Source organism: Klebsiella sp. CSG-1, from assembly GCF_056521145.1.
This window is the reverse complement of sequence record NZ_JBWNLD010000003.1, coordinates 1-461,373: the sequence shown is the minus strand read 5'-3', so window position 1 is coordinate 461,373 and position 461,373 is coordinate 1. Positions and strand designations below refer to the sequence as shown.

The following is a 461,373-nucleotide window of genomic DNA, read 5'->3' as shown; positions in this document are numbered from 1 at the left end:
CGCGGTCCGGCAGCGGAATGTCGGCGATCAAGGCCGAAAGATTGTCCATCATGTTCCTCGTAGCACTTTCAGGTGATTTGCCATAGCCCGTTGTGAACGCGGTCGCGCATGAAAACTGGCGTGACGCCGCGGTTCGCCGCCGGGAGAAGGAGATAAATCAGAGAGGGGATAATTCCCGACGGCGAGAGCCGCCGCCGGGCAGGTACGATGCGATTACTCTTCGACCTTCGCTTCGCCCATGACTTTCAGCTTTTTGGAAATGTCACGACGTTCTTTCGACAGTTCGGCATTTTTGATGATGTAGTCATCAACACGATCTTCGTAATCGCTTTTCATGCTGGCGATGATGCCCTGAATAGCTTCAACGCTCATGCCCGGTTTGATGTAGTCACTGAGGTTGTCCAGCAGCAGTACGCGCTTCTGGTTATCACGGATCTTTTTCTCAACGTCCTGAATTTCACGCTGCAATTTGTTCTTACGACGATACAGACGAACAAACTCCAGTACGTCCTGGAAAGAAGGCTTAGTTGTTTCCATTTTTACACCCCTAATATTTGAGATTCGGATTCGCTAAAGCGACTGCTATATAGGGCTAACATAACTGTTAGCAGCCGCGGATGACAATGTTTTTTCCTTTACGTTTATCATAACCCTAAATGCTGCTGAATCGAAGCAACCTGTGGGCAAATTGCGCGCATCTGGTTTTTATTTACGCAAAGCCCGGCAGATTAAATTCGACAACAGTTCAAGCTGGCGCGCCAGTTCTATCGTCAGCCAGACGTAGCCGTGGATCGGGGTTTCCGCCAGGCTATCTCCCTGGTGCTCTTTCATGAGTTCGCGCAGTTCGGCGACGATATCATTGAGTTTTTCCGTGTTGGCGCGAATCGGCTGTGGATTACCTTCATACAGCGCATGCGCAATCGTCAGCAGCGTTTGCTGGGTCATCTGCTGGGTCTCACGCAGCGTGTGGGCGTTCAGCATCACAAAATGACCGGGACGCGAGCTCCAGTATGCATTGATCTGCAGTTCCAGCATGCAGACCAGGTTACGACTCACGGTTTGAATGGCTTCAAAAATGGCTTTCTGGATATGGGTTTCTTTACTCGCCGGGGTAATCAGCCCGCGCATCTTCACCACATCGTTAAGCACTTTTTGCAGATGTTTTTCCAGCCGCGGTCTTTCCACCAGATTAGGGGAGAACCCGGCCTGATAAAGCCGGTTGAAGGCGGTGACGTAATTTGCCATCTGGATTCGCCAGTGCAAGAACGCCCGCTGCGGCCAGATGCCGGTGAACAGCATGGCCAGCAGAGAACCAAAGATAACATCGCCGCTTCGCCATAGCGCGGTGTGCATATCGCCAGGCGGCGCGCCCACCACCACCGCCAGCGTAATGCCGATGAGCAGCGCCTGGTACGGTTTTTTCCCTAACGCCAGCCAGCCGCAGAGGAACATCGCCACCGCGCACCACAGCACCATGACGGGTAAGGAGATAAGCTCAAGCTTTAACGCCACCAGCCCGAGTGCCGAGCCGAGGATAGTGCCGCCGATACGCTCGAAGGCGCGCGGCACCACGTTGCCCCAGAACGAAATCGGCCCCATCACCACCACCAGGGTGATCAGAGGCCACGTCCCTTCCGGTACATTCAACAAACGAACCAGTAAAAAAGTGAGGACAAAGGCCAAAGCAATTCGAATACCATGCACCACGCGATAGTGGCGATACAGACGGATTTCGAAAGGCTTAAGTGATTTATCAGCGCGCACAGACCTCTCCAGCAAGCAAACGGCGGCAGGAAGCAAAGGCCAATTGTAACTGCTTTTTCAATGTAAGCAGTACGCTAATGTAAAAAACCTTGTCCACTGCGGGGGTAAACGCTTATTTCACCACCCGTTCGACCGCGACATACATTTCGATGTCCCAGTAACCGTCCTGATTACCGTCGTTGAGATAGACCTCAAAACAGGGTTTTTCCGCCAGCTGATACTCTTTGCTCTGCATCAGGCTATTGAAGAACGCCAGCCACGGCGTCGAGAAGTCGTGATTCTCCACCCGCGCGCTGGCGACTGCATACTCTCCCCCGGCAATCTCAGTGAGAATGACCCCTTCGCTGTTGGGTGGAATGACGAAATCGTCTGCCACGGTGACCACCGTATCGCAGCGCAGCTTCTCCGCTGGAACCCGATCGGGATTGTCATAGTAAACGGCTACCCACTCCTGTGCCGGAATCTGACGGCCGCTGACCCATGCCATGAGCTGCTCAAACCCCTGTTTAACGGTCTGATCCCAGGGTCCCACCATATGAAAACCGGCAATGGTACGTTTGCCGACGGACTTCACGCTGTAGTTCATATTGCCTCCACCAGTGATAACAACTGTATAAATGTACATATACTGTAGCCAGGTGATGCACATCAGTATGTGCGCTGATTCACAGAGTGGCCAATGGAGGGGAGCGAAAAATGAGCCAAAAAAAACGCCCCGTGCGGGGCGTGGCGGTTAAAGCACGTGATGCAGATAATCGCTCATCCGCGAGAACACCCCGCCCTTGCCGACGCTTTCCAGCGTCACCAGCGGCCAGTGCGCGACCACTTTGTCGCCGTCATAGAGTGAGATTTCCCCGACCCGTTGATTTGCGGCAATGGGCGCCTCGAGATCTTTTTTGTCCAGCACGTACCTGGCTTTAATACGCGGCACTTCCGACTTCGGCAGCGCCAGCCAGAAATCCTGATCGGTGCCCAGCTGGATTTGTTCTTTATCACCGTACCAGATACGTTCGCTGCCGACCTTTTTGCCCTTTTGCAGCACCTGAACGGTGTCGAAATTTTGCTGACCCCAGTGCAGTAGTTTTGCCGCCTGCTGTTCGCGCCCTTTCGGGCTATCGGCGCCCATCACTACGGCAATCAGGCGCCGCTGGCCGTCCACCGCGGAGGCAATCAGGTTAAAGCCGGCGCCGGAGGTATGCCCGGTCTTTAATCCATCAACATTCATGGTCTTATCCCACAGCAGCCCGTTGCGGTTTTGCTGGGTAATCCCGTTCCACGTCAGACTTTTTTGGCTGTACATGTGATAAACGTCAGGCTCGCCGTGAATGATAGCCCGCGACAGCACCGCAAGATCGTACGCCGAGCTGTGTTGGCCCGGCGCATCCAGGCCATGCACGGTTTCAAAGTGGGTATCCTGCAGATGCAGTTTTTTTACGTACTCATTCATCATCGCCACGAACTGCGGCTGGCCGCCCGCGACATAATCAGCCAGCGCCACGCAGGCATCATTGCCGGAGTCGACGATGAGGCCGCGGCTTAAATCACGTACGCTGACCCGATCGCCGGCCTTAAGGAACATCAGCGACGAGCCGTCGAAGACAGGGTTGCCTTTCGCCCAGGCGTCGCGGCCGACGGTCACCATATCGTCAAAGGAGATGCGATGGCTGTCGATGGCGCGATCGACGACGTATCCGGTCATGAGTTTGGTCAGGCTGGCAGGGTTGCGCTGCTGGTGTTCATTACCCGCAGTCAGGATCTGCCCGGTCGTGTAATCCATCAGTACCCAGGAGCCCGCCTGAATGGACGGTGGCGGCACGGTGACGGGGAAATCATTGGCAGCAAATGCGCAAGAAACGCTCGAAGCGAGCAAAGTTACAGCAATAAAAAAACGGCCTTTCAACGGCATATCCTCTAAATTGACAGATTCGCCGTCCTTTTTACGGAAGTTCTCCTTTCAAATCAGGGTTTAATTGCAAGAAAATATGACACGGCGGAAGCGCCGCGCAGCCAACGCCCTTCTGATGCCCAGGTAAATCGTTTACCATAACGGGTGCCAGCCACCATGGAAAATGAACAGATTATGCAAGATAGCGCCAACCAGCCCGGATTTTTATTCCACGATTACGAAACCTTCGGCACCCACCCTGCGCTCGATCGACCGGCCCAGTTCGCCGCCATTCGTACCGATGCCGAACTGAATATCATCGGTGAGCCGGAGGTTTTCTACTGCAAACTGGCCGACGACTATCTGCCGCAGCCGCAGGCGGTAATGATAACCGGGATCACTCCGCAGGAAGCGAACGCCAAAGGCGACAATGAAGCCGCCTTTGCCCGCCGGATTCACGATCTGTTCACGGTGCCGAAAACCTGCATCGTCGGCTATAACAATGTGCGCTTCGATGATGAGGTCAGCCGTAATATTTTCTATCGTAACTTTTACGATCCCTACGCCTGGAGCTGGCAGCACGACAACTCGCGCTGGGATCTGCTGGATGTGATGCGCGCCTGCTATGCCCTGCGCCCGGAAGGGATCAACTGGCCGGAGAACGACGAGGGTCTGCCGAGTTTTCGCCTTGAGCATCTGACCGTCGCTAACGACATTGAACACAGCAACGCCCACGACGCGATGGCCGACGTTTATGCCACCATCGCCATGGCAAAACTGGTCAAAGCCCGGCAACCGCGTCTGTTTGACTATCTCTACAGTTATCGGAACAAGCGCAAGCTGGCGACGCTGATCGACGTTGCGCACATGAAGCCGCTGGTCCATGTCTCCGGCATGTTCGGCGCGGCGCGCGGCAACACCAGCCTGGTGGCACCGCTGGCCTGGCATCCGGATAACCGCAATGCGGTGATCATGGTCGATCTGGCTGGCGACATGACGCCGCTGCTGGAACTGGATGCCGATACCCTGCGCGAGCGGCTGTACACGCCAAAAGCCGATTTGGGCGAGCTGGCGGCGGTGCCGGTTAAGCTGGTTCATCTCAATAAATGCCCGGTACTGGCCCAGGATAATACGCTACGCCCGCAGGATGCCGACCGTCTGGGGATTAACCGCCAGCGCTGTCTGGATAACCTGCAGCTGTTGCGCAGTCATCCGCAGGTGCGGGAAAACGTGGTGGCTATTTTCGCTGAAGCGGAGCCGTTTGTTCCCTCCGACAACGTCGATACTCAGCTTTATAACGGCTTTTTCAGCGATGCCGACCGCGCGGCGATGAAAATTGTGCTGGAAACCGAGCCGCGTAACCTGCCGGCGCTGGATATTACTTTTGCCGACCAACGGATAGAGCGTCTGCTGTTTAACTACCGCGCCCGTAACTTCCCCGGCAGCCTTGACGAGGCCGAGCAGCAGCGCTGGTTAGAGCATCGTCGCGAGGTGTTTACGCCGGCGTTTTTGCAGGCCTATGCCGATGAGCTGCAGATGCTGTATCAACAGCATCAACAGGACAGTGAAAAGCTCGGGCAGTTGAAGGCGCTGTGGCAGTACGCGCAGGAGATTGTCTAAGTTGCGGGAGTGCCCGGAGGCGGCGCTTGCTGCGCCTTGTCCGGGCGATAAACCCCCATGCCGCACGGTCCCGTCGCCCGGATCAGGCGAGAGCCGCAACCCGGAAACGGTGATTTAGCCTTTGGCGCGGCTGGCGATAATCGTGTCTGCCACGTTGCGCGGGGCTTCCGCGTAGTGATGGAACTCCATACTGTATGTCGCTCGTCCCTGCGACATCGAGCGCAGCGTAGTGGAATAGCCAAACATTTCCGCCAGCGGAACGTCCGCGCGGATAATCTGGCTGCCGAATCGCTCTTCCATCCCCTGCACCATGCCACGACGAGAAGAGAGATCGCCCATAATATTCCCGGCGTACTCTTCCGGCGTTTCCACCTCCACATGCATCACCGGTTCGAGAATCACCGGATCGGCTCTGCGCGCCCCCTCCTTGAAGCCGAAAATCGCCGCCATGCGGAAGGCCATTTCCGATGAGTCGACATCATGATACGAACCAAATGTCAGGGTCGCTTTGACATCGACCACCGGATAACCCGCCAGCACGCCGGTGCCCATCGCTTCGCGCAAGCCTTTCTCCACCGAAGGAATGTACTCGCGCGGCACCACGCCGCCTTTCGTTGCGTCTTCAAACACAAAGCCGCTCCCCGGCGCCAGCGGTTCGAGGGTCAGCACAACATGACCATACTGCCCTTTCCCGCCGGACTGACGGACAAATTTCCCTTCCACCTCTTTCACCGTTTTACGCAGTGTCTCGCGGTAGGTCACCTGTGGACGGCCGATATTCGCCTCAACGCCGAACTCACGCTTCATCCGGTCGACGATAATTTCCAGATGCAGTTCGCCCATCCCGGAGATAATTGTCTGCCCGGACTCTTCATCAGTATGCAGGCGGAAAGAGGGATCCTCAGAGGCCAGGCGCTGGAGGGCAATCCCCATTTTTTCCTGATCCGCTTTGGTTTTCGGCTCAATCGCTAACGAAATCACCGGTTCCGGGAACTCCATCCGTTCCAGGGTAATGATCGCATTCGGATCGCACAGGGTGTCGCCGGTGGTGACATCTTTCAACCCGACGCAGGCGGCAATATCCCCGGCATGCAGCTCATCCACTTCGTGGCGATCGTTGGCATGCATCAGCACAATACGCCCGATGCGTTCTTTCTTACCTTTGACCGGGTTGTAAACCGCGTCGCCTTTTTTCAGGGTGCCGGAATAGACACGAATAAAGGTCAGCTGGCCGACATACGGGTCAGTCATCAGTTTAAACGCCAGCGCCGAGAACGGTTCGTCGTCGCCAGGATGGCGTTCCGCCGGCTGCCCTTTCTCATCAACGCCGTCAATCGCCGGCACATCCTGCGGCGAAGGCATCAGTTCGATAACCGCATCCAGCATCCGCTGTACGCCTTTATTTTTAAAGGCGCTGCCGCACAGCACCGGCTGAATTTCGCCGCCAACGGTACGTTTACGCAGCCCGGCCACAATATCGGCCTCGCTCAGTTCACCGCTCTCGAGATATTTATCCATCAGCTCATCGTTAGCTTCCGCCGCTGCGGAGACCATTTTCTCTCGCCACTGTCGGGCGGTTGCCAGCAGCTCGTCCGGTACCGGCGCATAGCTGAAGGTCATCCCCTGGGTCGCGTCATCCCATAAAATGGCGCGCATTTTGATGAGGTCCACCACGCCGGTGAAATGCTCCTCGGCGCCTACAGGGATCACGATCGGCACAGGATTTGCCTTCAGGCGGTCAATCATCATCTGCACGACGCGGAAGAAATCAGCGCCCGGACGGTCCATTTTATTGACGAAGGCCAGCCGCGGAACGTGATATTTATTCGCCTGTCGCCACACGGTTTCCGACTGCGGCTGCACGCCGCCGACGGAGTCATAGACCATCACCGCACCGTCCAGCACGCGCATCGAGCGCTCCACTTCGATGGTGAAATCCACGTGGCCCGGGGTGTCGATAATATTGATGCGATGCGGCTCGAAGCTACGGTCCATGCCGGGCCAGAAACAGCTCACCGCGGCGGAGGTAATGGTAATTCCGCGCTCTTGCTCCTGCGCCATCCAGTCAGTGGTTGCCGCGCCATCGTGTACTTCACCCAGTTTGTGGCTCATTCCGGTGTAAAACAGAATGCGCTCGGTGGTGGTGGTTTTACCGGCATCGATATGCGCGGAGATACCGATGTTGCGATAACGTTCGAGAGGGATGGGTCGGGGCATGATGCGTCCTTAGTCATTTTGACTGTCAGTAAGCGGCCAAATTGTGCCGCAGAGTGGTTAACTGCCGCCATCATAGTACAATTGTACGAGTATATTCGAACTATTTTTACTATCACTGTCATTGGTGAAGCGGCGGCTTGCACGCGTGGCGTTAGACCCTCAGTTTGGATATATTACCTGCCAGCCGCCGATACGGGCTGCGACTCCCGGGAGCCGCGCAACCGCCGACACAGGAATATTATGATCGCCAATCACCCCGAACGTGAACACATTCGCCTGGAAAATGTTCTTTTTGCCCTTGGTAACCCGATGCGCCTGGAGATCGTTCGCATCCTGGCCGACGGCAGCGAGCAGAGTTGTAACGCATTGCGTCATGAAGACATCGCCAAGTCGACGATGACCCACCACTGGCGCGTCCTGCGCGATAGCGGGGTCATCTGGCAGCGCCCTCAGGGACGGGAGAATATGATTTCCTTGCGCCGGGAGGATCTCGACGCGCGCTTTCCCGGGCTGCTGGATGCGCTTTTGAAGGTGATGTAGCAGGTGAAGTCAACCCTTCGGGATATGTGCCCGCACTTCTACCGGCTGGCGGCTGACGCCTTTCCCGGCCTACTGGCTCTGTACTAGCGACCCGGTCTGTCGCTTCTTTACGGCTACCGGACAGCTCTCCCCTGTAGCCCCGGTAAGCCGTCAGCCACCACGGGGAAATCCGCGAGCGACGGAAACAAAAAAGCCGGAGGTTTCCCTCCGGCTTTTTGAATCACTACGGGCGATGCTTACGCCACGTCTTCGTACTGCGGTACCGGGTTGCGGAAGCTTTTGGTCACGCAGGCCAGGTACACCAGACCAATACCGCCCCAGATCAGGCCCAGAATCATTGAGCTCTCTTCCAGGTTAATCCACAGCGCACCCACGGTCAGGGCGCCGCACACCGGCAGGAACAGGTAGTTAAAGTGGTCTTTCAGCGTCTTGTTACGCTTTTCACGGATCCAGAACTGGGAGATCACCGACAGGTTAACGAAGGTAAATGCCACCAGCGCCCCGAAGTTAATCAGCGCCGTCGCCGTCACCAGGTCGAATTTAATCGCCAGCAGAGCAATCGCGCCAACCAGCAGCACGTTCCACGCCGGAGTACGCCATTTCGGGTGGACGTAGCCGAAGAAACGGGTCGGGAACACGCCGTCGCGGCCCATGACGTACATCAGACGAGAAACGCCTGCATGCGCGGCCATACCGGAAGCCAGCACGGTCACGCTGGAGAAGATCAGCACGCCCCACTGGAAGGTTTTACCCGCGACGTACAGCATAATTTCAGGCTGTGATGCGTCCGGATCTTTAAAGCGCGAGATATCCGGGAAATAGAGCTGCAGGAAGTAAGAGGCACCGATGAAAATCAGGCCGCCAATCAGCGCAGTCAGGAAGATAGCCTTCGGAATCACGCGCTCAGCGTCTTTGGTCTCTTCAGACAGCGAAGAGATGCCATCAAAGCCGAGGAACGAGAAGCACAGAATGGTCGCACCGGTAATCATCGGCACCACGTGCGCCCCTTCAGACCAGAACGGACGAGTGCTGGTCAGTGTGCCTGCGCCTTCGCCGTGCATCACGCCGTAGATAATCAGGCCAACAATCACCGCCACGATCCCCATCTGCAGGATAACGATCAGGGTGTTGAAGTTCGCTACGGTCTTGATGCTGCGCAGGTTAGAGATGGTCATAAAGGCCACCAGCGCGACAACGAAGATCCACGAAGGAATTGAAGGCACCAGCGCTTCAAAGTAAATTTTGGCCAGCAGAATATTGATCATCGGCATGAACAGATAGTCCAGCAGCGATGACCAGCCCACCATAAAGCCCACGGCCGGGCTGATGGATTTCTGAGCGTAGGTGTAAGCGGAACCCGCTGACGGGAAACGACGAACCAGTTTACCGTAGCTCAGTGCCGTAAAGAGAATGGCGATCAGTGCGAAGGCGTAAGCCGTCGCGACGTGACCGTCGGTCAAACCAGAGACGATACCAAACGTATCGAACAGCGTCATCGGCTGCATATAGGCCAGGCCCATCATTACAACCGGAATCAACGTAAGCGTTTTACGTAATTCCACGCGAGAGGTTTTTGGAGTAGCGTTATGCGACATGGTGGTTATCCCCTTTTACGGCGAAGGCCAGCGCGTAAGCAAAAAATTGCCCCATTTTAGTGTATTCCTCAGCGACAACGACTGTCGGTTTTTAGTAAATATCTATCCGGTACGAAGCCCGGCCTCTTGGTATTGAATGATGTGTCTTTAAAGCAAAAAAATAACCGACACTTTAAAAAAGCGTCGGCTAGTTTCTATTTTTTCAGGCCGCGTATTTTGCAACACTTACTGGCCAAATGACAAGATGTTGGAGCGCCAAATCGTCGCCACAATTACTTAACAGATTAATATTTATACAATTTTAATATCATAGATCGTATGGATAGCATTATTTGCTAAAATCTCGCTGCGCCACCATGCGCAAGAGAGTCCGGCGGCGTCTTCATTCCAGCCCAGCCATGCCCGATGCGCGGGTAAATGAGCGGCCACCTCTTTCTCTATCAGCTCACCGCTTTCCAGCTGAGCCTGCACCAGATACCTTGGCACATACCCCCATCCCAGCCCCGCGCTAATCAACATCAGCTGGCCGGTAAAATCGTACGTCACCAGGCTTTCCTGATCGTCAACCGACGGCCACTCCCCGCCGCTCACGATAGCCCGATAGTGTTTCATCGCCCGCCAGCTTAGCGGCGCATCCATTTTTGCCAGCGGATGCTGCGGCGCGATAACGAAGATGTGCGCCAGCTCACCTAGCTGGCTAAAGCCATAGCCGACCCGCGCCGGCGGATCGCTTAATACCCCAATGACAATATCTGCCCGGCCTTCCACCAGCGCATTCCAGCCACTGGCCGGCGTATCGCGGACAAAACGCAGTCGGGCAGCGGTATGCTGCTGATAGAACCGGCTGACCAGAGGCGCCAGTAAAAAGAAGGGAAAAGTGTTATCCACCGCCAGCACCAGCGCATTTTCCCAGCCCTGATGCAGTTTAATCGCCTGTTTTTCCAGCTCGCGAACGGTATGCAGAACTTCGCGCCCCTTTTCCAGCAGCATCTGTCCGGTGGGGGTAAAGCGCGCCCGATGGCCGCTGCGGTCAAGCAGCTGAATATTGAGATCGCTTTCCAGCTTATGAATGGTATAGCTCAGCGCAGAAGGCGTTTTGTACAGCTTTGCCGACGCAGCGGCAAAGCTCCCCTCTTTTTCCAGCGCATCCAGAATGACGAGCACATCCAGCAGTGGTTTCATCGCCGCCCCCTCAGGTTCGCGATTCCCCGCTGGCGGATTACTCCATCGGCATCACCAGCGGATCGGGGTACTGATAGTCAAACCCCAGTTCATAGCAGATACGGTTACCATCAATAATTTTTCCGGCGCCGCCGTTTGGGCTATCGGCAAACACCGGGGCCGGTAAGCCAAGTTCACGGGCCATTTGCGGATAGAACACGCCGCGCGCCGGATGTTTGGGCGCACATATATTATAGATGTGTCCGCCCTTCGGAGCCTGCAGCAGCAGCTCGATTGCTGAAATGACATCCTGCAGGTGTACCAGGTTCACGCCGTGCTGACCGTCCGGCGCGGACTTCCCGGCAAAGAAACGCCCGGGATGACGAGAGGGCCCCACCAGTCCGGCCAGACGCAAAATATCCACCGAGGTACCCGGAAGGTTGTGCAGCCAGTCCTCCAGCTCCTTCAGCACCCTGCCGCTGGCGGTTTGCGGATCGCGCGGCGAATTTTCTTTTAACGTCCCGCTGGCATTGCCGTATACGGAAGTGGAACTGGTGAAGACGATCCGCGGGATATGGTAAGCCAGCGCCGTATCGACGAGCTCCTGTACCGCCTGCAGATAAAAATCCTCCCCAGGCCCGCTGCGGCGTGCCGGCAGCGTAATCACCAGCGCATCCACGTTCATCAATGCATCCAGATCTTCGGCATCGCAGACCAGCTGCGGCTCCAGGCGTAACGGATAGCTGTCGATACCGCACATCCTCGCCGCCTCCACGCCGTCCTGGGTGGTTTTGCTGCCGGTAACCTGCCATCCCCGCGCGCTCAATGACAAAGCGAGCGGCATGCCCAGCCATCCTAAACCGACAATTGCGACCTTTTTCATACCTGGCTCCTGACTCTTTCGCTGTGCTGACTTAAGGCTACGCCAGCCAGCGGCAACTGACAATTTCTTCAGTAAAGATGAAATGAATTAATGATGGTAAAAAGCCCTTGCTTTCTGCGCTTGAAGTGGTTTAGGTTAAAAGGCATCAAATGCATAGTCATTCAAAGAGAATTTTATGAACAGCGTTCAATTTAAACACCATCATCATCACCATCATCCTGACTAGTCTTTCAGGCGATGTGTGCTGGAAGACGTTTAGATCTTCCAGAGGTGCATGAGCGCGAATAGAGCCCCCGGAAGATTTACTTCCGGGGGCTTTTTTTTGAACCAAATTCGGACAGATTCAGACAGGAATTAAGAGGAAATAAGAATGTTAGACAACAGCCGTTTACGCATAGCTATTCAAAAATCAGGCCGCCTGAGCGAAGATTCACGCGAATTACTAAGCCGTTGTGGCATTAAAGTGAATTTGCACACCCAGCGTCTGATTGCGCTGGCGGAAAATATGCCGATCGACATTCTGCGTGTCCGCGATGACGATATCCCGGGGCTGATTATGGACGGCGTGGTGGATCTCGGCATCATTGGCGAGAACGTGCTGGAAGAAGAGTTGCTGAGCCGTCGCGCTCAGGGTGAGGACCCGCGCTATTTCACTCTGCGTCGCCTTGATTTTGGCGGCTGCCGCCTGTCGCTGGCCACTCCGGCGGATGAACGCTGGGAAGGCCCGTCGTCGCTGGACGGCAAACGTATTGCCACCTCCTATCCGCACCTGCTCAAGCGCTACCTCGATCAGAAAGGCATCTCCTTTAAATCCTGTCTGCTGAACGGTTCCGTTGAAGTCGCCCCGCGCGCTGGCCTGGCCGACGCGATTTGCGACCTGGTCTCCACCGGCGCCACCCTGGAAGCCAACGGTCTGCGCGAAGTGGAAGTGATGTTCCGCTCTAAAGCCTGTCTGATCCAGCGCGATGGCGAAATGGCCGATGCCAAACAGCAGCTCATCGACCGTCTGCTGACCCGTATTCAGGGGGTGATTCAGGCGCGCGAATCCAAATACATCATGATGCACGCCCCGACCGAACGTCTGGAGGAAGTGGTGGCCCTGCTGCCAGGCGCTGAACGCCCGACTATTCTGCCGCTGGCAGGTGACAAACAGCGTGTTGCCATGCATATGGTCAGCAGCGAAACCCTGTTCTGGGAAACCATGGAAAAACTGAAAGCGCTGGGTGCCAGCTCCATTCTGGTACTGCCCATCGAGAAAATGATGGAGTAATCCACGGGGAACAGGCCCGACGGGCCTGTCTCAGAGATTAGACAGGGGAAACGACCATGAGCTTCAATACCATCATCGACTGGAACAGCTGCAGCGCAGAACAACAGCAACAACTCTTAATGCGCCCGGCGATTTCTGCCTCCGACAGCATCACCCGTACGGTGGCGGACATTCTTGATAACGTCAAAACCAATGGCGACGCGGCGCTGCGCGAATACAGCGCAAAGTTTGATAAAACCGACGTCAAAACGCTGCAAGTCAGCGAAGAAGAAATTGCCGCTGCCGGCGCTCGCCTCAGCGATGAGCTGAAACAAGCCATGGCGGTCGCAGTCAGCAATATCGAGACCTTCCACAACGCGCAAAAACTGCCGGGCGTGGACGTGGAGACGCTGCCGGGCGTACGTTGCCAGCAGGTGACCCGTCCTATCGCCTCCGTCGGCCTCTATATTCCCGGCGGTTCTGCGCCGCTGTTCTCGACGGTACTGATGCTGGCGACGCCGGCGCGCATCGCGGGATGCCAACAGGTCGTTCTGTGCTCCCCGCCGCCGATTGCCGATGAGATTCTTTACGCGGCCCAGCTTTGCGGCGTGCGCACCATCTTCAACGTCGGCGGCGCTCAGGCGATTGCCGCGCTGGCTTTCAGCACCGAGTCGGTGGCCAAAGTCGATAAAATTTTTGGCCCGGGCAACGCCTTCGTCACCGAAGCCAAGCGCCAGGTCAGCCAGCGTCTGGACGGCGCGGCGATCGATATGCCGGCAGGACCGTCAGAAGTGCTGGTGATTGCCGACAGCGGCGCGACGCCGGACTTTGTCGCCTCCGACCTGCTGTCGCAGGCGGAACACGGCCCGGATTCTCAGGTGATCCTGCTGACTCCGGATGCGGCGATGGGACAACAGGTCGCCCGCGCCGTTGAGCGCCAGCTGGCGGAGCTGCCGCGCGCTGAGACCGCCCGGGAAGCGCTCTCGGCCAGCCGTATTATCGTGGCCCGCGATCTCGCCCAGTGCGTAGAAATCTCCAACCAGTACGGTCCGGAACACCTGATTATCCAGACCCGTAACGCCCGTGAACTGGTTGACAGCATTACCAGCGCCGGTTCGGTGTTCCTCGGCGACTGGTCGCCGGAATCCGCCGGTGATTATGCCTCCGGCACCAACCACGTGCTGCCGACCTATGGCTATACCGCCACCTGCTCAAGTCTGGGACTGGCGGACTTCCAGAAACGCATGACCGTGCAGGAGCTGTCGCGCGAAGGCTTTGCCGCCCTCGCCTCGACCATTGAGATCCTCGCCGCCGCAGAGCGCCTGACCGCCCACAAAAATGCCGTTACGCTGCGCGTTGCAGCCCTTAAGGAGCAAGCATGAGCATCGAAGATTTAGCCCGCGCTAACGTGCGCGATCTGACGCCTTATCAGTCTGCTCGTCGTCTGGGCGGCAAAGGCGATGTCTGGCTGAACGCCAATGAGTTCCCGACCGCCGTCGAATTTCAGCTGACCCAGCAGACGCTGAACCGCTACCCGGAATGTCAGCCGAAAGCGGTGATTGAGAATTATGCCCGCTATGCCGGCGTTAAGCCGGAGCAGGTTCTGGTCAGCCGCGGCGCCGATGAAGGTATCGAGCTGCTGATCCGCGCCTTCTGCGAACCGGGACAAGATGCGGTGCTCTATTGTCCGCCAACCTACGGCATGTACAGCGTCAGCGCTGAAACTATCGGCGTGGCCTGCCGGACGGTACCGAGCCTGAGCGACTGGCAGCTCGATCTGCCGGGCATCGCCGCGAATCTCGACGGCGTGAAGGTGGTGTTTGTCTGCAGCCCGAATAACCCGACCGGACAGATTATTAACCCCAACGATATGCGCACGCTGCTGGAGATGACCCGCGGGAAAGCGATTGTGGTGGCCGATGAAGCCTATATCGAGTTCTGTCCGCAGGCGACGCTGGCCGGCTGGCTGAGCGACTATCCGCACCTGGTGGTCCTGCGCACGCTGTCAAAAGCCTTTGCCCTCGCCGGACTGCGCTGTGGGTTTACCCTGGCGAATGCCGAGGTGATTAGTCTGTTAATGAAAGTCATCGCCCCCTACCCGCTGTCAACGCCGGTGGCCGACATTGCCGCCCAGGCGCTCAACGAGCAGGGTATCGCCGCGATGCGCGCGCGCGTGGCGCAGATTCTCGACGAGCGTGAGTATCTGATCGGCCAGCTGCGCGGTATCCCGTGCGTTGAACAGGTCTTTGACTCCGAGACTAACTATGTCCTCGTGCGCTTTAAAGCGTCCAGCGCAGTGTTTAAATCTTTGTGGGATCAGGGCATTATCTTACGAGACCAGAATAAACAACCCTCATTAAGCGGCTGTTTGCGTATCACTATCGGTACCCGTGCAGAGAGCCAGCGCGTGATTGACGCTTTGACTGCGGAGAATGTATGACCCAGAAGTTTCTCTTTATTGACCGTGACGGTACGCTGATTTCCGAGCCACCGGTTGATTTTCAGGTAGACCGCTTTGAAAAGCTGGCCTTTGAGCCGCAGGTGATCCCGGCCCTGCTGAAACTGCAGCAGGAAGGTTACAAGCTGGTGATGATCACCAATCAGGACGGTCTGGGGACCGACAGTCTGCCGCAGGCGGAGTTTGACGGCCCGCACAATCTGATGATGCAGGTGTTCTCTTCCCAGGGCGTCAGTTTCGACGAGGTGCTGATTTGTCCGCATCTGCCGGCCGACAACTGCGAATGCCGCAAGCCTAAAACCCAGCTGGTGCTGCCGTGGCTGGAAGAGGGCGTCATGGATAAAGCCCACAGCTACGTTATCGGCGATCGCGCCACCGACATCGAGCTGGCGGATAACATGGGCATTACAGGCCTGCGCTATGACCGCGAGACGCTGAACTGGCCGACTATCTGCGAACAGCTGACTCGCCGCGACCGCTATGCCCACGTTGAGCGCAACACCAAAGAGACCCAGGTGGATGTCAAAGTCTGGCTGGATCGCGAAGGCGGCAGCAAAATCCACACCGGCGTCGGCTTCTTCGATCATATGCTCGATCAAATCGCCACCCACGGCGGTTTCCGTCTGGAGATTAACGTCGGCGGCGACCTCTATATCGACGATCACCACACCGTGGAAGATACCGGTCTGGCGCTGGGCGAGGCATTAAGGCTGGCGCTGGGCGATAAGCGCGGGATCAACCGTTTTGGGTTTGTGCTGCCGATGGACGAATGTCTGGCCCGCTGCGCGCTGGATATTTCCGGTCGCCCGCACCTGGAATATAAAGCCGACTTCGCCTATCAGCGCGTCGGCGATCTGAGCACCGAGATGGTGGAGCACTTCTTCCGTTCGCTCTCCTACACCATGGCGGTCACGCTGCACCTGAAAACGAAGGGCAAGAATGACCATCATCGCGTCGAAAGCCTGTTTAAGGCCTTTGGCCGTACGCTGCGTCAGGCCATCCGCGTGCAGGGCGATACGCTCCCCTCGTCGAAAGGAGTCCTGTGATGAACGTGGTGATCCTCGACACCGGCTGTGCCAACCTCAATTCGGTAAAGTCGGCAATCGGCCGCCACGGCTACCAGCCGGCGGTCAGCCGCGATCCGGATGTGGTGCTGCGCGCCGATAAACTGTTTTTACCCGGCGTCGGTACCGCGCAGGCGGCCATGGATCAGATTCGCGAACGCGAGCTGATTGAGCTGGTGAAAGCCTGCACCCAGCCGGTGCTCGGCATCTGCCTCGGCATGCAGCTGCTGGGGCGGCGCAGCGAAGAGAGCAACGGCGTGGATTTGCTGGGCATTATCGAAGAAGACGTGCCGAAAATGACCGATCACGGGCTGCCGCTGCCGCATATGGGCTGGAACCGGGTCTACCCGAAAGCCGGGAACCGTCTGTTCCGCGGTATCGATGACGGCGCGTATTTTTATTTCGTTCACAGCTATGCCATGCCGGTGAATCCTTACACCATCGCCCAGTGTCATTACGGCGAGCCGTTCACCGCGGCGGTACAGAAAGATAACTTTTTTGGCGTCCAGTTTCACCCGGAACGCTCGGGCAGCGCCGGCGCGCAGCTGCTGAAAAACTTCCTGGAGATGTGATGATCATTCCTGCTTTAGATTTAATTGACGGCACGGTTGTCCGTCTCCATCAGGGCGATTACGGCCAGCAGCGCGACTACGGCAACGATCCGCTGCCGCGCCTGCAGTCCTACGCCGCGCAAGGGGCCGAAGTGCTGCACCTGGTCGACCTGACCGGCGCGAAAGACCCGGCGAAGCGCCAGATCCCGCTGCTGAAAACGCTGGTTGCCGGAGTGAACGTGCCGGTGCAGGTTGGCGGCGGCGTGCGGACGGAAGAAGATGTGGCAGCCCTGCTTGCCGCAGGCGTGGCGCGCGTGGTGGTGGGTTCAACGGCGGTGAAATCGCCGGAAGTGGTAAAAGGCTGGTTTACGCGTTTTGGCCCGCAGCATCTGGTGCTGGCGCTGGACGTGCGTATCGACGCGCAAGGCAACAAGCAGGTGGCAGTCAGCGGCTGGCAGGAAAACTCCGGCGTGACGCTGGAAGAGCTGGTGGAGAGCTATCAATCCGTCGGCCTGCAGCACGTCCTGTGCACCGATATCTCTCGCGATGGCACTCTGGCGGGGTCCAACGTCGCGCTGTATGAAGAAGTGTGCGCCCGCTATCCGCAGGTGGCCTTTCAGTCTTCTGGCGGTATCGGCGATCTTAATGATATTGCCGCGCTGCGTGGAACCGGTGTGCGCGGCGTGATTGTCGGTCGCGCGCTGCTGGAAGGTAAATTTAACGTAACGGAGGCTATTCAATGCTGGCAAAACGGATAATCCCCTGCCTCGACGTTCGCGACGGCCAGGTAGTGAAAGGCGTGCAGTTCCGTAATCACGAAATTATCGGCGATATCGTCCCGCTGGCGAAACGCTATGCCGACGAAGGCGCTGATGAGCTGGTGTTCTACGATATCACCGCCTCCAGCGACGGCCGCGTCGTCGATAAAAGCTGGGTGTCGCGGGTAGCGGAAGTGATCGATATTCCTTTCTGTGTCGCAGGCGGAATTAAATCCCTCGACGATGCGGCGCAGATTCTCTCCTTCGGCGCCGACAAGATTTCGATTAACTCCCCGGCGCTGGCCGATCCGACGCTGATTACCCGTCTGGCCGATCGTTTTGGCGTGCAGTGTATTGTGGTGGGCATCGACACCTGGTTTGATGCCGAGAGCGGTAAATATCACGTTAACCAGTACACCGGCGATGAGAGCCGCACGCGAGTGACTCAGTGGGAGACTCTCGACTGGGTGCAGGAAGTGCAGAAACGTGGCGCCGGCGAGATCGTGCTGAACATGATGAATCAGGATGGCGTGCGTAACGGCTACGATCTTGAACAGTTGCGTAAAGTCCGCGCCGTCTGCCACGTGCCGCTTATCGCTTCCGGCGGCGCCGGCACCATGGAGCACTTCCTTGAAGCCTTCCGCGACGCCAACGTCGACGGCGCGCTGGCGGCGTCGGTGTTCCACAAGCAGATTATTAATATTGGTGAACTAAAAACGTACCTGGCAGCACAGGGCGTGGAGATTAGGGTATGTTAACTGAACAGCTGGACTGGGAAAAAACCGACGGCATGATGCCGGCCATCGTACAGCACGCCATCTCCGGCGAAGTCCTGATGCTGGGCTACATGAATCAGGATGCGCTGGCGAAGACCGAAGAGAGCGGTAAAGTGACCTTTTATTCACGGACCAAACAGCGTCTGTGGACCAAAGGGGAAACCTCCGGCAACTTTCTCAACGTGGTGAGTATTACTCCGGATTGCGATAACGATACCCTGCTGGTGCTGGTTAACCCAATCGGCCCGACCTGCCATAAAGGCACTTCCAGCTGCTTCGGTGACGCCGGCCACCAGTGGCTGTTCCTGTATCAGCTGGAACAACTGCTGGCCGAGCGTAAGCATGCGGATCCGGAAAGCTCATATACCGCGAAGCTGTACGCCAGCGGTACCAAGCGTATTGCGCAAAAGGTCGGGGAAGAAGGCGTGGAAACCGCGCTGGCGGCAACGGTACACGACCAGTTTGAGCTGAAGAACGAAGCGTCGGATCTGATGTATCACCTGCTGGTACTGCTGCAGGATCAGGGGCTGGATTTGACGGCGGTGGTCGAGAACCTGCGTAGCAGGCATAAATAAATCGATGAAGGGAGGGTAGGCCCCTCCCCTTTTAGCCGTCGCAACGCTACTCCGGCTGCAGTGCACTAACCAGTTAAATACCGTTCAATAAAACCCAAACTATAATTAACTTATTTTGGCAATCTGACGCTTTAACGCCCGATAGAGAGGATAATCGATAAATCGCGTATAAATATAGGCAATGAATATTGATGCAAATGCCGCTATTGATATTGATACCCAGGCATTCTCAGAGTCAAAAATGAATCCGGATACGATAACCAGTTCATGCAATAAATACAAAGGGAAGCTAATATAACCGAGAAACAAGAATAAATTAGAGGTGAAAATTCTCTTTATCAATTGATTATCCGGAAGATGATCGATGAATAGCATCGGGATAAACGCAACAAATAAAAAATAGTCCAGTCGACTATGGTTCATTGCATATACGCCAACGATCGATACGATAGCCGCTGCGGTAATAAAGAAAGCCATGAACTTTTCTTTCATCAGACACTTAAAGTACTCTGTCTGTGATAAAGAAAAAAACAATGAACCAATCAGCATTGACAGCATTGCTGTTAGCATTGATGGCGGTATCCCTGATGGATGTTTATGCCACAGAAAAATAAATAATAAACCTGCAACTACCGCACGAGTCATATTTCCTAATCGCGTAAAGATTAGAGGAATTAAAAGTGACACCCAAAACTCAATACTGATACTCCATGATGGCTCATTGACTAACTTGAAGTCATGCCAGTAAAGACCATGAAGAAATAATATATTTTTTAATATCACGCTAATAGAAAAAACATCCGGACTGGAAACATAGCCGCCATGGTGTGCATTGTAGTAATAAATGGCTACCATCAGTATCGTTGACAGAAAATGAAGCGGCCATAATCTGGCAAAACGTGTAAGAACGTATTTGAAAAAGTTTCCTGAGGCGTGGGCATAGGTTAGAACAAAGCCACTCATGATGAAAAAATATACCACGCACAGATAGGCACCGCTAAATGGTCTGACTTGCGGCCAACCCATAAAGCTGCCAAACATATGGCTGAGCATGACCATACCCGCCAATATCCCACGAGTGCCATCAATGGCATCAAATCTGTTAACAGACAATCTACACCCCATATTCCAATGAGTAAAACTACATTCTTTTAGAAGAAAGAATTTATTAGTAATAAAAAGAATAGCTATCAATATTAAAAGGTGATCACTGCCCGATAGAAAAAATTCAAAAGGCAGGAAGTCACAAAAAAACACAAGTACACACATCGAGATATTACTGCCCCCAGTAAAACTCGACAAAAACCTATTACTCTCTAACTAATAAATTATTAATCTAACAGGAATAGAGACTCGCAAATCATATGACCAGGAGCTCTTTTATTTAACGAAAAATTTTTATTGAAAATAACAAGAACACTAACAAAGAAGTGAAACTTGCTTAACTTCTTTTTGAAATTATTTAAAAAAACGTCTTACCACTCGTAGTGGCTTAGTCAACTTCCAGGATAAAGAAGAGATTAAATTTTTGTGATGCTGATAAATTTCATTGAATTCTTGCTGTTTGATAGTTATTTCATGATGCATATTATTATTTTTGTCAGTTAACTGACGAATATTCTTTTCCTGTTCAGTAACCCGCTCTTCAATCTCATGCAATTGATTATGCAATATCGCATTTTCATCCTTTTGCTCAGCGAATGAGTCAGTCAGCGTCTCAACTTCTTGCTGTAATGCGGAGCTCTTTGCCTGGAAAAACTCAAGCTCCTTCAGAACACGATCTTTAAGGGAGAATAGGTACTCTTCAGCTGACAGCGTAGTGATTCTATGATGCGCGGCGGCGATAAATTCATCATAAAAATCATCATTCTTTGCATCTAACGCAACAATAAACTCTTTCACTTGCTGATAAAACGGATGAAATGCCGGACCAGATATCGTGTTTAAATGCCACTCAAGGAAAACGACAACATAGTTTTTGTAATCTCTGAGACGTTGATCCATCATCCCCTGCTGACAGATAAATGCTTTAAGAGCCACTAATGCTTCAACAGCACAGCGGTGCGATTCTGCTCTCGTGGCGGATAAGGATTCACTACGATTGATGGTATGAGAAATTAACGTTTCATTTAAGACCGAGATTCTGTTCGCCATCAGCATGAAGGCACAGACGAAGAAAAGATCGTTTGTTGTCCTGATTTCCTGAAAACGAAGCTGATGAGTAGCAATAAATTGACGCCTGAGAAGCTTGTCCCATGGCCACCAGACAAAGGCGCGGAAAAAGTCAGAGGGAATATCCTGGGAGGAAAAAACCATAAGATCAGGTAGCAGCTCCTGGCGAACTGACCACGGCATCGGAGCATAAACTTGTAAGGAGGGATCAAAAGACTGGCTGCGACAAATAACGACATCCGCTTGTGTATCGCTGGCCTGCGCGTACATGCGCTCCAACATCATGTTATCAGCGTAATCGTCGTCATCGAGAAAAATAACGTACTCACCGATAGCAGCATCCAACCCAACGTTTCTCGATCCTCCACCACCAAGATTTGTCGTGTTGTTAATAACTCTAATCCGTGAATCAGTTTCAGCCAGCGCAGAGACAATCTCTAAGGTATTATCGTCAGAACAATCATTGATAATAATGATTTCGATATCATTTAATGTTTGCGACAAAACGGTGCTTAATGTATCGGAAATATATCCAGCAGCATTGTGCACAGGGATAATAACAGAAACAGCAATACTCTTTTTTTCAGACATGTAATCACCTTGACGCTTAGCTTCTAAACGCAATTATATTTATTTATTGGTAGCGTTTAATTTGTAGGTTTCCAGTTCATTAAGGATAGGTAAGATGAAAGCGACTCAGCTTCATCAAAAATTACTCTTCAACAACATCGCGATATGTTTTTAATGTTTTATTAATGATCATCACGCTCGAGAATTTATCTTGAATACGCTTTCTGCCATTGATACCCATTGCGACTCGCGTTTCAGGATTATCTAACAGGAAACCGAGTTTCTCCGCTAATTCCTCGACAGATTTACTTTTTACAATTAACCCATTATCGTTGTTGATAATTAAGCTATCACAGCCACCAACATCATAAGCGATACAAGCACGCCCGACCGAGGAAGCTTCCAGCAAGATACGTGGTACGCCTTCGGCGTAGACCGACGGCAAAGCAACGATATTTGATTCTTCAATTAAATCAAATACATTAGAGCAATGACCGAGCCAGTTTATCACGCCTTCGCTTTGCCACTTCTGTATCGTCGCTAGCGGAATCGCGTCTTTATCATTCTCAACTAAGATACCGGCAACATTCAGCGTAAAGTGAATATTTTTATTACTCAGTATTTTTTTGGCTTCAATCAGATCACCAAGTCCTTTACTCCACAGCATACGGCTGGCAAAAAGGACGACCGGGACATCACGTTGCTGCTCCAGAGAATATTTGTAAATCTCTGGATTAATACCCGCACCATCAATAACAATAGTCTGTTTGTAATCGATACCAACCAGATCGGCGAGTTTGGCTCTGTCTTTATCATGTTCGAACATAAACAAGCTGCATTTGTTACTGGCGATATACTTATATGCCATAACAGTAAAACTACGCAGCAGCTTAAGACAGCCAGACTCTGCCGAAAATACTCGGCCTAAACCGACAAAACTCAGAATAACAGGACGATGGGTACTTTTAGCCAGAAATCCGCCGATCAAACACGGTTTGATGGTAATGCAGTGTAATAAATCAGGATTAATGCTTTGAATAATTTTCCGAGCCTTAAAAAAGGCCCGAAAGAAAATCAAAACGTTGAACGATTGAGCGACAAGAGGAATATTATGACAAATAAAACCTAGTGTCTTGAATTTTATCGCTATTTTATCATCGACAAAATGGCTAATAATGTGAATCTCATAACCGGCATCTCGGGCGGCAATTGCACGATCGGTCCAATGCAAATCAAAATACCAATCCGAATTTATGAAATAACACAGTTTTTTCATTGCTATGTCCACTTAGTGAAACTTACCGCTAATTCCTTTTACACCATGTACAATCCCACGGCATAAAAACTTTAGATACACCCATTTCCGGCGCTGTACAGGGAATATGGAGATATACTTGCATAGGCGCAAAAGGATTGATGAACTACTAAAAACTGCCACTTCCGTAAATATTCTCTTAGCCAAAATTAAGTTTCGACAAAGATAGTAAACCTTCCACTCTGGCGATATGACCTTTCCCTGGATACTCACATCATGAGTAAAAACAAGTTCCGGATTATAGATAATTTTCTCACCACTTAGAGTTAATTGATAACCAAAATAGAGGTCATCAAAATAAAGGAAAAGTTCATCATAAATATGATGAAGGTGCTCATTCAAGACTTCACGCTTAATGATCATGCCAACAAATGAAACTGTTTGCACCAGCATTTCCTTATTATCTGGTACATATCGTTGGGGATGTTTGATATATTGCAAAGTATCACTAAACGAGGTCGGGACTTTTGCAAATGGAACATTCATCGCGCATGTCCGGCCCTGCAAATCTTTAACTAAAGCCGTAAAAACACGACAACCTTCTTTATTTATCGTTGAGAACTTATCAAGAATATCACTTTGCGGATAAGCATCATCGTCATAAAAGAAGACCCAATCGCTATCAACAGAACTGCATATGTATTGACTACCGGCCTTAAACCCTCCGGCGCCACCGTTATTACAGGCCAGATTCAAGACAATTACACGGGGATCAGTGATTGTCTGAAGCCAATCAGAGGTCCCATCCGTGGACCCGTTGTTGACAATAACGATAGAGGTAAAGTGCAGCTTAACAGTTTCAGCAACCGTCTTTTTTAGCTTTTCAAGACGGTTAAAAGTGACTATTAATGCAGTATGTTTCATCGTACGTCGGCCACAAATACAGGCATCGCTTCGTCGTTGGACAATGAGGACAGATATTTATCGGCCGTTTTCAATGCTTCTGCAATCGTTACATCCATATCAAGGTAGCGATAAGTCCCCAGGCGTCCAACGAAAGTAATATTTTTCTCATTCTCCGCCAGTGATAAATATTTATCCAGCAGAGCCATCTCACCCATCTGGCGGATTGGATAGTAAGGAATATCATCTTCACCGCAAGCGCGACTATATTCCTTATAACATACGGAACCTTCATGGCTTTCCCACGGGGAAAAATATTTATGTTCCGTAATTCGCGTATACGGGACATCAACTGAGCAATAGTTCATGACCGCACAGCCCTGGTAATCACCTTGCCAGGTAAATCGCTCAAAGTCCAGAGTACGGTAGCCAAGACGCCCATGCTGGTATGAATAGAAGGCGTCTAACGGCCCGCTATAAAATACATGATCATAACTTTCGCGATTTTCAGCCGCAAACTCACGCTGTAATTGCAGAGTGATATTTTCATGATCGGCGATCGCTTCAATCATATGGGTATAGCCTAACTTCGGCATGCCCTGGAATTTATGATTGAAATAATTATCGTCATAATTGAAACGCACAGGCAAACGTTTGAGTATAGATGCCGGAAGCTCGGAAGGCTGCATCCCCCACTGTTTTATGGTGTAGCCTTTGAAGAACGCTTCGTATAATTCTTTACCAATGAAGCGCAAGGCCTGCTCTTCAAAAGTCGTCGGTTCCAGAATCGAGCTATCACCTTTTTCGCTAATGAGCGCGCGAGCTTCATCAGGAGAACAGGTTTTAGCAAAAAACTGGTTAATAGTATGCAAATTAATCGGCAGTGAAAAAACCTGACCATTAACAGTCGCTTTTACTCTATTCACATAGGGCATCATCTCAGCATACTGATTGACAAACTTCCAAACGGTTTCATTATCCGTATGGAAAATATGCGGACCATAGACATGAACCATGACATCAGTCTGAGGATCGCGAGTGTCATAAGAGTTTCCTCCAATGTGGTCCCGCTGATCGATGATTTTAACCTTGTGACCTTGTTCAGCAAGCTGGCGGGCAATGACCACACCTGAAAAACCAGCGCCGACGATGAGAATATTGTTACGCTTCATAATGTATCTCCAGTTGTATTAGCCAAGAATCGAACGGCGAACTTTATAATAATATTTGGTGAGCTTATTTCTTCTTGGCGAACCGACAGGAGCATATTTGTTAACATATGGCATTAAAGCTCTTTTAATCTTTGTCTGCAGTAACACGGTTTGCTGCAGTTCAGTATGTTGGTTAGGTACTACCGTGGCCACAGGTAACTGGCGATAGTAGATTTCTTTTTCCCATGGCGTATTTAAAACATTCTCAAGAAAATCATCATAGAAATCGACTTTCTCAGTATTCCATGGTTTGTTTTCACCCGCATAGTGAATCATTTTTGGATTTCTTCTGGCTTGTAAAAAGCGCATATAGGTTGAAAACTTAAGATTCGGGAAGAAATCATCGGTATTACCATTACCATGGTACACGTTCCATTCTAATGGTAAGAATTTGACTCGGCCAAAGAAGACTTTGTTCATGATATCCTGATCTAAGAACCAATACTTTTTGGCTTTCAATGCTGACATCAATTGAGAAAAGGTATTCTCTGTAACCATTTGTTCGACATTAAAAACAATAATCCCGGCCTGAAAATATTCGTCAGGATTAGTCATTCCTAATGTCTTTTTCAGGTATTGCTCTGCAGGCATAATGCCATCATCTGATTCTGACATGGTACCAAACTTCACAAACCCTTCCATGACGATGTCTTTAACAGCGGCAACCAGGTTAGTGCCGATCTCGACATCCAGAAGTGTCGCCAAATCAGCCTTCACCACGGTGTCAGAATCGATAAACACAACTTTTTTATACTCGCGGAAAAGTTGCGGGATGAACAAGCGCGCATAGGTCGACGCACTAAAATGTGCACGGGTATGAACATCACTCATCTCAGTGAATGAATTCACATCAAAAAAGCGCAATGATATGTTGTTATGACCAGCAACTAGCTTGATAAGGCGTTGTTTATTTAAATGACTGACCTTATTTTCCAGAACAACGATATCATAGTTTCTGTTCGCATCAGAATGGCGAACAATTGAATTGATTAATGCCCCGCCACTTAATGCATAGTTATTATCAAAACTAATAACAACCGGTACGCTTTCGTCAAAAACGGGCTTTAATTTACCATTAAATGTTTCAGCAGTAACAAACGTGCGCTGTAGTTCTTTTATTTTTAGCTGTTTATCTTGTTGACATTTGATGATATAGATATTGAATAAACGCTCAGCGATGTGCCCTATAACTCGTTTTTCTTGAGCGTTGTAGTTATTCATCGAAATCCGATCTTCAAGATTAGACAAAATAGCAAAAAGCCATTCAGAATAATCCAGGAACATGTCTTTGCGCATAACAAACATGTTCGTATAATAACCATCAGTTGCATTATTGAATTGTTGAATCGCAGCTTTATATTGTGGATACAGCTCTTCAACGACATCCAGGGCAGACTGATAGTCTTTAATGTGTAAAAACTCACCTTTTGCATAATGATCAAGGTTATTCTTACTTCCTGCCGATGTTACCGACCATTTTTTGGGTAACAGCAGATCATATCCATCGACGCAGGTGCTTATGGATTCATCACTTAATCCAAACTGGCTTTCGTATTCGGCATTGATGAGCGGGTAGTTGACCACCCCCCAGTTATCCTCAGGATGATTTTGTTGTTCTGCAAAGTTCAAGTGTCTGCGGTAATGCATGAACCCCACATAGTCAGCCAGAGATTCATTCTTCCACACCCAGTAGTGGGCCGTCAGCTCACAATAAAAGGGGTTTTTAAAGGAAATGTTGTCTCCGCTATCATCCCCTTCACAGCCAATATCATTATAAGTATTAGCCTTCCCGACATGCAGTGGTTTAATAATAGAGGCATTTAGAAAAGCACTGGGTTTGTGGTGACATGTATAAATTTTGATACTATTCATCTTATTACCAATTATTAAGCCATTGCTTGCTTGTAAAGTTCAATGATTCTCTCTGCTGAGCCAATTTCGCGGAGTTTATGGTTTTCGATCCAAACAACTCTGTCACAGATTTTTTCAACATCACTCATATTGTGGCTAACGAATAATATCGTTACACCCTTATTTTTGAAGTCTCGTATTGTTTGTATACATTTGGCCTGGAACGAAATGTCACCGACAGCAAGTACCTCATCGATAATAAGTATATCGGGTTCTACCTGGCTGATGACAGAGAATCCAAGCTTCGCAAGCATACCACTTGAGTACACGCGGATAGGTTCGTCAATGAAATCACCCAGCTCGGAGAACTCAATTATCCGATCCATCCGTTGCTGAACCTCTTTGCGGCGTAGCCCAAGCAGGGTCGCATTGAGATAAATATTTTCTCGCCCGGTTAATTCAGGGTGAAAACCGCCGCCTAGCTCAAGCATTGAGGCAACGCGCCCCTGGGTTGTAACGGTGCCTTTTGTTGGCTTAATGACGCCTGCCACCAGCCCAAGGGAGGTACTTTTCCCGGCCCCGTTACGGCCAATCAGCGCTACGGCCTCGCCTTTACCCACGGTGAAGGTAATGTCTTCGATCGCAAGATATTTACGCCCTTTTAACAGCTGAAAAGCTCTTTTAGGGTGAAATACGAGATCCTTAATTCCTGAGCCAATATGGTGGTAAAGAGGATACTCTTTCGTAACGTGACTAAAGTTTATTACTGGTTCCATTACAAAATCTCTGCAAATCGATATTTTAATTTATTAAAAATACTCAGGCCCACAATTGTCAGGACTAAACCTGTAATGTAAAGGATTGAAATATATTCATAATTTAAGACGCCATCCATGAACAGCTGCCGCCAGCTGAGGATCATGCTTGCCAGAGGATTATAGGTAATAATCCAGCTAAATTTTTCAGGAATCATATCTGACGCATATAATATCGGCGTGCAATAAAACATGAGCATGATACCAAGGCTGACAAATCGCTCTAAATCCCTGAAGAACAGATTGAGCGTAGAAAATATGATTGAAATACCAAATGTAAAAATCACCTGACCAAGCGCAATAATTGGTACGCCCCAGAGCCATGAGAGAGATGGACGCATACCATACACGAACAGGAATGCAATAATCACAGGAATTGTACACAAGAAATGTAACCCTTCCATCATGACATTACTCAATGGAATAACTGAGCGCGGAAAAACTGTTTTTTTGATTATTTGCGCATTGGCTATAAACGAAAACAAGGAATTTGTCGCCGAGCTGGCAAACCACTGCCACGGAAATAAACCGGTAATCAAGAAAAGGGTATAATTCGGGATCTGCACTCGCATAACGAGTTTAAAAATGAAATAATATATCATTGCAAAAAGCAGTGGATTCGCAATTGACCATAAGTAACCAAATACGCTGCTTTTATAACGTACCTTTAAATCTTTGTTTGTTATAACAACAAGAAGATCAAACAAATACCCTATATTATACTTCATTTTTATACTCATAAATTATTCTACAAAAAATTCCGTACGTAATATGTATCAAACAGAATTATCGATAAGATCTGCTGTGCTCGAGAGACGAACAGCTATTCCCATAAACAAAGACCAATTGTAACATTATTTTGCACAAGCAATATGTAAACAATCTTTCCTGCGCATTAGCACTCCGGAATCGGAGATGATCGCTAACCTCAGTAACCGCTGAATGAAAATGTGATTCTCGTGGAAGACACATAAACCATCCTTTAAGATTGTAAATAAAATGTTAAATCGAACAATGAGTTTATTCTAAAATTCAGACACGCTACCGCCATTGGCTATCGCAACCAAAATGCGGACTCCCCTCTCTAAAGTGTCTGTCTTACCCGGTCTTACCGTAACGAAGAGGATTCGCTCGTCGTTAGCTCCACAAGCATTACCGGCGCAGCATTCATGAAGCCACAAACAGCCTAGTCAGCGTTCGGCAAAAAAGCTAAAAACAAACGGATATCTGTACTCAGCGCCCCTCTCCGGACTCACATCCATCGCTACACCGCAACAAATGCACCGCTACTCTCCTCAGTTTATGGCATCCTATCCATCAGGACTTTCTCATTTCACCCTTGAAACCAACAAAAAGCGCCACTCTCAGCAGTGAGGCTTCAGCAGCCATGTAGCAAGGCGCTCCGCATCTCTACATGAGTCGGGCAGAGTATCAAATTCGCGAGCAGGCAGCGGTAGCACTATCAGGGTAACGTACTTCCTCAACCTCTTTTGCATAAAAGTGAGTTTGACTTTTCTTCAAAAGTGGCCACTCCGTACTTCGCAGAGTACGTTTGTTGCGCATTATCAATAATACATACGTAGGTTGTGAATTACGCGCGCATTATAGCTCTGGTCTGGAAGAATAAAAATGAAAAAGCATAACCAATCCATTCAGCCAAAAAACATACAGCTATCGCACATTATTCGAACACCGCGCCAGAACAACTTAACAACATGATAATAAAGAAAAAAAGTAGTTTTCATTACTATCATTACAATAGTAATACTGACTGATTATTCAGGAATTGTTCGGAAAATATATAAAAAGAAACAATATTGACCAGGCTCAGCCTTCCGCTGCTTTGCTTACGAGGCGAACAGAGTGCGGTAACTATCAAAGAACAGCAGGAACGATTATAACGCTAACTTATTTTTCATGTAATAATGATTATCATTTGCAAACTCACCCTAAATCTTCTGCACTCACTCAGACCCGGGAAGTGTGCAACCCTGTACTTCCCACGGTACCTGCTTATATCCTGCAACGGTAAAGCAGATGATCCCGAAGGCAAGCCAGTGTAAAATCGACAAATATATATAGCGGGGAACACCGATCCCGGAGGATGAATATGAAGTTTTTAGTCACTGGAGCCGCAGGATTTATCGGCTTTCATGCAAGTCAGCGCCTTCTGGAGGCGGGTCATGAGGTTGTTGGCATCGACAACATGAACGATTACTACGATGTCAATCTCAAGCAGTCTCGCCTGGATCTATTACAGTCCCCTCTGTTCAGTTTTTACAAAACCGATCTTGCCGATCGCGAAGGCATGGCCCAAATTTTTGCTACTGAGAAGTTTGATCGCGTGATCCATCTGGCAGCGCAGGCTGGCGTGCGTTATTCGCTGGAAAATCCGCATGCCTATGCCGATGCCAACCTGATTGGTTATCTGAACATTCTGGAAGGTTGCCGGCATACCAAGGTACAGCACCTGCTGTATGCCTCTTCCAGTTCAGTGTATGGGCTGAATCGCAAGATGCCGTTCTCCACGGATGATTCGGTCGATCACCCGGTGTCACTGTATGCGGCAACCAAAAAAGCCAATGAACTGATGGCGCATACCTACTCTCATCTCTATGGTATCCCTACCACCGGCTTACGTTTCTTCACCGTGTATGGTCCGTGGGGACGCCCGGATATGGCGCTGTTCAAATTTACCAAAGCCATGCTGGAAGGTAAGAGCATCGACGTCTACAACTACGGCAAGATGAAGCGTGATTTCACCTACATTGATGACATTGTAGAAGCGATTGTCCGCGTGCAGGATGTCATTCCGCAGGCAGATCCTGAATGGACCGTAGAAAACGGCTCACCGGCCACCAGCTCAGCCCCTTATCGAATCTATAATATCGGTAACAGCTCGCCGGTGGAGTTAATGGACTACATCACCGCTCTGGAAGAAGCGCTGGGGATGGAAGCGGAGAAAAATATGATGCCTATCCAGCCAGGCGATGTCCTGGAAACCAGCGCGGATACCAAGCCACTGTATGATCTGGTTGGCTTTAAACCACAGACATCCGTTAAGGATGGCGTGAAGAACTTTGTGGAGTGGTACAAGGCGTATTACAACGCCTGAGTGATTACCTGATTCTTTCTGAACCGCAATCGCAGGGTTGCGGTTTTTTTTGTTCCTGCGTTTTACAGAATCGTTGATGCGCATCCGCTTTGGTCGGAACTCCTGCTTGCTTAGTGGCCAATCCCTGAGTACAAAAACAAAAAAAGCCCGCATAGCAGGCTTCTTTTCCCTTCCGGCGCTTATCTCCGGCATCTACATCTCAGTGACGGTAGCTCTTCACAAGGTATGATTTAACATATCCGACCACCGTAAGCCGGGCAATGGATTTAGCGTAAAATTACAGAGTGCATCACACTACCGAGGTCGTCGTTATGGAAAATTTGTAAAAGCGGAGGCAAGGGAGAGATGAGACCAGCGGCAGCACCGCTGGAACTCTGCATCAGAAAAGACTAATCATTGCCAAAGAGATCGCGGGTATAAACCTTATCCGCAACATCAGCCAGCTCTTCCGCCATACGGTTAGAAATGATGACATCTGCTTCTTGCTTAAAGGCATCCAGATCGCGAACGACGCGGGAATTAAAGAATTCATCTTCTTGCATCACCGGTTCGTAAATAATAACCGGGATACCTTTGGCTTTAATACGCTTCATAATCCCTTGGATTGAAGAGGCGCGGAAGTTATCTGAACCGCTCTTCATGATCAGACGATAAACCCCAACCACTTTCGGTTTACGCGCAAGGATAGAGTCAGCAATAAAGTCTTTACGGGTACGGTTAGCATCCACAATAGCGCCAATGATATTGTTTGGCACCGATTCGTAGTTCGCCAGCAGCTGTTTAGTATCTTTCGGCAGGCAGTATCCACCGTAACCGAATGACGGGTTGTTATAGTGATTGCCGATCCGCGGGTCCAGGCACACGCCTTCAATAATCTGCTTGCTGTTGAGACCCTGGCTTTCTGCATAGCTATCCAGCTCATTAAAATAAGCGACACGCAGAGCAAGGTAGGTATTGGCAAACAGCTTGATCGCCTCCGCTTCGGTCGAGTCGGTAAACAGCGTCGGGATATCCTGCTTGATAGCCCCCTCTTTCAGCAGACTGGCAAAACGCTCTGCCCGCTCCGAACGTTCACCGATGACGATACGAGAAGGATGCAGATTGTCATACAGCGCACGACCTTCGCGCAGAAACTCCGGGGAGAAGATGACATTGTCGATGCCCAGACGCTCTTTGATATCACGGGTGAAACCGACCGGAATGGTCGATTTAATGATCATGACGGCGTTGGGGTTAATCTCAGTGACATCACGAATAACGGCTTCAACCGTTGAGGTATTGAAGTAGTTAGTTTTTGGATCGTAGTCAGTCGGTGTGGCGATAATGACATAGTCAGCATTGCGATATGCATCTTGTTTGTCAGTTGTCGCACGAAAATTCAGCGGTTTTTCGGCCAGATATTCCTGAATCTCTTTATCGACAATCGGCGACATCTTCTGGTTAAGCATATCGACTTTAGATTGTACGATATCCAGCGCAACCACTTCGTGGTTCTGCGCAATCAGGATGCCGTTCGATAAACCAACATAACCGGTACCGGAAATAGTAATTTTCATTCGTTCACACTTTAATCAGTTGACTGGACGGAGGCATAGTAGCCACCCTGTAATCAATACTTCTGGCGGTTGTACTCTTTGCGAAGATAAGTGTCAAGAAAGGCACAAAATAGGGCTCTTAAAAAGGCCCTGATCGGGCTTTTTCAGGAAGCACAAATAATCATCAATAGAATATTTATTTATATACTTCAGCGGTCGCCAGAGTATGGGCCTGCATATCTTTCTCTGACAAAGAAAGCGTGCAGCCGTCCAGTTCAGGCCAATTAATACCAATATCCGGGTCATTCCAGAGAATGCTACGCTCTGACTGTGGCGCGTAGTAGTTAGTCGCTTTATAGACAAACTGCACCGTCTCGCTCAGCGCCATAAATCCATGCGCAAACCCTTCCGGGATCCACAGCTGACGTTTGTTTTCCGCACTCAGCACCACCCCGACCCACTGGCCAAAGGTTGGCGATGAACGACGGATATCCACCGCCACATCGAACACTTCCCCTTCCGTACAACGCACCAGTTTGCCCTGCGAGTGCGGATCCAGCTGGTAGTGCAGACCGCGCAGCACGCCCTTCTGCGACTGCGAGTGGTTGTCCTGCACAAACTCAACATGACGGCCGACCGCCTCGTCAAACACCTTGCTGCTGAAGCTTTCGAAGAAAAAACCACGCGCATCACCGAACACACGGGGTTCGAAAATCAGTACGTCAGGAATGTCTGTTTTAATAATATTCACCTTGTATGCCCTTACTTGCCTGAAACTTCAACGACCACGCGCTCTACACCCTGACGCCAGTCCGGGAGCGTGACACCAAATACGCGCTGGAATTTCTCATTCGACAGGCGGGAATTCAGCGGACGTTTTGCCGGTGTTGGATAGGCCGTTGTCGGGATCCCGTTAACCTCATTGATAGCCAGCTGCACGCCGTTCGCTCTCGCCACATCAAACACAAAGCGGGCATAGTCATACCAGCTCGTTTCGCCGCTGGCGACCAGATGGTAGGTTCCGGCAACCGCTTTATTACGCAACTCTTCACGGATGGCGATGGCGGTGCAGTCCGCCAGCAGCTCAGCCCCGGTCGGCGCGCCGTGCTGGTCATTAATGATCGACAGCGTCTCTTTTTCACTCGCCAGACGCAGCATGGTTTTCGCAAAGTTCGCCCCACGGGTCGCGTAAACCCAGCTGGTGCGGAAAATCAGATGGCGGGGGTTTGCCTGCTCCAGCGCAATTTCTCCGGCGCGTTTGGTCTCACCATAGACGTTCAGCGGCCCGGTGGCCTCCTCTTCCTGACGATAGTGACTCCCCTCCCCGTCGAACACATAATCGGTGGAGTAATGCACCATCAGGGCGCCCAGCTTCGCCGACTCTTCCGCCAGCACCGCCACGCCCTTGTCGTTCAGCAGGTCAGACAGTTCACGCTCGCTTTCAGCTTTATCTACCGCGGTGTGGGCCGCCGCATTGACAATGACGTCCGGCTTTACCTGCCGAACAGTTTGCGCAATGCCTTCAAGATTCGTTAAATCACCGCATAATTCTTTATCGAAATAATCAACGGCGACCACCTCACCCAGCGTCGACAGCGAACGCTGCAGCTCCCAGCCAACCTGGCCATTTTTACCAATCAGTAAAATTTTCATTATTGAATACCCTGTATGAGATCGGCAGGCGATTAACGTTCGTTAAGCAGGCGTTTGAGATAAGCGCCATATTCGGTTTTCTTCAACCGTTCTGCCTGTGCCGCAACCCCTTCGGCGCTCAGCCAGTCATTGCGGTAGGCAATCTCTTCCAGACAGGCCACTTTCATGCCCTGGCGCTTCTCAATAGTGTGAATGAATTGCGAAGCCTCAATCAGGCTGTCATGAGTACCGGTATCGAGCCAGGCAAAACCACGGCCCAGCAGTTCAACCTGCAGGTCGCCACGATCCAGATACATCTGGTTCAGGGTGGTGATTTCCAGCTCGCCACGCTCAGACGGCTTCACCTCTTTCGCCATTTCCACAACATTGTTGTCGTAGAAATAGAGTCCGGTGACTGCCCAGTCTGATTTTGGTTTTAGCGGCTTTTCTTCAATCGACAAGGCGCGGAAGTCCTCATCAAATTCCACCACGCCAAAGCGCTCCGGATCGAGGACCTGATAGCCAAAGACAGTAGCACCCGACGTTTTGCTGGCTGCCGCTTCCAGTTTTTTACCAAAACTCTGACCGAAATAAATATTGTCGCCCAGCACTAACGCACAAGCATCATTACCGATAAATTTCTCACCGATAATAAAGGCCTGCGCCAGACCATCCGGAGACGGCTGAATAGCATAGCTGAAGTTAACCCCAAACTGCGAACCATCGCCCAGCAGACGCTGGAAGGCAGGCATATCTTCCGGCGTGGTGATGATCAGAATGTCGCGGATCCCTGCCAGCATCAGCACAGACACCGGATAATAAATCATCGGCTTATCGTAAATCGGCAGAAGCTGTTTAGAGACACCCTGGGTAATAGGGTACAAACGCGTACCGGAGCCACCGGCCAGAACAATACCTTTCATTTGTCAGTTTCCTTAATGAGTGAGTCAAGCCGGGACAATTAGTTATTCAGACCAAGACGTTCACCGGCATAGGAGCCGTCCAGCACACGCTGCCACCAGTTCTGATTGTTCAGATACCAGTGAACCGTTTTTTCAATTCCACTTTCAAAAGTTTCTTCCGGCACCCAGCCCAGGTCGCGCTGAATTTTTGCCGCATCGATCGCGTAGCGCAGATCATGGCCCGGGCGATCTTTCACAAAGGTGATGAGATCAGCAAACTGGCTGATGTTGCCCGGCTTCTGTTCCACCACTTTATCGAGAATGGAGCAGATAGTACGTACTACATCAATATTCTTACGCTCGTTATGGCCGCCAATGTTATAAGTTTCACCGCTCTCACCCTCGGTGGCGACTTTATAAAGTGCGCGAGCATGATCTTCCACATAGAGCCAGTCTCGAATCTGTTCGCCATTGCCATACACCGGCAGAGGCTTACCCGCGAGCGCATTGAGAATGGTCAGCGGGATCAGTTTTTCCGGGAAATGATACGGGCCATAGTTGTTTGAGCAGTTAGTCACCACTACCGGCAGACCGTAGGTACGGTTCCAGGCACGCACCAGATGGTCACTCCCGGCCTTAGAGGCAGAGTACGGGCTGCTTGGCGCATAAGGCGTTTCTTCCGTAAACAGGTCATCAGTGCCGTGCAGGTCACCATAAACTTCATCAGTAGAGATATGATGGAAGCGGAAGGCCTGCTTCGGGGCCGCATCCAGGGTTGACCAGTAGTGACGGGCTGCTTCCAGCAACGTGAAAGTGCCGATAAGGTTGGTCTGAATAAAGGCCGCTGGACCATCAATTGAGCGATCAACATGACTTTCTGCCGCCAGATGCATCACGATATCCGGACGGAAATCGCTGAACTGCTCCGAGACGGATTTAGCATCGGTGATATCAGTTTGGGTAAAGGAGTAACGTTCGCTATCGGCAACCTTCGCCAGAGATTCAAGATTCCCCGCATAAGTCAGGCAATCCATCACGCGTACTTCGTCCTGGGTATTTTCAATAATATGACGTACAACTGCAGAACCAATAAAACCCGCGCCGCCAGTGACAAGGATCTTCATATTTAATCTACCTTTAATGTTAAATACAGACTTCAAATTAATAGTTATAAAAGCTCAGTATATTAAATTTAATACTAGTCTCACTCAGACTTCTGCATCAAGAAATATATTCAGAATAGAGTATAGCCAAATTATAAAATTACTAACATTTAACGCTAAAATATAAGGGAACGCTTATGCTTATAGAATAATAATCGGAAAATCCTGGGGTATTCCCCCAGGATTAAAGCAGAATGGAATTACTCCATCCACTCAGTATGGAATACACCTTCTTTATCAGTGCGTTTATAGGTATGAGCACCGAAATAGTCGCGCTGAGCCTGGATCAGGTTAGCTGGCAGGACTGCAGAGCGATAGCTGTCGTAGTAGGCAATGGCAGCAGAGAATGTTGGAACCGGGATACCGTTCTGAACAGCATAAGCCACGACATCACGCAGCGCCTGCTGGTACTCATCAGCAATCTGTTTGAAGTACGGCGCCAGCAGCAGGTTAGCAATGTTTGCATTCTGCTCGTAAGCATCAGTGATCTTCTGCAGGAACTGCGCACGAATAATGCAACCGGCACGGAAGATTTTGGCAATCTCACCGTAGTTCAGATCCCAGTGGTATTCATCCGATGCAGCACGCAGTTGGGAGAAGCCTTGAGCATAAGAAACGATCTTGCCCAGATACAACGCGCGACGAACTTTCTCTACAAACTCTGCCTTGTCGCCAGCTGGTTGAGCTTCTGGCCCCGTCAGGACTTTAGAAGCCGCAACACGCTGATCTTTCAGCGAAGAGATGTAACGAGCGAAAACGGACTCGGTAATCAGGGACAGCGGTTCGCCCAGATCCAGTGAACTCTGGCTGGTCCATTTACCGGTACCTTTGTTGGCAGCTTCATCAAGGATCACATCAACCAGGTATTTACCTTCTTCATCTTTTTTAGTGAAGATGTCTTTGGTGATATCGATCAGGTAGCTGCTGAGCTCACCTGCGTTCCATTCGGTAAAGGTTGCCGCCAGTTCTTCATTAGAAAGCGCCAGACCACCTTTCAGTAACGCATAGGCTTCGGCAATCAGCTGCATGTCGCCATATTCGATACCGTTGTGGACCATTTTGACATAGTGACCCGCACCATCAGCACCGATATAGGCGACACATGGTTCACCATCTTCAGCACGAGCAGCAATCTGCTCGAGAATTGGCGCTACCAGCTCATAGGCTTCTTTCTGGCCACCAGGCATGATAGAAGGGCCTTTCAGTGCCCCCTCTTCCCCACCAGAAACACCGGTACCGATAAAGTTGAAACCTTCGGCAGACAGCTCACGGTTACGACGGATGGTGTCCTGGAAGAAGGTGTTGCCACCATCGATGATGATGTCGCCTTTATCCAGATACGGCTTAAGGGAATCGATAGCGCTGTCGGTACCTGCGCCCGCTTTCACCATTAACAGGATGCGGCGCGGAGTTTCGAGGGATTCAACAAACTCTTTAACGGTATAATGTGGGACCAGTTTCTTGCCTGGATTTTCGGCAATCACTTCTTCGGTCTTTTCACGGGAGCGGTTGAAAACAGAGACGGTATAACCACGGCTTTCGATGTTGAGCGCAAGGTTGCGCCCCATCACTGCCATACCGACAACCCCGATCTGTTGCTTGGACATTACATACTCCTCTCTGGTGTGGTCACTGCGACACGTTCGCAGTTTAAATGTGATGATTATGTTAGCTTAAAGTAGGGAAGGCGCATAGTATAAAAATTAAAATGCTGATTAATTACAAATAATATATCATCTCTTTCTATATTAGTACTGCACACCTAAAAAAATAAAATCACTCCCCACAAAAATATATAAAAACATACAAAGGCAAGTTTCAACTAATCAGTAGAGGAAATGAGTCAAGCAATCATTAACCACTTACAAATTTTGATTTAATGTATAAAAAAGGATACATTAATGTTCTAATGTGTAACTTAGCGACAACTCTTTTTTTGAAAAAATAGTTGAAAAGCGTAAGCGAGAGAATCTCGGTTATTAAAGTGGCAAAGGCAGCACCTACTATATCAAAGTGGGGGATAAATATTAAATTAAGTAATACTGAAGAAATCAATACAACAAGCATTTTTTTTGATAAAAAGGCATAGCCAGAATATCTAGCAATAAAACGAGCGGAAATAGTACCTAATGTTGAAGCTACTGTCGAGAAGCAGAGAATCATAAGTGGGTAAAAGGCTTTCTCGTACTCGTAGCCATAAAAATAACTCAAAAACCATCGACCCAATATATACACGGAAACAATAATAGGAATGCAAACTAAAATCATATATATCGTTAACTTGGCCGTTTTATTTTCAGCAACAAGATCATCTTTTTCAGAAAAAATACTTGGTAATGTAGATGTGATAAATGACATTGCGATGAAGGACCATGAGCCAGCCAAACTTATCGCAACAGAATAAACTCCAACATGTTCTTTGGTTGCAAATACTGCGAGTAAAAGAAGTGACAATCTTGTATATATAGCAATTGAGACATCAGAAATAACAAAACTACCTCCAGCATACAATAGATATCTTCTATATTTTCTCCTATGCCGATTTAAGAATGGAGTTACTTTAAAGTTTTCTCTGTATGAAAATGCTCTCATCACGTAAGGAATTAGGCTTGTTAATACCATTGGTATGGTAATATATATTGGATCCATCTCCATACGAACAATTAACCATCTTAGCGTCAGACTTACAATAAGACCAAACATGTTAACCATTGCGTTTGTTTTCGATTTTAAAGTCGCATCATAATATATTGAGTAGACATCAAGCGAAGAAAAAAAACATGCCAAAAAGGCAGCAAAAACAAACCAAAATGAATTATTAAAATCATAAAACAGAAAATAAAAAACAACAGGAAGGGAAAAAAACATATAAAAAATGATCCTTATAAAAACTGTTGCATTAATGAGGATCACACCCGAATTTTTTTTCTTACTAATTCGCTTAAAAATAATAACCGAACTACCTAATTGAGCAATTATTTGTGTGATTTGGAAAACAGACATAGAAAATGATATTTGTCCAAAAACACCAGGCCCAACATATTTTGCAACATAGGCTGTGACAAAAATAAGTCCGAATATTGAGATAACTTTTTCTGACATCATCCAGAAAGAGTTCTTAACTATTTTTTTATCCAATCAAATCACCTATTGCATTCACTATGCACGATTGTATTCACTAAGCACGAAATAAGAAATGTAGAGTATAGATTATAAACCGTGAACATAACCATTTAATTAAATAAATTTCAGTTGCTTGAAATGATTATTCAAACCTTCATATTTTTATTAAGCATGACATTTATAACATTCATAGCCTTATGGTACTCTTTCCTTCTAATTCTATTAACAAGTGCAATAAGAAGTGAAAGATATACTGGTACGTAGTAATAGGGGTAAAATTTCTTCGCAACTAATAATCGATTCCTAACCCAATAAAAATCAGAAACAATTCCTTTTGAGTTTTTTTTCGTTGAAGCACCTTCTTTGTGATAGACAATACTTTCAGTCGTGACGAATATTTTATACCCTGCATTCTTTGCTCTGAGACAAAAATCTATCTCTTCAAAGTAAAGAAAATAGTCTTCACAAAGCCCGCCGATATCATCCAAGACATTCTTACTAATTAACATAGAGGCTCCGATAATATAATCAATTTGATCAGAAACCAGATCATCATTGAATTGCATATCGGCTGGCTCATATGCCTTATAATGCTTAGCCATGCATAAAATGGGATAAAATACCCCTCCTAATCCTTGTATTGTATCCCTAGCGTCAAAATATACTAGTCTAGAGCCGCAGATACCAATATTTTCATTTCTAGAGAATGCGGATTTCATTATAGAGAGACTATTGCTATCAACAACAGTATCATTATTTAATAACCACACATAATCCATATCACCTTGTGATAAAGAGAATTTTATACCTACATTATTCCCTCCAGAGAAGCCAAGATTCTTACCAATATCAATAAAATATATATTAAGATTTTTATTTTTATCAAATTTCTTATCTAACTGCTTTTCACTCACTTTATGAAGGTTACATTTATTCCTTTGTTCATTTTCGAGTGAACAAAACCATTCTTGTATTTTTAAAGATGAGTTATCGGAAGAACCATTATCACAAACAACAATACTAAAATTATCACAATTAAGTTTTAATAGTGAATCCAAACAGGCCAAAGTATCATTAATTCCATTCCAGTTAACGAGAATTATATAAATCATTATTAAACCCCTGCTTTTTTAAAAACGGAACACCACTTTTGAGATATATTTTTTCGACTATATAAAAGAGCAGTATCAATTGCCAATTGCCTATCCGACAACATTAGACTAGGTTCCGATAAATACATATTAATCAAATTATTTGTCTTAACAACATACTCATCTTCTTTGATGATATTTTTCATCCATGATGAATTTTTTAAGATAGTGATAGGCCCATTGTGGTCAGTGCAAATAGGAATACACCCACAAGCCATTGCTTCAATAATCACCATGCCAAATAATTCTTCCCAACCCTCTGTTCTCTTTGAAGGCAAGAGAATAAAATCAGCCTCTTTGTAATAACTTGCTAATAATGTCCTATTACCTACATAACCGACAAACGATAGATTGGGAAGAAAAGAACATGCATCTTTAATTCTTAGTTCCTCATCACCCCTCCCAATAATATAAAAATTAATCTTTGGATTAGATTCAGCAATTTTAAGAAATTCTTCTACTCCTTTGCTTTTAACTAGTCGCCCCGCAAAAACAATATTAACCGGCTTGTCTTTTTGTGTACTATTATTATGAAATGAAAAAATGCTTTCGTCATATGAATGATACACTACGTCTATTTTGGATGGATCAACGCCCATATTAATTACTAACTGTTCTTTGACAGAATCAGTTACAACTGCGAAGGAATCTACAATCTTAGATAGGAAATAATGCCATTGTTTTTTAATGGTATTTTTTAAAAAATAATTGTTTTTAGGAAATTTATGTCCATCCCATATCATCCATGATGTATGATATGTTACTTTTGAATATTTAAGAATTCTATTAAAAAATAGAATTCGAAAATCAACAGGGGCAATTCCAATTATTATATACTTATCTCTTAATAAAGCAGGAAAGATATAACATGATATAAAAAAGAATAAATCTTTTATAGCTTTTTTGAACGCATTACTATCTTTCCTTATTAGCGATTTAATCATGATTTTAATACACGAAAATTCATGATATTCCACATGTGAATTTTTATATTTATTAGCTTCTATAGCACCTGCATAATGAGATGGCTCACCATATTCATGTATTACAATCATAATATTCCCTACATATACAATTGACTATAAAAAGTGCTCTATCAAAAAAAATAAATACAGCCGCGAACATAAATTAATGCATGCTTATATCAAAACATTTTTAAAGACAACAACTCGTGGAAAGGCTTGTATCGATTATCAAAAAATTTTAATAAAATAGAAAATCATCTCAAAGTAAAAAATACCAAAATGAAATATAAAATATTATATGTATAATAACCCACAACATTGCATCATAATTTCAATGATTTATTATCTTTAAAATCGGCCCATTTATTCGAGATGTACTGTTCAATGTTACTTTGAAAAACCTCAATTGAAAACCTCTTGGCATTATTACAACAATCTAGGGGACTAATCTTATCAGATATAGCTTCAAATTTATTAACGGCATTCATGATCTCCAATGTAGATTGTTTATTAAAAAATAATCCCGTTGGGTTATTTTTCCCAAATTCAATCACAGTTTCCAACGCTCCCCCCTTTCCAAAAGCTATTACAGGTGTTCCACATGCCTGAGCTTCTACAGGAGTAATACCAAAATCCTCTTCTGCCGCGAAAACAAAGGCTTTTGCTTTTTGCATATGTTCTTTCATTATAGTATCAGACTGGTAGCCAAGTATTTCTATATTGCTAGTCGCTTTTTCTTTAATCTTTTTCATTTCAGGCCCATCACCTATAACTACAAGTTTTTTGTCTGGCATCTGACTAAACGCGTCAACAATAAGATCCATTCGCTTGTAGGGAACCATACGCGAAGCTGTAAAATAGTAATTATCTTTATTACCATTCAGTTGAAAACGCTCAATATCTACGGGAGGATATATAACATCGGCATCTCGCCCATAAACTTTTTTAATTCGACGGGCTATAAATTGGGAATTAGCTATAAAATGGTCGACTCCATTTACTGTACGACAATCCCAAATTCTGATTTTATGTAGCAGCCATTTTGCTAAAAAACCTTTCATTCCTTTGTCAATGCCAGCCTCACGTAAATACTGATGCTGTAAATCCCAAGCATAGCGAATTGGTGAATGTACATAACTAATATGTAATTGATCAGGTCCAGTTAATACACCTTTAGCAACTGCATGGCTACTCGATAGAATAATATCATGTTTCGAAACGTCTAATTGCTCAACGGCTAATGGCATCAATGGTAGATAAGTTTTATACTTATTTTTAGCTTTGGGTAAGCTTTGAATAAATGTTGTAGTTGCTTTCTTACCTTTAAAAAGCTCTCGATGTTCATCAGACAAAAAATCAACAACAGAATATAAATCTGATGTAGGATATAAATTAATAAATTCAGCAATGACCTTTTCTGCACCAGCATAAGTAACTAGCCAGTCAGCAATAATACCAACACTCATCTCATTAGACATACATATACCTTTGGCACACTTAATAATAAAAAATAATCAATTGAAATTCCAATTGATTATTTTGAAATTCGATATGTGTAATTAATCTTATATAATTAGCTACGAAGTAGTGATAAAATTTCTGCAGTTTTCCTTTGCATTAGCAGCTTGTCTGAACGTGATTCAACATTTAGTCTAACAACTGGTTCGGTATTTGAACTACGCAGGTTAAAGCGCCATTCATCATATTCGATACTAATTCCATCTGTATAATCTACACATTTTGCATCACCTTCATATTTAGCAAGGACACGTTCGATAGCTTTCTTAGGTTCTGATAATAGGCTGTTAATTTCTCCTGACGCTGGATATGCCTCAACACGATCATTGACTAATTGTCCTAGAGTCTGATTTTTGACGCATAACAATTCAGCAACCAATAACCAAGGAATCATTCCACTATCACAGTATGAAAAATCCCGAAAGTAATGATGAGCACTCATTTCACCACCATAAATAGCGTCTTCTTTTCTCATCCTCTCTTTAATGAAAGCGTGACCAGTTTTAGACATTACAGGTACTCCACCTGCTTTGGTGATAATATCGATTGTATTCCAACTAAGTCTCGGATCATGAATTATTCTAGAGCCAGGGTGTTTCTCAAGAAAAGCAGCGGCCAGCAAACCAACAATGTAATAGCCTTCAATAAAATTTCCTTTTTCATCAAACATAAAACAACGATCAAAATCGCCGTCAAAGGCAATCCCTATATCTGCATTGTGTTTGACCACTGCATCAGTTGTATCTTGACGACATTCAGGTAATAATGGATTAGGAATTCCATTAGGAAAATTACCATCTGCCTGATGGTGTACTTTGATAAATTCGATGGGTACGTTGGCTAGGTTAAAACGGGATTCAATCGCATCGATGACATGACCCGCGGCACCATTTCCAGAATTAATAACCAACTTAATAGAACGATTGAAGTTTTTGAAATCAATATAACTTAATAGTTTATCTATATAAGCATCTAAAACAGAAATCCGCTCATAACTTCCACGATTACTTGATTCCACTGGCGAAAATTGATTTTCTTCAGCTAATTTTTGAATATCTCTCAGCCCTGTATCACCGCTGATTGGCATTGATTTTTCACGTACTAACTTCATCCCATTATAGTCCATAGGATTGTGACTAGCCGTAACTTCGATTCCCCCATCAATATTTAGATGAGATGTTGCGAAATAAATTTCTTCTGTCCCTGATAATCCAATATCTAATACATCGGTTCCAGCGTCCTGTAAACCTTTTGCCAGCGCTAATTTTAATGCTTCACTTGTAAGCCGAACATCCCCTCCAAGAACCATTTTTTTTGGTTTTAGATACTCACCATATGCACGTCCAATCCGATAAGCAATATCTTCATTAAGTTCAGAACCAAGTTTTCCACGAATATCGTAAGCTTTAAAACAAGCCAATGTACCAGTCATAATCAAAATCCTTAATTAGTAGATACCATAATGGTCTTCAAAACGAACAATATCATTCTCACCAAGATAAGAGCCAGACTGAATCTCTAATAACTCCAGTGGAATTCTCCCTGGATTTTCTAACATATGTGTAGACCCAATAGGAATAAATGTCGATTGGTTTTCGGTTAAAAGAAATGTTTCATCATTAAGCGTAACCTGTGCAGTTCCTGACAATATTACCCAATGCTCCACTCTGTGATGATGCATTTGCAAAGAAAATTTACCACCAGGCTTAACTGTAACACGATTAATGTTATATCGTGGTGTGCTAACGACCTTATCATTTCGTCCCCAAGGGCTATAGGATTCGCGATGCAAACGATATTCACGTCGTTTATTTTCTTTCAGATACTCGACTATTTTTTTAACATCTTGAACTTGGGATTTATCTATTACCAACACTGCATCTTTAGTGTTAACTATCACAAGGTTTTCAACGCCAATAGCGGCAACTAGTTTCTCATCAGTATTAATGTAACTATTTTTAGAGTTATGTACAAAAATATCACCGGTCAATACATTTCCATTATCATCTTTATTATTAACTTCCCATAATGCGGACCAAGAACCAACATCACTCCATCCAGCATCTAATGGTACGACTACTGCATCAGACGTTTTCTCCATTACTGCATAATCAATTGACTCTTCAGGACAAGCGATGAAGGCATCCTTATCGATACGAATAAATTCTTGTAAAAAGTCAGGACGGAGAGACACCATAGATTTTTTACATGCATCAAGTATATCTGGGCGAAAAGCTTCCAACTCTGTCAAAAACCGCTTTGCGCGGAATAAAAACATACCACTGTTCCAGTAGTATTCACCACTTTCAAGATACTGTAGTGCCGTCAACATATCAGGTTTTTCAACAAATCGCTTTACATGAAAGGCCTCATTACATTCTTCCCCTAATTCTTCACCACGTTGTATATATCCATAACCAGTTTCAGGCCCTGTTGCTACGATTCCAAATGTAACTAACTTGCCCTCTTCTGCAAATGGTATTGCATTCTTTATCGATTTATGGAATGCATTCGTATTTTCGATCACATGATCTGCAGCAAGCACTAAAAGTAGTGGGTCCTCACCATCGAGTGTTGCCTTAAGGGCTGCTAACGCGATGGCAGGAGCCGTATTACGTCCGACAGGCTCAAGAATAATATTCTTGGATAATTGGTTAATCTGGCGTAACTGCTCAGCAACAAGAAAACGATGTTGTTCATTGCAAATAATCAAGGGTTCATTTACATCCAATCCTTGCATTCGTAAAATTGTTTCCTGAAGCATAGATTTTTCTCCATGCAAACTTAAAAACTGTTTCGGATACAATTCCCGGGACATTGGCCATAAACGACTACCGGTTCCACCAGCCATAACTACGGGACTAATCATAATAACCTCACTTAAGGTATAACTAAAAATTATAGTTTGAAAAACTTTGATTTTATTGAGAATAGATAGAGTATTTTTATAAGAAGGAACAACCGAAAACTAGTTCTTTACTTACCAATTAAATCTATGTTAGAAAAAGCCGCTGCTTGATCTTTCTTTTTCCAATCATGAGTTAACAATCCAAAATTATGTTCTTTGTTTTTTATGTCTTTACCATCATCCATTAGGTCATACCACCATACACCTTTAATAAAATCTTTAGCCATCGCAAGATGGAAATATTCTTTTATATAATTTGAGATTTCCGCATCACTTAAACTTGAGTTTGGATATGAAGGAATACCAACTTCTGTTATATAAAAGTTAACTTTATGTTTACCGGTATCTTTTTTGACCATAAAGTTGTAAGCATTTGTCAACTTCATAATACTTTTTCCTGGTGACTCCGTATAGTATTTATTGAAATCGTATGGGTGCATTGAATACCCATCGATATAATCAAGTATTCCCTTATCCTGCAATTTAATACCCCAGTTTAAATCATTTGAATCTAATGGATTAAACCCACCAGCAATAAGTAGAGAGTCACTATTATATTCTTTGAGTATATTTCTGCATTCTTTTATCATTTTAATATACATTTCTGCAGACTCATCACTTTTACCTGATTCCTTTGGATACCCTTTATCCCATTCATTCCATACTTCAAATATTATTTTTTTACCTTTATAGTGTTGCACCACCCATCTAAAATAATTCAAATATCCGTTTAACTCACTTTGACTCATTATCCTTTTGTTATACACTGTGGAGTTTGAATACAATATATTATTATAATCAATAATTAATACAGGCGTTATTCCATTCGATATTGCTTTTTCTACTAGTTCATCTAAGTCTTTAGATGGTGTAACATATTCACCTTTTTTTATCTCGGATTTATTCCATGAGTAATCGCTTCTAAAAGAATTTGCTTGTACATTAGTAATAAATCCATAATAAGCATCACTGTTTCCAATGATAGGAGATAAATGAATACCTACTCCTTTATAAAAACCATAAGATGGAGTTATAAAAAAAATAGATGCAATCATAAAAATTAGTTTTCTCATACAGCTGTCCTCCACTACGAGATGAAATCTTCTTAGATTAATATCATTTTTTTCTGGGATTAAAATAGCCAGGATAGGTAATAGAATGGTTCTTCCCCTATCCAAGAATATGATTGCCATAACTCAAAACCAGGGTTTCCTCCACCAACTAAGCGTTGAGGAAAGAAAAAAGAACACATGATAAATACAAAGAACAAATACCTAAACATTACAGGATATCTTTTCATTATAGGGTATAAAACAAACACCATAAGAAAACCAGGAATAACAAGAAAGAATCGACCAGCATTAGGTAATAAAATCAATGTAAGATTACATAGGCAACCCCAAAAACAAAAATCATACATTGACTTATAAAAAGGATCGTTGAAACTAACGCGTTTTAAAAATGAGCGACAAAAAATGATAAATAACACAATTAAAAGATAAAACTTCCCTGCCCAAAATGCTTCAAACCCGCCTAAAAACTGAGCTCCTTCATAATATATGATTTTATTACCAATAAATGAGAGTTGGATTATAGAAAAAAAGCTTACAACAAGAGATGGATATAAAAAAACGCAGACTGAAAACAGTAGGAACATTAGTAATACGAAAATCTTTCCTTTGACACGTAATAAAGGAAATAATACAAAAAAGAAAAATATAATTAATGAACTACTATGTATTGAAGTTGCCAATATCAAGAACGCTAAACTTCCTATTTTATTTCCACGTCCCCAAGAAAAAATGGCCATTAGCAATATTGGCGTTGCCATTTCTTGCCTTAGTACTTGAGTTAACAATCCTAACTGAATAAAAGATAAAGATAAAGCGACAGCAATTCCTCTATCTTTACGTTCTATTGAAGGTAGCAGAAAAAAATACAACCATAGAAGATAGAAAAATAATGTGAGTATTGTTGTTAGAAATAATACAAATCGAGGATCATTTAATTGAAAAAAAGATAATAGTATATTTATATAAAACGGATAGGCTATCTCAATACCTAGTCCTGCAGAAAAAACGGAGTGATATAAAATTTGACTATTAACTATTGGCATGTATGTGCCAATTAAATCATCATTCAAAGCCATGCCAATAGTTCTAGATGCAGCTGTGAATAAAATCATTAATACAGCCACAAATACAATTGTATTCCGGAAAATAGAAGAATTTGACATTCTACTTACTAATAATATCATGCATGACCAAAATGCTATATGCGGACTATAAAAAACCCCAAATGAAAGGATAATAAAAAAAGTCAAAAAAAACAGCATATATATATTTCTGTGTAAAACACCTTCCCCAATTACATCTTTCATAAAGTCGGACTCAAAAAGTGAAATTTATACTTAATACAGTTCAATATCGTATCAAGAAATAAGAATTTATATTATATATGACATACTATAAGCATTTGCCTATACCTCTTTTCTTGATAAATCAGATAATACTTCTTTCACCTTATCAATTGTTTTATTCCAAGTATAACATCTTGCCTGTATAAGACCTTTGCTAATGAGTTCATTCTTATATGATTCGTCAAAAAAAACTTTTTCTATACCTTTTTGAATGGACAAAATACTTTCCGGGTTAATCAGACATGCTGCTCCCCCAGCAATTTCTGCTAATGATGAGGTTGAAGACGTAACGACGGGCGTACCACAAGACATAGCTTCCACAACAGGCAAACCAAATCCTTCATATAAAGAGGGAAATAATAACATTTCTGCTCCTGCATATACAGACGCCAATTCTTTATCTGTCAACCTTCCTAAAAAGGATACTCTATTTTCAGCGTTAAACTCAATAATAATATTTTGTAATACTGCAGATTTTTCTCCGACGAACAGTATTTTTATTTCTTTCGGGATTGATGATAAAAGAAATGCCTTCAACCCTGCATCTTCATTTTTATGAGCCTTCCGGTTTCCAACTACAAATACATATTTAAACCCAGGGTCAAACCTCTCTACATTAGTATTAAAATCATCAGAAACACCATTACCAACAACCACTACTTGATTTTCTCGAATATTAGCCCACTCAATAATTCTTTGCTTTGAAAAAGCAGAAACGGTTAATACTTTAGCACATTTTCTACATGCTCTTTTTAAAATAAAATTATAATATAACTTCTTGGTAAAAGATGAATTAGCCACTATATCAATATGATTTAGATCATGTACAGTTATGAGAGTTTTATTTAAACCAAAAAAAGGTGGGGTATATCCTGGAGTAAAGAAAAAGCCTTTGGTAAGCAGCACTTTAGCTGTCAATCTAAATATATCAAATTGACTAACTGGACTTCCCTTTAATTTTAATTCATTCATATCTATGGCATTTCTAATCTCACGGGCAAATCGCCCAATGCCATGTTCACCACACCATCTTTCATCGAAATTAATCTTGATCATAATAAACCCCCTCAGTATGCCCCATCTCTTTTCAAAACTACACCAATAGTTTTGAACAAAATCGCAATATCGTTCCACATTGACCAGTTTTTCACATACCAAGCATCTAAATAAACACGCGTTTCATAATCTACATCACTACGACCACTGACTTGCCATAATCCGGTCATACCTGGTTTGCTGAGCAAGTAATAATCAACTTCATCATTATATCGTGCTAATTCCGCAGTAATTATGGGCCTCGGACCTACCAAGCTCATTTCTCCACGCAAAACATTAAATAATTGAGGTAATTCATCAAGGCTTGTCCTACGTAGGAAATGACCAATCTTGGTAATGCGTGGGTCATTTTTTAGTTTAAAAGTTGCATCCCACTCCGCTCGGGCTTTCAAATCATTTGCCAGTACCTGTTCCAGCACTTCTTTTGAATTTACTACCATAGATCGAAATTTCAGGCATTTAAAAGACACCCCACCTTTGCCAATACGTTCATGACCATAAATAGCAGGGCCACCATCTTTTTTTACTTTGCGACAAATATAAATCAGTGCAGGTGAAAGAATGATAATAATAGCTAATGAACCTATAATATCAAAACAACGCTTAATTATTCGTGAAGACCATTTAGCCAGATTTTGTTGGACCCTAAATATCATAACCTCATGACTAAAAATAAAAGACATGTCCGTACTATCAAGTGGCATACCACGCAACGTTGGGATCACCGAGACATAGCGATAGCCTTTTATCATGAAATTCCTTAGCCACGTATTTCTTATTTCACCTTGGTATGACTCAACTGCAACGATAAACTGCGTTTGCTTGTCTCTCGTTGACAGCCAATCTGTATCATTAGAAATAATTGGGATGCCGTCGATTTTTTTATACTCCAGAACACCCTCAGAACTGTCAATAAAACCAACTATTTTTAACCCGAGATTATGTTCGCTGTTTATCGCTTTATAGGCTTCATGTGCATTAGGGCCACTACCAATAATCCAAGTATCTCTTTGCCAAAGCCCCCAAGAATCAAGAACATATTTTGTAAGCATCCGGAATACAGGTACAAGGATTAATACAAAAATCCAAGTAAGTATCCATAAAAAACGAGGAAATGACCAATTAGCAAAAGCAGTTACGGCTATTTCAATAATAGCAAAAATCACTAATGTACGAAGAATCTCCTTCAATTCGAACCAGAATGTTTTACGATAAAAATAATGGCGCAGCCTCATTGAATACCAAGCAACACAGCATAATGCAAGCAACCAATGTAGTGCAACCAAACCATCGATATTATTTGATAGTATAATTTCACCATTATCTTGAGTTGTTATTAATGTAAGTAGCCCCATAGCAAAATAAATAGAAGCTGTGAAACCAATAAAATCTGATAATGCCAGTAACGAACTGACTATAAAATTCCTGCCGAGAAGCGTCATAACTCCCTCGCAATATTTATAATACATTCTAAATAATTAAATTATGTTGATACGATGACGGAATTAAATAATCCGGGCCGTAATTGACCCGGCTATTTTATCATTTATTTATCTTTTTCATATGAATAACCATAATAGCTATATCCATACCCGTAGTAACTGCTTGCCTTCTTAACCACCCCATTCAATATACATCCTTTAACAGACACACCACTTTGCTCAAAGCGTTTAAAACTGACTTCTAGTTCTTTCACTGTATTCTGTTCAAAGCGAGCAACCAAAAGAGTTGTCCCTGCATAACGCCCAATGATCGCTGCATCAGTAACTGCAAGAATAGGTGGGGTATCTAATACTACAATATCATAATGCTGACTGGCCAAAACAATTAATTCATCGAATCGACGATGCATCAACAGCTCTGCTGGATTTGGAGGAGCCATCCCTCTAGAAATAAAATCAAATCCGATAGCAGGGACTTTTTTTATTGCTTTTTCAATATTAATCTTTCCAGACAATAAATCTGAAAGGCCATTATCATTAGATACATTAAATAGTTTATGGGTGTAACCTTTCCTCATATCCGTATCTATGAGTAAAACTTTCTTACCCGCTTGTGCAATGATAGTTGCCAAGTTAGTACTAACAAAGGTTTTCCCTGCATTTGGACTCGCACCTGAAATCATCAGGACATTGTTCCTTGCTTCCATCATTGCAAAATGCAAGCTCGTCCTTAGCCCTCTGATTGCCTCAATAGCAATATCAGCAGGGTTTTCAATCGCAAGGAACCCCTGTGCTTCATCATTTCCTTTCCGCTTCCTACCTGTCTTTTGCGTGATTTTCTGTGAGAATGTCTCGGCTACGGGGATGCTGGCATAAACGTTTATCCCAACTTCTTCAAGTTGCTCTGGACTTTCTATTCCACGCCTCAAAAAAATACGAAGTAATACTAATCCAACCGAGAACATTCCACCTAAGATCAGACCGATTAATACTACAATTACTTTTTTAGGTTTTACTGGTTTAGGTTGAGTTACTGCACTGTCAATAATGCGAACATTCCCTATTGCACTTGATTTTGAAATACTTAATTCTTGCTGTCTATTTAGCAATTGCATATAAACAGCACGACCAGACTCAACATCTCTGCTTAAACGCAATATTTCTTGCTGAGTTTCTGGCATTCCTGAAACTCGTTTGTTCAGTTTTGCTTTTTCATCCTGCAACGTTTTACGTTTTTCAAGCAATGCTTTATATGTTGGATGTTCCTTAGTATACAGCTGTGAAATTTCTGACTCTCGAAATGTTAATTCATTGAGCTGATTATCGACATTAACAATTTGATCAAGGACAGACTTCGCTTCTAATGATAAGTCAACAGAATCATTCTGTCTCCTATATGCATTAAGTTTATCCTCTGCAGTATCTAATTCACTCCTAACTTTAGGTAATTGCAAATTTAAAAACTCTAAACTTTTTTGATCTTGAGCAGCTTGTCGTGCAATATTTTGTGCTAAATAGTTCGCGCTAATACTATCAAGTATTTTCTTTATTAATAAAGGATCATCACCAGTAACTGTTAATGTTAATATCCCAGTATCTTTACCTTGATCGCTGACTGAAAGAGCCTTCTGTAAATCAGTTATTGCTTTTAATCGGGTTACTGAAGATATATCGAATATAGTGCCTGCTGGGGCATCAATAGAGTCAATTTTAATAGAAATACCATGACCATCGACTAGCTCACCTACAGTACCTTTGAGTTCAAAACCATCACCAGAAAGTATATAGTGTGATGGATCTACTACATTTATTTTAGCCTTAACCGTATCCTCATCTGACCCAATAGCTACATAAAATCTTGAAACGGAAATTGAACTTTGCTTTTGACCAATCAGTCTTGCCCATCCAGAACCAATAAGGGGAAAATATTCCTCTGTAACCATTGTTTGAAGATTTAGATCGTCTACTGTTTTTCCCAAAATCATCCGTGATTGGAGCAAAGCAATTTCAGGTGCTGATTGAGGTTGGGAATCTGGTAACATTTGACTCAAATTACTCAGAATAGCATTTGCTTGCTTCTCTTCAACCTGTATCATTGCATCTGCTTGATATACTGGTGTAGCAAATAATGCATAGATAAGAGCCAGAAGTGTAAATAATGCTGTAATAGATATTATCAATTTACGATGATCTATTAACTCACCAACCAAACGACCTAAGTCGATTTCATCAGAATCTTTCTCTACGGTTTTCTTAGTTACTAACATGCATTCATTCCTGATTATTGTGCACCAAGCTTCTCAGCCCAACATTTACCGGCCTGTTCAATTAACTCATAAACTGAAGCAAAGGCTTCGTCACTTTTTCGGTAAGGATCTGGGATGTCTCTCTTCCCTATCCATTGACCAAATAGCATTGTTTTCCCTCTTGCTTCAGGTGCAATAAGGCTGATCTGCTCTATATGAGATTTCTCCATTGCTAAGATCAAATCATATTGGCGTGCTAGTAATGGCGTAAATTGTTTTCCCTTATGTCCTTCCAATGACAGGTTATGCTTTAATGCGATGCTAGCAGCGCTCTCATCTGCAGCATGATCTTCTAATGCCCCTACACCTGCAGAGGCAATATTTTTACCCGGTAACATCTTTTGTAAATATCGTTCACCTATTGGGGAACGACATATATTTCCTGTACAAACTACCAGTATAGAATTAAACATAATCAATTCCACTGTTTAATATAACGAACAGTTTCAGTCATGTCATGCACTCCAGTGATAGTAGGCACCAACTGAGAAATTACGCGATTCCAGCGTACCAATGGCGCAGTAGTGACATAGACAATATCATATGGCTGCAACTGGAACTCAGTCCCCAGCACCATCGCTGAAGCATCCTGTGCGTTAAGCTGATAAATGTTCGCAATCTTACCTTGTTTATCCCCTTTCATCTGGCGGATAACAAAAACACCTGTCGCGTCACTAAATGCCTGCGACATACCTTCGGCATTTCCCAGCGCCTCAGCAAGCGTCATGCCGCTGCGGTCCATCTTCATCGTGCTCTGCTTGCCAACTTCCCCCATAACGAAGACTTTCAGATCATCATTACGTGGAACAAACAAAATATCGCCGGGATACAGCAGGTGGTTCTCTGTCAAGTCACCTTTTTGCATCAGGGCATACAGAGAGATTTTGGTATCTTTGCCATTATGCGTCAGGACAACATTGCGCCAGTCTGCATCTGGAGCCAACCCTTCAGCAGCATTAACAGCATCCATGACTGTTAAAGGAATATTAGTAATAGGTTGTTGTCCTGACTTTATAACTTCCCCGGTTACATATACCTTTTGTGACCGAAAAGCGGCGATGCTGACATCAACTTGAGGACTTTCGATGTATGTTGTCAGTCGACTTGCTATGTCCTGACGGACCTGGCTCAGAGTTTTCCCGGCAACCTGAACTTTCCCAATATAAGGGTAGAAAATTGTACCGTCAGCGTTTACCCAGTTACCTGTATCACTGGCGCTGCGATATTGCCCTGCAGGGGTCGTTAACTCTGGGTGATCCCATACGGTCACCATTAATACGTCACCCACTCCGATTCGATATTCATAGCTTTTAAGTAAATTATCCAGTTGTGGATTTGGCTGCGCCATCACCGCAGGACTGCGCAACTGATCGATCAGTCCTGGCGTCATCGGGTAAACATTGACCAGCTTATCCAGATCGTAATCACTATCTGGTAATTCAACAACATTCTTCCGTAGGCTATTTAACCCCTGTCCTGGTATAATAGTACAGCCCGCTAATAACCCTATAGCCAATGCTAAAGCCGAAAATCTAACCATTTTTTTCTTCATAATGTCACATCATCAGTAAACTAAAATTTGCTAATTCCTGAGCTGCCTTTTGTCCACCAGTTCGTTACCAACCGGCTTCACGTAGAGAATGCCGTATTTGATTCATTCTCCTAGCTATCTGCAGCATTCAGCCTATAAACTAAAGGGAATCTCGATCCCGGCACTTGCGCCTACATCATCGCTATCGCTGTGATCCGCATTGGTATACCACAGTGAGGTGTTCAGGCGGACTGTTTTATAAACATCCCCACTCCAGCCGAGTTGCACACCTTTCAACGTGTCTGCATGCGGGAATGCCTTATTTATTGCTTGATCCTCTGGGTTTACTTTGGCGAAGGCCAGACGCGCACTCCAGCGCTGATTATCTTCTGTCACCAGTTCTACTTTACCTGCGAGCAGTTGCCCATCCCCTCCCATGGCATCACCTAATGGATAACCCTGTTGATAATAGCCATCTTTGTAAATATGGTGTGTATAACTATAATTAGTCCGGCTCATATTGCTGCGAGTATCATGTGCTTCTACATACCAGTTAACCGCATCTTTACCCCAGCCATGATGCCCTTCCACACCACCAAGGTACATATTGGCAGAAGGCAAGAAACCTGATTCATCCTCACCAATCATCTGGCCATATAAGCTAACGGGTAAACCGAGAGTCGGTTCTAGTTTCAGCTTAAAGTCAAACCCTGCCAGCTGGTTGCCAGGCTCATTCGGATCGTTTGCCGTGGTATTATCTTTCCCGGTAAAACCATCCCAGAAATTACTCAGCGATTGCGGGCGCCCTTCCCCGCCCCACTGCATAATCCGTGAAGCGCCCAGTTCCAGAGACTGGAACGGGGTGAAGGTCAACCGACCACCGATAATCTTAGTATGGGGTACCGCGGTATACTGGTTCATCTGGCTGGCAGAGATCTGATACTGCCAGGGACCAATCCAGCGCAGCCACCAGGTTTCCGGAGCCGCCTGTTCAGCGCGTTGCATCAGAAATCCGGTCATTGGTCTCGCCGCATCCCCGCGGATCAGGCTTCCTTCATAGCCGGGCCCCCACCACTGCGGCATCTGGCCAAACGACAGCCATTGGTTCCAGAACTTCACCGCGCCGTACGCGCCGTTGGCATTGAAGCGGGAGCCGTTGCTGATACGCTCACCGCCTTCTACATTGCCCTGCAGATGAACATCCCAACAGTCACCGCTGTTATTAAAGGCCAGCGATAGCGAGTTATCCGCCGGTTGGCTTTGTGCAAAGCCCTGCGGGGTTCCCGGCTGGTCGGTAGAGGTGTAGCCGCTGACGCGGAAATCAGCCTTTAATGAGGAAAGCCGCTGATTAATACGCGCCAGCACCACCTGTTCAGAAGAATAGGAAGGTTTGGCTTTTTTTAACGCCCGGGTAATCTCTTCCTGACTCAAGGGCCAGGTAGAAAGGCTAAGCTGAATAACTCCCCGGTCAGACAGCCAGGAGAGATCGTTACGCAGTTCGTTATCATTGAGTACCAGACCAGAGGCATAAACCTGCGCACTCACCGATGTCAACAGCCCCAAAGCAAGTGCAAGACGCGCGATTTTCATCATTATGCAAGATCCATTTTTAGCCCCGTTTCCGCAAGCTGGCGAGTCATGGGGAATATGAGTTTAGAGAGCGCACGCTGACGCCAGTCGTAGTATGTTTGTTCAACAGTGATGATGCAATAAGCAGTCCCTTCGAACGTAATCAGCCACGCACTATTTGAAATGTCAGTGCCACAGTCAAAACGCCAGCGACGCCCCTCACACCGATCACCACTCACCATGGACATGGGCTATCTTAAGTCAGACAGAAGGATAAAACACCGTTGAGTCAGAAAGAGTGCCGATTATATACGGTGCTTGCGGATAATCATCCGTCGCAACCGGTTTTAGGAATTTAGAACATATAGAAGATGACTGCAGAATTAACGCTGACGGTTTCGATACGCTACCGCCCTTGGCTTAACAGCTACCAATGCACTGTACTTCATTTATACATTTTTGCTGGCGCAGCGCCCGCCGGATTATTAGTCACTGACAATATTTTAGCGGCATCAAGTTTACGAGATTCTGCCGGCAAATGGGAGTAAAAATGACAACTATTCGCTTATAAAAACAACCAAATCTTACTCCTCCGACAAGCGGACGACATCACAATAAGATTGTTTAATAATATCTCGCTGTTCCAGCCAGCGAAACTTACTCATGCACCATCGTAAAATTAACATCATGTTTTTTAAGGATTTTACTAACAAAATGAACTAACTCTTCAAATTGTCGTCACTTTCGTCAACTACAAAAATTAATACCTTCCATTCACTTTTTATACTTGACAAAGATAATTTAACTTCAGGTATCAGGCGCTGGCTGTCTATTTAGGATTGTTCTCAGCCACGTTATTTCCTGTGCCAGCAAAACATTGCTGCAGAATGTAGTATCAACTATTTATTTCATGAATATGAATGCGTGAGGCCGGGACTAATTCTATTATTTTCGCTGGTCTCATTCATTGTCAGCAGCACACTCAGTAAAAATGCTTATGCATATCCGCCCGGGTAAAGGGTTTTTCCAGCGGCCCAAGCTTGACGGCAATTTCGCCCAGCAGAGACTGAGTCGGCGCTTTAGCGCCGGTATTTAGCAACACGACGGGGATGATAATCAGACTGAGCACCCCGCCCCGGGAGAGCTGCGCATCGACGACACGTGATGAGTTCCGCTGCAGCAGCAGAAACAGCGCGCTACCGCAGGCGCCAAGCAGCAGCCCGGCAATCACTTCCGATGGGGAGTGGGCATGAATCGCCAGACGGGAATACCCCACGAGGCCAGCCAGCAGATACCCCATCACCATGGCAGTCCGGCGTAAAACAACGCTACCGCGAGCGCAGAGCAGCCATAAGAAGATAGGCCAGAAGGCGGTAGATAAAGCGGTGTGCCCGCTAAAACCGGTAAAATCTAACTCGCGGATGCCGATGCCCCAGCCCATAAAAGCCAGTTTTGATGCACTGACGATGGCGCCGGTAATACCAAACAGCAATCCCCATTGCCAGGCAATCTGTCTGGAAGGCCTGCGCAGAAATAAAACCATGAACACCGCTGCCGCGCTGGGTAACAGCACGGTACTATCGCCAAAAAAAGAGACCCACTGCCAGTTCATTTATTTTTCATCCTTTGACGATTTTCCAGTTCGCAGCGCCTTTGTCCATGACGTTGGTATGGGCATACACATCCGATAACTTCACATTTTTATGCATGCATCACTGTTGTTTAATGCGTAAGCATGATCTCAGTCAAGTTTTATTTTTTTATGACAGCCAGCGGCAGGCATATTTTTTTAAGAAGATTCCGACTAACTCATTATTAGCAAACATAAAATTATGCTACTCCGACCATTCCATCACAGGAGGGCCAGCACAGCAACCAGATGTCTCTGAAGTCGCTTTTTGTTTACATATTAAGCGTGTTTCAGCAAATCAGCATAACCATCTGATTTATATTGATTAATATTTATCTAAAATAGCCTTATTTAATCTGCAGGGCTGTCTACAGAAGCATGCAACATCGCGGACTTAAGCCACATACTTCTGTAAACCCTACATTTTCACACTTCTGAAATCCGGCAGAGCCTATTTACGCGAGTAACTTCTTAATGCTCTCGCGGAATTTCGTGCCTTCTTTATGGTTACGCAGCCCGTAGTTTACGAAGGCCTGCATATAGCCCATTTTTTTACCGCAGTCGTAGCTATCGCCGGTCATTAACATCGCGTCAACGGGCTGCTTCTTCGCCAGTTCAGCGATCGCATCGGTCAGCTGAATACGGCCCCATGCGCCAGGTTGAGTCCGCTCCAGCTCGGCCCACACATCGACGGAAAGCACATAGCGTCCTACGGCCATCAGATCGGAATCCAGGGTCTGCGGTTCGTCAGGTTTCTCGATAAACTCAACGATCCGACCAATCTGCCCTTCCACGTTCAGCGGGTCTTTGGTCTGGATCACGGAATACTCCGACAGGTCGCCGTCCATTCTCTTGGCCAGCACCTGGCTGCGCCCGGTTTCATTAAAACGGGCCACCATCGCGGCCAGGTTATAGCGCAGCGGGTCAGCGCTGGCATCGTCCAGTACGATGTCCGGCAGCACCACAACGAACGGGTTATCTCCGACGATCGGGCGCGCGCAGAGAATAGAGTGTCCCAGCCCCAGCGGCTGCGCCTGGCGTACGTTCATGATAGTAACGCCCGGCGGACAGATTGCCTGTACCTCAGCCAGCAGCTGACGTTTGACACGCTGCTCAAGCAGCGCTTCCAGTTCATAGGAGGTATCGAAATGGTTTTCCACGGCATTCTTAGACGAGTGGGTAACCAGTACAATCTCCTTGATGCCTGCAGCCACAATCTCGTCGACGATATACTGAACCATTGGCTTATCAACGATTGGCAGCATCTCCTTCGGAATCGCCTTGGTGGCCGGCAACATATGCATCCCCAATCCGGCTACCGGAATAACTGCTTTCAAACTTGCCATTCTCATATCCACCCATATAGTGATAAATCTTCGATACCCACCTGATTACAGGTTCTCCTGGTATCAATCTGTGATATTACCGTTTTGCTCTCAGTCCGACTTCCAGCAAAATTCCGAAACTACATGTTTCATCAGAGAATACACGCAAAGTATTAGGTCCGACAGAGCGGTTTAAGAAAATTCTGATGACGCAGATGCCATATAGCGCCCTGCCTCAGGATTTTCTTCTGTTCTCGTACCACCAGCAGGACTTATCGCTGCATTCCCGGTAGAGAATACTGTAGAGGATACACCTGGATAATTCGCAAAAAGTAGGGAAAAAGAGAATTTATTCTTATGAACGCCGGTCCATAATTCATAAAAATAATCTGCAGGCGCTATTTTCAATAGAAAATAGCGCAGAAAGCTCACCGCTGCGCTCATCATGCCCTCCCTCGCCTCTTGCCCGCTATCCATGTCATCCATCGGCACTGACTTTTACACCTGATTAAAAGCTACTGATATCGTCTGATTAAACAAGATATTTTGCAAGCCACGACATTCAGTAGTATCAAAAACTGGATCACTACGATTAAGTAATTGAATTGGGCGTTTACCCCCGGCGTCTGAATCCGTCTGATTTTCATACCGCTATGCGACCAGAGAGAGCAATAACCGGCATTATTGATCCAGTACACTTTTTGCAAGTTTATATTCAGTCGTCCACAGTCATGCCTTTTATTAATAAGCTTATTTGCATAAAAAATAAGCTCGCGCGTCTATAATTCATGCAGTCTAATATTGCGATCCGCAGCATTTCTCCCGCAGCTGTACCCGCCCGACGTCATAAGACGAGAATATATTGCAATTTATCTGTCGCTTATCCATGATCGTCGGATGGCACTCTCAGGTAGTATAGGTTTTAGCTAATGATGGAATGGATTGCCGACCCCTCAATTTGGGCCGGTCTCATAACGCTGGTGGTTATAGAGCTGGTCCTCGGTATTGATAACCTTGTTTTTATCGCGATCCTCGCGGAAAAACTCCCTCCGACTCAGCGTGACCGCGCGCGGGTGATTGGCCTGCTGCTGGCGATGCTGATGCGTCTGCTACTGCTCGCCTCGATATCCTGGCTGGTCACCCTGACCACACCGCTGTTCACCTACCACGACCTCAGCTTTAGCGCGCGAGATTTGATTATGTTGTCTGGTGGGTTATTCCTGCTGTTTAAAGCCACCGTTGAGCTGAATGAACGGCTGGAGGGCAAAGACAGCGATAATCCGGTTCAGCGCAAGGGCGCGAGGTTCTGGGGGGTGGTCGCTCAGATTGTGGTACTGGATGCCATTTTCTCCCTCGATTCGGTGATCACCGCCGTAGGCATGGTCGACCATCTGGCGGTGATGATGGCGGCAGTGGTTATTGCCATGAGTTTGATGCTGCTCGCCAGCAAAGCGCTGACGCGGTTTGTCAACAGCCACCCGACTATCGTTATTCTCTGTCTGAGTTTCCTGCTGATGATTGGTTTCAGCCTGATTGCCGAAGGGTTTGGGTTCCCCATCCCGAAAGGTTATCTGTATGCGGCCATCGGCTTCTCCGTCATCATTGAGTCGCTGAACCAGCTGGCGCTGTTCAACCGCCGTCGCTTCCTCTCCGCCAATCTCACGCTACGCCAGCGCACGACCGAAGCGGTGATGAATTTACTCAGTGGGCATAAAGAACATGCCGAGCTCAGTAGCGATACGGCCGCGCTGATCGACAGCCAGGCCGATAACCCGCTGTTCAACCCCCAGGAACGCCGGATGATTGGGCGGGTGCTTAATCTCAACCAGCGCACCGTCAGCAGTATTATGACCTCGCGCCATGATATCGAGCATATAGACCTTAGCGCACCGGAGGAGGAAATCCGCGCCTTGCTGGAGAAAAACCAGCACACCCGGCTGGTCGTCACCGGCGGAAATGATGATGAAGATCTGCTCGGCGTGGTTCACGTCATCGACCTGTTACAGCAATCGCTGCGCCATGAACCGCTCGACCTGCGCGTCCTGCTTCGTCAGCCGCTGGTGTTCCCTGAGACGTTGCCTCTGCTGCCGGCACTGGAGCAGTTCCGCCATGCCAGGACCCATTTCGCCTTTGTGGTGGACGAGTTTGGTTCCGTTGAGGGGGTGGTGACCCTGAGCGATGTCATGGAAACCATCGCCGGCAATTTACCCAACGAGGCTGAAGAGATTGATGCCCGCCACGATATCGCGAAAAATCCTGACGGCAGCTGGACCGCCAATGGGCATATGCCGCTGGAAGATTTAGTGCAGTACATTCCCCTGCCGCTCGATGATAAGCGCGAGTATCACACGATTGCCGGTCTGTTGATGGAAAATCTGCAGCATGTCCCTGAAGCGGGTGAAGAGGTGAAAATCGGCGACTACATCGTACGCACGCTGCAGGTCGAGAGTCACCGGGTACAGAAAGTGCAGATTATCCCGCCGCCGCCGCGGGAAGATGAGCTGAGCTACGAAGTGTAATCCCCGCAGTCGGCAGATACTCCCCGGTGGCGCTGCGCTTACCGGGGCGACAGAGAGAGTCCGCTCGGGTAGTCCGGATAAGGCATTCGCGCCGCTATCCGGGGAAACCACCGTGATAACTTTTCAACCTGCATCTGTCTGCTTCCCCGCTGGCGCTGCGCTTACCGGGGCTACAGGGAGAGTCCGCTCGGGTAGCCCGGATAAGGCGTTTGCGCCGCTATCCGGGAAAACCACCGTGATAACCTTTCAACCTGCATCAGTCTGCTTCCCCCGCTGGCGCTACGCTTACCGGGGCTACAGGGAGAGTCCGCTCGGGTAGCCCGGATAAGGCGTTTGCGCCGCTATCCGGGAAAACCACCGTGATAACCTTTAAACCTGTCTCTGTCTGCTTCCCCGGTGGCGCTGCGCTTACCGGGGCTACAGAGAGAGTCCACTCGGGTAGCCCGGATAAGGCATTCGCGCCGCTATCCGGGCCGGTAAAATCGCTCCGCCGGTCAATCCCGGTTAGTGTTTCTCAAGCAGCTTCTTCACTTCTTTCCCGTCCTGGGTGTTTTTATTGCGCTCAATCCAGTCATTAAGCCGCTGTTTAGCTTCATCCTGCAGCTGTTTACGCAGCACCTGGTCGACCTGCAGGCTATAGCTCAGCGCCTGCCATTTTCCGTAGATACGCAGCGGAATCGCGGTCTGTTTGAGCTTGTCGATAAGCTTGCTTTCGCCTTTCCAGCCGCCCAGCACGCGCACGTTAAAGCGCATATCGCACTCTTCTTTCAACAAATTCAGGTCGCCCTGCCCGGTCAGCGCCATCATCTCTGATTGCCCCTGCAGGCTTTGCAACGTGACCTGTCCCTGCGCCAGCTGCAGCTCGCTGCTCATGGAGTCGAGGCGGGTCGCGTTGTCGTAATTTTCCTGCGCCTGCACATTGGTGCTGCGCTCAACGGCTTGCTGCACGAGCTGCTGGAAGTTAAGCCCTTCGGTGCGGGTATTCGCCATCTGTATCTGCGCATCTCCTTGCCAGCGACGACGGAAATCGTCGGCATCAATTTTTTCACCGGAGAAATCCCCGGTTAACGAGAGCTTACCGGTCAGATTGAGCGAATAGTTAAATGCTTTCAGGATGGTGGCAATCTCAACGTTATCCAGTTTGGGCTGGAAAGAGGCCTGCGATGTCTCTCCCCGCGCGTCAAGGGTGCCGGGCAACGATATCAGGCCGCCATCCAGTTCGCCCTGAAGCTGGTTGATGGTCAGCAGTCCGAGCTGGTTACTGATGTCGCTTTTCACCTGAGTAAAGGTCATCCCACGCCACTGAAGCTGGTCGGCCGTCAGCGCCATATGGGCGGTAAATCCGCGCAGGCTGTTGTAATCTTCCTGAATATCGCTGTCGGCAATCACCGGGCGCAGCTGCCTCGGCTGGCTTTGTCCCTGCTGGCTGGCGCCAGAATCCGTTGCCGGAGAACCGTGCGTCAGCAGAGTGTCGAGGTCAAGAGTCGTGGCATGAAGATTGAGGTTCCAGTCGGCCCGGTCACCTAAAATCACGCTGGCGCTGCCGGCAATCGTGCTGCCGTTCGCCGTCAGATTGAGGTTATCAAAGCTCAGCTTTTTCTCGTCCTCCTGCCAGTTCGCCTGCATACTGCCCTGCCCGCTCACGCCGTCAGCCGGCAGCTCGGCGCCGCGCAGCTGCCAGTCGAGCCGGGAGATGTCAGCCTTCAAAGAGTGTGGATAGTCACCGCCCTGAACCTCGGCGGTGAAAGAGAGCGCCAGATCGCGCTGGTCGCGGTTGATTCGCCCGGCAAAGTCGAGCGTCGCGTGATGATGTTCATCTTGATCCATCTGCAGGCGAATATCGCGCACGGTCACCTGTTCGCCATCTTCATGCTGGAAAAAGAGGACGCTGTCCACCACCTGCAGCTGCCGCACGTCGTAGGACCAGCCGCTGTCTTCCGCCACCAGCGGCAGCGAATTGTCGTGAGGAACCACCGGCGCATCCTGGCCGCGTACGGCTTCGGTCTTCGGCGTCAGCTGAATGACCGCTCCCTTGAGCATCACCTGTTTGACCTGCAGCTGATGAGAAATCAGCGGCATGAGGGCGACATCAAGACGCATATTGTCCGCGCGCACCACCGGTTCAGCCGCCCCCGGTGCCGTCAGCGTCATGCGGCCGGAAAGAATACTCAGCTGCGGCCAGACGTGCCAGCGCAGCGGGCCATCGAGTTCGAGCTGATAACCGCTACGTTCCGCCACCTTATGCACCATATAGGCGCGAAAATCGTTGGGATTGACCAGCAATACCAACGCGGTCAGCCCGGCGACAACCACCGCCAGCAAGATCATCAGCGTCGTCAGAATTCGTCTCATGGCACCCTCAGTACACCGCTTACGTTATCAATCCTTGTCGATTCGACTCGCCACCGCGCCCTGCTGGTCGCGATATTTGGCGTCTTCACGGCGGTTATAGGGCCGTGCCGCAGGGCCTGACAGCGGTTCAAAGCTCAGTGCGCCGATCGGCATCCCCGGACGCAGCGCCAGCGGCAGCTTGCCGGAGTTGAAGAACTCGAGCACGATGCAGCCAGACCAGCCGGGATCGATACGGTGAGCGGTGACGTGCACCATCAGCCCCAGACGCGCCAGAGAGGAGCGTCCGTCCAGCCAGCCGACCAGATCGGCCGGTAGCGTCACCGACTCATAGGTCACCGCCAGCGCCAGCTCTCCCGGATGCAGATAGAAGGCTTCGCCTTCCGGCAGCACGATCTCTTCGCTCATCACCCGATCCAGCGCCGCGGTCACTTCTGCTTTTGGCCCGCTCAGATCGATAAAGGGCGCCGTGTGGCCGCGAAACGTGCGGAATTTATTCCCCAGCCGAACGTCTACGGTCGCGCCGTTAATACGTTCAATGGGCGGGCGCGGGCTGATAGATAGCCGCCCCTCATCCAACCAGGCTTCTATATCTCGGTCGCACAGACGCATGAGCTCTCTCCTTTATGGCATCGCGCCCCTACACCTTCCGGGGCTAAGGGCAATTTGGGTTCTCTTTGCACGTTACACAATTCGTCTGTGTTATTCAAAGAACTGACTGATTTTTGCCTTCAGAATATCAATCGCGATGCGGTTTTTACCGCCGCGCGGCACAATAATGTCGGCATACTGCTTGGAAGGGTCAATAAACTGCAGGAACATCGGACGAACCGTTTTCTGATATTGCGCCATCACTGAGTCCATCGAGCGCCCGCGTTCATTCACATCGCGCTTGATGCGGCGCATCAGGCAGATATCCAGCGGCGTATCAACGAAGATAGAGAAGCTCAGCTCATTGCGCAGGCGAACATCCGTCAGCAATAAAATTCCTTCGAGGATGATCACTTTTTTCGGTTCGATGTGGATCGTTTCCGGCATACGCGTATGTTCAACGTAGCTGTAAACCGGTAATTCAATCGGCTGGCCGCTTTTCAACATCTGCAAATGTTGAAACAGTAAACTGTGATCCATCGAGCTGGGATGGTCATAGTTCGTTTTAACACGCTCTTCCATCGACAAATGACTTTGATCTTTGTAGTAGCTGTCTTCCGGAATAACGCCAATATGTTCATCACCAACCTGTTCGCGCAATTCGCGATACAGCGTGCTGGCGATAAGACTTTTTCCCGAAGCCGATGCGCCGGCGATACCTATAATGACGCACTGATGAGACGTATCAGTCATAACTTTTTTGCGACCTGATTAACCTGGATGTATATACACATAACCCTTCGAGCTGCCGCCGCGTGACTCGGCTTGCAGCCTCGCCCCTGTGGGGTTTGTTCAAAACGCTAACGAGTTTTGAGGCGCATCTCGAATAATTTCATGTATTGGAAGGGTGACGTTTGACCGTCAAACGCGGCAATTATAGGGATTTCAGCGCGTCGATACCAGTGATATGCGCCCTGCATGGCTATTCCTCCGTCGGCGCCCATCCTTCGCTATACCAGATATGCAATAACGCATAGGAACGCCACGGCTGCCAGCGGCTGGCGTAACGGGCAATACGCGCCGGGGTCATGCCGCTAAACCGCTGCTTAATCAGGTAATCATCCGGCAGAAAAATGTCCTTCGCCTGCCAGCCGCGTAGGGCAAAATAGCTGGCGGTCCAGCGGCCGATACCGGGCAGCGTTTGCAGCTGTTTCATCCCGGCCTCAATGTCGTCCGGCGCCGTCAGCGGCAGCTGACCGTCAATCACCGCCTGCGCCAGATGGATCAGGGCCTCGGCGCGCCGCAGCGACATCCCCAGAGCTTTAAGCGCTAATGGATCCGCTCGCGCCAGGGTTTGTGGTTCAGGAAAGAGCCGGTATTCCGGCGCCTCCGCCAACGGTTCCCCGTAAGCCGCCGCCACTTTTGCCGTCAGCTTCGCCGCCATCGCCACGCTGACCAGCTGCCCCAGCACCGCGCGTACCCCTTGTTCAAAGGCATCAAGCGATCCCGGTAGCCGCAGCCCAGGACGCGCGCTGGCCAGCGTGCCCAGCGTCTGGGCCACCCGATGCGGGTCGCAGGCTAAATCAAACAAGCGCGCAACCCGATCGTGGCACGCATCGGCCACCGGCAGCAGGCCGGCAGATAAGGTCACGCGTAATCCCTGCGCCGCCATATCGGGCTCAACCGCGATCAGGCCACGATGGCCCGCCAGGGAAAAGCTGCGGGTGTAACGCCCCTCGCTGAACGTTTCAATACCCGCCACCGCACGGGCGCGTAGAAAACCGAATATCCATTGCGGGTCGTAGGGGGGGTGCCAGGGTAACAGCGTCATCATTTCTCCTTCTTTAATTGCCTCAATGATAGACGCTCCACGTCCGACATACCTTGCTTTTAAATTCCAGTTGTCGCCGTGGCGGCAATCCGCTAAAGTCGCCCCCCTTCTTCACTGGCATGGGGATTTTTCAGGTCATGTTTATTGGTTTTGACTACGGAACCGCCAACTGTTCGGTTGCCGTAATGCGCGATAATCTTCCGCAATTGTTAACGCTGGAAAACGGCAGCAAGCTGCTGCCGTCAATGCTGTCGGCACCAACCCGCGAAGCGGTCAGCGAATGGCTCTATCGCCATCATGACGTGCCGACCAACGGCGCTGAAAACCAGGCGCTGCTGCGTCGCGCCATCAACTATAACCGCGATGAAGACATCGATGTCCTCGGCAACAGCGTCCAGTTTGGTCTGGCCTCGCTGCATCAATATGTCGACGATCCGGAAGAAGTGTACTTCGTTAAATCCCCGAAATCGTTCCTCGGCGCCAGCGGCCTGAAGCCGCAGCAGGTTGCGCTGTTTGAAGATCTGGTGTGCGCCATGATGCTGCATATTAAACAGCAGGCGCAGACGCAGCTTCCGGAAACCATTGATCAGGCGGTAATTGGCCGGCCGATCAACTTTCAGGGTCTGGGTGGCGATGACGCCAATGCCCAGGCGCAGGGGATCCTCGAGCGCGCGGCGAAGCGCGCCGGTTTCCGCGACGTCGTTTTCCAGTTTGAACCGGTTGCCGCCGGGCTGGATTTCGAAGCGACGCTCAACGCAGAAAAACGGGTGCTGGTCGTCGATATCGGCGGCGGCACCACCGACTGTTCGCTGCTGCTGATGGGGCCGCAGTGGCGGCAGAAAGCCGATCGCCAGCAAAGTTTACTCGGCCACAGCGGCTGCCGCGTCGGCGGGAACGATCTCGACATCGCTCTGGCCTTTAAATGCCTGATGCCGCTGCTGGGGATGGGTGGCGAAACTGAAAAAGGGATCGCCTTACCGGTACTGCCGTGGTGGAACGCCGTCGCGATCAACGATGTGCCGGCGCAAACCGATTTCTACAGCAGCGCCAACGGTCGCTTGCTCAATGATTTACTGCGTGATGCCCGCGACGCCGATAAAGTCGCGCTGCTGCTGAAAGTCTGGCGCCAGCGTCTGAGCTATCGCCTGGTACGCAGTGCGGAGGAGAGTAAAATCGCCCTCTCCGCGCAAGAGCAGGTGACCGCCGGACTACCGTTTATCGGCAATGAACTGGCCACGGCTATCAGCCAACAGGGGCTGGAAGCCGCGTTGAATCAGCCGCTGACGCGTATTATGGAACAGGTTCAGCTGGCGCTCGACAACAGCCGCGAAACGCCGGATGTGATCTACCTGACCGGGGGGAGCGCCCGCTCACCGCTGATTAAGAAAGCGCTGGCAGCCCACCTGCCGGGTATACCGATCGCCGGCGGAGATGATTTTGGCTCCGTTACCGCCGGTCTGGCCCGCTGGGCGCAGGTCGTTTTCGCTTAACGTTCACGGGGCAGCCCTGCCCCGTTTTCTCCTGCGGCTCCCCCTCCCGGAACGCCACTGCCCAAAATCGCGTCATGGCATAAATCAGCTTCCCTGGAAGGGACTCTCGCCAGGCGAACATGCACTCCCCCGGTTTTATCATCGTCCTGGTTTCCCCGGCAGTAGCGTTTTATATCGCCGCATGGCCAAAGCGACATCATGTTACGCCGTTTTGAGCTCGTCATGCCGGATACCATCACGACGCATGCCTTGTCTGACGCGGCGTAGAGGACAGGTCTGGCCAGTATGACCTGTTACAAATAACGCTGGTACAATCTCCCCGCCCCCTGCAGAATGCTGTGCCGTCTGAAACTTCGCATTTATTTCCCGACATCCGGGGGGACCGCCTGTGCATGTCGCAGACATGATTGATTATTCCTGTCACCATTATTCATCCATTCCGCAGGGGGAGATTTGAATCATCTACGCGCCGTTCCTGGCCTCGCCGCTTCGCTCGCCTGGAGCTACAGAGTGCTCTTTTGGATCGGCTTTGGCATTGCGACCAGCCTGATGTTTTCTTCCCCCGCTGCGGCGCAAAGTCGTCAGGTTGGCATTGATATTCCCGTGCAGTGGGTTGCCGACATTGACGGTTCGATGACGCTGGAGACATTTCTCGCCCTGCCGGAGAGTGCGCTCACTACGGGGCAGCGCATCCCGTCATTTGGCTACTCAGCAAAAACGTACTGGTTTAAGAGCCACCTGCCGGCGGCCGATTTTGACGGTGAACCTCGCTGGCTGCAGCTCGGCCCCTCCTTTATCGATCACCTCAGCGTTTTCTACCGTCCTGCCGGCAGCAATCTCCCGTGGACGCATAAAGAGTTTGGCGACCATGCCTCGACCCGCGATAGCGACCTGGACTACCGCGAAAGCGTACTGATTTTAGCGCCGCCCCCTGACGACGCGGGATACGATATGGTCTTTCGCCTGCGCAGCAGCAGTACCCTGATCCTGCTGGCGACGCTCTCTTCCCCCCAGGAGTTTGTCCGCACTGCAACCCGGGATACCGCATTCTGGAGCTTTTATTTTGGCCTGGCGGCGATTGCCAGCGGAATTGCCCTGTGGCTTGCCTTATTGTTACGTCGCCGCCTGCTGTGGGGAATTTGCCTGTTTTCCCTCAACTATCCGCTGGTGGCGGCGCTACACGGCTACCCGGAGTGGTTTTTTGGCGATGCCGTTCTCCCCGTGCAGGATGCGATGATCAGCTACCTGTCATTGCTCAGCTACGCCACGGCGCTGTGGTTGCATAGCGAGGTTTTTGATCTTAAAACCAATATGCCGCGCTTGCACCGGCTGCTGCTCGTTGCTATTGGCGTCAATATTGTGCTTCTCGCCAGCGTTCCCCTCGGCTTTTACGGGCAGGCCATGCAGATCGAGGCGGCGATGTTCTTTATTGCCGCTCCGATTCTGCTGATCACCTCATGGCTGCTCTGGCGACGCAAAGCCATTGATTTGAATACGCTGCTGTTAGGACTGCTTCCGCCGGTCTACGTGGCCTCCGCCGCGCTGGTGCTGCTCTCCATTCACGGGGTGATCCCTTTTCATAACACCATCTATTCCGCCTGGCAGTACGCGCTGATTGTTCATATTGTCACCGTCCTCATCATTGCGGTCCGGCGAGTACGGGCCGAAAATCGCAGGCTGGTGCAAAAACAACAGCTGACGCGAGAACTGCAGATCGAACGCGAAGCAAGCTTTCATCAACGTCAGTTTATGGGGATGGTGGCGCACGAATTCAGAACGCCGCTCTCGGTTATTCAGGCCGCGCTGGAGAACCTGCGCTTATGCTCTCCGGATCCGGCGCAACGGCCGCGCCTGGACCGCATGCAGCGCGCCACCACACGTCTGGTCCAGTTAACCGATAACTGTCTGGCCGATGCCCGGCTCTCATCCAGCGCGCTGCATGTCGATAAACAAAATGCCGACCTGCTAGCGATCATTCGCATGGCGGCAACAGTGGTTGAACTCTCGTCAAATCATTATCTGACGATCACGCTGGCCGGGCACAGCGTCGACGCCACGACCCGCTCGCCTCCACTCTTTGCCGATAGCGCACTGCTGTGCATTGCGCTGGCCAACCTCCTGGACAATGCGGTGAAGTACACGCCGTCCGGCGAGATTGCAATTGCGATTCGCCCAAAGGCAAACCGCTGCGAGATTGGGATTCGTGACCAGGGGCCCGGTATTGCCGCTGATCATGTCGACCAGATCTTTGAGCGTTACCGGCGCGGCGCAGTCCGCACCGCGACGCCCGCCGGCACCGGTCTTGGGCTGTATGTCGCCCGGCAAATCATACAAGCTCACGGCGGTGAGCTTTGGCTGGCAATCAACGGTCCGACGGGATGCGAATTTGCGCTCACGCTGCCCCAGGATGACCTACCACAGCAGAAGGGTAAATCATGACATTACGCGTGGCCATCATTGAAGATAGCGCCGATCTCCTCGATGAACTGCTGGCCTTCCTGCGCTTTCGCGGCTTCGACGCATGGGGGGTGCACAGCGCGGAAGCCTTCTGGCGGCAGCTGCATCGCGACCCGGTGGATATTGTACTGGTTGATATTGGCTTACCTGGCGAAGACGGCTTCAGCGTTCTGGATTATCTGCATGAGATTGGCGAATACGGGCTGATTGTGATGACGGCCAGGGGGCATGAGCAGGATAAACTGCAGGCGTTCAATCTTGGCGCAGATTTCTATCTCATCAAGCCGGTCAATTTTTCCGTGCTGGCGGAGACCATCCATGCGCTGGGCGCCCGGCTGATGCAGCAAAACCCCCGCTCCCCGGCCGCGCCCCCCGTAGCCGAGAAATTAGCCTCTTCATCCTGGATTCTGCAGCCGGAAAGTCTGGTGGCGCCGTCCGGTACCGCGCTGCCGCTGACGCAGCAGGAGCACCGGCTGATGGCGCGCTTAATGCGCAATCCAAGTGAAGTCTGTCGCAAAGTTGATCTGCACGCGCATCTTTTCCCCGATGAAGTTGAGGCGGAGCTACACCGCATTGACGTCGTGATCAGCCGACTGCGCAACAAAGCGCGGCTGCACGGCATGACGTTGCCCATCCGGGCAATTTTTGGCAAAGGCCTGGCGTTTATTCCCTGAGGTTTCTCATCGCCGCCGTGCAAGCGACCTGATGCGCTCTCCACCCGTTTTATTATCCATAACTTATTCATTTATCTGTTGTTGTTAATTTTTCTTATTTTTTGAGAGAAATGAGAGAAATGAGACTGACAGAGAATTAAGAATTTTCTTACATTGACCTCATGCCGCAAATGTCGTGACCGAAATCAGCCATGCTGCGGGAGGGGAACGCGCCCCCCTTTCGCTCTAGCCAACCTGCGGACAGACCGGGTTTCACTCTGCCAGGGTTGCGTTCAAGGCGGCGACGTTACGCGAATATTCTATGCGGCAGACGCCGCGACGGTAGCAGCTTCACGCTGAATAACAGAATAATAATATTCGCATGCGCACTGTTGCGTATTTATCACAGCATAAAACTCAGTTAAGGATTATTCATTATGGCCTTACAAACGTGGCTGGCCTTATTGCTATGCCTGTTTTTCTTCGCGGTCTCCGTTTACAGCCTTATTTCTTATATAAAAGACAGGAGAAAAGAGCGTATTCCCTTTGCAGACAGAAAAATGCGCAGAAAATAATCCTGGCAGGCGCCTGTTACTGCCATCGTAGTTATGAAAGGTCATGCTTCCGTTCATAAATACGATATTCCCGAGACACGGCAATTGCCGTATACGCCCGTAAGGTTGCTCGCAGCCTGGCATGATGTCAGTGCCGCAGGATAGTCACGTCATGAGAAAAATAAGTATCGCGATTATCAGCCGCAACACCTTCCTTAGGGCGTCGCTAATGGCAATTGTCCACGATCTCACCCGGGTCAGCGACGCCCTGACGATTGAGTTCAGCGGCCACTCAAGCGAGTTGTCCGCTCAGGACATCATCATCGCTGAAATTCTCCCGGGTGAGATTCACCTCTGTAACACCAGCATTAAAAACCGTAAGAAAAACAGTTCGGTGATCATTTTGCATCGCTATGATGAGCTGCCGGAAAAGACGCGGATCGTCAACTGTCTGAAAGATGTCACCTTCGTTCCCGTCAGAACGGTCAATGTTGACAGCCTGCGCGAGATTATTGGCCGGGCGCTATCGAAGAGTGAACAGCCGGAGTCAAAACGGGCGCTCGACTCAGCATCCATATGCGCCAACTGCCCGCACAAAAGCCTGTCGCCTTCGCAGGTCGTCGTTGCCCATGGCCTGATGAATGGCTTTGATATTGGTAAAATCTCTGCACTTCATCAGCTCAGCCCGAAGACCGTGATTTATCATAAAAATCAGATCATGGAAAAATACGGACTGAATAATCATTATGACTTCTTTCAGTTCATTAGCGTGTTAAAAGAACGCGGATAAGATCAATCAGCGCGACTGAACACACCATTGAAACAGGGAAAATTAGGAATTCAACGGGTTGCTCAGGTTATCCATTCTGAAAAGAAGCGTGTCAGCGGGAAATAACTTCTCATCCACCGTAGCTAACCGATAAAATTATTCGCCACCCGGGTATAAAGATACTGCCGCGTATTTTTGTACCATGAAAATAATAGGTTAATCGGGGTGAGTTCATTTCGTCACATTGCCCCTTGCGTGCCTGTTGGGGGCCTCTTTTTCCACAACACTTTCCACAACATACGAGAAATACGCCCTCCGCGAAGAGGGCGTTGAGCGATCAGGCCTGTACCTGCTGAGGTTCCACTTCCGGCTCCTCTTCCTGCAGCAGCCCCTCGTTTTTCGACAGCATCGCCGTGGCAATCCCATTGCCCAGCACATTGATCGCCGAACGGCCCATATCAAGGAAATGGTCGATGCCCATCAACAGCAGAATCCCGGCAACGGGGATATTGAAACTCGGGATCGTGGCGGCCAGGACCACCAGCGCAGAACGCGGGACCCCGGCAATCCCTTTTGATGCCAGCATCAAGGTCAGCATCATGACGGTAATTTCGCTAAAACTCAGCTGGATGTTATAAGCCTGGGCAATAAACATCGAGGCAAACGAGCAGTAGACCATCGACCCCACCAGGTTAAAGGAGTAGCCAATCGGCAGCACGAAGGAGACGATGTTGCGCGAGCAGCCAAAACTGACCAGCCGCTCTAGGGTCTTCGGATACGCCGCCTCAGAGCTGCTGGTGGTAAACGCCACCAGCACCGGATCTTTGAGCATGTTGAGCAGGCGGAAGACCTCTTTTTTCAGCACCATATAGCCTACCGCCAGCAGCACCGCGCTGGTGAGCAGCACCGCAATGTAGTAGCCGCCGATAAAGGAGGCATAGTTAAGCAAAATGCCCATCCCCTGCGAGGCGATAACCGATGAAATCGCGGCAAAAATAGCCAACGGAGCCACGTACATCACATATCCGGTGACCTTCAGCATGATATGAGAGACGACGTTCAGCGCGGCGACCAGCGGCGCGTTGAATTTCTCCCCCAACGAGGCCCCGGCGATGCCAAAGAACATCGAGAACACCACGATTTGCAGAATTTCGTTATTCGCCATCGCCTCGGTAATACTGGTCGGGATGGTATGAGACAGGAATCCTTTTAAGCTCATTCCGCTGACCGCAAGGCCGGTATCCACCGACTCTTTTGGAATCGCCAGGTTTAAGCCTGCACCGGGATGTTCAAGAGTCACAATCACCAGCCCGACCAGAATAGAGAGGATTGACGAGGTGATGAACCACACCATCGCCTTGCCGCCCACTCGCCCGATAGTCGCGGTTTCTCCCAGACGCATAATGCCCACCGTCAGCGTACTGAAGACTAATGGCGCAATGACCATCTTAATCAGCCGCAAGAACATGTCGGTAAAGAGCGTAATATTTTCTGCCCATGACGTAATTGTGCCCGGAGAGGCATACGCATGAATCACCGCGCCGGAGAGGATCCCCAACAGCATGAAAATAACGATAAACAGCGTGAGTTTGTTTGCACTTGCCACAACAATGAACCCCTGATTTATTTAATGTATTGATTTTAATGCACATATGTTTTTTTTATCCGTATGCATTAAACATTCACCACATAAATTGAATAAAAGACGCAAGGGTTACAACTCTTTTTTAGTTATTTATCTCTGCAGTTGATAAAACTCTTGATGCATATCAATCCTCACCCGCTCCGCGGCGGCCGCGCATTCGGGCGCCCGACGGCTGAGGTCCCCCGGCCGCACGGATTACATCGCCAGCCCGCCGCCGCCGGCATAAGGCTGCTTGCCGACTATTTTCATCACCTCGGCGCCAAAGGTGACAAATGGCGCCCGACGGCTGGCGTAAATTAACCCGCCGGCCTGCGGACGGACCGATTGAATCATATCGGTGAGAGGATCGATAATCTCGGCGACCACCTCATCGGCGCTGACCCACTCGCCGGGCTGTTTCAACGGTACGAGGATCCCGCTGGCTGGCGCGGTGACGATCTCTCCCCCGGCAAACGGCAGCATCAGCGTCTCCTGCTGCGGGACAGACGGGCATGCGCCCGCCAGCACGCCGCGGTATTGCAGATAACGGTACAGACGTTCGGCATCCTCGCGGGCCAGCGCGTGATTCACATCCTGCTGACCGCGCAGCTCCACGGTCACCGCCATACAGCCAGGCTGGCCCTGCTGCCATTGCGGAAAGCGCGCTGCCAGGCGATGCCAGGGCAGTCCGCAGGCCTCATCAAACGAGTTACCGCCGCTCTCTTGCGCCAGCAGTACCGTTCCAATACCTAAAAAGGCGGCCACCACACCGGCCTCCGCCTGCCAGACCGGATCGGCATACAGGTGCAAAATGGCCCGATCGTCGCAGTGCAGATCCAGCACCACGTCGGCATCACAGGCCAGAGTCAGCAGATGGTGACGTAGCGCCTGAACTTCGCTGCGCAGCGGTTCGGCGGTCAGCGCCTCGCGCATCGCCCCGCGGACCTGCTGCAGGTACGCTTCACGGGTCAGCGGTACATCGGCGCAGAGATACTGCTGTGCAAGGTGGGCCAGATCGGGAAAATCGCGATTGAAGTTGCGACCGCTCGTCAGGTCAAATCGCCCGATACCGCCGTTGAGCACGACCTGAGCCAGGCCCGGCGGGTTAGCCACCGGGACGAGAATAATTTCACCGCGCAGCTCGGCGCGCCGTTCCGCCTGGTTGAGTAATCTTTTAAGATAATGCAGCACCAGCATGCCCGGGATTTCATCGGCGTGCAGTCCCGCCTGCAGATAAATTTTCTCTCCGCGGCCGGGTTCGCCAAAGTGAAAATGGGTTAATTGCCGCTGCCCACTCAACGCATGTTCGGGTAAGGTATAGTGTTTAATTTTCATTGGACATCCTATCTGTGGAAAAGAAAGCCCGGCTTGACCGTATCGATCATAAGATCCTTGAAATCCTGCGCCGGGATGGCCGCATTTCTTATCAAAAGCTCTCGGAGCAGGTAAACCTCACCGCCCGTCCCTGCCTGGAACGCGTACGTGGCCTTGAGCGTGACGGCATTATCCGTGGCTACAGCGCGGTGATTGAACTCCCCGAGCCGGAGCATGCTTTCGTGGTGCAGGCGCAAATTGCGCTGGCCGACCACGGCCGCTCACAGCCGGTATTTGAACAAGAGATGCGCCAGACGCCGGAGGTGCTCGACTGCTGGCTGGTCAGCGGCAGCTTTGACTTTCTGGTGCGTATCGGCTGTCGCAGCATGGCGCACTACTGCCAGCTGGCCGACAGCTGGCTGACCAGCAAAAAATTTCGCGTCGATAAAATCGTCACCCTGACGGAACTGCAGTCCATCAAACGCTCCTGATCAGGGGCGCTTGATAAACGCCAGCCAGCGTCGTTCCGCCCGCGAAAAGACGAAAATCAGCAAAAAGGTGCACACTAAATAGAGCGCGGCGGCCATCAGGAACGGGATAAACGGCGAGTAGGTAATGGCGTAGAAGGCGCGCGCCACGCCGGTGATATCCAGCAACGTCACGGTACTGGCCAGCGAAGTGGCGTGGAGTAAAAATACCATCTCATTGTTCAGCGCCGGGATCCCCCGCCGCAGCGTAGCGGGCAGGACCAGTCGGCGAATAATCTGCCACTTAGTCATGCCATAGGCTTCCCCGGCCACCCACTCCTGGCGCGGAAACGTCGCCATCATCCCCGCCAGCAATTCCGCGACGTACGCCGCGGTATTCAGCACCAGCGCCAGCGTGGCGCAGAAGGTTGCGTCGCGGAACAGCAGCCAGAACGGCCGATCGTTTTGCCAGCCCAGCTGGACGATGTCGAACTGAGACAGCCCGTAATAGATCAGCATCAGCTGCAGATAAAGCGGGGTGCTGCGGAAAAACCAGGTGAAGCCGCGGACGGGCCAGGCCAGCAGACGCGGACCGTAGGCCTGGCTAATCGCCAACAGCACCGCCAGCGCCATTCCGGGCACCAGGGAGAGCAAAAACAGCTCCGCCGTCATCGCCAGCCCGCTCGTGGAACCGTTGCCGTCACTCCACAGATAGCCCGGTACTGCCTCGATAAAGGTCTGCAGATTCATTGTGTCGCCCCCGCCGTTGATGAACGCAGCGCGTAGCGCTTCGCCAGGAGGCTAAACAGCCAGCTGGACAAGGCGGTGATGACCATATAAATCAGCGAGACCAGGAAGTAGAACAAAAAGGGTTTCTGCGTGGCGCGCCCGGCCTGTTCCGCCAGCCACACCATATCTTCTAAACCGAGAATGGAGACCAGCGCCGACGCTTTCATCAGCCCCAGCCAGTTATTATTGATGCCCGGAATGGCAAAGCTCAGCATCTGCGGCAGCATAATACGCCGGAAGACCAGCCACGGCCGCATACCGTAGGCTTCAGCCGCCTCGGTTTGTCCGCGATCGACGGTGAGAAACGCGCCGCGAAACGTCTCGGTGTAATAGGCGCCAAAAACGAAGCCAATCGCCAGCACGCCGGAAATAAAGGTATTAAAGCGCACCGGCCCAAGTCCCACCAGCGACAGCAGCGCGTTGACCAGCATCTCGCCGCCAAAAAACAGCAGCAGCATAATCACCAGCTCCGGGATGCCGCGCACCAGCGTGGTATAGCCGGTGGAAAACCAACGCAGCCAGCGCGGTCCGAACAGCTTAATCAGCGCATTCACCAACCCCAACAGCAGCGCCACCAGCAGTGAGACCAGCATCACGCACAACGACACCCCCGCGCCGCGTAACAGTAGCGGTAAATAATCTGCAACCATATTCTGTCTTCCACCCGTTGCGTAAAGGGGCGCCGGTCGCCGACCGCGCCCTCCCCTTTACGGCTTAATTGCCGTAGATATCGAAGCTAAAGTACTTTTTCTCAATCGCGGCGTAGGTGCCGTCGGCGCGGATTTGCTTGATGGCCCCGTTGAGGGCGTCGCGCAATGCCGGATTGTCTTTATTGACCGCAATGCCGACATCAGACGAGATGCTGCCGTCGCTGATGACCGGGCCGGCGAAGGCGAATTTTTGCCCGCGCGGCGTGTCGACAAAACTGGTCGCCGCCTGGATATTGTCCTGTAAGGAGGCATCGATACGCCCGGAGAGCAGATCCAGATAGACGTTGTCCTGGTTGGCGTAACCCACGATCTTCACGCCGTGACTGGCCCAGTGGGTTCTGGCGTAGGCTTCATGCGTTGAGCCGGTTTGTACGCCGACGGTCTTGCCCTTAAGACTGGCGGCCTCCGGCAGCAGCGGACTCCCCTTACGCGCCACCAGCTGCGCCGCGCTGCGATAGTAGCGGTCGGTGAAATCCACTTCCTTCTTACGTTCATCGGTAATATTCAGCGAAGCAATGATTGCATCAAATTTATGCGCATTCAGCGCGGCGATCATGCTCTCAAACGGCTGCTTCACGAAGACGCACTTCGCTTTCAGCTGCGTACAGAGCGCATTGGCAATATCGATATCAAAGCCGGTGATCTCGCCGCTGGGCGCCAATACGTCAAAGGGCGGATAGCCACCATCAACGCCAAAGCTGATGGTGTCAAACTGCTGGGCGGCCAGCGGCGCGCTCAGCGCCATACAGGCCAGTAAAGCGGCAATACGTGTTTTCATATTCTGTTACCCCTGATGTCAACGACGTGGCTAAAAACGCAGTGAAAGGCAGGTCAGGCCGCCATCCATTTTCTTAAATTCGCTGGTGTCGAGTTGCACAACCGGCATCCCCAGCTTGCTGATTTCGCCCAGGGTATAGGGGTACCCCTGAGGCGTAATTAATGTGTCGTTGATCCAGAGCGTATTCCCGGCGTACGACTCCTCTTGCGGGATCACAATGGTATTGAACCCGCTAAACGCCGGGTGATTGACGTACCCTTCCGTCAGCAGCAGCGTATTGCGTCCGACATAGTTGACGATGGACTTCAGGTGCAGCCCGGCACTCACTTCAATGGATGTCACCTGATAGCCATGCGGTTCAACGGCGGCGGCAAACTCGCGGATCCCCTGCTCATCCGTACGCGCCGTCTGGCCAACAAAGAACTGCTTACCGACCAGCAGCACGTCGCCGCCATCCATATGACCCCGCTCGCTCATGTGCGCCAGTGAACGAAAACCGGCCAGCACCGGCGCTATCGAGGCCACTTCCCCCTGGCGACTCGGCGCGCCGGGATGGGTGATGACCGCCAGTTCCGGCATGACCACGGCGGTATCTTCAACAAAATGGGCATCCGGATAGTCCGCAGCCGCAGGCAATACGGTCACTTTCAGGCCGAGTTGCAGCAAGGTTTCCACATAAGCGAGGAACTGACGTGTGGTGCCGGCAATATCCGGCGCGCCGAGCCGGGCGGTGGTTTGACCGGCGGCACAGGTTGCGGCCGGCAGGCGGGCGATAGCCTGGTTAAAATGCATAGAGAACCCTCAGGTGACTAGTGATCGTTATTGTTCCCGACATGCCGGTAAAGCAACGGGTTTTCTTGATTATCAAACAGATGTTGTCACCAGTCCGGCTGAATAGCCGGCCACAGCGGTCAATTTACGCTGTATATTGCCGGGGAAACGACGCATTCCGCTGTCGGATGACGGGCCCCTGGCAAAGGCTAGAGCGGCGCGTTTGCCGCCGGATGAGAGGGAGTGACGGGCAGGAGTAGCGCGGTGAGTTTTTCGATTGGCATCGACTTGTAAAAATACCATCCCTGAATTAAAGCATTTTCATCGAAGGATTTGACGAACTCAAAATCAATTTTACTTTCTACGCCTTCAAAAACGATTTGCTTATTCAACCTGCAGACGACATCCAGAAGTGAGGTCAAAATGGCTCGTTTATACTCATTCTTAAGTCCGTTAACGAAAAATTTATCCAGTTTTATCTCATCATAAAACACTTCGGTTAACCACTGCAGGTTTGAAGAGCCCGTGCCGAAATCATCGAGGGCGATGCGCAATCCGCGGTTCCTCGCCTGTAAGGAAAAGGCGGCGATTTTTTTATAGTATTCGCCGCTTCTTTCGGTAATCTCAATTTTAATCTGCTGAGGGCGAATCGCATTATGTTGCAAAACCCGCAGGAGGTTATCTAAAAAAAGCGGGTCATTAATTTCATATTTGCCGATATTAATCGCGAGGGTAAACTGCGCGTCGGCGAGCAGAAGCGGTTTCAACTCGCGGGTGGCCTTCTCCATTACCAGCTTAGAGATATCGGGATAAAGATTCAGCTGTTCGGCCATTGAAATAAACAGCTCCGGGGAGATGTGACCATAGAGCGGATCATGCCAGCGAACCAGCGCCTCGACGCCGACCACCCGTTCGTTTTTAGCGCACACCAACGGCTGATATTCCATGTAAAGACGCTGATTCATAATCGCTTTTTTTAAGCGAAACTCCAGCGATCGCCGTTCGCTGAGATAGCTCAGAATAGAATAGAAGATAGCGGCGCCGAGAATAAAAGCCGCGCTCACAATGAGGGCGATCAGGAGCGCAGAGAGTGAGAAAAAGCCCTGTTTTCGTTCCGTCAGATGGCTGCAAATATCATATTTACCGCTGCATAAGCTCACGCTTACCGACGCCCCTGTCCCGACTGCGGATTTCACATCATTAAGAAAAACGTGCTCGCCGTTTAAGCTGGTTAAAGAAAAATTAAAGCCGTGGTGCTGCCGGGAAAATGCGCTAAAAGCAAATGAGGACGTAAAAGAAACAATATTGCCTTGCTGGCTCATATCGAGAACCACTCCGTACGGGAGATAATTTTTAACTCCTTTGTAAATACTATAGCCATTTGGCACGACATATTTTTCGGCGGGAAGCGGCAGCGGTTTATCCAGCATCCCCCAGTTGGCGGTGCAGGCCAGCTTACCGTTCTCCACGATGCCAATGTCTTCCACCCTGGCATACTTCCAGATAACCTCCCGCAAGGCCGCGATCGCCTGCTTGTTACAGCCATCAAGCTGTCGCATCTGCGCGTGATGAATAGAAGAGATGATTTGCGTGGTCACCTCTTCGGCGTGGGCGAGAAGTTCATGGCTCAGCGTATCAAGCTGAGCGCGCTGATTATTTAACATGACAACGTTGGTCAGCAAAACGGAAAAGAGCACGGCAATACCACCGCCCGTCAACAGCCATTTTGTCTTCTGGAAAAATTTCATCGTCGCTGCACAACTCCTGATGGATGCCGGCATTCGCGTTACCAATCCGGACACCCGACGTACCCGTCCCTGCAGTACAGACCTATAATCTTGATAGTAATGGCGTCAGGGCGGTTATACCAGGCTTGATAAGTCGCCCCGTCCAGCCAGAACCGGGAGCAACCGCGCGGGCCACGGCGAAGACTGGCCAGTTACCCCGCTTTTTTTTAGCCTAACCGGCTCATCGAAAAGCGTTTTATCCAGACATATCTCAACAGTCTTTTCATAATTCCTCCATTTTTGCGGGGCGTTTGGTCACTAAACTAGTATCATTTCGCGAAACGTTTCAGGATGAGATAGCAAATTAATGAAAGGCAGTCATACACTCCGTTGGGGCATCGCGCTGGCGGTCATCGTCATTGCCGGTGCCGGGTACTGGTTCTGGCAGAGTCGTGAAGCGACAAATGCGGCGCCTGCTGCAGCGAATGGCTCACCGCCGCAGGCGCCAGGCGGCGCTCGTCACGGTCGCTTCGGCGCGGCCCTGGCGCCGGTTCAGGCGGCGACGGCCACCAGCGAATCGGTGCCTCGCTATCTCAGCGGCCTCGGTACGGTGACGGCAGCCAATACGGTGACCGTGCGCAGCCGGGTGGATGGCCAGCTGTTAGCTATCCACTTCCAGGAAGGTCAACAGGTCAAAGCGGGCGATCTGCTCGCCGAAATCGACCCCAGCCAGTTTAAAGTCGCGCTGGCGCAGGCCCAGGGCCAGTTGGCGAAAGATAAAGCCACGCTCGCTAACGCCCGACGCGATCTCACCCGCTATCAACAGCTGGTGAAGAGCAATCTTGTTTCCCGCCAGGAGCTGGATACCCAGCAGTCGCTGGTCAGCGAAACGGAAGGCACCATCAAAGCCGACGAGGCCGCCGTGGCCAGCGCCCAACTGCAGCTGAACTGGAGCCGCATCACCGCGCCGATTGACGGCCGCGTTGGCTTAAAACAGGTGGATATCGGCAATCAGATTTCAAGCAGCGATACCACTGGCATCGTGGTGTTAACCCAAACCCACCCGATCGATTTGGTCTTCACGCTGCCGGAAAATGACATCGCCACCGTTGTCCAGGCGCAGAAGGCCGGGAAAACGCTGCAGGTTGAGGCCTGGGACCGCACCAACAAACAAAAAATCAGCGAAGGGTCGCTACTGAGTCTGGATAACCAGATTGACGCCACCACCGGGACCATCAAACTGAAAGCGCGCTTTAACAACCAGGACGACGCCCTGTTCCCGAATCAGTTCGTGAACGCCCGTATGCTGGTAGACACGCAACAGAACGCCATCGTCATCCCGACTGCCGCACTGCAAATGGGCAATGAAGGCCACTTCGTCTGGGTGCTGAACGATGAGAATAAAGTCAGCAAGCACACCGTCACGCCGGGTATTCAGGACAGCCTGAAGGTGGTGATTACCGCCGGGTTGTCGGCAGGTGACCGGGTGGTCACTGACGGTATCGATCGTCTGACCGAAGGGGCGAAAGTGGAAGTGGTGGACCCGCACAGCGCGCCGGCCGCCGCAGCGGAGAAGGCCACCAACCGTGAATACGGCCACCAGGGAGCGCGCTCCTGATGCAGGTATTACCCCCAGGCAGTACGGGCGGCCCTTCCCGACTGTTTATTCTGCGCCCGGTCGCCACCACGCTGCTGATGGTGGCGATTATGCTGGCCGGGATCATCGGCTATCGATTCCTGCCGGTTTCCGCCCTGCCGGAAGTGGACTATCCGACCATTCAGGTGGTCACCCTCTATCCCGGCGCCAGCCCGGACGTCGTCACCTCGGCGATTACCGCCCCGCTGGAACGCCAGTTTGGCCAGATGTCCGGCCTGAAGCAGATGTCGTCGCAAAGCTCCGGCGGCGCCTCGGTGGTCACGCTCCAGTTCCAGCTGACCCTGCCGCTGGACGTGGCCGAACAGGAGGTCCAGGCCGCGATCAACGCCGCCACCAACCTGCTGCCGTCCGACCTGCCGAACCCGCCGGTGTACAGTAAAGTTAACCCGGCCGATCCGCCAATCATGACCCTCGCGGTCACCTCGTCCGCCATTCCGATGACCCAGGTGGAAGATATGGTGGAGACCCGCGTGGCGCAGAAAATTTCCCAGGTCTCCGGCGTCGGGCTGGTGACCCTCGCGGGCGGTCAACGCCCGGCGGTGCGGGTGAAGCTCAATGCCGAGGCGATTGCCGCCCTCGGGCTGACCAGCGAAACCATTCGCACCGCCATCACCAGCGCCAACGTCAACTCGGCGAAAGGCAGCCTTGACGGCCCTTCTCGCGCCGTAACCCTCTCCGCTAACGACCAGATGCAGTCGGCGGAAGATTATCGCCGCCTGATCATCGCCTACCAGAACGGCGCGCCGATTCGTCTCGGCGATGTCGCCACCATTGAGCAAGGGGCGGAAAACAGCTGGCTCGGCGCATGGGCGAACAACCAGCAGGCGATCGTCATGAACGTCCAACGCCAGCCGGGAGCGAACATCATCGCCACCGCCGATAGCGTGCGTCAGATGCTGCCGCAGCTGACGGAAAGTCTGCCGAAATCGGTCAAGGTGCAGGTACTTTCCGACCGCACCACCAACATCCGCGCGTCGGTGAGCGATACCCAGTTTGAGCTGATGCTGGCAATTGCGCTGGTGGTGATGATCATCTACCTGTTCCTGCGCAACGTACCGGCGACCATTATCCCGGGCGTCGCCGTGCCGCTGTCGCTGGTGGGCACTTTCGCGGTGATGGTGTTCCTCGACTTCTCGATCAACAACCTGACGCTGATGGCGCTCACCATCGCCACCGGCTTCGTCGTCGATGACGCCATCGTGGTGATCGAAAACATCTCGCGCTATATCGAAAAGGGCGAAAAGCCGCTCGCCGCCGCGCTAAAGGGCGCCGGAGAAATCGGCTTTACCATCATCTCGTTGACCTTCTCGCTGATTGCGGTACTGATCCCGCTACTGTTTATGGGCGATATCGTCGGCCGGCTGTTCCGCGAGTTCGCCATTACCCTGGCGGTGGCGATATTGATTTCCGCCGTCGTCTCGCTGACGCTGACGCCAATGATGTGCGCGCGCATGCTCAGCCACGAGTCGCTGCGTAAGCAAAACCGCTTCTCGCGGGCCAGCGAGCGCTTCTTCGAGCGGGTCATCGCCGCCTATGGTCGGATGCTCAGCAGGGTGCTGAATCACCCGTGGCTGACCCTGAGCGTGGCCTTAGGCACGCTGGTGCTGTCCATTATGCTGTGGGTCTTCATTCCGAAAGGCTTCTTCCCGATTCAGGACAATGGCATTATTCAGGGGACATTACAGGCTCCGCAGTCCGCTTCGTTTGCGAATATGGCTCAGCGCCAGGAGCAGGTTTCCGCGGCGATCCTCAAAGACCCGGCCGTTGAGAGTCTGACCTCCTACGTCGGAGTGGACGGCACCAACCCGGCGCTGAACAGCGCCCGCCTGCAGATTAACCTCAAACCGCTGGATGAACGCGACGACCGCGTGCAGACCGTGATTAGTCGCCTGCAGAAATCGGTGGACGGGATTCCCGGCGTCGAGCTCTACCTACAGCCGACCCAGGATCTGACAATCGATACCACCGTCAGCCGGACCCAGTATCAGTTCACCTTACAGGCGAACTCGCTGGATGCCCTCAGTAACTGGGTGCCGCAGCTGCTGACGCGTCTCCAGGCGCTTCCGCAGCTCTCCGACGTCAGCAGCGACTGGCAGGATAAGGGCCTCGCCGCCTATATCAAAGTCGATCGCGACAGCGCCAGCCGTCTCGGCATCAGCATGGCCGATGTCGATAATGCGCTGTATAACGCCTTCGGCCAGCGGCTGATCTCGACCATCTACACTCAGGCCAATCAGTATCGCGTGGTGCTGGAGCATGACACCCGGGCGACGCCGGGGCTGGCGGCGCTGGACAACATTCGCCTGACCAGCAGCGGGGGCGGCATCGTGCCGCTGAAATCCATCGCCAGCGTCGAGCAGCGCTTCGCGCCGCTGTCGATTAACCATCTCGATCAGTTCCCGGTGACCACCATTTCGTTCAACGTCCCGGATAACTACTCGCTGGGCGATGCGGTCGACGCCATCCTCGCCGCCGAACAGGCGCTGGATTTGCCGACCGATATCCGCACCCAGTTCCAGGGCAGCACCCTCGCCTTCCAGTCGGCGCTCGGCAACACCGTCTGGCTGGTGGTGGCGGCGGTGGTGGCGATGTATATCGTGCTCGGCGTGCTGTATGAAAGCTTTATCCACCCGATTACCATTCTGTCGACCTTACCGACCGCCGGCGTCGGCGCGCTGCTGGCGCTGTGGCTGGCGGGCAGCGAGCTGGACGTTATCGCCATTATCGGGATTATCCTGCTGATTGGTATCGTCAAGAAGAACGCCATCATGATGATTGACTTTGCGCTGGCCGCTGAACGCGAACAGGGCATGCCGCCACGTGAGGCGATTTATCAGGCCTGTCTGCTACGTTTTCGCCCGATTCTGATGACCACGCTCGCCGCTCTGCTCGGCGCGCTGCCGCTGATGCTGAGCACCGGCGTCGGCGCCGAGCTGCGCCGTCCTCTGGGTATCGGGATGGTGGGCGGTCTGTTGTTAAGCCAGGTGCTGACGCTGTTCACCACCCCGGTTATCTATCTGCTCTTCGACCGCCTGTCGCTGTATATCAAGAGCCGCTTCCCACGGCATGAGGAGGAGGCGTAAATGAAGTTTTTCGCCCTCTTCATTTACCGCCCGGTGGCGACGATTCTGATTTCGCTCGCCATCACCCTGTGCGGGGTACTCGGTTTCCGTCTGCTGCCGGTCGCCCCGCTGCCGCAGGTCGATTTCCCGGTGATCATGATCAGCGCCTCGCTACCCGGCGCATCGCCGGAAACCATGGCCTCGTCGGTGGCCACGCCGCTTGAACGCTCGCTCGGCCGGATCGCCGGGGTGTCGGAAATGACCTCCACCAGTTCGCTGGGCAGCACGCGCATTATTATGGAGTTCAATTTCGACCGCGATATCAACGGCGCCGCCCGCGATGTGCAGGCGGCGATCAACGCCGCGCAAAGCCTGCTGCCGAGCGGCATGCCAAGTCGCCCGACCTATCGCAAAGCCAACCCTTCCGATGCGCCGATTATGATCCTCACGCTCACCTCGGATACCTACTCCCAGGGCGAGCTGTACGATTTTGCCTCGACTCAACTGGCGCAAACCATCGCCCAAATTGACGGCGTCGGCGACGTTGACGTGGGCGGCAGCTCGCTGCCCGCGGTGCGCGTCGACCTCAACCCGCAGGCGCTGTTTAACCAGGGCGTGTCGCTGGACGCCGTGCGCACCGCTATCGATAACGCCAACGTCCGCAAGCCGCAGGGGGCGCTGGAGGATCACAGCTCGCGCTGGCAGGTACAAACTAACGATGAGCTCAAAACCGCTGCGGAATATCAGCCGCTGATCGTGCACTACAACAACGGCGCGGCGGTGCGCCTTGGCGACGTCGCACAGATCAGCGATTCGGTGCAGGATGTGCGCAACGCCGGGATGACCAACGCGAAGCCGGCCATTTTGCTGATGATCCGCAAGCTGCCGGAAGCCAATATCATCCAGACGGTCGACAGCATTCGCGCCCGCCTGCCGGAGCTGCAAAAAACCATTCCGGCGGCTATCGATCTGCAAATTGCCCAGGACCGTTCGCCGACCATCCGCGCCTCGCTGGAGGAAGTCGAGCAGACGCTGGTGATCTCGGTGGCGCTGGTGATCCTCGTGGTGTTCCTGTTTCTGCGCTCCGGGCGGGCGACGCTGATCCCGGCGGTGGCCGTTCCGGTCTCGCTGATTGGCACCTTTGCGGCGATGTATCTCTGCGATTTCAGCCTCAACAACCTGTCGCTGATGGCCCTGACCATCGCCACCGGTTTCGTGGTCGACGATGCTATCGTGGTGCTGGAGAATATCTCCCGTCATCTTGAGGCCGGAATGAAGCCGCTGCAGGCGGCGCTGCAGGGGAGCCGTGAAGTCGGTTTCACCGTGCTGTCGATGAGTCTCTCGCTGGTGGCGGTCTTTTTACCGCTGCTGCTGATGGGCGGCCTGCCGGGGCGGTTGTTACGCGAATTCGCCGTCACCCTGTCGGTAGCGATCGGCATCTCGCTGGCGGTCTCCCTTACCCTGACGCCGATGATGTGCGGCTGGCTACTGAAGAGCGGTAAACCTTCTGAACCCACGCGCAACCGCGGTTTCGGCCGCCTGCTGGTCGCCGTGCAGGGCGGCTACGGTAAATCGCTGAAGTGGGTGCTCAAACATAGCCGCATCACCGGTCTGGTGCTGCTGGGGACCATGGCGCTCAGCGTCTGGCTCTATATCTCGATTCCAAAAACCTTCTTCCCGGAGCAGGATACCGGCGTGCTGATGGGCGGCATTCAGGCTGACCAGAGCATCTCTTTCCAGGCGATGCGCGGCAAACTGCAGGACTTTATGCAAATCATCCGCGAAGATCCGGCGGTGGATAACGTCACCGGCTTTACCGGCGGCTCACGGGTGAACAGCGGGATGATGTTTATCACCCTCAAACCTCGCGACCAGCGGCATGAAACGGCGCAGCAGATTATTGACCGGCTGCGTAAAAAACTGGCGAAAGAACCGGGCGCCAACCTGTTCTTAATGGCGGTGCAGGATATCCGCGTCGGCGGTCGCCAGGCCAACGCCAGCTATCAGTACAGCCTGCTGTCAGACGATCTTTCGGCGCTGCGCGAATGGGAACCGAAGATTCGTAAAGCGCTGGCCGCGCTGCCGGAGCTGGCGGACGTCAACTCTGACCAACAGGATAACGGCGCCGAAATGGATCTCATCTACGACCGCGATACCATGTCGCGCCTCGGGATCAGCGTTCAGGATGCCAACAATCTGCTGAATAACGCCTTCGGTCAGCGGCAGATCTCGACGATTTACCAGCCGCTGAACCAGTATAAAGTGGTGATGGAGGTCGATCCGGTGTATACCCAGGACGTCAGCGCGCTGGATAAAATGTTTGTGATCAACAGTGAAGGTAAGCCGATCCCCCTCGCCTATTTCGCCCGATGGCAGCCGGCTAACGCGCCGCTGTCGGTCAACCACCAGGGGCTGTCGGCGGCGTCGACGATCTCCTTTAACCTGCCGACCGGTAAATCGCTGTCGGAAGCCAGCGATGCCATCAACCGCGCGATGACGCAGCTTGGAGTGCCTTCCAGCGTCCGGGGCTCCTATGCCGGTACCGCGCAGGTCTTCCAGCAGACCATGAATTCGCAGGTTATTTTGATTCTGGCCGCCATTGCGACGGTCTATATCGTGCTGGGGATCCTCTACGAAAGCTATGTGCATCCGTTAACGATTCTCTCCACCCTCCCCTCGGCAGGGGTGGGGGCGCTGCTGGCGCTGGAGCTCTTTGGCGCGCCGTTTAGCCTGATTGCGCTGATCGGCATCATGCTATTAATTGGGATAGTGAAGAAAAACGCCATCATGATGGTCGACTTTGCCCTCGAGGCGCAGCGCAACGGCAATCTGCCGCCGGAAGAGGCGATCTTCCAGGCCTGCCTGCTGCGTTTCCGCCCGATAATGATGACCACCTTAGCGGCGCTGTTTGGCGCGCTGCCGCTGGTGCTCTCGGGCGGCGACGGCTCGGAACTGCGTCAGCCGCTGGGGATCACCATTGTCGGCGGGCTGGTGATGAGTCAGCTGTTAACCCTCTACACTACGCCGGTGGTCTATCTGTTCTTTGACCGTCTGCGGTTGCGTTTTTCGCGAAAACTCAGCCAACCGGTAAGCGAATAATATGACAGAACTGCCCTCCAGCGTCCGCTGGCAATTATGGATAGTGGCTTTCGGCTTCTTTATGCAGTCGCTGGACACCACTATCGTTAATACCGCCCTCCCCTCGATGGCTAAAAGCCTTGGGGAGAGCCCCCTGCACATGCATATGGTTATCGTCTCCTACGTCCTGACGGTGGCGATTATGCTGCCCGCCAGCGGCTGGCTGGCGGACCGGGTGGGGGTACGCAATATCTTCTTTAGCGCCATCATTCTGTTTACGCTCGGGTCGCTGTTTTGTGCCCAGGCGGCAACCCTCGATCAGTTGGTGCTGGCCCGCGTACTGCAAGGCGTCGGCGGCGCCATGATGGTGCCTGTCGGTCGCCTGACGGTGATGAAAATCGTTCCGCGCGCCCAGTATATGGCGGCGATGACCTTTGTGACGCTCCCCGGCCAGGTCGGCCCGCTGCTTGGTCCGGCACTCGGCGGCCTGCTGGTGGAATACGCCTCCTGGCACTGGATTTTCTTAATCAATATTCCGGTGGGCATTATCGGCGCCATCGCCACCTTGTGGCTGATGCCGAACTACACGCTGCAGACCCGGCGCTTCGATATGTTTGGCTTTATCCTGCTGGCGCTGGGGATGGCGACCTTAACCCTCGCGCTCGACGGTAAAAAAGGGCTGGGGATATCTCCGCTGCTGCTGAGCGCGCTGGTGGTCATTGGCGTGGCCTCGATTCTGCTCTATTTATGGTACGCCCGGGGCAACGACAACGCCCTGTTCAGCCTGAACCTGTTTCGCAACCGCACCTTCTCTCTCGGGCTCGGCGGCAGCTTTGCCGGACGCATCGGCAGCGGTATGTTGCCCTTTATGACGCCGGTATTCCTGCAAATTGGCCTTGGCTTTACGCCGTTTCACGCCGGGATGATGATGATTCCGATGGTGCTTGGCAGTATGGGCATGAAACGTATCGTGGTGCAGGTAGTGAACCGCTTTGGCTACCGCCGCGTCTTAATGGTGGCGACCGTGGGTCTCGCGCTGGTTAGCCTGCTGTTTATGGCCGTCGCCCTGGCGGGCTGGTACTGGCTGCTGCCGGTGGTGCTGTTTGTGCAGGGGATGATCAACTCCAGCCGCTTTTCATCAATGAATACCCTGACGCTGAAAGATTTGCCGGATGATCTCGCCAGCAGCGGCAACAGCATGCTGTCGATGGTCATGCAGCTGTCGATGAGTATTGGCGTGACCCTCGCCGGGATGCTGCTCGGCCTGTTCGGTCAACAGCATATCAGCGCCGATGCCGCCGCCACCCATCAGGTCTTTCTCTATACCTACCTGAGCATGGCGGTGATTATCGCGCTGCCGGCATGCCTTTTTTCCCGCGTTCCGGATGATACTGCCAGCAATACCGCTATCGCCCGACATAACAGGAGTGAACCGTGAAGCTATGGCGTCCCGGTATTACCGGCAAGCTGTTCCTGGCTATTTTGGCCACCTGCATCGTGCTGCTCATCAGCATGCACTGGGCGGTGCGCATCAGTTTTGAACGCGGATTTATCGATTATATCAAGCGCGGAAATGAACAGCGGCTGACGATGCTGGGCGATGCGCTGAGCGAGCAGTATGCCCTGCACGGCAACTGGAAATTTCTGCGCAATAACGATCGATTTATTTTCCAGCTGTTAAAGTCGTTCGATCGCGATAACGACGATCGCTTCCCCGGCGGGCGCAAAACAAACGCCGGCGGCATGCCTGACGGCCGTCTGGACCTCGGCCCCCCTGACACCGATGGCCCCCCGCCGGATGGCCCTCCGCCAAACGGTCCACGCGGCCCCGGCCCGGATATGCCCCCGCACGGCTGGCGCACGCTTTTCTGGGTTGTTGATCAGAAAGGACGGGTGCTGGTTGGCCCCCGCGAGCGGGTGCCTGAAGATGGCAGCCGTCGCAACATTGTGGTGAACGGCGTGTCGGTGGGCGCGGTTATCGCGTCACCGGTCGAGCGTCTGACGCGCAACACCGATATTAACTTTGACCGTCAGCAAAAGCGCACCAGCTGGCTGATTGTTGCCCTGTCGACGATCCTTGCGGCGCTGGCCACGTTCCCGCTGGCGCGCGGCCTGCTGGCGCCGGTCAAACGTCTGGTCGAAGGGACCCACCGCCTGGCGGCGGGAGATTTCACCACCCGCGTGGCGGTCAGTAGCAGCGATGAACTAGGCCGCCTGGCGCAGGATTTTAACCAGCTCGCCAGCACCCTGGAACGCAACCAGCAAATGCGTCGCGACCTGATGGCGGATATTTCGCATGAGCTGCGGACCCCGCTGGCGGTGCTGCGCGGCGAACTGGAAGCGATTCAGGACGGGGTACGTAAATTCACCCCGGATTCCGTCGCCTCGCTACAGGCGGAGGTCGCCACCCTGACCAAACTGGTCGACGATCTACACCAGCTATCGATGTCCGACGAAGGCGCATTGGCCTATCAAAAAACCTCCGTGGATATCATTACGCTGCTGGAAGTCGCGGCGGGCGCCTTCCGTGAACGCTTTGCCAGCCGGGGGCTGACCATCGCCGTTTCGCTTCCGGAAAACGCGACGGTATTTGGCGACGGCGATCGCCTGATGCAGCTTTTTAACAACCTGCTGGAAAACAGTCTCCGCTATACCGATAGCGGCGGACGTCTGCTGATCAGCGCCAGCCAGACAGGCCGTCGCATCATCCTTGATTTTGCCGACAGCGGTCCGGGCGTCAGCGACCAACAGCTGGAACGGCTGTGCGAGCGCTTTTATCGAGCCGAAGGTTCGCGCAACCGCGCCAGCGGCGGCTCCGGACTGGGGCTGGCGATTTGTGTCAACATTGTGGCTGCCCACGGCGGCACCTTACGGGCCGACCATTCGCCTTTTGGCGGGGTTAGCATTAAAGTAGAGTTACCTCTGGAACGTGATACACCGAGAGACGTATGAGTGAATTACCTGTTGATGAAAATACCCCACGCATTCTTGTCGTGGAAGATGAACCCAAACTGGGTCAGTTGCTGCTCGACTATCTGTTCGCAGCAGGTTATGCGCCAACGCTGATTAATCACGGCGACAAGGTCCTGCCTTACGTTCGCCAGACCCCGCCGCATTTGATTTTGTTAGATCTGATGCTGCCGGGAACCGATGGCCTGACGCTGTGCCGGGAGATCCGTCGCTTTTCCGACGTTCCGGTGGTGATGGTGACGGCGAAAATTGAGGAAATCGATCGGCTGCTTGGACTGGAGATCGGCGCCGACGACTATATCTGCAAGCCCTACAGCCCGCGCGAAGTTGTCGCCAGGGTGAAAACGATCCTCCGCCGCTGCCGACCGCGGCGGGATCTGCTGGCGCTGGATGCGGAAAGCCCGCTGATTGTCGATGAGGGCCGTTTTCAGGCCTCATGGCGCGATAAGCTGCTGGATCTGACCCCTGCCGAATTTCGTCTGCTGAAAACGCTGTCGCAGGAGCCGGGCAAGGTTTTCTCCCGCGAGCAGCTGCTCAATCACCTGTATGATGACTATCGGGTGGTGACCGACAGAACGATCGACAGCCATATCAAAAACCTGCGGCGTAAGCTGGAGTCGCTGGACGCCGAGCAGTCCTTTATCCGCGCCGTCTACGGCGTTGGCTACCGCTGGGAGGCCGACGCCTGCCGTCTGGCGTAAGTCCCCTTCTCGTTTCACAAGGGCAGATTGGGGTAAGGGGAAAGGTTTACTCTCCTTACCCACAGCGCTACAATGCCCGCCCTTAATGTGTGGGCACTGTTCATAACGGTGCCTCCCCAAGTCGCCGCATCAGGTGTGGCGAATCTGACCTGTCATCAGAACGAGAACATCATGTTTAAACCGGAACTCCTTTCCCCGGCGGGAACGCTGAAAAATATGCGTTACGCCTTCGCTTATGGCGCTGACGCCGTTTATGCTGGCCAGCCGCGTTACTCTCTGCGCGTGCGCAACAACGAATTCAACCATGAAAACCTGCAGCAGGGCATTAATGAAGCTCATCAGCTGGGGAAAAAATTCTACGTGGTCGTCAACATTGCGCCGCACAACGCCAAGCTGAAAACCTTCATTCGCGATCTGAAGCCGGTGGTGGATATGGGGCCGGATGCACTGATTATGTCCGATCCGGGTTTAATCATGCTGGTACGGGAAAACTTCCCCGATATGCAGATTCATCTGTCGGTACAGGCCAACGCCGTCAACTGGGCGACCGTTAAATTCTGGCAGCAGATGGGGCTGAGCCGGGTCATTCTTTCCCGCGAACTGTCGCTGGATGAAATCGGCGAAATCCGCAGCCAGGTCCCGGAGATGGAGCTTGAGATTTTCGTCCACGGCGCCCTGTGCATGGCCTATTCCGGCCGCTGCCTGCTCTCGGGATATATCAACAAACGCGACCCGAACCAGGGCACCTGCACCAACGCCTGCCGCTGGGAATATAACGTCCAGGAAGGCAAAGAAGATGATGTCGGCAATATCGTCCACCAGCATCAGCCGATTCCGGTCAAGACCGTCGAACCGACGCTGGGGATCGGCGCGCCAACCGACCGGGTGTTTATGATTGAAGAGGCCAAACGGCCTGGCGAATACATGACCGCCTTCGAAGATGAACACGGCACCTACATCATGAATTCCAAAGACCTGCGCGCCATTGCGCACGTCGAGCGTCTGACGCAGATGGGCGTGCACTCGCTGAAAATCGAAGGCCGCACCAAATCGTTCTATTACTGCGCGCGCACCGCTCAGGTTTACCGCAAGGCTATCGATGACGCCGCGGCGGGTAAACCGTTTGACGAAAGCCTGCTGGAAACCCTGGAAGGGCTGGCCCACCGCGGCTACACCGAAGGTTTCCTGCGCCGTCATACCCATGACGATTATCAGAACTACGAGTACGGTTATTCCCTCTCCGAGCGCCAGCAGTTTGTCGGTGAATTTACCGGCGAGCGCAACGGCCAGCTGGCCGCCGTGGCGGTGAAGAATAAATTTTCCGTCGGCGACAGCCTTGAGCTGATGACCCCGCAGGGCAACGTTAACTTCACCCTTGAACAGATGGTGAATGCCAAAGGCGAAGCGATGCCGGTCGCCCCTGGCGATGGCTATACAGTATGGTTACCGGTGCCGGAAGAGATGGAACTGCAGTATGCTCTGCTGATGCGCAACTTTACTGGTCAGACGACCAGAAATCCGCATAGTAACTAGTTTATCAGGGTTATTTTTTCAGGATGCACGGATATTAGAAACGGATCACACACCGTTTCGTTTGAAGCGGGTATCATCCATCCTGCTGAAAAACATAACCCATAAATGCTAGCTGTACCAGGAACCACCTCCTTAGCCTGCGTAATCTCCCTTACGCGGGCTTATTTTTTTCACGCCGCTGGGCGTTCCCCCCTTTTCGTCGCCGTCCGCTTTTACAAAATGTCCATCCTCGCCTTCATGGGGTACACTTTCTGCATCTTGTACAAAAAGGAAGCCATAACTATGCCCGTGTTTCCAGCCAGCTTACTGATTCTCAATGGCAAAGGAGCTAACGAGCCGCAGTTGCGCGAAGCGATCGCGCTGTTGCGCGAGGAAGGTGTCGACATCCATGTCCGTGTGACCTGGGAAAAAGGCGATGCCGTCCGTTTTGTCGATGAAGCGCTGCAGCTTAAGGTAGGGACGGTGATTGCCGGCGGCGGCGATGGCACCATCAATGAAGTCGCCACGGCGCTGGTCCAACGCGAGAGCCAGGTGCCGCTCGGTATCCTGCCGCTGGGTACCGCCAATGATTTCGCCACCAGCGTCGGGATCCCGCAAGATCTCGCCAGCGCCCTGAAACTGGCGATCGTCGGCCGCGATATCGCCATCGACGTGGCGCGGGTGAATGACAAAACCGGCTTTATTAATATGGCGACCGGTGGCTTCGGCACGCGGATTACCACCGAAACGCCGGAGAAACTCAAAGCCGCGCTCGGCGGCGTCTCCTATCTGATTCATGGCCTGATGCGTATGGACACCCTGAAACCCGACCGCTGCGAAATCCGCGGCGAAAACTTTAGCTGGTGCGGAAACGCGCTGGTTATTGGTATCGGTAATGGTCGTCAGGCCGGCGGCGGTCAGCAGCTTTGCCCGCAGGCCCTGATTAACGACGGTCTGCTGCATTTGCGGGTTTTTACCGGCGAAGAGCTGCTCCCCGCGCTGTTTACTACCCTGGCGAATCCCGACAACTCCCCTAACCTGGTGGACGGCGTGTCGTCGTGGTTTGAAGTCACCGCGCCGCACGAGATGACCTTTAACCTCGATGGCGAACCGCTGAGCGGTAAACATTTCCGCATGGAAATTCTTCCTGGCGCCCTGCGCTGCCGCCTGCCGCCGGACTGCGCGCTGCTGAAATAATAGCTGGTGGAAAGTGAGCGCAGAACGAAGAGATTAAAAGACCGTTTACATCTCCAGGGCTTCTGCGCTCACCGATAAGGTCGTTATCCGAGAGCCAGGGCAGGCTCAGCGCGCGTCTGCAGCAGTTCCGGTAACGAGCGATGGCGGGCGACGGCGGCGGCAAAACGCGGATGCTGGCAGTCAGGCGCAATCACGACCGTGGCAATGCCCGCCGCCTGCGCCGCGCAAAAGCCATGAAAACTGTCCTCGATAACCAGACACTCCCCGGCGCTCAGCCCCAGTTTGTCCAGAGTCGAGAGGTAGACCGCCGGGTGCGGTTTGCCCCACGCCTCATCATCGGCGCTGGAAATCACATCAAAACAGGACCGCAGAGAGAGCTTATCGAGTACCGCGGAAATCACCGGGTGAGATGAGGAGGTCGCCAGCGCAATCCGGTAGCCCAGACTACGAAAATGCGCCAATGTCTCGTTGACGCCGCCCATCGCCACTCCTTTGACGGCAATCAATCCAACGATGCGTTGTAAAATGAGCGCCTCCAGCTGCTGTGGCGCAATCGCCAGCCGGCAGTGCCGACACCACACGCGGGCAATATCGTCCAGTCGTCTACCTTTCGTCAGCGTTTCACACTCCTCCTCGCTGACCGTTGCGCCCCAGCAGGCCAGCGCCTCCCGTTGCGCCTGCCGCCACAGGGCTTCTGAATCAATAATCACGCCATCCATGTCAAAAATTACCGCTTTGATGCTCATCTTTTACCTCAAACCGGGCTGACGGGACTCGCCTGTCAGCCCGGGAACTGTGTCAGGAAAACTCAACGCTTTTGCGGGCAGCCACAGGCTTCAGGGTAAAGCCCGGCTGCTCGACGCGAATAAAGGCGCAGAGGAAAAAGGCCAGCACGTACAGCGCGGTATACGCCACCACCACCCCAATCGTGCTGAAGTACGGCAGCAGCACCACCGCAATCGCCGGCGCCAGGAAGTTGGACAGCCCCGCCGACAGGTTGTAGACCGAGATCGCCGCCCCTTTATGCTGCGGCTCCAGCGCCGGGAAGACCGCCGCCATCGGCACAAACGCCGCCACAAAAATCCCCAGCGCAATCGCCGGCACCAGCGCCATGGCAAAGTTATGCCCGAAGTGCTGGGGGATGTAGTAAAACGCCAGGCTCGACAGCGCCATGCCGATGCAGCCAAACCAGCGCACTACCTTCATCCAGCCCAGTTTCTCGCCGAGGATCCCCCACAGTACGTTGGAGAAAATGGTGGTGAAGAAGAAAGCCGCCCACACCTGAAGCCACTCGGAGGTGGTAAAGCCCAGCTCATCGACAAACATCAATGGCATGATCACCGCAAAGCCGAACAGCGACAGGGTGTTGATGATGCGCACCATGCTGGAAAGCAGGATATTGCGGTTGGTGTAGAGCAGCGTGGCGGCGCGCCCCAGTTCGGCAAACTTCTCGCGGGTGGTGAGATTCTGCATATGGCGCGGCGTCTGAATATGGCGCAGCGACACCAGGGCGATAATGCCGCCGGTGACGCAGAACACCAGCGCCAGCCACAGGGTGCCCAGCTCGCCGATATGCGGGATGGTAAAGCTCGGGATATAGCTGCCGAACACGCCAATGCCGACCGAGTAGACCGCCCAGAACCAGCCCAGCGCCGAGCTGGCGCCGTCGCTTTTCACGTTGTGCACGATGGCGACGATAAAGGAGTAGAGGAACAGCGGGTAGGCAAAGCCGCGAATGCCGTAGAACAGCAGGATCAGCGGGTAGTTAGCGTGGCCGAGGCCGAAAATCAGGAACAGCACGTGGAACACGCACCACAGCACGAAGCCGATCAGCATGGTTTTCTGCGGGGTGATAATCTCGGCGACCACGCCGGAGATCCACGCCGACAGGGCGGCGGCGAGGCCGTAGAGGGTAAAGGCGAAGGAGGCCTGGGCCGGGGTGAAGCCCAGTTCCTTGATGTAGTGCGAGAGAAAAGCCAGCTCAAAGCCGTCGCCGGTCATAAACACGGCGATGGCGATGTATCCCCAGATCAGATTCAGCGGCAGACCGAACCACTGTTTGCTATTCACGGACATAATGACCTCGTTTTCAGGGTGCAGGAAGACTCTCCGGTGCAGCCACCGGAGGTTTTTTATTATTAAAATCAGTGATGTCGGTAATTCAGGTCGTTGAGATATAGCGCTTTAAATTGCGCATAGCGTTGCATCAGGGTGTGATGGCGTTCAGGCGCGGCGCGCCAGGTCTGGTAGACCTCTGGTTTTTCGCAGACGGCGGCCAGCGGTTTCCCCGCTGCCAGACAGGCCAATCGCGCCGCCCCCAGCGCGCCGCCGGTTTCGCCGCCTTTATGAGTCACGACCGGCATATCAAGAATATCCGCCAGCAGCTGCGCCCAGAACGGACTGCGAGCGCCGCCGCCGACCAGCGAACACTGTTCAATCCGCGTGCCGCTCTCTTTCAGTACCTGCAAGCCATCGTTGATACCGAAACTCACCCCCTCCAGCACCGCGTAACCCAGCTGGGCACGCAGGCTGGAATGGGTCATCCCCCAGAACATTCCGCGCGCGTCCGGATCGTTATGCGGCGTACGTTCCCCGGAAAGATAGGGCAGAAAGAACGGCGTATTGGCCTTCTCTTCCTCGCTCAACTGGGCAATCTCTTCCAGCAGCGCCACTTCGGTGGTGCTGGTTAAACGACAGAACCACTGCAGGCAGCTGGCGGCGCTGAGCATTACGCTCATCTGATGCCACAGGTTCGGTAAGACGTGGCAGAAGGCGTGCACCGCCGACTGCGGCGCCGGCCGATAGGCATCGGTCACCACGAACAATACCCCGGAAGTGCCCAGCGAGATAAACGCATCGCCCGGCGAGACCGCGCCGACGCCGATCGCGCTGACCGCATTATCGCCACCGCCGCCGGCTACCACCACCGAGGGATTCAGGCCCCAGCGCGCGGCAACCTGAGGGTCCAGGGTGGCGGACACCTCGCAACCTTCAACCAGCGTCGGCATCTGACTGCGCGACAGGCCACACTTATCCAGCAGCGCATCGGACCAGTCGCGTTTCGCCACGTCCAGCCACAGCGTCCCGGCGGCATCCGACATATCGGAGATTTTTTGGCCGGTCATTTTGTAGCGCAGGTAATCCTTCGGCAGCATCACCGTTGCCGTGCGCTGAAAGTTTGCCGGCTCGTGACGGCGCACCCACAGCAGTTTTGGCGCAGTGAAGCCCGGCATCGCCAGGTTTCCGGCGACCTGATGCAACTCAGGCGCCCTCTCCTCCAGCTCACGACACTCCTGGGCACAGCGCGTATCGTTCCACAAAATGGCCGGACGGATCACCTCCCCGCCGCTATCCAGCAGTACCGCCCCGTGCATCTGCCCGGAGAGGCCAATGGCCTTAATCGCGGACCAGTGAGGGCCACATTTTTCCCGCAGCGTGGCTATCAGATATTCCGTGGCTTCCCACCATGCCTGCGGCGCCTGTTCTGACCAGTGCGGATGAGGGCGCTGGATAGTCAACGGCGCGCTATGGCTGGCGACAACCGCATTATTCTCATCAATAACCAGCGCTTTCACTTCCGAGGTGCCAAGATCGATGCCTAAGTACATAGCCAGCTCCTACTGAATCAGGGAATAGACGGCGGCAATCTTCTCGCGCATCAGCGCCAGGAAATCAGCCCGTTCGGTCAGGGAACCAAACAGCGCCCGGTCTTTGGCATAAAGCGCAATCGGGTCGCTGGCTTCAAACATTTCATGGACCGCCTGAGCATCGAGAATGCCATCCTGGTATTCGTAAGGCAGAGTGCCTTTGTGCCACTGCTCCATAAAGACAAAGAACAGCGCGGGCAGCATGGCCGTTGCCTCCGGGCGGACGCCGCGCTGGTAGCACTCCTGTAGCGTCGGGGCGATCATCGCCGGGATTTTTGAGAATCCGTCCGCCGCAACCCGCTGGTTGGTGTCCTGGATATAGGGGTTGGTGAAGCGCTTAAGGACCACGTCGCGATAGGTCGCCAGATCGATTCCGTTGTCGCCCAGGCACGGAATCACATCTTCGGTGACGTAGCGGTCGGCAATAGCGTAGATACACTCGGTCAACGTGCTTTCGTGGATATAGCGTTGACCCATTAACGTACCGGCCCACGCAATACAGCTGTGTGACGCGTTCAGAATGCGGATTTTGGCCTCTTCGTAAGGGATAACCGAGTCAACCATCTCCACGCCGACGGCCTCCAGGTTCGGACGTTCAGCGCGGAAATTATCCTCGACCACCCACTGAATAAAGGTCTCGCCCATCACCGGCGCTTTATCGTCAATACCGGTTTGCGCCTTGATGCGCGCCGGCAGATCGGCCGCTGGTCGCGGCGTGATGCGGTCCACCATGGTGTTCGGGCAGGTCGCATTCGCCGCCAGCCATGCTATCACCGCTCGCTTGCCGGTTAACTGGAGAAACTCCACCAGCCCGTCGTGAAAGCGCTCGCCGTTGTGGCGAACGTTATCGCAGTTGAGCAACGTCAGCGGTCCGGCGTTATCCGCCATGCGTTTTTCCAGAATGCGCGCGATGGTGCCGTAGATGGTTTTGCAACCCCCCTGCAGATCGGTGATTAAATCCGGATTGCTGGTCTCCAGCTGATGGCTGGTATTCAGGTAGTACCCCCCTTCCGTCACGGTAAAGGCGATAACTTTGGTCTGTGGGTTTGCCCCTTCGTCAATCAGCGGCTGCAGTCCGTTCTGCCACGGCAGCAGTTTTTGAATAGAGGCGATCTCTTCATATTCGCGATCCCCTTCCGGGCTGACGGTTTCCAGAACGTAGCGCCCGTTCTGGGCGATAAGCGCCTCAACCACCTGCTCGGCATCCTGACGAATATTGCCCGCCGCGATATGCCAGCGCTTATCGCCGGATGCGATCAGACGATGCAGATACCACGCCTGGTGCGCACGATGAAATGAACCCAGACCGATGTGAAGCCATGTGAATTGCTGATTCATATTCTGATCTCCTTAAGTGATGGGACTCACTGTAATTGATCATTTGCTCCAAATAAGAGCCGTAGATCACAAAAGAGCAATTACCCAATAAAATTACAAATGACCAAATGAGAGCAAAAGCTTGCCTGATTTAAAAACCGCGGCGAGAATGCGGCTATCACCTGAATCATTCGCCATGCCGGCTCCTGACGCCAGAGATCGCGGGAACCCTTTATCGGATCGAATGAGGCCGGGCCTGTTTATGACCATACGCTTAAGGCAGGGAATCATGGGTAAAGAAGAAGATATCAGGCTGGATCAGAAGGTCCGCGCCGCATGGATGTACTATATTGCCGGTCTGAATCAAAGCGAGATCGCCAGCCAGCTGGGGACGTCAAGGCCGGTGGTGCAGCGAATGATCGCCGCCGCTAAAGAAGAGGGAATCGTCTCGATCGGCCTTCACCATCCGGTGGCCAACTGCCTCGACTATGGGCAGCTGTTGCAGGAGAAATACCAGCTGGTCGACTGCAATATCGTTCCCGCGTGGAGCGAAGAGAGCACCCTGGACAGCGTCTCTTTCGGCTGTTACCAGCTGATGGCCCGCTATCTGCAGGATGATAAAGCGAAAATTATCGGCATCGGCTCCGGGCTGACGCTGAAAAAGACCATGCAGCGGATCGACTTCGACAGCCTGAATACGCGCTGCGTGGCGCTGATTAGCGCCATGGACGCCGACGGCCAGTGCAATTATTACGACGATGTTCCTCTGCTGCTGGCGCGAAAAATCCAGGCCAAATATTATCAATGGCCCGCGCCACGCTACGCGCAAACCGTCGATGAGCATGAAATGTGGTGCACCAGCCGCCTGTTCCGCAACGTCTCAGGCGTGGCGCAGCAGGCGGACGTGATTTTCGTCGGTATCGGTCCGCTTGGTACCAACAGCCCCATCTTTAAAGACGGCTTTATCAACCAGGCGCAGCTGGATGAGCTGACGGCCCAGGGCGGGATTGGCGAAATTCTCGGCCGCTTCATTGATGCCGACGGCGGCGTGGTGGAGAGCAATATCAACCGGATGATCACCAGCTACGATATTCGCCACAATCAATGCCCGCGCATTGCGGTGGCCTGCGGAGAATATAAACGCCCGGCGATTCTGGCGGCGCTGAAAGGGGGCTGGATCAATGGCCTGGTCACGGATGAGCACACCGCCCGCTGGCTGCTGACGCGCTAGCGGCAGGCCTTGCTGCCGCCGCGCTCAACGACTCAGAGGTGTTCGCGGCTACCGATCAGCAGCGGTGGGATCTCGACCAGCTGTTGGCAGGCCTCACCGGCATCAATAATGCTGAACACCGCCTCCAGCATCGCCGGGACATTCTGCTGCACCATATCGATGTCATGGCCGAGAAGATAGACAAACGGGTCCCAGTCGAAGCAGCCCATCGGCGGCTGCTCGGTGCCGGTTAATCCCAGCTGCGCCAGCCATCTGACCACCCCTTCCAGCGAAATCGTCGAGTTGACGAAGAGCCCCTGCAGATGCTCCTCCGGGGTGCTGAACCGGGCCTGCATACAGGCCTCGACTTTGCCCTTTGAATAACCGGGAGCCAGCACGTTCTCATCGGGAACGCTCAGGCCCCGCGCCTGGTGCGCGTCGCGAAAGCCGCGCAGACGTTCGAGGGTATTGTGGTCGCTGCTGCGCCCGCCGACGAAGGTCAGCGGCGCCAGCCTGCCGTGACGCCTGGCGCTATTGTCGAGGATCTTATCCGTCAGCGCTCGGGCGCCGGCGTAGTTGTCTGAAATGACCGACGGCGCAAGCGTCCCCGGCAGATCGAGATTCACGGTAGGCACCCCCGCCTGCTGACAAAGCTCGGTAATTTTATCCGGGTTCGTCGCCCCGGTCGCCACCACCCAATCCACCTGCCATGAGAGCATCGCCTTCACCGCTTCGATCTCCAGCTCAGGGCGACGACGGGTACAGGTGATAATCGGCAGCAGACCGCGCTCGCGCGCCATCTCTTCAAAGCTTTCCGCGACGGAGCCGAAGTAACGGTTGTCGTATTTGGGAACAATCATGCCGATCACATGCGATTTTTTACTGCGCAGCATGCTGGCCTGGCGGTTTATCGCGTAGCCCTGCTCTTCCGCAATCCGCGTCACCTTTTCCGCAAGTTTGGCGCTGATACGCCGTTTTTTCCAGTTGCCATTGAGGATTGCACTGACCGCGCTGGCCGAAACGCCGGACAATTCCGCCAGATCGTAGATAGTGATTTTTTTCATTTTCCCAACTTGCGTCACAAATTCATTTCGCTGTTAATTTCCCCACTTGCTCAATCGATGAAGCTGGCGCAACATTAGCTTCATCGATTGAGCAACCATTATGCTCCATGGCGAATGACGTTATTCATCGCTCAATTTTCAGCGCATATTTATAAATAACGCTTTGATTCAACACCTTAACAATTTTTCATGCATAACATCAACGCTGGCCCATGCTTATCGAGGACCAGATCGACTGACCAAACAGACTCAATGAAGGATTATAAAATGAACCACTCTGTATCCTCTATGAATACTTCTCTCAATGGTAAAGTCGCCGCCGTCACCGGTGCGGCATCCGGTATCGGCCTCGAATGCGCCAGAACCCTGCTCGCGGCGGGCGCCAAAGTGGTGCTGATCGACCGGGAAGGCGAAAAACTCACTAAGATTGTGGCTGAACTTGGCGAAAACGCCTTCGCGCTGCAGGTGGATTTAATGCAGGCCGATCAGGTCGATAATATTCTGGCCGGCATTCTCAATCTCACCGGGCGACTGGATATTTTCCACGCGAATGCCGGCGCCTATATCGGCGGACCGGTGGCCGAAGGCGACCCGGACGTCTGGGATCGCGTCCTGCACCTCAATACCAACGCCGCCTTCCGCTGCGTGCGCAGCGTACTCCCGCACATGATTGCGCAAAAATCTGGTGACATCATCTTTACCAGCTCCATCGCCGGCGTCGTGCCGGTCATCTGGGAACCGATTTACACCGCCTCAAAATTCGCCGTGCAGGCGTTTGTACACACCACCCGCCGCCAGGTTTCGCAGCACGGCGTGCGCGTCGGCGCCGTCTTACCGGGCCCGGTAGTGACCGCCCTGCTTGACGACTGGCCGAAAGAAAAAATGGAAGAGGCGCTGGCCAACGGCAGCCTGATGCAGCCGATTGAAGTTGCGGAGTCGGTCCTGTTTATGGTGACGCGCTCGAAAAACGTGACCGTACGCGATCTCGTTATCCTGCCTAACAGCGTGGATCTGTGATTGTTTAACCCGGGAGGCTTAAGGACGGCTTTATGAATAACGATACCCAAACCATTATTGGCGTCGATGTCGGCTCCGGCAGCGTGCGCGCCGGCATCTTCAACCTTCAGGGCAAGCTGCTTGCCCATGCCACGCGGGAAATCACCCTGTTTCGCAGCGCGGGAAACCAGGTAGAACAATCCAGCCGCCAGATTTGGCTGGCGGTCTGCGAGTGTATAAAAACCGCCGTGGCGCACTCCGGCATGCCGCCGGAGTCGGTCGCCGGAATCGGTTTTGACGCCACCTGTTCGTTAGTTGTGGTTGGCGAAAACGGGGAACCGCTGGCGGTCGGGCCTTCCGACGATCCGGACCGCAACATCATCGTCTGGATGGATCACCGCGCCATCGGCCAGGCGGAGCAGATTAACGCCACCGGACATGCCGTATTGCAGTACGTCGGCGGCAGGATTTCGCCGGAAATGGAAACGCCGAAAATCCTCTGGCTCAAGGAGAACCGCCCGCATATCTATAAGCAGGCGCGCCACTTTTTCGACCTTGCCGATTACCTGACCTGGCGCGCCACCGGCGATCTGGCCCGTTCGGTGTGTACCGTCACCTGCAAATGGACCTACCTGGCCCATGAGCAGCGCTGGGATGCCGGCTACTTCCGGCAGATTGGTCTGGGCGATCTGGCCGAGGATGATTTTGCGCGCATAGGTCAGCGCATTGTCGACCCGGGAACGCCGTGCGGTCAGGGCCTTTGCGCAGAAGCGGCGCACGAGATGGGCCTGCCGGTCGGTACCCCCGTCGCGGTGGGCATGATTGATGCCCACGCCGGCGGTATCGGCACCGTGGGGGTTCTCAACGGCGCGGTCAGCAATATGGCCTATGTTTTCGGTACCTCCTCCTGCACCATGACCACCACCCCAGACGCCGTCTTCGTGCCGGGCGTCTGGGGGCCTTACTACTCTGCCATGGTACCGGGCCTGTGGCTGAGCGAAGGCGGGCAAAGCGCGGCAGGCGCCGCCATCGACCAGCTGTTAAGTTTCCATCCTGCGGCGGCGCAGGCACGCGAGCTGGCGCAGGAAGCGGGCGTACCGCTGCCGGTCTATCTCGCCGATCGGGTGCTGGCCCAGGTGGCGACCCCTTCCGAGGCCGCCGGACTCGCCGCCGGACTGCACGTGGTGCCGGAGTTCTTAGGTAACCGCGCGCCGCTGGCGGACCCGGATGCCAAAGCGGTCATTGCCGGATTAGGCATGGAGCGCGATCTGGATAATCTGCTGGCGCTCTACGTCGCGGGATTATGCGGTATCGGCTACGGCCTGCGGCAGATTGTTGACGCGCAAAAAGCCTGCGGGATTAACAGCGAGAATATCGTCATCAGCGGCGGCGCAGGGCAGCATCCGCTGGTGCGTCAGCTGCTGGCCGATGCCTGCGGTCTGACGATTGTCAGCACCGAATGCAGCGAACCGGTGCTGTTAGGTTCGGCCATTCTGGGCGCCGTGGCCGGCCGGGTTTCCGCCTCGCTGCCGGAGGCCATGAAGCAATTCACCCGGGTAGATAAAACCTACCGCTGTACGACGCAATATCAGCCGCTTCATCAGCGTCGCTACGAGGCTTATCTGGCGTTGCAACAGGCCGCCCGGCTGATTCGGGAGTAGCGTCCCGGGGCTCAGCCTCACTCTTTCAATAATAAAAAACCTCCGGTGACAACACCGGAGTGTCTTCCTGTACCCTGAAAACGAGGTCATTATGTCCGTGAATAGCAAACAGTGGTTCGGTCTGCCGCTGAATCTGATCTGGGGATACATCGCCATCGCCGTGTTTATGACCGGCGACGGCTTTGAGCTGGCTTTTCTCTCGCACTACATCAAGGAGCTGGGCTTCACCCCGGCCCAGGCCTCCTTCGCCTTTACCCTCTACGGTCTCGCCGCCGCCCTGTCGGCGTGGATCTCCGGCGTGGTCGCCGAGATCATCACCCCGCAGAAAACCATGCTGATCGGCTTCGTGCTGTGGTGCGTGTTCCACGTGCTGTTCCTGATTTTCGGCCTCGGCCACGCTAACTACCCGCTGATCCTGCTGTTCTACGGCATTCGCGGCTTTGCCTATCCGCTGTTCCTCTACTCTTTTATCGTCGCCATCGTGCACAACGTGAAAAGCGACAGCGCCAGCTCGGCGCTGGGCTGGTTCTGGGCGGTCTACTCGGTCGGCATTGGCGTGTTCGGCAGCTATATCCCGAGCTTTACCATCCCGCATATCGGCGAGATGGGCACCCTGTGGCTGGCGCTGGTGTTCTGCGTCACCGGCGGCATTATCGCCCTGGTGTCGCTGCGCCATATTCAGACGCCGCGCCATATGCAGAATCTCACCACCCGCGAGAAGTTTGCCGAACTGGGGCGCGCCGCCACCCTGCTCTACACCAACCGCAATATCCTGCTCTCCGGAATGGTGCGCATCATTAACACCCTGTCGCTGTTCGGCTTTGCGGTGATCATGCCGATGATGTTTGTCGATGAGCTGGGCTTTACTACCTCCGAGTGGCTCCAGGTGTGGGCGGCCTTCTTCTTCACCACCATTTTCTCCAACGTTTTCTGGGGGATCGTGGCGGAGAAGATGGGCTGGATGAAGGTGATTCGCTGGTTTGGCTGCATCGGCATGGCGCTGTCGAGCCTGGCGTTTTACTACATCCCGCAGCACTTCGGGCATAACTTTGCCATGGCGCTGGTGCCGGCGATTGCGCTGGGGATTTTTGTGGCGGCGTTTGTGCCGATGGCGGCGGTCTTCCCGGCGCTGGAGCCGCAGCATAAAGGGGCGGCGATCTCGGTCTACAACCTGTCGGCGGGGCTGTCCAACTTCCTGGCGCCGGCGATTGCGGTGGTGCTGCTGCCGTACTTCAGTACGATTGGGGTGGTGGTGGCGTACACCGCGCTGTACGTGCTGGCCTTTTTCCTCTGCGCCTATATTCGCGTCGAGCAGCCGGGCCTGACCCGCTCCTCCGTTGCCGTAGCGCTGAAAACGAGCGTCTCCTGAGCATAAAAAAACCCCTCCCGACAGAGAGGGGTTTTGTCACCGCATTCAGGATCAGGCAATAGTCACTTTGCCATCGAGATAAACATCCTGCACGGCGTTGATCAGCTTCACGCCGTCGCTCATTGATTTTTTAAACGCTTTACGACCGAGAATCAGCCCCATCCCGCCCGCACGCTTATTGATAACCGCGGTACGTACGGCATCCGACAGGTCAGTTTCACCGCCCGCCGCGCCACCGGAGTTAATCAATCCGGCGCGTCCCATATAGCAGTTCGCCAGCTGATAACGGACCAGATCGATAGGATTCTCCGAGGTCAGCTTGCTATAGACGCGATCGTCAGTGTAACCAAAGTTCACCGCCTTATAGCCGCCGTTATTTTCCGCCATTTTCTGCTTCACGATATCGGCGCCAATGGTGGCCGCCAGATGGTTAGCCTGCCCGGTCAAATCGGCCGACACGTGATAATCGACGCCATCTTTCTTAAACGCCGGGTTGCGCAGATAGGCCCACAGCACGGTCACCAGCCCCAGTTCATGCGCGCGTTCGAACGCCGCGGAGATCTCTTCAATCTGCCGACGCGACTCTTCTGAACCGAAATAGATAGTCGCCCCTACCGCCACCGCGCCCATATTAAAGGCCTGCTCTACGCTGGCGTACAGCGTCTGGTCGAAGGTGTTCGGGTAACTCAGGGTTTCGTTATGATTTAACTTCACCAGGAAGGGAATGCGGTGCGCATAACGACGCGATACCGAGGCCAGCACGCCATAGGTCGACGCTACGCAGTTACAACCGGCTTCGATAGCCAGTTCGACGATATTTTTCGGATCAAAGTAGAGCGGGTTGGCGGCAAAAGAGGCGCCCGCCGAGTGTTCCACGCCCTGGTCTACCGGCAGGATGGAGAGGTATCCGGTTCCGGCCAGGCGCCCCGTATTGTACAGGGTCTGCATATTACGCAGCACCGCCGGCGGACGATTGTTATCCACCATGACCCGGTCAACGTAATCCGCCCCCGGTAGATAAAGCTGGTCGGCTGGAATGGTCATACAACGGTGCTGTAAAAGGCTGTCGGCATCTTTGCCAAGCAACTGCGTAATATCAGTCATAGCTATGCTCCCGTAAGTGCCGGCCGCAGCCGGCATGTATTATCCTGACCCACTTATTTGGGCAGGTTAAGCCTGGTACCGTCTTAGCATATTTTCCAGCCGGAATCGCATTTTTCAGCCATTTCAGCTGGCACGATTCAGGGACAAAAAGTGTTAGCCTGCTCAAACAATCCGCACAAAGGTATTTTAAAGGTATTATCAAATGGTATCTTAAAGGCGTACCCTACCTGTCATGAAGGATCTAAAGATGAAAACTACAGCAAAGCTGTCGTTCATGATGTTCGTTGAATGGTTTATCTGGGGAGCCTGGTTTGTCCCTCTCTGGCTGTGGCTGAGTAAGAGCGGCTTCAGCGCCGGTGAAATCGGCTGGTCCTACGCCTGTACCGCCATCGCAGCGATTCTTTCGCCGATCCTCGTGGGATCGCTGACCGATCGCTTCTTTTCCGCGCAGAGAGTGCTGGCGGTGCTGATGTTCGCCGGGGCGATATTGATGTACTTCGCCGCGCAGCAGACGACCTTCGCCGGCTTCTTCCCGCTCCTGCTCGCCTACTCGTTAACCTACATGCCGACCATCGCGCTGACCAACAGCATCGCCTTTTCTAACGTGGCGGACGTTGAGCGCGATTTCCCGCGGATTCGGGTAATGGGGACGATCGGCTGGATCGGCTCCGGTCTGGTATGCGGATTTTTACCGCAGATGCTCGGCCTGAGCGACATTTCGCCCACCAATATCCCGCTGCTGATTGCCGCCGGCAGCTCTGCGCTGCTCGGCGTCTTTGCCCTGTTCCTGCCAGATACGCCGCCGAAAAGCCGTGGAAAACTGGACCTGAAAGTGATGCTGGGGCTGGATGCGTTAATCCTGCTGCGCGACAAAAACTTCCTCGTCTTTTTCTTCTGCTCCTTTCTGTTTGCCATGCCCCTGGCCTTCTATTACATCTTCGCCAACGGCTACCTCACCGAAGCCGGCATGAAGCACGCCACCGGATGGATGACCCTCGGCCAGTTCTCTGAAATCTTCTTTATGCTGGCTCTGCCGTTCTTTACTAAACGGTTTGGTATTAAAAAGGTTCTATTGCTTGGTCTGATTACCGCCGCCATTCGCTATGGCTTTTTTGTCTTCGGCGGCGCGGAGAACTATTTCACCTATACGCTGATGTTCCTCGGCATTCTGCTGCATGGCGTCAGCTACGATTTTTACTACGTCACCGCCTATATCTACGTTGATAAGAAGGCGCCGGTATCGATGCGTAATGCGGCCCAGGGGTTAATTACGCTCTGCTGCCAGGGCTTTGGCAGCCTGCTCGGCTACCGCCTCGGCGGCGTGATGATGGAAAAAATGTTCGCCTACCCGCAACCCGTTAACGGATTCACCTTCAACTGGGCGGGCATGTGGACGTTCGGCGCCATCATGATTGCGATTATCGCCGTGCTGTTCATGGTGTTTTTCCGCGAATCGGACAAAGAAATTACGACCATCGACGTCGAACCACAAAATGCTGAGCTTAAACAAGGGGAAGTGAAATGAAAGCAGAACGTATTCTCGGTGCTCTTTATGGGCAGGCGTTAGGGGATGCGATGGGCATGCCGTCAGAGCTATGGCCACGATCGCGGGTGAAGGCCCATTTTGGCTGGATCGACCGCTTCCTGCCGGGCCCGGCGGAGAATAACGCCGCCTGCTACTTTGCCGAGGCGGAATTTACCGATGACACCTCGATGGCCCTGTGCCTCGCTGACGCCATTATCGAATGCGACGGGCAGATCGTCCCGGATGTCATTGGCCAACATATTCTGCGGTGGGCAGAAGGTTTTGATGCATTTAATAAAAACGTCTTAGGACCAACATCGAAAATTGCTCTCAACGCGATTCGCCACGGCAAACCGGTAAGCGAACTGGACAATAACGGCGTGACCAACGGCGCGGCGATGCGCGCCTCGCCGCTGGGCTGTCTGCTGCCTGGCGGCAATCTTGATGCGTTTATCAGCGACGTAGCCGCGGCCTCCAGCCCGACGCATAAATCGGATTTGGCCATCGCCGGCGCGACGGTTATCGCCTGGGCTATCTCCCGCGCCGTTGACGGCGCCGGCTGGCCAGCGATTGTTGACGCCCTGCCGGCCGTGGCGCGCCACGCGCAGGAGCAGAAGACCACCACCTTTAGCGCCTCGCTGGCGCTGCGTATTGAGCTGGCGTTACGCACCGTACGCCGGGCCGACGGTCTGGAGTCCGCCAGCGAGCAGCTTTATCAGCTGATTGGCGCCGGAACCAGCACCATAGAATCCGTCCCGTGCGCGATAGCGATGGTGGAACTGGCCGCTACCGACCCTAACCGCTGCGCCATTCTCTGCGCCAACCTGGGTGGCGATACCGATACCATCGGCGCCATGGCGACGGCGATTTGCGGCGCTTTACACGGGGTTTCCGCCATCGATGGCGCTTTCAAGGCGCGCCTGGACGAAGTCAACAAGCTGGACTTCACCCGCTACGCCGATGCCCTGATGCACTATCGCCAGCAGCGGGAGGCCGAATGAATGCCCAACAGTTAACGGATAAACTGGCCACGCTGAAGGCGCAACGTCCGGTCACCGTCCTCGGCGCCGCGGTGATTGACGTGATCGCCGACGCCTATGCTCTGCCCTGGCGCGGGTGTGATATCGAGCTGCAGCAGCAGAGCGTCAATGTCGGCGGCTGCGCGTTAAACATCGCCGTGACCTTAAAAAGGCTGGGGATCGACGCACAAAATGCGCTGCCGATTGGCCAGGGCGTGTGGGCGGAAATTATCCGCCAGCGCCTCGCCAAAGAGGGGTTAACCAGCGTCATCAGTCAGGCGGATGGCGACAATGGCTGGTGCCTGGCGCTGGTAGAGCCGGACGGCGAGCGGACCTTTATGTCCTTCAGCGGCGTGGAAAATCAGTGGTGCGATGCGTGGCTCGAACGCCTGCATGCCCCCGCCGGCAGCCTGGTCTATCTTTCCGGCTATCAGTTGGCATCCGCCAGCGGCGAACGGCTGGCCTCCTGGCTGGAACGGCAGCCGCAGGTGAGCGCCTTTATCGACTTTGGCCCGCGGATTGCCGATATTCCCGAAACGCTGATGGCGCGCCTGATGGCCCTGAAACCACTGGTTTCCGTCAACCGCCAGGAAGCCGCCATCGCGGCTGAAGCGCACGGATTTTCGCCCGAGGTCAGCGCATTTGGCGCCGCCTGGCTGAAGAAATATGCCGCACCGCTGATTGTGCGTCTGGATAAAGAAGGCGCCTGGTATTTCAGCCCGCAGGAGAGCGGTCTCGCCGCCCCTTTCCCGACCGCGGTCGTCGATACGATCGGCGCCGGGGACAGTCACGCCGGTGGTACGCTTGCCGGGCTGGCCGCCGGCTGGAGCCTGGGGGAGGCGGTTACGCTGGGTAATGCCGTTGCGGCCTGGGTCGTGGGCCATCGGGGCGGCGATTGCGCCCCGCACCGCGAAGCGCTATTCCTCGCACACAAAAACGTATAGATCGCTGCGGCAGTAGCTGATGCTGTATTCAATGGGGTGCTGGTACTGATCGAGGGCAACCTGTTTGATCACCAGCACCGGGATGGCGCTGTCCATCTTAATATGCGACTGAAATTCGGCGTCCGGCATCCGGGCGCTGACGCGCGAACGGGTCCGCTGCGGCAGAATCTGCTGGCTGCGAAAGTAGTCATACAGCGAGACGCTGATCGCATCGACGTCATGGATCAGATGCGCAGGCACCCAGGACTCTTCGAGCGAGACCGCGTCCTCGTCAACATAGCGAATGCGTTTGAGCATAAACACATCGCTGCCCACCGCGATTGCCAGCTGCCGGGCAACCTCCTCCGGACATTTGACAACGCGTTTGTTCACCCACAGCGTATCCGGCTTCTTGCCGCGTAAAACCACCTGCTGCGTAAAGCCGCGCGCTTCTTTCAGCGAATATTCAAAGATATTGTTGATCTGCGTCCCGTAACCCCGCGAGCGGGTCACCACGCCTTCGTCTTCCAGCAGCTGTAGCGCTTTGCGGACGGTGATGCGCGACACGCCGGTCAGCTGGCTGAGATCGCGTTCACCGGGAAGAATATTGCCATTTTCCAGCCAGCCGCTGCGCACGGCATCCTTGATCGTGTCGGCAAACTTCAGATAGAGCGGCGCGTTATCCGACGCCGCAATCCGTTCAACAAGCTGGGTAATTAACCGGGTATGCGCCTGTTCCATTTATCTTTTCCTGGCAGAATTCTCAGGCCAGTATATCAGGCTTACCACCACGCGTGGAAATGGTGAACCGGCCCGATACCGTGGCCCACCTCCAGCGAATCCGCCTGCGCCAGCGCCGCAGAGAGCCAGCCTTTCGCCTCGGCAACCGTCTCTCCCCAGTCGCGATGGCGTGGGCGCAGCGCCGCCAGCGCCGCGGAGAGCGTACAGCCGGTTCCGTGAGTATTTTTAGTCTGGACCCGCGGCGCGGTGAAGCGCTGCTCGCCATCGCGGGTAAACAGCCAGTCCGGGCTTTCCGCGTCGTCGAGATGACCGCCTTTCATCAGCACCGCGCCGCAGCCCATCGCCAGCAGCGCCCGCCCCTGCTCCAGCATCTCTTTTTCGCTCTGCGCGTGCGGCGCATCCAGCAGCGCCGCCGCTTCCGGCAGATTCGGCGTGATCAGCGAAACCTGCGGCAGCAGGCGGGTGCGTAGCGTCGCCACCGCCGAAGCCGAGAGCAGCGGATCGCCGCTTTTCGCCAGCATGACCGTATCCAGGACCACGTTGCCAATCTGATAGCGCGCCAGACGCTCCGCCACGGCTTCCACGATATCCGTTTCCGCCAGCATGCCAATTTTGGTGGTATCGATACGGACGTCGCTGAATACCGAATCCAGCTGCGCGGCAACAAAATCCGGGTCGATGCGATAGACCGACTGCACGCCGCGGGTGTTTTGCGCCACCAGCGCGGTGATCACCGAACAACCATAGGCCCCGAGGGCAGAGAAGGTTTTCAGGTCGGCCTGGATCCCCGCGCCGCCGCTGGGGTCAGTACCGGCGATAGTCAGCGCATTAATTCGTTTCATCCGTTGTTCTCCCCGTACAGCGCATCAAGAAATGCCGGGGTAAAACTGCCCGGCCCTCTGCCGTGCGCCGCCGCGCCGCCCGCCTGTTTCATCAGGCCGCAGGCGGCAGCGACGTTTTCGAGGCGATCGCCAGGCATGGCGGTACTGGCCGCCACCACCGCGGAAAGCGCACAGCCGGTCCCCACAACCCGGGTCATCAGGCGATCGCCGCCGGTGACCGCACGCGTACGCTGGCCGTCGGTGACGTAATCCACTTCACCGGTCACCGCGACAATGGTATTGATCTGCCGCGCCAGAGCCTGCGCGGCGGGCAGCGCCGCCGCCGCGGTATCGGTGGTATCGACCCCGCGTCCGCCGGCGCTCATTCCGGCCAGCGCCATAATCTCCGACGCGTTGCCGCGAATGGCGGCCGGTTGCAGGCTCAACAATTCATGGCAAAACGCGCTGCGCAGGGTTAACGCCCCGACCGCTACCGGATCCAGCGCCCACGGTTTGCCTGCGTTTTGCGCACTGAGCGCCGCGGCGCGCATCGCCTGCGCACGATCGACGGTTAAGGTTCCGACGTTAATCAACAGCGCATCCGCGAGCGCCGCAAACTGACTCGCTTCCTGCGGATCAATCACCATCGCGGGCGAGGCGCCGACCGCCAGCAGGACATTGGCAGTAAAGGTCTGTACCACATCATTAGTCATGCAGTGAACAAGGGGGGAATGACGGCGAAAAAGATGTTGCAGATGCGCAATATGCGCGGGATTGAGAGGCTCAGCTTGCATCGTTTGCTCCAGCCAGGCGATGAAGAAGCAACGACCCTTTGGTCTCTGACTTCCCTACGCTGGCATTATCCAGATCAGGTGGTACGGGTCTTTCTCAGCCTTCACCAGGAAGGGCACCCCGAGTCATCGAGAAGATATAAACGTTCTCTGCAGGCAGGTTACGGGAAGCCGACGCCTGACGCAAGCGCTCCGCCACGAAGGCCCCACGGTCTTCGGCAGCGGGTCTTCGTGGCATTAACCTTCATATCTCTTTACCGAACCGGCGCCCGCTCTCCCGCGCCATTTGCATTCCCCCTGCGGCGGGCACAAAATGAACGTCAGGGAGCGACGTTCCCGGTCCCTCCACTCGTCGAGGTAGGCTATGCCCGTTTATCACCATGCCCTGGTGCTGATTAACAGCAGCCAGGACGGCGTTCCGCTGCTCCAGCATGCGGCCAGAATGGCGGAAGAGAACGCTATGCGCATCACCCTCGCCCATATCAGCACCGACTATCGGGCGCTGAATTACGTTTCCGACAGCCTGCTGAATGATGATGTATCTGAGGAGGTGCTCCAGGCGAAAGTACTGCTCAATGAGCTGGCGGCCAGCGTCTCGCTACCGGTGCAAACCCTGTCGCTGGTCACCACCCGCCGTTTTGCAGATGTTGAAGCCTGCGTAAACCAGCGGGGGATTGATCTGATTATCGCCGGGCATCACAACCGCCTGCTGGGAGTCATGGCATCTCATTCGCTGGAGTATATTAATCATCTGACGATAGACGTGCTGATCAGGCATCTGCCCTGAGCCGCGCGGACGACTCGCGTAGCGAATTGAGCAGCAGCGTAAAGCACTGCTCAATCATCGGCGGCAGCGGCTGCGGTCCGCGCATTAACGCCACCGTCCGCGCCAGCGCCGGCTGCTGGAGCTGCGCGATTTTCAGTACCGGATCCTGCAGATGGGTGGTATACAGCTCAGGCAGAATGGCAATCGCCAGACGCGAGCGCACCAGGCCATACAGCGTTTCAATATAGTCCACCTGAAACCGCGTGTTCAGCGTCAGGCGATGGCTTTCCGCCAGCGCGCCCACCAGGCGCTGAATGTTCCCTTTCGAGAACACCGCAATATCGCGTCCGGCGAGAAGTTTCCACGGCAGGTGCGGCTGGTCTGCCAGCGGATCGTCACCGTGCAGCACCGCCACAAACGGATCTTCACGCAGCGGGTAGATCTGTAACGCGGCGGGTAGCGAGCTGTCGATGGCACCGATACCGAAATCAATCTGCCCGCTTTGCAGCTCACGCACCAGCGCATCATTGGTCTGATCGTGAAACTCGACCCGCAGCCGGGGAAAGGTTTGCGCCAGCACCTGCGGCAGAAGCGGAAAGAGCAGCGAGCTCACCGAGGGCACCAGACCGATACGCACGGTACCATCGCCGCCGGCCACGACAATCTGCTCCATGTCATGAAACGCCAGCTGGGCCACGCTCAGCACGCGCCGGGCGTGCGGCAGAATGGCGGCGCCCAGTTCGGTCAGCGTGACCGACGAGGCGGTGCGATTGACCAGCTTGCCGCCCAGCACCGTTTCGATTTGCCGCAGGGCACTGCTCAACGCCGGTTGGCTGATAGCCAGACGGTTGGCGGTATCGGTAAAATGACGCAGCTCCGCCAGGGTAACAAAGTACTGTAGCTGTTTAAGAGAAAGCGCAGGCAGGCGCTGCCACGGTTCGGTCATCTTATTCTTCGCTAAGGGTAATCGGGCAGAATAACCCGAGCTTATCGGGCGATAAATTTATTCATCTGGGCAAACGTTTGCTGTGCCCCTAGAGTACCCCCATTATCCTTGTGCCGGAGTTGTTATGTCCAGCAATGCTGAAAACCGCCGCCGCGCCGTCATGGCCGCCCGGGGCGAAATACCTTTTGACCTGTTGTTAACCGGGGCGCAGATAGTCGATATGGTCACCGGCGAAATCCGCGAAGCCGATGTCGGCATCACCGGCGAGATGATCGCCAGCGTGCACCCGCGCGGCAGCCGCGCCGATGCCCACCAACGCCATGCGCTGGATGGCGCCTACCTGTCGCCGGGGCTGATGGATACCCATGTCCATCTCGAGAGTTCCCACCTCCCTCCCGAACGCTACGCGGAAATTGTCCTCGCCCAGGGAACCACCGCGGTCTTCTGGGACCCGCATGAGCTGGCCAACGTCCTCGGGGTCGAAGGCGTGCGCTATGCCGTCGCCGCCAGCCGCAACCTGCCGCTGCAGGTAATGGTCGCCGCCCCCTCCAGCGTCCCCTCGACCCCGGGGCTGGAAATGTCCGGCGCCGATTTTGCCGGAGCGGAGATGGCGACCATGCTGGCATGGCCGGAAGTGCGCGGCGTGGCGGAAGTGATGGACATGCATGGCGTGCTGAACGGCAGCACCCGGATGCAGGAGATTGTTCAGGCCGGTCTCGACAGCGGCAAGCTGATTGAAGGCCACGCCCGCGGGCTGAGCGGCGCCGATCTCCAGGCCTACCTCGCGGCGGGCGTCACCTCCGATCATGAGCTGACCTCCGCAGAAGACGCGCTGGAAAAGCTGCGCGCCGGTTTGACCCTCGAAATTCGCGGCTCGCACCCCTATCTGCTGCCGGATATCGTCAAGGCCCTGAAAACCCTGCCGCATCTCTCCTCGCAGATCACGGTGTGCACCGACGATGTCCCCCCGGATATGCTGCTGGAAAAGGGCGGCATTATCGCCCTGCTCAACCTGCTGATTGAACACGGTCTCGCCGCCACCGACGTCCTGCGCTTCGCCACCCTCAACGCCGCCATTCGCCTGCAGCGTCACGATTCAGGGCTGATTGCCGCTGGCCGCCGCGCCGACCTGGTGGTGTTTGATTCACTGGAGAAGCTCGCGGCCCGCAAAGTGTATGTCGCCGGGAAACTGGTCGCCCGCGACGGCGCGCTGATCCAGCCCATTCCAGCCGCAGAGGGGGTGACCCCGCCGCGCAACACGCTGCGTCTGGCGCCGCTGAATGCGGACGATTTTGTGCTGCGGATCCCCGGTATTGTTCACGGCGTTGCCCGCCTGCGGCATATTCGCGGCGCGCGCTTTACGCAGTGGGGAGAAGTCGAGGTGCAGGTGCGCCACGGCGAAGTTCAGCTACCCGCCGGATTTAGCCTGATTTGGGTGAAGCATCGCCACGGCCGCCATCAGGCGACGCCGCAAATCGCCCTGCTCGAAGGCTGGGGCGAGCTGCGCGGCGCCATCGCCACCAGCTACTCGCACGATTCACACAACCTGGTGGTGCTGGGACGCAGCGCTGAGGATATGGCGCTGGCCGCCAACCGGCTGATTGCCTCCGGCGGCGGGATGGCGCTCTCCCGTCAGGGGGATATTCTCGCCCACGTGGCGATGCCGATTGCCGGCATGCTCTCCGATCTGCCGGCGGCAGAACTCGCGCGGCAGTTCGGCGAATTACGCGACCTGAGCGCAGAAATCGCCGACTGGGAGCCGCCTTACCGGGTATTTAAGGCTATCGAAGGCACCTGCCTCGCCTGCAATGCCGGACCACATTTGACCGATTTAGGTTTGACCGACGGCACCACCCGCCAGATTGTCGAACCGCTGATAGACTGCCGGGAAACCCCGGCCACCGACCCTCACAACAATAATCTCCGGGGAGCCTGAGCATGGCCGACAACACACTGCATACCTCCACACAAGGAAGCTGGCTGGAGCGCCGTTTTGCCCTGCGCTCCCGCGGCAGCACGCTGCGTACCGAGTGCCTTTCCGGGATCACCGGCTTTCTTGCGGCCGCCTATCTGCTGGTGGTCATCCCCGGCCTGCTGGCGGTGGGCGGCATGGACAAAGGCGCCGCCACCACCGGAACGATTCTGGTCTTCGTCGCCGCGACGCTGCTGATGGCGTTTTACGCTAACCTGCCGTTTATCGTCGGCCCAGGCATCGGCGGCTCGGTGCTGGTGGGCGTCACCCTGGCCGGTAGCGAAGGGATCGGCTGGCAAATTGGCCTCGGCATCGCCTGCTGGTCGGGTATTCTGTTCTTTCTGTTAACCCAATTCGGCCTGCGTGAAGTGGTCACCCGTTCAGTTCCTCAGTCCATCAAGCTGGGGCTGACGGCCTCAATCGGTCTGTTCGTGGCGGTACTCGGTTTTCGCAATGCCGGCCTGGTGCTGGCGAATGCCAAAACCAATGCCCTGATGCTGGGTGATTTCTTGTCTCCCGGTGCGCTGGTGGCGCTGTGCGGCCTGTTTCTGGCGATTGCGCTGCAGGCGCGGCGCATCCCGGGCGCCATTTTATGGGCGATTCTGTTTGCCACCCTGGTGGGGATTCCGGCGGGGGTCACCCGTCTGCCGGGCAGTTTTATCGCGATGCCGCACTCGCTGGCGCCGGTCTTCGGCCACGTCGATATGCTGGGCGCGCTGAACATTGCTTTCCTGCCGTTCCTGTTTGTCTTTTTCGCCTCAGAGTTTTTCTCCACCATGGGGACCACACTGGCGGTGGGCGGCGAAGCGGGACTGCTGGATGAAGAGGGCAATATGCCGCACATCAACCGGCCGTTTATGGTCGACTCGATTGCGGCAGCTATCGGCCCGTGGCTGGGGATCCCGGCGGCGACCGCGCTGATCGAGTCTTCCGCCGCCGCCGAAGCGGGCGGTAAAACCGGGCTCACGGCGCTGGCCGCGGCGGTGATGTTCCTGCTGATGCTGCTGTTTACCCCGGTCGCCCTGATGATCCCAAAAGAGGCCACCGCTCCGGCGCTGATCCTGATTGGCCTCAACATGTTCAGCGGCCTGCGCAAAGTCGATCTCTCCAGCTTCACCGACGGGCTGCCGGTATTAATGATGGTGATGATCACCCTGATCGCCAACAGCTTCGGCACCGGTATCGCCGGCGGGCTGCTGTTCTACATCATGATTAAAACGGTTGCCGGCAAGTGGCGAGAAATCCCGCTGGGTTTGTGGATCCTCGCCGTTCCGCTGGTCTACTATTTCGCCACCCTGGTGAGGCACTAAACGTCCACAGGCCCGCGTAGCGCGTCGGCCTGCACCGTTTCACAGTGCGCCCTGACCTCTTCATAGAGTAACCGCACCGCTGCAGAAAGCTGCTTGCGGTGCGGACAAATCATATTGAGCGGGACTCTGTCGCCCTGATAGTGCGGCAGCAGCACCCGCAGGCGCCCGGCCCGAATATCATCGCTGACATCCAGCGCTGACTTATAGGCAAAGCCTTCCCCCGCAATGGCCAGGCGGCGAATCACCTCGGCGTCGTCGCTGATGATGGCGCCGGAAACCTGCATATGTTCAACCACCCCGTTGAGACTTAAGGTCCAGCGATCGAACTGCCTGCCGCGCAGCACGTACAGTAGCGCAGGGTGTTGCGCCAGCGCCTCCGGCGTCTGCGGAGAGCCGTGCCGGGCAATCCACTGCGGAGAAGCCACCAGCACTCGCCGGTTTTCCGGCGCGACGGGGAGCGAAATAAACGAGGCATCGTCGTTGTCACCGTAGCGAAAGGCAACATCGACCGGATCTTTAAACACATCGGTCCGATGGTCGGAAAAGAGAATGCGCAGCTTCAGCGCCGGGTGCCGCTGGCGAAAGGCGCGAAAGACGTTCAGCAGCAGATTGCGCCCCAGATCGGAGGGTACCGCAATTTGCAACGTTCCGCGGACCTCGTCATCCGGCACCTGAATTTTTTGCAGCCCGGCATGCAGCGTATCAAGCATCTGGGTGGCATAAGGCAGCCAGGTTTCCCCTTCGGGCGTCAGACGTAGGCTGCGGGTGGAGCGTGCAAAAAGACGAATATTGAGCGTGGTTTCCAGGCGCTTAATCGCCGCACTCACCTGCGCCGGCTGCTGCCCGACCTCCCGCGCCGCATCGCTGAAACTACCCAGCGCCGCCGCACGAACAAATAACGTCAGATCTTCCAGTCTGAACATATTGACTCCCGAATCCTGCTACCAGGATTGTTCTCAAAACCGCCGCTCTGCGCCAAATCCGGCAACCGGCCCATCGTTTTCTTACATTTTTAACGCAACCAACGCTTGCCTTCCCGGCCATGCTTCAGGAATGATACGAGGCTGCGATTTTGTGTCCAGGGTAATCCAGGATAATAATGAGGAAATTATGCGTAAAACAAAAATGATGCTTCTGGGCGTACTGTTGGCCAGCACCAGTACCGTCTGGGCAGCCTCCACCAGCGGCGTACAAAAATATGAACTTGATGGTTTCACCGCAGACTTCACGCAGTTTCGCGTAGGCGACACCGTACCGCCGCTTTATCTGACGCCAGAATACACCATTAAACAGTGGCAGCAGCGTAACCTGCCCGCGCCGGACGCCGGTACTCACTACACCTATATGGGCGGCAGCTACGTGCTGATCACCGATACCGAAGGTAAAATTGTCAAAATTTACGACGGCGAAATCTTCTATCAGCACTAATGGCTGACGGTCCGTCGCCGGACGGACCAACAAAAACGCCCTGTCCTTTTGCTGTCCGCCGCGGATCAGAAAAGTACAGGGCGTTGTGCTATCCGCCGACGCTACACCGCGCGGAAGGCAATCTCACCGGGAATCACTTCCCCCTGCCAGTAGAGCCGGGCCGCCACGCGTCCCGCCAGCTGACGGTAAATTTCGGTGAACTCGCTCTCCGGGCGGGCAACAACGGTCGGCTTACCGTTATCCAGATCTTCACGCAAATTGATGTGCAGCGGCAGCTGGGCCAGCAGCTGAGTGTGGTATTGCTCCGCCAGCTTTTCAGCGCCGCCGGTGCCGAAAATCGGCTCATGATGACCACAGTTGCTGCAAATATGGATACTCATGTTTTCGACGATACCGAGGACCGGCACTTCCACCTTCTCAAACATCACGATGCCTTTTTTCGCATCGATCAGCGCGATATCCTGCGGCGTGGTCACCACCACCGCGCCGGTGACCGGAATATTCTGCGCAAGGGTCAGCTGAATGTCGCCGGTGCCTGGCGGCATATCCAGCACCAGATAATCCAGATCCGGCCACAGCGTCTCCTGCAGCATCTGCAGCAGCGCCTTGCTGGCCATCGGCCCGCGCCATACCATGGCGTTATCGTCGGTCACCAGATAGCCGATGGAGTTGGTGGCGAGGCCAAATTTCATGATCGGCGCCATATGGGTGCCGTCTGGCGAGGTGGGACGCTGATCTTCCGCACCGAGCATGGTGGGAATCGACGGACCATAAATATCGGCATCGAGGATCCCGACTTTCGCCCCTTCCGCGGCCAGCGCCAGCGCCAGGTTCACCGCCGTGGAGGATTTACCCACCCCACCTTTGCCGGAGCTGACGGCAATAATATTTTTGACCCCGTTGACGCCCGGCTGATTTTTTACCCGCTTCAGCGTGGCAATGTTATGCGACAGCTTCCAGTCAATCGCCTGCGCGCCGGTAATGCGCAGCAGGTCGGCGCTACATTGCTCTTTTAAATCTTCAAAAGCACTGTGCCAGACGAACGGCATCTGGATCTCGATATGCACGGTATCGTCGAGCCAGGCGACGTGGTGCAGTGCCTTCAGCGCAGTGAGATTATGCTGCAAAGTGGGGTGCTGGAAATTAGCCAACGTTCCGGCGACCATCGCACGTAGACGTTCGGGGGATTTGGCCTGGGATTGCGAATTCATCCCGACTCCTTTGTTGTTATGAGAGGCTTTCAGTAATCATTGAGTTTATCACAGCTGAGGATTATCCATATATGGTCAGCCATTTATGGCGCACCCAGTGCCCTTTTGGTAATATCAAAAGCCCTTTTTACAACAGAAGATGTAATGCTCACTATGACTCAAGTCGCGAAGAAAATTCTGGTAACGTGCGCGCTGCCGTACGCTAACGGCTCAATCCACCTCGGCCACATGCTGGAGCACATCCAGGCTGATGTCTGGGTCCGTTACCAGCGAATGCGCGGCAACGAGGTCAATTTCATCTGTGCAGACGACGCCCACGGTACGCCTATCATGCTGAAAGCTCAGCAGCTTGGCGTCTCTCCTGAGCAGATGATTGGCGAAATGAGTCAGGAGCATCAGACCGATTTTGCGGGCTTTGATATTAGCTACGACAACTACCACTCGACGCACAGCGACGAGAACCGCGAGCTGTCTGAGCTGATCTACGGCCGTCTGAAAGAGAACGGTTTTATCAAAAACCGCACCATCTCTCAGCTTTACGATCCGGAAAAAGGGATGTTCCTGCCGGACCGTTTCGTGAAAGGCACCTGTCCGAAGTGTAAATCACCGGATCAGTATGGCGATAACTGCGAAGTGTGCGGCGCGACCTACAGCCCGACTGAGCTGATCGACCCGAAATCCGTGGTTTCCGGCGCGACCCCGGTGATGCGTGAATCTGAGCACTTCTTCTTCGACCTGCCGTCCTTTAGCGAAATGCTGCAGGCGTGGACCCGCAGCGGCGCACTGCAGGAGCAGGTGGCGAACAAAATGCAGGAGTGGTTCGAGTCCGGTCTGCAGCAGTGGGATATTTCCCGCGACGCGCCGTACTTTGGCTTCGAAATCCCCAACGCGCCGGGCAAATATTTCTACGTCTGGCTGGATGCGCCGATCGGCTACATGGGCTCGTTCAAGAACCTGTGTGACAAACGCGGCGATAGCGAAAGCTTTGACTCCTACTGGAAGAAAGACTCCGACGCCGAGCTGTATCACTTTATCGGCAAAGATATTGTCTACTTCCACAGCCTGTTCTGGCCGGCGATGCTGGAAGGCAGCGGTTTCCGCAAGCCGACCAACCTGTTCGTTCACGGTTACGTCACCGTCAACGGCGCTAAGATGTCCAAATCACGCGGCACCTTTATCAAGGCCAGCACCTGGCTGAACCATTTTGACGCCGACAGCCTGCGTTATTACTACACCGCCAAGCTCTCTTCCCGCATCGATGATATCGATCTGAACCTGGAAGATTTCGTGCAGCGCGTAAACGCCGACATCGTCAACAAAGTGGTTAACCTCGCCTCGCGCAACGCCGGTTTTATCAATAAGCGTTTCGACGGCATGCTGTCCGCTGAGCTGGCCGATCCGGCGCTGTACAAAACCTTCACCGATGCGGCAGCAAGCATTGGCGAAGCGTGGGACAGCCGTGAGTTCGGTAAAGCCATCCGTGAAATCATGGCGCTGGCCGACGTGGCTAACCGCTACGTTGACGAGCAGGCCCCGTGGGTGGTTGCTAAGCAGGAAGGCCGCGACGCCGATCTGCAGGCCATCTGCACCATGGGCCTGAATATGTTCCGCGTGCTGATGACCTGGCTCAAGCCGGTCCTGCCGCAGCTGACCGCGCGTGCCGAAGCCTTTCTCAACAGCGAACTGAACTGGGATGCTATCCAGCAGCCGCTGCTGTCGCATAAGGTCAATGCCTTCAAGGCGCTGTACAACCGCATCGAGATGAAGCAGGTTGAAGCCCTGGTCGAAGCGTCGAAAGAAGAGGTGAAAGCCACCGCCGCGCCGGTAACCGGCCCGCTGGCGGACGATCCGATTCAGGACACCATCACCTTTGACGATTTCGCCAAAGTGGACATGCGCATCGCGCTGATTGAAAACGCCGAATTTGTCGACGGTTCTGACAAGCTGCTGCGCCTGAGCCTCGATCTGGGCGGCGAGAAACGTAACGTCTTCTCCGGCATTCGTAGCGCCTACCCGGATCCGCAGGTGCTGATCGGTCGCCTGACGGTAATGGTGGCCAACCTGGCGCCGCGTAAAATGCGCTTCGGCATCTCGGAAGGTATGGTGATGGCTGCGGGCCCTGGCGGGAAGGATATCTTCCTGTTAAGCCCTGACAGCGGCGCCCAGCCGGGTCAGCAGGTAAAATAATCCCGCATCAAGCGCTGCTCCGGCAGCGCTTTTTTTGTCCCTTCCGCGCCTCCACCGCCTGACGATTCTGCCCTCTCCTGCCTTTTCTGTGCGTTGCGCGCTATCGCAATCCTGACAATAATCAACCTGTCTGCCGATTGAAAAACCGGTACGCCATTCACTATCAACCAAGGGACCGTGATGAATATTTACCGCAGGATGGTGACCGCTCTGGCGGCTTCGCTGGTGATTGTCGGCCTCGCAGGCTGCGATAATCCCGACGAAAAGAGCAAAACCTTCACCCGGATGGAAAACGGCGTCGGGCTGGTGTTTACCTACCATTATGTCGGCGACAAAGTCCTGCGCCAGGAAGCCAATAACACCATTCCCTATCAGACCATCGGCGCGGCGAATCAGGAGCAGGCGCGGGCATTAATTGAGCCGATGAGAAGCGTTTATCTCGACGTTAAAGGCGTGGAACAGAACATCGATTACAAAGATACCGAGGCGCTGGAACATCTCAGCGTGGATTTTACCCGGGCCAACATCAGCGAACTGTGTAAGCTGCCCGGCTCAATGGTAACCCACTGCGCGCTCAAGGATGTTTCGATGGCGGAATCAGAGAAATTGCTCAAAGAGCAGGGGTTTCAGGAAGTGAAATAGACCGGAGAGCATTCCCGGGTGGCGACGTAACATCCTTACCCGGGCAACACGGACACAGAAAATTGCGCCTGTCATCGCCCGGCCCGGTCGTGGTGGCCCGGCTAAGCATGGCGCAAGCCGGGACCGTTCAGCGGGCAGGTAATTCAGGACTTAGCGTGTACGCGCTCGGTCAGACCGCGCAGGAAATAGCGCAGAAACTGGTCACCGCATTCGCGGAAATTCTTATGATCCGGCGCACGCATCATGGCGGTAATTTCCGGCATCGACACGCGAAACTTCTGCTGGGTCAGAATGGCGAGGATATCATCGCTCTTCAGCGAAAAGGCAATGCGCAGCTTTTTCAACACGATATTGTTATTCACCCGGCGCTCAACCGCCAGCGGCGGAGCCGCCTCATCTTTGCCGCGCTTGTCGTAGATCAGGCCGTTAAGGAAGATCGACAGCATAATGTCCGGGCAGCGCTGGAAGCCCTCTTCGTCCTCCTTTTTCAGCCACGGTACCAGCTGCTCTGCGCTGACGACGGAATCGCCCAGCGCAAAAATGCGCACCAGGTCGTTATTATTGGTTTTCAGGGTGTAGCGCAGGCTACGTAAGATATCGTTACTGATCATAATGCCTTCATGATGAAAAATGCTGGCGCTAAGTCTACCATGATTCCGTCGTTTTACAGACCAATCGCCTCTTTCAGACTTTTTAAGTAGCGACGGCTCACCGGCACCGTTTGCCCGGCCCGCATCAGCAGCTCCGCCTGGCCGTTTTCCTCAAGGCGAATCTCTTTCAGGTGAGCCATATTCACCAGATATTGCCGATGACAGCGCAGCAGCGGCGTCCGACTCTCAAGGGTGCGTAAGGTCAGCTCGGTAAACCCCTCCTTCCCCTCGCGGTCGGTGACGTAAATTCCGCTCATCCGGCTGCTGACAAAGGCGACATCCTCCATCTGCAGCAGCCAGATGCGGCTGTGGCCGGTACAGGGAATATATTTCAGCGCCTGCTGGGTATCGTCGAGCAGCGAGATATCCTGCAGGCTGCGCTCCTGACGCAGGCGCACCAGGGTTTTCTCCAGCCGCTGGGCTTCGATGGGTTTCAGCAGATAATCAAAGGCATGCTCTTCGAAGGCCTTCACCGCATACTCGTCAAAAGCGGTCAGAAACACGATGTAAGGCCGGTGTTCAGGATCGAGCATCCCGACCATTTCCAGGCCGCTGATGCGCGGCATCTGAATATCGAGAAACAGCACGTCCGGGCGCAGCTTGTGCACCGCGCCAATCGCTTCCACCGCGTTGCCGCACTCCCCGACTATCTCAATGTCGCTGGCGGACTCCAGTAAAACACGCAGATTTTCTCGTGCCAGCGGTTCATCATCAACTATCAACACTTTTAACACGCATTCTCCTCCAGAGGCAGTCGCAGCGTGACGCGGGTGAAACGTTCCGCTTCACAGGTCACGGTAATGCCGCAGTCGGCGCCGAAGCGCGCCCGTAAACGGCGGTCCACCAGACTCATTCCCAGCCCGCTGGCGTTGGGATTGTGCTGGTACAGGCCGGCGTTATCCTCAATATCTAACTGCAGCCAGCGCTGGTGCTGGCTGGCGCGAATGGTAATTTCCCCTACCCCGAGATGCTGCGACGTGCCGTGTTTAATGGCGTTTTCAACAATGGGCTGCAGCGTAAACGCCGGCAGCTGATGGTGAGCCAGCGCGTCGGGCACCAGCATCTGAATCTGTAAATTGGCCTGGAAACGCGCTTTCTCAATTTGCAGATAAGCATTCACGTGCTCAATCTCATCCGCCAGCGTCACAAACTCCGACGGCCGCTTCAGATTCTTGCGGAAAAAGGTCGACAGGTACTGCACCAGTTGCCCGGCCTGATCGCTGTCGCGGCGAATCACCGCCTTCAGGGTATTCAAGGCATTAAACAGAAAATGGGGATTCACCTGCGCGTGGAGCAGCTTGATCTCCGATTGCGTCAGCAGCGCCTTCTGTCGTTCATACTGCCCGGCGAGGATTTGTGCCGACAGCAGCTGGGCGATCCCCTCCCCGAGCGTGCGGTTGATGGAGCTGAACAGGCGGTTTTTCGCTTCATACAGCTTAATGGTGCCGATCACCCGCTGGTTTTCACCGCGCAGCGGGATAACCAGCGTCGACCCCAGCTTACAGTTGGGGTGAATAGAACAGCGGTAAGGGACTTCATTGCCGTCGGCATACACCACTTCGCCGCTATCAATCGCTTTTTGCGTATAGGATGAAGAGATAGGTTTGCCCGGCAGGTGGTGGTCGTCGCCAATACCGGTAAACGCCAGCAGCTTGTCGCGATCGGTAATGGCCACCGCGCCGATATCGAGCTCCTGAATCAGCACCTGCGCCACCTTCATGCTATTCTCTTCGTTGAACCCCTGGCGCAGGATCCCCTCGGTCGAGGCCGCCACCTTGAGGGCGGTAGCGGAAAAAGCCGAGGTGTACTTCTCAAACATCGCCCGCTTATCCAGCAGGATACGCATAAACAGCGCGGCGCCCACGGTGTTGGTGACCATCATCGGCGCGGCGATGCTTTGCACCAGATGCAGCGCGTCCTGAAACGGCCGGGCGATCAGCAAAATGATCATCATCTGCACCAGCTCGGCAAAGAAGGTGATCGCGCCGGCGGTGAGCGGGCTGAAGACCTTATCCGGCCGCCCGCGCTTGACCAGCACGCTGTGGACCAGGCCGCCCAGCAGCCCTTCGACAATCGTCGAAACCATACAGCTTAATGCCGTCATGCCGCCGAGCGAGTAGCGATGCAGCCCGCCGGTCAGCCCCACCAGGCCGCCGACGACCGGGCCACCGAGCAGGCCGCCCATCACGGCGCCGATGGCGCGGGTATTGGCGATCGAGTCTTCGATATGCAGACCAAAATAGGTCCCCATAATGCAGAAAATGGAGAAGGTCACGTAGCACAGCAGCTTATGCGGTAGACGAACGGTCACCTGCATCAGCGGGATGAACAGCCGTGTCTTGCTCATCAGCCACGCAATGACCAAAAACACGCACATCTGCTGAAGCAGCAACAACACCAGATCAAACTCGTACATACCCACAGACCACGCTTCACTCGAAAGCGCGTAACATACACTGCCGGGTCATCACTTTCTTTGAAGCACTACAAGAAAATCGCAAATCATGGTCAGGATCACACTTCTTGCCCGCCTCCCGTCGATTAAGCGAACAAAAAATGAACGAATATTTCCTCTTCCGCAAACAGCTTCTACAGTTATAGGGGAGACTTTGCGGGAGGGAATATATGGCGCTTTATACAATTGGTGAAGTGGCTCAACTCTGTGACATCAACCCCGTAACGCTTCGCGCCTGGCAACGGCGCTATGGATTGCTGAAACCGCAGCGCACCGACGGAGGGCACCGCCTGTTTAACGAACAGGAAATTGACCGTATCCGCGAGATTAAGCGCTGGATTGATTCCGGCGTTCAGGTGGGTAAGGTCAAAACCTTGCTTAACGACAGCGCGAGTGGAGAAGAAGACGGCTGGCGGGAGCAGCAGGAGATTCTGCTGGGGTATCTCCACGACGGCAGCTACCACCGTTTGCGACTGTGGATCAAAGAGCGCAGCCATAGCTATACGGCGCTGACCCTGGTCAACCATCTGTTTATCCCCTTACGCCACCGCCTGCTCAGCCCGCAGCCGACGCTTACCGCGTTACGCAGCGTCCTCGACGGAATTCTCATTAACCATGTCGCGCACAGCCTCGCCAGCACCTGGAAACGTCCGGGCAGCCATGCGCTGGTGCTCGGCTGGAATGTCAACGACACCACGCGGCTGTGGCTGGAGGGTTGGATCGCCTGCGAACAAGGCTGGCGGGTCGATGTCCTCCCCCACTCTCTGACGCAGATCCGCCCCGATCTGTTTCCTGACAGCACCTTGCTGGTATGGTGCGGCGAAACCCCGACCCTGGCGCAGCAGGAGCAGCTCGAGGCCTGGCAGCAGCAGGGGCACGTTATCTGGCTAAATAGCAATTAATGTTTCATTAACACCTGTGCTTCACCGTATAATCCCTCCGTTAACATCAGGAGCCTATTATGAAGCCAGCGAAAATTGCGGTTATCACCCTCTTCTTATTCATGGCCATCAGCGGCATCGGCGGCGTCATGCTGGCCGGTTACTCGTTTATTGTACGCGGTGGTGTCGGCTGATTCGCCGGTTCAAGCGTTCAAAACCGCGATCGACGATAATCGCCGCCAGCGCCACCAGCAGCGCTCCCTGAATGACATAAGCCGTATTGAATCCGCTCAGGCCGATAACAATCGGCGTGCCGAGCGTATTCGCCCCGACCGTTGACGCAATGGTCGCCGTACCGATATTGACAATGGTCGATGTCCGGATACCGGCCAGCATCACTGGCGCGGCCAGCGGCAGCTCCACGCCGATCAGTCTCTGCCAGCCCGTCATGCCCATTCCTTTGGCGATACTCACTACCCCCGGCGGCACGGCGCTCAGCCCGGCCAGGGTCCCCTGCAGGACCGGCAATATGCCATACAGCGCCAGCGCAATCAGCGCAGGCTGCCAGCCAAACCCCAGTACCGGAACGGCAATCGCCAGCACCGCCACCGGCGGAAACGTTTGTCCCATCGCGGCAATGGTCTCCACCAATGGACGAAACTCGCGGCCTGCGGGACGCGTCACCGCCACCCCGGCCCCGACGCCCACCACCGTCGCAGCCAGGCTGGAAAACGCCACCAGCCAGCAATGGGCGAAAGTCAGGGCGACAAAACTCTCCTGCTGATACACCGGGCGCGGCAGCTCAGGAAATAGCGCGCTGAACAGCGGCGTGCTGTAAGGCAGCAGCAGCAAAATGGCGATAAACAGCGCCAGCAGCCACAGCAGCGGATCACGAAGTACGCGCATGCCGCACCTCCTCGCCGAGCAGATCGGCAAAATGCAGCGTTCCGCATGCCTCCCCCTGTTCATCCACTACCGGCAGGACTTCGCGGCGATGGGCAATAAACTGCGACAGCGCTTCGCGCAGCGTCATCGCGACGTTTAGCGTATCGCCGGCAAGCCGCTCATTGCGGCGCAGATAGTCGCCCACGCCGCGCAGCGACAGCAGCCGGACGCCCAGTTCGCTGCGGCCAAAAAAAGTCTCGACGAAGCTATTTTCAGGTTCGAGCAGCATCTGCAGCGGCGCCCCCTGCTGTATCACTTCGCCACCGTCCATCAGCACCAGGTGATCCGCCAGCCGCAGCGCCTCATCAATATCGTGAGTCACCAGAACAATCGTCCGCCCGAGCAGCCGATGGATGCGGATCATCTCCTGCTGGAGCGCTTCCCGGGTCACCGGATCCAGCGCGCCAAACGGTTCGTCCATCAGCAGAACTTCAGGATTAGCCGCCAGCGCCCGCGCCACGCCAACGCGCTGCTGCTGACCACCGGAGAGCTGATGCGGATAGCGCGTCCGCAGCGTCGGATCCAGCCCCAGCAGCGCCATTAACTCGTCAATGCGCGCGGCGATTTTGCGCTGCGGCCATTTTTGCAGTTGCGGGACGGTGGCGATGTTCTGCGCGACCGTCCAGTGCGGAAACAGGCCGATAGACTGAATGGCATAGCCCATCCGTCGACGCAGCGCCAGCACCGGCTGCTGGCGAATATCCTGCCCGGCAAAACGGATGGTGCCGCTGTCATGTTCGACCAGCCGGTTAATCATTTTCAGGGTGGTCGATTTCCCCGAGCCGGAGGTGCCGATCAGGACCGAGAATGCGCCTTCGCGCAGGTGCAGGTTCAGGTTTTTCACCGCCGGCAGCCCGGCGAAGGATTTGTTGACCTCGTTAAATTCAATCACCCGCCTCTCCTTTCAATAATGCTCCCCACAGCGCAAACAGCGCGTCGACGACCACCGCCAGCGCAATCGTCGGCATCACCCCCAGCAGTACCAGATCCAGGGCGCTGCTCAACAGCCCCTGGAAGACCAGCGCGCCAAACCCACCGGCGCCGATAAGGGCCGCGACCACCGCCATACCGACGGTTTGTACACTCACCACCCGCAGGCTGCGCAGCAGAACCGGCAGCGCCAGCGGCAGTTGCACGTGCCAGAAGCGCTGCGCGCCGCTCATCCCCATCGCCGCGGCGCTCTCCAGCGCATCGCGCGGTACCTGCTGTAAACCGGCCACCACCCCGCGAACCAGCGGCAGCAAGGCATACAGCACCAGCGCAATCAGCGCAGGCGTCATCCCGGTGCCGGAAATGCCTCGCTCAGCCAGCCCGGGAAAATGGCGGGCGAGACCGGCCAGCGGGGCGATCAGCAGGCCAAAGAGCGCCACCGAGGGAATGGTTTGAATAACATTGAGAAAGGTAAACACCGGGGCCTGCCACCGCGGCCGGCGCCAGAGGCCGATGCCCACCGGCAGCCCGATCAGCAGCCCCGGCAACAGCGTGCCAAACAGCAGGGTCAAATGTTGACGCAGCGCGTCATCAAACACCTCCTGACGGCTGGCATACTCTTTCAGTAGCGAGAGCTGATTCAGCGCTCCGCTGCCGAGCAGCACGCAGGGAATCAACCAGATTTGCACATTGAGCAGCCAGCGCCAGTGCGCCCGGCTGGTCAGACGCCGGATGGTCTCGCTGGCCAGCAGTAAGCACAGCGCCAGCGCCAGCCACAGGCCGCTTCCCGGCGAGGTGCGGGCCAGCGCGGAGCCGCTGTGCGCCAGCTGTACCGCCGCCTGTCCCGCCCCCCAGAACAGCAGCGCCAGCAACGCATCCAGCATGAGCAAACTGAGCAGCAGCGGCCTGCGTCCCGGTAGCCAGCAGAGAAGAACCAGCAGCAGCGCGCCGCAGACCTGCACCGCCGTCAACCACGGCGCGAGTTGCCAAAGCCAGCGCCCTTCCCCGGACAGCAGACGGTTAGGCGCATAGTTGACGAACGGCAGAGCAACCACCAGCAGCAGGAGACAGGCCAACAGCAGCGATACGCGGTTATAACAGCGAATAGCCACGGATAATCTACTTCAGCAGCCCTTTTTGCTGCAGATAATCTGCGGCAACTTTTTTCGCGTCCAGCCCTTCCACGGCAATGCTGGCATTGAGCTGTTGCAGCGTTTTCTCGTCAAGGCTGGCAAAGACCGGCTGCAGCCATTGCGCAATCTGCGGATAGGCTTTCAGCACCGCTTCGCGCACTACGGGGGTCGGGGCATAGATCGGCTGTACGCCCTGCGGATCGCTGAGCGTTTGCAGCCCCAGCGCCGCCACCGGCCCGTCGGTTCCGTAGGCCATTGCCGCATTCACCCCGGAAGTCTGCTGGGCCGCCGCTTTGATGGTCACCGCCGTATCGCCCCCCGCCAGCGACAGCAGCTGACTTTGCTTGAGCTTGAAGCCGTAGGCTTTTTCAAAGGCCGGGAGCGCATCCGGGCGTTCGATAAATTCGGCGGAGGCCGCGAGCTTAAAGTCGCCCCCTTTTTGCAGCCAGGCGCTGAGGTCGGCCAGCGAGGTCAGATGATTTTTTTCCGCCAGATCCTGACGCACGGCAATGGTCCAGGTGTTATTTGCCGGCGCAGGGGTCAGCCAGATAAGCTTATTCTTCTGCGCGTCGAGGGTTTTGACCTTCTCATATCCCTGCTGCGCGTTCTTCCACGCCGGATCGTTTTCGTCTTTAAAAAAGAAGGCGCCGTTGCCGGTATATTCCGGATAAATATCTAATTCCCCCGCCGTAATTGCCCCGCGCACCACCGGGGTGGTTCCCAGCTGGACCTTATTAACGGTTTTCACGCCATGACTTTCCAGAACCTGCAAAATAATATTGCCCAGCAGCGCCCCTTCGGTGTCAATTTTTGAGCCCACTTTGACCGGCTCCGCCGCCTGAAGCGGCAGGCTGACCAGCGCGACCAGCGCCAGCGCGCCTGACCAGATACTTGCCTTTATCATCCCCGCGTCCCTCTTTAATTTGCGCTCCATTAACAGGAGCTTAAGAGAAAAGCGTAGTTCATTTAGTGCATCCGGAAAAAGAAAAGGCCGAATATTCGGCCTTTGAGACTGACGACGACGCTGTTTTAAACATTGTCTCCGCGTTTCTGCCGGGCGGCGGCTGGCGCTTTACCCGGCCTGTGAAACGCGCGGCTTTCGCTGTTACAACAGCTCGAATTCACTCTGCTTCACGCGGGCGGAGTCGACGCCAATAAAGACGTTGAATTTGCCCGGCTCGGCGTCGTATTTCATTTTCTGATTCCAGAACTTCAGGGCGTCAATTTCAATCGGGAAGGCGACAGTTTGCGTCTCTCCCGGCTTGAGGGTCACGCGCTTGAAGCCGCGCAGCATTTTCACCGGACGGCTCATCGAAGCGGTCACATCCTGCAGATAGAGCTGAATCACCGTTGCCCCTTCGCGTTTGCCGGTATTGGTGACCTGCACGCTGGCGGTGACGCTACCGTCGCGCTGCATGGTCGGCGCCGACATTTTCACGTCGGAGACGCTAAAGGTGGTGTAGCTCAGGCCGTAGCCGAACGGGTACAGCGGGCCATTCGCTTCATCAAAGTAGCGGGAGGTGTATTTGTTCGGTTTGTCGGCATTGTACGGACGGCCGGTATTCAGGTGGCTGTAGTACACCGGAATCTGCCCCACCGAGCGCGGGAACGACATCGGCAGTTTACCGGACGGGTTGGCATCGCCGAACAGCACATCGGCAATGGCGTTACCGCCTTCGGTCCCGGCAAACCAGGTTTCGAGGATTGCGTCAGCCTGCTGATCTTCTTTCACCAGCGCCAGCGGACGACCGTTCATCAGCACCAGTACCAGCGGCTTGCCGGTGGCTTTCAGGGCGCTAATCAAATCGCGCTGGCTCTGTGGCAGGGTGATGTCGGTACGGCTGGAGGCTTCATGGGCCATGCCCTGCGCCTCGCCGACCACGGCCACCACCACGTCGGACTGCTTCGCCGCCGCCACCGCTTCATCGATCATCGCCTGCGGCGAGCGCGGATCGACCTGCACCGCTTTCTCATACAGGTTGAGGAAATCGACAATACCTTTATCGTTGGTGACGTTAGCGCCGCGGGCATAGATAACCTTGCCTTTGTCGCCCAGCGCGTCTTTGATGCCGGTCAGTACCGTCACCGACTGATCCGCCACCCCTGCCGCCGACCAGCTGCCCATCATGTCACGTTTGCTGTCGGCCAGCGGCCCGATAACCGCAACGGTCCCCGATTTTTTCAGCGGCAGCGTCTCCAGACGGTTCTTCAGCAGCACCAGACTTTGCTGCGCGACTTCGCGCGCTTCTTTGCGATGCAGGCGGCTTTCGGCGTTGGTATCCTGCGGGTCGGATCCCTGCGGACCGAGGTGGCTGTACGGATCGTTAAACAGCCCCATATCATATTTAACGTTGAGCACGTGGCGGGCGGCGTCATCCAGCTCAGCCATCGTCACTTTGCCGGATTTGACCAGCCCCGGCAGGTATTTGCTGTAGTACTCATCGCTCATACTCATGTTGATGCCCGACTTCAGCGCCACCCGCACCGCATCTTGCGGATCGGCAGCGACGCCGTGTTTGATCAGTTCTTTGATCGCGCCGTGATCGGAGACGGTGATGCCTTTAAAGCCCCAGTCATCGCGCAGCACCTCTTTCAACAGCCAGCCATCGGAGGTCGCCGGCGTGCCGTTCAACGAATTAAGCGCCACCATCACCGCACCGCTCCCGGCATCCAGCCCTGCTTTATACGGCGGCATATAGTCGTTGAACAGGCGCTGCGGGCTCATATCGACGGTGTTGTACTCTTTGCCCCCCTCCACCGCGCCATAGGCGGCAAAGTGCTTCACGCTGGTCATCACCGAGTAGCGATCCGCCGGGCTCTTGCCCTGCATCGACTCGACCATCGCCCGTCCCATTTCGGTGGTCAGATAAGTATCTTCGCCGAAGCCTTCCGAGGCGCGACCCCAGCGCGGATCGCGGGAGACGTCGACCATCGGCGCCCAGGTCATGTTGAGACCGTCGTCGGCGGCTTCATACGCCGAAATACGCCCCACCGTGTTAACCGCATCCAGGTTAAAGGAAGAGGCCAGACCCAGGCTTATCGGGAACACGGTACGCTGGCCGTGAATCACGTCATAGGCGAAAAACAGCGGGATTTTCAACCGGCTGAGCTGCATGACCTGGTCCTGCATCGCGCGGATATCCGGACGGGTCACGGTATTGAAAATTGCCCCGACCTGGCCGTCTTTGATCATCTCGCGGATCGCCTCTTTCGGGTTATCCGGCCCGACGCTGATCAGCCTTAACTGGCCAATTTTTTCATCGACGGTCATTTTCTTGAGCAGTTCACTCACGAACGCATCGCGGGCCTGCGGCGTTAGAGGGTGATTGCCGAACAGTTCATCCGCCAACGCGGGTTGCAGCGCCAGACTGACGGCGACGCCTATCGTGCAGAGCCATTTCATTGTTATCTCTCTTCTCTCAGGCCGGGGTTACGGCAAAACATAATAAAAACCGCAGTTTGCCATATATATAAACAAGACGCCTGCACAATGCTAAGGTTCTTCTCTGATTTTTCGACACATTCATGCACAAAATTGTCATACAAAGCGCTATGCTTAATCCCGATATTTTCGCTACCACCACAAGGAGTGGATCATGTCATCGGCACCAACATCGAATAATTCTGATTTTCTGGCGGAACTGGCAAGACTGGTTGGCTCCTCCCATCTGTTAACCGATCCGGCAAAAACCCAACGCTACCGTAAAGGTTTCCGCTCCGGCCAGGGCGACGCGCTGGCGGTGGTGTTCCCTGGAACCCTGCTGGAACTGTGGCGCGTGCTGAGCGCCTGTGTCGACGCCGATAAAATCATTTTGATGCAGGCAGCGAACACCGGACTGACCGAAGGTTCAACCCCAAGCGGCAACGACTATGACCGCGAGATAGTCATCATCAGCACCCTGCGCCTCGATAAGCTGCACCTGCTGGATAAAGGCGAACAGGTGCTGGCGTTTCCGGGCACCACGCTCTACTCGCTGGAAAAAGCGCTGAAGCCGCTGGGTCGCGAGCCGCATTCGGTGATCGGCTCTTCCTGCATCGGCGCCTCGGTGATCGGCGGGATCTGCAACAACTCCGGCGGTTCGCTGGTACAACGCGGCCCGGCCTACACCGAGATGTCGTTATTTGCGCAGATTGACGAAAACGGCAAGCTGCGGCTGGTGAACCACCTCGGGATTGATCTCGGCACCACGCCGGAACAGATCCTCAGCCGCCTCGACGACGACCGCATCAAGGACGATGATATTCAGCACGATGGCCGCCACGCCCATGACCACGATTACGTCACTCGCGTGCGCGACGTCAACGCCGACACCCCGGCGCGCTACAATGCCGACCCGGATCGCCTGTTTGAATCCTCCGGCTGCGCCGGCAAGCTGGCGGTCTTCGCCGCGCGCCTCGATACCTTCCCGGCGGAAAAACGCCAGCAGGTCTTTTACATCGGCAGCAATAGCCCGGCGGTGCTGACGGAGATCCGTCGTCATATTCTGGCAGAGTTTCAGCATCTGCCGGTGGCGGGTGAATACATGCATCGCGATATCTACGATATCGCCGAGCGCTACGGCAAAGACACCTTCCTGATGATCGATAAGCTCGGCACCGACAAAATGCCGTTCTTCTTCACCATGAAAGGCCGCACCGACGCCATGCTGGAGAAAGTGTCGCTGTTTAAGCCCCACTTTACCGACCGCTTCATGCAAAAGCTCGGACACGTCTTCCCGGCGCATCTACCGGAGCGGATGAAAAGCTGGCGCGATAAATATGAACATCACCTGCTGCTGAAAATGGCCGGCGATGGCATCGAAGAAGCCCAGACCTGGCTGACGGAATACTTCCGCGATGCCGAGGGCGATTTCTTTGCCTGCACCCCGGAAGAGGGGAGCAAAGCGTTTCTTCACCGCTTTGCCGCCGCAGGGGCCGCTATCCGTTACCAGGCGGTACACGCCGACGAGGTGGAAGATATCCTGGCGCTGGATATCGCCCTGCGCCGTAATGATACCGAGTGGTTTGAGCATCTGCCGCCGGAGATAGACAATCAGCTGGTGCATAAGCTCTATTACGGTCACTTTATGTGCCACGTCTTCCATCAGGATTACATCGTCAAAAAAGGCGTCGATGCCCACGAACTGAAAGAGAAGATGCTGGAACTGCTGAAAGCGCGCGGCGCGCAGTACCCCGCCGAGCATAACGTCGGCCATCTCTATGAAGCGCCGGAGAGCTTAAAGCAGTTCTACCGCCAGAATGACCCGACCAACAGCATGAACCCGGGGCTCGGAAAAACCAGTAAGCACAAGTACTGGGGTGAGCGCCAGGCGAACGGGAGTCACGGCGCTGAAGAGCACTAATCAGGGGTGACGAGTTACGGGATTCTGTATTACGCTGCACGCCGGAGAAACGCCTCTCCGGCAAACCTGGTTAAGGAGTCCCATCATGTCCGAAGCGGATATGTTACACGGCGCTGAATTAGAGATCCGCGAAGCCCTGCCCGATGACGCGCACGCCATCGCGGCGCTGTACGTCTGGCACGTGCTGAACGGACGCGCCTCCTTCGAAGATATTCCCCCGACCGTCGATGAAATGCGCAAGCGGATCAAAACCGTGCGTGACAACGGGCTGCCCTGGCTGGTAGCGCTGTGGCGTGGCACGATCGTCGGCTACTGCTACGCGACGTTTTACCGTCCTCGCCCCGCCTATCGCTATACGCTTGAAGAGTCGATTTATGTCGAGTCCGGCATGGGCGGACGCGGCATCGGCAGCGCCCTGCTCACGCAGCTGATTGCAAAGTGCGAACAGGGCCCGTGGCGGCAGATGCTGGCGATTATCGGCGACGGGCATAACAATGCCGGCTCGCTCGCCATTCACAAAAAATTTGGTTTTACCGTGGCGGGTCAGCTGCGGAGCGTCGGGTACAAGATGGGCGACTGGCGGGATACGTTAATTATGCAGCGCCAGCTCGGCGAGGGCGACTTAACCATACCGGAATAAAAAATCCCCCGCCCGCACGCGCGAGTCGGGGGAGAGGCATTAATCGTTTTGCGCGGTCTGCGTGCCGCCTTTCAGCATCGCATCCGCCATCTGCGCCTCACGCTGCTTTTTATAGCTCAGCGCGGAGGCCGGAACCGGCATCACCTTCCCGGTTTCAACCCAGGTACGCAGACGACTGGCGTCGGCGAAGTGAGTATATTTGCCGAACGCATCCATCACCACCAGCGCCACCGGGCGCTGATTAATCACCGTTCTCATGACCAGGCAGTGGCCCGCGGCGTTAGTAAAGCCGGTTTTGGTCAGCTGGATATTCCAGTTATCCCGATAGACCAGGTGGTTGGTGTTGCGAAACGGCAGCGTATAGGCTGGATGGGCGAAGGTGGCGGTGTCTTCTTTGGTAGTGCTCAGCTGACCGATCAGCGGATACTGCTCGGTGGCCATCAGCAGCTTCGTCAGGTCGCGCGCGGTCGATACGTTGTGAATCGACAGGCCCGTCGGCTCAACGTAGCGAGTATGGGTCATGCCCAGCGCCTGGGCCTTGGCGTTCATGGCGCGAATAAAGGCGTCATAGCCGCCGGGATAATGGTGGGCCAGGCTTGCGGCAGCGCGGTTTTCGGAGGACATCAGCGCCAGCAGCAGCATATTACGGCGGCTGATTTGGCTGTTCAGACGCACGCGTGAATAGATGCCTTTCATCTCCGGCGTGTGGCTGATATCCACGGTGAGCATCTCGTCTAACGGCAGATGCGCATCCAGCACCACCATCGCGGTCATCACTTTGGTGATCGACGCAATGGGACGAACCAGATCCGGCTGGCTCTGGTAAATAATCTTTTTGCTGGCGAGATCAACGATCATCGCACTGCCGGAAGCAATTTCCGGCTGCAGGGCCGTCGCGGCCACGGGGGTTTTTGCTATCGCCTGGGGCGCAAAAGGCACAGCCAGAAGCAAGGTCAGGCTGAGCAAAGAAACTCGAAATTTCGGCATCGTGAGCATTCTGAAAAGTATTCTTGCACGTTATTAACGTACGCTGCGTCGCCGGGAAACAGGCAACGCTGGCAAACCCTATCATACCCCGGCAGAACGCGACCTGACTAATAAGAATCGTGAGCAAATGCTGCATTGCCGGCATAAATATCCATTTATGCCGGCAATAGATTCACTCATCAAACGGTTCAGGCGACGGTCGCCTGAACCCTCAGCAACAGAATTAAAACAGTCGGTAGCCGTATCCCCAGAGAATAACGGTTATCGCCAGCAGGACTTCAAGCACCAGCACCCCGATGGCCAGGGTAGAACTGGCAAAGCTGAGCCCCTCCTCTTTATTAATGCTCAGGAAGGTCGGGATGCCGAGATACAGCAGGTAGCCGGTGTAACACAGCGCGATCGTCCCCACCAGCGCACACAGCCAGACCAGCGGATAAAGCGCTACCAGCCCGCTGAGAAACAGCGGCGTGGCGACATACCCGGCAAACACCATGCAGCGTTTAAGCGATGGCCGCTGCGGATAGTTTCTGGCCATCCACCAGATAATCCTCCCCATCACCGCGACCCCGCCCAGCATCACGGCATAGAACACCACCGCCAGCGCCAGACCGGTCATCAGCGAAAGTTTTACCACGGTGCCATCGCCAAAGTTCCAGCCAAGCTGCGTGGTGCCGATAAAGGCGCAGATAACCGGAACCGCAGCCATGACCAGCACATGGTGCGTATAGTGGTGCGAAATCGTCTCGTTTTCGCTCTTGATAACGCTCATCTCTTGATTCGGATGAGAGAATAATCCCCAGACATGGTTCATAGCATCCCCCTTGTCACGGCCTCGTACAGCACTGATCCAAGTATAATTCACCCTGAGCGATTAGTTTATGTACAGCAATAAAAATGCGCTATTCGCGCAGGCAGTTTGCAGGCGACAGTGCGGAGAAAGCGCAGCGTAGGCGTAGTTCGTGGAGATTTGATGCGGCTGGCTCCCCTTTCGGGCCGCCATCGCTCGTTGTGAGCCCTGCCCTGCTGCAAAATGACGAGCAAAACCGACCTGATGAGAGAGACGCTTAACCTCGTTTTAAGCCCCAGGGTGTATGATTAACCCATTGATGATTGATCCCGTTGATTCTTCACGCTGCACAACCGGCACGATTGGTCGCCAGACATGCGCGGAAGCATAAGGGGTAAGGGAGTTTATTTTTGTATGGATATCAATAACCTGATTTCCCATTATGGCTACGCTGCGCTGGTCATTGGCAGCATGGCGGAAGGTGAAACCATCACCCTGCTGGGCGGCGTGGCCGCGCATCAGGGTTTATTAAAATTTCCCCTGGTCGTTATCTCCGTTGCCCTGGGCGGGATGATTGGCGATCAGCTGCTGTATCTGCTGGGCCGACGTTTTGGCGGCAAGCTGCTAAAGCGCTTTTCCCACCATCAGGCGCGGATACGCAAAGCGCAGCGCATGATTCAGCGCCGCCCCTATCTGTTTGTGATTGGGACCCGTTTTATGTACGGTTTCCGGGTCATCGGGCCGTTATTGATCGGCGCCAGCCGCCTGCCGCCCAAAGTGTTCCTGCCGCTGAATGTTCTCGGCGCGCTGGTGTGGGCGCTGATATTCACCACGCTGGGCTATCTGGGTGGGGAGGCCATTGGACCGTGGCTGCATCATCTTGATGCGCATCTGAAGCACTGGATTTGGCTGATTCTGGTGGTCGCGCTGGTGGTGGCCGCGCACTGGTGGTTCAGACGCCGCGAGGCGAAAAAGAAAGAGTAGCGGCAACGGACAAAGCGCACCGGGGTAACCCCGATGCGCGGGTGAAGCCGGTCTGCGCCGGCGGTTTATTTTGTGGTCTGGTGGTAGCCGCCGCCCAACGCTGAGGTCAGCTGAATGCTGGCATCCAGCCACTGGCCGCGCAGGCGCAGCGCGGTAATACGCTCCTGCAGCGCAGGCAGTCTGGCCATACTGACACGTGACCCGGGAAGAATCCCGGCGCTCATGCGGGCCTCCGCCAGATTCACCGTCCGCTGCGCATCTTTTTCAACCTGCTGCTGCTGCTGGTTCTTCTCCATCAGAGTCTCAACCTGGCTGGCGGTCTTCGCCACCTGGTTCACCGCGTCAACAACCGCTTTGTTATATTTTGCCACCGACAGATTATTCTGCGCGCTGGCAATATCGAGGTTGGCATTCAGTCTGCCGCTATCAAAGACAGGCAGCGTCAAGCCAGCGGACAGCCCCATCTGCTGGGCGGAATGGCGGAACAGATCGCTGAGGTGCAGCGCATCCTGCTGCAGGAAGGCCATCAGGTTGATGTCCGGATAGAACGCCGCTTTCGCCGCATCAACCTCACTCAGCGAGGCCTCGATATACCAGTGGGCCACCTGCAGATCCGGGCGGCGCGCCAGCAGCTCATACCCCAACTCCGTCGGCATCTGCGCGCTCACCTGCGGCAGATTAACCGGATGCAGATTCAGCGCCTGACTCTGGCTGTTGGTCAGCGCCATCAGACGCGCTTCGATCTCTTTCATGTTGCCCGCAACGTCCGCCAGCTGCTGGTCGGTTTTACTGACATTGATATCGTTTTCAGCCCCTTCGGCCGAGTTGGTGATCCCGCGCTGATACAGCGCCTGGTCTACGCTGACAATATTATTCTGTTCGCTTTTCACCTGCTGGAGCACGGTTTTCACCGCGGCTTCGGTCTGCCACTGCCAGTAGAGTCGCGCCACGCTGCTGGCCAGCAGCTCGCGGGTTTGCGCCTCTTCCGCCACCTGCGCTTTGAGTTCACCGATGCGGGCTTTCACCAGCGCCCGGTTTTTCCCCCACAGATCGAGATCCCAGCCCGCCGTCAGGCCAAAGGTGCCGTTGGTGTACCAGGGCCCGGTATTGCCGTCGGTATCCGTTGCAAACGGCCCCATCAGCCCCTCCGCCGACATTTTCTGCCGTTCAACATTGGCAGAGAAATCCATCTCCGGCCCAAGACTGGCTTGCGACATACGTGCCTGGGCTTCCGCCAGCTTGATACGCTGATTGGCAATCTGCATATCCGGGGCATTCGCCAGGGCGCGCTGGATCAGATTATTCAGCTGCGGATCGTGGTAATCCTGCCACCAGTTGCTTTGCGGCCAGCCGTTTTTAACCGCTGCGGGCAGATCCATTGACACATGAGAGGCAGGTGTCTGCTGCTGCGGCGGAGCGCCAATATCATGGGACGGCGCGCAGCCAGCCAGAGCGATGACCAGGGGGAACCCAGCCAATACGCTTTTTCTCAGAGTAAGATTCATTAGACAGGTCAGGTAACTAAACAAGGTTGGTTATACTAAGTTAAATGAAATTAAGCCGTTTAGTAAAGTGTGTGACTAAACACCTGGATAATTAAAAATAATCAAATAATTCATGGAGTGATAATGAGCCAGAATATCTACGATGATCCTGATTTTTTTGCAGGATATGCCACTCTCGACCGATCGGTAAAAGGGCTTGACGGCGCGCCGGAGTGGCCGGCCATTCAACGTATGCTGCCACCTTTACGCGGCCTGCGCGTCGTCGATCTCGGCTGCGGCTACGGCTGGTTTTGCCGCTGGGCGCGTGAACAAGGTGCCGCGCAGGTGACCGGCGTTGATCTTTCCAGCCGGATGCTCGACCGCGCGCGCGAAATGGGCCAGGGGGACGATATTGACTACCGCTGTGAAGATTTGCAGAGGCTGACCCTGCCGGCCGACTCATGCGAGCTGGTCTACAGTTCGCTAGCTCTGCACTATCTCCCCGATGTCGCCCCGCTGTTCGCCGTGATTTACCAGGCGCTGACCCCCGGCGGCACGCTGCTCTTTTCCGCTGAACACCCTGTCTACACCGCCCCGCTACGCCAGGGCTGGCAGAAAGATGACGCCGGGCAGAAAATCTGGCCGGTGAGTCACTATCAGCAAGAGGGAGAGCGAATCAGCAACTGGTTTGCCGACGGGGTGAAAAAACAGCACCGGAAGCTGGCCAGCTGGATAAACCTGCTGATTGCCGCCGGTTTTGTGATTGAGCATCTCGATGAATGGGGGCCAACGGCGGAGCAAATCGCCGCCCAGCCGGGGCTGGATGAGGAAAAAGAGCGGCCGATGATCTTTCTGCTGCGCGCCCGCAAGCCGGCATAATAAGCGCAAGGCCCGGAGAATATCCGCGCCTTGTGCGGGGTGAGGAGGCGATTTTAGCGACGGTGCTCGCCTCTCTGTCGGAGGGCGCTAACGCCTTGCCTGGCCACCAAAGCCATCAGGCAATCACTCTTTTAAGCTGCCGCCATGGCTGGCAATCACCTCTTTGTACCAGTAGAAGCTTTTCTTCTTGCTGCGCGCCAGGGTTCCGTTGCCGTTATCATCGCGATCGACGTAGATAAAGCCATAACGTTTGGACATCTCCGCTTTCGAAGCGCTGACAAGGTCGATGGGCCCCCAGCTGGTAAAGCCCAGCAGCTCCACGCCGTCTTCAATGGCTTCTCGCGCCTGCACCAGATGGTCGTTCAGGTAGCTGATACGGTAGTCATCGTTAATGCTGCCGTCAGCTTCAACGGTATCTTTCGCCCCCAGTCCGTTTTCAACGATAAACAGCGGCTTCTGATAGCGATCCCACAGCACGTTAAGCAGCGTCCGCAGACCCAGAGGATCGATCTGCCAGCCCCACTCGGAGCTTGCCAGATGCGGGTTCGGCACCATGCTGAGAATATTGCCACGCGCCTTTTTGTTCAGCTCCTCGTCGGCGGTGACACAGCCGGTCATGTAATAGCTGAAGGAGATAAAATCGACGGTCTCTTTCAGCGCCGCGCGGTCGGCATCGGTGATGGTAATATTCATTCCCTGGTCGCGGAAGTAGCGCAGCATGTAGCCCGGATACTCGCCCCGGCACTGCACGTCGCCGAAGAACTGCCAGCTGCGATTCTGTTGCAGGGTTTCAAAGATGTCTTCCGGTTTACAGCTGAGCGGGTACATTAAACCGCCCAGCAGCATATTGCCGATTTTGCCCTCGGGCACTATCTCATGACAGGCTTTTACCGCCAGGGCGCTCGCCACCAACTGATGGTGAATGGCCTGATAGACCGCCTCTTTACTGCTCCCTTCCGGCAGGCCGACGCCGGTCATCGGGGCATGCAAGGACATATTGATTTCGTTAAAGGTCAGCCACAGCTTGACCTTGTCTTTATAGCGGGCAAACACCGTTCTGGCGTAGCGTTCGAAGAAACCAATCACCTCGCGGCTGCCCCAGCCGCCGTAGTTTTTCACCAGCGCCCACGGCATTTCATAGTGCGATAGCGTCACCAGCGGCGTGATATTGTGCTGAGCCATTTCAGCAAACAGCCGGTCGTAAAAGGCCAGCCCGGCCTCATTTGGCTCGGCATTGTCGCCGTCGGGGAAAATCCGCGTCCAGGCAATCGACACCCGCAGGCAGTTGAAGCCCATCTCCGCAAACAGACGGATATCTTGCGGGTAGCGATGGTAAAAATCGATCGCGATATCTTTGATACCGCTATCGCCCGGCACGCGTTCAACGACGTCGCCAAAGACGCCATGCGGCTGTACATCTGAGGTTGATAATCCTTTGCCATCTTCCAGATACGCGCCTTCCACCTGGTTTGCCGCGGTTGCGCCGCCCCATAAAAACGTCTGCGGGAATCTCTTCATCTTTCTCTCCTCTGATTAATGGCTGACGGACAACAGCGGCTGGCCGGCATCAACCACGCTGGTGGATTCGATGTCTACGGAACGATAATCGTCGCTGTTGCTGATAATAATCGGGGTCGCCAGGTCATAACCGGCGTCCAGAATGGCCTGGCGATCAAATTCGAGCAGCAAATCACCGGCTTTGACCTTATCGCCTTCTTTAACATGGGCGGTAAACGGCGCGCCATCGAGTTTCACGGTGTCAATACCGACATGGATTAACAGCTCAATGCCGCTATCGCTGAGCAGGCCAATCGCGTGCCTGGTCTGAAATAGTGACGCCACCTCTCCGGAGAACGGCGCAATCACTTTGCCGACGGCGGGAATGATCGCCACGCCTTTTCCCAGCAGACCGCTGGCAAAGGTGCTATCGGGGACCTGATCCAGCGCCAGTACGGTACCGGACATCGGGGCAAGAATATCGTTTTCCGATACCGGGGCAAGCGGAACGTCCGCTGCTTCCGTCCGGCTCACCGGCAGTCCGGCGATAAAGGTCAGCGCGCAGGAGATAACCAGTGCAGCCACGATACCAATCGCTCCGCCCCATACGGTGTCGTCGATCCCGTGCGGCGGAATCATCTGCGCGAGGGTGAAAATATTGGCAAAGCCAAAGGAGTAGACGTGGCTGTCGCTCAGCCCAACGATGGCTCCACCGATGGCACCGGCCACACAGCCAAAGATAAACGGGCGACGCAGCGGCAGAGTCAGGCCATAAATCGCCGGTTCGGTGATGCCAAAGATCCCGGCGGATACCGCAGAGCCGGCCAGCACTTTTTGCCGCGCATCGCGGGTGCGAAGGAATATTCCCAGCGCCGCCCCGACCTGCCCCATCACCGCCGGCAGCAGCATCGGCAGCATCGAGTCCTGTCCCAGCACCGTCAGATTATTAATCATCAAGGGGATCAACCCCCAGTGCAGGCCAAAAATAACGCAGACCTGCCACAGCGCCCCCATCGCCGCGCCCGCCAGCCACGGCGCGACCGTGTAGATAATCTGGTAGCCGTGGGCCAGCAGTTGACTTAGCCAGGTGGCCACCGGACCGATAGCGAGGAAGGTCAGCGGAACCACTACGGCGATGCAAAACAGCGGCGTAAAGAAGTTTTTCATTGCTGAAGGGAGCAGCGCATTGCTTTTGCGCTCCAGCCAGCAGCTCACCCACGATGCGAGGATAATCGGGATCACCGAGGAGCTGTAGTTGATAAAGGTCACCGGGATGCCGAGAAAGTACGCCGCCTCCGAGCCGGGCTGCTGGGCCGCATCAAAAGCCTGAATCATCATCGGATGGGTCAACGCCCCGCCGATCACCATGGTAATAAACGGATTACCGCCGAATTTTTTCCCGGCGGTATAGCCCAGAAACAGCGGGAAGAAAAAGAACAGCGCGTCGCTGGCGGCAAACCAGATTTTATAGGTCCCCTGCTGCGGAGTCAGCCAGCCGCAAACCACCGCCAGCGCCAGCAGCCCTTTCAGGATCCCCGAGGCCGCCAGTACGCCGATAAACGGCGTGAAAATGCCGGAAACCACATCAATCACCTGGCCAAGCACCGAGGTTTTGTCCCCGGAACTGGCCACCGGTTCGCTGTCGTCCGTCAGACCCGCTTCATTGCGTACCGCCTGCCAGACATCGTGGACGTGGTTACCGATCACCACCTGAAACTGGCCACCGCTTTCCACCACCATGATGACGCCAGGGTTTGTCTTCAGTCCTTCCGCGTCCGCCTTCTTGTTCTCTTTGAGCTTAAAGCGCAGCCGTGTGGCGCAGTGAACCAGACTCACGATATTCTCTTTGCCACCAACCCGGCTAAGAATATCCTGCGCGAGTGCTTTATATTCCATGCTGTTTTCCTTACTTCCGCTGCCCGCAGGCAACCGTGACTGAGTATAAAAATAAAAAAAACCCGAGAACCACGCCGGATATGGCGTCGCGCTCAGGTTTTGCCTGCGTTATGCAGTAACAATCCAGTTTTCAGATAAAGGGAGTTAACGCCCTTCTTTTCTCACCCGCTCGATATGGATGGCGAGAAACATAATTTCTTCCGTCGTCAGCGACCGCTGATAGCTTTTCTGTAGATGAATCGCGACGGTTTCTGCACATTTCCACGCTTTGGCGTAGTTATCTTTCACCGCACTGTGCAAGGTGACATCATCATCTGCGACCACCGTGCGCGTCAGCATCCGCTGGGCGAAAAACTTCAGGTGAGTGACAAAGCGCTGGTAGCTCAGCGACTCTTCGTCATAGTTCAACTGCAGTTGATACTTCACCAGCTGCAGGATTTCCTGCATTACCCGGGTGACATGCATCACTTCCGGCATTTCGCTGTTGAGCTGCGCGGTGACCAGGTGCAGCGCAATAAACCCGGCCTCATCTTCGGCGAGCTCAACGCCGAGCCGCCTGGCGATAATCGCCCGCGCCTCCTGCCCGAGCTCAAATTCCTTCGGATAAAGCCGCTTAATTTCCCACAGCAGTACGTTGCGGATCGTCACCCCATTCTTTTGCCGTTCAATGGCAAAATGGCAGTGATCGGTCAGGGTGATATACAGGCTCTCCTGCAACTTACCTAACCGCCCGCGCGCCAGTTCAATAATCCGATCGCAGGTGGTCATCACTTCTAACGGTATCTGACTGAGTAATTCACCTAAACGGCCAACCAGTTCATCGCTCTGTAGCGCGAAGATCTTTTCAATTTTACTTTCGTCCAGTGAGTCGCCGACGCGTTTCTGAAAGGCTAGCCCTCGCCCCATCACCACCTGTTCGCGTCGCTGCTCATCTAAAACAACCACCACATTATTATTAAGAACTTTGGCGATTTGCATATGAACCCCAGAAACAAAAAAACCTGACCCCCGACAAATGCCGGGAAATCAGGTTTTGCCTGCCGAAGCAGTAGCAATCCAACACCCGCACTGTAGCAATTTCTTCCGCCGTCTCAACCCGCGAAGCAGAAAAACGTGATACGGATCGCGACTAATCCACTTATCTACTCCGGTTGTGGTAACGAGCGCTGCTCAAAGGCGCGGTATTCCAGCGAATAAAACGACGCCTGTCGCCGATGGTAGGCGGAATCCACACAGCCAATACCGACAAACGCGCCGGTAAATTCGCCATAGCGGCTGTATTCATCAGAAAACAAGACGGTGCTGTAGGTCTGGCCTATGGCGTGGAAGGTCTGATTGTCTGGCGACCAGAAAAACCGCGTCGACTTTCCGTCAATCGCCAGCCGCAGATAAACCGGGCCATCCACGCCGGACACCGTTGCCAGATGATCTTCCCGCTTCAGACCGTTATCGACATGAATAATATAAAAACGTGAGCAGCGCTGCCGATCGTCAAAGGTTTTCTGCAGGAACAGATAGTTCATGTTGTCGTAGTACAGCACCAGTCCGGCGCTGTGCTGGAACACCTCGGGTTGAAAATCCATGCATGCCGTCAGCGTGGCGTACACCGAGGTCAGTTTCCGCGCCAGCAGACTGACGCAGTTCTCAGAACACAGCGACTCCTGACCGCGTAGCGACAGATACCCTTCTTCGGGCGCATAGCGCGTGAAGTCCGCAGCCGGAATGCGCGGCGCGTACCACTCCGGCGACAATCCCTGCGCAGAAAAATCAACCCGCTCAACCCGTTCAGCCTGCTCATCAACCGCGGTCGATGGCCCTATTTCGACATATTCCTGCGCCAGGTTGCCGCCCGCACTCAGGCGCAGCCACCCCTCCGGAGTCCAGCGCATTTTTTGAAGTGCGGTCTCTCGTCCCAGCGTACAAGCCAGTTCCGGAAGCAGCGGTCGGGCGCACAGGTGGGCTACGATGACATTCCCATGATCATCTTCGACATAGCTGGCGTGACCGGATTTTTGCAGCGCCGATGCCGGATTAAAACACTCCCGCCGCAGATAGTCTTTATCAAACGCCGATGCGGAGGTTTTCTCGATATGCACCGGCTTTTGCAAATCCTCCGCTCGCGCCGAGGTTAGCAGCGGGCTTTGCGGATCTTTTTCATAAGGGCCCAGAATATGCCGCGCCCGTCCGAGGGTTACGCAGTGGCCGTAGCCAGTGCCGCCCTCGGCACACATAATGTAATAATAGCCATTGCGCCGGGTGATATGCGCCCCTTCCGCCATGCCATACACCCCTTGCCAGATCCGCTGCGGATAGCCAACCGGCGCTTTCGCCAGCGGATCGTACTCCACGATCGAGATCGCCCCGCTATAGTCATCCCGGGTCTCCCAATCGACGGCGACGATCCATTTTCTACCGTCATCGTCGTGGAAAACAGAGGCGTCATAGCCCACGGAGTGGATATAGACCGGCTCGCTCCATGGACCGCTAATCTCCGCGGCGGTGACCAGATAGTTATCGACATCAAAATAGCGGCCATTCATGGCGTTCATGATGCCGTAAACCACGTAAAAGAGCTGGTCGGCTTCACACCAGGTGAGACACGGCGCCCAGATACCTTTGGCGGAGCGCAGCTTGCGCAGATCCAACGTTTGCGGATCGTTGAGCACATGGGTGCGTAACGTCCAGTTCTCTAAATCGGTGGAATGATAGACCGGAATACCAGGAAACCATTCGAATGACGAAACGGCAATATAATAGTCAGCGCCCCGCCGACAGATTGCCGGATCAGGATTAAAACCACCTAATACTGGATTTTTAATCATTAACCACGTCCTTTTAAAATTATAACGTACTGGTTTTTTCCACCATCGCCAGCGAGCGATCGGATAAAGAATAACGGCGCATAATGAGCACCAACGCCAGCACCAGAACCGCCGGTAATATGGTAAAAATTAATTTAATTGTCAGAATTGCCGCCTGCGGTTGCTGCGCCGCGCCACCGATATAACCACTCCATGACAATAGCCAGCCCATCAGCGCACCGCCGATTGCAATACCTAATTTGATGGCAAAAAGATTGGTTGAAAAAACGATACCACTCATTTTCTTACCGGTATCTCTTTCAATCGCATCAACGACATCCGAAAGCATCGCCCACTGCAATGGCGTGGCCGCCAGTTGAATAAAATTAATCGCAATAATAAAAACAAAAATAATGATTAGCGACGACTGGGAAAAGAAATAGAGTAGCGCCAGTAATATCGCCTCGAGCAACATCGCCAGCTTAAATCCCCGAACCTTATCCATGCCACGAAAAATATAGACCGATAAAATGGTCCCGGCCAACCCGGAAACAATTGATATGGTGATCATCATGCTGCTCAGGTCGCTGCGTCGCAAAACGTAATTACAGAAGTAAATAATGATCCCCATTTTAAAGATAACCGCGACCAGATTGACGACGTTAAGCGTAAAGAGGATGCGCCAGTCCCGGTTTTTCAATAATATACGCAGATCCTGCAACAGACTCCCGCGATTGGCATCGATTGTCGCGATCGAGGTCTCTTTGGTCAGGAAGAAACAGAGGTAAAACAAAATAATACCCAGGCTGCTAATCAGCACCATGGCATAAAAATAGCCATTCTGGATATTTCCTTTCCCCAGCCATGCCACCGCAGGAAGCGCGGCCACTGAGACTAATAGCCCACCTGCGGAGCTCATGGCGAAGCGCCAGGATTGCAACGATACCCGTTCGACGGAGCTCTGGCTGATATTGTTAATCATCGCGCAATAGGGAACATTAATGGCGCTATATAACAGCGATAGCAGGGTATAAGAACAATAGGCGTAAATCAGCTTGCCGGTATAGGAAAAATCAGGCGTGTAAAAGGTCAGCATGCACATTACGCCAAACGGAATCGCAAACCACAGCAAATAAGGACGAAACTGGCCATATTTAGTGCGCGTGCGGTCAGTCACCGCGCCGATCCCCACATCAAAAAAAGCATCAATTACCCGAACGGCTAAAAACATCGTCCCCATATGCGCCGGTGACAAACCAAATATATCCGTATAAAAATAGGCCATAAATAACATGATGGATGACCATACCAAATTACAGGCGGTGTCTCCAAGTCCATAGCCCATTTTCTGATACCAGTTTAATGGCATTATTCTGTTCATTGATGATAGCCCCATACAAAGAAAGGTTGTTGCTGCTGACAAGGTCATTGTAGTCCCGTCGCCTCCCTCAATATGTATAAATAGAGGATAGCTATATAATAAAAGTGAACCTACCCTGTGATGGCTATCGCATTTACATTAAGAACGCTTTTTGTTTTATTTGCCGATCGGTATATAGTATAAAAAAGGAGGCGTTTTATGCATGATGACCCGGTAACATATGAAAATATCATTACGCTGACCCAAGAACTCTACTACCTGCAGCAATATCAGCTCCCCGAGTATTCTGGCGATGATGTAAAGACACATTTTCACTTTATGTATGAATTAATGTGGTTCGATCGTTCCTGTGGTTATTTTGGCATCAACGATCGGCAGATCCCGATAAAAAACGGCACGCTGATTTTCGTACCGGCGCTGATCCCCCATGCGATGTACCTGACCCCCGAGTACAATCACAACCGCTATCTGTTCCAGTTTGAATTTGATTTTCTCAATCCGCTGGCGGTGAGCCATTTTTCCCGACAAAAGGATCGCATCCGGGTTCTGTATCCGGATCCCGCGACCGGCGGGCAGTTGACGGCACTGTTTGACTGGGCCGTGAGTCTGGGAAAGAAAGCGGATAACCAGGCGGTATTTTTGAAAAGCATCGCTCTGCTGATGGAGTTCGTGTTCTCCCTGGACCACGATGATGAGACGTTCCCCCATGCTCCCGGCAGTGACTTTGTGAGCAGAGTGCGGCAATTAGTGTATGAGATTGAAGAGCATAAAGCCTGGGAGACCACCACGCTGGAGGCGGCGCAGCGGTGCCAGGTATCGAAGTCCTACTTTTCGCGCATGTTTAAGCAGCTGTTTAACATGACGTTCAAAGAGTATATTTTTCTGCGTAAGCTCAAGGTGGCGGTACAACTGCTGACCTCCAGCCAGCTAAAAATCGTTGATGTAGCCCAAACCGCGGGCTTTACCGATAGCGCCTATTTCTGTTTACGCTTCCGCCAGCACCTCGGCTGCACGCCGCTGGAATTTCGCGACCGTCTGGATAACCGACGCGTCGGATAACACCCGCCCGCACGGCGGGCAGATGTCCGTCGGCCTGTCGATTCAGAAAGTCACCACGGTTTTCCACTCGATTACCCAGGCATCCTGAGTCTGAGCGACGCCGCCCGGGCGATGCCAGTACTGCAGGCCTGGCTGCAGCTCAAGCCACGAAACCGGACGCAGGCGGTAGTACAGTTCAGCATTCACCGAATGCCCGGCCACCGGCTGATAGTTCGCCGCGTAGTAGTCCGTAGCTCCGCTGACCTCATTCATATACTGCTGGTTGCGCGCATAATGGTTGCTCATATCCATCCAGGTCAGGCCAAAGCCCAGCCAGTCTTGCGGGCGGGCGTCAAAGAGGCCGCGATAGCGCATTGATGCGGCCACGGAGGTATGGATGTAGTTGCTGCGCTGATCGCTATAGCTGCCGCTCAGCGAGACGCTCATCCCGCGGTCAGGGTCGTCGACATGGCGGGTTATCTGCTGGTTCATCCCGGCATACAGAAACCAGGTGCTATCGTGTTGCGCATATCCTTGTGGGTCAGTGGCTCCGGGGCCGCCGGATTTTCCGGTATACAGATCGCTCTGCGGCGCGTTGGTGTAGAGCACACCGAGGTTATACGCGCCGGAGAGGCCGTTGATTACCGGCCGCGCTTCAATCTCTACCGGCAGCAGAATGCCTTTACTGCCTTTTGTCGACCAGCTCCACGCGTGGCTGCGGGAGGAGGCCTCCGGGTTTTGCTCCATGACACCGCCCTTCAGCGTCAGCGTCGGGGTCAGCTTATATTCCACGGTCGTTCCCCAGGTATGGACGTTCCAGTTGTTCCAGGTCATCGAGTTGGCGGACTTACCGCCGCACTGTGAAAGCAGCTGGAAATCGCAGGGGATAATCTGATCGAAGGTCTGCACCTTATTCATCATGCCGATACGCCACGTCAGACGGCGGTCATCGAAGCTACGGGCAAAGGTCAGCCAGCCAAGACGAGTAATCGACTGACCTCCCCAGCTCTCCTGTGCCAGATCGTTAAAATTAACCCGCGGATCCTGCAACCGCTGGGTGGTCAGGTTGTCATCGTGGTTACGGTTAACGATATTTCCCTCGATGCGTGCATCCGGGATCCCGGTCCAGCGCTCCAGGTCCTGCGTAAAGGTCAGAGCGACCTGATCGATATAAGCCAGCTGTTTGTCATGATTATATCCGCCACCGGCGTTGTAACCCATTTCATTGAGGTAACCGAGATTATAATTAAATCCGTTATCTTCAAGGATTGGACGAATCCCTGACATCTCTCCGAGCAGACCTTTTTGCGGGTTCTCAAAACCTAATACCGTACCGTTCCATTTTTCCGTTTCCGCGGCAAAAGCGCCGGGAGTTAACAGAGAAAATGTCACTATCAACAGGAGGTGATTTATTTTTTTGTTGTGCATAATGATATCCGTTGTGACTGAATAAGGGTAATAGCTGGCCCCAGGCAATAAACCCGCCCGTTTTTGGTCTTTATATTTATTTTTTCAATACCTGGCCCGCCAGCCATTCAACTGCTTTGTTGAAGCAACCGGACAGGTCATAACTTATTGTTTTAAATAACCATTTTATTCCTCAAAAATAAAAGGCAAAAAAAAACCTAAGCACTCCAGCCACGAATGGCGGAAGTGCTTAGGTTTTGCCTGTATCAGTAGCAACCCTGAATATATGACTAGCACAATATCACTCAGCGACAGAAATTCCCATCAGCAGATGGTCCCGAAGTAATAAAGTGTGAGCGATTTAACAATCTTTCCTAATAACGGGCAATGGCTCCCGCAATGTCCGCCGAGGTTTTCAGTGTGCGTATTTCATTAAACACGACCAGCGCCTCATCATATTCTTTGCGCAAATAACTGAGCCACTGTTTAATTCGCGCAACATGATACAGCCCGGTATCGCCCTGTTTTTCCAGACGCGTATATTTTTTCAGTAGCTCCACGACCTGCGGCCACGGCATGCGCGGTTCATTATATTTGATGACCCGGCTTAAATTTGGCACGTTCAGCGCGCCGCGACCAATCATCAGCGAGTCGCAGCCGGTGACCGCCAGACACTCCTGTGCGCTTTGCCAGTCCCAGATTTCGCCGTTAGCGACAACCGGAATTGACAGCCGCTGGCGGATTTCGCCAATCGCCGCCCAGTTGATCCGCTCCGCTTTATAAGCGTCTTCTTTCGTGCGTCCGTGAACCACGAGCTCCGTCGCGCCGGCCTGCTCTACCGCATCGGCAATTTCGAACTGGCGTGCGCCGCTGTCCCAGCCCAGGCGAATTTTGACCGTCACCGGCAGATGATCCGGTACCGCTTCGCGCATCGCTTTTGCGCCACGATAGATAAGCTCCGGATCTTTAAGCAGCGTCGCCCCGCCGCCGCTGCCGTTCACCAGCTTTGACGGACAGCCGCAGTTCAAGTCGACGCCCCATGAGCCCAGCTCCACCGCCCGCGCGGCATTTTCCGCCAGCCATTGCGGATATTGCCCCAGCAGCTGCACCCGGACGCGGGTGCCGGAAGGCGTGCGGCTTTGATGATGGAGTTCCGGGCACAGTTTATAGAACGATTTTACCGGCAGCAGCTGATCCACCACCCGCAGAAACTCGGTGATGCAGAGATCGTAATCGTTAACCTCGGTCAGCAGCTCGCGCACCAGCGAATCGAGCACGCCTTCCATCGGCGCCAGTAATACACGCATATTGTTACCCGGAAAAAAAAGAGGCGCTATGGTAGCGCCTCTGTGCGTCGGTTGAAAGATCTCAATGTGGCTCGGCTGCGCTTACCGGTCGAAACGTGTGATAAGGCAGGGATAGCGCCATGCGTATCAGGCTTAATTTGCCGCGCAGCGAACAGCAGGGTTGTGCCGGAGCGGCGGGGCTAAAGCGCGATCCCCCGCTCTCCCTGAGCCGTTTTCACTATTATTTATCGCAGGATTCATCAACATGCATTCCGCATGCCCGAAGGTTCCATTACTCTATTCAATCTATGCCTGGAATTCATGATGTGATCGGTAGCACATTTCAAGGTTTAATTGTATGATGAATACGGTTCATCAAGGGTTATTACCATGAGTAAATCGCTGAATATTATCTGGCAGTACCTGCGGGCTTTTGTCCTGATCTATGCTTGTTTATACGCCGGGATTTTTATTGCTTCCCTGCTGCCCATTACCATTCCCGGCAGCATCATCGGCATGCTGATTTTGTTCGTTCTTCTGGCGCTACAGATTATGCCACCGAAATGGGTCAACCCCGGCTGCAACATCTTGATTCGCTATATGGCGCTGCTGTTTGTGCCCATCGGCGTTGGCGTCATGCAATACTGGGATCTGCTGCGTGCGCAGCTTGGCCCGGTGGCAATCTCCTGCACGATCAGTACATTAGTGGTCTTCCTGGTGGTGAGCTGGAGCTCACATCTGGTTCACGGCGAGCGTAAAGTGGTCGGTCAAACAGAGGACGTCAAAGATGATGCATGAAATCTGGTGGTCCTTGCCGCTGACGCTGATCGTTTTTTTCCTCGCCCGCAAGCTGGCCGCGCGGTTTAAATTTCCGCTGCTAAATCCTCTGCTGGTGGCGATGGTCGTGATCATCCCCTTTTTGTTACTCAGCGGTATCTCCTACGATCGCTATTTTCAGGGCAGTAAAATTCTCAACGATTTACTTCAGCCTGCGGTTGTGGCGCTGGCCTTCCCGTTGTATGAGCAGCTGCACCAGATCCGCGCCCGCTGGAAATCGATCATTACGATCTGCTTTATCGGTAGCGTCGTCGCGATGGTGACCGGCACCACCGTTGCGCTGCTGCTCGGGGCGACACCGCAAATCGCCGCGTCCATTATGCCGAAATCGGTCACCACACCGATTGCTATGGCGGTCAGCGGGAGCATTGGCGGTATTCCGGCCATCAGCGCGGTGTGCGTTATTTTCGTGGGGATTCTCGGCGCGGTTTTTGGCCACAGCCTGCTTAACCTGATGCGCATTCGCACCAAAGCCTCGCGCGGCCTGTCAATGGGGACCGCATCGCATGCCCTGGGAACCGCCCGCTGCGCGGAGCTGGATTATCAGGAAGGGGCGTTCAGCTCCCTGGCGCTGGTGCTGTGCGGGATTATCACGTCGCTGGTGGCCCCCTTTTTGTTCCCGCTGATTCTGGCTATCGTGGGATAAATGTGATTTACATCACATTTATTGGTGCAACATAAACATGTTGCATAAACAATGAGATATTAATCACATATACGGGCTACCCCCGCCCGTACACTAGATTCCCATTACATTGTTATGAGGCAACGCCATGCACCCACGTTTTCAAGCTGCTCTTCCCCTTCTGGCGGCAGACCTGCAAGCGGCCATCGCACCAATGCTGATCGACCCGCACTTCCCGGCTTTGCTGGATGCCGGCCAGGTCGCGACGCTGCGGAACGCAACGGGCCTTGATGAAGACGCGCTGGCCTTTGCGCTGCTGCCGCTCGCGGCGGCCTGTGCGCGCGCCGACCTCTCCCATTTTAACGTTGGCGCCATCGCTCGCGGCATTAGCGGTAGCTGGTATTTTGGCGGCAACATGGAGTTCCTCGGCGCCACGATGCAGCAAACCGTGCACGCCGAGCAAAGCGCCATTAGCCACGCGTGGCTGCGCGGCGAACAGTCGCTGAATGCCATTACCGTCAACTACACCCCCTGCGGTCACTGTCGTCAGTTTATGAATGAGCTGAACAGCAGCCAGGTCCTGCGTATTCATCTGCCGGGTCGCGAAGCGCATTCGCTGCAGCACTATCTGCCGGATGCCTTCGGTCCGAAGGACCTCGAGATTAAAACGCTGCTGATGGATGAACAGGATCATGGTTTCCCGCTGACCGGCGACACTCTGGCGCAGGCGGCCATTCAGGCAGCCAACCGCTGCCATATGCCCTACAGCCACTCACCTTCCGGCGTGGCGCTGGAGTTGAAAGACGGCACCATTTTCGCCGGTAGCTATGCGGAAAACGCGGCGTTTAACCCGACGCTGCCGCCGCTGCAGGGAGCGCTCAACCTGCTGAGCCTCAACGGATATGACTATCCGGATATTCAGCGCGCCATTCTGGCTGAGAAAGCCGATGCGGCGCTGATTCAGTGGGATGCAACCGTCGCAACGCTGAAAGCGTTGGGTTGTCACAATATTGATCGCGTCCTGCTCGGCTAAATGACCCGCCATGCGGGCCCCATCGGCCCGCATTGTTGAAAATCCCCGCAATTAAACGATGGTTTCTTGCTCTTGCCCGGCGGGTAAAGTAGCCTGATAGCTCCATTGTCCACATGAGTCAGGTGAATGTTAAAGCGTGTGTTATACAGCCTGTTAGTCCTGTTCGGCCTGCTGCTGTTGACCGTGCTGGGTCTTGACCGTTGGATGAGCTGGAAAACCGCTCCCTATATCTATGATGAACTCCAGGATCTGCCCTACCGCCAGGTGGGGGTGGTGCTCGGTACTGCCAAGTACTATCGCACCGGAGTGATTAATCAGTATTATCGCTATCGTATTCAGGGGGCGCTGAACGCTTACAATAGCGGCAAGGTAAACTACCTGCTGCTCAGCGGCGATAATGCGCTGCAAAGCTACAACGAACCGATGACCATGCGCCGCGATTTAATCAAAGGCGGCGTCGACCCCGCCGATATCGTGCTCGATTACGCCGGGTTCCGTACCCTCGACTCTATCGTGCGCACCCGCAAGGTTTTCGATACTAACGACTTTATTATCATTACCCAGCGCTTCCACTGCGAACGAGCGCTGTTTATCGCCCTGCATATGGGGATCCAGGCGCAGTGTTACGCCGTACCTTCGCCGAAAGATATGTGGAACGTGCGTTTACGCGAGTTTGGCGCCCGGTTTGGCGCGCTGGCAGATTTGTACGTGTTCAAACGCGAACCCCGCTTTTTAGGGCCGCTGATACCGATACCAACTTTGCAGGAAGTGCCTGAGGGAGCGCAGTCCTATCCTGCCGTCACGCCAGAACAGCTGCTGGAACTGCAAAAGAGTAAGTGACGGTCGTTGATGACGGCATGCTTTCCCCCGGCCCGTTCGCCATCCCCTTCTGCAGAATGCCGCCTTGCGCGGTAAGCCGTTTATCGTAGCCTGGTTCAGGTAAACGGTAGTTTGGGCTAAGCGCACTCTACGACATGTCCCCCAGCAACCGGACTGAGGCCGCGGCAACAATCTCCCACTTTCGCCCAGGCCGTGATCAAAAGACGAAAAAAAGCCCGCGCCAATGGCGCGGGCAGGATAACAACGGACGATTATTTTTTGCGCGCGTATTTCAACGAATCCAGCGCCACGGCGAAGATAATGATCGCCCCTTTGATGATGTACTGCCAGTAGGGGTTTACGCCGATATAGGTCAGGCCGTAGTTGATAACGGTGAAGATGATCACCCCGGTCACCACACCAAGCACCGTACCCACACCGCCGCTGAACGACACGCCGCCGACGACGCAGGCCGCAATCGCATCCAGTTCATACATAAAGCCGAGGTTGTTGGTGGCCGAACCGATACGCCCGGCCTCCAGCAGACCGCCAAAAGCATAGAACACACCGGACAGGGCATAAATCATCAGCAGGTTCAGCGCCACGTTCACGCCAGAAACCTTCGCCGCTTCCGGGTTACCGCCGATGGCAAAAATATTTTTACCAAAACGGGTTTTATTCCACAGGATCCACACGAAGAACACCGCAATCGCCGCGTAGAACGTAATGTACGACAGGCGGAACGATCCCAGCGCGATAAACCCTTGCGCGAAGTGCGAGAAGTGGCTGTCAAAGCCGGAAATAGGCGATGCGCCGACAAAATCGTAGTACAGGGAGTTGATGCCGTAGACAATGATCATCGTACCGAGGGTGGTGATAAACGGCGTCACGTTCAGATACGCGATAATGATCCCGTTAATCAGCCCGATAACCGCACCGATCGCGCAGACCAGCAGGATCACCAGCGGAATCGGCATGGTCGCCATCTCCGGGAACACCTTGTTGGCATTATCGACCGCCTGGAGCATGGTTGCGGCGATAACCGCCGCCAGCCCGACCTGGCGACCGGCAGAGAGGTCGGTACCCTGGGTCACAATCAGCCCGGCAACGCCGAGCGCGATAATAATACGCACCGAAGACTGAGTCAGGATGTTACTCAAGTTCAGCAAACTTAAGAACGTCGGGTCCTGGAAAATAATAATCGCCAGCAAAACCAAAAGAACAACGTAAATCCCACCGTCTTTCAGGTACGTGAGAAAACTTTTTTTATTTAACGCACTCATGAGAAGCCCCTGCTCTTAAAGATGCAACGACGCAAGACGTAAAATTTCGTTCTGCGTAGTAGTTTTTGTCTCAACAATTCCGGCAACAAGACCGTTGCTCATAACCAGAATACGGTCGGTAATACCCAGCAGCTCCGGCATCTCGGAGGAAATAATGATGATCCCTTTATTTTTCTTCGCCAGCTCAGCAATCAGCTGATAAATTTCGAACTTCGCGCCAACATCAATCCCGCGCGTGGGTTCATCAAGCATCAGAATTTCCGGCTGGGTTAAAAGCCAGCGACCAATAATAACCTTTTGCTGGTTACCACCGGACAACGAACCAATTTGCGTATGCTGGCCGGGGGTTTTCACGCGCATCGAGTCAATCACCCACTGGGTATCGCTTTTCATGCGGGAATTGTCCAGCAGACCCACCTTGTTTTTATATTTCTTAATATTAGAGATCAGCGAGTTAAAGCCGATATCCAGATAAGCATAAATACCGGTGGAACGGCGTTCTTCGGTGACTAACGCAAAACCATGGTTAATTGCTTCATTCGCGCTATGGTTATTAATCTTCTTGCCGTGCAGCGTAATCGTGCCGCCTGATTTTTCGCGGATCCCGAAAAGTGTTTCGACAATATCGGTACGCTTCGCTCCCACCAGCCCGGCGATACCGAGGATCTCTCCTTTTCGCAGATCGAAGGAGACATCGCGAATCGATGGCTGACGCAGCGAGGTCAGGTTGCGCACTTCCAGAATGGTTTCACCCGGCGTATTGTGCTTCTCCGGGAAGCGCTGGGTTAACGAGCGCCCCACCATCATGGCGATGATCTTATCCATATCCAGGCCTTCCAGCGGCTGGGTGGCAATCCACTGACCATCACGCAAAATCGTTATTTCATCGCACAGCTGGAAGATCTCTTCCATCTTGTGAGAAATATAGACAATACCGCAGCCGCGTTCTTTCAGCTTACGGATAATCTTAAACAGGTGATTAACTTCTTTCTCCGTCAGTGATGACGTAGGCTCATCCATAATGACAATTTTCGCGTCATAAGAAAATGCCTTGGCGATTTCAATCATCTGCATCTGCGATACTGATAACGTGCCGACGCGGGCGCGCGGATCGATATCAATATCCAGTTCATCAAATATCCCCTTGGTATCGCGATACATTTTTTCCTGATCGACAAACACGCCTTTAGTGGGATAACGCCCCAGCCACATGTTGTCCATCACCGAACGTTGCAATACCAGGTTTAACTCCTGGTGAACCATTGAAATACCGTTTTCCAACGCTTCTTTCGCTGAATGGAAATCGATCTCTTTTCCCTGAAAAAGAATACTACCGGAATCTTTTTGATAGATTCCAAAAAGGCATTTTAATAATGTCGACTTACCCGCACCGTTCTCTCCCATTAATGCATGAATAGAATGAGGACGGACTTTCAGATTGACATTATCGAGTGCCTTGACGCCAGGAAACGATTTGTTGATATTGCTCATTTCCAACAAGAATTCGCCTGACCGTTCGCTATTATTGCTGACCATAGTTATACCTGGCTGCGTTCATGCACACCCCTACCGACGCATACGCGTCGCCATCGGGGTCGGGTTCTGTATCAGGAATAATCGGGCGCGAATATCCGGAGTATTTCAGGTTGCCGCCGCCTTCGCTTTTCGGCAACCCGACCTGTTCCGGGAGAGCTCACGCCCGTAACTCAATAATTATTTACCGATAAACTGGCTCAGATTGTCTTTATCTACGCCAACATAAGGTACGCGGACGATCTTATTCTCAATCTTCCAGTTAGTACCCGCTGCCGCTTCTTTACCATCGGCCAGGTTTTTCGCCAGATCGAAGGTCGCCTTCGCCTGGTTGTTAGCATCGTTCAGCACCGTACCGGCCATCGCGCCAGATTTTACCAGCGCCAGCGCTTCAGGCAGGGCATCGACGCCGAATACCGGAATGCTGCTCTTATTGTGGGCCTTCAGCGCTTCAACCGCGCCCATTGCCATCGCATCGTTGTTGGCGATAACCACTTCAATTTTGTTAGCGTTCGGACCAGACAGCCAGGCATCCATCTTATCTTTCGCCTGAGCGGTATCCCACATCGCGGTGTCCATCTGCAGCTGCTGAGTCTTCAGACCTTTGTCATTCAGCTCTTTCACCACGTAGGTGGTACGCGCTTCAGCATCCGGGTGGCCCGGCTCGCCTTTCAGCAGGACATACTGAATCTGACCGTCTTTGTTCAGATCCCAGTTCGGATTGGCTTTCCAGTGCTTGGCAATCAGGTCGCCCTGAATAATCCCGGACTCTTTGGAGTCAGTACCGACGTAGAAGGCTTTGTCATAGCTGTCCAGCGCTTTGCGAGACGGCTCTTTGTTAAAGAACACCACCGGTACGTTCTGGCCGCGCGCTTTTTCGATAACGGTGCCAGCCGCTGCCGGGTCCACCAGGTTAATCGCCAGCGCCTTCACCCCTTTTGCCAGCAGGACGTCAATCTGATCGTTTTGTTTGGACTGGTCATTCTGCGAGTCATTCATCAGCAGCTGAACGTCCGGCGCTGATTTGCCGTCTTTCTCAATCGCCTTGCGCACGACCGACATAAAGTTGTCGTCATATTTATAAATGGTTACGCCGATGCGGGTATCCGCTGCGTGTGCCGCGGCGCCAAATAACATGCTAGCCATAACAGCAGACAGGGTTAACACCTTCTTATTCATGGAATCTCCGGTTTTATTATGCAGGGTCGTTGGTGTGAAAATAGCTGGCGGGGACTTGTTACATTAGTGTTACCGCACAACAACATTCACGACTGTAAATTCTGTCTTCCGTGTAGGGTAACGCTCCAGAAATACGACTTAATTAAGCGTTTAGCGCCTTATTCCTACGGTAAAAGTGATTAATCACCGTGACATAGTGGTTCAGACTGGTAAACGAGGCCATCATAATCAGTTGAATGTTAATATACTGTGAATTTACTCACAGATTGAAAGCGGTTACATAAGGCACATCATCAGTTAGTGATCGGCCCCGCAATTTGCCGCGGCATCACCGAATGACGGCGCACCAGCGTTGGCATAAAGCAATGACGCGCTTCATGATCCAGTTTGCCTGCCGCCCCCAGCAGCGCCAGCTCCGTTGCCAGCTTCGCCATTGACATAACAGGATAGCGCACGGTCGTCAGCTGTGGGTCGGTGTAACGAGAAATCGGGATGTCGTCAAAACCGATCAGCGACAAATGCTGCGGTACCGCAATGCCGTTATCTTTGAGCGTCGTCAGCGCCCCGGCCGCCATGCTGTCATTGTAGGCAAAGACCGCGGTCAGGCCTAAATTGCGCCCCAGCAGCTCAACCATAGCCGCTTCTCCGCCCTGCATATCCGGCGTGCCCGAGCCGATCCAGCTGTCTGGCGCGATAATGTTTTGTTCCTGTAACGCCTTAATCCACCCTTCCCGGCGCATATCGTCATCTTCAATGCCATGGTTTGAGGAGAGGTAGCCGATTCGCTGGTGGCCGTGGTTCAGCAGCATCCGTGTGGCCATCAGCGCCCCGCTGACGTTATCCAGCCCCACGCAGCGGTGCGCGTAGCCGGGCACAATGCGGTTAATCAGCACCATCCCCGGGATATGCTCCATAAAGTCGCCAAGCTCTTCATCGCTGAGGGCTTTGGAATGTACGATAAGCGCGGAACAGCGCTGGCGAATCAGTACCTCGATGGCATGACGCTCTTTTTCCGCCTCATGGTAGCTATTGCCGATCAACACATATTTCTGGTGCTGCTGAGCGACCGTATCCACCGCTTTGACCAGCGCGCCGAAAAAGGCATCCGACACATCCATCACCACCACGCCAATGGTGTCGCTGACCTGTGTCGCCAGCGCCTGCGCGTTGGCGTTCGGCCGGTAGCCCAGCTGCGTTACCGCTTTCATTACATTTTCCCGCGTATCCGGGCTCACCAGCGCGCTGTTGTTCAGCACGCGCGAGACGGTCGCCACGGAAACGCCCGCCTGACGGGCGACATCACGAATGGTGATCATGCTTACCGCCCTTAAGAGAATTGCAATACGTCACACCCACCTCCTGTGTTCAGCAAGGTGGCTATTCTGGCAGCGACGTGCTGCACGCTACGTGAGTGATGTCACAAGCCTGGAAACGGTTACATCCGTTTTGTTAATGATTGTGATCGAGATCGTTATCTGGATGTGTTTTTTAGTGATGTCCCCGACGCACGCAGGGTCAACTGACGCCACAGCCATTCCACCGGCCCCTGACGGAAATGGCGTAGCCAAAAGAGAGAGAAGGTCATATTTACCGCCCAGACCGGGACAACGAAAGCCAACAGCTGCAGGCGGTCAAACTTCATAAACAGGCCAAAACGGTAAAAAATAGTGGTGCAGATCAGCGTTTGCAGCAGATAGTTGGTAAGCGCCATCCGCCCGACGCAGGCGATAGCCCCCACCAGCCGCAGCCTGCACAGCTGCGGCCAGAAGCCCCATGCCAGCGAGGCATAGCCTATTGTCTGCAGCGGCGCCCCCAGCTCGCGAGGAGCCTGTAACAGGAACGCACACCAGCGAGGATTCCACCCCAGATGCCACTGGGCAAAAATAGCCGGCAGATTGACGACCATGCCGGCGACAATCAGCAGTGCGCCGGTGCGGCGATAGTGGCTGAGGCTAAACTGCCCTTTTAACCAGCCGCTGCGCATCAGCGCCGCGCCCATCAGCATCATCCCCGCCAGCTGCCAGCCGTACTGCGCCCCCAGCGCCAGCAGGTTATCAGAGAGCATATCGGCACGGTTGCTGACCGCCTCCAGCCCACCGTTCAGCTTCCAGTATTGCTCATACTGTAAATTCGCCGCATCGGGCACCCATGAACGGTTTGGCGCATCGCCAGAAATCACACCGAGCAGCACGAGTACCGCAACACCGATGACGTAGAGCACGACGCCGGTGTTAAACAGCGATTTGATGTGATGCGCATCGCGCACCATGCGCCACGCCACCAGCCCCACTAGCGCATAGGCCAGCAGGATATCGCCATCCCAGAAAAACAGACCGTGGATAAAACCCAGCAGCGCCAGGAGCGTGAGGCGCGACTGGATCCAGCGCTTGCCGCGAGGCAGCAGCATCTGTAATCCGGCGCCAAACAGCAAGGCAAACAGCGTCAGGAATTTGACCTGCGCAAACAGATCGAGAATCGCCCAGGTCCAGGCGTCACTGAGGGAAAGGCTCCCGGACCACGCCGGGTTAAGGTAGGCGGCCTTCGGCAAGCCGAAGGCGCTGATATTGAGAAGCAGGATCCCGAGGATGGCGACGCCGCGCACAAAGTCCAGCGTGACATTTCGCTCCATCTGCCCTGCTCCGTATTTTTAGTTGTGGTGACGTACGGCGCGCAGGAACTCCTGGCGAGTATTCTGACTGGATTTAAACAGGCCGCCCAGTGAGGTCGTCGTCGTGGCGCTGGTGGCATCACGGATACCGCGCGCTTTGACGCAGTAATGCACCGCATCAATGGATACCGCAACGTTGCTGGTGCCCAGCAGCGTCTGCAGCGCCGTTAAAATCTGCTGAGTCAGTCGCTCCTGCACCTGCGGGCGCTGAGAGAAGAACTGCACGATACGGTTGATTTTCGACAGGCCGATGACCGAATCTTTCGGGATATAGGCTACCGTCGCTTTCCCATCAATAGTGACAAAGTGGTGTTCACAGGTGCTGGTCAAGGTAATATCGCGCACGGTTACCATTTCATCGACCTGCATCTTGTTTTCGATAACGGTGATTTTTGGGAACCTGGCATAATCCAGCCCGGAAAAAATCTCATCGACGTACATTTTCGCGATGCGTCGTGGCGTTTCCATCAGGCTGTCATCAGTTAGATCAAGATTCAGCAGTTGCATAATCTCGGTCATGTGTCCGGCAATCAAGCTCTTGCGAGTTTCATTATCAATTTCTTGTACTGGCGGACGCAGCGGCGTCTCCAGCCCACGAGCGACCAGCGCTTCATGAACGAGTATGGCTTCTTTACTCAGTGCTGACATTTAGGTTCTCCTGCAGGTGTGGCGCTCTTTGCTCTTCTGCGGGCAAAGTTTGCATTCATTGTGCGTGAGGTGGCGCACATAATCTAGTAGCCGAAACGATAATTATTGAAATTTGCGTGAGCTATTGATCCCTCGCGACGGGCCCCGCCTGCCGCTGATTAAACTCGCCCTGTCCGCCTTTCACTCAGCCGCTTACCGCTACGCGGTATTGCGCCATTTCCCGCGGGCGGGCATGTTGGCTAAAAGTTGCATTAATGATGCAATATGTTCCTCAAGGGAGGAAGTGAAAGTTGCTCACAGGTAGATGAAATATCTGTATTATGACCTGACACCCGCATTTACCTTCCTGAGGAGCCCTGCATGGAATTGCTTGAAGAGCATCGCTGTTATGAAGGTCGGCAGCAACGCTGGCGGCACGACTCCAGTACCCTGAACTGTGCAATGACGTTCAGTATTTTTTTACCTCCCCTGCGCGATGAGACGCCGCCGCCGGTGCTCTACTGGCTGTCAGGCCTGACCTGCAATGATGAAAACTTCACCACCAAAGCGGGCGCCCAGCGTGTCGCCGCCGAACTCGGCCTTGTGCTGGTGATGCCGGATACCAGCCCTCGCGGCGATGATGTCGCCGACGATACCGGCTGGGATCTGGGCAAAGGCGCAGGTTTTTACCTGAATGCCAGCGAAGCACCGTGGTCTGCGCATTTCCATATGTACGACTACCTGCTTGACGAACTGCCGCAGCTCATCCGTTCGCAGTTTAACGTCAGCGAGCGCTGCGCAATCAGCGGTCACTCGATGGGCGGACACGGCGCGCTGATCATGGCGCTGAAAAACCCGGGCCGTTTTACCAGCGTTTCCGCTTTCGCGCCTATCGTTAACCCTGCGCAGGTTCCCTGGGGGCAAAAAGCCTTCACCGCCTATCTGGGTGCCGATGAGTCGACCTGGCAGGCATGGGACAGCTGCGCATTAATGCAGGCCAGCCAGCCCGATGACGCCATTCCGACGCTGATAGACCAGGGCGATAGCGACACATTCCTCGCGCTGCAGCTGCAGCCGGCGGTGCTGGCGGAGTGCGCGCGGCAGAAAGCGTGGCCGTTAACCCTGCGAATTCAGCCCGGCTACGATCACAGCTACTATTTCATTGCTTCATTTATCGAAGATCATCTGCGTTTTCATGCCCGCTATCTGCAGGCCTGATTTCCTGCCGGTATGCCGCCGCCTCGGTCGCGGCACACCGTTTCCCGCTCGCCCGGCCGCCGTTGCAAGGCATGAGTTATTCAACAATCACCGTTTCTTTATTTTTCGACAGCAGTATTTTTATCAGCTCAATATAGGGAACCGGTTTAAAAAAATAATAGCCCTGTAACAGGGTGATATTTTTCCGGTTGAGATAATTCAGCTGTTCTACCGTTTCAACGCCTTCAGCCACAATACGTAATGAGAGCTTGCGCGCCATTTCAAGCACGCAGTCCAGCAGCTTCGTCGATTCATCGAGGCCGTTCACCCGACCGACAAAGCTTTTATCGATCTTTATGTAGTCAATTTTCAAATCATGAAGATAAGACAGCCCTGAATACCCGGTACCAAAATCATCCAGCGCAATCGTAAACCCGCGGGCGTGCAGGGTCTTCAAATTGGCGATCAGCTGCTCATCAACGTGTAGCGGTTCACGTTCGGTGACTTCCAGCACCAGCGTTAAATTTGGCTTGTGGAAACCATCGCGGTATTTCAGACAGTCATCCATAAACTGAGGCGAGCTGATATGTGAAGCGCTGAAGTTGATACCAATATGAAAACCATCGGGCAGTTTGCTGGCGATGTTGTTCATCTGCGCCACCACCTGCGCCATAAGGCTTTGGGTTAAGGGAATAATCAGTCCCGTTCGTTCCGCGAGGGGGATAAATGTTACCGGTGAAATAAGGCCAAGTTGCGGGTGCTTCCATCTGGCCAACACCTCGACGCCATAGATGGCCCCGCTGCGACCATTTACCACCGGCTGGTAAAAAGGCACGATCTCCCCGTTCGCAATGGCTTTACGTAAGTTATCCTCGGGGGTCGTGTATTTGTTCGCATACTTCAGCAGGATCCAGGCCAGGATGCATGCCACGAACAGAATAAAGATCAACAAACCAGCCCCTTGATTAATCATTCGTTTAACACTAAAAACCGCCGGCAGATTGTATTCAATATCAAACATAAATTCGGCCGATCGGAAACGGGCGCTGGAACTGCTGGTTAAGTCGGTGTTTCTGACATCACCTGAAGTTCCGATAGTCCGCTCACCCACCACTAAGGCAAATTGCGTATTCTGTATGTTACTGCTTAACGCATCACGAATATGCACATCGCTAATGCTGATGACGGTTTTTCCGAGCGGAAAACGCGTTTGCCAGGCAAGGATCGGCCGATTGTTCACGGTGTTTCTTGCCGGAACCAGCATTAACCGGGAGTCCGACATATCGTTGAAATTCAACAGCAGGACCCGATTTCCCGGCAGTGAAGAACACCAGATTTTATTGTCTTTAATAATCAAAATTGTTCTGAGGTGCGGTTTGAGCGCCGCCTCCGTCCCAAGCTGAAACTGACCTTCCGGCGTGCAGCCCTTGCTCGCCACATCCAGCGCGGTCGTTGTCGCCTGGCGCGCCTCCTCAAGAATGGCGTCGATTCTTTTCGCGGCATGACGTGCGGCATTGGCACTATTGATTCTTGCGGAGTACCACAGCTGCATATTCAAAATAGACACGCCGACGAGGATAAAAAACAGAGCAACGAAAACAGGGAGGATGACATTGCGCATTATTGTTCTCTGCCAATGGAGATGCGATTAATGAATAACCTCGACGTGCTCCCCATCGAGCGCCATGACGCCAGTCATGTTCTCAATCTTTACCCTGCCCTCTGAATGTGTCCCGGACACCCGCGGAAATAAGCGGTGAATTTTACCACTCACCGTCGAATTTCAGTTCTGAACAAACCTGAGGAAGTCATCCATCCTGATAGAGAATGGGAGCGTCTCTCCCTATAGTGTATACGCCATTTCGCGCCGCGCCTGTTTGGGCGATAGCGGCGCCAGCGTATTGAAAAACATCCGCAAAAACAGATAACCGTCGGCATTCAGGTAACACCGACGGCGGCATAAGGTCTGGCCATCATGATGCAAAGCCGGCCAGACGTTTATCCAGGGGCAGACAGACGTTGCCATCTGCCCTCTTTCTGCGTCGATCAGAAGCGGTAGTCCACGGCCATAAAGTAGCGACGGCCTTCTTCGGTATAGCTATAGTCGTCGCGGCTCAGATCTTTATCCCCCACGTTCAGCACGCCTGAACGCAGCTTCACGCTCTTCGTCACCTGCCAGGCCGCACCGATATCAAACATAGTGTAGCCGCCCGGGGTTTTCGAGGTTGCGCTGACAGCGCGCTGCTCGCCGGTATAATTCGCGGTGACGTAGAAGGACCAGTCATCCAGCGGCTTCCAGTCCAGCGTCCCGTTGGCGGTGTGGAACGGCAGCGATTGCAGCGGTTTATCGCCACCGTTGCTGAGATCGCGGCCATCGTTATAGGTGTAGTTCACCGTCAGCTTCCACTCATCGCCGAACGGCACTTTGACTTCGGTTTCCACCCCTTTGATGCGCGCTTTATTGACGTTGAAGTAGCGGAAGACCGGTACGCGTTTACCGTTTACCGTTTTCCAGCCAACAAAGTTCGGGTAGCCCGGCGCTTCGCTGGCGCTGGAGGTTCGCAGGATATCGATCATATCGTCGACGTTATTCTGGAAGGTGGTCACGCTACCTTCTACGCCATCCAGCAGCCCCTCTTCACCGCGGTAGTAGAGGCCAAGTTCGAAGCTTTCGCTGGTTTCCGGCTTCAGGTCCGGGTTACCAATGATGCTGCACGAGCCACGGCAGGAGTTGGTGGTCCAGTCTGGGTTCAGCTGCAACAGCGACGGCGCTTTAAAGGCCGTCGCCCAGCCGCCTTTTACGGTGACCGTATCGGTTGCGTTATAGACGAGGTAAGCACGCGGACTCCAGTGATCGCCGTAGGTTTGATGGTCGTCCATACGAATACCGGTGGTCAGGGCCAGCTGTTCGAAAATCCGCCACTCATCCTCAACAAACAGCGCGTACTGGCTGGCAGAGGTGGATTTCCCGCCGCTACTCAGATTGACCGGATCTTTCAGTTTATCGTGGCGCCATTCCCCACCGAAGGTCAGCAGCTGGTTAATCATCCCCAGCGGCAGCACGTACTTGCCGTCAACGGCATTGCTTTCAGAGGTGATCGTGCCGTCCTGGCCCGGGTTTTTGTTATCGACTTTTTCGCCATAAAACTTCAGTTCGCTATTACCCACGTCCCAACGGCCGTTATGACTCAGGGAGTAGTTCTGGCGTTCCAGACGGTTGCGGTCGAGAGAGTCGGAATCGCGATCCTGACGATCGAAGCCATAGCCGGCGGTGATGTCCTGGTTATCGGTCGGCGTCCAGGCAAACTCAACGTTGCCATCGCGGCTGGTAAAGCCTTCAATTCGCGGCGTTTCGCCGGCGGCATTGCTGGAGGACTGCGGGTCGTCTTTCGCGCGTTTTGCGAGGTTGCCGTAGGCTTTCATCCCCAGCACGCCGTCAATCAGCGGGCCGCTGGTAAAGAACTGACCATTGTAAGTATCACCGCGATCGCGATGTTCCTGAATCGTGGTATCGGCGCTCAGGGTCCCGGTCCACTTCTGGCCGACTTTTTTGGTGATGATGTTCACCACGCCGCCGAGGGCATCGGAACCATAGAGGGAGGACATCGGCCCGCGGACTACTTCAATGCGTTCAATGGCATCGACCGGGATCCAGTTTAAATCGAAATCGTTATGGCGGAAGACCGCGTTGCGCGAGTTGACGCGTTTGCCGTCGACCAGAATCAGCGTATAGCTGCTGTCGAGGCCGCGAATGCTGACGCCCTTGCGGTTATCGCCTTCGTTGGTGAGCTGCACGCCAGGCACGTCGCGCAGGACATCTTTCAGGTTCTGAACCGGGCGGCGCTGCAGATCTTGCTGAGTAATCACGCTGATACTGGCAGGAGCGTCTTTTACGCTCTGTTCAGTCGCCGCGGCGGTGACAACCAGCGTTTCTTCATTCACTTCGGCTACGGCCGGAAACGCCAGCGATACGACGGATGCGCACAATCCCGCCCGGACAAAAGGGTTTAACCTGAACATTCCATATCTCCATGAGGTCTATAACGAATCAAACAAAAGGTGCAATTAACACGTACTGTCGGCGCACCGCTCATTGGCGGTACGCGCGGTCTTTTTTTACAGTTGACGTGGCTGGTCGCCCCTTGCTGGTTGTTCACGACCGGCAAGACAGGGAGATTGGCTTCATCCTGATTTTGATGAGGATGATAAAGATAATGATTTTGATTATCAATAAAATTATGAAGAACTGTATCAATTTGTAAGAGATACAGATATAAAAAAACCCTCTTTAAAAGAGGGTTTTACGGGAACGATTAAAACAAGCGTCAGCCTTTAAATCGCTGCGGGAACTTCATTTCGCTATAGCGGACGAAACGGGTACCTTTTGCCAGCTTATAACCAAACCAGATCACCAGGAACAGCGGGATACCGATATAGGTTGCGGCCACGCCACCCCAGTCGATGGTGTCTTTCAGGAACGCTTCATAGTTCTGGCCGAGCGTGATAATCAGGCACAGCACGAAGGCAAAAATTGGCCCCAGCGGGAAGAACCCTGAACGGTACGGCAGATTGTTCAGATCGTTGCCCTGCAGCACGTAGCCGCGACGGAAACGATAGTGGCTGATGGCGATCCCCAGCCAGGCGATGAAACCGGTCATCCCGGAGGTGTTCAGTAACCACAGGTAAACGGTCTGGTTACCAAACATTGAGCTCAGGAAGCACAGCGCGGCAATCACCGTCGTGGCATACAGCGCATTACGCGGCACGCCGCCACGAGACAGCTTCGAGAAGATGCGCGGGGCTTTGCCATCGCAGGCCAGGGTATAAAGCATACGCGTTGACGCATACATTCCCGAGTTCCCCGCCGACAGCACCGCCGTCAGGATAACCGCGTTCATGATTGCCGCCGCAGACAGCAGACCCGCATGCTGGAACACCAGGGTGAACGGGCTGACGGAAATGTCTTTGACGTCATTACGCAGCAGGCTGGGGTCGGTATACGGAATGATCAGACTGATAATCAAAATCGCGAACACATAGAACAGCAGGATACGCCAGAACACCTGCCGTACCGCGCGCGGAATATTCTTTTCCGGATTTTCGGATTCGCCCGCGGCAATCCCAATAAGCTCGGTGCCCTGGAATGAGAAACCAACGATCATTGCGACGCCTATCATCGCGGAGAAACCACCGGCAAACGGCGCGTCATCGATGGCCCAGTTGCTCCAGCCCGCAGGCTGCGCGCCTTTAAAGATACCGACGATCATCATCACGCCGACAACAATAAAGATGATAACGGTGGCCACTTTGATCAGCGAGAACCAGTATTCCGCTTCGCCAAAGCCTTTAACCGAGATCCAGTTCAGCAGGAACATAATACCGAGGAACAGGGCGCTCCAGATCCAACCCGGCGTATCCGGGAACCAGTAGCTCATTACCAGCTGAGACGCCACGAGGTCAACGGCGATGGTCACCGCCCAGTTATACCAGTAGTTCCAGCCCAGCGCGAAGCCAAAGCCCTCTTCGACATAATTCTGACCATAGGTCGCAAAGGAACCAGATACCGGCATATACGCCGCCAGTTCGCCCAGGCTGGTCATCAGGAAATAGACCATCAGACCGATCAGAATATAGGAAAGCAGTGCGCCGCCGGGGCCTGCCTGAGAAATAGTTGCACCAGATGCAACGAAAAGACCTGTACCGATGGAACCGCCAATAGCGATCATGGTCAAGTGGCGCGCCTTCAGTTCACGGCGTAGGCCGGGCGCTTCTGTGGTTTTAGTATCCGAAACCATGTGAAAATGCTATCCATCCAAAAAACGAGGCGCGATTGTAGCAGACGATCCGGGTTCTATCCGGTACAAATGCGAAGTTATAAGAGAGCTTCATGATCGACAATGGATTATTAGTAAAGCACTAATCCCCGGAAATGCCAGTCATAATATGCTGATCTCTCACGATAATACCCTTGCTAACCGCCAATAATTTACACCTGACAGTAGTGCAGAAAACGTTGTAATGCCTTGGAAATATGCTTTTGCCGATGGTGAATCCGCCACAGGGTGCGGGTCAGATTAGGCAGCGGGACCGGCAGTTCAACCAGCGATCCCACCTCCAGCTGTTCGGCGATAACCCGCCGGGAGAGACAGCTGATGCCCAGACCGTGACGCACGGCGTGTTTGATGGCTTCCGAATTGCCGAGCTCCATGCCCAGATGAAACGCCGGCAGGTGCGACAGCAGCAGGTAGTCAACGATTTCGCGGGTGCCGGAGCCATGTTCACGCAGGATCCATGGCGCTTCCGCCAGCCGTTGCAGCGTCACCTCCCCTTCGAGCAGCGGCGAATCCGGCGCGGCGAACACCACGAGTTCATCTTCCAGCCATGGTTCGGCGATAATGTCTGCCGCATGACACGGCCCTTCGATAAGCCCGATATCCACCCGCAGATCGGCTACCGCATTAATCACGTCCTGGCTATTGCCCACGCTCAGCTCCAGCGGCAGGTCGGGAAAATCACGGCGATAGTGGGCGATAATTTCCGGCAGGATATAGTTGCCGATAGTGCTGCTGGCATACACCCGGATCGCGCCATTATCGCCGCGAAACAGCTGTTCAATCTCCAGCGCGCGCTCCAGTAATGCCAGCGCCCGCGGGTAGAGAAGCCGGCCATGTTCGTTCACTACCAGCCGCTTGCCGACGCGGTCAAACAGCTGCACGCCCAGCTGCCCTTCCAGATCGGTCAGCGCCGCGCTGACCGCTGATTGTGAAAGCGCCAGCATCTGTGACGCCTGGGTCGTTGACCCGCTCTTAAGCACCTCAGCAAACACTTCCAGCTGCCGTAGCGTGATATGCATAACTCATCCTGCCTTCATTTGTATGCCGCGTGATTCTCCGACAACCCGCCGATCGTCGGAATGCCACCCAAAACGCGAAAATTTTCGCATATCCCCTGAATAATTCGAGTTGCAGGACAAAACGGTTAACCGTTTTGCCCAGCGCTGGCGCTGGCCCCAAACAGCGTCATACGGCCAGAGAGCGAGTCCCAGGCGCTTACTGGGGCAAGTGCGCGTAGCCAAGGCTGCATGCAGCTTGAAGTATGCCGGGTATACCACTTATTTCGATTGGTTATAAATATATAATCAATTTTATATTTAAACCAGCACGTCGTAATCTTTACACAGACAAAGGAGAAGGTTATGACAGCACTCACTTTACCGACTAAACATCGCACCCTATGGCATTTTATCCCGGGACTTGCGCTGACCGCCGTTCTGACCGGCGCTGCGCTTTGGGCTGGTAGCTTTTCCGCTATCGCCGGCGCCGGCTTCAGCGCACTGACGCTGGCCATCTTATTCGGTATGGTCATCGGTAACACGCTTTACCCTAAGCTCTGGCAATCCTGTGATGGCGGCGTGATCTTTGCCAAACAGCATCTGTTACGACTCGGCATTATTTTATACGGGTTTCGCCTGACGTTCGCCCAAATCGCCGATGTCGGCGTCAGCGGTATCGCTATTGACGTGCTGACGCTGACCAGCACCTTTTTTATCGCCTGTTACCTCGGGCAGAAGGTCTTTGGCCTCGACAAACATACCAGCTGGCTGATTGGCGCCGGTAGCAGCATCTGCGGCGCCGCCGCGATTCTGGCTACCGAACCGGTCGTCAAGGCGGAAGCCAGTAAAGTGACCGTCGCGGTGGCCACGGTGGTGATTTTTGGTACCCTGGCTATCTTCCTCTATCCGGCGATGTACCCGATGCTCGCGCACTGGTTCACCCCGGAAGCCTATGGCATCTATATGGGCTCCACGATGCATGAGGTGGCGCAGGTGGTGGCCGCAGGACATGCTATCAGCCCGGATGCAGAAAACGCCGCGGTGATTGCGAAAATGCTGCGCGTGATGATGCTGGCTCCGTTCCTGCTGTTTATGGCCGCTCGCGTCAAACAGCTGGCGCCAGAAGGCCAGGGAGAAAAAAGCAAAATCACCATTCCGTGGTTTGCCATCCTGTTCATTCTGGTGGCGGTGTTTAACTCTTTCCACCTGCTGCCAAAACCGGTCGTCGACATGCTGGTGACGCTCGATACCGTCCTGCTGGCGATGGCGATGGCCGCGCTGGGGCTGACCACTCACGTCAGCGCGCTGAAAAAAGCCGGTGCTAAACCGCTGCTGATGGCCCTGGTCCTGTTCGTCTGGCTGATCGTCGGCGGCGGCGCCATCAACCTGGTGATTCACAGCCTGATGGCCTAATCCGCTCGTGTGAACGCCCGCATTCGTTGATGTAACTCTGCAGTTAAGCCGCTATCATTACTCTCCACCCAGCGGCTTAACTGGAGCTTTTTTATGAAATACATTGGAGCGCACGTCAGCGCCTCCGGCGGACTGGCCAATGCAGCCATTCGCGCCGCGGAAATCGACGCCACCGCCTTCGCGCTGTTTACCAAGAACCAGAGGCAATGGCGAGCTGCCCCACTCAGCGACGAAACGATTGCTGAATTCAAAGCCGCCTGCGAAAAATACCGCTTTGGTCCTGGACAAATCCTGCCGCACGACAGCTACCTGATTAACCTCGGCCACCCGGTTGAGGAGGCGCTGGAAAAATCGCGCGATGCCTTTATTGATGAACTGAGCCGCTGCCAGCAGCTCGGACTGACGCTGCTCAATTTCCATCCCGGCAGCCACCTGCAGCAAATACCGGAAGACGAGTGCCTGGCGCGTATTGCCGAGTCCATTAATATTGCGCTGGCTAAAACCGAAGGCGTGACCGCAGTCATTGAAAATACCGCCGGCCAGGGCAGCAACCTCGGCTTTCAGTTTGAACACCTGGCCGCCATTATTGACGGCGTGGAGGACAAATCCCGCGTCGGCGTCTGTATTGATACCTGCCACGCCTTTGCCGCCGGTTATGACCTGCGTAGCGCAGAAGCGTGTGAGAAAACCTTCGCCGACTTCGAACGCATTGTCGGTTTCCGCTATCTGCGCGGCATGCACCTCAACGATGCCAAAAGCGCCTTCGGCAGCCGCGTTGACCGCCACCACAGCCTGGGCGAAGGCAATATCGGCCACGACGCTTTCCGCTGGATCATGCAGGACAGCCGCTTCGATGGTATCCCGCTGATTCTGGAAACCATTAACCCGGATATCTGGGCCGAAGAGATTGCCTGGCTGCGGGCGCAGCAAACGGAAGAGGCCTCAGCCTGACGCCGGCCAGCCGGGTGAAACGTACCGCTATGTAGATACGTAGAATAGAAAAGGGCCGAATATTCGGCCCTTTTGTTGCGTTAAGACGCTCTATTGCGGAGGATAATTCAGGCCGCTTTTTCTGCGATCTGTCCTTCCGGACGTTTCAGCACCGCGTAGGAGAGACCGGCCACCAGGGTACCGGCAACAATCGCCAGCAGATAACCCACCACCGGTGTAATCGCGCCAGGAATCAGCAGCACAAACAGACCGCCGTGCGGCGCCATCAGTTTCGCTCCGATAGCCATAGAGATAGCACCGGTCACCGCGCCGCCTACGATACAGCATGGCAGGACGCGCATCGGGTCACGGGCAGCAAACGGAATCGCCCCTTCGGAGATAAAGCACAGACCCAGAACCAGCGCCGCTTTCCCCCCTTCCCGTTGGCCTTTATCAAACTTATGGCGAGCAACCAGCGTGGCGATACCCATTGCCAGCGGTGGCACCATACCGGCCGCCATAATCGCCGCCATCGGTGCGTAGGTTTGGGTACTCAGCAGACCGACGCCGAAGGCATAGGCTGCTTTGTTCACCGGGCCCCCCATGTCGGTACACATCATCGCGCCGAGAATTGCGCCCAACAGTACGGCGTTCGCCGTTCCCATCGTTTGCAGCCAGTGGGTCAGCCCCGCCAGAATACCGGCAACAGGTTTACCAATCAGATAGATCATGGCCAGGCCGACGATCAGGCTGGAGACCAGTGGAATGATCAGAATCGGTTTCAGCGCTTCCATGCTCGGCGGCAGCTTCAATTTGGTGCTGATCAGTTTAGCAACGTAACCGGCAAGGAAACCAGCGATAATCCCGCCGATAAAGCCGGAACCGCCGCTGACGGCCAGCATCCCGCCGATAAGACCCGGCGTCAGGCCCGGACGGTCGGCAATGGAGAAGGCGATAAAGCCTGCCAGTACCGGAACCATCAACGCAAAGGCTGAACCACCGCCAATCTGCATCAGCGCGGCGGCCAGGGTATCTTTCACTTCAAAGGCTTTGATACCAAAGGCAAAGGAGAGCGCGATACACAGACCGCCGGCAACGACCATCGGCAGCATATAAGAGACGCCGGTCAACAGGTGACGATAGGCACCGCCGCCCTCTTTCTTCGCCGCATCAGCCTGCTGGCCGCTCTGACCGGATGGCTGGTACGGTTTCGCTTCAACCACGGCTTTATCCAGCTCCTGGGCGGTTTTCTTCAGCGCCAGACCGGTGGTAGTGCGATACATCGGTTTACCGGCAAATTTTGCCAGGTCGACTTCAATATCGGCAGCCACAATCACCAAATCCGCCTGCGCGACCTCTTCCGGCGTGATGGCGTTACCTGCGCCGACCGAGCCGCGAGTTTCCACCTTCACCCACCAGCCGCGTTTTTTGGCTTCGGTTTCAATGGCTTCTGCCGCCATAAAGGTATGAGCAACGCCGGTAGGGCAAGCGGTGATCGCCACGATGCGTTTTGCACCACCGGTCGAGGCCGGCAGTGCCGCAGCGGCCGGAGCAGCGTACGGCGCGGCATGGCTTTTCGCTTCGCTCAGGAACAGCTCCGGATGCGCCACGGCGCGATTAATATCGCCGAGGAACACCTGTTTACCGCTCAGCGCGCTATCCGCCGGCAGAGCGGCGCCAAGAACGATCGCCAGTTCAGCGTCGTTCGGATTATCTGTCAGTTCAAGATGCGCTTTATGCGCTGCGGTACCCAGCAGGGTTTTCGCCATATAGGCGCGCGCCTGTCCAAGTCCGGCATCAATAATCAGCAGCGTTTTCATTATGCCTCTCCTGCTGTCAATTAAAGGGTTTTAAGTCGACACGCGCCATCATGGCGGCCAACTGGGTACGATCGGTAATACCTACATTGCTCTGGCTAACCGCCAGCGCGGCGACGGCAGTGGCCAGACGCAGCGTATGCTCGCTGGATTCACGCATCAGCAGGCCGTAGATCAGGCCGCCAACCATCGAATCCCCGGCACCGACGGTGCTGACCACTTCTACTGAAGGCGGTTTCGCAATCCATTCGCCCGAGGCGTTAACCCACAGCGCACCTTCTTCGCCCAGCGAGATAACCACGTGGGCAATTCCCTGCTCGCGCAGCGCATGCGCCGCATCAATCACGTCTTTCATTTCCGGCAGTTTACGGCCCGCCCAAATCTCCAGCTCGCGCCGGTTTGGCTTCACCAGCCACGGTGCGGCTTTCAGACCGGCGACCAGCGCTTCACGGCTGCTATCAAAGATAATGCACGGACACTGGCTACGCAGGCGAACCATCCAGTCAGTGAAGGCTTCCGGGCTAACGCCGGACGGCAGGCTGCCGCTGACGCACACCATGTCGAACTGGCCCAGCCAGCTCAGGGAGTCATTCACAAAGCGTTCCCAGTCGGCCGGGGTCACTTCAAAACCGGAGAAGTTAAAATCGGTCACTTCACCATCTTTTTCCGTCAGCTTGACGTTGATACGCGTCCGCCCCTGCACCACCTGGAAGCGGTTGGCAATCCCCAGCTCGCTGAACAGCTGCTGAAAACCATCCTGGTTATCTTTCCCCAGGAAACCGCCAACGGTGACGTCAATGCCGAGATCTTTCAGCACCTTCGCCACGTTGATACCTTTCCCGGCGGCGTGCAGACCGGTGGTCCGCACAAGGTTGACCTCCCCGCGTTCAATTTCCGGTGTGAAACCCACCAGGTCATACGCCGGGTTTAATGTAATCGTTGCTACACGTCTGCTCATTTATGCGCCCTCCCCAAGGCCTGCGGCGATCGCTTCGCCAATCGCATCCAGCGCTTGTTGCGCATCTTCACCCTGCGCGGTAAAGCGCAGACGGTGACCTTTCTTCACGCCCAGCGCCACGACTTTCATCAGGCTGCGGCCATTTGCCGGCTTGCCGGATCCGTCCAGGTTGGTGACGGTAATGTCGCTGGAAAATTGTTTAATGGTGTTCACCAGCATTGTGCCCGGACGGGCATGCAGCCCGTGCTCATTACGCACCACATACTCGGCGCTCAGCACGTCGTCGGCGATAGCCTCGTCGCTGGTCAGCAGCGCCAGCAACGTCGCGCCATCAGACTTCAGCAGACGGTCAGCTTTTTTATCAATGAGCAGATTGCTCAGGCGATTCAGTACCGCGGTAGGCTGTTCATCTGCCATCGCGACGGTAATCAGCAGCGAGACCGGCTGCTCATCGGCGGTAAATGTACTGGCGGCACGGCTGACCGCAATCGCGCTGCGCAGGTTGCCTTCCGCGCTGTCGTTCAGCCAGATGCCCTGCCCAAGGTTCAGCGGCTTATCATTGATGGTGCGGCTGACGAAGGAGGCGTCAACGGCGCCAGCCTCTTTCAGACGTGCGGCGTTCAGCGCCTGTAAGGTCATCAGGTCGCTGGCAGCGATATCCAGGCTCAGCGTGTCATTATCCAGTTTCAGCGCTTCGCTCTGCTTTTCACCCATCAACAGGGCCCGCAGCTCTTCCGCCGTGGTTGCTGATTTAAGTTGTTCAGCGACTGAATCATCGCTCAGGACGTGGGTCAGCTGACGCAGAAGCCCCAGATGTTCATCCGAGCTGGCGGCGATGCCGATGGCCACGTACGCGGTCTGCCCTTCTCCCCAGGTCACGCCCTGCGGAAACTGATAGACCTGAACGCCGGTTTTCAGCACCTGGTCACGCGTGTCGGTAGTCCCGTGCGGGATGGCAATGCCGTTGCCAAGGAATGTGGAGGTTTGCTGCTCGCGAGCCAGCATCCCGTTAACGTAGCCTTCCGCCACGTTGCCCGCGCTAACCAGCGCGGCGGCAACCTGACGAATCGCCTCTTCTTTATTACCGGCCTGCTGGCCGGGATGAATATCCTGCACAGATAACTGGAACATGGTTCTCCTCTCCTGCTGTATTGAATCGTTTCAGCTATTTTGCGAAAAAAGGCGTCATCTTCCTGATGGAGAAACTCCCGATGACGCTGAAACGTTTCAATGAGTCTGTACCTTTCTTATCCACTGCGCAAGATCTGTTATCAACCTGATAACGGAAATTAGAGGTGCAGCACATTTTTGCTGAAGTCCGACGTTCGCATTCAGCCCGGCTTCAGCTTTTTGCTGAAACCACTAATTTGAAACTGCTTTTTAATTTTCCATACCATACTACTGTTCATTTTCTGAGTGACGGCGTAAACTCCGCTGCTCAGACAATTACAGATAGCCACCCATGCAAAACAGTAGCGCCGCCCTCCCCCGACGCGGGTTCGATTTAACCTCTTCTGCTTTCCTGATCGTTGCCTTCCTGACGGGCATTGCCGGCGCGTTGCAAACGCCGACCCTGAGCCTGTTTTTAACCAATGAAGTGCATGTGCGCCCGGCGATGGTCGGCTTCTTTTTTACCGGTAGCGCGGTGATCGGTATTCTGGTCAGTCAGTTTCTCGCCGGGCGCTCGGACCGCCAGGGCGATCGCAAGCAGCTGATTGTCTTTTGCTGCCTGCTTGGGGTTCTGGCCTGCCTGCTGTTCGCCTGGAACCGCAACTACTTTATTCTGCTCTTCGTCGGGGTCTTCCTCAGCAGCTTCGGCTCCACCGCCAACCCGCAGATGTTCGCCCTGGCGCGCGAGCATGCCGATAAAACCGGCCGCGAAGCGGTGATGTTCAGTTCCATTCTGCGTGCCCAGGTCTCGCTGGCGTGGGTGATCGGCCCGCCGCTGGCCTACGCGCTGGCAATGGGGTTCGGCTTTACCGTGATGTATCTCTGCGCCGCGGTCGCCTTTGTGGTCTGCGGGGCGATGGTGTGGTTCTTTCTGCCCAGTATGCGCAAAGAGAAGCTGGCGGCGGCAGGTCATCTGGAAGCGCCGCGCACTAACCGCCGCGATGCGCTGCTGCTGTTCAGCGTCTGTACATTAATGTGGGGCATCAACAGTCTGTACATCATTAACATGCCGCTCTATATCATTAATGAGCTGCATTTATCAGAGAAGCTGGCCGGGCTGATGATGGGGACCGCCGCCGGGCTGGAAATCCCGACGATGCTGATTGCCGGCTATTATGCCCGACGCTTTGGTAAGCGCTTTTTGATGCGCCTCGCTGCGGCGGCAGGAATACTGTTTTACGTGGGGATGCTGCTGGTGCATACGCCCGCTTTACTGCTGGCTCTGCAGGCGCTGAACGCGATATTCATCGGTATTCTGGCAGGTATTGGCATGCTCTATTTCCAGGATCTGATGCCCGGCCAGGCCGGCGCTGCCACCACGCTGTATACCAATACCACCCGCGTCGGCTGGATTATCGCCGGCTCGCTGGCGGGCGTGGTGGCAGAAATCTGGAGCTATCACGCTGTTTTCTGGATTGCCCTCGGCATGGGCGCGGTGTCATTGCTTTGCCTGTGGCGCATTAAAGACGTTTAAGGCGCGGTGCTCGCTTCCAGCTGGATAAGATAGGTCATGGCCGCTTCGCGATTTGTCGAACACATCTCCAGGACGGGCTGCAGGCTGGCGCAGACTTTTGGTCTGAGCGGCGACGTGAAGATGTTGCACAGATTCTGTTCCGAAAGCTGGACGCAGCGCGTGTTAGCAGGCTTGCCGTCAGGCATTCCGGGGATTGGGCTTGAGATAGAAGGAGCGATACAGCAGGCACCGCAATCGATACGACATTCCATAAATGACTCTCTTGATGTTGCGGTTCACGGCCCAGCCTAAACGTTTTGTCCGGAGATAGCAAAACTCGCGAATTCCGCTTGCCTGAAAGCCCCGGCACGAGTAGTTTTACGCGATATTTTTTGAACCGTTAAGTGACAGGATTACTGCAATGCCAAGAGCGAATGAAATTAAAAAAGGTATGGTGCTGAATTACAACGGCAAGCTGCTGATTGTAAAAAATATTGATATTCAGTCGCCGAGCGCCCGTGGCGCAGCAACGCTGTACAAAATGCGTTTCTCTGATGTACGTACCGGCCTGAAAGTGGAAGAGCGCTTTAAAGGCGACGATATCGTTGATACCGTTACCCTGACCCGCCGTTTCGTTGACTTCTCCTATGTTGACGGCAACGAGTATGTGTTTATGGATAAAGAAGATTACACGCCATACACCTTCACCAAAGAGCAGATTGAAGAAGAGCTGCTGTTCATTCCGGAAGGCGGCATGCCTGACATGCAGGTTCTGACCTGGGATGGCCAGCTGCTGGCGCTGGAGCTGCCGCAGACCGTGGATCTGGAAATCGTGGAAACCGCACCGGGCATTAAAGGCGCCTCGGCAAGCTCGCGCACCAAACCGGCGACCCTGAGCACCGGCCTGGTGATTCAGGTTCCGGAATACCTGACCACCGGCGAGAAAATTCGTATCCATATCGAAGAAAGCCGCTATATGGGTCGCGCGGACTAAGATCGCGTCATGTCGGATAAGGGTGGAAACGCCCTGTCCAGCCCCCCCGTCGCATCGGCCGGGCAGTAAGACCAAAAAGGACAGCCAGAGGCTGTCCTTTGTATTTTTCCGCGGCCAGAATTACAGCAGTTCCGGATACTTCGTCATCTTCAGCGCCAGCTCAACGCCGCGTACTTCCGCCATCCCTTTCAGGCGACCAATCGCCGAATAGCCCGGGTTGGTTTTCTTACGCAGATCGTCCAGCATCTGATGGCCATGGTCCGGACGGAACGGAATCGGACGCAGATCGCCCGCATGCTTGCGGCGCAGCTCTTCGCTCAGAATCGCATCCACCACCGCCACCATATTAACGTCACCGGTTAAATGCGCCGCTTCGTGGAACGTTTTTGGGTTCTCTTCACGGCAGGTCGAACGCAGATGGGTAAAGTGGATCCTGTCGCCGAAGGTTTCGACCATTTTCACCAGATCGTTATCGGCACGCACGCCGTAAGAACCGGTGCACATCGTAAAGCCGTTGTTGATGCTGTCCACGGTCTCTTTCAGCCACTGCATATCTTCGATGGTCGAAACGATACGCGGCAGGCCAAGGATCGGGCGCGGCGGATCGTCCGGGTGAACGGCCAGCCGCACGCCCACCTCTTCACAAACCGGCACGATAGCGCGCAGGAAGACGGCCATATTTTCACGCAGCTGCGCTTTATCAATATGATCGTATTCCGCCAGGCGTGCGCGGAACTGTTCGAGGGTATAGCCCTCTTCCGCTCCCGGCAGGCCGGCAATAATATTGCGGGTCAGCTTTTCAATATCCGCTGCGCTCATCGCCGCAAAACGAGCCTGCGCCTGGCGCTGCTCCTCTTCACTGTAATCTGCCTCGGCGCCAGGGCGCTTCAGGATATGTAACTCAAAAGCGGCAAACGCGATTTGGTCAAAACGCAATGCTTTCGAACCGTCCGGCAGTTGGTACTCAAGGTCAGTGCGCGTCCAGTCGAGAATTGGCATGAAGTTATAGCACACGGTATCAATCCCGCAGGCCGCCAGGTTGCGAATGCTCTGCTGGTAGTTGGCTATCCAGGTCGCACACTGCCCGCTTTGGGTTTTGATCTCTTCGTGTACCGGGATACTTTCCACGACCGACCACGTCAGCCCTTTTTCCGCCAGCAGCGCCTGACGCTGTTTAATTTCGTCAACCGGCCAGACTTGACCATTAGGAATATGGTGCAGCGCAGTGACCACACCCGTCGCGCCAGCCTGCCGTACATCATCAAGCGACACCGGATCGTTCGGTCCATACCAACGCCAGGTTTGTTCCATCGCTATGCCCTCTCAAAGTTGTTATACCAATAACGCAAACATCAATGATGACTACCATACAGGCTTCTCGACAGGGATCAATTTATCCCGCTAAATTGATTGATCCAGCTCACACTAAGCGTATAAATACGGCTCACCAATTTAATTTGTTGTCATATAACTTTACACTGGCATTGTTAATCATTGGTTAATCAGGTGTGTAAAGAATGACAACTATCGCTACCGCTACGCTGCCAGAAGGCGTGCAGCTTCCTCAGTACGATCGCAGCCAGCTGCGCTCGCGCATTGTGCACTTCGGCTTCGGGGCGTTTCATCGCGCTCATCAGGCCCTGCTTACCGATCGGGTGCTGAACGCCAGCGGCGGAGACTGGGGGATCTGCGAAATTAGCCTGTTCAGCGGCGACCGACTGATGAGCCAGCTCCGTCAGCAGGACCACCTGTTCACCGTGCTGGAAAAAGGCGCGCACGGCAACCAGCCGATTGTCGTGGGCGCCGTTCATGAATGTCTGAATGCAAAGCTGGACTCACTGCCCGCGATCATTGAAAAATTCTGCGAACCGCAGGTGGCCATTGTCTCACTCACCATTACGGAGAAAGGCTACTGCATCGATCCCGCCAGCGGCACGCTGGACCTGACGCAGCCGCGCATTATTCACGATCTGGAACATCCCGCGCTGCCACAGTCGGTGCCGGGGATACTGGTTGAAGCCCTGTCTCGCCGCCGCGAACGCGGCCTGCCGCCGTTTACGGTACTCTCCTGCGATAATATTCCTGATAACGGTCACGTGGTGAAAAATGCGGTTCTGGGCATGGCGGAAAAGCGCGCCCCCGAACTGGCGCAGTGGATTGCTGAACACGTCAGTTTTCCCGGCACCATGGTTGACCGTATCGTGCCTGCCGCTACCGAGGAATCGCTGGCTGAAATCAGCGCCACGCTCGGCGTAGAAGACCCTTGCGCCATCAGCTGTGAGCCATTTATTCAATGGGTCATTGAGGATAACTTCGTGGCGGGCCGCCCGGCGTGGGAAATCGCCGGCGTCCAGATGACCGATAATGTGCTGCCGTGGGAACAGATGAAGCTGCGGATGCTCAACGGCAGCCACTCCTTCCTTGCCTGGCTCGGCTACCTTGCCGGCAATGCGCATATCAGTGACTGCATGCAGGACGAGGTGCTGCGCAGCGCCGCTCGCCGGCTGATGCTTGACGAACAGGCCCCGACTCTTGCTATCGAAGGCGTCAATCTGACGCACTATGCCGACAGCCTGATCGCACGCTTTAGTAATCCAGCGCTTAAACACCGCACCTGGCAGATAGCGATGGACGGTAGTCAGAAGCTTCCGCAACGTATGCTTGACGGTATTCGCGTTCACCTCCAGCGCGGTAGCCGCTGGCCGTTGCTGGCGCTCGGGGTGGCAGGCTGGATGCGCTACGTCAGCGGTATAGATGATGCCGGTCAGGCTATTGATGTTCGCGACCCGCTGAGCGAGAAGATTCAGGCTCTGGTTGCCGGCAGCCGCGACGAGGAACGCGTCAGCGCCCTGCTCTCACTGGAAGAAATCTTTGGTCGCGATCTGCCGCGCAATACGCTGTTTGTGGATCACATCACCGCCGCCTGGCGTCAGCTTTCTGCCGTCGGTGCCCGCCAGGCCATCGCCAACGTGCCCGGGATTTAACAATTGCTGCTCTTTAGCGGACAGAATTCTTTTCTGTCCGCCGTAGCCCTTCTCTTTTCCCCTTTTTTTCGTCAGGATAGTCCCAACTGTTACAACATTACATTTGTATCCTGGAGAAAATGTGACCAAAACCAACTTGATCACGGGGTTTCTCGGCAGCGGTAAAACGACCTCGATTCTTCATCTGCTGGCCCACAAGCCTGCAGATGAAAAATGGGCCGTGCTGGTTAATGAGTTTGGCGAAGTGGGTATCGATGGCGCTTTGCTCGCCGATAGCGGCGCGCTACTCAAAGAAATTCCCGGCGGCTGTATGTGCTGCGTCAACGGCCTGCCGATGCAGGTTGGGTTGAATACCCTGCTGCGCCAGGGGAAACCGGATCGTCTGCTGATTGAACCTACCGGGCTCGGCCATCCCAAACAAATTCTCGATATTCTGACCGCCGCCGTCTACGAGCCGTGGATCGATCTTCGCGCCACCCTGTGCGTGCTCGATCCCCGCCAGCTGCTGGACAGTAAAGTGATGGCGAACGCCAACTTCCGCGATCAGCTGGCGGCGGCCGATGTCATTATCAGCAATAAAACGGACCGGATGACGGCAGAAAGCGAACAGGCCTTTGACGTCTGGTGGCAGGAGCACGCGGGCGAGCGTCTGCATATTGGCGCCACCCACGGCAATATCGACCCGCAGCTGCTGGATTTACCGCGCCTGAATCTCACACCGCTGCCGGAAAGTGCCGAACATGCGCACAGCCACGGGCAGAAAAAAGGTCTGGCCGCGCTCAGCCTGCCGGCCCACCAGCGCTGGCGCCGGAGCCTCAACAGCGGTCAGGGTTACCAGGCCTGCGGCTGGATTTTTGATGCCGATACAATCTTTGATACGATTGGCCTGCTTGAGTGGGCTCGTCTGGCGCCGGTTGCCCGCGTCAAGGGCGTGATGCGTATTGCGGAAGGTCTGGTACGCATCAACCGTCAGGGACTTGATCTGCATATCGAAACCCAAAACGTTGCGCCGCCGGACAGCCGTATTGAACTGATTACCGAATCCGAGGCCGACTGGAATGCGTTACAAGCCTCTTTGTTGAAACTTCGTTTAAGTTAAGGCGGGTATGTTTCCCGCCGTCTTACACAACTCGCAACTGTTATGATTAAAAACCGAATTCCCCTGATCCTGCTGCTTAACGCTGCGGGCTTTGCCCTCTTTTTTTCGTGGTATTTGCCCGCTAATCATGGTTTCTGGTTATCGCTGGATTCCGCCATTTTCCACTTCTTTAACCAGGGTGTGGGAAAGAGTCAGGCCTATGCCTGGCTGCTGGCTATCATCAATAACCGGGCTTTTGACGCCTGCTCTTTGCTGGCGATGGGCGGCCTGATGCTGAGCTTCTGGTTGAAGGAGCAAAGCGCCGGTCGCCGGCGGATCGTCATTATCGGTCTGGTCATGCTGCTGTTCGCGGTAGTCATTAACCAGCTGGCGCAGCATCTGATGCCGGTTAAACGCGCCAGCCCCTCGCTCACGTTCAGCGAGATTGTAAAAGTAAGCGATGTGGTCGCCTTCCCGACCAAAGATGCGTCGAAAGACAGTTTTCCCGGCGATCACGGCATGATGCTGCTGATTTTCGCCACCTTCATGTGGCGCTATTTTGGCCGTCGGGCATTGGCTATTGCTTTGACTATTTTTGTCGTTTTCGCTTTTCCGCGGGTCATGATCGGCGCCCACTGGTTTACCGATATTGCCGTTGGTTCATTGACCGCCGTCCTCATTGGCATCCCCTGGGTGCTGATGACACCATTAAGCGACACATTGATCGCCTGGTTTAACCGTTCGCTTCCGGGCGGAGTGGGTAAAAATTAATCTCTTCCTTACATATTATTAACTATATCCATAAGGGATCGTTCTCGGTCCCTTTTTTATTTGTCCATCTTTTTATCGCCCGCGTCATCTTCCTGTCACATTAATCATCTTACAAATGAAGGAATTGCATATTTTTTACCCACAGCTGCCGCTATTTTGTGCTTTCCCGATGATTCACTTTTAGATGCACAAATTCTTATAAGAAATCGCGCGAAACCGCTCGCCATCCCACGTTTGATAGGGTAATCTCAATCTCGTTTTGCCTTTCCAGTAACGTCAATCCGGCTCAAAAATAAATTTGTGCGGTATCCCACAAATTTAGGTTTAAGGAATTGTCTCATTGCTGGCAGGTATTTAGGCTCTAACACGTTTGGCATTTTTTATAACGACATTGTCGTTAAGGACAACAAGGGAAAACAAACAGCATGGTCAAATCTCAGCCGATTTTGAGATATATGTTGCGGGTAGTGCCCGCGATAGCAGTGGCAGTTTTGCTCTCTGCCTGTAGTTCGACAAGTAGTACCGCAAAGAATATGCATTCTGAGACGCATGCTGTGGGTAGTGGCGATTTATCATCACTGCAAGCCTCTCAGGATGAATTTGAAAAGATGGTCAGCAATCTGGACGTTAAGTCCCGTTTGATGGACCAGTATGCCAGCTGGAAAGGCGTGCGTTACCGCCTCGGCGGCAGCACCCGGAAAGGCATTGATTGCTCTGCCTTCGTGCAGCGTACTTTCCGTGAACAATTTGGTCTGGAACTGCCCCGCTCCACTTCTGAGCAGCAGGATTCCGGCAAGTCCATTTCACGCTCTCAACTGCGTACCGGCGATTTAGTTCTGTTCCGGGCGGGCTCCACCGGTCGCCACGTCGGTATCTATATCGGCAACGATCAGTTCGTCCATGCTTCCACCAGCAGTGGTGTGACCATCTCCAGCATGAACGAGCCGTACTGGAAGAAGCGCTATAATGAAGCGCGACGAGTTCTGAGCCGCTCGTAATCCTTTCTGTCGTGAGTTATCCCTTGGCTGACCTCAGAACAAAAAACACTGCTGCGGCGGTGTTTTTTTTTGCCTGTTTACCTGTGAATGCCGCAATATAAGCTATCCCTTTAAGTGGCGATAGAGAAAACGTTTTCTACCCATTGGCGCAACTCATTAACATGGACCGACTATAGAGCCTATGCTTACCCGTTACCTGTCACCCCGGCGTAATATCTGGCTGACCAGCATACTCATCGGAGTGATCGTCGCCCTGCTGGCCGGTAGCATTCAGGTTATGGTGATTTACCATAGCCGGTCTGAACGTTTTGACAGTATCATCGACAACGTCAACGTCTACCTGACTGAATACTTTAGCCAGCTCGAGAAGACGATGGTCGGCCTGCAGCCGCTGGTCAATCAAAAATGTGAAAATATTGTGTCAGACCTGACCGCACGGGCAGCCTTTAGCCCAAACGTGCGCGCGTTTTTGCTGGTAAAAGAGGGCGTCGCCTTTTGCTCCTCCGCCACTGGCTCCATGAATACTCCGCTGGTGCAGCTCATCCCCCATCTCGATACCCGTAAAGCGGTCGACATGCGGCTCCTGCCGGGGACACCGATGATGCCTGATAATGCCGCCCTGGCGATGTGGGTACGCAATCCGCACGACGATAACGATGGCATTTTCGTCTCAATCAATACCAACCTGACACCCTATATTCTTTATTCCGCCCGCCAGAACGATTTCAGCAGCATCGCGCTGGTTGTCAACGATACCGCCCTCTCCACCCTGACCAACCGCCTTATTGACCCGCAGAATCTGCGCGCAGAGCCGATTCGTCAGGTACAAATCAGAGGGCTGCCGCTGAAAGTCTATCTCTATGCCAACAGCTGGCTATCGGAAAATACGCTATTCTCGCTGCTGCTCGGCGTCGTGTGCGGTCTGCTGGCTGGCCTGGTGAGTTACTACGTGCTGACGTTGAAATCCGATCCGCGTAAAGCCATTCTGCTGGGGATAAAAAATAATCAGTTCTATGTTGTCTATCAGCCGGTAGTCAAAGCCGATACCCTGCGCATCAGCGGTATTGAAGTACTGATGCGCTGGCGCCATCCGGTAGCCGGGGAGATTCCGCCTGATGTGTTTATTAACCTGGCGGAAACGCAGCAAGTGATTGTGCCGCTCACTCATCATTTATTAGCACTGATCACTCGCGACGCACCGGCCCTGCAAAAAATTCTGCCCGCCGGTAGCAAGCTGGGGCTGAATATCTCACCGGCCCATCTGCACGCCGACGAATTTCAGGATGACCTGCAGCAGTTCGCTGCATCCATGCCAGCCAACCACTTCAATGTGGTTCTCGAAATTACTGAACGCGCGATGATCGATAAAAACAGGTCGTTGGCCATCTTTGACTGGCTGCATGAGCAGGGGTTTGAGATTGCGATTGACGATTTTGGTACCGGACATAGTGCGCTTATCTACCTTGAGCGTTATAAATTTGACTATCTGAAAATCGATCGCGGCTTCGTGCAGGCCATCGGAACCGAGACCGTCACCTCCCCGGTGCTGGATGCGGTACTGACGCTAAGCCGCCGCCTGCAGCTCATGACCGTTGCAGAAGGAGTAGAAACACCGGAGCAAGCGGAGTGGTTACGCAAACATGGCGTAAACTTCCTGCAGGGCTATTGGCTGAGCCGCCCGCTGCCGCTGGAAGCGCTGATCGCGGCACATGATGAACCGGCTAACTATTTTGCCGCCGGTAATGGCTCTTTATGATGTCTGCTCACAGAGGATATTAATCTGGCTATGTTTGCGCGTGTCTGCCTGATATTACTGACCCTGTTCAGCCTGAATAGTCAGGCGCAAACCATAACCATAAAAGAGGGCAGCACTTTTGCCATCATTGGCGAACCGAAATACGCCGTCGGCTTTGACCATTTTGATTATGCCAATCCCAGTGCCCTGAAAGGGGGAACAATAGTCAACGCCAGCATTGGCACCTTCGATAACTTCAACCGCTATGCGCTGCGCGGCAACCCGGGAGTACGTACCGACGCTCTGTACGACACGCTGTTCACCACCTCCGATGATGAACCGGGCAGCTATTATCCGCTCATTGCCGCACACACGCGCTACGCCGATGATTTCTCGTGGATGGAGATAACCCTCAATCCGCACGCCCGTTTTCATGATGGCAGCCCGATTACCGCCGGCGATGTCGCCTTCACGTTCCACAAATTTATGACCGAAGGGGTACCGCAGTTCCGCTTGTTCTACAAGGGGACCCGCGTCGAGGCCATTGCGCCGCGCACCGTGCGCATTACGCTGGCGCAGCCTGGCAAGGAGAACATGCTGAGTCTGCTCTCCCTGCCGGTGATGCCTGAGGCATTCTGGCGCAACCATAAGCTCAGCGACCCGCTTTCCACCCCGCCGCTGGCCAGCGGCCCCTATCGAATTACCGACTGGCGGATGGGTCAGTACATCATCTACTCGCGGGTGAAGGACTACTGGGCGGCCGATCTGCCGGTGAACCGCGGGCGCTGGAATTTCGACACGCTGCGCTACGACTACTACCTTGACGATAATGTCGCCTTTGAAGCCTTTAAGGCCGGCGCCGTCGACCGACGCGCAGAGACGATGGCCAAAAACTGGTCGACCCGCTATGTCGGACGCAATTTTACCCACGGCTATATTGTCAAAGATGAGTACCCGAACACCTCGGCGCAGGATACCCAATGGCTGGCGTTTAATATCCAGCGCCCGGTGTTTAACGACCGCCAGGTCCGGGAAGCCATCACCCTCGCCTTTGATTTCGAGTGGATGAACAAGGCGCTGTTTTATGGCGCCTACAGCCGGGCCAGCAGCTACTTTCAGAATACCGAATATGCGGCGCGTCACGCGCCCGATGCCGAAGAGCTCGCTCTGCTGACGCCAATGAAGGCCGATCTGCCGCCGGAGGTTTTCACCTCCGTCTATCAGCCGCCACGATCCCGCGGCGATGGGTTCGATCGCACAAATTTGCTGCAGGCGGATGCGTTGCTTAAGCAGGCGGGCTGGGTGCTGAAAAACCAACGTCGAATCAACGCCGTCACCGGCAAGCCGCTGCGCTTTGAACTGCTGCTGCCTTCCGGGGGCAACGATCGCTGGGTGCTGCCGTTCCAGCATAATCTCCAGCGCCTCGGTATTACGATGGATATTCGCCAGGTCGATAATTCACAGTACAGTAACCGCCGACGCAGTCGTGACTACGATATGATGCCCATCGTCTGGCGCGCGACGCCCTGGCCCGGAACCGACCTGCAAATCTCCTGGGATTCGTCATATATTCACTCCAGCTACAATGCGCCCGGGGTTCAGAGTCCGGTGGTGGACAAACTGATTGCGCAGATCATCCGCTGGCAGGGGAATAAGCAAAAGCTCCTGCCCCTGGGGCGCGCGCTGGACCGGGTGCTGACCTGGAACTATTACATGCTGCCGATGTGGTATATGGCGCAGGACAGGACGGCGTACTGGGATAAATTCTCCTTCCCGCAGACCCGTCCCGTCTACTCATCCGGATTTGATACCTGGTGGTATGACGTGAACAAAGCGGCAAAACTACCCGCGGACAAACGGTAAGGAATAACGATGGGCGCATACCTGATCCGCCGGCTGTTGCTGATAATCCCCACGCTGTGGGCGATCATTACGATCAACTTTTTCATTGTCCAGATAGCCCCGGGCGGCCCGGTCGATCAGGCCATCGCCGCCATTGAGTTCGGCAACCGTGGCGGCTTACCGGGCGCCGGAGAAAGCGGTATGGCTGCCAGCCATGCCCGGACCGGCGTCGGCAACATCAGCGAAGGCCATTATCGCGGCGGGCGCGGTCTCGATCCGGAAGTGATTGCCGAAATCACCCACCGCTACGGCTTTGATAAACCGCTCCACGAACGCTACCTGAAAATGCTCGGCGACTATCTGCGCTTCGATTTTGGCGACAGCCTGTTTCGCAGCGCGTCAGTCTTGCAGCTGATCAAAAACAGCATGCCGGTCTCCATCACCCTGGGGCTGTGGAGCACGCTGATTATCTATCTGGTCTCGATTCCGCTCGGCATCCGCAAAGCCGTCCATAACGGCAGCCAGTTTGATATCTGGAGCAGTACGCTGATCATTATTGGCTACGCCATCCCGGCCTTTCTGTTCGCCATTATTCTGATCGTGCTCTTCGCGGGGGGCAGCTATCTGGATCTGTTTCCGCTGCGCGGGCTGGTGTCAGCTAATTTCGATAGCCTGACGTGGTATCAGAAGGTTCTCGACTATCTCTGGCACATTACGCTGCCGGTGCTGGCGACGGTCATCGGCGGCTTTGCGGCGCTCACCATGCTGACCAAGAACAGCTTTCTTGACGAGATCCGCAAGCAGTATGTCGTGACCGCACGCGCCAAAGGGGTGGGCGAAAAGCATATTTTATGGGGCCATGTTTTTCGCAATGCCATGCTGCTGGTGATCGCCGGTTTCCCGGCGATGTTTATCAGTATGTTTTTCACCGGTTCCTTGCTGATTGAAGTGATGTTTTCCCTCAACGGCCTGGGACTGCTGGGCTATGAGGCGACCGTTTCCCGTGATTACCCGGTGATGTTCGGCACGCTGTATATTTTTACCCTGATCGGCCTGCTGCTGAATATTGTCAGCGATATCTGCTACACGCTGGTCGATCCGCGTATTGATTTTGAGGGCCGCTGATGTCTTTTCTGAGTCCCGTTAATCAGGCCCGCTGGGCGCGTTTTCGTCACAACCGCCGCGGCTATCTGTCGCTGTGGCTGTTTATGATTCTTTTCGTGTTCAGCCTGTGCGCCGAGCTGATTGCCAACGACCGCCCGCTGCTGGTGCAGTATCGCGGCAGCCTGTACGTTCCGGCATTGAAAAATTATAGCGAGACGACCTTTGGCGGCCCGTTTGCTACCGCCGCCGACTACCAGGATCCGTGGCTGCAAAAGCAGCTGGATGATAACGGCTGGATACTGTGGGCGCCGATCCGATTTGGCGCCACCACCATCGACTTCACCACCCAAACGCCCTTCCCTTCTCCCCCCTCGACGAGAAACTGGCTGGGTACCGATGCCAACGGCGGCGACGTGCTGGCCCGTATTTTATACGGCACGCGAATATCGATTCTGTTCGGCCTGCTGCTGACCTTTTTCTCCAGCGTACTGGGGGTACTGGCGGGTGCCATTCAGGGGTACTACGGCGGCAAGATTGACCTGTGGGGTCAGCGATTTATTGAGGTGTGGTCAGGCATGCCAACCCTGTTCCTGATTATTTTACTCTCCAGTGTCGTCCAGCCGGGCTTCTGGTGGCTGCTGGCCATTACGGTACTGTTCGGCTGGATGGCGCTGGTCGGCGTCGTGCGGGCGGAATTCCTGCGCACCCGTAACTATGACTATATTCGCGCGGCGCAGGCGCTGGGGGTCAGCGATCGGCATATTATCCTGCGCCATATGCTGCCCAACGCCATGGTCGCCACTCTGACCTTCCTGCCGTTTATTCTGTGCAGCTCTATCACTACCCTGACTTCCCTCGATTTTCTCGGCTTCGGCCTGCCGCTCGGTTCGCCATCGCTTGGCGAACTGCTGCTGCAGGGGAAAAACAATCTGCAGGCGCCGTGGCTGGGCATCGCCGCCTTTCTGTCGGTCGCGGTGCTGTTATCGTTGTTAATTTTCATTGGTGAAGCCGTCCGCGACGCCTTCGACCCCGGTAAGGCGGTATAACATGACGCAGCCTTTGTTAGAGATAGACAACCTCTCCATCGCCTTCCGCCAGCAGGGGAAAACGCATACCGTCGTCAGCGAGCTCTCCCTGAATATTGGCGCCGGGGAAACCCTGGCGCTGGTGGGGGAATCCGGCTCCGGTAAAAGCGTCACCGCGCTCTCGGTGCTGCGGCTGCTCCCCTCTCCGCCGGTCTGCTACCCCGGCGGAGACATTCGCTTTCACGGCCAGTCGCTGCTTCACGCCGATGAGCGCACGCTGAGTCAGGTGCGCGGTAATCGGATCGCGATGATTTTTCAGGAGCCGATGGTGTCGCTCAATCCCCTGCATACGCTGGAAAAGCAGCTGTATGAAGTGCTGTCTTTGCATCGCGGCATGCGCAAAGAGGCCGCGCGAGGTGAGATCCTTAACTGCCTGGAGCGGGTCGGTATCCGTCATGCCGTACGCCGGCTGGCGGACTACCCGCATCAGTTTTCCGGCGGCGAACGCCAGCGGATCATGATTGCCATGGCGCTGCTCACCCGTCCAGAGCTGCTGATTGCCGACGAACCCACTACCGCCCTGGACGTGACCGTACAGGCGCAAATCCTGCAGCTGTTACGCGAGCTGAAAAATGAACTGAATATGGGGCTGCTGTTTATTACCCATAACTTAAGCATTGTCCGCCAGCTCGCTGACCGCGTGGCGGTGATGCAAAACGGTCGCTGCGTCGAACAAAACGCCTGTCGGGCGCTTTTTGCCGCCCCCGAACACCCTTATACCCGTCGTCTGCTGGACAGCGAACCCGCCGGCAGGCCGGTGCCGCTGGCCACCGATGCGCCGCTGCTGCTGAAGGCCGTCGATCTGAGCGTCGCCTTCCCGGTGCGCAAAGGGTTCCTCCGCCGGGTAGTGGATCATAACCGGGTGGTCAACGCGCTCAATTTCCAGCTGCGCGCGGGGGAAACCCTGGGCCTGGTGGGCGAGTCGGGATCGGGCAAAAGCACCACCGGGCTGGCCCTGCTGCGCCTGATTGCCTCGCAAGGGACGATCGCCTTTGAGGGGCAGGCGCTGCAGGGACGTAGCCGTCGGCAAATGCTGCCGCTGCGCCGCCAGATGCAGATAGTCTTCCAGGATCCCAACTCGTCGCTGAATCCCCGGTTGAACGTGCTACAGATTATTGAAGAGGGTCTGCGCGTCCACCAGCCAACGCTAACGTCGGCCGCGCGTGAACAAGCGGTGATACAGGCGATGCAGGAGGTGGGGCTCGATCCGCAAACGCGGCATCGCTATCCGGCTGAGTTTTCCGGTGGCCAGCGTCAGCGTATTGCGATTGCCCGGGCGCTGATCGTGAAACCTCAGCTCATCGTGCTGGATGAGCCCACGTCGTCGCTGGACAAGACTGTCCAGGCGCAAATACTGGCTTTGCTGAAAGCGTTACAGCAAAAATATCGGCTGGCCTATATTTTTATCAGCCATGATTTACGCGTAGTGCGGACGTTGTGTCATCAGGTGATGGTGTTACGGCAGGGAGAAGTCGTCGAGCAGGGGGAGTGCGAACGCGTTTTTACCGCTCCACAGCAGGAATATACCCGCCAGCTTCTGGCGCTGGGCTGACGGTCAGAATGGGTTGTGGCCAGAGAACGGTTCGGCAATCGCCACGCCGAAATTTTTCAGTCGACAGGTTGCCGCAAACTCGTCCTGTAAATTCACAAACAGGCACGGCTCCCCTTCACACTCAACGATGGAGCAATCGACTTCGATGTCGCTGAGGGCCTGGCTGAGCTTATGCATCACCGGCCACGCTTTCTCTCCGTCCGGGCTGAGTAGCTTCAGCGCAACGAGGCTGTTTTCACTCTCGGCGCCGTTTTGCGGAATCGGTTCAACTCTTGAACCCGCAAAACCGGCCAGCCAGCGATAGCTCTGCGGCAGACGGTGTACGATAGAGAGTTGCTGTGTATTCACTTAGTTTCCCCGGAAGCAAAATGCTTCACAATAAATTTACATCAATATTAACACATCGTTGACAAATAGTCCTGCATCAGCATAGAAAACGTTTACACCCGCGTCACGCCAGGGTTAACGACTTATAATCCAGAACCTTATAGTTTCGCTGCGGAAACAGATCGGGGCTATATGTACCCGTTTCTGTGATCCAAAACAACTTTTTTATCGCAACAATGCGACTTTTTACACTAATTGATTTTACATAAAAGAAACAAATTACAGAACCGGGAAGCCCATCGCGGTTGATGTGCATCAAAAAAGGGGCGGAAATCGCCCCTTGTGGCAGGTATTTTAGTGCGCGGTTTTACGTCGCCGACTGGCGTAGAGGTAAAAAAGGATGGAACTGCTGGCGCAAAATGCGATCGAAATCAGCATCGGCCAGGCGGTAGTAAAGGTGGCCATGGACAGCAGCGCGCCAATAATCGCCCCGATGCCAAAGCGGAAGGTCCCCGCCAGCGATGAGGCGGTGCCCGCCATATGCGGAAACTCGTCCAGAATGACCGCCATCGCGTTGGAGGAGACCATCGAAACGCAGCCGACAAACGCGGCAACGCCGACCACCAGCGCCCAGAATCCGACATCCAGCAGCGCGCAGACCACCATCCATACCGCCATCACAAACTGAATCCACAGCCCGGCGCGGAACATATTCAGCGCCCCGACCCGTCGGACAAAGCGGCTGTTAATGATGGTCATGATGAACAAGAAGACGATGTTCAGCGCAAAATAGTAACCAAAGTGCTGCGGCGAAACGTGGTTGATATTGATGTAGACAAACGGCCCGGCGCTCAGGAAGGAGAACATCCCGGCAAAGCTGAAGCCACTCGCCAGCATATAGCTCAGCACCCGCTTATGCCGGAACAAGGTCGCAAAGTTACCCAGCGTGGTGCGCAGACTAAATTTTTGTCGCCGTTCAACCGGCAGCGTTTCGCTGATGAAAAAAGCAATCATCGCCGAGGCCAGCAGCGCCGCCAGCGCGAGAATCCAGAAGATCGCGTGCCAGCTGAACCACACCAGCACGGCGCCCCCTACCATCGGCGCAACCAGCGGCGCGATAGTGGTGACCAGCATGACGAACGACATCATCCGCGAAAACTCTTCTTTCGGATAGATATCGCGCATCAGGGCGTTGATGACCACGCTCGCCGCCGCAGCCGCCAGACCGTGGAAGAAGCGCATGGTAATCAGCATGTCGATAGTCTGCGACAGCGCGCAGGCCACCGCAGCCGCGGCGAAAATCAGCGTTCCTCCGAGGATCACCGGCTTACGGCCGATGCTGTCGGCCATCGGGCCATACAGCAGCTGACCGAAAGCAAAGCCCAGAATATAGGTACTGAGCGTCATCTGCGCACTGCCGTCCGGCACATTAAACTGCGCCGAAATCACCGGCAGCGCCGGGAGATACATATCAATCGACAGTGGCATCAACATGGCCAGCAGGCCAAGAATAAACACAATCCCCAGTGAAGAATTCTGCTTTGCCGTCACGTTTTACTCCGTGCATGCTGGAGGCCAACGCTGGCTATCTCGTCTTCCGTCAGCGGGCGGTATTCGCCAGGCTCCAGAGATTCATCCAGCATGATGTCGCCAATACGTTCACGATGCAGGCCGACGACGTGATTACCCACCGCCGCGAACATGCGTTTCACCTGATGGTAGCGCCCTTCGCTTATCGTTAAGCGCACTTCCGTTGGCGTCAGCACTTCCAGACGCGCAGGTTTCGTCAGATCCTTTTCATTGTGCAGCTGAACGCCTTTCGCAAACTGTTCAGCCGTTTGCTCATCCACCGGGTTTTCCAGCGTCACCAGATAGGTTTTCTCACAGTGATGGCGCGGAGAAGTGATGCGGTGCGACCACTGCCCGTCATCGGTCATCAGCACCAGTCCGGTGGTGTCGATATCCAGTCGACCTGCGGCATGCAGCTTATGCGCGACCGGGACATCCAGGAAATAGAGAATCGTTGGATGATCCGGATCGTCCGTGGAGCAGACGTACCCCTGCGGCTTGTTGAGCATAAAGTAGCGCGGGCCGTTCTGCTGGGTCAGCGTATTGCCGTCATACTCCACGTCGTGCTCTGGCTGGAGCTTAAACGACGCATCTTTGACGATTTCGCCGTCTACGAGAACGCGGCTGCTGCGGATTTCACGCCCGGCAATAGCCCGACTGACGCCAAGTTGCTGAGCGATAAACTTATCAAGTCGCATGAGATTTTTTTAGCCTGTAATAATGCTGGAGCGGGCAAACGCCCGAAAAAGAAGAAGTTCGCTGGCTAGTATAACGGGCTCTTAACGCCACTCAAGGGAAAAGATTCGTGGCATACTATTTGCGAGTTAATTAACGCCAGTATAGCCATGACTTTTACATTACGTCCCTACCAAAAAGAGGCCGTCGACGCCACGCTCGCCTGGTTTCGTCGCCATCATGAACCGGCCGCCATCGTCCTGCCAACCGGCGCAGGTAAAAGCCTGGTCATCGCCGAACTGGCGCGTCTGGCGCGCGGCCGCGTTCTGGTGCTGGCGCACGTCAAGGAGCTGGTCGCGCAAAACCACGCCAAGTATTGTGCGCTTGGGCTGGAGGCGGATATTTTTGCTGCCGGCCTGAAACGCAAAGAGAGCCACGGCAAGGTGGTTTTCGGCAGCGTGCAATCGGTAGCCCGTAACCTTGAACAGTTTCAGGCCGAGTTTTCACTGCTGATCGTCGATGAATGCCACCGCATCAGCGACGATGATGACAGCCAGTACCAGCAAATTATCAGCCATTTGCAACAGGTCAATCCGCAGCTGCGTCTGCTCGGGTTGACCGCCACGCCGTTCCGCCTCGGCAAGGGCTGGATCTACCAGTTTCATTATCATGGTATGGTTCGCGGTGATGAGAAGGCGTTGTTCCGCGACTGTATTTACGAGCTGCCGCTGCGCTATATGATCAAGCACGGGTATCTGACGCCTCCGGAGCGGCTGGATATGCCGGTCGTACAGTACGATTTCAGCCGCCTTCAGCCGCAGAGCAACGGGCTGTTTAGCGAAGCGGACCTGAACCTTGAGCTAAAAAAGCAGCAGCGCATTACGCCGCATATCGTCAGCCAGATCGTCGAATTTGCCCAGACGCGCAAGGGAGTGATGATTTTCGCCTCCACGGTAGAACACGCGAGGGAGATTACCGGCCTGCTGCCCGCCGGCGAGGCGGAGCTGATTACCGGTGACACGCCCGGTCCGCAGCGCGATCGCATCATCGAAGCATTTAAGGCGCAGCAGTATCGTTATCTGGTGAACGTGGCGGTGCTCACCACCGGGTTTGATGCCCCGCATGTCGATCTGATCGCCATCCTGCGTCCCACGGAGTCGGTCAGCCTGTATCAGCAAATTGTCGGCCGCGGCCTGCGTCTGGCGCCGGGGAAAACCGACTGCCTGATTCTCGACTATGCCGGAAATCCTCACGATCTCTATGCGCCAGAGGTGGGCTCGCCGAAGGGCAAGAGCGATAACGTCCCCGTACAGGTATTCTGTCCGGCCTGTGGCTTTGCCAATACCTTCTGGGGAAAGACCACCGCCGACGGTACGCTGATTGAACACTTTGGCCGCCGCTGCCAGGGCTGGTTTGAAGATGACGACGGTCATCGTGAACAGTGCGATTTTCGTTTTCGTTTTAAAAACTGTCCGCAGTGCAATGCGGAAAATGATATTGCCGCCCGCCGCTGCCGCGAGTGCGACACGATTCTGGTCGACCCCGACGATATGCTGAAGGCCGCGCTGAAGCTCAAAGACGCGCTGGTGCTGCGCTGCAGCGGTATGGACCTGCAGCACGGTGGCGACGATAAAGGCCCGTGGCTGAAAATCACCTATTACGATGAGGACGGCGCCGATGTCAGCGAGCGCTTCCGCCTGCAGACGCCGGCCCAGCGGACCGCGTTTGAGCAGCTGTTTATCCGCCCGCATACCCGCACGCCGGGCGTGCCGCTGCGCTGGATAACCCCTGCCGACATTGTTGCCCAGCAGCCTCTGTTGCGTCATCCGGACTTTGTCGTCGCGCGCATGAAAGGCCAGTACTGGCAGGTCAGGGAAAAAGTCTTCGACTATCAAGGCCGCTTCCGTCGGGCAAACGAACTGCGTTAATCAGCGCCGCGCCTGAGGTTTTCATTGCCGTCAACGCCATAGGTGGATATAATGCCGCCCGCTTTTGCATTCGCAAAGCAGATCATCTGCCTGCTGCTGGGTCGCCTGTAGCAGGATTTAAATATAGAGAGACATCAATGTTTACTATCAACGCAGAAGTACGTAAAGAGCAGGGTAAGGGTGCGAGCCGCCGCCTGCGTGCAGCTAACAAATTCCCGGCCATCATTTATGGCGGTGAAGCTACTCCGGTAGCAATCGAGCTGGACCAGGACAAACTGTGGAACATTCAGAGCAAAGCTGAGTTCTACGGTGAAGTTCTGACCATCGTTATCGATGGCAAAGAAGAAAAAGTAAAAGTTCAGGCTGTTCAGCGTCACGCGTTCAAGCCAAAACTGACTCACATCGACTTCGTTCGCGCTTAATCGCGATAGCAAGTTGAGTGGCAAACGCCCCGGCCCGCAAGGTCCGGGGCGTTTTGTTATGCGTCTTGTTTCCATAGCAAAGGCGCAAAATCAACCACCTCTCCCAGCGTCGGATGCTTGTTCATTCCCGGCTGCCACAGCATTACCATCGTGACATTCAGCCCCTGGGTACCGACTTCGGTGTCAATCTCCTCCACCCCTTGCCAGTCGACCGCCTGAAAATGGTCAGGTAAGAATCCCCACCCCTGCCCCTGCTGCAGCGCATGGCGCAATAACGCTTTCTCATTCATGTACAGCGTGTGTCCCGAGATTTGCACCCGGCGGGCAATTTGCTCGTCTGCACGGCGATGCATCACCAGCTGTGGCACCAGCGACAGATTGAGCAGAGTCAGCGGACGCGCGCAGTCAGCAAACAGGCGCTCCGTCGCATAAAAGCGCAGATCGACGGTTCCCAACGCTCGCCATTCCATTTCGCTACCGAGAGTCCGGTTATTGGCCTGGCAAATAGCCAGATCGGCCTGCCCGTCGGCCAGCGCCTGCTCCGCCTCGCGACGCGATGCGCTCCAGCAGCTCATTCGCAGCTGACGTCGGGCAAGGTGGTCTGCCAGCGCGCAGAGAAAGGGGCGCGGGACAAACGGATCGTACACCACCCGCAGCTCCTGCCCCGCCGTGCGCGGCAGAGTCTGCGCAAATGACTCAAAGGCCTGCGCCTGGCGCAGGAGTAGATGCGCCTGGCGAAACAGTTGTTCCCCTTCGGCGGTTAACGCCAGGCTCCGCCCTTCGCGCAGGAACAGCGCATATCCCAGCGCATCTTCCAGATAATCCAGCAGATCGCGCAGCGTGGTACGGTCCTTTCCGAGCCGAATCGCCGCCCGTGAGAGACTCCCGGTTTCCGCGATGGTGGCAAAGGCTTCAATCTGGGCAAATGAGTAATGCAGCGTTTTCATCCCGAGGTTTCCTTTGGGGGAAAATCCCCCATCGGCTGATTTTAGCCTGCCGAAGGCGATTTATATACTGCAGGCCTGGTTGTTATGGCTAATAAGGAATCTCTGATGACAAAGATAAAAAAAACCACACCGCTGGCCCTGGCGCTGATGTTCGCGCTTTGCCCTACCGTCAGCATGGCGCAAACCCCGTCACCGCAGTCCTGCGGCGGAGTGATGCTGGATGTCTGCCCGACGCCTTTTGATCCCGTGCTGCCCGCCACAAAAGATATGCTCAACTGGGATCAATCTGCCCGGGTTATCGGCTTTCGCAACGACTACCGTAACTATGCCGGCGATGTCTTCCGTCACGGTAGCGCCACGCCGCTGTCGCCATCAGATAAGCCGCTGACCGACGTCAGCTACACGGTAAACGGCCAGACATGGAACCTGCAGGATTACCTGAAGCGCCAGAACGTTACCGGTTTTCTGGTACTCAAAGAGGGTAAAATTGCCTACAAATATCTCGGCGCAGGCAACACCGACACCACGCTGTGGACCTCCCGCTCGGTAGGTAAAGCGGTGGTCTCCACCTTAGTCGGTATGGCGATTCAGCAAGGTAAAATCCATTCGCTTAATGACCGGGTCACCGATTACGAGCCCGACCTGAAAGGCACCGCCTGGGATGATGTCACCCTTAAGCAGCTGATTCAGCACACCTCCGGCGTCGAGTGGAATGAAGATTACACCAATCCACAATCCCATTTCGCCCGCCTGACCCAGTGTGAGGCCCATCCGGGCGCCTACGCATGCGTGCGCAAGATCGTGGCTTCCCTGAAGCGTACGCATCCCGCCGGCGAGCAGTGGTCCTACTCATCAGGGGGCGCATGGCTATTGGGGGATGTGGTGGAGCGGGCCACCGGAATGCCGCTTGCCGCATGGCTGGAGCAGGCCCTGTGGCAACCCGCCGGAATGGCGCATGACGGCGTCTGGCACGCTTATCAGCAGGGTAAACATGACGTCGGGGCGCATGGCTTTAACGCCACGCTGGAAGACTGGGGTCGTTTCGGCGAGTTTGTCGCCCGGGATGGACGCCTGGCCAACGGCCAACGACGGGTGCCTGAAGGCTGGTTTGACCAATCCTCCGCCTGGACTCAGGCGCAGAAATCAGTCTCCCCGGCACACCCGGAAGGCATTTACGGCTATCAATGGTGGAATAACGCGATTCCGGCCAACGCGCAGCACGTCGACCCTACCGCTCGCCAGGGGCTGAAAGGTTCGCTGTGGGCGCTGGGTATCTATGGCCAGGTGATTATGGTCAACCGCGCGGAACATCTGGTGATCGTGCAGTGGTCAACCTGGCCGCAGGCCGAACCTTCGTTTAACGCCCAACCGCTGGAAGCCGCGCTGATGTACAGCGCTATCGCTCGCAAGCTGCGCTAAGGGTTATCGCGCCTTGTTTCATCCTGAGCAAGGCGCGATGAAACCGTGAGGGCCAGGTGTTGCAGGAGCATAATGGTTTTGGCATCCACAATTTCCCCCTCGCGTATCGCTTGTAACGCCCGGGCCAGTGGCCACTCCAGCACTTCAATATCCTCCCCTTCCGCCGCCAGCCCGCCGCCTTCGCTGCGGCGATCGTCCGCCGAATATTCGGCAATGAAAAAGTAGAGTTTTTCGGTAACCGACCCCGGACTCATGTAGGCAGTAAAAACCGGTTCAATACCGGTGACGCGAAAGCCGGTCTCTTCTTCCGCCTCGGCGATAATGCGCTCTTCCGGCGACGCATTATCCAGCAGTCCGGCAGCCGCCTCGATCAAAAAACCATCATGACCGTTAATCCACACCGGAAAACGAAACTGGCGAATAAGCACGACGGTTTGCTTTACCCGGTTATAGAGCAGAATCACCGCGCCGTTGCCGCGATCGTAGGCCTCACGGCTCTGCTCCTGCCAACGGCCATCCCGTCGCAGCAATTCAAAAGTGTATTTTTTTAACGTATACCAGTTATCGGACAGCAGCGTTTCACGCACGTGGCGAACGCGGGATGTATCGCAGGACATATTTTTCTCCTGATAAGATGACAGCGGCCACGATAACATGCAAAATAACGCACAAACAAGATCAAACGTGAAGGAAAAAATATGTTTGCCAGCCAACGAAAACAGCAAATACTGCAGATTCTGGCCGTCGAAAAACAGGTAATGTCCGGTGAGCTTAGCCAGCGGTTTAACGTCTCTGAAGACTCTATCCGCCGGGATTTACGCGAGCTGGCGGGGGAAGGCAAGCTGCAGCGGGTCCACGGCGGGGCGCTGCCGGTTTCGGCGGCCATCGCGCCGATCGAAACAAGAAAAAACGTGCAAATCGCCTCGAAGCAGGCCATTGCCCGCCGGGCGGCGGCCCTGATCCAGCCGGGTCAGGTGGTGATTATCGATGGCGGGACCACCACAGAAGAAATGGTCCGCTGTCTGCCGGCTGATTTAGCCTGCACCATCGTGACCCATAGCCCCGGTATTGCCGTCGCGCTGGTGGAGCGGCCGTTGATTGAGGTTATTCTTATCGGCGGGCGGCTGTTTAAACATTCGGTGGTCACCGTCGGCGCCAGCGCGCTGGAAGGTATTGCGCGGATCAATGCCGATCTGTTTTTTATGGGCGTGACCGGGGTGCATGACCGCGCTGGTTTCACTACCGGTGATTATGAAGAGGCGGCTATCAAGCGGGCGCTCGCCGCGCGGGCAGCGGAAACCATTGTGATGGCGTCGCAGGAAAAACTGAACTCGGCATCGGCGTTTGCCATCGGCGAGTTAAGCCTTGCCAGTACCCTGATTATCGATGGTTTGCTGGATGAGGCCCTGCAGGCGAAGCTGACCCAGCACGGGATCGAGACGATCCGCGCCGATGCAGAGTAAGAACGCCGCAGGCCGACGATGGCCCGGGCAGCAGCCCCGGCCTTCACCGGGGCTGGCGGAGAATCAGCTACCGCCGGAAGTCCGACGCTGCAGCTGATCGCGCAGGTTAGGCGGCGTACCTTTGATGGTCAGCGTATCCGTTGCCGGATCCCAGAACACCCGCTCGCCCAGCAGCATGGCATCAAAGTTGATCGTTAACCCGCCGCCGCTGCCGGCAAACTTGGTCAACTGACGCAGCGTGCTGCGATCCGCCGGGAAGCTCTCTTCCAGCTCATACCCCTGTTCCGCGGTAAATTGCTGGAAGCTCTTCTCGCTGACGCCGGCCAGCTCTTTGGATAAAGATTCCAGCTCAATCTCTTCTCCCGCCTGCAGCTGCTCGTTGCAATAAGCATAGACCTGCTGACGAACGTTCTGCCGTTCGGACTTATCGAGCTGAGCATCGGAGGCGAAATCATCGACCGCCTGGAGCAGGCCACGGTTCTGCGCTTTCGCGTTCAGCCCTTCGCTGGCGCCAAGGAAGTCCATAAAGAAATCAGCCACTTTACGCCCGACCCGGCCTTTGAGGAAGGTCAGGTAGCGGGTCGACTCCGGATTGGTTTCCCATTCAGTTAAGTCAATTCGCGCCACAATATCGGCATGATTGATATCCAGATAGTGGGTCGAGCTGATATCCAGATCTTCATTAACGCGCATACTGCTCAGGTTGTTCAGCACCGCCACCAGCAGGTACTCTACCGCCAGATACCGATACTGACAGAACAGCACGATACCGCCTTCTGCGAAAGGATACTTCGCCAGTTCGTCACGCAGACGGCCGGTTGCCGCCCGGCTGAACGGGAGAAAGTCTTCCTCGCCCTGACGCTGCAGGCGAAGGGCCTGCGCCAGCTCGCTCTCCTGGTTAAACAGACCGTAGGCCTTGTTTTTAGCGCTGTAGACACGATGCAGCTCGGCCATCATTTCCACGACCGTCGCATTCGGCTCCAGTAAGGAATCGCGCAGCACCAGTTCGAGGTTTTGTTCATCACGTTTAATTAACTGATGCAGGGCAATCTGGTCGATATCCAGACTCATGTTAAACTCTCCTTTTAGACCGGCCGGTATTCAACCACCGCCGGGACGGCGACGCAACCGCCGCGTGACTCTTCGACGAACTGAGACTCGCGATCCTGCGCGCTTTTGCGCCGTGGCGAAAAAATGCGGAAAAAAAGCTGCTGCTACGGTAATATGTTGCCCTTTCACGAACAAACAGATTTTGAGTTTATGCCGCAATTATCCCGCTATAGTGATGAACACGTCGAACAGCTGCTTAGCGAGCTGAGCAACGTGCTGGAAACACACAAAGCCCCCGTTGACCTTTCACTGATGGTGCTAGGCAATATGGTGACTAACCTGATCAATAGTAGCGTCGCGCCGGCGCAGCGTCAGGCGATCGCCCGTTCTTTTGCCCAGGCTCTGCAGTCTTCAATCAACGACGACCCGGCGCACTAAGGATAACCAACAACTGTATATGGTGACTCTTCGTCAGCCCTACCGAGAAAAAATCTCCCAGATGGTCAGCTGGGGGCACTGGTTCGCCCTGTTCAACATGTTGTTGGCCATGGTGCTCGGCAGCCGCTATCTTTTTGTCGCCGACTGGCCCACGACTCTGGGCGGACGTATTTTCTCGTATGTCAGCCTCGTGGGTCACTTCAGTTTTCTGGTATTTACCAGCTATGTCCTGATTCTCTTCCCGCTGACCTTTATCGTCATATCGCAGCGATTGATGCGCTTCCTGTCGGTCATTCTGGCGACCGCGGGCATGACGCTCCTGCTGATCGATAGCGAAGTCTTTACCCGTTTCCACCTGCATCTTAACCCGATTGTCTGGGAACTGGTCATCAACCCTGACCAGAATGAGATGGCGCGCGACTGGCAGCTGATGTTTATCAGCGTGCCGATTATCTTCCTGCTGGAAATGCTGTTTGCGACCTGGAGCTGGCAGAAGCTGCGCAGCCTGACGCGTCGCCGCCACTACGCCCGGCCTGTCGCCTGGTTTTTCTTTCTCTCTTTTATCAGCAGCCACCTGATTTATATCTGGGCGGATGCGAATTTCTATCGCCCGATCACCATGCAACGGGCGAATCTGCCGCTCTCCTATCCGATGACGGCCCGCCGTTTCCTTGAGAAACATGGCCTGCTCGATGCCCAGGATTACCAGCGTCGGCTGGTAGAACAGGGGGCGCCGGAAGCCGTCTCCGTTGAGTATCCGCTGAGCAACCTGCGCTATCGCGATCTGGGGGCTGGCTACAACGTTCTGCTCATTACCGTCGATAACCTGAACTATTCACGGTTTGAGAAAAATATGCCGGAACTGGCCCGTTTCGCACAAGAGAATGTCAACTTTACCCAGCATATGAGCTCCGGTAACACTACCGATAGCGGTATGTTTGGCCTGTTCTACGGGATTTCGCCGGGCTATATGGATGGCGTGCTGTCGGCCCGCATTCCGGCCGCGTTGATTACGGCCTTTAACCAGCAGGGATATCAGCTGGGGCTGTTCTCCTCCGATGGCTTCAGCAGCCCGCTCTATCGCCAGGCGCTGCTGTCCGATTTCTCGCTGCCAAATGAGAAAACGCAAAGCGATGAGCAAACGGCGGACCAGTGGATTGGCTGGCTCAATCGCTATGCGCAGGATGAAAACCGCTGGTTCTCATGGATTTCGTTGAACGGCACCACGCTGGACAACAGTCAGCAGCAAAACTTCGCGCGTCGCTACAGTCGTGCGGCGGGAGATGTTGATAGTCAAATCAGCCGGGTACTGAGCGCCCTGAGCGATGCCGGAAAACTGGATAACACCGTGGTGATTATCACCGCCGCTCACGGTATGCCGTTGAATCCGCAGCGCGGTAAGTTTGACTGGTCCCGGGAGCAGCTGCAGGTGCCGCTGGTTATTCACTGGCCAGGAATTCCGGCGCAGAACATCGCGACGCTGACCAGCAACAAAGATGTGATGACCACGCTGATGCAGCGCCTGCTGCACGTCTCCACGCCTGCCAACGAATATTCGCAGGGTGAAGACCTGTTCAGCCCCGCGCGTCGCCGGGCCTGGGTGACGGCAGCCAACGGCGATACGCTGGCGGTCACGTCGCCAGAGGTGACCGTGGTGCTGAACCACAACGGTACCTACAGCACCTGGAACAGCGATGGCAAAAAGATTGATAACCGCAAACCTCAGCTCAGCCTGCTGCTGCAGATCCTGACTGACGAAAAACGCTTTATCGCTAACTGATTGATTAATTATGAATCAATCAGCCGTTCCCCGGCTTGCATTCGGTCGGGGAACGGGTAATATTGTCCTCCATACATCGGCACGTAGCGCAGCCTGGTAGCGCACCGTCATGGGGTGTCGGGGGTCGGAGGTTCAAATCCTCTCGTGCCGACCAAATCATTCACCGGTAGGTTATCTTAACCACCGGTAACCCCTTAAGAACCCGCATCCTCTCTGAGCCTGCGGGTTTTTTAATGCCCGAATCCGCCCCACCGACACGGTCGCGGTCCGCGCTCGAATCCATCCCCGTTTCCGTGCTGCCGATGAACAAACTCCGACCTTACTGATTGTAAAACGAAGAATAGCTTCTATTATTCGTCGTACTTGCCTGACACCGGAACAATTAATATGAGAGTTAATGGACTTACGAAGGGATTTTTTATCCTGATTTTGCTGATGGTCAGCCTCGCCTTTTTTAATGTTCTTTCGCCTTATTATTCAGCCATACTGTGGGCCGCGATTCTGTCGGTCATCTTCAACCCGGTAAAGAACAAATTGCGGGCTCGCCTCGGTGAGCGCAATGACCTGGCATCGTTGTTGACCGTGGTGATTATCTGCCTGATTGTTTTCACGCCGCTGGCGATCATCATTTCATCGCTGGCGTTCGAGCTAAACCTGGTTTACACCCGACTTCAGCATAATGACACCCAGTTTCCGGTGGTGGTGGCAAACCTGTTTGCCCATCTGCCCGAGTGGGCCAGAAGCTTTCTCTCCGAACATAACCTTGACAGCGCAGAGCAGATTCAGAAACAGCTCTCTGACGCCGCCCTGAAAGGTGGGCAATATCTGGCCGGTAGCGCGTTCCTGATTGGTAAAGGGACATTCGGCTTTACCGTGAGCTTCGGCATCATGCTGTATCTGCTGTTTTTCCTGCTCAAAGATGGCCCCTATCTGGTCATGCTCATCCTTGAGTCCCTGCCGCTGTCTAACTACGTTAAGCAGCATCTGTTTGCCAAATTTGCCGCCGTATCACGGGCAACCGTAAAAGGTACCGTCGCCGTCGCCCTCGCCCAGGGGATACTTGGCGGTATCGCATTTTCTATCGCCGGCCTCGACGGCAGCATTTTGTGGGGCGCCATCATGGCGTTTCTGTCGCTGATTCCGGCGATCGGTTCCGCCATAGTCTGGGTACCGGCGGCTATCTTCCTGTTTGCCACCGATCAGCTATGGCAAGGGGCGTTTATCGTGGGCTTCTTCGTGATTGTGATAGGCCTGGTGGATAATATTCTGCGCCCGCTGCTGGTGGGCAAAGACACCAAAATGCCGGACTATCTGATTTTGATTGCCACCCTCGGCGGCATGGAGATTTACGGTATTAATGGCTTTGTCATCGGGCCGCTGATCGCCGCCCTGTTTATCGCCTGCTGGAATCTGTTATCGGGGCGCGAACACGCGGGCAACACCGACGAAATAGATGAAGAGTTCATCGAGGAAGGGAAAGTCAGTCGCGATGAGTAAGCATCGGGGGGAGCATTTCGCTTCCCCCTTCTGTTTCCATTCATGTCCCTGATAACGCCTCCTCATTCGCGGGTATGGGCCGGTCAGAGTGGAATCATTGCACCTGAAAGCGTCTTCGCTTGCTGATGATTATTAACGCCGGATTACCGGCCGCAGTTGGCGGCAATATCCCGTCAAGGATACCGCAAGAACCTTTCGCTCAGAGCGTGAATATGGGTAGTGAATACTTGCACACCATCAAGAAAAGTCAGTCAATAAGACCAGAATATATGAAAATAATGGTAAATTATTCTTACCATTACGCAAAAGAGTGCTAGTCTTTTGCCGTTAAAGATCGATAACAAAGGATGATGAATCGTGAATAAAATCTCTACGCTTGCTGTTTCTTTGCTGGCCGTTGCCTGTGTTTCCACCAGCGCGCTGGCCGCTGAACAGCCTCTGGAAAAGGTCGCCCCCTATCCGAAGGCGGAAAAAGGCATGAAGCGTCAGGTGATTCAGCTGCCGCAGCAGCAGGACGAATCCGCATTTAAAGTCGAACTGATGATCGGCCAGACCCTTGAGGTTGACTGCAACCGCCATCGCCTCGGCGGCCAACTGGAAAGCAAAACGCTGGAAGGCTGGGGCTACGATTACTACGTTTTTGATAAAGTAACCGGACCGGTTTCAACCATGATGGCCTGCCCGGACGGCAAAAAAGAGCGTAAATTTGTGCTGGCAGGGTTAGGTGATGATGCGATGCTGCGCTACAACAGCAAGCTGCCAATCGTGGTCTACACGCCAGATAACGTCGAAGTGAAATACCGAATCTGGAAAGCAGACGAAACCATCGGTAATGCCGTTGTACGCTAACGCGAAGCGATAAACAGTCACTCTCCGGCGGCATCAGCCGCCGGATGTCGTTCTATAGCGCAATATCCGCCATAGGTTTGTCACCGGACAGCGGCTTCAGCTCCGCAAGCGGGACCTGATCAACCACCGCGACTGGCTCGTAATGCAGCTGCAGCACTTCACTGGTCCACGCCAGCGCCTGTTCAATCGCCGCCGGATTACCGTCCAGACGCAGACCGTAGGACGGAACGATCTCTTTCAGTTTCGCCTGCCAGGCGGCCGACTGCACCTTCTCTTTAAAGACCTTCTCCATCAGCTGTAGCATGATAGGCGCCGCCGTCGATGCTCCCGGAGAGGCTCCCAGCAGCGCTGCAACGGTACCTTCGTCATCGCTGACCACTTCCGTGCCCAGACGGAGTACACCCTTCTTGCCGTTGCGTTTGATAATCTGTACGCGCTGGCCAGCCTGCCACAAGCGCCAGTCCTCTTTATTCGCTTCCGGATAGTATTCGCGCAGCGCCTCGTGGCGATCGTTATCTTTCTGCATCACCTGGCTAATCAGGTATTTCACCAGATCGAAGTTATCCAGACCAACATTGAGCATCGGCAGAATATTCGAGGTGTTGGTTGATGCCAGCAGATCCCACAGCGAGCCGTTTTTCAGGAAGCGGGTCGAGAAGGTCGCGAACGGTCCGAACAGCACCACGCGCTTACCATCGATAATCCGCGTATCGATATGCGGGACCGACATAGGCGGCGCGCCCACTTCGGCCTGGCCATACACTTTCGCCAGATGATGGTTCACCACCTCCGGGTTTTCGCACACCAGGAACTGACCGCCCACCGGGAAGCCCGCGTACTCTTTCGCCTGAGGAATGCCGGTTTCCTGAAGCAGCGTCAGCGCGGCACCGCCGGCGCCAATAAAGATAAATTTGGCTTTAATAACGCGCTTCTGGCGACGATTATCGGCATCGGCCAGGGTCACCGTCCAGCTCTTGTCCGCGTTGCGCTTAAAGCGACGCACAACGGTGCCAAGCTGCAAAGAGAAGTTATCATGGGTCTGCAGTCCGGCAATCAGCTGGCGGGTGATTTCCCCGTAGTTGACGTCGGTTCCGACTTCGGTGCGGGTCGCGGCCACTTTTTGCTGCGGATCGCGCCCTTCCATCACCAGCGGCGCCCACTCTTTGATCTGCTGATGATCTTCAGAATAGCGAATCCCGCGGAACAACTCACTCTGCTGCAGCGCCGCGTAACGTGCGCGCAGGAAATTCACATTGTCTTCGCCCCACACAAAGCTCATGTGCGGCACGCTGTTAATAAATGATTTCGGCTTACTGAGTATGCCGCGTGTCACCTGGTGAGCCCAAAATTGCCGGGAGATGTGGAAGGATTCATTGATATCGACCGCTTTGTCGATATTAATCCCGCTGGCGGTTTGTGGCGTGTAGTTCAGCTCCATCAAAGCCGCATGGCCGGTACCCGCATTGTTCCAGCCGTTCGAGCTCTCTTCAGCCACGCTGGACATCTGCTCGACCATGGTAATAGACCAGTCCGGCTCAAGTTCCTGAAGCCAGGTTCCCAACGTGGCGCTCATGATGCCGCCGCCAATCAACAATACATCCGTCTCTTGCTCATGGCGGGTGTTGGTCCGAGGTGTATTTGAACCAACAGCCGGTGAGCTGGGTACGGCCATCTTTTTCTTCATCGGATTTGAGCCTTACTTTACTCGCTTTTGGATTTAGCGCAGGTGAAACGATTATCGGGAATCAAGGTAACACCGAAGATCAAAAAATTAAATATTGTTTAAAATTTAAGTTGAGTTTTGAGATCTGTTATAAAAATGTTTAATAAATGTGTACGCTAAATCATATTTTGTACTGGTATATGTCACGTCCACGCGCTATCATCCCCTGTTTTGTGACAGACCGCACACAAGCTCAGGCTCGTGGCTCCGGTTTATCTACCAGCGAAACGCTTATGCATCAGGCCACCAACCACGTACCACCCTCTTCGAACGGCGCTCTTCGCCATGTATTACGCTCGCCCTCGCTGCTGACCCGCGAAGCGCTGGCTGGCGTACTCACCGCGCTGGCCCTGATTCCAGAGGTTATCTCCTTCTCCGTGATTGCCGGGGTTGACCCGAAAGTCAGCCTGATTGCGTCCGTTGTGCTCTGCCTGGCGATGTCGGTTCTTGGCGGCAGACCGGCCATGGTCACCGCTGCGGCGGGGTCGGTGGCGCTGGTGATTGGCCCTATGGTGCATCAGCACGGCGTCGGCTATATCCTGCCCGCTGTCATTTTGGCTGGTATTATTCAAATTTTGTTTGGGTTGTGCGGCATGGCCCGTCTGATGCGGTTTATTCCGCAATCGGTGATGACCGGTTTTGTGAATGCGCTGGGAATACTGATCTTCTTTGCCCAGCTGCCGCATTTCTGGAGCACACGGCCGCTGATCATCGGCCTGTTCGTGCTGACGCTGCTGATTGTGCTGTGGGCGCCGCGCTATATCAAAGCCATCCCTTCGCCGCTAATCGCTATCATCCTGCTGACCTTGTTTACCGTCACCACCGGCCAGCTGCTGCCCACCGTCGGTGATGAAGGCAGCATGAGCGGCGGACTGCCCGGATTTACCGCTCTGCGGGTACCGCTCGATCTGCACACGCTGAACATTATCTGGCCCTGCGCATTGAGTATCGCCTTCGTTGGGCTGCTGGAGTCGCTGCTGACGGCTAAACTCGTGGATGATCTGACCCACACGCCATCCAGCAAAGCGCGCGAGAGTACCGGGCTGGGCATCGCCAATATTCTCGCCGGACTCTACGGCGGTATCGCCGGCTGCGCCATGATCGGGCAGACCATCGTTAACGTCGAAATGGGCAAGGGCCGAAGCCGCGTCTCAACCGTTGCGGCAGGCCTTGTACTGCTGCTGCTGGTGACCGCGCTGAGTGAAGTGATGGCTAAAATTCCGATGGTGGTGTTGGCCGGAGTGATGGTGATTGTGGCGGCAAAAACCTTCAGCTGGCATAGCATTCGTCCGGCGGAAGTGGCGCGTCATCCGTGGCCGGAGACGCTGGTCATGCTGGCGACCGTCGGCGCGACGGTCGGAACCAGCAATCTGGCCATTGGCGTTCTGGCCGGACTGGCAGTGATGGCGCTGATTCCCCGTCGCCTGCGCAGCAGGCCGGCGCTTACATCAGAAATATCGTCGCCAGACCGAGAAAAATAAAGAAGCCGCCGGTGTCGGTAATCGCGGTGATCATCACGCTGGAGCCGACCGCCGGATCGCGCCCCAGCTTGACCATCACCATCGGGATAATCACCCCCATCATCGCGGCCATCAGCAGATTCAGCATCATCGCCAGCGTCATCACGCCGCCCAGCTGCGGGTCCTGATACAGCCACCAGGTGATCGCTCCCATGATCCCGCCCCACACCAGGCCGTTAATCAGCGCGACGCCCATCTCGCGCATGATCAGAAACGAAAAGCTGCCGGGCTGGATGTGCTGTAACGCCATAGCGCGCACGATCATGGTGATCGTCTGATTACCGGTATTGCCGCCGATCCCGGCGACGATCGGCATCAGCGAGGCAAGCGCCACCAGCTGTGAAATAGTGTGTTCAAACCCGTCAATCACCCGCGAGGCGATAAAGGCGGTGCACAGATTAACCGCCAGCCAAGCCCAGCGGGTCTTCACCGCTTTACTGACCGGCGCAAAGACATCCTCTTCGCTGCTCAGGCCGCCCATGCCGCGCAGATCGCTGTCCGTCTCTTCATAGACGACGTCAACGATCTCATCGATGGTCAGACGCCCCATCAGCTTCCCTTCCGCATCAATCACCGCGGCGCTGATCAAGTCGTCACGCTCAAAGGTACGCGCCACCTTTTCAGCCTCTTCATGCGGCTGGAAGGTGACCGGGTCCCCTTCCATGACGTCGCCGACCCGTTTTTGCGCATCATTGAGCAGAATCGTTTGCAGCTGAAGCTCACCCAGCAGAAGCTTATTGCGGGTGGTCACAAACAGCTTATCGGTGTTCTCCGGCATTTTGCCCAGCCGCCGCAGGTAGCGCTGTACCGCCGCCAGCGTCATTTCCGGACGCACGACAATCACTTCGAACTCCATGATTGCCCCGACGGTATTGTCGGCGTAGCGCATAATCTGGCGGACGCGCGCGCGCTTTTCCGGCGGCATCGTCGCCAGTAAGCGGCCGGTCAGGTTACGCGGCAGGTGCTGAACCAGATAGACCTGTTCGTCGATATCCAGGGTTTGCAGCGCGTCGAGCAGCTCGTGGTCGCTCATCTTATCGATGAGATCGCCCCAGACGTTTTCCGATGCCTCGAGCAGCACCTCGCCGCGTTTGTCGTTGCTGACCAGCTGCCAGAGCGCATTACGCCCGTCGTACGGCAGCGCTTCGAGGGCATCGGCAAGGTCCGGCGGCGGCAGGTGAGAAACCAGCACCTCGACCTCCGCCAGATCGTCTGCCAGCGTACCGTCGTCATAGCGTTCAGCGAGAGTGAGTTTTCCCAGCAGCGCCGAGGTCACGGCTTTATCGGTGGTCAGCAGCCAGATAAGACGGGCACGCTCTTCATCACGTAATCTGGCACTTTTTTTATGCGAAACGGACATCGGTCAGGCAATCCTTTTGAGAACATGTGGCAGGCCAGGAGCCATAAGCATAGCGCGGGGAGGGAGAAAAAATAACCGTCGCCCCGTTCAGGCGGCGGAAAAATCAACAACCGCGCCGCCGGCGAGCCGGGCGACGCGGTCAGTCAGGCGGTGCGAGCCACCGCATCCCGGGTAGCCAGCTCGCGCTCTTCTCCCGTCAGCTCTGTCAGCTGGCCGCCTCGCATCTCCAGCAGGCGGTCGGCATGCTGGAAGTAGTGATCGTCGTGGCTAATGGCGAAAACGGTTTTCCCCATCTGCTGCATCAACGGCAGCAGCAGCTGGTAAAACTCGCGACGGAAATGCGGGTCCTGATCCGCCGCCCATTCATCAAGCAGGATGATATCCCGCTCCTCCGCCAGCGCCAGCAACAGCGCCACGCGTTTTTTCTGCCCTTTCGACAGCTTCAAATCGACAATCCTGCCGTTATCCAGCTGCAGTTTGTGCGTCATTTTCAGGTACTCCATCCACTGGCCGACCAGCGCAGGGTTCGCCGCTTTCCCGCCAGGCCCCAGCAGCCGATCGAACAGCCAGACATCGGTAAAGACCGCCGAAAAAAGCTTGCGGTAATCTTCGGGCTTGTCCGCCGCAAGGGGCTGGCCATCCAGCAGAATCAGCCCGGAAGCCGGTTGATACAACCCGGTCAGCAGCATCGCCAGCGTGGATTTCCCGCTACCGTTGCCGCCAATTAAAAACACCAGCTCGCCGCGCTGTAGGGTCAGGTTAATCGGCCCGACGGCAAAGCTGTTATCCGGATAGTGGAAGCAGACGTCGCGCAGCTCGAGAGTCTGCCAGTGCGGGTGCGGTTCCGGCTGCGGGAAGTCGGCGCGATACGGTGTCAACGAGAAGGTATTCAGCTTGTTGAACGCGACCTGGGCGCTGAGCAACGTCGGCAGCGCTCCGACCGCCGAGAGCAGCGGCGTGCGCAGGAACAGCAGCGTCAGCGAGTAGGTCGCCGCCACCGCGGTATTCGCCCAGCCGAGGCTGTTTGCCATCCAGAACACCAGTCCGATGGCCCCCAGCATCATAATATTCGACCAGTTCACCGCGCTGAGATGGAACGTATCGGCGCGGATAATATGGTGACGATATTCGCGGGCATCCGGCAGATACAGTTGATTAAACACGTAGTCCGCGCGTTCCCGGTTGAGGGTTAGCTCTTTACGCCCTTCCAGCACCGTCTGGTAGTCGTGGTACAGCTTGTCTTCGGTTTCCCGCAGCGTCGCCATATGCCGGTAGACGCGAGCCACCAGCACAAACCCGCCCCAGATGGTCAGCGCCATCCACAGCGCGGTGACCATCATCATTTTGCCCGACAGCCACGCCAGGTAGGCGGCGGAACCAACGGTCAGGATAATCCCCTGCACCAGCTCCGGCAGGCGAACAAAAGCGATGGTGATATTACGAATGTCGCTGGTTAAACCGGCGAGCAGCGAAGCGCTACCGATCTTCTCGACCTTTTCGATTTGGCTATCAAGTATGCGTTTGATAAATTCGCCGCGCAGGCGGAAGACAAAATGGTGTCCCAGGGTGGTCAGAGCCAGCTGGGAACCCAGCGTCACGACCATCAGCAACAGCAATAAACCGAGAAATTCCGGCAGCACCGCCAGCGAGGTATCGACCACGGTCATCAGGCGCAGATTAATAAAGGCAATAAGCCCGAGTCCCAGCGCCGCGCTGAGCAGACTCAGGGCAATGACGGAGATAAACGGCCAGCGATACTGGCGCCAGACAAGCAGCAGAAGTTCCATAACTCACAATCCGGGCAAGCAAAACAGCCAGCAGTTTAAACTGCTCGCCAATGACATCAAGAATAATTCTTATTTTTGTTATTTCGCGCCGGCCAGACGGAAGGTGAGATTATAACGGCAGGCGCCGGTCTGCGGATGGTCGCCCTCTTTCAGCGGCTGGATACCGTGGTAAAACAGGCGCGATTCTCCGCCCCAGACCACCACATCGCCATGCTCCAGCAGCACGCGCTGCAGCGGATCGCTGCGCCGCAGACCGCCAAACTGAAACACGGCGGGCAACCCCAGTGACACCGACACAATAGGCGCCCGCAGATCGCGTTCATCTTTATCCTGATGCAGAGACAGCTTTGCCCCGGGCTGATAGCGGTTAATCAGACAGGCATCAGGAGCAAAACGGGGATAGCCGCAGGCAAGCGCCGCCTCCGCAGCCAGTTCGCGAAAGATCGTCGGCATCGACGGCCAGCGCTGACCGGTTAATGGATCGTCGGGGGCATAGAGGTAGCCGTGCATATCGGTGGTCCAGCCAACTCTGCCGCAGTTAGTCATCGCCACCGACATGGTATAGCCTCCCGGCGTCACCATTTGACGAAACGGCGACCGGCTGGCGACCTGCATTATCGCCTGGAGCAACGCCGCCGCGCGCGGGTGGGCGAAGCGCCGCAGAATGGCGGCCCCCGGCGCCAGCGGCTCCTGCCAGGGAGGCGTATCGGCGAATAAATCGAGCATCACTTCTCCTCGGTTTGCGCTTCCCGGGTCAACAATTGCGCTTTGCGGGCCGTTCCCCAGCGGTAGCCTGAGAGCGCCCCGCCCTCGCGGACCACCCGATGGCACGGGATAACAATGGCCAGTTTATTGGCCGCGCAGGCGCCTGCTACGGCTCTCACCGCACGGGGTTGGCCAATGCTCTGCGCGACCTGACGATAGCTGCGGGTCTCTCCTGCCGGGATCTGGCGCAGCGCCTGCCAGACGCGCTGCTGAAACGCGGTGCCGCGCAGATCCAGCGGTAGATTAACCGCCTGGCGAGGATCGTCCAGATGGGCGAAAACCTGGGCTACCCGTTGGCAAAAATGCGCATCTCCCGGCAGAAGCCGGGCGTGAGGAAAGAGGCGGGATAACGCATCAAGCAGCGCCGCGTCCTCTTCCCCCGGTAAAACGGCGCACACGCCCCGGTCACTTTCTGCGACCAGGCAGCGACCGACCGCACAGTCGCCGACAGTATAGACAATGTCGGTATCCTCGCCGCCGCGGCGAAACTGGCGGGCGGTCATACCTAGCGCGGCATCCGCCTGACGATAATAGCTGCTGCCTCCGGGAAAGCCTGCCGCTAACACGGCGGGCGTCACTTTTTCACCCTGCCCCAGCGCTTCGCGCAAACGTCGTGCACGCCATGCCTGCTGCCAGGCTTTCGGCGTCATTCCGGTGACGGATTTGAATAAACGATGAAAATGAAAGGGGCTGACCGCCAGCTCCTGTGCCAGTGCCTCAAGGGTCACCGGCGCTTCCTGTTCCAGCAGGCGACAGGCCCGGGTAACTTTGTCCACCTTCTGTTGCTGCGGATCGCTTCTATCCGGCTGGCAGCGCTTACAGGGACGAAAGCCATCGGCGATAGCCGCCTCAACACCGGGGTAAAAGCGCACATTCTCCCGCAGCGCTCGCCGCGAACGGCAGGACGGGCGGCAACAGATACCGGTGGTCAGTACGGCAAAGACAAACTGACCATCGGCTCGCACATCACGATCGCACACCGCCTGCCAGCGGCGATCGTCGGTATCAGCAATTATCGGTTTCATAACGGGCTCCTGCTTTAAGTGTATCGTCAGTCTGAATCAGCGCCCGATGAAAAAAACCCGAAATCTTGCTGTTTAATTCTTTTCGCCAACCAGGAAAGTGCGGAACTGCGGCGACATCCAGCTTTTAAACCCGTCGCCCTCTTTGATGATCATGTAGACCGCCAGCCCCTGCTGGCGCACCACTTCCTGCGCCCTTTCCGGCCCCAGCACCATCAGGCCGGTATCCCAGCCGTCCGCTTCCAGCGCCGTCGGAGCGATAACCGTGACCGAGACCAGTTTATGATCGATAGGCCGGCCGGTTTGCGGATCGATAACGTGGGAAATACGTTTACCGTCCAGCTCATAGTAGTTGCGGTAGCTGCCGGAGGTGCTGATCCCATGTCCGTTGATATCAACAATCGCCTGTACGGCATTCTCGCGATCGGTGGGTTTCTGGATGGCCACCCGCCACGGCTGCCCGTCGCCATTCATCCCCCGGCTGACCAACGCCCCGCCGACCGAAACCAGGTATCGGGAAATGCCCTCCTGCTCCATCAGGCGAGCCAGATGATCGGCGGCATAGCCTTCGCCAACGGTGGAGAGATCGACAAACAGATCCGGGATGTCTTTTTGCAGATATTGCCGATCCGCGTGGTTAATGACCGTCAGATGCTGGAGCCCCGTGCGCGCTTTCGCGGCGGCGATCTGCTGAGGATCCGGCGTTTTAACCGGTTGCTTGTCTGGGCCAAACCCCCAGAGGTTCACCAGCGGCCCCACCGTAATATCCATGGCGCCCGCGGTTTTTGCGCCGATGCGCAGCGAGAGGGTGACAATATCAGCCATCGCTTCGCTGACCGGCCACGGATCGGTCGTGGTGGCATGGTTAAAGCGCATCAGCGCAGAATCGTTTTTCCAGGTGGAGAGCAGGCGATCGTCGGCATCGAGCTGCGCCTGGACCTTCTGTCGCATCGCCTCGGCTTTGGCTTCATCAACGCCAATGACGCTGACCCGCCAGAATGTGCCCATCGTCTTACCATCCAGCACGGTCGCGGCACTTTTTGGCGCAGTGGGGGTGGTGGCTGAATCGCAGCCGGAAAGCAGTACGCAGACGCTGAACAGTGCGCTACGGAAAAAAGTGATATCCATAAAATCAGGTTCCTCTTGCTAAGGCAGCAAGATTACACCAGCGAGGTTAAACCGGGCATAAAAAAAGGCGCCAGAGGCGCCTTTTTTCGTCACTTCAACGTGCTTAGAACTGGTAAACCAGGCCCAGAGCAACCACGTCGTCGGTAGAGATACCGGCGTTACGGGTGAAGCTGTTGTCGTCCAGCAGGTTGATTTTGTAGTCAACGTAGGTGGACATGTTTTTGTTGAAGTAGTAGGTCGCGCCTACGTCAACATATTTCAGGATATCCTGGTCGCCGTAGCCTTCCAGATCCTTACCTTTAGACTGCAGGTAAGCAACGGACGGACGCAGACCGAAGTCGAACTGGTACTGAGCAACCACTTCGAAGTTCTGTGCTTTGTTAGCAAAGCCCAGGGAACCAGCGCGAGTTGCGTTGTAGGTCTGGGTGTACTGAGTTGCCAGGTAGATGTTGTTCGCGTCGTATTTCAGGCCGCCGGTGTAGGTTTCAGCGTGGTCGCCTTCACCCAGAACCAGTGCGTTCTGATCGTCGGTACGCTTGGAGCTAGCGTAAGCGAAACCAGCGCTGATGCCGTCCCAGATGTCATAAGTTACGGAAGTACCGAAACCGTCGCCGTTCTGTTTCAGAGCGCCACGACCGTTGTTGGTTGCGCCTTCGCCGCTAACGCTGCCGTTTTTACCCTGGTACTGCAGAGCAAAGTTCAGGCCGTCAACCAGACCGAAGAAGTCAGAGTTACGGTAGGTTGCAACGCCGTTAGCACGGGACTGCAGGAAGTTGTCAGAACCGTAGGTGTCGCCGCCGAATTCCGGCAGAACGTCGGTCCAGGAAGTTACGTCGTAAACAACGCCGTAGTTACGACCGTAGTCGAAAGAGCCCGCGTCGCCAAATTTCAGACCAGCAAACGCCAGACGAGTCCATGCCTGATCGCTGGAGCTTTCAGTGTTGTTCGCCTGAACGTTGTATTCCCACTGGCCGTAACCGGTCAGCTGGTCATTGATCTGAGTTTCGCCTTTAACGCCTACACGCATGTAGGTCTGGTCGCCGTCAACGCTCTTGTCGTCAGAGAAATAGTGCAGACCGTCGATTTTACCGTACAGGTCTAATTTGTTGCCGTCTTTGTTATAAATTTCAGCCGCATTCGCTGCGCCTGCTACCAGCAGAGCCGGTACCAGGAGGGACAGTACTTTAACTTTCATGTTATTAACCCTCTGTTTGTTATATGCCTTTTATTATTGCCACTGCTTACTGATTACCCTTCTAATCAGTCGGCTATATTCATTGTGCTGTAAAATGCAGAATAATCCAACAAGAATATGATACGAAAACTTCTAAGGTGTTTCAAAATGCGCACAAGATGTTTCAAATTGTAAGCGCAGGGGAACTTTTCTTCATCGCTAAAAAGCACTAAAATAAGCACCAATAATCAAGAAAATAAATTTTCTCAATGAAGTTCATGCAGTTACACGTTGTTTCATGTATAGCACTGAATGACAAAACAAAATCCACCCCGGCGACTAGAATAACTCTCGCTATCATCATTAACTTTATTTATTACCGTCATTCAGTTCTGAATGTCTGTTTACCCCTATTTCAACCGGATGCCTCGCATTCGGTTTTTTTTTACCCTTCTTTACATAACTTTAATTACCCTGCGATATCCATGGAAAAAAATAACGGTTATTAATCAATCACCTCGCAAGTGAGTAAAGTCTTATCGAGATAATTTCTTGTTATTTAGTGCTATTTATTGCGTAAAACAGGTAAATAATTGTACAAGGTTCGCCTTGTTGTACATCTCATTGCGCCCGCTCTTTTTAAGATAATTCTCAGGATTAAAAAAATTGCAGAACCGCAATCTGTAGTATGGATTTGATAAATTAGCCTTTATACTGCTTAGCGTATTCACTCTGCTAGCAGCTACCTGGGGCGATGCCCTGCTTACAAACCTTGATGAGTCGCTCCGTCACACGATGACCCAGAAAAAATTCTCCCTGATGCCAGGCAGCATCACCCGCTTCTTCGTTTTAATGGTCATCGTCCTGCTGGCGACGATGGGTGTTATGATCCAAAGCGCGGTCAATACCTGGCTGAAAGATAAAAGTTATCAGGTCATTGATGTCAGCCACGCGCTGCATAAACGCATCGATACCTGGCGCTACGCAACCTGGCAGATTTACGACAATATCGCCGCCACTCCGTCCAGCACCGTCAGCGATGGCCTGCAAGAAACGCGGTTGAAGCAGGATGTTTACTACCTGGAAAAACCGCGGCGCAAAACCGAAGCGCTGATCTTCGGATCCCACGACAGCTCCACCCTGGAGATGACGCAGAAAATGTCCAGCTACCTCGACATCCTGTGGGGAGCGGAAACCATCCCCTGGTCGATGTACTATCTGAATGGTCTGGATAACAGTCTGATCCTCGTATCGACGCTGCCGCTGAAAGACCTGTCATCCAGCTTTAAAGAGTCAACGATTACCAGCGTGGTTGAATCCCGTCGCGCAGAAATGTTGCTGCAGGCGAACACCCTGGACGAGAGGGAGACCTTTTCCTCCCTGCGCCGCCTCTCCTGGCAAAATGGCCACTATTTCACCCTGCGCACCACCTTTAACCAGCCGGGCCACCTGGCGACGGTTGTCGCCTTTGACCTGCCGATTAACGACCTGATTCCGCCCGGCATGTCGCTGGATAATTTCCGTATTGAACCCGACCCGGCGCAAAGCGCGGTCAGCAACCCGGAAAAAGAGACCGCCGATAGCGTCAATATCGACTTTAACGGTGCGCGGATTGAGATCATCACCAGCATTAGCACCACCGGTATGCGCCTGATCTGGGTGGTTCCCTTCGGTTCACTGCTGCTGGAGTCCCTGCAGAATATTCTCCTGCCGCTGCTGCTGATTATCGGCCTGCTGGCGCTAACGCTGTTCGGTTTCACGACGTTTCGTCATTTCAACGGCCGCGGCCGTCAGACCGGTACCGCCGTCTCTTCCGCGGCCAATAGCGAATTGCGCACCCTGCGCGCCATTAACGAAGAGATCGTCTCGCTGCTGCCGCTGGGGCTGCTGGTCCACGATCAGGAAGCCAACCGCACAATTATCAGTAACCCGATAGCCGATCATCTCCTGCCGCACCTCAATCTGCAAAACATCACCAACATGGCCGATCAGCATCAGGGGGTTATTCAGGCGACGATCAATAACGAGCTGTATGAAATACGCCAGTATCGCAGCCAGGTTGCGCCGCGGACGCAGATCTTCATTATTCGCGATCAGGACCGGGAGGTTCTGGTCAATAAGAAACTGAAACAGGCCCAGCGTCTGTATGAGAAAAATCAGCAGGGGCGCGTTGCATTTATGCAGCATATCGGCAGCGCCTTAAAACAGCCGGCGCAAAGCCTGGCCGAAGAAGCGGCAGCCATTGGCATTGCCCAAAGCCTGCAGCTTGCGCAGCATGCGGATCAGCTGGTACAGCTGGTTGATGAAATTCAGCTGGCAAATCTTCTGGAGAGCGACAGCTGGAAAAGTAATCCTGGACTGTTCTCCATTCAGGAGCTGATCGATGAAGTGGTGCCTGAGGTGCTGCCGGTCATTAAACGTAAAGGTCTGCAGCTGTTGATAAACAATGCGCTGCCGGCCAACGAACAACGCTATGGCGATCGCGAAGCGCTGCGCCGCACGCTGCTGTTGCTCATTCAATACTCGGTGACCACGACGCAAATTGGCAAAATCACGCTCGAAGTGAGTAAAGATGAATCCGCAGACGACCGGCTGACCTTCCGTATTCTGGATACCGGCAACGGCGTTTCCGGCAACGAAATCGACAATATGCACTTCCCGTTCCTGAACGAGACCCAGTCCGACCTGTATGGTAAAGCCAACGCCCTCACCTTCTGGCTCTGCGATCGTCTGACGCGCAGGCTTGGCGGTCAGATGAATATCAAGGCGCGTGAGTCGCTGGGAACGCGTTATTCTCTCCATCTTAAAATGCCGGCCAGCGAAGAAGAGAGCGACTCCGGCGAGCATCTGCTGGATGATGTCGTGGTGATGCTGGATATTACCGCCAATGAGGTCCGCCGGATTGTAGTGCGCCAGCTCGAAAGCTGGGGAGCCACCTGCATCACGCCGGATGAAAGGCTGACAAGTCAAGAATACGATCTCTTTTTAACGGATAATCCGTCTAATCTTACTGCTTCGGGCTTGCTTTTAAGCGATGATGAGGTCGGGATACGCAAAATTGGCCCAGGCCAGCTGCGTGTCAATTTTAATATCAGCACGGCAATGCAGGAAGCGATTCTGCAACTGATTGAACAGCAGCTGGCGCAGGAAGAGGGACAATCCACCTCTGCGGGAAGCGAGAGTAACGCCGAACTCCATGCCAGCGGCTATTACGCACTGTTTGCCGACACAGTTCCGGATGATGTTAAGAGGCTGTATACTGAACTGGCAACGAGCGACTTAGCTGCGCTGGCGCAGACAGCGCACCGCCTCAAAGGGGCGTTTGCTATGCTTAATCTGATACCCGGCAAACAGTTATGTGAAACGCTTGAGCATCTGATTCGCGAGAAAGATGCGCAAGGCATAGAAAAATATATCAGCGACATTGACGTTTACGTCAAGAGCTTGCTGTAGCAAGGTAGCCTAATACATGAACACTATGAACGTAATTATTGCCGATGACCACCCGATCGTACTGTTCGGTATTCGTAAATCCCTTGAGCAAATCGAATGGGTCAACGTAGTCGGCGAATTTGAAGATTCAACGGCACTTATCAATAATCTTCCTAAGTTAGACGCACACGTTTTGATTACCGACCTGTCGATGCCTGGCGATAAATACGGCGACGGGATCACGTTGATCAAATACATCAAACGCCATTTCCCGGATCTGTCTATCATCGTTCTGACGATGAATAACAACCCGGCGATCCTTAGCGCTGTGCTGGATCTGGATATCGAAGGGATCGTGCTGAAACAAGGCGCCCCGACCGATCTGCCTAAAGCGCTGGCGGCGCTGCAGAAAGGCAAAAAATTCACTCCGGAAAGCGTTTCGCGCCTGCTGGAAAAAATCAGCGCCAGCGGTTACGGCGACAAGCGCCTGTCGCCGAAAGAGAGCGAAGTGCTGCGCCTGTTCGCCGAAGGGTTTCTCGTGACCGAGATTGCTAAAAAGCTGAACCGCAGCATTAAAACCATCAGCAGCCAGAAGAAATCGGCGATGATGAAGCTGGGCGTGGAAAACGATATCGCGCTGCTGAACTATCTGTCTTCCGTTTCTCTGAGCGCCACCGACAAAGAGTAACGCTGCCTGCCCGGATAACGGCGTCGCGCTTTATCCGGGCAAGTACACAATCGGTTCCCTGCCCTACTCCCTTTCCTGACGTTCTTTACGCACCCGCGCGGCGTAGACCGCCAGCGTCTGCTTGATAATATCGAGCGTCACCGGTTTAGACAGACAGTTATCCATACCAGACTCCAGACAGCGCTGTTTCTCCTCAGCCAGTGCGTTGGCGGTCACCCCGATTACCGGCAGGGTCATTCCCAGCTCGCGGATACGTTGCGTCAGGCGATAGCCATCCATATTCGGCATGTTGACATCGCTCAGCACGATATCGATATGCTGTTTGCTCAGCACGCCCAGCGCATCGACCCCATCGTTTGCCGTCACGCACTGATATCCCAGCGAGCCAAGCTGGTCGGCCAACAGCCGACGGTTAATCGGATGATCGTCCACCACCAGGATCATCATATCGTCATTGCTGGCGACCTGCGTTTCCGGAGCAGCGAGCGCCGGACCGTGTTCGGTGGTCGTCACCGCAATCCGGAAGATACGTCCCAGTAGCGGCAGCAGCTCGTGCGGTGTCGTCACGCTGTGTATCCACTCGCCGGGCGCGCGTTCCAGCGGAATACCGATATGGCGGCGACAGAAAATCACCGCCGCACTCCCCTGCCAGCGAGCATCCGGCTCATCATCCGTCAGCAAAATATCATCTGCACCGGGCTGCTGCCCGTCATAGATTTGGGCGTGAAGACCGTGATGGGTAAGCAGCGACTCGACAAACAGCGCCAGGGAGGTATTGCGGATAGCCAGCCAGCAGCATTTACCCACCAGACCATCAATCACCAGCGGCGAGCGGTTTTGCACGCCGTACAGCGGAATACGAATGGTAAAGCGGCTGCCCATTCCCGGTTCGGTTTCGACGGCAATATCGCCGTCCATCATGCTGATGAGCTTTTCACATATCGCCAGCCCCAGACCGGTCCCCTGGAAGTTGCGCTGCACGCCGGTCCCCACCTGGAAGAACGGGTCAAACAGGCGCACCACCTCTTTTGCCGGGATCCCTTCGCCCGTATCGCGCACGCTAATTTGCAGGTAATCCCCGGCACACTGCACGTGCAGGACGATGCAGCCGGTGTCGGTAAACTTAATGGCGTTGCTCAGCAGGTTAGAAATGACCTGCTGCAAACGCATCGGATCGCCGGACATCAGCTGCGGAACGTCAGGCTCGATAAAGCAGTAGAGCCCCAGCTGTTTACGTACCACCAGCGGTAAATAGTTGGCCGAGATATGGTTCATCACCTCACGCGGCGAAAATTCGCCGGGTTCGATTTTCAGCTGCTCGGATTCAATTTTCGAGAAGTCGAGGATATCGCTGATGATTTTCAGCAGCAGGCTCGAGGAGTTATTCATCGCCGTGACCAGCCTGTCGACGCCCTTCGGCAGCTCTTTGGTTTGCAACAGGTCAAGGTTACCGATAATTCCATATAGCGGCGTACGCAGCTCATGGCTGACGGTGGCGAGGAACATCGATTTCGACTGGCTGGCCTGCTCCGCGGCCTGCGCCATCTCCTGCAACGACTCTTCCATCTTGACGCGGGCGCTGACGTCCACCAGCACGCAAATCGCGACGTTTTCATTGCGATAGCGCGAATGCACGAAGCTAATCTGCAGGTTGGTGTTGTTACTGGTCAACACATCCACGAAGTTGACCTGCTGGCCGCAAATAATCTGCGTTAACCGCTGCCGATCCTCATGGGTTAACATATTGAGGTAGTTGTGCGCCAGTTCGTTGCTCAGAATATTGGTGCCATCGAGGGTGCGCAGGATACAAATTCCCACCGGCGCCGACGCGACAATTTTACGGTTGAACTGCTCATGCTCTTCCAGCCGCTGGGCATCATTCTCCGCCGGGATAAAGATCCGCCGCTCATACATCCGCGCCAGGGCAAACAGAATCACCCCGGTCAGAATATTCAGGACAATCGCGTTGATAATCAGCATCCGGATACGTTCAAGCACCTGATCGACCGACACGGAATAGACAATGCTTAACGACGATGGCGGCAGGCTCTTCTTCAGCGCCAGCTCGCGGAAACCCGCGGTGTAGCCAAACCAGATCCGCTCCTGCATCCAGCGGGCTTCGCTCTTGATTTTGTTATCCTGCCCGGCAAGAGAAATAAGCGGCTGCCCGTTGTCGTCGAGAATCGTGACGCTCATTGGCAGACTGCCCGGCGTAAAGAAGCTCTCCATACGAATGGTCTGCTCAATACCCAGCAACGCCTGCAGGCGGTTTGCCATATAAACCGGCGTCAGGGCGTAAAAATAGCCCACGCCCGGACGCACGCCCTGGCTTATCCAGAACAGGTTGTTGCCGCGCTCGTTTTGCGGCGCATCGCGGTACTGCTCAATACGCTGGTGCAGCACTTTCAGCGCCTGATCGCGCTCCAGCGGCATTTCCCGCAGGCCAAAGTTGGCCATACACAAATTATCGCTGCCAATGAGAAAGATGCGGTTGAGGTCATAGGCCGCGGAAAAGTTATCGCGCCAGTAGCGCATAAACCACGCCAGCGACTGCAGAGAGTTGCGCCAGGTGGCGCCCATAGTCCCGCAATCAGAATCAGGGTACAGCGGCTCGAAATCAGGGACGGCGATGTTGCCGCCCGGAGCGGGAGTCGCCCCCCCCTCGCCGCCGCTGGTCGGACGGTTTCCCGCCACGTATTTCAGCTCTTTAATCACATCCGCGGTTCGCTGGATATAGCGCTGTGCCTGATCGGCATTGAGGTTAAATTCCTGGCGGATTTCCGACTCTCTGTCATGCAGGGCATTGACGATATAGAACACGGAAACGAAAGCGATCAGCATCCAGAGCAGTACCGCCAGCGCTCTGAACAGGTAGCGTGAAACCTTTAGCGTGGTATGAAAAGAGGCAAGATATTTCAATGGGGCGATACTCGGCCGTCAGGGACTCAACAGAATGGGGTTAAGGTAGCGGTAAACACGTTTCGTCGCAACGTTATACTCTCTGGATTTCGCGTCGGATAAAGGGCGGCGTACAAATAAAAAGGGCCGGAGTCTCTCCCGGCCCTTTTCGCACCACTAGCGCAGATTATTCTTCATCTTCGACAGTGTCATCATCGGCGTCAGCGTCAGTTTCCGGCGCGATCTCGTCGTCACCTTCCGCCACGCTGCCGTCGATGGCATCCAGCTCTTCGTCATCAACCGGCTCGGCTACGCGCTGCAGACCCACAACGTTTTCATCTTCCGCGGTACGGATCAGAATAACGCCCTGCGTGTTACGACCGACGATGCTGACTTCCGACACGCGGGTACGCACCAGCGTGCCCGCATCGGTGATCATCATGATCTGATCGCAATCATCGACCTGCACGGCACCGACCACGGAACCGTTACGCTCGGTGACCTTAATGGAGATCACGCCCTGCGTTGCACGGGACTTAGTCGGATACTCTGCCGCCGCCGTACGTTTACCGTAACCATTCTGCGTGACGGTCAGGATAGCGCCTTCGCCGCGTGGAATGATCAGCGAGACCACTTTATCGTCACCCGCCAGCTTGATGCCGCGAACGCCGGTTGCGGTACGGCCCATGGCACGGACCGCGCTCTCTTTAAAGCGCACCACTTTACCGGCGGCTGAGAACAGCATCGCTTCATCGTTACCGTTCGTCAGGTCAACGCCAATCAGCTCGTCGCCTTCGTTCAGGTTCACCGCGATGATCCCGGCAGAACGCGGACGGCTGAACTCGGTCAGCGCGGTTTTCTTCACGGTACCGCTGGCGGTCGCCATAAAGACGTTCACGCCTTCTTCGTATTCGCGTACCGGCAGAATAGCGGTAATGCGTTCGTTAGCTTCCAGCGGCAGCAGGTTGACGATTGGACGCCCGCGCGCACCACGGCTGGCTTCCGGCAGCTGATAAACCTTCATCCAGTACAGGCGACCACGGCTGGAGAAGCAGAGGATCGTGTCATGGGTATTGGCCACCAGCAGGCGGTCGATAAAGTCTTCTTCTTTAATACGTGCGGCCGATTTACCTTTGCCACCGCGACGCTGCGCCTCATAGTCGGTCAGCGGCTGATACTTCACATAGCCCTGGTGAGACAGGGTGACCACCACATCTTCCTGGTTGATCAGATCTTCGATGTTGATATCCGCGGTGTTGGCGGTGATTTCGGTACGACGCGCGTCGCCGAACTGTTCGCGCATGGCTTCCAGCTCTTCCCGAATCACTTCCATCAGACGATCGGCGCTGCCGAGGATATGCAGCAGTTCAGCGATCTGTTCCAGCAGCTCTTTATATTCATCGAGCAGTTTTTCATGCTCAAGGCCGGTCAGTTTCTGCAGACGCAGATCCAGGATCGCCTGGGCCTGCTGTTCGGTCAGATAGTATTGACCGTCGCGCACGCCGAACTCTGGCTCGAGCCACTCCGGACGCGCGGCATCATCACCGGCACGTTCCAGCATCGCCGCCACGTTGCCCAGATCCCATGGACGCGCGATCAGGCCAGCTTTAGCTTCCGCAGGCGTTGGCGCACGGCGGATAAGCTCGATGATCGGGTCGATGTTGGCCAGCGCAATCGCCAGCGCTTCAAGGATATGCGCACGATCGCGGGCTTTACGCAGTTCGAAAATGGTACGACGCGTCACCACTTCACGACGGTGGCGCACGAACGCAGAAAGAATATCTTTCAGGTTCATGATCTTCGGCTGGCCATGGTGCAGCGCAACCATGTTAATACCGAAGGAGACCTGCAGCTGCGTCTGGGAGTAGAGGTTGTTGAGAACCACTTCGCCCACCGCATCGCGTTTCACTTCAATCACGATGCGCATCCCGTCTTTATCAGACTCGTCACGCAGCGCGCTGATGCCTTCAACGCGTTTGTCTTTCACCAGCTCGGCAATTTTCTCGATCAGGCGCGCTTTGTTCACCTGATACGGAATTTCGTGCACGATGATGGTTTCACGACCCGTCTTCGCATCGGTTTCCACCTCAGCGCGGGCGCGAATATAAATTTTGCCACGACCGGTGCGGTAAGCTTCCTCAATACCACGACGACCATTAATAATGGCGGCAGTCGGGAAGTCCGGACCCGGGATGTGCTCCATCAGCCCTTCGACGGAGATATTTTCATCGTCGATATAGGCCAGGCAGCCGTTGATCACTTCCGTCAGGTTGTGCGGCGGAATGTTGGTTGCCATCCCGACGGCGATACCGGACGAACCGTTCACCAGCAGGTTAGGGATTTTCGTCGGCATGACGTCAGGAATACGTTCCGTACCGTCATAGTTATCAACGAAATCAACCGTCTCTTTTTCCAGGTCGGCCATCAGCTCGTGGGCGATTTTCGACATACGGATTTCCGTATAACGCATCGCTGCGGCGGAGTCGCCATCGACAGAACCGAAGTTACCCTGGCCATCGACCAGCATATAACGCAAGGAGAATGGCTGTGCCATACGTACAATGGTGTCATAAACGGCGGTATCACCATGAGGGTGGTATTTACCGATTACGTCACCAACGACACGGGCGGATTTTTTATAGGCTTTGTTCCAGTCATTGCCCAATACGTTCATGGCGTAAAGTACGCGACGGTGTACCGGTTTCAGGCCATCTCGGACATCCGGCAGCGCACGGCCAACAATGACCGACATCGCATAATCCAGATACGAGCTCTTAAGCTCTTCCTCAATGTTGACCGGTGTAATTTCTCTCGCAAGGTCGCTCATCTAACCGCTATCCCTCTACTGTATCCCGGATTCAAAGGTCGCAAATTATAACACAGCCACGGTGATACGGGTAAACCTATACCCAATGAATTTCGCGCCGCATCGTGGCGGCAAATGCAGGCGCTCCGATTCGCGCTATCGGGTCCCGGCAAAAGGCGATGGGGATAGACGGTTTATTCATGTCGGTCACCTGATATACTCGCCGGTCTGAACAGAAAAGGAGTCGAAGCGCCCATGAATGCCGAAAAACAGCCGGTGGCCCACAACGTTGATCATCATGAAATTGCTAAATTTGAAGCCGTCGCCTCGCGCTGGTGGGACTTAGAGGGCGAGTTCAAGCCCTTACATCGTATCAACCCGCTGCGTCTTGGCTATATTGCGGAGCGTTCTGGCGGCCTGTTTGGCAAAAAGGTACTCGATGTTGGCTGCGGCGGCGGCATCCTTGCCGAGAGCATGGCGCGTGAAGGCGCAACGGTAACCGGGCTCGACATGGGCTTTGAACCGCTGCAGGTAGCGAAGCTGCACGCGCTGGAAAGCGGCGTTCAGGTCGAGTATGTCCAGGAGACGGTAGAAGAGCACGCGGCGAAGCACGCCGGTCAGTACGATGTGGTGACCTGCATGGAAATGCTGGAGCACGTTCCGGACCCGCAATCGGTGGTGCACGCCTGCGCACGGCTGGTGAAGCCCGGCGGTCAGGTCTTCTTCTCGACCATTAACCGCAATGGTAAAGCGTGGCTGATGGCGGTAGTCGGCGCTGAGTACGTGATGAAAATGGTGCCCAAAGGGACGCATGACGTGAAGAAATTCATTAAGCCGGCGGAGCTGATTGGCTGGGTTGATCAGACTACTCTGAAAGAGCAGCATATCATCGGCCTGCATTACAATCCGCTGACCAACACCTTCAAGCTGGCGCCGGGCGTAGATGTTAACTATATGTTGCATACAACCGCGAAAAGCGCATAACGTCAGCAGTTTTTCATATGATGATTATTTGATGATTGCGCGGCATCAAGCCGCGTAATTTTTACATCCGTCGAAGAAATCAGCATTCGATCAAATTTTCATATTTATTTTCCAGTTTATTGACATCTCCGCCAGGCCTTATGCGGCGTGGACTTAGCGATCATTACGCTTCCGCAACCTCAAATTAACGTCAAAATCAACCCTTGTACTCAAAAGAATCCTTACTAAAATACTCACCATATAGCGTTTCTTTTATCTACAACCCCCTACATATAGTATTTATCCACAGAGTTAGTCACAACGGCGTTCTGTGGATAAGCGGGGGATATTTTCTCTCACGGACAGGTATAATCCACATGAATCAGAGTCTGCTGGTGACAAAGCGTGACGGTAGCACCGAGCGCATTAATCTCGATAAAATCCACCGTGTACTGGATTGGGCGGCAGAAGGACTGAATAACGTTTCGATTTCTCAGGTAGAACTGCGCTCTCACATTCAGTTTTACGACGGCATCAAAACCGCCGATATCCACGAAACCATCATTAAGGCAGCCGCGGACCTGATCTCCCGCGAAGCGCCGGATTACCAGTATCTCGCCGCGCGCCTGGCCATCTTCCATCTGCGTAAAAAAGCCTACGGCCAGTTTGAACCGCCTGCGCTGTACGACCACGTCACCAGGATGGTGAAAAAAGGTAAATACGATACTCATCTGCTGGAAGACTACACGGAAGAAGAGTTCAAGCAGATGGATTCGTTCATTGTTCACGATCGCGATATGAGTTTCTCCTACGCTGCCGTTAAGCAGCTGGAAGGCAAATATCTGGTCCAGAACCGCGTCACCGGCGAAATTTACGAGAGCGCCCAGTTCCTCTATATTCTGGTTGCCGCCTGCCTGTTCTCCAACTACCCGCGCGAGACGCGTCTGGACTACATCAAGCGTTTCTATGATGCCGTCTCCACCTTTAAAATCTCGCTGCCGACGCCGATTATGTCCGGCGTGCGTACCCCAACGCGTCAGTTCAGCTCCTGCGTGCTGATCGAGTGCGGCGATAGCCTCGACTCCATCAACGCCACCTCCAGCGCCATCGTGAAATATGTTTCCCAGCGCGCAGGTATCGGCATTAACGCCGGTCGTATTCGTGCGCTGGGCAGCCCGATCCGCGGCGGCGAAGCGTTCCACACCGGCTGTATTCCGTTCTATAAGCACTTCCAGACCGCGGTGAAGTCCTGCTCGCAGGGCGGCGTACGCGGCGGTGCGGCGACGCTGTTCTACCCGATGTGGCATCTGGAAGTCGAAAGTCTGCTGGTGCTGAAAAACAACCGTGGTACCGACGCCAACCGCGTTCGCCACATGGACTACGGCGTACAGATCAACAAACTGATGTACACCCGCCTGCTGAAAGGTGAAGACATTACCCTGTTCAGCCCGTCCGACGTTCCGGGTCTGTATGACGCCTTCTTCGCCGATCAGGACGAATTCGAACGTCTGTACACCCTGTACGAAAAAGACGACAGCATTCGTAAGCAGCGCATCAAAGCGGTTGAGCTGTTCTCCCTGATGATGCAGGAACGCGCCTCCACCGGCCGTATCTACATTCAGAACGTTGACCACTGCAACACCCACAGCCCGTTTGACCCGGTGGTGGCGCCGGTTCGCCAGTCCAACCTGTGCCTGGAAATCGCGCTGCCGACCAAACCGCTGGATGACGTCAACGACGAAAACGGTGAAATCGCGCTGTGTACGCTGTCTGCCTTTAACCTTGGCGCCATTGAAAGCCTCGACGAGCTGGAAGAGCTGGCGGTACTGGCGGTGCGTGCGCTGGATGCCCTGCTGGATTACCAGGACTACCCGATTCTGGCGGCTAAACGCGGCGCGATGGGCCGTCGTACGCTGGGCATTGGCGTAATCAACTTCGCCTACTACCTGGCGAAGCACGGTAAACGCTACTCTGACGGCAGCGCCAACAACCTGACGCATAAAACCTTTGAAGCGATTCAGTACTACCTGCTGAAAGCGTCAAACGAGCTGGCCATTGAACAGGGCGCGTGCCCGTGGTTCAACGAGACCACCTATGCTCAGGGCGTGCTGCCGATCGATACCTATAAAAAAGATCTCGATGCCATCGTCAACGAGCCGCTGCACTACAACTGGGAAGCGCTGCGCGAGTCCATTAAAGAGCACGGCCTGCGTAACTCCACACTCTCCGCGCTGATGCCGTCAGAGACCTCTTCGCAGATTTCCAACGCTACCAACGGTATTGAGCCGCCGCGCGGACATGTCAGCATTAAAGCCTCGAAAGACGGCATTCTGCGTCAGGTGGTACCGGACTACGAAAAACTGCAGGGCAACTACGAGCTGCTGTGGGAAATGCCGAACAATGACGGCTACCTGCAGCTGGTGGGTATCATGCAGAAGTTTATCGACCAGTCGATTTCGGCCAACACCAACTATGACCCGACGCGTTTCCAGTCGGGTAAAGTGCCGATGCAGCAGTTGCTGAAAGACTTGCTCAATGCCTATAAATTCGGCGTAAAAACTCTGTACTATCACAACACCCGTGATGGCGCGGAAGATGCCCAGGACGATCTGGCGCCGTCCATCCAGGACGACGGCTGCGAAAGCGGCGCATGTAAGATTTGATAATATTGCCCGGCGGCGCGTTGCTTGCCGGGCCTACGGTCTATTGTAGGCCGGGTTAGCGAAGCGCCACCCGGCGTATAATTCCAGGACAGGATCCCCACTCATGGCATACACCACTTTTTCACAGACGAAAAACGATCAGCTGCTTGAGCCGATGTTTTTTGGCCAACCGGTTAACGTCGCCCGTTACGATCAGCAAAAATATGACATCTTCGAAAAGCTGATCGAAAAACAGCTCTCCTTCTTCTGGCGTCCGGAAGAAGTTGACGTCTCCCGCGACCGTATCGACTATCAGGCGCTGCCGGAACACGAAAAACATATCTTCATCAGCAATCTGAAGTATCAGACGCTGCTGGACTCTATTCAGGGCCGTAGCCCGAACGTCGCCCTGCTGCCGCTGATTTCGATTCCGGAACTGGAAACCTGGGTAGAAACCTGGGCATTCTCAGAGACGATTCACTCGCGCTCCTACACCCATATCATCCGTAATATCGTCAACGACCCGGCGATGGTCTTCGACGATATCGTCACCAACGAGCAAATCCAGAAACGCGCGGAAGGTATCTCCCACTACTACGATACGCTGATCGAGCTGACCAGCTACTGGCATCTGCTGGGTGAAGGCACGCACACCGTCAACGGGAAAACCATCACCGTTAACCTGCGCGAGCTGAAAAAGAAACTCTACCTGTGCCTGATGAGCGTCAACGCGCTGGAAGCGATTCGCTTCTACGTCAGCTTCGCCTGCTCCTTTGCATTCGCCGAGCGTAAGCTGATGGAAGGCAACGCCAAAATCATCCGGCTGATCGCCCGTGACGAAGCGCTGCACCTGACCGGCACCCAGCACATGCTGAATCTGCTGCGCTCCGGCGTCGACGACCCGGAAATGGCGGAAATTGCCGAAGAGTGTAAGCAGGAGTGCTACGATCTGTTCGTGCTGGCGGCACAGCAGGAGAAAGAGTGGGCGGATTATCTGTTCCGTGACGGTTCAATGATCGGTCTGAACAAAGATATTCTCTGCCAGTACGTGGAATACATCACCAATATCCGCATGCAGGCGGTGGGTCTCGATCTGCCCTTCCAGACCCGCTCCAACCCGATCCCGTGGATCAACACCTGGCTGGTGTCCGATAACGTGCAGGTTGCGCCGCAGGAAGTGGAAGTCAGCTCCTACCTGGTTGGCCAGATCGATTCCGAAGTCGATGCCGACGATTTGAGCAACTTCCAGCTCTGATGAAACGCATTTTTCTGAAAATCTCTGACACTCGCCTTGAGTGTCAGGATGAACACCCTTCCCTGTTGGCCGCTCTGGAATCACATAATATCGACGTGGAGTATCAGTGTCGCGCCGGCTATTGCGGATCCTGTCGCACGCGGCTGGTTTCTGGTCAGGTTGACTGGCTGACCGAGCCGCTGGCGTTTATCCAACCGGGAGAGATTTTGCCCTGCTGCTGCCGGGCGAAGGGTGATATAGAAATCGAGATGTGATTGTGTCGGGCGGCGCTTCGCTAACCCGACCTGTAAAACCGCGGTTCACAGGCCGGGTAAGGCGCAGCCGCCACCCGGCAATTTCAGCGTTTATCCTTCAAAAAGCTCACCGCCTTATCCGGGAAATCCGTAAACAGCCCGTCCACGCCCGCCTGGTTATACAGCAGGTCGTAAAGCTGATTCACATCCGTGGTATATTCCGGCAGCTGGTCTGCCCGGACGGTGTACGGATGCACCTGCATTTTGCTCTCATGCGCCTCTTTCACCATCTCGTTTAGCACAACCTGACCCGGTCTGGAATTCGCCGCCACCAGCATATGGTAGTCCGGGCCAATTCCGTCGGCATATTGCGCAATCTGCTGCATCGCGCCGGGCTTAAACATCCAGTCATAGCTGTAGTTAACCCATTTGCCGTCCGCCTGGCGTTGCCGGGTTTCGTTCCAGTCGGTGTAAGCGATCAGCTGCACCAGCTTCAGGTCCATCCCCATCTTCGGCTCCAGCTCATGCTTAATACGCTTGAGCTCGTTAGCATCAAAGCACTGCAGATAGATCTTATCCTGCTTGCGAGTATACCCGTATGTCTTCAGCACCTGCAGGACGCTGGCGGCGATATCCTTGCCTTCCTGATGGTGGAACCACGGCGCCTTAATTTCCGGGTAGATACCGATATTTTTCCCCGTTGAATGGTTCAGCCCCTGAACAAACTCGATCTCCTCTTCAAAAGTATGAATGCGGAAGTCCGATTTCCCCATCGGGAAGCGGCCAGGGAAGGTCTGTACATGCTTGCCGTCCTTCGGCTCAAACCCTTCGCTGAACCGCAGCGATTTTATCTCCGCCAGGGTAAAGTCGATGGCGTAGAAGCGGCCATCCTGCCGCGCGCGCTGCGGGAAACGCTCCGCGACGTCGGTCACCCGATCGAGATAGTGGTCATGGAGCACCACCAGCCGATCGTCTTTGGTCATCACCAGGTCCTGCTCAAGATAATCGGCGCCCTGAGCGTAGGCCATCGCTTTTGCCGGCAGTGTATGCTCCGGCAGATAGCCGCTGGCGCCCCGGTGGGCGATGACAAGCTTATCCGCCGCAGCGGCGGAAAAGCTCAGAGTCGAACCGGCCAGTAAAATCCCCGTCATTAACGTTGTGGCTAGCGTTTTCATGCGCATTCCTTAAGCCTGTTTCAGTTGTTGGTGATGGCGTTTTTCGCCAATCATCACCACCACCAGCAGCAGAACCGCCAGTACGCTGCCGCCAATCATCACCATGAAACCGCCGTCCCAGCCGAAGAAGTCAACGGTATAGCCGACGATCGCGCTGGCGGCAACGGAACCGCCCAGGTAGCCAAATAAACCGGTAAAACCTGCGGCAGTGCCAGCCGCTTTTTTCGGCGCCAGCTCAAGGGCATGCAGGCCAATCAGCATCACCGGGCCATAGATCAGGAAGCCAATCACAATCATACAGGTCATATCGATACCCGGGTTACCCGGCGGGTTGAGCCAGTAGACGACGGTCGCAATCGTCACCAGCGTCATAAAGAAGACGCCGGTGGCTCCGCGATTGCCCTTAAACACCTTGTCGGACATCCAGCCGCAAATCAGCGTGCCTGGAATCCCCGCATACTCATATAAGAAGTAGGCCCAGGAGGATTTATCCAGCGCAAAGTGCTTCACTTCTTTCAGGTAGGTCGGCGACCAGTCGAGGATGCCGTAGCGCAGCAGATAGACAAAGACGTTCGCCACGGCGATATACCACAGCAGCTTGTTCGGCAGGATATACTGCTTAAAGATCTGGCTGGCGGTCAGCTCCTGTTCATGTTTTTCGCTGTAATCATCAGGATAGTCATTTTTATACTCTTCAATCGGCGGCAGGCCGCAGGACTGCGGCGTATCGCGCATCATCGCGAAGGCAAACACCGCCAGCAGAATCGCGCCGAATGCCGGCATATACAGCGCCGCGTGCCAGTCGTTAAACCAGGCCATCCCCAGCAGGAACAACAGCGGTGGGATCCCGCCCCCCACGTTATGCGCGCAGTTCCACACCGAGACAATGCCGCCGCGTTCTTTCTGCGACCACCAGTGCACCATCGTCCGCCCGCACGGCGGCCAGCCCATCCCCTGGAACCAGCCGCAGAGGAACAGCAGCACGAACATCACCATAATGCTGGAGGTCGCCCAGGGTACAAACCCCATCACCAGCATCACCAGCGCGGCCAGGATCAGCCCCGCGGGCAGAAAAATGCGCGGATTCGAGCGATCCGATACCGACCCCATGATGAATTTCGAAAATCCATAGGCAATCGAAATACCGGAGAGGGCGAAACCGAGATCGCCGCGGGAAAAACCTTGCTCCACCAGATAGGGCATAGCCAGAGCAAAGTTCTTACGCACCAGATAGTAAGCAGCGTATCCAAAGAAAATACCGATGAAAATTTGCCAGCGCAGTCGGCGGTACAGCGGATCGATTTCCGCCGCGGGCAAACGCGCTTTGTGCGGCGCAGGTTTAAAAATAGTTAACATAGCAGCCTCCGTGGCCATCTCTTCTCTACTGACAGCGATAAGAAAAATCTAATCTAATCACCCACTTCTGATGAGCCGGGATGGTAGGCAAAGCTGGCCCTGGATACTGTGAAACATCGCACGCTTTGTTACAAAAATATGACAAAACATTCCATTATGAGCATGAAATCACATAACTCGCTCGAATAACGCGCGAATATGCTCGAAATCAAACAATGCCCACTATTTGTATGGCTAAATGGCGTAAAACGAACATAGAGGGACTTGAAGATGGCCGATAGCGGTGAATGTGATGTCATCATCATTGGCGGCGGCGCCACCGGCGCAGGGATCGCGCGCGACTGTGCGCTTCGTGGGCTGCGCGTGACGTTAGTGGAACGCCACGATATCGCCACCGGGGCGACCGGGCGCAATCATGGGCTGTTGCACAGCGGCGCGCGCTATGCCGTAACCGATGGCGAATCGGCCCGGGAATGCATCAGTGAAAACCGCATCCTGCGCCGCATCGCCCGCCACTGTATTGAGCCCACTAACGGACTGTTTATCACCCTTCCCGAGGACGACCTGGCCTGGCAGCAGACCTTTATCAGCGCCTGTCAGCAGGCCGGTATCGAGACCCGCCAGCTGTCGCCAGCGGAAGCGCTGCGTATTGAGCCGACCGTGAATCCGGCTCTGCTCGGCGCCGTTCAGGTCCCCGATGGCACCATCGACCCGTTTCGCCTTACGGCAGCCAACATGCTCGACGCCCGGGAACATGGCGCGACCATTCTGACCGGTTGTGAAATTACCGGGCTCATCCGCCGCGGAGAACGCGTTTGCGGGGTCGAGTTTTATGATCATCAACAGCGTGAGAGACGCACGCTGTACGCCGGTGTCGTGGTCAATGCCGCCGGGATCTGGGGACAGCGGATCGCGGAATATGCCGATCTGCGCATCGCCATGTTCCCGGCCAAAGGATCGCTGCTGATCCTCGACCACCGTATCAACCGGCAGGTCATCAACCGCTGCCGCAAACCCGCCGATGCCGATATTCTGGTGCCCGGAGATACCATTTCGCTGATTGGCACGACGTCGGAACATATCCCTTACGACGAAATTGATGACAATCGGGTCACGACGGCCGAAGTCGACACCCTGCTGCGGGAAGGGGAAAAACTGGCTCCGGTACTTGGGCGTACTCGCGTGCTGCGCGCCTATTCCGGCGTGCGTCCACTGGTGGCCAGCGATGATGACCCCAGCGGACGCAGCGTCAGCCGCGGTATCGTTCTGCTCGACCACGCCGGACGCGACGGCATGGAGGGCTTTATCACCATTACCGGCGGCAAGCTGATGACCTACCGTCTGATGGCGGAGTGGGCCACGGATGCCGTGTGTCGTAAGCTGGGCAACAGCGTCCCCTGCTCTACCGCCGACACTCCGCTTCCGGGCTCAACGGAGCCCCCCGAAGTCACGGTAAAAAAAATCATCTCGCTACCCGCGCCGCTGCGCGGTTCCGCCCTCTACCGCCACGGCGACCGCACGCCTGCCTGGCTGGGCGATACCCGCCAGCATCGCAGCTTAATCTGCGAATGCGAGATGGTGACCGCCGGAGAAGTACAGTACGCGGTGGAAAACTTAGCGGTTAACAGCCTGCTCGATCTACGTCGCCGTACGCGCATCGGCATGGGCACCTGCCAGGGAGAGCTGTGCGCCTGCCGGGCGGCCGGGCTTCTGCAACGGTTTAACATCACCACTCCCGCCCAGTCGCTGACCCAGCTTTCCGATTTTTTAAACGAGCGCTGGAAAGGTGTGCAGCCCATTGCCTGGGGCGATGCGCTCAGGGAAAGTGAATTCACCCGCTGGGTCTATCTCGGACTGTGCGGGCTGCCAAAGGAGTCTCAGGATGAAATTTGATAGCGTGATTATCGGCGGTGGCCTCGCGGGCCTGCTCTGCGGGCTCACGCTTAATCAGTTCGGCCTGCGTTGCGTCATCGTCAGTCGGGGTCAAAGCGCGCTGCACTTTTCTTCCGCTTCGCTGGATCTGCTCTGCGCCCTTCCCGATGGGGAACGCGTCAGCGATGTGGCTCACGGGATCGCCCGACTGGCAGAACAGCTTCCCGAACATCCCTATGCCATGCTGGGCGCCGATCGGGTGATGGCATACGCCGCGCAAACCGAGGCGCTGCTGGCCGCCAGCGGGATCGCGATGCGCGGCGAGGCCAGCCAACCGCATGAGCGCGTGACGCCGCTGGGCACCCTGCGCCCGACGTGGCTTTCGCCGCAGGAAGTTCCCGTGGCGCCACTCTCCGCACGAAGCGTTGGCGTCGTGGGTATCGGCGGGTTCGCCGACTTCCAGCCGCATCTGGCCGCCGCCTCGCTCACCCGGCAGGGGGTAAAAGCGACGGCGACCGAGATAGACTTACCGATACTGGATGTTCTGCGGGATAACCCGAGCGAATTTCGCGCGGTGAATATCGCCAGAATGCTCGATGAACCGTGTCATTGGCCCGCGCTCCTCGCCGCGTTACGTCCGCTGGCGCAGGCGCACGACCTGCTGATCATGCCCGCCTGTTTCGGTCTGAACGACGCCGGGCTGTATAGCTGGCTACAGGAACAGCTGCCCTGCCCGCTGCGCCTGCTGCCGACGCTGCCGCCTTCGGTTCCCGGCATGCGCCTGCATAACCAGCTTCAGCGTCGTTTTATTCGGACCGGAGGCACCTGGCTGGCTGGCGATGAAGTCACGCGGATCGGCCATCAGGAGGGGAACGTCAGCGAAGTCTGGACCCGGCAGCACGGCGATGTTCCGCTGCGTCCCCGTTTTGCAGTTCTGGCCAGCGGCAGTTTCTTCAGCAATGGCTTGATCGCCGATAAAGAGCGCGTTCGGGAGCCGATTCTCGGCCTCGACCTTCAGCAGACTACCCCGCGCGAGAACTGGTATCAGCGCGATTTCTTTGCTTCGCAACCCTGGCAACGCTTCGGCCTGAAAACGGATACGATGCTGCGCCCGCTGCTCGACGGCCAGCCGCTGGGCAACCTGTTCGCCATCGGTTCGCTACTGGGCGGTTTTGACGCCATCCAGCTGGGATGCGGCGGCGGCGTTTGCGCGGTCACCGCGCTCCACGTCGCGAAACAGATTCATGACCTTGCCGGAGGCACGCGATGAACGATACCCGCTTTGAGAGCTGCATTAAATGTACCGTTTGTACGACCAGCTGTCCGGTCAGCCGGGTTAATCCCCGCTATCCGGGCCCGAAACAGGCGGGTCCGGACGGTGAGCGCCTGCGGCTGAAGGATGGGGCACTGTACGACGAAGCCTTAAAATATTGTATTAACTGCAAGCGCTGTGAAGTCGCCTGTCCCTCTGATGTAAAAATTGGCGATATTATCCAGCGGGCACGGGCGCAGTACAGCCAGCAAAAACCGACGCTGCGCGATGCTATCCTCAGCCATACCGACCTGATGGGCACTCTCTCCACGCCGTTTGCCCCGCTGGTCAACGTCGCAACGGGCCTCAAGCCGGTGCGCCGGCTGCTCGATGCGACGTTAAAGATTGACCACCGGCGAACGCTGCCGAAATACGGTTTCGGCACCTTTCGCCGGGCTTACCGCCAGCAGGCGGACCGCCAGGCGCAGTTCAGTGAGCAAGTGGCGTTTTTTCACGGCTGTTACGTCAACTACAACCATCCGCAGCTTGGCCACGATCTCATCCGCGTGCTGAACGCGATGGGCACCGGCGTACAGCTGTTAAGCAAAGAAAAATGCTGCGGCGTGCCGCTTATCGCCAACGGCTTTTTTGCCAAAGCCCGCCGCCAGGCGCAGAGCAACGTCGCCGCCATGCGAGAGACTGCGCTGCCGGTCATTGCCACCTCATCAACCTGCGCTTTTACCCTGCGCGACGAATACCCGCATCTGCTGGATGTCGATAATCAGGACCTTCGCGACCGGGTTGAACTGGCCACCCGCTGGATCTGGCGCCAGCTTGATGCCGGGCGAACCCTGCCGCTTCGGCCGCTGCCGCTGAAGGTGGTTTATCACACGCCGTGTCATATGGAGAAGATGGGCTGGTCGCTGTATACCCTCGAACTGCTGCGGCTGATCCCGGGTTTACAGCTGGAAGTGCTGGATTCGCAGTGCTGCGGTATCGCCGGCACCTACGGGTTTAAATCGGAAAACTACCCCTCTTCTCAGGCCATCGGCGCACCGCTGTTCCGGCAAATTGAGGAGAGCGGTGCCGACCTGGTGATCACCGATTGCGAAACCTGCAAATGGCAAATCGAGATGTCCACCAGCAAACGCTGTGAACATCCCATCACTTTGCTGGCGCAGGCGCTGACCTGATATCGGCGCCAGAACCGAGTGAAATCAATGGGCGATGACAAATCCGCTGTGAATACTGTCGCCGTGTTTTTGCCGGGTGGCGGCTAACGCCTGACCCGGCCTACGGGTGCTTGCGAATTGGGTATTAGCATCGCCCTGACTGACGACCTGCCTGGCGCCATATGCGGATCTCGTAGGCCCGGTAAGGTGCAGCCGCCGGGACTTTACTTGATTCCAGCATCCTGGACTCCAATCCTGAGTACTGGAATCAGTGTTGCGGTTGTCCGGGCGGTAAATTGTCAGCGACCTCAAATGGCGACGCTATTCCAGCAGAGTGGACGTTCGGCGGGAGGAAAAGGCGAGATGGCGCACGGAATATTTAAAAGCAAGTACAACCGGCTGGACCGATCGCGCGTCGGGAGGAGTTCCCGACGCAGAGGTTTGTTTAAACCGAGAGAGATTCGACGACGTTAATCCAACCGTGTTCGCCGGCGACCGGCTGACCGTTCAACCAACGGCGCAGCATATTCAGCGCCATCATGGCACAGACTTCCTGACGAACCGCCAGGCTGTAGCGCGTGGCGCTGAATTTGACCCGTAGCGCATGGGTGCCTTCCGGCGTCGAGAGGACGAAATTCAGGTGATCGGCTTCCTGACCGCTCACCGCCAGTGCCAGACCGGCGAAATGATTGACCCGCCGTTCTGCGGCCCAGCGAGCAGACTGCGCCAGCGACTCCTCCTGGCAAGGGACGACTTCGCTTGCCAGCAGCGGCGCATTTGCCCGCGAAAGCTGAAGCGCCAGCAAACCGCCGGTAAACTGTTCACTCAGCGTCAGACTCAGCTGGCGCTCCTGTAAACAACGCGCGATCTGCGCGGGCAGCCCTTCGGTGCCCTCGAAAATCATGCTCTCTCCCGCCACTTTTTTCACTTCCGGCCATATCGCCAGCATCGCTTCGCGCTGCTCCGCCGGCCCGGTGAGCTTCAGCTCAATAATCGGCATTGAAGAGCGGTAGCCCATGACGACGCCCGGCGGCAGCTCCAGCGGATCGAGGCTTTGCGCCAGATCGCTTTCCGAACGGCCAAAAGTCGTCAGACGCAGACACAGCGGCGGTGCAGACAGCGGGAAACGCTCACGCAGGCGGGGTAAAATTTCCTGCTCGACCATGACTTTGAATTCCGACGGGACGCCGGGGGTGAAAAACATCAGACAGCGGTTAAGCTGAACGGCAAAACCGCAGGCCGTCCCAACCGGATTATTGATCATCTCCGCGCTGGCGGGGATCTCCGCCTGCTTGCGGTTGCTTGCGGCCATCGGGCGACCGCGCTCGGCAAAGAAACGGGTCATCGTTTCCAGCCACGCTTCGTGCAGAATCAGTCCTTCGCCCTTGGCGGTCGCTGCGGCCAGCGCGCTCAGATCGTCACTGGTTGGCCCCAGGCCGCCGTTGACGATCAGCACATCCGCCTGTTCACTGCGTTCACGTAACACCGTGACCAGGGAATCAAGGTCATCGCCCACGGTGTTGCGGCGCGTTAACGGTAATCCCTGATTGAAAAAGAAATCGGCCAGCCACGCGGCATTGGTATCGACGATTTGCCCGTGCAACACTTCATCGCCGGTGGACAGCATTTCCACATTTATCATTATTCACTTCACTCCTTGCCTGCCAGGTGGCAATACTATAGCGCAAGGCGCAGGCGGAGTAGACAGGAATACGGCGCGGGAAAGGTTCGCGCCGTTGCGGGATTAGAAGCTGGCGCTGACGCCGAGGTACGGGCCGTCTGCAATCGTGCTGTCTTTGTTGCCGTCTTTCCCTTCGAGGTTCAGATAACGATAACCGGCTTCGATGCTCAGAGGACGCATAATCGTCCAGCTCGCACCGGCGTTGGCTTCCTGATAGCTCTGAATACCGCTGGAGAGTGAATCCGGGGAATAATAGTATTCGCCGAACAGACGGAAGCTGTCGCCAATTTTCCACTGCAGGCCGCCGCCGACGGCCGCCGCATACCCTTCATCGCCGCTCTTCGGGTTGGTGTAAACGCCCTTGCCGCCAACCGTCGCGAGGAATGGCCCCAGCGGAATATTCAGACCAAGACCTAAACCCGCCGCGTCGCCGTCATTGTCGCTGTGCATCCAGTTGCCGGTCACTGCCAGACCAGATGACTCAGTCCCGAAACCGACGCCAAGGTTGGTGTAGTGCTCACCAGCCTGCCCGGTTACGCTGATGGCATTTGCCGCCGTAGAGACGAACATCATGCCGGCAAGACCTAATAAAATGCTCTTTTTCATTTTTACTCTATCCAGAAAACAAGAATCAAAAAAGTCCCAAAAACCGCAGAATTGTACTGCCGAACGCTGAGGAATCAATGCACTAAAATGACCTTTACTCTCGTGATTGTAACCAGTTGCTACGGATAGCGGCGGCTAAATACGGACAATGCAGCTTGCGGTTTAGCGAGACGGCTCGCAAACTGGTGCTCCAACACCTTTTTCCTACCGTTTAGTCAAGGAGATCACCATGCGCCAAAGGACCATCGTCTGCCCGCTGATTCAGAATGAGGGCCACTATCTGCTCTGCAAAATGGCTGACGATCGCGGCGTTTTTCCCGGGCAGTGGGCACTTTCCGGCGGCGGCGTTGAACCGGGCGAACGTATTGAAGAGGCGCTACGTCGGGAAGTTAGTGAGGAGCTTGGCGAGGCGTTGCAGCTGACGCAGATTACGCCGTGGACCTTCAGCGATGATATTCGGGTCAAAACCTATGCCGACGGCCGTCAGGAAGAGATATATATGATTTACCTGATTTTTGACTGCCTCAGCGCCAATCGCGAAATCACCCTCAACGACGAGTTTCAGGCGTATGCCTGGGTGAAACCGCAAGATTTGCACCGCTACGATCTGAACGTCGCGACCCGCAAAACATTAACCCTGAAAGGCCTGCTCTGAGCGACCCGGCGCCGCGGCCAGAAAACGCAGTCTGACTTTCAGGCCGCCCAGCGTTTCGCTGCGCAGCAGCTGCGGGTGACTGCGATGCAGTCGGGCAATATCCGTCACCAGCGCCAGCCCGAGACCCGCACCGGGGTTATCCCCGACATTTTCCAGGCGCTGAAATGGCAGCAGCGCCTGCTGAATCTGGTCATCCTCAATACCCGGGCCACTGTCTTCGACCTCCATGACGACGCCTTCTCCATCGCGACGCAGGCTCAGCGTCACCGTTCCGTTTGCCGGCGTGTAGCGAATTGCGTTATCCAACAGATTGGCGCACAGCTCAGCCAGCAGGACGCCGTCGCCGGCGATCATGACCGCGGACCGTTCGCCCTCATAACCGAGGTCGATATTTTTACTGCGCGCCTGGGTAATCCGCGAAAAGCAGCTGTTTTGCACGATGTCCTGAAGATCGACGGCCAGGAAGGCCCGCTCCCCCTGCTCTTTACCTTTAACGCTCGCCAGCTGCAGCAGACGTTCGGTCAACATAATCGTCCCATCGAGCGTGGTACGCATGGCCTGCAGACTTTCACGCCACAGCTGCGGGTCATCGCTGGCCAGCGCGACGGAGGCCTGAGTCTTTAAAACCGCCAGCGGCGTCTTGAGCTGATGGGAGGCGTCGGCGCTAAAGCGCTCCTGCCGTGAAATCATCACTCGCAGCCGGTCAATATAGCGGTTAAATGCCACTATCAGCAGCCGGGTTTCTGACCACGGCAGCAGTTCCGGCAGCGGCGTCAGCAGGCCGGGTTCGCGCCGGACCATCAGCGCCGAGAGCTGGCGCATCGGGCGCAGCACGCGCCGCAGCAGCCAGCCGGTCAGCACCAGCGTCAGCAGCACCAGCAGCCCCTGCGATACCCAGGAAGAGAACAGCAGCTGCCCGGCAAGCCAGCGCCGCGACTGCAGGGTCTCAGCGATATAGATTTCCGCCATCCCGAGAATGCCCCCTTCGTTGATCGGCTGCAGCAGGCGCGCCACGCGAATGGCCTGGCCACGATATTCGGTGTGGTAAAACCATGCCAGCGCCGGATAGAGCGTCGTGCGCGAGGTTGCCGGCGGCATGGCGGGCAAATCATCAAAACCTGAAATCACCTTCCCGTTCGGGTCCACCACCTTGTAATACAGGCGGTCGTTCATGTTGAGCTCAAAACTATCCAGCACGACCCAGGGCACGTTGACCTCCAGCCGCCCCTCGCGCACCACCAGCCGTTCCGCCACGGTGCGGGCCGAGGAGAGCAGCGTCCGGTCATAGGCCTGCGTCGCCGCCTGGAGCGCGCTCACATAGCTGTTGAATGCCGACAGTCCCCACAGCAGCACCAGCGGCAGCCCGAGAAACAGCATCAGTTGGGCAAACAGCGACTGCGGCTTACCCCACTTCATGACCGCCCTCCAGCACATAGCCGAGCCCACGCAGCGTGGTAATCCGCACGTCGCTGTCCTGTAGCTTTTTCCGCAGCCGATGGACATAGAGTTCGATACTTTCCGGACTCACTTCGTCATTCAGACTGAAGACCTGCTCAAACAGCTGCTGGCGTGAGACGGGTCGGGAACGACGAAACATCAGCACCGTCAATAGCGCCTGCTCGCGCGGGGTTAGCGACAACCGCTGTCCTCGCAACAAAAAATAGCCCTCATCGCGATACTCCAGCTCGCCCAGCTGCTGTACTTCATGCACCTGACCTTCGCTGCGCCGTAGCAATGCCCGCAGCCGCGCGTCCAGTTCCTCAAGCTCAAAGGGCTTCGGCAGATAATCATCGGCGCCGACGTTCAACCCTTTAACCCGATCCGCTACCGCGCTGCGTGCCGTCAGCAACAGTACCGGTAGCGTCTGCCCGCGTTTGCGCAGCCGCTGAACCACTTCCAGTCCGTCGAAACCGGGCATCCCGATATCCAGCACCGCCAGCGCGTATTTTTCACTTTGCAGCAGATGGTCAGCCGCCCGACCATCGAAGACGCAGTCGACGGCAAACCCGCCCTGTACCAGCGCTTTTTCCAGCCAGTGGGCCAGTTCACGATTATCTTCAGCTAATAAAAGGCGCATTGTGGTGATATCTCCATGTTTATCGGCACGGCAATCGGCAGGACTGACTTTGGTTCCGTGGTCACCCATTGGCGCAAGCATCCATCACAGCGCGACGAGCAACAAAAAGATGAGAATGACAAAATGAAACAAATATGCAACATCGACGCAGCTGATTTGTAAGCGGTTTAACACTCTGAACAAAGAGGGCGATCGCTCTCCCCACCGTCTGCCGCTATTCAGCCCGCAGATAGCCGTCAACGCGCTTGCGGGAAACCCAATTCGCCATCTGTTTATTCTCATGCATATTCTGACGAAATTAACTTTAAATCATCATTAAATACGCTGACTTTATTATTCATTCAGCGCAAAATAACATTATAAGAACGCCCAATATTATAGAGATCATAAGAATGTACTAATTACGTTCATTACTGTATGAATGGGAATAACATTTGATGAAGATCATACTTTCACCGGATAAATATCCCGATACTGAAAATGAAAAAAAACACCACACTATCAATGGACTAATAGCATGGTTAATATTTTATTTTTAATTCTCGCCGTCGTACTGCTGGCCGTATCCGTATTTTCCCTGTACTCATATCTGAAAGATATCCGCAGAACAAAACGTGTATTTATAAAAAATCGCAGATAAGTGCTCAGCCTCATTCATAATACATTCGGCTGAATCTGGTACTTTCCTGCGCCTGCTCAGTTGATCCCACCGGCGATTTATGCTGCTCAATCCCTGGGCCAGTTCTGGCCCGTTTTATCGTGCTTCGCATTTCCCATCGCCGGAAATAACCCCGCCGCTGATGCCTCCCTGTCGCTGAGGGAAATAAGAGAGATCTATCACATCCTGTAAAGTTATCCCGCGACTGAAAGGGAAATGAAAGGTTGTTGATTTAACAATTGCGCAACCAAACAGTCCGACATTGTTCCACATAACCAGAATAAACCAACCCTGTACCCGACTGAGGAAGCCCATGAACACACCATTCCTTCGCCATCTTAGCGCACTCGCGCTATGCCTCTGCAGCGTCTCAGCGTATGCCGCCGAAGCCCCTTCCCGTACCGAATGTATTGCGCCGGCTAAGCCCGGCGGCGGCTTCGATCTGACCTGCAAACTGATTCAGGTCAGCCTGATGGAAACAGGGGCGATCGCTAAACCGATGCGGGTCACCTACATGCCCGGCGGTGTCGGCGCGGTCGCCTACAACGCCATCGTCGCACAGCGTCCGGGCGAGCCGGGCACCGTTGTCGCCTTCTCCGGCGGTTCGTTACTCAATTTATCGCAAGGTAAATTTGGCCGCTACGGCGTCGATGATGTCCGCTGGCTCGCCAGCGTAGGTACCGATTACGGGATGATTGCCGTGCGAGCCGACTCTCCGTGGCAGGACCTCCCTTCGTTTATGGCCGCAATGGAAAAAGATCCCGCCAACATCGTCATCGGCGCCGGCGCCTCCATCGGCAGCCAGGACTGGATGAAGGCCGCGCTGATGGCGCAAAAAGCCCATGTTGACCCGCATAAAATGCGCTACGTCGCTTTTGAGGGCGGCGGCGAACCGGTGACCGCGCTATTGGGAAACCATGTTCAGGCGGTCTCTGGCGATCTGAGCGAAATGGTGCCCTATCTGCAAGGCAACAAAATTCGCGTGCTGGCGGTCTTCTCCAGTGAACGGCTGCCCGGTGCGCTGGCCAATGTCCCGACCGCTAAAGAGCAGGGTTACGATCTGGTCTGGCCGATTATTCGCGGCTTTTACGTCGGTCCGAAGGTCAGCGATGCTGACTACCAGTGGTGGGTCGAGGAGTTCAACAAGCTTCAACAGACCGAGGAGTTCAAAAAACAGCGCGAGCTGCGCGGCCTGTTTGAGTTCAACCTGAGCGGCGAAGCGCTCGATGCCTACGTGAAGAAACAGGTCAACGACTATCGCGAACAGGCCAAAGCCTTTGGTCTGGCGAAATAATCTGCGGAGGTTGCCATGAGCGATCGTATTTTTGCCAGTATCTGGCTGCTGCTCTGCACGGGGGGGATGTTCGTTGCCTGGCAGATTCACAGCGAGTACGCCTATGAACCCGTTGGTCCTCGCCCGTTCCCGCTGGGGATTATCGGCCTGATGCTGCTGTGCTCGGTCCTGCTGTTATTACGCCGCCCCGACGCGGTGACGTGGCCCGGGAAGCGAGTTTTACAACGCTTGTTAACCATGGTGGTGGTTCTGGTGGTCTATGCATGGGGATTTGAATGGCTTGGTTTCCCGCTGGCCACCGCCTTGCTGACCGCCGTCATTGGCCTGCTGTTTGGCGCCACGCTGCCTGCCACCGCCGCGGCCGGGGTGGTGATGGGCGCGGCCCTGTGGTACGCCTTTGACACCCTGCTCGATGTCACGTTGCCGCTCGGCATCTGGTTAAGTTAACGGAGAAGTCTATGGATACCTGGATTTATCTTTCGCAGGGCTTCGCCGTGGCGATGACGCCGACGAACCTGATGATTGCGCTGATTGGCTGCTTCGTCGGCACCATCGTCGGCCTGTTGCCCGGCCTCGGGCCAATTAACGGCGTGGCGATTCTGCTGCCGCTGGCGTTCGCACTGCATCTGCCTGCTGAATCTGCCCTGATTCTGCTGGCGACGGTCTATATCGGCTGCGAGTACGGCGGGCGCATCTCGTCCATTTTACTGAATGTGCCCGGCGATGCCGCCGCCATTATGACCGCTCTCGACGGTTATCCGATGGCCCAGCAGGGACGCGGCGGGGTGGCCTTATCGATTTCGGCGGTCAGCTCTTTTGTCGGATCGCTTATCGCGATTGGCGGCATTATTTTGTTCGCACCGGTGCTGGCACAGTGGTCGCTGGCATTCGGTCCCGCAGAGTATTTCGCCCTGATGGTGTTTGCCATTGCCTGCCTGGGCAGCATGATGGCGCAGAACCCGCTGAAGTCGTTTCTCTCCGCCTTAATTGGTTTAGGTCTGGCGACGGTGGGTGTCGATGCCAATACCGGGGTCTACCGCTTTACCTTCGACAGCATCCACCTCTCGGATGGCGTGCAGTTTATCGTCGTCGTCATAGGGCTGTTTAGCGTCTCTGAAATTCTGCTGATGCTGGAAAGCACCAGCAGCGGGCAAACGCTGGTGCGGAAAACCGGGCGTATGTTGTTTAACGCCAAAGAGGCCGGTCAGTGCGTGGGCGCCACGCTGCGCTCGTCGGTGGTAGGTTTCTTCGTCGGTATTCTGCCCGGCGCCGGGGCTACCATTGCCAGCGCCATCACCTATATGACCGAGAAAAAGCTCAGCGGCAGCAGCGACAGCTTCGGCAAAGGGGATATCCGCGGCGTCGCCGCCCCGGAAGCGGCCAATAACGCCTCCGCCTGCGGCTCGTTCATCCCGATGCTGACCCTCGGGGTGCCCGGTTCCGGCACCACGGCGGTGATGATGGGAGCCCTGACGCTGTACAACATCACGCCAGGCCCCGCCATGTTTACCGAACAACCGGACATCGTCTGGGGATTGATCGCCGCCCTGCTGATCGCCAACGTGATGCTCCTGATTATGAACATCCCGCTGATCGGCCTGTTTACCCGGATGCTGACGATCCCACTGTGGTTCCTGGTGCCGGCGATTGCCGCCGTTTCTGCCGTCGGCGTCTACGCGGTCCACAGTACGACCTTCGATTTGCTGCTAATGGTCGGACTCGGAGTGCTCGGGTACATTCTGCGTAAAATGCACTTCCCGATGTCGCCGCTGATCTTAGGTTTCGTGCTCGGAGAGATGCTGGAGCAAAACCTGCGCCGGGCGCTGTCTATCAGCAACGGCAATCTGTCGATTTTGTGGGGAAGCGGCGTGACCAAAACATTATTGTTCCTCGCCATCGCCGCGATCGTTATTCCTCCGCTGCTACGCTATCTGCGTAAGCAACGCCGGCGCCGTGCCGAGGCCAACCCCGGTTAACGGGTCTGGCTGCCTGGCAACGCATTAACCCAGTCACGTAATGCCCGGCGGGAGATTTTAATCCCGCCGGTTTTCAACGAATCAGGTAACGTCAACCAGCGTACCGGCTGCTGAAAACGTGCCAGCTTATCCTGTGCCCAGACCGCCAGCGCGGCGACATCGCACTGCACAGCGCACTCCACCACCGCCACCGGACGCTGACCAAACTCCGCATCGTCTAACGGCACGATAAATGCCTGCTGAATCTGCGGATGAGCCAGGAGTACTCTCTCCACCTCTTCAGGCTGAATACCTTCCCCTCCGCTGAAAAAGAGGTTATCCATCCGCCCAAGCAGAGTCAGTTTACCCTCCCTGATCTCGCCGCGATCGCGAGTGGCAAACCAGCCCTGTTCGTTGACCAGCGGCTGCACCCCGCCATCGCGCCAGTAGCCAGCCGCCATGCTGTCGGCACGCAGCCAGACTTCGCCTTCAACAATTTTCAGCGCGCGCCCCGGCAGCGGCTGGCCAACGTCCGGTGCGCCATCCGCCTCTTTGCCGCATACAGTCGAGGCGAACTCCGTCAGACCATAGCCGCACCAGCAGCGAATCCCCCGGCCCCGCGCCTGTTCGGTCAACGCGACGGGAATCGCCGCCCCGCCCAACAGCACCGCCTTCAACGACACATCAGCCTCACTATTGAGCAACCGCCAGAGCTGAGTGGGCACCAGCGAGGCATGCGTACAGCCTCGCAGCGCCTGTTCCAGCGGTTGTCTTTCTCTTACCGTCAGGCGGGCGCCCGCCAGCAGCCAGCGCCAGAGAATACCCTGGCCGGAAACATGAAACAGCGGCAACGACAGCAGCCAGTCATCATCCGACGCCAGCGGAATCATCGCCAGCACGCCTTCAGCGCTGGCAAGATGCGCCCGACAGCTGTGCACGGCAGCCTTCGGCAGCCCCGTAGAGCCGGAGGTGAGCGTCATTGACGCCAGGCGTTCTTCGCACCAGGGTAGCGTCAAGCCACCCGCCGCGCGTTGCAGCGCCAGCGGCGCAAAGTCGAGGGCGAGCGGATCGCCGTTCAGCGCCAGCGCATAACGCAAATCGAGGGAGGGTAACACTGCCGCCAGCAGCGAAGGCGGGAGCTGAGGATTCAGAGGAAGCACCCGGGCGCCGCACTGAAGCAGCGCCAGCCATGCCAGCAATGCCGACGGCTGGTTATAGGCCCGCAGCAGCACGCCCTCCCCTTCATTGACCCCTTGAGCGCGGAAGCCCGCGGCCAGCGCGTCAACTTCAGCGCACAGCTGTCGCCAGTTCAGGACAACGTCGTTCAGACGCACCGCCGGCGCATCGCCGCGCAGCCGGCGCCAGTGGCGCCATGGCCAGTCGCTAAAGGTCACAGCAGCGGCTCCAGCTCATCACTGTTCAGGCAGGGTAACGGGCTGTCAGGCCAGGGGCGAATCAGCTGCGCGCGCATCAATGCCAGGGTATCCAGACCGGGAAGGGTCTGCGGCGTCAGCCAGGCGGCAATCCGCGCCAGCTGCGTCAGTCCAAGGCTTGATTCGATCGATGAGCTGATCACCGCCGTCAACCCCAGCGCGTGTGCCGCGGCGACCTGTTCCCGTACTTTGTCCAGGCTACCGGTGAGCGTCGGCTTGATCACCAGCGCACGCAAACCCGGCTCCGCCTGAAAACGAAAATCCGCCTCACGCAGACTTTCATCCCAGGCAATCGCAATGCCGGTTTCCCGGGCAAAAGCCCGGGAGTCGTCGCGGGTTTTACACGGTTCCTCAAGGAAGGCGATACGGTCGCGGTACTGCGGATGGACATATTTCGCAAACTGCTGCGCTTTGAGCGGGGTCCAGGCGCGGTTGGCGTCCAGACGCAGCTGCAGATCGGGAATCGCTTCCAGCAGCAGGTTAACCACCATGCCGTCACGCACCGCTTCATACAGCCCGATCTTGACCTTCGCTACCTTTTCACCGGGCAGCGCCGCCAGCCTGGCAAACAGTTCGTCCGGGTCGCCGGTGCACAGCGGCACCGCGCGATACTCCGCCTCCAGCGGCAGTTCATCGTTCAGCTCCGCCAGCGCGCAGCTGACGCCGAAGGCCACGGAAGGGTGAGACGGCCCGGACAGATTCTCGCCCTGCCGCCAGGCTTTCGCCCATGCCACCAGCGCGCACTGCGCCTCCTCCAGCGTTTCCGCGCTAAAGCCCGGCAGAGGCGCAATTTCGCCCCATCCCTGACGTTCACCGTCCTGCAGGTGGATGAACAGCCCATCGCGAGTTTTTAACCGCCGTTCGCGCAGTACCACGCCCGCGTCCATCGGTACCTGCCAGCGGTAAACCTGCGCCTGACGCATTATGGATTCCGTTTAAATTTGCTGAAGTCCGGCTGACGTTTCTGGTTGAAAGCGTTACGCCCTTCCTGCCCCTCTTCGGTCATGTAGAACAGCATGGTGGCATTCCCCGCCAGCTCCTGCAGCCCCGCCTGGCCATCACAATCGGCATTCAGCGCCGCCTTCAGGCAGCGCAGCGCCATCGGGCTGTTTTGCAGCATTTCTCGACACCAGCGCACGGTCTCTTTTTCCAGATCTGCCAGCGGGACGACGGTGTTGACCAGCCCCATATCCAGCGCCTGCTGCGCATCGTACTGACGGCACAGGAACCAGATTTCGCGCGCTTTTTTCTGTCCGACGATCCGCGCCATGTAGGATGCGCCCCAGCCACCGTCAAATGAGCCGACTTTCGGGCCGGTCTGGCCGAAGATGGCATTTTCTGCGGCAATCGTCAGATCGCACATCATATGCAGAACGTGACCGCCGCCGATGGAATACCCCGCCACCATCGCCACGATCGGTTTCGGGCAGGTGCGGATTTGGCGCTGAAAATCGAGCACGTTCAGGTGGTGAACGCCGGAATCATCCTGGTAGCCGCCGTAATCGCCGCGTACCTTCTGGTCGCCGCCGGCGCAGAATGCTTTATCGCCTTCGCCGGTGAGGATAATGACGCCGATATTGTCGTCATATCGGGCATCGGACAGCGCCTGAATCATCTCTTTCACGGTCAGCGGGCGGAACGCATTGCGCACCTGCGGCCGGTTAATGGTGATTTTAGCAATCCCGTCCGTCGACTTCTGGTAACGAATGTCGGTATAGCCTTCGGAGCAATCGTGCCATTCCACGGGGGCGTAGAGCATTGCTTCATCAAGAGAGATCATAGAATGTCCTTTGGTTAACTCGCTAAAAACTGGGCCAGACATGACACCACCGCCGCGGGATTTTCCCGATGCGCGTTATGCCCGGCATGATGAATAATATGTGTCGTTGCGGCGACGTCGCGCGCAAGGGCGCGAAACTTCGCATCGCGCTCGCCGCAAAGATAGTGAAAAGGGTAGCGCCGGGCGCGGAGTTGCGCACGCAGGTCGGGCTGTACGGCGAGGGAAGTCGCCTCCAGCATCGCGGCCAGACTGGCACCGCTGTTGTGGCTGCGCAGCGCAACAAGCGCTTCCCGCTGCTGCGTACTTAAACCGGCGAAAACCGGCTGCTGGTACCAGTCGGCAAAAACCTGAACCAGCGGCTCGCGGCGAAAGCGCTCAGCCCAGGCAGCATCGCTACAAGCGCGCTGCCGGCGTTGATGCGCATCCTGGAGACCGGGATGGCCGCCCTCTACGACCAGTCCGCACAGCCCGCACCGCGGCTGACTGGCAAAAAACATCGCAATACGCCCGCCCAGCGAATAGCCGATCAGCCAGTAGTCCCGAACATGATAGTGCGCCAGCGTTTTCTCCAGCCGCAGGCTAACCTCGGCAAAACCGCTGACCCTGACATCGCGCGAACCACCGTGGCCCGGCAGATCAATATACAGCTGCGGATAAGCGCTGAACGCGGCGCCCACCGTTTGCCACTCCCGGCTGTCGCCGGAAAAACCGTGTAAAAAGACCAGCCAGGGATAGCCCGACTGCCCCTTTTCGCACCGGGCGTGCAGACTCATAGCCGGCTGACCTGCGCCAGCAGCTGTTGCAGAGTATGAGTGCCTTCCGTCTCATTCACCACCAGCTCAATCAGCGTGGCGCCAGGAAGACGCCAGGCGCCGGCCAGCGCCGCTTCCAGAGCCTCCCAGTTGCCCGGGCGATGATAATGAAGGCCAAACATCGCCGCCGCATGGCCGAAATTGACATCCTGCGGCATCAGATAAAACTGGCGCCGTTGATCCTGCGGCGTCGGCAGCAAAGAGAAGATCTGCCCGCCGTTGTTGTTTACCACGATCAGCACCAGCGGCGCAGAGGCCTGGCGCAGCAACGCCAGCGAGTTCAGATCGTAGAGCGCGGAAAGATCGCCGACGATCGCCAGCGTCGGGCGGGCGCTGGCTCGCTGAACCCCTGCCGCCGTCGCCAGCAGGCCATCAATACCGCTGGCGCCGCGGTTGCTATAAACCGGATATCCTGCCGGAAGCTGCGCCAGGGCATCAATTAACCGAACCACCAGGCTGTTACCGACAAACAGCTGCCCCTGTTCCGGAAGATAGCGGTGAATCCGGTGAGCCAGCTGGGCTTCGCCAAATGCCTCACTGCGGTCGGCCGCCGCCTGCCAGGCCTGCCGCGACAGCTCCGGGATCGTCGTCGCCCACGGCTGTCGGCTTTCCGCCGGATGCAGATCCAGCCACTGTTCCACCGGGCAGACCAGCCGACGACCGCGGTGATGAGCCGGGTCGAGGCGACCGGGGAGATTATCCACGACCCAGTATTCTTCCGGTTCACAGGTGGCCTGCCACTGCAGCACGCGTTTACCGGTGAGGCTGCTGCCCAGTTGTACAACGATTTGCGCCTGCTGCAGTTCGCTCACCGCTTTGCCGTTCGCCAGCCACAGGTCGGCGCACGGCAGCGGCTGCCCGGTCTGGGAAAGGACGTCGCCAATCAGCGGCCAGCCGAGCGTTTTTGCCCACCCGGCGACTTTTTTACCTTCAGCGGCGCTCATGCGACCCGCGACGACAACGCCCCGCTTCTGTCGCCAGAAAAACCAGTCGCGCTGCTTTTCGCTTTCCAGATGCAGGGACTGCCGCAGCCAGGGTTTATCGCTTTGCCACCACGCGCCGAGCTGCTGCTGCCACTCCACGCCGGTGTCATCCATCTCGCCGTACAGCGGCTCGGCGAACGGACAGTTGATATGGATACCGCCGGAATGCAGAGCGCCCAGCGCCTGGTCAATCGTCGATACCAGCCAGCGCGCGGGCACATCCTGCGACGGACGCGGCAACGACAGCGTCTGCGAGGGATGAGAAGCAAACATGCCCGGCTGGCGGATAGCCTGGTTCGCACCGCAGTCAATCAGCTCCGGGGGACGATCGGCGGTGAGAAGTATCAGCTTTTCACCGGTCAGTCCCGCCTCAATTAAGGCCGGATAGAGGTTAGCCGTCGCCGTTCCGGACGTGACAATCACCGCCACCGGCTGCCGGCTGGCTTTTGCCAGCCCCAGCGCCAGATGGCCGAGACCGCGCTCATCGAAATGGGTATGAGGAATAAACGCGCGGTTTTCCGTCGCTGCCAGGGTAAGAGGTGTCGAGCGCGAGCCCGGCGCAATGCAAATATGCTGCACGCCGTGGCGAGTTAATGCTTCGAGGATCACCGCCGCCCAGCGTCGGTTAAATGCGCTTACTGACATGAAATTGTCCGGTATCAAATATTGAGGCTAAGTATAGGTAATACAAAGCAATGGAGTATTGATATGCGTCGTTTATCTACGTTTTTGTCAATAACAAGGAACGCAGTCCCGCCGCCTTATTTTCTATCTCCTGCCACTCCTGCTCAGGATCGGAACCGCTGACAATCCCGGCACCGGCATACAGCCTCAGCGTGGCGTTTTCGACTTGCGCCGAACGCAGGGCCACGCAGAATTCGCTTTGCGCCAGCGACAGGTAGCCAGCGGAACCGGCGTACCATTCCCGGGTAAAAGGTTCATGGCGGGTAATAAATGCCAGCGCCGCCCGGCGCGGTAATCCTGCGACCGCGGCGGTCGGCTGCAGCTGATGCAGGCAGCGGGTATCGTCAGGCTGAGAGAGTTCAGCCCAGATGCAGCGGCGCAGATGCTGAACTTTACGCAACCGCACCACCTGCGGCGGCAGGACGTCCAGCGAACGGACCTCATCCTGCATACGCTGGCAGATATCCTCCACCACCAGCATATTCTCGCGCTGATTTTTATCATCTTTCATCAGCCAGTCGGCCAACAATTGCGCCTGGCGATCGTCAGGATGGCTGGCAACGGTCCCGGCCAGCGCTTCGGTGCGCAGCAGCGTCCCGCGCCGGCGCCAAAGCCGCTCCGGCGTTGAACCAAAGAATGTCCGCTGCGCGTTAAAGGCCATCATAAAATGAAAACAGCGGTGGTTACTGCGCCGGCTGGCAGCCACGATCGCCAGCGGATCCGGCGGCGCGGCAAACTGGACATCGGTGGCCCGCGCCAGCACCACTTTATCCATCTCCCCTGCGGCAATCGCCTGAGTTGCCTGTTCAATCAACGCATGCCATTGCGGATAGTCCGGGGAATGGTGTTCGCTGAGCACCGGCGGCAGAGCGGCGGGCTGCGCCTGGTCAGGCGTTAGCGTCTGGAGAAATTCCCGGGCCGCGATGGCATCTTCGCGCAGTGAGGTCTCGCTACTCAACAACAGGCGCAGGGTGGCTCTCCCCCCGACCCGACGCCACTCCAGCCGCGGCAGAAAGAGTCTCCCTTCCTGCGGATTAAATGCATTCAGGCCGCAAATACGTAAATCCGCCAGCCCCTGGCGCTGCAGGAAGCCGTGAGCCCCGGCCAAAGACGGGAAGGTTTTGACCGCGCCGAGCGCGGCAAGCTCTTCATCGCCATTGCGCTGCTGCCAGTAAAACTGCGGCCACTGCGCTTGATGACCGCACCACAGAAGCGGGTCAAAAGCGTCATGAAGAGGGAAAGGAATATCGAAAATTCGCGTACCGGACGACGGCGGAAAATCGTCAGACAGGCAGTCACGTAAGCGTTCCAGCGCAGTGGAAACAGACAGCACGCAAACCTCCAGAGAATAAAAACCACAGATTATACGGGGTACTGGGGTGAAATTGCAGTACCCATAATGAGGGAGAGGACTTTCCGCATGCGGCGGCGGCCAGCCAGAGCAGACTGAAGGAAAAAAAGTATAGATTCTTTGCGTAGTTACGCTAACGGCGTTTAACCGGTGACCGCCTCGCGGGCCATACCAATATGCGCAATACCGTCCTCATCGTAAACGTCGGTCACCGGTTGAAAACCGAAGCTGGCGTAAAAACGTTGCAGATGCGCCTGGGCGCCGAGATAGATAGCCTTGTGCGGCCAGTGACGACGACAGCTGGCCAGCGCCTGCTCCATCAGCTGATAACCCAGCTTTTCACCGCGCACCGCCGGGCTGACAATGACGCGTCCAATCACCACCGGCTCAATATCATCGTCGCTTTTCAAAATGCGCGCATAGGCCACCAGTTCATCCCCTCGCCAGCCGAGCAGATGGCGGTTTTCACCGATCAGGTCATCACCGTCAACATCCTGATAGGGGCAGGTTTGTTCGACGACAAATACCGCGCAGCGCAGCTGTAGCAAAGCGTACAGCTGCGGGACGGTCAGCTCTGCGTGGTGAAGATCCTGCCATGTAATCATTGACTGCTCCTGTATACTTGAGTTTTTTCACCCACGCCCTGAGGACACTGGACGATGGAATTGACATTTTTGGGGACATCCGCAGGCGTGCCGACCCGTACACGTAATATGACGTCTATCGTGCTGAATTTGCAACAGCCGACGGCAGCGGAGATGTGGTTGTTCGACTGCGGAGAAGGTACCCAGCATCAGTTTTTACATACCCCGTACCACCCAGGAAAACTGAATAAGATTTTTATTACCCACCTCCACGGCGATCATCTGTTCGGCCTCCCCGGCCTGCTGTGCAGCCGCTCCATGCAGGGCAACTCGCTGCCGCTGACGCTGTACGGCCCGACGGGGCTCAGGGAGTTTGTGGAAACCGCGCTGCGCTTAAGCGGTTCATGGACCGATTATCCGCTCACCATTGTCGAAGTGGGCCCCGGTCTGGTCTTTGATGAAGGAGGCTATCGGGTCAGCGCGTATCCGCTGAATCATCCGGTGGAATGCTACGGCTATCGTATCGAAGAGCACGCCCGCCCTGGCGCCCTTGATGCCGCGCGTCTGATTGCCGACGGCGTCCGCCCGGGCCCGCTGTTTCAGCGCCTGAAACAGGGAGAGACGGTGGAGCTGGAAGATGGCCGGACGATCGATGGGAAGCGCTATCTTGGCCCGGCGACGCCCGGCAAAACGCTGGCAATTTTTGGCGATACGGCTCCCTGCGAGGCGGCGCTTGAGCTGGCGCGCGGCGTTGACCTGATGGTTCATGAAACGACGCTGGAGCAGGCCATGGCGGAAAAAGCCAATAGCCGCGGTCATTCGTCGAGCCAGCAGGCAGCGGCGCTGGCCCGCGATGCCGGCGTCAGTATGTTTATCGCTACCCATTTTAGTTCGCGCTATGACGCGGAAGGCTGTCTGCGCCTGCTGGCGGAGTGTCGGGACGTGTTTCCCCGGACGCTGCTGGCCGAAGACTTTATGGCGTACAGCCTGAGTTAGCCGGGCTGGAGGGGATAAAACAGCGGAACGAGGCAAAAAAAATGCCAGCCCGTCTCACAACGGGCTGGCAGGGTTACAGGGCCAACGGTATCAACCCCGGCCCCGGCGATTACATCAGCGGTGTTGCCAGCTGCACAATGCTAATCAGCGGCTGCGGCCACACGCCAAGCACGAGGACCAGCAGCGCGGAGATCAGCACCACGATACCGCCCGCGCTGTACTGCCAGTTCGACGGCGCATCGCGATTCAGTTTATCCGGCGCGCTCAGGTACAGACTCACCGCCACGCGCAGGTAGTAGTACAGACCAATCGCCGAACCGATCACCACGGCGGCAACCAGCCACCACAGGTGTGCATGCACACCGACGGCCAGCACGTAGAATTTACCGATAAAGCCCAGCGTCATCGGGATACCTGCCAGCGACAGCATCATCACCGTCATGACCGCCGACAGAATCGGACGGTGCCAGAACAGGCCGCGATAGGAGTACAGCGAATCGGCATCCGGACCACGGTATGGGCTGGACATCAGGCTCACCACGCCGAACGCGCCGAGGCTGCTGAACAGATAGCCGGCCAGATAGACACCCACGGCTTCCATCGACATTTCACCGCTCTGCAGGGCAATCAGCGCCACCAGCAGATAGCCAAGATGCGAGATGGAGGAGTAGCCGAGCAGACGTTTGATATTGGTCTGGCTCAGCGCCATCAGGTTACCGAAGATGATGGAGGCAAAGGCAATCAGGCCAAGCACCACGCGTACCGCTTCGCTGTTGCCCACCGGCATGTACAGGAACAGACGCATCACCACGCCGAAGATAGCAATCTTGCTGGCGGTTGCCAGGAAGGTAGATACCGGCGCCGGCGCGCCCTGGTAAACGTCTGGCGTCCACAGGTGAAACGGCACCAGCGACAGCTTAAAGCCGAGGCCGACGATCATCAGGCCCAGACCCGCCAGCAGCAGCGGTTCGTGCAGAGCGTTGTCTGCCAGGCTTTTACCCAGCGCCAGGAAGGACAGGTTGCCCGAGTTGGCATACACCAGCGCCATACCGAACAGCAGGAATGAAGAGGCTGCGGCGGACAGAATGGTGTATTTGATACTCGCTTCCAGCGAACGCTTCTGGCGGAAGGCATAACCGATAAGGCCGAACAGCGGCAGCGAAATCAATTCAATACCGAGGAACAGCGCGGCCAGATGGTTGGCGCCCGCCAGCAGAATGCCACCCAGCGCGGCGATAAGCACCAGCAGGTAGAACTCTTCTTTGTTGTCCTTGTATCCCTCAAGCCACGGGTACGCGAAGGTACAGGTGGCCAGGCTTGCCAGCAGCACCAGCCCGGTATAGAGCATGGCGTAGCCGTCAACGCGAATCAGCGGCGTGACGTCCATCGCACCGTTCTGACCCACGAACCAGAGTGAGATCAGCGCAGCGTTCAGACCAAGAACCGACAGCGTGGCATTAAGGAAATGATTGCGTCGCCACGCAATGGAGAGCATCACAACCACCACCGTCAAGCCGACGATCAGCAGCGGTAGCAGTGCGATCAGTTGTTGTGGAGTTATTGTCATGGCGAATTACGGCCTTGTAGTAGAAACGGAATTAACAAACCACTGCTGAATGTTGCTCATCGCAGCATGTGAGGTGTCCAGAATCGGCTGCGGGAAGAAGCCCAGCAGCACCAGCAGAACCACCAACAGCAGAACAATCGACAGTTCACGCAGCGACATTCCCCGCATCTCCTGCGCCGCGATGTCGCTCTTCGCTTTACCGAAGTACGCGCGATGCAGCATTGAGAGCGAGTAGACGGAAGCGAAGACCAGTCCAAAGGTGGAGATCACGGTAATCACCGGCACCACTTTGTAGCTGCCGAACAGAATCATGAATTCGCCGACGAAGTTACCGGTACCCGGCATCCCCAGCGTTGCCACGGCGAAGAACATCGACAGCGCCGGCAGCCATTTAATTTTGCTCCACAGACCGCCCATCTGACGCATATCGCGGGTATGCAGGCGTTCATACAGCTGGCCGCAGAGAATGAACAGGCCGGCTGCGGACAGACCGTGGGCAATCATCTGAATGACCGCCCCCTGGTACGCCAGCTGGCTGCCGGTGTAGATAGCAATCAGCACGAAGCCCATGTGGGAAACGGAGGTGTAAGCAATCAGGCGTTTGATGTCGTACTGGCAGAAGGCCATCCACGCGCCGTAGAAGATACCGATAACGCCCAGCCACATGGCGATGGGAGCAAACTCGGCGGAGGCATTCGGGAACAGCGGCAGAGCAAAACGCAGCAGACCGTAGGCCGCCGTTTTCAGCAAAATACCGGCAAGGTCAACGGAACCGGCGGTCGGTGCCTGAGAGTGGGCATCCGGCAGCCAGCCGTGCAGCGGAACCACCGGCATTTTCACCGCGAAGGCGATGAAGAAGCCGAGCATCAGCATGTATTCGACGCCATGGGACATCGGGGTTTTCAGCAGATCTTCATAGTTGAAGGTCCAGACGCCGGTCGCGTTAAAGTGCACGAAGGCCAGCGCCAGGATGGCAATCAACATCACCAGGCCGCTCGCCTGGGTATAGATGAAGAACTTGGTTGCCGCCGTGATACGCGTTTTACCGTCGGAAGCCTTATGGCCCCACAGCGCGATCAGGAAGTACATCGGCACCAGCATCATTTCCCAGAAGAAGAAGAACAGGAACAGGTCGATGGCAAGGAACACGCCGATAACGCCGCCCAGGATCCACATCAGGTTGAGGTGGAAGAAGCCCTGGTATTTTTCGATTTCGCGCCACGAACAGAGCACGGCCAGCACGCCGAGCAGACCGGTCAGCACCACCATCAGCAGCGACAGACCGTCGATAGCCAGATGAATGCTAATACCGAAGCGAGGGATCCACGGCATCACGAATTCTGACTGCCACTGCGGAATACCCGCGGATTGCGTCAGCGAATAACCGCCCTGTAGCCACAGCTGCAGGGAGAGCACCAGCGTCAGTCCCATGGTAATCAGCGCAATCCAGCGCGGCATCTTCACGCCAAAGCGTTCAGTCTGCCAGCACAGAAACCCGCCGATAAAGGGGATTAGTATTAACCAGGGTAATAGCATAGCTAAGTATGTCCCTTATATTCTCACTCCCGAACAGGCTATCGCACTCGCCGATGACGCCTGGACTTCAGAAGCAGTTACCTAAAATTCATTCTTGGTTCACAAACCCGGCAGCGGACCGCCGCCGGGGATATTCACTCAACCCACAAACTCAGCGCAGTACCATCAGCAACGCCAGGACGACAACCGCCCCGACGCTCATTGACGCCACATACCAGCGTAGATAACCATTCTCGCTAAGCAGCAGGCCTTTACCTGCAAAGCGGGAGAGGATGGCCGGAATGTTCATCATGGCATTCAGCGGATCGCTCTTCAGCAGCCACGCGATGCCGAGGAATGGTTTCACGAACACTTTGTCGTACAACCAGTCGAAGCCCCATGCGTTGTACCACCAGGTACCCAGCAGACGGCCCGGCGCGCTGTTGGCGATGGAGGTCACCAGCGTACGTTTACCCAGCCACAGCCAGGCGGCAATCAGGATGCCGGCAATCGCGATGATCCCCGAGGCGATTTCCAGCGTCATCACGCGACCGTGCTCAAGTTCGGTGGTCTGCGGCAGTACGCCCTGCAGCGGCGGAACGATCAGTGCGCCAACGAAGGTCGACAGAATCAGCAGCACAATCAGCGGCAGATGGTGGGTAATCCCCTTCCCGGCGTGCGCGTGGATCTGTTCTTTACCGTGGAAGACGATGAAGATCATCCGGAAGGTATACAGCGAGGTCATAAACGCCCCGACCAGGCCGGCTACCATCAGGTTGATATGACCGTTAGCCATCGCGCCAGCGAGGATTTCGTCCTTACTGAAGAAGCCTGCGGTAATCAGCGGCAGTGCGGACAGCGCCGCGCCCCCCACCAGGAAGCAGACGTACACCAGCGGAATCGACTTACGCAGGCCGCCCATTTTGAAGATGTTCTGCTCGTGGTGGCAGGCCAGAATGACCGAGCCGGACGAGAGGAACAGCAGCGCTTTAAAGAACGCGTGGGTCATCAGGTGGAAAATCGCCGCATCCCATGCCTGTACGCCCAGCGCCAGGAACATGTAGCCAATCTGGCTCATAGTGGAGTAAGCGAGTACGCGTTTGATGTCGGTCTGAACCAGCGCGGCAAAGCCTGCCAGCACCAGCGTCACCGCCCCGACGATACCGACCAGATGGAGAATTTCCGGGGTCATCAGGAACAGGCCATGGGTACGGGCAATCAGGTAGACGCCCGCGGTCACCATGGTGGCGGCGTGGATCAACGCGGAGACCGGCGTCGGACCGGCCATCGCGTCCGCAAGCCAGGTCTGCAGCGGCAGCTGCGCCGATTTACCGACCGCACCGCCCAACAGCATCAAGGTAGCCCACCACAGCATATTGTTGCCGGCTTCAAAGTGCGCAGGCGCCAGTTCGACCATTTCGCGGAAGTTCAGGGTGCCCAGCTCGTTGTAGAGAATGAACAGCGCAAACGCGAGGAACACGTCACCGACACGGGTCACCACGAAGGCTTTCATTGCGGCGGCGCCATTCTTCGGATCGGTATAGTAGAAACCGATCAGCAGATAGGAGCACAGGCCCACGCCTTCCCAGCCGAGATACATCAGCAGCAGGTTATCGGCCAGCACCAGCACCACCATGCTCGCGATAAACAGGTTGGTGTAGGCGAAGAAGCGGGAGTAGCCCTCTTCACCGCGCATATACCAGGAGGCGAACATGTGGATCAGGAAGCCAACGCCGGTGACCACGGAGAGCATGGTCAGCGAAAGACCATCCAGCACCAGGTTAAAACCGATGTTGAAATCACCCACCGACATCCAGGTCCACAGCGGTACGCTGACCGCCTGTTTGCCGTTCGCAAAGAAGTCGACGCCGACAAACGCGGTCACCAGCGCCGCCAGGCCGACTGACCCCATTCCCACGGTGGCGGAGAGGTTTTCCGACCAGCGGCCACGGGAGAATGACAGCAGAACAAAGCCAATCAATGGCAGAAGAATGGTTAAGGCAAGCATGTTCATCCACGCAACTCACTTACTGAATCGATGTTCAGGTTCTGGCGGCGACGATGGAGCTGCAGCAACAGCGCCAGGCCGATACTCGCTTCCGCAGCCGCGAGGCTGATGGCGAGGATATACATTATCTGACCGTCGGTCTGACCCCAGTAGCTGCCTGCCACCACGAAAGCCAGCGCCGCGGCGTTGATCATGATTTCCAGGCTAATCAGCATAAACAGCAGATTGCGGCGGATAACCAGACCCGTCAGGCCGAGCACAAACAGGATCGCGGCGAGGATCAGCCCATGTGTTAAGGGAATCATGCGTGTTCCTCCGTTTTTCTTTTGTCGCTATCGCCCTGACGGTTGCTCAGCACTTCACCGGCGCGCTCTTCGCGGCCAATGTGGAAGGCAACAACCAGACCGGCCAGCAGCAGCATGGAGGCCAGCTCCACCGCCAGTACGTACGGCCCAAACAGCGTAATACCGACTTCTTTCGCGCTTATCGCCGCGCCATCAATCCCCTGATCGTTAAGACCGAGGATGGCATACACGATAACCACCAGCAGCACCGCGGACAGGATAGCCGGGCCAATCCAGATCCCCGGCTGCAGCCATTTGCGTTCCTGCTCGATTTCGCTACCGCCCAGGTTGAGCATCATCACCACGAAGACGAACAGCACCATGATGGCCCCGGCGTAAACGATGATTTCCAGCGCCCCGGCGAAGTACGCGCCCAGAGAAAAGAACACGCCGGCAATCGCCAACAGCGAAATAATCAGGTACAGCAGCGCATGCACCGGATTGGTGTGGGTGATCACCCGCAGGGTTGCGAGGATGGCGATGAGGCCACAGATATAAAAAGCGAATTCCATTGCCCTCTCCTTACGGTAACAGGCTCTTGACGTCGATAGGCTTAGCTTCGTTCTCTGCTTCGCCTTTATCTTTGCCGTCGATTGCCATACCCGCCATCCGGTAGAAGTTATATTCCGGGTATTTGCCCGGACCGGAAATCAGCAGATCCTCTTTTTCGTACACCAGATCCTGACGCTTGTATTCACCCAGTTCGAAGTCCGGGGTCAACTGAATCGCCGTGGTCGGGCACGCTTCTTCACACAGACCGCAGAAAATGCAGCGTGAGAAGTTGATACGGAAAAACTCCGGGTACCAGCGGCCATCTTTGGTCTCTGCTTTTTGCAAAGAGATACAGCCTACCGGACACGCTACCGCACACAGGTTACAGGCCACGCAGCGCTCTTCACCGTCCGGGTCGCGCGTCAGCACGATACGGCCACGGTAGCGCGGCGGCAGATATACCGGTTCTTCCGGGTACATCTGGGTCTCACGTTTGGCGAAGGCATGCATCCCGATCATCCAGATACTGCGGACCTGGGTGCCAAACCCCACCAATAATTCTTTTAAGGTCATGGTCAATTCACCCCTTATTGCGCCTGCCAGAGAATGACAGCCGCCGTTACCAACAAGTTGATCAGCGTTAACGGCAGGCATACCTTCCAGCCAAAGGACATTACCTGGTCATAGCGCGGACGCGGTAATGATGCGCGGATCAAAATGAACATCATCATGAAGAACGCGGTTTTCAGCGCGAACCAGATGAACGGAGGTAACCATGGGCCATTCCAGCCGCCGAAGAACAGCGTCACGATCAGCGCTGATACGGTGACAATCCCGATGTACTCACCGACGAAGAACAGACCGAACTTCATGCCGGAATATTCGATGTGGTAACCATCGGCCAGTTCCTGCTCGGCTTCCGGCTGGTCAAACGGGTGACGGTGACAGACCGCCACGCCGGCGATAGCGAAGGTGACAAAGCCGAAGAACTGCGGAATCACGTTCCACAGATGCGCCTGGTTGTTGACGATATCGCTCATGTTGAACGACCCCGCCTGTGCCACCACGCCCATCAGCGACAGACCGAGGAACACTTCATAGCTCAGGGTCTGCGCGGATGCACGCATCGCCCCCAGCAGCGAGTATTTGTTGTTACTCGACCAGCCGGCGAACAGCACGGCGTAAACCGCCAGACCGGCCATCATCAGGAAGAACAGGATGCCGATGTTCAGGTCAGCGACCACCCACGTCGGGCTGACCGGCACGATAGCAAAGGCCAGCAGCAGCGACGTAAAGGCGATAACCGGCGCCAGAGTAAAGATTACGCGGTCCGTAAAGCGCGGAACCCAGTCCTCTTTAAAGAACATCTTGATCATGTCGGCGACGAGCTGCAGCGAGCCGCCCCAGCCGACACGGTTAGGTCCGTAGCGGTTCTGGAACAGGCCCAGCAGACGACGTTCGCCAAAGCTCATGAACGCGCCGCAGGTCACCACCACCAGCAGAATCACCACTGCCTTGAGGATGCTTAACAGAATGTCGATGAGATCCGGTGTTAACCAACTCATGCTTTCGCCTCCTGCAGAGTGTCAATACGTGCTCCGGTCAGTACCGGCGCAATACCCGGCATGCCCATCGGTAAACCCACCTGCCCTGCCGTCAGTCCTGCAGAAATCACCAGCGGGAGGCTAAGCGTCTGGCCTTCAACGCGGAACGAAATCATCGCGCCCTCATTGACGCCAAGCTTCGCGGCATCGGCCGGGTTCAGCTTGATGTACGGCTGCGGCATGCGGCTCTGGAAGACCGGAGAACGCTGCGACAGTTCATCACTGCCGAACAGATGGTAGTACGGCGCGATACGCCATTGACCTTCTTCAGCCTGGAAGCCTGCCGGCACCGCGGTAAAGTACTCCAGACCGCTGGCGGAAGCTTCGATCAGACGCACGCCCGGATCGCCATGGCGCAGTTTACCGCCCACTTCATCCTGGAATTTGTTCCACGCCTGCGGGGAGTTCCAGCCCGGCGCCCAGGCAAACGGAATTTGCGAACGCGGTGCAGACGGCTGGTTGTTCCCTTCCATCGAGAAGGCAAACATGGTGTCTTTATCCTGCGGCTGACGCGGTTCATGCACGCTGATATTGGCGCGCATCGCCGTACGACCGCTATAACGATGCGGTTCACGAGCCAGTTTCTGCCCGCGAATGCGGAAGGTCGCGTCCGGCGCGGCATCTTTAATCCCCGCCAACTGCGGCAGCTTAGCAATGGCGGCATCAATCACATGATCCAGCTGCGTCCAGTCAACCTGACGGTTGTCGACGGTGCTGTGTAGTGAGTGCAGCCAGCGCCAGCTTTCCAGCATCACGGTATTCGCATCGTAGTAGGACGGGTCGTAGACCTGGAAGAAACGCTGTGCGCGCCCTTCGTTATTGACCACGGTTCCGTCGCTTTCGGCGAAGCTCGCCGCAGAAAGCACCAGGTGCGCTTTGTCCATAATTGCGGTGCGTTGATGGTCAACGACCATCACCAGCGGCGCTTTGGCCAGCGCGGCGTCAACGCGCGCGGCAGAAGCGTGACGATGCAGATCGTTTTCCAGCACCACTACCGCATCGGCAGCGCCGGTTTCCAGCTCGCTCAGCGCCTCTTCCAGAGAACCGCCGCCAATCATGCCAAGGCCAACGCTGTTCACTGCCCGGGCCACCATGGTGACGCCGACGTCAATACCGCGGCCTTTCAGCGCTTTGGCTACGTTGGCCGCCGCCTGAATGATTTCAATGCTGCCGGCGTTAGTCCCGGAGACAATCAGCGGTTTCTTCGCTCCGGCCAGCGCCTGAACGATCACGTCAATTTTGCCTTTCAGATCGCTGCTCAGACCGTCCACCGCCGGTGCGGTTTCATCCAGCGCATGGGCAATCGCAAAGCCCAGACGCGCTTGATCTTCAACCGGTGCGCGGTAGGTCCACGCGGCGACATCGTCAAGACGGGTGTCGTCAATATTGGTAACGAACAGCGGATGCTTCGCGCGTTGACCGATGTTGAGGATTGCGGCTATCTGCCAGTCGGCGACTTTCTGCGCCGCCGCCATTTCACGCGCTTTCCCTTTCACCGCCTGGCGCACGGCCAGGGCAACGCGGGCGCCGGTCTGGGTAATATCTTCCCCGAGTACCAGAACCGCATCGTAGGATTCAATGTCGCGCAGCGTCGGGGTATGAATACCGCCGTCACGCAGCACGGTCAGCATCATCTGCAGACGTTCCTGCTCAGCCTTCGCAATGCCGGTATAGAAGTTCTCTGCCCCGACCAGCTCGCGCAACGCAAAGTTGCTTTCAATGCTGGCGCGCGGCGAGCCGATACCAATCACCTTTTTCGACTGACGCAGAATATCTGCCGCACCCTGCATTGCCTGCTCGGCGTTAAGGGTAATCAGATCGTCGCCACGGCGCTGAACCGGCTGACGCGGACGGTCTTTCAGGTTCACATAGCCATAGCCAAAACGGCCGCGGTCGCAGAGGAAGTAGCGGTTAACGGTACCGTTGTAACGGTTTTCGATACGGCGCAGTTCGCCATAGCGCTCGCCTGGGCTGATGTTACAGCCGATGGAACACTGCTGGCAGATGCTCGGCGCAAACTGCATATCCCATTTACGGTTATAGCGCTCGGAGTGCGTCTTATCGGTGAATACGCCGGTCGGGCAGACCTCAACCAGGTTGCCGGAAAATTCGCTTTCCAGCACGCCATCTTCCGGACGACCGAAGTAGACGTTGTCATGCGCACCGTAAACGCCCAGGTCGGTACCGTCAGCGTAATCTTTGTAGTAACGCACGCAGCGATAGCAGGCGATGCAGCGGTTCATTTCATGAGAGATGAACGGCCCCAGGTCCTGGTTGCGGTGGGTACGCTTGGTGAAACGGTAGCGGCGGAAGCTGTGACCGGTCATGACGGTCATATCCTGCAGGTGGCAGTTGCCCCCTTCTTCACAGACCGGGCAGTCGTGCGGGTGGTTGGTCATCAGCCACTCAACCACGCTCTCGCGGAACTGCTTCGCTTCACCGTCGTCGATAGAGATAAAGGTGCCGTCGGATGCCGGTGTCATACAGGACATCACCAGGCGACCACGCGTGTCTTCCGCGTTTTGATATTGCTTCACCGCACACTGGCGGCAAGCACCGACGCTGCCAAGCGCCGGGTGCCAGCAAAAGTATGGAATATCAAGACCAAGAGAGAGACAAGCCTCTAACAGGTTGTCCGCTCCGTTGACCTCGTATTCTTTGCCGTCTACATGAATCGTAGCCATTAGCATGCTTCCAAATTAAAAAATCGTTACCACTTCCTCTTCCCGGTTGCCGCCTTCGCGTCGCCTGGAAGAGCCTGTGGAGACATTACCAGCGCGTCTTAAGCAGGTTCGGCTGAATCCCGTTGATAGCATGGGTATTACTGAACTGCTGCTTAATGCCTGCTTCGAATTCGTCGCGGAAATATTTAATGGCGCTCTGCAGCGGTTCTACCGCACCTGGCGCATGCGCACAGAAGGTTTTGCCCGGGCCAAGGAACCGACACAGTTGCTCAAGTGTCTCGATATCTCCCGGCTGACCTTCACCGCGTTCCAGAGCGCGCAGAATTTTCACGCTCCACGGCAGACCGTCACGGCACGGCGTACACCAGCCGCAGGATTCGCGGGCAAAGAACTCTTCCAGATTACGCACCAGCGACACCATGCCAATCTCATGGTCAACGGCCATCGCCAGCGCGGTACCCAGACGGCTCCCCGCTTTGCCAATACTTTCGAATTCCATCGGCAGATCAAGATGCGCTTCGGTCAGGAAGTCAGTCCCCGCGCCGCCCGGCTGCCAGGCCTTGAACTTCAGGCCGTCGCGCATGCCGCCGGCATAATCCTCGAGGATTTCGCGCGCGGTGGTACCAAACGGCAGTTCCCAGACGCCCGGGTTTTTCACCCGGCCAGAGAAGCCCATCAGCTTGGTACCAGCATCTTTGCTGGTTGAAATGTTCTGATACCACTCGACGCCGTTGGCCAGAATCGCCGGGACGTTACACAGGGTTTCAACGTTGTTCACGCAGGTCGGTTTACCCCACACGCCGGAGCTCGCCGGGAACGGCGGCTTGGAACGCGGGTTGGCGCGACGGCCTTCAAGGGAGTTAATCAGCGCGGTTTCTTCACCGCAGATGTAACGCCCTGCCCCGGTGTGCACGAACAGTTCGAAATCGAAACCGGTGCCGAGAATGTTTTTGCCCAGCAGACCGGCTTCGGTCGCCTCGGCAATGGCGCGGCGTAAATGCACCGCCGCTTCAATATATTCGCCGCGCAGGAAGATGTAGCCGCGGTACGCTTTCAGCGCAAACGCGGAGATCAGCATGCCTTCCACCAGCAGGTGCGGCAGCTGCTCCATCAACAGACGGTCTTTATAGGTGCCCGGCTCCATCTCATCGGCGTTACACAGCAGGTAACGGATGTTCATGGATTCGTCTTTCGGCATCAGGCTCCACTTCAGACCGGTGGAAAAGCCCGCGCCGCCGCGCCCTTTCAGACCGGCGTCTTTCACCTGATTGACGATCTCATCCGGCGCCAGGCCCAGCAGCGCCTTACGCGCACCGGCATAGCCGTTTTTGCTCTGATACTCTTCCAGCCATACCGGCTGTTTATCATCGCGCAGTCGCCAGGTCAGCGGATGCGTTTCGGGAGTGCGGATCACTGTCTTCATTTATACTGCTCCAACAGGTCAGGAATCGCCTCCGGCGTCAGATAACTATGAGTATCCTCATCAATCATCATCGTCGGTCCCTTGTCGCAGTTGCCCAGGCAGCAGGTCGGCAGCAGAGTAAAGCGGCCATCAAAGGTGGTTTGACCCGGTTTGATGTCGAGCTTTTTCTCGATAGCTGACTGAATGCCCTGGAAGCCAGTGATGTGGCAAACCACGCTATCGCAATAGCGGATCACGTGACGGCCAACCGGCTGGCGGAAGATCTGGCTGTAGAAAGTGGCTACCCCTTCCACGTCACTTGCCGGGATCCCCAGTACGTCGGCGATCGCATAGATCGCGCCATCCGGCACCCAGCCGCGCTGTTTCTGAACGATCTTCAGCGCTTCGATGGACGCCGCACGCGGGTCTTCGTAGTGGTGCTTCTCGTGCTCAATGGCCTCACGCTCTGCCGCACTCAGCTCAAAAGCCTCGGTTTGTGGTTGTTGATTCTCGTGCATAATTAGCGGTCCACGTCTGACATAACAAAATCGATACTACCCAGATAAACGATCAGGTCGGATACCAGGCTGCCGCGAATCGCCGACGGGATCTGCTGCAGGTGCGCATAGCTCGGCGTGCGGATACGGGTACGATAGCTCATGGTGCTGCCGTCGCTGGTCAGGTAGTAACTGTTAATACCCTTCGTCGCTTCTATCATCTGGAAGGATTCGTTGGCCGGCATGACCGGGCCCCAGGAAACCTGCAGGAAGTGCGTAATCAGGGTTTCGATATGCTGCAGCGTGCGCTCTTTCGGCGGCGGCGTCGTCAGCGGGTGATCCGCCTTGAACGGGCCTTCCGGCATATTATCGAGACACTGCTGGAGAATGCGCAGGCTCTGGCGCAGCTCTTCGACTTTCAGCATCACGCGGGTATAGCAGTCGGATACACCGCCGCCAACCGGCACTTCGAAGTCAAAGTTCTCATAGCCAGAGTATGGACGCGCTTTACGCACGTCGAAGTCGATCCCGGTGGCGCGCAGACCGGCGCCGGTGGTGCCCCACGCCAGCGCTTCTTTCGCGCCATAAGCGGCGACGCCTTTTGAACGGCCGATCAGAATGCTGTTGCGCAGCGCGGCTTTCTCGTAAGAATCCAGACGCTTGGGCATCCACTCAAGGAATTCACGCAGCAGACGATCCCAGCCGCGCGGCAGATCGTGCGCCACGCCGCCGATGCGGAACCACGCCGGGTGCATACGGAAACCGGTAATCGCTTCCACCAGATCGTAGATCTTCTGACGGTCGGTAAAGGCAAAGAACACCGGCGTCATTGCGCCGACGTCCTGAATAAAGGTCGAGATATACAGCAGGTGACTGTTAATGCGGAACAGCTCGGAGAGCATAACGCGAATCACATTGACGCGATCCGGTACGGTGATCCCCGCCAGCTTTTCGACCGCCAGAACGTACGGCATCTCATTGACGCAGCCGCCGAGGTATTCGATACGGTCGGTATACGGAATGTAGCTGTGCCAGGACTGACGTTCGCCCATCTTCTCAGCGCCACGGTGGTGGTAGCCGATATCCGGTACGCAGTCGACGATCTCTTCGCCATCAAGCTGCAGAACAATACGGAAAGCACCGTGGGCAGACGGGTGGTTCGGACCGAGGTTGAGGAACATAAAGTCCTCGTTTTCGGTTCCGCGCTTCATGCCCCACGCTTCCGGTTTGAAAGTCAGCGCTTCCATCTCCAGATCCTGCTTGGCTTTCGTCAGCTCAAACGGATCGAATTCGGTGGCGCGCGCCGGGTAGTCTTTACGCAGCGGATGGCCTTCCCAGGTCGGCGGCATCATGATGCGCGTCAGGTGCGGGTGGCCTTCGATATCAATCCCGAACATTTCCCACGTTTCACGCTCATACCAGTTGGCATTCGGGAACAGTTTGGTCAGTGTCGGCACGCGCAGATCGTTTTCAGACAATGCTACCTTGAGCATGACGTCACGATTGCGTTCAATAGAAATCAGGTGATAGAAAACGGAAAAATCCGCGGCGGGCAGCCCGTCACGGTGGGTACGCAGACGTTCGTCCATGCCGTGCAGATCGAACAGCATGACGTAAGGTTTTGGCAATTTCTTCAGGAAATCAACCACCTCCAGCAGCTGCTCGCGCTTGACCCAGACCACCGGAACGCCGGTGCGGGTAGGCTGAACGGTAAAGGCATCCGGCCCAAAACGATTGCGCAGTTCGCCGATCACCGGGTCATCGAGGTGATCGCGGGTTTGCCAGGCTGGTGCGGCGTCATGCGCATGTAAATCGGTCATATTGTTCACCATTGCAAAAGGTCCGTGGTGACTGCCGGGCGAGGCTTCGCGCTGTTGTAGATTGATTTGCGAAGTGTTATTCCGCCGCCCGCAGGCGCAAGTTAAATCTCGTCCGGTGTCCGCAGATTGGTCACTGCAATGCGTTCACCACGTTTACGCTCGCGTTCCGACTGCATGTTGGCGCGGTACACGCCCTGATCGCCAACCACCCATGAGAGCGGGCGACGTTCTTTGCCAATGGACTCCTGCAGCAGCATCAGCGCCTGCATATAAGCTTCCGGACGCGGCGGACAGCCCGGGATGTAAACATCAACCGGAATAAACTTGTCCACGCCCTGGACGACAGAATAAATATCGTACATCCCGCCGGAGTTGGCGCAGGCGCCCATGGAGATAACCCACTTAGGCTCAAGCATCTGGTCATACAGACGCTGAATGACCGGCGCCATTTTGGTGAAGCAGGTGCCGGCGACCACCATCAGGTCCGCCTGACGAGGAGAAGCACGCAGTACCTCGGCGCCAAAACGCGCAACGTCATGCACCGCAGTGAATGACGTCACCATTTCAACGTAGCAGCATGACAGGCCGAAGTTGTAGGGCCAGATTGAGTTCTTGCGGCCCCAGTTCACCATGTCATGCAGCGCATGTTCGAGTTTCCCCATATACACGCTTTTATTGACTTCTTGCTCCAGGGGGTCGGTTACGATCTCCTGTTTCTGCAGGGGGTAACGGTCGTTCTCACCGTTAGGATCTATGCGGGTGAGCGTATAATCCATCTTATTGCCTCGCTTTTACTGCATATGACGGTTAGTGGGACTGTCTGTTTCTGAATTAACCAGCGTGCGACGGGAACGCGCAGGCGTCCAGTCCAGTGCGCCGATACGAACGAGGTAAACCAGACCTGCCAGTAGCACTAAAATGAAAATTGCGGCTTCCACAAAGCCGACCCAGCCGCTTTCGCGGATAGAAGTCGACCATGCGTAGAGATACAGAGCTTCCACGTCGAAGATAACGAAGAACATGGCAACCAGATAAAACTTCGCAGAAAGACGTAAGCGAGCCGAACCAACGGAGTCGATCCCCGATTCAAACGGCGTGTTCTTGCTACGCGCGCGCGCGCGACCGCCGAGGTACCAGCCCCCGACAAGCATCAGGCAGCACAGGCCGATGGCAATGATGAGAAATATAGCGAATGCCCAATGATGAGCGATGACTTCAGTGGATGTTGACATACGCATTGCTTAACCAAAAAAGTGTAGCGCTAAACCCTCTGCTCTTGCTGGCAGATGAACGCCACAGCGTTTCACGGGGAGGAATAAAAAAATAACCTTGCAAAAAAGCGTCCCTACTTAGCGTAGAAGGCTGTATGCGGTGGCTTTTTACCCCTTTCTTTAACCTTTTGTCAACTTCAACAAAAGTTTTAACAACATTAATTTACATTAGATTTTTTTCATTAACATTAAATGCCCTTTTATGCGGAATAACCTTGCATACAAACCGGATTTAGTGTTGTTGAATCGTGTCCGTTTCTGGTGTAAATCAAAATTACCCGTCTATTTTGACAGGATTTAGCCTCGATTCCTCCCCCTAAGGAGGGGTATTTTTTTGATCTGTGACACGGTTTTGTTAATTAAACCTATAAAACAGCAACAATCCAGCCGGTTTTTTAACATTAGCATGAAGTATTGAAAGTGCAGGGAAAAGTCGGGGAGTGAGCGCCACATTGAATGTAACCAACTGATAAACATACAAATAAAACAATAAAATATTAAAAATCCCTGTAAAATAAGAAAAAAAAGAACCGCAAGGCATAATTCAGACCTTAGCGGCTCATTTTTACACTTACAATTTGTTACCAGCTTTTTGTGATCTGTGTAACTAATTCCACTCAGGAAATGAGGGAATTATCTCCCCCTTCCGGGGTAAGCGCAGGCTCAGATGACCAGGGGGTATAATCCTGGGTCAGCGACTGGAAAATAGCCTGCGCCGACTCGCTTATCCTGTGCGCGTTACAGCTCAGCACATATTGCGTATCCGGCAGAACAGGAAGCCCCTCATTCTTGCCGACAACCCGTAGCTCGGGACTCATCATTTCTACCGGACGGGCAGTCACACCCAGCCCTGCTTTTACCGCCGCTTTGACGCCCGCAAGCGTCGAGGCGGAATGGGCCAGATGCCACGGCGCACTGGCGGCATTCAGCGCGGCAATGATGTCCTCACGGAACGGGCCTGGCTCTTCCAGCAGGATCAGCGGGATCGACTCCTCACGCGGCAACACATAATCAGCAGCGCAGTACCATAGCGTTGGCGAAGTGCGTAGGATCAGCGTATCGAAATCCGCGGCCTGGTGAGTCGTCAGCGCGAGATCAATCGCCCCGCTCGCCAGCCTGTCCACCGCTTCAGCATGATTAAGAACCTTAATTTCCAGCGTCAGTTTCGGGTAGAAACTGCCGATCCGGTTCAACAAAAACGGCAAAATAGTCTCGGCCGTTTCATCAGATGCGCCAATGGTTAAGATCCCTTGCAGGCCGCTGAACATCAGCGACATACAGGCTTCATCATTAAAACGCAGGATTTTGCGTGCGTAGCCCAGCAGTTGAATACCCTGCTCAGTCAGCAATTTATTGCGCCCATGGCGGGCAAAGAGCTCTTTTCCGACCAGCTGTTCCAGACGTTGCATCTGTTGACTTACCGCAGACTGAGTTCGGCATACCGCTGCTGCGGCAGCGGCAAACGTATTCAGATCGGCGACGGCAACGAATGTTCTCAGCAGATCGAGGTCGAGATTCAGTATCGGACGATTTGCATTTATCATATTTCTTCACTTACAGGTGGCGAATGCGGACCTGCCTTATTGACGCTGTGCTCCAGGTTTCCGGCTAATCCTTGAGCCTTGTGCCATTCACAAACGGAATGTGCAGCTGGATGAACGTTATTGCATGTGAAAGTACTCGCCCGCGACAAGTGCGCGAAACGTCTGAGTCATATATTGTTCGTAGTTCTACGCTTTCTATTACACCGTTTTGATTTCTGTGACGGCCTTCAAAAAAAGGCATCTACGGCAAGTGATGTTGCCATCAGCATCCCGGCACATCCATTGTAAAAAGCGAAAAAATCAAACAAAAAAAAGCCTGCAATAACAATATATTAATAACTTAACCTGCCAAAAAACAGGTTCTTAATCGATATTAACGCCGGTATCCTAACCGAAAACGGAATTCTTTATAAGGTCTAATCATTATTATTAAAGCCAATTTTAAATTTTTTTTCATGACTTTAATTTAATTAACAAAAAGAAAATTCCAGATTGCGAAAAAATAAAAGCTTTTTAATTAATTAAATATTCTTATTAAGCATATTTAACATTACCGTTACAGCCGCCACGTTCTACCCGTTATACGCCTTTTCATACCCACCTGCGTGCCATGCGCAAAAAATAACCTCCGGCACTACGCTCAGGACATCAAACCATATAAATGTTCACAAAACAGCGAATACAACACAATTATTGACCATTAAAATACCACTTAAAGGCATATTCTATAAAAGACACAGGCAATCAACAGACAAATCAATTAAACCAAAAAAATCACATAAGCAAAATCTTCTCCTGCTAACCCTTCAAAACCTCGGGGATGAAGAGTACATTGTTCCGTGCTGACTTCCACGGCAGGGAGTGGCGATAACAGCTAAAAGGTCAAAGATTCATGTCCCCTATCGAAAAATCCAGCAAGTTAGATAACGTCTGTTACGACATCCGTGGCCCGGTTCTGAAAGAGGCAAAACGCCTTGAAGAAGAAGGCAATAAAGTCCTGAAACTGAACATCGGCAACCCGGCGCCGTTTGGCTTTGACGCCCCCGACGAGATCCTTGTTGATGTTATTCGCAATCTGCCTACCGCCCAGGGTTATTGTGACTCTAAAGGCCTTTACTCGGCGCGTAAGGCTATCATGCAACACTATCAGGCGCGCGGTATGCGCGATGTGACGGTCGAAGATATTTATATCGGTAACGGCGTCTCAGAACTGATTGTTCAGGCCATGCAGGCGCTGCTGAACAGCGGCGATGAAATGCTGGTTCCGGCACCGGATTATCCGCTGTGGACAGCCGCCGTCTCGCTCTCCAGCGGCAAAGCGGTGCACTATCTGTGCGATGAATCTGCCGACTGGTTCCCGGACCTCGACGACATCCGCGCCAAAATCACCCCGCGCACCCGCGGCATCGTGATTATTAACCCGAACAACCCGACCGGGGCGGTGTACTCGAAAGAGCTGCTGATGGAGATCGTTGAGATTGCCCGCCAGCACAACCTGATCATCTTCGCCGATGAGATCTACGACAAGATCCTCTACGACGAAGCCCAACACCATTCGATCGCCGCACTGGCTCCCGACCTGCTGACGGTGACCTTTAACGGCCTGTCCAAAACCTACCGCGTTGCCGGTTTTCGCCAGGGCTGGATGGTACTGAACGGACCGAAGAAACACGCAAAAGGTTATATCGAAGGTCTGGAGATGCTGGCCTCTATGCGACTGTGCGCTAACGTACCGGCGCAGCACGCGATTCAAACCGCATTAGGCGGCTATCAAAGCATCAGCGAGTTTATCGTTCCCGGCGGCAGACTGTACGAACAGCGCAACCGCGCCTGGGAGTTGATCAACGAGATCCCCGGCGTTTCCTGCGTGAAGCCGAAAGGCGCGCTGTACATGTTCCCGAAGATCGACGCGAAACGCTTTAATATTCACGATGACCAGAAAATGGTGCTCGACTTCCTGCTGCAGGAGAAAGTCCTGCTGGTTCAGGGAAGCGCCTTTAACTGGCCGTGGCCGGATCATGTGCGAATTGTCACCCTCCCGCGTGAGGACGATCTGGAAATGGCGATTTCTCGCTTTGGTCGCTTCCTCTCCGGCTATCACCAGCTCGGATAAACATTGCCCGGCCGCCGGTATTTGCATCCGGCGGCAATCCCTGCGCACAATAGGACCCGATGTTGTCACTGATTAAGGGTTGCTATGAGTCAGAGTCATTTCTTTGCCCACCTCTCTCGCCTGAAGTTAATTAACCGCTGGCCGCTGATGCGTAATGTACGCACCGAAAACGTCTCCGAACACAGTCTGCAGGTGGCGATGGTTGCCCACGCGCTGGCGGCGATCAAAAACCGGATGTTTGGTGGCAAGGTTAACGCCGAACGAATCGCCCTGTTGGCGATGTACCACGATGCATCGGAAGTGTTAACCGGCGATCTGCCGACTCCAGTCAAATATTTCAACTCGCAGATTGCGCAAGAATATAAAGCCATCGAGAAGATTGCCCAGCAGAAGCTTATCGACATGGTTCCTGACGAACTGCGCGATATCTTTGAACCACTGATCGACGAGCATCGCTATAGCGAAGATGAGCAATCGATCGTCAAGCAGGCCGACGCGCTCTGCGCCTACCTGAAATGCCTGGAAGAGCTGTCTGCCGGCAACAACGAGTTTCTGCTGGCCAAGGGCCGGCTTGAGAAAACGCTGGAATCCCGGCGCAGCGAGGAGATGGACTACTTTATGCAGGTCTTCGTCCCGAGCTTCCAGCTGTCGCTGGATGAAATCAGCCAGGATTCCCCGCTGTAAATGTACTGTGCCCCGGCCTGCGCGATGCGTATCAGACCGGGGCTGCGCCGTGGCGGTTAAAACGGAAACAGTATCGGCACGAGCAGCACGCAAACCACCATCACCAACACGGTGAACGGCACGCCAATCTTCACAAAATCGCTGAAGGTATATTTTCCCGGTCCCAGCACCAGCGTATTTACCGGTGAAGAGACCGGCGTCATAAAGGCCGCCGAAGCCGCCATCGCCACCACCATGGCAAAAGGATAAGGCGAGACATCCATTGATTTCGCCGCCGCCAGGGCTATCGGCGCCATCAGTACCGCCGTGGCGGTGTTGGAAATAAACAGACCGATAGTGGCGCACATCACGAACAAACAGCCCAGCATCACGTAAGGGCCTTTGCTGCCGGCGACATCCATCAACCCTTCCACCACCAAATCGACGCCGCCAGTTTTTTGCAACGCCAGTGCAAAGGGCATCATCCCGACGATTAATATAATGCTTGGCCAGTGAATCGCTTTATAAGCGCTCTCAGCATTAATACAGCGGAACTTACCCATCAGCAGGCAGGCGATAATCGCCGCTATCGGGTTGGGGATCTCGTCGGTGAGCATCAGGGCGACCATCAGTACCAGGCAAAAGATGGCGTGCGGCGCCTGGCTGTGCGCGGGAGAAGCGTCATTTACTTCAACCGGCATGTTGAGGACCACAAAATCGCGACCGCGTTTCGCCAGCTGGCCGATGTGCCGCCAGTCCCCCACCACCAGCATAATATCGCCCAGTTGAAGCGACTCATCGACCACTGACCCATCAAGGGCTTTACCATCGCGCTTCAGGCCAACGATATTGAGGCCAAAGCGGGTACGAAAACCGATTTCGCGCACCGTTTTGCCGATCAGCTCTGAGTCGGGAATCAAAGATACCTCCGCCATGCCGACATCCAGCGCCTGGTCAGCGAAATATTCGCCGCGCAGCACCATTGGTTCGAGCATTTGCTCGCCGCAGAACTGGCGTAAATCAACGTCTGACGCCGACATGTCGATCAGCAGCACGTCGCGGGCGCGAAACTCGGACACACCGTTCACGTTGACGATAACCCGGCGAAAACGGCGCCAGCGCTCTACGCCGATCACGTTGGCGCAGTAACGTTCACGCAGCTTGAGGTCATCAAGCCGCTGGCCGATCATGGGAGAACCCGGACGAATGGCCAGACGGCGGGCCCGGCCGGTCAAGTGGTACTCTTTGATTAAATCGCGAAAGGTGCTCCTTTTGCGCCCGTCCCGCGCATGGTCGCTCTCCCCGCCTCTGAGCATAAAGCGCACCGCCAGCATATAGACGACGCCCAGCAGCAGCACCACCAGGCCAATCGGCGTGACGCTAAAGAAGCTGAATCCATGTAGCCCTTCACGTAACAGTTCACTGTTCACCACCAGGTTCGGCGGCGTAGCGACCAGCGTCATCATCCCGCTGATGAGCCCGGCAAAGCTAAGCGGCATCATCAGGCGCGATGGCGACGTATTCATCCGCATGGAGACGCTGAGCACAACCGGAATAAAGATAGCGACCACGCCGGTCGAGCTCATAAAGGCGCCCAGTCCGGCGACGGTCAGCATCAGAAAGACCAGCATTTTTGTTTCGCTGTTGCCGGCCACGCTCACCAGCCAGCTGCCGACATTGGTAGCCACCCCGGTACGGACCAGACCATCGCCGATAATAAACAGCGCCGCAATCAGGATCACGTTCGGATCGCTAAAACCCGAGAACGCTTCGCTGAGCGTCAGCGTATCGCTGAGGACAAAGGCGACTATCACCAGCAGCGCAATCGCGTCCATGCGCACTTTCCCGCTGGCAAAGAGCACGACCGCGACGGCAAGAAGAGACAACACCCAAATCAGTTCACCGTTCACAACTTATCCTTGTCTGAAGATGGAGCCGGAATTTTTGCATAAAAAAGCCCCGGCCATGCGGGGCTACATCATGAGATCACGCTTTAAGAGCGACATTCACCCTACCGTCCGCCAGCTTCTCAACCGCCAGGCTTTCAAGGCTGGTCAGCACAAAATCAGCTTCATTGAGACGGGGCGCATCCGCCGGCATATTCACGGCGATGGTATGACACCCGGCGGCCAGACCGGAAAGTAGCCCGGCAGGCGCATCCTCCACCACGACGCACTCCTGCGGCGCCAGTCCCAGCAGTTCCGCTCCAAGAAGGTAGGCATCCGGCGCCGGTTTTCCATGCTTCACGCGCTCCGCGGTGACGAAGACTTTGGCCTCAGGCAGCCCCGCGGCGCGATGGCGGGCGTGAGCAACGGGCACCGAACCAGAGGTGACGATGGCCCACGGGATCCCCGCCTCATCCAGAGTGGTCAGCAGCGCCACCGCCCCCGGCAGCGCCGTGATGCCATCGGTATCCGCCGCTTCCACCGCTTCAAGACAGGTGAACTCCGCCTGAATTTCCTCTTCACTGCGCCCCGCTAAAAAATGGCGTAAAGAGGTTATCGCCTGCTTGCCATGAATGAAGTTCAGCACCTCATCGTGCGGGATGTCGAAACGATCCGCCCATTTGCACCACGAGCGCTCCACTACGGGTAATGAATCGACTAACGTCCCGTCAAGATCAAACAGGAAACCTTTACACTGCACGGAAACCTCCATCAGGCATTAATAATTTGATTAATTTCGTTGCTGCTTAAATGGTACTGACGCGGGCAAGCGTGCCAGGCGTTGAGCATCCGCTGATATTTATCCCACATCGGTGTCTGTGAGTTAAAGCCATGGGTGCCGGCGTCAAAGTGGCTGTAGCGTCCCTCAACGTTGACGATAAAGCGAACGTAGCCGAGGAAGCGCGCTTCGGTTGCGACATCAAATCCGAGGAAAGTGACCCGGCGTTCGTCGATTTCACTTGCGTCCTTCAGGTTCGTCCAGGAGACATGCAGCGCATGATACATTTCCATAATATCAATGATGGTACGGCAGGTTTCTTCCGTTAGCTGGCCAAACTCGCGATCCAGTTCGCGCATTTGCAATCCGTATCCACGCTCAATGATGGTCTGTAGACGGCGGTAACGTTCAGCGTTGTCCGGGTCGAGCATCGTCATCATCTTGTACTGATTAGATAAAATCAGACGCTGCGCATTGGTCATTTCCATTTTTTGACTCCTGTAGCACTTTACGGCGTGAAAAAAGAAGGCGCATTAATCATGCGCCTTCTTTTATATGCGTTTTCCTTAGTGAATTACAAATCATCAAGGAAAGTTTTATCCAGTTGTTTGAAGGCGCGCTTAAGCGTGTCAGCTAATGCCTGATAATCCGGCTTACCGTCGACAGGCGCCAGCGCCTGTCCTGCCTCCTGCAATTTGCCACGCACTTCATAAAACCAGTTCAGTACCGACGGCGGCAGCGGCGTCACCGAACGCTTACCCAGCCACCATAATCCCTGCATCGGCAAACTCAAGGCAAATAGCGCAGTCGCCACCGCCGGACCAAGCTGCCCACCCAGCGCGATTTGCCAGCACAGCGTAAAGACCGCGATCGGCGGCATGATGCGGATAGCGTAACGGGTGGCGCGAATAATGCGGTTTTCAATAAATACCGGGGCGAGGCGTTTGTCCAAAGGCCAGGTCTTTGCGTAGTGCTGCCCGCGGCGGAACAAGCTAAAGAAGCTGACGGGACGATTATCGGGGGTCGACATGGCTTTACCTCAACTTTACATATAAAACTTAAAAAATTCGTGCAAAACACCAACTGTGCATGACAACGTTCAAAACATTTTGGCAATGGCTGCGGCAATCAGGTATCCTGTGCCCGCCTGAAAGGGCGATAGACCCTTTGACCAGGTTAGTCAAATTATCGCACATTCTGCCATTGGCTGAAAATTATCCAAAATGGCATAAAATCAAATGTACTTCTCCCATCGTGCCCGAAAACAGAACAAGGCATGATGTTAATCATAAATGTCGTTGTCATCCTGCGCTACGCTTTGTGACACACTGACGTTTTTTTAGCCACGTATCATAAAAGGTACTTCCATGTCGAGTAAGTTAGTACTGGTTCTGAACTGCGGTAGCTCCTCACTGAAATTTGCTATCCTTGATGCCGTAAACGGTGACGAATATCTGTCTGGTTTGGCCGAATGTTTCCATCTTCCTGAAGCACGTATTAAGTGGAAAATGGACGGCAGCAAACACGAAGCAGATTTAGGCGCTGGCGCCGCTCACAGTGAAGCGCTTAACTTTATCGTTAACACTATTCTGGCACAAAAACCAGAACTGTCTGCTCAGCTGACCGCAATCGGCCACCGTATTGTTCACGGTGGTGAAAAATACACCAGTTCCGTGGTCATTGATGATTCCGTTATCCAGGGCATCAAAGATTCCGCCTCTTTCGCTCCGCTGCACAACCCGGCTCACCTGATCGGTATTGCTGAAGCGCTGAAATCATTCCCGCATCTGAAAGAGAAGAACGTTGCCGTGTTCGACACCGCGTTCCATCAGACAATGCCGGAAGAATCCTATCTGTATGCCCTGCCGTACAGCCTGTACAAAGAGCATGGCGTACGTCGCTACGGCGCACACGGCACCAGCCACTTCTACGTAACTCAGGAAGCGGCTAAGGTCCTGAACAAACCGGTTGAAGAGCTGAACATCATCACCTGCCATCTGGGCAACGGTGGTTCTGTTTCCGCTATCCGCAACGGTAAATGCGTTGACACCTCTATGGGTCTGACCCCGCTGGAAGGTCTGGTCATGGGTACCCGCTCTGGCGACATCGACCCGGCTATCATCTTCCACCTGCACGACTCCCTGGGCATGAGCGTTGATGCTATCAACAAAATGCTGACCAAAGAGTCTGGCCTGCTGGGTCTGACCGAAGTCACCAGCGACTGCCGTTATGTTGAAGACAACTACACCGATAAAGCCGATGCTAAACGTGCAATGGACGTTTACTGCCATCGTCTGGCCAAGTACATCGGTTCCTACACTGCGCTGATGGACGGTCGTCTGGATGCCGTTATCTTCACCGGTGGTATCGGTGAAAACGCAGCGATGGTTCGTGAACTGTCTCTGGGCAAACTGGGCGTTCTGGGCTTTGAAGTTGATCACGAGCGTAACCTGGCTGCCCGTTTCGGCAAGTCTGGCTTCATCAACAAAGAAGGCACCCGCCCGGCTCTGGTTATCCCGACCAACGAAGAGCTGGTTATCGCGCAAGACGCCAATCGTCTGACTGCCTGATTCCACACCGCCAGCGATAGCCCTGAACCACTCGAGTTGCAGGAAGGCGGCGATGCCGAAAATCCCCAGGAGCGTACAAGTAGTACGTGACTGGGGTAAACCGGGAAAGCCAACGCACATGCTGCTTGAAATATAACGGGAAGCTGGTGGTGCAGTTTTGTATCCCGCCTGATACCGGCGGTAACGAAAGAGGATATATCGTGTCCCGTATAATCATGCTGATCCCGACCGGAACCAGCGTTGGCCTGACCAGCGTCAGCCTCGGTGTTATCCGCGCAATGGAACGCAAAGGCGTTCGTCTGAGCGTCTTTAAACCTATCGCCCAACCGCGCGCTGGCGGCGATGCACCAGATCAGACGACCACCATCGTTCGCGCTAATTCAAGCCTTCCGGCCGCTGAGCCGCTGAAGATGAGCCACGTCGAGTCGCTGCTGTCCGGCAACCAGAAAGACGTGCTGATGGAAGAGATCATCGCCAACTATCACGCCGCGACTCAGGATGCAGAAGTGGTGCTGGTAGAAGGTCTGGTCCCGACCCGTAAACACCAGTTTGCTCAGTCTCTGAACTTCGAAATCGCCAAAACGCTGAACGCGGAAATCGTCTTCGTGATGTCTCAGGGTACCGACACCCAGGAACAGCTGAACGAACGTATCGAGCTGACCCGCAATAGCTTCGGCGGCGCGAAAAACACCAACATTACCGGTGTTATCGTCAACAAGCTGAACGCACCGGTTGACGAACAGGGTCGTACCCGTCCCGATCTGTCGGAAATCTTCGATGACTCTTCCAAAGCGAAAGTCGTGAAGATCGATCCGGCTCAGCTGCAGACTGGCAGCGCTCTGCCGGTTCTGGGCGCGGTGCCGTGGAGCTTCGATCTGATCGCAACGCGGGCGATCGATATGGCCCGCCACCTGAATGCCACCATCGTCAACGAAGGCGACATCAACACCCGCCGCGTGAAGTCTGTCACCTTCTGCGCACGCAGCATCCCGCACATGCTGGAACATTTCCGCGCGGGTTCTCTGCTGGTGACTTCCGCAGACCGTCCTGACGTACTGGTCGCCGCCTGCCTCGCCGCCATGAACGGCGTTGAAATCGGCGCGCTGCTGCTGACCGGTGCTTACGAAATGGACGCGCGCGTCAGCAAGCTGTGCGAACGTGCATTCGCGACCGGCCTGCCGGTCTTTATGGTGAACACCAACACCTGGCAGACCTCCCTGAGCCTGCAGAGCTTCAACCTCGAAGTTCCGGTTGACGATCACGAGCGTATCGAGAAAGTTCAGGAATACGTGGCCAGCTATATCAACGCCGACTGGATCGAGTCTCTGACCGCCACCTCCGAGCGTAGCCGTCGCCTGTCTCCTCCGGCCTTCCGTTACCAGCTGACCGAGCTGGCGCGCAAAGCGGGCAAACGTGTGGTTCTGCCGGAAGGCGATGAGCCGCGTACCGTTAAAGCCGCCGCTATCTGTGCAGAGCGCGGTATCGCGACCTGCGTGCTGCTGGGTAACCCGGATGAGATCAACCGCGTTGCCGCCGCTCAGGGCGTAGAACTGGGCGCAGGCATCGAAATCGTCGATCCGGAAGTGGTTCGCGAAAGCTACGTGGCTCGCCTGGTCGAACTGCGTAAGAGCAAAGGCATGACCGAAGCGGTCGCCCGCGAGCAGCTGGAAGACAACGTGGTTCTCGGCACCCTGATGCTGGAACAAGACGAAGTCGACGGCCTGGTGTCCGGCGCGGTACACACCACCGCCAACACCATCCGTCCGCCGCTGCAGCTGATCAAAACGGCGCCGGGCAGCTCCCTCGTATCTTCCGTGTTCTTCATGCTGCTGCCTGAACAGGTTTACGTTTACGGCGACTGCGCGATCAACCCAGATCCGACCGCAGAACAGCTGGCCGAAATCGCGATTCAGTCCGCGGACTCCGCGATTGCGTTCGGCATTGAGCCGCGCGTGGCGATGCTCTCCTACTCCACCGGGACTTCCGGTGCCGGTAGCGATGTGGAAAAAGTGCGTGAAGCGACCCGTCTGGCCCAGGAAAAACGTCCTGACCTGATGATCGACGGCCCGCTGCAGTACGATGCTGCGGTGATGGCTGACGTGGCGAAGTCCAAAGCACCGAACTCGCCGGTTGCCGGCCGTGCGACCGTGTTCATCTTCCCGGATCTGAACACCGGTAACACCACTTACAAAGCCGTACAGCGTTCTGCCGACCTGATCTCCATCGGGCCAATGCTGCAGGGTATGCGTAAGCCGGTCAACGACCTGTCTCGTGGCGCGCTGGTAGACGATATCGTCTACACCATCGCTCTGACCGCGATTCAGTCTTCCCAGCAGCAGTAATCTGCTGGATTATCCGCCTGGCGTTTAACGCCGACGGAAAGTAAAAAGGCGACCATCTGGTCGCCTTTTTTATTACAGCAGCTCGCGGGCCGCAGACACAATGTCGTGCGCCGTCAGGCCGTACTCCTTCTGCAGGTAGTCCTGAGTCCCCACCTGGCCATAGCGCTCCTTCACGCCAACCCGGCGCATCGGTACCGGGCAGGTCTCTACCAGCACTTCCGCCACCGCCGATCCCAGTCCGTTGTGGATACTGTGGTTTTCACAGGTCACGATGCGTCCGGTTTTCTCGGCGTAATTTTTTACCAGCATGCGGTCAATGGGCTTCAGGGTAAACATATCGATAACCGCCGCGCTGACCCCCTCCTGCTCAAGCTGACGTGCCGCCTCCAGCGCCTCGGACACCATGATACCGTTCGCAATCAGCGTAATATCATCGCCTTCGCGCAGCACATTTCCCTTGCCGATGGTGAAGGTCGAACCCGGCGCATAGACGCTCGGCGCCTGCTTACGGATGGTTCGTACCCAGTAGAACCCCTCGAGATCGATCAGCTGACGCAGAATATCCTCAAACATCGTCGCATCGGTGACTTCCAGCACCACCGAATGCGCTAATCCGCGGACAATGCCCATATCTTCAAACGACATATGGGTACCGCCGTTATGGCAAGCGGTCACCCCGGCATCCGAGGCGATGACCTTGACGTTATTGCGCTGATAATCCAGGGACATAAACAGCTGATCGAAACAACGACGGCTGGCGAAGGCGGTAAAGGTATGCACAAACGGCTTGCGTCCGGTCAGCGACAGGCCCGCGGCAGTGCCAATCACATTGGCCTCCATGATGCCGCAGTTGATGACATGCTGCGGGTATTTCCGCGCAACGCTGTCCATCGCCATAGAACTCATCAGGTCCGCTTCAAGGGCAATAATCGACGTCCCCTTTTCCACCTGCTGTGAGACGAAACCGGCGTAGATTTTACGCATTTCTACGGCATCTTTTTGTCCTGCGGGTGCAACCTTAATCATGCTCGGCCTCCAGTTGGCGAATCGTCTCGTTGAGCGCTTCTGTCATTTCATCGGTCAGGCGCAGGTGATGGGAGTTGCTGAGCTGCTCCAGATACGGCACGCCCTGCCCTTTAATACTGTCAAGGATCACCACTCGCGGACGGGCATCTGCCGCCGGCCGCGGAGAGACCGTTTCAAGCAGCCGCGGTATGTCGTCCCCTTTTACCGTGACCACATCAAAACCAAAGGCGCGGAACTTACCCTCCAGATCAAAGGCACAGATAATCTCGTCCAGTTCGCCGTCAAGCTGCTGTTTATTCCAGTCGACAAATATCGTCAGGTTAGTTAAACGATGATGGGCAATAAACTGGAACGCCTCCCAGCACTGGCCTTCATTGAGTTCGCCATCGCCGACGATGCAGAACACCCGGTTAGCGCGCCCCGCCAGCTTATGCGATAACGCCATTCCGCCGGCAATGGAAATCCCCTGTCCCAGCGAACCGGTGGTGGCATCCACGCCGCGGGTCTTCAGCCGATCGGGATGGCTGGGCAAGCGGGTGCCGTTATGATTCAACGTGCTCAGCTCCTCGATCGGAAAGTAGCCCTTGATAGCTAAGGTGCTGTACAGCGCCGGGCCGGCGTGGCCTTTCGACAGCACAAAGTAATCACGTTCCGGCCAGTCGGGATCCGCCGGGTCAATGTTCATCACCGCGCCATACAGTACGGCGAGCGTCTCCACCACAGACATGCTGCCGCCGTAGTGGCCGAAGCCGAGCTGCGTCAACGTTTTAAGCGTGGCAACGCGGATATCGCGCGCCAGCTGAGTCACTTCATTCACATTCATGGTTTCGCTCCGGTGTTTTCCTGCGTGTTACCACGCGCAGATTTGTTTTTAGCCAGTACGTTGTACGCCACCAGCAGCGCGAACAGCGCCACGACGAGCCCGGTAATGGCAAATGGCGATAAATAGCGCGCGAGATTGCCCAGCACGATGCCGATAGCGCCAAAGTCAGCATCGGAGAAGGTGGTGTTGGCAAAACCGATAGCGCCTAATACCGGCAACAGCAGCACCGGCAGGAAAGTAATCAGCAGGCCATTGGCGAACGCGCCAATCATCGCCCCGCGGCGCCCGCCGGTAGCATTGCCAAACACCCCAGAGGTCGCGCCGGTAAAGAAGTGCGGCACCACGCCGGGGAGGATCAACACCAGCTTCATCTGTCCGAGCAGGAACAGCCCCACCAGTCCCCCGAGGAAGCTGAACAGGAAGCCAATCAGTACCGCGTTAGGCGCATAGGGATAGACGACCGGGCAATCCAGCGCCGGGCGGGCATTCGGCACCAGTTTTTCCGAGAAGCCGGTAAACGCCGGAACGATCTCCGCCAGAATAAGACGCACGCCCTGCAGAATGATGAACACGCCGGCTGCAAAGGTGATGGCCATAATAATGGCGTACACCAGGTAGTTCTGACCGCCGCTGAAGGTGCTTTCGACATACTCTCGCCCGGCGCTCACCGCCATTATCAGATAGATAATCATCATGGTCAGGGAGATAGAGATTGAGCTGTCGCGCAGGAAGCTTAAATTCTTCGGCAGGTTCATCTCTTCGGTAGAACGCGAGCCTTTGCCGCACAGGCTGCCAATCCAGCCGGCGAGGACATATCCCAGGGTGCCGAAGTGGCCAAACGCAATATCGTCGGTACCGGTAATCCGCTTCATATAGCGCTGCGCCAGCGCCGGGAAGAAGGCCATCACCAGGCCTAAAATCAGCGAGCCGGTGAACACCAGGCCGATGCCATCAAAGCCGGCCACGGTGAGGATCACGCCGATCATGCAGGCCATATAGAAGGTGTGATGCCCGGTCAGGAAGATATATTTCAGGCGCGTAAAACGGGCGACAATAATATTGGCTACCATGCCAAAAGCCATGATTAGCGCCGTCGATGCGCCATATTTCTCCAGCGCAATGGAGACGATGGCTTCATTATTTGGAATAATCCCCTGGATATTAAATGCATGTTCAAACATGCCGCCCAACGGATTTAACGACCCCACCAGCACCGTTGCCCCGCCGCCTAACACAATAAACCCGAGAATGGTTTTAACCGTCCCTTTCACGACGTCTGAAAAAGATTTTTTCTGCGCCACGAGACCAATCAGGGCAATTAATCCCACCAGTACCGATGGGACTTTGAGAATATCAACAACAAAATTCAGCGTCTCAAGGATAAACATATCCGCCTCGCTTAAAATAAGGTTATTGTTTATCGAACCATGCGCGCAGCTGCGCTTCGAGTTCATTAATATCGATGATGTTTTTAATCACCACCAGCTGGCTTTCCGGTACGCTGGCGCTGGCGGCGATATCTTTCGCCATCACGAACAGATCCGCGGCACCGGGGGTCGCCGATGACAAATCGGAATGTTCAACTTCGGCCTCGATAGCGAGTTTTTTCAACACTTTCTTAATATTCATTTCGACCATAAAACTGCTGCCGAGGCCGGAGCCACAAATTGCCATGATTTTCATCATTATCACCTTTTTTAAGTAGAGGGCGTCCGCATTACGCTCGCGCGTAATGTGCGGTGAAATCAGGTTATAAAATTAAATCAGAAACGTGCGATTATTTTTTTAATATCCTCCAGGGTTGTCGCCTGATGTAATTTCCCCATTTCCTCCTCGCTGGAAAATAATTCTGCGAGGGCGGAAATCATCTCAATATGACTATGCTTATCGGGAGCGGCGAGCATCACGATAACATCCACCGGGTCAAACTCTTCAGCGCCAAATGCGACGCCCTCTTCCAGCTTGAGCAGAGACAGCCCTAACCCTTTGGCCCCCTCCTCCGGACGGGCATGCGGCATCGCCAGACCGGGCGCCAGAACATAATACGGCCCCAGCTTTTGATGCTGGTCGACAATGGCGGTGATATATTCAGGGCCGATAACCCCCGTAGCCAGCAGCGGTCTGGCGCAAAGTTCCAGGGCCTGCCGCCAGTCCGCTACGCTTTTCTGCTGCGTAATAGTTGCATCAGAGATCCATTTTTCCAGCATGTTGTCCCCCATCAGTAAGCCCGCGATGAGCAAACTCTATTCAAGCTGACAACAGTTAACTGCGATTACGGTCACAAAGATAGCGCTACCATCGGCTAACATTCAAAATTGTGATAGCGCTATCAATTCGCGTTTTACCGAGGAAAACACAGCAAAAAAAAGGATTTAAGGCGTATACTCCGTGAAAGGTGAAATAAAGGATGATGGTAAAAGCATCTGCTCTGCAGGAATTCGTATGTCTCTAACCCGAAAACGGCGTAGTACCGGTAAAGTGACTCTCGCCGACGTTGCCCAGCTTGCCGGCGTGGGAACCATGACTGTTTCACGCGCATTGCGCACCCCTGAACAGGTTTCCGATAAACTGCGCGAAAAAATCGAAGCCGCGGTGCAGGAACTGGGATATATGCCCAATCTTGCCGCCAGCGCACTGGCGTCCGCTTCATCGTGGACCATCGCGATGGTGGTACCTAATCTTGCCGAGGCGGGATGTTCGGCCATGTTTGCCGGTCTGCAGCAGGTATTACAGCCCGCGGGATACCAGATCATGCTTGCGGAATCACAGCACCGCCTGGAACAGGAAGAAAAGCTGCTGGAAACCCTGTTAGCTTCCAATATTGCCGCGGCGATTCTGCTGAGCGTCGAGCACAGCGATACCGTGCGCCACTGGTTAAAAAACGCCTCTATTCCGGTCATGGAAATGGGGGCGATGCGCGCCGACCCGATTGATATGAATATCGGTATCGATAATGTGGCCGCCATGTATGAACTGACGGAAATGGTCATTAAGCGCGGCTATCAGAATATCGGCCTGCTGTGCGCTAACCAGGAGCAGTGGATTTTTCAGCAGCACCTGCAGGGGTGGTATAAGGCGCTGCTGCGCCATCATCTGTCGCCCAACAGGGTGATTAACGCCGCCCTGCCACCGAATTTCTCCACCGGTGCCTCCCAGCTGCCGGAATTTTTACTGGCGTGGCCGGAACTGGATGCCCTGGTCTGCGTTTCAGATGAGCTAGCCTGCGGGGTGCTGTATGAATGCCAGCGGCGACGCATCAAAGTGCCTGACGATCTGGCCGTTGTCGGGTTTGGCAACAGCGATGTGAGCCGGGTGTGCCAGCCGCCGTTAACAACCATGACGGTACCGCACCATAAGATTGGCATTGAGGCCGGGCGGGCGCTGCTGGAACGGCTTAACGATGGGGACTGGAGCGACCGGAAGGCGATCGTCTCCAGTTTATGTCTGCGGGATAGCTGCTAAAGGCTATTCGGCTGCTTCTGGTTTTTCTGGTTTTTCCGGTTTTTCCGCTTTTACCTGGTCATTATTGGCGTTGCGGGTCATCCACAGCGCCAGCGCTTTCAACGAATCCGGGGTGAATTCATCGCAGCGAGCGGTAATCTCTTCCGGCGTCAGCCAGCACACTTCGCTTACTTCCTCTTCCTGCAAGGCAAAGGGGCCGTGCGACACGCAGCTAAACAGGCTCCCCCAGACGCGACAATGCTTATCTTCGTAATAGAACTGGCCATGATCGGCGAACGGCACGCCGGCAATCCCCAGCTCTTCTTCCGCTTCCCGGCGAGCCGAATCCAGCAGCTGCTCATCGGCCTGCACCACGCCACCGGCGGTAGCGTCCAGCATGCCCGGCTGGAAATCTTTAGTCTCGGTACGACGTTGCACCAGGATTTTGCCCATCCCATCGTGAACAACAATATAGGTTGCCCGATGACGCAGGCACTGCGCGCGCATTTGCTCGCGGCTGGACTGCGCTATCACCTCATTGTTTTCATTAACAATGTCTACCCATTCTGTGCTTGCCAAATCGTTCTGTTCCGCCATCAGGAAACCTTACTTTTGAAAGCGCTCTCGCGGCGCGTCTTTACGGTTGGGGGGTAAATTACGGGTTAATTGCAACCTCTGCAATAACCTGATGATCATCAAGTGCTAAAACCTGTAGTCGGTCCCCTTCCATGAGGCCATAGCTGGCGGAAAATCCCCCTTTGGGAATACTGACCGAGCCGGGATTGAAGAGAAAAATAGTGCCGCGCTTCTCGGCTACCGGAATATGAGTATGACCATAAACCAGGACATCGCCAGCGGCGAGAGGAGGCATATTTTCGGGGCTGTACAGATGCCCGTGGGTCAGAAACAGGCGAGTGCGTTCGCTCAGCACCTGCTGCCAGGGCGCAGTGACAGGGAAATCCAGCAGCATTTGATCGACTTCGCTGTCGCAGTTGCCGCGAACGGCGATCACGCGTTGCGCGACGCCGTTGAGCTTCACAGCGACGTCCGCCGGCGCATAGCCTTCGGGTAACGCATTACGCGGCCCATGATTGAGCACATCACCGAGAATAATCAGCCACTGCGCCCCACTTTGCGCGAACCGTTCCAGAACGCGTTCAGTAGCGGGCAGGGAACCATGAATATCCGATGCAAACATCAGCTTCATTTCTTCCGTCTCCACGCATTTCGATGCGCCTATGATAGCGGAACCGCTGCCGCGAATCAGCCCGCGCGTTTAGCTGACAGTGCGACAAAACGCTGCACCGACGCCCGCTGCCACTGGAATGTCGCATAGTCCGCCAGCGGCTCCGGAACCGCATCGCCGTTAAGCACCAGCCGGTTGATCATCAGGGCGAGATCGGTATCGGCAATCGACCACTCACCGAACAGATTATTGCCGCCGTGGGCCAGCAGTTCAGCAGCAGTTTCGAATAATTTTTCCGCGCTTTTGCGGCCCGCGGCGCTAAGCTCCGGTTTCTTTTGCCCACCGAACACCACGTCGGTAGAGCGCTCCTCGCGGATGGGCAGCAGATCGCTGCGTAGCCAGGCTTGCACCTGCCGCGCCCGGGCCCGCTTTTGCAGATCGTGGGGATAGAGCCGCTCCCACTCCGGCGGGGCGAAACGTTCATCCAGATACTCGCTAATTGCGGACGATTCGCTAAGCGCGAACGCCTCCACCTCTAACAACGGCACGCGGCGGGTCACGGTGTAACCTTTCCAGCCAGGCTGCTGATTTTCACCGCTATCGAGATCGATGGTTTTGAGAGCAAATGGCAGGCTTTTTTCCTGCAGGGCAACGTAGACAGACATTACGTACGGCGAGAAAAAGCTCGAATCGGACCACAGGGTAATGGCGGGCTGGCTCATGGCATCCTCAATAAATTATGGGGCGATAAGTCAACATATCCTGTCTTTTAAGGGATGTCACTTACCGCACCATGAGGATTTTGCATCCCCTGACGGCTAGCCGATGATCATCGTTTTCGGCTCCAGATAAGCCTGCATCCCCCATTTGCCCATTTCACGCCCCAGACCGGATTGCTTGAAGCCACCGAACGGCGCCTGCGGTTCATGTTCAAGGGTATTGACCAGTACGCGCCCGGACTCTATCGCCAGCGCAACCTCCTGACCACGCTGCCGATCGCCGCTTAATACCAGGGCGCTCAGGCCATAGGTCGTATCATTGGCAATTGCGATGGCTTGCGCCTGATCCTGATAGGGAATCAGTACCAGCACCGGGCCAAAGATCTCTTCTCGCGCAATGCGCATCTGGTTGTGGACATCGCTGAATACGGTCGGTTTCACACACCAGCCTTTTTCCATGCCCTGCGGTCGCCCTTCACCGCCAATGAGCAATCTTGCCCCCTCCTGCTGTCCCAGGCTAATATAATCCTGCACCCGTTGCCACTGCTTCCGACTGACCATCGGACCAATCGTCGTTCGCGCGTCGCGCGGGTCGCCGGAGATATACTCCGCCATTCCCTGCACGATGGCCTGTTCAAACTCCGCCAGACGCCCGGCAGGCACCAGAATTCGCGTCCCGGCGATGCAGGCCTGTCCGCTATTCATAAACCCGGCCGCCAGCGCCAGGGGCACCGCCTGCTGCACATCGGCATCATCCAGAATGAGGGTCGGTGATTTACCGCCAAGTTCCAGCGTGACGCGTTTCAGCGTTTGCGCCCCGCTTTCGATAATATGTTTCCCTACGGCGGTAGAACCGGTGAAAGAAATTTTAGCAATATCGGGGTGATGGTTAATAATATCCCCCACCACTTCGCCCCGTCCGGTCACGATGTTAACGACCCCGGCGGGGATCTGCGCCGCGTGCAGCGCTTCGGTGACGATCTGCGTCTGCCAGGCGCTCATCTCGCTGGGTTTAATCACCGCCGTACAGCCTGCCGCCATCGCCGTCGCCAGCTTGCTACAGATAAAACCGGCATCGCTGTTCCACGGCGTAATCAACCCCGCCACGCCGACCGGCGTCATCACCACCTGCGCACGCCCCGCCGGTTCAACAAATTCGAAGCTCGCCAGCGTCTCCATCGCCTGTTTAATGGTTTGCGCCGGCCATGTCGCCATCCATTGCGAGCGCGAAGCCGGGGCGCCATATTCGGTGACAATCGCCTCGAGTAAATCCGCCTCTCTCGCCCGGACGGCCTGGTACATCCGCTCAAGGACATCCAGACGCTGCTGTTTCGTCGTCCGTGACCAGCAAGGAAAGGCAGCTTTTGCGGCGGCAATCGCTCGCCGGGCATCCTCTTCGTCCGCCAGCCGCGCCTGGCCAATCATCTCTTCCGTCGCCGGGTTGAACAGCGCAAAGGTTTCGCTGCCGTGCGGGGTGACAAATTCACCGTTGATATAAATTTTATCGATGTGCAGCATCTTCGTCTTCCTCATTGGTTTGATGAAGGGAAGTATAGAGTCGACGTATTGCCCCGATAAGAGGGTATAATCAACACAGCCTGTCACGAAAATCGGGATAATCATGCACCGTAGCGGTCTTACTGAACTGGAAGTCCTCCTTGCCGTTGCCCACCGCCAGAGCTTCCGAGCGGCTGCCCGGGAGCTGGGCATGTCGGCCACCGCCATCAGCAACGCCGTCGCCGGACTGGAGGCGCGGCTCAACGTACGTCTGTTTAACCGCACCACCCGCAGCGTCGCGCTGACGGAGGCCGGGCGACGCTACGTCGAGCGCGTGGCGCCTGCGCTGGCAGAAATTCAGCGCGCATCGGAAGAGATTGCCACTCAACCGGAAATGCCGACCGGCACGCTACGCATCAATGCGCCACGCGAGAGCGTTGCCCTGCTGTTCGGACTGTTCGATACCTTCCTCAAGCGCTACCCGGACATGCGTCTCGACATCACCACCGAATCGCGGCCGATCGATATTGTCGCCGAAGGTTACGACGCCGGCATCCGCCTGGCGGAGTCGCTGCCGCAGGATATGATTGCCGTCACGCTGACGCCCGATGTGCGGATGCGTATCGTCGGTGCGCCAGAATATTTTGCCCGCCGCGGCATTCCGCACAGCCCGGAAGATCTGCTGCATCATCAGAGCATCGGGATGCGTATGTCACACGGCGGACTCTATCACTGGGAGCTGGAGCGCCAGCAACACAAGCTGACGGTGAACGTCCCGCCGCGTATTACCCTCAGCGAAATGGGCGCCATCCATTGTGCGGTACTCGCCGGCCTTGGACTGGCCTATATCTCGGACTGGTTTATCAAGGAAGATCTGGCCTGCGGCAAGCTCGTCAGCGTGATGGATGAGTGGTGCCCGTCGTTTGCCGGTCTACGCCTCTATTATCCCGGCCGCCGCCACGTTCCGCCCGGGCTGAAGGCTTTTATCAGCCTGGTGCACGAGTTGCGCGACCATCCCGACCCTGCGGGCAAAATTTAGCCCCCCGCCTCCCGGATGACGGCAGGTCGCCTATACTCGAACACGTGCGACCTACCACGGCGGGAGTCACCATGATCGACCTTTACTACGCACCCACCCCTAACGGCCAGAAAATTATTCTCTTTCTCGAAGAGGCGCAGCTGGCCTACCGCCTGATTCGGGTCGATATCAATAAAGGGGAACAGTTTCGCCCGCAGTTTCTCGCTCTCTCGCCGAATAATAAAATTCCCGCCATCGTCGACCACCTCCCCGTTGACGGTGGCGCGCCGCTCGGCCTGTTTGAGTCCGGGGAGATCCTGCTCTATCTGGCAGAAAAATCAGGAAAACTGCTCAGCGGCGAGCTGCGGGAACGCCATACCACGCTCCAGTGGCTGTTCTGGCAGGTCAGCGGATTAGGCCCTATGCTGGGGCAGAACCACCATTTCAACCACAGCGCGCCGCAGGCGGTGCCCTATGCCATAGAGCGTTATCAGGTCGAGACCCAGCGGTTGTACAACGTACTGAACCGTCGTCTGGAGGTCAGCCCATGGCTCGGCGGCGAACATTACAGTATTGCCGATATTGCCTGCTGGCCGTGGATTCGCGCCCACCCTCGCCAGCGTATTGATCTCGCGCATTTTCCGGCGATTCATAACTGGTTTGAACGCATTCGTCAGCGTCCGGCCACCGGGCAGGCGCTGATAAAAATACAACACCAATAACCCCCCTGCTCGCATGGCTTGCTTTCATGTATGATTGCGGAAATGACAACACGGAGGAAGCCTGCAATGTCTCAGCCAGACGCCATTATTCGTATAAAGAACCTACGCTTACGTACTTTTATTGGAATCAAAGAAGAAGAAATCGCTAACCGCCAGGATGTGGTGATCAATGTGGCGATTCACTACCCGGCGGAGCGGTCCCGCAACAGTGAAGATATCAACGATGCGCTGAATTACCGCACGATTACCAAGCGTATCATCAGCCATATTGAGAATAACCGCTTCTCGCTGCTGGAAAAATTAACTCAGGATGTGCTCGACATCGCATGCGAACATCACTGGGTCACTTATGCTGAAGTTGAGATCGATAAACTTTATGCACTGCGCTACGCCGACTCTGTCTCAATGACCATGAGCTGGCGACGCTAAGCTTCTTAGGGAGGCGCTATGAGGATTCTGCTTACTGGCGGTACCGGCCTGATTGGCCGGCATCTGATCCCCCGGCTGCTGGAGCTTGGGCATCACGTAACGGTATCAACGCGCAGCCCGGAAAAAGCGCAAACCCTGCTGGATGCCCGCGTCACCTTGTGGCGCGGTTTCGAAGACCATCATCACCTCAATGATATTGATGCCGTCATCAATCTGGCGGGCGAACCTATCGCCGACAAACGCTGGACGACAGAGCAAAAGCAGCGCCTGTGTCACAGCCGCTGGGATATCACTCAAAAGCTGGTGAATCTGTTCAACGCCAGCGATACGCCCCCCGCGGTGCTGATCAGCGGTTCTGCCGTAGGCTTTTACGGCGATCTCGGGGAAGTGGTGGTGACCGAAGATGAGCCGCCGCACAATGAGTTCACCCATAAACTCTGCGTCCGCTGGGAGCAGCTGGCCTGCGAGGCGCAAAGCGACCGCACCCGCGTCTGCCTGCTGCGCACCGGCGTGGTGCTGGCGTCTACCGGCGGGATTCTGGCCAAAATGATGCCGCTTTTCAGGCTTGGTCTCGGCGGCCCTATTGGTAACGGCAGGCAGTATCTGGCCTGGATTCATATCGATGATATGGTCAACGGTATTCTGTGGCTGCTGGATAACGATCTCAGCGGGCCTTTCAATATGGTTTCCCCTTATCCGGTCCGCAATGAACAGTTTGCTCATTCTCTCGGGCATGTGCTGAATCGTCCGGCAATTTTCCGCGTACCGGCAACGGCGATTCGCCTGCTGATGGGAGAGTCGTCGGTACTGGTACTCGGCGGGCAGCGGGCGTTGCCCCGGCGCCTGGAGGATGCCGGTTTTGGCTTCCGCTGGTACGATCTGGAAGAAGCGCTAAGAAATATTGTCGGGTAAACGCAGCCCATTTTCCTCCCGGGAGAGTTACCGCTCTGCCGGGAGGGTCCCCGATGGTCCATCGCCAGTGGTACCCGCCTTCATTATCGCGGTGAAGATTATGCCTGCGTCTGCCTGAACCGGCGATTCTATTGGCGATCGATAACCTGAATCTGGCTCTGCAGCTGCGCGCCTCACCGCCTGGCGAAACCGTACCGGGCTAGTTTCACGGGCTCGACGCGCCTTGCCCGACTTCACCTGCTGTCAGGTAATCCACCGCCACGAGCGGTATAAGATCATATTATCCGGTACTTTCTGGTGTTAAGGTGAGCTAACGATCCACCGAACAACCTGCAAATGATGACCTTAACAACCCCCCGACTGCTGCTTTCTCCGTTTACGGAAGCCGACTGGCCGTTTTTCCTCCGCCTGCGTCGCGATCGCGAAGTGATGCGCTTTATGGGCGAAATGCTCGATGAACCCGCGCTGCGCCCCCTGTTTGCTGCGCGCTGCACGGATCCCGGCGTGTTTGTGCTACGCGATAGAAAGGGTGAGGCCATCGGTGATATTGGCCTGCGCATCAGCAGTAAAAACCCGCATGAAGCCGATGTCGGATATGCCCTCATCCCGGAGGCACAGGGTCAGGGATATGCCAGTGAAGCGCTGCGGGCGATATGCGATTACGGCTTTAGCCAACTCGGCGTCAATGCCATTAACGCCTGGGTACTGGGTGACAATATCGGGTCGGCGCGTCTGCTGGAAAAACACGGTTTTGTGCGGATTCAGGTGCTGGAAAAAGCCTACCACCTGAACGGCGTCGATTACGATGACTGGGTATATCGGCTGGAGCGGTAATCTGCTCCCGGCGAACTGTTTCGCCGGGAGAGACCGCAGGCTTACTTCAAGGAGCCTTTCAGGAACTGCTGCAGGCGGGGGCTTTTCGGATTGCCGAACAGCTCATCCGGATGGCCTTCTTCTTCAATCTTGCCCTGGTGCAGGAAAATGACGTGCGACGAGACATGGCGCGCAAAGCCCATTTCATGGGTCACTACCACCATGGTTTTCCCCTCCTCCGCCAGCTTCTGCATGATACGCAGCACTTCCCCTACCAGTTCAGGGTCAAGCGCGGAAGTCGGTTCGTCAAACAGCAGCACATCGGGCTCCATCGCCAGCGCACGCGCAATGGAGACACGCTGCTGCTGACCGCCGGAGAGATGCACCGGGTATTTGATCTGCTGGCGCTCATCAATGCCCACTTTCGCCAGATATTTCACCGCCCGCTCGCGCGCTTGCTGCTTACTCAGCCCGAGAACCTGAATCGGCGCTTCCATGACGTTTTCCAGCACCGTCATATGGCTCCACAGGTTGAAATGCTGGAACACCATCGTCAGGCGCGTACGCAGCAGACGCAGCTGGTTTTTATCTGCGACCTTCAGCTGACCGTCTTTGTCGCGGACCAGACCGATATTCTGCCCGTTAACCACTATCGTGCCTTCGCTGGGCTTTTCCAGGAAGTTAATGCAGCGCAAAAAGGTACTTTTACCGGAACCCGATGAACCGATAATGCTGATAACGTCCCCGGCTTGCGCCCGTAACGAGACGCCTTTCAGCACCTCATGCTCGCCGTAACGTTTATGGAGATCGATAACATTTAATTTATTGTCGGACATGGCGGTCTCAATGCGTCGAAGAAGGTTTTATATGCTGCAACCAACGCTTTTCCGCCTTGCGGAACAGGCTAATCAGCACATACGAAATAATTAAATAGAGCACCGCGGCAATCCCGAAGGCGGTAAACGGCTGATAGGTCGCCGAGTTAATATCCCTGGCGATTTTCAGCAGATCCGGCACGGTGGCAGTAAAAGCCAGCGCGGTGGAGTGCAGCATCAGAATCACTTCGTTGCTGTACGCTGGCAGCGCGATACGCAGCGCAGACGGCAAAATAATGCAGCGATACATTTTGACCGATGAGAAACCATAGGCCCGCGCCGCTTCAATTTCCCCGGGAGGAACGGAACGGATCGCCCCGGCAAAAATCTCCGTGGTATAGGCGCAGGTATTGAGCGTTAAGGCCAGCACCGTACAGTTGAGGCCGCTGCGGAAAAAGGCGTTCAGCAGCTCGGTGCCTTTGACGATTTCCAGCGTATACATCCCGGAGTAAAACACCAGCAGCTGCACATACAGCGGCGTACCGCGGAACACATAGGTAAACAGCCAGATCGGAAACTGAATGTATTTGTTGCTTGAGACGCGCCCGATAGCAAGAAACACCGCCAGAATGCCGCCCATCACCACCGAGGAAATTAACAGCCACAGCGTGATGGCCACCCCGGTAAAACGGTAGCCGTCGGTCCACAGCAGCGATTTCCAGTACTCCTGAATAATCTCAATCACAGGTCAGCCCTCTTCACGCCCACGGAGTAACGGCGTTCAAGCAGCAGCAGTACACCATTGGAAACGGTTGTAAACACGAGATAAACCAGGCCGCAGACAATCGCAAAGTAGAACGGCTGCCAGGTGCTTTTCCCTGCCAGCTGGGTGGCTTTGACCACATCCTCCAGCCCCAGCAGAGAGACCAGCGCCGTTGCCTTGAGGATAACCTGCCAGTTGTTGCCAATTCCCGGTAATGCATAGCGCATCATTGCCGGAAAGAGGATCCGCCGGAAGGTCTGGCCGTTGCTGAAGCCAAAGGCCGTCGCCGCTTCGATGTGACCTTTCGGAACCGCCATAAAAGCGCCGCGGAAGGTTTCAGTAAAATAGGCGCCGTAGATAAAGCCCAGCGTAATAATCCCCGCGATCATCGGGTCAATATCAAACTGCGATAGTCCCAGTGCGTCGGTGAGCGTATTCAGCGCAATCTGCAGACCGTAGAAAATCAGTAGCATCAGCACCAGATCGGGCACGCCGCGAATTAACGTGGTGTAGCCTTCAAATACCAGCGCCAGCGGTCGATTGCTCGATAGCTTAGCTCCGGCACCCGCCAGACCAATGAGGACCGCCAGCACAACCGAACTAAGAGCCAGCTCCAGCGTGACCAGAGCGCCCTGTAAAATAACCTGTGAAAACCCGTACAGCATGCTGTCTGCCCTGTCTGTCATCGACCATCGCGCGCCAACATGCGCGCGATGGGGTACGTATGATGCTTAGTCACCGTACACGTTAAAATCGAAATATTTTTTTGCCAGCTTGTCGTAGGTGCCATCTTTGCGCATATCCGCGAAGGCTTTATTTAACGCCTCACGCAGCTCGTTGTCCTCTTTACGCAGACCCATGCCGGTACCGACGCCAAACAGTTTTTCATCCTTAATCGACGGACCGCCAAACTGGTAATCTTTGCCAACAGGCTGTTTGAGGAAGCCTTCGCTCGCGGCGACTTCATCCTGGAACGCCGCGTCGATGCGCCCGGCGGTCAGGTCGGAATAGATATTGTCCTGGCCCTGGTAGGAGACAATTTCAATGCCTTTCGGTGCCCAGTGCTCATTACCGTAGGTCTCCTGGGTGGTCCCCTGAAGCACACCGATCCGCTTGCCTTTCAGTCTGGCGAGATCCGGCGTGATATCACTGCCTTTTTTCACGACAAGACGGGAATCCGCAGCGTAAAGTTTGTCGGTGAAAGCAATTTCCTGCTGACGTTTTTCGGTAATGGACAACGAAGACATAATCGCATCGATTTTCTTCGCTTTTAAAGAAGGGATCAGCGCATCCAGCGGGTTTTCAACGAAGGTACATTGCGTATTGATACGCTTACACAGCTCTTTTGCCAAATCGATGTCAAAACCAATCAACTGACCCTGCGCATTTTTCGATTCGAACGGGGCATAAGTTGGATCGGTACCGATACGTAGTTTTTGCGGAATGGCTGCGAATACCGTGCTAACGCTGGAAAGGGCCAGCGCTAAAGAAAGAGACAACGCCAGTTTTTTCATAACTATCCTCAACAGACTGTCATTCTAACGAGTTTATTAGAAGTACTTACGCCAGTTATCGTGCCATTATTCGCCCCGGTAAGGCAAAGCATTCTGCGCCCGGAAGCCAATTATTTCGCACCATAAACGCTTAACTATGCACTAAGCGCCCGACAAAACCGCCTTTTATGCACCAAATCGGAACACCGCAGGTAAATTTGCACCAATTTAGTGCAATCGTGGACATGCGAAATCCCTCAGGCCCGGTTTCCCGGGCCCGCGGCGTGTTTAGTCACCGTAGACGTTGAAGTTGAAGTATTTCTTCGCCATTTTGTCGTAGGTCCCGTCTTTACGCATTTCAGCCAACGCACTGTCGAAAGCGGCTTTCAGCTCGCCATCGGTTTTACGCAGGCCAATGCCGGTACCATCACCGAAGAATTTTTTATCTTTGACAGAGGGGCCGGCAAAGGCGAAATCTTTACCGGCAGGTTGTTTGAGGAAGCCTTCGCTGGCGGCGACTTCATCCTGCAGCGCAGCGTCAAGTCGGCCGGCAGCAAGGTCGGAATAGATCAGATCCTGGTTCTGGTAGGCAACGACATCCACGCCCTGGCTACGCCAGCGCTCATTGCCGTACGCTTCCTGAGTGGAACCCTGTAGTACCCCGACGTGTTTGCCCTTCAGGGATTCCAGCGTCGGCTGGATTGATGAGCCTTTTGGCGCAATCAGACGGGAGTCAGCGGCATACAGTTTGTCAGAGAAGGCAATCTCCTGCTGCCGTTTTTCAGTAATCGATAAGGAAGAGATAATGGCGTCAATTTTCTTCGCCTTCAGCGAGGGAATCAATGAATCAAAGTCGCTCCCCACCCAGGTACATTTTACTTTGATACGCGAACACAGCTCATTGCCCAAATCGATATCAAAACCCACGAAATCCCCTTTCGCATCTTTCGAGGAGAAAGGCGCGTAGGTGGCATCGGTACCGATACGAATGCTTTGCGGAAGCGCGGCAAAAACGCTGGAAGCGCTGCTGATTCCCATGATTAAAGAGAGGGCCAGGATCGTCTTCTTCATACAATACCCTTAAGTGTCGTGATGTTGTTATATGGTGCGTTGTTTCGTTATGTGTAGCCGACTCATCCTGCAGGTTTTATGCCATCTTCTCAGTGCGTGCTGGAAACAGCGTTAAATTTGTTAATATAAAGTTGCAGGATTGTCTTAAGAGGGAAGATAACAGCATTGACGGACAAACCGCAGTGGCCGAACGCAAAAAAACAAATTAAATGTTGAGGATTTGATCGAGGCGACAAAATTGCACTGCGGAGGCGCAAAAGTTCACGGCACGCACTACTTTAGTGCGTCCGAAGGTCCCTGCCAACGGGTAAACAGATCCTGCGGGAGGGTAATATCGAACTGATCGATAACCCGGTTGACGGTCTGATTAATCACATCATCGAGGGTTTGCGGGCGATGGTAGAAGGCCGGAACCGGCGGCATAATCACCGCTCCCATCTCTGCCGCCTGCACCATCAGGCGCAGATGCCCGAGATGGAACGGCGTTTCCCGCACGCACAGTACCAGCGGACGACGCTCTTTGAGGACCACGTCCGCCGCGCGGGTCAGCAGACCATCGGTATAGCTGTGAACAATGCCAGAAAGCGTTTTCACCGAGCAAGGCAGAATCACCATTCCGGCCGTCTTGAACGACCCCGACGAGATACTGGCGGCGATATCGCGCGCATCATGGACCACATCCGCCAGCGCCTGCACTTCCCGCAGAGAGTACTCGGTCTCCAGCGCCAGCGTCTGCCGCGCTGCCTGGCTCATGATCAGATGCGTTTCGACATCAGGCACATCGCGTAAAATCTGAAGCAGTCGCACACCGTAAATGGCGCCGCTGGCGCCAGAGATACCAATAATAAGTCGTTTCACGATGATGCCCTCTTCCACATAATGGGGCAGACTTTGCCGGATTATAGCAGCGGACGCAAGCCTTGCGGCCACGCGTTAAGAACACAAAAGCCCGCGGTCATATGACGGCGGGCTTTTCACAACGCCAGGGTCAATTAGCCTTCGTTATGCATCTCTAAATTTTCCACTTCGTTCAGACGCTGCACCGCTTTCGCATCGTCATTACGTAAGGAATCGAGATAATCGAGGTACTGCTGGTCCACATCCTTAGTGACGTATACGCCGTTAAATACCGAACATTCAAACTGTTGAATATCCGGATTTTCCACACGTACGGCATCAATCAGATCGTTCAGATCCTGGAAGATAAGACCATCAGCGCCAATGATCTGGCGGATTTCGTCCACTTCGCGACCGTGGGCGATAAGCTCGGTAGCCGTCGGCATATCAATGCCGTAAACGTTCGGGAAACGAATCTCTGGCGCCGCGGAAGCCAGATAGACTTTTTTCGCGCCGGCTTCGCGCGCCATCTCGATAATCTGCTCCGAGGTGGTGCCACGCACGATGGAGTCATCAACCAGCAGGACGTTTTTATCCCGGAATTCTGCGCGGTTAGCATTGAGCTTACGGCGTACGGATTTCCGGCGCAGCTGCTGACCTGGCATGATAAAGGTGCGGCCAACGTAGCGGTTTTTCACGAAGCCCTGGCGATAGGGTTTATCGAGGATTCGGGCGATTTCCAGCGCAATATCGCAGGAGGTTTCCGGAATCGGAATGACCACGTCGATGTCCAGATCTTCCCACTCGCGAGCGATCTTCTCACCCAGTTTGGTGCCCATATTGACGCGCGCGCTGTAGACGGAAATTTTGTCGATAAACGAGTCCGGGCGAGCAAAATAGACGTACTCAAAGAGGCACGGGTTGCTGACCGGATTCTCGGCGCACTGACGGGTAAACAGCTGGCCCTTCTCGGTAATATAGACCGCTTCACCCGGCGCCACATCGCGCAGGAATTCGAAGCCCAGGGTATCCAGCGCCACGCTTTCGGAGGCCACCATATACTCGGTACGACCATCGCCAACATCACGTTTCCCCAACACCAGAGGGCGGATGCCGTTCGGATCGCGGAACGCGACCATACCGTGACCGATAATCATCGCCACGCAGGCATAGGCGCCGCGGATCTGACGGTTGGTGGCGGCAATCGCGGCAAAAATGTTATCCGCTTCCAGTGGGTAATGACGGAAGTTATCCAGCTCGCTGGCGAAGATGTTGAGCAGGATTTCAGAATCGGAGGTGGTGTTGATATGGCGGCGTTTTTCTTCAAACAGCTTCTTGCGCAGCTCGTGCGCGTTGGTCAGATTGCCGTTATGCGCCAACGTAATACCATACGGTGAGTTGACATAGAAAGGCTGCGCTTCGGAGGCACTTGAGCTGCCCGCCGTAGGATAGCGAACATGGCCAATCCCCATATTGCCCTGCATACGCTGCATGTGGCGAGCTTCAAAAACGTCGCTCACCAGTCCGTTCGCCTTACGCAAACGGAAACAGTTATTTGCATCAATAGTGATGATGCCTGCGGCATCCTGGCCACGATGCTGAAGCACCGTTAACGCGTCATAAATCGACTGGTTTACCGGCATAACACCGGCGATACCGACAATACCGCACATACGTCTTTTCCTCGTTCAGCCACATCCCAACGCTTATGCTTTGGGCAAGAAACTTGACGAGCTTTGCAGATAGTCAAAAAACCATCTGATAACGAAACTGAACTGCGGGATAAGCTCTGACTTTTGCCAGTCTTCGCTTTTCGCCATACCGGTAAAGCTATCGAGAAAGAACAGAATCGCAGAGACAATCAGCACGCCACGCAGGGCGCCAAAACAGATCCCTAACACCCTGTCGGTACCCGACAGGCCCGTTTTCTCAACCAGTGCGCCAATCACATAGTTAACGATGGCGCCAACGATAAGCGTTGCGATAAACAGTATCGCGATAGCAATCCCATTGCGGACCATTTCGTCTTCAAAGCCCGTGAACCAGACAGCCAGGTAAGTGTAGTAATGACTGGCGACAAAGAAAGCACATCCCCAGGTTACCAGCGATAACGCTTCACGAACAAAGCCGCGGATCAGGCTTACCAGACAGGAAAAACCAATCACCGCTATAATGACGTAATCAATCCAGACCATAAACATCCCACGATTTACGCCCTGTCGTCCGGTTCGGGGCGCATTCTAACAGAAAAAGAAAACGTTTGCGTAGGGATTTCCGTGCCCTACAGAAATAAAAATGGCGCTGAAAAAACATTCAACGCCATGCTGCCTTGCGCCTCCTGAAAGCGCGTCAGACAGGAGCTTCGCCCCTCATCAGCGCGGCAAGGGGCAAGATTAGTTGGGGCTATATCCCATGACCACACCGCTCAGGCCGGAGATCTGTTTCAGGTCGCCAAGCTGCCCTTTCAGTTTATCTTTTGAGGTATCGGGACCGACCAGAATACGGGTAATTTTACCCTGAACCGGCGTCGAAGGCGACGTGTAGACCTTAAACCCGGAGGAACGCAGCTTACCGACGATTTCGTTGACCTTATCCGCATTCTTCAACGCACCGAGCTGTACCACATAGGCTTTGCCGGTCGGAGCAGGTATCTCTGCCGGTTTCGCCGGCGGCGTCTGGGCAACGGTTTGTTGCTGCGGCTGCGGCTTCTCAACCGGCTTCGGCGGCTGAGGCTGCGGTTTAGGCTGAGGCTGCGGTTTGGGCTGCGGCTTCGGCGCGACCACCGGCTCCTGCACATCATCGAAACTGTTGCTGTTAACCGGAATACGCGACGGATCCAATGACGGCGCAGCGGCGTCTCCCGCTCTGACCTCTTCCGCCGCCCCTTCCGGCGGTTGGGCCGGAAGGGCCTGAGTCGCCGCCGGAAGCATATCCGGCTCATCGCGATCGCCCGGTTTTGGCACCAGTGGAATGGCCGCGAACTCGTCCTGATAATGCTTTTTCTGACCGTCAAGCAGTCCCGGGAGGATAATCACCCCCAGCGCTACCAGTACAATCGTCCCGACTAAACGGTTCTGAAACTTACTCGCCACCGATTCTCCCCGCCTCTATTTCTTCCATTACATGCGCCACCGTATGGAATGAACCACACACCAGCACCGTATCTTCCGGTCTGGCATCGGCCATCGCCGCATGCCAGGCCTGAGCCACGTTGGCATAAGCTTTTCCTGCGTGCAAATGCTCCTGCAGCTGTTGCGCCGTTGCACCGCGCGGCCCCTCCAGAGGCGCACAGTACCAGCTATCCACTTCCGCCGTCAGGTTTGCCAGCGTGCCGGCAATATCCTTATCATGCAGCATACCAACAACCGCCAGCACGCGCCCCGTTTTCGACAGGCTTTTGAGACGTCCGGCGAGCCAGGCTGCCGCATGGGGGTTATGCGCCACATCGAGAATAACGCGCGGCGTTTCGCTGATTATCTGAAAGCGCCCCGGCAGCATAGCCTGTTTAATACCGTCGCGAATCGCCCGATCGCTCACCTGAAGTCGGCTGGCTCGCAGCGCCGCCAGCGCCGTTGCGGCATTTGGCAGCGGAATCTGAGGCAACGGTAAATCTGCCAGTGTCCCCTCCCCGTCACTGAATGACCACGTCTGCGCACCGGCGGCATAGCGCCAGTCGACGTCGCGACGCAGAAGCGTTGCGCCTTTCCCGGCGGCTACCTCTGCGATGGTATGGGGCATCTCCGGTTCGCCAACGACGGCCGGTTTACCGGCACGGAAAATACCGGCCTTCTCGCGGCCAATGCTTTCCCGATCCGGCCCCAGCCAGTCAGTATGATCCAGGGCGATGCTGGTTACCACCGCCACATCCGCATCAACGATATTGGTGGCATCAAGACGCCCGCCGAGACCAACCTCAAGGATCACCACGTCGAGCTGCGCCTGCTTAAACAACCACAGTGCAGAGAGCGTACCAAACTCGAAATAGCTCAGGGAAATCTCACCGCGCGCGGCTTCAATTTCAGCAAAAGAGGCGGTATGCGCCGCTTCCGGCAGCTCCGCGCCCTGTACTCGCACGCGCTCGGTATAGCGCACCAGATGCGGTGAACTGTAAACCCCCACCTTGTAGCCCGCCGCCATCAGCACAGACTCCAGCGTGCGGCAGGTGGTTCCTTTACCGTTGGTTCCCGCCACCGTAAAGACGAACGGCGCCGGCTTTAACACCGCCATTCGTTCGGCGACTTCGCTCACGCGGGTCAGCCCCAGATCGATGGTTTTACTGTGCAGATGCTCCAGATAGGAAAGCCACGTAGCCAGGGGCGACGTGGCCTGAGGAATAGGTTCTTTTTCCATGATGTCCGCGAGTGTTAACGGTAAATACGCTTCATCCTTCAAACTGCCTCTTGCCGGCAGCGCTCGTCACCCACGCTGTCCACTGGACCGGGCCCTGACGGGGCTTTAGCCTTTCCGCCGCGCCGCAGTTTGAATGATGGCGCATAGAATTAAAAAAGGGCAGCGCCGTCAGGCCTGCCCTCCGAATTATCAGGCCTCTGGTTCCTGATCCGGTGCCGGTGGCACCACCTCACCTTCGTGAGAGACGTCCTGGCTGGGCGCCGGAAGATTCATCAGCTTCGCCAGAATGCTGGCCAGCTTCAGACGCATTTCCGGGCGACGAACGATCATATCGATCGCCCCTTTTTCAATCAGGAACTCACTGCGCTGGAAGCCCGGCGGCAGTTTCTCACGTACGGTCTGCTCGATAACGCGAGGACCCGCGAAGCCGATCAGCGCTTTCGGTTCCGCAATGTTAAGATCGCCCAGCATGGCGAAGCTCGCCGATACGCCGCCCATGGTCGGGTCGGTCAGTACGGAGATATACGGTAAACCACGCTCCTGCATTTTCGCCAGCGCGGCTGACGTTTTCGCCATCTGCATCAGCGACATCAGCGCTTCCTGCATACGCGCGCCGCCGGAAGCGGAGAAGCAAATCAGCGGGCAATTATCTTCCAGCGCCTGTTCTACCGCGCGCACGAAGCGAGCGCCAACAACCGAGCCCATCGAGCCGCCCATAAAGGAGAATTCGAATGCTGCTGCGACAACCGGCATCTCGTGCAGAGTGCCCTTCATGACCACCAGCGCATCTTTTTCACCGGTCTCTTTTTGCGCGGACGCCAGACGGTCTTTGTATTTTTTCGAATCGCGGAACTTCAGCACATCTTTCGGCTCGAGCTCGCTTCCCAGCTCCACCAGGGAACCTTCGTCCAACAGGCTATGCAGGCGATTACGCGCCGACATACGCATGTGGTGATCGCACTTAGGGCAAACCTCCAGGTTGCGCTCCAGCTCCGCGCGGTACAGAACCTGCCCGCAGCTGTCACACTTGGTCCATACACCCTCAGGAATGCTTGCCTTGCGGGTGGGAGTGATATTGCTTTTAATTCGTTCAATCCAGCTCATTGATAACCTTTCTGCCTGAACCTGGTCGATGCCAGTTTTGTCGTAAGGGGCGCATAATGCCATTTTTGACCCTTACAGACCATGAATGTTGCACATTAAATCATAACATCCCGTAACATGGGATAAAAAAGTGGTCGTACCGCTCACACTTCCCTCTTCGGGCAGCACGCTGCTGCCCGAAGCAGATAAAAGCAGGAGGGTTATTTGGTCTGCTTCGCCGCCGCGCGCTTGTGGCGAATAATTTCAATGACCCCAGGCAGCACCGACAGCACAATAATGGCGACAATCAGCAGCTTCAGGTTTTCCTGAACGATCGGCAAATCGCCAAACAGGTAGCCTGCGTAGGTAAACAGCAGAACCCACAGCAGCGCACCAACCACGTTATACGCTGCAAAATGACGATAGGACATATGGCCCATTCCCGCCACAAACGGCGCGAAGGTTCTGACGATCGGCACAAAACGCGCAAGAATAATCGTTTTACCGCCGTGACGCTCATAGAACGAATGGGTTTTATCCAGGTAGCTACGACGGAAAATCTTCGAATCAGGGTTACTGAAGAGCTTTTCGCCAAACAGCCGTCCGATAGTGTAGTTCAGCGCATCGCCGACAATGGCCGCAATGACCATCAATGCCACCATCAGATGCACGTTCAGATCGTTCGTCGGCAGCGCCGACAGCGCGCCGGCCACGAACAGCAGCGAATCGCCGGGCAGGAATGGCGTCACCACCAGACCGGTTTCGCAGAACAGAATCAAAAACAGAATGGCGTATACCCAGACGCCATAGTTGGCCACCAGCTCAGCCAGATGAACATCAATATGCAGGATGAAATCAATTAAAAAGCGAATCAGGTCCATATTGTATGAGTCCTTAATGACACGACACAAAATCGGCCAGGATACCGTGCGACAACAAACCGGTCGTTTCCGGTCGCAGAAAGAATTCCCCGACCGGAACGCTCAGATGCAGCCAGCAAGCAGGCAGCCTGAAGGATAAAGCGTTAATGTTAGTCCGCCAGAAACAGCGGGCCCATCGGCATCACCGGCAGATCGTAGCGGGCCGGATAATCCACCGACACCAGATACAACCCTTCTGCTTTTGCCGTCGCGGCGGCCAGCTTCCTGTCTTTCGCCGCCAGAAGTTCTGCTATCCAGCTCTCTGGCTGGTTCCCGGCCCCCACTTCCATCAGGCTGCCGACAATGTTCCTTACCATATGATGTACAAAGGCATTCGCTTTGATATCTACCACCACATACGCGCCATACCGCGTGACGCTAATATGGTTAATATTCCGCCACGGCGTGCGCGACTGGCACTGCACCGCGCGAAATGAGGTGAAATCATTTTCACCCAGCAAACACTGGGCGGCGCGCTGCATCCGCTCCGCATCCAGAGGCTGATGATAATGGGTGACGCCCTGGCTTAACACCGCCGGACGCAGGCGGTGATTATAGATGACGTAACGGTAGCGACGCGCGGTAGCGCTGAAGCGAGCGTGGAAATCATCCGGTACATGCTTCACCCAACGGACGGCGATGTCTCCAGGCAAATTCGCATTAACCCCCAGCGTCCAGGCCGCGTCTTTGCGCAGCGCATGGGTCTCAAAATGCACAACCTGGCCGGTGCCATGAACACCGGCGTCGGTGCGACCAGCGCAGAACACGGTAATCGGTTCATTCGCCACCTGCGAGAGCGCCTTTTCCAGCTTCTCCTGCACGCTGCGAACTTCGTTTTGCCGCTGCCAGCCGTAATATTTGCTGCCGTCGTACTCGATGCCCAGCGCGATTTTATAGACCGGCTGCTGCTCCATCTCAGACATCAGTACAGATACTCCTGCACCAGTTTCTCGGCGATTTTCACCGCCATCAGCGCGCCGCCGAAGCGCACGTTATCGGCAACGGACCAGAACTGAATCTGTTCCGGCATCCCGTAATCATTGCGTACGCAGCCGACGGAGAGTTGCGCGGTACCTGAAGCATCGCCGACCTGAGTCGGAAATTCGCGCTCGGCGGAGAGCTCAATATCTTCGCCGCGAGCGAAGGCATCACGCGCCTCTTCTGCCGCCAGCGGGCGCATTGCTTCGAAGTTCACCATCTGCGCATGACCGTAGAACACCGGCGACTGCACGACGCTGGCGGAAACCATCAATCCTTCATCCTGGAGGATCTTGCGAACTTCATCGACAATACGGCGCTCTTCGCGCACGCTGCCCTCACGATCCGGCAGCAGCGGCAGCATGTTAAACGCCAGCTGACGGCCAAAGAAATCTTCATCATCGATGGGCATACCGTTGAGCAGCTTCGCGCTCTGACCTGCCAGCGCATCAACGGCTTTTTTACCGTATGCGGAAGCGGAGATCAGGCTGGTCACGCTGATACGCGACAGGCCGCCTTCATCGATCAGCGGTTTCAGCGCCGTCAGCAGCTGGCTGGTCAGGCTGTTGGCGACGGCGATGACGTTGCGATTACGGTAATCGGCCAGTACAAACGGGTTCACTTCCGGCACAACCAGCGGTACGTCCGGCTCCAGCGCAAACAGACCGCTGAGATCGATAACCAGACAACCGGCATTGGTCGCCTCATCAACATAGGCCGCACTCGCTTCAACGCCGGCGGCAAAAAAGGCCAGCTGTACCTGGGTCCAGTCAAATACGGCAGCATCCTGCACGATCACCGACTTACCGCTAAAACGCAGATGCTCTCCCGCGCTCTCATTGCGCGCCAGCGCATAGATATCACCCACCGGGAACTGACGTTCAGCAAGGGTGTCGAGCAGGGCTTCGCCGACGGCGCCCGTTGCGCCCAGTACGGCAATATTCCAGCCTTCAGACATGGTGGTTTACTCCAGAGAAAAGCGACCCTGCCGGAGTATCCAACAGGGTCATTAAGAAGACATTAACGAATGGGGTGATGTACGGCATTAAAACCGAGCTGACGCAGCAGCGTCGCCGCCTGCACATCGCTGCACTGCACGTACAGTGATGACCATTCACGGCGTTCCTGATAATTCTTGCGCAGCTTATCAAATTCACCCGGCACGCCGGCCACTTTTCGCAGCGGCGCATCATCGCGGCGCACATCATACACCAAATGCACCAATCGTTTCAGCGTTGGCTGATCGAGCGCGCCGTGCAGGGTAATGCGACCAAACTCCGGGGCTGGCAGCAACGTGTCCAGCGCTACCTGTTGCGGATGGCCGATAAAGGCGCTGTAGGCTTCAAAAACCTGCGTCGTCCCGCGCGCTTTCCCTTCGAGGGTGTAGCCTGCAATGTGCGCAGTGCCAATATCGACGCGATCCAGCAGCGCAAGATTCAAATCCGGCTCAGGTTCCCAGACATCAAGCACGACGCTCAACGCCTGCCCGCTTTGCAGGCAGGCCAGCAGCGCAGCGTTATCCACCACCGGTCCGCGGCAGGCATTGATCAGCACGCTTCCCGGTTTCAGACGGCGAATCAGCGCCTCATCGGCCAGATGCAGGGTTGTGTAACGACCTTCTTTATATAAAGGGGTGTGGAACGTCAGAACGTCCGCTTCCTCTACCAGCTCATCCAGGGTGCGGAAGTCGCCTTCATCTCCCCGATCGGCACGCGGCGGATCGCACAACAGCGTTTTGATCCCCAGCGCTTCCAGACGCTTTTGCAGGCGCCCACCGACGTTGCCGACGCCGACGATCCCGACGGTACGATCGGTCAGCGCGAAACCGTCGCGCTCAGCCAGCATCAGCAGCGCCGAGAAAACATATTCTACGACCGCGATCGCGTTGCAACCCGGCGCGGCAGAAAAGCCAATTCCGGCCTGCTGCAGCCACGTCCGATCGACATGATCGGTACCGGCTGTCGCGGTGCCCACGAATTTAATTGCTTTGCCGGCGAGCAGCGCTTCATTGACTTTGGTGACCGAGCGAACCATCAACGCATCGGCGCCGGTCAACGCATCGACGGGGACCGGACGGCCGGGGACCGCCTCGACTTCGCCCAGGCGACTAAAAAGCTCGCGGGCATAGGGCATATTTTCATCAACGAGGATTTTCACGGTTCAGTACCTGTCTGAGAACGAGAGTAAACCGGGGAAGTGTGCCATAATCTCGCCGCCAGGAACATCATCACCGGGCCTCTGTACAGCAATACGGAAAGGATTAATATGACACAACCCGTTTCAGGTATGTCCGATCGTCCCCCGGGGACCGGCGCTTCCGTCGCCGGAGAGCCCGCGCTAACCATGCAACAACGTACCGTTCTCGAGCGACTGATTACGCGCCTGATGGCGTTAACCTCGCAGCAGAACGCGGAAGTGTGGGCGGGAATCAAGCACGATCTGGGGCTCAAAGGCGATGCGCCGCTGCTGGCTTGCCACTTTAGCGCTGCCGAAAACAACCTGAATCAACGCTTAACCGTGGCGCAGCAAAACCACCATCAGCGCCAGATTCTGGCGCAGTTGAGCGAGTTGCTGAGTCAAGGGAACAACCGTCAGGCAGTGAGCGACTATATCCGCCAGCATTATGGGCAAACGACGCTGCACGCACTGACGCAGGAGCAGCTGCAAAATGTGCTGCAGCTCCTGCAAAACGGCCAGCTGTCGATCCCTCAGCCGCAGCAGCGCCAGCCGACTCTGCGTCCGCTATTGCCCGCGGAGCACAATACGCTGAATCAGCAGGTGAGCAGGCTTGCCGCGGCGACCGGCGAACCCGGCAAACTTATCTGGCAGTCAATGCTGGAGCTGTGCGGTGTGAAAACCGGTGAACTGATTCCGGCCACCCATTTCACCCCCCTCTCCTACTGGCTGCATGCGCGGCAGACGCTGAGCGCGCAGGCCGCTCCGACGCTCACCTCGCTACAGGCGGCACTGAAGCAGCCGCTGGAAGCTCAGGAGTGGCAAAAGATCGTCGATTTTGCCCAGCACAGCTGGCACGTCACGCCGCAAACGGCGTTGAGCGCAACGCAGATTCTGACGCTACTGAATAAGGTCTTTGTGCTTCGTGTCGCCCGGGCGCAAGAAACGCTGGCTATTCCCGCGCTGCCACCGGAACCCGCTTCGCTCGCCGGGAGGCTCAAAAAGCCGGGAGTGATTGTTGTGGTGTTGATACTGCTTATCGCTCTGCTCTGGCTGGTGATGTAATTCCGCGTAGCTCGCGGTCAGACAGGGTATCGTTGGCGATTATCTTTTTACTCAAACGCCCGCATGATGCGGGCGTTGATGTCTTGATGAGGCAATTACCACCACACCTCGGCCTGCACGCCCAGCATCAATTCATCCTTACTGTCGTCGTTGAACCGATACTGTGACAGGTCGTTATCCAGAATATTGATATAGGTTCCGTAGAAACGAATTTCCGGTCGCGAACCTAACAGACTCGGCCCGACTTTCAGCGCATGATAGAGCGTCGTTTTATATGCCGATTCTTTCAAATCTCTGCCTTGCTCCGTTTTGTTTTTCTGCGCAAACCAGCCTAACTCCACCCCGGTCTGATTCCAGGTATCCCAAATCCATGCCGGACGAATCACCGCGCGGAAGCTGTCAAAATCACTATGCGCGCCGCTTTCGTAACTGTAGATATCGTTCCCGTGCGACCAGACCAGCGCATTAGCCATAATCACGCGATCGGCCAGGTACATTTCGCCCTGTGAAATCAAACGTAAAGCGACACCGTTAGTATGATCGCCATAGTAGTAGCGCCCGTGGGCCATGGAGTTACTGGCACCGGAGAAGTTCGAGAAGCTGCTGGCATAAGAGTTATTCGCCACCTGGAGCGTAAATTCATTAAAGCCCTTACGCTCCAGCTCCTGACGGATGATCCCGGTGGCCATCCAGCTATCCTTGAGCCTAAAGTAGCTATTGTTATCCTCGTTTTTCTCCTGTTCATCATTCTTGTTTGCAAAAGCATATTTGCCCATCAACGACAGCGAGCCGTTGTTCCACAGCGGAATATTGCGGTAGCGCAGATCCAGCGAATTGGTGTTCATTTGTGTGGTCTGCGTGAAATCACGCGAATAAACATCCACATCATTGCGACTGAGAGAAGCGTCAAGCTGCCCGACGCCCAGCGCCCAGTTCTGGATCCCGACACCGGCTGCAACATCGGTGGTCAACGATTTCCAGTCAAGCATCTGGATCTCATATTCCGGAAGTTTGTGTTTACCTACCCAGAAATCAGCCTCCGGCGCAAACGGCAGGAATCCTTTGGTGGTGAGATAGATATCGCTGAACTGAAGAATATTTTCGTTATTGGTGTCGCCAAACCAGGCATCGTTATACTGCTCACCGACATTACCATCGTAGGTCACGACGGCATTGGCGGTTTTCCCATCCTGGTTATAAACCCGCTGATTTAAGGTCAGATCAAACCAGCCGCTCATTTCATTACCAAAGCGGCCCAGCGAACCCGCCGCATAGGTCTGCGACGACCCGTGATTTGAGGTGCCCCAGCCGGAACGTAGATATCCCTGATAGCTGAAACCAATATCCTCTTTGACGAATTTGCTGAGATCTTTCATGGTCACGCTCTCAACTTTCGCCTTCTTACCGTCGGTATTAATGACCGCCACCTGCTGTGTCGCTTTGACTTCTGCCGGCGCCGCCCGTTGGCTGATTTCATTATTTTCATTGGCGATATTTTCTGCCGCCGGAGAGGTCGCCGTCGGGTAACCCGCGGTGACATTTCTTTTCTCATTTTCTTTTATACTTTTTTGTAACACGGCCACTTTATCTTTATACGTCGATAATTGTGATTGCGTTTTTTGCAATTCTTTTTTATTGGCTGATAATTCTGATTCCAGCAATTCAAGACGTTGTTCAATAGTTAATTTCGCCGCTAAAACAGAGGGTGACGAAATAGCCAGAAGTACCGATAAAGACAATAAGCTAACCTTCAATTGACTTGAATACATAGAGTACCTTTCATATTTTTATAATACGCCTTCAGCCGGATGGCTGAAGGCAGAGAAAGTCAGGCAGTGAGTTCTTGTCGCAACGCAATAATTTCTTTAGCTAAATCCTGGCACAGCATCGCGGTCATTAAATGGTCCTGCGCGTGAACCAGAATAAGATTGACGGTAATTTTCCCGCAGCCTTCATCCAGACCAATCAGCGCCGTTTGTATCTTGTGCGCCTCCCGGCAGGCCATTTCTGAACTGGCCATTAGCTTCTCAGCGGTCCTCCATTCCCGGCGGCGTGAGGCGGCGATGGCCTCCATGGCATCCGAGCGGGCCTGTCCGGCATGGATAAGCAGTTCCATCACCGTGCTTTCATCAGCAAACATATTTATTTCCCCACGTCTTTTTCATTACTCAGCGGTCGCTGCGGTATTCACCTTATTCGCCGCAATAACAAACGGTAAATAGATCAGCGTTGAAACAGCAAGGCACAGAATGCCGACAAAGAGCGCTAACCAGTTACCGCCGGTACCAAAGAAGGCAATCAGCGGACCTGGCGTGGTCCACGGAACCGCGTAGGCAATCGGCGGGATAAATTCCATGCTAATAAAGAAGTAACCGATCAACGAGTTAATAAAAGGAACCAGAATAAACGGAATCACCAGAATCGGGTTCAGGACTATCGGTAAACCAAACATCACCGGTTCGTTGATATTGAACAAGCCCGGTACGAAGGCCATTTTCGCCAGATCGCGATAATCTTTACGCCGCGAAGCGATGAAGATTGCCAGCAGCAGACCCAGCGTCATCCCCGAGCCGCCGCAGTTGGCAAACGCATCGTTGATGCCGGTCCAGGTTATCGGATAAGGCGCCCCCCATGTGGTGCCGTGTGAGGCCGCATAGGAGAGGTTTTCCAGATTCGCTTCCGAGAAGATAGTTTCACGAATCGCCGCAACGGTATTGGGGCCGTGGATCCCCAGCACCCACAGGAAGTTTGCCACCAGTCCCAGAATCAGAACGGTGATAATGTTGGTGCCCATATCCTTTAGCGGCGCCTGAATCAGCGTATAGATCAGATCGTTAAGGCCGTTCGGCGAGATGCGGGTCAGCAGGTAGTTAATGATGGAAAAGGAAATCATCACAAAGAAGATCGGCAACAGCACCTTGAACGAGCGCGCCACCGCCGGCGGTACCGCTGCCGGCATCGTAATCGTCACTTTCGGGTTACGCGCTAGCCGGCAAAAGACCTCGCTGGAAATCAGCGCAACGATAATGGCCACAAACAGCCCCTGCGGCCCGAGATATTTTGTCGTCAGATAAGCCTGACCATCGATGATGGTATAAGGTGTATAGACCACAAAAAAGGCGCCAATGGCCGTTAGTCCGCACAGCAGATCGTCCTGCTGGAAGCTAATCGCGATATTGCGTGCAACGAGAAAGGTAATCAATATTGCCATAATATTGACTGAGCCATTCATCACTGGAGTAAAAATTTGCTGCGCGTCAGCAAGATTCGGGAATATTGTTCCCAAATGTAAAATGCTTGCAATAAAACCATCAGGAGACAATATTGCAAAGTTAATTAAAATAATCAGCGAACTGGCCATCACGATTGGGAAGGATAAGATAAATGCATCCCGAATCGCCGATACGTGAATCTGAGAATTTAGTTTTATAGCCACAGGGACAAGGATTTTCTCCATGCCGCGTTCAAAGGCATTCATAAAACTCATGATGAATCCTTATTTTTATCGATAATCTGCGATAGCGCCCCAGCAGTGGAGCAGAGGTATCCGGCGGCACGACGCTGATATTCAGGCGTTAACCGGGGTAATAGATAAAAAATTATTTATTGGCCAGTAAGGTGAGCGCGCTGTCTAACACGGCCGGACCATCCATTTGCCCGTAATATTTCATATCAATAACCGCAACCGGCATTTTACCGTGAGCGACCTCTTCTATTTCACTTTTCTGGAAACGAACCTGCGGCCCTAATAAAACCACATCCACTTCGTTTTTTTTGATTTTTTCTTTGGCTTCAGAAATGGCCAGCGCATTGATATTTACCGCTATCCCCACCGCCGCAGCATGCTCCTGCATGCGTTTCACTAACATACTGGTGGACATCCCGGCAGCACAAACTAACAATATATTTTTCACTTTCCTTCCTTTTCCTGTTCATCAGTCTCAATTGACGAGCACTGTAATAATTGTTAATTTTCTTATCCGCAGTTGCGATCACAGTTAGCAAGAGAAAAGTTGTTCAAAAACCAGGAAAAAAATGAACGTGTTAGCGTAAATTTAACGACACACAACGACAACCCAATGTTTTAAAAGGGATTATTGAGGTTCAAAAGTGGTTTATAAAAATGTAGTTAATTTACTGAAAAACAAAATTAATAGCCCGCTCTATAGCATTGGCGATCTTCTGCCATCAGAAAAAGAATTAGCAGAACTTTATGATGTTTCGCGAAATACACTGCGTAAGGCGCTAAAGACTCTGGAGGAGGAGGGTTTAATCGAACGGAGACACGGTTCGGGAACCTGGATTAGAAATAAACATTTCCAGGCGTCGGTAACGCATTTAGACAGTTTTACCGAAATTGCCCGCAATGAAGGTAAAACGCCCTCTAGCCAAATTCTCAAATTTGAATTGCAAACCGCATCAGAAGAAATCGCAAAAGCTTTGCAGTTACAGCACGGTGAACCTGTATATTATGCTAAAAGATTGCGTTTTATCGATAGCATTGCGATGCAATTAGAAGAAACCTGGCTCTCGGCAACGCGCTTTCCTGACCTGACCATCGCCCATATGAAAAAGTCGAAGTTCTCGTATATCGAAAACGAATGCGGGATACGCATTGACGGTTGCTACGAATCCATAGTGCCGATACTTCCCTCTCCGGAACTGGCCACGCTGCTGCATATCAGCCCCAAAGATCCGATCATCAAAATGCAAACCCAGGCGATTGATGAGCAGCATCAGCCGATAGACTATTCCATTCTCTATACCAACATGTTTGAGTTTCAGGTGAAGTATTACCTTCCACGCAAAGCCCCCGGTCTCCCTCGCTGAAGACCGGGAATCGCGTTATCGACGTAGGGAGAACAGCGTCATGAGCATGCCCAGCACCGCGCATATTGCGCCCGCCAGAAAGACAGAAGAGTAGCCCAGCGATGTGGCAAGCAGCCCGGCAAGCGGGCCGGTGACACCGTATGAAATATCCTGAAAGGCCGCAAAGCCGCCGAGCGCGGTACCGCGAACCTGAGCCGGTACGCGTTTGACAACTTCAACGCCGAGGGACGGGAAGATGAGCGAGCAGCCGCAACCGGTCAGCGCCGCCCCGGCCAGGGCAACCCAGGCGCTCGGCGCCAGCCACAGCAGCGTCAGGCCAATGGCCTCGATCAGCAGCGACACCATCGCTACCTTTACGCCGCCAAAACGGTCCGGCATCCAGCCAAACAGAATACGCATCAGCACAAAGGCGCCGCCGAACGCGGTCAGCGTGAAGCCTGCCATCGCCCAGCCGCGGCTGGCGAAATAGAGTGAGACAAAGGTGCCAATCACGGCAAATCCCACCCCTTGCAGCCCCAGGCCGATACCCGGGCGCCAGATCATACCGACGACGCTCCATAACGATGGCCGTTCGCCCCCGTGCGCCGGAACTTTACTGACCGTACCATTGATGGCCAGCGCCAGCAGCGGTAGTCCCATCGTGACGCAGGCGAGAACCACAACGCCAAAGTGTGAGTAGATCATCAGTCCCAGCGGCGCGCCCACGGCCAATGAGCCGTACATCGCCATCCCGTTCCAGGACATGACCTTGCCTGAACGCGCAGGGCCAACCAGCCCCAGTCCCCAGCTCAGGTTTCCGGTCAACAGCTGGCTTTCACCAAATCCGAGGATCAAACGCCCCAGCACCAGCAGCGCAAATTTTACCAGCACGGAAACCGGCAGTAACGCGGCCAGCAGCCACGCCGCCCCGGCTAATGCGCAGGCTAACATGCCCTGCAGCACCGAGCGCTTTGCACCATGCTGATCGGCCAGACGACCGGCATAGCCGCGGGTCAGCACCGTCGCCAGAAACTGAATGCCCACCGCTACGCCCACCATCGTGTTGCCGAAGCCCAGCTCATGGTGGACAAAGAGCGGGATCACGGGTAGCGGCAGGCCAACGGTCATATAGGTCAGAAAAACGGCAAAGGTAATACGAAATAATGGAATATTCGCTGAAGAGGTATTTGTTGTTTCAGTTGCTGCGGACATGCTTTACTCCAGTTCGCAGAGTAAGGCGAGGTAGTAGCCACGCCCCCTCCACCTGATTATCAGGGTTAAGGCGCGTTGGTTGACGTTAAACGCTTACGCATTACCGGGGTGATAATGTTTCGCAGCAGTTTGCCTGTAGAGGTCCGGCTCTGTCAAGACGACAAAAAAGGGAGCCCGCAGGCTCCCTTTTTACATATCGGTTGAATAACCAGCCGATTATGCCTTGTGTTTACGCATGACCAGCGTGGCGTTGGTGCCGCCGAAACCGAAGCTGTTGGACATCACGGTCGTCAGCGCTTGTTCGGTCGGTTTGGTGACGATGTTCAGACCCGCCGCCTGCTCATCCATCTCTTCGATGTTAATGCTTGGCGCAATAAAGCCATGTTCCAGCATCAGCAGAGAGTAGATCGCTTCCTGCACGCCCGCGGCGCCCAGGGAGTGGCCGGTCATCGCTTTGGTCGCGGAGATAGCCGGGCTGTGGTCGCCGAAGACTTCGCGAATGGCGCCCAGTTCTTTCACGTCGCCGACCGGAGTCGAGGTGCCGTGGGAGTTCAGGTAGTCAATCGGCGTGTCTACACCGGCCATCGCCTGTTTCATACAACGCACTGCGCCTTCACCAGACGGAGCAACCATGTCCGCGCCATCAGAAGTTGCGCCGTAGCCGACCACTTCCGCATAAATGTGCGCGCCGCGCGCCAGAGCATGCTCCAGCTCCTCAACCACAACCATACCGCCGCCGCCGGCGATAACAAAACCGTCGCGGTGCGTATCATAAGTGCGGGACGCTTTATCCGGCGTTTCGTTGTATTTGGTGGACAGTGCACCCATGGCGTCGAATTCACAGGCCATTTCCCAGCACAGCTCTTCGCCGCCGCCAGCAAAAACGATATCCTGTTTGCCAAGCTGAATTTGTTCAACCGCGCTGCCGATACAGTGAGCTGATGTCGCGCAAGCGGAGCTGATAGAATAGTTCACACCGTGGATTTTGAACGGCGTGGCGAGGCAAGCGGATACCGCAGAAGCCATCGCTTTGGTCACAACATAAGGACCCACTGCTTTCAGGCCGCGCGGGCTACGCATCGCATCTGCGCCAAACACCTGAGATTTAGAAGAACCGCCGGAACCGGCAATCAGACCCACGCGAGGGTTGTTTTGATAAACTTCTTCTTTCAGTCCAGCATCGGCTACAGCCTGCTGCATAGAGAGATAAGCATAGATAGAGGCATCGTTCATGAAACGGACCACTTTGCGGTCGATAAGACCTGTGGTGTCCAGTTTAACGTTACCCCACACGTGGCTGCGCATACCAGAATCTTTGAATTCTTGAGAGAAAGTGATCCCCGAGCGCCCTTCACGCAGAGATTCCAGGACTTCCTGCTGGTTGTTACCGATGCTGGAAACGATGCCCAGGCCAGTAATCACTGCACGTTTCATTCAATACCTCTGTAAGTCACACTATTTTAAGTTTCGAGTCGCACAATAGCGTACACTTGTACGCCGAACAAGTCCGATCAGCCATTTTGTGTATAAATTTGCGCCCCCCGGCACACATCGTTAAGATCGTTCTACGCCTTGAGATTCGAGTAACTTACGTGAAACAAAACGCCATACAACCTGCCAACCTGGAATTCAACGCTGAGGGTACACCTGTTTCCCGAGATTTCGATGACGTGTACTTTTCCAATGACAATGGTCTGGAAGAGACGCGCTACGTTTTCCTCGGCGGCAACCGCCTCGATGCACGCTTCCCGGTCCATCCACACCCGCTGTTTGTGGTCGCCGAGAGCGGATTCGGCACCGGTCTCAACTTCCTGACGCTTTGGCAGGCGTTTGATGTTTTTCGCCGTGATAATCCTGAAGCTACCCTGCAAAGATTACATTTCATCAGTTTCGAAAAATTTCCGCTGACCTCCGCCGATCTACGGCGGGCTCATCAACACTGGCCGGAACTGGCGCCGTGGGCAGAACAATTGCAGGCGCAGTGGCCGCAGGCGATCGCTGGTTGCCATCGCCTGCTGCTGGATGACGGGCGCATCACGCTGGATTTGTGGTTCGGGGATATCAATACGCTGACCCACGAGCTCGATGATTCGCTGAATCAGCAGGTCGACGCCTGGTTTCTTGATGGTTTCGCCCCGGCGAAAAATCCGGATATGTGGACACCGGAGCTGTTCGGGGCAATGGCCCGCCTGGCCAGACCGGGCGGCACGCTGGCCACCTTTACCTCCGCCGGTTTTGTCCGTCGCGGCCTGCAGGAAGCGGGCTTTACCATGCAGAAACGCAAAGGGTTCGGCCGCAAACGTGAAATGCTGATCGGTGAAATGGCCCGGACGCTGAATATCCCCGCCCGCACGCCCTGGTTTGCGCGAACCGGCAGCCAGCAACGCGATGCGGCGATTATCGGCGGCGGTATCGCCAGCGCCCTGCTTGCGCTCGCGCTGCTCCGCCGCGGCTGGCAAGTCACCTTATACTGCGCCGATAACGCACCGGCTGAAGGCGCATCCGGTAACCGTCAGGGCGCGCTCTATCCTCTGCTTAGCCAGCACGATCCGGCGCTGGCCCGCTTCTTTCCGGCGGCATTTACCTTCGCCCGCCGCCTGTATGACGCCCTTCCGATCATGTTCGACCATCAGTGGTGCGGCGTCACCCAGCTTGCCTGGGACGAGAAGAGCGAACAGAAAATCGCGCAGATGCTGGCACTCGAGCTGCCGGCAGAGATTGCTGCGGCCGTCAGCGCGCAAACTGTCGCGCAGATCGCCGGCGTGGAAACCGGCTGCGGTGGCATCACCTATCCCTCCGGGGGCTGGCTCTATCCGCAGCAGCTGACGGCAGAACTTTTTGCGCTGGCGGCAACACGGGGCCTGCGCACCCGATATAACGTTAAGGTCACAACGCTTACTGCTGACCATGACGGCTGGCAGCTCAATGCGCAGCTGCGTCATGAGGTGGTCGTACTGGCAAACGGCCATCATCTGACCGACTTCCCTCAGACTGCGCGATTGCCGGCATATCCGGTGGGAGGACAGGTGAGCCATATTCCGACCACGCCTGCGCTGTCAGCTTTGCGCCAGGTATTGTGCTACGACGGCTACCTGACGCCACAAAATCCACGTTATCAGCAGCACTGCATCGGCGCCAGCTACCACCGCGGACAGACGGAGGCGACCTTTAGCGCCGATGATCAACAGCAAAACCGTCAACGACTGATCGACTGCTTCCCGCAGGCAGCATGGGCGCAGGACGTGGATACCCGTGGAAATGACGCCCGCTGCGGCGTGCGTTGCGCCACCCGGGATCACTTACCGATGGTGGGAAATGTACCGGATTATGACGCCACGTTAGCGCAGTACGCGACGCTGGCCGAACACAAAGCGCAGGCGCCGACGGCACCGGTTTACCGCAATCTGTTCGTGCTGGGGGCGCTGGGTTCGCGCGGACTATGCTCCGCCCCATTGACAGCGGAAGTACTGGCGGCGCAGATGAGTCACGAACCGCTGCCGCTGGACCGAGAGACGCTGGCGGCGTTGAATCCGAATCGATTATGGGTGCGGAAACTGCTGAAGGGAAAAGCGGTGAAATAAGCCGGGCGGCGGCGACCGCCGTCGGTTGGAGGCAAAAAGCAGCGCGACATCAGGATGATACCCGGTGTCGCGCCGCCTGGCCGCTTTTTCAGGCCAGGCGGTCAGGGGATTATTGCTTTGCCCGCTGATATAAGTTATTCCACATTCCCTGCACCAGAATCTGGTCCGGCGGCGACAGTTCGCCTGCGCCGATCGCTTTCTCCAGGCTGCGCACCACCCGATCGTTGATTGCTTTCGCAGAGTGATCGTCCCCTCCTTCCAGCTCGGCTACCGCCAGCGTCAGGTGGCCGCGCAGATAGCCGCTGGCAAACAGTTCATCATCACTGGCGTGGTCTACCATTTCATCAATCAACGCCAGAATGCGTGATTCAAACTCCGCGAGCATTGTCTTTCCTCTTCTAGTGTCAAACGTGGCTTTATTGCAGGTCTTCCGGCCACGGGAATTGTTCTGCCGTCAGTGGCGGCGTCTGATAATATTCTTGTAACGCGCGGATAAACCGCGCCGGACGTTCAGGGATCCCTTGCTCCAGCAAGGTCATAACCTGGGCATGAACTCGCCGCTGAAAGGCAATGCGGTCAGGTTCGAAGTCGCCTTCCAGATTGTCACAGCTCACGTTAAACGGAAAACCTGCCGCCACGCAAAACAGCCAGTCCAGCGCCTGCGGTTTCACCTCAACATCTTCAAACTGACACTGGGTCATGGCATCACGGCCATCCGGGCAGTACCAGTAGCCGAAATCAACCTGCTCGCGACGCGCTTTGCCCGCGATGCACCAGTGAGAAATCTCATGCAGGCCGCTGGCGTAAAAACCATGGGCAAACACAATGCGGTTATACGGCACGTCGCTATCTGCCGGAAGATAGATCGGTTCGTCATCGCCTTTAATCAGACGGGTATTAAAATCATCGGCAAAGCAGCTGTCAAAGATAGCGATCAGTTGCTGATAATGGTGTTGCTGTTGCATTAATGAATTCCCAACCACTGAAGAATTTCAGCACCGTGGCTGTCATAAAGAAGTTTCGCGCTCATCACGGCGGAGACAACCACAATCATCGGACGAATCAACGATTGTCCTTTACTCAGAACCAGACGTGAACCGGCGCGAGCGCCAATAAACTGCCCCGCCATCATCACGAAACCGGTCGCCCAAATCACTTTGCCGCCAATGATAAACAGCAATAGCCCACCGACGTTAGAGGTCGCGTTCAGCACTTTGGCGTGAGCGGTTGATTTGGCGAGGTTAAACCCGGCAAGAGTGACGAAAGCCAGCGCGTAGAAAGAACCCGCGCCAGGGCCGAAGAAACCATCATAAAAACCCACGCAGCCGCCGGCGATCAGGGCAAACGGCAGGCCGTACAGCCGACGCTGACGGTCTGCTTCGCCTAATTTTGGCATCAGCAGGAAGTACAGGCCAATGCCGATCACCAGCACCGGCAGGATCTGGCGCAGAATATCGGACTGGACGTGCTGCACCAGCAGCGCACCGGCGGTTGAGCCGATAAACGTCATCAGGATATTGAGCTTCTGATCCGCCAGGTTCACCACCTTGCGGCGGATAAAATAGAGCGAAGCAGAAAGCGATCCCCCGCAGGCCTGCAGCTTGTTTGTCGCCAGCGCCTGCGCCGGAGGCAGCCCTGCCGCCATCAGCGCCGGAACCGTCAGTAACCCGCCGCCGCCCGCCAGGGAGTCAATAAATCCCGCCAGAATAGCCACGAAAAAAAGCGCCACCAGTACCGTCGGCGACACCATAAACAGCTCAATAAAGCTTTCCATTACAGCACATGCTCATCCAGTAGCGCCTGGCAGGAAGGCGGCAGCGGAGGCGGCGTCTTCTTCACAGGAGAGGTTGTTCCGGGTTTTGGGGGTTCAAACCAGCTTTGTAGCTCGGCTCCGCAGCCATCGCCTGGCGGCGGTGGCGCCTGTTCTTCGCACTCCAGGCTGCCCGCCGGGCAGCGCAGACGAACATGCATATGTGCGCGATGCTGGAACCATGGCCGGACTTTGCGTAGCCACCCGCGATCGTTGCCAGCATCGAGGCAGAGCTGCTGTTTGATTGCCGGGTTAACAAAGATACGCGTGACGTCGTTATCTTCTGCCGCCAGTTTAATCAGATGACTGATTTGCGGGCTCCACAGCGACGGCACCACGCGCTTGCCGTCGCGAGCCACCAGATCCAGCGCCTGCGGTTTCAGGAGCTGCGCTGAACTCCAGCGCGTCTGCGGGAGCTGAAGGAAAATATCAACATCCAGCCCGCTCTGGTGACTGGCATGACCGCCGTTAAAGCGTCCGCCCGCTGGCATCCCCATATCGCCAATCAGCAACGTCCCCATGCCCTGACTCTGCACCTGATTGCCCAGGCGCTGAATAAACTGGATCAGGTCCGGATGGCCGAAGTAGCGGCGCTGGTCGGTGCGCATGACCTGGTAACTGGTCGCGCTCAGCGGCAGCGCCTGCGCGCCGACAATACAGCCGTTGGCAAATGCGCCAATTGACTGCGCGCTGCCGCTAATCGGCTGGGTGATTTTTTGCCACGGCGTCGCCGCAAGGCAGGCAGAGCTGGCGACCAGCGCCAGCAGAGCGATAACGGTTTTTTTCATCGATTACCAGCGTGGAATTGATGTCGTCACGTCGCCATTTTGCGCGCGTTGACGCATAAAGTGATCCATTAGCACGATCGCCAGCATGGCTTCCGCGATCGGCACCGCACGGATGCCCACGCAAGGATCGTGGCGACCTTTGGTGATCATCTCGACTTCTTCACCGTGACGGTTAATCGTATGACCCGGTACGGTGATGCTGGAGGTCGGCTTCAGCGCGATATTCGCGACGATCTGCTGACCGCTGCTGATACCGCCAAGAATGCCGCCCGCATGGTTGCTCTGGAAACCGTTTTTGGTGATTTCATCGCGATTTTGGCTGCCGCGCAGTTTCACTACCTCAAAACCATCGCCAATTTCCACGCCCTTCACCGCATTGATGCTCATCAGCGCATGGGCAATGTCGGCATCCAGACGGTCGAATACCGGCTCACCGAGCCCCGGAGGCACGCCGTCCGCGACCACGGTCACTTTAGCTCCGATGGAGTCGCCCTCTTTTTTCAGGCCGCGCATCAGTTCATCAAGCGCTTCAATTTTATCCGGATCCGGACAGAAGAACGGGTTTTGTTCAACCTGTTCCCAGTCTTTGATCGCCAGAGGAATATCGCCCATCTGGGTCAAACAGCCGCGGATAACAATGCCGAATTTTTCCGCGAGGTATTTCTTGGCAATCGCGCCAGCCGCCACCCGCATCGCGGTTTCACGCGCTGAGGAACGTCCGCCGCCGCGATAATCGCGCAGGCCGTATTTCTGCTCGTAGGTATAGTCAGCGTGCCCAGGACGGAAAACGTCTTTAATCGCGCCGTAATCCTGAGAACGCTGATCGGTATTCTCAATCAGCAGACCAATGCTGGTCCCGGTCGTCACGCCTTCGAAGACGCCGGAAAGGATCTTCACCTGATCCGGTTCACGGCGCTGCGTGGTGTAGCGCGAGGTACCCGGACGACGACGATCCAGATCGTGCTGCAGATCGGCTTCCGTCAGCGGAATGCCCGGCGGCACTCCGTCAACAATGCAGCCCAGCGCCAGACCGTGCGACTCGCCGAAGGTAGTGACGCGAAAGAGTTGTCCAATTGTGTTTCCTGCCATCACGGCTCCGTCATGTTTGCGTGTTGTTTTTAGTCTTTATAAATGCCGAAATGCGCGCGGGCGGCGATCAGCTGTGGTTTGGTCAGCATGAACACGCCATCCCCGCCATTTTCAAACTCAAGCCAGGTAAACGGCACGTCCGGATACTGCTCAATCAGATGTACCATGCTGTTACCGACTTCACAAATCAGAATACCGTCGTCGCTGAGATAATCCGGCGCATTACCGAGGATACGGCGCGTCAGCTTCAGACCATCGCTGCCGGAAGCCAGACCCAGTACCGGCTCATGACGATATTCGCCCGGCAGATCGGACATATCTTCTTCGTCAACGTACGGCGGGTTGGTGACGATAAGGTCGTACTGCACTTTCGGCAGATCGCGGAACAGGTCGGAACGAATCGGCGTGACCTGATGGATCAGGCCGTGCGCTTCAACGTTCTGCTCGGCAACGGCCAGCGCGTCAACGGAGATATCCACCGCGTCCACTTCCGCTTCCGGGAAAGAGTAAGCGCAGGCGATCGCAATACAGCCGCTGCCGGTGCACATATCCAGAATGTGCTGCGGTTGATGGTCAATCAGGCCGGCGAAGTGATTATTGATAAGCTCACCGATCGGAGAACGCGGCACCAGCACACGTTCGTCCACGAAAAATTCATGGCCGCAGAACCAGGCTTTATTGGTCAAATAGGCAACCGGAATACGTTCGTTGATCCGGCGTATCACGCGCTCAACGATGCGGTGTTTTTCGCTGGAAGTCAGACGCGCGGAGTGCATATCCTCCGGAATATCCAGCGGCAGGTAGAGCGATGGCAATACCAACTGCAGCGCCTCATCCCACGGGTTGTCCGTGCCATGGCCGTACCAGATATTCGCCGCGCTGAAACGACTGACCGCCCAACGCAGCATGTCCTGAATGGTATGCAGCTCATTGACCGCTTCATCAACAAAAATTTTATCCACGCCATCCTCCAGGACACGCTCTACTGTAAATTCGGCGGCTAGTTTGCCACGAAGACGGCGATAAATCAGCATTCTTACGTCAGGCGGACGGGGAAAAATACGTTTTGCTTGCCTGAATACAGGCCGAGTCGGGTAAACTAGCGAAAAGAAATGATGAGAGTGGGCAATGAAAAAGAAAACATCGCTAAGCGACGAGGATCAGGCGTTGTTCCGCCAGTTAATGACCGGCACGCGTCAGATTAAGCAAGACACCATCGTGCACCGCCCGCTGCGCAAGAAAATCACCGAGGTACCGCCAAAACGCTTACTTCAGGAGCAGGCCGATAACAGCCACTATTTTTCCGATGAATTTCAGCCGCTGCTGAATACCGAAGGGGCGGTCAAATATGTCCGTCCGGACGTGAGCCATTTTGAACTGAAAAAACTGCGCCGCGGCGATTATTCGCCGGAGCTGTTTCTCGATCTGCACGGGTTGACCCAGCAGCAGGCTAAGCAGGAGCTGGGGGCGCTGATCGCCGCCTGTCGTCGCGAACATGTCTTTTGCGCCTGCGTGATGCACGGGCACGGCAAACATATCCTCAAGCAGCAAACGCCGCTCTGGCTTGCGCAACATCCGCACATCATGGCTTTTCATCAGGCGCCAAAAGAGTACGGCGGAGACGCCGCACTGCTGGTGCTGATTGAAGTTGAAGAGTGGCAGCCGCCGGAGCTTCCGTAATACGGATGCTCCGGGGGGAGTCAGATAGCCTTCGCCATCTTCAGATTGCAGGGGCTCATCTGCCAGTTGAACTCGCCCTTGCCATCGGCATCAAGGGTGACACAGGCAATAGCCGAAGTGGTGAACATCGGGGGAGTTTCTCCCGGGCACAGCTCTGAGACGAGGTACCCCACCAGCGGCAGGTGCGAAACCACCAGCACCGTTGAAACACCTTCATTGGCCAGCGTCTGAAGCCAGGCGCTGACCATGCCAACATCGCCACACGGCGTGAGCTCCGGCATCACGTCGACATTTTCAGGCAGGTCCATGCACTCTCTTACCACATCCAACGTCTGTTCAGCACGCAGGTAAGGACTGACAAGAACCCGTTCAATATCCACTTTTTGACCTTTCAGCCAGGTTGCCATCTGACGGGACTCGTCACAACCACAAACGGTTAAGGGACGAACCGAGTCACTGGCTGCATCGAGGGCAGCGTCGCCGTGACGCATGATAAAAACTTGCATATTGCACCGCTTTTGTTAACCAGAAGCACCGCAGTCTTACCTGCGTAGATAGCACGCAGTCGACCCGGTGGCCGGGCATTGTGCCTGATTCATCCAACGAATGAAACGCTGTTTTTTACCTCAATGGCGTAAGTATAGTCAATGATCGTTTACAAAACAGCCAACCAACAGCGTCATTCATCGCCGGATTTATCTTCTTTGACCAGAACTTAGGTCGTCCGTTCAGCAGCGGGCCAAAAGGTTGCCCCCTGCCCGGCCATGCGCAATAAATTTTCGCATGGGGTAAACCGTGGGCCGTACTGAGCGGCCAGACGTTGCAAGATGGCAACAACTTCACTCGCCCCGAGTTGATCCATATAACGGAACGGGCCGCCAAGAAACGGCGGGAAGCCAATACCGAACACCGCGCCAATGTCGCCATCGCGGGCGCCGCGGATGACCTGCTCATCGAAGCAGCGCGCGGCTTCGTTAAGCATCATCATGACGCAACGCTCAGCTATCTGCCGGGCGGATAAGCGCGCCTGCGGAGCAGAAACGCCCAGCAGCGAATAGACCGCAGCATCGGGTCGTTTTTTGCTTGTACGCCCTTTTGGCTCATAAAGATAGAAACCGCGGTTATTTTTTCTCCCTTTGCGATCGTCATTCAAGATCGCATCAATGATGTTTGCAGGCGGGCTAAAACGTTCTCCCCACGCGGCTTCCAGAACCGGCAGAATTTTGGTCCCGGTATCAATTCCGACCTCATCCAGCAGTTGAATCGGCCCCACCGGAAAGCCGAATTTCACCAATGACTTATCGATATGATCAATGGGCTCACCTTCCATGAGTAAGCGCATCGCTTCGTTGATGTAGGGCGCCAGAATACGGTTGACGTAGAAACCCGCTTTATCAGCCACAACGATCGGCGTTTTGCCCTGCATTTTGGCCAGCTTGACTACCGTCGCAATCGTCTGCGGATCGGTATGCTGATGGGGGATCACTTCAACCAGCGGCATTTTCTCGACCGGGCTGAAGAAATGCAGGCCAATCACCTGCCCCGGTCGGCTGGCCTGCGCCGCAATGTCGCCGATGGGCAGCGAAGAGGTATTGGAGGCAAAGATCGTCTGCGGGCTGCAGTGTGCTTCGATCTCAGCCACCATCCGCTGTTTAAGAGCTAAATCCTCGAAGACAGCCTCGACAACCACATCGCGATGGGCGAAGCCCTGATAATCCGTGGTGCCGGAAATCAGCGCCAGCTGACGATCCCGTTCGCTGGCGCGCAGATAGCGGCGACGCACCTGCTTGTCCAGCAGTTCCCAGCTGTATTTCAGCGCATGGTTAATTCCCCGTGCCTGAATATCTTTGATACGCACCGCAAGCCCGCCTTTGCAAGCGGTAACATACGCAATCCCGCCGCCCATCAGACCGCCACCGAGAATGCCGATGCGATTCAGTGGCCCGGCCTGCGCATCGGCGCCGCGATCTTTCTTCAAATCCGTGCTGGCAAAGAATATCGATCGCAATGCCTGAGACTGCGCAGTCATCGCCAGCTCACCGAAGGCACGCGCTTCCTCGGCATAGCCGCTGCTACAGCCGTGAGCTAATCCATTTTCAATCACCTGCAGAATGCGCTCGGCGGCAGGATAGTTGCCCTGGGTTTTCTGTCGGGTCTTTTTCCCCACCAGCCGAAACAGCAGATTACGGCCCAGCGGTCCGGCAAGCACCCGTTCGCGGATCGGCATACTGCGGCTCGCCGGCCGTCCTTTCAGCGCCAGCTCCACCGCCGTCTGCAGCAGAATCGATTGCGGAACCACCTCATCCACCAGGCCCGCTTTTAACGCCTGACGCGCGCGAAGCTGCTTGCCGGTCAGAATCATCTCCAGGGCGCTGCTGACACCGATCAGGCGGGGTAATCTCTGAGTGCCGCCGGAGCCAGGCAGCAGCCCCAGCTGGACCTCAGGCAGACCCAGACGCGTTTTCTCGTCATCGCTGCATACCCGTCCATGGCAGGCCAGCGCCAGCTCAAGGCCGCCGCCCAGGCAGGCGCCGTGGATGGCGGCGATCACCGGAATCGCTAACCCATGGATCTCCGCCATAATTTGTTGCCCCTGGCGGGCGAGCGCTTCCGCTTCCTGAGCGCTGGCGCAGCGGGCAATCATATTGATATCCGCGCCGGCGATAAAATTGTCCGGTTTTGCGGAAATCAGCACGACGCCGCGCAGAGATTTATTATCACGAATCTGGCGAACGATCGCCCGCACCTGCTGGCCAAATTCGGCCTTCAGGGTATTCATCTTTTCACCGGGCGAATCGATAGTGATGACGCCGACGTTATCCGGGCGAATATCGAGGGTAAATGCCGATGCCATGTCCATTATTCCACCTCCAGAATCATCGCCGCGCCGAGTCCACCCGCCGCACAGGCGGTAACCAGGCCAAATCCGCCCCCCCTGCGCCGCAGCTCATGCAGCGTCTGGGTAATCATCCTCGCGCCGGTGGCAGCAAAAGGATGCCCGTAAGCAATTGAACCACCGAGGACATTGAATTTACTTTCGTCGACTTCCCCGGTCGCCTGCGAGCGTCCAAGCACCTCGCGGGCAAAGCGGTCGCTGGCCAGGCACTGAAGATTCGCCAGCGTCTGCGCGGCAAAAGCCTCATGCATATCGATAAGCGTTAAATCAGCCAGGCTCAGTCCCGCTCTTTCCAGCGCCAGCGGCGTTGACCACGCCGGCCCCAGCAGCATATCCTGGCGGACATCGATGGCGGTAAAGGCATAGCTGCGCAGGTAGCCAAGCGGGGTTAAGCCCAGCGCTTTGGCCTGAGACTCGGTCATCATGATCACCGCCGCGGCACCATCGGTTAGCGGCGTACTGTTTGCCGCAGTGACCGTGCCATGCTTGCGGTCAAAAGCCGGACGTAACTTTTGGTAATCAGCCAGGGTTGAATTTTTACGAATATTGTTGTCGTTTTCCAGCGGTACACGGAACGGCGGCACATACGCGGTCATCACCTCAGAGGCCAGTTTCCCCTCTTCCCAGGCTTTCGCCGCCAGCTGGTGCGAACGGTGCGCCAGCGCGTCCTGCTGTTCGCGAGTGATACCCCATGTTTTTGCCATTTGCTCTGCGGTATCCCCCATCCGCAGCCCGGTCGAATACTCGGCCACCGCAGGCGGTACCGGTAAAAGATCGCGAAGGCGTAAACGGGAGAAGAGCTTCAGACGCTGCCCGAGAGTGCGCGCTTTATTGGCATCCACCAGCGTACGGGCCAGCTTTTTACTGACGCCGATCGGCAGAACGGATGAAGAGTCGGCGCCGCCGGCAATACCTGCGCGGATCGTTCCCGCCATCAGGCTCTCCGCGACGTTGGCAACCGCCTGAAAACTGGTGGCGCAGGCGCGACTTACGCTGTAGGCATCGGTGTGTACGCTCATGCCGGTGCCAAGCACAATTTCGCGCGCAATATTTGGCGCTTCGGGCATCTGCACCACCTGGCCAAATACCAGCTGCTCAATCATTTCCGGGGGAATATCGCTACGAGCCAGCATTTCGCTGATAACCATTTTTCCCAAATCAACGGCGGGAACACCGTGAAATACCGTGGCCTGGCGGGCAAACGGCGTACGTAAACCGCTGACAATGGCAATGCGATCGCCTTGACGGGTGACAAGCGGTAATGGCTGACTCATGACTTTCCCCTGTTAACCGATAAAACCAAGTGGTCTGACCTGATAACAGTTTTAACTAATTTTTTACATTAAGCCAATCAGCGAAGAGAAAAAGTGGGAGCCAAAACACATACAAAGCAGGAGATAACGCCCCTGAAGGGAGGGGCGTTGAGGAGAAATTAACGCAGACCAAGCTGGAAAATCAGCGTTTCGGCTTCACAGCAGAAGACAAAATCGATATCCATCTGCACTCCGCCTTCAACGTCGGTAAAAGTCGGGGTAATTTTGCACGGTTCAGATTCCACACCTCGTGCTTTCTCAGTCAATGCGGCGAGAGTTTGTTCCGCTTCGGCGCGATTGGCAAAAACCCGGCTGTAAGAGGCGGTGCAATCGGTGTTGTCCATAATGGTGCCAACATCCATACAGCAGCAAACCGGGGTTTCATCAGCACTACATTTACTCATCGTAGATTTCCTCTGTATATGCACTCAAGGTGCCAGACAAATAATGAGGTTATTTTACGCGCGGCGCCTCCCGGCCTCCAGTCGTTAATGGCGACAAAAGTCCTAAGTGACCGAAATCACACTTAAAAATGATCCAAAACAAAAAATGCCCTGTTTAGATAATGCGAACGAGGCCAATTTTGCTAACTGGATCGCTTTTTTCGTATCACAACTGAAAAATCTCATAAACAAACTTGCAACATCTCATCTGGTCAGACCTATACTCAGCGCACTGGTCTGATTTCTCTGTCGTAAAGCAGACCCTACACTTCGCGCTTCTGTTACGGCATGTAACATAGTTTAAATAAAAATAACTCAATGAGGTTATGGGCATGAGCCAGAAAACCCGCTTTACCCAATCTGCCCTCGCAGTGGCTGTAGCACTTGTTTCAACACAGGCCTGGTCAGCAGGCTTTCAGTTAAATGAATTCTCTTCATCAGGTCTGGGCCGCGCCTATTCCGGTGAAGGTGCAATTGCTGACGACGCGGGCAATGCCAGCCGTAACCCAGCATTGATTATGATGTTCGATCGCCCGACGATGTCTGCGGGCGCGGTCTTTGTCGACCCTAACGTCAATATTTCCGGCCAGTCGCCAACAGGCAAAAGCCTGAACGCCGATAATATTGCGCCAACCGCATGGGTGCCTAACTTCCACTTTGTATCGCCGATTAACGATCAATTTGGTTGGGGGGCCTCTATCACCTCTAACTATGGTCTGGCGACCGAGTACGCCGATGATTATGCCGCCGGCAGCATGGGCGGAAAAACGGACCTGACCACCGCCAACTTCAACCTGAGCGGCGCCTATCGCCTGGACAGCCACTGGAGCTTTGGCTTAGGGTTTGATGCGGTGTATGCGAAAGCGAAGATTGAGCGCTATGCAGGCGATTTGGGGCAAATCGTTGCGGGCTCTGGCGCGCTGCCGCCGCAGCTGGCCGGCCCGGTATCGAAAATTCCTGCCGATACGCAAATTGCTCACCTCAACGGTAACGCGTGGGGCTTTGGCTGGAACGCCGGTATTCTTTATGAACTGGATAAGAATAACCGCTATGGCTTCACCTATCGTTCTGAAGTGAAAATCGACTTTGACGGTAATTACAAAAGCAGCTTACCTTCCGCATACAACCAGATCCTCGGTAACTTCGGGCTTCCGGCGGGCACCAACGGTCAAACTACCGATGGTTCTCTGACGCTGAACCTGCCTGAAATGTGGGAACTGTCCGGCTATAACCGCGTTGCACCGCAGTGGGCGGTCCACTATAGCCTGACCTACACCAGCTGGAGTCAGTTCCAGGAGCTGAAAGCAACGGGTAGCAACGGTGAGACGCTGTTCTATAAAGATGAAAGCTTTAAAGACGCCTACCGTATTGCGCTGGGTACCACCTATTACTATGACGATAACTGGACCTTCCGTACCGGTATCGCCTTTGATGATAGCCCGGTTCCTGCAAGCACCCGTTCTATCTCCATCCCGGATCAGGATCGTCTGTGGCTGAGCGCGGGTACCACCTATGCCTTCAACAAAGATGCTTCGGTTGACGTGGGTGTTTCATACATGCACGGTCAGCACGTAGAAATTAAAGAAGGTCCTTATACCTTCCGCTCTGAAGGTACCGCCTGGCTGTACGGCGCGAACTTCAACTACCGCTTCTGATCGGTCTGGCAGCATAAAAAAAGGGTAAACGCGAGTTCACCCTTTTTTATTGTCATATTTACTCGTGTTTACTGCGAGTCGATATCTTTCAGATCGCCCTGAATCGCCTGAGCGTTAGGGTTCTCGACCGGCGTAAGTTTACCGCCGTTGGCAATAAAGTCATGACGCTGGAAGTAGGCTTCGCGAACCATGATATACGGGTCGGAAGACTGGCGCAGCAGGCCGTCGGAATCCAGCAACTGAGCACGGGTCTCAACCCCTTCAACCGCCCACTTACCGATAGACATCGGCCAGGTCAGCCAGGAAAGGACCGGATAAAGACCATCAGCCATATCACCGCCTTCATCACGCAGCGTAAAGCTGCCATAGAACGGCAGTTGTACGTAAGGGCCGTAACCCACGCCATAATGACCCAGGGTGCTACCAAAGCGATGCGGTTCAACACGCTGCAGTTTCGGGTTCGCCATCCCGGCGACATCAATCAGGCCGCCCATTCCGAGAAGGGTATTAAGGAAGAAGCGGGTAAAGTGCACCATACCTTTATAGGGATCGCCCTGCAGGAAGTAGTTCGCCATCACCGCCGGTTCTTCAAGGTTGCTGGTGAAGTTACTCAGCCCATTGCGCGCCGGCTGCGGGACATAATCACGCCAGGCAACGGCAACCGGACGCAGCACGTACGGATCCACCACGTTAAAGTTGAAGTCGAACATCGTACGGTTAAACCCTTCAAGCGGGTCTGAACGCCCCTGCGGCAGATCGCCAGAGCTGGAACTGGCACATCCCACCAGCAATGTGGCGCCAAGCGCAAGCGCCGACAGGCGAAAATTCATAGGTGTCTCCCTGTTAATTTTGGCTATTGCGGTGGGCTATCCGGGGACCACTGCCTCCATGACGATACCACCCGAAGCAAATTGCAATCTGGTGCCTGCTTTCAGCATAGCCTTCTTTGGCATAATTGTTGCGCCCTGATTCTATACATATTTTGCAATATTCGTATTGCTATTCTTGCCATCAGCAAAAATTTAGGAGGTTATCCCGGGCCAGTCGGGTGAAACATCTCTACGCTTATGAGAATGAAAAAACGCAGGAGGAAATGCCATGACGACAGATCCCAAACCTCACGAGCGCCCTCATAGCGAAGAGGTGGAGGTTGAAAGCGATGAAAAACAGGATGGCGAACCGATTGAGGTCAACGAGAAACGCCTGCCCTCGCGTGCAATGGCCACCCATGAAGAGATCCGTCAGGAGGGGGAAAAAGAGCTGGAGCGCGATGCCCTTGCACTTCTGTGGTCAGCGGTAGCCGCTGGTCTGTCGATGGGGGCCTCGATGGTGGCGAAAGGGATTTTCCATGTTCACCTGGGCGAACTTCCCGGTGGTTATTTAGTGGAGAATCTGGGTTATACCTTCGGGTTTGTTATTGTCATCATGGCTCGCCAGCAGCTGTTTACCGAGAATACCGTCACCGCGGTATTACCCATCATGCATAAGCCGACGCCCGGGAATATCGGCCTCCTGCTACGGCTCTGGGGCGTGGTGCTTATTGGTAACCTGGTCGGTACGGCAATTGCGGCCTGGGCCTTTAATATGATGCCGATTTTTGACGATGCCACCCGCGGCGCGTTTCAGGAGATCAGTTTAAAGGTCATGGAAAATACGCCGTCTGAAATGTTCGCCAATGCGATTATTTCCGGCTGGCTGGTGGCGACCATGGTGTGGATGTTTCCCGCCGCCGGCGCGGCAAAAATCGTGGTGATCATCATGATGACCTGGCTGATTGCGCTCGCCGATACCACCCATATCGTTGTCGGCAGCGTTGAGATTTTTTACCTGGTCTTCAACGGCTCGCTGCCCTGGCAAGACTTCATCTGGCCTTTCGCGCTGCCGACGCTGGCTGGCAACATTTGCGGCGGCACTTTTATTTTTGCGCTGCTCAGCCATGCGCAGATTCGCAACGACATGAGCAACGACAAAAAGGAGCGGCTCAAGGCAAAAAAACACCCTTAAGTGGCGAGAGTTTAAGCATTCAACCCATAGATGCTTAACGAACAAGGAAAAAAACGCTATACTCCCGCCGCTTCGTCCCCTTAGTTAAATGGATATAACGAGCCCCTCCTAAGGGCTAGTTGCAGGTTCGATTCCTGCAGGGGACACTTCTTAGCCGTTCGCCACACTCCGACACAGTTCGCTCAACCCCTTACGTACCAACTATTTAATAAAACGCCTGTTCGACAGCAACGGACTCTATCTCATGGTCAACATAACGGCTCAACGTGCCCGCGCATGAAATATCTCTTGCTCACGCTTACAGACTTGCAAACCGTCGGGCGGTGGATGGCGGAATAGAGGGAAAGCGATTGTCAGGAAAGAGTAAAAAAGCCGACAGGCTATCTGGCACGCCAATCAAATTAACACAATGAATAATATAAGTTTTATTCTGATGCCTTCTGTTTTATTTCAGCATAACGGGCAGCCAATTGCTTCAGATGCATCTCCAGTTGAGTCCTGTCAGCAACCGGTAAAGGGTTGCCGGCAGGCGTTTGTGATAATGCCCGCAATTGCTCTTCAGCGGGTATGGCTTGATTAAAGGACTGCATAGCGGAAAAGACCACTGATTTCAGCTCACTGACCGTCATGTATTTCCCCTTCTGCTCATCAAGCCGGTTCAGCCTGTCGCTCAGTTTTTGTAGCGTCGTCATTCCCTGATACCAGCCATTGAGATTTTCTGCCGGCAATGAGGCAGCAGTAAGCTGTTGCTGCCACTGTTGTGCCAGAGATTTAGCCTGCTCCGGCCAAAGCGTCTGAGCCTGTTCCAGAAGCTGCCTGCTCCAGGCGATATTCCAGTCAGGGGGAAGCTTGTCCAGTCGGGCAAGCTGCTGCTGCGTTTGTGTGATAACCGCAGGTGATAACGAGGATCGCTGGCGCAACACATCCAGCTGTGCAGGTGTGAGCGTTGCAGGTAACGGCGCAAGTGAGGCGGCGAGCTGAGTCTGGAGTGGATCAGACCGCAGTAAGGTATGCCAACCCCACGCCGTCGCCACGCTTACCACCAGCATGGTGCACATCCCGGCAACAAAGGATTTCGTTTTTTTTACCGGCGCGGGCATTGCCGCCTGTACTTCGATATTCGCCTGGTGTTCTGCTTGCGCGACATACACCCGCTTCGCTGTACTATCCGCCGCGCGACTCCCTTCCGGCGGACCATCAGCCGGAGCGCTCATTGCTCCCCCTGAACCATTCATTACCGTGGCAGGCAGCCCGATCCCCGTCTCAATGCTCGCCCCAGCACAACCGGAGGTGTCATCACCGTTTTCCAGCCGGGCGGCATTGTTGTGCATCAGTGTACGCAAGGCAGCAAACTGACTGAGGTGTTTAAGTTCCAGGCGCTGTAACACGACGCAGAGAGCGGTAAGCAACTGCTCTGCCCGATATAGCTGGCAGAGGTCGCTGTAATTCGGCAGGAGCGTGCGCATCCGTTGCTGCAGACGCTGACTCAGACCACTGAGGATTTCGATGCGGGCATGTACAGGTTGAGGCCAGAGCGCGCCCCACTGATGGCTTATCAGGGCCTCCAGGATTGCCAGCCCTTCATTTAAACCAGACAATCCGGCCAGATGCGTCCGCGCAAGCGTATACCAGGCAGCCGTCTGCAGTTCAACACCGTTTTGTTCAAATAATGAAAGGCAGAGCTTTTCGGCATATTGCCAGTTCACATCCGGGCGCGCCGGATGGGTCAGCTTACTCAATTCATCACGTAGGGCTGCATAATCCGGCAGGGTACGCGGATCGCCGCCGGTTTTAATTTTATGTGGGGTAATGTCATTCATGACCAGATATCCATCTGACGTGTCTGAAACTATGGAGGATTTTTGAGGCCCGGAGATATGACTGATATGGCGCTATCCGGCCTTACATGCGGGTTGTCGTGTCGAGATACTGCCGTTGCTTCAGGTGTCGCAGCAGGACCCGCCCTTCGGGCATAAACTCGGTGCCGTAGCGCACCAGGCCAACACCGTTGAGTTCAGCGTCAATGGCATAGTGCAGTTCACCTGGAATTTCCTGTTTCTCCAGGACAACGGTTATTTTTTTCAGGCGCGGCTCATATTTCAGCAGAACCGCAGACAATGTCGCCATCAGCTCATGGGCGCTACCCGGCATCCCTTGCAGGATTCTGGTCATATCCGGCAGCCCGTAATCCGGCAGGTGCGCCAGCGTCCCGGCACGGCAGTTGAGAACCCGCAGCATGTTGTCCAGCACAGACAGGATGACCTGATTTTCTTCACTGACCTGATTGACAGCAAGGCCACCGGTAAAATGACCGGTGAGCATTTCATACAGCGAAGGCGTGCGATGTTCCCGGGGCATTAGTCGTCCTTGAGCGGTTGCAGCGTCAGATGATTGTTACTGGCTTCCAGAATGCGCGGCTTATCCGGATCGAGGTCTTCACGCTGAATCACCCGCTTCCAGGTATTGTTAACCATATCCGGGTGACGAAACAGTCCCGCCACTGCCACAAACTGCGCACCGGCTTCCATTGGCATGTTGAGGCTCGCATCTCCGCCCGGCTTCACCACCACATCACGGCTCGCCAACAGGTCAGCTTTCAGAATGCTATCCCCATCCTGGAGCAATTGCTGGTAAACCGTTTTGTCGAAGGTTTTGCGGTCTTTCAGTTGGTAGACACGGACCACCACTGGCTCAGACAGCGAGTTACTCTCGCGGGAGTCGGTGTTCAGCGCTTCACGGGCGGTGAAATCCAGGTGCAGCACCTTAATATTTTTGTAGAACACGGCGTTAAACGCCGATTTGGTGCCATCGGTGATGCCCTGGGTCACCCCACAACCCGCCAGACTGAATGCCAGCAGGGGCAACAGCCAGCGCGCTGTTTTAGTTAAATTTGTACGTAACACGTCGGTTTCCTTGTTGTGGTGTTGCAGGCTCCAGCCCGGTGTAGTCACCCAGTTCTGTCGTAAAGGTCTGAGGGAGATCCTCCGGGAGGTCATCGCCTTCCATGCCCAGTACGCCGTTCATGCCGAGCCAGAAAGGACCGTCGCCGAGCGGCGGAGCGGCCAACAGACGGGTCCGGGTGGTGAAGGTGATTTTTGCCTTAAAGCGCCAGCCGAGATAAACACGCAGCATCACCAGGAAATCGTGGTACAGCAGACCATCCGGTTTCCAGCCCTGCGCCTCCTGCTCGTTATCCGTCGTGAGCGCAACCAGCAGTTGGCTGCCCGCATCCATCGCTTCGTCACCCAGGGGGGTGTTGCCGTCCAGCAGAAAATCATCATCGCCGTAAAAGCCCAGTGGCCGGCTGACTTCCACCGGCCGCAGGCAATACGGGCTGACCCTGACGGTGGTCTCCGGGGCCAGCAGGATCACCAGCGCCTGCATCCCCTCCTGGGTTTTACCAGGCTGGCGCAGCACCCCCAGCAGCGCCAGAAATCGGGATACCGGTGTGGCAATGTGGTTCGCCGTGCCGGGAATACCCAGTCCCACCAGGCCCAGCAGTGACTGCGAAATGTTGTCGGTCCCCCCTGGCTCAAACGTGGCGGGGTAAGAGTATTTACGCCAGATGCGATAAAACTGCGTCAGGATGCGGTGGCTGAAAATATCCAGAAAGCCCTGCAGCGCCTCATGCCCTTCCCGGCGCTGGGTGATGTCATCAAGATAGGCGGTCGGCAAGGGGGAATCCACGCCATACATCCCCATAAATGTGGCGCGGATAACCGGCGGTTTGCTGTCATTATCCTCATCATATTCAACGGCTTTCAGCTCACTGGCCGGAAACCCCATCCCCGGATGCGGGGCAAAGCGGACCGGATCATCCACAGGGTGGCTGGTCGAGCCCATCAGCGGCCTGTGCGGATTACGTTTCTCCAGCAACTGACAAAAACGATAAAAGTTAATGCGGTGAAGATCGGCCTCCAGCCGCGGGGTCAGCCGGGAATGCGGCGGTTGTGCTTCTCTTGCCATTCCAGGCGCTCTCCGGTCGGTTGTAGAATGATAATCAGGCGGTTAAACAGATAGATGTCGGTGTAAAGCGCAAAGAAGCGGCTCAACATCTCGCCGAACAGGCAGATGTCACCGCGTCCGGCAAAGCCGTGACTATCCAACGTCACCTCAATCTGCACGCCGCGCACCAGATAGCCCTGTTCGAAGCGTTGAGCTTCACCGTGCTTCACATCGATGATGGCTTCCAGACGGCGGCGGTTCATCTCACTATCAGTCCACTCATACAGCGCCAGAGTGCCACGCAGCACGTCAGCGTTATCCATCATTGAGAGAAAACCGCTGCCAAGGTGGCTCAGCACGCGCCAGTGAAAACGGTCCTGCGCCGGCGGATAACAGGGTAGCGTCGGCGCGCACAGATTGCGCACGGCGATACTGGCCGAAGTGGTTTTCATCACCGTATCGAGCACGGCGCTTTGTAGCGCCCGGCGAGGCAACTGACCATTGGTGCCGGTGAGCGTCAGCGACAGGCTTTCATCTTCCGGCACCGTGTGGTTATCAAACGCTTCGCCACCGAGGATAAGCCAGGTATTGTGTAGCCCGGACGGGCCGCGGCGCACGCGGGTATGATAGAAATACTCCGGCGCGTCGTGTCGCAGCATTCCGCCCTTGTGGCGAAAGCTCGAGAACGGCACGTAAGAGTGCTGGCTGGAAGACATCACCGAATCCACTGCGTAAATCTCAGTATGGCCATCCTGCACGCGCATCGGGCGCAGCATGTATTCGGTTTGCAGAGAGTTGAGCGTCAGCGGGTCAGATTCCAGCGGGAACAAGTTAATCACCGGCACGCAGTTCAGGCGCAGATGCTTTTCGGTAAAGCTGAAGTCATGCTCCCAGCGTTCCGCCAGCACCACGTCGATTTCGAACCAGGGGAGCTCAGCCGGGAATTCCACCCTCTCCAGCCCACGCAGGCCGATGAACATAAATTTCTCGCGGAAGGTGAAATATTCCAGCAGCAGCTGGTAACCGCTAAAACTGCTGCCCCCTCTCGGCCACAGGTCGTCGTCATCGCCAAACCCCAACGCGGTGAAATATCCGTCCAGCGGTCTTCTGTCCACGTCGCCTGGCATTCTCAACCAGAGACGCGCAGTGTTCATGGTAAAGGCTTCATGCATGGCGCAGGCCAGCGGTGCATCGGCGTTAAAGTAGAACGGGATCTGGCTGAGATCGACACGACGCCAGTCAGCAAGATGGCTGCAGTTAAAGCGCAGGCTGATGACCGAGCGCCCGTCAGGGTCTGACGACAGGCGGGCGTGATCCAGCGACAGCGGCTGAAGCGCGATCTCTTTCGTTGTCGTATAGCGGCAGCGAGTGCCCTTCTCACCGATCGGCCGCGAGTTCACCTCGAAACCTTTGACAATGCGCATCTGCTCTTTCATCTCGCGCCAGTCAGGGGTGAACTCCACCACCGACATTGACGGAATGGTGCGCAGGTAGTGTGGCCAAAGCAGGCTGACCAGCCCTTCGGTCAGTTCCGGCAGATCGTCATCGAGCTTCTCACGCAGCCGGCCCATCAGGAAGGCAAAGCCTTCGAACAGGCGTTCCACGTACGGATCGCGCGCCCCCGCTTTATCGAGATTGAGCATTGCCGCCTGCTCGGGATGAGCACGGGCAAACTCTTCGCCAGCTTCCAGCAGGTAGCGCATTTCAGCGTCGTAATAACGCAGGGTTAAGTCGTCCATAAAAACCTGAATATATGAATTTTAAAGGTATGCCAGGCGTTTTTACCCGCAAAGTACCGCGCTGCTGGCTGGATCGAGTGCGATCAGACCGGCCAGAAGCTGGTCCATCTCAGGCTGTAACCGTGATTTATCGGTTTCACCGCGTGTGGCTTTCATGCGCAGCAGTCTGAGGCGACGCGATTTGACTTCGAATAACAGTGTCGGCGTCCACTGCGTGAGGGTGATGGACTGCGCAGCGCTATCGAGTTCCCTCAGCAGATGCAGGGCCAGTTCATTCTTACCTTTCTGTTCGGCCACGCGGGCCATCAGCAGGCGCAGTAGCCATTTATCTTTTATGGCGTCGGTGCCCGGGCGTGTTTGCAGCCAGTGAAGAGTGGCATCCAGTCCGTCACTGTCAGCTTTCTCCAGTGCTTCTGGTTCAAGTGCCAGAATGTCGTTGTCAGCCCCTCTGGCGGCACTGACCGGTTCATCCCGCCAGCCGGATATATCGTCCAGCACGTTCTGATTTATCCAGTTCAGCGTGACCTCATCGGCAAAGGGCGTACCGTCATTAAAGGCCAGCGTTTCAAGTCCGGTGAGGCGGCGCAGCAGCCCTTTCAGGTCGGCGGTGATGATGTCGGCCAGCACTGCTTGCCCGGACTTCAGCAGGGCCTGATGGATATACCACTGCAAATCCAGCCAGAGATGATTAGCGCCGCGTGAGAAGGTGCTGTCCGCCTGATCCAGTATTTCCAGCCAGCTCTGCTGCAGGTACAACCGCTTGAGCATGGCCCGCTGGTCAGCCCGCGGCGGTTCGATACGCGTTTTCCCTTCGGCATTCGGTGCCGGAATAGCGCTCAGCGTGTCATGGCGTAGGCTTTTCATTAGCCGATGTGCCGCAAGCCAGCCATCGGGTTGTTCACGCAAATATCCGGTCAGGATTCGGGCCTGGGCCAGTAAATCCTGACCGGACGTGATGCGACTCAGGACCGGCGCGTCAGGCTCGGTCGTAGGCGCGGAGGTCTGTGACTGCCCCTTGTTACCGGCGTTTTGCGGCACCACCGCATCCATGCCACCGGCCTTCATCAGACGAGATTCCAGCGCGCTGTACAGGGCATTCATCTCCGGACGTGACGCTTCCGGCCCGGTTTCCAGACTGTTGCGGATGAGCAGCAGCGCACCGGCAGTGCGCAGGGCATCCTCGCGCACCACTTCCGGCCAGAGTGACAGGCTATCGAGAACACGGGAGCCTGCGAGCCACTCCAGCGCCGGTTTACGGCTCCGCTCCCGCTGAGGGTGAAGTTTCGTCCCATAGTGCTGCAACAGCCCCGCCAGCAGCTCAAGCCCTTCGGCAAAACCGGCTTCGCCGTCCTGGTGCAGGCGCGCCCAACAGTAATAGGTGGCAACCCGGATATCTTTAGCGGTGCCAGTCAGCAGCTTTTCAGCAAGCGTGCAAATCAGCCCGGTATTGATGCCGGAAAGTTTGTTGACCTCTTCGCGGATACGCTGAAAATCCTCGTCATATCCCGGGTCTGCTCCCGTCGGACTGGTATCGCTGACCGGGGCAAGCCAGGGATGCCAGCTTTCCGTGCGTACCTGCGCCTGTTGCGACAGCAGGTTTTTATCCGCCTGACAGGCGGCAACCAGATCCTGCAGAGTGCTCATCATTCGCTCCCATCGATGTCACTGTTTCCGCTGTTGTCCATCAGCGCCTGAGCGGTGGCCGCGCTGTCGACACTGAATATCTGATCCGGCAGCGTGAAACCGCGCAGATCCAGCAGCGTCAGCGGACCTTTTCCGAGTTGTGAGCGCAGTACCCACTGCAGAATTCGACCGTCCGGGGCGGTAAAGCTCATCATCCACTGGCTACGGTCAAGCTGCTGGCGCTTGCCCTGCTCCAGCCAGCGAATAAAGCCCCAGGTGCCGCTGTAATCCCCAAACAGGCGCGCACCGGCGCTGGTTGAGGTCCAGGTCAACATCGTGCCTGGCTTATACGTTTCTCCCGGCCAGCGGAAAGATTGCCAGTCGGCCATCTGGTTAAAGTAATGCAACTTTTGTCCATCAATTGTCAGTTGGGTTTCCACCACCTGCGATGCAGGACGCGCCTGCAGTTCGAAGCTGATGCCCTGACTGCCATCGGTGAACAGAATGTCTGACAGCTGGCTAAGCTGGTTAATGGCCCGCAGAAAGGCCGGGTTAAAACTCAGCCCCTGGCTGTTGACCTTATCCGGTGCCCACTGGCTGCCTTCCTTGTGCAGCACACCGCTGAGCTCTGTCGTCAGGAAGCGATCAATTCGTCCGCTGTCCTTGCGCACAAATTCAGCCAGCATCGGCAACGAGGCGTCACTTTTGCTGGCGGCAAACGGAAAGCGTGCGTCGAATGCGGTGTGCCAGTTCGCCGTCACCGAGCGACTCCACTTATCATTCAGGCTCGCTGCCGACGGCTGCAGTACGGTCTCCCAGGCCTGGGTCAGCGGCTGCACAAACATCGTGTTACCGAAGCCGCTCCACTCCTCGCCAAGGCTTGCCGAAATCAGGCTGCCATATTGTTGGGTATCGGTCAGGTCAACGCTTTTACCCTGAAATACCGTCTGCGCCAGGATCTGCATCATCTCCTGCGGGTCAGAGGCGCTGGCTACCTGCTGCAGACGGAGACGTACGCGGGTGATGCGAGTCAGGTAAGTTTGCAGGCTCAGTGAGTTATCAGCCGACATCACATTGCTGCTGGTGTTTTTGCCCAGAAGCTGAAGCAGCGGGCCAAAGGTTTCATCCAGTGGTCCCTGTGGGCCTGACGCAGACTGGTCAATCACCGGTTTGTCTTTCCCGCCCACCAGGTCTTTAGCCGATTTGATGAGGGAGTCCGAAAGCCCTTCGCTTTGCTGGCCGGTCTGCCCCTGCCACGCCAGCGTATTCATCAGGGCAATCAGCGGTGACTGACGGACATCACTCATCAACGTCAGTTGGTCGGTGACGTCAGCGATATTGTTTGCCGGGTTAAGTCGCAGACTATTCAGGAAGCTCAGCCAGCTGCCGGCAAAGTCGGTGAAGTAACGTTGCGTCAGACGCGCTTTCAGTGCTTCCGGCGACAAGTCTGAGGAGACAGCTTTTCGACTGTCGCTCAGCACCCAGTCAATTTCATCGCGGCGCGAACTGGCCGCTTTCTCGATGGCCTGCTGAATCCCCCCTTCCCATGCCTGGCGGGTAAACATGCCCGGCACCACCTCCTCGGTGATGAACAGGCGGCGAGCATCGGTGCCGCTGGTCATGTCTTCCAGAGACACATCGGCGAAATTACGGCGTACCGATTTGAGCATGTTTTCATACAACGTGCTTTCGGCATTGCGGTGCCCAATTTGCTGCAACAGCACCTGGCGGCTCTGACTGACCAGTTGCGTATTCGGCGTAATTTTCCACTGCGGCTGCTTTGGTAGTTCGGAGATGTAGAACGCCCACAAATCCGGTGACAGGCTTTGCCACAACCCGGTTGAGATGCCTATGCGCGTCGGCTGCACCACTTTCATGGTCTGCGCGTAAAACGCGCCGTCGGCTTTATCCGGCCGGGCCATCATCAGCCAGGCTTTCAGCTGGTCATAGCCCGGTTTCGCCAACTGCGCACGCTGGTCACTGTTCGGCGCTGAGTTAGCCAGCGCGCTGAGCTTTTGCGTCAGGGCGACATTCGCCGGATCGCGAATCAGTCGGTTGTTCACCACGCCGTACCAGGGCAGCATCGCGTTCAGCAGCTGCGGGTTGTGGTCGAGACCAAAGCGCTGATACCAGGGCGCTCCCTCCCGGACACGGTGCAGCAGGCGACCGGCGTCATTACGCAGAGTATGCAAGGCCGTCAGTTGGTAATCCGATACGGAAGGATGCTCTACCAGGGCATGAGCCTGCTCAGCAACAGAAACTATCTGCATGCGGTTGACAGCGAACGACAGCAGCGTCCCCACTCCCCAGACACCGATAATGGCCATCAGCGTCCAGGCAAGCGTCTGTTCCCACGCCATGCCGACACGGCGGCCACGTATGCGGGCGCAGTCGTCAACGATACCCTGCCAGGACACCGGCAGGGTCAGCGCATGGCGTTGTGATTCCGGGACATATTTCTCAGCATCGGCAGATGCAGGTGCTGCTGCTCTCTCAGATGTATCAGCGGTTTTATCGCCTGGCAGGCTGAACATCAGGCCACGCAGTGGAACGCGCTGCTGAGAGTCGAAGAGCCATGGCACCAGTTGCTGAGCCCAGCGGGCGATACCGCCGTCTTTCAGACGCTGGCCCAGGCGCAGCAGGAAGTCGTGACCGTTGTTCTCAGCGACCTGACTCACCCCCTGCGTTCGCAGGACCGGCAGCATCAGTTCTAGCTGGCGGGTAATATCATCAGGCTTAGCACGCAGCGGGAAACGGGCTCCGACCGCCTGCTCAGGGCGTGTAGTCTGCGACCAGGCGCTGTCGCACAGTTGCCACAGCCAGACCGGGGCGGAATAACGGAGCAGTTCACTGATTTTTTCCAGCCCGCGTAAATCGCTGTCGCTGATTTGTGGGGTCAGGTTTAGCGACGCGGGCATAACGCGAACAATACCGTCCAGTGGGCGCCCGCGGCGCAGCTTGCGCAGCGCGGTGTATTTTTCGCGATCGGGCTCAGCAGTCAGACTGCCGCCGTAAATCAGCACGGTACGGCTGCCTTCCAGCCACTGCTGTTGTTGCAGGCCGGGGACCAGTTGTTCGATTGCCGCCTCATCGCCGGTGACCAGCAGCAACTGCACCTTACGCTGCCAGAGCAATGTGTAACGTCTTTTGAGATGCTTGCTGAGTGCTGAAAAATAATATTGTTCCGGCGTTCTTTCCTGACTGTCACTAGTTCCGCCATCAGGCGTAACGGGAGAAAGATTTTGTTGCCCGGACAACATAAAAAATACCAGAGAGCATAGTGCGGCTGTTAAGGTGATAACACCTGCCAGCACGAACCAGAAATTATCGTCACCGTTTCCAGAGGGCAACTGCGTTGTCTGTGCTAGAACAAAGAGTATCATCAACAGGACTGCCACGATGAGTAGTCCTGCTCCTAAGGGCTTTGAAACCTTTTTCATGCCGGTTATTCCTTTCCGGACTGTCGCGCGACCCTGATAAATTCGGGGCGCTGAAGACGGGCTGTAATTCGTCGCAGCAAAATGACCAGCCCAGGTAATGTCACTAGCAGTGACAGCAGAAGAAGAGAGATCCCTGACCAGGATAATGCCGTTGAAGGGAAATAGTTGATCATCAGGCTGTACAGCCCGACATTCAGCAGTAACGCCATCAGAACAGAGCCCCCGGGGAACGGTGGCTGAATAACCCAATGACCATACCCGGCTGCAGGGTCGACGTTTCCGAGCGTTACTGCCCAGGCATCATCTTCACTTTCGAGAAGAAGCCACTGGCAGGCGGGGCCATAAGCGGCCATTTCAGCCGCAGCCCCGATCATTGCCCAGCCAGCAAGACCGCCATACCGGACGCATGCGCTGTCATAATCAATGACGCCGCCAGTACCGATGCCATCATACAGAGGGACCGACAGGTCATTCAGCACTCTGCTCACTGACCGCCGTGGTGCATCTGACAGTCCGCTGTGCCAGACAAGATGTTTCTTGCTGGCAGGCGTGAGGGCCATATCCCGTAATTCACTAAGTTCGGTTGCAAGCGTACGGGTGTTGAGCGGCATCGCCCGGAAAAGCCGTAACGCATTTTTTTGTTCTCCCTGATTCAGCATTGACGGTGGCATCAAAAATAACGCACTGGCAAATTCCGGCAAAACATCGTCGGGTAACCGATAGTGCATCGCCAGTACCAGTACGGGGCGCTTTGATGAACCCACAAACTGATTCCAGTCATCAAGGGATGCGTCTGCATCCTGAACATGAATCCCCTCTTTCCAGGACAGAGATCCGTCTGACCAGATACGGTGAAATGCCTGAGATTCCCGGTCCTTATCGCTACCGTTGGTCTGAACAATAATCTGGAGCGAGCCCACGGGATAATACCGCTGAATAGAAGGTGTTATCTGAGCAATGAGATGGTGAAGTAACTGCTCAAAACGTGAAATGCCGGGAGTAAGCGGTTCGTCCGGCAACATCGTTAAAGGCGGAATGTCTGCACTTCCCTCTTCCTGGGTATGTGCAAGACGAGGCAACAGCCCCATATCAGCAGCGATGAAAACATGGCTGAGAATGACGAGATGCTGATGTGCACGTAAGCGCCACTTCAGACGCATGTTCCGGCACCACTCATTCCAGTTCCAGACACGAATTGCCCGCGTTTCCCAGCAAAAACTGTAGACGGCGATGACTGCCGCAATGCCCGCAAATATCCAGACCGTCAGTGGCAACCAGGCCCCACTGCTCAATGAAGGTAACCCTGTCGTCGGTGATTTCAGTACAGCAACAAGCAACCCAATGAAAAGTCCGAGAAAAATAATCAACAGACAGAACCACGGTGACCAGGATGGTGCCTGCTCTTTTTCAGGCACCTCCGGAAGAGACCAACCCATCAGCCAACCTCCATATCCTGCATGCTTGCGATGACACTCGCCCCACATTGTGTTTTACAGCCATGTAATACAATTCCGCGTCCGTTTTCTTCATATGCAGAAACATCGCACTCAATGATTTTGTTTGTGCCGTGCTCTGGGCAACTGACGGTATCATTTAAAAGTGCGGCATTTTTACCGGATATATCGAAACTGGATGAGGCCGATGTGACTTTGCCACCATGCGAAGTGGCGTCTCCCAAAACGACGGCAAATTTCCCCATATTTCACTCCTTAAAATTAAAGTGCATGCATCGCCAACCGTTGATGTTATTTTTTGAGTTGCAGCCGTTCCATTTCATGGGTTCTCTTTTCTGCGGCATCGACTGCCACATCTCTTCTTATAATTGCAGGCATAGCAGGGATCGTCAGTTTACCTGTCCAGTAATAGTCGTCACTTTCCAGCCAGTCAGCCTGATAACGTAATTCAGCAAGGCTTTCCCTGTCCCAGGAGTGCCAGCAATAGCCAACTGGCAAATCATAGGCAACGACCCTGCTCATGAAGCGCTCATCCATTGGCAACGAACTGTGATCTGTAGGCCGCTGAACATAAGTACGAACATCTTCCAGCATTTCTTCTCTGGACTGTTTTTCATATCTGTTACGGTCTTCTTTTGATCCCGGCCCGGGCAATTTAATCCCTGAGGAATCTTTGAGTTTCATTTTCTGGTCAAAATAGCCGTAGAGCGATATATAATAGCGGTAGTCGACATCAATGGGGATATTCTTGCCGGGATCTATTTGTCCGTAACCATAGCCAATTTTTCCTGTCTGTTTTTCTTTACTGCGATAATCCTGGTCAAAATTCTCCAGTTCTTTCGCTGTCATCGGCTCTGGCACCAGAGGGGCATTAATTGCCAGTTTTTGCCCTCTTATAGGTTCTGGCCAAGTCATTTTTTGAATTATTGATGTCGTACTGTCCCAGAATGGATTACCATCGCCCATATCACTAAAGTTTGTTTGCGGGTTAGGTTCACCCCCACAGGGAATATTTCGCCCAAGCATACGAACATATAATGTCTCACCTGCTGCTTTAAATAATGAATGAGGTTCAGTAAAATGACTGGCTTCCGTATTGGGTAATCCCTGCCAGCCAATACTGCGTAAAGGCGCAGATCCCATCACCCGATCATGAGGGTTACAGTAGATCCATGTTGTGTCATGGTTATCACGCTCAGGCACACCTCCGTGAGTTTTACCTTCCGGCGTCCAGCTTTCGCCATCACTGCTGGCCCCGGCCAGTAATCTTTCATATCCTTGTTTCTTCAGGCGTGTTTTGTTTTCAGCCACTTTCTTTACAATATCGGCAAATGTCGCTTCTCTGGCTTCTTTACTGATGATTTCATTCATGGGATATGAAATATAAGTTGTCATTTCATTATCCAGCGCATAGGGCGAATTCATCACAAACAGTGCATCCGGGGCTTCGATTGCAGCAGCGGCCAGGGCAATCATGGTTCCCTGGCTGTGTGATAACACCGTCACCGTATCTTCAGGATGTTTGTCACGGATGGTTTTAATGAGCTTTGCCAGACGACCTGCTGCATGAGCATAATAATGACGTGGTGGAGCTGCTGTAAGAAGTCTGTCGCGTTCCCCGTTCAGTAATTGAGTGCTGAATGGAACCGGAATGCCCAGTGCTGAAGGCCAGTTATCAAACCCTTTTTCACTCCATAAACTGACCAGCTGGTTGCAGCCATTCTGGAACGGGCCGCCCCCCCAGTAAAAGGGCCCTTTATTTTTTCGCTGCTCAGGCATCAGGTCGTAATAATTATCACCCTGTTTATTTTTTAGCGGGATCGCATATTTGTCGGTTTCATTTTCAGCAGCACGATAACCCCAGTAAAAGCGGATAACAGGAGAATGACCTTCTTCAGTTATTTTTCGCGGCGGCACTACCCAGGTAGTGTGTTCATCACTCCAGTAAGCTTTTTCATATTTGTTCCCCAGTAACTGAAATTGCTCATCCAAAGATGTCAATTCCAGTCGTTTATTCAATCCGTCGCATAGTGCCTTTTCAGCATGGTCATACCATTCACCCTCAGAATTTACTCCATGAACGAATATAATCAGTCCAGGCAATTGCAAGGGAGGTTGAACCTCTGCATTAACTTTAACATTTTTATGTGATGTCACAGAATAGGAGAATGGGGCGCCATTATCTGTAGTATAGACCTCGACCTTTCGTGTAGGAGACGTTTTATTGTTCATTTGACACTCCTTCCTACTGGTTTTTCGGTTCAAGGTTACGATCACATTGCATAATTTCCTGGGGTACCTGAGAAACGTCAAAAGAAAGCTCTGGTTGATAAATTGGCCCCGTTACTCCAGGGTAAGCAGGATTAGATTTTTTGGTGGCCGGACTAAATGTCCACTTCAAGGCATACGCACTAGTCGGAGTTCGTTCCTTAAAAGCGTACTCAATCATATAAAATCCATCATTAGTTACCAGCATGTCGTAGTCTTTTGTATCACCATTGGGATCTTGTGTATTTGAACCGTACGTCACTGAGCGTACTGTTTTCCCGCCATCTGTTGTCACAGCAACAACATTCAGACACCCTTTATCAGATCCCTTACACGCTGCCTTATTATCATTTGCTGTTATTGGAAAAGCCAGATAATCATCCCGGTTTGATAACCAGAACAGACGTCCTTTAAATAAATAACCTGAAGAGAGTGTAATCTGGATATGAATTCCTTTCGTTTCATTATTATAAAATGTTTTTCCATTTTCGCAGCGGGTGTACTCTTCAAGCGTAAAGTAACGGTCTTTATCAATGCGATAAATTATCTGCGGCGGGCCATACACCTCAGGCTGCTGTTTTTTCTTTTCCGGTTCTTTCTGCATATCCTTCATAGCAGAAAAAGGATTCACAAAGGCAACACCGCCACCATAAGGCCCCACTACACAACCACTCAGAACAGACACAACATATATAAAGCAGAACCGCATAATCAGATTTATCATAACCCTGTTCCTTTCTTTATTTCTTCAATACGATCTTCAGTCCATCAACCGCTTTTGACATTATTAATGATGAGTTTCCTGAACTATCAGTGACACCAGACAAAACTTTTCCATCCGGCATATGAATATCATAATTCTGATTTGCCAACGGTTTACCAGATACAGGGGGAGTAATGACGAATTTCTCATCAAACGTTGAAGGCTCAAATGATTTCATCACGCCCTGCATACTGCCTGAACCGGCCTTCTTTATTCCGGCATTCTTGACCAGCAGTTTTCCGGGGCCGCCTATTTCCACGTTGCCGCCCTTGATTTTGATATAGCCGCCACCGCATATCAGCGTCAGTTCATCCTGGGCTGTAACAACCAGTTTCTTGCCACTCGAAATATGCGTGTCCTGCGTGGACCAGGTGGTGATATTCCCGCCCTGCGCCTGAATATCAATATCGTTGTTCGAGCTGAACAGTTTTGCACCCTCACGGCTGTACAGGCTGAGTTGTTTACCGGCCGCCAGAGTGAAATCCTTCTGGGCACCGATATCCAGTTGCTTACCCGCTGTCAGCGTCAGATTGTCACGGGCTGATAACTGCATATCTTCACCGCTCACCAGCGCCATCCCTTTCGGTGCACTGCCCAGGATAACCTCTTCGTGCAGCTGTTCGATTTTCTGCCTGAGGAGTTTTTGCTGACGGCTGACATCGGCAGCCAGCGCCTGAGCCTGTTGTGCGTTGGCTGCAAGGGATTCCATCTCCACTAATGCTGCTGAAAGCCTTGCCAGTACCGGCTACATCTCCAGCACCAGAGCCTGCCCGTCCTACGAGATAAATATCCCCTTCTGCGCCCGGATGGCCCCCAGCTGTCGGTTCTGAGCTCAAAGCTCTCGCCGTGCTTCTACCCGTAGGCATCCACTAAATGACTGAGCTGCGCAGCGAAGGTAACTCTGTTGTTGGTGATTTCAGCACAGCCACAAGCAGTCCAATGAAAAGACCCAGGATAATAATCAACAGACAAACCCACGGTGACCAGGATGGTGCCAGCTCTTTTTCAGACACTTCCGGCAGAGACCATCCCATCAGCCAACCTCCATATCCTGCATGCTTGCAATGACGCTCGCACCACACTGCGTCTGGCAGCCATGTAATACTATTCCGCGCCCGTTTTCTTCATACGCAGAAACATCGCACTCAATGATTTTGTTTGTGCCATGCTCTGGGCAACTGACGGTGTCATTTAAAAGTGCAGCATTCTTCCCTGAAATATCGAAACTGGATGAGGCTGATGTGACTTTACCGCCATGCGTAGTGGCATCCCCTAAAACAACAACGTTCTTCCCCACTTTTCATTACCTTTTAAATATTTCATTTAACCTTATAAAGCACGCTAAACATTAAAATCAGCATAAAACATATTCATGCCTTATTTACAGATCTGTAAGCAGATAGCTTACTTTGCGCTTTATTAAATTCATCAATGACCGTATCCCGGCTAATTAAATCAGGCTCTGGCACTTTGTCAGGTATTCCACTAAAGAGGTAGGGATCCTCCCCCTGTACCCAGTCCGCTTTTCGCCGTAAATCAGCCATAAATTCCTTATCCCAGGTTGCATCGCAATACCCAATCGGCAAATCATAAGCTACCACCTGCGACATGAAATCAGCACGCATTGGCAAAGTACTATGGTCCGTGGGCTGGGAAACGTAGGTTCTCAGGCGAAGATCTTTTTCTTCAAACGTTTCCTCACGGCTTACGGGAATCAACCGCGGTTCTGCTTCTGTACCCACATTTTTAAAACCAATCACAATATCCTGATTAGGGTAAAGATTAATGTAGTTGTCATAGGTATTGTCGTTTTTATTTTTTTTATCCGGGTTGAACTCTCCCCAGCCATCTATTTGCCTGGCGTCATGTTCCATCCCCACTCGTGTTACATCAAAATTTGCCAATTTAGTAGCATCAATAGGCTCCGGAACTTTTTCGGCATTAATAAAAACCGTTTGCCATTCTGGAGGATCCGGATAGATGAAACTACTGCTTTGATACTGGTCGCCTTTATCATCCCAGAAAGGTTTTCCATCCGGCAATTTCGCAAAAGGCGTCACGGGATTTGGAGCTTCGCCACATGGAGTACTGCGAGCCAGCATCCGCTGAAATAAATTTCCCTGATGCTTTTTCAGAAGAGGATGGGGATACCCCTGAGAATCATTGGGTAATCCCTGCCAGCCAATTGAGCGTAGCGGCCGTGACCCCATAACACGGTCATGAGGACAAAAGTAGATATAAGTGCGCCCGTGATTATCGCGTTCGGTAAGACTGGTACCATTTTCATCAGCAAGAGTGACATCAGGTCGCCAGTTTTTTTTATCTGCCGTTTGTCCGACACAAAACCCTTCATAGCCCAGTGATGACAAATGATTTTTTCTTGAAGCCACCTTATCAATGATGGCAGATAACGTATTCTGCCGCCCTTCTGGCGAAATGCACTCATCTGCCGGAAGTGACGCGCCATTAAGATCGTTATGGTCCAGCGCATAGGGGGAATTAAGAACAAACAACGCATCAGGTGCTTGTTCAGCAATTGCTACGGCAGCCATTGCAATCATCGTTCCCTGACTGTGAGAAACAATGGTCACCGTATCTTTGGGATATTTTTTACGAATACTATCAACCAAGTCTGCAAGACGTTTGGCCGCATGGGCATAATATTTTCGCGGCGGGGCATTGGTTAACAGGCGGTCTTTATCTTCATTAAACCACTGAACTTTGATACCTGCGACTCTCTCTTTAAATCCTTTCTCACTCCATAAAGAGTGCAGATTATTTGTTCCGTTCTGGAATGGTCCGCCGCCCCAGAAAAATGGCCCCTGAGCAATAATATTTTCATGAGAAACACCTTGCATTTTCAACTGATGATAATCAACACCTTTCCTATTGGCTAACGGTATAACATATTTATCTTCATTACCTTTAGGTGAGGAATACCCCCAATAGAATCTAATCACAGGAGAGTTTGATTCTTTTGTGTTTGTCACATCTCTTTCAACTAATGGTGTAGTTGAAACCACAGAATCGCTTTTGTATTTATTCTTAATTAGAAGATATGGTTTTTCAAGGCCAAGCCGTTTATTTAAACCTACACATAGGCTTTCTTCAGCGCTCTCAAACCATTCTCCCGTTGAATTAACACCATGGACCAGTATAATAATCCCAGGTAAATGAGGTGGTAAATCACATCCACCTCTAACCTGACAATTCTTATGTGAAGGAAATGAACTCCAGGAAGGGTGTCCATTATCATCGAACTTACACTCAAGCTCACGGATTGGCTCTTTGCTATTGCTCATTTTTCACTACATCCCTTTTACCATATTTCGATATATAGATTATAGTTTTGGCTTTAACTTCATTATTGCATTGATAAGCTCTATCACTACCTTCATCAGATAATCGGGGGAACACAATTTTATTTTTATAAACATCTCTTGTCATTTTCGTGGCTATATCAGATAGCTCATTTGCCAGTCTATTAGTTTCGTCATGCGATTTAGGCGGAATAGACTCCCTTGCATAGTCAAATATATTAAAACGCGGACCATAATCATTAGCATATGGTTGTTTTCTTCGAGACACTTCCTTCTTTATCCGTTTTTCAACTTCAATATCCATATCATTAAATACATTTATTAACTTACCGCTATTGCTATCGAAGCGAAATTTATTCACACCAGAAAGACCATCAGTATATCCATCACTATAAACTGGCTCTTTCTTGGACTCATCCCTTAGATAAACACCATCATTAGCCACTACAACTTTAAGCTGACTAAAACGTTTTGGGGTGCTGTACTCCTCAGCTATAATTTTATAGATAAAGGTTTTTCCATAATCTGCTGAAAAGAAGAAAAACACAGGACAACCTCTTTCTGACCTTCCGCTACCACAATATTGCCTGGTTGATGCACCGGGGAATGCCAGATAACCATTATCTGCACCATTAATAATGGTTCCCTGATAAGCCGCAACATTATTACCACGACGATATGAGAAATCATAAAAATCTGTATCCCATCCCAGTTGGGTTTTTATTTCCCTTTCAGTATTATTATAATAAACCTGCCCACCCTTATCACAAGATATGTAGTTTTCCAGCGTCAGGTATCGATTTTTATCTATGCGATAAATAATTTGAGTCGGAGAATCCGTTTCAACTTTTCGTGACTCTTCTGTCTTTTGAGCACCGCTCATTCCTCCAAGGCCGACACCAAAACTGGCCCCCATTGATACACCGGCCAAAAACTGAAGCCCCTTATACAGGGCATACAGGAGTACACCAACAATCGCTATAATTGTGAGGACTTGCCTGTCTGACTGATTCCATCTCATCTTAACTCGCCTTAACCAAGGTGATAATCATATTGTCGATAACATCAGAAGAATTAAGTGACGTTGATCCAGAAGCATCTGTAATACCGGAAACAACAGAACCATCTGGCATAGTGATTTTGTACGCCTTACCCGGTAGAGGTTCTTTTGTTAGCGCATTTCTGATAACAAACTTTTCATCAAACGTTGAAGGCTCAAATGATTTCATCACGCCCTGCATACTGCCTGAACCGGCCTTCTTTATTCCGGCATTCTTGACCAGCAGTTTTCCGGGGCCGCCTATTTCCACGTTGCCGCCCTTGATTTTGATATAGCCGCCACCGCATATCAGCGTCAGCTCATCCTGGGCTGTAACAACCAGTTTCTTGCCACTCGAAATATGCGTGTCCTGCGTGGACCAGGTGGTGATATTCCCGCCCTGCGCCTGAATATCAATATCGTTGTTCGAGCTGAACAGTTTTGCACCCTCACGGCTGTACAGGCTGAGTTGTTTACCGGCAGCCAGCGTGAAATCCTTCTGGGCACCGATATCCAGTTGCTTACCCGCTGTCAGCGTCAGATTGTCACGGGCTGATAACTGCATATCTTCACCGCTCACCAGCGCCATCCCTTTCGGTGCACTGCCCAGGATGACCTCTTCATGCAGCTGTTCGATTTTCTGCCTGAGGAGTTTTTGCTGACGGCTGACATCGGCAGCCAGCGCCTGAGCCTGTTGTGCGCTGGCGGCAAGGGATTCCATCTCCACTAATGCTGCTGAAAGCCGTGCGAGCGCTGCGCCCATCTCCAGCACATTCCCCTGCGCCTTCGCCTGCCCGTCCGCACTGATGAAGATGCCCTTCTGCGCCCGGATGGCTCCCCAGCTGTCGGTTCTGAGTTCAAAACCCTCACCGCGTTTCTGCTTCTCAGCATCCACTAAATGTCCGAGATTCAGCTGGCTCTTGCCGCCGTACTCCGTGCTGACCTTGATATGCTCTTTCCCGCGTTCATCGTCGAGGCGAATTTTGTTGTTCGCCGGGGTGCGCAGGACGTTACGTTTGTAGTTGCGGATAGTGACATGGTCACCGTGCGCCGAGTCATGCAGCACACCGGAAATGTACGGCCTGTCCGGGTTACCGTCCTCAAAGCCAATCGCCACTTCGGTTCCCGCCAGCAGCGGCAGGTGCAGGCCGTAGGTATCTCCTGCATATTGGCGTGACTGGCGCACCCACAGGCTCTCGAACCCGGTCTCCCGGTTATCACGATCAAACAGCATGTTGACCCGGTAACGGCCGTCTTTATCGATATGGCCGTAGGTGTCGTTTTCCGTGGTGCTGGTGACGCGGGCCGGTAAGGTACCGGCCATCACCGGGCGCGAGCCAGGCTCAGGGCGGAAACTGAAATCAGTGCTGTCCGGGATCCCGTCGAAATCAACCGCCAGGTCCTTATCGCGGCGGGCATGCGTGCGCAGGGCTGTGATAACCACGCCATGAGCAAACACGTCGGCCACTTCGTAGCCGCCGGTGACTTTCAGTACCTGACCCGGCGAGAGAGTCGGGCAGCTGGTGATGGCACAGGTCTGCGTCTGGCCATTCAGGTAACGCTCATGACGAATGCGGGCGTAAAACGCCCCGGACTCCGGGGCCGGATTGCGGTCCCAGGTACTCCCCTGAGTCAGATAGTTATCGGCATAGTGATAGGCATCACCGTAGGTGGTGAAATCCCCGCGGGTCGCATCCACCTGGATGTTCATGTCTTCCGTCGCCTGGCGGTAGTTGTAATCACGGGTGCTGACCTGCTTCTGCACCACGTTATGATGACTCTCCATTCCCCACACCGAGTCCACGCCTTGCGAGTGCTGGCCTGACGGTGGCACCGATGGCAGGGTCAGGCCTTTTCCATACCCCTGCTGACCGTCGTAAAACTCCACCACGTCGATGTTCAGGCGCGTATCGGTGGTAAAGCGGAACCAGATACCGACTTCGCCCAGCAGGCGGGAGATAAAGCGCAGGTCGTCCTCTCCGTACTGCATCACCTGCTCACGTCGCGGGTACTCTTTTGCAAGCGAGAACAGAAAATCCTGACCGCGCATGCCGTGGCGCTCGCGCAGGATTTTTTCCACGATTTGCGGCACTGACATATCCTGATAAATGGTATTCTGGTGCGAACGGTCAAGCAGCGCCAGGCGCGGCTGCAGCGTCAGGGCGTAATGGGTTTCATCTTTTGAGGTGCCGAAGCGTTCAAAGCCCGTCACCACTCCCTGAATCACCCGCACCGGCTGCTGCATTTTACTGCCATAGCCCTGATCAACCGGGGCCTGCAGCGTCAGGGAGGCGGGCTTCATCAGCATCATCTCTTTACTGATGGCATGGTCGCCACTGGTAAATTCAATGCGGTAGCTGAACGGTTTACTCAGGGCTTCGTTGCCTTCAAATGCCAGCACATCAAGCTCGGCTTCACACCCCTTCACCGAAAGCCAGTGGTGGTTGTGGCTGAATCTTATCGGGGGATGGTTGCTCATGCGTTCACTCCTTCAGTGCGGTTGAAATCCAGTGAGATCCCCTCATCCTCGCTCCAGCCGAGCGTCAGGAATTGCGGCTTCTGTTTTGCAGCCATATAGGTCAACAGCTGCTGGCTCAGTACAGGCAGGATTTGCTGATTGAGTAAGCTCTCCACGTTACGCGCACCGGTATCCGGAAGCAGGCAGGCGGCGGTCAGTACGTCGTACAAGCGGTCATCGATACAGGTGATCAGGCCGTAGTGGCGGTGCAAGCGTTTACTGACCTGGGCGAGCTTCATTTCCACGATAGTGCGCATGGCGGTTTCAGCCAAAGGCCGGAAAATTACGGTCTGGAAGCGGGCGAGTAGCGCGGGCTGAAAATGATCGCGCAGGATCGGGCGCAGCAGTTCGTGCAGGTCGCCCTCGCTGGCTTCCGGTTGTTCGTCCAGAAGCTGCATCAGAGGGTCGCTGCCGAGGTTGGAGGTCATCAGAATAACCGTGTTGCGGAAGTCGATTTCTCGACCTTCGCCGTCGCGCATAAAGCCGCGATCGAATACCTGATAGAACAGATTCATCACATCACGGTGGGCTTTTTCCACTTCATCGAGCAGCACCACGCTGTACGGGCGCTTGCGCACGGCTTCGGTGAGGATCCCGCCCTGCCCGTAACCGACGTAACCCGGAGGTGAACCCTTCAGTTGAGAAACGGTGTGCGGCTCCTGGTATTCCGACAGATTGATGGTAATCAGCGATTTTTCCCCGCCGTACATCACGTCCGCCAGCGCCAGCGCGGTTTCGGTTTTTCCCACGCCGCTCGGGCCAACCAGCAGGAACACGCCCTGCGGGCCATTCTCGGAGGTGAGTCCGGTTTTGGCGGCACGCAGGCGTTGCGCGATGGCAGTCAGCGCCACATCCTGTCCGACCACACGCTTGTCGATTTCATTTTCCAGGGTCAGCAGCCCGGTCTGCTCGTCTTTCATCAGCGAGGACAGCGGTACGCCCGTCCAGTCAGCAATCACCGTTGCAACGGTACGCACGTCCACATCAACGCAGAGCAATGGGTGGCGGTCCTGCATGCCGGTCAGCTCCTGTTGCAGCGTGTGAGTCTCACTCTGGCGGGAGATATCCTGGCGGCTTTCCAGCAGTTGTTCGGTGAGTTTCAGCTCCTGACCGTACTGGGTTTCCAGCTCGTCGAGCGCAACGATGAGGTCGTTCTCTTCCTGCTCAATGGCGCTCAGGCGTTTACCGTGGCTCTGATTGCCAAGCGCGATATCCTCCAGCAGCGCCTGCTTCTCCATTTCCAGAGCGGTAATCTGTGAGCGGATGCGGGTCAGCGGTTCCGGGACGGTGTCGAGGCTCATGCGCACGCGGGCGCTGGCAGTGTCGAGGAGGTCAACGGCCTTGTCCGGCAACTGACGGCCTGTCAGATAACGGCGAGAAAGCGTGACGGCAGCTCGCACGGCATCATCGGTAATGTGCACGTTGTGGTGCTCAGCATAGCGGGATTTCAGACCACGCAGCATCAGACACGCCGTGTCATCATCTGGCTCGTCCACCTTCACCATCTGGAAGCGACGCTCCAGGGCAGCATCGCGTTCGAAGTACTGCTTGTATTCGGACCAGGTGGTCGCGGCGATGGTGCGCAGTTCGCCTCGCGCCAGCGCCGGTTTCAGCAGGTTGGCGGCGTCTGCGCCCCCGGCCTGATTGCCGGCACCAATGATGGTATGCGCCTCATCGATAAACAGCAGAACCGGAGTGGATGACTGTTGCACGGCATCGATGACGTTTTTCAGGCGCTGTTCAAATTCGCCCTTCACGCCGGCGCCCGCCTGCAGCAGGCCGAGGTCAAGCGTGCGCAGAACAACAGGTTTGAGCGATTCCGGTACATCGCCTTCGGCGATTCTGAGTGCGAGACCTTCCACCAGCGCGGTTTTCCCCACGCCTGGCTCACCGACCAGGATCGGGTTGTTTTTACGGCGACGCGAGAGAATATCCACCATCTGGCGGATTTCCGTATCACGGCCAAACACCGGGTCGATTTTGCCTTCCTTCGCTTTGGCGGTGACGTCGAGGGTGAACTTATCCAGCGCGTTTTGTAATGCCGGGCTGAGCTCGCTCTCTTGCACTTCAGCCCCAACCGGGCGCCCGACAAACGCCACTCCCCCGCCATGGCTCTGCGCCAGTTCAGCTTCCTGCTGTACTTCGGGACGTTCATCAGACTGTGCATCAAGCAAGGGACGCAGGCGCACCAACTGACTCTGACCCAGCGTCAGCAGTGGCCACAGTCCGTCACAGTGGGCCAGTTTTGGCTTACCGACCAGTGCCATCAGCAAATGGAGGCTACGGATTTGCTCTTCTCCATTAAGGGAGGCAATCAGCCAGGCTTCCTGCATCAGCGTCTGGATGTTTTCCGAGAGCTGCGGTCGGTGGCGCACTGAGCGCGGTTGTTTATCCAGCCAGCCGAGCAAATCCTGCCAGATGCTGTCCATATCCCATTCGTAGCGACGGGCCAGCACCGTGAGATCGCCTTCCCCCTGCTCCAGCAGTTTCAACAACCAGTGCTCCGGAAGAATTTCCGCATGCGCGCGGCTCTGGCAGAGCGAGGCCGCCCCTTCCATCGCACGGGCACAGTAAGGGTTCAGACGTCGCAGCAGGATGGCTGGATTTTCCATGAGTCTCTCTCTTTGTCGGTTCCTGGACACGCTACCGCCCCTCGCTGTTTCCCGTGAAGGGGACCAAAGCGCATCCGGTCGGCTGGCAGATTGTGGGTTCTTTGCTCAACGCCCGCGTGGGCAGACGTTCAGCAAAGACAAAAAAAGCGGACAGAGTGGACTGTCCGTCTGAGTGGTTACTCTAAATAGTTCGTGCAGTAACAAGGCGGCAAGTTCGCGAATCCCCGGGAGCTTACAGCGGTAAGTGACCGGGGTGAGCTAACGCAGCCAACACCGTTACCGCGCGAAATATGACGAGTAACTTAGGCGGTGGCGCGTTCGTTCCACGAATCGGAATGAATGATGTTGCCGTCTTTGTAGGTCCAGGTGATTTTTTCGTAACGCAGCTCAATCTGCTCAAGGTGGTTGTGTTTCTCGAAAGAGGGATCCTTGATGTCGTGCATCACCGGGTTCACTTTCACCACTTTTACGTTTTCGAGTCTGGTGTTGAAGTACTCCACTTCCTGGCCTGCGTCGTTGATTTTGTACCACTTGAATTCCGCAGACTTGAGGGTCTGACCGGTGGTCACCGCCTTGTACAGATACGGGCTGGACGAATCGATTTCCTTGGTGAACAGGAACGGCGTGTGGATACGGGTACCCGTCAGTTTGCCGGTGTTGTTATCGGTCGGGATGTACAGGTTATGCTGCTGCGCCACCACTTCGATGCTGCCTTCGCGATCCTGAACGTCCACAGACCCTTTAATGTCCGCGCCGCCGTCGTCTTTCAGCCAAAGATAAACAGGAATTGCCATGGAATTACTCTCCATTGTGTAGTGATGCGCCATCATCCTGCGATGACGCCGGGGTTTTGCCAGGTATCTGACAGGCACTGGCCTGCGGTACCAGACTGATTTCGACACGGCGGTTGAGCGCACGGCCCTCCGGAGTGTCGTTGGTTGCAGCAGGACGGCTTGCGCCATAGCCCTGCACCGCAAAACAGCTTTCCGGCACGTCGCCGGTATCGCGCATCCAGTCGCGCACGGCTTCGGCACGTTTCTGAGAAAGCCTCTGGTTCAGTTGCGAAGTGCCGGTGTTATCCGTATAGCCGGCGACCACAATCAGCCAGCCCGGCTTTGCCTTAATGCCGACCAGCGAGTTGACCAGCAGCTTGGTCGAGCCGGGTTTCAACACGGACTGCCCGGAGTCGAACAGCGACATGCTGTCGAGGCGCGCAATTTTCGTTACCGGTTTGGATTTCGGCTGCGGTTCAGGCGGCGGGGGCGGGGGCACCCAGGAGCGGATCGCATCCAGCACAGGCATTCGCAGACGCTCACCCTGATACAGACCGAAGCTCATCCGGGCCGGTACGCCATTGCGCACCCAGCCATCCAGCTGTTCCGCATCGTCACGCAGGACGGTAACGGCGTCGGCTTTTGGTCCGAAATCATGCATCGGGATACGGTCATAGAGGGCAATATCGAAGCTCACACGCTGCAGCAGCTGGTGATTGTTCCAGCCACTGCTGAGCAGCGCAGCAATGGCCGCCAGCGTGAAGATCCCGAGCGAATAACGGAAGGCTCGCCCACGCGGCGTCAGGCCTCGCCCTTCAGGCAGCAGCGGCAGGATAAAATCCGGCAACGGGGAGATAACCGTACTGTCCGTTCCCACCGGCTGCCAGCCCGCAACCTGCTGCATCGCAGTGTGGCGGGAAAGCCACCCCGTCCAGGCCGATGTGGCCAGACTTCCGGCAAGAATCGGCCCCATTCCCCACAGCACCGCAACAGGTGCAATGACGGGAATATCGGGGTTTTCATCCATAAACACGGCTTTGACGTGCTGATGGAACCAGCTCATCAGGCTGTTCATCAGTACCTGTTGCTGCATCGCCATAGCACCACCGGTGGCAACCCAGGCTGCAATGGAGCCCGGAGCTGAAGATTCACGCCAGACCCTCCCCCCTTCCCCCGGGATAGCCGCCTGCCAGAGCATGTCATTCGTCATCGCGCTGCCAACCTGACCATTCAGAACCAGCGGCACAGAATGACCGGTTTCTTTACGCAGCCGGCTGATTTGCCAGCGCAGGGCCAACAGACGACTGGTAAGGCGCTCGCTGTCAGCGTGTTGCTGTGGGCAGACGCTGACCATCACCGACAGCTGACGCCCCCAGTCAGGGCGTAGCCACAGTACCTGGCGGGCTGCCTGCTGCAGATCCTGATGATCTGCCACGCGGATCCAGCATCCCTGGGTGACAGTGAGCACCAGTGACTGCTGCATACATGCCAGCGGCAAATCACCACAGACCAGCACCACGGGCTGACGGTAAGTGGCTTCCGGTAGGTCATCCAGACGCAGGATGACATCATGCTGCGCACGACGACTGGCGGCGTACCAGAGCGTCAGGATAAGCCCCAGCACCACCAGCAGAACGAGCGCAGAAACCAGTCGGGTGACCGGCAGAAAACCCAGGCAGACCACGGCGCTGAGCAGGGCGGCCCACAGCGCAAGCCCGCACTGTTGCGCCGGACTCATTTCACGGCTCCCGGCAACAGGGTCAGCAGCGTCTGATCCAGCCAGTGATCCAGTCCCAGCCAGAGTGCAGCCACCGCCACTACACTCAGGCCAATACGCACGGGCCATGACGCCAGCCAGCCGCCCATTCCCCATCCGGTACGGCTTTCGGCCAGGACCGAATGGGTTTGTGGGTAGCTGAACGGCGTGACATGCTCACTGAGCGCGCTGACGAGTTTCTGGCGCTCCGGGTCGTTCAGAGAGCGGAAACTGCCGAGGAATCCCAGCATCATGACTCGCTGGAAGCAGGTCACGACGGCGTGGTCTGGAGCCGGTTCGCGCAACACATCACGCATCCGATCGCACAACGTATCGCCAGCGTCCATGGTGCCGAGGAAGTGCCCCTGCAGGGGAGTGTCATACCACTGCACACAGGCGTCATCCTCCACGCCGCGATCTTTGACCGCCTCATCAAGCAGCGCACACTGTGCAGTGAGAATATGCTGACAGCTGGCTTCATCGAGTTCGCTCGCTTTCAGCTCACGCTGGACACGTTCGACATCAGCAATGCAGCGCTCCCACAGCGTGCGCCCTTCTCCATCCTGAAATTTCGGGCCATGACGCAGGCTGATCGCCTGCAGCCAGGTGTCCTGCAGGAGGGCATCAATATCAATGGACGCGGCAGCGCCGCGTTTACGCTCACTCATGTTCGCAGTACCGCAAAGAGTTCAAGTTCAGGCTCGCCAAGCATTCCCGGAACGTAAAACATACAGGTGCCGCTCTGGAGCATTTCGATGGCCAGAGGATGAGAGACATCAAGGCTGAAATACTGGTTTTCCAGGCGCAGTGGAATAGCTGCCGGCACATGACGCAGCGGCGTCAGAGGAACGCCCACCCGCGATGAATTGACGATGCTCCTGACATGATCGGGACTGCCGACCTTGCACAATTGCGGGAACTGTTCCTGCAGCTGTGCCACCGGCATCGGTGAACGCACGGAGAGATAGTAATCAGCGCCTTCGCGCAGACGTGGGTCATGCAGACGAGCCTGCGAGAAGTGAAGTCGGGCATCATGCTCAAGCTCAATCGCCACCACCCGCGACGGCAGGCTGGCTTCCAGCAGGTCGCCCAGTAAATCAAACAGCGGCGGGAAGACGTTATTCAGTTGCTCATGCTGCCAGACCGGAATAGCACTCACCTGATGCTCCAGTGAGAAGGTCAGCAGGCTGCCCGCAAGCCGTGCCAGCTCCGGATACAGACGCTCAGGCGGGATTTGCGGGTGGCGCAGAAACTGTCCGAGCACGGGCTCAGCGCTGTTCAGGGCATTGAGCAGCCAGAACAGTGACACGTCGGCCACGGCAAAATCTGCCATTCGTTCGTTACTCTCCCGGCGCATATCCATCAGGCGACTCAGACGGGCACGCAGTTGCGTCATCAGCTGCTCCAGCTGGGTCACCAGCCAGCGGTTGCCCTGCAGAGCCAGCAGTGGCGGGAGATAGGTTTCATCGAGTGCCCAGTTCCCCTGCGAATCCTGCTGCAGACGGGCGACCGGACAGGCCAGATAATCGCTGTTGTTTTGATGGGCAAACCGCAGCGTCAGCTCTGGCTGCATCACCGCAATCTGGCGGGTATCATCTCCGAAAATATTGCGGACATCCCGCCAGCGCTGGCGATAGCGAACAGGACGCTCGGCCACTTCATCAGGTTTAAGGCAGTTACCGCCATTCGCCCGCAGCAGCGGAAGGGCCAGAACCACCATCACGTCCTGTGATTCACCTTCAAGCGCCAGCACCGGCGGCAGGTCATCAGCATTATCCGTGTCGATAAGCGTCCCGTCCGGGAACCGGAGATGCAGATGACGGGCCTGCAGGCGGCCCAGCTTCAGTGTTTCCGGTTCGAAAGCGACATTTATCACGCCCCAGGGCTGTGATAAACCCATCCGGGCGATACCTTCGGCGGACCAGGCCGCATACGCGGCCTGTTGCTGGAAGTGCTGGGGCGAAACCATAATCCCTCGACCCCATAACGGTTGTTCCGTTTTCATCGGCTTCCTGCCTTACGTTACGATTTGGCTTTCGGCATCTGGGAAACCAGTGACAGGTTGACATCCATCCCTTCCACCTGGAAATGCGGCACGGCGAACAGCTTCACGCGGAAATAGCCCGGGTTGTCTGCAATGTCTTCCACCACCACTTTTGCATCGCGCAGCGGGTGAGAAGCCTGAAGTTCGTCACCGGGGTCGGTCATTTCAGTGACCAGACCGCGCACCCAGGTATTGAGTTCCAGCTCCAGCAGGCGGCGATCTTTGGTGGTACCGATGTTTTCACGCTGGATAAGCTTCAGGTGGTGCGCGATGCGCGACAGCAGGAAGATGTATGGCAAACGCGAGTTAATGCGGCTGTTGGCCGTGGCATCGGCAGTGTCATACAGGGCGGGTTTCTGGGCGGAGTTCGCAGAGAAGAAGCAAGCGTAGTCGCGGTTTTTGTAATATGACAGCGGAATAAAGCCGAGGCTGGAGAACTCAAACTCGCGGGTTTCCGGGATCATCACTTCGGACGGAATTTTCACCTGGTTGCCGGTACCGAGGTCATACAGGTGGATCGGCAGGTCTTTCACTGCACCACCGGCCTGCGGGCCGCGAATTTGCACGCACCAGCCATTATTGATGAAGCTTTTCACCATGTTGGCTGCAAAGGCGAAAGACGCATGAGTCCACAGGTATTTGTTGTGATCCGGACCTTTCACTTCTTCGACATAGTTGAAACTGCGTACCGGTACGGTGTCCGGACCATACGGCAGGCGAGCAAGCACGCGCGGCATCACCAGGCCGATATACCGCGAGTCGTCGGTGTCGCGGAAGGATTGCCACTTGATGTACTCGGCGCGCTCGAAATAGTTGCTGATATCTTTGATAGCCGCCACCTCTTCCATCGTCTCTTTGAGGAAGAATTTTGGCCCCGCAGAGCCAATAAATGGCATATGCGCGGCGGCGGAGACTTTTGAAATATGACGCATCAGCGCTACGTCCTGCGCGGTGGCATCGAACTCATACGCTGAAATCACTGCCGCAATCGGCTCACCGCCAGGGGTATCGTATTCAGCGATGTAGGTCTGCTTGTACAGGCCGCTCTGGACAATTTCCGGCGAATCTTCGAAATCCTGACGCAACTCTTCTTTGGACAAATCGAGGATTTCCAGCTTCACGTTCTGGCGAAAGTCAGTCTTGTTCACCAGGGACTGAAGGCCACGCCACACGGACTCCACTTTCTGGAACGCGTCATTGTGCATGACTTCATCAAGCTGACGGCTGATCTGGAAATCCAGTTCAGCGATATGGTGGTCGAGTAATGTCTTATCGAGCTTCTCGACCTTCTGACCGGACTTGTGCAGACACTGCATGAAAACCTGAACAGCGGCGGTAACACGTTCATCGGCCGAGGTTTCCGCCATTACGGTATTATCTTCAAATCCATTCAGGCCGCCGATTTCAGCAACCGGCGTTAAATTAATTTTGTCGAACAGTGAGGCATATACACCGTTCTGCGGCAGCATTTTTTCAACTGTGGCTGCCCTTCCCTCATTCTGGATTTCGTTATTTACTGACATCAGCATTTTTCTCGTTAATATTCCGTTAAAGTTTCCAGAAATTAATCCTGGTCCAGGGCAAGCGCATTCAATTCACTGCGTAGCTCGTCGGAAAGAGCAGGGTCTTTTAAAATGATTTCCAGTTCTTTCCGGAAAGTAACGTTGTCCAGCAGATTGGATTTCAAATCACGTAATAAATTACGCATAGCAAGCATCACACGAAGCTGTGGAATTTGCCGCGCTACCGCCTCTGGTTCAAAATCCTTCATATCCTGAAAGGCCAGTTTCACACTCTCTTCGGAACCATCGTTGGCGAGGGTATTTTTAACGGTGAGATAAACTTCGGGATTGAGATCCGCGAGAACGCTGTTGAAATTGCGCATAGTGATATTGATTTTTTCGCGCTCTGAAAGCGTCCCTTGAGCCTTGCCGTTGCTGAAATCACCAACACTCAGGAGCTTCAACGGCAGTTCAACTTTCTTCTGAGCGCCACCCGTCACCAGATCCAGTTTTATATTTACACGCGCACGAGGTATCTCATTCTGAAATGATTCAGACATATATATTTATCTCCTGAATAAATTAGTCCTTTTGCCGGACAGAGTATCGCTATATAAAAATATGTTTTTATTTTAACCAGTAATTTGCTTTAAGGTAAAGCAGGCAAAAAAGGTGATAATTACAGCCAGCAGCTGAAATATTTAATACTGGTGTAAACACCGCATCATCACTGGATTTTCAGATTAAATCGCTCAACTATTTAAAAAATTCAAAACAACAACCTCACTCAAACAATAAATATTGCGCAGGCATTAAGAGAAAAAACTCTCCTTTAAAAACGAAGTTATATAAAACTTGCCATGTCTTTGTAAGAAGGTATTCATAAAATGAATGGGTTGTATTTTTGCGCCGCAGACATAAGAGAATAATCATCCGAATTTATGGAAGGTGTCATATATATAAAAAGGAGCGTGCTATGGTCTGCCATGTTCCAGGAAGTCACCAAAAGGTCAATGGCGTCAGCGTGTTGAATTTGCCAGGCGATACGGCACTTGATGCACTGAAAAACAGTGCGCGCCGGCCAAGGGAAATGGATACAATGCGGCGACTGGCTTTCGACAAAGCAGTGCAAAGCTCATCCACCGTAGCGAAACCATTCGCAATCTCAGATCTCACGTCAGGCGGCTAAATGAAATACATCACTTTCAGCGACATGCAACAGCAGAGCGACGCGGCAGCGCGTTCACCTCGTTTACGTGCACATCGTAATTTTCACCCGGAATTAACCGATCCCGTACAACGTCTGGCGATCGCGATGGAACCGGGAACCTATATTCGCCCTCACCGCCATCCGCACACCTTTGAGCTGCTGTTAGCTCTGAGCGGGCGCTTTGTGGTACTGACTTTTGATGATCTCGGTTACGTCACTCGCCGCATCGTATTAGGCGAAGAATGTACGGCGCTAGAGATGGATGCCGGGACCTGGCATGCGGTTCTGTCGCTGGACGCCGGCGGCGTTATTTTTGAGGTCAAACACGGCGGTTATCAGCCGGTTGCTGCCGGGGATTATGTCTCGTGGGCTCCGGCGGAAGGTGAAGCGGGGACGTTTGAACTGATGGAGTGGTATCGTCAGGCTCAGGTTGGCGACGGCGGGCACATTCGCTCACGCTGACCGGGCCGGTTAAAAAAACAGTCCGCTGCCGGGAAGCGGCGGATTAGAACCTTTCTATCTCATCAAACCGGCCAGCATAAATTTAGAAAAAACAAAAACTCGCCCACTGACTGACCTGCGCTGGTATATATTCACATTAGCAATGCTTTATCTGCAAAACAGCATCTACGCGTATTAGCTCTATAATCCCTCATCATATTTGGAATCCGGATGAAACCATTTCGCTACCCTGCTGCTCTCTGCTCCCTGATGCTGTGTTGTTCGCCCGCCAGCGCCGAGGTTGACCTGGGTTCCATCGATATCTTCTCTGCATCGAATCCAAATAGTCCGGTACCAAAAGGAGTGGTGCTGGGAGCCGCAACCATCAGCGGAACGGCGCGCTACGAGAAGCAGAATAATGAAACTTACGTTATTCCCGGCGGGCTCTACTTCGGCGATCGGTTTATCTATCTCGGCGATCGCGCCCGCTACTATTTTCATATCGACGACAACGTTGCTTTTTACGGCTATGGCCGCTGGCGATTTGGCAACTTAGATCCCAGCGATAATAGCGCGTTCAAGGGCATGGAGCAGCGAAAAGGCGAGTTTGAAGCCGGTATCGGCGCCACGCTGATTACGCCGTATGCGCTGCTGAGCGCCCGTATCAGTTCCGACGTTACGGGTCGCAGCAATGGGCAAGAATTGCTTTTGTGGGCAGACTTTCCCGTCATCAAGGATAATCTGCTGATCATGCCGGGGATGGGACTGATGATCCGCAGTAGCAATATGGCCAACTACTATTTTGGCGGCGTCTCGGCCAGCGAAGCCACCAGCCAGCGCCCACAGTGGGATACCGGCACCACCGTCTCACCAATGGCGGCGATTATTACCAGCTACCGTTTCAGCCCCCACTGGGTCGGCATGTTCGCCGCGAACTACGAGCTGTATGATAAAGATATCGCCGACAGCCCCCTTGTTCAGCACAACGGCGAGCTGTATGGCATTCTGGCCGTCGGCTATAGCTGGTAAGTGGACGCTATCACGAGGTTTCCCCACCGCTAAGTTCCCCGGCTATCTGGAATGCCATCGCACGAAACGCGCGCGTCGCGGCGCTCTGCCAGGCCTCTTTGTGCTGCAGCAGGCAGGCCGTGCGCTCCAGCAGCACCGGCGTGAGCGCCACCGCGACCAGATCGTCGCGGCCCCGTACGATGGCGGCCGGTAACAGCGTCCCAAGCTGGGTATGTTGAATTACCGTCAGCACCGCGCTGATAGAATTGGCCTCCATGCGCACCGTTGGCTGAATACCGTGCTGCCGGCAACAGGAGTCGATTTGCCCGCGCGTCGCAAACTCCTCGCTCAATAAAATCAACGATTGCTGATTGAGCGCCTCCAGCGTCATACGGCGCTGACCCGCCAGCGGATGATGCCGCCCCACCACCAGCGCCAGCGTTTCGCTGAATAAAGGTGCGGCCACGATATCCCGTGAGCCGCTATCGGCAAAAGCAATCCCGGCATCCAGCTCATCGTTAAGCAATAACGCTTCCATCCGTTCCTGGGCCATTTCACGCATCGTCAGCGTGATGTTCGGATAACGCTGATAAAAAGCCGCTACCAGCGGCCCCATAAAGTAGGTCGTAAACGTCGGCGTCATCGCCACCCGCAGCGTTCCCCGCTGCAGGTCTTCTACCTCCAGCAGGGCTCGTTTGCCCTCTTCCAGCTCCTGTAGCACCCGGCGGGCATAAGTGAGCCAGACCTCGCCGGAATCGGTCAAACGGATCTGCCGCCCGCTGCGGTCAAATAACAGCACGCCCAGCATCTCTTCAAGCTGGCGGATCTGTTGTGAAAGTGCCGGCTGCGAAACATGCAGCGCCGACGCGGCTCGGGTAAAACTGCGATGTTCCGCAACCGCCAGAAAACAGGTGAGATGGCGTAGCAGCATGGGCCCCCCTATAAGCAAAACCAATAGAGTCAATCATAAATAAGTCTTTTAACTTATAAAACAAAATGCGTACTCTGACCCTGTGCACAACCGTAAAGTTCCTCTTCCCGCAACATCTCAGCCTTTCCTCTCCGGAGCCGCTATGTCAGTTCACGATAACTATCTTCAGCATGCCATCGCCCTCGCCACAGCCAATGTTGAAAACGGCGGGCGTCCGTTTGGCGCGCTCATCGTCCGCAGGGGTGATATTGTCGCCCGGGCCGTCAATACCCTGCATCAAAACGGCGATCCGACCGCGCATGCCGAACTCAACGCCATTCGCGACGTCTCGCAGCGTCTGGGTAGCCAGGTGCTCAGCGAGTGCATCATTTATGCCAGCGGTCAGCCCTGCCCGATGTGCCTGAGCGCTATCTATCTGACCGGCATACGCGAGGTTTATTTCGCCAACAGTAACCGGGATGGCGAGCCCTTCCGGCTCTCCACCGCCGCTATCTACCACCAGCTAAGTCAACCGCTGGAAACGCAATCACTCCCGATTCACCATAGCCCTCAGCCCGAGGGCCTCGCGCTTTATCAGCGGTGGGCGGATAAGCACAAATGAACCCGACGTCGCGCAACGGCCTGATGCTTCTGGTGCTGATGCTGATCGGCATCAATATGCGCCCGCTTTTAACCTCCATCGGCCCGCTTCTTCCACAACTACAACAGGCCAGCGGAATGGGGTTTAGCCTCGTTTCGCTACTCACCGCGATCCCGGTCATCGCGATGGGACTGCTGGCGCTGGCAAGTCCGTGGACTCAGCGCCATATCAGCGAAAGTCGCGGGATTGTCCTGAGCCTGATGATGATCGCCTCAGGCGCTGCGCTTCGGGAATTCACGCCGCACAGCGGGCTGCTGCTGAGTAGCGCCCTGCTCGGCGGGATCGGAATTGGTATTATTCAGGCGACGATTCCGGCGGTGATAAAGCGTCAGTTCCCCCACCGAACGCCGCAGGTCATGGGCCTGTGGTCAGCGGCGCTGATGGGTGGCGGAGGCCTGGGAGCCGCGTTGACGCCGTGGCTGGCGCAGCACAGCGCCCTTTGGCATTACGCGCTCGCCTGGTGGGCCCTGCCCGCCATCGCAGCGCTGCTTAGCTGGTGGTCAGTCAACCGCATGCAGCCTACCGGGCAACATCAGGTCGCGCCCCGGGCAAACGGGTCTGTTTTCCGCCGCCGCCGCGCCTGGACGCTCGGGCTGTACTTCGGCCTGATTAACGGCGGTTACGCCAGTCTGATCGCCTGGCTGCCCCCCTATTACATGCAGTTGGGCTATAGCGCCCAGTTTAGCGGAACCCTGCTGGCCATGATGACCGTCGGCCAGACCGCAGGCGCGCTGCTGATACCAATGCTGGCACGTCACGACGATCGCCGCAGACTATTACTCTTGACGCTGATGCTGCAGCTTATTGGTTTCTGTGGGTTCATCTGGCTGCCGCTACAGCTCCCGCTGCTATGGGCTGTGTGCGGCGGCATAGGGTTAGGCGGCGCATTCCCGTTGTGCCTGGTACTGGCGCTCGATCACGCCCGCCATCCGGCGATTGCAGGCCGACTGGTGGCCTTTATGCAGGGCATCGGTTTTATGGTGGCCGGCGCATCCCCGTGGTTATCGGGCCTGCTGCGAAGCCTGAGCGGTAATTATGTGCTGGACTGGGCGTTTCATGCCGTCTGCGTCGCCGCTCTGATGGGCGTCACCCTGCGTTTTGCACCGGCACGCTTTCCGCAAGCGTGGCGCCAACCTGAACATGCCGCCGATTAAGCCCGAATGTTGCGCTGCGGGAGCGCGTTTCCCGCAGCGCATCCTCGGCATCGCCAATAGAATAAATCCCAAAATCAAACAGCTATCGCGTAAAGGCGGCTACGGCAAAATGCCGTCGCCAGAATGGAATTTATTACCGAATGAAATTAATGTGTCGCCGAATCACGACACTCGTAAGTAACTAAAAATTAATAAAAAAATGCCTCTTGTTTCCCTCATTTTTTAGGCGTACATTAGCGCCATCTGGAGCAGTTACAGCACAGAATTTCGACCTGCCGCGGCCGCCAGAATCCTCTGGTTTTGCCGCGACGGATCAGAATCAACAATGAAGATTAAATTCATTTAGGCGTTTCGCCGAGAACGCGGAGTGATGAGTCGTGAAATACTTTATTATGGGCGTATCTTTTATGGTCATCGTTTGGGCCGGTACTTTTGCCCTGATGATTTAAGCGCAGCCAGAGTCAAAAAAAACGGGAGCCAGCGGCTCCCGTTTTTTGTTGGCACTTTTCTTTCTTTCGCGCCGTTATTCGAGGCCTTCGCCGGCTGACTTGCCCGCTGCTGGCAGCAGCCCGTCGGCACGAAACATCGATTTGATCCCGCGAATCGCCTGGCGGATACGATCGCGGTTTTCGATAAGCGCAAAGCGCACATGGGTATCCCCGTAATCACCGAAGCCGATACCCGGCGAAACGCATACTTTCGCATCCTGCAGCAGCTTTTTCGCAAACTCCAGCGAGCCCAGCGCCGCATACTGCTCGGGGATCTTCGCCCAAACGTACATGGATGCCTTCGGACACTCGACCATCCAGCCTGCTTCGTACAGCCCTTTAACCAGCACATCGCGACGGCGCTTGTACTGCTCGGCGATATCACGAACGCACTGCTGGTCGCCTTCCAGCGCCGCAATTGCCGCGACCTGCAATGGAGTGAAGGTGCCGTAATCGTGATAGCTTTTAATACGCGCTAATGCATTGACCAGCGTTTTATTACCGACCATGAAGCCGATACGCCAGCCGGCCATGTTGTAGCTTTTGGAGAGGGTAAAGAACTCCACGGCCACATCGCGCGCGCCGGGAACTTCCATAATCGAAGGGGCCTTCCAGCCATCATAAACGATGTCGGCATAGGCCAGATCGTGTACCACCAGCACATCGTAACGCTTGGCCAGCGCGACCACTTTTTCAAAGAATTCCAGTTCGACGCACTGCGCGGTCGGGTTGGACGGGAAACCGAGGATCATCATTTTCGGTTTCGGGTAACTTTCACGAATCGCCCGCTCCAGCTCATTGAAGAAATCAACGCCCTCCACCAGCGGCACGGAACGTACCTGCGCACCGGCAATCACCGCGCCATAGATATGGATCGGGTAGCTTGGATTGGGCACCAGCACCGTGTCGCCATGATCCAGCGTCGCCAGCATCAGATGCGCCAGCCCCTCTTTTGAGCCAATTGTGACAATTGCTTCCGATTCCGGGTCGATTTCAACGTTATAGCGATCCTGATACCAGCGCGAAATGGCGCGGCGCAGGCGAGGAATACCGCGGGAGGTAGAGTAGCCGTGCGTATCGGGCCGCTGGGCAACGGTGCACAGTTTTTCAACGATATGCGGCGGCGTCGCGCCGTCCGGGTTGCCCATGCTGAAATCGATAATATCTTCACCGCGCCGACGCGCAGCCATTTTCAGTTCAGCAGTAATATTAAAAACGTAAGGGGGCAGACGATCGATACGCGTAAAACGGCGTTCAGGACTGGATGCAGTCATAGATTCCTCAGAGTAACGTTAGCGCCCGGACCGTCCGAGCGACGCTGTCGCGTTTGCGACGAGCTTAGAAAATAACCCGAAAAAAATGATGCTGTCGAGGGGGTGAGAAAAAAATAATCGCTGGCGAAAAAAACGGGCATCAGCATCATGACATGCAGCGGCGGAGGTCCTCGATTTAGCCGGTACGAAAATTAGATGCAACATATTAATATCTATTAATTTACCTGTTTATATCATTCACCCTCCGCTCATCACGTTGACACCGGCCCGGCGATCAATCCCCTTTTCTTAGTGTGACTTTTCCCTATTCAACGCTTCGGCTGGCCTTCTGGCGCGAGGTTTTTTATCATGTCGCTTTCCCGCGATAGACACGGCGCACCCATGCACGAAATATTCACAATGCTGCTGGCGGTTTTTGACCGCGCGGCACTCATGTTGATTTGCCTTTTTTTCCTTATCCGTCTGCGCCTGTTTCGCGAGCTACTGCATAAATCGGCACATACACCGAAAGAGCTGCTGGCGGTTATCGCCATTTTTTCCCTGTTTGCTCTGTTCAGTACCTGGTCTGGCGTGCCGGTAGAGGGTTCTCTGGTTAACGTGCGGATTATCGCGGTGATGTCGGGGGGGATTTTATTTGGCCCCTGGGTCGGAGCTATCGTGGGGGTGATTGCCGGCGTTCATCGTTATCTCATTGATATTGATGGTGTAACTGCTATCCCCTGCTTTATCACCAGTATTGTCGCCGGGTTGTTGTCAGGGCTGATTAATCGCAAAGTGCCAAAAGCTCAGCGCTGGAAGATCGGGATTCTCGCCGGGATGCTCTGCGAAACCTTAACCATGATCCTCGTGGTCTTTTGGGCGCCGTCGTTTTCGCTGGGCGTAGATATCGTCTCCAAAATCGGGATCCCGATGATCCTTGGCAGCGTCTGTATCGGTTTTATCGTGCTACTGGTCCAGAGCGTCGAGGGTGAAAAGGAGGCCAGCGCCGCGCGCCAGGCAAAACTGGCGCTGGATATCGCCAACAAAACGCTGCCGCTCTTCCGTCATGTGAACAGCGAATCCCTGCGTCAGGTGTGCGATATCATTCGCCGCGATATCAATGCCGACGCGGTGGCCATCACCACCACCGATCGGGTTCTGGCCTACGTCGGGTTTGGCGAAAGCAACTATCGCGATAGTGATAATGACATCAGCCCCACCACCCGCCAGGCTATCGAGAGCGGAAAAATCATTATTAAAAACAATGATGAGGCCTACAGAACGCCAGAGATTCACTCCATGCTGGTCATTCCGCTACGGGAGAAAGGCGTGGTGACCGGTACGCTGAAAATTTATTACTGCCACGCCCATCGCATCACCTCATCCCTGCAGGAGATGGCCGTCGGTCTGTCGCAAATCATCTCTACTCAGCTGGAGGTCTCGCGGGCGGAACAGCTGCGTGAAATGGCCAACAAGGCCGAGCTGCGCGCCCTGCAGAGCAAAATCAACCCGCACTTTCTCTTTAACGCCCTCAATGCGATTTCATCCTCGATTCGCATGAATCCGGATACCGCCCGTCAGCTCATTTTTAATTTGTCGCGCTATTTACGCTATAACATTGAATTAAAAGACGACGAACAGATTGATATCAAAAGAGAGCTGTACCAAATCAAGGATTATATTGCCATCGAACAGGCGCGCTTCGGCGATAAGCTGACCGTCATCTACGACATCGACGATGAGGTCAGCTGCGTGATACCGAGCCTGCTGATTCAGCCGCTGGTGGAAAATGCCATTGTCCACGGGATCCAGCCGTGCAAAGGCAAAGGCGTCGTCACCCTCGGCATCAACGAGTGCGGTAATCGGGTCCGGATTAGCGTTCGCGATACCGGGAATGGTATCGATCCTGCCGTGGTCGCGCGGGTGGAGGCGGATGAAATGCCGGGTAATAAAATCGGTCTGCTCAACGTCCACCATCGGGTAAAATTGCTGTATGGCGAAGGGCTCCATATCCGCCGCATGAATCCGGGAACGGAGATTGCGTTCTACGTGCCTAACAAGCTTGTCTCCCAGACCACTCCGGTGTCTCTGTTGCCATGAACGGAGAAAAAATGAAAGTCATCATCGTTGAAGACGAGTTCCCGGCACAGCAGGAACTCACGTGGTTAATTAACACCCACAGCCAGATGGAGATTGTCGGGACCTTCGACGACGGGCTGGACGTGCTGAAGTTTCTGCAGCACAACAAGGTTGATGCCATTTTTCTCGACATCAACATACCTTCGCTGGACGGCGTTCTGCTGGCGCAGAATATCAGCCAGTTCGCGCATAAACCGTTTATTGTGTTTATCACCGCCTGGAAAGAGCACGCGGTAGAGGCATTTGAACTGGAAGCGTTTGACTACATCCTGAAGCCATATCAGGAATCACGCATCATTAACATGCTGCAAAAGCTGACCAGCGCCTGGCAGCTACAGCAGCAGTCAGGCAGCCAGACCGGGACGACTGCCAATCCGCAGCGGGAAAATGACACGATCAATCTCATTAAAGATGAGCGAATTATCGTGACCAGTATTCACGATATTTACTATGCGGAAGCCCACGAAAAAATGACCTTTGTCTACACCCGACGGGAATCATTCGTGATGCCAATGAACATCACGGAGTTTTGCGGCAAGCTGCCGCCAGCGCACTTCTTCCGTTGCCACCGCTCATACTGCGTTAACCTGAATAAAATTCGCGAGATTGAGCCCTGGTTCAACAACACCTATATTCTGCGCTTACGCGATCTGGAGTTTCAGGTGCCGGTCAGTCGCAGCAAGGTCAAAGAATTTCGCCAGCTCATGCATCTGTAGCAAGGGCCGAAGAGAGTAGCCAGCCCTTGCACGGCGGCGCCGGAACGGGCTGGCTATGACAAGATTAGAGAATCTGTCCAAGCGTCTGGCGCAGATGCGCCCCGGAGCCCAGCAGGCCCGGATTATCGTGAACGATCAGGTAGACCGGAATATCCTGGACGAAGGCTTTAAAACGCCCCTTGTCTTCAAATCCTCCGCGGAAACCGGAAGCTTTAAAGAACTCCAGGAAGCGCGGGACAATGCCGCCAGCAATATACACGCCGCCGAAGGTGGCCAGCGTTAGCGCCAGGTTGCCGCCAAAGCGCCCCATAATCACGCAGAACAGCGACAGCGCACGACGACAATCGATACAGGTGTCGGCCAGCGCGCGTTCGGTCACATCTTTCGGCTGGAGGTTTTCCGGCAGGCGGCCGTCTGATTTCACTATCGCCCGATACAGATTAACCAGCCCCGGGCCGGATAATACACGCTCGGCCGAGACATGCCCCAGCTCCGCGCGCAGCTCTTCGAGGATAATCCCCTCTTCTTCGCTGTTCGGCGCGAAATCAACGTGCCCCCCTTCACCCGGCAGACTCACCCAGCGTTTGTCGACATGCACCAGATGCGCCACGCCCAGACCGGTGCCTGCGCCGTAGACGGCGATAGGTTTCCCCTCTACCGGCGTCGTGCCGCCAAACTGAATCAGATGCTCAGCCTTCAGCATCGGGATCGCCATCGAAACCGCCGTAAAATCGTTGATGATCTCCAGATGTGAGAACCCGAGGTTCTTTTTCATCTCGGCGATGGAAAAGGCCCACGTATGGTTGGTCATCGCCACCCAGTCACCGGTGATCGGGCAGGCGATGGCGATGCAACCGTCTTCAACCTCAACGCCCCGCTCGTCAAGATAGACGCGGACAACGGCTTCAAGACTGGGGTAATCGAGCCCGGAATAGGTTTTTGCCTGGGAAATCTCCCCGCTTGCCATATCGCATAATGCCAGTCGGGCATTGGTTCCGCCGACGTCTCCTACTAAAGCAAATTTTGTCATTCCGTTACGGCTCCACTAAAGTCAAAATGATTCTTTTGGCACACTGTAAATTCATGATGCCTTAACAACAACGACCAACGTATAAGTGCCCACAGTTTAGCGACCTATGTCACATTTAGGTTGTAATCTGTGCAAAATGATTTTCAACGCACTGCGGGATCGTCAGGCATAGCCATCAGTTTATCGTTTCAGCACCATTTGCATCGACGCCCCTCAGAGGCACGGGCAAAATCGTGCTTCACAACCTTTAAAAGGAAATGTTTCATGCTGCATCCGCGCGCCAGAACGATGCTGTTGTTATCGATACCCGCCGTGATTATCGGTATCGCTTCCAGCCTGGTATTGATTGTGACGATGAAGATTGCAGCCATATTGCAGCATGTTATCTGGTCCAGCGTGCCGTTGAGTTTAGGCATCGAAGCCAGTGGCCAGCTGTGGACTATCGCCGTACTCACGCTAACCGGTATTGCCGTGGGACTGGTGGTACGTTTTAGCCCCGGGCATGCCGGGCCGGACCCGGCCACCGAATCGTTAATTGGCGCTCCCATCAGCACCGGTGCGCTGCCGGGTCTGGTCGCCGCGCTGGTATTAGGTCTCGCGGGCGGGGTCAGCCTCGGGCCTGAGCATCCGGTCATGGTGATGAATATCGCCCTTGCCGTCGCGATCGGCTCTCGCCTGTTCCCCCGCGTCAGTTCGCTGGACTGGACCATTCTTGCCGCCTCCGGCACGATCGGCGCGCTGTTTGGCACCCCGGTGGCCGCCGCGTTGATTTTTTCGCAAACCCTCAACAGCAGTAACGATGTGCCGCTGTGGGACCGGTTATTCGCGCCCCTGCTGGCGGCAGCGGCGGGTGCCCTGACTACGGATCTGTTCGTCCATCCTAATTTCTCGTTGCCCATCCCCGTTTATCCGCAAATGCATTTCGTGGATATCTTAAGCGGCGCTATCGTGACGCTTATCGCTATTGCCGTAGGAATGGTGGCCGTCTGGTGCTTGCCGCGGCTGCATGCGTTGATGAACCGTCTGAAAAATCCGGTACTGACGCTGGGTCTCGGCGGCCTGCTGCTGGGGATTCTCGGCGCTGCCGGCGGACATATTACATTGTTTAAAGGCCTGGAGGAGATGCAGCAAATCGCCTTAAGCCAGACCCTGACGGCCGGCGACTTTTTGCTGATTGCGCTGGTGAAGCTGGCGGCGCTGGTGATCGCCTCCGCCAGTGGTTTTCGCGGCGGGAGAATATTCCCCGCGGTCTTCGTCGGCGTGGCGCTCGGATTTATGCTGCACGCCCATGTCGAGGCCGTTCCGGCCGCGATCACGGTCTCCTGTGCCATCCTGGGCATGACTCTGGTGGTAACCCGCGATGGCTGGCTCAGCCTGTTTATGGCGGCGGTCGTCGTGCCGGATACGACGCTGCTACCGCTGCTGTGTATCGTGATGCTCCCGGCCTGGCTGCTTTTGGCCGGGAAGCCGATGATGATAGCCAGGCGACGAAACGACTAGACGCGGCTGTTTCTCTCTTCCAGCGCCTGGGTTACCGCGCGCAGGAAGTCAGGAATATCCATTTTGGGCAGCATGACCTCCACCAGCGTCAGCTTATCGGAGCCAATACTGTCGGCCATCGCCTCTTCAAGCTCTTCCGTGCGCGTCACGCGCCAGCATCGGGAAGGAACATTGGGGGCGAAGGCTCCCGGCAAGCGGTTCCAGTCCCACAGCGCAATATCGTTATAACGCTGCTCCGGACCGTGAATCGCTCGTTCAACCGTATAACCCTCGTTATTAAGCAGCAGGATCAGCGGGTTCTGTTTATCGCGTAGCATCGACCCCAGCTCCTGGATCGTCAGCTGAGCTGCCCCGTCGCCCACTATCAGCACCACCCGTCTGCCCGGCGCTGCGGTTTGGGCGCCGTAGGCGGCCGGTAAAGTAAATCCTATCGATCCCCATAGCGGCTGGACCAGCAGGGTGGCGTCGGAGGGCAGCTTGAGCGCCGCAACGCCGAAAGCCGCGGTTCCCTGATCGGCAAGAATAATATCCCCGGGACGCAGCTGCTCTTGTACGGTACTCCAGAAACTGCTCTGCGTCAGGCTGTCGCCCGCCATGCTTTCCACCTCCGGCGCAGAGCAGTCTGGCAACCTCCACTCTGCTGACAGGCTGGCAGACAGAATCATTAACTCCTTAAGGGCTTGATCCATCGGAATACGGCTGAACCAGTGGTCGCCCACTCTGACGGCAAAAGGCTGAATTTCAATCGTGCGTTCAAGGGGTAAATGCTGGGTAAATCCGGCAGTGATGGTGTCGGTGAAGCGGGTTCCAACGCAGATGATCGTATCGGCGTTTTCGATTGCCTCACGCGTTTGCGGCGCGCTGGCGATACCGCTATAGGTGCCGACAAAGCCAGGCTGCTGCTCATCAAACAACCCTTTTCCCATCAGCATCGTGGCGCAGGCAATCGGCGTTTTCGCCACCCACATCCGTAGCGTATCCTGCAGACCATAGCGCTGGGCGAGGAAATCCGCCAGCAATGATACCTGCCGACTGCTGCGCAGCATCTGCCCGGCATGCTCACGGAATCCGGCCAGCTGATTCTCATCCGCAGGCGGCCCTTCGATCGCCAGACGACGAGCGGGCGGCGTCGCTTTTGCTTTCGCCACATCGGCAGGTAACATCAGATAACCGGGGCGATGGTGGGTGAGCATCTCGCTCAGCACGCGATCGATTTCGTGGCAGGCATTCCCCGCCGTCAACGTAGCCTGCGTGCAGGTGATCTGCTCGCTCATCCGCGAAAAGTGCGTGAAGTCGCCATCCCCCAGCGTATGGTGCAGCAGTTCTCCGCGCTGCTGGGCCCCGGTGCCAGGCGCGCCGACGATATGTAGCACCGGAATATGTTCCGCATAGCTACCGGCCACGCCGTTAAGCGCGCTCAGCTCACCGACGCCGTAGGTCGTCAACAGCGCCCCGGCGCCTTTGATGCGCGCATACCCGTCGGCGGCGTAAGCTGCATTCAGCTCATTCGCACAGCCAACCCATCCCAGCGCTTCGTGCGCGATGACGCGGTCGAGGAATTGTAAATTGTAATCTCCAGGTACGCCAAACAAGCGGTCTATGCCGCAATCTACGAGACGATCCAGCAGATAATCGCCAATGGTGTAAGTCGGTTGCATCTCCATACTCCTCTTCCCGTTGCAGGTGATCTGAGTATTGAATAAGCGATCCAACTGTCCAGATAGCGGTCAATAATCGGGGTGGAAAGCAAAATTTACGCCTTTGAAGTGTGTACTCCGCGCTGAACATTCTTTAGTGTAAACGTATACACAACCTGTTCTATCTGCGGAGGAAGTATGGTTTACCAGGCAAATGCGGCACGATATCAAACGATGGAATACCGCCGTTGTGGCCGGAGCGGATTAAAGCTCCCGGCCATTTCACTCGGCCTCTGGCACAATTTTGGCGACGAAACGCGGGTGGAAACCAGCCGTCAGCTGCTGCGACATGCCTTTGATCTTGGCATGACCCATTTTGATTTAGCCAACAATTACGGGCCGCCCCCGGGCTCGGCGGAAAGCAATTTCGGCCGCATCCTGCGCGAGGACTTTTTACCCTGGCGCGATGAACTGATTATCTCCAGTAAAGCCGGCTACACCATGTGGGACGGCCCTTATGGCGACTGGGGATCGCGTAAATACCTGGTCGCCAGTCTCGATCAAAGCCTGAAGCGGATGGGGCTGGAGTACGTTGATATCTTCTATCATCACCGCCCGGATCCCGAAACACCGTTACAGGAAACCATGCGTGCGCTGGACCATCTCGTGCGCCAGGGCAAGGCGCTGTATGTCGGGCTTTCCAACTATCCGCTTGAGCAGGCTGCCGAAGCGGTGCGCATCCTCAATGACCTCGGAACACCGTGTCTGATTCATCAGCCTAAATATTCCATGCTCGAGCGCTGGGTTGAGGACGGATTGCTCGATTTTCTGCAGGCTGAAGGGGTGGGAAGCATCGCGTTTTCACCGCTGGCGGGCGGTCAACTCACCGACCGCTATTTACAGGGTATTCCGGCAGACTCCCGCGCCGCCAGCGGCAGTCGCTTCCTGCAAGCGGAGCAGTTAACCGAGGCGAAGCTCGAGAAGGTTCGTCAACTGGACGCGCTGGCCGGGGCCCGCGGGCAAAAGCTCTCACAGATGGCGCTGGCCTGGGTTTTACGGGAAGAGAAAGTGACTTCAGTCCTGATTGGCGCCAGTAAAACCACCCAGCTTGATGATGCCGTGGGTATGCTGGCGAATCGCCATTTCAGCGCCGAAGAGTGTGCGGCAATTGACGCCATCCTTGCGGCGTAAACTCAATTTTACTTTAGCAAAAAGTGCTCTTATCCGCGATTTAGGAGTTCATCCAATGCTGCGGGGCTTTACCGCCCCGTAATATCACGTTAACAGGCCCAATGAGCGCCAATATCATCCGGTGCTCAGGCCCCGATCGTGAAGGAGAAGAGTATGTTCAGGTCACTGATTCTGGCTGCGGTGCTTTTGGCCTCAGCGCCACTGGTTGCAAATGCCGGAGAGATCACCCTGCTGCCATCTGTAAAATTACAAATAGGCGATCGTGATAATTACGGTAACTACTGGGACGGTGGCGGCTGGCGCGACCGTGATTACTGGCGTCGTCACTATGAATGGCGCGATAACCGCTGGCGTCATCACGATAACGGCTGGCATCGCGGCTGGGATAAACGTAAAGCCTACGAACGTGGCTATCGCGAAGGCTGGAATGACCGCGATGACCGACGCGGCGGCTGGGGTCGCGGACCAGGCGGCGGTCGCGGCCACGGTCATGGCCATCATTAATCAAAAAGGGGAGCCAGATGGCTCCCCTTTTTGATGGCTATCGACATGATTACAGCCCGAAGATCGTGCCGACCAGCAGCCAACCATTGAGCAATACCACAACGCCAACAATCGCCCACCCCGTCCGTTTCACCCACAGGGTATTGACCAAATCCCCCATCAGCTGCGAATTACTGGTGAAAATCAGCAGCGGGACCAGCGCCAGGGCGATCCCAAAACTCAGCAGTACCTGGCTCATCACCAGAATTCTCGTCGGGTCCAGTCCCATCATAATGACAATAAACGAAGGCAGCATCGTTACCGCACGACGAAACCACAGCGGAATATGGAAGCGAATAAAGCCCTGCATGACGACCTGTCCTGCCAGCGTTCCCACCACCGTCGATGACAACCCTGCGGCTACCAGACTCAGGCCAAAGATGGTGGCTGCCGCGTGGCTTAACAGCGGTTCCAGCGTCAAATATGCCTGATCCAGATCGGCAATCCCCGTGTGGCCATTAAAGTGAAATGCGGCGGCGGCGGTGGCCATCATCGCCAGGTTAACAAACCCGGCAATGGTCATCGCTATCGCAACGTCCCAGCGGGTGGCGTGATAACGCTCTTTTCGCGTACCGTCGTGCAGATTCTGCGTTAACGACGAGTGTAAATAGATGACGTGTGGCATGATCGTCGCGCCGAGCACGCCGGCGGCAAGGAACACGGCTTCACCGTTTGGCAAACTCGGGACGATCATCCCTTTCGCCAGCGGCGCCAGCGCCGGTTGGGAGAAAATCAGCTCTACAATGTAGGCGGCTGCAACAAACAGCAGTAAACCACCGATCGCTTTTTCCAGCGGCTTTTGCCCGCGACGCTGCAGCATCAGGATTAAGAAGGTAGCAATCCCGGTTAATATTGCTCCCTGCAGTAACGACACGCCAAGAATCAGCTTAAAGCCAATGGCCGCCCCAATAAATTCGGCGAGGTCGGTAGCCATGGCGATAATTTCCGCCTGCACCCAGTAAAACCACACCACCGGGCGCGGATAGTGATCGCGAATCTGTTCCGCCAGGTTTTTACCCGTAGCAATACCGAGCTTTGCCGATAGCACCTGAATCAGCATCGCCATCAGATTTGCCCATACCACCACCCACAGCAGCTGGTAGCCAAAGCTGGCGCCAGCCTGAATATTGGTGGCGAAGTTGCCGGGATCGATATATCCAATGGCAGCAATGAACGCAGGCCCCATCAATGCGAGCTTCATCTTGCGCGCTGCGCGACCGCTGCTATTCTCAACGCGACTGCTAGTCATTTTCTGCCTCTGAAATATAGCCTTTGCTATGTTTTATGTTATCAAAATGCGAATGATTATCAAGTTCATTTAGGAAGATGATCATTATTGCTTTGATAGGGGGGAACGATAGCGGCTAACAACGAAAAAAATGGCATTGATGAATTCGCATCTCGCCAGTTCACAGATTAGTACAATCTAAGCAACTTTTAAAACCTTTACGCTACATAACAAAAATGTATGTTTGATCACTAATTTGGTGATTGGTCACAGTTCATTGCAATAGTGTGGATTTGATCTCGTTTTCTTTAGTCTTGTTACATAGAATGTGCACAGAAATTTAACCTGCCTCATATTTGGAGCAAATATGGACCGCGTCTTGCATTTTATCCTCGCGATCGTAGTGGTGGCTATACTGGCCCTTCTGGTCAGCCATAACCGTAACCAAATTCGTATTCGTTATGTTATTCAATTACTTGTCATTGAAGTTTTGCTGGCATGGTTCTTCCTGAACTCTGATATCGGTCTGGGTTTTGTGAAAGGCTTCTCCGAGATGTTCGAAAAACTTCTCGGCTTTGCAAACGAAGGGACAAACTTCGTTTTCGGCAATATGAATGACAAAGGCCTGGCTTTCTTCTTCCTGAAAGTTCTCTGCCCTATCGTCTTTATCTCTGCGCTGATCGGTATTTTGCAGCATATTCGTATCCTGCCTGTGGTCATTCGCGCCATTGGTACCGTGCTGTCCAAGATTAACGGCATGGGCAAACTGGAATCATTCAACGCCGTCAGTTCCCTGATTCTGGGCCAGTCAGAAAACTTTATCGCCTATAAAGATATTCTGGGCAAAATGTCGCGCAACCGGATGTACACCATGGCTGCAACCGCGATGTCGACCGTCTCCATGTCTATCGTCGGTGCCTACATGACGATGCTGCAGCCTAAATATGTCGTGGCTGCGCTGGTGCTCAACATGTTCAGTACCTTTATTGTCCTGTCGCTGATTAACCCGTATCGCGTCGAAGAAAGCGAAGAAAACCTGCAGATGTCCAACCTGCATGAAGGTCAGAGCTTCTTTGAAATGCTGGGTGAATACATTCTGGCAGGCTTTAAAGTTGCCATTATCGTTGCTGCAATGCTGATCGGTTTCATCGCCTTGATCTCCGCGCTGAACGCCCTGTTCGCTACCGTTACCGGCTGGTTTGGCTACAGCATCTCCTTCCAGGGGATCCTTGGCTACATCTTCTATCCGGTGGCCTGGGTGATGGGCGTCCCGGCAGGTGAAGCGCTGCAGGTGGGCAGTATTATGGCCACTAAACTGGTGTCTAACGAATTTGTGGCGATGATGGATCTGCAGAAAATTGCCAGCACGCTTTCTCCACGCGCTGAAGGCATTATCTCTATCTTCCTGGTCTCCTTCGCCAACTTCTCCTCTATCGGGATTATTGCCGGGGCGATTAAAGGCCTGAACGAAGAACAGGGTAACGTGGTATCCCGCTTTGGTCTGAAGCTGGTTTACGGTTCGACTCTGGTGAGCGTGCTCTCGGCGTCTATCGCCGCACTGGTTCTGTAAGCTGACAAGATGATAAAAAAAGCCGGGCTTGCCCCGGCTTTTTTACGCCCGCAGCTCACTGAGCGGCCGCGGCTTGCCGATTAAATATCCCTGCAAATAGTCGACGCCTAATGCCAGCAGTTTCTCTTTTTGCTCTTCCGTCTCAACGAACTCCGCCACCACCGTCATATTTTTAACTTTCGCCACTTCAATAATGGATTTAATCATAATCACATCCAGCGGCTCGCTCTCGAGATCGCGGACAAAACAGCCGTCAATCTTTACGATATCCGCCTGCAGGCGCTTCAGACGTTCGTAGTTGGCGTAACCCGTACCGAAATCATCAATGGCAATAGCGCAGCCAAAATCCCGCAGTAGATCAATGTTATGCATACTTTCTCCCGCATCGCTGAACGCCTGCTCTTCGGTAATCTCGATGGTGATGGCCTCCGGCGACAGCTGATAGCGTTTAAACAAGGCGATAATCTGCGCGGCGCTATCATTTTGCATCAACGTGTAAGGCAGCAAATTAACCGAAAAATGTTGCCCCGGGTACTGATGCAGCGTGCTGAAAAGCATCTCCAGCACCAGCATGTCAAAACGCTGGCTCAGGTTGAACTGAACAATCAGCGGAATAAACTGGTCTGGCGTCATCATCGACTGGCCACAGCGCATCCGCGTCAGGATTTCATGATACCCCTCGCCGGCCGAATTCTGGATCGGCTGGGCATACAGCACAAGATCGCGTTCATTCAGCGCCCGCTTCACCTGGGTCAACATCCGAACCTGCTCGCTGGTTTGGTCAGAAACCTGCTCTTGCGCGGCGTCCAGTGCCAGCACCTGCCGACCGTTCCCTGCCTGCTCTGACAGCCAGCTCAGTTGGCCCAGCATGGGATGCAGCTCTTCTTCGATGCCGCGATGTCTTGCCCAGGACGCGCCAAACTCCAGATCCAGCGTTTGATTATGCCAGCTGAACTTCTTGTGATTCAGCATCGCCACCATATGACCCAGCCGCGCGGAAGGATCTGGGCCGCCTAAAACCAGTAATAACTCGCTCCCCGGCAACTGGAAGAGTTCATCCCTTTCCCCCAGCAGCGGCCGTAATTTGCTGGCAATTTGCTGTTTGCAATGCACCCCCATCATCATGCCGTAATGACGGCTGAGAAAGTCGAGGTTAGCGATCCGTAAGCTGCTGATGACGAAATCAGCATCCTGGCGCAGATAGCATTCCAGCGCGCGCAGGTTCGGGAGCCCGGTTAACGGATCTTCCTGGGCCTGATCCCGCCATCTGAGTTTAATTCGTTCGTTCTGGCCGTAAATATCTACCATATAAAACAAACAGATGGTGAATGAGATCAGCACGGAAAGCACAAATGACAGGGAGTATTCAGTCTGGACACCTTGCAGAAAATTTTGATTATAGGCAACGAGTAAAAATGCCGAAACAGACCAGGAAATACGAATTAATACATGGCCCAGGCGGCTAATGCCGATAAAATAGAGAATGAAAATAAGTGGGACTAAATAACCTGCAATATAATCAGAATTATAGGGGGCGCAAAGCACCAGCAATATGGCCCCCAGCGCCATAAACCAGTACAGGGTAAATGCCCGTCGTTCGCGGGTAAACCATGGCTGGCAATGGCGCCGCCAGAATAATTTTGCGTAACGCGGACTGATAAGCATCCGCATTGGGTAATAAAAGAAGGTGGTAAATATTAACGCCGCGCTGATCAGGCTTTGTATATCAATAATAGTATACACGGCCGGCATCCCTTTGAAATAACTAGAGATAGCTAGCGGGAATGCGAAAAACACGCCGACCAGATACATGGTCAGTTTCATTAACACCGGCGCAAAAAAAGCGCCCCAGAAAATCCGCGTTCCCATATACTTTGCCGTTAGCCCGCTGCGCCAGGTTCTGCCAATCAGCATTCTGACAATCGCGCAGGACACCAGCACTGAAAATAGCTGGCAAAATAGCAGCAGCACCGACTGTAAGGCCGTCAGGGGAAGGATGATATGATTAGTAATAGCAAACGAAATAATTAATGGTGCGATTGCGTAGCGGCCAAAAATAAAGATAACCGCATACATCATGCTTAATGGTAGCCAGGCGAGAAAAACCTGATTCCCGTCGACGATAGCCAGAGGTGAAATAAACCTGGCTAATGGGATCGAAATTAAACAAACAACCAACGCGAGAAACGTTTTTCTGATATCAATGTTAAAATTATCAATCATTATTGTTAATAAAAACTCCGGCGCTGGATAATACTATTTTATATTGAATAAAATACTAAAGGGGATAATAAATCCAGGCAAGAAAATAACCTGAGGAAGAATCTTAAATTACATAGAATTCTAATGGCTGTAAGTTTTCTGACTTAACCAGAAAGTGCTTTACATTCGCGATGGCAAAAAAAAACCCCCGCCGTAGCGAGGGTTCTGAATTTGGTGGAGCTAAGCGGGATCGAACCGCTGACCTCTTGCATGCCATGCAAGCGCTCTCCCAGCTGAGCTATAGCCCCACAAGTGTTTTACGAACCAAACCTGATGGGAACAGTGTTTGGTGGAGCTAAGCGGGATCGAACCGCTGACCTCTTGCATGCCATGCAAGCGCTCTCCCAGCTGAGCTATAGCCCCGAACCGTAAAACGTGTCGTGTTGACGGGCGGCATAATATGAATTCCTTCGTCAGGTGTCAACGGCAAAATGAAGCCTCGCAATTTGATCGCTGAAAAAGCAGGCAACTCGCTGACATTGCGAGCCTTATCGCAGGTAGACGTTAAACATGTCACTCTTTCGCGTAAAAGGATGCTATAACATGAGCAACTAATTCCCACATTTTTACTCAGGAAATAGTATGCTCAAGGAACGAATGACACCTGAAGAAATTGCGCATCTTACCGGGTTCAGCCGGCAGACGATCAATAAATGGGTACGTAAAGAGGGATGGCAAACATCACCACGTCCCGGCGTGCAGGGCGGTAAGGCGCGTCTCGTACACGTTAATGAGCAGGTCAAAGAATTCATTCGCAGCGCGCAGCGCGTGGCGGAACCCTCCCCTTCTTATTCTCCGGCAGAAAACGACCTTGAACCCTTGCTGCTGACGCTCAGTAAAGAGATGACTCCCGGGGAACAGAAACAGCTGATGTCGCTACTGCTGCGCGAAGGCATTCGCGGGTTACTCCAGCGGCTGGATATTCGTGACCAGTAATATAATGATGAAACTAAAAGATAAAATGACGCCAGCAGAGCTGGCAGAATGCCTTGGGCTGGCCAGACAAACGATTAACCGCTGGGTCAGAGAACAAAAATGGCGCACCGAGACTATTCCCGGCGTAAAGGGTGGCCGCGCTCGTCTGATCATTATTGATAAGCCGGTCCTCGATTTTCTGGCCAATATTCCGGCACTCCGTCATCTGCTGACCGAGCATCAGCTGGCGGAACCGTCCAGCCACTATTTTGTTAACGATGCTGGCGTTATCTGGCGGCAGATTGCCGAGACGCTGCATCTGATGACGGCTGAAGAGCAGCAGCGCCTGCGGGACCTTCTTGCCCGTGAAGGCATCAGTGGGTTCCTGTCGCGTCTCGGTATTGCCAGTCAGAAATAGGTAAAAAAAACGGCAGGATATATCCTGCCGCTTCGTTACGCTTCGAGAAGCAAACCTGAATCAGGATTGCTGGCTTTCACGTTCGGCAATAAAAGTCAGCGCTTTATTGATACGTTCTACGCTGCGGGATTTACCGATCGCATGTACAGTCACATCAAGAGCCGGTGACTGGCCTGCCCCGGTCACTGCAACGCGCAGCGGCATCCCGACTTTACCCATCCCGACTTCCAGCTCATCCGCCGTCGCCTGAATAGCATGGTGAACATTTTCTGCTGTCCAGTCAGTGATGGCGGCCAGTTTGTCACGCACGACTTCCAGCGGCTGACGAGCAACCGGACGCAGGTGTTTCTTCGCAGCGTCCGCATCAAACTCGTCAAACTCCTCGTAGAAATAGCGGCAGCTTGCCGCCATCTCTTTCAGCGTTTTGCAACGTTCACCCAGCAGAGTGACCAGCTCAGCCAGCTGCGGGCCGTTACGGGTATCGATATTTTCCTGCTCAATATGCCACTGCAGATAGGTCGCTACGTATTCCGGCGCCATCGAATTAATATAGTGATGGTTCAGCCACAGCAGTTTATCTGTGTTGAATGCGCTGGCCGATTTGCTTACTGCTCCGAGAGAGAACAACTTGATCATCTCTTCACGGCTGAAGATCTCCTGATCGCCGCTGGCCCAGCCCAGACGCACCAGGTAGTTCAGCAGAGCTTCCGGCAGGTAGCCATCATCACGATACTGCATGACGCTCACGGCGCCGTGACGTTTGGAGAGTTTCTTACCGTCATCACCATTAATCATGGAAACGTGGGCGTATACCGGTACCGGCGCGTTCAGCGCTTTCAGGATGTTGATCTGACGCGGGGTGTTGTTGATATGATCTTCACCACGGATCACGTGAGTGATCTCCATATCCCAGTCATCCACAACCACACAGAAGTTGTAGGTCGGAGAACCGTCGGTACGACGGATGATCAGATCGTCAAGTTCCTGGTTGCTGAATTCAATTGGCCCACGGATCTGGTCGTCAAAAATAACGGATCCGTCCTGCGGGTTAGCAAAACGCACGACGCAAGGTTCATTATCGGCATGATGTTCATGGCCGTGGCGGCAGCGCCCGTCATAACGCGGCTTTTCACCCTTTGCCATCTGTTCTTCACGCAGCGCGTCCAGACGTTCTTTGGAGCAATAGCATTTATAAGCGGTACCCGCTGCCAGCATTTCATCAATGACGGCGTTATACCGGTCAAAACGTTTGGTCTGGAAGTACGGACCTTCATCCCATTCCAGATTCAGCCAGTTCATCCCATCCATGATGGCTTCAATTGCTTCCGGCGTTGAGCGTTCAAGATCGGTGTCTTCAATACGCAGTACAAACTCACCGTCATTATGACGAGCAAAAAGCCAGGAATAGAGAGCAGTACGCGCACCGCCAACGTGCAGATAGCCTGTCGGGCTGGGCGCGAAGCGAGTTTTGATTTTCATGAAATGGCCTTACGTTTAATAAAGATGCCGACAACCGGCAGAGTCCGTGGGTATTTATGGGTGAATATTCTAACACCGTGGGCTGATTCCTCAATGTTGTTCAGGTCTGAACGTCACGCTTTGCTATTTTTGTTTATAAATCATGCGTCGCGGATGCTTTTGCGATCGTTTTGGCTAATTTTACGACGAACAAACAAATTATTTAGAAAAGGCGTTGACTCATTTTCAACTCTCCCTATAATGCGACTCCACACAGCGGGGGTGATTAGCTCAGCTGGGAGAGCACCTCCCTTACAAGGAGGGGGTCGGCGGTTCGAACCCGTCATCACCCACCACTACTTATGTAGTCTCCGCCGTGTAGCAAGAAATTGAGAAGTGGGTGATTAGCTCAGCTGGGAGAGCACCTCCCTTACAAGGAGGGGGTCGGCGGTTCGATCCCGTCATCACCCACCACTTTCTCGCCAGCTGGATTTCTTGTTAAAATGTGAAGTACCGAAGTGGGTGATTAGCTCAGCTGGGAGAGCACCTCCCTTACAAGGAGGGGGTCGGCGGTTCGATCCCGTCATCACCCACCACTTCGGGTCGTTAGCTCAGTTGGTAGAGCAGTTGACTTTTAATCAATTGGTCGCAGGTTCGAATCCTGCACGACCCACCAATGTAAAAAAGCGCCCTAAAGGCGCTTTTTTGCTATGTGCCAAATTCAACAATTCGAACCTGCGGCAGGTTCGAGTCGAGCAAAGCGAGACAACGGAGCCGCTCGCGGCGACGGCCCGAAGGGCGAGCAAAGCGAGTTATCCTGCACGACCCACCAATGTAAAAAGGCGCCCTAAAGGCGCCTTTTTGCTATGTGCCAAATTCAACAATTCGAACCTGCGGCAGGTTCGAGTCGAGCAAAGCAAGTTATCCTGCATCCCACCACACATATTCTTTACACCCGTATTGTTGTTTCTGCACACCGCGCCCGCCCCCCCTGAAGCACGCTTCATCGCTGATACAGCGGATCGTCAGTTCTGCCCGCGGTCAGCGTATTTCCCTCTTCACGCACGACTTCCCATAACGCCTGCGCGGCGGTAGAGAGTGAACGATTTTTACGCTGCGCCAGCATCAGCTGACGCTCAACAACCGGAGTGAGTCGCTTGACCCGCAAATGACTGCCTTGAGGCAACGGTAGCGCCAGCGCCGGTAGAATGCTGATGCCAATACCCGACTCCACCATCGGAAACAACGTCGCCGGATGCCCAATCTCCTGCACAATATTGGCGTCAATGCCAAAGCGCGCCAGCGCGGCATCAATCAACGGCCGGCTGCCGGAGGCGTAATCCTGCAATACCAGCCTCTGGCGGTGAAGCTCCTGCCAGCTCACCGATGCTCTTCCAGCAAAAGGATGATCCTCCCGGCATAAAAGCAAAAAAGGTTCCGCCAGCACCGTTTCACATTGCAGATCGGTCGCCGCGCCGGGATCGATAACAATGCCGAAATCCACTTCCCCCTGGCGAATGCTTTCCAGCACCCACTGCTGCGGCCGATCGTGCAGAACAAAATCGATCTCCGGATAACGTTGATTACTGTGGGCAATACATTGGGGGATCAGGTGCGCTGAAATCGTCTGGCTGGCGGCCACCCGTACGGTTCCGGTTAACTGCTGCCCGACCCGTCCGGCATCACGCAGCGTACTGTTCAGTTCGTCCAGCAGCCGCTCAAGTCGACCGGCCAGCTGCTGTCCCGCCTCGGTCAGCACCACCTCCCGGGTCGTACGGTCGAGCAAACGAACGCCGGTCTGGTGCTCCAGCTCTTTGACGCTATGGCTGACCGCAGACTGACTAAGACCAATGATCTCCCCTGCCCGGCTGAAGCTTTTTGCTCTGGCGACGGTGACGAAGACCTTTAACTGACGCAGCGAATAATTCATCTTTTTTATTCATGAATGGATGCAATAAATTAATTTTATTTCTCAAAATAGAAAAAGCACAATAGCGCTATCGATTTTCAGGAGCGTTTATGAAACTTTTCCGCATTCTTGATCCCTTTACTCTGACTCTTATCACCGTTGTGCTGCTGGCCTCTTTTTTTCCGGCCCGCGGCGGTTTTGTTCCCTTCTTTGAAAATTTAACCACCGCCGCCATTGCGCTGCTGTTTTTTATGCACGGGGCGAAACTCTCCCGCGAGGCCATCGTCGCCGGCGGCAGCCACTGGCGTTTACACCTGTGGGTGATGTGCAGCACGTTTGTGGTATTCCCTGTTTTAGGCGTGCTGTTTGCCTGGTGGGCGCCGATTAATGTCGACCCTGCACTGTATACCGGGTTTATCTATCTCTGCATCCTGCCTGCGACCGTTCAGTCAGCCATTGCCTTTACCTCGCTGGCAGGGGGTAACGTCGCAGCGGCCGTCTGCTCGGCATCGGCTTCGAGTCTGCTGGGGATATTTATTTCGCCGCTCCTGGTCGGTCTGCTGATGAACCTGCACGGCGCCGGCGGCAGTCTGGAACAGGTCGGTAAGATTATGCTGCAACTTCTGCTGCCGTTCGTCCTGGGCCACCTCTCGCGCCCATGGATTGGCGACTGGGTTGCACGGCATAAAAAGTGGATCTCAAAAACCGACCAGACGTCGATTCTGCTGGTGGTCTATTCCGCCTTCAGCGAGGCGGTAGTGAACGGCATCTGGCATAAAGTCGGCGTCGGCTCGTTGCTCTTCATCGTGGTCGTCAGCCTGGTTCTGCTGGCTATCGTGATTGCCATTAATATCTTCGTCGCACGCAAATGCGGCTTTAATAAGGCCGATGAAATCACGATTGTTTTCTGCGGTTCGAAAAAGAGCCTGGCAAACGGTATACCGATGGCCAACATCCTCTTCCCGACGTCGATTCTGGGGATCATGGTACTGCCGCTGATGATCTTCCATCAGATTCAGCTGATGGTGTGCGCCGTTCTGGCACGACGCTACAAACGGCAGGCTGAAGCACAGCTGGCGCAGGAGAAAACCCGCGCCTCTGAGGCTTAACGCGGCTTCTTCAAGGGCTGAACCAGCTGGCTCAGCCCTTCTGTTTTAATCAACAAAGTTAATGCCATCAGCTCGCCAAGATGGCCGGCAGGAAACTGGTCTTTACGAGCAAACCACAGCAAATACTCTTCCGGTACATCAATCAGACGACGGCCTTTGTATTTGCCAAACGGCATTTCCGTATTAGCAATCTCAATGAGCTGATCCCTATCCACCTTATTCTCCCAGCAGCCGCAGCATTTCGGCTTCATCAATAACGGCAATGCCCAGCTCCTGCGCTTTAGCGAGCTTAGAGCCCGCCGCTTCGCCGGCAATCACCAGATCCGTTTTCTTCGAGACGCTGCCGGCGACTTTTGCCCCCAGCGCCATCAGCCGCGCCTTCGCATCATCGCGAGAAAGCTGGCTGAGGCTGCCGGTCAGGACAACCGTTTTACCGGCAAACGGACTATCAATCTCCTCGGCATTGACCACCACCGGCGCAGGCCAGTTGACCCCTTCGGCGCGGAGCTGCGCGATCACATCGCGGTTGTTCTCTTCAGCAAAGAAGTGAAAGACGTGCGTGGCCACGACAATCCCCACATCCGGAACTTTTTGCAGCTCCTCAATGGAAGCCTGCTCCAGCGCTTCAAGCGTGGCGAAATAGGCCGCCAGCCCGGCGGCCGTTGCTTCACCGACCTCGCGAATACCTAATGCGTAGAGGAAACGAGCAAAGGTGGTTGCTTTTGATTTTTCCAGGGCATTAACCACGTTTTGTGCTGACTTAGGCCCCATTCGATCCAGGCCAGTGAGCTTCCCGGCGGTTAAGCGGAAGAGATCCGCCGGTGTGTGAACGTACTCTTTCTCAACCAGCTGGTCGATAATTTTGTCCCCCATGCCCTCCACATCTAACGCGCGGCGGGAGACAAAATGCTTTAACGCTTCCTTACGCTGTGCGCCGCAAATTAACCCGCCGGTACAGCGCGTTACCGCCTCGCCTTCGACCCGTTCGACATCAGAATTGCACACCGGACAATGGGTCGGGAAGACTATCTCTCGCGTCTCCTCCGGACGCTCGGAGAGTACGACGTTAACGACCTGAGGAATCACGTCCCCCGCGCGGCGAATCACCACCTTATCGCCAATTCGCAGCCCCAGGCGCTCTATTTCATCGGCGTTGTGCAAAGTAGCATTACTCACCAGAACACCGGCCACATGCACCGGCTCCAGGCGAGCCACCGGGGTGATGGCTCCGGTACGCCCCACCTGAAACTCGACGTCGCGCACGAAAGTCATTTGCTCCTGCGCCGGGAACTTAAACGCCACCGCCCAGCGCGGCGCGCGGGCCACAAATCCAAGCTGTTCCTGAAGCGCCAGGGAATCGACTTTGATGACCACGCCATCAATATCAAAACCTAAATTCGGACGGTCTTCTTCAACTTTACGGTAGTAAGTAAGCACTTCCTCTGGGGTATGGCAAAGTTTCACCCGGTCGCTAACCGGCAGCCCCCACGCCTTAAACTGCTGCAGACGGCCGGAATGACTCCCCGGCAGCTCACCGCCATTCAGCGCTCCCACGCCGTAGCAAAAGAAAGTAAGTGGTCGCTTCGCCGTAATTCGCGGATCGAGTTGACGCAGAGAGCCTGCCGCCGCGTTGCGTGGGTTAGCAAACACTTTCCCTCCGGTGCGGCGTGCCTCTTCGTTAATTTTTTCGAAGCCGGCCTGCGGTAAGAAGACCTCGCCGCGAACCTCCAGCCGTGCTGGAATATTGTCGCCACGCAGTCTCAGTGGGATGGCGCGAATCGTCCTGACGTTGGCGGTGATATCTTCGCCGGTGGTGCCATCGCCACGGGTTGCCGCCTGAACCAGCACGCCGTTTTCATACAGAATGCTGACCGCCAGCCCGTCCAGCTTTAGCTCACAGCAATAGATCAGGTCATCACTGCTCTTCAGCCGATCCTGAACGCGCTTATTGAAGGCAAGGAAGCTCTCTTCATCAAAGACGTTATCCAGCGACAGCATCGGAACTTCATGGCGGACCTGGCTAAATGACGCCAGCGGCGCCGCGCCCACGCGTTGGGTTGGAGAATCAGGGGTAATCAGTTCCGGATGCAGGGCTTCAAGCTCGCGCAGTTCGCGCATTAACCGGTCATATTCCGCATCGGGAATCTCCGGGGTATCCATAACGTGGTACAGATATTCATGATGGCGAAGCGTGGTTCGCAGTTCAGTTAGTTTTTGTTCGATCGGTTCCATATCACACCATCAATGATAAAAAACCCCCGGCAGGCGGGGGTTCTGGATTGGTAGACGAAACGCCGGGGAATAAATCAGGCGTTGGCCTCTTTAACTTCACGAATACGGTCCTGATATTCGCGCAGTTTTTGCGGGGTCATCATCCGACGCTGATCGTCCAGCACCACACCACCGACTTCATCGGCAATATACTGTGCGGATTGCAGCATCAGTTTAAAGTTTTGTAGCTCATCACCAAACGACGGCACCTGCATAAAGATCGTTACGCCAGGCGTGGTCATGTCGGCCATACCATCGGGATTGAAGGTGCCCGGTTTAACCATATTTGCCAGGCTGAACAGAACCTGGCCGCTGCCGTCCGGGCTGAGATGGCGATGAAAGATATTCATATCGCCAAATTTAAAGCCCGCCTGCTGGATGCTGTTAATCAGCACTTCGCCGTTAATCTGCGTGCCCTGGTGCGCAGAAACGTTCATGACGATAACCGTTTCTTTGCGTTCTTTTGGCTGCGGCGCTGGCTGCTGAGGCTCGGAGACCTGCGGTTCAGCTACCGGCTGAGGCTGCGCGGCGACAGGCTGCGGCGCTGGCTGCGGTACCTGAGCAGGCTGTTGCGGCGCACTCTGAACGACCGGCTGCTGAGGCGACTGCTGAGGCTGATATTGCGGCGGCACAGGCTGCTGCGGCGCGACAGGTTGCGGTGGCTGTTGCCCCTGAGGCGACGGCACATGAGGCTGCGGTGCCTGATGCTGAGCGGGCTGCTGCCGTACCGGCTCTTCCGGACGCACAGGCTGCTGCACCTGACGCTCGTAAGGAGGCTGGTATTGGTGTTGCGGCGGCGCCTGACGAGGTGCTTCTTGCTCCCCATGCACGCCATTTGGGGCGTGGTTAACCCGGTGAACGCGAACTTCACCTACGCCTTCAACATCGTCATCAAAGTCATCGTTCTCAGACTCTTCGTCATCGCGAGACTTCATACGTTTCAGTGGGCGATCGCGAAACATCGAGGAACGTTCTTTACGGCTGGTCCAGAAACCGTGTACCAGTAAAGCGAGTATGGCGATCGCGCCAACAATGATTAATATCAGACGCAAATCCTGCATCATTATATTCTCTGTTGTTCTAACACCTTGCCACCACGGCAAACATTTACTCACTAAGAGTATTTGCCGATTACGTCGAGTGCAAGTGTGTCTACCGCTTTCACTACATAAAGATGAACTAAATCGTGCTTTTTGCTGTTTTTTCGAACATTTCCTAACTGGTTATTGTCTGACAACCCGATAAAATAAGCGGGCATTCAGTTAGGATGTCAAAAGAGGAGCATCGCCTGACCATGGTTTCAACATCCGCATCTACCCCGCGTAGCGGCGTCTACTATTTTTCGCAGGGCTGGAAACTGATCGGGCTGCCGGGGATTCGTCGTTACGTCTTTCTGCCTCTGTTAGTCAACATCATTCTGATGGGCGGCGCCTTCTGGTGGCTGTTCACCCGCCTGGATAGCTGGATCCCATCCTTAATGGGCCATGTTCCGCAGTGGCTACAATGGCTGAACTATCTGCTGTGGCCCATCGTGGTCATCTCTATTCTGCTCGTGTTCGGGTACTTCTTCTCCACCATCGCCAACTGGATTGCCGCACCGTTTAGCGGCCTGCTCGCTGAGCAGCTCGAAGCTCGTCTCACCGGCGCCACGCCGCCGGACGTGGGTATTTTTGGCATCATGAAAGACGTGCCGCGCATTATGAAGCGTGAGTGGCAGAAGTTCGCCTGGTACCTGCCGCGCGCGATCGTCCTGCTGATACTCTATTTTATTCCCGGGATTGGCCAGACTCTGGCGCCGGTACTGTGGTTCCTGTTTAGCGCGTGGATGCTGGCCATTCAGTACTGCGACTACCCCTTCGACAACCACAAGGTGTCGTTTAAAACCATGCGCGAGGCGCTGCGGACCCGTAAAGTCACCAATATGCAGTTTGGCGCTCTGACCAGCTTATTTACCATGATCCCGGTACTGAACCTGGTCATTCTGCCGGTCGCCATTTGCGGCGCAACGGCCATGTGGGTCGATTGCTATCGCGATAAACACGCCATGTGGAAATAGCGCCCTCTCCTTATGCTCAGTGCTTCAGGCCAGCAAAAGCATGGCCTGAAGCACAGCGGCTATATACCGCTCCTTATTCCTTCTGGCTTACCATTATTTCCCTTCCGAATATAGATATGCTAAATCCTTACTTCCGCATATTCTTTAAGCGGGTATGCTGAAGCCGTACTCCCAAATTTCATACAGTTAAGGACGGGCCATGAGTAAGATTTTTGAAGACAACTCCCTGACTATCGGCCACACGCCGTTAGTACGACTGAACCGAATCGGTAACGGGCGCATCCTGGCAAAGGTTGAATCACGCAACCCGAGCTTTAGCGTAAAATGCCGAATTGGTGCCAATATGATTTGGGATGCCGAAAAACGCGGTGTACTGAAAGCAGGCGTTGAACTGGTTGAACCGACCAGCGGCAACACCGGTATCGCTCTCGCCTATGTTGCGGCAGCGCGCGGGTATAAGCTGACGCTGACCATGCCGGAAACCATGAGTATTGAACGTCGTAAGTTGCTAAAAGCTCTGGGCGCGAATCTGGTGCTGACCGAAGGCGCGAAGGGCATGAAAGGCGCGATTCAGAAAGCAGAAGAGATTGTCGCCAGCAACCCGGAAAAATATCTGCTGCTGCAGCAATTCAGCAACCCGGCAAACCCGGAAATTCATGAAAAGACCACCGGTCCGGAAATCTGGGAAGATACGGATGGCCAGGTGGATGTCTTTATCTCCGGCGTCGGCACCGGCGGTACGCTGACCGGCGTGAGCCGCTACATTAAAGGCACTAAAGGCAAAAAAGATCTGATCACCGTGGCGGTTGAACCGACCGACTCCCCGGTTATCGCTCAGGCGCTGGCAGGCGTTGAGCTCAAGCCAGGTCCACATAAAATTCAGGGCATCGGTGCCGGCTTTATTCCTGGCAACCTTGATCTGAAGCTGGTTGATAAAGTGGTTGCTATCACTAACGAAGAAGCCATCTCCACCGCACGTCGCCTGATGGATGAAGAAGGTATTCTGGCCGGTATCTCATCCGGCGCGGCCGTCGCTGCCGCACTTAAGCTCCAGGAAGATGAGGCCTTTACCAATAAGAATATTGTAGTTATCCTACCGTCTTCAGGTGAGCGTTATTTAAGCACCGCGCTGTTTGCCGATCTCTTCACCGAGAAAGAACTGCAACAGTGATGCCAGCTCGTTAGCATCGTGTAAAAAAGCACCTTTCCAGGTGCTTTTTTGTGGCATACGTCAAAGTTTTACCCCTCCTGGCATTGATTCACCGCGTAGGGTCTGGTATTTAACCAACACATTTATTTTGATGCGCGAAATTATTCATAATCGGATTTCCGTAAGCTGAATCGATTTTATGATTTGGTTCAAGTCTTCCTTTCGCTGCATAATGTTTAATGACGTGCCAGACGTCCACGGCCAGATGGTCTTCACAGCGAACACGCTGCTGACACCTTAGCCAGACACGTAATGCCGGCGCTAACAATACAGGCTAAAGCCTTGCCGTTAGGCTAGACTTTAGGTCCACAACACTAAACCTATAAGTTGGGGAAATATAATGTTCCAGCAAGAAGTTACCATTACCGCTCCGAACGGTCTGCACACCCGCCCTGCTGCTCAGTTTGTTAAAGAAGCAAAAGGCTTCACTTCTGAGATCACTGTAACCTCCAACGGCAAAAGCGCCAGCGCCAAAAGCCTGTTCAAACTGCAGACTCTGGGTCTGACTCAGGGTACCGTCGTGACTATCTCCGCAGAAGGCGAAGATGAGCAGAAAGCAGTTGAGCATCTGGTAAAACTGATGGCTGAACTCGAATAAGTTCACGGGTTCTTTTTAATATCAGTCACAAGTAAGGTAGGGTTATGATTTCAGGCATTTTAGCATCCCCGGGTATCGCTTTCGGTAAGGCTCTCCTGCTGAAAGAAGACGAAATTGTCATCGACCGGAAGAAAATTTCTGCCGATAAGGTTGATCAGGAAGTCGAACGTTTCCTGAGCGGCCGCGCCAAGGCCTCCGCCCAGCTGGAGGTCATCAAAACCAAAGCTGGTGAAACTTTCGGTGAAGAAAAAGAAGCCATCTTCGAAGGGCACATCATGCTGCTGGAAGATGAGGAGCTTGAGCAGGAAATCATAGCCCTGATTAAAGATAAGCAGATGACTGCCGATGCGGCAGCAAATGAGATTATCGAAGGTCAGGCCACTGCCCTGGAAGAGCTGGATGATGAATACCTGAAAGAACGTGCGGCTGACGTACGTGACATTGGTAAGCGCCTGCTGCGCAACATCCTCGGCCTGGCTATCATCGATCTGAGCGCGATTCAGGAAGAAGTGATTCTGGTTGCCGCCGATCTGACTCCGTCGGAAACCGCACAGCTGAACCTGAACAAGGTGCTGGGCTTCATTACCGACGCCGGTGGCCGTACCTCCCACACCTCTATCATGGCGCGTTCCCTTGAACTGCCAGCCATCGTGGGCACCGGTAGCGTCACCACCCAGGTGAAAAACGGCGATTATCTGGTCCTTGATGCGGTGAATAACCAGGTTCTGGTTAACCCGACCAACGAACAAATCGAAGAGCTGCGTAAACTGCAGATTCAGGTCGCTGAAGAGAAAGCAGAACTGGCTAAGCTGAAAGATCTGCCGGCGATTACGCTGGACGGACATCAGGTTGAAGTCTGCGCCAACATCGGTACCGTACGTGATGTCGATGGCGCTGAGCGCAACGGCGCAGAAGGCGTAGGTCTGTACCGTACAGAATTCCTGTTCATGGACCGCGATGCGCTGCCGACTGAAGAAGAGCAGTTTGCTGCCTATAAAGCGGTTGCCGAAGCGTGCGGTTCTCAGGCCGTTATCGTTCGTACCATGGACATTGGCGGCGATAAAGAACTGCCGTACATGAACTTCCCGAAAGAAGAGAACCCGTTCCTGGGCTGGCGTGCCGTACGTATCGCGATGGATCGTAAAGAGATCCTGCGTGACCAGGTACGTGCCATCCTGCGCGCCTCCGCGTTCGGTAAGCTTCGCATCATGTTCCCGATGATCATCTCTGTTGAAGAAGTGCGTGCGCTGAAGAAAGAGATTGAGATCTACAAGCAGGAACTGCGTGACGAAGGTAAAGCATTTGACGAAAAAATCGAAGTCGGCGTAATGGTTGAAACACCGGCCGCGGCAACGATTGCCCGTCATTTAGCGAAAGAAGTCGATTTCTTTAGTATCGGAACCAATGATTTAACGCAATATACTCTGGCAGTTGACCGTGGTAATGATATGATTTCACATCTTTACCAGCCCATGTCGCCATCTGTACTGACGCTGATTAAGCAAGTAATTGATGCTTCTCATGCCGAAGGCAAATGGACTGGCATGTGTGGTGAGCTTGCGGGCGATGAACGTGCTACACTTCTGTTGCTGGGTATGGGGCTGGACGAATTCTCTATGAGCGCCATTTCCATCCCGCGTATCAAGAAGATTATTCGTAACACGAACTTCGAAGATGCGAAAGTATTAGCAGAGCAGGCTCTTGCTCAACCGACAACGGACGAGTTAATGACGCTGGTTAACAAGTTCATTGAAGAAAAAACAATCTGCTAATCCACGAGATGCGCGGCCCAAATTACTGCTTAGGAGAAGATCATGGGTTTGTTCGATAAATTGAAATCTCTGGTTTCTGATGACAAAAAAGACTCCGGAACTATTGAGATTGTTGCTCCGCTCTCTGGCGAGATCGTCAACATCGAAGACGTGCCGGATGTGGTTTTTGCGGAAAAAATTGTGGGTGATGGCATTGCCATCAAACCTACCGGCAACAAAATGGTTGCGCCGGTAGACGGTACCATCGGTAAAATCTTTGAAACCAACCATGCATTCTCTATTGAATCGGATAGCGGCATCGAGCTGTTTGTTCACTTCGGTATTGATACCGTTGAACTGAAAGGCGAAGGCTTCAAACGCATTGCCGAAGAAGGTCAGCGTGTGAAAGTGGGTGACCCGGTCATCGAATTCGATCTGCCGCTGCTGGAAGAGAAAGCCAAGTCGACCCTGACTCCGGTTGTTATCTCCAACATGGACGAGATCAAAGAGCTGATCAAACTGTCCGGTAGCGTTACCGTGGGTGAAACCCCGGTCATTCGCATCAAGAAGTAATTCTTGCCGCAGAAAAAATGGCGCCCTATTGGCGCCATTTTTTTTTACAGGATGGATTTTACCGGCCGAAAGCATTTCTCCCGGGAGAGGACCTTCATCCCCTCTGGTCCACTTTCCAGAATCCGCCGTTCGCTATCTGAAACCAACAGATCGCACTGGTATCCACCGGTGACGCCAAACAGCGACCGGGCCACGCAGACATCTTCCAGGGCATCATTACCGGCGGTATCAAAATAACCAACAATGCGCCCTTGCTGACGTACAACTAAACGATAGCTCTTCATGCGCTTACCTCCGGCGGCGGCAGGATCAGCTCATCGCAGCCCTGTCGATCGGTCCAGGTCATCACTGCCAGCACGCGCTGCGCCGCAGCATGCGTCGCCGCTCCCAGCGCCAGCCCCGACATCAGGCCGCTGATCAGCTCGGCGCAAAACAGGTCGCCGGTACCTTTCAGGTCCGTTTCAACCCGCGGATGGACCACCACCTCAACCGAATCAGCCGTCACCACCAGAACGTTAATCGTCGCGCTGTCCATTCCCGGAGCGCTGGTAATCACCACCCACTTCAGCGAGTCGGATAACAGACTACGCGCGGCAGCGATGGCCTCCTGCTGATGGCGGCAGGGCATGCCGCTCAGCGTTTCCAGTTCGAACAGGTTTGGCGTTATCCCCTGCGCCAGCGGCAGCAGATGAGTACGATAGGCATCCGGAATCTCCGCCTTTACGTAGATCCCGCTGTCGACATCGCCAATGACCGGGTCAACAAGAATACAGAGCTGCGGGTGAGATTTGCGGATCCGGCGTAACCACTGTGCCAGACGCTCTATCTGTACCGCGCTGCCCATATAACCCGTGGTCACCGCCCGTAGTTCACGCAGCGCGTCACGCTCCTCCAGCGCCTGCAGGTAACCCACAAACCACGCTTCCGGAATCACTCCGCCATAGAACGTATCGTAGTGTGGCGTATTACTGAAAAGCACCGTCGGCACGGCCATCACCCGCAGTCCATGCTGTTTAATGGCCGGCACCGCGATACTGTTACCGACGCTACCGTACACGACCTGCGATTGCACGGCGACGATGTCGACCTGCAGCGCCCGGCTCTTATCGTTGAAGAGCACTGATTGTATTTCGTCTTGTTGGCCCATCCCTTCTCCCCCCGCTGGACAGCGGGTCATACTCTGATTATCATTTGTCCTATGCTAAAATTCATTTTGTCATAGGTCAATAATGATCGTTGGAAAAACCGCCAGTGAAATTTTTGATAACATCCGCCATCTGATACAAAGCGGTGTATTAAAACCCGGAGAGACGCTGCCTCCGGTTCGTGAGCTGGCTGCTGAGCTGACGGTTAACCGCAACACCGTCGCAGCGGTCTATAAACGGCTGGTCACCTCCGGGCTGGCCGTCAGTCAAGGGCGCAACGGTACCGCCATTAAATCCGCGAACGCTCCCCTGCCGCAGGAAGGCGGAGATCCCTCGTCGCCACTCAGGGATATCTCCGGTGGTAACCCGGATCCCCGCCGCCTGCCGGATCTCGCTCGCTATCTGAATCAGCTCTCGCTGACCCCGCACCTGTACGGCGATGCTGCCGTGGAACCTAAGCTGGCGACCTGGGCGCAGCGCTGGATGCACCAGGACCTGGGAATCCAGGCTGAGATTAACCTGACCAGTGGCGCCATCGATGCGCTGGAGCGGCTGCTTTGCGCCCTGCTTCTGCCCGGCGATGGTGTGGTGGTTGAAGACCCCTGCTTTCTCAGCAGTATCAATATGCTGCGCTACGCCGGATTTAATGCCTGTCCGGTGGCCGTTGACGGAGAGGGGATATTGCCTGACGAACTGGAACTGGCCTTACGCAGCGGCGCGCGAGCCGTCATTCTGACCCCACGCGCGCACAACCCGACCGGCTGTAGCTTCAGTGAAGCCAGAGCAGCGGCTATTCGCGAGATACTGACTCGCTACCCGCAGGTGCTGGTGATTATTGATGACCACTTCGCATTGTTATCGGCAACGCCCTGGCATTCCCCCCTGCCCGCCACCACGCAGCGCTGGGCGCTGGTACGCTCCCTGTCAAAAACGCTCGGGCCGGACCTGCGTCTGGCGTTTGTCGCCAGCGATAGCACCACCTCGGCTGCGCTACGTCTGCGGCTCAACGCCGGCAGCCAGTGGGTCAGCCATCTGCTGCAGGGCTTTGCCTTTGCCTGCCTGAATGATAGCGTCTTTACTGCCTCGCTGGCGGAGAGTCGGCGCCATTATCGTCGGCAGAATGAAAAACTGGCCGCGGCCCTGACCCACCGTGGTTTCCCCCCCTTTCCTCCGGGAGATGGCCTGAATTTCTGGCTGCCGCTAACGCAGCCGAGCCAGCCAATAGCCCTGCGCTTAGCCCGCGCCGGCTGGTTAGTCCGCGAAGGCGAAGCGTTCGGTATTCGCACGCCATCGCACGGTCTTCGGCTATCGCCGGGGACGTTAAGCGATGATGAGATTGAGCGCCTGGCTGACGATTTACACCTCGTTCTACACCCCTGACGGGAGTGACGTCTATGCACATTTATTTTATCGTCCACGAACACTTTGAAGCACCGGGAGCCTACCTCCACTGGGCCCAGGAGCGGGGCTACACCACCGGCTGGACACGGGTATATGCCGGTGACCCGCTGCCGGCAAACGCCGATGCCTTCGATATGTTGGTGGTACTCGGCGGCCCGCAGTCGCCTCGTACGACGCTGGCGGAGTGTGCTTATTTTGATACGCATGCTGAGCAACATCTTATTGCCCAGGCCATCGCCGCCGGGCGGATGGTCATCGGCATCTGTCTTGGATCGCAACTGATTGGCGAAGCGCTGGGCGCCCCGGTCATGCAAAGCCCGGAAAAAGAGATCGGCCACTACCCTGTCACCCTCACCGTAGAGGGTTTACGCGACCCGAATATCGCTCATTTTGGCCCTGCTCTGGTCGTCGGGCACTGGCATAACGATATGCCCGGCATGACGCCGACGGCGACGGTTCTGGCCGCAAGCGAAGGTTGCCCGCGACAAATTGTGAAATATGGCGACCGGATATATGGTTTCCAGTGCCATATGGAATTTGACGCAGAGGTCATTGAACGACTAATCACCCATTCGCAGGAGGAGCTTGAGGCGGCAAGAGGCCGGCGTTTTATCCGTTCCGTACAGGAGATGCGCAGCTGGGATTATCGCGAGATGAACCAGAAACTGTGGACATTTCTCGATAATCTGGTGACCCATTGTCCGCACTAAACCCGGGGGGGTATGCATGGTAAACCCGCAGCTAAAAGCCGTCATTGAAGCGTGCGACCGCGCGATATCGCAGGAAGACTACGATACGTTAATGGACTACTACGCAGAGGATGCCCTGCTGGTGGTCCAGCCGGGACGGATCGTGAAAGGCAAGGAGAACATCCGCAAAGCCTTTCTCGCCATTGCCGACTATTTTCAGCACCGGCTGGTGGTGACGCAAGGCAAAATGGAGATACTGGAAGGCGGTGACACTGCGCTGGTGATTATGGAAACCCGGCTGGATATCCCGACTCCGCAGGGGGGAACCACCCAGGTTACACGCCGCGCCACCTATGTTTTTCGCTGGCAGGAACAGCGCTGGCTATGTACCGTAGATAACTCCTACGGTACCGATCTGCTGGACTCACCTGCCAGTTAAATACCCGCCCCCTGGCTGAAGTGCTCTTCGCCAAAAACCCCGGTGGACAGGTAGCGATCGCCGCGATCGCAGACGATCGCCACCACTACCGCGCCGGGGTTTTCCCGCGCGATACGTAATGCGCCGGCCACCGCGCCGCCGGAGCTGACGCCGCAAAAAATACCTTCCCGTACCGCCAGCATACGCATGGTGTTTTCCGCATCCTGCTGGTGAATATCCAGCACCGCATCGACCAGCGAAGCATTAAAAATTCCCGGCATATACTCTGCCGGCCAGCGCCGAATCCCCGGAATGCTGCTGCCCTCTTCCGGCTGAAGCCCCACGATGCTCACCGGCTTATCCTGTTCACGCAGAAAGCGGGATACGCCGGTAATGGTGCCGGTAGTGCCCATACTGGAGACAAAATGGCTGATTCGCCCGGCGGTCTGCTGCCAGATTTCCGGCCCGGTGGTGGTGTAATGCGCATAGGGGTTATCCGGATTGTTGAACTGATCCAGCAGTTTCCCTTCGCCACGCTGCGCCATTTCTGCCGCCAGATCGCGCGCGCCTTCCATCCCCTGCTCTTTGGTTACCAGAATCAGCTCGGCACCGTAGGCCAGCATCGCGGCACGGCGCTCCTGGCTCATGTTGTCCGGCATCAGGAGCTTCATCTGATAGCCTTTCAGCGCGGCAATCATCGCCAGCGCGATACCGGTATTCCCGCTGGTGGCTTCAATCAGGACATCACCGGGCTTTATTTCACCGCGTTTTTCAGCTTCAACGATCATTGAAAGCGCGGCGCGGTCCTTTACTGAACCCGCCGGGTTATTGCCTTCCAGTTTGACCCAGATTTCACTGCCGTTGTCCGGTCCCATGCGCTGAAGCTTGACCAGAGGGGTATTGCCGATGGTGTGTTCAAGTGTATTCACGATTTTTACTCAATAAAAAAGCCGGGTGGCGCTTCGCTTACCCGGCCTACAAGACGCAGTGATAACTGTAGGCCCGGTAAGCGTAGCGTCACCGGGCGATAAACATATTCAATAAACTATCAGGCTGACTCCGCCAGAGCAATATCCTCACGCGGCTCTATCCGCTGATTGCCGTTATAGAGTCGCGCATTCTGTAAGCCGACAAACAGCCGTTCACCGCGATACGGCGCGTCATCGCCCGACAGCACGACGGTCAGCGGTTCGTCATACCACCCTAATGGCTGAACAACTAATTGGGTGTAGTGCCCTTTCGGACTGGCTTCCAGTACCTGGACCGGCAAGGGTGAATCGAGGCTGGTACGGCGACTGATATCCACTTCCCAGGGGCGGAGGAACAGATCCACCGGCCCTTGATAAGCCGGGGTATACCCCAACGGCCAACGATGAGCACCGACATGGAACTGGCCACCGCGAACAATCCCTTTCAGGCGGTTAACCTCGCCCATAAACTCCAGTACAAAGCGGGTGGACGGTTCACGCCAGACCTGTTCCGGTGCATCGGCCTGTTCGATATTACCCTGGCTCATGACCACCACGCGGTCGGCCACTTCCATCGCCTCTTCCTGATCGTGGGTCACGAACACGCTGGTAAACTTCAGCTCTTCATGCAACTGACGCAGCCAGCGGCGCAGCTCTTTGCGCACCTGAGCGTCCAGCGCACCGAAGGGCTCATCGAGCAGCAGAATTTGCGGCTCCACGGCTAACGCTCGCGCTAACGCCACGCGCTGCTTTTGTCCGCCGGACAGCTGCGCCGGGTAGCGATCGGCAAGATGAGCCAGCTGCACCATTTCCAGCAGCCGGGTAACTTTCGCTTTGATCCCGGCGGCGTTCGGACGTTCACGACGCGGCAACACCGTCAGCCCGAAGGCGATATTCTCAAATACCGTCATATGGCGGAACAGCGCATAGTGCTGGAAGACAAAGCCCACTTTACGGTCACGGGCGTGAACGCGGCTCACGTCGGTACCATGGAAACGAATATGACCGCTGGATTGATTCTCCAGACCAGCAATAATACGCAGCAGCGTGGTTTTCCCGGAGCCTGACGGCCCCAGCAGCGCGACCATCTGTCCGGAAGGGATATCCAGAGAGATATCATTCAGCACCTGAGTGCGTCCAAAAGATTTCTTAATATTGACAATCTCAATGCTCATGATTCCCCTCCAGTTGCGCGCGTTTTTCCTGATTGGCCAGACGCCATTGCAACATACTCTTTAAAAACAAAGTCAAAATAGCCATTAACGTCAGCAGAGCTGCGGCGGTAAAGGAACCGACGGTATTGTAATCCTGCTCCAGCAATTCAATCTGCAGCGGCAGCGACAGGGTTTCACCGCGAATCGAGCCCGAAACCACCGAAACGGCGCCAAACTCCCCGATAGCACGAGCGTTGGTCAGCACCACGCCGTATAACAGCGCCCAACGGATATTCGGCAGAGTCACCCGGCGGAACATCTGCCAGCCGGACGCGCCGAGCAGAATCGCCGCTTCATCTTCATTACTGCCCTGACTGATCATCACCGGAACCAGCTCACGCACCACAAATGGGCAGGTGACAAAGATGGTGGCCAACACCATGCCCGGCCAGGCAAACATGATTTGCAGGTTATGCGCGTCCAGCCAGCCACCGAGCGGACCGTTGGAACCGTAGAACAGCAGATAGACCAGCCCCGCCACCACCGGCGAAACGGCAAAAGGAATATCCAGCAGCGTCAGCAGCAGCTGGCGGCCAGGGAAGTTAAAACGTGTCACCAGCCACGCCAGCAGCGTGCCAAATACCAGGTTTACCGGTACGGTAATCAGCGCAATCATCACCGTCAGCCAGATTGCGTGCAGCATGTCCGGATTAGCCAGGTTGTGCAGGACCGGCATCAGCCCTTTGCTGAAGGCCTGGACGAAGATATAGACCATCGGCACGATCAGAATGAAAGCGGAAACCAATATTCCGGTGCCGATCAGAAACCATTTCCCCCAGTTGATGCGGGGCGCATCGTAACGCTTCAATTGAGTAACTTCCGCCATTAGTGACCTACCACACGTCGACCAAAGCGACTTTGCAGGGTGTTGATGGAAAACAGCAGCAGCAGCGAAGCCGCCAGGATCACCGACGCAATCGCGCTCGCCGCCGGGTAATCAAACTCCTGCAGGCGCACGAAAATCATCAGGGAGGTGACTTCGGTTTTCCATGCGATGTTGCCGGCGATGAAAATCACCGCGCCAAACTCGCCAAGGCTACGCGTAAATGACAGCGCGATCCCGGCCAGCAGCGCCGGAGAGAGCTCAGGCAGCACCACTTTACGGAAGCTCTGCAGGCGCGTGGCGCCCAGCGTTTCCGCCGCTTCTTCATATTCCGGCCCCAGCTCTTCCAGTACCGGTTGAACCGTACGGACCACGAAAGGAATACTGGTAAACGCCATGGCGACCGCGATACCGAGCCAGGTATAGGTCACCTTAATATCAAACTTCGCCAGCCACTCGCCGTAAAAGCCGTTGACCGAAAACAGTGAAGCGAGGGTCAGGCCGGCGACTGCCGTCGGCAGAGCAAACGGCAGGTCCATCAGCGCATCGAGCAGCGTACGGCCAGGAAAGCGATAGCGCGTCAGAATCCAGGCCATCAGCAGGCCAAATACGCCATTAAAAATTGAGGCGACAAACGCCGACAGCAGCGTGACTTTGTAGGCCGCCACCACCTGCGGGTTGGTCACCACTTCCCAGTACTGCCCCCAGGTCATCTGCGCCAGCTGCATCACCAGCGCACTCAGGGGGAGCAGTAAAATCAAGCAGACAAACAGCAGGCTGGTGCCGAGACTCAGGGTAAAGCCCGGCAGCACGCGCTTAGATGCAGCAGCAAACATTACTTACGCCCCGCCGCCAGCAGTTTGTCCAGCTCACCGCCGCTGACAAAGTGGGTTTTCATTACCTGCGGCCAGGAGCCAAACTGGTCTTCGACGCGGAACAGTTCGGTCTGCGGGAATTTATCCTTTAACGTCTCCATCACCTGCGGGTTGTTCACGCGATAGTAATAGTCGGTGATGATCGTCTGCGCCTGCGGGCTATAGAGCCAGTTCAGATAAGCCTTCGCCGCCTTCTCGGTTCCGTTGGCCTTGACGTTTTTGTCCACCCAGGCGACCGGGAACTCCGCCAGAATATTGACCTTCGGCACCACCACTTCGAAGCCCTGGTCCTCGTACTGTTTGCGAATATTGTTCACTTCCGATTCAAAGGTAATCAGGACGTCGCCAAGTCCACGTTCAACGAAGGTGGTGGTTGCGCCGCGGCCGCCGGTATCAAACACTTCGACGTTTTTCAGGAACTGGGTCATAAACTGCTCGGTTTTCGCTTTATCGCCACCGTCAGCTTTATCTGCGGCTCCCCATGCAGCCAGATAGGTATAGCGCGCGTTGCCGGACGTTTTCGGATTCGGGAAAATCAGCTTCACGTCCGGGCGCACCAGATCGCTCCATTCATGAATATTCTTCGGGTTCCCCTTACGCACCAGGAACGCCATGGTGGAGTAGAACGGCGAGCTGTTGTTCGGCAGACGGCTTTGCCAGTCGGCGGGGATCAGATTGCCTTTGTCATGCAGAATCTGTACATCCGTCACCTGGTTATAGGTCACCACATCGGCTTTTAAGCCCTGCAATATGGCCAGCGCCTGTTTTGACGAACCGGCATGAGATTGTTTGATCGTCAGCTTATCGCCGGCATTATCTTTCGCCCACTGCTGTTCAAACGGCGGATTAAGGGCGGCAAACAGCTCGCGGGAGACATCATAAGAGCTGTTCAGCAGCTCAGTCGCCTGCGCCTGCGCAACCAGCAGCATCGAAGCAGCCAGTGCCAGATATCCTTTGTTCAGTGATTTAACCGCCATTGCGCACCCTTATCAGTTTGATGACTTTCTTATAGCCATAATATTTATAACGAGTATGAAAGGAGTAACGGTTTTATATACCGTTTGGCGATTTGGAAGTCGAAAAGAGAATAAGCCGTTTACAAACCCGTACGAAGGCGGATTTTCGGCGTGCTTCTCCCTCTATGGGCTGGGAGAGAAGATAAGGTATAACAAGGAGTTAAGCCGAATGAGGCCGCAAGGCAGGGAGAAGGTTATCTGCCCCTCTTCCGAAGGGAAGAGGGGCAGAGTCAACCCGGGATTACAGCGCCTGGAGACGATCCAGGGATGGCGCAAAGTAGTAGCCGCCGGTCACGGGTTTAGTAAAGCGCAGCATGGCATCACGCTTGCCGTCGGTATCGCCAAACATGCTCAGCAGCTGCTGTTCAATGTTATGGATACGCGCGCAGTACGCACAGAAATAGAGGCCGTGAGTGCCGCTGGCGGTGCCGTAAGGCAGGCTCTGACGAACAATCTTCAGCCCTTTACCATCTTCTTTTAAGTCGACGCGACTCAGATGCGAGGTTGCCGGGCGATCGTCGCCGTCAATCTCTTCATTGGCTTCTTTGGTCCGGCCAATCATCATCTCCTGGTCCGCAACGCTCATGCGATTCAACTGCTTGAGATTATGCTCCCAGCGCTGAACGAACACATAGCTGCCGCCGGCATCCACGCCATCTTTAATGATCGCCACTTCACGGCGGGTCTCAAGACCGGCAGGGTTTTCCGTACCGTCGACGAAACCGCTCAGGTCGCGCTCTTCAATCCAGCGGAAACCGTGCACCTCTTCTTTCACCTCAATCGCATCGCCGAAGGCCGCCATGGCGGCCTGAGCCACGGAGAAGTTCACCTCATGACGCGCAGAGAGGATATGAATCAGGACATCATACTGGGTAGACGGCGCCAGGCCCTTGCCGTATACCGGGAAATCTTTAAGCTCTTCGGCACCAACACCGCCGCTCAGCTGGCGCCAGACGTTATTGCCAAAAGCCACCACCGCACCCAGCTGGGCGTCCGGAAACTGCGTTTGAAAGGTCGCTAATTTATCAATAAAGACTTTGCTGGCTTCGCGCAGGGCGTTGACGTCCCCTTTGACATTGGCTTCAATCCAAATCGCCGCACGGCAATGTTCCGGCAAAATGCCGCTCTGAACCTGAGACATCGCTCCTCCTGAAATGATACAACCACAAAACTGTGGCACTTTTATCGCGCTATTGTACCCGTTTTTTCCCTGTGCCGTGTCCCTTCAGATCAAATTAGCCGCGCCAGATAATTTTGCTGACCTTCCAGTTTTTCAGCGTGTCGTCGGAAGGCATCAGCTCTTCCGGACCATTCCAGTGGCCGGTAAAGGCGTAGCTGATATGCTGACTGCCGTCCGCCTGGCACTCCACCACGGCGCCATTATCGTTTGCCCCTTTCTGACAATGACCAAAGGCTTTGCTATACAGCTCGCTAAATGGCGTGCCGACCTGAACGCCGCGGTCCGTTTTGATCTCGCTATCCCGCACTTCAATACGGTTGATGGTGCCGCCGTCGCCGTTAATGGTCATCGCGACTTTGTCATCTTTCAGCGCCTCAAAGTAGCGCACGATATTACCGTTGGCGGCTTTCATGCCGCTGCGCAGGCGATAGCTTCCGCCAAGCGCATCGCTGATGGCCTGTTCATTCAGCGGCGTTGTGGCCGTCAGTTTACCCACGCCCTGCTCGGTCACTTCCATTGAGGAACCAAACCAGTTCCATGGGTAGGCCGCTGACCAGTTAACCGCACTCATGGTGGAGCAGCCGGTTAATGCCAGCGGTAAAGCGCAGAGAAGTAAACGTAGCGATTTCATGACTCGGTCCTTTCTTGTTTATTTGACGCCTGTTGGAGTGCAGGATCGGCAAAAAGTGCCGTTAAACCCGATCTTCCTGAAAACAGGCTTTGAGTCGACGGCTGGCTAACAGCCACCAGAAGGCATAGAGATCGGCGATCAGCAGGCCGATAGTCAGCATCGAAGGTGACTCACCGCTCAGCCATAACAGCGGTTGCCAGAGCAGCAGCAGCGTCTGGGACAGCACCAGCAGCCAGCGCATTAGCGGCCAGAGACGGGGAAAGCGCTGCCGCTGCCCGCTTACGATAAACGCCAGTACTGCCGGGATGCCCGGCAGTAACCCTAGCCAGAAATTGTCGTGATCGGGATAGAACAGGTTCAGTAACACATCGCCCTGCTGGCGGGAGGCCCCCGCCATAATGAACAGCACCCAGGTCCGGGCCTGCAGCAGCAGTACGCACCAGAACAAAAACGGTAGCCTGAGCCGGCCATGAGCATCAAAATCAGAGGGGATAAACTCAGTATTCTTCATCTTCAATCAAACGTTTACCCAGACTCAGGATATCGGCATATTCGTAACCAAGCCGTTCATACATCCCCTGCACCACCTCATTATCATCGCGAACCATAATGTTAATTTTCGGGCAGCCGCGAGCAATCAGCTTTTTTTCCAGCCGGTTCAGCAGCGCATTGGCGATACCGCGGCCGCGATATTCCGGATGCACGCCAAGGTAGTAGGCGGAACCGCGATGACCGTCATAGCCGCCCATCACCGTGCCAACCACCTCGCCATTCACTTCCGCGACCAGAAACAGGCTGACATCGTGGTTAACTTTACGCTCAATGTCCATTTCCGGGTCATTCCACGGGCGCAGAAGCTCGCAGCGCTCCCACAGCGTAATCACTTCTTCAAAATCTTGCTGGCGAAAAACGCGTATCTCCATGGTATTCCCCATTTTTCAGGCTTAAAAACAGCGATTATGGCGCGATTTCAGCGGATAGCCAATATCAGGCGAAATGAAGTGGAAAAAATGACATAATATGCACTGTCATGTATTGAAATGAAAAGTAAAACAATTCTTGTTTTGAATGGTCGTAACGGAAAACGCGATACGATATAACACCAGGTACCACTTGTTTGCAATTCAGGCCGAATGAGCACTTTTAAACCATTAAAAATACTTGCTTCGCGCCGCCAGGTGCTGAAAGCAGGACTGGCTGCCATGACCCTTTCCGGGGTTTCATCGCAGGTCATCGCAAAAGAACAGCCGCTGACGACGTCCAACGGCCACAGTAAACCCGCGGCGAAAAAGGCGGGCGCAAAGCGCATCGTTATGCTCGACCCGGGCCATGGCGGTATTGATACCGGCGCCATCGGTCACAACGGTTCTAAAGAGAAGCATGTCGTACTGGCGATTGCCAAAAACGTACGCAGCATCCTGCGCAATAACGGTATTGACGCGCGCCTGACGCGTTCTGGCGATACCTTTATCCCGCTGTACGACCGCGTGGAAATTGCCCACCAGCACGGCGCCGATCTGTTTATGTCGATTCACGCCGACGGCTTTACCAATCCCAGCGCAGCCGGCGCTTCGGTATTTGCCCTCTCCAACCGCGGCGCGAGTAGCGCGATGGCGAAATACCTCTCCGATCGCGAAAACCGCGCCGATGAGGTCGCCGGTAAAAAAGCCACGGCCAAGGACCACCTTTTACAGCAGGTGCTGTTTGACCTGGTGCAGACCGATACCATTAAAAACAGCCTGACGCTGGGTTCGCATATTCTGAAAAATATTAAGCCGGTGCATAAGCTGCATAGCCGTAACACGGAACAGGCCGCCTTCGTGGTATTGAAGTCGCCATCAATCCCGTCCGTACTGGTTGAAACCTCATTTATCACCAACCCGGGCGAAGAAAAACTGTTAGGCACCACCGCGTTCCGACAAAAAATCGCCAGCGCGATCGCGTCCGGTATCATCAGCTACTTCCACTGGTTCGATAACCAGAAGGCCCACTCGAAGAGACGTAAATGAAGCCCGATGCGCACCAGGTAAAACGCTATCTCCTCCAGCTCCAGGAGACCATTTGCCAGAAACTGAGCGCCATTGACGGCGGTGAGTTTGTCGAAGACAGCTGGCAGCGCGAAGGCGGCGGCGGTGGTCGCAGCCGGGTTCTGCGCGATGGCGGCGTGTTTGAGCAGGCGGGCGTAAACTTCTCCCACGTTCACGGCGACGCCATGCCGGCTTCGGCAACGGCGCATCGCCCGGAACTGGCTGGTCGCAGCTTTGAGGCGATGGGGGTTTCTCTGGTGGTGCATCCGTGGAATCCCTATGTGCCGACCAGCCATGCCAACGTGCGTTTTTTCATTGCTGAAAAGCCCGGCGCAGAGCCGGTGTGGTGGTTCGGCGGCGGGTTTGACCTGACGCCCTTCTACGGCTTTGAGGAGGATGCGGTTCACTGGCATCGCACGGCTCACGATCTGTGTCAACCCTTCGGCGAAGAGGTTTATCCGCGCTATAAAAAATGGTGCGATGACTACTTCTATCTGAAGCATCGTCACGAGCAGCGCGGAATTGGCGGCCTGTTCTTTGACGATTTGAATACCCCGGATTTTGACCACGCCTTCGCCTTTATGCAGGCGGTGGGCAACGGCTATACAGATGCCTATCTGCCGATAGTTGAGCAGCGCAAAGCCATGCCATATGGCGAGCGCGAGCGGAATTTTCAGCTCTATCGTCGCGGCCGCTACGTGGAGTTCAATCTGGTGTGGGATCGCGGGACGCTGTTTGGCCTGCAGACCGGAGGGCGCACGGAGTCGATTCTGATGTCGATGCCGCCGCTGGTGCGCTGGGAGTATGACTACCGGCCGGAAGAAGGCAGCCCTGAGGCTGCCCTGAGTGAGTTTATTCAGGTTCGCGAATGGATTTAATGCCGGGCGGCGCCTTCGCTGGCCCGGCCTACGTTATTCCGTAGGTCGGGTTAGCGCAGCGCCACTCGACAAATCCCCTACAGCGGCTGAGTCTGTGCCTCGACCACCGCCAGCGCAACCATATTGACAATGCGGCGCACGGAAGCGCCCGGTGTCAGAAAGTGAGTCTGTTCAGTTCCACGCATGGATTTAATGCCGGGCGGCGCCTTCGCTTGCCCGGCCTACGTTATTCCATAGGTCGGGTTAGCGCAGCGCCACCCGACAAATCCCCTACAGCGGCTGAGTCTGTGCCTCGACCACCGCCAGCGCAACCATATTGACGATGCGGCGCACGGAAGCGATCGGCGTCAGAAAGTGAGTCTGTTCAGTTCCACGCATGGATTTAATGCCGGGCGGCGCCTTCGCTTGCCCGGCCTACGTTATTCCGTAGGTCGGGTTAGCGCAGCGCCACCCGACAAATCCCTTACAGCGGCTGAGTCTGTGCCTCGACCACCGCCAGCGCGACCATATTGACAATGCGGCGCACGGAAGCGATCGGCGTCAGAATATGTACCGGCTTCGCCACTCCCATCAGCACCGGTCCGACGGTCACCCCTTCCGAACTGGAGACGCGCAGCAGGTTATAGCTAATGCGCGCGGCTTCCATATTCGGCATCACCAGAATGTTGGCCGAGCCTTTCAACGGGCTGTCCGGCATCCGCTCATGGCGAATACTTTCCACCAGCGCCGCATCGCCGTGCATTTCACCATCGATCATCAGATCCGGCGCCAGCGCTTTCACTCGCTCCAGCGCTTCGCGCATTTTGCTCGCTGACGGACAGTCAGAGGAACCGAAGTTGGAGTGCGACAGCAGCGCCACGCGCGGCTCAATACCAAAACGACGGACGCTTTCCGCCGCCATCAGGGTGATTTCCGCCAGCTGCTCCGGCGTAGGATCGTTATTGACGTAGGTGTCGGCGATAAAGGTGTTACCGCTTGGCAGCAGCAGAGCATTCATGGCCCCCGCGGTGCTGACGCCGTCCCGGTAGCCGAACAGCGGCTGAACCACCCCATAATGCTCATGGTAGTCGCCGATGGTGCCGCAGATCATGGCATCCGCCTCGCCACGATGCACCATGATTGCGCCAATGACCGTCGTATTGGCAATCACCGCCCGCTGCGCCTGCTCCTGGGTCACGCCGCGGCGTTTCATGATCTGGTAATACTCGCCCCAGTACTCTTTAAAGCGCGGATCGGATTCGTTATTGACGATCTCAAAATCCACGCCGGCTTTGATCTGCAGCCCCAGCTTCTGGATACGCATTTCAATCACGCTCGGACGGCCGATCAGAATCGGTTTTGCCAGCCCCAGCGATACCAGCTCCTGAGTTGCGTGCAGGACGCGCGACTCTTCGCCTTCCGCCAGCACCACGCGCCTGGGCTCTTTGCGCGCCTGGGAGAAAATCGGCTTCATGAACAGGTTAGTTTTGTAGACAAACTCGCTGAGTTTCTCAATATAGGCGTCGAAGTCGGCAATCGGACGCGTGGCTACACCGGAGTCCATTGCCGCTTTGGCGACCGCCGGAGCGATCTTGACGATCAGGCGCGGATCGAACGGTTTCGGAATGATATATTCCGGACCAAAGCTCAGATCCTGATCGCCGTAGGCAGAGGCGACCACTTCGCTCTGTTCGGCATGTGCCAGTTCCGCTATCGCGTGGACTGCAGCCAGCTTCATCTCTTCGTTAATCGCCGTGGCGCCAACGTCCAGCGCCCCGCGGAAGATGAACGGGAAGCACAGCACGTTGTTGACCTGGTTTGGGTAGTCAGAGCGCCCGGTACAGATGATGGCATCTTCGCGGACCTGCTTCGCCAGCGGCGGCAGAATCTCCGGTTCCGGGTTAGCCAGGGCGAGGATCAGCGGCGCGCGGGCCATTTTTTTCACCATCTCCGGGGTCAGCACTTTCGGGCCTGAACAGCCGAGGAAAATATCCGCTCCGTCAATCACATCGTCCAGCGTGCGTTTGCCGTCATCTTCTACCGCGTAGGCCGCCTTGGTCTCTGCCATGTGAGGCTCACGGTCTTTATAGATGACGCCTTTGGAATCGCAGACCACGATATTGTGTTTCTGCATACCCAGCGCCACCAGCAAATTCATGCAGGCAATCGCCGCCGCGCCCGCGCCGGATACCACCATCCGAACGTCGGAAAGATTCTTCTCAACCACCCGCAGGCCGTTAATAATCGCCGCGGTGCTGATAATAGCCGTACCGTGCTGATCGTCATGGAACACAGGAATGTTCATGCGCTCGCGCAGCTTTTGCTCGATGTAGAAACACTCTGGCGCTTTGATGTCTTCGAGGTTGATGCCGCCGAAGGTGGGCTCCAGCGCCGCCACAACATCGATAAATTTATCCGGGTTCAGCTCATCGACTTCGATATCGAACACATCAATACCGGCGAATTTTTTAAACAAAACGCCTTTGCCTTCCATCACCGGCTTACCGGCTAGCGCACCAATATTCCCCAGTCCCAGCACCGCGGTGCCGTTGGAAACAACGGCCACCAGGTTGCCGCGGGCAGTATATTTGTAGGCGGCCAGCGGATCTTTCTCGATTTCCAGACAAGGTGCCGCCACGCCTGGCGAGTAGGCCAGCGCCAGATCGCGCTGTGTGGCCAGAGGCTTGGTTGGGACAACCTGAATTTTCCCGGGAACGGGAAACTCATGGAAATCGAGGGCACTTTGTTTCAACTGCTCATCCATTTTATTGTTCCTTTCACGTATCGGTCGTAGGGGGTGTGCGTAATGACTATCCTGGTGCCCACCCCAGGTGGCGCATAGTATCTCGCCTGACGGCTTTTCAAACTTTGAACGCCGCCAAACTCTCGCCATCGCAATGGTATATTTGTTATCGATTTATAACATTTATGTAACCTGATTTCGAAAGCAATGATAGTCCCGTCTGCTATGCTTTTTAGTTATCCACCCCATAAACGCCTCGACAGACAATCAACAAAAACTCATGCAACATCTTGTTTCAGGAGTCCATTATGTCCCGAAGAGAACTTGCCAACGCCATTCGCGCCCTGAGCATGGACGCTGTACAGAAAGCCAACTCCGGCCACCCCGGCGCCCCGATGGGGATGGCGGATATCGCCGAAGTCCTGTGGAATGATTTCCTTAAACACAATCCGGGGAATCCGCACTGGTATGACCGTGACCGCTTTGTGCTCTCAAACGGTCATGCGTCCATGCTGCTGTATAGCCTGTTGCATCTGACCGGCTACGATCTGCCGCTGTCCGAACTGAAAAACTTTCGCCAGCTCCATTCCAAAACCCCCGGCCACCCGGAACACGGCTATACCCCCGGCGTCGAGACCACCACCGGCCCGCTTGGCCAGGGGCTGGCCAACGCCGTCGGCATGGCGATTGCCGAGCGCACGCTGGCGGCGCAGTTTAACCGTCCCGGCCATGACATTGTCGATCACTATACCTGGGTGTTTATGGGCGATGGCTGTCTGATGGAGGGGATTTCCCACGAAGCCAGCTCGCTGGCGGGGACGCTGGGTCTTGGCAAGCTGATCGGCTTCTACGACCATAACGGCATCTCAATCGATGGTAAAACCGACGGCTGGTTTACCGACGATACCGCCGCGCGCTTTCGGGCCTATCACTGGCACGTGATTGGCGATATTGACGGTCACGACCCGCAGGCAGTGAAACAGGCAATTCTCGAGGCGCAAAACGTCACGGATAAACCTTCGCTGATCATCTGCCGTACCGTGATTGGCTATGGCTCACCGAATAAAGCCGGTTCGGAAGAGTCCCATGGCGCTGCGCTGGGGGAAAAAGAGGTGGCGTTAGCCCGCGAGAAGCTGGGCTGGAAACATCCACCGTTTGAGATCCCCAAAGAGATTTATCAGCAATGGGATGCCCGGCCGCGCGGCGAGCAGGCAGAACAGACGTGGAATCAGCGGTTCGCCGCGTATCAGCAGCAGTATCCACAACTGGCGGCGGAGCTAAAACGCAGAATGGACGGCGCGCTGCCGGAGAGCTGGGGCGATGCGGCGCACGACTATATCGCGCAACTGCAGGCCGAGCCGGCGAAAATTGCCAGCCGTAAAGCGTCGCAAAATGCCCTGAACGCCTATGGACCGCTTCTGCCGGAGCTGCTGGGCGGGTCGGCGGATCTGGCGCCGAGCAACCTCACCATCTGGTCCGGGTCAACATCGATCAAAGAGGACGTGGCGGGGAACTATATTCATTATGGCGTGCGCGAGTTCGGCATGACGGCGATCGGCAACGGCATTGCCCTTCACGGCGGCTTTATCCCTTATACATCCACCTTCCTGATGTTTGTCGAATATGCGCGTAACGCGGCGCGAATGGCAGCGCTGATGAAAGCCAGACAGATTATGGTCTATACCCATGACTCGATTGGGTTAGGGGAAGATGGCCCCACTCATCAGGCGGTCGAACAGCTGGCCAGTCTGCGATTGACGCCGAACTTCAGCACCTGGCGCCCCTGCGATCAGGTCGAAACGGCGGTGGCGTGGCAGGCGGCGATTGAACGGCAAACCGGCCCCACCGCGCTGATTCTGTCGCGGCAAAACCTGGCGCAAATGGCGCGGACGCCGCAACAGGTACAGGATATTGCCCGCGGCGGCTACGTGCTGAAAGATGCGGGGGGAAAACCGGATTTAATCCTGATAGCCACCGGTTCCGAAGTGGAGATAACCGTGCTGGCGGCGGAAAAACTGCTCGCCAAAGGGGTTAACGTGCGGGTAGTCTCCCTGCCCTCAACCGATGTTTTCGATGCGCAAGATGAGGCATATCGGGAGTCGGTTCTTCCGGCTAACGTCAGCGCCAGAATTGCGGTTGAGGCCGGTATCGCCGACTACTGGTATAAATATGTCGGGCTGAAGGGCGCCATCGTGGGAATGAGAAGCTACGGTGAATCAGCGCCGGCGGAGAAGCTGTTCCCGTTCTTTGGCTTTACCGTCGAACATATTGTCAGTCTCGCGGATGAAATATGTAACGGGTAACCCATAGCGTGGGCCAGGCATCTGGCCCCTGCCAGTTATCACACTGCGGCTGCTGCGCATAGCGAACCAGGCTAAACCGCTGGCCATCATAGCGCCAGCGGGTCTGAACCCCGCAATCGCCGGGGCCGCGCCCTTTATCCAGAGTCACCAGCTCGTGACGTCGCTCATCAATACTGGCATTAATCAGTTCAATATCACGCGCCGCATTGCCCGGCGGCTGGAAGGGCAGCGTCAAACGGACCTGGCGGGCCACATACGGCTGCTGGCGCGACACCAGCCAGGCCAGCCAGATGGTGTTGTACGCTCCGGCTTCACAGCTGACCATCAGTAACACCTTCTCATCCGTCAACGCGGTAACCCGAATCTCACGGCGGAAAGGGTCCAGCGAACAGGCGCTATTGTTCATCCGCTCGTTGCCGTAATCCATCAGATCATTGAGCTCCTCCCGACTGAGCGGTGATTGCGAGAAGTCAACTTTGCCAACTGCCCGCAGCGCAGGTGCCGGAGGCACGCTAAGCGGCGGTTCTTCCCCCTTCCCCACCCACGCGGTTTCACTGCCGACACGCTTTTGATGGTTATCGATAAACAGCAGCGCGGCTTTCAGCCCTTGCAGAGAAATGCTTTGCAGTCCGTTAACCAGGGTTATCTCCTGCCCTTCCTGCACCTGCTGGAGAAAAGCATCGATCGTCACGCTATCTCCGGTTTTGATCAGCTTATCCGCAACCAGCCAGTGTTTATCGGTCAACGCCAGCGGTTTACCGTCAAGCAAAAGACGAGGAGCGATCGGCGCCAGGGCGGCCACCGGGTTACCGATACCGCCCAGCTCAATGCGCAGGCTGGCATCCGTAACGGCGCCGGCGCTGCGGCTGAGAGTCATAACCAGTCCGTGATGCAGACCGACGTTGCGAGCGACGCAGAAATTCTGATTATTGCAGGTGACCAGCCAGTCGCCGAATAGCTGTTGTACCGGCGCCGCCCACGCCCACGACGCCGGTAGTAAACCGAAAAGCAGAAAAAAAAGAACCCGATAAAGCATGCGCGGCACAACCCCAGAGAAGAACGCTCAAAACAGCAGCCATCTTCACCAGCGGCGGCACGTTACTCAATCAGATTTATCAGATAACCCCGCCATCAGTCCCGATGTTTGCAGGTATTGCAGCAGAATCACCGCCTTGCCATCGCGTATCGCGCCGTCGGCGACCATCTGCAATGCCTGGCGAAAAGGCAGCTCCAGTACCTCGATATCTTCATCTTCAACGCCGCCGCCGCGCGTTTTGCGCTGCGCATCGCTGTACTCGGCGATGAAGTAGTGGACAATTTCGGTCACCCCGCCGGGAGACATATACAGCTCGAACAGCTTATGCGCATCGCCAACTTCGTATCCGGTCTCTTCGATGGCCTCTTTGCGGATGCAGGCTTCAGGCTCGTCGTTATCCAACAGTCCGGCGCAGGTTTCGATCAGCATTCCGTCCTCGTTACCGTTGACCCAGGTGGCGACACGAAACTGACGGACCAACACGACGGTTTGCTTGCGGCGGTTATACAGCAGCACCGTGGCGCCGTTGCCGCGATCGTAAACCTCGCGCTTATGACGGACCACGCTGCCGTCGCTACGCGTCAGCTCGTAGGTCATATTGCGCAAAATAAAGTAGTTTTCAGAGAGGAGTTTATCTTTGATAACGTTGATGTTGAGTGACATACGGCCCCGCAGCGTGGAATGACGCTGTCATACTACGCTGCGGAGTCGGGTTTGTCGTTAGTGAAGCAGGGCCGATTTTACGCCGAGATAATCCATGATCCCCTGCGCCGCATGGCGGCCTTCGGCCATCGCCGTCACCACCAGATCGGCGCCGCGGACGGCATCTCCGCCGGCAAAAATTTTGTCGTGCGTGGTCTGATAGCGGTAGCGGCTCTCGACACTGGCCTTAATCCGCCCCCGGTCATCGAGCTGTACGCCGACGGACTCCAGCCACGGCATCCCGTGGGGATGAAAACCAAAGGCCATAATCACCGCATCGGCCGGCATCACGAACTCGCTGCCCGGCAGCGGCGATGGGCTGCGACGCCCCTGCTTATCCGGTTCGCCCAGCTGTGTGCGCAGAAAACGTACGCCGTTAACCCGGCCGTCGCTATCCAGTTCCAGCGTCACCGGCTGAACGTTAAATTCGAACGCCGCCCCTTCTTCACGAGCGTTTTTCACCTCTTTTTTCGACCCCGGCATATTGGCCTCATCGCGACGATAGGCGCAGGTCACCTTTTTCGCCCCGTGACGCAGCGCGGTGCGCACGCAGTCCATCGCCGTGTCGCCGCCCCCCAGCACCACGACATTCAGCCCGTGGGTATTGACGTAAGGCTCTTCGGGTTGCTCACTCAACCCCATGACTTGCTTCGTATTGGCAATCAGGAACGGCAGCGCATCATAGACCCCCGGGGCATCTTCATTCGGCAGTCCCGCTTTCATGGAACGATAGGTTCCGGCGCCAATAAATAGCGCATCGTACTCTGCCAGCAAGGTGGTTAACGCCACGTCCTTGCCCACTTCACACTCCAGTTCAAAGCGGATACCCATCTCAGTAAAAATCTCTCGTCGCCGGGCCAGCAGTGACTTTTCCAGCTTGAAGGCCGGAATGCCAAAAGTCAGCAACCCGCCAATTTCCGGATGACGGTCAAAGACCACCGGCTGCACGCCGTTGCGGATCAGCCGGTCAGCACAGGCCAGTCCCGCCGGCCCGGCGCCGATAATGGCCACTTTTTTCCCGCTGTCGACAACCCTGGAGAGGTCCGGTCGCCAACCCTGTGCCAGCGCCCGATCGGAGATATAGCGCTCGATGTTGCCAATTGTCACCGCGCCATGTTCATCGCGCAGCGTACAGGCCCCTTCACACAGGCGATCCTGCGGGCAAACGCGGCCGGTTATCTCCGGCAGGCAGTTGGTTTGATGGGACAGCGCCACGGCGGCGTCGATATCCCCCGCTTGCAGCCGTTCAATCCACTGGGGTATATGGTTATGTAGCGGGCAGGTCCATTCACAGATACTGTGTTCGCCGCACTGCAGGCAGCGCTCCGAGGCCTGCTGCGCCTGCCCGGCGTTAAAGGGCAGAACGATCTCGGCAAAATCCTTCTTGCGGATCGCCGCGGCCCGTTTATCGGCCTCGCTACGCAGAGGCGTTGCCGCCATCTGGCTGACTTTTGCGCCAGCGCTCGGTAATGCCATATCGCCTGGTTGCGCATGCCACGGCCGCGCATCCATCCGCGCCGTACGCAGGCGTCGCTGTTTGGCCATCGCGGAAAGAGTCGCTTCCGTCGCCAGCTGCAGCGCCTGCGCCGGGCAGTTTTGCACGCAGGAAGGTCCGCCCTCACGGCCGCTGCACAGATCGCATTTATGTGCGGTGGCTTTCACTTTCCCCGCCGCCGCCGGTAACAGCACGATCTCCATGACGCCAAACGGACAGGCCACCATGCAGGATTTACAGCCGATGCACTTCTCCTCGTCAACCTGCACGCTGTCGTTTATCTGACGAATGGCATCATTCGGGCAGCTGCGGGCGCAGGGGGCGCTTTCACAATGGCGACATGTTATTGCGTTACGTTTTTGCTCGTGCTTCATCACGGTAATGCGCGGTAAGAAGCGCTGTGGGGTCAGGACGTGCTGCTCGTCGTTGTGTGCCATCACGCAGGCCACTTCGCAGGCTTTACAGCCGATACATTTGCGACTATCGCTGATAATAAAGTGGTTCATGGTATCCTTCGGTCTTTGCTAAATAACCCCTCGATTCGCATGACTATTTATTACCCGACAAAACGGGGCTGGAACAATGTTCATTTGCCCGAAATAGTTTTTTTCTGGAGATAACCCGTTTTGGATCAAATTCTTTGACTTAAATGAAATTGCGTTTTATTTAACGTAGCAAGCAGAAAACTGTCTAACGATGGCAAACAGGCTCCGGGGTAAGCGGCGGTTTTCGCAAAGAGAGTCGGAGAGTTCTTTACGGTGTCCGCTAAAGCCACACGATAAATTACACTATCTCCTTAATTTCTCCACGTTTGCCCGTGGCGTTGCCTATAAAGTGTCACAGACGGTGCGGTAACAAAAATGTACACAATGAGGTCTCAATTCTGATGGCGAATTTTTTTATCGATCGCCCCATTTTCGCGTGGGTTCTGGCGATCCTGCTATGCCTGACCGGAACGCTCGCAATCTTGTCACTTCCCGTTGAGCAATATCCCGATCTTGCGCCGCCTAACGTGCGCATTACCGCCAATTATCCCGGCGCCTCCGCACAAACGCTGGAAAATACCGTCACCCAGGTTATCGAACAGAATATGACCGGCCTCGATAACCTGATGTATATGTCTTCCCAGAGCAGCTCTTCGGGCCAGGCGACGATTACGCTGACCTTTACCGCCGGAACGAATCCCAACGAAGCCATGCAGCAGGTACAAAACCAGCTGCAATCGGCAATGAAAAAACTGCCTCAGGATGTGCAAAATCAGGGGGTGACGGTACGTAAAACCGGTGATACCAACATTCTGACCATCGCATTCGTCTCAACTGACGGCAGCATGGATAAGCAGGATATCGCCGACTACGTGGCCAGTAACATTCAGGAACCGCTCAGCCGCGTGAATGGCGTTGGCGATATTACGGCCTACGGCTCGCAATACTCAATGCGCATCTGGCTTGATCCGGCCAAACTCACCAGCGTGCAGATGACGGCGAAAGATGTCACCGACGCCATCGAATCACAGAATGCGCAGATTGCGGTCGGCCAGCTTGGCGGAACGCCGTCGGTCGATAATCAGTCGCTCAACGCCACCATTAACGCCCAGTCGCTGCTGCAAACGCCGCAGCAGTTCCGCGATATTACGCTGCGCGTGAATCCGGACGGTTCGCTGGTGACGCTCGGCGATGTGGCGAAAGTCGAACTGGGCGCGGAAAGCTACGATTACCTCAGCCGCTACAACCGCAACCCGGCCTCCGGCCTTGGCGTGCAGCTGGCCTCGGGGGCAAACGAAATGCAGACCGCGGAGCTGGTGCTCAATCGTCTGGATGAGCTGTCGCAGTATTTCCCTCACGGCCTTGAATATAAAATTGCCTACGAAACCACCTCCTTCGTGAAGGCCTCTATCCATGACGTGGTAAAAACGTTGCTGGAAGCTATCGTGCTGGTGTTCCTGGTGATGTACCTGTTCCTGCAAAACATCCGCGCAACGCTCATCCCAACCATTGCCGTACCGGTGGTTCTGATGGGGACCTTCGCCATCCTGTTTGCCTGCGGCTACAGTATCAACACCCTGACGATGTTCGCGATGGTGCTGGCGATAGGTCTGCTGGTGGATGATGCTATCGTGGTTGTCGAGAACGTTGAGCGCATCATGAGCGAAGAGGGGCTTTCGCCGCGTGAAGCGACACGAAAATCCATGGGCCAGATTCAGGGGGCGCTGGTCGGGATCGCGATGGTACTGTCGGCGGTCTTTATCCCGATGGCCTTCTTCGGCGGCACAACCGGCGCCATTTATCGTCAGTTTTCTATTACCATCGTCTCGGCGATGGTGCTGTCGGTACTCGTGGCCATGATCCTCACCCCGGCCCTGTGTGCTACCTTGCTGAAACCCATGAAGAAAGGCGAAGAACACGGTAAAAAAGGCTTCTTTGGCTGGTTTAACTGTATGTTCAACCGTAACGCCAGCCGTTACGAAACCGCCGTAGGCAAAATTCTTCACCGTTCGCTGCGCTGGATAGCTATCTACGCGCTGCTGTTGGGGGGGATGGTCTTTATGTTCTTACGCCTCCCGACTTCGTTCCTGCCTCAGGAAGACCGCGGCATGTTCCTGACCTCGGTGCAGCTGCCGAGCGGCGCAACGCAACAGCAGACCTTAAAAGTCGTGCAAAAAGTTGAGGACTATTTCTTTAGCCATGAACAGGCCAACGTTGCTTCGATTTTCGCCACCGTGGGCTCTGGCCCGGGAGGCAATGGTCAGAACGTCGCGCGCATGTTTATCCGCCTGAAAGACTGGGATGAACGGGATGCGAAAACCGGTACCTCGTTTGCGATCATTGAACGCGCGACAAAAGCCTTTAACAGCATTAACGAGGCGCGCGTCTTCGCCACTAACCCACCGGCCATCAGCGGACTGGGCAGTTCCGCCGGTTTTGATATGGAGCTCGAAGACCACGCCGGCAACGGGCACGCGGCGCTCATGGCAGCCCGCGACACGCTGCTCGATCTGGCAGCGAAAGACGACCGGTTGACCCGGGTTCGCCATAACGGCCTTGACGATAGCCCGCAGCTGCAGATTGATATCGATCAGCGGAAAGCCCAGGCGCTGGGCGTGTCTATTGACGATATCAACAACACGTTGCAAACCGCCTGGGGCTCAAGCTACGTGAACGATTTTATGGATCGCGGCCGCGTGAAGAAAGTCTACGTCCAGTCCGCCGCCCCTTACCGCATGCTGCCTGACGATATTAATCTGTGGTATGTGCGCAACAGCAGCGGCACGATGGTGCCCTTCTCGGCATTTGCCACCTCGCGCTGGCAAACCGGCTCCCCGCGCCTGGAGCGCTATAACGGCTACTCGGCGGTGGAAATCATCGGTGAAGCGGCTCCGGGCATCAGTACCGGTACCGCGATGGCTATCATGGAAGATCTGACCAGACAGCTGCCAAACGGCTTTGGGCTCGACTGGACGGCCATGTCCTATCAGGAACGACTGTCCGGCGCGCAGGCGCCGGCGCTGTACGCCATTTCGCTGCTGGTGGTGTTCTTGTGTCTGGCTGCGCTGTATGAGAGCTGGTCTATCCCGTTCTCGGTCATGCTGGTGGTGCCGCTGGGGGTTATCGGTGCGCTGATGGCCACCTGGATGCGCGGTCTTGAAAACGACGTGTACTTCCAGGTTGGCCTGCTGACGGTTATCGGCCTGTCGGCGAAAAACGCCATTCTGATCGTCGAGTTTGCTAATGAGCTCAACGAGAAAGGGGAAGATTTACTCGCCGCCACGCTGTCGGCCTGTCGCCAGCGTCTGCGTCCGATCCTGATGACTTCGCTGGCCTTTATTTTTGGGGTCCTGCCGATGGCGACCAGCACCGGCGCCGGTTCCGGTAGCCAGCATGCCGTGGGCACCGGGGTGATGGGCGGAATGATTTCCGCCACGGTCCTGGCTATCTTCTTCGTTCCGCTATTCTTCGTACTGGTACGTCGACGCTTTCCGCAAAAAGAGCGCCCGCAATAAGCCGGCACGATCCTGAGCGTCCCGTTTCTTCCCCGGGAAATAACAAAAAGGCGACTGTCATAGTCGCCTTTTTTATCTGCTTACCACCGTCGGGCTATTATTTTAGCCGTACGATTACCCTGCTCACATTGAGGATTTTATTTACGCAGCATACCTTCAATAAAATCTTTCCAGTTCCCTAGTTCATGTTCAATCATAATAGCCTCTCTTATTATTATGGGTAATTTTATGCAAATCGGTTTGGGAAAGGAAGTGCATTAAGGTTATCACTGCGATTGCTGGTAACCCCTTCTACGCCATCATCTCTCTGATTTACTGCTACTATGGGCCCGGGAGTGGAAATTTAATGTGATGCATAGCAACATTTAGCAACATTACGCCTGTTTTCAGATAATTTACACTACCGATATCCTGCTCTTTATATCCCCTGCCTGCAGGCGATTTCCGGGTTATCGTTAGCGGACTGGTTAATATTCACCCAGTGCATATATAGAGGGTAAAAAAGGATATTTATTCACGCGATTCACGTATTATTTTATACAGCCTGCTGTATTCGGAAATTTCTGAGTTAATCACTTAAACCAACGTAAAAGAAAAGGTTTCATTTATGCTGACTATGTACGGAATCAAAAACTGCGACACCATTAAAAAGGCCCGCCGCTGGCTGGAAGCGCATCAAATTGCATATCAGTTCCATGATTATCGTGCCGATGGCCTGGATCGCGAGTTGTTAAACACTTTTATCGCCGAACTGGGCTGGGAAGCATTACTCAACACGCGCGGTACAACCTGGCGGAAACTGGATGAAACCGTGCGTGCCGGTATCAATAACTCCGATGCCGCCGCCGCGCTGATGCTGGAAATGCCGGCAATTATCAAACGCCCATTGCTCTGCGCGCCCGGGCAGCCTATGCTGCTGGGTTTCAGTGAACTCACTTATAAGAAGCTTGTTAACGAGGTATAGTCTATGTCTTGCCCGGTCATTGAGCTGGCTCAGCAGCTTATTCGCCGCCCTTCCCTCAGCCCCGATGATGCGGGATGTCAGGCGTTAATGATTGAACGCCTGCGTGCGATTGGCTTTACCGTGGAACCGATGGATTTCGGCGATACGCAAAATTTCTGGGCCTGGCGCGGGCGCGGTGAAACGCTGGCCTTTGCCGGCCATACCGACGTGGTTCCGGCCGGCGATGCTGACCGTTGGATTAACCCGCCCTTCGAACCCACCATCCGCGACGGCATGCTGTTTGGCCGTGGCGCGGCAGATATGAAAGGCTCGCTGGCCGCGATGGTGGTTGCCGCCGAGCGCTTTGTCGCCCAGTACCCGAATCATAAAGGTCGTCTGGCCTTTTTGATCACCTCTGATGAAGAGGCCAGCGCGCATAACGGAACGGTGAAAGTGGTCGAAGCGCTGATGGCCCGCAACGAACGCCTGGACTACTGCCTGGTCGGCGAACCGTCAAGCACCGAAGTCGTCGGTGACGTGGTCAAAAACGGTCGTCGTGGCTCACTCACCTGTAACCTGACCATTCACGGCGTGCAGGGGCATGTCGCTTACCCGCATCTCGCCGATAACCCGGTGCACCGCGCGGCCCCTATGCTGACGGAGCTGGTAGGAATCGAGTGGGATAAAGGCAATGAATTCTTCCCCCCCACCAGCATGCAGATAGCCAACGTACAGGCGGGTACCGGGAGCAATAACGTGATCCCCGGCGACATGTATGTTCAGTTCAACTTCCGCTTTAGCACTGAACTGACCGACGAGATGATTAAATCCCGCGTCGTCGAGCTGCTGGATAAATATCAGCTGCGCTATACCCTGGACTGGTGGCTGTCTGGCCAGCCGTTCCTCACCAGCCGTGGCAAACTGGTCGAAGCGGTGGTGAACGCCATTGAGCACTATAATGAGATCAAACCCCAGCTGCTGACCAACGGCGGTACCTCTGACGGTCGCTTTATCGCTCGCATGGGTGCGCAGGTGGTTGAGCTGGGACCGGTGAATGCGACAATTCACAAAATCAATGAGTGTGTTAACGCCGCCGACCTGCAGCTGCTGGCGCGGATGTATCAACGCATCATGGAACAACTGGTCGCCTGACGACCTCGACCTGAAAAGAGGAAGCGCACATGGAATGGCTAATCAACCACTGGTGGATTCTGGTGCTGGTATTTTTGGTGGGCGTCATGATTAACGTCATTAAGGATCTTAATCGCGTTGACCACAAAAAGTTTCTCGCCAATAAGCCAGAACTGCCGCCCCATCGTGATTGTAACGATAAATGGGACGATGACGACGACTGGCCGAAGCACGACCAGCCGAAGAAGTAAGATTTCGGCCCTGCCCCCGGTCAATCCCACACGGCCGGGAATGCCCCGGATAGCGGCGTGATACGCCTTATCCGGGGAGTACGTTCACGAAATCAGTTCGCTTAGAGCAATTCGATAATATCGTCGTCTTTTGGCGTACTGCCGCTCAACGCTTCGTCAAAATAGTGTTTCGGCACGGTATAGCGCAGGCGCTCAAGGGCAAACTGCATACTGCGATCGTCAATCGCGTGCCCCAGATCCTCGACAATATCCAACGTCACGTCGCCCCCCGCCTGCTGAAGCGCCTCCTGAGCCGAAACCGCCCACGCCAGATCGATAACGCGATCCTCGCCGCCGTGAATCAGATGGATGGTTGTCGCGGTGGTTGCCGACTGCGGAAGCGTCGCATACCGTCCGTTAAAGGCGATAACCCGTGATGCCAGCCCAGGCTCGGCTTTGATGCTCTCCAGAGACATAATCGCCCCCTGCGAGAAACCAATCAGTGCCGTCGCCCGCGGACCGACGCCGCTCTGTTTCTGCCAGTAGCGAACGGTCTCAATAAAGGTCGGCATAATGGCATCAATACGCGACTGGCGATTTTCCTCCGTCACCCCCTGAACCGAGAACCACTGGCGACCCGGCGGTGGACCGCAAGGTTCCGCGCCACCGATGCTGACGATCAGCGCATCCGGAAACTGCGGCGCAAACAGGCTACCGATTTGCCCCATTGCAACCGGGTTATCGCCGACGCCATGAAACAGCAACAGCAGCTGTTGGGCAGGTGTCGCAGGGCTTTGCACAATAAAATGGTCGTGTTTCATGGCTGTCTCCTTAGTTTACGTGGGCAGTTTACGCCGCACGCGGAATATGACCATGACATTTAACTGAATGAGTTAGTTAAAAAAATTGCAGTTCCCCAACCTGCTGACGCAGTCTCTCCGCCCGCGATGCGTCGAGGTTCAGCAGCGCCAGTCCCGCTTCTTCGCGCAGCCTGGCCAGCAGCGCTTTGCGTCCGGACAGACGCAGCCCGGCGCAAATCTCCGCTTCATCCTGGCGTTGCAGACGGGCGCGAAGCGCCGGAAGCGGCAGCCCGCAGTGAAGCAGCAGGCGGTTCAGGCTGCCAACCACCGCCAGCAGCGGGCGATGGGCAAACGCGAACCCCGCCACATCCAGCCAGTCGTCATCCGTAAGCATAGCTGCTGGCGCCATCGGCCGCGGGAATAACGCTTCCCGCCACTCCCACAGCCAGAACTCATCGCGCGCCAGACGCTGCGACTCCCGTAGAACCAGTTCGTGCCCCGCAGGGGTTAACGGATAAAGCGCCATCGCCGTGTAGCACCCGCTGCTTGCCTCACGATGGGTACCTAAACGCACCAGCGTAAAACCGCAGCGCTGCCAGAAGCGCCCTAGCTCTGGCGTATAGCCAAAGCTGACCGATAGATAATCGAGGCCGTGGCTTTGCGCTACCGCCCGGGCTGCCAGAGCCTGACCAAGCCCCTCGCGTTGTCGGGTCGGATGCACGGCGATACGGGTGATTCGCTGCCCCAATAGCGTAGCAGCCAGCGGGCTTCCGCCGTGGGCAGCCAACGACTGCGCCACCAGATTACCGCGCGGGCGGCGAAAACCGGCCCATACCGCCCGGCTGAGGGCGGGATCAAGCCCCCCCTCCTCCACCCGCCATACCGCCGCGGCCACGCCGTTGCTCGTGCGGGCGCAGGTAAAATGCTGACCCGGCGCATCCATCATCCGCCGCAAATCCAGCGGCGATGTGCGGTAATGTGCGCCGGAGAGCAGCTGATACATCGCCTCGGCAAGCCCGTCCTGCTGCTGCCAGCTGTCCTGACTCACCGCCTCAAACGTCACCTCCCCTGCTGGAGATTGGGTAAAGGTTTCATCGCCAAACAGGAGTAATTCACTGACCAATGCTTCCAGCGGGCAGCCAGGGGCCCAGCGGATGGGATCAAGCAGACTAAACTGGCGCAGGTGAGGAAAGCTGGCGCAAAACTTGAGCAGAAAACCGCGGCCGGTCCCTTCATAACCCTGCACGGTCGTGGTCAGTAAGGTGCGTGGAAAACGGGTGACTAGCTGGCGAAGCAGCGGCCCGGGAATGGCTGCCGCTTCATCAACGATCAGCCATGACGCTCGAATATCGCCAGCCAGCAACGCATCCGGCGCCATAAAGCGAAAACCGTCACCGGCGAACGTTGCCATCACCTCGGTCGCGCCGCGCGCTGGGGCGGTAACGATGGCATCGCCCGCCAGCTGACGTATCAACATTCCCGCCAGCGCGGATTTTCCCCGTCCGCGCTCGGCGGTAACCGCGGCAATGCCCGCAGGAAGTGTGCTCAGACTGGCCAGAATAGCGGCCTGTTCGGCCTGAGGATGGCCATCAGCTGGATACCAGTGCGGTCGTGGCACCTCCTCCGGTAACATCAGCGGTTCATTCTGACGCCAGACGATCGCCTCAGGATTCGCGCAGACTCGCTGACAAAAACGGTGGACAAAATGGGGAGTGGGAATAGGCTCGGGCGCGTCGCTCCAGCGCAGAGAATCCGCATCGGGCTGCGATGGCCAACAGGTAAAAGAGGGGGTCAGCAGGATCAGCCAGCTTCCCGCTTTCAACGTCCCGCTCAGCGCGGCAAAAGCCGCCGCGTCGAAGCCGCTGCGAGCATCAAAGAAGGCGTGGTGATACTCACGTCCGAGGAGAGATTTGAGGGCTTGCGGCGAGATACAGGGCTCTTCCATAGGCTGCGGCCCCACCCACAGACCATCGCCGGCCAGCCGTTTACGCAGCAGCAGCGCCTGCTGCAGGCACCACGCGTCGTCGCCGCTGAGCACCAGCAGACGACGAATGCCCTGCTGGGCCATCCGCGCCGTCAGGTTAAGTAATTCATCCATTTACAGCGGCGGTCAGAGCGCATGACCAAATGTATTGCACTGCGCCGGGTCTCCACTGTCAAAACCGCGCTTAAACCAGGTATAGCGCTGCTGCGAAGTCCCGTGGGTAAAGCTGTCCGGGACAATGCGCCCCTGGCTTTGCTGCTGCAGGCGATCGTCGCCGATAGCCTCTGCGGCATTCAGCGCTTCCTGCAGATCGCCGGTCTCCAGCACATCCTGATTCTGCATGCTGTGTCCCCAGACGCCGGCAAAGCAGTCCGCCTGCAGCTCCATTTTCACCGACAGGCGATTAACTTCAGCCTGCGACGCGTGTTGCTGCAACTGACGCACTTTGGATTCAATACCCAGCAGCTTCTGCACGTGATGCCCGACCTCGTGAGCAATCACGTAGGCCTGCGCAAAATCGCCATCCGCGCCGAGCTTGTTTTTCATCTCATCATAGAACGACAGATCGATGTAGACCGTGCTATCAGCCGGGCAGTAGAACGGTCCCATAACGGACTGGCCGGTACCGCAGCCGGTCCGCGTGGCGCCGCGATAGAGCACCAGCTTCGGCTGCGGGTACTGACGGCCCATCTTTTGGAAGATAGCGCCCCAGGTATCTTCGGTATCGGCAAGAATCACCTTCGTAAACTTCGCGGCCTGCTCTTCCTGCGGGCTGACAGAACGTTGGGTGGTGGTTTGCTGCTGTGAAACGGGCTCTCCGGTCAGCATGCCGGTCAAATCCACGCCGTAATAGCCCGCAACCAGCACGATAATCAACAGGACGATACCGCCCTTCCCGCTGGGAAGACGGAAACCACCGCCGCCGCCCAAGGGCGAGCCGGAATCATTACGTCGATCTTCTACATTGTCGCTTTCGCGACGTCCTTGCCAGCGCATAGGCACCTCAATCCATCAAATTCTCGAATATGAGAGATCGTAGGCGGTTCGGCGTAGAATTACCACTGGAAACAACAAGAAGAGCGCCAGAAGGTAGAGCGACCTTCTGGCGAAGGGAGGATTAGTCGAGCTTAACGCCAAGGCGATGGGCCACTTCTTCGTAGGCCTCAATCAGGCCGCCGAGGCTCTGGCGGAAGCGGTCTTTGTCCATTTTGTCGAGGGTATTTTTATCCCACAGACGGCTGCCATCTGGCGAGAACTCATCGCCCAGCACCACTTCGCCCTTGAACAGACCAAACTCAAGCTTGAAATCGACCAGGATCAGGCCGGCATCATCAAACAGCTTTTTCAATACGTCGTTGGCTTTAAAAGTCAGTTCCTGCATGCGCGCGAGGTTCTTTTTGCTTACCCAGCCAAAAGTCTCGCAGTAAGACTCGTTGACCATCGGATCGTGCATCGCATCATTTTTCAGGAACAGATCAAACAGCGGCGGATTGAGTTCAATCCCTTCTTCAATACCCAGACGCTTAACCAGAGAACCGGCGGCGCGGTTACGGACTACGCACTCCACCGGAACCATCTCCAGTTTTTTCACCAGACATTCGGTATCGGAGAGCAGCGCTTCCATCTGAGTCGGGATACCGGCTTCTTCCAGTTTGCTCATAATGAAATGGTTAAATTTGTTGTTCACCATGCCTTTACGATCGAACTGCTCAATGCGCGCGCCATCCCCTGCTGAAGTATCGTTACGGAATTCGAGTACCAGCAGATCCGGATTCTCCGTGCTGTAAACGGTTTTCGCTTTACCACGATACAACTCAGCTTGCTTTTGCATCTTTGTCACTCCAGTGAAGATATAGACGATAAAAATTGCGCTTTTCTGCCGACGCACACGTTTGCGTCACTATACATGAAAAAGGGCTGGATTGCTCCAGCCCTGTTTATTACTTACTGAATGCGGCCTGGAATACGGCTACCAGGGCGTCATTCTGCGACTGCGTCAACGTATGGCCTTTCGGATCGATGAACTGCAGACTGCTGCGGTTATCGAGGTCACCGACCTGCAGTTTGTAGTCACCTGAAACCAGCTGCGGATCGCTGGCGCCCAGCGCCTGCCAGCTGCTGTCAGACAGCGGCTTGTAGGTCAGCGCCATGCTGCCTTGCGAGCGGGTGCTATCCGTCACCTTCATGCCCACTTTTTCCAGTGCGCCCGGCAGACGTTGCCACACCATGTTGAACGGTGCGCGAACAACCAGCATTGGCAGCCCCGTATCGTCGGCAGCGCTCTGCACATCGAAGGTGGCGCCGGCATTTTTCTGCGCCGCATTCTGCGCATTGGTGGCGTTCATATCCAGACCTTCGGAAATGACGTTCAGCATTGAGGTGCTATAGCGTTGCAGAGAAGCCGGATCGGATACCGGTTTCCCGGCCTGCTCCAGATTCACCAGCTTCACGATAACCGCCTGCTGATAACCCTGCGGTTTCACTGAGATTTGATAGCGACCACGATACTGCTGGTCTTCATCGAGGCGATTCCATTCAACCCAGTCGGTATTCAGCGTCTGGCTGGCATCGTCACGTTTGGTGATGACATAGTTCTTAGACTGTATGATGCTGGCTACCTGCGCCCACAGCGAACCGCTACGACCGTTCTCGACCATCAGCGTGGCGGTATCACCATTGAACTGAGTACGAGCGCCGCTCACCAGTGCCAGAGGCTGAGCCGGTGGGCGGATGTCCAGAGCTTTGCCCACTGCGCCTGTGCTGGTCGCAACCGGAATATTATAATCACCAACCTGAACCGGCAGAATCATACCCGCAGGTGCGTGAAGTTCACTGAGCGGCGTAGCTTGCAGATAGACCTCATCGCCCCCCACCTGACGTTTGTAGCGTGAGTCGGAACTACAGGCCGCGAGAAGCAGGACCAATGAAACACCCGCAACCTTCGTCAGGCGCGACTTCTGTACTGAGTAAGCCATCAAATCTCCCTAAACTTTACAGCAAACCGGCATGCTTCAGCGCTGCGGTAACGGCCTGAGTACCCTGTTCGGTAATCGGCGTCATCGGCAGGCGCAGCGTATCGGTTGCCACAAGACCCAACGCCTTACATGCCCATTTCACGGGGATCGGGTTGGGTTCGACAAATAATTTTGTATGCAATGGCATCAGACGTTGGTTAATTGCACGAGCTTGCGCAAACTGGCCTTCTGCAGCCAGTCGGCACATATCCGCCATTTCGCGAGCCGCAACGTTCGCCGTTACGGAAATCACGCCCTGACCGCCGAGCTGCATAAAGTCCATTCCGGTGGCATCATCGCCGCTCAACAGAATAAAGTCATCTGAAACCAGCTCTTTGATCTGATGAACACGACTTAAGTTCCCCGTCGCTTCCTTAATACCAATAATATTTTTTACTTCCGCCAGGCGACCGACGGTTTCCGGCAGCATGTCGCAACCGGTACGGGACGGCACATTATACAGAATTTGCGGCAGGTCGGTGTGTTCTGCGATGGCTTTAAAGTGTTGGAACAGCCCTTCCTGGGTCGGACGATTGTAATAAGGAGTGACCGTCAGGCAACCGACAACACCGCTATTGTTAAAACGTTTGGTCAGGCTAATTGCCTCTGCGGTTGCATTTGCACCGGTACCTGCGATGACCGGGATACGCCCGTCAGCAAGTTCAAGCGTCATCATCACGACATCGCCATGCTCTTCATGGCTGAGGGTCGCGGATTCTCCGGTAGTCCCTACCGAAACGATCGCCGAGGTTCCGCTGGCGACATGGTAATCAATCAGTTTTTTCAGGCTTGACCGGCAGACATTACCGTTTTCATCCATCGGCGTGACAAGCGCTACAATACTTCCCGTGAACATGGGCCATCCTCAGAGCTGAAGTGCGACAAGATTCTCAATGTTACGTTTGGTGCCGTAATAAAAGCAAGAGACCCGATGCCATCAGGGATGTTGTATGCCGGTTTTTTTTATGCTTTCCTAATGTTACCTCACCTTTTTAAAGGAAGAACAGGTTTGACCGCCTCATTACAACACTATCTGGTTATTACCGCTTTGGGCGCTGACCGTCCCGGCATCGTGAACACCATCACCCGCCACGTCAGCAGCTGCGGCTGTAATATCGAAGACAGCCGGCTGGCCATGCTTGGTGACGAATTTACGTTTATCATGCTGCTTTCAGGTTCATGGAACGCGATTACGCTTATCGAATCGACCCTGCCGCTGAAAGGTGCTGAGCTGGATTTGCTGATCGTGATGAAGCGGACGACCGCGCGGCCTCCTCAGGCCATGCCAAACACCGTCTGGGTCCAGGTTGAGGTACCGGACTCGCCGCACATTATCGAGCGTTTCACTGCCCTGTTTGACGCGTGGAATATGAACATCGCCGAACTGGTTTCTCGTACCCAGGTCAGCGGTGATGACGATTCAGCGCAGTTGTTTATTCAGATAACCGCACACAGCCCTGCAACACAAAATGCATCAAATATCGAACAAGCGTTCAAAGCCCTATGTACAGAACTGAACGCACAAGGCAGTATTAACATCGTTAATTATTCACAACATGATGAACAGGATGGAGTTTGAGTAATGAATCCACTGAAAGCCGGTGATCTTGCACCGAAATTTAGCTTACCGGACCAGGACGGCGAGGAAGTAAATTTGACCGACTTCCAGGGACAGCGTGTTCTGGTTTATTTTTACCCGAAAGCCATGACCCCGGGTTGTACCGTTCAGGCCTGCGGCCTGCGTGATAATATGGATGACTTAAAAAAAGCGGGCGTTGAGGTGCTGGGTATCAGCACTGATAAACCGGAAAAACTCTCCCGTTTCGCCGAAAAAGAGTTGCTGAACTTCACGCTGCTGTCTGATGAAAATCACCAGGTGTGTGAGCAGTTTGGCGTCTGGGGCGAAAAATCGTTTATGGGGAAAACCTACGACGGTATTCACCGCATTAGCTTCCTGATCGATAGCAACGGCAAAGTCGAACACGTGTTTGATAACTTTAAAACCAGCAATCACCACGATGTGGTGCTGAACTGGTTGAAAGAAAACGGCTAACGTTCTACCTGACGCAGGACGCCGGGTCGCAATTCACTGACCCGGCGTCCGTTTTCTTCCCTGCGTTTTCCAGCGCGGACTATTTCTTCTCGTCTTCCACCGCCGGGCCATCCGGCCACGCATGCACCACCGCTTTGATCAGGGTTGCCAGCGGAATCGCAAAGAAGACGCCCCAAAATCCCCACAGCCCACCGAAGATAACCACCGACAGGATAATCACCAGCGGATGCAGGTTGACGGCTTCTGAAAACAGCACGGGTACCAGCAGGTTACCGTCCAGCCCCTGAATAATCAGGTACACCGCAAACAGGCTCCAGAACTCCGGGCCTGCGCCAAACTGGAACAGCGCCACGCCGACCACCGGAATGGTCACCACGAAGGCGCCGATGTAGGGAATCAGTACCGAGAAGCCGACCAGCACCGCCAGCAGCAGCGAATAGTTGAGATCAAACAGGATAAAGCCAATCCACGTTGCCACGCCGACGACAATCATCTCCAGCACCTTACCGCGGATATAGTTGGTAATCTGCTGGTTCATCTCTTTCCATACCTGCCCCGCCAGCCCGCGGTTGCGCGGCAGCACGCGGCGCACGGCATTCAGCATCTGCTCTTTATCTTTTAACAGAAAGAACACCATCAGCGGCACCAGCACCAGATAGACCGCCAGAGTCAGTAAACCGACCAGCGAAGCCAGAGAGTATTTGACCACCGAATCGCCGACGGTGAGCACGCGGTTGCGCATATTATCCGCCATGGCGTCGATAATCCCGGCGTCCATCAGCGCCGGGTAACGGCGCGGAACCGTGGCAGCAAAATCGGACAGCTTATTGAGCATGCCAGGCATATCGCGAATCAGATAGATACCCTGCTGCCAGGCAACGGGCATCACCACAAACGCCATCAGCAACAAGACGCCCACGAACAGAATCAGCACGAACGAGGTTGCCCAGGTTCGCGAAAGCCCTACGCGCTCCAGCCTGACGGTTGGCCATTCCAGCAGATAAGCCAGCACGATGGCGACCAGCAATGGCGCCAGCAGGCCGCTGAAAAAGAACATGATCCCGAACCCGGCCAGCAAAATAACCAGCAGCGCTATCGCTTCCGGATCGCTAAACCGACGACGGTACCACTGCATTAACATCTCAAGCATAAAACCCTTCCCTGAAGCGCGTAGCGGCAAAAAAACCGAGGGAATTGTATCTAAATGTCACCTGAAAGACTTCGCTTTTATTAGCAAAGCCACAAACATTCACGCTGGTGTGAATATCATATTTTCAATAGCCTCAACGCCAGCTAAACTCGCATGACGCGCGGAAATGGAACATTACGCCGCCCAATCGGTCAAACTGGCACACCCACATTACAGGACAGAGGTTATGTTCAGGCAGTTAAAGAAAACGCTGGTGGCAACCGTCATAGCGTCGCTGACGCTGGGTTCGATTTTGCCTGCTTTTGCTGACTCCGCAGATACCCTGCCCGATATGGGAACCTCTGCGGGAAGCACGCTCTCTATTGGCCAGGAAATGCAGATGGGGGACTACTATGTGCGCCAGCTACGCGGTAGCGCGCCGCTCATCAACGACCCTCTGCTGGTGCAATATATTAACGGATTAGGTATGCGTCTGGTCTCACACGCTAACTCTGTTCGCACCCCTTTCCACTTTTACCTGATTAATAACGACCAGATAAACGCCTTTGCTTTCTTCGGTGGCAATGTCGTGCTGCACTCCGCTCTGTTCCGCTATTCAGATACCGAAAGCGAACTGGCGTCGGTCATGGCGCACGAAATATCACACGTCACCCAGCGCCACCTCGCGCGGGCAATGGAAGACCAAAAGCGCAACGCCCCGCTGACCTGGGTCGGTGCGCTGGGCTCGATTCTGCTGGCGATGGCCAGCCCGCAGGCCGGGATGGCGGCACTCACCGGTACGCTGGCGGGAACCCAGCAGGGGATGATCAGTTTTACCCGTCAAAACGAAGAAGAAGCTGACCGCATCGGGATTCAGGTGCTGCAGCGCTCCGGTTTTGATCCGCAGGCGATGCCGGCCTTTATGGGGAAACTGCTCGACCAGTCGCGTTACTCTACCCGTCCGCCGGAAATGCTGCTGACTCACCCCCTGCCGGAAAGCCGTCTGTCTGACGCCCGCAACCGCGCAAACCAGATGCGTCCTGTGGTTGTCCAGTCTTCCGCCGATTTTTACCTGGCCAAGGCCAGAACCCTGGGAATGTATAACTCCGGGGAAAATAAGCTTGGCGACGATCTGCTGAACGCGTGGGCGAAAGGCAATATCCGTGAACAGCACGCCTCCCAGTACGGGCGAGCGCTGCTGGCCATGGGAAGCAATAATTACGATCTGGCGCGCAAAACGCTGCAGCCTCTGCTGAGCGCCGATCCGCAGAACGCCTGGTATCTCGACCTGGCGACCGATATCGATCTCGGACAGAAGAAAACGACCGATGCGATTAACCGGCTGAAAAATGCTCGCGAAATTCGTACCAACCCGGTTCTGCAGCTGAACCTTGCCAACGCATACTTACAGGGTGGACAAGCGGCGGAAGCGGCGCAAATCCTTAACCGCTATACCTTTAGCTACAAAGATGACAGCAACGGCTGGGATCTGCTGGCGCAGGCTGAAGCAAGCCTCGGCCATCGTGACCAGGAGCTGGCGGCGCGTGCAGAAGGTATGGCGCTGGTTGGCCAGCTCGATCAGGCGATTACTCTGCTGAGCAGCGCCAGCTCGCAGGTGAAACTGGGCAGTTTGCAGCAGGCGCGCTACGATGCGCGTATCGACCAGCTGCGCCAGCTGCAGGAACGATTCCGCCCCTATCAAAAAATGTAAGGAGACGACATGTCTGACGCGGTAAAAATCTATCACAATCCCCGCTGCTCCAAGAGCCGCGACACCTTAAGCCTGTTGAAGGCTAACGGTATCGATCCTGAAGTCGTGCTCTATCTGGAGACGCCGCCGGATGCAGACACGCTGCGCCAGCTGTTGAAAATGCTCGGCATGGTCAGCGCCCGCGAACTGATGCGCCAGAAAGAGGATCTGTATAAATCCCTGGAGCTCGCTGACCCGCAGCTTAGCGAGGACGCGCTGATTCAGGCCATCGTCGATAATCCGAAGTTGATGGAGCGCCCGATTGTCGTCAGCCATGGTCAGGCGCGGATCGGCCGACCGCCGGAGCAGGTTCTGGAAATCGTCAACTGATGCCGATGCGCCATCGTGGTTTTACCGTGATGGCGCAGCGAGTGAACGACGAGGGACGCGGATTTGGCAGATAGCCGAGATCCAGCCCGGCTAGAGCTTGAGGATCTCTTTCACGAAAGGAATGGTCAACTTACGTTGCGCGGTAATCGAAGCGTGATCGAGCTGATCGAGCGTCATAAACAGTGAGCGCATTTCACGATCTAACCGTTTAAGCAAGAAACGACAGACGTCTTCCGGCATCTCAAAACCCCGCAGACGCGCGCGCAGCTGTAGCGCCTGCAGCTTATCTTCATCCGACAGCGGCTGTAGCTTGTAGATTTGCCCCCAGTCGAGGCGCGACGCCAGATCCGGCAACCCGAGATTCAGCTGGCGCGGCGGACAATCGCCGGTAATCAACAAACGCGTTTTACCCGATTCGAGGATCCGGTTATAGAGGTTGAAAATGGCCATTTCCCACGGCTCGTCGCCGGCCACGCACTCGATATTGTCAATGCAGACCAGCGAAAGCTGCTCCATCCCGTCGAGCACTTCCGGTACAAACCACGTACGCTTATCCAGGGGAACATAGCCCACCGCGTCGCCGCGCTGGGAAAGCTCCGCACAGGCGGCATGTAACAAGTGACTGCGCCCCGCCCCTTCGCGTGACCAGATATAGATGTACCCGCTATGTTCCTGCCGCAACACATTCTGTAAGGCAGCAAGAAGAGAAGGATTATCACCCGGCCAAAAACTCGCGAAAGTTTCATCATCGGGAAGATACAGTGGCAGAGAGAGCTGTGCCGGTGCGTTCAGATGGACCTCATCATAGGCTTACAGAAAAACGCGAAGAGTTTATCACGAAGTATGCCTCGAGAGAACCGGGCGGGATCGCCGCCCGGTTGCAGGATCAATGTTTTACTTCTTCACTGTCGGCCGCATCCAGCACAACCTCTTCCGGACGCAGGACGCTGATCAGTTTGAAAATCAGACTCAGACCCACGCCGACAATTGTCGCCAGCGCCATACCTTTCAGCTCCGCCGCGCCAATGTGCACTTTCGCGCCGCTGACGCCAATGATCAGAATCACGGAGGTCAGAATCAAATTCTGCGCCTTGTTGTAGTCCACTTTCGACTCGATCAACACGCGGATACCGGATGCGCCGATCACCCCGTACAGCAGCAGAGAAACGCCGCCCATTACCGGCAGCGGGATAATCTGAATCGCCGCCGCCAGTTTACCCACGCAGGAGAGCAGAATCGCGAAGACTGCCGCCCCGCCGATAACCCAGGTACTGTAGACGCGGGTGATCGCCATCACGCCGATGTTCTCGCCGTAAGTGGTGTTGGGCGTCGACCCAAAGAAGCCGGAGATCATCGTCGACAGGCCGTTCGCAAACATCGAACGATGCAGCCCGGGATCGCGGATCAGATCTTTTTTAACGATATTCGCCGTCACCACCAGGTGGCCGACGTGCTCGGCAATCACCACCAGCGCAGCAGGCAGAATGGTGAAGATAGCAAACCATTCAAAACGCGGCGTGTAGAACGTCGGCAGGGCGAACCAGTGCGCCTCGGCGATCGGCGTAGTGTCGACAACGCCCATCACGAAAGAGAGCGCGTAGCCGACCAGTACGCCGATGAGAATCGGGATAATGGCCATGAAACCGCGAAACAGCACCGAACCGAAAACCGTCACCGCCAGCGTCACCATCGAAATAATGATGGTTTTACTATCCGGCGACTGCCCGTCAGCCGGCAGCAGGCCGGCCATATTGGCAGCGACGCCCGCCAGTTCGAGGCCGATAACCGCGACAATGGCCCCCATGGCCGCTGGCGGGAACATCACGTCCAGCCAGCCGGTGCCGGCTTTTTTGACAATAAAGGAGACGATGCAGAACAGCGCGCCGCACATAATGAAGCCACCCAGCGCCACTTCATACCCCAGCGGCAACAGCAGCAGAACCGGGGAGATAAACGCGAAGCTCGATCCGAGATAGGCCGGGATTTTTCCCTTACAGATGAAAAGATACAGCAATGTCCCAATACCGTTAAACAGCAGGACGGTAGCCGGGTTGATATGAAACAGAACGGGCACCAGAACCGTTGCGCCAAACATAGCGAACAGATGCTGCAAACTCAGTGGGATAGTCTGTAAAAGCGGCGGTCTTTCACTCACCCCGATTGCGCGGCGCGTCATAGCGTTTTCCTCTAAGAGTCGTTTATTAGTTGCTGTGAGTTTGTTTTATTCAAAAAAAAGCCGACTCTTAAAGTCGGCTTCTTATTATCTATGCAATCACTTGGTACCAAAAATCTTATCGCCGGCATCGCCGAGCCCCGGAATAATGTATCCGTGCTCGTTGAGGCCCTGGTCAATGGATGCGGTATACATCTCAACATCCGGATGCGCTTTCTCCAGCGCGGCAATCCCTTCCGGCGCCGCCACCAGAACCAGCACCTTAATGCTGGAGCAACCCGCTTTTTTCAGCAGGTCGATAGTGGCGATCATCGAACCACCGGTTGCCAGCATCGGGTCAACCACCAGCGCCATACGTTCGTCGATATTCGACACCAGCTTCTGGAAATAAGGAACCGGCTCCAGCGTCTCTTCGTCACGATAGATCCCCACCACGCTGATACGCGCGCTCGGTACGTGCTCCAGAACCCCTTCCATCATCCCCAGACCGGCGCGCAGAATTGGCACAACGGTGATTTTCTTCCCTTTGATCTGCTCGATTTCTACCGGACCATTCCAGCCCTCGATGGTGACTTTCTCGGTCTGCAGATCGGCAGTGGCTTCATAAGTCAGCAAGCTACCTACCTCTGAGGCAAGTTCACGGAAGCGTTTGGTGCTGATGTCGTGCTCACGCATCAGGCCCAGCTTGTGTTTGACGAGCGGGTGTTTCACTTCCACAATCTTCATTCTCTTTCTCCTCTGAGGGGCAGCCACAAAAAAAATCGCGGGATTATACCGCTTTTTTCCATTTGCGCCATAGCCGATATGTTTGACCGGGATCAACCAAAATGCTTTGCGCTGCCTGAGCCAGTATAAAACAAAATAAAAAAACCCCGCGCAGGCGGGGTCGCACAAGGCTTGAGGGGAGTTTTACAGCGTTTCGCCGTTGCTGCTGATAACCTGTTGATACCAGGAGAAAGATTGCTTCCGGCTGCGGTCCAGCGTTCCGTTGCCTTCGTTATCTTTATCGACGTAGATAAATCCGTAGCGTTTCTTCATTTCACCGGTACCGGCGGAAACGAGGTCGATACATCCCCATGGGGTATAGCCCATCAGGTCAACGCCGTCCTCAACCACCGCTTTTTTCATCTCGGCAATATGCGCGGAGAGATAATCGATACGGTAGCGATCGTTCACCGTGCCGTCAGCTTCGCGCACGTCGATGGCCCCAAAGCCGTTCTCAACAATAAACAGCGGCAGCTGGTAGTGATCCCAGAACCAGTTCAGGGAGTAGCGCAGACCCACCGGGTCAATCTGCCAGCCCCAGTCTGACTTCTGCACGTACGGGTTAGAGACCAGGCTTTGGGTCTCGTCATAATCCAGCAGCGGATTATCATCGGTCGCTTTAGTGGCAAACGACATATAGTAGCTAAAGCCAATATAGTCGACGCAGCCCTCGGCCAGCGCCTGACGATCTTCTGCGGTGATATCCAGCGCAAAACCGCGGCGCGCGAAGTAGTTCAGCAGATGCTGCGGGTACTTACCGCGGACGTGAACATCGGTAAACCAGTAACGGCGATGCATGGCGTTCATTGCCATCATCATATCGTTCGGGTCGCAGGAGAACGGATAAATCGGGCACATGGCAATCATGCAACCCACCTGCAGCGATGGATTTATCTGGCGAGCGGCTTTTACCGCCAGCGCGCTGGCAACCAGCTCATAGTGCGCCGCCTGATACATCACCGGCTCGCGATCTTCATCCGGCAGATACTTCAGACCTGAGTTGGTAAACGGGGCAAAATCTTCATGGAAGTTAGCCTGGTTATTGATCTCATTAAAGGTCATCCAGTACTTCACTTTGTGCTGATAGCGATCGAACACCACTTTCGCAAAGCGGACGAAGAAATCGATCAGCTTACGGTTACGCCAGCCGCCATACTCGGTCACCAGATGGTAAGGCATCTCGAAGTGAGAGAGCGTAATCACCGGTTCAATGCCGTACTTCAGACATTCATCAAACAGGTCGTCATAGAACTGGAGCCCTGCTTCGTTAGGCTCCAGCTCATCACCCAGCGGGAAGATACGTGTCCAGGCAATCGAAGTGCGGAAGCATTTGAACCCCATTTCAGCAAACAGCTGAATGTCTTCTTTATAACGATGGTAAAAATCAATCGCCTCATGATTGGGGTAATTTTTCCCCGGCAGTACGCCATCGGTGATTTCACGCGGCACGCCGTGTGCGCCGGCGGTCATCACGTCGGCCACGCTGACGCCTTTACCCCCTTCCTGCCAGCCGCCTTCCAGCTGATGCGCCGCCACCGCGCCGCCCCACAGAAAACCTTCTTTAAATCCAGACATGTTCTCTTCCTTATGAGCGATCGCCGTTAAGCGATCGGTTTTGCTGATTAAAATGGTAAACCGCCCCCATCAAACCGGCATCGTTGCCGTGGCTGACGGTGTCGAGATAGTCCGCGATACCGAACCAGGCCAGATGTTCGCGCAGCAGCGCCAAAAAGCCCGGCCGTTCCACAATGCCGCCGCCGATGAAAATGGCCTGCGGATCAAAAATGTTCACCAGGTTATACAGACCGGTACCGAGACCGTTGAAAAAGTCAGCCACCAGCCGCTGGCAAACCGCATCGCCCGCCTCGTAGCGATCGAAGATCTCTTCACCGGTTACCGCTTCCAGCGATTTACCGACATGCCCGGCATAGCGGTCGCGCAATACGCGCATCGTGCAGTTTTCATTCATTGAAGAGCGGCGCACATCGCGGGCGCCGGGGCGTTCGGTCTGCATATAGCCGAATTCGCCCGCGCGAAAACGCGCGCCATGCACCAGCTGGTTGTGACAAAAAATCGCGCCGCCGACGCCGGTGCCGATTGTCAGGACCAGAAAGTCACTCATGTCGACCGCCTTACCCTGCCAGCGCTCGGCGAGCAGGACGCAGTTAGCATCGTTTTCGATGGCGACCGGAAGCCCGGTCTGTTGTTCCAGCCAGCGCTTAATCGCAAAATTATCGAACTGACGGATTGCGCCGCCCATTTCGATAAAGCCGGTGTGCGGGTTGACATAGCCAGGCGCGCCGATCGCCACGCCTTCACACGTCGGGTGAGCAGCAATCCACGCCAGCATCGCTTGCAGTATCTGGTCGCCGTCGCTGTCAATAATCGACTGCTTACCTTTTTCAAGCAGTTCGCCCGCAGCGGTGCTGACGCCCATTTTTAACGCCGTTCCACCGATATCAAATGCGGCAATGTTCATCCCGTCTCTTCCTCCTGAATCCCCGCAGAATCAACCTTCGGCTCTCCTGAACAAAAAAAGAAACCGGTTTCAGTGGCATGATGGCTATTCCCGATGTCAGAGGCAAGTACAAGAATGTACCCGGTTTCATTTTCGTGAACCGCTTCAAATTTGTTCATATCGCAGCCGATTAACGCCGACTGCAAAGCAGGCTCGCAAACGTTTGCTTTCCCTGTTAGAATTGCGCCGATTTTTCTTGCTACCGCAAATGTGTGGAGATTTCGCAGTGACCGATAAAACCTCTCTCAGCTATAAAGATGCCGGCGTAGATATTGATGCAGGCAACGCGCTCGTCGACCGTATCAAGGGTGTGGTGAAGAAAACCCGACGCCCGGAAGTGATGGGTGGACTGGGCGGATTCGGCGCACTGTGCGCATTGCCGCAAAAATACCGCGAGCCGGTTCTGGTTTCCGGCACTGACGGCGTCGGCACCAAGCTGCGGCTGGCGATGGACCTGAAGCGCCACGATACTATCGGTATTGACCTGGTGGCGATGTGCGTCAATGACCTGGTGGTCCAGGGGGCAGAACCCCTGTTTTTCCTCGACTACTATGCAACCGGTAAACTGGATGTCGATACGGCAGCCAGCGTCATCAGCGGCATCGCAGAAGGCTGCCTGCAGTCAGGCTGTGCGCTGGTTGGCGGCGAAACGGCGGAAATGCCGGGCATGTACCACGGCGATGACTATGACGTCGCGGGCTTTTGCGTCGGCGTAGTAGAAAAATCAGAAATTATCGATGGTAGCAAAGTTGCCGATGGCGACGTGCTGGTCGCGCTGGCCTCCAGCGGTCCACATTCCAACGGCTACTCGCTGGTGCGCAAAATTATCGAAGTCAGCGGCGTCGATCCGCAGACCACCGATCTGAATGGTTCGCCGCTGGCCGACCATCTGCTGGCGCCGACCCGCATCTACGTTAAGTCGGTGCTGGACCTGATTGCTAACGTTGAAGTCCACGCGATTGCCCACCTGACCGGCGGCGGCTTCTGGGAAAACATTCCGCGCGTTCTGCCGGATAACACCCAGGCGGTCATCGACGAGTCCTCCTGGCAATGGCCAGAAGTGTTCAACTGGTTGCAGCAGGCCGGTAACGTCAGCAGCCATGAAATGTACCGTACCTTTAACTGCGGCGTCGGCATGGTTATCGCCCTGCCGGCAGACGTCGCCGACAGCGCCATCGCGCTGCTGAACGAGAAAGGTGAAAACGCGTGGAAAATCGGCTATATCAAAGCTTCTGATTCCGAACAGCGTGTGGTCATTGAATGAAAAACATTGTGGTGCTGATTTCCGGTAACGGAAGCAATTTGCAGGCGATAATTGATGCCTGCGCCCGAAAGCAGATTAACGGCACCCTGAGAGCGGTATTCAGCAATAAGGCCGACGCGTTCGGCCTTGAACGCGCGCGTGAGGCCGGTATCCCGGCCCATGCGTTGTCGGCCAGCCAGTTTGCCAATCGCGAAGCCTTCGATCGCGAGCTGATGCATGAGATCGATGCTTATGCGCCGGATCTGGTAGTGCTGGCAGGCTACATGCGGATCCTTAGTCCGGCGTTTGTCGCCCATTATCAGGGGCGCCTGCTGAATATCCACCCGTCGTTGTTGCCAAAATACCCGGGGCTGCATACGCATCGCCAGGTACTGGAAAACGGTGATGAGGAGCACGGTACCTCGGTGCATTTCGTCACCGATGAGCTCGACGGTGGTCCGGTCATTCTGCAGGCCAAAGTGCCGGTTTTTGCCGGGGATAGCGAAGACGAGATTACCGCCCGCGTGCAGGCTCAGGAACATGCCATCTATCCGCTGGTGGTGAGCTGGTTTGTGGACGGTCGTCTGCGCATGGAGGGGAATCAGGCCTGGCTTGATAACGCCCCTCTGCCGCCGCAGGGCCATGCGGCCGAAGAATAATCATCAGCGTCTCCGGCACTCGCCAGAGGCGCCTTTTATTGGTTCAGCGCCAGCCGCTTTCCCCCGGTTTTGTTCAAATCAACGATGATTTTTGCCCTGTTAATCTCCAGGCACGGCCTCGCTTTGCACACAATATGGGCACTCGCTCGCCATCGTTTTTGTTCACAGCACATTGAAAGAAAACTGTCATACTTCTTTGACATAGTTGGACATTCAATGGCAAAGCTCGCCATAATGAAAAAGCAACATCAATCAACCGGAGTGTGAGTTGTAATGGGCCAGGAAAAGCTATATATCGAGAAAGAACTCAGCTGGTTGTCCTTTAACGAACGCGTACTTCAGGAAGCGGCGGATAAAAGCAATCCACTGATTGAGCGCATGCGCTTTTTGGGCATCTACTCCAACAACCTCGATGAATTTTATAAAGTGCGCTTCGCTGAACTTAAGCGCCGCATCATAATTAGCGAAGAACAAGGGAGTACCGCCCATTCTCGCCATTTGTTAGGCAAAATTCAGGCCCGCGTTCTGAAGGCCGATCAGGAATTTGACAGCCTGTATAATGAGCTGCTGCTGGAAATGGCGCGTAACCAGATCTTTTTGATCAATGAACGCCAGCTCTCGGTGAATCAGCAGTCCTGGCTACGCAACTATTTTAAACAGTACCTGCGTCAGCACATCACCCCGATCCTGATTAACCCTGAAACGGACCTGATCCAGTTCCTGAAAGATGATTACACCTATCTGGCGGTCGAAATCATCCGCGGGGAGACCATCAACTACGCCCTGCTGGAGATTCCGTCAGATAAAGTCCCGCGGTTCGTCAATCTGCCGCCGGAAGCACCGCGTCGCCGCAAACCAATGATCTTGCTTGATAACATCCTGCGTTACTGCCTCGATGATATCTTTAAAGGCTTCTTTGACTACGATGCGCTGAACGCCTACTCGATGAAAATGACCCGTGACGCCGAGTACGATCTGGTGCACGAGATGGAGTCGAGCCTGATGGAGCTGATGTCTTCAAGTCTGAAACAGCGTCTGACGGCGGAACCGGTGCGTTTTGTTTATCAGCGCGATATGCCGGACACCATGGTTGAAATGCTGCGTGAGATGTTCTCCATTTCACGCTATGACTCAATGCTGCCCGGCGGGCGCTATCATAATTTTAAAGACTTTATCGGCTTCCCGAACGTCGGTAAGGCTAATCTGGTCAACAAGCCGCTGCCGCGCCTGCGCCACACCTGGTTCGATAAGTTCCGCAACGGGTTTGATGCCATTCGCGAACGCGACGTGCTGCTGTACTACCCGTATCATACCTTTGAGCACGTGCTGGAACTGCTGCGCCAGGCCTCATTCGATCCGAGCGTGCTGGCAATCAAAATCAATATTTATCGCGTTGCCAAAGATTCACGCATCATCGACTCGATGATCCACGCCGCCCATAACGGGAAAAAAGTCACCGTGGTGGTGGAGCTGCAGGCGCGTTTCGACGAAGAAGCCAACATTCATTGGGCGAAACGTCTGACCGAAGCGGGGGTACACGTTATCTTCTCCGCGCCGGGGCTGAAAATTCACGCCAAGCTGTTCCTGATCTCGCGCAAAGAGGGAGACGAAGTCGTCCGCTATGCGCATATCGGGACCGGTAACTTCAACGAAAAAACCGCTCGTCTGTACACCGACTATTCGCTGCTGACGGCAGATGCTCGTATCACCAATGAAGTGCGCCGCGTCTTTAACTTTATCGAAAACCCATATCGCCCGGTGAGCTTCGATTACCTGCTGGTTTCACCGCAGAACTCGCGCCGCCTGCTGTATGAAATGATCGACAGAGAAATCGCCAACGCCCAGAACGGTCAGCCTTCTGGCATCACGCTGAAGCTGAACAACCTGGTCGATAAAGGACTGGTGGATCGACTTTATGCCGCGTCAAGCTCCGGGGTTCCCGTTAACCTGTTGATTCGTGGCATGTGCTCTTTGATTCCTGGGCTGGAAGGGATCAGCGAAAATATTCGCGTCACCAGTATCGTCGACCGCTTCCTTGAGCACGACCGCGTCTATGTTTTCGAAAACGGCGGCGACAAACAGGTTTGGCTCTCCTCTGCTGACTGGATGACGCGTAATATTGACTACCGTATTGAGGTCGCCGCGCCGCTGCTGGATCCGCGTTTGAAGCAGCGCGTACTGGATATTTTTGATCTCTTATTCAACGATACGGTCAAAGCACGCTATCTTGATAAAGAACTGAGTAATCGCTATGTGCCGCGCGGCAATCGCCGTAAAGTGCGCGCACAGCTGGCGATTTACGATTATCTCAAATCACTCGAACAACCCGACTAACCTATGCCAATAAACGAAAAAACCCCTCGCCCGCAGGAGTTCGCTGCGGTCGACCTTGGTTCAAACAGTTTTCATATGGTGATCGCTCGCGTCGTCGACGGAGCCATGCAGATCATCGGCCGCCTGAAACAGCGGGTTCACCTGGCCGATGGACTGGATGAAAATTCCGTGCTCAGCGAAGAGGCGATCGCCCGCGGGCTTAATTGCCTGTCGCTGTTTGCCGAACGCCTGCAGGGTTTTTCTCCCTCCAGCGTCTGCATCGTCGGGACACACACCTTACGCCAGGCCGCCAACGCCGCGGAATTTCTCAAGCGCGCGGAAAAGGTGATTCCCTATCCGATAGAGATAATCTCCGGTAACGAAGAAGCGCGTCTGATTTTTATGGGCGTCGAGCATACGCAGCCGGAACGGGGCCGTAAGCTGGTCATCGATATCGGCGGTGGGTCGACGGAGCTGGTGATTGGCGAGGATTTCGAACCGCGTCTGGTTGAGAGCCGTCGTATGGGCTGCGTCAGCTTCTCGCAGATCTATTTCCCCGGCGGCACCATCAACAAAGAGAATTTCCAGCGCGCGCGTCTGTCGGCCGTGCAAAAGCTGGAAACGCTGGCGTGGCAGTTCCGCATCCAGGGCTGGAATGTGGCGTTGGGCGCCTCCGGCACCATTAAAGCTGCGCAGGAAGTGCTGGTGGCGATGGGTGAGAAAGACGGTTTTATCACCCCGGAACGCCTTGAAATGCTGGTGGATGAAGTGTTGAAGTATAAAAACTTTGACGCGCTCAGCCTGCCGGGTCTGTCGGAAGAACGCAAAGCGGTGTTTGCTCCTGGGCTGGCTATCCTCTGCGGCGTTTTCGATGCGCTGGCGATCAAAGAGCTGCGCTTGTCTGATGGCGCGCTGCGTGAAGGCGTGCTGTATGAGATGGAGGGACGTTTTCGCCATCAGGATATCCGCAGCCGCACCGCGCAAAGTCTGGCAAACCAGTACAACATTGACCGTGAGCAGGCGCGTCGGGTACTGGAAACCACCACCCATATATTCGAGCAGTGGCAGGAACAGAACCCCAAACTGGACAACCCGAATCTGTCGGCGTTGCTGAAATGGGCGGTGATGCTGCACGAAGTGGGGTTGAATATTAACCACAGCGGAATGCACCGCCACTCGGCTTATATTCTGCAAAACAGCGATTTGCCGGGCTTCAATCAGGAGCAGCAAATGCTGATGGCGACGCTGGTTCGCTATCACCGTAAAGCGATCAAGCTGGATGATTTGCCCCGCTTTACGCTGTTTAAGAAAAAGCAGTTCCTGCCGCTCATTCAACTTTTACGCCTTGGTATTTTGCTGAACAACCAGCGTCAGGCGACCACCACCCCGCCCACGCTCAGGCTGAAGACCGAAGCCAATCACTGGACGCTGGTCTTCCCGCACGACTGGTTCAGCCAGAATGCGCTGGTGCTGCTCGATCTGGAAAAAGAACAGCAGTACTGGGAAGGCGTTCCTGACTGGCTGTTGAAAATCGCCGAAGAAGAGCCGGACAGCAAAAACTAGTCCCGAGGCCGGGTTGCTCTCACCCGGCCCGTTTCTTCCCCGTCAACTCGCTTCAGCCGTCACCAGAGACGCCAGTGGAACCGGTTGGCCAATCTCATACCCCTGCAGATAATCAATCCCCAATGACAGCGCCGCCAGTCGAATCTCCGGCGTTTCCACATACTCCGCAACCACCTGCATATTCTTCATCCGCGCCAGATGGCAAATCGATGCCACGACCTGATAATCAAGACTGCTGGAGTGCAAATTACGAATAAAGCTGCCGTCAATCTTCAGCAGATCAACGTTCAGAGTTTTCAGGCGCGCGTAGCTGGCATAGCCGGTACCAAAGTCATCGATTGCCACCCGACACCCCAGCGCCTGCAAATGCGCCAGCGTTTGCCGTGCCTGCTCAGGGTTGCTGAGCGAATGGTTTTCCGTTAACTCAAATAGTAACTGCCACGGTTCAACATGATACTGCGCCAGCAGTCGTTCCACCTCGCCAGGGAACTGGCTCCTGCTGACGGAGGCCGGCGAAAGATTCACCGCCAGCCGCAGCCCGGGTAAAACTTTGCGGTGCTGGTTCATAAAGGCGAGCGTATTCTCCAGCACCCACAGGTCAATACGGGATGACAGGCCAAACTCATGCGCCACCGGGAGAAAATCATCCGGGTAAATGAGCTTCCCGTCATCTCCCGCCATGCGCAGCAGAACTTCATAATAGTTGTCACCGCGAATACCGACGATCGGCTGCGCCATCAGACAAAAACGATTCTGCTCCAGCGCCTGCTGGATCTGGTTCATCATCGCCACTTTATCCCGTAAGCCATGCTGAATATGCACCGCCCCGCGACGCTGCATATTTTCTGGCTGGCCGCTGGTCAGAGACAGATCTGCAATATTATTCAGCTCGCCTAAAAGCAAATAGAGGTGCTTCACCGGTGAGCGGACGCTGCAGTAACTCATCCCTACCGCAGGCTGCAGAGGTATACCATCCCAGATAAAGCGAAACTGTCGTATACGCTCATCCAGCGCGGCAATACGCGCCTTATGATCGCCGCTGTTCAGACGGAGTACCAGCTCGTGTCCTGACAGATGGTGAACGGCCTCGTTCGGCTGGAGTAAGTCGCCCAGATGTTCAGCCAGTTTTTGTTTATATTGAATGCGCAGCATAACGCCATAATGGCGCCCCAGCAGCTCCAGCTCAGGAATGCGTAAAAAGCACAGCACCGACCACATTGAACTGTCCAGCGACCGACTCAGCGCCCGTAAATTGGGCATATGGACAACCGGATCGAGAAACGCCATCCGCCGTACCCTGGCATGAATCAGACGCTGCTGGGTCGCCAGCATGGCCATATAAGTAATAATAAATGAGAACACCAGATAGCTCGAAGAGGTAATGGCCAGCTGATTGTCATATCCCGGAGAAAAAGGCAAATAGCGATAATGAAAGTGAATAATGATGATTAAAACCGGCGTCCAAATCATTGCGATACAGCGATAGCCAAAGCGCATCGCTCCCCACAACATTACCGGCATGAGTAATGACAATGTATAGTTTGTGCTAAATATCGTACTCTGACCATTCAGCGGTATTAATAACAAACCCAATAACATTAACAATGTTATCGACCATAAAACAAATTCACCACATTTTATTTTTGGATCAACCTGTAACTTCGCTTGTGAAATAAAACTACGCAGATAAAAAGGATTGCGAAGAATACGAATCAAGAAATAGCACAGCGGAACACCGGTTAAACCGCCCACCATCAAGGCCTGAAAAGTAATCAGCGAGCGTAAACTTAACGGATCAACCCCAGCCAGTTCCGTCATCCGCGGGTGCATGCCAAGATACTCGGCAACCTGAGAAAGCACGAGAAAAATGAACGAAGGCAGCAGCATCTGCCAGAACAGACGATACGGCATCAGGCTCACGTTACCATGGTAAATATGCTGCCGGCGCGGCACAAAAATCCGATAGCCGCCCCAGCACAGAACCGCCGGGATAAGAAAATGAAAAACGACCACAATGGCTTCCCACGGACTCATTCCCCGGGCCACGGTGCACAGCAGGCCGATGATAATGCCGGGCAGCGCCGCCACATCAAAAAACAGCATAAGACTCTGGACCAGCGCCAACGGCAAATAGTAAAGCGAAACTTCACTACCGCCCAGCTCAGCATAGGTATTTGCCCCTCGTGCCAGAGGCAGTAAAAGTAGGGGTAAAATCAGCGGCAGCGCCCACCATTTATCCCGATATTGTCTGTATCGTTTAATTATTTTCATTGATGCTCGACAGATAACCCAAATTCCCGCAGGGTATATTCAGGCAGGCATCCAACCTAACCATCCTAGCCGCATAAGGAATACCTACGCGGAACAGGCAAGAGATTTTAGTTATCAGCACACGCGGACTGTTGATATAAATCAATAAACCTTTTAGCTATGATTAATAAAGCTTATTTTTATGCGTCTGTTAGAATGAAAGAAAAAGGATGTGAATGTGATAATTATCTTACATAACATTAAGTAATGTTTGAGCGGCGGATTTTTACATCCTCATCAATTGACCCTGCTGCATTCCTGTGCCTTAATACCCTTATCGCCCCAGTTGTGGGTATACCTCAAGGAACCTTTTGTGAGTCAGGCACCCAGTATGCGTAAACGACATCGATTTAACCGTCGCATGACCCGTATCGTACTGCTTATCAGCTTTATCTTCTTCTTTGGACGCTTTGTCTACTCTTCTATTGGCGCCTGGTATCATCATCAGGACAAGATCGAGTCCCAGCAATCGACGCTCCCGGTTGATACCACGCCGCGGGAATAAGCCAGCACATTACGGTGCCAGCCAGTACGGCATGACATTGCTTTAAACGGTAAACTGCACCTCTCGCAGCAGGCGCAGCATTTCGCCGATCCCTTTGCTGAGAATTTTATCCTGACGCATCACGACCCCCAACTGACGGTGGAGTACTGGCGTCAGCGATTGAACGCGTAACCCCTGCCGATCGTCATGATGCGCCACCGCCATGCGTGGAACAATGCTGTATCCCAGTCCGGCACGCACCATTCGCTTGATGGCTTCAATGCTGCCCAGCTGCATCACCGGCGAAATATCGCGCCCGCTAGCACGAAACCAGCCATCAATCAGCTCCCGGGTTCCGCTTCCGGCCTCAAAGGCAATCAGCGGCAGCGCCTGCAGCACCTCCGGCGTCAGCTCCAGCGGCAGCGCATCCTGTCCGCAGGCAAAAATAAACACAAACTCCTCTTCCACCAGCGGAGCTATTGCCAGGTTGCGCCCGTGCGCCGGAAGCGTGACCAGTCCGAGATCGAGTCGGTTCTCCTCCACGGCACGCACGATATCCAGCGTATTGCCGGTCGTCACGCCTACCGTCAGCAGCGGATGCGCCTGCCGCAACTGCTGTAAGACAGGCGGTAACAGATGAATGCAGGCCGTGGCCCCCGTTCCGAGCGTTATCGCGCCGCTGATTTCGCGACTAAACTCGCTGACCGACAGCACCGCCGCGCTGACCGCTCGTTCAATATTGTCACCGTGAGCCAGCAGAGCCATACCGGCCGCCGTCGCTTTAATCCCCCGTCCGGTCCGCTCAATCAACCGGGTCTGCAGAAACTGTTCCAGCTGACGGACCTGCAGGCTGACCGCGGGCTGCGATAGCCCCAGGATATCCGCAGCAGCAGAGAAGCTCCCCCGCTGTACCACCAGTCGAAAAGTAGCCAGATTTCCCAGATTAAGCGTCGTCATCTCAAAGTTTCTCTTATAAGGGTCATAAACGAACGAGTCTGCCTGCACAATAGCGCGCAGGTTATGCTGCCGACAACTGCATAACAGACTGAGATACGAATGAAAAATACGGAAAACAGACGCGCCGCGCCCGCCATGCTGACGCTTGCCGCTGGATGCAATCAGCTGATTAACTGGGGAATTTCATTTTATATGCCGGGCACTTTTGCCCGGGCTATCGGGCAGGACACCGGCTGGCCAGAGACACAAATCTACCTCGGCCTGACGATCGCCATGTTGATAATGGCGCTAATCTCCCCGTTTGTCGCCCGCCTGCTGGCCCGCTTTGGCGGCCAGCAAATTGTGGTCAGCGGCACGCTGGCGATCGCCGCAGGCTGTTTCCTGATGGCCGCTGTACCTACCCTATCCGGTTGGCTGGGCGCCTGGCTACTTACCGGTATCGGAATGCGTCTGGCGCTGTATGATGCGCTGTTCGCCGCGCTGGTGAATCTGTACGGACAACAGGCGAGACGAACCCTTTCCCGCGTGACGCTGGCTGGCGGCCTGGCTTCCGCTCTGTTTTGGCCACTGGGCGCATTTTTGTTGACGATGATGAGCTGGCGGGAGGCGTTGCTGGTTTATGGCCTGCTGGGCCTGTTCAGCGCGCTGTTGCTCTGGCGAATGCCGAATGCCAGGCGACCGGCGGCGATACCCCCGAAAGCGCATCGGCCCACTTCTCACCAGCAGAGACGCGTTGGTCTGCTGTATGCGGCGCTGATCGCGCTGGTGACGTTTGTTTCTAACGGAACCTCCACCCATTTGCCGGAATTTATTGCCCACTACGGTCTGCCGGTGGCGGCGGGGATGCTCTGGGGCATTGGCCAGACCGGCGCCCGTTTTCTGGAGGTCGCCTCGGGTTCGGTGCTCACGCCGCTTCGACTTACGCTGCTGACTACGTTGCTGATGCCGGTCTGTTTCGCCCTCGGTCTGAGCGGGCCATATCTCATCTGGGCGGCCGGCGGATTTGTGCTGGGCTATGGCGCCATCAATGGGTTAACGACCGTGTTTAAGGCCACGCTACCGCTACAGCTTTTTGCCGCCGAGGATTACGCCAGCCGCACCGGTATCCTGTTGATCCCCGCCCAGCTGCTGGCCGCCGCCTCGCCGTTTGTCTACGCCTGGTTAAATCAGCAGTTCGGGGTGCAGGGGAGCTTAGGTGTTTCCGCTGCGCTGACGCTGGTGGTCGCCGGGCTGGCGCTGGCCATTGCCCGGAGCCAGTCCGACCAGCCTCCAGAGGCGATGCCGGCAGCCATTGATTCCTGAACTTCGTGGCGATACCTGCACGCGCCTTAGCGAGGAGGTATCTCCCCGTTCTTCCGACAGACCATCGCGATAAAACGATCGCGGACGGCGTCCACTACCTGTGGATTCCAGGCAACGCCAACCTGCCATTGCGCGCCCTCCCCCGTCACGGTAACGAGCGTTATGCCTGCCGGCAGGAGATGACATGCGCCGGCGGGAAGCAGCGCAACACCATTTCCGGCGGCAACCAGCGCCAGCAGCGTATGAATATCGTCAGCATCCGCCACAATGTCAGCGGTCAGGCGGTTGATTTGCAGGAAATGCGCCGTTTGCTGTGCCAACCCACGGCCGCGCCTTGGGTTAATTTGCAGCAGCGGGAACTGTCGGAGCACCGAGGCGATATCCGGGAGCGCCTGCGTTGCGCCAGCGGGCACGGCAAGCACCAGGCTCTCTTCCATCAGCGCCTGGGCCTCCAGCGCGTCCGGAACGGGCATCCGCACGAACCCGGCATGCAGCTGCCCCTCCAGCAGCATTCGATACTGCTCGTGGGAAGCGATATCGTTGAGGGAGACGTCAATATCGGGAAACTGCTGGCGAAAGGCTTTAACTTGCGCCGGGGCCAACTGGAAGGTTGAGATGCCGAATCCCAGCGCCAGCGTGCCGACGTTTCCGCGCCGGACCTGCTCCGTCCAGGCACAAAACTGGTCATGCTGCGCCACAAAATGGCAGGCCTGAGAATAGATAGCCTCCCCCGCCGCGGTTAGCTGTGCTCCCTGCCGACCCCGCTGAAAAAGGGTCATGCCCGTCAGATGCTCCAGGGTCTGGATTTGTTTCGTCAGCGCCGGTTGGGTCAAACAAAGCCGCTCCGCCGCCGCATGGTAGCGCCGCTGCTGGGCCAGGGTGACGAACGCCCGTATTAATCTGATGTCCATTCCAGTCCCTTATCAAACGCGGAGAAAGCGTGATTATACATCCTGTGTCTCTGCTGGCGTAATGCGCTCAGTTTTTAGCAACGAGAAGAGACCTATGAACAACGAACTTCAGGTAGCTACGGTACAGTTCTGCCACCGCGCTAATGATAAGTCCTATAACCTGGGCATTATGGAACGCTTTATTCATCAGGCAGCCGGCGAAGGTACCCGCATTCTGGCCTTTCCCGAAATGTGCATTACCGGCTACTGGCACGTTATCGATCTCAGCGCCGAAGAGGTGGGGTCGCTCGCCGAGCCCATTGACGACAGTCCTTCCCTGGCGAGAATTGCCCGCCTGGCACAAAGTTACCAGATGGCCATTGGCGTGGGGCTGATTGAAAGAGCGAGTGACGATCGCCTGTATAACACCTACGTCGTTTGTATGCCGGATGGCCAGAGACATATCCACCGCAAGCTGCACGCCTTTGAACATCCGGCGATAGACCAGGGGGATAGCTTCACCGTCTTCGATACGCCGTGGGGAGTGAAAGTTGGCGTTCTGATCTGCTGGGACAATAATCTGACGGAAAATGCACGAGCTACCGCGCTGCTGGGCGCGGATATCCTGCTGGCCCCTCATCAAACCGGCGGTACGAACTCCCGCAGCCCGTTCGGGATGAAGCCCGTACCCATAGCCCTTTGGGAGAACCGGTATCAGGATCCTGACGCGCTGAAAGCCGCGTTCCAGGGCCGTAACGGTCGGGAATGGTTGCTCCGCTGGCTGCCCTCAAGAGCGCACGATAACGGGATGTTTATCTTATTCAGCAATGGCGTCGGGCTCGACAACGGGGAGGTGCGTACCGGCAATGCGATGATTATCGATCCCTATGGCCGCATTATTGCAGAAACCGATGCGTTTGAAGACACCCTGGTCTGCGCCACGCTGGATTTAAGCCTGCTGACCATGTCCACGGGCCGACGCTGGATTCACGGCAGACGCCCCGAGCTCTATGCGATTCTGAGCCAGAATCAGGGTTATGAACGCGATGCTCGCAGCGCGCGTTTCTCAACGGAAGTGCCCCAGTTCAGCGATAAAACTCAGCATTAATCCGGCGGCAGAAAAGAAAAAGCCCCCTGTAAAAACAGAGGGCTTCGTTTAACAACGCCGGGGAGTTATTCCCACTCAATTATTTACAGTGCTCGTAACCAATTGACTGAAAACAAGTTTATGAAACGATAAATTCTGCATACCGTTTTATATACCGTCACCGGGAAACAGTACCATGAAAAATACCATGCTACCTGGTTAGTTCATCGTACTGTCTTTCGCAGACCCTTCCGGCTTCAACTGCCCGGTCAGCGTATCCTGCCAGTTGCCGGTTTCGTTCGAGAGATTTTTCGAGCACGTCGGCAAGCAAAACTCCGGTGTCTGCGGCTGACGACCCAGCGCCGACAGTGGCGTTATACTGCCTGAGCTGCTCACGGATGGCAACGAGTTGCTGCTGCAGCCGGCCAGCGCGAGCGGCAGCATCAAGAGCATCATTGCGCGCCTGGTCGATCCTCTGCTGCGCCTCACGTTCATTGGTTGCTTTCTCCTGTTCGTCATGTTGACGGGCTTTCTCATCTTCTGCTTTGCGATCAGCCTTCGCCTGCGTATACCCGGCGTCGTACTGTCTGTCACCGTGAATATTCCATGCTACAACGCCGCTGGCCACCAGAGCAGCAAGCATCGCGACAATAAGCAGCTGTTTCCAGTACGCTTTAACTAATGCCGTGATCATGATTCATTTACCGACGCGGAACCGGTCATTAACGGTAATTCTCTACCATCCTTCGCCACATTTACCGGCCAGCGATAGCCAGTAACCCGGTCTCGTGAGAAAGCTCGGATATTAATTGCATCAGACTGATTACCGCCCAGCACCATCAGGTCACCGTTTTGTTTCTGCCCGACAACAAATCCGACGTGGCCTCCGCCATCTCTACTGAATATTACTACGCAGCCGTATGCTGGATCGCGAATATGGACACCCCAGTTAAGGTATGATTTTGCCGACTCGAATCTGGTTGACTTAATTCCTGATCGCTCCAACATCGCCCCAACAAATGCGGCACACCATGGCGTCTCATCATCTTTAATGCCACCGCGCTTAATGTCTTTCCAGAACTGGAGGATCAATGGGTTATGGCGTGGGCCTTTAATTTCCATCTGACCAATATGTTTGCGTGCTTCTGTGATCCAGGATAACTCACTCATGATGACCTCGATACTTTGAAAATTTGCACGACGTTGCCGCGCGTTTTCAGCACAGCGGCAAGCATCACAGCGTTAATGACGACCTCAGACAGATCTGCGGTCATGGGGAAGTGGTAGAAGAATGAATACGCCGCCCGCACCGGAATGCTGGCCGCCGATACAATCAGGAAATAGGCAATCCATCCTCCCCACCGGCGGTGCCGCGATCCGTTGCGCTGAAAGAACATCACACGTAGCGCAATTCCGGCGCATATGATGGCGTTTGCAATTAGCAACAGATCATGGCCTGTCATCGTCTTTTCCTCCCGGGATTAAATCTCGAGGATTATCAGAACGGTGATACAGCCAGATGCCAACACGCACAGCGACGATGGACGCCACAAAAGCGCCAGCGGAATACACGATGCCCCGCTCAAACGAGTCCTGCGTGATTGTGGGGATGATGCTTGCCAGGCCGATGAGGATTGAGGCTGTTGGCTTGTAGAAGAGAAGACCGCAGAGAAAGCTGAGAAGGGACAGAAGAACGCGGCGCTTTACAGGATACTCGATCGCTGAGGTAACAAATATTACCGCCCCGGCGAGTGAACCAAGCGCCACTTCTGGCGGAACTCCGGCGACAACCGCCGCCAGCGCACCGTAGCTAAGCCCCTGATTTAATGTATCAGCGGTTAGCGTTCCTGACATGGTGACCACCGTTTACTATGCATGATGAACCTCCTGAAGTTGGTAAGATCATCATACACAATAATTCATATGTGGATAAATGGTAATACTATCTGCGTAGTTGGAACCCAAGAAGAAACGCAGTAACAAGCATAGCTATCCAGTCGTTATTCTCAAAAATCGCATGGAATATCATCCCCCACGCAAAAATAAGTAGAACTGCGTTGAATTTTCTTATACTCCAGCCAATCATGTATGTATCCTTGCTAACTTGACAATGAGGCCCGGAGTGCGGTCTCGGCCTCATCCAGTGGGCTACCGGTGCCCGAATATTCAAACTCAAACTCGTTAAAAATTGCGTTTGAGGTGCCTACCCGCGTCGTATAAATCACCCGCGCTGTTGTGCCAATGAGACTGTCCAGCCTGACA

Annotated in this window: 396 protein-coding genes, 8 tRNA genes, 1 other RNA gene, 4 pseudogenes, 1 riboswitch and 1 other annotated feature (1 of these 411 only partly in view); of the genes and pseudogenes, 153 read left to right on the top strand and 256 right to left on the bottom strand. The window is 54.9% G+C overall.

The annotated features are described in order from the left end of the window. From cobT to dacD, 5 genes are all read right to left on the bottom strand, one after another. On the bottom strand, positions 1 to 49 hold the 5' end (the start) of the coding sequence (cobT, locus tag AC007G_RS10150; protein WP_032695365.1) for a nicotinate-nucleotide--dimethylbenzimidazole phosphoribosyltransferase. Its footprint begins 1,010 nt before the window's first position; only the first 49 of its 1,059 coding nucleotides appear in the window; the start codon lies at positions 47 to 49; its stop codon lies off the left edge, out of view. A 164-nt stretch (positions 50 to 213) separates the two neighbouring features. Beyond that, complete coding sequence (locus AC007G_RS10145; protein WP_004864499.1) at positions 214 to 537, bottom strand: DUF496 family protein; 324 nt, start codon at positions 535 to 537, stop codon at positions 214 to 216. A 168-nt stretch (positions 538 to 705) separates the two neighbouring features. Further along, a complete protein-coding gene (locus AC007G_RS10140; RefSeq protein WP_004864501.1) occupies positions 706 to 1,764 on the bottom strand; it encodes an FUSC family protein in 1,059 nt (352 codons plus the stop codon). A gap of 112 nt (positions 1,765 to 1,876) precedes the next feature. Beyond that, entirely contained in the window at positions 1,877 to 2,350 is a 474-nt protein-coding gene (sbmC, locus tag AC007G_RS10135) for a DNA gyrase inhibitor SbmC (RefSeq protein WP_032686806.1), read from the bottom strand. Between the two features lie 147 nt (positions 2,351 to 2,497). After that, positions 2,498 to 3,664, bottom strand: coding sequence for a serine-type D-Ala-D-Ala carboxypeptidase DacD (gene dacD, locus AC007G_RS10130; RefSeq protein ID WP_032687308.1), 1,167 nt, complete (start codon positions 3,662 to 3,664; stop codon positions 2,498 to 2,500). Positions 3,665 to 3,844: 180 nt separating this feature from the next. Here dacD and sbcB point away from each other — a divergent pair, with 180 nt between their 5' ends. Then, positions 3,845 to 5,269 carry an exodeoxyribonuclease I gene (gene sbcB, locus AC007G_RS10125; RefSeq protein WP_046852254.1) on the top strand — a complete coding sequence of 475 codons (1,425 nt, stop codon included), beginning with the start codon at positions 3,845 to 3,847 and terminating at the stop codon, positions 5,267 to 5,269. Positions 5,270 to 5,383: 114 nt separating this feature from the next. On the opposite strand, the gene fusA is transcribed toward sbcB, so the two are convergent. Continuing rightward, positions 5,384 to 7,486, bottom strand: a complete 2,103-nt coding sequence (gene fusA, locus AC007G_RS10120) for an elongation factor G (protein WP_032686804.1) — start codon at positions 7,484 to 7,486, stop codon at positions 5,384 to 5,386. Positions 7,487 to 7,726: 240 nt separating this feature from the next. On the opposite strand from fusA, the gene AC007G_RS10115 reads away from it, so the two are divergent. Beyond that, positions 7,727 to 8,026 (top strand): ArsR/SmtB family transcription factor, encoded by a 300-nt coding sequence (locus AC007G_RS10115; protein ID WP_004864510.1) that lies wholly within the window; start codon positions 7,727 to 7,729, stop codon positions 8,024 to 8,026. 236 nt (positions 8,027 to 8,262) lie between these two features. Here AC007G_RS10115 and AC007G_RS10110 read toward each other — a convergent pair whose 3' ends face one another. The 4 genes from AC007G_RS10110 to AC007G_RS10095 form a co-directional block, all read right to left on the bottom strand. Beyond that, positions 8,263 to 9,621 (bottom strand): APC family permease, encoded by a 1,359-nt coding sequence (locus tag AC007G_RS10110; protein WP_032686803.1) that lies wholly within the window; start codon positions 9,619 to 9,621, stop codon positions 8,263 to 8,265. Next, the gene (gene yoeI, locus AC007G_RS10105) at positions 9,611 to 9,676 is read right to left on the bottom strand and encodes a membrane protein YoeI (protein WP_099002043.1); all 66 of its coding nucleotides are present in this window, start codon (positions 9,674 to 9,676) and stop codon (positions 9,611 to 9,613) included. Before yoeI ends, AC007G_RS10110 begins: the two co-directional genes overlap by 11 nt. A gap of 236 nt (positions 9,677 to 9,912) precedes the next feature. Next, entirely contained in the window at positions 9,913 to 10,803 is an 891-nt protein-coding gene (locus AC007G_RS10100; protein WP_142630825.1) for a LysR substrate-binding domain-containing protein, read from the bottom strand. 37 nt (positions 10,804 to 10,840) lie between these two features. Then, the gene (locus AC007G_RS10095) at positions 10,841 to 11,665 is read right to left on the bottom strand and encodes an SDR family oxidoreductase (RefSeq protein WP_004864515.1); all 825 of its coding nucleotides are present in this window, start codon (positions 11,663 to 11,665) and stop codon (positions 10,841 to 10,843) included. 175 nt (positions 11,666 to 11,840) lie between these two features. Here AC007G_RS10095 and hisL point away from each other — a divergent pair, with 175 nt between their 5' ends. The 9 genes from hisL (at position 11,841) to hisIE (ending at position 19,096) form a co-directional block, all read left to right on the top strand. Then, positions 11,841 to 11,891, top strand: coding sequence for a his operon leader peptide (gene hisL / locus AC007G_RS10090; RefSeq protein ID WP_099130698.1), 51 nt, complete (start codon positions 11,841 to 11,843; stop codon positions 11,889 to 11,891). Beyond that, positions 11,867 to 11,989: a sequence feature (His leader region), on the top strand. Its footprint overlaps the gene before it by 25 nt. A gap of 46 nt (positions 11,990 to 12,035) precedes the next feature. Then, positions 12,036 to 12,935 (top strand): ATP phosphoribosyltransferase, encoded by a 900-nt coding sequence (hisG, locus tag AC007G_RS10085; protein WP_004864517.1) that lies wholly within the window; start codon positions 12,036 to 12,038, stop codon positions 12,933 to 12,935. A 56-nt stretch (positions 12,936 to 12,991) separates the two neighbouring features. After that, positions 12,992 to 14,296, top strand: coding sequence for a histidinol dehydrogenase (hisD, locus tag AC007G_RS10080; RefSeq protein WP_142630826.1), 1,305 nt, complete (start codon positions 12,992 to 12,994; stop codon positions 14,294 to 14,296). Beyond that, entirely contained in the window at positions 14,293 to 15,354 is a 1,062-nt protein-coding gene (gene hisC / locus AC007G_RS10075) for a histidinol-phosphate transaminase (RefSeq protein ID WP_142630827.1), read from the top strand. Before hisD ends, hisC begins: the two co-directional genes overlap by 4 nt. Next, entirely contained in the window at positions 15,351 to 16,418 is a 1,068-nt protein-coding gene (gene hisB, locus AC007G_RS10070; RefSeq protein ID WP_004864524.1) for a bifunctional histidinol-phosphatase/imidazoleglycerol-phosphate dehydratase HisB, read from the top strand. Before hisC ends, hisB begins: the two co-directional genes overlap by 4 nt. Next, a complete protein-coding gene (hisH, locus tag AC007G_RS10065) occupies positions 16,418 to 17,008 on the top strand; it encodes an imidazole glycerol phosphate synthase subunit HisH (RefSeq protein ID WP_032686800.1) in 591 nt (196 codons plus the stop codon). The genes hisB and hisH overlap by 1 nt, the downstream gene beginning before the upstream one ends. Further along, positions 17,008 to 17,745, top strand: a complete 738-nt coding sequence (gene hisA / locus AC007G_RS10060) for a 1-(5-phosphoribosyl)-5-[(5-phosphoribosylamino)methylideneamino]imidazole-4-carboxamide isomerase (protein ID WP_032686799.1) — start codon at positions 17,008 to 17,010, stop codon at positions 17,743 to 17,745. The genes hisH and hisA overlap by 1 nt, the downstream gene beginning before the upstream one ends. Then, on the top strand, positions 17,727 to 18,503 hold the full coding sequence (hisF, locus tag AC007G_RS10055; RefSeq protein ID WP_004864530.1) for an imidazole glycerol phosphate synthase subunit HisF: 777 nt from the start codon (positions 17,727 to 17,729) through the stop codon (positions 18,501 to 18,503). Before hisA ends, hisF begins: the two co-directional genes overlap by 19 nt. Then, positions 18,497 to 19,096, top strand: coding sequence for a bifunctional phosphoribosyl-AMP cyclohydrolase/phosphoribosyl-ATP diphosphatase HisIE (gene hisIE / locus AC007G_RS10050; RefSeq protein ID WP_004864532.1), 600 nt, complete (start codon positions 18,497 to 18,499; stop codon positions 19,094 to 19,096). Before hisF ends, hisIE begins: the two co-directional genes overlap by 7 nt. 105 nt (positions 19,097 to 19,201) lie before the next feature. Here the strand turns inward: hisIE and AC007G_RS10045 are convergent, their stop codons facing one another. From AC007G_RS10045 to AC007G_RS10010, 8 genes are all read right to left on the bottom strand, one after another. Beyond that, a complete protein-coding gene (locus tag AC007G_RS10045) occupies positions 19,202 to 20,209 on the bottom strand; it encodes an acyltransferase family protein (RefSeq protein WP_064356876.1) in 1,008 nt (335 codons plus the stop codon). 345 nt (positions 20,210 to 20,554) lie between these two features. Further along, on the bottom strand, positions 20,555 to 21,859 hold the full coding sequence (locus AC007G_RS10040; RefSeq protein WP_064356875.1) for a glycosyltransferase family 2 protein: 1,305 nt from the start codon (positions 21,857 to 21,859) through the stop codon (positions 20,555 to 20,557). A gap of 121 nt (positions 21,860 to 21,980) precedes the next feature. Then, entirely contained in the window at positions 21,981 to 23,126 is a 1,146-nt protein-coding gene (locus AC007G_RS10035) for a glycosyltransferase family 4 protein (protein ID WP_162180079.1), read from the bottom strand. Next, positions 23,127 to 24,017 carry a glycosyltransferase gene (locus AC007G_RS10030; protein ID WP_032699197.1) on the bottom strand — a complete coding sequence of 297 codons (891 nt, stop codon included), beginning with the start codon at positions 24,015 to 24,017 and terminating at the stop codon, positions 23,127 to 23,129. It abuts the gene before it with no gap. Beyond that, positions 24,014 to 25,168: a UDP-galactopyranose mutase gene (glf, locus tag AC007G_RS10025; RefSeq protein WP_251927566.1), complete on the bottom strand. Its 1,155-nt coding sequence runs from the start codon at positions 25,166 to 25,168 to the stop codon at positions 24,014 to 24,016. The genes AC007G_RS10030 and glf overlap by 4 nt, the downstream gene beginning before the upstream one ends. Before the next feature lie 18 nt (positions 25,169 to 25,186). Next, a complete protein-coding gene (locus AC007G_RS10020; protein ID WP_251927565.1) occupies positions 25,187 to 27,079 on the bottom strand; it encodes a DUF4422 domain-containing protein in 1,893 nt (630 codons plus the stop codon). Positions 27,080 to 27,093: 14 nt separating this feature from the next. Then, entirely contained in the window at positions 27,094 to 27,834 is a 741-nt protein-coding gene (gene rfbB / locus AC007G_RS10015) for an O-antigen export ABC transporter ATP-binding protein RfbB (protein WP_000433876.1), read from the bottom strand. After that, on the bottom strand, positions 27,834 to 28,601 hold the full coding sequence (locus AC007G_RS10010; protein ID WP_015583927.1) for an ABC transporter permease: 768 nt from the start codon (positions 28,599 to 28,601) through the stop codon (positions 27,834 to 27,836). Before AC007G_RS10010 ends, rfbB (AC007G_RS10015) begins: the two co-directional genes overlap by 1 nt. A 1,382-nt stretch (positions 28,602 to 29,983) precedes the next feature. Between AC007G_RS10010 and AC007G_RS10005 the strand changes: the two genes are divergently transcribed. Then, complete coding sequence (locus tag AC007G_RS10005) at positions 29,984 to 30,988, top strand: NAD-dependent epimerase (protein WP_448195968.1); 1,005 nt, start codon at positions 29,984 to 29,986, stop codon at positions 30,986 to 30,988. Positions 30,989 to 31,377: 389 nt separating this feature from the next. On the opposite strand, the gene ugd is transcribed toward AC007G_RS10005, so the two are convergent. From ugd to AC007G_RS09890, 23 genes are all read right to left on the bottom strand, one after another. Further along, complete coding sequence (gene ugd, locus AC007G_RS10000; RefSeq protein ID WP_044350299.1) at positions 31,378 to 32,544, bottom strand: UDP-glucose 6-dehydrogenase; 1,167 nt, start codon at positions 32,542 to 32,544, stop codon at positions 31,378 to 31,380. Positions 32,545 to 32,719: 175 nt separating this feature from the next. Next, positions 32,720 to 33,274 carry a dTDP-4-dehydrorhamnose 3,5-epimerase gene (gene rfbC / locus AC007G_RS09995; protein WP_094897989.1) on the bottom strand — a complete coding sequence of 185 codons (555 nt, stop codon included), beginning with the start codon at positions 33,272 to 33,274 and terminating at the stop codon, positions 32,720 to 32,722. Positions 33,275 to 33,285: 11 nt separating this feature from the next. Further along, positions 33,286 to 34,209, bottom strand: coding sequence for a dTDP-4-dehydrorhamnose reductase (gene rfbD, locus AC007G_RS09990; protein WP_256991517.1), 924 nt, complete (start codon positions 34,207 to 34,209; stop codon positions 33,286 to 33,288). Further along, a complete protein-coding gene (rfbA, locus tag AC007G_RS09985; protein WP_016161475.1) occupies positions 34,209 to 35,078 on the bottom strand; it encodes a glucose-1-phosphate thymidylyltransferase RfbA in 870 nt (289 codons plus the stop codon). Before rfbA ends, rfbD begins: the two co-directional genes overlap by 1 nt. A 38-nt stretch (positions 35,079 to 35,116) precedes the next feature. After that, positions 35,117 to 36,181 (bottom strand): dTDP-glucose 4,6-dehydratase, encoded by a 1,065-nt coding sequence (gene rfbB, locus AC007G_RS09980; protein WP_094897988.1) that lies wholly within the window; start codon positions 36,179 to 36,181, stop codon positions 35,117 to 35,119. A gap of 239 nt (positions 36,182 to 36,420) precedes the next feature. Further along, entirely contained in the window at positions 36,421 to 37,827 is a 1,407-nt protein-coding gene (gndA, locus tag AC007G_RS09975; RefSeq protein ID WP_094897987.1) for an NADP-dependent phosphogluconate dehydrogenase, read from the bottom strand. A 247-nt stretch (positions 37,828 to 38,074) separates the two neighbouring features. After that, positions 38,075 to 39,358 carry an oligosaccharide flippase family protein gene (locus tag AC007G_RS09970; protein ID WP_094897986.1) on the bottom strand — a complete coding sequence of 428 codons (1,284 nt, stop codon included), beginning with the start codon at positions 39,356 to 39,358 and terminating at the stop codon, positions 38,075 to 38,077. 131 nt (positions 39,359 to 39,489) lie between these two features. Further along, positions 39,490 to 40,455, bottom strand: coding sequence for a glycosyltransferase family 2 protein (locus AC007G_RS09965; RefSeq protein ID WP_094897985.1), 966 nt, complete (start codon positions 40,453 to 40,455; stop codon positions 39,490 to 39,492). 2 nt (positions 40,456 to 40,457) lie between these two features. Then, entirely contained in the window at positions 40,458 to 41,549 is a 1,092-nt protein-coding gene (locus tag AC007G_RS09960) for a glycosyltransferase family 4 protein (protein ID WP_094897984.1), read from the bottom strand. Positions 41,550 to 41,782: 233 nt separating this feature from the next. Continuing rightward, complete coding sequence (locus AC007G_RS09955; protein ID WP_094897983.1) at positions 41,783 to 42,937, bottom strand: glycosyltransferase family 4 protein; 1,155 nt, start codon at positions 42,935 to 42,937, stop codon at positions 41,783 to 41,785. Positions 42,938 to 43,032: 95 nt separating this feature from the next. Then, a complete protein-coding gene (cpsG, locus tag AC007G_RS09950) occupies positions 43,033 to 44,409 on the bottom strand; it encodes a phosphomannomutase CpsG (RefSeq protein WP_094897982.1) in 1,377 nt (458 codons plus the stop codon). A 15-nt stretch (positions 44,410 to 44,424) separates the two neighbouring features. Then, complete coding sequence (locus AC007G_RS09945; RefSeq protein ID WP_094897981.1) at positions 44,425 to 45,846, bottom strand: mannose-1-phosphate guanylyltransferase/mannose-6-phosphate isomerase; 1,422 nt, start codon at positions 45,844 to 45,846, stop codon at positions 44,425 to 44,427. Between the two features lie 107 nt (positions 45,847 to 45,953). After that, positions 45,954 to 46,958: a glycoside hydrolase family protein gene (locus AC007G_RS09940; RefSeq protein ID WP_131066656.1), complete on the bottom strand. Its 1,005-nt coding sequence runs from the start codon at positions 46,956 to 46,958 to the stop codon at positions 45,954 to 45,956. Positions 46,959 to 47,017: 59 nt separating this feature from the next. Next, the gene (locus AC007G_RS09935; protein ID WP_094897979.1) at positions 47,018 to 48,265 is read right to left on the bottom strand and encodes an EpsG family protein; all 1,248 of its coding nucleotides are present in this window, start codon (positions 48,263 to 48,265) and stop codon (positions 47,018 to 47,020) included. Between the two features lie 99 nt (positions 48,266 to 48,364). Next, entirely contained in the window at positions 48,365 to 49,360 is a 996-nt protein-coding gene (locus AC007G_RS09930; RefSeq protein ID WP_094897978.1) for a glycosyltransferase family 4 protein, read from the bottom strand. Positions 49,361 to 49,371: 11 nt separating this feature from the next. Beyond that, on the bottom strand, positions 49,372 to 50,802 hold the full coding sequence (gene wbaP / locus AC007G_RS09925; protein WP_094897977.1) for an undecaprenyl-phosphate galactose phosphotransferase WbaP: 1,431 nt from the start codon (positions 50,800 to 50,802) through the stop codon (positions 49,372 to 49,374). A 104-nt stretch (positions 50,803 to 50,906) separates the two neighbouring features. Continuing rightward, on the bottom strand, positions 50,907 to 53,069 hold the full coding sequence (locus AC007G_RS09920; protein WP_448195969.1) for a polysaccharide biosynthesis tyrosine autokinase: 2,163 nt from the start codon (positions 53,067 to 53,069) through the stop codon (positions 50,907 to 50,909). Positions 53,070 to 53,083: 14 nt separating this feature from the next. Further along, positions 53,084 to 53,521, bottom strand: a complete 438-nt coding sequence (locus AC007G_RS09915) for an arsenate reductase/protein-tyrosine-phosphatase family protein (protein WP_094897975.1) — start codon at positions 53,519 to 53,521, stop codon at positions 53,084 to 53,086. Positions 53,522 to 53,523: 2 nt separating this feature from the next. Beyond that, a complete protein-coding gene (locus AC007G_RS09910) occupies positions 53,524 to 54,660 on the bottom strand; it encodes a polysaccharide export protein (protein WP_094897974.1) in 1,137 nt (378 codons plus the stop codon). Between the two features lie 132 nt (positions 54,661 to 54,792). Beyond that, positions 54,793 to 56,232, bottom strand: coding sequence for a capsule assembly Wzi family protein (locus AC007G_RS09905; protein ID WP_234268332.1), 1,440 nt, complete (start codon positions 56,230 to 56,232; stop codon positions 54,793 to 54,795). A 958-nt stretch (positions 56,233 to 57,190) separates the two neighbouring features. Then, the gene (locus tag AC007G_RS09900) at positions 57,191 to 57,820 is read right to left on the bottom strand and encodes a phosphatase PAP2 family protein (protein ID WP_094897972.1); all 630 of its coding nucleotides are present in this window, start codon (positions 57,818 to 57,820) and stop codon (positions 57,191 to 57,193) included. 473 nt (positions 57,821 to 58,293) lie between these two features. Beyond that, entirely contained in the window at positions 58,294 to 59,190 is an 897-nt protein-coding gene (gene galF, locus AC007G_RS09895) for a UTP--glucose-1-phosphate uridylyltransferase GalF (protein WP_251893406.1), read from the bottom strand. A gap of 165 nt (positions 59,191 to 59,355) precedes the next feature. After that, complete coding sequence (locus tag AC007G_RS09890) at positions 59,356 to 59,655, bottom strand: hypothetical protein (RefSeq protein ID WP_459675574.1); 300 nt, start codon at positions 59,653 to 59,655, stop codon at positions 59,356 to 59,358. Between the two features lie 440 nt (positions 59,656 to 60,095). Here AC007G_RS09890 and AC007G_RS09885 point away from each other — a divergent pair, with 440 nt between their 5' ends. Beyond that, a complete protein-coding gene (locus AC007G_RS09885; protein ID WP_032695607.1) occupies positions 60,096 to 61,682 on the top strand; it encodes a TerC family protein in 1,587 nt (528 codons plus the stop codon). A gap of 504 nt (positions 61,683 to 62,186) precedes the next feature. Here AC007G_RS09885 and asmA read toward each other — a convergent pair. The 4 genes from asmA to alkA form a co-directional block, all read right to left on the bottom strand. Beyond that, positions 62,187 to 64,034, bottom strand: a complete 1,848-nt coding sequence (gene asmA, locus AC007G_RS09880; protein ID WP_032686763.1) for an outer membrane assembly protein AsmA — start codon at positions 64,032 to 64,034, stop codon at positions 62,187 to 62,189. A gap of 27 nt (positions 64,035 to 64,061) precedes the next feature. Beyond that, positions 64,062 to 64,643: a dCTP deaminase gene (gene dcd / locus AC007G_RS09875; protein ID WP_004864592.1), complete on the bottom strand. Its 582-nt coding sequence runs from the start codon at positions 64,641 to 64,643 to the stop codon at positions 64,062 to 64,064. Between the two features lie 90 nt (positions 64,644 to 64,733). Beyond that, positions 64,734 to 65,375, bottom strand: a complete 642-nt coding sequence (gene udk / locus AC007G_RS09870; RefSeq protein WP_004864593.1) for a uridine kinase — start codon at positions 65,373 to 65,375, stop codon at positions 64,734 to 64,736. 229 nt (positions 65,376 to 65,604) lie between these two features. Next, positions 65,605 to 66,453 (bottom strand): DNA-3-methyladenine glycosylase 2, encoded by an 849-nt coding sequence (alkA, locus tag AC007G_RS09865; RefSeq protein ID WP_128319453.1) that lies wholly within the window; start codon positions 66,451 to 66,453, stop codon positions 65,605 to 65,607. A gap of 137 nt (positions 66,454 to 66,590) precedes the next feature. Between alkA and yegD the strand changes: the two genes are divergently transcribed. From yegD to AC007G_RS09840, 5 genes are all read left to right on the top strand, one after another. Beyond that, positions 66,591 to 67,943: a molecular chaperone gene (gene yegD / locus AC007G_RS09860; RefSeq protein WP_004864597.1), complete on the top strand. Its 1,353-nt coding sequence runs from the start codon at positions 66,591 to 66,593 to the stop codon at positions 67,941 to 67,943. A gap of 549 nt (positions 67,944 to 68,492) precedes the next feature. Beyond that, positions 68,493 to 70,382, top strand: coding sequence for a sensor histidine kinase (locus tag AC007G_RS09855; RefSeq protein ID WP_099002041.1), 1,890 nt, complete (start codon positions 68,493 to 68,495; stop codon positions 70,380 to 70,382). After that, on the top strand, positions 70,379 to 71,074 hold the full coding sequence (locus tag AC007G_RS09850; protein ID WP_032686761.1) for a response regulator transcription factor: 696 nt from the start codon (positions 70,379 to 70,381) through the stop codon (positions 71,072 to 71,074). The genes AC007G_RS09855 and AC007G_RS09850 overlap by 4 nt, the downstream gene beginning before the upstream one ends. Before the next feature lie 416 nt (positions 71,075 to 71,490). Further along, positions 71,491 to 71,628, top strand: a complete 138-nt coding sequence (locus tag AC007G_RS09845) for a small membrane protein (RefSeq protein ID WP_004864603.1) — start codon at positions 71,491 to 71,493, stop codon at positions 71,626 to 71,628. 151 nt (positions 71,629 to 71,779) lie between these two features. After that, complete coding sequence (locus tag AC007G_RS09840; protein ID WP_150341317.1) at positions 71,780 to 72,397, top strand: helix-turn-helix transcriptional regulator; 618 nt, start codon at positions 71,780 to 71,782, stop codon at positions 72,395 to 72,397. Positions 72,398 to 72,713: 316 nt separating this feature from the next. On the opposite strand, the gene AC007G_RS09835 is transcribed toward AC007G_RS09840, so the two are convergent. Beyond that, complete coding sequence (locus tag AC007G_RS09835; RefSeq protein WP_032686759.1) at positions 72,714 to 73,982, bottom strand: dicarboxylate/amino acid:cation symporter; 1,269 nt, start codon at positions 73,980 to 73,982, stop codon at positions 72,714 to 72,716. Between the two features lie 234 nt (positions 73,983 to 74,216). Next, positions 74,217 to 75,335 (bottom strand): succinylglutamate desuccinylase/aspartoacylase family protein, encoded by a 1,119-nt coding sequence (locus AC007G_RS09830; RefSeq protein WP_046852064.1) that lies wholly within the window; start codon positions 75,333 to 75,335, stop codon positions 74,217 to 74,219. Between the two features lie 14 nt (positions 75,336 to 75,349). Between AC007G_RS09830 and AC007G_RS09825 the strand changes: the two genes are divergently transcribed. Then, entirely contained in the window at positions 75,350 to 75,805 is a 456-nt protein-coding gene (locus AC007G_RS09825; RefSeq protein WP_004864612.1) for an Lrp/AsnC family transcriptional regulator, read from the top strand. Here the strand turns inward: AC007G_RS09825 and AC007G_RS09820 are convergent, their stop codons facing one another. The 5 genes from AC007G_RS09820 to AC007G_RS09800 form a co-directional block, all read right to left on the bottom strand. Then, positions 75,806 to 76,531, bottom strand: a complete 726-nt coding sequence (locus AC007G_RS09820) for an ABC transporter permease (RefSeq protein WP_004864613.1) — start codon at positions 76,529 to 76,531, stop codon at positions 75,806 to 75,808. Next, positions 76,528 to 77,220: an ABC transporter permease gene (locus AC007G_RS09815; protein ID WP_004864616.1), complete on the bottom strand. Its 693-nt coding sequence runs from the start codon at positions 77,218 to 77,220 to the stop codon at positions 76,528 to 76,530. The genes AC007G_RS09820 and AC007G_RS09815 overlap by 4 nt, the downstream gene beginning before the upstream one ends. A 64-nt stretch (positions 77,221 to 77,284) precedes the next feature. Beyond that, positions 77,285 to 78,058 carry an ABC transporter substrate-binding protein gene (locus AC007G_RS09810; RefSeq protein WP_004864618.1) on the bottom strand — a complete coding sequence of 258 codons (774 nt, stop codon included), beginning with the start codon at positions 78,056 to 78,058 and terminating at the stop codon, positions 77,285 to 77,287. A 30-nt stretch (positions 78,059 to 78,088) separates the two neighbouring features. Then, positions 78,089 to 78,850 carry a dimethylarginine dimethylaminohydrolase family protein gene (locus tag AC007G_RS09805; RefSeq protein ID WP_131055110.1) on the bottom strand — a complete coding sequence of 254 codons (762 nt, stop codon included), beginning with the start codon at positions 78,848 to 78,850 and terminating at the stop codon, positions 78,089 to 78,091. Positions 78,851 to 79,038: 188 nt separating this feature from the next. After that, positions 79,039 to 80,577 (bottom strand): EAL domain-containing protein, encoded by a 1,539-nt coding sequence (locus tag AC007G_RS09800; protein ID WP_099001742.1) that lies wholly within the window; start codon positions 80,575 to 80,577, stop codon positions 79,039 to 79,041. A 346-nt stretch (positions 80,578 to 80,923) separates the two neighbouring features. On the opposite strand from AC007G_RS09800, the gene AC007G_RS09795 reads away from it, so the two are divergent. The 8 genes from AC007G_RS09795 to yegS all read left to right on the top strand — a co-directional run bounded on the left by AC007G_RS09795 (position 80,924) and on the right by yegS (position 94,733). Next, the gene (locus AC007G_RS09795) at positions 80,924 to 82,174 is read left to right on the top strand and encodes an MdtA/MuxA family multidrug efflux RND transporter periplasmic adaptor subunit (protein ID WP_222826471.1); all 1,251 of its coding nucleotides are present in this window, start codon (positions 80,924 to 80,926) and stop codon (positions 82,172 to 82,174) included. Continuing rightward, positions 82,174 to 85,296: an MdtB/MuxB family multidrug efflux RND transporter permease subunit gene (locus AC007G_RS09790; RefSeq protein WP_046852061.1), complete on the top strand. Its 3,123-nt coding sequence runs from the start codon at positions 82,174 to 82,176 to the stop codon at positions 85,294 to 85,296. Before AC007G_RS09795 ends, AC007G_RS09790 begins: the two co-directional genes overlap by 1 nt. Then, the gene (mdtC, locus tag AC007G_RS09785; protein ID WP_032699159.1) at positions 85,297 to 88,374 is read left to right on the top strand and encodes a multidrug efflux RND transporter permease subunit MdtC; all 3,078 of its coding nucleotides are present in this window, start codon (positions 85,297 to 85,299) and stop codon (positions 88,372 to 88,374) included. A 1-nt stretch (position 88,375) separates the two neighbouring features. Next, positions 88,376 to 89,791, top strand: coding sequence for an MFS transporter (gene mdtD, locus AC007G_RS09780; RefSeq protein ID WP_004864631.1), 1,416 nt, complete (start codon positions 88,376 to 88,378; stop codon positions 89,789 to 89,791). After that, complete coding sequence (gene baeS / locus AC007G_RS09775) at positions 89,788 to 91,305, top strand: envelope stress sensor histidine kinase BaeS (RefSeq protein WP_180888941.1); 1,518 nt, start codon at positions 89,788 to 89,790, stop codon at positions 91,303 to 91,305. Before mdtD ends, baeS begins: the two co-directional genes overlap by 4 nt. After that, on the top strand, positions 91,302 to 92,024 hold the full coding sequence (baeR, locus tag AC007G_RS09770; RefSeq protein ID WP_004864635.1) for an envelope stress response regulator BaeR: 723 nt from the start codon (positions 91,302 to 91,304) through the stop codon (positions 92,022 to 92,024). Before baeS ends, baeR begins: the two co-directional genes overlap by 4 nt. 171 nt (positions 92,025 to 92,195) lie before the next feature. Further along, a complete protein-coding gene (trhP, locus tag AC007G_RS09765) occupies positions 92,196 to 93,557 on the top strand; it encodes a prephenate-dependent tRNA uridine(34) hydroxylase TrhP (protein ID WP_032686771.1) in 1,362 nt (453 codons plus the stop codon). 282 nt (positions 93,558 to 93,839) lie between these two features. After that, positions 93,840 to 94,733: a lipid kinase YegS gene (gene yegS / locus AC007G_RS09760; protein ID WP_004864639.1), complete on the top strand. Its 894-nt coding sequence runs from the start codon at positions 93,840 to 93,842 to the stop codon at positions 94,731 to 94,733. 83 nt (positions 94,734 to 94,816) lie between these two features. Here yegS and AC007G_RS09755 read toward each other — a convergent pair whose 3' ends face one another. The 4 genes from AC007G_RS09755 to dalD form a co-directional block, all read right to left on the bottom strand. Continuing rightward, entirely contained in the window at positions 94,817 to 95,479 is a 663-nt protein-coding gene (locus tag AC007G_RS09755) for an HAD family hydrolase (RefSeq protein WP_335290013.1), read from the bottom strand. Between the two features lie 52 nt (positions 95,480 to 95,531). Beyond that, positions 95,532 to 96,809, bottom strand: coding sequence for an RbtT/DalT/CsbX family MFS transporter (locus AC007G_RS09750; protein ID WP_032686751.1), 1,278 nt, complete (start codon positions 96,807 to 96,809; stop codon positions 95,532 to 95,534). A 68-nt stretch (positions 96,810 to 96,877) separates the two neighbouring features. Then, entirely contained in the window at positions 96,878 to 98,341 is a 1,464-nt protein-coding gene (gene xylB, locus AC007G_RS09745) for a xylulokinase (protein ID WP_180888939.1), read from the bottom strand. Between the two features lie 9 nt (positions 98,342 to 98,350). Beyond that, the gene (gene dalD, locus AC007G_RS09740; RefSeq protein WP_180888938.1) at positions 98,351 to 99,718 is read right to left on the bottom strand and encodes a D-arabinitol 4-dehydrogenase; all 1,368 of its coding nucleotides are present in this window, start codon (positions 99,716 to 99,718) and stop codon (positions 98,351 to 98,353) included. A 268-nt stretch (positions 99,719 to 99,986) separates the two neighbouring features. Between dalD and AC007G_RS09735 the strand changes: the two genes are divergently transcribed. Next, a complete protein-coding gene (locus tag AC007G_RS09735; RefSeq protein WP_032686749.1) occupies positions 99,987 to 100,928 on the top strand; it encodes a sugar-binding transcriptional regulator in 942 nt (313 codons plus the stop codon). A 32-nt stretch (positions 100,929 to 100,960) separates the two neighbouring features. Here AC007G_RS09735 and AC007G_RS09730 read toward each other — a convergent pair whose 3' ends face one another. Next, positions 100,961 to 101,971, bottom strand: coding sequence for a LacI family DNA-binding transcriptional regulator (locus AC007G_RS09730; protein ID WP_180888937.1), 1,011 nt, complete (start codon positions 101,969 to 101,971; stop codon positions 100,961 to 100,963). 267 nt (positions 101,972 to 102,238) lie between these two features. Here AC007G_RS09730 and AC007G_RS09725 point away from each other — a divergent pair, with 267 nt between their 5' ends. From AC007G_RS09725 to AC007G_RS09715, 3 genes are all read left to right on the top strand, one after another. Next, complete coding sequence (locus AC007G_RS09725) at positions 102,239 to 102,988, top strand: SDR family oxidoreductase (protein ID WP_004864656.1); 750 nt, start codon at positions 102,239 to 102,241, stop codon at positions 102,986 to 102,988. Between the two features lie 32 nt (positions 102,989 to 103,020). Next, the gene (locus AC007G_RS09720) at positions 103,021 to 104,628 is read left to right on the top strand and encodes an FGGY-family carbohydrate kinase (protein WP_032695413.1); all 1,608 of its coding nucleotides are present in this window, start codon (positions 103,021 to 103,023) and stop codon (positions 104,626 to 104,628) included. 91 nt (positions 104,629 to 104,719) lie between these two features. Beyond that, a complete protein-coding gene (locus AC007G_RS09715; protein ID WP_032686747.1) occupies positions 104,720 to 105,997 on the top strand; it encodes an RbtT/DalT/CsbX family MFS transporter in 1,278 nt (425 codons plus the stop codon). Between the two features lie 51 nt (positions 105,998 to 106,048). On the opposite strand, the gene fbaB is transcribed toward AC007G_RS09715, so the two are convergent. Then, entirely contained in the window at positions 106,049 to 107,101 is a 1,053-nt protein-coding gene (gene fbaB / locus AC007G_RS09710; protein ID WP_015583867.1) for a class I fructose-bisphosphate aldolase, read from the bottom strand. A 247-nt stretch (positions 107,102 to 107,348) separates the two neighbouring features. Here fbaB and AC007G_RS09705 point away from each other — a divergent pair, with 247 nt between their 5' ends. The 3 genes from AC007G_RS09705 to AC007G_RS09695 are packed head-to-tail and all read left to right on the top strand — an operon-like array spanning position 107,349 to position 110,589. Next, positions 107,349 to 108,626, top strand: coding sequence for a nucleoside permease (locus tag AC007G_RS09705; RefSeq protein WP_004864663.1), 1,278 nt, complete (start codon positions 107,349 to 107,351; stop codon positions 108,624 to 108,626). Next, positions 108,623 to 109,627, top strand: a complete 1,005-nt coding sequence (locus AC007G_RS09700) for an ADP-ribosylglycohydrolase family protein (RefSeq protein ID WP_004864665.1) — start codon at positions 108,623 to 108,625, stop codon at positions 109,625 to 109,627. Before AC007G_RS09705 ends, AC007G_RS09700 begins: the two co-directional genes overlap by 4 nt. Further along, on the top strand, positions 109,624 to 110,589 hold the full coding sequence (locus AC007G_RS09695) for a PfkB family carbohydrate kinase (RefSeq protein ID WP_142629987.1): 966 nt from the start codon (positions 109,624 to 109,626) through the stop codon (positions 110,587 to 110,589). Before AC007G_RS09700 ends, AC007G_RS09695 begins: the two co-directional genes overlap by 4 nt. On the opposite strand, the gene AC007G_RS09690 is transcribed toward AC007G_RS09695, so the two are convergent. The 3 genes from AC007G_RS09690 to thiM are packed head-to-tail and all read right to left on the bottom strand — an operon-like array spanning position 110,563 to position 112,924. Continuing rightward, positions 110,563 to 111,309, bottom strand: a complete 747-nt coding sequence (locus tag AC007G_RS09690; RefSeq protein WP_032686744.1) for a GntR family transcriptional regulator — start codon at positions 111,307 to 111,309, stop codon at positions 110,563 to 110,565. The two genes, AC007G_RS09695 and AC007G_RS09690, sit on opposite strands and share 27 nt — an antisense overlap. Before the next feature lie 41 nt (positions 111,310 to 111,350). Beyond that, complete coding sequence (gene thiD / locus AC007G_RS09685; protein ID WP_142629988.1) at positions 111,351 to 112,151, bottom strand: bifunctional hydroxymethylpyrimidine kinase/phosphomethylpyrimidine kinase; 801 nt, start codon at positions 112,149 to 112,151, stop codon at positions 111,351 to 111,353. Further along, positions 112,148 to 112,924: a hydroxyethylthiazole kinase gene (gene thiM, locus AC007G_RS09680; RefSeq protein ID WP_004864674.1), complete on the bottom strand. Its 777-nt coding sequence runs from the start codon at positions 112,922 to 112,924 to the stop codon at positions 112,148 to 112,150. The genes thiD and thiM overlap by 4 nt, the downstream gene beginning before the upstream one ends. 34 nt (positions 112,925 to 112,958) lie before the next feature. After that, a riboswitch (TPP riboswitch) is annotated at positions 112,959 to 113,055 on the bottom strand. 230 nt (positions 113,056 to 113,285) lie between these two features. Between thiM and AC007G_RS09675 the strand changes: the two genes are divergently transcribed. After that, positions 113,286 to 113,708 (top strand): universal stress protein, encoded by a 423-nt coding sequence (locus AC007G_RS09675; protein ID WP_032686739.1) that lies wholly within the window; start codon positions 113,286 to 113,288, stop codon positions 113,706 to 113,708. Here AC007G_RS09675 and AC007G_RS09670 read toward each other — a convergent pair. Then, on the bottom strand, positions 113,692 to 114,633 hold the full coding sequence (locus tag AC007G_RS09670) for a LysR family transcriptional regulator (RefSeq protein WP_142629989.1): 942 nt from the start codon (positions 114,631 to 114,633) through the stop codon (positions 113,692 to 113,694). The genes AC007G_RS09675 and AC007G_RS09670 overlap by 17 nt on opposite strands. Positions 114,634 to 114,757: 124 nt before the next feature. On the opposite strand from AC007G_RS09670, the gene AC007G_RS09665 reads away from it, so the two are divergent. Together AC007G_RS09665 and AC007G_RS09660 are read left to right on the top strand one after the other, a co-directional pair. Next, positions 114,758 to 116,569, top strand: coding sequence for an adenine deaminase (locus AC007G_RS09665; RefSeq protein ID WP_032699138.1), 1,812 nt, complete (start codon positions 114,758 to 114,760; stop codon positions 116,567 to 116,569). A gap of 2 nt (positions 116,570 to 116,571) precedes the next feature. Next, positions 116,572 to 117,915 (top strand): NCS2 family permease, encoded by a 1,344-nt coding sequence (locus AC007G_RS09660; protein WP_131055124.1) that lies wholly within the window; start codon positions 116,572 to 116,574, stop codon positions 117,913 to 117,915. On the opposite strand, the gene AC007G_RS09655 is transcribed toward AC007G_RS09660, so the two are convergent. After that, on the bottom strand, positions 117,912 to 118,838 hold the full coding sequence (locus tag AC007G_RS09655) for a LysR family transcriptional regulator (protein ID WP_032695424.1): 927 nt from the start codon (positions 118,836 to 118,838) through the stop codon (positions 117,912 to 117,914). The genes AC007G_RS09660 and AC007G_RS09655 overlap by 4 nt on opposite strands. A 187-nt stretch (positions 118,839 to 119,025) precedes the next feature. On the opposite strand from AC007G_RS09655, the gene AC007G_RS09650 reads away from it, so the two are divergent. Further along, on the top strand, positions 119,026 to 119,343 hold the full coding sequence (locus AC007G_RS09650) for an RcnB family protein (RefSeq protein ID WP_004864698.1): 318 nt from the start codon (positions 119,026 to 119,028) through the stop codon (positions 119,341 to 119,343). Positions 119,344 to 119,444: 101 nt separating this feature from the next. On the opposite strand, the gene apbC is transcribed toward AC007G_RS09650, so the two are convergent. Further along, the gene (apbC, locus tag AC007G_RS09645; protein WP_032686734.1) at positions 119,445 to 120,554 is read right to left on the bottom strand and encodes an iron-sulfur cluster carrier protein ApbC; all 1,110 of its coding nucleotides are present in this window, start codon (positions 120,552 to 120,554) and stop codon (positions 119,445 to 119,447) included. 153 nt (positions 120,555 to 120,707) lie between these two features. Between apbC and metG the strand changes: the two genes are divergently transcribed. After that, positions 120,708 to 122,741, top strand: a complete 2,034-nt coding sequence (metG, locus tag AC007G_RS09640) for a methionine--tRNA ligase (RefSeq protein WP_142630084.1) — start codon at positions 120,708 to 120,710, stop codon at positions 122,739 to 122,741. 180 nt (positions 122,742 to 122,921) lie between these two features. Continuing rightward, positions 122,922 to 123,383, top strand: coding sequence for a YehR family lipoprotein (locus AC007G_RS09635; protein ID WP_032686733.1), 462 nt, complete (start codon positions 122,922 to 122,924; stop codon positions 123,381 to 123,383). 143 nt (positions 123,384 to 123,526) lie between these two features. Here AC007G_RS09635 and AC007G_RS09630 read toward each other — a convergent pair whose 3' ends face one another. From AC007G_RS09630 to AC007G_RS09620, 3 genes are read right to left on the bottom strand one after another with little or no spacing between them, the layout of a single operon-like run. Next, complete coding sequence (locus AC007G_RS09630; protein ID WP_142629992.1) at positions 123,527 to 123,994, bottom strand: YehS family protein; 468 nt, start codon at positions 123,992 to 123,994, stop codon at positions 123,527 to 123,529. A 53-nt stretch (positions 123,995 to 124,047) separates the two neighbouring features. Next, positions 124,048 to 124,767, bottom strand: a complete 720-nt coding sequence (gene btsR, locus AC007G_RS09625) for a two-component system response regulator BtsR (RefSeq protein WP_032686731.1) — start codon at positions 124,765 to 124,767, stop codon at positions 124,048 to 124,050. Continuing rightward, positions 124,761 to 126,449 carry a sensor histidine kinase gene (locus AC007G_RS09620; protein WP_032686730.1) on the bottom strand — a complete coding sequence of 563 codons (1,689 nt, stop codon included), beginning with the start codon at positions 126,447 to 126,449 and terminating at the stop codon, positions 124,761 to 124,763. The genes btsR and AC007G_RS09620 overlap by 7 nt, the downstream gene beginning before the upstream one ends. Before the next feature lie 209 nt (positions 126,450 to 126,658). Between AC007G_RS09620 and AC007G_RS09615 the strand changes: the two genes are divergently transcribed. Both AC007G_RS09615 and AC007G_RS09610 read left to right on the top strand, forming a co-directional pair. Beyond that, on the top strand, positions 126,659 to 127,390 hold the full coding sequence (locus AC007G_RS09615; protein WP_032686729.1) for a MerR family transcriptional regulator: 732 nt from the start codon (positions 126,659 to 126,661) through the stop codon (positions 127,388 to 127,390). Between the two features lie 59 nt (positions 127,391 to 127,449). Continuing rightward, entirely contained in the window at positions 127,450 to 127,563 is a 114-nt protein-coding gene (locus tag AC007G_RS09610; protein ID WP_004103838.1) for a protein YohO, read from the top strand. Here the strand turns inward: AC007G_RS09610 and AC007G_RS09605 are convergent. From AC007G_RS09605 to bglX, 5 genes are all read right to left on the bottom strand, one after another. Beyond that, the gene (locus AC007G_RS09605) at positions 127,538 to 128,275 is read right to left on the bottom strand and encodes an ABC transporter permease (protein WP_032686728.1); all 738 of its coding nucleotides are present in this window, start codon (positions 128,273 to 128,275) and stop codon (positions 127,538 to 127,540) included. The genes AC007G_RS09610 and AC007G_RS09605 overlap by 26 nt on opposite strands. Further along, on the bottom strand, positions 128,259 to 129,206 hold the full coding sequence (locus tag AC007G_RS09600) for an ABC transporter ATP-binding protein (RefSeq protein WP_032699133.1): 948 nt from the start codon (positions 129,204 to 129,206) through the stop codon (positions 128,259 to 128,261). Before AC007G_RS09600 ends, AC007G_RS09605 begins: the two co-directional genes overlap by 17 nt. Then, positions 129,199 to 130,356, bottom strand: a complete 1,158-nt coding sequence (locus AC007G_RS09595; protein WP_032695427.1) for an ABC transporter permease — start codon at positions 130,354 to 130,356, stop codon at positions 129,199 to 129,201. Before AC007G_RS09595 ends, AC007G_RS09600 begins: the two co-directional genes overlap by 8 nt. A 7-nt stretch (positions 130,357 to 130,363) precedes the next feature. After that, positions 130,364 to 131,281, bottom strand: coding sequence for a glycine betaine ABC transporter substrate-binding protein OsmF (gene osmF, locus AC007G_RS09590; protein WP_064384759.1), 918 nt, complete (start codon positions 131,279 to 131,281; stop codon positions 130,364 to 130,366). Positions 131,282 to 131,482: 201 nt separating this feature from the next. Further along, complete coding sequence (gene bglX / locus AC007G_RS09585) at positions 131,483 to 133,780, bottom strand: beta-glucosidase BglX (protein ID WP_032699127.1); 2,298 nt, start codon at positions 133,778 to 133,780, stop codon at positions 131,483 to 131,485. Positions 133,781 to 133,973: 193 nt separating this feature from the next. Here bglX and dld point away from each other — a divergent pair, with 193 nt between their 5' ends. Further along, positions 133,974 to 135,719: a D-lactate dehydrogenase gene (gene dld, locus AC007G_RS09580; RefSeq protein WP_032686723.1), complete on the top strand. Its 1,746-nt coding sequence runs from the start codon at positions 133,974 to 133,976 to the stop codon at positions 135,717 to 135,719. Positions 135,720 to 135,804: 85 nt separating this feature from the next. After that, positions 135,805 to 136,359 carry a GNAT family N-acetyltransferase gene (locus AC007G_RS09575; RefSeq protein WP_004864731.1) on the top strand — a complete coding sequence of 185 codons (555 nt, stop codon included), beginning with the start codon at positions 135,805 to 135,807 and terminating at the stop codon, positions 136,357 to 136,359. A gap of 39 nt (positions 136,360 to 136,398) precedes the next feature. Here AC007G_RS09575 and pbpG read toward each other — a convergent pair whose 3' ends face one another. Continuing rightward, positions 136,399 to 137,346: a D-alanyl-D-alanine endopeptidase gene (gene pbpG, locus AC007G_RS09570; protein WP_032699124.1), complete on the bottom strand. Its 948-nt coding sequence runs from the start codon at positions 137,344 to 137,346 to the stop codon at positions 136,399 to 136,401. Positions 137,347 to 137,569: 223 nt separating this feature from the next. After that, positions 137,570 to 138,157 (bottom strand): Yip1 family protein, encoded by a 588-nt coding sequence (locus AC007G_RS09565; RefSeq protein WP_032686721.1) that lies wholly within the window; start codon positions 138,155 to 138,157, stop codon positions 137,570 to 137,572. A 390-nt stretch (positions 138,158 to 138,547) separates the two neighbouring features. Here AC007G_RS09565 and AC007G_RS09560 point away from each other — a divergent pair, with 390 nt between their 5' ends. Continuing rightward, positions 138,548 to 139,117 carry a DedA family protein gene (locus AC007G_RS09560; RefSeq protein WP_032686719.1) on the top strand — a complete coding sequence of 190 codons (570 nt, stop codon included), beginning with the start codon at positions 138,548 to 138,550 and terminating at the stop codon, positions 139,115 to 139,117. Positions 139,118 to 139,182: 65 nt separating this feature from the next. Here AC007G_RS09560 and mdtQ read toward each other — a convergent pair whose 3' ends face one another. Then, complete coding sequence (gene mdtQ, locus AC007G_RS09555) at positions 139,183 to 140,622, bottom strand: multidrug resistance outer membrane protein MdtQ (RefSeq protein WP_032695430.1); 1,440 nt, start codon at positions 140,620 to 140,622, stop codon at positions 139,183 to 139,185. A gap of 123 nt (positions 140,623 to 140,745) precedes the next feature. Here mdtQ and AC007G_RS09550 point away from each other — a divergent pair, with 123 nt between their 5' ends. Continuing rightward, positions 140,746 to 141,480, top strand: a complete 735-nt coding sequence (locus tag AC007G_RS09550; protein WP_047663316.1) for a class I SAM-dependent methyltransferase — start codon at positions 140,746 to 140,748, stop codon at positions 141,478 to 141,480. A gap of 123 nt (positions 141,481 to 141,603) precedes the next feature. Here the strand turns inward: AC007G_RS09550 and AC007G_RS09545 are convergent, their stop codons facing one another. The 5 genes and pseudogenes from AC007G_RS09545 to AC007G_RS09525 all read right to left on the bottom strand — a co-directional run bounded on the left by AC007G_RS09545 (position 141,604) and on the right by AC007G_RS09525 (position 149,043). After that, a complete protein-coding gene (locus tag AC007G_RS09545; protein WP_049267517.1) occupies positions 141,604 to 142,998 on the bottom strand; it encodes a glycoside hydrolase family 1 protein in 1,395 nt (464 codons plus the stop codon). Positions 142,999 to 143,013: 15 nt separating this feature from the next. Next, positions 143,014 to 144,985, bottom strand: a pseudogene (gene bglF, locus AC007G_RS09540) (PTS beta-glucoside transporter subunit IIABC). A gap of 32 nt (positions 144,986 to 145,017) precedes the next feature. Beyond that, complete coding sequence (bglG, locus tag AC007G_RS09535; RefSeq protein ID WP_004864750.1) at positions 145,018 to 145,851, bottom strand: transcriptional antiterminator BglG; 834 nt, start codon at positions 145,849 to 145,851, stop codon at positions 145,018 to 145,020. 164 nt (positions 145,852 to 146,015) lie between these two features. After that, complete coding sequence (locus AC007G_RS09530) at positions 146,016 to 147,695, bottom strand: glycoside hydrolase family 43 protein (RefSeq protein WP_142629993.1); 1,680 nt, start codon at positions 147,693 to 147,695, stop codon at positions 146,016 to 146,018. A gap of 19 nt (positions 147,696 to 147,714) precedes the next feature. After that, positions 147,715 to 149,043, bottom strand: a complete 1,329-nt coding sequence (locus AC007G_RS09525) for a glycoside-pentoside-hexuronide (GPH):cation symporter (RefSeq protein WP_228711480.1) — start codon at positions 149,041 to 149,043, stop codon at positions 147,715 to 147,717. Positions 149,044 to 149,253: 210 nt separating this feature from the next. Here AC007G_RS09525 and AC007G_RS09520 point away from each other — a divergent pair, with 210 nt between their 5' ends. Further along, complete coding sequence (locus AC007G_RS09520; protein ID WP_046852040.1) at positions 149,254 to 150,114, top strand: helix-turn-helix transcriptional regulator; 861 nt, start codon at positions 149,254 to 149,256, stop codon at positions 150,112 to 150,114. Between the two features lie 42 nt (positions 150,115 to 150,156). Here AC007G_RS09520 and AC007G_RS09515 read toward each other — a convergent pair whose 3' ends face one another. Both AC007G_RS09515 and dusC read right to left on the bottom strand, forming a co-directional pair. Continuing rightward, complete coding sequence (locus tag AC007G_RS09515; RefSeq protein WP_032686711.1) at positions 150,157 to 151,521, bottom strand: carbohydrate porin; 1,365 nt, start codon at positions 151,519 to 151,521, stop codon at positions 150,157 to 150,159. Positions 151,522 to 151,874: 353 nt separating this feature from the next. Next, entirely contained in the window at positions 151,875 to 152,807 is a 933-nt protein-coding gene (dusC, locus tag AC007G_RS09510; protein ID WP_046852038.1) for a tRNA dihydrouridine(16) synthase DusC, read from the bottom strand. Between the two features lie 369 nt (positions 152,808 to 153,176). Between dusC and AC007G_RS09505 the strand changes: the two genes are divergently transcribed. The 4 genes from AC007G_RS09505 (at position 153,177) to sanA (ending at position 156,121) form a co-directional block, all read left to right on the top strand. Beyond that, on the top strand, positions 153,177 to 153,584 hold the full coding sequence (locus AC007G_RS09505; RefSeq protein WP_004864758.1) for a CidA/LrgA family protein: 408 nt from the start codon (positions 153,177 to 153,179) through the stop codon (positions 153,582 to 153,584). Then, the gene (locus AC007G_RS09500) at positions 153,574 to 154,269 is read left to right on the top strand and encodes a CidB/LrgB family autolysis modulator (RefSeq protein ID WP_004864760.1); all 696 of its coding nucleotides are present in this window, start codon (positions 153,574 to 153,576) and stop codon (positions 154,267 to 154,269) included. Before AC007G_RS09505 ends, AC007G_RS09500 begins: the two co-directional genes overlap by 11 nt. 127 nt (positions 154,270 to 154,396) lie before the next feature. Beyond that, a complete protein-coding gene (cdd, locus tag AC007G_RS09495) occupies positions 154,397 to 155,281 on the top strand; it encodes a cytidine deaminase (RefSeq protein WP_032686709.1) in 885 nt (294 codons plus the stop codon). Positions 155,282 to 155,407: 126 nt separating this feature from the next. After that, positions 155,408 to 156,121, top strand: coding sequence for an outer membrane permeability protein SanA (gene sanA / locus AC007G_RS09490; RefSeq protein ID WP_004864763.1), 714 nt, complete (start codon positions 155,408 to 155,410; stop codon positions 156,119 to 156,121). 251 nt (positions 156,122 to 156,372) lie between these two features. Here sanA and mglC read toward each other — a convergent pair whose 3' ends face one another. The 6 genes from mglC to folE all read right to left on the bottom strand — a co-directional run bounded on the left by mglC (position 156,373) and on the right by folE (position 163,411). Beyond that, positions 156,373 to 157,383: a galactose/methyl galactoside ABC transporter permease MglC gene (gene mglC, locus AC007G_RS09485; protein ID WP_004864765.1), complete on the bottom strand. Its 1,011-nt coding sequence runs from the start codon at positions 157,381 to 157,383 to the stop codon at positions 156,373 to 156,375. 15 nt (positions 157,384 to 157,398) lie between these two features. Continuing rightward, positions 157,399 to 158,919 (bottom strand): galactose/methyl galactoside ABC transporter ATP-binding protein MglA, encoded by a 1,521-nt coding sequence (mglA, locus tag AC007G_RS09480; protein WP_004864767.1) that lies wholly within the window; start codon positions 158,917 to 158,919, stop codon positions 157,399 to 157,401. Between the two features lie 177 nt (positions 158,920 to 159,096). Next, entirely contained in the window at positions 159,097 to 160,095 is a 999-nt protein-coding gene (gene mglB / locus AC007G_RS09475; RefSeq protein ID WP_004864769.1) for a galactose/glucose ABC transporter substrate-binding protein MglB, read from the bottom strand. A gap of 293 nt (positions 160,096 to 160,388) precedes the next feature. Further along, positions 160,389 to 161,411 (bottom strand): HTH-type transcriptional regulator GalS, encoded by a 1,023-nt coding sequence (gene galS, locus AC007G_RS09470; protein ID WP_032686708.1) that lies wholly within the window; start codon positions 161,409 to 161,411, stop codon positions 160,389 to 160,391. Between the two features lie 155 nt (positions 161,412 to 161,566). Further along, positions 161,567 to 162,724: a DUF418 domain-containing protein YeiB gene (gene yeiB, locus AC007G_RS09465; RefSeq protein ID WP_032686707.1), complete on the bottom strand. Its 1,158-nt coding sequence runs from the start codon at positions 162,722 to 162,724 to the stop codon at positions 161,567 to 161,569. 18 nt (positions 162,725 to 162,742) lie between these two features. After that, positions 162,743 to 163,411 carry a GTP cyclohydrolase I FolE gene (gene folE / locus AC007G_RS09460; RefSeq protein ID WP_004864775.1) on the bottom strand — a complete coding sequence of 223 codons (669 nt, stop codon included), beginning with the start codon at positions 163,409 to 163,411 and terminating at the stop codon, positions 162,743 to 162,745. A gap of 360 nt (positions 163,412 to 163,771) precedes the next feature. Here folE and fghA point away from each other — a divergent pair, with 360 nt between their 5' ends. Next, on the top strand, positions 163,772 to 164,608 hold the full coding sequence (gene fghA / locus AC007G_RS09455; protein WP_142629996.1) for an S-formylglutathione hydrolase: 837 nt from the start codon (positions 163,772 to 163,774) through the stop codon (positions 164,606 to 164,608). 76 nt (positions 164,609 to 164,684) lie between these two features. On the opposite strand, the gene AC007G_RS09450 is transcribed toward fghA, so the two are convergent. From AC007G_RS09450 to yieE, 4 genes are all read right to left on the bottom strand, one after another. Continuing rightward, a complete protein-coding gene (locus AC007G_RS09450) occupies positions 164,685 to 166,208 on the bottom strand; it encodes an EAL domain-containing protein (protein WP_142629997.1) in 1,524 nt (507 codons plus the stop codon). Positions 166,209 to 166,633: 425 nt separating this feature from the next. Next, entirely contained in the window at positions 166,634 to 168,607 is a 1,974-nt protein-coding gene (gene cirA / locus AC007G_RS09445; RefSeq protein ID WP_142629999.1) for a catecholate siderophore receptor CirA, read from the bottom strand. Positions 168,608 to 168,912: 305 nt separating this feature from the next. Further along, complete coding sequence (locus tag AC007G_RS09440; RefSeq protein ID WP_032686702.1) at positions 168,913 to 170,382, bottom strand: amino acid permease; 1,470 nt, start codon at positions 170,380 to 170,382, stop codon at positions 168,913 to 168,915. Positions 170,383 to 170,573: 191 nt separating this feature from the next. Continuing rightward, positions 170,574 to 171,440, bottom strand: coding sequence for a DNA-binding transcriptional regulator YeiE (gene yieE / locus AC007G_RS09435; protein WP_032686701.1), 867 nt, complete (start codon positions 171,438 to 171,440; stop codon positions 170,574 to 170,576). Between the two features lie 342 nt (positions 171,441 to 171,782). Between yieE and AC007G_RS09430 the strand changes: the two genes are divergently transcribed. Both AC007G_RS09430 and nfo read left to right on the top strand, forming a co-directional pair. Continuing rightward, positions 171,783 to 172,832, top strand: coding sequence for a YeiH family protein (locus AC007G_RS09430; protein WP_032695440.1), 1,050 nt, complete (start codon positions 171,783 to 171,785; stop codon positions 172,830 to 172,832). Positions 172,833 to 172,925: 93 nt separating this feature from the next. After that, positions 172,926 to 173,783, top strand: a complete 858-nt coding sequence (nfo, locus tag AC007G_RS09425) for a deoxyribonuclease IV (protein ID WP_004864792.1) — start codon at positions 172,926 to 172,928, stop codon at positions 173,781 to 173,783. Positions 173,784 to 173,890: 107 nt separating this feature from the next. On the opposite strand, the gene fruA is transcribed toward nfo, so the two are convergent. From fruA to fruB, 3 genes are read right to left on the bottom strand one after another with little or no spacing between them, the layout of a single operon-like run. Continuing rightward, positions 173,891 to 175,582, bottom strand: a complete 1,692-nt coding sequence (gene fruA, locus AC007G_RS09420; protein ID WP_032695442.1) for a PTS fructose transporter subunit IIBC — start codon at positions 175,580 to 175,582, stop codon at positions 173,891 to 173,893. A 16-nt stretch (positions 175,583 to 175,598) separates the two neighbouring features. Then, positions 175,599 to 176,537, bottom strand: coding sequence for a 1-phosphofructokinase (gene fruK, locus AC007G_RS09415; RefSeq protein WP_004864796.1), 939 nt, complete (start codon positions 176,535 to 176,537; stop codon positions 175,599 to 175,601). Beyond that, positions 176,538 to 177,668 (bottom strand): fused PTS fructose transporter subunit IIA/HPr protein, encoded by a 1,131-nt coding sequence (fruB, locus tag AC007G_RS09410; protein ID WP_015583837.1) that lies wholly within the window; start codon positions 177,666 to 177,668, stop codon positions 176,538 to 176,540. It lies immediately after the preceding gene. 331 nt (positions 177,669 to 177,999) lie between these two features. Here fruB and setB point away from each other — a divergent pair, with 331 nt between their 5' ends. Next, positions 178,000 to 179,181, top strand: a complete 1,182-nt coding sequence (setB, locus tag AC007G_RS09405) for a sugar efflux transporter SetB (protein WP_032686698.1) — start codon at positions 178,000 to 178,002, stop codon at positions 179,179 to 179,181. Here setB and AC007G_RS09400 read toward each other — a convergent pair. After that, positions 179,178 to 179,432 carry a YkgJ family cysteine cluster protein gene (locus tag AC007G_RS09400; protein WP_032699108.1) on the bottom strand — a complete coding sequence of 85 codons (255 nt, stop codon included), beginning with the start codon at positions 179,430 to 179,432 and terminating at the stop codon, positions 179,178 to 179,180. The two genes, setB and AC007G_RS09400, sit on opposite strands and share 4 nt — an antisense overlap. Positions 179,433 to 179,581: 149 nt before the next feature. Here AC007G_RS09400 and yeiP point away from each other — a divergent pair, with 149 nt between their 5' ends. Further along, on the top strand, positions 179,582 to 180,154 hold the full coding sequence (gene yeiP / locus AC007G_RS09395) for an elongation factor P-like protein YeiP (protein ID WP_004864815.1): 573 nt from the start codon (positions 179,582 to 179,584) through the stop codon (positions 180,152 to 180,154). A gap of 120 nt (positions 180,155 to 180,274) precedes the next feature. Here yeiP and uxuA read toward each other — a convergent pair whose 3' ends face one another. Next, positions 180,275 to 181,465 carry a mannonate dehydratase gene (uxuA, locus tag AC007G_RS09390; protein WP_032686695.1) on the bottom strand — a complete coding sequence of 397 codons (1,191 nt, stop codon included), beginning with the start codon at positions 181,463 to 181,465 and terminating at the stop codon, positions 180,275 to 180,277. A 206-nt stretch (positions 181,466 to 181,671) separates the two neighbouring features. On the opposite strand from uxuA, the gene AC007G_RS09385 reads away from it, so the two are divergent. The 9 genes from AC007G_RS09385 to yejF all read left to right on the top strand — a co-directional run bounded on the left by AC007G_RS09385 (position 181,672) and on the right by yejF (position 193,303). Further along, the gene (locus AC007G_RS09385; RefSeq protein WP_142630001.1) at positions 181,672 to 183,138 is read left to right on the top strand and encodes a mannitol dehydrogenase family protein; all 1,467 of its coding nucleotides are present in this window, start codon (positions 181,672 to 181,674) and stop codon (positions 183,136 to 183,138) included. 121 nt (positions 183,139 to 183,259) lie between these two features. Next, positions 183,260 to 184,237: a CobW family GTP-binding protein gene (locus tag AC007G_RS09380; protein ID WP_142630002.1), complete on the top strand. Its 978-nt coding sequence runs from the start codon at positions 183,260 to 183,262 to the stop codon at positions 184,235 to 184,237. A gap of 42 nt (positions 184,238 to 184,279) precedes the next feature. After that, positions 184,280 to 184,987 (top strand): phosphatase PAP2 family protein, encoded by a 708-nt coding sequence (locus tag AC007G_RS09375; protein ID WP_479466585.1) that lies wholly within the window; start codon positions 184,280 to 184,282, stop codon positions 184,985 to 184,987. Between the two features lie 425 nt (positions 184,988 to 185,412). Next, positions 185,413 to 185,985 carry a bifunctional murein DD-endopeptidase/murein LD-carboxypeptidase gene (mepS, locus tag AC007G_RS09370; RefSeq protein WP_032686691.1) on the top strand — a complete coding sequence of 191 codons (573 nt, stop codon included), beginning with the start codon at positions 185,413 to 185,415 and terminating at the stop codon, positions 185,983 to 185,985. A gap of 181 nt (positions 185,986 to 186,166) precedes the next feature. Next, positions 186,167 to 187,741: a cyclic di-GMP phosphodiesterase gene (locus tag AC007G_RS09365; RefSeq protein ID WP_142630004.1), complete on the top strand. Its 1,575-nt coding sequence runs from the start codon at positions 186,167 to 186,169 to the stop codon at positions 187,739 to 187,741. Positions 187,742 to 187,771: 30 nt separating this feature from the next. Beyond that, positions 187,772 to 189,583 carry an ABC transporter substrate-binding protein gene (locus AC007G_RS09360; RefSeq protein WP_475697934.1) on the top strand — a complete coding sequence of 604 codons (1,812 nt, stop codon included), beginning with the start codon at positions 187,772 to 187,774 and terminating at the stop codon, positions 189,581 to 189,583. A 9-nt stretch (positions 189,584 to 189,592) separates the two neighbouring features. Then, complete coding sequence (locus AC007G_RS09355; RefSeq protein WP_032686688.1) at positions 189,593 to 190,687, top strand: microcin C ABC transporter permease YejB; 1,095 nt, start codon at positions 189,593 to 189,595, stop codon at positions 190,685 to 190,687. Then, a complete protein-coding gene (locus AC007G_RS09350) occupies positions 190,687 to 191,712 on the top strand; it encodes a microcin C ABC transporter permease (protein WP_142630007.1) in 1,026 nt (341 codons plus the stop codon). The genes AC007G_RS09355 and AC007G_RS09350 overlap by 1 nt, the downstream gene beginning before the upstream one ends. A 1-nt stretch (position 191,713) precedes the next feature. After that, the gene (gene yejF, locus AC007G_RS09345) at positions 191,714 to 193,303 is read left to right on the top strand and encodes a microcin C ABC transporter ATP-binding protein YejF (protein ID WP_142630008.1); all 1,590 of its coding nucleotides are present in this window, start codon (positions 191,714 to 191,716) and stop codon (positions 193,301 to 193,303) included. A gap of 3 nt (positions 193,304 to 193,306) precedes the next feature. Here the strand turns inward: yejF and AC007G_RS09340 are convergent, their stop codons facing one another. The 3 genes from AC007G_RS09340 to rsuA form a co-directional block, all read right to left on the bottom strand. Beyond that, positions 193,307 to 193,651: a YejG family protein gene (locus tag AC007G_RS09340; RefSeq protein ID WP_004864837.1), complete on the bottom strand. Its 345-nt coding sequence runs from the start codon at positions 193,649 to 193,651 to the stop codon at positions 193,307 to 193,309. Positions 193,652 to 193,984: 333 nt separating this feature from the next. Further along, positions 193,985 to 195,181 (bottom strand): Bcr/CflA family multidrug efflux MFS transporter, encoded by a 1,197-nt coding sequence (locus tag AC007G_RS09335; protein WP_032686684.1) that lies wholly within the window; start codon positions 195,179 to 195,181, stop codon positions 193,985 to 193,987. Then, complete coding sequence (gene rsuA / locus AC007G_RS09330; RefSeq protein WP_004864842.1) at positions 195,178 to 195,897, bottom strand: 16S rRNA pseudouridine(516) synthase RsuA; 720 nt, start codon at positions 195,895 to 195,897, stop codon at positions 195,178 to 195,180. The genes AC007G_RS09335 and rsuA overlap by 4 nt, the downstream gene beginning before the upstream one ends. Before the next feature lie 147 nt (positions 195,898 to 196,044). Here rsuA and radD point away from each other — a divergent pair, with 147 nt between their 5' ends. Together radD and rplY are read left to right on the top strand one after the other, a co-directional pair. Beyond that, positions 196,045 to 197,802: a DNA repair helicase RadD gene (gene radD / locus AC007G_RS09325; protein WP_032686683.1), complete on the top strand. Its 1,758-nt coding sequence runs from the start codon at positions 196,045 to 196,047 to the stop codon at positions 197,800 to 197,802. Between the two features lie 137 nt (positions 197,803 to 197,939). Next, complete coding sequence (rplY, locus tag AC007G_RS09320) at positions 197,940 to 198,224, top strand: 50S ribosomal protein L25 (RefSeq protein ID WP_004864846.1); 285 nt, start codon at positions 197,940 to 197,942, stop codon at positions 198,222 to 198,224. Between the two features lie 56 nt (positions 198,225 to 198,280). On the opposite strand, the gene AC007G_RS09315 is transcribed toward rplY, so the two are convergent. Beyond that, positions 198,281 to 199,171 carry a LysR family transcriptional regulator gene (locus AC007G_RS09315; protein WP_032699099.1) on the bottom strand — a complete coding sequence of 297 codons (891 nt, stop codon included), beginning with the start codon at positions 199,169 to 199,171 and terminating at the stop codon, positions 198,281 to 198,283. Between the two features lie 105 nt (positions 199,172 to 199,276). On the opposite strand from AC007G_RS09315, the gene AC007G_RS09310 reads away from it, so the two are divergent. Further along, positions 199,277 to 200,590, top strand: coding sequence for a serine hydrolase domain-containing protein (locus AC007G_RS09310; RefSeq protein WP_032686681.1), 1,314 nt, complete (start codon positions 199,277 to 199,279; stop codon positions 200,588 to 200,590). Here the strand turns inward: AC007G_RS09310 and AC007G_RS09305 are convergent. Continuing rightward, positions 200,587 to 201,207, bottom strand: a complete 621-nt coding sequence (locus AC007G_RS09305) for an NUDIX hydrolase (protein ID WP_047663325.1) — start codon at positions 201,205 to 201,207, stop codon at positions 200,587 to 200,589. The two genes, AC007G_RS09310 and AC007G_RS09305, sit on opposite strands and share 4 nt — an antisense overlap. Before the next feature lie 81 nt (positions 201,208 to 201,288). Here AC007G_RS09305 and AC007G_RS09300 point away from each other — a divergent pair, with 81 nt between their 5' ends. Beyond that, entirely contained in the window at positions 201,289 to 202,053 is a 765-nt protein-coding gene (locus tag AC007G_RS09300) for a DeoR/GlpR family DNA-binding transcription regulator (protein WP_032686679.1), read from the top strand. Between the two features lie 63 nt (positions 202,054 to 202,116). On the opposite strand, the gene yejK is transcribed toward AC007G_RS09300, so the two are convergent. Continuing rightward, positions 202,117 to 203,124 carry a nucleoid-associated protein YejK gene (gene yejK, locus AC007G_RS09295; protein WP_032686678.1) on the bottom strand — a complete coding sequence of 336 codons (1,008 nt, stop codon included), beginning with the start codon at positions 203,122 to 203,124 and terminating at the stop codon, positions 202,117 to 202,119. Between the two features lie 189 nt (positions 203,125 to 203,313). Between yejK and AC007G_RS09290 the strand changes: the two genes are divergently transcribed. The 5 genes from AC007G_RS09290 to eco all read left to right on the top strand — a co-directional run bounded on the left by AC007G_RS09290 (position 203,314) and on the right by eco (position 207,667). Further along, entirely contained in the window at positions 203,314 to 203,541 is a 228-nt protein-coding gene (locus AC007G_RS09290) for a YejL family protein (RefSeq protein ID WP_032686767.1), read from the top strand. A gap of 19 nt (positions 203,542 to 203,560) precedes the next feature. Next, positions 203,561 to 205,321, top strand: coding sequence for an LPS biosynthesis-modulating metalloenzyme YejM (yejM, locus tag AC007G_RS09285; protein ID WP_032686677.1), 1,761 nt, complete (start codon positions 203,561 to 203,563; stop codon positions 205,319 to 205,321). A gap of 77 nt (positions 205,322 to 205,398) precedes the next feature. After that, a tRNA-Pro gene (locus tag AC007G_RS09280) sits at positions 205,399 to 205,475 on the top strand. 233 nt (positions 205,476 to 205,708) lie between these two features. Then, the gene (locus AC007G_RS09275) at positions 205,709 to 206,818 is read left to right on the top strand and encodes an AI-2E family transporter (protein WP_032686676.1); all 1,110 of its coding nucleotides are present in this window, start codon (positions 205,709 to 205,711) and stop codon (positions 206,816 to 206,818) included. A 357-nt stretch (positions 206,819 to 207,175) separates the two neighbouring features. After that, complete coding sequence (gene eco / locus AC007G_RS09270) at positions 207,176 to 207,667, top strand: serine protease inhibitor ecotin (RefSeq protein WP_032686675.1); 492 nt, start codon at positions 207,176 to 207,178, stop codon at positions 207,665 to 207,667. A 52-nt stretch (positions 207,668 to 207,719) separates the two neighbouring features. Here eco and mqo read toward each other — a convergent pair whose 3' ends face one another. Beyond that, positions 207,720 to 209,351, bottom strand: a complete 1,632-nt coding sequence (gene mqo / locus AC007G_RS09265) for a malate dehydrogenase (quinone) (RefSeq protein ID WP_015583824.1) — start codon at positions 209,349 to 209,351, stop codon at positions 207,720 to 207,722. 272 nt (positions 209,352 to 209,623) lie between these two features. Between mqo and AC007G_RS09260 the strand changes: the two genes are divergently transcribed. After that, on the top strand, positions 209,624 to 210,871 hold the full coding sequence (locus AC007G_RS09260) for a SulP family inorganic anion transporter (protein WP_032686674.1): 1,248 nt from the start codon (positions 209,624 to 209,626) through the stop codon (positions 210,869 to 210,871). Here AC007G_RS09260 and mgtE read toward each other — a convergent pair. From mgtE to ompK36, 6 genes are all read right to left on the bottom strand, one after another. Continuing rightward, entirely contained in the window at positions 210,834 to 212,270 is a 1,437-nt protein-coding gene (gene mgtE, locus AC007G_RS09255) for a magnesium transporter (RefSeq protein WP_032686673.1), read from the bottom strand. The two genes, AC007G_RS09260 and mgtE, sit on opposite strands and share 38 nt — an antisense overlap. Positions 212,271 to 212,413: 143 nt before the next feature. Further along, complete coding sequence (locus AC007G_RS09250) at positions 212,414 to 214,057, bottom strand: multidrug ABC transporter permease/ATP-binding protein (RefSeq protein ID WP_142630010.1); 1,644 nt, start codon at positions 214,055 to 214,057, stop codon at positions 212,414 to 212,416. A gap of 78 nt (positions 214,058 to 214,135) precedes the next feature. Continuing rightward, entirely contained in the window at positions 214,136 to 214,783 is a 648-nt protein-coding gene (gene alkB, locus AC007G_RS09245; RefSeq protein WP_142630011.1) for a DNA oxidative demethylase AlkB, read from the bottom strand. Then, positions 214,783 to 215,847 (bottom strand): bifunctional DNA-binding transcriptional regulator/O6-methylguanine-DNA methyltransferase Ada, encoded by a 1,065-nt coding sequence (ada, locus tag AC007G_RS09240; RefSeq protein ID WP_064384719.1) that lies wholly within the window; start codon positions 215,845 to 215,847, stop codon positions 214,783 to 214,785. Before ada ends, alkB begins: the two co-directional genes overlap by 1 nt. A gap of 72 nt (positions 215,848 to 215,919) precedes the next feature. After that, positions 215,920 to 216,972, bottom strand: a complete 1,053-nt coding sequence (apbE, locus tag AC007G_RS09235; protein WP_142630013.1) for an FAD:protein FMN transferase ApbE — start codon at positions 216,970 to 216,972, stop codon at positions 215,920 to 215,922. A gap of 103 nt (positions 216,973 to 217,075) precedes the next feature. Next, positions 217,076 to 218,167, bottom strand: a complete 1,092-nt coding sequence (gene ompK36 / locus AC007G_RS09230) for a porin OmpK36 (protein WP_049265566.1) — start codon at positions 218,165 to 218,167, stop codon at positions 217,076 to 217,078. Positions 218,168 to 218,941: 774 nt separating this feature from the next. Here ompK36 and rcsD point away from each other — a divergent pair. Both rcsD and rcsB read left to right on the top strand, forming a co-directional pair. Further along, the gene (gene rcsD, locus AC007G_RS09225; RefSeq protein ID WP_032686667.1) at positions 218,942 to 221,599 is read left to right on the top strand and encodes a phosphotransferase RcsD; all 2,658 of its coding nucleotides are present in this window, start codon (positions 218,942 to 218,944) and stop codon (positions 221,597 to 221,599) included. 16 nt (positions 221,600 to 221,615) lie between these two features. Next, positions 221,616 to 222,266 carry a response regulator transcription factor RcsB gene (gene rcsB, locus AC007G_RS09220; RefSeq protein ID WP_002913007.1) on the top strand — a complete coding sequence of 217 codons (651 nt, stop codon included), beginning with the start codon at positions 221,616 to 221,618 and terminating at the stop codon, positions 222,264 to 222,266. A 63-nt stretch (positions 222,267 to 222,329) separates the two neighbouring features. On the opposite strand, the gene rcsC is transcribed toward rcsB, so the two are convergent. Together rcsC and gyrA are read right to left on the bottom strand one after the other, a co-directional pair. Beyond that, positions 222,330 to 225,185, bottom strand: coding sequence for a two-component system sensor histidine kinase RcsC (gene rcsC, locus AC007G_RS09215; protein WP_032695459.1), 2,856 nt, complete (start codon positions 225,183 to 225,185; stop codon positions 222,330 to 222,332). A gap of 166 nt (positions 225,186 to 225,351) precedes the next feature. Next, the gene (gene gyrA / locus AC007G_RS09210; RefSeq protein ID WP_032686665.1) at positions 225,352 to 227,991 is read right to left on the bottom strand and encodes a DNA topoisomerase (ATP-hydrolyzing) subunit A; all 2,640 of its coding nucleotides are present in this window, start codon (positions 227,989 to 227,991) and stop codon (positions 225,352 to 225,354) included. Positions 227,992 to 228,225: 234 nt separating this feature from the next. Here gyrA and ubiG point away from each other — a divergent pair, with 234 nt between their 5' ends. From ubiG to yfaE, 4 genes are all read left to right on the top strand, one after another. After that, positions 228,226 to 228,954 carry a bifunctional 2-polyprenyl-6-hydroxyphenol methylase/3-demethylubiquinol 3-O-methyltransferase UbiG gene (gene ubiG, locus AC007G_RS09205; protein ID WP_032686664.1) on the top strand — a complete coding sequence of 243 codons (729 nt, stop codon included), beginning with the start codon at positions 228,226 to 228,228 and terminating at the stop codon, positions 228,952 to 228,954. Between the two features lie 356 nt (positions 228,955 to 229,310). After that, on the top strand, positions 229,311 to 231,596 hold the full coding sequence (gene nrdA, locus AC007G_RS09200; RefSeq protein WP_032699089.1) for a class 1a ribonucleoside-diphosphate reductase subunit alpha: 2,286 nt from the start codon (positions 229,311 to 229,313) through the stop codon (positions 231,594 to 231,596). Positions 231,597 to 231,699: 103 nt separating this feature from the next. Next, a complete protein-coding gene (nrdB, locus tag AC007G_RS09195; RefSeq protein WP_032686662.1) occupies positions 231,700 to 232,830 on the top strand; it encodes a class Ia ribonucleoside-diphosphate reductase subunit beta in 1,131 nt (376 codons plus the stop codon). Next, the gene (gene yfaE / locus AC007G_RS09190) at positions 232,830 to 233,084 is read left to right on the top strand and encodes a class I ribonucleotide reductase maintenance protein YfaE (RefSeq protein ID WP_004201692.1); all 255 of its coding nucleotides are present in this window, start codon (positions 232,830 to 232,832) and stop codon (positions 233,082 to 233,084) included. The genes nrdB and yfaE overlap by 1 nt, the downstream gene beginning before the upstream one ends. Positions 233,085 to 233,167: 83 nt before the next feature. Here the strand turns inward: yfaE and glpQ are convergent, their stop codons facing one another. Both glpQ and glpT read right to left on the bottom strand, forming a co-directional pair. Continuing rightward, entirely contained in the window at positions 233,168 to 234,238 is a 1,071-nt protein-coding gene (gene glpQ, locus AC007G_RS09185) for a glycerophosphodiester phosphodiesterase (RefSeq protein WP_032695462.1), read from the bottom strand. A 9-nt stretch (positions 234,239 to 234,247) separates the two neighbouring features. Continuing rightward, a complete protein-coding gene (gene glpT / locus AC007G_RS09180; RefSeq protein ID WP_032686660.1) occupies positions 234,248 to 235,594 on the bottom strand; it encodes a glycerol-3-phosphate transporter in 1,347 nt (448 codons plus the stop codon). Between the two features lie 270 nt (positions 235,595 to 235,864). Between glpT and glpA the strand changes: the two genes are divergently transcribed. From glpA to glpC, 3 genes are read left to right on the top strand one after another with little or no spacing between them, the layout of a single operon-like run. Next, on the top strand, positions 235,865 to 237,487 hold the full coding sequence (glpA, locus tag AC007G_RS09175; RefSeq protein ID WP_142630014.1) for an anaerobic glycerol-3-phosphate dehydrogenase subunit A: 1,623 nt from the start codon (positions 235,865 to 235,867) through the stop codon (positions 237,485 to 237,487). Next, positions 237,477 to 238,736: a glycerol-3-phosphate dehydrogenase subunit GlpB gene (gene glpB, locus AC007G_RS09170; RefSeq protein ID WP_128319443.1), complete on the top strand. Its 1,260-nt coding sequence runs from the start codon at positions 237,477 to 237,479 to the stop codon at positions 238,734 to 238,736. The genes glpA and glpB overlap by 11 nt, the downstream gene beginning before the upstream one ends. Next, a complete protein-coding gene (gene glpC / locus AC007G_RS09165) occupies positions 238,733 to 239,911 on the top strand; it encodes an anaerobic glycerol-3-phosphate dehydrogenase subunit GlpC (protein ID WP_032699086.1) in 1,179 nt (392 codons plus the stop codon). Before glpB ends, glpC begins: the two co-directional genes overlap by 4 nt. A 424-nt stretch (positions 239,912 to 240,335) precedes the next feature. On the opposite strand, the gene AC007G_RS09160 is transcribed toward glpC, so the two are convergent. Together AC007G_RS09160 and AC007G_RS09155 are read right to left on the bottom strand one after the other, a co-directional pair. Beyond that, the gene (locus AC007G_RS09160) at positions 240,336 to 241,532 is read right to left on the bottom strand and encodes a nicotinamide mononucleotide deamidase-related protein YfaY (RefSeq protein WP_004864909.1); all 1,197 of its coding nucleotides are present in this window, start codon (positions 241,530 to 241,532) and stop codon (positions 240,336 to 240,338) included. Positions 241,533 to 241,634: 102 nt separating this feature from the next. Then, complete coding sequence (locus tag AC007G_RS09155; RefSeq protein WP_004864911.1) at positions 241,635 to 242,177, bottom strand: YfaZ family outer membrane protein; 543 nt, start codon at positions 242,175 to 242,177, stop codon at positions 241,635 to 241,637. A gap of 229 nt (positions 242,178 to 242,406) precedes the next feature. On the opposite strand from AC007G_RS09155, the gene nudI reads away from it, so the two are divergent. Continuing rightward, the gene (nudI, locus tag AC007G_RS09150) at positions 242,407 to 242,832 is read left to right on the top strand and encodes a nucleoside triphosphatase NudI (RefSeq protein WP_004864913.1); all 426 of its coding nucleotides are present in this window, start codon (positions 242,407 to 242,409) and stop codon (positions 242,830 to 242,832) included. Here nudI and AC007G_RS09145 read toward each other — a convergent pair. Together AC007G_RS09145 and tctD are read right to left on the bottom strand one after the other, a co-directional pair. Continuing rightward, positions 242,809 to 244,248, bottom strand: coding sequence for a sensor histidine kinase (locus AC007G_RS09145; RefSeq protein ID WP_142630016.1), 1,440 nt, complete (start codon positions 244,246 to 244,248; stop codon positions 242,809 to 242,811). The genes nudI and AC007G_RS09145 overlap by 24 nt on opposite strands. Further along, positions 244,235 to 244,909: a transcriptional regulator TctD gene (gene tctD, locus AC007G_RS09140; protein ID WP_004864917.1), complete on the bottom strand. Its 675-nt coding sequence runs from the start codon at positions 244,907 to 244,909 to the stop codon at positions 244,235 to 244,237. Before tctD ends, AC007G_RS09145 begins: the two co-directional genes overlap by 14 nt. Positions 244,910 to 244,924: 15 nt before the next feature. Here tctD and AC007G_RS09135 point away from each other — a divergent pair, with 15 nt between their 5' ends. The 5 genes from AC007G_RS09135 (at position 244,925) to AC007G_RS09115 (ending at position 248,837) form a co-directional block, all read left to right on the top strand. Beyond that, a complete protein-coding gene (locus tag AC007G_RS09135) occupies positions 244,925 to 245,071 on the top strand; it encodes a hypothetical protein (RefSeq protein ID WP_155117247.1) in 147 nt (48 codons plus the stop codon). Positions 245,072 to 245,426: 355 nt separating this feature from the next. Then, positions 245,427 to 245,549: a small membrane protein gene (locus tag AC007G_RS09130; protein WP_139155981.1), complete on the top strand. Its 123-nt coding sequence runs from the start codon at positions 245,427 to 245,429 to the stop codon at positions 245,547 to 245,549. 331 nt (positions 245,550 to 245,880) lie between these two features. Beyond that, positions 245,881 to 246,861, top strand: a complete 981-nt coding sequence (locus AC007G_RS09125) for a Bug family tripartite tricarboxylate transporter substrate binding protein (RefSeq protein WP_004865070.1) — start codon at positions 245,881 to 245,883, stop codon at positions 246,859 to 246,861. 15 nt (positions 246,862 to 246,876) lie between these two features. Beyond that, positions 246,877 to 247,308 (top strand): tripartite tricarboxylate transporter TctB family protein, encoded by a 432-nt coding sequence (locus AC007G_RS09120; RefSeq protein WP_032695468.1) that lies wholly within the window; start codon positions 246,877 to 246,879, stop codon positions 247,306 to 247,308. Between the two features lie 11 nt (positions 247,309 to 247,319). Next, positions 247,320 to 248,837: a tripartite tricarboxylate transporter permease gene (locus tag AC007G_RS09115; RefSeq protein WP_004865073.1), complete on the top strand. Its 1,518-nt coding sequence runs from the start codon at positions 247,320 to 247,322 to the stop codon at positions 248,835 to 248,837. On the opposite strand, the gene menE is transcribed toward AC007G_RS09115, so the two are convergent. The 7 genes from menE to AC007G_RS09080 form a co-directional block, all read right to left on the bottom strand. Then, on the bottom strand, positions 248,834 to 250,210 hold the full coding sequence (gene menE, locus AC007G_RS09110) for an o-succinylbenzoate--CoA ligase (protein WP_142630017.1): 1,377 nt from the start codon (positions 250,208 to 250,210) through the stop codon (positions 248,834 to 248,836). The two genes, AC007G_RS09115 and menE, sit on opposite strands and share 4 nt — an antisense overlap. Continuing rightward, entirely contained in the window at positions 250,207 to 251,172 is a 966-nt protein-coding gene (gene menC / locus AC007G_RS09105; protein WP_004865075.1) for an o-succinylbenzoate synthase, read from the bottom strand. The genes menE and menC overlap by 4 nt, the downstream gene beginning before the upstream one ends. Then, positions 251,172 to 252,029, bottom strand: a complete 858-nt coding sequence (gene menB / locus AC007G_RS09100; protein ID WP_032686654.1) for a 1,4-dihydroxy-2-naphthoyl-CoA synthase — start codon at positions 252,027 to 252,029, stop codon at positions 251,172 to 251,174. Before menB ends, menC begins: the two co-directional genes overlap by 1 nt. Positions 252,030 to 252,043: 14 nt before the next feature. Then, a complete protein-coding gene (gene menH, locus AC007G_RS09095) occupies positions 252,044 to 252,802 on the bottom strand; it encodes a 2-succinyl-6-hydroxy-2,4-cyclohexadiene-1-carboxylate synthase (protein WP_004865078.1) in 759 nt (252 codons plus the stop codon). Then, on the bottom strand, positions 252,799 to 254,469 hold the full coding sequence (menD, locus tag AC007G_RS09090; RefSeq protein ID WP_064384706.1) for a 2-succinyl-5-enolpyruvyl-6-hydroxy-3-cyclohexene-1-carboxylic-acid synthase: 1,671 nt from the start codon (positions 254,467 to 254,469) through the stop codon (positions 252,799 to 252,801). Before menD ends, menH begins: the two co-directional genes overlap by 4 nt. Positions 254,470 to 254,545: 76 nt before the next feature. After that, entirely contained in the window at positions 254,546 to 255,841 is a 1,296-nt protein-coding gene (menF, locus tag AC007G_RS09085) for an isochorismate synthase MenF (protein ID WP_032686653.1), read from the bottom strand. Positions 255,842 to 256,002: 161 nt separating this feature from the next. Then, entirely contained in the window at positions 256,003 to 256,464 is a 462-nt protein-coding gene (locus AC007G_RS09080; protein ID WP_004865081.1) for a GNAT family N-acetyltransferase, read from the bottom strand. A gap of 54 nt (positions 256,465 to 256,518) precedes the next feature. On the opposite strand from AC007G_RS09080, the gene rnz reads away from it, so the two are divergent. After that, complete coding sequence (rnz, locus tag AC007G_RS09075) at positions 256,519 to 257,439, top strand: ribonuclease Z (protein ID WP_032699078.1); 921 nt, start codon at positions 256,519 to 256,521, stop codon at positions 257,437 to 257,439. Between the two features lie 109 nt (positions 257,440 to 257,548). Here the strand turns inward: rnz and nuoN are convergent, their stop codons facing one another. From nuoN to AC007G_RS09005, 14 genes are all read right to left on the bottom strand, one after another. Continuing rightward, complete coding sequence (nuoN, locus tag AC007G_RS09070; protein WP_004865083.1) at positions 257,549 to 259,006, bottom strand: NADH-quinone oxidoreductase subunit NuoN; 1,458 nt, start codon at positions 259,004 to 259,006, stop codon at positions 257,549 to 257,551. A 6-nt stretch (positions 259,007 to 259,012) separates the two neighbouring features. Then, complete coding sequence (gene nuoM / locus AC007G_RS09065; RefSeq protein WP_004865084.1) at positions 259,013 to 260,542, bottom strand: NADH-quinone oxidoreductase subunit M; 1,530 nt, start codon at positions 260,540 to 260,542, stop codon at positions 259,013 to 259,015. A gap of 151 nt (positions 260,543 to 260,693) precedes the next feature. Further along, the gene (nuoL, locus tag AC007G_RS09060; RefSeq protein ID WP_004865085.1) at positions 260,694 to 262,535 is read right to left on the bottom strand and encodes an NADH-quinone oxidoreductase subunit L; all 1,842 of its coding nucleotides are present in this window, start codon (positions 262,533 to 262,535) and stop codon (positions 260,694 to 260,696) included. Then, positions 262,532 to 262,834, bottom strand: coding sequence for an NADH-quinone oxidoreductase subunit NuoK (gene nuoK, locus AC007G_RS09055; protein WP_004865088.1), 303 nt, complete (start codon positions 262,832 to 262,834; stop codon positions 262,532 to 262,534). Before nuoK ends, nuoL begins: the two co-directional genes overlap by 4 nt. Continuing rightward, a complete protein-coding gene (gene nuoJ, locus AC007G_RS09050) occupies positions 262,831 to 263,385 on the bottom strand; it encodes an NADH-quinone oxidoreductase subunit J (RefSeq protein ID WP_004865089.1) in 555 nt (184 codons plus the stop codon). The genes nuoK and nuoJ overlap by 4 nt, the downstream gene beginning before the upstream one ends. A 10-nt stretch (positions 263,386 to 263,395) precedes the next feature. After that, positions 263,396 to 263,938, bottom strand: coding sequence for an NADH-quinone oxidoreductase subunit NuoI (nuoI, locus tag AC007G_RS09045; RefSeq protein ID WP_004865092.1), 543 nt, complete (start codon positions 263,936 to 263,938; stop codon positions 263,396 to 263,398). A gap of 14 nt (positions 263,939 to 263,952) precedes the next feature. Further along, on the bottom strand, positions 263,953 to 264,930 hold the full coding sequence (gene nuoH, locus AC007G_RS09040; RefSeq protein WP_004865093.1) for an NADH-quinone oxidoreductase subunit NuoH: 978 nt from the start codon (positions 264,928 to 264,930) through the stop codon (positions 263,953 to 263,955). Further along, the gene (nuoG, locus tag AC007G_RS09035) at positions 264,927 to 267,653 is read right to left on the bottom strand and encodes an NADH-quinone oxidoreductase subunit NuoG (RefSeq protein ID WP_049265606.1); all 2,727 of its coding nucleotides are present in this window, start codon (positions 267,651 to 267,653) and stop codon (positions 264,927 to 264,929) included. Before nuoG ends, nuoH begins: the two co-directional genes overlap by 4 nt. Before the next feature lie 85 nt (positions 267,654 to 267,738). Next, complete coding sequence (gene nuoF, locus AC007G_RS09030; RefSeq protein WP_004865097.1) at positions 267,739 to 269,076, bottom strand: NADH-quinone oxidoreductase subunit NuoF; 1,338 nt, start codon at positions 269,074 to 269,076, stop codon at positions 267,739 to 267,741. Then, complete coding sequence (nuoE, locus tag AC007G_RS09025; protein ID WP_004865099.1) at positions 269,073 to 269,573, bottom strand: NADH-quinone oxidoreductase subunit NuoE; 501 nt, start codon at positions 269,571 to 269,573, stop codon at positions 269,073 to 269,075. Before nuoE ends, nuoF begins: the two co-directional genes overlap by 4 nt. Before the next feature lie 2 nt (positions 269,574 to 269,575). Then, positions 269,576 to 271,384 (bottom strand): NADH-quinone oxidoreductase subunit C/D, encoded by a 1,809-nt coding sequence (nuoC, locus tag AC007G_RS09020; RefSeq protein WP_004865102.1) that lies wholly within the window; start codon positions 271,382 to 271,384, stop codon positions 269,576 to 269,578. A gap of 89 nt (positions 271,385 to 271,473) precedes the next feature. Next, positions 271,474 to 272,148, bottom strand: coding sequence for an NADH-quinone oxidoreductase subunit NuoB (nuoB, locus tag AC007G_RS09015; RefSeq protein WP_002913178.1), 675 nt, complete (start codon positions 272,146 to 272,148; stop codon positions 271,474 to 271,476). A gap of 15 nt (positions 272,149 to 272,163) precedes the next feature. Next, complete coding sequence (gene nuoA / locus AC007G_RS09010) at positions 272,164 to 272,610, bottom strand: NADH-quinone oxidoreductase subunit NuoA (RefSeq protein ID WP_004865103.1); 447 nt, start codon at positions 272,608 to 272,610, stop codon at positions 272,164 to 272,166. Positions 272,611 to 273,260: 650 nt separating this feature from the next. Next, a complete protein-coding gene (locus AC007G_RS09005; protein ID WP_032695476.1) occupies positions 273,261 to 274,187 on the bottom strand; it encodes a LysR family transcriptional regulator in 927 nt (308 codons plus the stop codon). 892 nt (positions 274,188 to 275,079) lie between these two features. Between AC007G_RS09005 and alaA the strand changes: the two genes are divergently transcribed. Together alaA and yfbR are read left to right on the top strand one after the other, a co-directional pair. Further along, positions 275,080 to 276,300, top strand: coding sequence for an alanine transaminase AlaA (gene alaA / locus AC007G_RS09000; RefSeq protein ID WP_004865108.1), 1,221 nt, complete (start codon positions 275,080 to 275,082; stop codon positions 276,298 to 276,300). An 84-nt stretch (positions 276,301 to 276,384) separates the two neighbouring features. Next, positions 276,385 to 276,984: a 5'-deoxynucleotidase gene (gene yfbR, locus AC007G_RS08995; RefSeq protein WP_004865109.1), complete on the top strand. Its 600-nt coding sequence runs from the start codon at positions 276,385 to 276,387 to the stop codon at positions 276,982 to 276,984. A 56-nt stretch (positions 276,985 to 277,040) separates the two neighbouring features. On the opposite strand, the gene AC007G_RS08990 is transcribed toward yfbR, so the two are convergent. The 4 genes from AC007G_RS08990 to yfbV all read right to left on the bottom strand — a co-directional run bounded on the left by AC007G_RS08990 (position 277,041) and on the right by yfbV (position 280,657). Continuing rightward, on the bottom strand, positions 277,041 to 278,873 hold the full coding sequence (locus tag AC007G_RS08990; RefSeq protein WP_004865111.1) for an SLC13 family permease: 1,833 nt from the start codon (positions 278,871 to 278,873) through the stop codon (positions 277,041 to 277,043). A 76-nt stretch (positions 278,874 to 278,949) separates the two neighbouring features. Next, complete coding sequence (locus tag AC007G_RS08985; protein ID WP_032695611.1) at positions 278,950 to 279,609, bottom strand: sugar phosphatase; 660 nt, start codon at positions 279,607 to 279,609, stop codon at positions 278,950 to 278,952. 11 nt (positions 279,610 to 279,620) lie between these two features. Then, complete coding sequence (locus tag AC007G_RS08980; protein WP_004865120.1) at positions 279,621 to 280,115, bottom strand: YfbU family protein; 495 nt, start codon at positions 280,113 to 280,115, stop codon at positions 279,621 to 279,623. 86 nt (positions 280,116 to 280,201) lie between these two features. After that, complete coding sequence (gene yfbV, locus AC007G_RS08975) at positions 280,202 to 280,657, bottom strand: terminus macrodomain insulation protein YfbV (protein ID WP_004865125.1); 456 nt, start codon at positions 280,655 to 280,657, stop codon at positions 280,202 to 280,204. A 337-nt stretch (positions 280,658 to 280,994) separates the two neighbouring features. Between yfbV and ackA the strand changes: the two genes are divergently transcribed. Next, positions 280,995 to 282,197: an acetate kinase gene (gene ackA / locus AC007G_RS08970; protein ID WP_004865128.1), complete on the top strand. Its 1,203-nt coding sequence runs from the start codon at positions 280,995 to 280,997 to the stop codon at positions 282,195 to 282,197. Positions 282,198 to 282,397: 200 nt separating this feature from the next. Continuing rightward, positions 282,398 to 284,539: a phosphate acetyltransferase gene (pta, locus tag AC007G_RS08965; protein ID WP_032686765.1), complete on the top strand. Its 2,142-nt coding sequence runs from the start codon at positions 282,398 to 282,400 to the stop codon at positions 284,537 to 284,539. 72 nt (positions 284,540 to 284,611) lie between these two features. Here the strand turns inward: pta and AC007G_RS08960 are convergent, their stop codons facing one another. The 5 genes from AC007G_RS08960 to AC007G_RS08940 form a co-directional block, all read right to left on the bottom strand. After that, complete coding sequence (locus tag AC007G_RS08960; RefSeq protein WP_004865134.1) at positions 284,612 to 285,565, bottom strand: transketolase family protein; 954 nt, start codon at positions 285,563 to 285,565, stop codon at positions 284,612 to 284,614. Beyond that, positions 285,558 to 286,388, bottom strand: a complete 831-nt coding sequence (locus AC007G_RS08955) for a transketolase (protein WP_004865137.1) — start codon at positions 286,386 to 286,388, stop codon at positions 285,558 to 285,560. Before AC007G_RS08955 ends, AC007G_RS08960 begins: the two co-directional genes overlap by 8 nt. Beyond that, on the bottom strand, positions 286,385 to 287,776 hold the full coding sequence (locus AC007G_RS08950) for a PTS ascorbate transporter subunit IIC (RefSeq protein WP_032686648.1): 1,392 nt from the start codon (positions 287,774 to 287,776) through the stop codon (positions 286,385 to 286,387). The genes AC007G_RS08955 and AC007G_RS08950 overlap by 4 nt, the downstream gene beginning before the upstream one ends. 22 nt (positions 287,777 to 287,798) lie before the next feature. Then, positions 287,799 to 288,071, bottom strand: a complete 273-nt coding sequence (locus AC007G_RS08945) for a PTS sugar transporter subunit IIB (protein WP_004865143.1) — start codon at positions 288,069 to 288,071, stop codon at positions 287,799 to 287,801. Between the two features lie 80 nt (positions 288,072 to 288,151). Next, entirely contained in the window at positions 288,152 to 288,595 is a 444-nt protein-coding gene (locus AC007G_RS08940) for a PTS sugar transporter subunit IIA (protein WP_004865146.1), read from the bottom strand. A gap of 235 nt (positions 288,596 to 288,830) precedes the next feature. Between AC007G_RS08940 and AC007G_RS08935 the strand changes: the two genes are divergently transcribed. Next, positions 288,831 to 289,850, top strand: coding sequence for a LacI family DNA-binding transcriptional regulator (locus AC007G_RS08935; RefSeq protein ID WP_004865150.1), 1,020 nt, complete (start codon positions 288,831 to 288,833; stop codon positions 289,848 to 289,850). A gap of 3 nt (positions 289,851 to 289,853) precedes the next feature. Here the strand turns inward: AC007G_RS08935 and yfcD are convergent, their stop codons facing one another. The 4 genes from yfcD to AC007G_RS08915 form a co-directional block, all read right to left on the bottom strand. Then, the gene (gene yfcD, locus AC007G_RS08930) at positions 289,854 to 290,426 is read right to left on the bottom strand and encodes an NUDIX hydrolase YfcD (protein WP_004865153.1); all 573 of its coding nucleotides are present in this window, start codon (positions 290,424 to 290,426) and stop codon (positions 289,854 to 289,856) included. Between the two features lie 58 nt (positions 290,427 to 290,484). After that, positions 290,485 to 291,036 carry a phosphodiesterase gene (yfcE, locus tag AC007G_RS08925; protein WP_004865155.1) on the bottom strand — a complete coding sequence of 184 codons (552 nt, stop codon included), beginning with the start codon at positions 291,034 to 291,036 and terminating at the stop codon, positions 290,485 to 290,487. Positions 291,037 to 291,092: 56 nt separating this feature from the next. Further along, positions 291,093 to 291,737 carry a glutathione transferase gene (yfcF, locus tag AC007G_RS08920; protein WP_004865158.1) on the bottom strand — a complete coding sequence of 215 codons (645 nt, stop codon included), beginning with the start codon at positions 291,735 to 291,737 and terminating at the stop codon, positions 291,093 to 291,095. A 96-nt stretch (positions 291,738 to 291,833) separates the two neighbouring features. Continuing rightward, the gene (locus tag AC007G_RS08915) at positions 291,834 to 293,252 is read right to left on the bottom strand and encodes an aldehyde dehydrogenase family protein (protein WP_142630019.1); all 1,419 of its coding nucleotides are present in this window, start codon (positions 293,250 to 293,252) and stop codon (positions 291,834 to 291,836) included. A 103-nt stretch (positions 293,253 to 293,355) separates the two neighbouring features. Between AC007G_RS08915 and AC007G_RS08910 the strand changes: the two genes are divergently transcribed. The 5 genes from AC007G_RS08910 to AC007G_RS08890 all read left to right on the top strand — a co-directional run bounded on the left by AC007G_RS08910 (position 293,356) and on the right by AC007G_RS08890 (position 297,146). Further along, positions 293,356 to 294,270, top strand: coding sequence for a LysR family transcriptional regulator (locus AC007G_RS08910; protein ID WP_046852010.1), 915 nt, complete (start codon positions 293,356 to 293,358; stop codon positions 294,268 to 294,270). Between the two features lie 71 nt (positions 294,271 to 294,341). Beyond that, positions 294,342 to 294,971, top strand: a complete 630-nt coding sequence (yfcG, locus tag AC007G_RS08905; RefSeq protein WP_015583782.1) for a GSH-dependent disulfide bond oxidoreductase — start codon at positions 294,342 to 294,344, stop codon at positions 294,969 to 294,971. A gap of 66 nt (positions 294,972 to 295,037) precedes the next feature. Next, on the top strand, positions 295,038 to 295,400 hold the full coding sequence (gene folX / locus AC007G_RS08900; RefSeq protein WP_004865171.1) for a dihydroneopterin triphosphate 2'-epimerase: 363 nt from the start codon (positions 295,038 to 295,040) through the stop codon (positions 295,398 to 295,400). 18 nt (positions 295,401 to 295,418) lie between these two features. Continuing rightward, entirely contained in the window at positions 295,419 to 296,312 is an 894-nt protein-coding gene (locus AC007G_RS08895) for a TIGR01777 family oxidoreductase (protein WP_479466584.1), read from the top strand. 336 nt (positions 296,313 to 296,648) lie between these two features. After that, positions 296,649 to 297,146, top strand: coding sequence for a GNAT family N-acetyltransferase (locus AC007G_RS08890; RefSeq protein WP_004865177.1), 498 nt, complete (start codon positions 296,649 to 296,651; stop codon positions 297,144 to 297,146). Positions 297,147 to 297,187: 41 nt separating this feature from the next. Here the strand turns inward: AC007G_RS08890 and hisP are convergent, their stop codons facing one another. The 15 genes from hisP to pdxB form a co-directional block, all read right to left on the bottom strand. Continuing rightward, on the bottom strand, positions 297,188 to 297,961 hold the full coding sequence (gene hisP / locus AC007G_RS08885; RefSeq protein WP_004865181.1) for a histidine ABC transporter ATP-binding protein HisP: 774 nt from the start codon (positions 297,959 to 297,961) through the stop codon (positions 297,188 to 297,190). Positions 297,962 to 297,968: 7 nt separating this feature from the next. Then, positions 297,969 to 298,685, bottom strand: a complete 717-nt coding sequence (gene hisM, locus AC007G_RS08880) for a histidine ABC transporter permease HisM (protein WP_004865184.1) — start codon at positions 298,683 to 298,685, stop codon at positions 297,969 to 297,971. Next, the gene (locus AC007G_RS08875; RefSeq protein WP_004865186.1) at positions 298,682 to 299,368 is read right to left on the bottom strand and encodes a histidine ABC transporter permease HisQ; all 687 of its coding nucleotides are present in this window, start codon (positions 299,366 to 299,368) and stop codon (positions 298,682 to 298,684) included. Before AC007G_RS08875 ends, hisM begins: the two co-directional genes overlap by 4 nt. Positions 299,369 to 299,434: 66 nt before the next feature. Further along, on the bottom strand, positions 299,435 to 300,217 hold the full coding sequence (hisJ, locus tag AC007G_RS08870) for a histidine ABC transporter substrate-binding protein HisJ (protein WP_004865189.1): 783 nt from the start codon (positions 300,215 to 300,217) through the stop codon (positions 299,435 to 299,437). Positions 300,218 to 300,484: 267 nt separating this feature from the next. Beyond that, complete coding sequence (argT, locus tag AC007G_RS08865) at positions 300,485 to 301,267, bottom strand: lysine/arginine/ornithine ABC transporter substrate-binding protein ArgT (protein ID WP_004865192.1); 783 nt, start codon at positions 301,265 to 301,267, stop codon at positions 300,485 to 300,487. 273 nt (positions 301,268 to 301,540) lie between these two features. After that, a complete protein-coding gene (locus AC007G_RS08860) occupies positions 301,541 to 302,125 on the bottom strand; it encodes a UbiX family flavin prenyltransferase (RefSeq protein ID WP_047665377.1) in 585 nt (194 codons plus the stop codon). 134 nt (positions 302,126 to 302,259) lie between these two features. Continuing rightward, complete coding sequence (purF, locus tag AC007G_RS08855; RefSeq protein ID WP_032686639.1) at positions 302,260 to 303,777, bottom strand: amidophosphoribosyltransferase; 1,518 nt, start codon at positions 303,775 to 303,777, stop codon at positions 302,260 to 302,262. Positions 303,778 to 303,810: 33 nt separating this feature from the next. Continuing rightward, positions 303,811 to 304,299: a colicin V production protein gene (cvpA, locus tag AC007G_RS08850; RefSeq protein WP_004865201.1), complete on the bottom strand. Its 489-nt coding sequence runs from the start codon at positions 304,297 to 304,299 to the stop codon at positions 303,811 to 303,813. 198 nt (positions 304,300 to 304,497) lie between these two features. After that, positions 304,498 to 305,196 (bottom strand): cell division protein DedD, encoded by a 699-nt coding sequence (gene dedD / locus AC007G_RS08845; RefSeq protein WP_004865204.1) that lies wholly within the window; start codon positions 305,194 to 305,196, stop codon positions 304,498 to 304,500. Further along, entirely contained in the window at positions 305,186 to 306,454 is a 1,269-nt protein-coding gene (gene folC, locus AC007G_RS08840; RefSeq protein WP_047663342.1) for a bifunctional tetrahydrofolate synthase/dihydrofolate synthase, read from the bottom strand. The genes dedD and folC overlap by 11 nt, the downstream gene beginning before the upstream one ends. 189 nt (positions 306,455 to 306,643) lie before the next feature. Then, positions 306,644 to 307,558 (bottom strand): acetyl-CoA carboxylase, carboxyltransferase subunit beta, encoded by a 915-nt coding sequence (gene accD / locus AC007G_RS08835; protein WP_015583770.1) that lies wholly within the window; start codon positions 307,556 to 307,558, stop codon positions 306,644 to 306,646. Between the two features lie 200 nt (positions 307,559 to 307,758). Then, positions 307,759 to 308,418: a DedA family protein gene (locus AC007G_RS08830; RefSeq protein ID WP_004865212.1), complete on the bottom strand. Its 660-nt coding sequence runs from the start codon at positions 308,416 to 308,418 to the stop codon at positions 307,759 to 307,761. Between the two features lie 149 nt (positions 308,419 to 308,567). Continuing rightward, entirely contained in the window at positions 308,568 to 309,380 is an 813-nt protein-coding gene (truA, locus tag AC007G_RS08825) for a tRNA pseudouridine(38-40) synthase TruA (protein ID WP_004865214.1), read from the bottom strand. Next, positions 309,380 to 310,393 (bottom strand): aspartate-semialdehyde dehydrogenase, encoded by a 1,014-nt coding sequence (locus tag AC007G_RS08820; protein WP_004865217.1) that lies wholly within the window; start codon positions 310,391 to 310,393, stop codon positions 309,380 to 309,382. The genes truA and AC007G_RS08820 overlap by 1 nt, the downstream gene beginning before the upstream one ends. Positions 310,394 to 310,455: 62 nt before the next feature. Beyond that, positions 310,456 to 311,592 carry a 4-phosphoerythronate dehydrogenase PdxB gene (gene pdxB, locus AC007G_RS08815; protein ID WP_032695484.1) on the bottom strand — a complete coding sequence of 379 codons (1,137 nt, stop codon included), beginning with the start codon at positions 311,590 to 311,592 and terminating at the stop codon, positions 310,456 to 310,458. Positions 311,593 to 311,700: 108 nt separating this feature from the next. Between pdxB and flk the strand changes: the two genes are divergently transcribed. Next, a complete protein-coding gene (gene flk, locus AC007G_RS08810) occupies positions 311,701 to 312,675 on the top strand; it encodes a flagella biosynthesis regulator Flk (RefSeq protein WP_032686635.1) in 975 nt (324 codons plus the stop codon). A 95-nt stretch (positions 312,676 to 312,770) separates the two neighbouring features. On the opposite strand, the gene AC007G_RS08805 is transcribed toward flk, so the two are convergent. The 4 genes from AC007G_RS08805 to AC007G_RS08790 all read right to left on the bottom strand — a co-directional run bounded on the left by AC007G_RS08805 (position 312,771) and on the right by AC007G_RS08790 (position 316,589). After that, on the bottom strand, positions 312,771 to 314,444 hold the full coding sequence (locus AC007G_RS08805) for a carbohydrate porin (RefSeq protein WP_046852006.1): 1,674 nt from the start codon (positions 314,442 to 314,444) through the stop codon (positions 312,771 to 312,773). 59 nt (positions 314,445 to 314,503) lie between these two features. Next, entirely contained in the window at positions 314,504 to 314,815 is a 312-nt protein-coding gene (locus AC007G_RS08800; RefSeq protein WP_046852005.1) for a PTS lactose/cellobiose transporter subunit IIA, read from the bottom strand. 24 nt (positions 314,816 to 314,839) lie between these two features. Beyond that, the gene (locus AC007G_RS08795) at positions 314,840 to 316,162 is read right to left on the bottom strand and encodes a PTS sugar transporter subunit IIC (RefSeq protein WP_032695487.1); all 1,323 of its coding nucleotides are present in this window, start codon (positions 316,160 to 316,162) and stop codon (positions 314,840 to 314,842) included. 112 nt (positions 316,163 to 316,274) lie between these two features. Continuing rightward, positions 316,275 to 316,589 (bottom strand): PTS sugar transporter subunit IIB, encoded by a 315-nt coding sequence (locus AC007G_RS08790; RefSeq protein WP_032686631.1) that lies wholly within the window; start codon positions 316,587 to 316,589, stop codon positions 316,275 to 316,277. A gap of 196 nt (positions 316,590 to 316,785) precedes the next feature. On the opposite strand from AC007G_RS08790, the gene AC007G_RS08785 reads away from it, so the two are divergent. Continuing rightward, the gene (locus AC007G_RS08785; RefSeq protein WP_032686630.1) at positions 316,786 to 317,505 is read left to right on the top strand and encodes a GntR family transcriptional regulator; all 720 of its coding nucleotides are present in this window, start codon (positions 316,786 to 316,788) and stop codon (positions 317,503 to 317,505) included. 15 nt (positions 317,506 to 317,520) lie between these two features. Here AC007G_RS08785 and AC007G_RS08780 read toward each other — a convergent pair whose 3' ends face one another. Both AC007G_RS08780 and fabB read right to left on the bottom strand, forming a co-directional pair. Then, positions 317,521 to 318,696: an MFS transporter gene (locus AC007G_RS08780; RefSeq protein WP_032686629.1), complete on the bottom strand. Its 1,176-nt coding sequence runs from the start codon at positions 318,694 to 318,696 to the stop codon at positions 317,521 to 317,523. Between the two features lie 216 nt (positions 318,697 to 318,912). Continuing rightward, positions 318,913 to 320,130: a beta-ketoacyl-ACP synthase I gene (gene fabB, locus AC007G_RS08775; RefSeq protein WP_032686628.1), complete on the bottom strand. Its 1,218-nt coding sequence runs from the start codon at positions 320,128 to 320,130 to the stop codon at positions 318,913 to 318,915. Between the two features lie 158 nt (positions 320,131 to 320,288). Between fabB and mnmC the strand changes: the two genes are divergently transcribed. Continuing rightward, the gene (mnmC, locus tag AC007G_RS08770) at positions 320,289 to 322,277 is read left to right on the top strand and encodes a bifunctional tRNA (5-methylaminomethyl-2-thiouridine)(34)-methyltransferase MnmC2/FAD-dependent 5-carboxymethylaminomethyl-2-thiouridine(34) oxidoreductase MnmC1 (RefSeq protein WP_142630020.1); all 1,989 of its coding nucleotides are present in this window, start codon (positions 320,289 to 320,291) and stop codon (positions 322,275 to 322,277) included. A 109-nt stretch (positions 322,278 to 322,386) separates the two neighbouring features. Here mnmC and AC007G_RS08765 read toward each other — a convergent pair whose 3' ends face one another. The 6 genes from AC007G_RS08765 to prmB are packed head-to-tail and all read right to left on the bottom strand — an operon-like array spanning position 322,387 to position 326,926. Further along, the gene (locus AC007G_RS08765) at positions 322,387 to 322,662 is read right to left on the bottom strand and encodes a YfcL family protein (protein WP_032686625.1); all 276 of its coding nucleotides are present in this window, start codon (positions 322,660 to 322,662) and stop codon (positions 322,387 to 322,389) included. Positions 322,663 to 322,693: 31 nt separating this feature from the next. Beyond that, entirely contained in the window at positions 322,694 to 323,242 is a 549-nt protein-coding gene (locus AC007G_RS08760; protein WP_032695490.1) for an elongation factor P hydroxylase, read from the bottom strand. After that, positions 323,242 to 324,051 carry a sulfite exporter TauE/SafE family protein gene (locus AC007G_RS08755; protein ID WP_032686624.1) on the bottom strand — a complete coding sequence of 270 codons (810 nt, stop codon included), beginning with the start codon at positions 324,049 to 324,051 and terminating at the stop codon, positions 323,242 to 323,244. The genes AC007G_RS08760 and AC007G_RS08755 overlap by 1 nt, the downstream gene beginning before the upstream one ends. Next, complete coding sequence (gene mepA, locus AC007G_RS08750; protein ID WP_004865256.1) at positions 324,051 to 324,875, bottom strand: penicillin-insensitive murein endopeptidase; 825 nt, start codon at positions 324,873 to 324,875, stop codon at positions 324,051 to 324,053. The genes AC007G_RS08755 and mepA overlap by 1 nt, the downstream gene beginning before the upstream one ends. 3 nt (positions 324,876 to 324,878) lie before the next feature. Further along, on the bottom strand, positions 324,879 to 325,964 hold the full coding sequence (gene aroC, locus AC007G_RS08745; RefSeq protein WP_004865259.1) for a chorismate synthase: 1,086 nt from the start codon (positions 325,962 to 325,964) through the stop codon (positions 324,879 to 324,881). A gap of 29 nt (positions 325,965 to 325,993) precedes the next feature. After that, the gene (prmB, locus tag AC007G_RS08740; protein ID WP_015583759.1) at positions 325,994 to 326,926 is read right to left on the bottom strand and encodes a 50S ribosomal protein L3 N(5)-glutamine methyltransferase; all 933 of its coding nucleotides are present in this window, start codon (positions 326,924 to 326,926) and stop codon (positions 325,994 to 325,996) included. A 166-nt stretch (positions 326,927 to 327,092) separates the two neighbouring features. Here prmB and smrB point away from each other — a divergent pair, with 166 nt between their 5' ends. Beyond that, positions 327,093 to 327,644, top strand: a complete 552-nt coding sequence (smrB, locus tag AC007G_RS08735; protein ID WP_015583758.1) for an endonuclease SmrB — start codon at positions 327,093 to 327,095, stop codon at positions 327,642 to 327,644. A 20-nt stretch (positions 327,645 to 327,664) separates the two neighbouring features. Here the strand turns inward: smrB and sixA are convergent, their stop codons facing one another. The 4 genes from sixA to AC007G_RS08715 all read right to left on the bottom strand — a co-directional run bounded on the left by sixA (position 327,665) and on the right by AC007G_RS08715 (position 332,257). Further along, a complete protein-coding gene (sixA, locus tag AC007G_RS08730; protein ID WP_032699066.1) occupies positions 327,665 to 328,150 on the bottom strand; it encodes a phosphohistidine phosphatase SixA in 486 nt (161 codons plus the stop codon). A 209-nt stretch (positions 328,151 to 328,359) separates the two neighbouring features. Next, positions 328,360 to 330,504, bottom strand: coding sequence for a fatty acid oxidation complex subunit alpha FadJ (fadJ, locus tag AC007G_RS08725; RefSeq protein ID WP_049265699.1), 2,145 nt, complete (start codon positions 330,502 to 330,504; stop codon positions 328,360 to 328,362). Beyond that, on the bottom strand, positions 330,504 to 331,814 hold the full coding sequence (fadI, locus tag AC007G_RS08720) for an acetyl-CoA C-acyltransferase FadI (protein ID WP_049265702.1): 1,311 nt from the start codon (positions 331,812 to 331,814) through the stop codon (positions 330,504 to 330,506). The genes fadJ and fadI overlap by 1 nt, the downstream gene beginning before the upstream one ends. Positions 331,815 to 331,972: 158 nt before the next feature. After that, positions 331,973 to 332,257 carry a YfcZ/YiiS family protein gene (locus tag AC007G_RS08715; RefSeq protein ID WP_032686614.1) on the bottom strand — a complete coding sequence of 95 codons (285 nt, stop codon included), beginning with the start codon at positions 332,255 to 332,257 and terminating at the stop codon, positions 331,973 to 331,975. 371 nt (positions 332,258 to 332,628) lie between these two features. Between AC007G_RS08715 and fadL the strand changes: the two genes are divergently transcribed. Beyond that, the gene (fadL, locus tag AC007G_RS08710) at positions 332,629 to 333,951 is read left to right on the top strand and encodes a long-chain fatty acid transporter FadL (protein ID WP_032686613.1); all 1,323 of its coding nucleotides are present in this window, start codon (positions 332,629 to 332,631) and stop codon (positions 333,949 to 333,951) included. 68 nt (positions 333,952 to 334,019) lie between these two features. On the opposite strand, the gene mlaA is transcribed toward fadL, so the two are convergent. Further along, a complete protein-coding gene (gene mlaA, locus AC007G_RS08705; protein ID WP_015583753.1) occupies positions 334,020 to 334,781 on the bottom strand; it encodes a phospholipid-binding lipoprotein MlaA in 762 nt (253 codons plus the stop codon). Positions 334,782 to 335,049: 268 nt separating this feature from the next. On the opposite strand from mlaA, the gene AC007G_RS08700 reads away from it, so the two are divergent. Together AC007G_RS08700 and AC007G_RS08695 are read left to right on the top strand one after the other, a co-directional pair. Next, on the top strand, positions 335,050 to 335,955 hold the full coding sequence (locus tag AC007G_RS08700; RefSeq protein WP_032695493.1) for a formate/nitrite transporter family protein: 906 nt from the start codon (positions 335,050 to 335,052) through the stop codon (positions 335,953 to 335,955). A gap of 74 nt (positions 335,956 to 336,029) precedes the next feature. Continuing rightward, positions 336,030 to 336,101, top strand: a tRNA-Arg gene (locus tag AC007G_RS08695). A 279-nt stretch (positions 336,102 to 336,380) separates the two neighbouring features. Here AC007G_RS08695 and AC007G_RS08690 read toward each other — a convergent pair. From AC007G_RS08690 to tssB, 23 genes and pseudogenes are all read right to left on the bottom strand, one after another. Next, on the bottom strand, positions 336,381 to 337,775 hold the full coding sequence (locus tag AC007G_RS08690) for a VasL domain-containing protein (RefSeq protein ID WP_142630022.1): 1,395 nt from the start codon (positions 337,773 to 337,775) through the stop codon (positions 336,381 to 336,383). Positions 337,776 to 337,857: 82 nt separating this feature from the next. After that, on the bottom strand, positions 337,858 to 338,313 hold the full coding sequence (tssE, locus tag AC007G_RS08685; RefSeq protein ID WP_032695495.1) for a type VI secretion system baseplate subunit TssE: 456 nt from the start codon (positions 338,311 to 338,313) through the stop codon (positions 337,858 to 337,860). Beyond that, entirely contained in the window at positions 338,313 to 338,858 is a 546-nt protein-coding gene (gene tssJ / locus AC007G_RS08680; protein WP_132467895.1) for a type VI secretion system lipoprotein TssJ, read from the bottom strand. Before tssJ ends, tssE begins: the two co-directional genes overlap by 1 nt. Beyond that, on the bottom strand, positions 338,836 to 339,921 hold the full coding sequence (gene tssG / locus AC007G_RS08675; protein WP_142630024.1) for a type VI secretion system baseplate subunit TssG: 1,086 nt from the start codon (positions 339,919 to 339,921) through the stop codon (positions 338,836 to 338,838). The genes tssJ and tssG overlap by 23 nt, the downstream gene beginning before the upstream one ends. Beyond that, a complete protein-coding gene (gene tssF / locus AC007G_RS08670) occupies positions 339,885 to 341,639 on the bottom strand; it encodes a type VI secretion system baseplate subunit TssF (protein WP_416238766.1) in 1,755 nt (584 codons plus the stop codon). Before tssF ends, tssG begins: the two co-directional genes overlap by 37 nt. A 42-nt stretch (positions 341,640 to 341,681) precedes the next feature. Next, a complete protein-coding gene (gene tssA, locus AC007G_RS08665) occupies positions 341,682 to 343,283 on the bottom strand; it encodes a type VI secretion system protein TssA (protein ID WP_142630086.1) in 1,602 nt (533 codons plus the stop codon). Beyond that, positions 343,283 to 346,702, bottom strand: coding sequence for an ImcF-related family protein (locus AC007G_RS08660; RefSeq protein WP_142630027.1), 3,420 nt, complete (start codon positions 346,700 to 346,702; stop codon positions 343,283 to 343,285). The genes tssA and AC007G_RS08660 overlap by 1 nt, the downstream gene beginning before the upstream one ends. 5 nt (positions 346,703 to 346,707) lie before the next feature. Then, positions 346,708 to 348,138 (bottom strand): hypothetical protein, encoded by a 1,431-nt coding sequence (locus tag AC007G_RS08655; protein WP_142630030.1) that lies wholly within the window; start codon positions 348,136 to 348,138, stop codon positions 346,708 to 346,710. Next, on the bottom strand, positions 348,138 to 348,401 hold the full coding sequence (locus tag AC007G_RS08650; protein WP_131063593.1) for a PAAR domain-containing protein: 264 nt from the start codon (positions 348,399 to 348,401) through the stop codon (positions 348,138 to 348,140). The genes AC007G_RS08655 and AC007G_RS08650 overlap by 1 nt, the downstream gene beginning before the upstream one ends. Positions 348,402 to 348,447: 46 nt before the next feature. After that, on the bottom strand, positions 348,448 to 350,388 hold the full coding sequence (locus AC007G_RS08645; protein WP_142630032.1) for a T6SS effector phospholipase Tle3 domain-containing protein: 1,941 nt from the start codon (positions 350,386 to 350,388) through the stop codon (positions 348,448 to 348,450). A gap of 13 nt (positions 350,389 to 350,401) precedes the next feature. Continuing rightward, positions 350,402 to 351,148: a T6SS immunity protein Tli3 family protein gene (locus AC007G_RS08640; protein WP_142630034.1), complete on the bottom strand. Its 747-nt coding sequence runs from the start codon at positions 351,146 to 351,148 to the stop codon at positions 350,402 to 350,404. A 16-nt stretch (positions 351,149 to 351,164) separates the two neighbouring features. Next, positions 351,165 to 352,033 (bottom strand): annotated as a pseudogene (locus tag AC007G_RS08635) (DUF2345 domain-containing protein); the annotation flags it as partial. A 187-nt stretch (positions 352,034 to 352,220) separates the two neighbouring features. Next, entirely contained in the window at positions 352,221 to 352,484 is a 264-nt protein-coding gene (locus AC007G_RS08630) for a PAAR domain-containing protein (RefSeq protein WP_074182929.1), read from the bottom strand. Positions 352,485 to 352,557: 73 nt separating this feature from the next. Continuing rightward, positions 352,558 to 354,489, bottom strand: coding sequence for a T6SS effector phospholipase Tle3 domain-containing protein (locus tag AC007G_RS08625; protein ID WP_142630036.1), 1,932 nt, complete (start codon positions 354,487 to 354,489; stop codon positions 352,558 to 352,560). Continuing rightward, a complete protein-coding gene (locus AC007G_RS08620) occupies positions 354,479 to 355,528 on the bottom strand; it encodes a T6SS immunity protein Tli3 family protein (RefSeq protein ID WP_479466583.1) in 1,050 nt (349 codons plus the stop codon). The genes AC007G_RS08625 and AC007G_RS08620 overlap by 11 nt, the downstream gene beginning before the upstream one ends. Before the next feature lies 1 nt (position 355,529). Further along, positions 355,530 to 358,025 (bottom strand): type VI secretion system Vgr family protein, encoded by a 2,496-nt coding sequence (locus AC007G_RS08615; RefSeq protein ID WP_142630040.1) that lies wholly within the window; start codon positions 358,023 to 358,025, stop codon positions 355,530 to 355,532. Next, positions 358,022 to 360,676 carry a type VI secretion system ATPase TssH gene (gene tssH / locus AC007G_RS08610; RefSeq protein ID WP_142630042.1) on the bottom strand — a complete coding sequence of 885 codons (2,655 nt, stop codon included), beginning with the start codon at positions 360,674 to 360,676 and terminating at the stop codon, positions 358,022 to 358,024. The genes AC007G_RS08615 and tssH overlap by 4 nt, the downstream gene beginning before the upstream one ends. Before the next feature lie 302 nt (positions 360,677 to 360,978). Further along, positions 360,979 to 361,470: a type VI secretion system effector Hcp gene (hcp, locus tag AC007G_RS08605; protein ID WP_032686595.1), complete on the bottom strand. Its 492-nt coding sequence runs from the start codon at positions 361,468 to 361,470 to the stop codon at positions 360,979 to 360,981. Between the two features lie 4 nt (positions 361,471 to 361,474). Next, positions 361,475 to 363,187, bottom strand: a complete 1,713-nt coding sequence (locus AC007G_RS08600) for an OmpA family protein (RefSeq protein WP_142630044.1) — start codon at positions 363,185 to 363,187, stop codon at positions 361,475 to 361,477. Further along, positions 363,184 to 363,873 carry a type VI secretion system protein TssL, short form gene (tssL, locus tag AC007G_RS08595; protein ID WP_085396711.1) on the bottom strand — a complete coding sequence of 230 codons (690 nt, stop codon included), beginning with the start codon at positions 363,871 to 363,873 and terminating at the stop codon, positions 363,184 to 363,186. The genes AC007G_RS08600 and tssL overlap by 4 nt, the downstream gene beginning before the upstream one ends. Next, the gene (tssK, locus tag AC007G_RS08590) at positions 363,870 to 365,210 is read right to left on the bottom strand and encodes a type VI secretion system baseplate subunit TssK (RefSeq protein ID WP_064794199.1); all 1,341 of its coding nucleotides are present in this window, start codon (positions 365,208 to 365,210) and stop codon (positions 363,870 to 363,872) included. The genes tssL and tssK overlap by 4 nt, the downstream gene beginning before the upstream one ends. 17 nt (positions 365,211 to 365,227) lie before the next feature. Next, positions 365,228 to 366,718 (bottom strand): type VI secretion system contractile sheath large subunit, encoded by a 1,491-nt coding sequence (tssC, locus tag AC007G_RS08585; RefSeq protein ID WP_463669687.1) that lies wholly within the window; start codon positions 366,716 to 366,718, stop codon positions 365,228 to 365,230. A gap of 95 nt (positions 366,719 to 366,813) precedes the next feature. Then, positions 366,814 to 367,311 carry a type VI secretion system contractile sheath small subunit gene (tssB, locus tag AC007G_RS08580; RefSeq protein WP_032686589.1) on the bottom strand — a complete coding sequence of 166 codons (498 nt, stop codon included), beginning with the start codon at positions 367,309 to 367,311 and terminating at the stop codon, positions 366,814 to 366,816. Positions 367,312 to 367,940: 629 nt separating this feature from the next. Here tssB and AC007G_RS08575 point away from each other — a divergent pair. After that, positions 367,941 to 368,423, top strand: a complete 483-nt coding sequence (locus tag AC007G_RS08575; protein ID WP_142630046.1) for a WbuC family cupin fold metalloprotein — start codon at positions 367,941 to 367,943, stop codon at positions 368,421 to 368,423. Positions 368,424 to 368,633: 210 nt separating this feature from the next. Further along, positions 368,634 to 369,431, top strand: coding sequence for a MipA/OmpV family protein (locus AC007G_RS08570; protein ID WP_032686586.1), 798 nt, complete (start codon positions 368,634 to 368,636; stop codon positions 369,429 to 369,431). Positions 369,432 to 369,441: 10 nt separating this feature from the next. Here AC007G_RS08570 and cynR read toward each other — a convergent pair whose 3' ends face one another. Then, on the bottom strand, positions 369,442 to 370,341 hold the full coding sequence (gene cynR, locus AC007G_RS08565; protein WP_032686585.1) for a transcriptional regulator CynR: 900 nt from the start codon (positions 370,339 to 370,341) through the stop codon (positions 369,442 to 369,444). Positions 370,342 to 370,483: 142 nt separating this feature from the next. Between cynR and AC007G_RS08560 the strand changes: the two genes are divergently transcribed. From AC007G_RS08560 to ypdK, 3 genes are all read left to right on the top strand, one after another. Then, positions 370,484 to 370,942, top strand: coding sequence for a nucleoside deaminase (locus tag AC007G_RS08560; protein ID WP_032686584.1), 459 nt, complete (start codon positions 370,484 to 370,486; stop codon positions 370,940 to 370,942). Then, on the top strand, positions 370,939 to 372,135 hold the full coding sequence (locus tag AC007G_RS08555; protein ID WP_032686583.1) for a cyanate transporter: 1,197 nt from the start codon (positions 370,939 to 370,941) through the stop codon (positions 372,133 to 372,135). Before AC007G_RS08560 ends, AC007G_RS08555 begins: the two co-directional genes overlap by 4 nt. 377 nt (positions 372,136 to 372,512) lie before the next feature. Continuing rightward, entirely contained in the window at positions 372,513 to 372,584 is a 72-nt protein-coding gene (gene ypdK / locus AC007G_RS08550; RefSeq protein WP_099130696.1) for a membrane protein YpdK, read from the top strand. Positions 372,585 to 372,658: 74 nt separating this feature from the next. On the opposite strand, the gene alaC is transcribed toward ypdK, so the two are convergent. Then, positions 372,659 to 373,897: an alanine transaminase gene (gene alaC, locus AC007G_RS08545; protein WP_479466582.1), complete on the bottom strand. Its 1,239-nt coding sequence runs from the start codon at positions 373,895 to 373,897 to the stop codon at positions 372,659 to 372,661. Positions 373,898 to 374,296: 399 nt separating this feature from the next. Between alaC and AC007G_RS08540 the strand changes: the two genes are divergently transcribed. Together AC007G_RS08540 and AC007G_RS08535 are read left to right on the top strand one after the other, a co-directional pair. After that, on the top strand, positions 374,297 to 375,976 hold the full coding sequence (locus AC007G_RS08540) for a sensor histidine kinase (RefSeq protein ID WP_162180075.1): 1,680 nt from the start codon (positions 374,297 to 374,299) through the stop codon (positions 375,974 to 375,976). An 11-nt stretch (positions 375,977 to 375,987) separates the two neighbouring features. Next, on the top strand, positions 375,988 to 376,731 hold the full coding sequence (locus AC007G_RS08535; RefSeq protein ID WP_032686764.1) for a LytR/AlgR family response regulator transcription factor: 744 nt from the start codon (positions 375,988 to 375,990) through the stop codon (positions 376,729 to 376,731). Positions 376,732 to 376,795: 64 nt separating this feature from the next. Here AC007G_RS08535 and glk read toward each other — a convergent pair whose 3' ends face one another. Beyond that, positions 376,796 to 377,761 (bottom strand): glucokinase, encoded by a 966-nt coding sequence (gene glk, locus AC007G_RS08530; RefSeq protein ID WP_032686580.1) that lies wholly within the window; start codon positions 377,759 to 377,761, stop codon positions 376,796 to 376,798. A 264-nt stretch (positions 377,762 to 378,025) separates the two neighbouring features. On the opposite strand from glk, the gene AC007G_RS08525 reads away from it, so the two are divergent. Further along, positions 378,026 to 379,261 (top strand): ion channel protein, encoded by a 1,236-nt coding sequence (locus AC007G_RS08525; RefSeq protein ID WP_032686579.1) that lies wholly within the window; start codon positions 378,026 to 378,028, stop codon positions 379,259 to 379,261. On the opposite strand, the gene AC007G_RS08520 is transcribed toward AC007G_RS08525, so the two are convergent. Next, complete coding sequence (locus tag AC007G_RS08520) at positions 379,258 to 380,919, bottom strand: alpha-keto acid decarboxylase family protein (protein ID WP_142630048.1); 1,662 nt, start codon at positions 380,917 to 380,919, stop codon at positions 379,258 to 379,260. The genes AC007G_RS08525 and AC007G_RS08520 overlap by 4 nt on opposite strands. Before the next feature lie 177 nt (positions 380,920 to 381,096). Between AC007G_RS08520 and mgrA the strand changes: the two genes are divergently transcribed. Together mgrA and AC007G_RS08510 are read left to right on the top strand one after the other, a co-directional pair. Beyond that, entirely contained in the window at positions 381,097 to 382,089 is a 993-nt protein-coding gene (mgrA, locus tag AC007G_RS08515; RefSeq protein WP_032686577.1) for an L-glyceraldehyde 3-phosphate reductase, read from the top strand. 153 nt (positions 382,090 to 382,242) lie between these two features. Further along, positions 382,243 to 382,593: a DUF2502 domain-containing protein gene (locus AC007G_RS08510; protein ID WP_032686576.1), complete on the top strand. Its 351-nt coding sequence runs from the start codon at positions 382,243 to 382,245 to the stop codon at positions 382,591 to 382,593. Positions 382,594 to 382,642: 49 nt separating this feature from the next. On the opposite strand, the gene AC007G_RS08505 is transcribed toward AC007G_RS08510, so the two are convergent. Next, entirely contained in the window at positions 382,643 to 383,881 is a 1,239-nt protein-coding gene (locus AC007G_RS08505; protein WP_032686574.1) for an Nramp family divalent metal transporter, read from the bottom strand. Between the two features lie 346 nt (positions 383,882 to 384,227). Here AC007G_RS08505 and AC007G_RS08500 point away from each other — a divergent pair, with 346 nt between their 5' ends. Beyond that, a complete protein-coding gene (locus AC007G_RS08500; RefSeq protein WP_032686573.1) occupies positions 384,228 to 385,430 on the top strand; it encodes a NupC/NupG family nucleoside CNT transporter in 1,203 nt (400 codons plus the stop codon). Between the two features lie 42 nt (positions 385,431 to 385,472). On the opposite strand, the gene AC007G_RS08495 is transcribed toward AC007G_RS08500, so the two are convergent. The 3 genes from AC007G_RS08495 to AC007G_RS08485 all read right to left on the bottom strand — a co-directional run bounded on the left by AC007G_RS08495 (position 385,473) and on the right by AC007G_RS08485 (position 388,055). After that, on the bottom strand, positions 385,473 to 387,653 hold the full coding sequence (locus AC007G_RS08495) for a sensor domain-containing phosphodiesterase (RefSeq protein ID WP_032686571.1): 2,181 nt from the start codon (positions 387,651 to 387,653) through the stop codon (positions 385,473 to 385,475). A gap of 211 nt (positions 387,654 to 387,864) precedes the next feature. After that, positions 387,865 to 387,940, bottom strand: a tRNA-Ala gene (locus tag AC007G_RS08490). Between the two features lie 39 nt (positions 387,941 to 387,979). Then, positions 387,980 to 388,055, bottom strand: a tRNA-Ala gene (locus tag AC007G_RS08485). Between the two features lie 219 nt (positions 388,056 to 388,274). Between AC007G_RS08485 and AC007G_RS08480 the strand changes: the two genes are divergently transcribed. Together AC007G_RS08480 and AC007G_RS08475 are read left to right on the top strand one after the other, a co-directional pair. Further along, on the top strand, positions 388,275 to 388,628 hold the full coding sequence (locus AC007G_RS08480; protein ID WP_004865414.1) for a YfeC-like transcriptional regulator: 354 nt from the start codon (positions 388,275 to 388,277) through the stop codon (positions 388,626 to 388,628). A gap of 4 nt (positions 388,629 to 388,632) precedes the next feature. Then, positions 388,633 to 389,025: a YfeC-like transcriptional regulator gene (locus AC007G_RS08475; RefSeq protein WP_032686570.1), complete on the top strand. Its 393-nt coding sequence runs from the start codon at positions 388,633 to 388,635 to the stop codon at positions 389,023 to 389,025. 60 nt (positions 389,026 to 389,085) lie between these two features. On the opposite strand, the gene gltX is transcribed toward AC007G_RS08475, so the two are convergent. Next, on the bottom strand, positions 389,086 to 390,504 hold the full coding sequence (gene gltX, locus AC007G_RS08470) for a glutamate--tRNA ligase (protein ID WP_032695522.1): 1,419 nt from the start codon (positions 390,502 to 390,504) through the stop codon (positions 389,086 to 389,088). A gap of 259 nt (positions 390,505 to 390,763) precedes the next feature. Between gltX and AC007G_RS08465 the strand changes: the two genes are divergently transcribed. The 5 genes from AC007G_RS08465 to AC007G_RS08445 all read left to right on the top strand — a co-directional run bounded on the left by AC007G_RS08465 (position 390,764) and on the right by AC007G_RS08445 (position 391,315). After that, positions 390,764 to 390,839: transfer RNA gene (locus tag AC007G_RS08465), tRNA-Val, on the top strand. A gap of 42 nt (positions 390,840 to 390,881) precedes the next feature. After that, positions 390,882 to 390,957 (top strand) — tRNA-Val (locus tag AC007G_RS08460). A 46-nt stretch (positions 390,958 to 391,003) separates the two neighbouring features. Next, positions 391,004 to 391,079 (top strand) — tRNA-Val (locus tag AC007G_RS08455). Between the two features lie 4 nt (positions 391,080 to 391,083). Beyond that, positions 391,084 to 391,159 (top strand) — tRNA-Lys (locus AC007G_RS08450). 22 nt (positions 391,160 to 391,181) lie between these two features. Further along, a non-coding RNA gene (locus tag AC007G_RS08445) (RtT sRNA) lies at positions 391,182 to 391,315 on the top strand. A 171-nt stretch (positions 391,316 to 391,486) separates the two neighbouring features. On the opposite strand, the gene AC007G_RS08440 is transcribed toward AC007G_RS08445, so the two are convergent. Continuing rightward, positions 391,487 to 392,413, bottom strand: coding sequence for a LysR family transcriptional regulator (locus AC007G_RS08440; protein ID WP_049268219.1), 927 nt, complete (start codon positions 392,411 to 392,413; stop codon positions 391,487 to 391,489). Positions 392,414 to 392,502: 89 nt separating this feature from the next. On the opposite strand from AC007G_RS08440, the gene AC007G_RS08435 reads away from it, so the two are divergent. Further along, positions 392,503 to 393,501 (top strand): bile acid:sodium symporter family protein, encoded by a 999-nt coding sequence (locus AC007G_RS08435; protein ID WP_032686553.1) that lies wholly within the window; start codon positions 392,503 to 392,505, stop codon positions 393,499 to 393,501. Here AC007G_RS08435 and AC007G_RS08430 read toward each other — a convergent pair. From AC007G_RS08430 to zipA, 3 genes are all read right to left on the bottom strand, one after another. After that, the gene (locus tag AC007G_RS08430; protein ID WP_142630052.1) at positions 393,498 to 393,716 is read right to left on the bottom strand and encodes a DUF3820 family protein; all 219 of its coding nucleotides are present in this window, start codon (positions 393,714 to 393,716) and stop codon (positions 393,498 to 393,500) included. The genes AC007G_RS08435 and AC007G_RS08430 overlap by 4 nt on opposite strands. A gap of 1 nt (position 393,717) precedes the next feature. Next, complete coding sequence (gene ligA / locus AC007G_RS08425) at positions 393,718 to 395,733, bottom strand: NAD-dependent DNA ligase LigA (protein ID WP_032686552.1); 2,016 nt, start codon at positions 395,731 to 395,733, stop codon at positions 393,718 to 393,720. A 74-nt stretch (positions 395,734 to 395,807) separates the two neighbouring features. Beyond that, positions 395,808 to 396,836 (bottom strand): cell division protein ZipA, encoded by a 1,029-nt coding sequence (gene zipA, locus AC007G_RS08420; RefSeq protein ID WP_085396703.1) that lies wholly within the window; start codon positions 396,834 to 396,836, stop codon positions 395,808 to 395,810. A gap of 230 nt (positions 396,837 to 397,066) precedes the next feature. Between zipA and cysZ the strand changes: the two genes are divergently transcribed. The 5 genes from cysZ to crr all read left to right on the top strand — a co-directional run bounded on the left by cysZ (position 397,067) and on the right by crr (position 401,960). Beyond that, positions 397,067 to 397,828: a sulfate transporter CysZ gene (gene cysZ / locus AC007G_RS08415; protein ID WP_032686565.1), complete on the top strand. Its 762-nt coding sequence runs from the start codon at positions 397,067 to 397,069 to the stop codon at positions 397,826 to 397,828. Between the two features lie 199 nt (positions 397,829 to 398,027). Further along, complete coding sequence (gene cysK / locus AC007G_RS08410) at positions 398,028 to 398,999, top strand: cysteine synthase A (protein ID WP_004865450.1); 972 nt, start codon at positions 398,028 to 398,030, stop codon at positions 398,997 to 398,999. A 379-nt stretch (positions 399,000 to 399,378) separates the two neighbouring features. Continuing rightward, positions 399,379 to 399,636, top strand: a complete 258-nt coding sequence (ptsH, locus tag AC007G_RS08405) for a phosphocarrier protein Hpr (RefSeq protein ID WP_000487600.1) — start codon at positions 399,379 to 399,381, stop codon at positions 399,634 to 399,636. A gap of 44 nt (positions 399,637 to 399,680) precedes the next feature. After that, complete coding sequence (gene ptsI, locus AC007G_RS08400) at positions 399,681 to 401,408, top strand: phosphoenolpyruvate-protein phosphotransferase PtsI (protein WP_004866073.1); 1,728 nt, start codon at positions 399,681 to 399,683, stop codon at positions 401,406 to 401,408. Between the two features lie 42 nt (positions 401,409 to 401,450). Beyond that, a complete protein-coding gene (gene crr, locus AC007G_RS08395) occupies positions 401,451 to 401,960 on the top strand; it encodes a PTS glucose transporter subunit IIA (RefSeq protein WP_003861316.1) in 510 nt (169 codons plus the stop codon). A 44-nt stretch (positions 401,961 to 402,004) separates the two neighbouring features. Here the strand turns inward: crr and AC007G_RS08390 are convergent, their stop codons facing one another. Next, complete coding sequence (locus AC007G_RS08390; protein ID WP_032686548.1) at positions 402,005 to 402,244, bottom strand: hypothetical protein; 240 nt, start codon at positions 402,242 to 402,244, stop codon at positions 402,005 to 402,007. Then, positions 402,241 to 403,107, bottom strand: coding sequence for a pyridoxine/pyridoxal/pyridoxamine kinase (pdxK, locus tag AC007G_RS08385; RefSeq protein WP_032686547.1), 867 nt, complete (start codon positions 403,105 to 403,107; stop codon positions 402,241 to 402,243). The genes AC007G_RS08390 and pdxK overlap by 4 nt, the downstream gene beginning before the upstream one ends. 82 nt (positions 403,108 to 403,189) lie before the next feature. Between pdxK and ptsJ the strand changes: the two genes are divergently transcribed. Genes ptsJ through AC007G_RS08370 form a run of 3 tightly spaced genes read left to right on the top strand, consistent with a single transcriptional unit; the run spans position 403,190 to position 405,634 of the window. After that, positions 403,190 to 404,485 carry a MocR-like B6 salvage transcription factor PtsJ gene (ptsJ, locus tag AC007G_RS08380; RefSeq protein WP_049268212.1) on the top strand — a complete coding sequence of 432 codons (1,296 nt, stop codon included), beginning with the start codon at positions 403,190 to 403,192 and terminating at the stop codon, positions 404,483 to 404,485. Positions 404,486 to 404,499: 14 nt separating this feature from the next. Further along, entirely contained in the window at positions 404,500 to 405,216 is a 717-nt protein-coding gene (locus AC007G_RS08375; RefSeq protein WP_142630054.1) for a type 1 glutamine amidotransferase, read from the top strand. A 16-nt stretch (positions 405,217 to 405,232) separates the two neighbouring features. Beyond that, positions 405,233 to 405,634, top strand: a complete 402-nt coding sequence (locus tag AC007G_RS08370) for a YybH family protein (RefSeq protein WP_032686544.1) — start codon at positions 405,233 to 405,235, stop codon at positions 405,632 to 405,634. Here AC007G_RS08370 and cysM read toward each other — a convergent pair. The 9 genes from cysM to AC007G_RS08325 form a co-directional block, all read right to left on the bottom strand. Continuing rightward, positions 405,631 to 406,542 (bottom strand): cysteine synthase CysM, encoded by a 912-nt coding sequence (gene cysM, locus AC007G_RS08365; protein WP_004866094.1) that lies wholly within the window; start codon positions 406,540 to 406,542, stop codon positions 405,631 to 405,633. The two genes, AC007G_RS08370 and cysM, sit on opposite strands and share 4 nt — an antisense overlap. Before the next feature lie 119 nt (positions 406,543 to 406,661). After that, positions 406,662 to 407,756 (bottom strand): sulfate/thiosulfate ABC transporter ATP-binding protein CysA, encoded by a 1,095-nt coding sequence (gene cysA / locus AC007G_RS08360; RefSeq protein ID WP_004866097.1) that lies wholly within the window; start codon positions 407,754 to 407,756, stop codon positions 406,662 to 406,664. Beyond that, a complete protein-coding gene (cysW, locus tag AC007G_RS08355) occupies positions 407,746 to 408,621 on the bottom strand; it encodes a sulfate/thiosulfate ABC transporter permease CysW (protein ID WP_032686543.1) in 876 nt (291 codons plus the stop codon). Before cysW ends, cysA begins: the two co-directional genes overlap by 11 nt. Next, complete coding sequence (cysT, locus tag AC007G_RS08350; RefSeq protein ID WP_004866101.1) at positions 408,621 to 409,454, bottom strand: sulfate/thiosulfate ABC transporter permease CysT; 834 nt, start codon at positions 409,452 to 409,454, stop codon at positions 408,621 to 408,623. The genes cysW and cysT overlap by 1 nt, the downstream gene beginning before the upstream one ends. Then, positions 409,454 to 410,470 (bottom strand): sulfate ABC transporter substrate-binding protein, encoded by a 1,017-nt coding sequence (locus AC007G_RS08345; RefSeq protein ID WP_032686542.1) that lies wholly within the window; start codon positions 410,468 to 410,470, stop codon positions 409,454 to 409,456. Before AC007G_RS08345 ends, cysT begins: the two co-directional genes overlap by 1 nt. A 280-nt stretch (positions 410,471 to 410,750) precedes the next feature. Further along, the gene (locus tag AC007G_RS08340; RefSeq protein WP_032686541.1) at positions 410,751 to 411,650 is read right to left on the bottom strand and encodes a Dyp-type peroxidase; all 900 of its coding nucleotides are present in this window, start codon (positions 411,648 to 411,650) and stop codon (positions 410,751 to 410,753) included. 94 nt (positions 411,651 to 411,744) lie between these two features. Continuing rightward, a complete protein-coding gene (locus tag AC007G_RS08335) occupies positions 411,745 to 412,320 on the bottom strand; it encodes an RpoE-regulated lipoprotein (protein ID WP_004866110.1) in 576 nt (191 codons plus the stop codon). Positions 412,321 to 412,381: 61 nt separating this feature from the next. Beyond that, on the bottom strand, positions 412,382 to 412,831 hold the full coding sequence (locus AC007G_RS08330) for a DUF2919 domain-containing protein (RefSeq protein WP_004866113.1): 450 nt from the start codon (positions 412,829 to 412,831) through the stop codon (positions 412,382 to 412,384). Continuing rightward, the gene (locus AC007G_RS08325; RefSeq protein ID WP_004866116.1) at positions 412,818 to 413,243 is read right to left on the bottom strand and encodes a GNAT family acetyltransferase; all 426 of its coding nucleotides are present in this window, start codon (positions 413,241 to 413,243) and stop codon (positions 412,818 to 412,820) included. The genes AC007G_RS08330 and AC007G_RS08325 overlap by 14 nt, the downstream gene beginning before the upstream one ends. A 210-nt stretch (positions 413,244 to 413,453) precedes the next feature. Here AC007G_RS08325 and amiA point away from each other — a divergent pair, with 210 nt between their 5' ends. Beyond that, complete coding sequence (gene amiA, locus AC007G_RS08320) at positions 413,454 to 414,329, top strand: N-acetylmuramoyl-L-alanine amidase AmiA (RefSeq protein ID WP_015583734.1); 876 nt, start codon at positions 413,454 to 413,456, stop codon at positions 414,327 to 414,329. Further along, a complete protein-coding gene (gene hemF / locus AC007G_RS08315; RefSeq protein ID WP_032695533.1) occupies positions 414,326 to 415,225 on the top strand; it encodes an oxygen-dependent coproporphyrinogen oxidase in 900 nt (299 codons plus the stop codon). Before amiA ends, hemF begins: the two co-directional genes overlap by 4 nt. A 270-nt stretch (positions 415,226 to 415,495) precedes the next feature. Here hemF and AC007G_RS08310 read toward each other — a convergent pair. Next, positions 415,496 to 415,582: pseudogene (locus AC007G_RS08310) on the bottom strand (phosphate acyltransferase); the annotation flags it as partial. A 106-nt stretch (positions 415,583 to 415,688) separates the two neighbouring features. After that, positions 415,689 to 417,968: an NADP-dependent oxaloacetate-decarboxylating malate dehydrogenase gene (gene maeB, locus AC007G_RS08305; RefSeq protein WP_032686540.1), complete on the bottom strand. Its 2,280-nt coding sequence runs from the start codon at positions 417,966 to 417,968 to the stop codon at positions 415,689 to 415,691. A 287-nt stretch (positions 417,969 to 418,255) separates the two neighbouring features. On the opposite strand from maeB, the gene tkt reads away from it, so the two are divergent. Further along, positions 418,256 to 420,250: a transketolase gene (gene tkt, locus AC007G_RS08300; RefSeq protein ID WP_032695534.1), complete on the top strand. Its 1,995-nt coding sequence runs from the start codon at positions 418,256 to 418,258 to the stop codon at positions 420,248 to 420,250. Here tkt and AC007G_RS08295 read toward each other — a convergent pair. The 3 genes from AC007G_RS08295 to aegA all read right to left on the bottom strand — a co-directional run bounded on the left by AC007G_RS08295 (position 420,219) and on the right by aegA (position 423,989). Beyond that, positions 420,219 to 421,286, bottom strand: a complete 1,068-nt coding sequence (locus AC007G_RS08295) for a DUF1176 domain-containing protein (protein ID WP_131063584.1) — start codon at positions 421,284 to 421,286, stop codon at positions 420,219 to 420,221. The genes tkt and AC007G_RS08295 overlap by 32 nt on opposite strands. Positions 421,287 to 421,352: 66 nt before the next feature. Beyond that, positions 421,353 to 421,949, bottom strand: coding sequence for a GDP-mannose pyrophosphatase NudK (nudK, locus tag AC007G_RS08290; protein ID WP_479466581.1), 597 nt, complete (start codon positions 421,947 to 421,949; stop codon positions 421,353 to 421,355). 57 nt (positions 421,950 to 422,006) lie between these two features. Next, on the bottom strand, positions 422,007 to 423,989 hold the full coding sequence (gene aegA / locus AC007G_RS08285; protein ID WP_032699036.1) for a formate-dependent uric acid utilization protein AegA: 1,983 nt from the start codon (positions 423,987 to 423,989) through the stop codon (positions 422,007 to 422,009). 380 nt (positions 423,990 to 424,369) lie between these two features. On the opposite strand from aegA, the gene acrD reads away from it, so the two are divergent. Further along, positions 424,370 to 427,483, top strand: coding sequence for a multidrug efflux RND transporter permease AcrD (acrD, locus tag AC007G_RS08280; protein ID WP_142630056.1), 3,114 nt, complete (start codon positions 424,370 to 424,372; stop codon positions 427,481 to 427,483). Between the two features lie 137 nt (positions 427,484 to 427,620). Here acrD and ypfM read toward each other — a convergent pair whose 3' ends face one another. Then, complete coding sequence (ypfM, locus tag AC007G_RS08275; protein WP_100181659.1) at positions 427,621 to 427,680, bottom strand: protein YpfM; 60 nt, start codon at positions 427,678 to 427,680, stop codon at positions 427,621 to 427,623. A 410-nt stretch (positions 427,681 to 428,090) separates the two neighbouring features. Between ypfM and AC007G_RS08270 the strand changes: the two genes are divergently transcribed. Genes AC007G_RS08270 through AC007G_RS08260 form a run of 3 tightly spaced genes read left to right on the top strand, consistent with a single transcriptional unit; the run spans position 428,091 to position 429,808 of the window. Continuing rightward, positions 428,091 to 428,447 carry an ArsC family reductase gene (locus tag AC007G_RS08270; protein ID WP_142630057.1) on the top strand — a complete coding sequence of 119 codons (357 nt, stop codon included), beginning with the start codon at positions 428,091 to 428,093 and terminating at the stop codon, positions 428,445 to 428,447. A gap of 3 nt (positions 428,448 to 428,450) precedes the next feature. Then, positions 428,451 to 429,578 (top strand): succinyl-diaminopimelate desuccinylase, encoded by a 1,128-nt coding sequence (gene dapE / locus AC007G_RS08265; protein WP_032686535.1) that lies wholly within the window; start codon positions 428,451 to 428,453, stop codon positions 429,576 to 429,578. Between the two features lie 29 nt (positions 429,579 to 429,607). Continuing rightward, positions 429,608 to 429,808: a YpfN family protein gene (locus AC007G_RS08260; protein WP_004866145.1), complete on the top strand. Its 201-nt coding sequence runs from the start codon at positions 429,608 to 429,610 to the stop codon at positions 429,806 to 429,808. Positions 429,809 to 429,909: 101 nt separating this feature from the next. Here AC007G_RS08260 and ypfH read toward each other — a convergent pair whose 3' ends face one another. The 6 genes from ypfH to dapA form a co-directional block, all read right to left on the bottom strand. Further along, positions 429,910 to 430,608, bottom strand: a complete 699-nt coding sequence (gene ypfH, locus AC007G_RS08255; protein WP_004866158.1) for an esterase — start codon at positions 430,606 to 430,608, stop codon at positions 429,910 to 429,912. 76 nt (positions 430,609 to 430,684) lie between these two features. Then, entirely contained in the window at positions 430,685 to 432,685 is a 2,001-nt protein-coding gene (locus tag AC007G_RS08250) for a tRNA(Met) cytidine acetyltransferase TmcA (protein WP_131063580.1), read from the bottom strand. A gap of 12 nt (positions 432,686 to 432,697) precedes the next feature. After that, positions 432,698 to 433,567 (bottom strand): KPN_02809 family neutral zinc metallopeptidase, encoded by an 870-nt coding sequence (gene ypfJ / locus AC007G_RS08245; RefSeq protein ID WP_032686532.1) that lies wholly within the window; start codon positions 433,565 to 433,567, stop codon positions 432,698 to 432,700. Positions 433,568 to 433,688: 121 nt separating this feature from the next. After that, positions 433,689 to 434,402, bottom strand: coding sequence for a phosphoribosylaminoimidazolesuccinocarboxamide synthase (gene purC / locus AC007G_RS08240; protein WP_004866167.1), 714 nt, complete (start codon positions 434,400 to 434,402; stop codon positions 433,689 to 433,691). A gap of 109 nt (positions 434,403 to 434,511) precedes the next feature. Then, the gene (bamC, locus tag AC007G_RS08235; protein WP_032686530.1) at positions 434,512 to 435,546 is read right to left on the bottom strand and encodes an outer membrane protein assembly factor BamC; all 1,035 of its coding nucleotides are present in this window, start codon (positions 435,544 to 435,546) and stop codon (positions 434,512 to 434,514) included. A 16-nt stretch (positions 435,547 to 435,562) separates the two neighbouring features. Further along, entirely contained in the window at positions 435,563 to 436,441 is an 879-nt protein-coding gene (gene dapA, locus AC007G_RS08230) for a 4-hydroxy-tetrahydrodipicolinate synthase (RefSeq protein WP_032686529.1), read from the bottom strand. A gap of 153 nt (positions 436,442 to 436,594) precedes the next feature. Between dapA and AC007G_RS08225 the strand changes: the two genes are divergently transcribed. Together AC007G_RS08225 and bcp are read left to right on the top strand one after the other, a co-directional pair. Beyond that, positions 436,595 to 437,164 (top strand): glycine cleavage system transcriptional repressor, encoded by a 570-nt coding sequence (locus AC007G_RS08225; protein ID WP_004866176.1) that lies wholly within the window; start codon positions 436,595 to 436,597, stop codon positions 437,162 to 437,164. A gap of 3 nt (positions 437,165 to 437,167) precedes the next feature. After that, positions 437,168 to 437,638, top strand: coding sequence for a thioredoxin-dependent thiol peroxidase (bcp, locus tag AC007G_RS08220; protein ID WP_032686528.1), 471 nt, complete (start codon positions 437,168 to 437,170; stop codon positions 437,636 to 437,638). Positions 437,639 to 437,717: 79 nt separating this feature from the next. Here bcp and AC007G_RS08215 read toward each other — a convergent pair whose 3' ends face one another. Then, entirely contained in the window at positions 437,718 to 438,788 is a 1,071-nt protein-coding gene (locus AC007G_RS08215; RefSeq protein WP_142630059.1) for an AI-2E family transporter, read from the bottom strand. Between the two features lie 226 nt (positions 438,789 to 439,014). Here AC007G_RS08215 and bepA point away from each other — a divergent pair, with 226 nt between their 5' ends. Then, on the top strand, positions 439,015 to 440,478 hold the full coding sequence (gene bepA / locus AC007G_RS08210) for a beta-barrel assembly-enhancing protease (RefSeq protein ID WP_032695540.1): 1,464 nt from the start codon (positions 439,015 to 439,017) through the stop codon (positions 440,476 to 440,478). A 9-nt stretch (positions 440,479 to 440,487) separates the two neighbouring features. Further along, positions 440,488 to 440,847 (top strand): arsenate reductase (glutaredoxin), encoded by a 360-nt coding sequence (gene arsC / locus AC007G_RS08205; protein ID WP_032699032.1) that lies wholly within the window; start codon positions 440,488 to 440,490, stop codon positions 440,845 to 440,847. A 90-nt stretch (positions 440,848 to 440,937) separates the two neighbouring features. On the opposite strand, the gene AC007G_RS08200 is transcribed toward arsC, so the two are convergent. The 5 genes from AC007G_RS08200 to bglK form a co-directional block, all read right to left on the bottom strand. Further along, positions 440,938 to 441,639 carry a DnaA inactivator Hda gene (locus tag AC007G_RS08200; RefSeq protein ID WP_071824600.1) on the bottom strand — a complete coding sequence of 234 codons (702 nt, stop codon included), beginning with the start codon at positions 441,637 to 441,639 and terminating at the stop codon, positions 440,938 to 440,940. 94 nt (positions 441,640 to 441,733) lie between these two features. Beyond that, positions 441,734 to 443,023, bottom strand: a complete 1,290-nt coding sequence (uraA, locus tag AC007G_RS08195) for a uracil permease (protein ID WP_032686524.1) — start codon at positions 443,021 to 443,023, stop codon at positions 441,734 to 441,736. Between the two features lie 96 nt (positions 443,024 to 443,119). Continuing rightward, positions 443,120 to 443,746, bottom strand: coding sequence for a uracil phosphoribosyltransferase (gene upp / locus AC007G_RS08190; protein WP_032686523.1), 627 nt, complete (start codon positions 443,744 to 443,746; stop codon positions 443,120 to 443,122). Between the two features lie 183 nt (positions 443,747 to 443,929). Continuing rightward, positions 443,930 to 445,360 (bottom strand): 6-phospho-beta-glucosidase, encoded by a 1,431-nt coding sequence (locus tag AC007G_RS08185; RefSeq protein WP_046851974.1) that lies wholly within the window; start codon positions 445,358 to 445,360, stop codon positions 443,930 to 443,932. A gap of 10 nt (positions 445,361 to 445,370) precedes the next feature. Beyond that, entirely contained in the window at positions 445,371 to 446,264 is an 894-nt protein-coding gene (gene bglK / locus AC007G_RS08180) for a beta-glucoside kinase BglK (RefSeq protein ID WP_032686520.1), read from the bottom strand. Between the two features lie 265 nt (positions 446,265 to 446,529). Here bglK and purM point away from each other — a divergent pair, with 265 nt between their 5' ends. The 4 genes from purM to ppx all read left to right on the top strand — a co-directional run bounded on the left by purM (position 446,530) and on the right by ppx (position 452,081). Beyond that, positions 446,530 to 447,567: a phosphoribosylformylglycinamidine cyclo-ligase gene (gene purM, locus AC007G_RS08175; protein WP_032686519.1), complete on the top strand. Its 1,038-nt coding sequence runs from the start codon at positions 446,530 to 446,532 to the stop codon at positions 447,565 to 447,567. Next, on the top strand, positions 447,564 to 448,205 hold the full coding sequence (purN, locus tag AC007G_RS08170) for a phosphoribosylglycinamide formyltransferase (RefSeq protein ID WP_064794211.1): 642 nt from the start codon (positions 447,564 to 447,566) through the stop codon (positions 448,203 to 448,205). The genes purM and purN overlap by 4 nt, the downstream gene beginning before the upstream one ends. A gap of 273 nt (positions 448,206 to 448,478) precedes the next feature. Further along, positions 448,479 to 450,539 (top strand): polyphosphate kinase 1, encoded by a 2,061-nt coding sequence (ppk1, locus tag AC007G_RS08165; protein ID WP_032686518.1) that lies wholly within the window; start codon positions 448,479 to 448,481, stop codon positions 450,537 to 450,539. 3 nt (positions 450,540 to 450,542) lie between these two features. Further along, positions 450,543 to 452,081 carry an exopolyphosphatase gene (gene ppx / locus AC007G_RS08160; protein WP_032686517.1) on the top strand — a complete coding sequence of 513 codons (1,539 nt, stop codon included), beginning with the start codon at positions 450,543 to 450,545 and terminating at the stop codon, positions 452,079 to 452,081. 42 nt (positions 452,082 to 452,123) lie between these two features. Here ppx and AC007G_RS08155 read toward each other — a convergent pair whose 3' ends face one another. Beyond that, positions 452,124 to 454,352: a sensor domain-containing phosphodiesterase gene (locus AC007G_RS08155; RefSeq protein WP_064794212.1), complete on the bottom strand. Its 2,229-nt coding sequence runs from the start codon at positions 454,350 to 454,352 to the stop codon at positions 452,124 to 452,126. Between the two features lie 370 nt (positions 454,353 to 454,722). On the opposite strand from AC007G_RS08155, the gene AC007G_RS08150 reads away from it, so the two are divergent. After that, on the top strand, positions 454,723 to 454,896 hold the full coding sequence (locus tag AC007G_RS08150) for a YfgG family protein (RefSeq protein WP_032686514.1): 174 nt from the start codon (positions 454,723 to 454,725) through the stop codon (positions 454,894 to 454,896). Positions 454,897 to 454,938: 42 nt separating this feature from the next. Here the strand turns inward: AC007G_RS08150 and AC007G_RS08145 are convergent. After that, positions 454,939 to 455,858, bottom strand: a pseudogene (locus AC007G_RS08145) (LysR family transcriptional regulator). 73 nt (positions 455,859 to 455,931) lie between these two features. Between AC007G_RS08145 and AC007G_RS08140 the strand changes: the two are divergent. Continuing rightward, a complete protein-coding gene (locus AC007G_RS08140) occupies positions 455,932 to 457,134 on the top strand; it encodes an MFS transporter (RefSeq protein WP_032695545.1) in 1,203 nt (400 codons plus the stop codon). A 26-nt stretch (positions 457,135 to 457,160) separates the two neighbouring features. On the opposite strand, the gene AC007G_RS08135 is transcribed toward AC007G_RS08140, so the two are convergent. Continuing rightward, the gene (locus AC007G_RS08135; RefSeq protein WP_032686511.1) at positions 457,161 to 458,045 is read right to left on the bottom strand and encodes a LysR family transcriptional regulator; all 885 of its coding nucleotides are present in this window, start codon (positions 458,043 to 458,045) and stop codon (positions 457,161 to 457,163) included. Positions 458,046 to 458,139: 94 nt separating this feature from the next. On the opposite strand from AC007G_RS08135, the gene AC007G_RS08130 reads away from it, so the two are divergent. After that, positions 458,140 to 459,132, top strand: a complete 993-nt coding sequence (locus AC007G_RS08130) for a nitrilase family protein (RefSeq protein ID WP_142630062.1) — start codon at positions 458,140 to 458,142, stop codon at positions 459,130 to 459,132. 190 nt (positions 459,133 to 459,322) lie between these two features. Here AC007G_RS08130 and AC007G_RS08125 read toward each other — a convergent pair whose 3' ends face one another. Genes AC007G_RS08125 through AC007G_RS08110 form a run of 4 tightly spaced genes read right to left on the bottom strand, consistent with a single transcriptional unit; the run spans position 459,323 to position 460,965 of the window. Further along, on the bottom strand, positions 459,323 to 459,805 hold the full coding sequence (locus AC007G_RS08125) for a DUF2514 domain-containing protein (RefSeq protein ID WP_479466580.1): 483 nt from the start codon (positions 459,803 to 459,805) through the stop codon (positions 459,323 to 459,325). Continuing rightward, positions 459,802 to 460,281 carry a TIGR02594 family protein gene (locus tag AC007G_RS08120; RefSeq protein WP_479466579.1) on the bottom strand — a complete coding sequence of 160 codons (480 nt, stop codon included), beginning with the start codon at positions 460,279 to 460,281 and terminating at the stop codon, positions 459,802 to 459,804. Before AC007G_RS08120 ends, AC007G_RS08125 begins: the two co-directional genes overlap by 4 nt. Further along, positions 460,278 to 460,574 (bottom strand): phage holin family protein, encoded by a 297-nt coding sequence (locus tag AC007G_RS08115; protein WP_201405904.1) that lies wholly within the window; start codon positions 460,572 to 460,574, stop codon positions 460,278 to 460,280. The genes AC007G_RS08120 and AC007G_RS08115 overlap by 4 nt, the downstream gene beginning before the upstream one ends. Next, positions 460,561 to 460,965 (bottom strand): putative holin, encoded by a 405-nt coding sequence (locus tag AC007G_RS08110; RefSeq protein ID WP_088401959.1) that lies wholly within the window; start codon positions 460,963 to 460,965, stop codon positions 460,561 to 460,563. The genes AC007G_RS08115 and AC007G_RS08110 overlap by 14 nt, the downstream gene beginning before the upstream one ends. Positions 460,966 to 461,373 lie beyond the last annotated feature (408 nt).

Bases quoted from the DNA above. Each gene is read 5' to 3' on its own strand.
- AC007G_RS10145 (WP_004864499.1), bottom strand. From the start codon at position 537: ATGGAAACAACTAAGCCTTCTTTCCAGGACGTACTGGAGTTTGTTCGT.
- sbmC (WP_032686806.1), bottom strand. From the start codon at position 2,350: ATGAACTACAGCGTGAAGTCCGTCGGCAAACGTACCATTGCCGGTTTT.
- sbcB (WP_046852254.1), top strand. From the start codon at position 3,845: ATGCAAGATAGCGCCAACCAGCCCGGATTTTTATTCCACGATTACGAA.
- fusA (WP_032686804.1), bottom strand. From the start codon at position 7,486: ATGCCCCGACCCATCCCTCTCGAACGTTATCGCAACATCGGTATCTCC.
- AC007G_RS10115 (WP_004864510.1), top strand. From the start codon at position 7,727: ATGATCGCCAATCACCCCGAACGTGAACACATTCGCCTGGAAAATGTT.
- AC007G_RS10110 (WP_032686803.1), bottom strand. From the start codon at position 9,621: ATGTCGCATAACGCTACTCCAAAAACCTCTCGCGTGGAATTACGTAAA.
- AC007G_RS10100 (WP_142630825.1), bottom strand. From the start codon at position 10,803: ATGAAACCACTGCTGGATGTGCTCGTCATTCTGGATGCGCTGGAAAAA.
- AC007G_RS10095 (WP_004864515.1), bottom strand. From the start codon at position 11,665: ATGAAAAAGGTCGCAATTGTCGGTTTAGGATGGCTGGGCATGCCGCTC.
- hisG (WP_004864517.1), top strand. From the start codon at position 12,036: ATGTTAGACAACAGCCGTTTACGCATAGCTATTCAAAAATCAGGCCGC.
- hisD (WP_142630826.1), top strand. From the start codon at position 12,992: ATGAGCTTCAATACCATCATCGACTGGAACAGCTGCAGCGCAGAACAA.
- hisC (WP_142630827.1), top strand. From the start codon at position 14,293: ATGAGCATCGAAGATTTAGCCCGCGCTAACGTGCGCGATCTGACGCCT.
- hisB (WP_004864524.1), top strand. From the start codon at position 15,351: ATGACCCAGAAGTTTCTCTTTATTGACCGTGACGGTACGCTGATTTCC.
- hisH (WP_032686800.1), top strand. From the start codon at position 16,418: ATGAACGTGGTGATCCTCGACACCGGCTGTGCCAACCTCAATTCGGTA.
- hisA (WP_032686799.1), top strand. From the start codon at position 17,008: ATGATCATTCCTGCTTTAGATTTAATTGACGGCACGGTTGTCCGTCTC.
- hisF (WP_004864530.1), top strand. From the start codon at position 17,727: ATGCTGGCAAAACGGATAATCCCCTGCCTCGACGTTCGCGACGGCCAG.
- hisIE (WP_004864532.1), top strand. From the start codon at position 18,497: ATGTTAACTGAACAGCTGGACTGGGAAAAAACCGACGGCATGATGCCG.
- AC007G_RS10040 (WP_064356875.1), bottom strand. From the start codon at position 21,859: ATGTCTGAAAAAAAGAGTATTGCTGTTTCTGTTATTATCCCTGTGCAC.
- AC007G_RS10030 (WP_032699197.1), bottom strand. From the start codon at position 24,017: ATGAAACATACTGCATTAATAGTCACTTTTAACCGTCTTGAAAAGCTA.
- glf (WP_251927566.1), bottom strand. From the start codon at position 25,168: ATGAAGCGTAACAATATTCTCATCGTCGGCGCTGGTTTTTCAGGTGTG.
- AC007G_RS10020 (WP_251927565.1), bottom strand. From the start codon at position 27,079: ATGAATAGTATCAAAATTTATACATGTCACCACAAACCCAGTGCTTTT.
- rfbB (WP_000433876.1), bottom strand. From the start codon at position 27,834: ATGGAACCAGTAATAAACTTTAGTCACGTTACGAAAGAGTATCCTCTT.
- AC007G_RS10010 (WP_015583927.1), bottom strand. From the start codon at position 28,601: ATGAAGTATAATATAGGGTATTTGTTTGATCTTCTTGTTGTTATAACA.
- AC007G_RS10005 (WP_448195968.1), top strand. From the start codon at position 29,984: ATGAAGTTTTTAGTCACTGGAGCCGCAGGATTTATCGGCTTTCATGCA.
- ugd (WP_044350299.1), bottom strand. From the start codon at position 32,544: ATGAAAATTACTATTTCCGGTACCGGTTATGTTGGTTTATCGAACGGC.
- rfbA (WP_016161475.1), bottom strand. From the start codon at position 35,078: ATGAAAGGTATTGTTCTGGCCGGTGGCTCCGGTACGCGTTTGTACCCT.
- rfbB (WP_094897988.1), bottom strand. From the start codon at position 36,181: ATGAAGATCCTTGTCACTGGCGGCGCGGGTTTTATTGGTTCTGCAGTT.
- gndA (WP_094897987.1), bottom strand. From the start codon at position 37,827: ATGTCCAAGCAACAGATCGGGGTTGTCGGTATGGCAGTGATGGGGCGC.
- AC007G_RS09965 (WP_094897985.1), bottom strand. From the start codon at position 40,455: ATGATTTATATAATTCTCGTTAACTGGAATGGAATTAATGATACTTTG.
- AC007G_RS09960 (WP_094897984.1), bottom strand. From the start codon at position 41,549: ATGATTGTAATACATGAATATGGTGAGCCATCTCATTATGCAGGTGCT.
- AC007G_RS09955 (WP_094897983.1), bottom strand. From the start codon at position 42,937: ATGTCTAATGAGATGAGTGTTGGTATTATTGCTGACTGGCTAGTTACT.
- cpsG (WP_094897982.1), bottom strand. From the start codon at position 44,409: ATGACTGGTACATTGGCTTGTTTTAAAGCTTACGATATTCGTGGAAAA.
- AC007G_RS09945 (WP_094897981.1), bottom strand. From the start codon at position 45,846: ATGATTAGTCCCGTAGTTATGGCTGGTGGAACCGGTAGTCGTTTATGG.
- AC007G_RS09940 (WP_131066656.1), bottom strand. From the start codon at position 46,958: ATGAGAAAACTAATTTTTATGATTGCATCTATTTTTTTTATAACTCCA.
- AC007G_RS09935 (WP_094897979.1), bottom strand. From the start codon at position 48,265: ATGAAAGATGTAATTGGGGAAGGTGTTTTACACAGAAATATATATATG.
- AC007G_RS09930 (WP_094897978.1), bottom strand. From the start codon at position 49,360: ATGATCAAGATTAATTTCGATGAAAGATGGTGTGGTGAACATGGCATT.
- wbaP (WP_094897977.1), bottom strand. From the start codon at position 50,802: ATGACGCTTCTCGGCAGGAATTTTATAGTCAGTTCGTTACTGGCATTA.
- AC007G_RS09920 (WP_448195969.1), bottom strand. From the start codon at position 53,069: ATGTTAGTAACTAAGAAAACCGTAGAGAAAGATTCTGATGAAATCGAC.
- AC007G_RS09915 (WP_094897975.1), bottom strand. From the start codon at position 53,521: ATGTTTAATTCTATACTGGTAGTTTGTACAGGAAATATATGTCGTTCC.
- AC007G_RS09910 (WP_094897974.1), bottom strand. From the start codon at position 54,660: ATGAAGAAAAAAATGGTTAGATTTTCGGCTTTAGCATTGGCTATAGGG.
- AC007G_RS09905 (WP_234268332.1), bottom strand. From the start codon at position 56,232: ATGATGAAAATCGCGCGTCTTGCACTTGCTTTGGGGCTGTTGACATCG.
- AC007G_RS09900 (WP_094897972.1), bottom strand. From the start codon at position 57,820: ATGAACTGGCAGTGGGTCTCTTTTTTTGGCGATAGTACCGTGCTGTTA.
- galF (WP_251893406.1), bottom strand. From the start codon at position 59,190: ATGAGAATGGCAAGTTTGAAAGCAGTTATTCCGGTAGCCGGATTGGGG.
- AC007G_RS09885 (WP_032695607.1), top strand. From the start codon at position 60,096: ATGGAATGGATTGCCGACCCCTCAATTTGGGCCGGTCTCATAACGCTG.
- asmA (WP_032686763.1), bottom strand. From the start codon at position 64,034: ATGAGACGAATTCTGACGACGCTGATGATCTTGCTGGCGGTGGTTGTC.
- dcd (WP_004864592.1), bottom strand. From the start codon at position 64,643: ATGCGTCTGTGCGACCGAGATATAGAAGCCTGGTTGGATGAGGGGCGG.
- udk (WP_004864593.1), bottom strand. From the start codon at position 65,375: ATGACTGATACGTCTCATCAGTGCGTCATTATAGGTATCGCCGGCGCA.
- alkA (WP_128319453.1), bottom strand. From the start codon at position 66,453: ATGACGCTGTTACCCTGGCACCCCCCCTACGACCCGCAATGGATATTC.
- yegD (WP_004864597.1), top strand. From the start codon at position 66,591: ATGTTTATTGGTTTTGACTACGGAACCGCCAACTGTTCGGTTGCCGTA.
- AC007G_RS09855 (WP_099002041.1), top strand. From the start codon at position 68,493: ATGTTTTCTTCCCCCGCTGCGGCGCAAAGTCGTCAGGTTGGCATTGAT.
- AC007G_RS09850 (WP_032686761.1), top strand. From the start codon at position 70,379: ATGACATTACGCGTGGCCATCATTGAAGATAGCGCCGATCTCCTCGAT.
- AC007G_RS09845 (WP_004864603.1), top strand. From the start codon at position 71,491: ATGGCCTTACAAACGTGGCTGGCCTTATTGCTATGCCTGTTTTTCTTC.
- AC007G_RS09840 (WP_150341317.1), top strand. From the start codon at position 71,780: ATGAGAAAAATAAGTATCGCGATTATCAGCCGCAACACCTTCCTTAGG.
- AC007G_RS09830 (WP_046852064.1), bottom strand. From the start codon at position 75,335: ATGAAAATTAAACACTATACCTTACCCGAACATGCGTTGAGTGGGCAG.
- AC007G_RS09820 (WP_004864613.1), bottom strand. From the start codon at position 76,531: ATGAATCTGCAGACCTTTATCGAGGCAGTACCGGGCTATCTGTGGAGT.
- AC007G_RS09815 (WP_004864616.1), bottom strand. From the start codon at position 77,220: ATGGTTGCAGATTATTTACCGCTACTGTTACGCGGCGCGGGGGTGTCG.
- AC007G_RS09810 (WP_004864618.1), bottom strand. From the start codon at position 78,058: ATGAAAACACGTATTGCCGCTTTACTGGCCTGTATGGCGCTGAGCGCG.
- AC007G_RS09805 (WP_131055110.1), bottom strand. From the start codon at position 78,850: ATGCATTTTAACCAGGCTATCGCCCGCCTGCCGGCCGCAACCTGTGCC.
- AC007G_RS09800 (WP_099001742.1), bottom strand. From the start codon at position 80,577: ATGAAATTTTTCCAGAAGACAAAATGGCTGTTGACGGGCGGTGGTATT.
- AC007G_RS09795 (WP_222826471.1), top strand. From the start codon at position 80,924: ATGAAAGGCAGTCATACACTCCGTTGGGGCATCGCGCTGGCGGTCATC.
- AC007G_RS09790 (WP_046852061.1), top strand. From the start codon at position 82,174: ATGCAGGTATTACCCCCAGGCAGTACGGGCGGCCCTTCCCGACTGTTT.
- mdtC (WP_032699159.1), top strand. From the start codon at position 85,297: ATGAAGTTTTTCGCCCTCTTCATTTACCGCCCGGTGGCGACGATTCTG.
- mdtD (WP_004864631.1), top strand. From the start codon at position 88,376: ATGACAGAACTGCCCTCCAGCGTCCGCTGGCAATTATGGATAGTGGCT.
- baeR (WP_004864635.1), top strand. From the start codon at position 91,302: ATGAGTGAATTACCTGTTGATGAAAATACCCCACGCATTCTTGTCGTG.
- trhP (WP_032686771.1), top strand. From the start codon at position 92,196: ATGTTTAAACCGGAACTCCTTTCCCCGGCGGGAACGCTGAAAAATATG.
- yegS (WP_004864639.1), top strand. From the start codon at position 93,840: ATGCCCGTGTTTCCAGCCAGCTTACTGATTCTCAATGGCAAAGGAGCT.
- AC007G_RS09755 (WP_335290013.1), bottom strand. From the start codon at position 95,479: ATGAGCATCAAAGCGGTAATTTTTGACATGGATGGCGTGATTATTGAT.
- AC007G_RS09750 (WP_032686751.1), bottom strand. From the start codon at position 96,809: ATGTCCGTGAATAGCAAACAGTGGTTCGGTCTGCCGCTGAATCTGATC.
- xylB (WP_180888939.1), bottom strand. From the start codon at position 98,341: ATGTACTTAGGCATCGATCTTGGCACCTCGGAAGTGAAAGCGCTGGTT.
- dalD (WP_180888938.1), bottom strand. From the start codon at position 99,718: ATGAATCAGCAATTCACATGGCTTCACATCGGTCTGGGTTCATTTCAT.
- AC007G_RS09735 (WP_032686749.1), top strand. From the start codon at position 99,987: ATGGGTAAAGAAGAAGATATCAGGCTGGATCAGAAGGTCCGCGCCGCA.
- AC007G_RS09730 (WP_180888937.1), bottom strand. From the start codon at position 101,971: ATGAAAAAAATCACTATCTACGATCTGGCGGAATTGTCCGGCGTTTCG.
- AC007G_RS09725 (WP_004864656.1), top strand. From the start codon at position 102,239: ATGAACCACTCTGTATCCTCTATGAATACTTCTCTCAATGGTAAAGTC.
- AC007G_RS09720 (WP_032695413.1), top strand. From the start codon at position 103,021: ATGAATAACGATACCCAAACCATTATTGGCGTCGATGTCGGCTCCGGC.
- AC007G_RS09715 (WP_032686747.1), top strand. From the start codon at position 104,720: ATGTCCGTGAATAGCAAACAGTGGTTCGGTCTGCCGCTGAATCTGATC.
- fbaB (WP_015583867.1), bottom strand. From the start codon at position 107,101: ATGACTGATATTACGCAGTTGCTTGGCAAAGATGCCGACAGCCTTTTA.
- AC007G_RS09705 (WP_004864663.1), top strand. From the start codon at position 107,349: ATGAAAACTACAGCAAAGCTGTCGTTCATGATGTTCGTTGAATGGTTT.
- AC007G_RS09700 (WP_004864665.1), top strand. From the start codon at position 108,623: ATGAAAGCAGAACGTATTCTCGGTGCTCTTTATGGGCAGGCGTTAGGG.
- AC007G_RS09695 (WP_142629987.1), top strand. From the start codon at position 109,624: ATGAATGCCCAACAGTTAACGGATAAACTGGCCACGCTGAAGGCGCAA.
- AC007G_RS09690 (WP_032686744.1), bottom strand. From the start codon at position 111,309: ATGGAACAGGCGCATACCCGGTTAATTACCCAGCTTGTTGAACGGATT.
- thiD (WP_142629988.1), bottom strand. From the start codon at position 112,151: ATGAAACGAATTAATGCGCTGACTATCGCCGGTACTGACCCCAGCGGC.
- thiM (WP_004864674.1), bottom strand. From the start codon at position 112,924: ATGCAAGCTGAGCCTCTCAATCCCGCGCATATTGCGCATCTGCAACAT.
- AC007G_RS09675 (WP_032686739.1), top strand. From the start codon at position 113,286: ATGCCCGTTTATCACCATGCCCTGGTGCTGATTAACAGCAGCCAGGAC.
- AC007G_RS09670 (WP_142629989.1), bottom strand. From the start codon at position 114,633: ATGACCGAACCGTGGCAGCGCCTGCCTGCGCTTTCTCTTAAACAGCTA.
- AC007G_RS09665 (WP_032699138.1), top strand. From the start codon at position 114,758: ATGTCCAGCAATGCTGAAAACCGCCGCCGCGCCGTCATGGCCGCCCGG.
- AC007G_RS09660 (WP_131055124.1), top strand. From the start codon at position 116,572: ATGGCCGACAACACACTGCATACCTCCACACAAGGAAGCTGGCTGGAG.
- AC007G_RS09655 (WP_032695424.1), bottom strand. From the start codon at position 118,838: ATGTTCAGACTGGAAGATCTGACGTTATTTGTTCGTGCGGCGGCGCTG.
- AC007G_RS09650 (WP_004864698.1), top strand. From the start codon at position 119,026: ATGCGTAAAACAAAAATGATGCTTCTGGGCGTACTGTTGGCCAGCACC.
- apbC (WP_032686734.1), bottom strand. From the start codon at position 120,554: ATGAATTCGCAATCCCAGGCCAAATCCCCCGAACGTCTACGTGCGATG.
- metG (WP_142630084.1), top strand. From the start codon at position 120,708: ATGACTCAAGTCGCGAAGAAAATTCTGGTAACGTGCGCGCTGCCGTAC.
- AC007G_RS09635 (WP_032686733.1), top strand. From the start codon at position 122,922: ATGAATATTTACCGCAGGATGGTGACCGCTCTGGCGGCTTCGCTGGTG.
- AC007G_RS09630 (WP_142629992.1), bottom strand. From the start codon at position 123,994: ATGATCAGTAACGATATCTTACGTAGCCTGCGCTACACCCTGAAAACC.
- AC007G_RS09620 (WP_032686730.1), bottom strand. From the start codon at position 126,449: ATGTACGAGTTTGATCTGGTGTTGTTGCTGCTTCAGCAGATGTGCGTG.
- AC007G_RS09615 (WP_032686729.1), top strand. From the start codon at position 126,659: ATGGCGCTTTATACAATTGGTGAAGTGGCTCAACTCTGTGACATCAAC.
- AC007G_RS09610 (WP_004103838.1), top strand. From the start codon at position 127,450: ATGAAGCCAGCGAAAATTGCGGTTATCACCCTCTTCTTATTCATGGCC.
- AC007G_RS09605 (WP_032686728.1), bottom strand. From the start codon at position 128,275: ATGCGCGTACTTCGTGATCCGCTGCTGTGGCTGCTGGCGCTGTTTATC.
- osmF (WP_064384759.1), bottom strand. From the start codon at position 131,281: ATGATAAAGGCAAGTATCTGGTCAGGCGCGCTGGCGCTGGTCGCGCTG.
- bglX (WP_032699127.1), bottom strand. From the start codon at position 133,780: ATGAAATGGCTCTGCACGATAGGCGTCGCCGTCAGTCTGGCGCTGCAA.
- dld (WP_032686723.1), top strand. From the start codon at position 133,974: ATGTCATCGGCACCAACATCGAATAATTCTGATTTTCTGGCGGAACTG.
- AC007G_RS09575 (WP_004864731.1), top strand. From the start codon at position 135,805: ATGTCCGAAGCGGATATGTTACACGGCGCTGAATTAGAGATCCGCGAA.
- pbpG (WP_032699124.1), bottom strand. From the start codon at position 137,346: ATGCCGAAATTTCGAGTTTCTTTGCTCAGCCTGACCTTGCTTCTGGCT.
- AC007G_RS09565 (WP_032686721.1), bottom strand. From the start codon at position 138,157: ATGAACCATGTCTGGGGATTATTCTCTCATCCGAATCAAGAGATGAGC.
- AC007G_RS09560 (WP_032686719.1), top strand. From the start codon at position 138,548: ATGGATATCAATAACCTGATTTCCCATTATGGCTACGCTGCGCTGGTC.
- mdtQ (WP_032695430.1), bottom strand. From the start codon at position 140,622: ATGAATCTTACTCTGAGAAAAAGCGTATTGGCTGGGTTCCCCCTGGTC.
- AC007G_RS09550 (WP_047663316.1), top strand. From the start codon at position 140,746: ATGAGCCAGAATATCTACGATGATCCTGATTTTTTTGCAGGATATGCC.
- AC007G_RS09545 (WP_049267517.1), bottom strand. From the start codon at position 142,998: ATGAAGAGATTCCCGCAGACGTTTTTATGGGGCGGCGCAACCGCGGCA.
- bglG (WP_004864750.1), bottom strand. From the start codon at position 145,851: ATGCAAATCGCCAAAGTTCTTAATAATAATGTGGTGGTTGTTTTAGAT.
- AC007G_RS09530 (WP_142629993.1), bottom strand. From the start codon at position 147,695: ATGATTAAAAATCCAGTATTAGGTGGTTTTAATCCTGATCCGGCAATC.
- AC007G_RS09525 (WP_228711480.1), bottom strand. From the start codon at position 149,043: ATGCCATTAAACTGGTATCAGAAAATGGGCTATGGACTTGGAGACACC.
- AC007G_RS09520 (WP_046852040.1), top strand. From the start codon at position 149,254: ATGCATGATGACCCGGTAACATATGAAAATATCATTACGCTGACCCAA.
- AC007G_RS09515 (WP_032686711.1), bottom strand. From the start codon at position 151,521: ATGCACAACAAAAAAATAAATCACCTCCTGTTGATAGTGACATTTTCT.
- dusC (WP_046852038.1), bottom strand. From the start codon at position 152,807: ATGCGTGTATTACTGGCGCCGATGGAAGGCGTGCTCGATTCGCTGGTG.
- AC007G_RS09505 (WP_004864758.1), top strand. From the start codon at position 153,177: ATGAGTAAATCGCTGAATATTATCTGGCAGTACCTGCGGGCTTTTGTC.
- AC007G_RS09500 (WP_004864760.1), top strand. From the start codon at position 153,574: ATGATGCATGAAATCTGGTGGTCCTTGCCGCTGACGCTGATCGTTTTT.
- cdd (WP_032686709.1), top strand. From the start codon at position 154,397: ATGCACCCACGTTTTCAAGCTGCTCTTCCCCTTCTGGCGGCAGACCTG.
- sanA (WP_004864763.1), top strand. From the start codon at position 155,408: ATGTTAAAGCGTGTGTTATACAGCCTGTTAGTCCTGTTCGGCCTGCTG.
- mglC (WP_004864765.1), bottom strand. From the start codon at position 157,383: ATGAGTGCGTTAAATAAAAAAAGTTTTCTCACGTACCTGAAAGACGGT.
- mglA (WP_004864767.1), bottom strand. From the start codon at position 158,919: ATGGTCAGCAATAATAGCGAACGGTCAGGCGAATTCTTGTTGGAAATG.
- mglB (WP_004864769.1), bottom strand. From the start codon at position 160,095: ATGAATAAGAAGGTGTTAACCCTGTCTGCTGTTATGGCTAGCATGTTA.
- galS (WP_032686708.1), bottom strand. From the start codon at position 161,411: ATGATCACCATTCGTGATGTCGCCCGTCAGGCGGGCGTTTCCGTGGCG.
- yeiB (WP_032686707.1), bottom strand. From the start codon at position 162,724: ATGGAGCGAAATGTCACGCTGGACTTTGTGCGCGGCGTCGCCATCCTC.
- folE (WP_004864775.1), bottom strand. From the start codon at position 163,411: ATGTCAGCACTGAGTAAAGAAGCCATACTCGTTCATGAAGCGCTGGTC.
- fghA (WP_142629996.1), top strand. From the start codon at position 163,772: ATGGAATTGCTTGAAGAGCATCGCTGTTATGAAGGTCGGCAGCAACGC.
- AC007G_RS09450 (WP_142629997.1), bottom strand. From the start codon at position 166,208: ATGCGCAATGTCATCCTCCCTGTTTTCGTTGCTCTGTTTTTTATCCTC.
- cirA (WP_142629999.1), bottom strand. From the start codon at position 168,607: ATGTTCAGGTTAAACCCTTTTGTCCGGGCGGGATTGTGCGCATCCGTC.
- AC007G_RS09440 (WP_032686702.1), bottom strand. From the start codon at position 170,382: ATGGTTTCGGATACTAAAACCACAGAAGCGCCCGGCCTACGCCGTGAA.
- yieE (WP_032686701.1), bottom strand. From the start codon at position 171,440: ATGCATATCACGCTACGGCAGCTGGAAGTGTTTGCTGAGGTGCTTAAG.
- AC007G_RS09430 (WP_032695440.1), top strand. From the start codon at position 171,783: ATGACAGCACTCACTTTACCGACTAAACATCGCACCCTATGGCATTTT.
- nfo (WP_004864792.1), top strand. From the start codon at position 172,926: ATGAAATACATTGGAGCGCACGTCAGCGCCTCCGGCGGACTGGCCAAT.
- fruA (WP_032695442.1), bottom strand. From the start codon at position 175,582: ATGAAAACGCTGCTGATTATTGATGCCGGACTTGGACAGGCGCGCGCC.
- fruK (WP_004864796.1), bottom strand. From the start codon at position 176,537: ATGAGCAGACGTGTAGCAACGATTACATTAAACCCGGCGTATGACCTG.
- fruB (WP_015583837.1), bottom strand. From the start codon at position 177,668: ATGTTCCAGTTATCTGTGCAGGATATTCATCCCGGCCAGCAGGCCGGT.
- setB (WP_032686698.1), top strand. From the start codon at position 178,000: ATGCAAAACAGTAGCGCCGCCCTCCCCCGACGCGGGTTCGATTTAACC.
- AC007G_RS09400 (WP_032699108.1), bottom strand. From the start codon at position 179,432: ATGGAATGTCGTATCGATTGCGGTGCCTGCTGTATCGCTCCTTCTATC.
- yeiP (WP_004864815.1), top strand. From the start codon at position 179,582: ATGCCAAGAGCGAATGAAATTAAAAAAGGTATGGTGCTGAATTACAAC.
- uxuA (WP_032686695.1), bottom strand. From the start codon at position 181,465: ATGGAACAAACCTGGCGTTGGTATGGACCGAACGATCCGGTGTCGCTT.
- AC007G_RS09385 (WP_142630001.1), top strand. From the start codon at position 181,672: ATGACAACTATCGCTACCGCTACGCTGCCAGAAGGCGTGCAGCTTCCT.
- AC007G_RS09375 (WP_479466585.1), top strand. From the start codon at position 184,280: ATGATTAAAAACCGAATTCCCCTGATCCTGCTGCTTAACGCTGCGGGC.
- mepS (WP_032686691.1), top strand. From the start codon at position 185,413: ATGGTCAAATCTCAGCCGATTTTGAGATATATGTTGCGGGTAGTGCCC.
- AC007G_RS09365 (WP_142630004.1), top strand. From the start codon at position 186,167: ATGCTTACCCGTTACCTGTCACCCCGGCGTAATATCTGGCTGACCAGC.
- AC007G_RS09360 (WP_475697934.1), top strand. From the start codon at position 187,772: ATGTTTGCGCGTGTCTGCCTGATATTACTGACCCTGTTCAGCCTGAAT.
- AC007G_RS09355 (WP_032686688.1), top strand. From the start codon at position 189,593: ATGGGCGCATACCTGATCCGCCGGCTGTTGCTGATAATCCCCACGCTG.
- AC007G_RS09350 (WP_142630007.1), top strand. From the start codon at position 190,687: ATGTCTTTTCTGAGTCCCGTTAATCAGGCCCGCTGGGCGCGTTTTCGT.
- yejF (WP_142630008.1), top strand. From the start codon at position 191,714: ATGACGCAGCCTTTGTTAGAGATAGACAACCTCTCCATCGCCTTCCGC.
- rsuA (WP_004864842.1), bottom strand. From the start codon at position 195,897: ATGCGACTTGATAAGTTTATCGCTCAGCAACTTGGCGTCAGTCGGGCT.
- radD (WP_032686683.1), top strand. From the start codon at position 196,045: ATGACTTTTACATTACGTCCCTACCAAAAAGAGGCCGTCGACGCCACG.
- rplY (WP_004864846.1), top strand. From the start codon at position 197,940: ATGTTTACTATCAACGCAGAAGTACGTAAAGAGCAGGGTAAGGGTGCG.
- AC007G_RS09315 (WP_032699099.1), bottom strand. From the start codon at position 199,171: ATGAAAACGCTGCATTACTCATTTGCCCAGATTGAAGCCTTTGCCACC.
- AC007G_RS09310 (WP_032686681.1), top strand. From the start codon at position 199,277: ATGACAAAGATAAAAAAAACCACACCGCTGGCCCTGGCGCTGATGTTC.
- AC007G_RS09305 (WP_047663325.1), bottom strand. From the start codon at position 201,207: ATGTCCTGCGATACATCCCGCGTTCGCCACGTGCGTGAAACGCTGCTG.
- AC007G_RS09300 (WP_032686679.1), top strand. From the start codon at position 201,289: ATGTTTGCCAGCCAACGAAAACAGCAAATACTGCAGATTCTGGCCGTC.
- yejK (WP_032686678.1), bottom strand. From the start codon at position 203,124: ATGAGTCTGGATATCGACCAGATTGCCCTGCATCAGTTAATTAAACGT.
- AC007G_RS09290 (WP_032686767.1), top strand. From the start codon at position 203,314: ATGCCGCAATTATCCCGCTATAGTGATGAACACGTCGAACAGCTGCTT.
- yejM (WP_032686677.1), top strand. From the start codon at position 203,561: ATGGTGACTCTTCGTCAGCCCTACCGAGAAAAAATCTCCCAGATGGTC.
- AC007G_RS09275 (WP_032686676.1), top strand. From the start codon at position 205,709: ATGAGAGTTAATGGACTTACGAAGGGATTTTTTATCCTGATTTTGCTG.
- mqo (WP_015583824.1), bottom strand. From the start codon at position 209,351: ATGAAGAAAAAGATGGCCGTACCCAGCTCACCGGCTGTTGGTTCAAAT.
- AC007G_RS09260 (WP_032686674.1), top strand. From the start codon at position 209,624: ATGCATCAGGCCACCAACCACGTACCACCCTCTTCGAACGGCGCTCTT.
- mgtE (WP_032686673.1), bottom strand. From the start codon at position 212,270: ATGTCCGTTTCGCATAAAAAAAGTGCCAGATTACGTGATGAAGAGCGT.
- AC007G_RS09250 (WP_142630010.1), bottom strand. From the start codon at position 214,057: ATGGAACTTCTGCTGCTTGTCTGGCGCCAGTATCGCTGGCCGTTTATC.
- alkB (WP_142630011.1), bottom strand. From the start codon at position 214,783: ATGCTCGATTTATTCGCCGATACGCCTCCCTGGCAGGAGCCGCTGGCG.
- ada (WP_064384719.1), bottom strand. From the start codon at position 215,847: ATGAAACCGATAATTGCTGATACCGACGATCGCCGCTGGCAGGCGGTG.
- apbE (WP_142630013.1), bottom strand. From the start codon at position 216,972: ATGGATATCACTTTTTTCCGTAGCGCACTGTTCAGCGTCTGCGTACTG.
- ompK36 (WP_049265566.1), bottom strand. From the start codon at position 218,167: ATGAAAGTTAAAGTACTGTCCCTCCTGGTACCGGCTCTGCTGGTAGCA.
- rcsD (WP_032686667.1), top strand. From the start codon at position 218,942: ATGACCCAGAAAAAATTCTCCCTGATGCCAGGCAGCATCACCCGCTTC.
- rcsB (WP_002913007.1), top strand. From the start codon at position 221,616: ATGAACACTATGAACGTAATTATTGCCGATGACCACCCGATCGTACTG.
- gyrA (WP_032686665.1), bottom strand. From the start codon at position 227,991: ATGAGCGACCTTGCGAGAGAAATTACACCGGTCAACATTGAGGAAGAG.
- ubiG (WP_032686664.1), top strand. From the start codon at position 228,226: ATGAATGCCGAAAAACAGCCGGTGGCCCACAACGTTGATCATCATGAA.
- nrdA (WP_032699089.1), top strand. From the start codon at position 229,311: ATGAATCAGAGTCTGCTGGTGACAAAGCGTGACGGTAGCACCGAGCGC.
- nrdB (WP_032686662.1), top strand. From the start codon at position 231,700: ATGGCATACACCACTTTTTCACAGACGAAAAACGATCAGCTGCTTGAG.
- yfaE (WP_004201692.1), top strand. From the start codon at position 232,830: ATGAAACGCATTTTTCTGAAAATCTCTGACACTCGCCTTGAGTGTCAG.
- glpQ (WP_032695462.1), bottom strand. From the start codon at position 234,238: ATGAAAACGCTAGCCACAACGTTAATGACGGGGATTTTACTGGCCGGT.
- glpT (WP_032686660.1), bottom strand. From the start codon at position 235,594: ATGTTAACTATTTTTAAACCTGCGCCGCACAAAGCGCGTTTGCCCGCG.
- glpA (WP_142630014.1), top strand. From the start codon at position 235,865: ATGGCCGATAGCGGTGAATGTGATGTCATCATCATTGGCGGCGGCGCC.
- glpB (WP_128319443.1), top strand. From the start codon at position 237,477: ATGAAATTTGATAGCGTGATTATCGGCGGTGGCCTCGCGGGCCTGCTC.
- glpC (WP_032699086.1), top strand. From the start codon at position 238,733: ATGAACGATACCCGCTTTGAGAGCTGCATTAAATGTACCGTTTGTACG.
- AC007G_RS09160 (WP_004864909.1), bottom strand. From the start codon at position 241,532: ATGATAAATGTGGAAATGCTGTCCACCGGCGATGAAGTGTTGCACGGG.
- AC007G_RS09155 (WP_004864911.1), bottom strand. From the start codon at position 242,177: ATGAAAAAGAGCATTTTATTAGGTCTTGCCGGCATGATGTTCGTCTCT.
- nudI (WP_004864913.1), top strand. From the start codon at position 242,407: ATGCGCCAAAGGACCATCGTCTGCCCGCTGATTCAGAATGAGGGCCAC.
- AC007G_RS09145 (WP_142630016.1), bottom strand. From the start codon at position 244,248: ATGAAGTGGGGTAAGCCGCAGTCGCTGTTTGCCCAACTGATGCTGTTT.
- tctD (WP_004864917.1), bottom strand. From the start codon at position 244,909: ATGCGCCTTTTATTAGCTGAAGATAATCGTGAACTGGCCCACTGGCTG.
- AC007G_RS09135 (WP_155117247.1), top strand. From the start codon at position 244,925: ATGTTTATCGGCACGGCAATCGGCAGGACTGACTTTGGTTCCGTGGTC.
- AC007G_RS09130 (WP_139155981.1), top strand. From the start codon at position 245,427: ATGGTTAATATTTTATTTTTAATTCTCGCCGTCGTACTGCTGGCCGTA.
- AC007G_RS09125 (WP_004865070.1), top strand. From the start codon at position 245,881: ATGAACACACCATTCCTTCGCCATCTTAGCGCACTCGCGCTATGCCTC.
- AC007G_RS09120 (WP_032695468.1), top strand. From the start codon at position 246,877: ATGAGCGATCGTATTTTTGCCAGTATCTGGCTGCTGCTCTGCACGGGG.
- AC007G_RS09115 (WP_004865073.1), top strand. From the start codon at position 247,320: ATGGATACCTGGATTTATCTTTCGCAGGGCTTCGCCGTGGCGATGACG.
- menC (WP_004865075.1), bottom strand. From the start codon at position 251,172: ATGCGTCAGGCGCAGGTTTACCGCTGGCAGGTACCGATGGACGCGGGC.
- menB (WP_032686654.1), bottom strand. From the start codon at position 252,029: ATGATCTCTCTTGATGAAGCAATGCTCTACGCCCCCGTGGAATGGCAC.
- menH (WP_004865078.1), bottom strand. From the start codon at position 252,802: ATGAGTCTGCACGCCCGGTGCGAAAAGGGGCAGTCGGGCTATCCCTGG.
- menD (WP_064384706.1), bottom strand. From the start codon at position 254,469: ATGTCAGTAAGCGCATTTAACCGACGCTGGGCGGCGGTGATCCTCGAA.
- AC007G_RS09080 (WP_004865081.1), bottom strand. From the start codon at position 256,464: ATGATTACATGGCAGGATCTTCACCACGCAGAGCTGACCGTCCCGCAG.
- rnz (WP_032699078.1), top strand. From the start codon at position 256,519: ATGGAATTGACATTTTTGGGGACATCCGCAGGCGTGCCGACCCGTACA.
- nuoN (WP_004865083.1), bottom strand. From the start codon at position 259,006: ATGACAATAACTCCACAACAACTGATCGCACTGCTACCGCTGCTGATC.
- nuoM (WP_004865084.1), bottom strand. From the start codon at position 260,542: ATGCTATTACCCTGGTTAATACTAATCCCCTTTATCGGCGGGTTTCTG.
- nuoL (WP_004865085.1), bottom strand. From the start codon at position 262,535: ATGAACATGCTTGCCTTAACCATTCTTCTGCCATTGATTGGCTTTGTT.
- nuoK (WP_004865088.1), bottom strand. From the start codon at position 262,834: ATGATTCCCTTAACACATGGGCTGATCCTCGCCGCGATCCTGTTTGTG.
- nuoJ (WP_004865089.1), bottom strand. From the start codon at position 263,385: ATGGAATTCGCTTTTTATATCTGTGGCCTCATCGCCATCCTCGCAACC.
- nuoI (WP_004865092.1), bottom strand. From the start codon at position 263,938: ATGACCTTAAAAGAATTATTGGTGGGGTTTGGCACCCAGGTCCGCAGT.
- nuoH (WP_004865093.1), bottom strand. From the start codon at position 264,930: ATGAGTTGGTTAACACCGGATCTCATCGACATTCTGTTAAGCATCCTC.
- nuoG (WP_049265606.1), bottom strand. From the start codon at position 267,653: ATGGCTACGATTCATGTAGACGGCAAAGAATACGAGGTCAACGGAGCG.
- nuoF (WP_004865097.1), bottom strand. From the start codon at position 269,076: ATGAAGACAGTGATCCGCACTCCCGAAACGCATCCGCTGACCTGGCGA.
- nuoE (WP_004865099.1), bottom strand. From the start codon at position 269,573: ATGCACGAGAATCAACAACCACAAACCGAGGCTTTTGAGCTGAGTGCG.
- nuoC (WP_004865102.1), bottom strand. From the start codon at position 271,384: ATGGTGAACAATATGACCGATTTACATGCGCATGACGCCGCACCAGCC.
- nuoB (WP_002913178.1), bottom strand. From the start codon at position 272,148: ATGGATTATACGCTCACCCGCATAGATCCTAACGGTGAGAACGACCGT.
- nuoA (WP_004865103.1), bottom strand. From the start codon at position 272,610: ATGCGTATGTCAACATCCACTGAAGTCATCGCTCATCATTGGGCATTC.
- AC007G_RS09005 (WP_032695476.1), bottom strand. From the start codon at position 274,187: ATGATAAATGCAAATCGTCCGATACTGAATCTCGACCTCGATCTGCTG.
- alaA (WP_004865108.1), top strand. From the start codon at position 275,080: ATGTCCCCTATCGAAAAATCCAGCAAGTTAGATAACGTCTGTTACGAC.
- yfbR (WP_004865109.1), top strand. From the start codon at position 276,385: ATGAGTCAGAGTCATTTCTTTGCCCACCTCTCTCGCCTGAAGTTAATT.
- AC007G_RS08980 (WP_004865120.1), bottom strand. From the start codon at position 280,115: ATGGAAATGACCAATGCGCAGCGTCTGATTTTATCTAATCAGTACAAG.
- yfbV (WP_004865125.1), bottom strand. From the start codon at position 280,657: ATGTCGACCCCCGATAATCGTCCCGTCAGCTTCTTTAGCTTGTTCCGC.
- ackA (WP_004865128.1), top strand. From the start codon at position 280,995: ATGTCGAGTAAGTTAGTACTGGTTCTGAACTGCGGTAGCTCCTCACTG.
- AC007G_RS08960 (WP_004865134.1), bottom strand. From the start codon at position 285,565: ATGATTAAGGTTGCACCCGCAGGACAAAAAGATGCCGTAGAAATGCGT.
- AC007G_RS08955 (WP_004865137.1), bottom strand. From the start codon at position 286,388: ATGAATGTGAATGAAGTGACTCAGCTGGCGCGCGATATCCGCGTTGCC.
- AC007G_RS08950 (WP_032686648.1), bottom strand. From the start codon at position 287,776: ATGTTTATCCTTGAGACGCTGAATTTTGTTGTTGATATTCTCAAAGTC.
- AC007G_RS08945 (WP_004865143.1), bottom strand. From the start codon at position 288,071: ATGAAAATCATGGCAATTTGTGGCTCCGGCCTCGGCAGCAGTTTTATG.
- AC007G_RS08940 (WP_004865146.1), bottom strand. From the start codon at position 288,595: ATGCTGGAAAAATGGATCTCTGATGCAACTATTACGCAGCAGAAAAGC.
- AC007G_RS08935 (WP_004865150.1), top strand. From the start codon at position 288,831: ATGTCTCTAACCCGAAAACGGCGTAGTACCGGTAAAGTGACTCTCGCC.
- yfcD (WP_004865153.1), bottom strand. From the start codon at position 290,426: ATGGCGGAACAGAACGATTTGGCAAGCACAGAATGGGTAGACATTGTT.
- yfcE (WP_004865155.1), bottom strand. From the start codon at position 291,036: ATGAAGCTGATGTTTGCATCGGATATTCATGGTTCCCTGCCCGCTACT.
- yfcF (WP_004865158.1), bottom strand. From the start codon at position 291,737: ATGAGCCAGCCCGCCATTACCCTGTGGTCCGATTCGAGCTTTTTCTCG.
- AC007G_RS08915 (WP_142630019.1), bottom strand. From the start codon at position 293,252: ATGCTGCACATCGATAAAATTTATATCAACGGTGAATTTGTCACCCCG.
- AC007G_RS08910 (WP_046852010.1), top strand. From the start codon at position 293,356: ATGCACCGTAGCGGTCTTACTGAACTGGAAGTCCTCCTTGCCGTTGCC.
- yfcG (WP_015583782.1), top strand. From the start codon at position 294,342: ATGATCGACCTTTACTACGCACCCACCCCTAACGGCCAGAAAATTATT.
- folX (WP_004865171.1), top strand. From the start codon at position 295,038: ATGTCTCAGCCAGACGCCATTATTCGTATAAAGAACCTACGCTTACGT.
- AC007G_RS08895 (WP_479466584.1), top strand. From the start codon at position 295,419: ATGAGGATTCTGCTTACTGGCGGTACCGGCCTGATTGGCCGGCATCTG.
- AC007G_RS08890 (WP_004865177.1), top strand. From the start codon at position 296,649: ATGATGACCTTAACAACCCCCCGACTGCTGCTTTCTCCGTTTACGGAA.
- hisP (WP_004865181.1), bottom strand. From the start codon at position 297,961: ATGTCCGACAATAAATTAAATGTTATCGATCTCCATAAACGTTACGGC.
- AC007G_RS08875 (WP_004865186.1), bottom strand. From the start codon at position 299,368: ATGCTGTACGGGTTTTCACAGGTTATTTTACAGGGCGCTCTGGTCACG.
- hisJ (WP_004865189.1), bottom strand. From the start codon at position 300,217: ATGAAAAAACTGGCGTTGTCTCTTTCTTTAGCGCTGGCCCTTTCCAGC.
- argT (WP_004865192.1), bottom strand. From the start codon at position 301,267: ATGAAGAAGACGATCCTGGCCCTCTCTTTAATCATGGGAATCAGCAGC.
- purF (WP_032686639.1), bottom strand. From the start codon at position 303,777: ATGTGCGGTATTGTCGGTATCGCCGGTGTTATGCCGGTAAACCAGTCG.
- cvpA (WP_004865201.1), bottom strand. From the start codon at position 304,299: ATGGTCTGGATTGATTACGTCATTATAGCGGTGATTGGTTTTTCCTGT.
- folC (WP_047663342.1), bottom strand. From the start codon at position 306,454: ATGGAAAAAGAACCTATTCCTCAGGCCACGTCGCCCCTGGCTACGTGG.
- accD (WP_015583770.1), bottom strand. From the start codon at position 307,558: ATGAGCTGGATTGAACGAATTAAAAGCAATATCACTCCCACCCGCAAG.
- AC007G_RS08830 (WP_004865212.1), bottom strand. From the start codon at position 308,418: ATGGACCTGATTCGCTTTTTAATTGATTTCATCCTGCATATTGATGTT.
- truA (WP_004865214.1), bottom strand. From the start codon at position 309,380: ATGTCTGAGATGGAGCAGCAGCCGGTCTATAAAATCGCGCTGGGCATC.
- AC007G_RS08820 (WP_004865217.1), bottom strand. From the start codon at position 310,393: ATGTCTGAAGGCTGGAATATTGCCGTACTGGGCGCAACGGGCGCCGTC.
- flk (WP_032686635.1), top strand. From the start codon at position 311,701: ATGACACAACCCGTTTCAGGTATGTCCGATCGTCCCCCGGGGACCGGC.
- AC007G_RS08805 (WP_046852006.1), bottom strand. From the start codon at position 314,444: ATGTATTCAAGTCAATTGAAGGTTAGCTTATTGTCTTTATCGGTACTT.
- AC007G_RS08800 (WP_046852005.1), bottom strand. From the start codon at position 314,815: ATGTTTGCTGATGAAAGCACGGTGATGGAACTGCTTATCCATGCCGGA.
- AC007G_RS08795 (WP_032695487.1), bottom strand. From the start codon at position 316,162: ATGAGTTTTATGAATGCCTTTGAACGCGGCATGGAGAAAATCCTTGTC.
- AC007G_RS08780 (WP_032686629.1), bottom strand. From the start codon at position 318,696: ATGTCCGCAGCAACTGAAACAACAAATACCTCTTCAGCGAATATTCCA.
- fabB (WP_032686628.1), bottom strand. From the start codon at position 320,130: ATGAAACGTGCAGTGATTACTGGCCTGGGCATCGTTTCCAGCATCGGT.
- AC007G_RS08765 (WP_032686625.1), bottom strand. From the start codon at position 322,662: ATGCTCGCGGAGTTTGAATCACGCATTCTGGCGTTGATTGATGAAATG.
- AC007G_RS08760 (WP_032695490.1), bottom strand. From the start codon at position 323,242: ATGCAACAGCAACACCATTATCAGCAACTGATCGCTATCTTTGACAGC.
- AC007G_RS08755 (WP_032686624.1), bottom strand. From the start codon at position 324,051: ATGGAAAGCTTTATTGAGCTGTTTATGGTGTCGCCGACGGTACTGGTG.
- mepA (WP_004865256.1), bottom strand. From the start codon at position 324,875: ATGAAAAAAACCGTTATCGCTCTGCTGGCGCTGGTCGCCAGCTCTGCC.
- aroC (WP_004865259.1), bottom strand. From the start codon at position 325,964: ATGGCAGGAAACACAATTGGACAACTCTTTCGCGTCACTACCTTCGGC.
- smrB (WP_015583758.1), top strand. From the start codon at position 327,093: ATGAAAAAGAAAACATCGCTAAGCGACGAGGATCAGGCGTTGTTCCGC.
- sixA (WP_032699066.1), bottom strand. From the start codon at position 328,150: ATGCAAGTTTTTATCATGCGTCACGGCGACGCTGCCCTCGATGCAGCC.
- fadJ (WP_049265699.1), bottom strand. From the start codon at position 330,504: ATGGACATGGCATCGGCATTTACCCTCGATATTCGCCCGGATAACGTC.
- fadI (WP_049265702.1), bottom strand. From the start codon at position 331,814: ATGAGTCAGCCATTACCGCTTGTCACCCGTCAAGGCGATCGCATTGCC.
- AC007G_RS08715 (WP_032686614.1), bottom strand. From the start codon at position 332,257: ATGAGTAAATGTAGTGCTGATGAAACCCCGGTTTGCTGCTGTATGGAT.
- fadL (WP_032686613.1), top strand. From the start codon at position 332,629: ATGAGCCAGAAAACCCGCTTTACCCAATCTGCCCTCGCAGTGGCTGTA.
- mlaA (WP_015583753.1), bottom strand. From the start codon at position 334,781: ATGAATTTTCGCCTGTCGGCGCTTGCGCTTGGCGCCACATTGCTGGTG.
- AC007G_RS08700 (WP_032695493.1), top strand. From the start codon at position 335,050: ATGACGACAGATCCCAAACCTCACGAGCGCCCTCATAGCGAAGAGGTG.
- AC007G_RS08690 (WP_142630022.1), bottom strand. From the start codon at position 337,775: ATGAATGACATTACCCCACATAAAATTAAAACCGGCGGCGATCCGCGT.
- tssE (WP_032695495.1), bottom strand. From the start codon at position 338,313: ATGCCCCGGGAACATCGCACGCCTTCGCTGTATGAAATGCTCACCGGT.
- tssG (WP_142630024.1), bottom strand. From the start codon at position 339,921: ATGGCAAGAGAAGCACAACCGCCGCATTCCCGGCTGACCCCGCGGCTG.
- tssF (WP_416238766.1), bottom strand. From the start codon at position 341,639: ATGGACGACTTAACCCTGCGTTATTACGACGCTGAAATGCGCTACCTG.
- tssA (WP_142630086.1), bottom strand. From the start codon at position 343,283: ATGAGCACTCTGCAGGATCTGGTTGCCGCCTGTCAGGCGGATAAAAAC.
- AC007G_RS08660 (WP_142630027.1), bottom strand. From the start codon at position 346,702: ATGAAAAAGGTTTCAAAGCCCTTAGGAGCAGGACTACTCATCGTGGCA.
- AC007G_RS08655 (WP_142630030.1), bottom strand. From the start codon at position 348,138: ATGGGTTGGTCTCTTCCGGAGGTGCCTGAAAAAGAGCAGGCACCATCC.
- AC007G_RS08650 (WP_131063593.1), bottom strand. From the start codon at position 348,401: ATGGGGAAATTTGCCGTCGTTTTGGGAGACGCCACTTCGCATGGTGGC.
- AC007G_RS08645 (WP_142630032.1), bottom strand. From the start codon at position 350,388: ATGAACAATAAAACGTCTCCTACACGAAAGGTCGAGGTCTATACTACA.
- AC007G_RS08640 (WP_142630034.1), bottom strand. From the start codon at position 351,148: ATGATAAATCTGATTATGCGGTTCTGCTTTATATATGTTGTGTCTGTT.
- AC007G_RS08625 (WP_142630036.1), bottom strand. From the start codon at position 354,489: ATGAGCAATAGCAAAGAGCCAATCCGTGAGCTTGAGTGTAAGTTCGAT.
- AC007G_RS08620 (WP_479466583.1), bottom strand. From the start codon at position 355,528: ATGAGATGGAATCAGTCAGACAGGCAAGTCCTCACAATTATAGCGATT.
- AC007G_RS08615 (WP_142630040.1), bottom strand. From the start codon at position 358,025: ATGAGCAACCATCCCCCGATAAGATTCAGCCACAACCACCACTGGCTT.
- tssH (WP_142630042.1), bottom strand. From the start codon at position 360,676: ATGGAAAATCCAGCCATCCTGCTGCGACGTCTGAACCCTTACTGTGCC.
- hcp (WP_032686595.1), bottom strand. From the start codon at position 361,470: ATGGCAATTCCTGTTTATCTTTGGCTGAAAGACGACGGCGGCGCGGAC.
- AC007G_RS08600 (WP_142630044.1), bottom strand. From the start codon at position 363,187: ATGAGTCCGGCGCAACAGTGCGGGCTTGCGCTGTGGGCCGCCCTGCTC.
- tssL (WP_085396711.1), bottom strand. From the start codon at position 363,873: ATGAGTGAGCGTAAACGCGGCGCTGCCGCGTCCATTGATATTGATGCC.
- tssK (WP_064794199.1), bottom strand. From the start codon at position 365,210: ATGAAAACGGAACAACCGTTATGGGGTCGAGGGATTATGGTTTCGCCC.
- tssC (WP_463669687.1), bottom strand. From the start codon at position 366,718: ATGCTGCCGCAGAACGGTGTATATGCCTCACTGTTCGACAAAATTAAT.
- tssB (WP_032686589.1), bottom strand. From the start codon at position 367,311: ATGTCTGAATCATTTCAGAATGAGATACCTCGTGCGCGTGTAAATATA.
- AC007G_RS08575 (WP_142630046.1), top strand. From the start codon at position 367,941: ATGAAATACATCACTTTCAGCGACATGCAACAGCAGAGCGACGCGGCA.
- AC007G_RS08570 (WP_032686586.1), top strand. From the start codon at position 368,634: ATGAAACCATTTCGCTACCCTGCTGCTCTCTGCTCCCTGATGCTGTGT.
- cynR (WP_032686585.1), bottom strand. From the start codon at position 370,341: ATGCTGCTACGCCATCTCACCTGTTTTCTGGCGGTTGCGGAACATCGC.
- AC007G_RS08560 (WP_032686584.1), top strand. From the start codon at position 370,484: ATGTCAGTTCACGATAACTATCTTCAGCATGCCATCGCCCTCGCCACA.
- AC007G_RS08555 (WP_032686583.1), top strand. From the start codon at position 370,939: ATGAACCCGACGTCGCGCAACGGCCTGATGCTTCTGGTGCTGATGCTG.
- alaC (WP_479466582.1), bottom strand. From the start codon at position 373,897: ATGACTGCATCCAGTCCTGAACGCCGTTTTACGCGTATCGATCGTCTG.
- AC007G_RS08540 (WP_162180075.1), top strand. From the start codon at position 374,297: ATGCTGCTGGCGGTTTTTGACCGCGCGGCACTCATGTTGATTTGCCTT.
- AC007G_RS08535 (WP_032686764.1), top strand. From the start codon at position 375,988: ATGAAAGTCATCATCGTTGAAGACGAGTTCCCGGCACAGCAGGAACTC.
- glk (WP_032686580.1), bottom strand. From the start codon at position 377,761: ATGACAAAATTTGCTTTAGTAGGAGACGTCGGCGGAACCAATGCCCGA.
- AC007G_RS08525 (WP_032686579.1), top strand. From the start codon at position 378,026: ATGCTGCATCCGCGCGCCAGAACGATGCTGTTGTTATCGATACCCGCC.
- AC007G_RS08520 (WP_142630048.1), bottom strand. From the start codon at position 380,919: ATGCAACCGACTTACACCATTGGCGATTATCTGCTGGATCGTCTCGTA.
- mgrA (WP_032686577.1), top strand. From the start codon at position 381,097: ATGGTTTACCAGGCAAATGCGGCACGATATCAAACGATGGAATACCGC.
- AC007G_RS08510 (WP_032686576.1), top strand. From the start codon at position 382,243: ATGTTCAGGTCACTGATTCTGGCTGCGGTGCTTTTGGCCTCAGCGCCA.
- AC007G_RS08505 (WP_032686574.1), bottom strand. From the start codon at position 383,881: ATGACTAGCAGTCGCGTTGAGAATAGCAGCGGTCGCGCAGCGCGCAAG.
- AC007G_RS08500 (WP_032686573.1), top strand. From the start codon at position 384,228: ATGGACCGCGTCTTGCATTTTATCCTCGCGATCGTAGTGGTGGCTATA.
- AC007G_RS08495 (WP_032686571.1), bottom strand. From the start codon at position 387,653: ATGATTGATAATTTTAACATTGATATCAGAAAAACGTTTCTCGCGTTG.
- AC007G_RS08480 (WP_004865414.1), top strand. From the start codon at position 388,275: ATGCTCAAGGAACGAATGACACCTGAAGAAATTGCGCATCTTACCGGG.
- AC007G_RS08475 (WP_032686570.1), top strand. From the start codon at position 388,633: ATGATGAAACTAAAAGATAAAATGACGCCAGCAGAGCTGGCAGAATGC.
- gltX (WP_032695522.1), bottom strand. From the start codon at position 390,504: ATGAAAATCAAAACTCGCTTCGCGCCCAGCCCGACAGGCTATCTGCAC.
- AC007G_RS08440 (WP_049268219.1), bottom strand. From the start codon at position 392,413: ATGAATTATTCGCTGCGTCAGTTAAAGGTCTTCGTCACCGTCGCCAGA.
- AC007G_RS08435 (WP_032686553.1), top strand. From the start codon at position 392,503: ATGAAACTTTTCCGCATTCTTGATCCCTTTACTCTGACTCTTATCACC.
- ligA (WP_032686552.1), bottom strand. From the start codon at position 395,733: ATGGAACCGATCGAACAAAAACTAACTGAACTGCGAACCACGCTTCGC.
- zipA (WP_085396703.1), bottom strand. From the start codon at position 396,836: ATGATGCAGGATTTGCGTCTGATATTAATCATTGTTGGCGCGATCGCC.
- cysZ (WP_032686565.1), top strand. From the start codon at position 397,067: ATGGTTTCAACATCCGCATCTACCCCGCGTAGCGGCGTCTACTATTTT.
- cysK (WP_004865450.1), top strand. From the start codon at position 398,028: ATGAGTAAGATTTTTGAAGACAACTCCCTGACTATCGGCCACACGCCG.
- ptsH (WP_000487600.1), top strand. From the start codon at position 399,379: ATGTTCCAGCAAGAAGTTACCATTACCGCTCCGAACGGTCTGCACACC.
- ptsI (WP_004866073.1), top strand. From the start codon at position 399,681: ATGATTTCAGGCATTTTAGCATCCCCGGGTATCGCTTTCGGTAAGGCT.
- crr (WP_003861316.1), top strand. From the start codon at position 401,451: ATGGGTTTGTTCGATAAATTGAAATCTCTGGTTTCTGATGACAAAAAA.
- AC007G_RS08390 (WP_032686548.1), bottom strand. From the start codon at position 402,244: ATGAAGAGCTATCGTTTAGTTGTACGTCAGCAAGGGCGCATTGTTGGT.
- pdxK (WP_032686547.1), bottom strand. From the start codon at position 403,107: ATGGGCCAACAAGACGAAATACAATCAGTGCTCTTCAACGATAAGAGC.
- ptsJ (WP_049268212.1), top strand. From the start codon at position 403,190: ATGATCGTTGGAAAAACCGCCAGTGAAATTTTTGATAACATCCGCCAT.
- AC007G_RS08375 (WP_142630054.1), top strand. From the start codon at position 404,500: ATGCACATTTATTTTATCGTCCACGAACACTTTGAAGCACCGGGAGCC.
- AC007G_RS08370 (WP_032686544.1), top strand. From the start codon at position 405,233: ATGGTAAACCCGCAGCTAAAAGCCGTCATTGAAGCGTGCGACCGCGCG.
- cysA (WP_004866097.1), bottom strand. From the start codon at position 407,756: ATGAGCATTGAGATTGTCAATATTAAGAAATCTTTTGGACGCACTCAG.
- cysW (WP_032686543.1), bottom strand. From the start codon at position 408,621: ATGGCGGAAGTTACTCAATTGAAGCGTTACGATGCGCCCCGCATCAAC.
- cysT (WP_004866101.1), bottom strand. From the start codon at position 409,454: ATGTTTGCTGCTGCATCTAAGCGCGTGCTGCCGGGCTTTACCCTGAGT.
- AC007G_RS08345 (WP_032686542.1), bottom strand. From the start codon at position 410,470: ATGGCGGTTAAATCACTGAACAAAGGATATCTGGCACTGGCTGCTTCG.
- AC007G_RS08340 (WP_032686541.1), bottom strand. From the start codon at position 411,650: ATGTCTCAGGTTCAGAGCGGCATTTTGCCGGAACATTGCCGTGCGGCG.
- AC007G_RS08335 (WP_004866110.1), bottom strand. From the start codon at position 412,320: ATGAAATCGCTACGTTTACTTCTCTGCGCTTTACCGCTGGCATTAACC.
- AC007G_RS08330 (WP_004866113.1), bottom strand. From the start codon at position 412,831: ATGAAGAATACTGAGTTTATCCCCTCTGATTTTGATGCTCATGGCCGG.
- AC007G_RS08325 (WP_004866116.1), bottom strand. From the start codon at position 413,243: ATGGAGATACGCGTTTTTCGCCAGCAAGATTTTGAAGAAGTGATTACG.
- amiA (WP_015583734.1), top strand. From the start codon at position 413,454: ATGAGCACTTTTAAACCATTAAAAATACTTGCTTCGCGCCGCCAGGTG.
- hemF (WP_032695533.1), top strand. From the start codon at position 414,326: ATGAAGCCCGATGCGCACCAGGTAAAACGCTATCTCCTCCAGCTCCAG.
- maeB (WP_032686540.1), bottom strand. From the start codon at position 417,968: ATGGATGAGCAGTTGAAACAAAGTGCCCTCGATTTCCATGAGTTTCCC.
- tkt (WP_032695534.1), top strand. From the start codon at position 418,256: ATGTCCCGAAGAGAACTTGCCAACGCCATTCGCGCCCTGAGCATGGAC.
- AC007G_RS08295 (WP_131063584.1), bottom strand. From the start codon at position 421,286: ATGCTTTATCGGGTTCTTTTTTTTCTGCTTTTCGGTTTACTACCGGCG.
- nudK (WP_479466581.1), bottom strand. From the start codon at position 421,949: ATGTCACTCAACATCAACGTTATCAAAGATAAACTCCTCTCTGAAAAC.
- aegA (WP_032699036.1), bottom strand. From the start codon at position 423,989: ATGAACCACTTTATTATCAGCGATAGTCGCAAATGTATCGGCTGTAAA.
- acrD (WP_142630056.1), top strand. From the start codon at position 424,370: ATGGCGAATTTTTTTATCGATCGCCCCATTTTCGCGTGGGTTCTGGCG.
- AC007G_RS08270 (WP_142630057.1), top strand. From the start codon at position 428,091: ATGCTGACTATGTACGGAATCAAAAACTGCGACACCATTAAAAAGGCC.
- dapE (WP_032686535.1), top strand. From the start codon at position 428,451: ATGTCTTGCCCGGTCATTGAGCTGGCTCAGCAGCTTATTCGCCGCCCT.
- AC007G_RS08260 (WP_004866145.1), top strand. From the start codon at position 429,608: ATGGAATGGCTAATCAACCACTGGTGGATTCTGGTGCTGGTATTTTTG.
- ypfH (WP_004866158.1), bottom strand. From the start codon at position 430,608: ATGAAACACGACCATTTTATTGTGCAAAGCCCTGCGACACCTGCCCAA.
- AC007G_RS08250 (WP_131063580.1), bottom strand. From the start codon at position 432,685: ATGGATGAATTACTTAACCTGACGGCGCGGATGGCCCAGCAGGGCATT.
- ypfJ (WP_032686532.1), bottom strand. From the start codon at position 433,567: ATGCGCTGGCAAGGACGTCGCGAAAGCGACAATGTAGAAGATCGACGT.
- purC (WP_004866167.1), bottom strand. From the start codon at position 434,402: ATGCAAAAGCAAGCTGAGTTGTATCGTGGTAAAGCGAAAACCGTTTAC.
- bamC (WP_032686530.1), bottom strand. From the start codon at position 435,546: ATGGCTTACTCAGTACAGAAGTCGCGCCTGACGAAGGTTGCGGGTGTT.
- dapA (WP_032686529.1), bottom strand. From the start codon at position 436,441: ATGTTCACGGGAAGTATTGTAGCGCTTGTCACGCCGATGGATGAAAAC.
- bcp (WP_032686528.1), top strand. From the start codon at position 437,168: ATGAATCCACTGAAAGCCGGTGATCTTGCACCGAAATTTAGCTTACCG.
- AC007G_RS08215 (WP_142630059.1), bottom strand. From the start codon at position 438,788: ATGCTTGAGATGTTAATGCAGTGGTACCGTCGTCGGTTTAGCGATCCG.
- bepA (WP_032695540.1), top strand. From the start codon at position 439,015: ATGTTCAGGCAGTTAAAGAAAACGCTGGTGGCAACCGTCATAGCGTCG.
- arsC (WP_032699032.1), top strand. From the start codon at position 440,488: ATGTCTGACGCGGTAAAAATCTATCACAATCCCCGCTGCTCCAAGAGC.
- uraA (WP_032686524.1), bottom strand. From the start codon at position 443,023: ATGACGCGCCGCGCAATCGGGGTGAGTGAAAGACCGCCGCTTTTACAG.
- upp (WP_032686523.1), bottom strand. From the start codon at position 443,746: ATGAAGATTGTGGAAGTGAAACACCCGCTCGTCAAACACAAGCTGGGC.
- AC007G_RS08185 (WP_046851974.1), bottom strand. From the start codon at position 445,360: ATGTCTGGATTTAAAGAAGGTTTTCTGTGGGGCGGCGCGGTGGCGGCG.
- bglK (WP_032686520.1), bottom strand. From the start codon at position 446,264: ATGAACATTGCCGCATTTGATATCGGTGGAACGGCGTTAAAAATGGGC.
- purN (WP_064794211.1), top strand. From the start codon at position 447,564: ATGAAAAACATTGTGGTGCTGATTTCCGGTAACGGAAGCAATTTGCAG.
- ppk1 (WP_032686518.1), top strand. From the start codon at position 448,479: ATGGGCCAGGAAAAGCTATATATCGAGAAAGAACTCAGCTGGTTGTCC.
- ppx (WP_032686517.1), top strand. From the start codon at position 450,543: ATGCCAATAAACGAAAAAACCCCTCGCCCGCAGGAGTTCGCTGCGGTC.
- AC007G_RS08155 (WP_064794212.1), bottom strand. From the start codon at position 454,352: ATGAAAATAATTAAACGATACAGACAATATCGGGATAAATGGTGGGCG.
- AC007G_RS08150 (WP_032686514.1), top strand. From the start codon at position 454,723: ATGCGTAAACGACATCGATTTAACCGTCGCATGACCCGTATCGTACTG.
- AC007G_RS08140 (WP_032695545.1), top strand. From the start codon at position 455,932: ATGAAAAATACGGAAAACAGACGCGCCGCGCCCGCCATGCTGACGCTT.
- AC007G_RS08135 (WP_032686511.1), bottom strand. From the start codon at position 458,045: ATGGACATCAGATTAATACGGGCGTTCGTCACCCTGGCCCAGCAGCGG.
- AC007G_RS08130 (WP_142630062.1), top strand. From the start codon at position 458,140: ATGAACAACGAACTTCAGGTAGCTACGGTACAGTTCTGCCACCGCGCT.
- AC007G_RS08125 (WP_479466580.1), bottom strand. From the start codon at position 459,805: ATGATCACGGCATTAGTTAAAGCGTACTGGAAACAGCTGCTTATTGTC.
- AC007G_RS08120 (WP_479466579.1), bottom strand. From the start codon at position 460,281: ATGAGTGAGTTATCCTGGATCACAGAAGCACGCAAACATATTGGTCAG.
- AC007G_RS08115 (WP_201405904.1), bottom strand. From the start codon at position 460,574: ATGACAGGCCATGATCTGTTGCTAATTGCAAACGCCATCATATGCGCC.
- AC007G_RS08110 (WP_088401959.1), bottom strand. From the start codon at position 460,965: ATGTCAGGAACGCTAACCGCTGATACATTAAATCAGGGGCTTAGCTAC.